This window comes from Pseudomonas sp. LS.1a (genome assembly GCF_022533585.1).
GTDB lineage: Bacteria > Pseudomonadota > Gammaproteobacteria > Pseudomonadales > Pseudomonadaceae > Aquipseudomonas.
The window spans coordinates 2650364-3111736 of record NZ_CP092827.1 but is presented as its reverse complement, the minus strand read 5'-3'; the positions used below and the strand labels follow the sequence as shown (position 1 = coordinate 3111736).

The window sequence follows — 461373 nt, the reverse complement described above, 5'->3', positions numbered from 1 at the left end:
ATCAGCAGCACGAAGCCGATCTCGAAGAACAGCGGGATGCCCACCAGGAAGGCGGCGAACATCATGGCCCAGTGCACGTTCTTCTTGCCGAAGGCGCGGATGAGGGTTTGCGCGATCTGGTCGGCGCCCCCGGAGTCGGCCATCAGCTTGCCGAGCATGGTACCCAGGGCGAGCACGATGCCGACGAAGCCCAGCACGCCGCCAAACCCATCCTGGAACGATTTCATGACCTTGGCCACCGGCATGCCGGAGGTCAGGCCAAGGAAGCCGGCCGCGATCGTGAGGGCGACGAAGGGGTGAACTTTGAAGTGGGTGATCAGCAGGATCAGCCCGACGATGGTAACCAGCGCGTCGAGCAGCAGGAAGGTATCAGTAGCCAGTCCGAACATGGTTTGAAGGCCTCGGTCTTATCGTTGTTTTGGCGTAGCTTTTTTGGAACTTTGCGCGCGTTTACGGGGCAGGGTAGCGCTGTCTTTAGTGAACCAGGAAAGTCGGCAAGGTCAGGCCGTTTGTGCCAGGCCCCGCTCACCGCGGCCCTTTAGCCAGCTGTCCACCGCTTCGGCAAGCGCTTCGATGGGCTGGGTGGCGTCAAGCGCCAGGGTCAGGGGTTCGCCGTGTGGCGGTTCCAGCGCAGCGAACTGGCTGTCGATGAGGCTCGCCGGCATGAAATGCCCGGGGCGGGCCAGCACGCGTTTTTCGGCCTCGGCGGGCGACAGTTCGAGGAACACGAACACCAGCCCCGGCATGGCATCGCGCAGGGTGTCGCGATAGCGGCGCTTGAGGGCTGAACAGGTCAGGATCGGACGCTCCCCAGCCTGGGTCGTGGCTTGTAGTTCCTGACCAAGACGCACCAGCCAGCCGGCACGGTCGCTGTCGTCCAGAGGGATGCCAGCGCTCATCTTGCGGATGTTTTCGGCAGGGTGGAAAGCGTCGCCTTCGATCAGGCGGCCGCCACTTCGGGCGGCAATGGCAGCGCCGATGCAGCTTTTGCCGCAACCGGCCACGCCCATCACCACGATGGCGGACAGGGGAGAATTCATCAGTACCTCCTGCGGGTGAGACAGCGCTGTCTCGTCGTCGACGAACAGCCACCTCCCCGGTGTTATTGATCTTGTCCTTACGCAGTATGGACGCTTGGCGGCGAGCGCGTGATGGCGGCTACCAAAGATTACATTGCCTGCGTCCTGAGACAGCGCTACCTTAGTGGCCGTTCCCTTTCCTTGCAAGTAGTAAAATTACAACACTCATGTCCCGCACCGGCTCCCGTACCACAGGTCGTCCCACCCTGGCAGAAGTTGCCAAGCTTTCCGGGGTTTCCCCGATTACCGCCTCGCGCGCCCTGCGTGGGGTCAGCACGGTCGCGCCGGAGCTGGTCGAAAAGGTCGTTGCGGCTGCAGCGAGCCTGGGTTATGTGGCCAATCCGGCGGCCCGGGCCCTGGCTTCGGCACGCAGCCAGTCGGTGGTGGTGTTGATTCCGTCGCTGTCCAACCAGCTGTTCATCGACACCCTGGAAGCCATTCATGAGGTCATGCGCCCGCGCGGGCTCGAGGTGCTGATCGGCAACTATCACTACGACCTTGCCGAGGAAGAGAACCTGATCCGCAATTACCTGGCCTACCAGCCTTGCGGCATGCTGCTGACCGGCTTCGAGCGCAGTGAGGGATCGCGGCAGATGCTGGCGGCCAGTGGCGTGCCCTGCGTGCACATGATGGAACTGAATGGCGAGGCCGGGGCCTTGTCGGTCGGCTTTTCGCAGCAGCAGGCCGGGCGCGCTGCGGCCCGCCACCTGATCGAGCGCGGGCGCAAGCGCCTGGCATTCATTGCCGCGCAACTCGACCCGCGGGTGATGCAGCGTGCCGAGGGGTTCCGCCAGGCGTTGGCCGAGGCCGGCTTGCAGGCGGCCGAGCTGGAGGTGCTGGCGCCGGAGCCTTCTTCCATCGCCTTGGGCGGCGCGCTGTTCAGCCATCTGCTGCAGCAGGCGCCGGATGTCGACGGTATCTTCTTCTGCAACGACGACCTGGCCCAGGGCGCGGTGCTGCAGGCATTGCGCCAGGGCGTGGAGGTACCGCGACAGGTGGCGATGGTCGGTTTCAACGACCTGCCGGCTTCGGCGCACATGGTGCCGCGGCTGACTTCGATTCGCACGCCTCGGGCCGCCGTGGGGCGCGGCGCGGCTCAGGCGCTGCTGGCGTTGCTCGATGGCAAGCGGGTAGCAAATGCGCAGCAGGACCTGGGCTTTGAGTTGATGGTGCGAGAGAGTTCCTGAGCTCGTCTTGAGGGGTGGGGTGGTTTCGAGACCGAGCGCCGCCCGCGCGGCGCATCGCGAGCGAAGCTCGCTCCTACATCTGTTTCGGGCCAATTATTCCTGAGGCAGAGGCGCGCGGCCCTTTGGCGTCCACCTCGATATCGTGTGAAACAAACAAGGCGGTCGCGCGCGCTGGTGCAGGCGTTACTGGCCCGAAACAAATGTAGGAGCGAGCTTCGCTCGCGATGCGCCGCGCGGGCGGCGCTCGATTTCACAGGCGCTACAAAAACCACGATTTACGCCAGGCGATCTATGCTCAGGACACCGCGCATACAGGAGCCCGGCGTCATGTTCGATTTCCACCGCAAGTCCGACCTGGTAGAGATCCAGCGCAGTCATCAGGCCTTGGCCAGCTTGCAGGCCAAACTGGCGGCGATCAGCCGTTCGATGGCGATGATCGAGTTCGCCCCCGACGGCACAATCCTCGATGCCAACGAGCGCTTCTGCCAGGCCATGGGCTACAGCGCCGATGAGTTGCGCGGCAAGCACCACCGGCTGTTCTGCGACCCCGACTACGCGAAAAGCGCCGAATACCAGCAACTGTGGCGTGAACTGGGGCAGGGCAAGGCTATCAGCGGTACCTTCGAGCGCATCGACAAGGCCGGCCGCGAAGTCTGGCTGGAAGCCAGTTACATGCCGGTACTGGATGAGCAGCGCCAGGTCAGCAGTGTGATCAAGGTGGCATCCGACATCAGTCAGCGGGTGGTGGAGGAGCACGAGAGCGAAAGCCTGCTAAAGGCCATCAGCCGCTCCATGGCGGTGATCGAATTCACGCCGCAGGGCCGGGTGATCAAGGCCAACCAGAACTTTCTCGACACCATGGGCTATCGCCTGGACGAGGTGGTCGGCCGCCATCACGGGCTGTTCTGCCTGGCGCATGAGCGCGAATCGGCCGAATACCGCGAGTTCTGGGCGTCGCTCAACCGAGGCGAATACCATTCGCACCGTTTCCAGCGCATCGACAAACATGGCCAGACGGTCTACCTGGAGGCGTCCTACAACCCGATCTTCGACAGCAAGGGCCGCTTGTACAAGGTGGTGAAGTTCGCCAGCGACATCACCCGCCAGGTCAGCACCCAGCAAAGTGCCGCCGATGCTGCCCATGCCAGTTCGGTGCAGACCGACGCCTGTGCGCGCAAGGGCACCGAGGTGGTACAGCAGGCGGTGCAGGTGATCGAGCAGATTTCCCATGAGCTCGACGACGCTGCACGCAGTATCGATGCGGTGAGCAAGCAGTCGGATGTGATCGGGCAGATCGTGTTGACCATCCGGGGCATTGCCGACCAGACCAACCTGCTGGCCTTGAACGCAGCCATCGAGGCGGCCCGCGCCGGCGAGCACGGCCGCGGTTTTGCCGTGGTGGCCGACGAGGTGCGCAACCTGGCGGCGCGAACCAGCAAGGCAACCCTGGAAATCGTCGATGTGGTGAGGCAGAACCACGACCTGTCACTGTTGGCTGTAGCCAGCATGCAGTCGAGCCTGAAGCGCACCGGTGATGGCGTGGCGCTGGCCAACGAGGCTGGCACGGTGATCATGGAAATCCAGCAGGGTTCACGGCACGTGGTGGATGCCATCAGCCAGATCAGTTCGACGCTTCAATTGAACTGAGCGCATCACCCAGCTCGTCCAGCAAGGCCTCCAGGCTGGCTTGTAATTGCAGGCGCAAGTCAGCCGTCGACAGGCCTTGGCCGTGGGCCTGTTCGATGGCTTCGCAATCCTTGACCAGCGTGCGCACCTTGAGCATCTTTGCCCCACCCTTGATCCGGTGAGCCAGTGCGCGCACCGCCTCGCCGGGGGCGTCTGCTGCCAGTGCACGCAAGCTGCCCAGGTCTTCGCTGATGCTTTGCGACAGCTGTTCCAGCAAATGCCGAATCAGTTGTTCGTCGTCCTGGGTCAGGTGGCGCAGTTCGCTCAGGTTGAAGCCGCTGCCGGGCCGCGCCGGCGGCTGTTGCCGGGCACGGGCCTGGGGCAGGTGGGTCTTGAGCGTGCGCAAGCCAATCGGTTTGAACAGGCATTCGTCCATGCCGCTGGCCAGGCAGCGGGCACGCTCTTCGGCCTGGGCGTTGGCGGTGACGCCGAGAATCCGGCATGCCGCCAGGCCGCGCTCGCCCTCGAGGTTGCGGATGCGGCGGGTCAGTTCATGGCCATCCATGACCGGCATGCTGCAATCGGTGATCACCAGGTCAAAGCGCGCTGCCTGCCAGCGCGCCAGAGCGATTTCGCCGTTTTCCGCCAACGTCACGCGGTGCCCCAAGGTCTGCAGTTGCCGCTCCAGCAGCAGCAGGTTGGCAGGGTAGTCGTCGACCACCAGTATGTTCAACGGGCCGCTGCTGCTTTCCAGCGCCGGGGCGTGCAGTTGCACCTGCTCCGGTGCTGCGCAGGCGGGCAGTTGCAGGTTGACCTGCACCTTGGTGCCAACGCCTTCGACGCTCTGCAAGCCCAGGTTGCCGCCCATCAGCTCGGCCAAGGTGCGGCTGATGACCAGCCCCAGGCCGGCGCCCTGGCGTGCCCGAGGGCCGTCGGCCTGGACGAAGGTATTGAACAGCCGGGCCTGGTCGGCCGGGCTGATGCCGATGCCGGTGTCTCGCACACTCAGTTCCACTGCCAGGTGGTCGTTGTCGGGGGGCGTGGGCAGCAGCAGGCTGGCGTGGACTTCGCCGCGATCGGTGAACTTGATGGCGTTGCTGATCAGGTTGGACAAAACCTGCTTGAGTCGTAGCGGATCAGCCAGCACCCAGACCGGCGCAGCCGGCAGTTCGCTGTGCAAATGCAGGCCTTTGGCCCTTGCATTGCCTTCGAACACCCGCACGGTGGCACGTACCAGTTCGACCAGGTTGGTGGGCACCGGCTGCAGGGTGATATGCCCGGATTCGATGCGGGAAATGTCGAGAATATCGCCAATCAGTTCAAGCAGGCCGATGGCCGAGTCATGGGCGGTCTGCAGGGTCTGGGTGTCGCAACGGCCGCCGCGGCTGTCTTCCAGGGCCAACTCCAGCAGGCCGATCACGGCATTCATCGGGGTACGGATTTCATGGCTCATGGTGGCCAGGAAGGTACTCTTGGTCTGGCTGGCCTGTTCGGCGTCGTCCTTGGCCTGGCGCAGTTGTTCGAGCAGGCCGCGGCTCAGCGCCAACTGGGCTTGCAGCGCGTGCTGGGCCTCGGTGCGCTGGTTGATCAGCTTGCGCAGGTAGCTGTTCCAGAACACCACCCCGGCCAGCAGCAAGGCCGACAGCACCAGCACCTGCAGGGCCAGGGTGCGGTAGTCACGCCAGGGGCTGTCACTGACCAGGGTACTGGTGCGCCAGCGGTTGACCAGCTGGTCCAGCTCTTCGGGTGGAATGCTCAGTAGTGCCTTGTCGAGGATTGCCTGCAGCTGGGGTTGGTCCGCGGCCACGGCGAAGGCGGCGACAGCCGGGTCGTCGTCGAGCACACTGGCGATGCGCAGGCGGTCCTTGAACACATGGCTGATGTAGTAGGCAGCATTGATATGGCTGCTCAGGGCGACGTCGGCGGCACCGTTGGCCACGGCTTCCATCAGGCCGAGCGGGTTGTCCACTTCGACCATCCTGGCCTGCGGGTAGCGTTGTTGCAGCAGGGCCCGTTGCGGCGAGCCGCGCACCAGGGCGATGCGCTGGCCATCCAGCGCCTTGGCCTGCGCCGGTGATGCGTTGTCGCCGCGGGTGACCAGCACCCGCGGGCTGACCAGGTAGGGGCGGGTATAGCGCAGTTGTTTCGAACGGTCCGTACCGTAGCCCAATGCGCCGATCATCTGCGCATCGCCGCGTGCCAGACGCTCGACCATTGCCTGTGCCGAAGTGCTTTCGACCGGCTTGAAATGCAGCCCCGTGCGCAGCGAGATCTGCTTGAGCAGGTCGAGGGTAATGCCACTGGGGTGGTGCTGGGCGTCGTTGAAAGTCAGCGGCGCCAGCGATGTGTTGACCAGTACGCTGATGCTGGGGTTGGCAGCGATCCAGGCTTCTTCTTCTGCGGTCAGGTCGGTGACGTGGCGCTGCAGCAGCAGGCTGGTGTTGCCGCTGCCCCAGCGGCGCAGGATGTTCAGGCGTTCGCTTTCGCTGATGCGCGCCAGCGCCTTGTCGACCAGTTGGCGCAGGCGCGGGTTGTCACTGGCCAGGGCAAAGGCAAACGCCCCAGGGGCGACCTGGCAGAAATGGTCGATCTTCAGCGTGCCCTGGTAACTCTTGCCAATCGCGAAGTCGGTACTGATGGCATCGCCCAGGTAAGCGTCGGCCTCGCCCAGTTCGACCGCGGCCAGCCCGGCCAGGGTCGAGCGATACAGGCTCAATTGCGCCTTGGGGTACAGGGTGCGGACGCTACTGGCTGGCAGGTAATGATCGACCATGGCCAGGCGCAGGCCGGCAAGGTCGGGCGTGTTTTTCAGGCTGTGCCCCTCGCGGGTGACGATGACCGGCAGGTCGTCGGCATAGGCCGCACTTAGGCTGAGCTGGGCATCCGCCGCCTCGAAGGCGTTGGAGCTGCCCAGCAGGTCGATTCGGCCCTCGCGTAGCGCAGCGATGGCTTCGTGGCGGCTGTCGTAGCGTCGCACTTCGATAGGGATGCCCAACTGTTCAGCAATGATGCCTGCGTAATCGGCGCTCAGGCCTTCGTAGTCGCGCTGGCTGATATTGATTTCGAGCGGTGGGTAGTCGGGCCGCGAACTGCCCAGCACCAGGTGCTGGCGTTGCTGTAGCCATTGCCGCTCGTCGTGGGACAGCGCGAGTGGGGCGGCGGCGCTGACCGAGCGGGCCAGCAACTGGCGAGGTTCGCTGTTGGCCAGCAGCGCGCCGGAACCGGCCAGGCCGATGGCCAGGAGGGCGCTTGCCAGCAGGCGCTTCATCGCCGTCAAGTGCTCAGCAGATGCCGTTGCGCTTGGCCAGGTCGACCATTTCAACCAGCGATTCGGTCTTGAGCTTTTCCATGATGCGGCCCCGGTAGGTGCTGATGGTCTTGGCACTGAGGTTCATGCAGGTGCCGATATACTTGTTGCTCTCGCCGCGCGCCAGGCGCCGCAGCACTTCCATTTCCCGGTTGGACAGGCTGGCCAGGCGCACCGGCTCGCTTTCCAGCGAGTTGCTGTTGACCGACATCTGCGGGAAGGTCGAGTAGCCCTTGACCAGGGCCTTGAGGGCGAACAGCAACGCCTCGTGGTCTTCTTCCTTGGTCACGAAAGCGCCGATACCGGCATCCAGACAGCGCCGTACATACAGGTCGGTGGCCTGGCCGGTCAGTACCATGATCTTGGGGACCGGCTCCAGGCATTGCAGGCGCTTGATCACTTCCATGCCGTCCAGGCCGGGCAGGCCGATGTCGAGAATGACCACGTCCGGGCGCAGTTCGCGGGCCACCTGCGCCACCTCGCTACCATTGCCGACCTCGCCGATGACATGGAAGCGCTCGCGTTCGAGCAACATGCGCAAGGACAGCCGGACGATGGGGTGGTCGTCGACGATCAGCACGGTAGTCATGAGGAAAACTCCTGTCGGGGTGTGGTCCGCTTCCTGGATCACTCAGGAATACGTCTGCAAGTGGGGTTATCGGAAGCGCTGCACGATACGACCATTCCCGAAATTTGGTAATGCCGAGTATAGAAGTGTTGAAAGTCCTCGCGCTTGTTGTTGAAAAGTCCTACAAAAAAGGGGAAAGACATCACCCTACCAAAGCGGCAATGTCTGTTTTTTGAGGTCGGTCAAGCGCAGGCGGAGTGCGATTTGCTCACGCGCTGGGTCGAGGCGGGGTTGTTGGCCAGCGCCTGGCCGACCCGTGTCGGCCGTGCCACCAACTGGCCAGTGCAGTTCGGGCAACGGCCCTGGAAACGGGTTTCGGCGCAGGTACGGCAGAAGGTGCATTCGAAGGAGCAGATCAGCGCGTCGGGGCTGTCACCCGGCAGGTCGGTATCGCAGCACTCGCAGTTGGGGCGTAGGTCGAGCATGGGCATGACTCCTGTTTGCAGGCGGGAACCTGGAGTCTGCTACGTCCGCGGCGAAGCTGGCAATGCCTGGTCGCCAGGGCGATACAGGTGGGCGTGCCCCGCGCGGTACAAGGCTGATTCGGCAAACGGTGTGTCGCCCAGTACGTGGCCCACCAGGATCAGCGCGGTGCGCCGGAAGTCTTTGGCCGCGACACGTTCGACGATATCGCCGAGGGTGCCGCGTGCCCAGTCCTGGTCCGGCCAGGTGGCGCGATGCACCACCGCCACCGGGCAGTGCGCGCCGTAGTGCGGCAACAGTTCATCGACGATACGCGACAGGTGCTTGACCCCCAGGTGAATCGCCAGGGTGCTGCCGTGGCGCGCCAGGTCGCCCAGTTGTTCGCCGGGCGGCATTGGCGAACTGTCGCCATAGCGGGTGAGGATAACGGTCTGCGCGACCTGCGGCAGGGTCAGTTCGCAGCCGAGCAGGGCGGCGCTGGCCGCCGTGGCGGTGACCCCGGGGATGATCTGGTAATCGATGCCCAGCGCCTGCAGGTGGCGGATCTGCTCACCGATGGCGCCGTACAGGCTGGGGTCGCCACTGTGTACCCGGGCTACATCCTGACCTTGCTCGTGCGCGCTGCGCATGGCGGCAATGATCTGTTCCAGGTGCAGTTCGGCACTGTTGATCACGGTCTCGGCCTGGTGGCCCTCGAGCACGGCGGCCGGCACCAGCGAACCGGCATAGATGATCACCGGGCACTGGCGGATCAGCCTTTGGCCCTTGACCGTGATCAGTTCCGGGTCGCCGGGGCCGGCGCCGATGAAGTAGACCGTCATGGAAAGTCCTTGCAAGAAAGAGGGGAGAACGTTCAACAGGCCAGGGCGAGGGTGGCCGGGCCCAGTACCTGGCGCGTCAGCAGCAAACTGGCCGTGCCAAGCCGCTGACTTGCCAGGGCCAGCGCCGCACTCTCGGCCACGCCCCAGCAGCTGCTGTGGGTATGGGCTGTGGCGGAACGGTGGCTGAGTTGGTGTTCGTAGGGTTGCAACTGCGCGGTATCGTACAACACCAAGGGCACGTCGAGGCGTTCGGCCAACTGCTGCAAGCCGGCTTCGTCGGCCTTCAGGCCGATGCTGGCGATGCCATGCAGGTCGGCCAACGCCAGGCCCTGGTTGTCCAGGGCCTGGCGTAGCAGGGTTTCCAGCGTATCCGCCGGGCAACCCCGGCGGCAGCCGATGCCGGCGTAAAAGGCTGGCATCAGGCCTTGCTGGAGCGTCGGAACAGCCAGGCGCTAAGCAGGCCCAGGGCCAGCCAGAAGGCAGCGTTGGTCAGCCAGGAGGCCACTTTGAACTGGGTTTCCAATGCGGCAGGGGCCAGGCTCTCGTGCACTTCGGGTTGCGGTGCACCGATTACATGGGGAATGACCAGCAGCACGGCACCCAGCGCCTTCAGCAACCAGTGGCGGGCGAACACCAGCAGGGCCAGGCCCAGCGCAGTGGCACTGGCGGTGCCGACCCACCAGGCCTGGCGTTGTCCCAGGTCGGCGGCTGCGGTACCTGGCAGTTCCGGCGGCAGGCCCAGGGTCGGGGCCAGGCAGAACACGGCAAAGCCGGCCAGGCCCCACAACGCACCGGTGGCGGCACGCTTTGGTTCGCGCAGGTTGTAAAGGGCGGTGAGGATCAGGGCGAAACCGACCGCGACCACCAGGTTGCCGCCGGTGGTGGACAGTACCCGCTGCCAGCCGTCTTCCGGCGACCAGGCTTCGGCGCTGTGTTCATGGGCGGCCACTTCGCCAGCATGTTCGTGCTGGGCGGCCGGGGCCGCGGACTCGTAGGTTTCTGCCTCGAGAATCAGCGGGGCGACCCAGAAGCTTTGCAGCAGGGTCAGCAGCAAGGCCGCCAGTAGCCCGCTGAAGCCCGCGGTACGGGCAATGCGTGTGATCATCGGGCGTACTCAGTGGCAGGGGAAGGCGGCGCTGTGGCGGGTGTCGTGGGCGGCGTTGTGCACGGCCTCGATGTGCGAGAAGCCGGCGAAGTACACCAGGCACAGGCCCAGCAGGCTGGCGCCCACGGCGATAACGACACGCTGGCTGAGGGTGACGGGGGTGGTGATGCTATGTTGCTTGGCGCTGGTGACGGGCATGACGCGTTCCTCTGCTTTTTGTGGGCAATGGGCAAGCGCGGCAGCCCCGAGCGTGGCGGCCCAGGGGAATGCAACAGCGCCCGCCCACCGCGGGGTGTTCATGAACGCCAGGCCGGTCTCCGGGCTTGCGAGGAGGAGCCAGGCTCCTGGAAGGCGTCACCTTCCCATGCCGGGTGACCGGGCACAGTGGCAAAGACGCTTCGCTCGCTTACCGTTGCGGGGGCAGCACCGGCCTTGTCCGGCCCTGCTGGAGGGCCTGCGACGCACCGGTTTCCCGTTTCACCCCCATGGGGGGCACCTGAACGCGAGGCATAAGGAGAGCATGGGGCGGGGCTGGCGTCAATTGCCAGAATTGAGTTTGCGGGGGCTCCGGGCATCCTGTGGGAGCGGCTTCAGCCGCGAAGAATCCAACGCGGTGCATGGCACCGGCTGCGCCGGTGTTCGCGGCTGAAGCCGCTCCCACAGTGCCCCTGCCGAGTGATGCGCAGTTCCAGGAGAGCGGGCTTGACCGGAAACCGGACGCAAGCGCCCCCGGTTATCCCCGGGCAAACGCCGCCAGCTTGTCCCCATCCAGCCGGTAGCGCACCCACTCATCCTGCGCCTCGGCCCCCAGCTTCTGGTAGAAGCCGATCGCCGGTTCGTTCCAGTCCAGCACGCTCCATTCCAGCCGCCCGCAATTATTCGCCACTGCCTCGCGGGCAATGTGTTGCAGCAACTGTCGCCCGGCGCCGTCGCCGCGTTGCTCAGGGGTGATGTACAGGTCTTCCAGGTAGATGCCGTTGCGACCTAGCCAGGTCGAGTAGCTATAGAAATACACAGCAAAGCCGATTGCCCGGCCATCGCGTTCGCAAATCAGGCTGTGCACGGTGCTGCCCTCGCCAAACAGGCTGTATTCGATATCGGCAACGCTCGCGATCACCTCGTGGCGGGCGCGTTCGTACTCGGCCAGCTCGGTAATGAAGGCCAGGATCTGCTCGGCATCGGCGCGTACGGCAGGGCGAATGGTGAGACTCATGGTGACGGCTTCCTTGGTCTGGTGGTAGCGGTACAGCGATGTGTATCTACACAATTTAGTAGAACTGTACCGGTCGCAGAGGAGGGCGACTCCATTAGTGTGACAGGACCCATAAAGAATGTGGAATGCCTGCCATGCTTGCCTCTGCCGACCTGCTGACCGCCTTCGTGCTGTTTGCCTTTGTATCTTCCATCACGCCTGGCCCCAACAACACCATGCTGCTGGCTTCGGGGGTGAACTTCGGCGTGCGCCGCTCGATCCCCCATGCCATGGGTATCAGCGTCGGGTTCATGGTGATGGTGCTGGCTGTTGGCCTGGGCCTGGGCGAGGTGTTCAAGGCCTGGCCGCCACTGTACACGGTACTGCGCTACACCGGCGCCACCTACCTGTTGTACCTGGCCTGGAAGATCGCCACCTCCGGGCCGGTCGGCACAGCCTCGTCCAGTGCCCGCAAACCGCTGGGCTTCTGGGGGGCGGCGGCATTCCAGTGGGTCAACCCCAAGGCCTGGGTGATGGCAGTGGGGGCAATCACCACCTACACGCCGGCGCAAGGCTATGTAACCAACGTTATTGTCATTGCCGCCTTGTTCGCCTTGGTCAACCTGCCCAGCGTGGGGGTGTGGGTGATGTTCGGCAGTGCCCTGCGCAACCTGTTGCAGAACCCGCGCTGGCTGATGCTGTTCAATGTCCTGATGGCCTTGTTGCTGGTGATTTCACTGTACCCGCTGCTGTTTGTAGAATCGGCGTTTTCCTGACCTGCGAGTACAGTAAGCCGATGCAGTTGATTCCCTGGTCCCACGAATGCGCCGAAGGCTTCACCCTGCGTGGTTGGCGAACCCCGGCCAGTGGCAGGCCGCTGCTGCACTTTCTGCACGGCAACGGCTTCTGCTGCCTGGCCTACCAACCGTTGCTGCTGCGCCTGGGCGAGCATTTCGACCTGTGGCTCAGCGATGTCCAGGGCCATGGTGACAGTGACCATGGCGGGGTGTTTCGTGGCTGGAACCGTACCGCTGCGTTGGCAGTGGACGCTTTCGAAGCCGGACGAGGCGAGTATGGCGACGTGCCGCGCTTTGCCGTGGGCCACAGCTTCGGTGGCGTACTGACCGGCCTGATCCTGGCCAGTGAACCGCAACTGTTCAGGCGTGCGGTGCTGCTTGACCCGGTACTGTTCAGCCGGCGCATGCTGGGTGTAATGGGGGTTGCAGCCCTGGTCGGCTTGCACCAGCGTCATGCCCTGGCGCGCAAGGCCGCCAGCCGTCGCAGCCACTGGCCTGACCGCGAGGCAGCCCTGGCTTCGCTGCAAGGGCGGGGGATCTTCAAGGGTTGGACCGATGCGGCGCTGCGGGCCTACATCGAGCATGCCATTGGCGACTGTGGCGAAGCGGTGGTGCTCAAGTGCCGGCCCAGCCGCGAAGTGGAAATCTTCAGTTCGTTCCCCAAGCGCATGTGGGCAAGCCTTACGGCGATCTGCACGCCCACGCGGGTGCTGTATGGCGAGCAAACCTACCCCTTCGTGCCCCATTCGGTGAACCGCCTGGCGGCGCTCAACCACAACGTGACCGCACAGCAGGTTGCCGGCGGGCACTGCTTCATGCAGGAAGACCCGGCCACGGCTGCCGAACAGGTGCTCGGTTTCTTGCAAGGCTAATTGTTCCATTGGTGGAACGATGAATGCCAAACCAGCCAGCTACCGCCTGATTGGCGTCATTGATAAGGTTGTCTCAACCAAGAGAGGAGCCTTCTCATGAAAACGATTCTGGGTGTTCACCGCAGTCCTCATGCCCACTGGGTAGGTGATGGCTTCCCGGTGCGCAGCCTGTTCACCTACGACAACCTGGCCAGCAAGATCAGTCCGTTCCTGCTGCTGGACTATGCCGGCCCTCATGACTTCACCCCCACCAGTGCGCGGCGCGGCGTTGGCCAGCATCCGCACCGCGGCTTCGAGACCGTGACCATCGTTTACCAGGGCGAGCTGGAGCACCGTGACTCCACCGGCGCCGGTGGCTTGATCGGCCCCGGTGACGTGCAGTGGATGACGGCTGCCAACGGCATCATCCATGAAGAGTTCCATTCCCCGGGTTTTGCCCGCAGTGGCGGTACGCTGGAGATGGTACAGCTATGGGTCAACCTGCCGGCGCGGGACAAGCGCGCAGCGGCTGGCTACCAGACGCTGCTGGCCGAGGACATCCCGGTGGTGGCGCTGGACGGCGAGGGCGGTAGCCTGCGGGTGATTGCAGGTGACTATCGTGGCCACTCTGGGCCGGCGCGGACCTTTACCGCCATGGATGTCTGGGACCTGCGCCTGAATGCCGGTGCAGCCTTGCAGTTGCCGGTGGCCGCCGGGCGCAATGCGGCGCTGGTGGTGTTGCGCGGCAATGTGCGGATCAACGGCGAGCGCGAAGCCGGCCCATCCAGCCTGGTGCTGCTTGACCGGAGCGGTGAGGACGTTGCCGTCGAAGCGCTGGAAGGTGCCAGCCTGCTGCTGCTCAGCGGTGAGCCGATCGACGAGCCGATCGTGGGTTATGGCCCGTTCGTGATGAACAGCCAGGCAGAGATTGCCGAGTCGTTCGACGACTTCCATGCCGGGCGGTTCGGGCAGATGCAGGATGCGCGGGACGGTGCGGCGCATTGACCCTGGTTGATTGAATGGCTTGTCCGGACCTGTCGCACAGATAACTGAATTTGCAAGCGATCCTCGTACCCTGTGCGAGCGGCTTCAGCCGCGAAGAATCCAACGCGGTGCATGGCACCGGCTGCGCCGGTGTTCGCGGCTAAAGCCGCTCCCACAGGGTCCCTGCCAATTCAATGAGTCATGTGCAGTTCCATGAGAGCTGGCTTGCCGGCGACAGGGCCGGTACAGGCATTAGATTTGCTGGCATGATGAAGCCATGCCCAAGCTAACTCCTTTGCACGCCGTGCGCCGATCATTGCCCACCCCCGGCCACCACACCCTGTGGCTGCGCTACCGTGCTCCTTACCACTGGCCCTCGACCCTGGCCTTCCTTGCTGCACGCTGCATCCCCGGCATCGAGACCTGCTTCGATGGCACCTACCGGCGTACCCTGGTGGTTGCCGGCCGCCACGCCGTGCTGCACGCGACACCTTCGGGCAGCCAGCACCTGCGGGTCCGCCTTGAAGGCGTCCCGGCGCTTGCGCTACCCGGCCTTGTCGCCAGACTGAGGCGGGTCTTCGACCTCGATGCCGACCCCGCTCGCATCAATGCCGAACTGTCCCGCGATCCACTGATGGCCTGCCTGATACAGCAGCGCCCAGGCCTGCGCGTGCCACAAGGCTGGGACGCCTGTGAGCAGGCCATGCGCACTGTGCTGGGCCAGCAGGTCAGTGTGGCCGGGGCAATGATCCTGGCCGGCCGCCTGGTGCAACGCCACGGCGTGGCCCTGCGCCGGTCCGCACCGGGCCTGAGCCATGTGTTCCCGGCGCTGCCGGTATTGGCAACTGCGCAGTTCGACGGCATGGGCATGCCGCGGGCGCGCGCTGCCACCCTGGGCACGCTGGCCAGTGCCTTGCTGGCCGAACCGGGGCTGCTACGCAGCGGGCAGGTGCTGGACGAATTGCTACGCAACCTGTGCCAACTCAAGGGTATCGGCCCCTGGAGCGCGCACTACCTGGCGCTGCGCCAGGCCGGCGCGGCCGATGCCTTGCCGCTGGGCGACGTGGCGCTGGTCAAGGCGTTGCGCTTGCTCGAAGGCGATGACGCCCAACTGGCGCAAAGAGCCCTGGCCTGGCGACCGTGGCGGGCCTATGCGGCCCAGCACCTGTGGGCATCGCTGGGGCCTGCCGGGACCGCTCGTCGTTAAGTCTGCCATTGCGTTCGAACCCTCCGCCTGCGCAAGCGATCTTCCACTAAGGTGCTAGAGGATTCCCCGCACGATCATTGCCCCGGCGCATGGACGCCTGCCCGGGCATGCGCAATATCAATTGGCGCCTCGCCTGACAAAGGCGTACTCACACAACAGGCCATCCCACAGAGAGGGTCGTACCATGTCGTTGATAGGAGTTTCGATGCTAGAAATGCGGCAGATGATCGAGCAGGCCTGCCTGCCCGACCGTTGTGAAGTCAGCTGCCCGGACGGCGCCAACCTGACCATCCGCCTGGGTCAGGGCCAGAGTCTCGATGAGGGCGTGACCCTGAGCGGGGTTCCGCTGCAAAGCCTCAACAGTTGCCGTGACCTGGTCAACCTGGTCGGGCAGCTGCACGCGCTGCGTGACAGCCACCCGGCGCCGCTCAAGGCGATTGCCTGAGCACGCCCACCGCGCCCTGCTCAGCCCACAGGCTGGCCGGGCGCATCTATCCGCCAGTTGTGCGGCACTGCCCATGCTCAGGCACACTCGCTGATCGCCTCACTGCAGCTCCAGCAGCAGGTTCAGGCCGCCATCACCGCATTTTCCCTGGTCGCGGACCACACCGTGGTAGCTGCGCCCGTCCCAGACAAAGGCCACGCTGTGGGCACGGTCAACCTTGTCAGGCAACGGCGGGCAGATGTGCAGGCGCAGCCCCGGCCGGCCTTGCAGGTTGAGGGCGGCGAGCTGGCATTGGCACACCACGCTCTGCGCCACCGGGCCGAACAGGGTGTCGCGTACGTAATCGAGTTGCAGCGAGGCATTGGGCGCGCGGCAGGGCATTTTCATAGGCGCGCGGCTCCGCTGTGTAGGGTCGGGGAACAGGGCTTGCAGGGCATGCTGGGCTCCAGGCTGAAGAGGGCGTGGCTTATCGTTTGAAGCTTGCCTGGCCAAGATGTTCAACGTGTTTCATGTGCGTTCATCCTGTTTGCGCCGGGTGACGGAGCGCGGGGCCGATTCAGCCACCGGCCTTGCGCAAGGTCAGGTTGATCCGCCGCTCGCCCAGGCGCGGATGCACGCCAGGCTTGATCGGCAGCACGCCGTGAAAGCGCAAGCGGTCTTCGCCACCCCAGACCAACACATCGCCATGGCTCAGCGGGATGCGCCGGGTCTTGTCGACGCGCTGCAGGCCACCGAACAGGAACACCGCCGGAAGCCCCAGCGACACGGACACGATCGGCTGGCCGAAGTCCTGCTCGTCGCGGTCCTGGTGCAGGCTCAGGCGGGTACCCGGCAGGTAATGGTTGACCAGGCAGGCGTCCGGCACGAAATCGTCGAACCCGGCCATGGCCGCGGCGCGGGCGGCCAGGTCGAGCAACACTGGGGGCAGGGCAGGCCACGGTTTGCCGCTGAGCGGGTCGCAGGGGCTGTAGCGGTAGCCGTGTTCATCACTGACCCAACCCAGGGTGCCGCAGTTGGTCAGGCCGACCGCCATGCGCAGGCCGCCCGGGGTGTGCATGTGCCGGAACGGCGCGGCACGCAGCACCGGACGCAGGGCGTCGAGCAGCGCCTCGATATCGGTCAGGGCGAAGCCGGGCAGCAGCACGGTGTGGCTGGCCAGGCGTTGCGGCTGGGGGCCGAACAGGTCGAGGTCGGACTGGATCATGGGCTTTGTATCGGGTTGGGTGGGGTCCATTGTAATGCCCTTGGCAGGCTTGGCCTAATTCGCGGGCACGCCCGCTCCCACCAGGTTTGCACAGGCTTTGACGGCAGTGGAGTACCTGTGGGAGCGGGCGTGCCCGCGAACAGGTCGGCAAGAAAAAGAAGTTCTGACGAGAATAAAAAGGAACCGCGGCACCAGGGAGAGGAGCACCGCGGTTCAAGGGGGGAGCGATCTACTGCTGGGTCACAGTGGCCAGGTTCGTGCTGCCCAGCTGGCTGATGGTTGCGGTCTGGTTGACACCGCTCTGGTCGACGTACGCTTTGTTGCCCTGGCCTCCCTGGGTCACATAGGCCATGTTGTAGCTGTCAGCCTGCTTGATGGTGGCTTCGTTGCCGCTACCGTACAGCTGGTTGGTGTAGCTCTGGTTGCTGTAGCCGGACTGGTCCAGGTTGATGACGTTGTCCTTGCCCTGGCTGTTGCCGTAGGCATAGTTGTCGGTGCCACGCTGGTCGGCGATCAGGAGGTTGTCAGTGCCGTTCTGCTCGAAGTACAGCTCGTTGTTCATCTCGGACTGTTTGGTCTCCATCTGGTTGCCGGTGCCTTTCTGGGTCAGCGTGGCCAGCTGGTTGTCACCGTTCTGGGTCAGGTTGACGCCGTTGCCATTGCCGTCCTGGTTGATGGTGGCGTTGTGGTTGGTACCGAACTGGCCGCCCATCTTGGCGCCTTTCCAGTTGCTGGCGGTGATGCTGTTGCCATTGCCCTTGGTGTTGATGGTCAAATTGAGGTTTTCACCGTTCTGGTAGGTGAAATGCAGGTTGTTGCTACCGGTCTGGGTGATGGTAGTGGTCGAGTTGTTAGTCTCGAACTGGTCCGACCAGCTGGCGTTGGCCGTGCCCTGTTGTGACAGGCTGACCTTGTTGTTCATGCCGAAGCTCTGGTCGATATAGCCTTCGTTCATCTGGCCGGACTGGGTCACGAATGCCTGGCTGCCGGTCTGGGTGTCCTGCCACACTTCCACCGAGTTGCCGCCACCGTACTGGCCAATGCCGATGGTGCCGCCGGTGCCGTCACGCTGGTCGCCATACGCCCAGTTGCCCTGGCCATCCTGGTAGATCTGGATATCGCCATCGACGTGGTTCAGGTGCTCTGCGGCGGCATAGTTGTCCTGGCCGGTCTGGTTGATGCTGCTGCGGTTGTTGCTGCCACCAAAGGTCTGCTCGATGAAGGCTTCGTTACGCTGGCCGGATTGCCAGGTGGTGGCCTTGCTGCCTTCCTGGCTGTCCTGCCACACGGTCGAGGTGTTCTCGGCGCCTTGCTGGGTTTGCAGCGATTCGTTGCCCAGGCCCAGCGACTGGCTGGCGAAGGCATCGTTGTAGCTGCCGCCGGCGTGCTGGGTGATATGGCTGCCGTTCTCGAACAGTTGCTCGGCGTAGCCGGCGTTGTACTGGCCGGTGGCGCTCTGCCGGATATCGCTGGTGCTTTCGGCCTGCACCGCCATGTGGTTGTGGCCCTTGCCGGTCTGGGTCTGGGTGGCCGAGGCGTAGGGTGCCAGGGTCTGGCTGACTTCGGCGATGTTTTCCTTGCCGTCCTGGGTCTGGGACGAGGTACTGTCAGCAGCCATGGCCTGACCTGCAAGGGCCAGGACGATAGCGGCACTTAACGGAGCGAGCTTGTACATGGTGGTGCCTCCAGGTCTATCGGTATTGGGTGATCTGAACATGCTGGCCACTGCCGGCCTGGGTCACGGAGCTGTTGAGGCCTGTGCCGGACTGCACGATGCTGGCGCTGTTGTCGTTGCCGATCTGCTCGATGGCTGCGCTGTTGCTGCTGCCGCTCTGGCGGATCGACGCGCTGTTGCCATTTCCCTGTTGGCTGATGATGGCCATCAGGTCACTGCCTTCCTGCAGGATGTACGCTTCCTGTGCACCACCGGCCTGGACGATGCGGCCCAGCAGGGCCTGGCCGTTCTGGTCGATGGCGGCGCGGTTGCCCGAGCCTTGCTGCCCGATCACCGCAGCCTGGCCGGCACCGGCCGGCAGCAGGCGGATGATCACCGGTTCGCCGAGGTCGTTGCCGGGTGCGAGGTCGGCATTGTCCATCAGGTCCTCGGCCCAACTGGCCTGGCCTGCCAAGGCCAGGCTGAGCAGCAGGGAGTACAGGCGTTTCATTGCAACCTCCGGCCTTCACTGCACCACAACGTTGACGGTGCGCGTGGTGCCTTGGCTGGTGGTGATCGTCGCCGTTGGTGCCGCGGTCGGGATGATCGTGGTGCTATTGCTGACTGCCAGGCGCCAGCGACCGGTCAGCGCTACCGTGGCGGTGCCAAGGGTCTGCACGCCGGTCGTGGTGGTCACCCGTACGGTCACGGTGTTGCCGGTGGTGACCGACGAGGTGCCGCTGATGTCCCAGTTGTAACGGTTGTTGGAGCGCGCCGTGACCGTGGCTGCCGTGACCGCGAAGGTTTCGGCCGCAGGCCGTGGCGACACGTTGACAGTAACGGTGCCGGGGTTGGACAGCGCCCCCAGCGAGTCACGTGCCTGGTAGGTGAAGGTGGTGGTGAAGGCCGTGGTTACCGTGGCCGGTGGGGTGTAGGTCACCGTGGTGCCGTTGGTGCTGACTGTGCCCCGGCCGGCAGCCGGCTGGGTGAGGGAGGCAGCGGGCACCGTCAGCGGCAGGTTGCCTTCCGGATCGGTGTCGTTGGCCAGCACATTGATGGTCAATGGCACGCCCAGGGTGGCGACGGTTTCCGGGTTGGCGGTCGGTGCCCGGTTGGGCGCGACGTTGATGGTGACCGTTGCCGGTTCCGACTTCAGCCCTTTGGCGTCCACCGCCCGATAGCTGAAGGTGGCCACCACCGGTTGTGTGGCTCCGGTTGGCGGGGTGTAGGTGACCGAGGTGGTGCCGTTCATCACCACGCCGCCAAGACCTGTACCGGGCTGGGTCAGGTCGCTGATGGTCAGCGGCACGTTGCCGTCCGGATCGCTGTCGTTCTGTAGCAGGTTGAGGGTGATCGGGATACCGACGCTGGTGCTGCCGGTATCGGCCTGGGCCAGCGGTGGCTGGTTGGCCGCCTCGACCGGAGCGTTGCCGACCACGACCACTGGTTCGACATCGCTGCCGCCACGCGCCGACTTGACCGTGATGGTGGCCGGTGGCTGCGGCACGTCGTTGACGGTCAGGCTTTGCAGCGTGCCTGCCTTGGACAGGCGACCGTAGCCCTGGGCGAGCAGGTCGGGGATTGCCACCTCGTCACTGGAACTGGCTTCGATCAGCAGGCGCTTGTTGGCCCAGTCATAGCGTGCGGTGCTGACCTTGACCACATCGGTGAGCTTGCTCGACAGCGCGGTCGGCTGGGTGCCGCCGGCGCTGTTGCTGGCGGTGACCACCACCAGCGCAGGCGGTGCGACCTGGCCGAACTGCTGGTGGAAGAACAGCCCGTTGTTGTCGGCGGTGAGGGTGTACTGGCACGGCGAAGGCGGGGTGCCGACCAGGGCGATGCCATTGCGCATGCACAGGCTGGCTGCACTGGGAGCCTTGGCGAATACTTCAGTACGGGTGCCGGTGGCGTTGCGCGAGTAGGTGGCGCGCTCCAGGGTGACCGGTGTTTGTGCGCGCGGGTCCAGCACCTTGCCCGAGACAGTGAAGGCGTTGGTCTGGATGGTGCCAGCGGGGCCTTGAATGCGCACGAAGTTGGTATTGAAGGGGCTGCCCGTCACCGCTTCGGTGATGTTGGGGTCGCCGATGTAGGTTTCGGTGGCGCCAGTGTCGGGATTGACCTCGGTGTAAGGCCCGCCAACCCCCTTCAGCCAAGGGCCGATCGCCCCCGCCAGTGCTCCGCGGAAGTTGCCCGGCGCGCCGATGCCGATGTCGCGGGTGATGTTGATTGCCCGTCGGCCTGGTGTGGTGACGTTGACCGTCTCTACGCCATAGGGGTGGGTGATGGTGTAGGTACCGGCAGTGGGCACCGACACGCGGATACGGATGCGGGCGAAGCTCTGTTGGTCTCCATCCACCGGGTTTTCGGCGGCAAAGGCTGCTTCCACGCCAGCGACGTAAACTTCCAGTTCATAGCCGCTGTTGCCCACGGCCGGGATGGAGGTCTCGGCCAGGAACCAGAACATTTCCGGTGGCCAGTTGTCCGGGAACACCAGCGGCAAGGTATCGTCGTAGATGCCGGGTTCGGGCAGCAGGGTGCACATGTAGGCCGGTGTACCCGGGGCGCCTGCGGCCCGCGAACTGACGGCACGTGACTGGCACAGCTCCAGGGACTGGTCGAGGCTGTCCTTGTACCACATCGGGAAGCCACCGGTGGCGAAGGTGTAGGGCCCCGGGTCGACATCAGACAGCGCGGCAAAGGCAGCGCTGGTAACGGTAAGGGAGAATCCGGCGGCCAACAGCGCACGGCGCGACCAAGTGTTCATGCTGCCTCCTTGAAGGCTGAGCCTTTGTCTGTTCATGGCACCAGCACCACGTCTTCGGTGTCGCTACCGCCATTGGCACTGGTGACCTGCACCTTGGCCGGCGGGATGGGTGACAGGCTGGTGCTCAATGTCTTCACGGCGCCGTTGCCGCTCAGGTTGCCGATCAGCGTGCCGTTGCCGGTGTGCGCGGTGAGTACCGGCGGCGTGGTTTCGTCGCTGGTGCTGGCCACCAGGGTCAGCTCGCCGGTGGACAGGCGGTACTGGGCCTGGGTAATGGTGACCAGGTCGGTCAGTGGCACGTTGGCGGTGGTCGGGCTGCTGGTGGGGATCGCCACGCTGTTGTTGGCGGTCAGCGTCAGGATCGTCCCGGCGGCCGGGTCGAGGACCGACTGGGCGTACCAGGTGCCAGTGCCGTTGGCCTCGGTGAGGTTCAGGTTGGGAGTCTGGCTGGTCAGGGCGACGCTGGCCGGTGGCGGCGGGGCCATGACGAAGATGTCCTGCTGGGCGCGCAGGTCGCCGTTCTCGGTATGCCGCGAGTAGGTACTGCGTTGCGGCATCAGCGGGGTTGGCAGGGCCACTTCGGAAAGCTTGCCCGAAATCGCGAACAGCTCGGTGCGCAGGTCGATGCCGCCGGGGCCTTCGATGCGTACATAGTTGGTGTTGAACGGGCTGCCGGTCACCCGTTCTTCCAGGTTCGGGTCGCCGATGAAGCGCTCGCTGCCCTCGGTGTAGGGGCCGTTGACACTGCGCAGGAATGGCCCGACATCGCCTTTGAGGGCGCCGGTGAAGTCGCCTGCGCCGCCAATGCCGATGTCGCGGGTCATGTTGATCGCCCGCCGCCCGCCGGCTGGCACGTCGAATACTTCGACGCCGTAGGGGTGGGTGATCACATAGGTGCCGGCGGTAGGGACATCGACCCGGATACGCACCCGGGCGAAGCTGACCTGGTCGCCATCGACAGGGTCTCCGGAGCTGAACGCAGCTTCTATCGCCGTGCCATAGCCCAGGTTGATGCCGCGCGCTGCGTCGACGATGGTGGCGTCGGCGGTGAACCAGAACGCCTCATCGGGGAAGTTGCCGGGGAAGGCGATGGGTTGGGTATCGTCGAACACGCCGGGTGTGGGCAGCAACGTGCACATGTACGACGGTGCGCCGGGCGCGCCGGCGACCCTGGAACTCACCGCCTTGGTCAGGCACAGGTCGAGGGTGCGACCGTGACTGTCCTGGTACCAGGCGGGGAATTTACCGTTGGCGGGTACATAGGCGCCTGGATCGACAGCATTCAAGGCAGCTTGCGCCGGGAGCTGGAGCATGCCGGCGATAATCGCCACTGCCAGCGGGTGGGGTATCGGTCGGTGCATGAGTCATTTCCTCCTGCAAACGGGCCCATGGACTTGGGGCGTCTGGCAGGAGATCGGCAATAGGCGTGCCAAACCCGGAAAAATGTGCTGTAGCCCTTGCAGGGCAAGGGATCCAATTCTCTTGCAAGGGGATTTGCAGGCGTTTGCCGGTGGGCACCGTGCCCCCAAGGTTGGGGGACTGGGGCAGGTCGTGTCGACCCAATCCTGACATTTGCGTGAACGCGGTCGCTGTAGCAGCGGGCGTGCCCGCGAAGCAGGCGACACGGTGCCTGGCACCGGCTGCGCCGGTGTTCGCGGCTAAAGCCGCTCCCACAGGTATTACGCGAAGTCCGGAGCCCGCGTACTACCTATCGCAGGGCTGTGCTCCGGTGCTTGCAAAGCGATGCGCCCATAGAAGAACAACGCAGTTATCCAGGTGGTAAACCAGACAAAAATACCGGCCCAGAACGTATGGGACATGTAGTGCCAGCCCTGCAACACCCGGGTAGTACCGTACACGAACCCGATCAGCAGAATCGCCACCAGGAGCTTGCGGGCATGCGCCCAGCGGTGACGCAACGCCACGAAATACAGCGCCAACAAGGTAAACCCGCTGGAGGCATGGCCACCCGGCCAGCAGCGGCCATCACCGGCCTTGCCCCACCAGGAGAAGTTCTCGAACCATTCGACCCGGGCGTGCGAGCCGCCATACAGCGTGGTTTCCACCGGGCAATACACACTGGTATGGCTTTTAAGGTAGTGAATCACCGTGGTGCTCAGGGCGAACGCCACCACCACGAACAGCAGGTCGCGGCGGTGGTTGGTGGTAAAGCGTAAGGCCGGTGCGATTCGGGCATTTTCCAGTAACCGTGTCAGGCCCGCTTGCGGGCGGTTGGCCAGGCGTGGCCAGATGAACGAAAGCACGCTGCCGATGACCGCCAGTTCACCGGTCCAGTCCGGCAGGACCCTTGGCCACTTGTGAGTGACTTTCTCGAACCACTGGTTGTGCAACAGCGGGAACTGGCCAGTGACCGGGTCGAGTAGCAGGTTGCTGATCCAGCGATCGAGCTCTGTGAGGTCGAATGCCATGAACACGGTAGCGGCCAGCAACAGAGGCAGCAGCAGGTTGTTGCGGTAGAAAGCGGCGCGCGGTGGCATGTTCAGAGCTCCTTGGCGTCGACGAGTTCGCGCCATTCACTGGCAGCCATCTGGCCCAGCAGCTTCTCTTTGCCATCGCTGCCCTGGCTGATGAACAGGGCGCTGGCATAGCCGTTCGAGCGCGCGCTGCCAGGCACGTCAAGCGTGCGCTCCAGTTGTTCCATACAGCCGCTGTGGCTGACCAGCACCAGGTTGTGGCCGATTCGCTTGTGGGCAAAGGCGGTCTCGGCAAACTGGCCATCACACTGCTTGAGCCAGCCCTGCGTGGCAATGGTTTTAGCGAACATGGCGTGTGCAGTCTGCTGGGTACGCACCTCCGGGCTGGCCCATACATCGGCTTTGCCCAGGCCAAGGCGTTGCAGGCCGTGACCTACATCGGCGGCCACCCGGCTGCCCGCGACCGTGATACCGGTTGGGTCACCCAGGCAGGCTCCGCGCGAGCGGTCGCAGCGTTCGGCATGGCGCAGGACCACAATCACCGAGCCGTTCGCCCAGGCGGCCTCGAGCCCACTGTGCTGCAGGTGATGGGGGTTGCCCAGGTCGGGGATGGCCATGCGGGTATGCGCCCAGGCTGCCGCTGCGCCAAGGATGAACAGCAGGCACAAGACTGCGAATAGCGCCGTGCCCCAAGGCAATCGGTATACCTGGGCAAGCCGTGAGGCGGGGAATTTGTCGATAACGCCTTGCAGCATGTTTGCCACTCCAGTCAGCTCGCTCCACACAAGAGCGTCGGCACTGTAGGTAGCGGGATGTCGGTAGAGAGTGAGGCAGATGTGAAAAAAGCCTTGGCCCGACAGCAGTGCGGAAGTGGCTTAGGCAGTGGGAAGTCAAGGATGAAACCGGTTTCAAAACATTTCTGAACGCGCTAGATTATCCGGCTGTTTTCTTGATGACCTATCAAGACCACCCCCCCACATTGAAAATCAGATGGCGCTTTTCAAGGCCGCACACAGCCGATGAGGACTCGCAATGCCTGAGCATGCCCCAGACAACCCGCGCAGGGATTTTCTGCGCAAGACCTTGACCTTGATCCCTGTGGTCACCGTGGCCAGCGCGGGGCTTGGCGTGGGCGCCGGTCAGCTGCTTGCGGCCCCGCAACACGAACCCAAAGTGCCTGCCACGCCGCCAGCGGGCAAGTACCAGCCGACTTTCTTCACTGCCGAGGAGTGGGCCTTCGTGCAGGCGGCCGTCTCGCGCATCATCCCGGCCGACGAGCTTGGCCCCGGCGCACTGGAAGCCGGCGCTGCCGAATTCATCGACCGGCAGATGAACACCCCCTATGCAACCGGCGCGCAGTGGTACATGCAGGGCCCGTTCAAGGCCGACGCCGCGCCTGAACTGGGTTACCAGCTGCAACTCAGCCCACAGCAGATCTACCGCCTGGGCATCGCCGCCGTGGACGGCTGGTGCAAGGCCAACTCCGGGCAAGTTTTTGCTGCGCAAGATAGCGCTACCCGAGACCATGTTCTGAGCAAGGTCGAAGCTGGAGAGCTGGTTTTCGACACCGTGCCGGCCAAGGTGTTTTTCAGCTTGCTGGTGCAGAACACCCGTGAAGGGTTCTTCTGCGACCCGATCCATGGTGGCAACAAAGGCATGGTTGGCTGGACCCAGATCGGCTTCCCCGGCGCTCGCGCCGATTTCATGGATTGGGTCGAGCGCAACGAGCCTTACCCGTTCCCGGCTGTTTCGATCCGTGGCGAGAGGGCCTGAGGCATGGCGACCGTGATGAAGAAAGTGGATGCGGTGATCGTCGGGTTCGGCTGGGCCGGCGCGATCATGGCCAAGGAACTGACCGAGGCCGGGCTGCAGGTGGTGGCCCTGGAGCGGGGGCCGATGCAGGACACCTACCCGGAAGGCAGCTACCCGCAGGTGATCGACGAGCTGACCTACAGCGTGCGCAAGAAGCTGTTTGTCGACGTGTCGAAGGAAACCGTCACCATCCGCCACGGCATGAATGACGTGGCACTGCCCAATCGCCAGCTCGGTGCCTTCCTGCCGGGTAAAGGTGTCGGTGGCGCAGGCCTGCACTGGTCGGGCGTGCATTTCCGGGTAGACCCGATGGAACTGCGCATGCGCAGCCACTACGAAGAACGCTACGGGCGCAAGTTCATCCCTGAAGACATGACTATCCAGGACTTCGGTGTTACCTACGAAGAACTGGAGCCGCACTTCGACTTCGCTGAAAAGGTTTTCGGTACTTCTGGCCAGGCCTGGACCGTCAACGGCCAGGTAGTGGGTGAAGGGAAGGGCGGCAACCCCTATGCGCCGGACCGTTCCAGCCCGTTCCCGCTGCCTTCGCAGAAAAACGTGGTGTCGGCCAGGCTGTTCGAAAAGGCGGCGGCCAGCCTGGGCTACAAGCCCTACAACCTGCCATCGGCCAACACTTCCGGGCCGTACACCAACCCGTACGGGGCGCAGATGGGGCCGTGCAACTTCTGCGGTTTCTGCAGCGGCTACGTGTGCTACATGTACTCCAAGGCCTCGCCCAACGTGAACATCCTGCCGGCGCTGCGCCAGGTGCCAAACTTCGAATTGCGGCCCAATGCCCATGTGTTGCGGGTGAACCTGGACGACAGCAAGCGCAAGGCCACCGGTGTGACCTACATCGACGCGCAGGGGCGGGAAGTGGAGCAGCCGGCGGACCTGGTGATCCTGGCGGCGTTCCAGTTCAACAACGTGCGCCTGATGCTGTTGTCCGGCATCGGCAAACCGTACGACCCCGTCAAGAATGAAGGCGTGGTCGGGCGTAACTTCGCCTACCAGAACATGGGTACGGTCAAGGCGTTCTTCGACAAGGACACCTACACCAACAACTTCATCGGCGCCGGTGGCAACGGCATTGCCATCGATGACTTCAATGCCGACAACTTCGACCATGGCCCGCACGGCTTCGTCGGCGGTTCACCGATGTGGGTGAACCAGGCCGGCACACGGCCGATTGCCGGTGGCGCAACTCCGCCTGGCACACCGGCCTGGGGTAGCGCCTGGAAGAAGGCCACCGCCGATTACTACACCCACCAGGTGTCGATGGACGCACACGGCGCCCACCAGTCCTACCGTGGCAACTACCTGGACCTTGACCCGACCTACCGGGATGCCTATGGCCAGCCGCTGCTGCGCATGACCTTCGACTGGCAGGAAAACGACATCAGGATGAACCAGTTCATGGTCGACAAACTCAGCCAGATCGCCCAGGCGATGAACCCAAAGACCATTGCCGTGCTGGGCAAGAAGGTCAAGGACCATTTCAACACCGCCAGCTACCAGACCACACACCTCAATGGTGGCGCGATCATGGGCACCGACCCGAAAACCAGTGCATTGAACCGCTACCTGCAGAGCTGGGATGTGCACAACGTGTTTGTCCCGGGGGCTTCGGCGTTTCCGCAAGGCCTGGGTTACAACCCGACCGGCCTGGTGGCTGCGCTGACCTACTGGTCGGCCCGCGCCATCCGCGAGCAGTACCTGAAAAACCCTGGCCCGCTGGTCCAGGCTTGAGGAGCGATGCACATGAAGACAATGTTGATCGCAACCCTGCTCGGTGCCAGCGTGGCTGCTCAGGCCGCGCCCAATGACGATGCGCAGGTGCGCCAGGGCGAGTACCTGGCCCGCGCAGGCGACTGCGTCGCCTGCCATACCGCCAAGGGCGGCAAGCCGTTCGCCGGTGGGCTGCCGATGGAAACGCCGATCGGTACGGTGTACTCCACCAATATCACCCCGGCGGCCAGCGGTATCGGCCAGTACAGCTTCGAAGACTTCGACCAGGCTGTGCGCAAGGGCATCGGCAAGGACGGCAGCACCCTGTATCCCGCCATGCCATACCCGTCCTATGCACGCGTCAGCGAACAGGACATGCAGGCGTTGTATGCCTACTTCATGAAGGGCGTGCAGCCGGTCGAGCAGCCGAACAAGGCCACCGACATTCCCTGGCCGTTGAGCATGCGCTGGCCACTGGCGATCTGGCGCGGGCTGTTCGCGCCTGAGGCCAGGCCCTGGCAGGCGTCGGCGGCGGCCGACCCGGTAGTCAACCGCGGTGCCTACCTGGTCGAGGGCCTGGGGCACTGCGGCGCGTGCCATACGCCGCGAGCGCTGACCATGCAGGAAAAGGCACTGAGCCCACAGGATGGCGAGCAGTTCCTGGCTGGCAGTGCACCGCTGGAAGGCTGGATTGCCAAGAACCTGCGTGGCGACCACAAGGACGGCCTGGGTAGCTGGAGCGAGGAGCAGCTGGTGCAGTTTCTCAAGACCGGCCGTAGTGACCGCAGCGCCGTGTTCGGTGGCATGAGCGACGTGGTCGAGCACAGCATGCAACACATGAGCGACGCCGACCTGACCGCTATCGCCCGCTACCTGAAGACGCTACCGCCGAGCAACCCTGACGACCAGCCGCACGTCTATGACAAACAGGTGGCGGATGCGCTGTGGAAGGGCGACGACAGCAAGCCCGGAGCGGCGGTGTACATCGACAACTGCGCGGCCTGCCACCGTACCGATGGCCAAGGCTATACCCGCGTGTTCCCGGCCCTGGCCGGCAACCCGGTGGTGCAGACGGCGGATGCCACATCGCTGATCCACGTGGTGCTGGCGGGGGGTACGGTGCCGGCGACGCACACGGCACCGTCCAACTTCACCATGCCGGCGTTCGGCTGGCGCCTGAGTGACCAGGAGGTTGCCGAGGTGGTGAATTTCATTCGTACCAGCTGGGGTAACCAAGGGGATGCCGTCACCGCCAGTGATGTGAAAGCCCTCCGTTAACTGCATCTCTTTGTCTGCACCCCCAATCCCCTGTGGGAGCGGGTTTACCCGCGAATGCGTCGGTAAATTCAACGACGCATTCGCGGGTGAACCCGCTCCCACAGGGTTTCGCATGTACATTCCTATATATATCAGTTAGTTAAAACGTATTCTTGTTGTATTTTCTACGCATCAATATCGCACTCCCGACCAACGGCAGGTTGACGAACGCGTGCGATTTTGCTGTATTGAAACCGGTTTCATCGCGATCACAACAATCATAAGGACAGCCCATGACCGACGCGCCTGCCCATGCCCGCGAACGGGTCACCATCAGCGAAGTAGCGCGTGTCGCTGGCGTTTCCAAGGCCACCGTTTCCCGTTACATCGGTGGCGACCGCCAGTTGCTCGCCGAAGCCACCGCCAAGCGCCTGGAAGAGGTCATCGAGCGCCTCGGTTACCGCCCCAATCAGATGGCCCGTGGCCTGAAGCGCGGCCAGACACGCCTGATCGGCATGCTGGTGGCCGATATCCTCAACCCCTATTCAGTGGCCGTGATGCATGGCGTGGAAACTGCCTGCCGCCAGCACGGCTACAGCCTGGTGGTGTGCAACACCAACCGCGACGACGAGCAGGAGCGTCACCACCTGGTGGCCCTGCAGTCCTACAACGTCGAAGGGCTGATCGTGAACACGCTTGGCCATCACCCCGGCGAATTGCTCAACCTGCAGCGCGACATCCCCATGGTGCTGGTCGACCGCCAGTTGCCCGAACTGAATGTCGACCTGGTGGGCCTGGACAATGCCGACGCGGTCGAGCAGGCCCTCGACCACCTGCAAGCGCAAGGCTACCGCGACATCCTGGCGGTAACCGAGCCCCTCGATGGCACCAGTTCGCGCCTGGAACGGGTGCAGGCGTTTGGCGCATCGGTCAGCCGTCGCCCCGGCATGCGCCAGCAGGTGCTGGAAACCGGCACCGGGCTGGATGGCCAACTGGCTTCGTTCCTCGCCGGCAGTGGCCATGGCCCGCAGGCCATCTTCACCTTCAACGGCGTCGCCACCCTGGCCGTGAGCCGGGCCCTGCACCAGGCAGGGCGCAATCTGTTCGCGGACGTCGGGCTGATCGCCCTCGACGACCTCGACTGGTACCCCTTGGTCGGCAGTGGCATCACTGCACTGGCCCAGCCCACCGAGCGAATCGGCGTGGCAGCATTCGAGAGCCTGCTTGGCCGCCTGCGCGGCGACAGCGGGGCAGCCCGGCGCATCGACTTCAAGGCCGAACTGATCATCCGAGGTTCAACCCAGCCACAGTAATCACAAGCAGGCACCTGCGTGCCTGCTGTCATCAAAAAATGAAACCGGTTTCATAAGGACAACAACAATGCACTCGAACCCCGTTTCCATCAGCCTTTCCAGCTACGGCGCCGACTGTGTCCGGCAACGTGGCCAGGAGCAGTTCCTTGACTTGCTGGCTGCCGCTGGCGTTACCCGCGTGGAACTGCGCGAAGAACTGTTCACGTGTGCGCCAGACACTGCAGCGCTGTCTTCAGCCATTGCCGCGCTGCGCCTGGAGTGCCTGTATTCCACGCCCCTGGAGCTGTGGACCGCACAAGGCGTGCCAGACCCGCAATTGGCGCAGAAGCTGGACACCGCCCGCGCCCTTGGCGCGGTCGCGCTCAAGGTTTCCCTGGGCCACTACCATGCGGGCTGTGACGTCGCGGCCCTGGCGACGCTGTTGCCGGCGCACGGGCCGTTGCTGCTGGTGGAAAACGACCAGACCGCGCAAGGTGGACGAATCGAACCGCTGCGGCAGTTTTTCCAGCGCGTCGACGAACTCGGGCTGGCCCTCGGCATGACCTTCGATATCGGTAACTGGCAGTGGCAGGGCGAGCCTGCCCGCCACGCCGCACGCCAACTTGGCCGCTGGGTGAGCTATGTGCATTGCAAGGCCGTGCGGCGCCGGTCCGATGGTCGCCTGGTAGCCGTCCCGCCAGAGACTGCGGACCTGCAGGAGTGGGCTGAGCTGATGGCCGAGTTCACCCCCGGCGTGGTGCGTGCTGTCGAGTACCCGCTGGTGAGCGACGATCTGCTGGCGCTGACCCGTGCCCAGGTGCGCGACCTCGCGGCGCTGGGGCAGGGCGTATCGAGTGAGGAGCTGAGCCATGCATGAGCATGACGTGCTGTGTTTCGGTGAGACCATGGCCATGTTCGTCGCCGAGCAGGCTGGCGACCTGGCCAGTGTCGGCCAGTTCGCCAAGCGCATCGCCGGTGCCGACAGCAACGTGGCCATCGGCCTGGCGCGGCTGGGCTTCAAGGTCCGCTGGCTGAGCCGGGTGGGCGACGATTCGCTGGGCCGGTTCGTGCTCGACAGCTTGCGCCGCGAAGGCCTGGACTGCTCCGGCGTCGAGGTGGATGCCAGCTACCCCACCGGCTTCCAGCTCAAGGCCCGCTGCGATGACGGCAGCGACCCGGCGGTGGAGTACTTCCGACGTGGTTCGGCGGCCAGCCGACTGTCGCCGGCGCTGCTGCGTCCGGGCTCACTGCAGGCCCGCCACTTGCACGCCACCGGCATTCCACCGGCGCTGTCGGAGGGCTGCCGGGTGCTGTCCCACGCGTTGATGGACGCCATGCGTGCCGCCGGGCGCAGCATTTCGTTCGACCCCAACCTGCGCCCCTCGCTGTGGCCTGACCAAAGCAGCATGGTGCGTGAAGTCAATGCCCTGGCGGCCAAGGCCGACTGGGTTCTGCCCGGCCTGGAAGAGGGCCGCCTGCTGACTGGCCAGCACACCCCGGCAGACATCGCCGCGTTCTACCTCGACCAAGGGGTGGAACTGGTGGTGATCAAGCTGGGCGACGCCGGTGCCTACTTCCGCAGCGCCAAGGGTGAAGGCCAGGTGGCGCCAGTGCCGGTCAGCCATGTGGTGGACACCGTCGGCGCCGGGGATGCCTTTGCCGTTGGCGTGCTCAGCGCGCTGCTGGAGGGCCGCCCGGTGGCCGAGGCAGTGGCGCGTGGCAACTGGTGCGGCAGCCGCGCCGTGCAGTCGCGTGGCGACATGGAAGGGTTGCCGCTGCGTCATGAACTGCAAGCCCACGACCTGCGCAGAAGCGCGTGAACACTTGACCCCGAAACACCTGTTGCAACAAAAACAACAAGCTCAGGAGAAACGAACCATGCAAAGCCAAAGCCTGGCACCTCGCCGCTGGTGGTACATCATCCCGATCGTGTTCTTCACCTATAGCCTGGCGTATCTGGACCGTGCCAACTACGGTTTCGCCGCCGCGTCCGGCATGGCTGAAGACCTGCATATCACCCCCGCATTGTCTTCGCTGCTGGGAGCACTGTTCTTCCTCGGTTACTTCTTCTTCCAGGTGCCTGGCGCCATCTACGCCGAAAAGCGCAGTGTGAAGAAGCTGATCTTTGTCTGCCTGATCCTCTGGGGGGGCCTTGCCACGCTTACCGGCGTGGTCAGCAACGTCTACATGCTGATCGGCATCCGCTTCCTGCTTGGGGTGGTGGAGGCGGCAGTGATGCCGGCGATGCTGGTGTACCTGTGCCACTGGTTCACCCGTGCCGAACGTTCGCGCGCCAATACCTTCCTGATCCTCGGCAACCCGGTGACCATCCTGTGGATGTCGGTGGTGTCGGGCTACCTCGTCAAGCATTACGACTGGCGCTGGATGTTCATCATCGAAGGCCTGCCAGCGGTGATCTGGGCGTTCTTCTGGTGGCGCCTTGTGGATGACCGCCCGGCCCAGGTGAACTGGCTGAGCGAGCAGGAGAAGGCCGACCTGGAGCAGGCGCTGGCCGCCGAGCAGCAAGGCATCAAGCCGGTGAAGAACTACCGTGAGGCGTTCCGCTCGCCGCAGGTGATCATCCTCGCGCTGCAGTACTTCTGCTGGAGCATCGGTGTGTATGGCTTCGTGCTGTGGTTGCCGTCGATCCTCAAGCAGGCGGCGAACCTCGATATCGTGCAGGCCGGCTGGCTGTCGTCGGTACCTTACCTGGTGGCGGTGCTGGCCATGGTCGGCGTGTCGTGGGCGTCCGACCGCCTGCAGAAGCGCAAGCGCTTCGTCTGGCCGCCACTGCTGATCGCCGCCGTGGCGTTCTATGGCTCGTACGCCCTGGGCAGCGAGCACTTCTGGCTGTCGTACGCGTTACTGGTGGTCGCCGGCGCCTGCATGTACGCACCCTATGGCCCGTTCTTCGCGATCGTGCCCGAGATCCTGCCGGCCAACGTCGCGGGCGGTGCCATGGCGCTGATCAACAGCATGGGCGCGCTGGGCTCGTTCGGCGGTTCGTGGCTGGTGGGCTACCTCAATGGCGCCACGGGTGGGCCCGGTGCCTCTTACCTGTTCATGTGCGGTGCGCTGCTGACTGCAGTGGTGCTTACCGCCGCACTCAATACTACCCAGACGCCTGGCCGGGCCAAGCGCGGCAGCTCGCGTCTGGCCATGAACCATTAGGAAATCTTTGCAATGAAGAAGCGAATCGTCCTGTACAAACGCCTGTCCGACGACTTGATGGCACGCCTGCAAGAGCACGTCGAGGTGACCTGGGTGGATACGACCCAGCCCGATGGCCTGGCGCGTCTGCGCGACGCCTTGCCGGGTGCACACGGGCTGCTGGGGGCTAGCCTGCGCCTGGACGCCAGCCTGCTCGACCTGGCGCCACAACTTGAAGTGGTGTCCAGCGTTTCGGTCGGCGTGGACAACTACGACATCGCCGAACTCAGCCGGCGCGGCGTGATGTTGACCAACACGCCCGACGTGCTGACCGAAACCACCGCCGACACGGGCTTTGCCTTGATCCTGGCCACTGCCCGGCGGGTGGTGGAACTGGCGAGCTGGGTGCGAGAAGGTCACTGGCAGGCCAACCTTGGTCCGGCGCATTTCGGCAGCGATGTGCACGGCAAGACACTGGGCATCGTCGGCATGGGCCGCATCGGCGAGGCCCTGGCCCGGCGCGCCGCGGCTGGCTTCGGCATGCGGGTGCTGTATCACAGTCAGCGTGCCAAGCCTGATGTGGAAGCGCGCTATGGCGCGCGTCAATGCAGCCTGGATGAACTGTTGCAGCAGGCGGATTTCGTTTGCCTGACCGTGCCGCTGAGTGCCAGCACCGAAGGCCTGATCGGCGCGCGGGAACTGGCGCTGATGAAGCCAGAGGCCATCCTGGTGAACATTTCCCGCGGGCGCGTGGTGGATGAGCCGGCACTGATCGAAGCGTTGCGTGCCCGGCGCATACGCGGCGCCGGCCTGGATGTGTTCGTGCAGGAACCGTTGCCGGCGCAGTCGCCGTTGTTGCAACTCGACAACGTGGTGGCGACCCCGCATATCGGCTCGGCGACCGAGGAAACCCGCCAGGCCATGGCGCGCTGCGCAGTGGACAACCTGCTCACTGCGTTGGCCGGCGAGCGCCCGGCGAACCTGGTGAATGGCTAGCGCCAGATCCAAAAGCCGGCGCGGCCCCTGTGGGAGCGGGCATGCCCGCGAAGCAGGCGACGCGGTGGATGGCACCGGCTACGCCGGTGTTCGCGGGCGCGCCCGCTCCCACAGGGTCCCTGCTAACTCATTGAGTCATGTGCAGTTCTGTGGGAGCGGCCTTGTGTCGCGAAAGGGCTGCAAGGCAGCCCCCGAAGTCAATGCGATTCTGAACGCTGCGCCTGCGCTGGCGCTGCGCTCTCCACCGGCTCCAGCGGCGGATGCTCCTGCGCCGCATGCATCAGGTCTTCGGTCACCCGCAGCTCGGCACCGGTCGGCGAGAAGGTGGTCGAAGCGGTGAACGGGGCCGGGTGCTCTGCCGCCGGGCGCTTGCCTCGGCGCCACATGAAGAAGCACACCATGGCCAGGTTGACCACGGCAAAGGCCCAGAACAACCCGGCCTCGCCAAACTCGGTCATCATCGGCGAAATCGCCACCGGCGCCATGGCCGAACCCAGCGAGTTGATCAGCAGCAGGCCCTGGATCATCGGCACCAGCGCATCGGACGGCGCCCGGTCGGCCGCATGGCTGACCGCCACCGGGTACAGGGTGAACACACCACCGCCGAGCAGGAACAGCATGGCCGGCAGCAGGATCGAGTCCGACGGCAGGAATACCGTGACCAGCGACAGCAGCACGCACAGCGCGGCCAGGGCGATCAGCACATCCTGGCGGTCCTTGCGGTCGGACCAGCGCCCGACCGGGTACTGCAGCAGCATGGCACCCAGAATGACCCAGGCCATCATGTTGCCGACTTCACCCACATCCAGGCCAATGCGCTGCAGGTACAGCGGCAGCAGGGCATAGATCCCGGCAATGGCCACACCCGAACCGAAGCAGCCGACCAGCCCCGACGGTGCCACGCCCAGCAATTGGCGCGGCTTGAGCGGTTCGACCTGGTCCAGCAGCGGTGACACCCGCGGCAGGATCACGATGGGCAGCACCGACAGGGCGGCGAGTACGCCGGCCAGCATGAACGGTGCGGTGTCACCCATGTGGGTGATTTCGCCAAGGCCGGCCTGGGCGATTACCCCGGCGCCGTAGAAGGCGATCATGTACAGCGCCAGCAGGCGGCCGCGGATCTTGGCGTCACCGGCCAGCAGCAGCCAGCTTTCGATCACCAGGAACACGCCCACCGCCGCCCAGCCGTTGATCAGGCGCAGCACAGACCACCAGGTGACGTCGTAGAACAGGCCTTGCAGCAGGATGGTCACGCCAATCAGCGAGGCGAAACTGGTGTAGGCGCGGATATGGCCGATGCGCAGGATAAGCCGGTCGTTGAAGATGGCACCCAGGGTCAGGCCAATGAAGTAGGTCGAGGAAACGACACCGATGGTAGTGGCTGACTCACCGGCAGCGCCCAGGCGCAAGGTGGTAAGGGAAGACATGAAGCCGTTGCCCAGGGCAATGATGAACAGCCCGAGCAGGGGCGCCAGCGCCATGGCCAGCAAACGCGGAGACATATGTACCTCTAGTTGGATGAGCGGAATGAGCGCCTTTTCGGACGCGCACACCGGCTCGACCCGAACGGGGCCGAGGGGCTGCACGGAGTGCCTGGGCTGGATGCGACTGTCATTGCTGCCGGTTGCCACCGTTCAAGGCGACAGGCGAAAAGGAAGCGCGATTCTACGGGCTTCAGCGGTTTTGCCCAAGAGCCCTGGGTGTGCGACGAGACGCCGCAGTCTGCGGCATAATGCTGGGCCCACCCCCAAGGAAGGCCCCTATGTTCGCGTCACTGTTCGCCGTCCTGGCCCCGGTTTTCATCGTCGCTGGCATCGGCTATGCCTGGGCCCGCAAGGGCCTGGAATACCCCACCGAATTCATCGCCCGGGTGGTGATGACCGTTGGCACCCCGTCGTTGGTGCTGTCCACGCTCAGCCGCACCGAACTGGACCCGAACGCCTTCACCAGCATGGCCATGGCCTGCCTGCTGTGCACCCTGGGCATGGCCCTGGCCGGCTTGCTGGTGTGTCGCGCTTCAGGCCGGCACTGGCGGGTGCTGTTGCCGGCGTTCATGTTCCCCAATACCGGCAACATGGGCCTGCCGATCAGCCTGTATGCCTTTGGAGAACACGGCCTGGCCCTGGCCGTGGCGTTCTTCCTGACCCTGTCGATCGTGCAGTTCACCCTCGGCATGGCCATCTCCGGTACTGCGGCTTCACTCAAGGCACTGTTGCGCAACCCCATCGTGATCAGCCTGGCCGGCGCCATGCCGATCATCTTTCTCGATTTCGAATTACCGCGCTGGCTGGCCAATACGGTAGGCCTGCTGGGCGGCATGACCATCCCGCTGATGTTGCTGACACTGGGCGTTTCGCTGGCCAGCATTCGCCTGCGCCATGTGGGCAGCGGCATGCTGCTGGGCGGTTTGCGCATTGGCCTGGGGGCTGCCGTGGGCTGGGCAGTCGGCGCCGCGTTGGGCATGGCCAGCCTGGAGCGCGCGGTGCTGGTGGTGCAGTCGGCGATGCCGGTGGCGGTGTTCAACTACCTGATGGCAGTGCGCGCCAACCGCGAACCGGAGCAGGTGGCGAACCTGGTGATGTGTTCCACGGTGCTGTCGTTTGCCTGGTTGCCGGTGGTGCTGGCCTGGTGGATGTAAGGCTGTACCGGCCCTTTCGCGGGTAAACCCGCTCCCACAGGTACAGCGCAGGTCTCAAGGCCAGTGGTGCACCTGTGGGAGCGGGCAAGCCCGCGAAAAGGCCGGTACAGCAAACGGCTATTTGTCGTGTAACCGCCAACCCTGGCTGGTCAGCACCATTTCCCGGGTGTCCTTGAGCGGCATTTCATTGCTGGCCACCGCCTTGCCCAGTTCTTCAACGCTGGCCTTCACTTCTTCATTGGCAGCCCAAGCCGGCAGCCCGGTGATCTTGTAGGCATAGGTCACACGCGACATCTTCTGCCCGGTCGCTTCGCTCGGCTCACTGAAATGCTCGATGGCCGTGACTTGTGCCTTGCCGAAGCACAGCCCGTTATCCGCCTTGTAATACTTGCGGCCTTCGTCGGTGAGGTCGTAGGCGTAGTAGATGTCCGTGCGTGCCGCTTGCCACAGGCGGGCGGGCACCTCGGTGCGCGAGATCTCCTTTTCGCTGACCACGCCTACCTGGGCCAGGGCATGCAACGCCTTGTTGGTGCCATGGAGGTCGAAGTCCTGGGTTTTGGTGGGGAATGAGCTGATGACGAAGCAGTGCGGGTATTGGGTATCGAGGTAGGCCTGGGCAGCCTTGTGGAAACTGGCCTCGCTGGTGTCCTCGCTGTTCGAGCAACCGGCCAGGGGGGCCAACAGCGCCAGCGGCAGGATCTTCCTGTACATGGTGACACTTCCTTGAGTGACAAAGGCAAACGGGTCGTGCGCGATTAGAACCTACGGACTAGAGCGGCGCAATCGTGGCAAGACGGCATCTCGGTATGTGCTGCGGTGGCCTCTTCGCGGGTAAACCCGCTCCCACAGGTTCACCACAGACCTTGCAAGCTGTGAGTACCCGCGAAGAGGACGGTGCAGGCGCTACAAGGCCTTGGTCAGAAACGCCGCAGTGCGGCTTTCAGCACATCCGGCCACCACTTGCGGCGTGCCGCTGACCACCACCTGCCCCCCGGCATCCCCGGCCCCCGGCCCGATGTCGATCACCCAGTCGCTCTGCGCCACCACCCGCATGTCATGCTCGACCACCACCACGCTGTGCCCGCCATCGACCAGGCGGTTGAGCTGCACCAGCAGCCGGTCGATGTCCTGCGGGTGCAAGCCGTTGGTAGGTTCGTCCAGTACATACAACGTCGCCCCACGGGCCATGCGTTGCAGCTCGGTGGCCAGCTTGATGCGCTGCGCCTCGCCGCCGGACAGTTCGGTGGCCGGCTGGCCCAGGCGCAGATAGCCCAGGCCGATGTCCTGCAACACTTGCAGGCAACGCCGCGCCGCTGGCTGTTCGGCGAACACCTGCAGGGCCTGGTCGACCGTAAGCTGCAGCACCTGCGCAATGTTCATGCCTTGCCAGCTCACCGCCAGGGTTTGCGGGTTGTAACGGGCGCCATGGCAGGTCGGGCAGGGCGCATAGACGCTGGGCATGAACAGCAACTCGACGCTGACGAAGCCTTCGCCTTCGCAGTTCTCACAGCGGCCCTTGGCAACGTTGAAGGAAAAACGCCCGGCATCGAAGCCTTGTGCCTTGGCCTGTTCGGTGGCGGCGAACAGCTTGCGCACGTGGTCGAACAGGCCGGTGTAGGTGGCCAGGTTGGAGCGGGGCGTGCGGCCGATCGGCTTCTGGTCGACCTGCACCAGGCGCCTGATGCTGCCAAGGCCCGCGCTTACATGCCCGCTGCTGGCCTGTTCGGGTTCATCTTCCAGGCTCTGCTCTTCGGGCTCGTTGCGCTCCTCGGCATGGCCCAGGTGCGCACCCACCAGCTCCAGCAGGGCCTGGCTGACCAGGCTCGACTTGCCCGAGCCGGAAACACCGGTCACGGCGGTGAAGCAGCCCAGCGGGAACTCGGCGCTGAGGTTGTCCAGGTTGTTGCGGCAGATGCCTTCGAGCTTCAGCCAGTCGTGGGCCTGGCGTGGCGTGCGTGTGGCCTGTGCCGCCGTATTGAACAGGTAGGCCCGGGTGCATGACTGCTCGACCTGGGCCAGGCCCTTAGGTGGCCCGCTGTAGAGGATGGTGCCGCCATGTTCGCCAGCAGCAGGCCCTACATCCACCAGCCAGTCGGCGCGCCGCATGGTGTCCAGGTCGTGTTCCACCACATACACCGAGTTGCCAGCCTGCTTCAGGCGCTGCAGCGCGTCGAACAGGGCTTCGCTGTCGGCCGGGTGCAAACCGGCAGACGGCTCGTCGAGCACGTAGATCACGCCGAACAGTTGCGAGTTCAGCTGAGTGGCCAGGCGCAGGCGCTGTAGTTCGCCAGAGGACAGGGTCGGGGTGCTGCGCTCCAGGGCCAGGTAGCCCAGGCCCAGGTCGAGCAGGGTGTCGATGCGTTCGAGCAGTTCGTTGGCGATGCGTTGCGCCGCCAGGCGCTTTTCCAGGGTCAGGTCGTCCTGCTGTTGTGCCAGGTAGTCTGCTGCCGCCACTTTGCGGAACACCTCGGCCAGCGCCTGCAGCGACAGGTGCGACAGCTCGGCGATATCCAGGCCGGCGAAGGTCACCCCCAGCGCTTCGCGCTTCAGGCGCTTGCCCTGGCACAGCGGGCAGGGGCTGGGGCGCATGAACCGGGCCACGCGCTTGCGCATCTGCGCGCTCTGCGAGTGCATGAAGGTGTGCAGGACGTAACGCCGGGCACCCATGAACGTGCCCTGGTAGCTGGGCTCCTGCTTGCGCTTGAGGGCGGCGCGGGTCTGCGCCGGGGTCAGCCCGGCATACACCGGTGCAGTGGGTGTTTCTTCGGTGAACAGGATCCAGTCGCGCTGCGCCTGTGGCAGGTCGCGCCAGGGGATATCGACGTCATAGCCTAGGGTCACCAGGATGTCGCGCAGGTTCTGCCCCTGCCAGGCCATGGGCCACGCGGCCACGGCGCGCTCGCGGATGGTCAGCGACGGGTCGGGGACCATGGTCGCTTCGCTCACTTCGTAGACCCGGCCCATGCCATGGCATTCCGGGCAGGCGCCCTGCGGCGTGTTGGGCGAGAAGTCCTCGGCATACAGCATCGCCTGGCCGGCCGGGTAGTGGCCGGCGCGGGAATAGAGCATGCGGATCGAACTGGACAGGGTGGTCACGCTGCCCACCGAGGAACGTGCACTCGGTGTGCCGCGTTGCTGCTGCAGGGCCACGGCCGGTGGCAGGCCTTCGATGGCGTCGACATCCGGCACGCCGACCTGGTCGATCAGGCGCCGGGCATAGGGCGCGACCGATTCGAAGTAACGGCGCTGGGCTTCGGCATACAGCGTCGAGAAGGCCAGCGAGGACTTGCCCGAGCCGGACACGCCGGTGAACACCACAAGTGCGTCACGGGGGATATCGACATCGATGTTCTTCAGGTTGTGCTCGCGGGCGCCACGGACGCGGATGAAGCCGGTGGGGGCGGGTGAACGTGGCGGCATCTGAGCGGTCCTTGGCGGTTGAGAGCACTCACGTTAGCAGTATTTGCGGTGGCTGTACTGGCCTCTTCGTGGGCATGCCTGCTCCCACAGGCATGCGCAGTGTCCAGGTTGTAGGCGGTCCCTGTGGGAGCGGGCGTGCCCGCGAAGAGGCCGGTGTGGCCGATACAGCATCAGGACCTTGGCTCGCGGGTACCCAGTACATCGCGAATGTTGTCCACCACGTTGCTGTCCTTGATCACATCGCTCAGCCAGCCTTCCAGCGGCATGTTGCCCCACTTGATGGCGCGTTCGATCAGGTAAGGCACCGGGCTTTGCGGTTCGCTCTGCTTGAAGAACTGGGCGATGCCCGCAAGCATGGTGAACGCCTCGTCGCGGGTCAGTGGGGTAGTGCGCATGGGCGCAGGCGCGGTGGCCTGGACGGGCGTGTTCATCGGTTCACCTGCTTCGCTGGCGGGGGCAACGGTGGCTTCGGGTTCTGCAACCGCCACGGCTGCAGGGTGCAGTTCGACGCCGCGGTCCTTGAGCAGCTTCTCCGCCAACTGGCTGGCGCGCGACAGAATGTCGGCGAGGCTGGCAAAGCTGGGCGCCTCATGGCCGAACAGGCGGTCGGCACTGGCTTGCAGGCGTTTGCAGGCCTGCAGGCTGGCACCGATCTGCAGGGCCTTGGCGCGCAGGTGTTCGGTGTCGCTAAGCGCCACCGAACGCTGGAAGATCTCGGCGTTGATCTTGCCTTCGTTCAGCGCGGCCTGCATCGCCTTGGGGTTCTGCAAGGCGAGGTTTTCTACGTGGCGTGATTCGTCATAGCGCAACACGCCAAAATTCTGCCCTTGGGTAATGGGCAAGCCACCGGCGATGTCGGTGAGCGTGGTCTTGAGCCAGGAAAGCCGGGCGGCGCGTTCGTCCAGGCCGTCTTCGAGCGTTGGATACAGGGTGTCCCAGAATGCTTCCAGGATCTGTTCGGTCAGCTGGAGGCCAAAGGTAATGCCTTCGAAATGTTCTCGCTGGGCCAGCCCTTCGCTGAGCCAGGCTACCAGCATCAAGTCTTTGCTTTGCTGCGCCAGCCCCTGGGCCGACAGGTCGATCACCTGCTCCCAGTCGGCGGTCTTCAAGTCGGTTTGCCAGTCGCCCTGGGTCAGGTAGTCAGGGTCCGCCCGGCGCGCCTCCTTGATCTGGTCGAACAAGGCAGAGAAGCTCAAGTCTTCGCCACTGCCACCCGCGATAGGTGCGGCCAGCATGGCCTGCGAGAGGTCATTGAGGATTTCAGGCATAAAACACTCTGGTCAGGCGGATGAACAGCGTGCCAGATCACCTGGCACGCTGTGGGATGTGGGCCGCCGTAGCGGCCCCCGGGCACACTGGTTATCAGGCAAACACTTTGTTCGCGGTGCGGTCCCAGCCACCGACGATGTTGCCGCCAGCCTGGCCGTCGGTGCGGTTCTGCTGGGTGTAGGTGGTCTTGATACGGGCGAAGTTGAAGCTGATTTCTTCGATCGGCAGGTCGCTCACAGCCTTGTCTTCACCACCCTGGTTGCCACCGGCGACGAAGCGCACCGAGGACACCACGACTTCTTCCATGTCGATGGTCAGGTAGGTGACCTTGTCACCACCGGCGCGGTTCACGTTCAGCTTCAGCTTGGCGATGTGCTTGCCGGTGCAGCAGTGTTCGAACAGCTTGGCCGAAGCCTTGTCGACCGCCTTGCGGATCTTGAAGTCGCTCAGGGCAACACGCTCGGACGACGCACCGCCCGAGGAGCTGGCGGTAGCCGAGGTGGCCTGGGTGGCGCCGTACTCGTAGCCCAGCACTTCGATCCAGTCCTTGTGCTTTGCATCCAGTACTTCGCCCGGGATGCCGTCGATTTGGATATACGCGTCAAATGCCATTGTGAAACTCTCCATTAACAACATTTAAAGGGTTGCTCATGCGCCCCTTGGTTTTGACCTCGCCGAATACCTCGGCAGAGGTAGCTTTCCGCCACCCGGGCCTCCTCCTGTGAGGCCTGGGTGGCCGGTTCTTGCAGCGGGCCTCAGTTGAGCCCGCGGACTTCGATTTCCACCCGGCGGTTGGGCTCCAGGCACTTGATCAGTTGCGCCCGTGGCTGCTGCAGGTCGCAGTTGACCAGCGGCTTGCGGCTGCCTTCGCCTTGGGCGACCACCAGTTCGGCGGGTACGCCCTTGCCGACCAGATAAGTGCGAATGGTCTGTGCCCGTTGTTTCGAAACTTGCAGGTTGCCTTGGCTGTCACCGAGCTGGTCGGCATGGCCGGAAATGATGATCTTGCCGATGTTGGGGGTGTTCAGCAGTTTGCTGGCGATCGCGCTCAGCTGGCTCTGGCCTTCGCTCTTCAGGCTTTGGAAGTCTGCACGGCCAAAGGCGAACAGGGTGTCGGACTCCAGCGTGATCGTCTCGATCGAACGCAGCGACTGGGCGCGCAGGCTGTCGATGTAATTGCGCGAACTGGACATCAGGAAGGCGTTGTCGAGAATACGTGGCACATCCGGTTCACGGATCTGGTCGCTATAGAAGGTGATCTGGCGGCTGGCGTACAGGTAGTCCTGGTTGCCGCCGGCCTCGCTGGCGGCTGCGGCCATGCTCTTGCCGGTGTGGCGGGCGATGGCCGGGTACCAGTAGTCCGGCAGGCGCGCCTTGAGCAACGCCGGGTCGGCGCTCTCGCGGCGGGCGGGCGAGAGCATCACGTAGGTGTCCAGGGCCGCCTTGCCGAAGTCGGCGATCGACTGCGCGCGGTTGTCATGTGGCAGTGCCTCGGCCTCGACGCTATCGACGCCGCTCACCGGTTGCAGCTCGCGGGTGTTGCGCTGGTAGACCTTGAGGGTGGTCAACAGGTACAGGGTGCGGGTCAGGTTGTCGGCCGTGGGCTTGAGCATCACGTTCTGCAGCGTGGCGAAGTAACGGCTGCGCAGCAGCGGCTCGACCTCATGGCCCTGGTACAGGCCCAGGCGCATGCCGAGCGGCACGCCTTGCTCGTGGTGTTGCTGATAGTAGTGCGCGGCCCAGAATCGCAACCGGTCAAGGCTGCGCCAGGCAGTGTACTGGCCGCTGGCAGCCTGGTCGTCGGCCTTGGCCTGGGCCAGTTCGCCGGCAATGCTGGCCAGGGTGGCGCGGTTGTTCAGGTACGACCAGCCCCACAGGCTGCACAGCACCAACCCTGCGAGGCCTGCAGCGCCAATCCAGCCAGCCTTGCGTCGGCGCTCCCGCTGGTTGCTGGTGTACAGCGCCACCAAGTGCTGGTCGGGGATGATCACCTTGCGGAACAGGCTGTTGATGAACAGCGGTGCCGGCTGGCTGCCGGCCGTGGCAGTTCCTTCGGCGTGCTCTAGGGCGAAGCGTTCGGCCACATGCTGGCCATGGCTGCCCCACTGGGCTTCGTCAGCCTGCAGCGCGGCGGTGAAATAGAACCCGCGCAGCATTTCGGCATTCTGGTAGGGGTTGGCACGCAACAGGCTGTCGACGAACTGTTGCAGGCGCGGCTTGAGCGCGGCCAGCTCCAGCGGGAAACGGTAGGCAGCATTGTTTTGTCGGGTGACCTGAATGTCCTGCTGCACCAGTTGCTGGCTCGCCACGTGCTGCCAGTAACCGGTCAGCTCGTCCATTGCCTTGCCGAAGCGCTGGCCCCAGTCGGCCTGCTCGTAACCCTTGTGCGAGAAGGTCTTGCCCAACACTTCACCACGCGCGGCGTCGTCCAGCTGGCGATAGAACGGGGTGAAACCGGGGATCAGGTCACACTTGGTGAACACCAGGTAGATCGGCAGACGCACTTCCAGCAGCGCGCAGCTTTCCTGGATGCGTTCGCGCAGGCGCTTGGCCACGCGCTCCTGGTCCTCGGCCGAACCATGCAGGATGTCGGCAATGCTGACGCTGACGATCAAGCCGTTGAGCGGGCGGCGTTGGCGATGCTGGCGAAGCAGTTGCAGGAAGCCGCGCCACTTGCCGGCTTCTTCGGGGCTGTTCATGTAGCGCCCGGCGGTGTCCAGCAGCACCGCTTCGGAGCTGAAGAACCAGTCGCAGTTGCGTGTGCCGCCAAGGCCCGCCACCCGTGCGCCTTCGCGCTCGGCATAGGGGAAGTTCAGGCCCGACTGCAGGATCATGGTGCTCTTGCCTGCAGCCGGCTGGCCGATCACCAGGTACCAGGGCAGGGCGTAAAGCGCATCCTTGGCCGAGGTGCCGCGTGGCTTGTTGCTGTGCAGGCGCTCGATGCTCTGCAGCAGGCGCTCGCGCAGCAGGCTGACTTCTTCACGGTCTGCCGGGGTGGCGTTGAGAACCGCCTGGTCGGCGTCGTCGCGCAGCAGGCCTTCGAGGTTGTGGTGCTGGCCGGCGCCGCGGTACAGCAGCAGTACATAGCCCGCCGACAGCAGCAAAAACACACCGATGCCGGCCAGCAGGCTATGCAGCGAGGCAAAGCCCAGGGCGCAACCGATGGCCCAGACCAGGAAGATCGCCAGGAAGAACGCCACTCCCAGCAGGTAGGGTTGGTAGCGCAGGCAGTAGTACTTGATCTTGTTCATACAGGCGTCGCATCCAGCGCATCGACGAACTGGTCGATGACGTGTTCAAGAGGGCGGTCGTAATCGTGCTGCCATGGCGCCACGGCCAGCGGGCTGAGCAACTCCAGGTGCTGGCGTGCGTCGGCGCAGCCACTGAGCAGGCGGTAGGCACAGTTGGCGTGGCGCGACGGGAAGCAGTACAGCCGGGGGAGCATGAAGTCGTCGGCCAGCAGGCTCACCGCCGGCACGCCGGGGTGTCGGCTCATGCGGGCCAGCCAGGTCAGCCAGAGGTCGGCCGTGGGGTTTTTCAGGCCGCGTTCGGCCGGCAACGGCAACTCGATACCACCCTCGAAGTCGCCGTGCAGCACGGCCCGGCTTGCCTGCAGCCCTGCCAGCGCAGTGGCACTGTCGAAGCCGGGCCAGGAACCGTGCAGGGCACGGGCGATATCGCTGAAGCTGAAGTCATGTAGGAACTTGGCATGTACCCTGCGGAACAGGTCCAGGTCCTGGGGCTGTAATGGGCGCAGCGCCTTGATCCGTTCGAACAGGTTGGCGCAGTCGGCCCCTTGCACAGCCTGGTGCAGCAACGGCTTGATCTGCGTGCTGAACAGCTCGGCGAGGGTGAACGGGTTCGCCAGCGCCGCACCTTCCTCGCCCTTGAGCAGCTGGAAGATGAAAAACGGGTAGCGCCGCTGGCTGGCATCGCGCGAGCTCAACAGGCCGCCCAGCAGCCAGTTGCCATTGCGTGCGCGGTAATTGAAGAAGCACATCGGCAGTGAGTCGAACAACGCCTGCCAGTCCTCGCGGTGGCGCATCGCCGCCAGCGCGGACTGCAGCCAGGCGTCGAACTCGCAAACTTCCTCCGCCGCGCCATGCAGGCTGACGAAGTCTGCGCTCGACGGCAGCTTGCCGAAGCAACCGATCATTGGGCGCCCCTGTCGTTGAGGGCACTCAGGGCCTTGACGTCACCCAGGTCGGTCAGTTTCACCCCACCGAAGTTGCGCACTACGAGGCTCACCCGGCCATTGGCGGTATTCCAGCTGAAGCGCTGCTGAATGCCGTCCAGGTCGTCGACGCGGGCACTTTCGTTCATGCGCAGCAGGCCCCAGCGCCCCGGGAAGTCGAACACCGTGACCCGCGCGCCACTCAGGGTGACCACGTCCAGGCGGGCGCCGGGGGCGTTGCTGGTGCCCGGCCAGGCGAAGCGGTTCCAGCTGCTGCGGCCGTTGCGGTAGTGCTGCTCCTGGCCATCGAGGGTGAACACGATGTCGGTGAAGTTGGCTGAAGGCTCCAGCATGATTTCGAAGCCGTTGTCACGGTCCGACAGGCTGGCGATCACCTGGCCCACGGAGCTGGCCTTGTCGATGCTGTTGAGCATGCCGGGGTTGACCAGCGCCGGCCCCTTGCCATCGCCCACACCCAGGCCTTCACCACCGGCCAGGTTGCCGATTTCGTTGCGCTTGAAGGCAGGGAGCAAGCCGCTGTCAGGGTCGACGAAGCGCTGCAGGTCTTTCACCGACGCCTCGTTGCGGCTGCTGCCGGCAATCGGGTAACGGTGTGCCATGACCTGTTCCCAAGGCTTGGCGATCTGCTGCGCCCAGGCCTTGGCTATCTGCTGGCCAGCCGGGTCGCGCAGGGTTGCCCAGGCATACTGGATAGGCAGGCTGAACAGCCCCTGCAACGCGCGCGACAGGCTGTCCTGGCTGGTGTCGACGCTGCTTTCCACGTAGTTGCGCACGGTGGTGACTTCGCTCGGCTGGCCTTCCAGGGTCTCGCTGATCAGCTGCTTGCTGCTCTTGCCCACATCCTGCGAACGCTGGATGTTGTTCATGCGCACCTTGAGCTTGCGCAAGGCGGCCAGGTAGCGGTCCATGATGGTGCTGTCGGCGCCTTCGGCGTTGTTTTCGGCAAATACCCGCGCCACCGGCTCGAAGCGCTTGGCCAGGCTGCCGTCGTCCACCGCCGGCAGGGCAGGTGCGACGTTGGCGGGCAGGGCGTCCTTGGTGTCGAGCAGGCCGCTGACCTTGCTCCAGAAGCCGTCATCGCGGGTGCTACCGGGGGCCGGGATGGCGTGCTTGACCGGCAGGTCCCACTGGGTGTTGTCATTGACTGCCGCCAGCAGGTTCTTCACCGGCGAATTCTGCACGTCGCTGAGCAGCCCCAGCTGCTGGGTGGCCGAGGCCAGGTCGGCGAAGTGGCGCACACCCACGCTGCTGACCATCTTGTACCAGGCCTGGGTGTAGTCGCGCTTGTAGCGGGTCATGAACTCGCGCACGAAGTTGGCCTTCTGCACGATGGCATCGCCGCCTTCGCCGTCCAGCACCCAGTCCGACTCGTTGCGCAGGTTGCCCGACACCAGCTTGATCAGTTCGGGTTTGACGAAGGTGTCCCAGCCCTGGCGGGTATAGATTGCCGGCACGCCGGCGGAGCTGTACAGCAGTGCGCGGCCAGGTAGTGGGACCAGGTCGTTGAGGCTCAGCGCCGGGAACTGGCGGCTCGATTCGAGTTGCAGGCGCAGGTACTCGCGATCGACCAGCGAGCTGGAGATCATGAACGACTTGAGGTTCTGCCGGGTTTCGTTGATCAGCTGTTCGTTGCGCGGCAACGACGGCGCCTGGCCCTGTTCCAGCAGCTGCACGTACAGCGGGGCATTTTCCGCGATCACGGCTGCGTCGGCCGGGGTGCCTTCGGCGGCGGCGCTGGCCCAGGCCTGGGGCAGGCTGGCAGCGACGAAGGCCGGGTCGGGATGGCCCTGGGGCTCGGTCAGCAACAGGTACAGCTTGAGGGTGTTGTAGGCATCGATGATCGAGGCCACCTGCTGCTCGTCGAGGCGCCCGAGCATTTCTTCGGACAGTGACAGGCCACCGGTGGTGGCGGACAGCTCGGCGGCATCACTGGCGGTGGCCAGGTTGACCTTGGCGGCATAGGCGCCGGCGCGGGTGTTGCCCAGCGCGGCTTGGGCCTTGGCCGCAACGGCCGGGGCCAATGGCTTGCCATTGCGTTTTTTCGGCAGCGGCGCTGGGGTGAATTCCAACTCCTGGTTGATACCGCTGGCGAAGGTGTTGAACGCCCGCATCTGCACCTGCAGGCTGCGGGCGATCGGTTCCAGCGCCTGGCTGCGCAGTTGCGCCAGATAGGCATTGCGAGTCACCTGGTGGATTGCCTCGCCATGGTACAGGCCGCCACCCAGTTGCAGTGGCACACCCTGCAGGCGATGGGCCTCGACGTTGGCCATCTGTTCACGCAGTACTTCCAGGCCCTTGCCTGCGGCCAGTTGCTGCTCGCGGTCTTCTGCCTGCTCGATTTGCGCCAACTGCCCGCGCAGGCTGTCCAGCCATTGGCGGTTATTGGCGAACGACAGCGCCTGCCAACCGATGAACAGCACCCCGGTGGCGGCAGCAAGGCCAAGCAGCAGCGGGCTGAAAGTGGCCTGGCGGCCCAGGCGCGACTGGTACAGGGTCAGGTCGCGGTCGGGGAAGATCACTTGGCGGAAGGTGTCGGTTATGAAGAAGCTGCGGTTGCCCACGGCCTTGCCGACGTTCTCGGCGTGCTCATCGTACGCGGCTTGCAGGGCGAATTCGTCGGCGATGACGTCCTCATAGACCTGCCCCAGCTGCTGTCCGGTCTGCAGCGCACTGGTGAAGTACAGGCCGCGCAGCAGCAGCGGGGCACCGCCGCGATGGCCGCGGGTGAAGTGTTCGAGGAACTGCTCGAGGACACCGCTGAGGGCGGCGAAGTACTGCGGGAAGTTCAGCAGGGTGCTGTCGGCTTCGGCACCGAGGGCGATCACCTGCGCGTCGACATGCTGGCGAATGTGGCTTTGCAGATTGCCCAGGCGGGTCTGGAGCACGGCGTGCAGGCCGTTGTTGCGGACTTCCGACAGACCGAAGGTCATGCCCAGCGGCTGCTGGCGCTCGTGCAGGTCGAGGCCGTCGAAGGCCTGGCTGAAGCCCGGCAACTGGTCGGTCTTGCTCAGCATCAGGTAGACCGGCGGGTTGGCATCGAGGCACTCGGCGTACTCTTCTACCCGCGCCACCAACTGGGCCGCTAGGGCATTGCGCTCATCGCCGTTGGCCGCCAATAGCTCGGGCAGGCTGACCACCATTACCAGGCCATTGATCGCCGCCTTGCCGCGCTGCTTGCGCAGCATGCGCAGGAAGGCCGAGAACTCACTGGCCGACTGGTCATCGCGCAGATAGCGGCCGGCGGTGTCGATCATCACCGCGTCGGGGCTGAAGTACCAGTCGCAGTGCTGGGTGCCGCTCTCGCTGTCGTTGGCCGTGGCAATGCTGGCCGACAGGCCGGAATGGGTCAGCAGCGAGGTCTTGCCGGCCGCCGACATGCCGACCACCAGGTACCAGGGCAGGTCGGACAGCGCCGCCTTGCCACCGCCACCGGCGGAGCGGTCGGTGCGCAGCATGGCGATGGCATGCTTGAGGCGCTCGCGCAGCACCTGCTGGTCACGGAACTCGCCGGTGGCATTCCACGACCGATCCACTTCGATCTGCAGCAGGTTTTCCAGGTTGTGCTCGGCGCGAATGCGCTGGTACTGGCGTAGCACGATCACCAGCAGGAAGCAGGCGCTTATGATCGCCAGCGCTTCGGGGACGTGCTGGTGCAGCCACGGCAGCAGCGGGGCGACCAACCAGCAGGTCAACAGGCTCGCCAGCCACAGCAGCAGCAGGAGAAACCAGAAGTTCTTCAAAAGGCGCAGTAATGTTTTCATGTCTTCCTGACTCGGCTACCTGAAGTGCACTCAGGCACTGAACAGCTGGCGGATTTGTTCGGAAAGGGCGGCAACGTCCTTGTCCAGCAACCAGTCCAGCGTCAGGTACACGGCGACGCAGACCAGCGCGATCAGCGCCAGGTACACCCACAGCGGCACCTCATGGCGCAGCATCTGCGACACCTGATCGGGCAGCGCCCAGTCCGGTGACAGTGCTTTGGGCGCCTTGCGGTAACGGGCAATATCCTGGCCCAGGGTATTGGCCAGGTAGCGCAGCTGGTCTTTCTGGCCGAGGCTGAACTTGCCCTCGAAACCCAGGGCCAGGCACAGGTGGTAGACCTCGAGCACATCGATGTTCTGCTTGACGTCGGCGCGCAGCGCATCGACCTTCTCGAAGAAGCCTTCACCAGCCAGGTGCACGCCGAAGTAGCGGAACTGCAGTGGCTGCAGTTCGAAGTGCTGGCGCAGTTGGTTGTCGCCAGCGCGCAGCACGCTCTCGTCGAGGAAGGCGCACAGCGCGTACTGGGTGTCCTTGACCTGTTCGACGCTGTAGTCGGCGGCGCGGGCTTCACGCTCCAGGTTGGCGAAGAAACGTTCCACGCTCCCTTCGAAGGCCTGCACCGAAGTGACCTGACGGCCACGACGCACGATCAGGGCCATGCTGATGAAGTCCTGGACCAGGTCCTTGAGCGTCGGTTTGTCGTTGGCGGCCGCGACGGCGCCCTGTTGCAATACGGCTTCGGTCATTTGAGCACCGCCATCAGTTCAAGCTTGAGGTTGGTAAAGGCGCTGGGCGCGTAGAAGCAGATGGTCTGGGCATTCATCATTCGCTCGTAGACATGGCCGTGCGGCTCGATGGCGAAATACTGGTTGTCCAGGCGCACCGGGATCGCATTGGGCAGCCGTGCGGCATGGTTGAGGGTGACGCCGGGCATGGCGCTGTTGACCACCACCTCGATGTCTTCCGGCGAGCCGACCTTGAACGCCCGCGGCACCAGTTCCAGCAGGCTGGCGCCGGGCATGTCGGCGTGTACCGAGATATAGAAGTCGGCCTCGGTCAGGCGCGGGTCGCGCAGCTGGCCCTGCCAGTACGACGGTTTGTTCTGGGTGAGGTTGATGACGATGCACTGGTTGGGCACGACGTTGTCGAGCATCACCCGGATCATCTCGTCGAGCTTGACCAGCGACGCGGCCGGGTCGTGGTGGTCGTACTCGGGGATGTTGCTGAGCTGGGTGTCCAGGGTGAAGGTCAACAGGCCACCAGCCAGGTCGGCAAGGAACAGGTACAGGCGTTCCGGGTGCAGGCGCGGGTGGGCCAGCAGATGGGCCAGTTGCGGGTGTGCGCGGTTGACGGTGTTCAGCAGCCAGAACAGGGTAACGTCGCTGGAGCCGAACTCGGCGATCTGGTCGGCACGCTCGCGGCGCCGGCCGGACAGGGCCTTGCTCTTGGCCTGCAGGGCGCCGAGCAGGCGCTTGCCGATGCCGGCCAGGGTCTCGTGGCTGCCCAGGTGCAGGGTCGGGTGGACGAAATGCGGGTCGAGATTGAAACCACCCATGCTGTTGCGGGTCAGCTTGGCCAGCGGGCAGTGGCTGTAGCCGTCCAGGCTGTCACCGTCCACCAGCAGCACCACGTTCAGACGCAGGCTGGTGATTTCGTTTTCCAGCTCGCCCTCGTTGAGGTCGGGCAGGGTATCGAACTGCTTGCGGAAACGCCGCGCGGCCTTGTGTTCCTGGCCGTCCTCGACGTAGTTCAGGCCAAACGGCTCGGGCAGCTTCAAGGCGGCATAGACCTTCAGGTCGTTGGCCTTGAGCAGGTCCTTGAGATCGCGGGCAGCCGGCAGCGGGTCGTGCTGCGGTGCGTCGTACAGGCTGCCATCGGGGAACACCAGCTTCAGGCGTTTGAGCTGCAGCGAACCACTGGCCAGGGCGTCCTCATCCACCTGCAGTGCCTGCACACCCCAATGGAACGGGGTAGTGCGCAGGGTCGCCTCGGCCAGCTGGTGCTGGTGGAACTCATCCTGGTACTGGAAGTGCTGGGGCAGCAGGAACATGCCTTCCGACCACATCACCCGGCTCTGCTTGCTCATTTGACGCTATCCACTAAAGAGTTGAAGGTTGAATCCATGGCGTTCTGCGCCGATTTGCCGGCGGCATCGCTGGCCTTGTCGAGCACGGCGTCCTGCACCTTGTCGGTGAGCGTCGGTGCGTTGTCCCCGGCCTTCTGCGCGGCTGCCAGCTGGTCGGCGGTCGGCGGTTTGTTCAGTACGTCCACGCCACGCATGGCGCTGATTTCGGTGTTGTCCACCAGCACCCGCAGGCCGTCGGAGGAGAACCAGATACCGTCCTTGCGCAGCGAGTTGGCGTCGAAGGCGACTTTCCAGCGCGCGTCCTGTTCGTCACGGAAGAACGCTGCCACGCCGACGTAGCGCGCGCTCTTGGCCAGCGGCCACTGGTCGATCTGGCCGATGCCCGGCAGCAGGGTGATTTCGCGGGCTTCCACCAGGGTGTTGCCCAAGGCCTTTTCCGGGGTGTCCCACAGGGTCTCGGCATCGGTCGCGGCGAAGCGTTCGAGGTCGGTCAGCTGGTACACGCGCATCACCACCGACAGCGGCTTGCCCTCGGCATCGGGGTTGAGCTGGTTGCCGCCGTCGGAGGTCAGGATGACCTTTTCGCTGTCGGCCAGCATGTCGGCCGCCCAGCTGTCTTCCATGCGCTTGCCGATACGGTCGGTGACCCCGCAGCCGGCCAGCGCCACTAGCAGGGCAGCTGCGGTCAGGCGTTTGAGGGTGGTGTGCTTGTGTTGCATGACGGCAAAACCTCCGGGTACTGGTCAGGCCAGGCGATAGGCGAAATCGCCATCGCTGCCCAGCTCGATCGCAAGGCGCTCGATCGGCGCGTCCTGGGCCATGCGCTCGAGCACGCGCTGGGCGAGTTCGGGCATCAGGGTCTGGGACAGGATGTTGTCGATGTTGCGCGCACCGCTGTCGACCTCGGTGCAGCGCGCGGCGATGGCCTTGACCAGCGCCTCGTCGTAGCTGAGCTCGGCCTGGTGGTTGCGGGCGAAGCGCTTGGCGATGCGTTGGAGCTTGAGGGCGACGATGCGCTCGAGGATCTGGTCCTGCACCGGGTAGAACGGCACGATGCTCAGGCGGCCGAGGAAGGCCGGCTTGAACACATGGTTGAGCTGGTCACGCAGGTCTTCGACGATCGCTTCGGGCGTCGGCAGCTCGGTGGCGTTCAGGCAGGTCTGCATGATGCGCTCGGTACCGGTATTGGAGGTGAGGATGATCACCGTGTTGCGGAAATTGATCTCGCGGCCTTCGCCATCGTCCAGCACGCCCTTGTCGAACACCTGGAAGAACAGTTCGAGCACGTCGGGGTGGGCTTTTTCCACCTCGTCGAGCAACACCACGCTGTATGGCTTGCGGCGCACCGCCTCGGTCAGCACGCCGCCTTCGCCATAGCCGACATAGCCGGGTGGCGAGCCCTTGAGGCTCGACACGGTGTGGGCTTCCTGGTACTCGGACATGTTGATGGTGATCAGGTTGCGTTCACCGCCGTACAGGGTATCGGCCAGGGCCAGGGCGGTTTCGGTCTTGCCGACGCCGCTGGGGCCAAGCAGCAGGAACACGCCGATCGGTTTGTTCGGGTCTTCCATGCGCGCCCGGGAAATCTTGATGCGCTTGCCGATTTCGTGCAGGGCGTGGTCCTGGCCCAGCACGCGTTCACCAAGCAGGGCCGGCAGGCGCTGCACGGTGTCGATCTCGTCCCGCAGCATCTTGCCCAGCGGGATGCCGGTCCAGCCGCTGATGACCTGGGCGATGGCGCCGCCGTCGACCAGGGCGTGGACCAGTGGCTGGTCGCCCTGCACGCGTGCCAGCTCGGCACGCAGCGCCTTGAGCTGGCCGGCATCGGCGTCGCTGGCGACGTCCAGCGCCTTGAGCTGTTCGACCAGTTCCAGTTCCCGCTGCCACTGCGTGTTCAGCTGCTGCTCCTGCTGCTGTTCGGCCTGCAGCGCGGCCTGCAGCTCACCCAGGCGGCGGGCGTGGTCGTGGCCCTTGCCGGCTTCGTGGCCGAGCACGGCGATTTCGGCATGCAGGTTGTCGATCTGGCGGCGGCAGTCTTCCAGGGCGCCAGGCTGCGACGATTGCGCCAGGGCAATGCGCGCGCAGGCGGTGTCGAGCACGCTGACCGCCTTGTCCGGCAGCTGGCGGCCGGTAATGTAGCGGTTGGACAGGCGCACGGCCTGCACCAGCGCTTCGTCCATCACCGCTACCTTGTGGTGCTCGCGCATCTTGCCGAGCAGGCCGCGCAGCATGTGGATGGCCTTGTCTTCGTCGGGTTCTTCCACCTTGACCACCTGGAAGCGGCGGGCGAGGGCGGCATCTTTCTCGAAGTACTTCTTGTATTCGGCCCAGGTAGTGGCGGCGATGGTGCGCAGCTCGCCACGGGCCAAGGCCGGCTTGAGCAGGTTGGCGGCATCGTTCTGCCCGGCCTGGCCACCGGAACCGATCAAGGTGTGGGCTTCGTCGATGAACAGGATGATCGGGTGCAGGCTGCGTTTGACCTCTTCGATCACTGCCTTGAGACGGTTCTCGAACTCGCCCTTGACCCCGGCACCGGCCTGCAGCAGGCCCAGGTCGAGGGTGTGCAGGGCTACATCCTTGAGCACCGCCGGTACGTCACCCTGGGCGATGCGCAGGGCCAGGCCTTCGACCACGGCGGTTTTGCCGACCCCGGCTTCGCCGGTAAGGATCGGGTTGTTCTGCCGGCGGCGGGTAAGGATATCGACCATCTGCCGTACTTCGAACTCGCGGCCCAGTACCGGGTCGATGCGGCCTTCGCGGGCGCTCTGGGTGAGGTTGACCGTGTACTGGTCCAGCGCCGGGGTCTTGCCGCCGGCCTTGCTCGTACTGTTCACTGGCGCTGCAGGGCTGGCCAGCGGGCTGGCCTGCCTGGACTCGGCGCTGCCTTCCACCAGCGCGGTAAGGTTCAGGCGCAGGTCATCGGCGTTGATTTTCTCCAGCTCCGGCGCCGAGGCGATCACCACGCGACGCAGTTCGGCATCATCGAGCAGGGCCTGCAGCAGGTGAGCGCTGCGCACCTGGCCGACGCCGTATTCGATCGATGCCAGCAACCAGGCTTGTTCGATCATGCGGGTGATGTGCGGCGACAGCGCCGGGGTGCGGGTATTACCTTTCTTGAAGGTGCCCAGGGCTGTGACCAGTTGCGCCTGCAGGCGTTCGGCGACTACCTCGTAGTGGCGCAGGATCGGCGCCAGGTCGCTGTCGCTGTTGTCGAGCAACTGCAGCAGCAGGTGCTCCACCTCCACGTCGTAATGGTGCTCCGACAGGCACAGGGCCGCCGCGCTTTCCGTGGCCGTGCGGCTGGTTTCGTTGAGCTTGGCGAACAGAGACTTCAGGTTCACAAGGCGACCCCATCGTAAGGAATGTGGAAGACGGCGCAACGCGAAGGCTCCGCGTCACGACCAGGGCGTTTGAGCCAGCCCAGCCAGCCCAGGGCGACATTGCCGCTGCGGCCCAGCTGGGCGCGTGGCACCGCCTCGCGCTTGAGGCGCGGGGCAATTTCGAAATCCAGTTCGGCGCCTATATAGAAGCGCACCAGTTCGACCAGCTTGCGGTAGCACGCGGTGCCCGGCTGGAAGCGCTGGTAATCGGCCAGGCCGAGCGGGCCCAGCTCGATGCGGATGCACGACTGGTAGTCCCACACCCGGTTGCCGGCTACGGCGCTGTGGCCGAGCTGGGCATTGCGGCGGCCGAGCTGGGTGCATTGTTCGGGCTGCAGGTGCAGCCAGCGCCCGGCGAACTGGCGGACCTTGATCGGCAGCGAGAAATAGAAGCCGAGCATGCGTTCGAGGTTCAGCGCATTGCGCGGCTTCTGGCTGAGCAGGCCGGCAAAATAGCTGAACAGCTCGCGGCGCAGCGCCATCGGTTGCTGCTCGAACTTGAGTTGCTGCGCGCGCGGGCCGAGGCCGACCAGGTTGAGCAGGTAGCCATCGAAGCCCGAAGTGCCATTGCGCTCGTGCTCGATATGGAATTTGTACTTCTGCCAGGCCTCGTAGAACAGCGTGGTCATGCGGTGCGAGAAGATGTCGAGAAACGCATGGGCGGCATCGTCGCGATACTGCACGTGGCGTTCCAGCAGCAGCTCTGTGTACGGGCGCGGCAGCACGCCCGACGGCCCGACCAGGCCCATGAAGGTGACCTGCACTTCCGACAGCGGCAGGCCGGCCGGCGACACCTTGCCTTCGCGCTCGAAGTGCAGGTCGCTGACCTCGCTGGCCGGGAACGCCAGCGACAGCTGGGTACGAAAACGCAGCGGGTCTTCGTGCGGCCGGGTTGCCAGGTCCATGCGCCCGGTGCGGCTGTAGTGCAGGCGGAGCAGGCGCACCAATTGAAAGAATTCGAATCGGTGCGGCTCGGCTCGGGCCTGATCGATCAGACCAGGGGCTGATCGCCGGTACGTGCTGGCCATTGGACGACTCTCTTTTCTCGTTGTTGGGTGCGCAGGGTCAGTTGGGTGAAGCTGTTCATCGAGCAGTACTGGCCGAAGAAGTGGTCCAGCACCATGCCGAACAGGAACACGCCGCTGCCGGTGAACTGGCTTTCGTCCAGGGTCAGGGTGATGCCGACGCCGCGCACGAAGTTCGGCCGTGGGTGGCCGATGAGTGCGACCACCGGCTCGCTGCTGATCGCCTTGATGCCGTTGATCTGTTTGCGAATGGCGGAAACATTGCGGTAGTTGTACAGCGACAACAGCTCCAGCAGTACTTCGCGGCCCTGGCTGACCAGCGACATATGGTTCAGCGACAGGTGGGCGATCAACCGCCAGATCAGGCCCTTGCCCAGGGGCACACGCACCGTGGCGGTGGGCTTGCGCAGGCAGCGGATATCCTTGATCACCGAGTTGGCGGGAATGTTGAAGTCACCACGTTCGCCGCCGAACGGCAGCATCAGCGGTACATCGCGGTTGCTGCAGGTAAGGCCGATGCTGAGGGTGTCGCTGCTGGCGTCGATCAGCTCCAGGTCGCGGTCGACCACGCGGATGCTCATGGCAGTGGCGTCACCCTGGTTGCGCCGGCGCGCCACCCAGAAGCTGCTGTGCGGGTCCTGCTCGCCACGGGGTTCGAAAAACGGGTGGCAGGTGGCGACCTGGTCGATGCCGCCGAGTTTGCGCACCCGCCGTACGCGGTCGATCGAGATCACTTCGGCAGCGTTGTGCAGCCGTGTATCGGGAGTGACCGGGTATTCGTGCTGGGTGTGGGTCAGCTTGATCGGCTCGGCTTGCTGGCGAAACAGGTTGATGATCGGTGTGCAGTTGAGCTTGAAGTTGTTGCGCCCGATGTTCTGGGTCAGCCGCGCCAGGCGCTCGCTGAGGTCGTAGTCGGAGAAATAGAAGTTGATCTCGACTTGCTCGATGGCCTTGCCCTGCAGGATGCGGGCAAAGCCGCTCAGGTCGAAGAACATGAACTTGTCGGGGAAGGTGAAGTACTCGTGCAGCAGGCGGTAGCCCAGGAACGAGCGCTCGGAGTAGTCCACCAGGCCTTCGTCACGGGCGTAGCCCACGGCTTTCAGGGCATCGGCCGGCAGGGCCACTTCGCGGCTGCGGCCCTGGTCGTGGAAGCTCAGGGTGGCTTTGGCCAGGTTGTTGAACAGCAGCTCGTACAGCTGCAGCATCAGGGTCGCTTCGCCGTCGAGGAAGAACCGCAGGCGGTCCAGTTCCATCTGCCCGAACAGGGCATCGCCGGTGGCTGTCAGGCGAATGCGCAGGCGTGCGACCAGGTCGGCGCTGTGGCCGTTGAATGCCGAGCGTTCCATTTCGGCGAACGAGGCTTGTTGCACTGCAATCGGCCACAGCTCTACCGGGTAGCAGGTGCGGAACTTGCACACCACGCCTTCCACGGCAGTGGCATGCATCTCGGTATGGCGCGCCACGTGGTAGGCTTCGGTGACTTTCTCGTGCTTGCCCAGGTTCAGCTCGGCAATCGACATCGACGGGGTAGGGCGCAGGTAGTGCGGGTACAGCACCCCGAGGAAGGATTCGACGATTTCCGGAAACTCGTCATCGAGCTTCTTGTGCACCCGCGCAGACAGGAACGAGAACGCCTCGATCAGGCGCTCGGTGTGCGGGTCTTCGCAGTTGTCGCCCTCGATCAGCAGCCGCGAAGCGATTTTCGGGTACTGCGCGGCAAACTCCTGGCCGAGGAAGCGCAGGTGCGACAGTTCCTTTTCGTAGTAGGGCAGCAGTTCGTCGAGCATCAGTTGAGGTTCTGCACTTTGTATTCCTGGGTGTTGACCTGCAGCACGGCGTCGAATGACACCTGGCGGCTGATGTCCTGCAGACGCAACACGGCGTCCACGCGGAAGGTCAACATGCGGTGGCCGTTCTGCTGGGCCAGCAGCTGTACGCGGACACGGCGAAAGCGCCGGTCCCCTGTGCTGATCGCCCGCTCCAGTTGCTGCTGGATGAGGCGGCGATCATGCGGGTCGAGCACGCTGCGGCTGATGAAGTCGGGCATGCCGTATTCGAGGATGGAGCCACCGAGCTGGCTGAAGCCCTCCAGCTCTTCGGCGACCAGGCACTGGCGGGTGTTCACCAGTACCTCGAGGTCACGGACGATGCTGGCCTTGTACTCGCTCAGCGAGCAGGTGCGTTGCGCGGCCGGCTCGGCCGACTGGTATGGACGGTCGTCCAGCAGTCGGTCGAGCAGCGAGGGCAGCAGGCGGGCCTGGTTACTCATGTGTCATCCCTGTACACACCGGCCTGTCAGCCGCGCGCGCCCTGTGGCAGCTCGGCAACCAGGCGCAGCGAAGCAGTCAGCTCATCCAGCTGGTAGTGCGGGCGCAGGTAGGTCACGGCCTTGTACACACCTGGTTTGCCTGGCACTTCGAACACCTCGGCGCGGGCTTCGCGCAGCGGGAACTTGGCCTTGGCCTCCTGGCTGGCGGTGTCGTCGAGCAGCACGTAGCTGGCCAGCCACTGGTTGAGGAAGCGCTCCACATCCATGCGCGAGGCGAAGCTGCCGATCTTGTCGCGCATGATCGCCTTCATGTAGTGGGCAATGCGCGAAGTGGCGAAGATGTACTGCAGCTGGGCCGACAGGCGCGCGTTGGCGTTGGCGATGTCGGTGTTGTACTGCTTCTGCTTCTGCGCCGACTGGGTGCCGAAGAACGCGGCATAGTCGGTGCCCTTGCAGTGCACCAGGGGGATGAAGCCCAGGTCCGACAGCTCTTTTTCGCGGCGGTCGGTGATGGCGATTTCGGTCGGGCACTTGAGGGCGATTTCGCCGTCGTCGGTCTTGAAGGTGTGGGTTGGCAGGCCTTCGACCAGGCCGCCACCTTCCACGCCGCGGATGGCCACGCACCAGCCGTAGCGGGCGAAGGCATCGGTAACGCGGGTGCCGAGGGCGTAGGCGGCGTTCATCCACAGGTACTTGTTGTGGTCACGGCCATCGACGCTTTCGACGAAGTTGAATTCTTCCACCGGGGTGGTGTCCGGGCCATACGGCAGGCGACCGAGCACGTGCGGCAGGGTAAGGCCGACGTAGCGCGAGTCTTCCGAGGCGCGGAACGACTTCCACTTGGCGTATTCCACGGTGTCGAAGATCTTTGCCAGGTCACGCGGGCCGGACATCTCGGTGAACGAGTCCCAGCCGAACAGCTCGGGGGAGGCGGCCGATATGAACGGGGCATGGGCTGCTGCGGCGACGTGCGAGATCTCCTCCAGCAGGTACATGTCTTCGGGGTTGCGGTTGAATTCGTAGTCACCGATCAGCATGCCGAAAGGCGCGCCACCGAAGGTGCCGTACTCTTCTTCGTAGACCTTCTTGAACAGCGCGCTCTGGTCGAATTCGCTGGCGGCCTTCAGGTCGCGTACCAGGTCTTTCTTCGAGGCATTGAGCAGGTGGATCTTCAGCGTAGTGCTGGTCTCGGTCTGGTCTACCTGGTACTTCAGGCCGCGCCAGGAAGCTTCCAGCTGCTGGAATTCGCTGGCGTGCATGATCTCGTTCATCTGCTCCGAGAGCATCGCGTCGATCTCGGCGATACGCGAATCGAGCACGGCGATCAGGTCCTTGCTCGGGGTCATCTCGCCCTCGAGTACCTGGTTCACCAGTTCGCCAATCAGGTCGCGGGTGCGGTTGCGCTCGGTGTCGGAGCGGGCCACGCGGCTTTGCGAAATGATGCTGTCGAGCAGCGAGGGCTGTGGCGCGAAGTTTTCCACTTCGACCAGGTCGCCGGCCTGTTGCGGTGCGGTTTGCTTGTCGGTCATGTTCGGGCTCCTGCTCAGGCGTGATCGCTGCTGGATGGGTCTTTCACTTCGGCTTCACGGCCGAATTCCTTGCCCAGGGTCTTGAGCTTCTCGGTGTTCTGCAGCACGTCCATCAGCAGCTCCTCGAGCTTGTCGTTGCCGCCCATCTTGTTGCGCAGGTCGGCCAGCTTGTTGCGTACCTCCAGCAGCTTGCGCAGCGGCTCGACCTGCTTGACCACGTTCTGTGGCTCGAAGTCTTCGAGGCTGTTGAAGTTCAGCTCCACGCCCAGCTGGGTGCCGTTCTTGGCCAGGGTGTTGTCGACACGGTAGGTCAGACGCGGCTTGATGCCCTTGAGCACGCCGTTGAAGTTGTCACGGTCGATGTAGACAAACTTGCGGTCCTTGAGCTTGGGCAGCGGCTCCAGCGGGTTGCCGGAAAAGTCGCCCAGTACGCCGACGACGAAGGGCAGCTCCTTTTTCTCGATGGCATCGCCGATGTCCACGTCGTAGGTGATATGGACCCGAGGCGCGCGAACGCGGTCGAGTTTGTGCTGAGTGCTTTCCTTCTTCGCCATCGTGTTCTCCAGTGCGAGCAATTCGCTGCGAATCATTGCGCGGCCCGTTGCCGGGCGCTGCGCGTTACAGTCCTTCGATCGTCAGCAGCAGGCGCTGACGGATTTCGTCGTTCATTTCCAGGATGTTGTCGCGGCCCACCAGCTCTTCGAAGCTGGTGTTGCCGGCAATCTGCGTGCTGCTGCGGATGACCGAGTCGTCAGGCAGTTCCGAGCGCACCGGCGAGCTGATGACGCAGAACGGCAGGTCGCCAAAGCCCTTGAGGCGCTCGAAGCTGAGGCTGTAGCGCAGGCCCTCGAACAGCCGGCCAAGGCCAGGCGACTTGCTCAGGCAGTAGAACAGCACCAGGTAGTGCACCACGAAGCGGTACAGCTCGGCGCTGCTGCGGTTGGGGTCTTTGATGACGTTGCGAAACCGCGCCAGGTCGAAGGCGTGGAAGCCCACCACCCAGCGGGTCGGGCTGGTGATGCGGATGACCTGGCCGCTGTGTTCCAGGGCCTTGTCGTATTCCAGCGGGAACAGTTCGGGGGTGGTGCTGATCAGGTTGAGCGGTACTTCCAGTTCGGTGACCAACTGGAACGGCGCAGCCGAGCCGATACGTTCGTAGAGTTCGACCAGGGCCTGGAAATGGCCCTGGGTTTCGCGCCCGCTGCTGCGCTGGGCGCCTTGCAGGTATTCGCCAAACAGGGTTTGCGGACGGATCAGCGGTGCCACGGTGGCGAGGTAATCCGCCGCCTGCGCCTTCAGCGCATCGGAGATCGCCCGCGTCTGGCTACGCAGCTTGATCAGTGCTTCGACATCGAATGTCTGTGTCATCGGTGCATCGTCCATGTGCCTGCTTGATCGTCCTGAAACGCCAATGGCGTGGACCTGAAATTGCGCCTCTCGACGGCGGCAAACTTGAGTGCTGGCACATGAATATCGTGTTGCCAGCAATGCCGAGTAGGGCACCTCGCTGCGGAAGAAGTTCCGGCGAGGAAGGCAATTTTTTCCCCGCTTTGTGATGTGACGCAATGATGGCGTCGTGATATTGACTGGGGTTTCGGGCGCGGGAAATGGGAGTTCAAGCCCTAAAATTTGGGTGTGCGAGGGGTATGAGCGTGAGAAAATTTCTTTGCAAAAGTTTTTTGCAAAAAGTGAATCCGGTCTCATTTTTTGCGCGGATCGTATTCTCCGGAGGTGTTGCCAAAGCACGTCTGGATGATGGCAGCGCGACGGAATGCGCCGCGCGCAAGGGTGTTATCAAGCGTGGTCCATCCGTTTGGATGGCCTATGCCGTACCTGCAGAGGCAACGGTCTGGTCAATAACCTTGAAAACGAGCATGATCACTATGGGTGCGGGCACGCCCGCGAAGCAGGCGACGCGGTGGATGGCCGCCTGCTCCGGTCGCGCAGGGGCAGGTCAGTGACATGGTCTGCGGTGGGCCTTTCCACCTCGCGCCAGGTGGATGAACTCGACGAGCTGGCTTGCGACAGCCATTGATGGCCACGCTACGTCGGCTAATGAAAAGTGACGGGTAGAGTCGAGTTCCATGATCACTACTGAACGTTTTTTTGGGGGCATTTGGGCGTTCTGGTTTTTGCTGCTGATGATTTCAGTGTTCATGCTGGGGGTGGCGCCAAAAATTGTCTTCGTGCCCATGGCAGTGGCGACAGTCATGACGTTCTGCTGGTGCGTGAAATGCGCTCATCGTTGACCCAGAACAATTGCCAGGCAGAGCCCGATATCACCAGCTTAGGGCAGGGCGAGTAGCCTCTGCCAAGCAGCGCAAGGGTCGTCAGAACCATAACGGCAGGGACGACGTAGAGCAGCGTCTTCAGCGAAAGCCCGAACATCAGCGCCTGGAAGCGGTGCAGTCGTGTGCCTGCGGGCGGGTCGAATTTTTTCCCGGTCCAGGCACATATCGCACAACCAACCAGCAGAATTGCCACCGCCGGCGGTGCCATGAGCAGGCCGAACGCGAGGTAAGGTGTTTCCACGACAGGCGCGCCACGCAGTAATCTGCCGTACAGCGGGAACAGGTAGTTGATGTAGGCGTAGACCGAGAAGGCCGCGACCAACAGCATGGCGATGATCATGCCGACAGCCAGCAGTCTGATATTAAGGGGCGATGATACAGATGAAGTTTATGAGTATCGAATTTTCATCTATAGAGCCCTGCTGTACTAGTGTTTCTCACTGCTGTGCATCAGCTTGCGTGCAAATAGCTCGATTGCCAACACGCTTGCAGGGTTGCTCGTCGCTGTTGTAAAAATCAGGTTTGAAGCAATATCGCACATCATTGACCCAGTACACCTTCCAGGCCGACCCTGAAATCAGGAGTTTCTGGCACGGGGTGTACCCCTTCGACCACAGGCCAAAAGTCACGAGTAATGCCAGCGCCGGCGCAATATAGATCATTGACCAAAGTGTCAATTTGTATGAGTTATGTTGAAAGCGGAACATCCGGGAATGGGGGGGCGGGTCGAATTTTTTCGCGCGCCAGCAGGCATGCAGTGATGTAACAACTATGATTGGGGTGACCGTACACATGGCGATGAGCATAAACACCAGATAGGGCGTCACCACGATTGGGGCATTCGTTAAGAGCCTTCCGAACAAGGAGAGTAGATTGCTCCCAAGCCAATAAGCTGACAGAATGCCCAATATCGAAGTTGCTAGGCCAGTCGCGAGGGCCATGAGACGAAACAGGTGGGGAGAGCGCTCGTGGAGCTCATGAGGTTGAATAGTCATGGTTAAAACTTTGGAAAGTTGAACGTCGGGAGTGAGGGCATAGAGGGAAGTTCAGGCACAGTAGGCCATCCAGGCAGATTGAGGTCTCCTGGCTGAAGTTTTTGCAGTGCCCAGCGCTTGGCCTCGTTATAGAGAGTGTCTGCCACCTCGCTAGCAATATTGGTGATTTGTTTCTCTGCGTATTTTTGCAAGTCCTTGGTACTAATCTGCATGGCCTGCTGGCCCAAATATTCAATTTGGTCCACGGCATACCGAAGGCCCGCTTTAACCGAGTTTTTTATTCCATAGCGGACATCAAGCTCGTTAAGCCCAACGCCAACTGCGAATACAACGGCAGCCCCCAGGATGACGGGTGCGGCGGCGAAAGTGGCCATTGAGCCAATGGCCAGCCCGAAAGCATACCCGATCGCCGAAGCTATACCGGCTTTGATCAGCTCAACGCCAATACCGCCAAACAGGTCGCTCATCACATGCTCGTCGGCAAATACCCATTCTGCGACTTCGATGGCTACCGCCACATAACACGAAAGCTTGAAGCCTTTGATCGACGAACCGCGCACACCGTATTTGCCGATGCCCATGCTGACCAGCTTGGCGTTCTGGATGCCATAACGGGGAGCATTTAGCGTCTTGCGCAGGCCTGGGTAGCCGGTGAGGATCACGTACTGCTTGCCGTTGCGTATGGTGTAGCGCACCTTTGTGCCCAGCCCGTTCATGTCGCGAATGAAACCGGCAGTATTTTTCATGTCCCATGCGGCCATGGCCGTGGGCACGCCCCAGGTCGTATTGACGAAGGTGTGGGGCAGGCCGTTGTAGGTGGATTTCACGCTCTGCCAGGTGCCGGTCAGCATGTCGCCCTGGGTGCGTGTGCACACTTGTGGAGCCTGCGTTGCACCGTGAGTTCTCTGGGCGAACTGGGCTTGTGCCTGAAAGTCCTCGATCGACATGATCACCATCTCCCGGTGATTCTGGTCCATCTCCCGGTCCAGTTGGCTGAGTTGGTTTTCACTCACGCTCATGGCGATTCTTCTCCCTGAAATTCGCAGTGTATTGCCTCTCGGCTGAGCGCAAGGAGCGTACACCCCCGATGACCGACTGATCAAACCGATGGACACAATACGATGCAATTAACCAAAAAACCGCCTGCTGCTCTACAGTCCGCGATACTGCTTCCCGTAGAAGCATTTTGACGTCAGCTTGATGGAATCTGGCGTATCGCCATCATTTGACAGCCTCTTTTAAGCGCGTTTTCATTGCAAGATTTCCAGCTTGATGCAGGATGCATTGACATGATTACGGACGCCCTCGAATCGATCCTCACGCAGCATCAACGTCTGTTTACCTTCGACTCGCCGCTGCCGCCCGAACAAGAACTGCAACTGCTGAGCTTCAGCGGCCGCGAGGGGATTTCGGAGCTGTTCAGTTTCGAGGTGCAGCTTATCTCCCAGGATGCGCGCATCGAGCTCAAGAAGCTCATCGGCAAGAAAGTGACGGTAGGGATCGCCCTGGCTGATGGCAGCACACGCTACATCAGCGCGCACGTGTCGGACTTCGTCCATGCTGGTGCCGACGGCGGCATTGCCAATTACACTGCCGAACTCGTGCCGTGGATATGGATCCTCAGCCGTCGCCGCGATTCGCGGATATTCCAGGACAAGACCACCGAGCAGATCGTCAAGGACGTCTTTGCGTACTACCTGACCCTGGCCGATTACGAGTTTCGTCTGAGCCAACCGCTCAAACCGATCAGCTACTGCACCCAGTACCAGGAGTCGGACCTGAACTTCGTGTTGCGCCTGCTCGAGCAAGAAGGGCTGTTTTTCACCTTCGAGCACTCCCAGGAAGGCCATCGCATGATCATCAGCGATGACAGCAGCATGCTTCCGCAGCTGGAGCGCCAACCGCTGATTCGTTACCACAGTGCTTCAGTCACCGAAACCGCAGACTCGATCACCAAATGGTCTTCGGCGCGGCGGATGCAACCAACGCGCCTGGCCTTGAAATCCTTCGACTACAAGCAACCGGGCAACCCACACCTGGTGCAGTTGAATTCCGTCAACCAGCAGGGCGAGGTCGGCCAGTATGAAGTCTTCGAATACGAAGGTCTCTACGGCTACGCCGATGCCGATGAAGGCGTGCGCAAGGCGCGGCGTCGGCTGGAGGCGATGGAAGTGGACGGCAAGACCTTCCATGGCGAGAGCAACTGTCGCGTCATGGAGCCTGGCTACTACTTTGAATTGAGTCAGCATTACGATCACGACAATGACGCCCCGGATGACCGACAGTTTCTGCTGCTTTCGGTTACCCACTGGGGGCAGAACAACTACACCAACGACGGTGAGGCGGGCTACCGCAACAGCTTCAGCTGCATTCGCCGGAAAATTCCGTTCCGCCCTGCATTGAACACGCCTAGGGCGGGCATCAGCGGGCCGCAGACTGCCATCATCGTCGGCCCCCCCGGCGAAGAGATCTACACCGATGAACTGGGCCGGGTGAAGTTACAGTTCCACTGGGACCGCAACGGCGAGTTCAACGACCAGAGCTCCTGCTGGGTACGCGTCGCCCAAGCTGGTGCCAGCGGTGGCTTCGGCAGCATCCAGATCCCACGCGTGGGCGACGAAGTGGTGGTGGTGTTCCTCGATGGCAACCCCGACCGCCCGCTGATCATGGGCAGCCTGTACAACAGCACCAACACCCCGCCATGGTCGCTGCCGGCGAACAAGACCCAGAGTGGTTTCCTGACCCGGTCGATGAAGGGCGACGGCGGTACCGCCAACTTCTTCCGCTTCGAGGACAAGGCTGGCGCCGAGCAGATCATCATGCATGCCGAGCGCAACATGGATACCGAGATCGAGTTGGATGAGACCCATGATGTGGGGAACAACCGCACGATTACGGTGGGCGGCACGCACACCGAAACGGTCAAGAAAGACACCATGGTGCAAGTGACCGAAGGTTCCTACACCCTGCAGGTCGACAACCAGTTCATACAGGTGGCTGCCAAGCAGCACATCATCCTGCAGGTGGGCGACAGCAGCATCACGCTGACCCCGGAAGGCATCGAGATCAAAGGCAAGGTCATCGTGACCACCAGCACCGACACCACCCAGATCACTGGCGCTGCAGTGCGGATCAACGACTGAGGCAAGGTTCATGTACAAGCCCTCGATCTACGACCGCATCTCTGCCAGGCGCGAAGCGCAAGAGGAGGCTGCGCGGCTGGCCAGGTTGGCGGAAGCCGCTCATGTGCCTGAGCCTGTGCCCGAGCCGGAACCGGTGCCAGCCGCGTTGCAGGATGTGGGCAGCGGTTTCACCTTCGCAGGTTTCACTCTGCAGTTTCCGATCGGCTTTCGCTTTCGCGACATCCAGACCACCATCGAGCATGAAGGCGAGCCGATCAGCCTCAGCATCCGCCGCCGTGATGTACGCGCCAGGCAGCCGCTGGAGCAATTGTTCGAGGGCGCGATCCAGGCCTTGCGCGAATTGAACCCGCAACTGCGCGTGATTCGTCAACGTGATTCCCACCTGGCTGGTAACCCGGCCAAGGTCCTGGATTTCCACTTCAATGCTGGCCACGAGCCCCGGCACGGTCGCCTGGTCGGCGCGCTGGTGCCCATCGCCGGCAGCGAGTCGCTGCAATGGCTGGATATTTCCAGCGTGATCGACCCGAGCAAGCCGGGCCTGAGCCAGTGGCTGGCCGAGTTCGACCGCATGCTCGATGGCTTCGCGCAGGGCTGAACCCCGATTTTTTCGCTATCAGGAATTTTCATCGCATGGATTACGAGTTGCAGGAAGGCGGCATCGCGCTGCCGGCAGGTTTCGAGGACCGCACGGTCAACATGTTCGTCTTGGGTGCCAGTGTTCCAGCACCGTTGAGCATCACCATCTCGCGTGACACCTTGCTGCCGGACGAAGCGCTGCAGGCCTATGTCGATCGCCAGGTGAAGATGCTCACCTCCAAGCTGCGTGGTTACACCCGCATGGGCAACAAGGCCGTCTCGCTCTCGGCTACCGCACCCATTGCCGGCATCCAGATCGACGCCTACTACATGAACCAGGGCCGCCCGCTGTATCAGCGCCAGGCCGCCTTCATCATCAGCCCCGGGCGTGCCCTGATCTTTTCCACCACCGCACAGGCCGATTTCAGTGCACAGCAGAACCAGGACTGGGCCAATCTGCTGGCCAGCTTCACCCCGCGTGCGCCGTCCGTAACCAGCGCCGAGCCTGGCGAACAGGAGTAACCCCTCATGTTCGAAGCGGCCAGGTTCGGCGACGAGATATCGCATACCAGCGCGCTGGGGGGCTTCCTGATCGGGGCCGCCCTGGGCATTGCGCTGGTGGCCACGGTGGCCATCGCCACCTTCACCTGCGGGTTCGGCGTGGCCTTGCTGGCCGGCCTCGCAGCCGGTATCGGGGGCAGCTTGCTGACCGCCGCCGGAGAGGCGATAGGCAGTATGTTCTCGTCCCCCTCAGGGACGATAACCACTGCCTCACCCAACGTGTTCATCAACAGCCGCAAGGCCGCTCGCGTCGAAAAAAGCATCGGTGCCTGCGACAAGCACCCGGGGCCGGTGCAGATTGCCGAAGGCTCGACCAACGTCTTCATCAACAGCGTCGCGGCTGCTCGCAAGGGCGACAAGCTGACCTGCGGCGCGACCATTTCCGGTGGCTCGGACAACGTCATCATCGGCGGTGGCACCTACCGTTACCTGCCCGTGGACGATGAAGTGCCAGAGTGGCTGCGCACCACCGTGGATGTGCTGATGGCTATCGCCGGTGCCGCGGGTGGTATCGCGCAGTTGATCAAGGCCGGTACGCAAGCCGGCATGAAAGCCATAATGCCTTGCGCCCTGAAGTTCACCGCCGGCTTCGTCGCCGGCGAGGTGGCCAGCCGCTACGTGGTCGAACCCGTCGCCCGCAGGGCCATCGGCGGCCTGGTCGGCAACCCGGTCGACCTCACCACCGGCCGCAAACTGATCCCCGACGAAATCGACTTCAGCCTGCCTGGCCTGATGCCGATCGAGTGGTCGCGCTTCTACGCCAGCGACCTGACTGTCGATAGCGTGCTCGGTCGCGGCTGGGTGCTGCCCTGGGAGCAGAGCCTGCGCCGCCAGGGCTCGTTCATCTACCTTACCGACAACCAGGGCCGCGAAGTGCCGTTCGTGACCCTGCAACCGGGCCAGCGCATCTACAACCCGCACGAGCAGGTGTACCTGGTGTGCACCGAGGGTGGCCACTACATCCTGCAAACCCTCGACAACCTGTTCTTCTACTTCGGCGAAGTGCCAGACACCAACAGCGAAGTGCCGCTGCAACGTATCGAAAACGCCCTCGGCCACTTCCTGCATTTCACCCGTACGCCAGACGGCACGCTGACCGACATCAGCGCCACCGGCGGAACCCGCGTGCACCTGCACTACGACAACCCGCTCGGTCGCCTGACCGACATCAAGCGCGTGGTGAACAACCAGGCGGTGGAAACGCTCACCCAGTACCGCTACGACGAACACGGCCAGCTGAGCGCGGTGATCAACCGCAACGGCGACACGGTGCGCAGCTTCAGCTACGCCGAAGGCCTGATGGTAACCCACAGCAACGCGCTGGGCCTGGGCTGCCACTACCGTTGGGAAACCCTCGGCGACAAGCCGCGCGTGGTCGAACACTGGACCAGCGATGGCGAACACTACCACTTCCGCTACGACCTAGACGCCCGCACCAGCTGGGCCACCGACGTGCTCGGCCGCGAGCTGGAAGTGCAGTACAACGCCGATCATCGCGTGCTCGCCAGCCGTGACTACGGTGGCGAACGCTACGCCATCGCGCTGGACGAGCAGGGCAACATGGTTGGCCTGGACTTGCCGGACGGCAACCGGCTCGCCTTCAAGTACGATGAATACGCCCGCCTGCTGGAAGAAACCGACCCGCTGGGCCGCAAGACCACCTACGAATATCACCACCTGACCACGCTGGTGACCCAGGTCAGCTATCCGGACGGCAGCACCTGGCGAGCGCGCTACGACGACAAGGGCAACCTGCTCGCCGAATTCGATGCACTGGGCCAGATGACCGAGTACCTGAACAGCGATGACGGCCTGCCGCATACCATCATCGATGCAACTTACAAGTCCAAGTACCTGTGGTGGAATACCCTGGCCCAGGTCGAGCGTTATCAGGACTGCTCGGGCAAGAGCACCTGGTACCGCTACGACGAGCGTCAGCACCTCGTCGCGGTGACCGATGCGCTGAACCAGACGACCACGCTGGAGCGCAAGCCGGACGGTGAAGTGCTGCGCATCAGCCACCCGGACGGTACTGCGGAAACCTTCACCTACAACGTCTACGGCCAGGTAATCAGCCACACCGACGGCAAGGGCCAGACCACCCGTTTGATGCGTACGGCCCGTGGCCTGCCGAGCAGCCGCCAGGATGCCAAGGGCCAGCGGGTACGCTACGAGTACGACAAGGCCATTCGCCTGACCGCGCTGGTCAACGAGAACAACGCCACGTACAGCTTTGCCTACGACGCTTCGGACCGGCTGACTGAAGAAGTGCGGGTGGATAACCTGACCCGGCGTTTCAGCTACAACGTCGGTGGCCATCTGACCCGACTGGATGAGATTGGCTACGGTGAAAACGCCGAACGCCCGGAACGTCATACGCTGTTCGAGCGCGATGCCATTGGCCGGCTGGTCGCCAAGATCAACCGCGATGCGAGCCAGACCTTCGCGTACGACGACGGCGACCGGCTGCTGAGCATTGAGCGGCAGCCGACCGGGATCGGCAAGCAGCTTGGGATCAGCGAAGAAAAGCTGGAGTACGCCTACGATCTGCTGGGCCGGCTGACCAAAGAAGTCACCCCTGACGGCACGCTCGGCTACGAGTACGACCCGCTCGGCAACCTGACCACCCTGACCCTGCCGGACGGTCGCAAGGTCAACCACCTGTACTATGGCAGTGGGCACCTGCACCAGTTGAACCTGGATGGCCAGGTTATCAGCGATATGGAGCGTGATGACCTGCACCGCGAGGTGTACCGGACCCAGGGCAAGCTCACCAGCTGCTTTGGCTATGACGCCATGGGGCGCAAGGCCTGGCAGTTTGCCTCGAACTTGCCGGCCGACAAGCTCTCGCAGGTGCACAACACCGGTATCAATACCTCGTTGCTGGTGGAGCATGCGTACAACCCGATCCACCGTCGCTATCAGTACGACCCGGCGGGTGAACTGGTGCGCACGCTGGACAAGCTGCGGGGCGAGATCAAGTACGAGTACGAAGCTAACGGCCAGTTGCGCAGCCGCGATACCGGCTCACTGGTGGGTAGCGAGGAATTCCGCTACGACGCGGCAGCCAACCGGCTGGACTTCAACGCGCGGCAGTTCGACAAGGTCAAGGACAACCGGATCAAACAGTGGCGGGATCAGGAGTACCGCTACGACCCGTGGGGCAACCTGATCGAGAAGCGCTCGGGGCACAGCAAGCTGCAGAGCTTTAGCTATGACTGCGAGAACCGGCTGGTGCGGGCGGAGACATTGGTCAATGGCAAGCTGGAGAGTACTGGGCACTACCGTTACGACAGCCTGGGGCGGCGAATAGCCAAGCAGGCGGAAATCAACGGCGAAGTCGAACAGAAGCGCTTCCTCTGGCAAGGCTTGCGGATGCTGCGGGAGGAGACGCCGGGGCAGAGCATCCTGTACCTGTATGAGCCGGGCAGCTATGCGCCGTTGGCGAGGGTTGATGAGGCAGAAGGGGAAGAGCAGCAGGTTTACTACTTCCATACTGACCAGATTGGCACGCCGCTGGAGCTGACGGACAGTGATGGCAAGATCGTTTGGCAGGCGACTTATCGTTCGTGGGGCGAGCTAGAAAAGCTTACGGTTAAAGAGATTGAGCAGGATCTTAGGTCTCAAGGGCAGTACTTTGATTCCGAAAGTTACTTGCATTACAATACTTTTCGTTACTACGATGCCCAAGTGGGAAGATTTACAACTCAAGATCCGATTGGTCTAAATGGTGGGCTTAATTTCTATGGTTTTGCCCCCAATCCCAATTCCTGGGTGGATCCGCTTGGTTGGGCCTGCTGGGCTCCCAAAAGTGTAGCGGGGCGGAAGGTCTATCAGCGTAACGATATATTTGATCCACACCGGGTGGATGACTTGGGGCGGACTAATATACAAAGGATGAAAACAGGTGATGCACCTATTGGTAAGGATGGAAAAGAGGTGAACCTTCACCATCTTACCCAGGACGAACCAGGACCTATGGCTGAAGTTCTAAGTAGTTTTCACTCGAAGCATGATAGAGTGCTGCACATGTATTCTAACCAGTGGGATAAAAGCTGGGTCGGTAACGATGGGGTGAGGCGCCTTTATAATAGTGCGCCGCCAAGTATGAATCGCGGTCCATTTAATACTTGGAAGAAAACCTACTGGAAGATCCGGGCTTTGGATTTTTGAGGGCTTAAAATGACTTATATAGATATTTTGGAATCTGAAATAAATGCGAGCGGTGAAAACCCTGCCTTCGCTGGAGGAGCTGCTGACAATGTAATAGGTGACTTTGAAAAAGATCTTGGTGTTGACTTCCCTCCGTCATATAAGCTGTTTTTAAAAAAATATGGCGCTCTATCATTTGCTGGCGACACTTACTATGGCATCACCAAGAGTGGCGTGGATGCGACATCGGTTCCTAGTGTGGCCTTTGCTACAAAAAGTGCCCGTGCCGATGGAGATGCTGACGATTCTATGATTGTGGTGAAAGCATCTGGCTATGGTCCAATCTACTCTATAGACACCTCGATTATCGGAGCCACTGGTGAGCCTGTTATTGTGGAGACCGAGCTTTCGTTTAAGCGAACCAAGGATAAAAATATAATTTACCAAAGCTTTGAAGAGTTCCTTGTTGATATGGTGCGGCAGGCCATTAGAGAGCTTTAATTTTTGTTAGGTTGCGGAGTTTAACTTTGCACAAGATTTTTTGCTCTTCGTGTGATTTTTTTGGGAGCAATTAGAACCTCTATTTTTTTATGTAGTTAAGAACGAGGTTGTGAGTCATGTAGGGACGGTATGACTATGACCCATCCAACCGCCTGAGCGAACAAGTGCGGGTCGACAACCTGACCCGGCGCTTTGGCTATGACGCTAGCGGCCATCTGGTGCGCATGGACGAGATTGGCTATGGCGAAAATGCCAAGTGGCCGGAGCGGTATACGCTGTTCGAGCGCGATGCCATTGGCCGGTTGGTCGCCAAGATCAACCGCGATGCGAGCCAGACCTTCGCGTACGACGACGGCGACCGGCTGCTGAGCATTGAGCGGCAGCCGACCGGGATCGGCAAGCAGCTTGGGATCAGCGAAGAAAAGCTGGAGTACGCCTACGATCTGCTGGGCCGGCTGACCAAAGAAGTCACCCCTGACGGCACGCTCGGCTACGAGTACGACCCGCTCGGCAACCTGACCACCCTGACCCTGCCGGACGGTCGCAAGGTCAACCACCTGTACTATGGCAGTGGGCACCTGCACCAGTTGAACCTGGATGGCCAGGTTATCAGCGATATGGAGCGTGATGACCTGCACCGCGAGGTGTACCGGACCCAGGGCAAGCTCACCAGCTGCTTTGGCTATGACGCCATGGGGCGCAAGGCCTGGCAGTTTGCCTCGAACTTGCCGGCCGACAAGCTCTCGCAGGTGCACAACACCGGTATCAATACCTCGTTGCTGGTGGAGCATGCGTACAACCCGATCCACCGTCGCTATCAGTACGACCCGGCGGGTGAACTGGTGCGCACGCTGGACAAGCTGCGGGGCGAGATCAAGTACGAGTACGAAGCTAACGGCCAGTTGCGCAGCCGCGATACCGGCTCACTGGTGGGTAGCGAGGAATTCCGCTACGACGCGGCAGCCAACCGGCTGGACTTCAACGCGCGGCAGTTCGACAAGGTCAAGGACAACCGGATCAAACAGTGGCGGGATCAGGAGTACCGCTACGATCCGTGGGGCAACCTGATCGAGAAGCGCTCGGGGCATAGCAAGCTGCAGAGCTTTGCCTATGACTGCGAGAACCGGCTGGTGCGGGCTGAAACGGTGGTCAATGGCAAGCTGGAGAGTACCGGGCAATACCGGTACGACAGTCTTGGACGGCGGGTGGCTAAACAGGCAGAGATCAACGGCCAGGTTGAACAGAAGCGCTTCCTGTGGCAAGGCTTGAGGATGCTGCGAGAAGAGACGCCTGGGCAGAGCATCTTGTATGTGTACGAGCCGGGTGGCTATGCGCCGTTAGCGAGGGTAGATCAGGCGGAAGGGGAAGGGCAGAAGCTTTATTACTTCCATACCGACCAAATTGGTACGCCGCTGGAATTGACCGATAGCGACGGGCAGATCGTTTGGCAAGCGACTTTTCGCTCATGGGGCGAGATAGAGCAGCTGACGGTCAACAAGGTCATGCAGAACATACGTTTCCAGGGGCAGTATCTAGATTGTGAAACGGAGCTGCATTACAACACCTTTAGGTATTTCGATCCGGAAGTTGGTAGGTTTATCACTCAGGATCCAATTGGTTTGTCTGGTGGGAGAAACTTATATAGCTACGCTCCGAATTCTATTGGCTGGATAGACCCCTTGGGCTGGTGCTCAAAAGCGCTGGGGAAAAATCTGGAAAGTAGCGGTGTGGCGCGACCTCAAAACACCGCGGCCCACCATATTGTCGGAGATAGCGCAAAACTCGCCGCCCCTGCTAGGGCAATTTTGAATAAGCATGGAATTGACGTTGACGGCGCGGCTAACGGGGTTTTCTTGCCAAATAGATTTAACACTGATATCAGTGTGCCAGGGATACTGCACAACGGGAAGCATCCTAATAGTTACTTTGAATCTGTCAATAAAATTATAGCAAATGCCGATGCCGCAGGTGGTAAGGATGCAGTGCTCAAAGCGATAGGAAATATCCGGCAAAAATTATTGAATGCTCCTAGAGAGTCCAGCTGGAAAGACATTTTTGGATGATTATGAAATATTATTATATAACTCAGAGCGATGAATTTAAAACACTTGTCGGTAAGGGAGACGAACTGGCCTTGTATGATGCCGCACAGCAGTATGCCTTTGGTAAAGATTCCAGTGCTGTGTTTTCCAGGCAGTATGAGTTAGAGTTTAACTCTGACGACAAGAGAAAAAAGGATGGCTCTGATGTGTTTACTTTCTTCAGTCCCGTGCTTGTTTTGACGTCCAAGGCTAAAAGCCTTCTTCAATCTATAGCTTCTGACTCTTTTGTGGATGTAGATGTTCTATCCCCAAACCCAGATCATTTAGGTGTAGTGGTTGATGCGAAAATTGATGGCGCACTTAATAAAGAACTGTCGGAATTTGATGAGTACCCTAACGGCCTGGTTGTTTACAAGCTAGTATTGAATCATCAGGCAGTACAGGGGTTCGACGTTTTTCGCGTAGCTGAAAACCCACTTTCTATTTATGTGTCTGATAGGTTTTTAGAGGCGGCAAAGCGGATAGGCTTGAAAGGTTTGGATTTCAAGGAAGTTGAAGCAGTTTGATTCACGCCGTGAAGGCGATTGTGTATCCAAATGCTCCTTAAAAACCCAGAGTGTCAAGGACTGAGGCGTAAACCTCAGTCCTATTGACGAAGTACAAGACATTAACGCTGAGATACCGCTGCACCGCGACGAGAATGCCCTTGGCCCGACCGACATCAAGCGCGTGGTAAGTACCGCTACGAAGAGCACGGCTAGCTGACGACGGTAATCAACCGCTACGGCACGCACCGTGCGCAACTTCAGCTACGCCGAAGGCCTGATGGTCACTCACAGCAAAGCCCTGGGCCTGGGCTGCCACTACCGCTGGGAAACCCAGGGTGGCAAACCACGGGTGGTCGAGCACTGGACTAGCGATGGCGAGCACTACCATTTCCGCTACGACCTCGACGCCCGCACCAGCTGGGCCACCGACGTGCTCGGCCGCGAGCTGGAAGTGCAGTACAACGCCGACCACCGCGTGCTCGCCAGCCGTGACTACGGTGGCGAACGCTACGCCATCGAGCTGGACGAGCAGGGCAACATGGTTGGCCTGGATTTGCCGGACGGCAACCGGCTCGCCTTCAAGTACGATGAATACGCCCGCCTGCTGGAAGAAACCGACCCGCTGGGCCGCAAGACCACCTACGAATATCACCACCTGACCACGCTGGTGACCCAGGTCAGCTATCCGGACGGCAGCACCTGGCGAGCGCGCTACGACGACAAGGGCAACCTGCTCGCCGAATTCGATGCACTGGGCCAGATGACCGAGTACCTGAACAGCGATGACGGCCTGCCGCATACCATCATCGATGCAACTTACAAGTCCAAGTACCTGTGGTGGAATACCCTGGCCCAGGTCGAGCGTTATCAGGACTGCTCGGGCAAGAGCACCTGGTACCGCTACGACGAGCGTCAGCACCTCGTCGCGGTGACCGATGCGCTGAACCAGACCACTGAATCGCCCCTAGCTTCCTAGACACTCTCCAAGCTCAGAAAATAGCGTTTCTCATACTCTACTGGAGACAGCTGCATTGCACTGCTGTGTCGACGTTTTGCGTTATAGAACATCTCGATGTAATCGAAAATATCACTTCGGGCTTCGTCACGCGTTGCGTAGATCTTTCGTCGGATTCGCTCCCGCTTCAAAAGCTGGAAAAAACTCTCGGCTACGGCATTGTCGTGGCAGTTTCCCCGTCGGCTCATGCTGCTGATCACATTGTTGGCCTTAAGGAAGCTTTGCCATTCTGAGCTACTGAACTGACTGCCTTGGTCTGAGTGAATCATCACTTGCTGCTGTGGCTTGCGTCGCCAAACGGCCATCAACATGGCGTCGATAGCAAGGTCGCTGCACATCCTTGGTTTCATTGACCAACCAATTACTTGGCGTGAGAAGAGATCCAGCACTACTGCCAGATAAAGCCATCCTTCATAGGTGCGGATGTAAGTGATATCTGTCACCCAGACCTTGTTCGGCTCGCTGACCTTGAACTGTCGGGCAAGGTGGTTGGGAGATGCCACTGTTGGCTTTCCGCCATAAAACCCAGGACGACGGCGATAGCCCGTTTGCGAACGCAACCCCTCTGCCTGCATCAAACGACCGACTCGATTTCGCCCGCATGTCTCTCCCAGCTCACGCAGGTCATCATGAATTTTGCGGTAGCCGTACACACCTCCGCTTTCGAGCCAAGCATGTTTGATCAAGCCAAGCAGACGATGATCTTCTTTTGCTCGGGCAGATTGAGGCTCGGCCAGCCAGGCGTAGTAGCCGCTGGGATGCACCTTGAGGGTTTGGCAAAGACGCCGCACTGGGTAATCGGTCGAGTGCTTTTTGATGAAGGCGTACTTCAGCCGCACTCCTTGGCAAAGTACGCGGCGGCCTTCTTTAAGATGTCTCGCTCTTCCGTCACGCGCTTGAGTTCAGCGCGCAGCTTGCGCAGTTCGGCTTGCTGGTCATCGTCTTGCTGACGCTGCTCTTGGGGTTTGCTGTAGAGCTTGATCCAGGCGTAGAGGCTGTGAACGGACATGCCCAAGCGCTGGGCAACGTCGGCGACAGGCTTGCCTTTCTCGGTCACTTGCTTGACCGCTTCGATCTTGAATTCTTCAGGGTAACGCTGACGACTCATGGCACCTCCTATTTGGGCCTCATTATGAGGCTTGGAGGTGTCTACGGAACCAGGGGCGATTCAAACTGATCTACGTTGAATTATTGATAATCTTATGCCATTGGCCGGCTGATGGCCAAGGTCAACCGCGATGCCCGACAGGATTTCGAATACGACGATGCCGATCGGCTGCTGTGCATTCAACGCCAGCCGAGCAGTGCGGGCGACATGGAGCGTGACGACCTACACCGTGAGGTGTACCGGACCCAGGGCAAGCTCACCAGCTGCTTTGGCTATGACGCGATGGGGCGCAAGGCCTGGCAGTTTGCCTCGAACTTGCCGGCCGACAAGCTCTCGCAGGTGCACAACACCGGTATCAATACCTCGTTGCTGGTGGAGCATGCGTATAACCCGATTCACCGCCGTTACCAGTACGACCCGGCAGGTGAACTGGTGCGCACGCTGGACAAGCTGCGGGGTGAGATCAAATACGAGTACGAAGCCAACGGGCAGTTGCGCAGCCGCGATACCGGCTCGCTGGTGGGCAGCGAGGAGTTCCGCTACGACGCGGCGGCCAACCGGCTGGACTTCAATGCGCGGCAGTTCGACAAGGTCAAGGACAACCGGATCAAATAGTGGCGGGATCAGGAGTACCGCTACGATCCGTGGGGCAACCTGATCGAGAAGCGCTCGGGGCACAGCAAGCTGCAGAGCTTTAGCTATGACTGCGAGAACCGGCTGGTGCGGGCGGAGACGCTGGTCAATGGCAAGCTGGAGAGTACCGGGCACTACCGTTACGACAGCCTGGGGCGACGGGTTGCCAAGCAGGCGGAAATCAACGGCGAAGTCGAGCAGAAGCGCTTCCTCTGGCAAGGCTTGCGGATGCTGCGGGAGGAGACGCCGGGGCAGAGCATCCTGTACCTGTATGAGCCGGGTAGCTATGCGCCGCTGGCGCGGGTTGATCAGGCGGAAGGGGAGGAGCAGAAGGTCTATTACTTCCATACTGACCAGATTGGTACGCCGCTTGAGTTGACGGACAGTGATGGCGAGATCGTTTGGCAGGCGACGTATTGTTCTTGGGGTGCAATAGATAGTCTGCCGGTCAAGGATGTCGAGCAAAACCTGCGGTTCCAAGGTCAGTATTTTGATTGCGAATCGAGCCTGAATTACAATACTTTTCGGTTCTACGATCCAGAAATTGGGCGATTTGTCACTCAGGATCCAATAGGTGTCAGAGGCGGTGCTAATTTATATGTTTATGTGCCGGCGCCGACTACTTGGGTTGACCCTTTGGGTTGGGTGCCTTGGGAGAAAAACGGGTTTGATAGCTGGTTTAATAGCGCCTCAGTTCAAGATATTGTTGATAATAAAAAAGCTGTAGAAGCCGCCCTTAGAAATCCGGGAGGTAAACATGAGATGTTCCCTGCCTCTATAGCGTCGAAGGCAAAAGAACTTGGCTTTACCGCTCAAGAGCTTAAAGAAATGACAGTGCCAACCAAAGATATTACTTTTGTGGGTGTGACAGACAAACATGGTAATCCTGTGCCGGACGGTCCGCACCATGGTAGTGGGGCTGGAAGGCTGTTCCATAATAATTTAATTAAAGACCTGAATGGCGCGCAAAGCAAAGCTCAAGCGCTTAGCGTGATCGATTCACATCACAGCAAACACATGAAGCTAGGAGCATGCTAGATGGACTCTTATGATATTGATCGGTATGAAAAAGTTCATGTTTGGGTAGGTACAAATTTCTCTTCGGAGGATGAGTATCTAAAGTATTTTGAATTAGACTATTCTGTGGATTTGGATGATCCAGCATATAAGGTTTGTGGGTTTTGCAAAGATATTGGTGTGAGATGGTATGACGAGGATTTCATAGGAATTATACCAAGAAAAGCGGAGGAGGTGAATTTAGAGGAGATCTTGCTTGAATCTGCGGTTGATTCCAGTTGCATTGAGGATCTAAAGGCGGAGTGTTTGAGACTTGGAATTACTAAGGCTAATGCAATTTTCTGGTACTCTGATGGTGGCACGGTAATTTCCAAGCCGCTAAAGTCGAATTATAATGGGTTGAAGTATGTTGGGTTATATGAGGGCGAATAAGCTCGACGAAGGTCCAGAGGAACCTGGAATTGGCGCTCTGCGTCAACATTTTTTAGTGTTTGGATCTGATTTTCGATGTGCGGTTATGTGTTGTTTTTAATTTAAAGTTTTTGTTGTGAGCATTGGGGCAATAAGGATTCGATCTTTAATAACGAATGGTTTGTTTGGCTCTGCCAAAGTATAGGTAGAGCCGATATTCTTTCACTGCATGTGCCGCCGGGCGCATCTACAACCCGCACGAGCAGGTGTACCTGGTGTGCACCGAGGGCGGCCACTACATCCTGCAAACCCTCGGCAACCTGTTCTTCTACTTCGGCGAAGTGCCGGACACCAACAGCGAAGTGCCGCTGCAACGCATCGAAAACGCCCTCGGCCACTTCCTGCATTTCACCCGCACGCCTGACGGTACGCTGACCGACATCAGCGCCACCGGCGGCACACGCGTGCACCTGCACTACGACAACCCGCTGGGTCGCCTGACCGACATCAAGCGCGTGGTGAACAACCAGGCGGTGGAAACGCTCACCCAGTACCGCTACGACGAACACGGCCAGCTGAGTGCGGTGATCAACCGCAACGGCGACACCGTGCGCAGCTTCAGCTACGCCGAAGGCCTGATGGTAACCCACAGCAACGCGCTGGGCCTGGGCTGCCACTACCGTTGGGAAACCCTCGGCGACAAGCCGCGCGTGGTCGAGCACTGGACCAGCGATGACGAGCACTACCACTTCCGCTATGACCTAGACGCCCGCACCAGCTGGGCCACCGACGTGCTCGGTCGCGAGCTGGAAGTGCAGTACAACGCGGACCACCGCGTGGTCGCCAGCCGTAACTACGGTGGCGAACGCTACGCCATCGAGCTGGACGAGCAGGGCAACATGGTTGGCCTGAGCTTGGCGGACGGCAACCGGCTCGCCTTCAAGTACGATGAATACGCCCGCCTGCTGGAAGAAACCGACCCGCTGGGGCGCAAGACCACCTACGAATATCACCACCTGACCACCTTGGTGACCAAGGTCGGCTACCCGGATGGCAGCACCTGGCAGGCCCGTGGCCTGCCGAGCAGCCGCCAGGATGCCAAGGGCCAGCGGGTACGCTACGAGTACGTCAAGGCCGTGCGCCTGACCGCACTGGTCAATGAGAACAACGCCACGTACAGCTTTGCCTACGACGCTTCGGACCGGCTGAGCGAAGAAGTTCGGGTGGATAACCTGACCCGGCTGGATGAGATTGGCTATGGCGAAAATGCCGAGTGGCCGGAGCGGCATACGCTGTTCGAGCGCGATGCCATTGGCCGGCTGGTCGCCAAGATCAACCATACGTGGATAATGTTTCCGCTCAGTAGGTCTGGGAGTTATTAACGCATGTTCATGCGTGTTAGTGTGGTTTGGCAAACACAACAACCAGAAACTTACAGTCATGAAAACTTCGACATTACTCGCAACTGATCCGCAATCATCAATTCATGCAGGTAATAATTTCCCAGTCCATCTATATACACCCTATGGCTATTGGTTAGTCCAAACCGGCCCTTTATTGGCCTTTATCGGAGAACCAGGAGCATCATTGCCGCGCTGTTACCTGTTGGGCAATGGTAAGCGTGCGTATGATACCGTGTTGATGCGCTTTCATCGCCCGGACATATTCAGCCCGTTTGGTCGGGGAGGGCTTAATGCCTATGCTTATTGCCAAGGAGACCCTGTCAACAATGTAGATCGCGACGGCCATTCGATAACGCGTGTAATCGGCCAGTTTCTCGGGGGTATAACCGGTACTGTGGGAATGTTCTCATCCTTGGTCAAGGCTGCTAAAAACATTGTTCGCCGGTCAAAGGCAAACATCAACAAACAGCCGGTACCCAAGGAGTTCGATTCGCGCAGCCGCAGAAATAACGCAATCGTCTTCAATGCTGGCTTGGTCAGCACAGCCTTGAAGGTACCAGGTGTTGCAACGGCATTTGGCTTTCCCGCTGCATCCCTGAGCGCTGAGGTGTTGACCTCCGCTGGTATCGTAACTGCAGGCGTCGGTGGCACGGCCAAGTTCGATCAGTTGATCTTTGACAGTACCAGAGCCATTAAAACCGCCAGGGAACTGAGGCTACCGCTGGGTACGTTGTTGAGAGCGTCGCTAATGGAGGCCAGTGGGTGGTATCTGCTCAGAGGCAAAGAGTCGCCGCTGATCGCACCCAGGGACCGGGTCGTGCAGGGGCGCGCGAGGTTCAGAGAAACCTCTGTGTGATCCGAAGCAGGCAGGCCAGGTAAGCCAAGGCCCCAATGCCTGTCAGATCGCGTTAACGCGGCTGCTACGCTGCCCATCGCAGGCAAGCCAGCTCTCATAGAACTGTACATAACTCATTGAATTGGCAGGGACTCTGTGGGAGCGGCTTTAAGCCGCGAACACCGGCGCAGCCGGTGCCATGCACTGCGTTGGATTCTTCGCGGCTAAAGCCGCTCCCACAAATTACGCGGATTGCTCGCAAATTCAGTTATCTACGCGACAGCGCATCCCAAAGGGCTGGGCAAGCTCCCACGGTGACCGCGTAACTGGCAGGCATTAGCCCAGGCCCTGCTTTTATGTTCCACAGCATGAAACCAGATTCGATTGTGCTTCATCGCTCCTCGCGCTTATCTGTCAGCCAAGCACGACCTGCCTCACCCGTCGTGACCTCTAGGCGAACAACAAGAACGGGAAACCACCCGCGCGAGGAGACTCTACATGTCCCGACATCAGCATATCCTGGCCTGGCTGAACGATGTGGCCAGCGACCTGCACGCAATCCGTCACGATATTCACGCTCACCCGGAGCTGGGTTTTGAAGAAAGCCGCACTTCAGCGCTGGTCGCCCGTCTGCTCGAAGAATGGGGCTACGAGGTACATGCCGGTATCGGCAAGACCGGCGTGGTCGGCGTACTGCGCAATGGCAGCAGCCCACGCCGCCTGGGCCTGCGCGCCGACATGGACGCGCTGCCCATCCACGAGGCTACCGGCGCCGCGTACAGCAGCCAGCACCAGGGCTGCATGCACGCCTGCGGCCATGACGGGCATACCACCATGCTGCTGGGCGCCGCACGCTACCTGGCAGCGACCCGGCAGTTCGACGGCACGCTGACGCTGATCTTCCAGCCGGCCGAGGAGGGCCAGGGTGGCGCCGAGGCGATGCTGGCCGACGGTCTGCTGGAACGCTTCCCTTGCGATGCACTGTTCGGCATGCACAACATGCCCGGGCTGCCGGCCGGGCACCTGGGCTTTCGCGAGGGGCCGATGATGGCCTCGCAAGACCTGCTCACGGTGACCCTCGACGGGGTTGGCGGCCATGGTTCGATGCCGCACCTGACCGTCGACCCGCTGGTGGCGGCGGCCAGTGTGGTGATGGCCCTGCAAACCGTGGTGGCGCGCAATATCGATGCGCAGGAGGCGGCCGTGGTTACCGTCGGCGCCTTGCAGGCCGGCGAAGCGGCCAACGTGATCCCGCAGCAGGCGCTGCTGCGCCTGAGCCTGCGCGCGCTGAACGCCGAGGTGAGGGCGCAGACCCTGGAGCGAGTGCGCGCCATTATCGTCAGCCAGGCCGAGAGCTTTGGCTGCCGCGCCACTATCGAACACCGCCCGGCCTACCCGGTGCTGGTCAACCACGCCGCGGAAAACGCCTTTGCCCGGCAGGTGGGAGTGGAGTTGCTGGGTACCGAGGCAGTGGATGGCAACACCCGCAAGCTGATGGGCAGCGAAGACTTCGCCTGGATGCTGCAACGCTGCCCGGGCGCCTACCTGTTCATCGGCAATGGCGTATCGCGGCCGATGGTGCACAACCCGGCCTACGACTTCAACGACGACATCCTGCTGACCGGCGCCGCCTACTGGGGCGCGCTGGCAGAGCGCTGGCTCGCGCCCGCCTGACCTTTCCTTTTGACGACTGCCGCTGGAACCCGGGCGCGACCGCGCCTGGGCGATCACCCAATCATTGTGTGGAGTGTTTCCTATGCAGACTTCGAGCACCGGCGTGTCGCGTACCCGGCAAGTGGTCGCCGCCGTCATCGGCAACGCCCTGGAGTGGTATGACTTCATCGTTTACGGCTTTCTGGCCAGCATCATCGCCCGGCAATTCTTCCCCTCCGACGACGAATATGCCTCGCTGCTGATGGCCCTGGCCACCTTTGGCGTCGGCTTTTTCATGCGCCCGGTGGGCGGCGTGCTGCTGGGCATGTATTCCGACCGCAAGGGCCGCAAGGCGGCGATGCAGATGATCATCCGGCTGATGACCGTGTCCATTGCCATGATCGCCTTTGCCCCCGACTACCTGGCCATCGGCATGGCCGCGCCGATGCTGATCGTGGTGGCGCGCATGCTGCAGGGTTTTGCCACCGGCGGCGAGTACGCCAGCGCCACGGCATTTCTGGTGGAGAGCGCGCCGGCCCACCGCAAGGGCCTGTATGGCTCGTGGCAACTGGTGGGGCAGTGCCTGGCGGTGTTCTCCGGGGCGGCGATGGTGGCGCTGGTCACCCACCTGTGCACGCCTGCGGCACTGGACAGCTGGGGCTGGCGTATCCCGTTCGTGCTCGGCCTGCTGATCGGCCCGGTGGGGCTGTGGATTCGCAAGCACATGGAAGAACCCGAGGAGTTCATCGAGGCGCGCCGCCAGGCCAAGGGCCAGTCGCCCAGCCTGTGGCAGGTGCTGCGTGAGCACCGGCGCAGCCTGATGGTATCGATGGGCCTGGCCTGTGGCGCGACGGTGTCGTTCTACGTGGTACTGGTGAACATGCCGACCTTCGCCCACAAGAACCTTGGCCTGCCGCTGGACCAGGTGCTGCTGGTGCAGATGCTGGCTGTGGGGCTGATGACCGTGGTGATCCCGCTGTCCGGGGCATTGTCTGACCGGCTGGGTCGGCGCCCGGTACTGATGGCCTTCACCCTGGCGTTCTTCGTCATGGTCTACCCGTTGTATGTGTGGGTGGCTGCCGCGCCGTCGCTGGAGCGCCTGCTGGTGATGCAACTGCTGCTGTGCACTGCCATTGGCGGCTTCTTCGGGCCGGCGCCCACGGCCTTGGCCGAGCAATTCCCGGTCGAGGTGCGTTCTACCGGTGTGTCGGTGGCCTATAACGTGGCGGTGATGGTGTTCGGCGGCTTCGCCCCGTTGATCGTCACCTGGCTGAGCAAGGTGCTCGGCACTCCGGTGGCGCCGTCGTTCTACGTGCTGTTCGCCTGCCTGCTGACACTGCTGGGCACCTATTGCCTGAAAGAAGCCCCACGCGCGGGCAAAACTGCCGCGTTCAACCTGGGAGTAGAACCGTGATGTCGCTAGCCATCGACCCCATCGTTGCCCTCGATGCCGAGGCATTGTCCCAGGCCATCCATGCCCGCCAGATATCGTGCCGTGAGGTGATGCAGGCCTATCTGGCGCATATCGAGCGTTTCAACCCGCAGGTCAATGCGCTGGTGTCGTTGCGCCCGGCCGAAGTGCTGCTGGCCGAGGCTGATGAGCGTGACCGCGAGCTGGCCCGTGGCCATTCGCGGGGCTGGATGCATGGCATGCCCCAGGCGATCAAGGACCTGGCCGCTACTGCCGGGCTGCGCACCACCCTGGGCTCGCCGCTGTTTGCCGAACAGGTGCCCGAGCAGGATGCGATCAGCGTGGCGCGGGTGCGGGCCAGTGGGGCGCTGATCGTGGGTAAGAGCAATGTGCCGGAATTCGGCCTTGGTTCGCAGACCTACAACACCCTGTTCGGTACCACCACCAATGCCTATGACCCGGACAAGGTGGCCGGGGGCAGCAGCGGTGGGGCGGCGGCGGCGCTGGCCATGCGCCTGCTGCCGGTCGCCGACGGCAGCGACATGATGGGTTCGCTGCGCAACCCGGCGGCGTTCAACAATGTGTATGGCCTGCGCCCGTCGCAGGGCCGGGTGCCCCATGGGCCGGCGCCGGAACTGTTCATGCAGCAGCTGGCCACCGAGGGGCCGATGGGGCGCAGCGTGGTGGATGTGGCGCGGCTGTTGTCGACCCAGGCGGGCTTCGATGCGCGGGCGCCGTTGTCGCTGGGGGAGGGCCGGCGCGATTTTGCCGCCGGGTTGCAGCGCGATTTCCGCGGCGTGCGGGTTGGCTGGCTGGGCGACTACGACGGCTACCTGGCGATGGATGACGGGGTGCTGAGCCTGTGCGAAGCGGCCCTGGCGGACTTCGCTGAGCTGGGCTGCCGGGTTGAGGCCTGCCAGCCGGCGTTCGACCTGGCGCGCTTGTGGCAATGCTGGCTGACCCATCGCCACTTCCTGGTGCACGGCAACCTCGGTGCGGCCTATGCCGACCCGCGCAAGCGCGCGCTGCTCAAGCCCGAGGCGCAGTGGGAGGTGGAGGGTGGCCTGCAACTGAGCGCGGCTGCGGTGTACCAGGCTTCAGTGGCCCGCAGCGACTGGTACCGTGCGCTGGGCAAGCTGTTCGAGCGTTACGATTTCCTGCTGTTGCCATCGGCCCAGGTGTTCCCTTTCGATGCACGGCAACCTTGGCCAACGGTGGTCGGGGGGCGGACGATGGACACCTATCACCGCTGGATGGAAGTGGTGACAGGACCGACCCTGGCCGGTTTGCCGAGCATCAGCGTACCGGTCGGTTTCAATGCTGCCGGGTTGCCCATGGGCCTGCAGATCATCGGCCCGGCCCAGGCCGACCATGCGGTATTGCAGCTGGCCCATGCCCATGAACAGCTCACCCGTTGGGTAGCGCGGCGCCCACCCCGGAGCCTGCAAGCGCCATGAAACCGCTGGGCAGGCGCGGATCTTGCTGGCTATCCTGACCATCCAGCTACAGGGAGGTCACACACATGGGCATCACGGCAGACAGTGGCGGCGTGCGCTCGGTAGAACGGGCGCTGGCCATCGTCGACCTGCTGGGCGAACACCAGGCGCTGGGCCTGGAAGAACTGCATTACCTGACGGCGCTGCCCAAGGCCACGGTGTCGCGCATGCTCGCCACCTTGCAGGAACAGGGCTGGGTCTACCGCGGCCTCAGCGACCGGCGCTACCGGCTGTGCGCGCAGCGCCTGTTCGGTGACCGCCAGTTGCGTTTCAAGCGGCGCCTGGTGGAAAGCGCCGCGCCCATGTTGCTGGAGTTGAGCGAGCGTACCGGGCTGGTGGCCGACCTGTCGTGTTTCGACGGCGAGCGGCTGGAGGTGATGGAAAGCGCCATCCCCCAGGTACTGCGCAAGCGCTACCCGCACACCTGCCAGATCGTCGGGCACCATGCCAGCCTGTTCCACTCGGCGATGGGGCGGGCATGCCTGGGAGAGTTGGCGGTCGATGAAGTGCAGCGCCTGGCGACCCATGAGCAGGTGGGCGACGAGGCAGTGCTGCGCGACATCGAGGAGGAAGCGAACAAGGGGTTCGGCCAGCGAACCGAAGGGCACTGGGAGTACCCGGTGCGCTTGCCGTTCCTGATCCGCGCGATTGCCCTGCCGGTGCATGCCGAAGGGCGCCTGGCCGGGAGCATTGCCTTGCACTGGCCGTTGGACCAGGCGCCGGTGGAGCGGGTGTTGAACCTGCACCTGAACAGCCTGGCTACAACGGTGGGCGAGGTGCAGCGGGCCTTGGTGGTTTGAGTCAGCCTGTACCGGCCTCTTCGCGGGTAAACCCGCTCCCACAGGGGAAGTGCATTGCCCGAGGCTCGCTCGGTATCTGTGGGAGCGGGTTTACCCGCGAAGAGGCCAGTCCAGCAAACAACAAAAAGAAGCTGTGTCCGAGGCCCCTCAGCGCTCCAGGCTATACATCCGGCACTCCGCCAGCAACGCCAGCAGGTTCGGCTCCCGCTCCCGCGCTTTCAGGAACACCACGCCGATATGCTGCTGCAAGCGATATTGCGGCTTCAGGGCGATCAACCGGACCCGGTTCTCGTACACCGCCGCGATACGCCCGGGCAGCAGGGCAAAGCCCACGCCCGAGCTGACCATGCTCAGCAGGGTGAAGATATCGTTCACCTGCATGGCTACCTTGGGTTCGAAGCCGGCCTGCTGGAACACCCGGGCGCCATCGCGGTGGGTGGCGAAGCCCTGGGTCAGGGTGATGAAGGTGGAGTCGGCCAGGTCGGCCAGGTCCACCTCGGCCTGCTCGGCGAAGGGCGAATCGATGGGCACGGCAAGGAAGATGTCATCGGAGAACAGCGGCAACTGCTCGCAGGCCGGGTCGCTGACACTTTCGTCGAGCGACACGAGGATGGCCTCCAGCTCGTGGTTCCTCAGGCGCTGCAGCAGGTCGACGTTGGAGCCCAGGGTCAGGTCGATGTTGAGTTCGCTGCGGCGCAGCTTGAGGCCCATGACCAGCTTGGGCACGGTTTTCACCGTCAGCGAATAGAGCGCGCCCAGGCGGAAGCGCTCGGCGTAGAAGCCGGCGGCTTCGCGGGTCTGGCGGACCATCTGCTCGGCGTCCTGGATCAGCTGGCGGGCTTTCTTTTCCAGCACGTAGGCGCTTTCCAGCGGGATCAGCTGACGACCTTCATGCTTGAACAGCGGGCAGCGCAGTGCGCTTTCCAGCGAGTGGATGGCGCGGTGCACGCTGACGGCGCTGGTGGCCAGCTCGGCGGCCGCGCGGCCGAGGTTGCCGGTGCGCATGAAGGCGAGGAAGGTTTCCAGCTTCTTGAGGGTCAGTTCTTCGTCGATCAGCATGGGTTGACCTGGGTGTGCACAATGGCAGGGGCGTGCATGTTGCCTGGAAATTCTGGGGCCGCTTCGCAGCCCATTGCCGGCAAGCCAGCTCCCACAGGGATGGCGCATGGCTTGAGGCCGATGCGGCCCCGCATGCTCATTGCATGGATCCGATCAAGGCCCACAACGCCGGGTCGTTGAAATCATCGATCACCAACCTGGCCCCCGCCGCCAGCAACCGCTCCGGTGTCTGCGTAGTGGCCACGCCCACGGTAAAGATCCCCGCGCCACTCGCTGCCGCCACCCCCGGCAGCGAATCCTCGAAGGCCAGTGCCTGCCCGGCCTCGGCACCCAGCCGTTGCAACCCGGTCAGGTAGGGCAACGGGTCCGGCTTGGCCCGTGCCAGTTCCTCGGCCACCAGCACATGCGCGAAGCGCTGGCCCAGGCCCATGGCGTTCAACATGTGCTCGGCGTTCAGCCGCGGCGCGTTGGTCACCACGCACATGCCGATGTCTCGAGCCTGGGCATGTTCCAGCAGGCGCACAAGGCCCGGCATCGGCTCCAGAGACGGTGACATGTCGCGGAACAGCGCTTCCTTGCGGTCAGCCAGCTCCCGGCACTGTTCGGCACTGGCACCGGCAAACAGCTCGGCGAACAGCTCGCCGTTGGCACGGCCGCTGACCTGGGCATCGAACTGCGCCTGGCTCAGCTCGCGGCCGTCATGTTCGCGCAGCAGTTGGCGGAAGGCCTGCAGGTGCAAGGTGTCAGTGTCGGTGAGGGTTCCGTCGAGGTCGAACAGCAGGGCAGTCAGCATTGGGTATTCAGGTCCAGAAATCGTGGGCGGGCCAGAAGGGAGATTCTTTGCCTTTGGCGTTACGTGAACTTCGCGAATTCCTGAGTGTACTGGAGTACGGCAGCCTTGGCAGAGCTGTGCTCGAACTCGAGGTTGGCGCCTGCGCATCGAGTCAGCAACTGCCAAAGCTGGAAAGCCAACCAAGTAACCGGCCGTTGGCACGCTCCGGCTTTCGACGTTTGGTCATCAGTTCTGGTTGGCGTAGGTGGCTGGGCGCAGGTAGCTGATCTTCTGCAGCTTGCCGTCGCTGTCACGGTAGGTGAGGGTGGCGGTGTCGGCGTGGCCGGTGGCCTGGCTCGAGCCCTCCACCGCGATCACTTGGGCGATGTCCAGGTCCATGCCGTACTGGTAAGGGGAGGCGGTCTGGGCGAAGGCGCCGACGCTGCTGCCAAAGGTCAGGGTGGCGATGGTGATTGCTTTGATGATGGTCATGATCATGCTCCGTTAGCTTGGGTAGTGGGATCAGCGACTGCTTGCTGCCTGGGGTTAATGCTGCGCGATAATATTTAGTGCGCAAAATATATTTCCACTATCTGGCCTATTGGCGCGCTACATATTGATCGCAGTCGCCAAGCCGACGACGAAGGGGGCTGTTCAGCGTGCTCCGAAAAGAGTACAAATGTGCTCCATGGACAATCTAACCCCAAAACGCCGCGCCATCTTCGAGTTCATCCGTGAGCGCATTGCCGATCACGGCCAGCCGCCGAGCCTGGCCGATATCGCCACGCGCTTCGGTTTTGCCTCGCGCAGTGTCGCGCGCAAGCACATCACCGCCCTGTGCCAGGCCGGCTACATCGACGTCACGCCGAACCAGGCGCGGGGCATACGCCTGGCCGAACGGCTGCGCCGCCCGGAAATCCTCGAAGTGCCGGTGCTCGGCCAGGTGGCGGCAGGCGCCCCCATCGGCCCGGACCTCGACATTCACGAGCAGTTGCTGCTCGACCCCAGCCTGTTCCGCCGTACCCCCGACTACCTGCTGAAGGTGCGTGGCGACTCGATGATCGACGACGGCATTTTCGACGGCGACCTGGTCGGCATCCTCCAGCAGGCCGACGCCCGCGATGGCCAGATCGTGGTCGCGCGCCTGGACGGCGAGGTGACCATCAAGCGCCTGCAACGCCAGGGCGGCAATTACCGGCTGTTGCCACGCAACCCGGCCTATGCGCCCATCGATGTGCGACCTGAACAGGAGTTCTTCATCGAAGGCGTGTTCTGCGGCTTGCTGAGGCGTGACTGATGGGCGCGGTGGTCGACCTCGACAGGCTGCTCGACCAGCGCCGGGTATGGCGCGGCCGGCAGGCCCAGGCGCGGCCACTCGGCCTGCAGCCCACGGGCCATGTTGCCCTTGACCAGTGCCTGCCGGAAGGCGGTTGGCCGGCGTCTGCGCTCAGCGAACTGTTGCTGGCCAGCCCCGGCTGTGGCGAATTGCAGCTGCTGTGGCCAACCCTGGCCCGTTTGAGTGCCGAGGCCAGCCGAATCGTACTGGTGGCACCGCCATTCATTCCTTACGCCCCGGCCTGGCAGGCCGCGGGGGTGGACCTGCGCTGGCTGGTACAGGTGGCCGCCGAACCTGCAGATGCCCTGTGGGCTGCCGAGCAGTGCCTGCGTTCCGGCAGTTGCGCAGCGGTGCTGTGCTGGCCGGAGCGTGCCGATGACCGCGCCCTGCGGCGCTTGCAGGTGGCTGCCGAAACCGGCCAGGCGCTGGCCTTCGCCTGCAGGCCGCAACAGGCGGCGCATAACCCTTCACCTGCAGCGCTGCGCATTGCCATCGACACCCGTCCGGCACAATGGCGCGTGCTGAAAAGCCGTGGCGGCATGCCACCGGCGCTGCCCATCGCCTGCCCGGGGCGGGGCTGATGCAGCATGCTCTGGGCCTGCATCCTGTTCCCTCAGCTGGCGCTGGACACGGTCCTGCGTGAGCGTGACGACCCCGATACACCTCTGGTGCTGCTTGGCGGGCCGGCCCAGCGACGCGTACTGCAGGCGGTCAACCCGGCGGCGGCCGCGCTGGGCCTGCGGGCCGGGCAAACCCTGACGGCGGCACGTGCACTGGCCGATGGCTTCAGCTGCGTCGAAGCCGACCCCAGGCGCATCGACCAGGTGCAGCAGTTGCTGGCAGCCTGGGCCTACCGCTTCAGCGCCCAGGTCAGCCTGCACTACCCACGGGCGCTGTTGCTGGAGGTGGGCTCCAGCCTGCAGCTGTTCGGCCCCTGGCCGCTGTTCGAGGCACGCCTGCGCCAGGAGCTGGCGGAACTGGGCTTGCGCCAACGCATCGTCCTGGCCAGCAACCCGGTGGCGGCGCGCATGCTCGCCAACGGCCACGATGGCCTGGCCGTGAGCGATGCCGACGCCACCCGCGCGGCGCTGCAGGGTATGCCCATCGAGCGTATCGGCTTGCCTGGGCAGGCTGCCGAAGCCTTTGCCCGCATGGGGCTGCGTCAGTTGAGCCAGGTGCTGGCCTTGCCCCGCGACAGCCTGGCCAGGCGCTTTCCGGCCCAGGTGCAATTGCACCTTGACCAACTGCTCGGCCTGCGCAACCTGGGGTTGGACTTCTACCAGCCTCCGGACCGTTTCGAGACCCGGCTGGAGCTGAACTTCGACGTCGAATCACACCAGGCCCTGCTGTTCCCGCTGCGGCGCATGCTCAACGACCTTGCCGCGTTCCTCGCCGGGCGTGACTGTGGCGTGCAGCGTTTCTGCCTGCACCTGGAGCACGCCGAAGGGCCGGATACCTTGCTGAAGGTGGGCCTGCTGGCCGCCGAACGCGATGCCGCGATGCTGTTCGAACTGGCGCGCGGGCGCCTGGAACCGCTGCGCATTCCCGCACCGGTGCGCAACCTGCGGCTGGTCGCCGAGGACCTGCCACCCTTTGTGCCGCAACACCAGGCATTGTTCGACCCGCGTGCGCAACAGGCGCAACCCTGGGAACAATTGCGCGAACGGCTACGTGCGCGCCTGGGCGATGAGGCGGTCAAGGGCCTGAGCGCGGCAGCCGATCATCGCCCCGAATGTGCCTGGCAAGCGGTAGAGCAGGGCGCCCAGGGCAACATGCCGGTGGCTCCTGGCAGCCGCCCTGGCTGGCTGCTGTCGGCCCCCGTGGCGCTGGACGAAGCCGGCTACCGCGTGCAAGGCCATGCCGAGCGTATCGAGTCGGGCTGGTGGGATGGCGGCGATGTGCGTCGCGACTATTACCGCATCGAAACCCGTGATGGCCTGCGCGGCTGGGCCTACCGTGACCTGGGCAAGGCCGGCCCGTTGTGGCTGCAGGGCTGGTTCGCATGAACACCCCGGGTTATGCCGAGCTGCATTGCCTGTCCAACTTCAGTTTCCAGCGCGGCGCGTCGAGCGCCGACGAGCTGTTCCGGCGCGCGCGTGAGCAGGGCTACCAGGCGCTGGCGATCACTGACGAATGCACCCTGGCCGGCATCGTCCGTGCCTGGCAGGCGGCGAAGGAACATCAGCTGCGGCTGATCGTGGGCAGTGAAGTGCAGTTGCAGGACGGCCCCAGGCTGGTGCTGCTGGTGCAGGACCTGGCCGGCTACCAGAACCTGTGCGCCCTGATCACCCGGGGCCGGCGACGGGCGCAGAAGGGCGAGTACCAACTGTTTCGCGATGACCTGCAGCAGCACCATCAGGGCCTGCTGGCATTGTGGGTGGCCGATGACAGCGGCGATGCCAGCCCCGGGCAGTGGCTGCACGGCGTGTTCGGTGAGCGCCTGTGGCTGGCCGTGCACCTGCACCGCGGCAGTGACGATACCTTGCGCCTTGAACGCTTGCGCGGCCTGGCGGCAAGGGTCGGCATCCGCGCCGTGGCCTGTGGCGACGTGCACATGCACGTGCGCGGTCGCCGCGCCTTGCAGGATTGCATGACCGCCATTCGCCAGCATTGCCTGGTGGCCGAGGCCGGGCGCTTCCTGTTTGCCAATGGCGAGCGGCACCTGCGCAGCCAGGCGCAACTGGGCGAACTCTATCCCGCCGACCTGCTGGCCGAGACCCTGGCCATCGCTGCGCGCTGCCAGTTCGAACTGAGCGAGTTGAAATACCAGTACCCACGCGAGCTGGTGCCTCAGGGGCATACCCCGGCGAGCTGGTTGCGTGAGTTATGCCAGCAGGGTTTGCCGTTGCGTTGGCCAGAAGGGCCGAGCAGCAAGGTGCGGGAGGTGCTGGCCAAGGAGCTGGCGCTGATCGAGGCGCTGGGCTACGAAAGCTACTTCCTGACGGTGCACGACATCGTCGCCTTCGCCCGCAGCCAGCGCATTCTGTGCCAGGGCCGGGGTTCGGCTGCCAACTCGGTGGTGTGCTTCGTGCTGGGCATCACCGAGCTCGACCCCATGAAACATCACCTGTTGTTCGAGCGCTTCCTGTCGCGCGAGCGCAACGAGCCGCCGGACATCGACGTGGACTTCGAGCACGACCGGCGCGAGGAGGTGATCCAGTATGTGTTCCGTCGCTATGGTCGGCACCGGGCGGCGCTCACTGCGGTGGTCAACACCTACCATGCCGCCGGTGCGGTGCGGGATGTGGCACGGGTGCTGGGGCTGCCCGCCGACCAGGTGGATGCCCTGGCCAAATGCTGTGGCCGCTGGAGCGATCGCATACCTGATGACCAGCGCCTGGCCGAGGCCGGTTTCGAGGCGGGCAGCCCTTCGCTGCGGCGGGTGCTGGTGCTGGCCGGCGAATTGATCGGCTTCCCCCGGCACCTGTCACAGCACCCGGGCGGCTTCGTTATCTCGCAGCAACCCCTGGACGAGCTGGTACCGGTGGAGAATGCCGCGATGCCGGAGCGCACGGTGATCCAGTGGGACAAGGACGACCTGGACATGGTCGGCCTGCTCAAGGTCGACGTGCTGGCGCTGGGTATGCTCAGTGCCCTGCGCCGTTGCTTCGACCTGCTGCAACACCACCGTGGCCGGCACCTGACCCTGGCGACCATTCCCGGCGAAGACCCGGCCACCTACGCCATGATCAGCCGTGCCGAGACCATGGGCGTGTTCCAGATCGAGTCACGCGCGCAAATGGCCATGCTGCCGCGGCTGCGGCCCGCAAAGTTCTACGACCTGGTCATCGAGGTAGCCATCGTCCGCCCCGGGCCGATCCAGGGCGACATGGTCCACCCTTACCTGCGTCGGCGCCTGAAGCAGGAGCCGGTGACGTATCCTTCACCGCAACTGAAGGCAGTGTTCGAGCGCACCCTGGGCGTGCCGCTGTTCCAGGAACAGGTGATGGAGCTGGCGATGGTCGCGGCCGACTACACCCCGGGCGAGGCCGACCAGTTACGCCGCAGCATGGCTGCCTGGAAGCGCCACGGTGGCCTGGAGCCGCACCGCGAGCGGCTGGTGCAGGGTATGTTGCGCAATGGTTACGAGTTGGCGTTTGCCGAGCGCATCTTCGAGCAGATCAAGGGCTTTGGCAGCTATGGTTTCCCGGAGTCGCACGCGGCCAGCTTTGCCTTGTTGTGCTATGCCAGCAGCTGGCTCAAGTGCCATGAACCGGCGATTTTCACCTGCGCGCTGGTCAACAGCTGGCCCATGGGCTTCTACAGCCCCGACCAGTTGTTGCAAGAGGCCCGGCGCCAGGGCATCGAGGTAAGGCCGGTGGATGTGTGCCACAGTGACTGGGACTGCACCCTGGAGCCTGAGCCTGGAGGGGCCCTGGCCATCCGCATGGGCTTGCGCCTGGTGCGCGGTCTTGCCGAGGCCGATGCCAGGCGCCTGGCGCAGGCCAGGGCGCAGCGGCCATGGCGCGATGTCGAAGACCTGTGCCTGCGTGCCGGGCTCGATTCGCGTACCCGCGCCCAGCTGGCCGATGCCGGCGCGCTGCGCGCCTTGGCCAGCGACCGGCACCAGGCGCGCTGGCAGGTGGCGGCGGTGCAGCCGCAACTGCCTTTGTTTGCCGACGTGGCAGCCTTGCCGGAAAGCACCGTTGAGCTGCCTGTCCCCAGCGTGGCGGAGGACCTGATGGCCGATTACCAGACCCTGGGTACCACGCTTGGGCCGCATCCCTTGACCTTGTTGCGCCCACGCCTGCGGGCACTGGGCTGTCGCAGTTCGCGCGAGCTGCAAGATGTCGGGCATGGTGACAACATTGCCGTGGCCGGGCTGGTGGTGGGCCGCCAGCGGCCACAGACCGCCAGCGGCGTGACCTTCGTCACCCTGGAGGACGAGCACGGGATGGTCAATGTGGTGGTGTGGCGGGATCTGGCCGAACGGCAGCGGCGGGCGCTGGTGGGGTCGCAGTTGCTCAAGGTCAGCGGGCGGCTGGAGCAGGAGAATGGCGTGCGCCACCTGATCGCGCGGCGGCTGGAGGATGTGAGCCCGCTGTTGCAAGGGCTGGATGTGCGCAGCCGGGATTTCCATTAATCCCCGGCACCCTGTGGGAGCGGCTTTAGCCGCGAACACCGGCGCAGCCGGTGCCATGCACCGCGTTGGATTCTTCGCGGCTAAAGCCGCTCCCACAGGGTGCCAGGATTGCTTGCGAGTTCAGTTCTGTTACACCATCGCCAACCGCTGCTTGCGTGTCGGTGCCGGGAACGCCCGGTCGATCGCCCGCAGGTCTTCGCTGGTCAGGGTCAACGTACCCGCAGCCGCATTCAGCCGCACATGCTCGGGCGCCACGGCCTTGGGGATGGCTATCACCCCGTCATCCCGGGTCACCCAGGCCAGGCTGACCTGGGCCGCTGTGGCCCCATGGCGCTCGGCGATTTCCGCCAGCACCGGGTGCTGCAACAGGCGCCCGGCCTGGGCCAGCGGGCAGTAGGCCATGATCGGCAGGGCGCGCTTTTCGCACCACGGCAACAGGTCGAACTCGATGCCACGCTGGGTCGGGTTGTACAGCACCTGGTTGGTGGCGCAATCGGGGTTGTGCAGCTCGCGCAGGTCGTCGACGTCGAAATTGGAAACACCCCAGCGCTTGATCTTGCCTTGCTCGCGCAAGCGCTCGAAGGCGTCGACGGTTTCCTCCAGCGGGTGCTGACCACGCCAGTGCAGCAGGTACAGGTCGATGCAGTCGGTGCCCAGGCGCGTCAGGCTGCGCTCGCAGGCGGCCGCCATGCCGCGCAGGCTGGCATTGTGCGGGTACACCTTGCTGACCAGGAACACCTGGTCGCGGCGCCCGGCAATGGCCTGGCCAACGACCTCTTCTGCGCCACCTTCGGCATACATCTCGGCGGTATCGATCAAGCTCAGGCCAAGTTCGATGCCCTGTTGCAGGGCCGCCACCTCGGCAGCCTTGCGGGCCGGGTCTTCACCCATGTACCAGGTGCCCTGGCCGATGGCCGGAACGCTCGAACCTGCCAGTTTCACGTAACGCATGTCACCTCCGGGATCCGGGTATTGGAAAGCAGTACCTCGAGCAGCGCTTGCGCCGCCGTGGAAAGCTTGTGTTCGCTGAGGGCAATCACGCCGATGCGGCGCTCGACCGTGGGCTCGACCAGGGTTACGCAGCGGGCACCAAGCTCCTGCATCTGGTTGATGCACAGCGCCGGTACGGCACTGACCCCCAGGCCACTGGCGACCATGCGGCCGATGGTCGACAGCTGGTGGCTCTCGAAAGCTACCGCCAGCTTGCCGTGGTGGGCGGCCACGTTCTGCTCCATCAGCAGGCGCACCGCCGAAGGGCGTTGCAGGGCCACGAAGTCTTCGGCCAGCAATTGTGCCCAACTGACCTGGGGCAGCTGCGCCAAGGGCGAGTCGGCGGGCACCACGGCGACAAACCGGTCCATGTACAACGGGTGGAAATCCAGGCCATCGATGTTGTCCGGTTCGAAGCCGATGCCCAGTTCGACGCGGCGATGGCGCACCAGTTCCAGCACCTGTTCGTTGATCACATCGTGCACGGTGACGTTGACCTTCGGGTAGCGCTGGCGAAATACCTTGAGCGAGTGGGGCAGCAGGTTGCCGGCAAAGGCCGGCATGGCCGCCACCGAAACCCGGCCCAGTTGCAGGGTGAAACGCTGGCGCAGCATCTCTTCGGTGTCGTCCCAGTCGGCCAGCAGGCGCCGCGCCAGCGGCAGCAGCACCTCGCCCTCGGCAGTCAGGCTGACGCTGCGCGTGGTGCGGCTGAGCAGGGCGCCGCCAAGGTTCTCTTCCAGGGCCTTGATGGTCAGGCTCAGGGCGGGTTGCGAAACATGCAGGTGTTCACCGGCCTGGGCAAAGCTCTGGTACTTGGCCACGGTGACAAAGGCGCGCAGTTGCTTGACGTTCATGACAGGCCTGTTGGTTGTTTTGCAAAGTTTATCAATCGATGATGAAAACAAAATTAACAAATCAGTCGCTTGCGGTGAAGATGTCCCCACACGCTCACCGACAGCCTCGTCGGTTCAACAACTACAAAAGGCGGATCAGCATGGCCGGACTGGACAAGCGCGTTGCAACCTATGAACAGGCCCTCGAAGGCCTGACCGACAACATGACGGTACTGGCTGGTGGTTTCGGCCTGTGCGGCATCCCGGAAAACCTTATCAGCGAAATCAGGCGCCGTGGCGTCAAGGGCCTGACCGTGGTCTCCAACAACTGCGGTGTCGACGGTTTTGGCCTGGGCGTGCTGCTGGAAGACCGGCAGATCCGCAAGATGGTCGCCTCCTACGTGGGTGAGAACGCCGAGTTCGAACGCCAGCTGCTGAGCGGTGAGCTGGAAGTGGAACTGACCCCGCAGGGCACCCTGGCCGAAAAAATGCGCGCTGGTGGCGCCGGTATCCCGGCCTTCTACACCGCCACCGGCTACGGCACCCCGGTTGCCGATGGCAAGGAAGTGCGCGAGTTCAACGGCCGCAAGTACATCCTCGAAGAATCCATCACCGGCGACTTCGCCATCGTCAAGGGCTGGAAGGCCGACCACTACGGCAACGTGGTGTACCGCAACACTGCGCAAAACTTCAACCCGCTGGCGGCCACCGCCGGCAAGATCACCGTGGTCGAAGTGGAAGAGATCGTCGAACCCGGCGTGCTGTTGCCCAGCGAGATCCACACCCCGGGCATCTACGTGGACCGCGTCATCGTCGGCACCTTCGAAAAGCGTATCGAAAAGCGCACCGTCAAGGCCTGAGCGCCATCCACCAGAACAACAAAGAGATCCTGACCATGGCACTGACCCGCGAACAGATGGCGCAACGCGTCGCCCGTGAACTGAAGGACGGCTACTACGTCAACCTGGGCATCGGCATTCCGACCCTGGTGGCCAACTACGTACCCGCCGACATGGATGTGATGCTGCAATCGGAAAACGGCCTGCTCGGCATGGGCGAATTCCCCACCGAAGGCACCATCGATGCCGACATGATCAACGCCGGCAAGCAGACCGTCACCGCCCGCCGCGGTGCCTCGATCTTCGATTCGGCACAGTCGTTCGCCATGATCCGTGGCGGCCACGTCGACCTGACCGTGCTCGGCGCTTTCGAAGTGGATGTGCAGGGCAACATCGCCTCGTGGATGATCCCGGGCAAGCTGGTGAAGGGGATGGGCGGCGCCATGGACCTGGTGGCCGGCGCCGAGAACATCATCGTCACCATGACCCATGCCTCCAAGGACGGCGAGTCCAAGCTGCTGCCGCAGTGCAGCCTGCCGCTGACCGGCGCCGGCTGCATCCGCAAGGTGCTGACCGACCTGGCCTACCTGGAAATCGAAGACGGCGCCTTCATCCTGCGCGAGACCGCGCCGGGGGTGAGCGTTGAAGAAATCATCGAGAAGACCGCCGGCAAGCTGATCGTGCCGGATGATGTGAAGGAAATGACCTTCTAACGCATCATGCGATCCTACCCTGTGGGCGCGGGCGTGCCCGCGAATGCTGCGGTGAATTTACCGACGTATGCGCGGGCACGCCCGCGCCCACAGGGTTTTTGCGTTGTCTGGCAGTACTGCTTCACCTCATAAAACCAATAAAAGGAATTGAACCGTGGCCGCTGAAATCCAAGACAGCCGCTCCGCCCGCTTTGCCTTGCGCTGCTCCAACTGGGCCGAACGCTGGTTCCCTGACTCCTGGGTATTCGCAGCCCTGGCGGTGATGCTGGTGGGCATCGGCGCCCTGGCCATGGGCGCCAAGCCGACCGACACCGCCAAGGCCTTTGGCGATGGCTTCTGGAGCCTGATCCCGTTCACCATGCAGATGGCCTTCGTAGTCATCGGCGGCTATGTGGTGGCCAGCTCGCCTCCCGCCGCGCGGCTGATCGACCGCCTGGCACGCATCCCTGGCAATGGCCGTTCGGCGGTGTGCTGGGTGGCGCTGATCTCGATGCTGGCGTCGCTGCTCAACTGGGGCCTGTCGCTGGTGTTCGGTGGCCTGCTGGTGCGCGCCCTGGCCCGGCGCACCGAACTGAAGATGGACTACCGCGCCGCCGGTGCCGCCGCCTATCTGGGCCTGGGCGCCGTGTGGGCACTGGGCCTGTCTTCGTCGGCGGCGCAACTGCAGGCCAACCCGGCCAGCCTGCCACCGTCGATCCTGTCGATTACCGGCGTGATCCCGTTCACCGAAACCATCTTCCTCTGGCAGTCCGGTGTGATGTTGGCGGCGTTGGTGGTGGTCTCGCTGGTCATCGCCTACGCCACGGCCCCGGGCCCGAACAGCGCGCGTAGCGCCCAGGACTGCGGGGTCGACCCCAGCTTCACCGCGCCACCGGCACCCCAGCGCACCCGCCCGGGCGAGTGGCTGGAACACAGCCCGATCCTGATCCTGATGCTGGTGGCCCTGGCCGCTGGCTGGCTGTACCAGGAGTTCGCCACCAAACCGGCGATTACCGCCATTTCCGGGCTGAACACCTACAACCTGTTGTTCATCATGCTCGGCGCCTTGCTGCACTGGCGCCCGCGCAGCTTCCTCGATGCGGTGGCGCGCGCGGTTCCGACTACCACGGGGGTGCTTATCCAGTTCCCGCTGTATGGTTCGATCGCTGCCATCCTCACCCAGGTGAAGGGCGTCGACGAGCAGACCCTGGCCCACCACATTTCGCTGTTCTTCACCCAGATCGCCACCCATGACACCTATGCCGTGCTGATGGGCGTGTATTCGGCGGTGCTGGGCTTCTTCATCCCTTCGGGTGGTGGCAAGTGGATCATCGAGGCGCCCTACGTGATGCTGGTGGCCAACGACCTGCAGTATCACCTGGGCTGGGCGGTGCAGATCTACAACGCCGCCGAAGCCTTGCCGAACCTGATCAACCCGTTCTACATGCTGCCGCTGCTGGGTGTACTGGGGCTCAAGGCTCGCGACCTGATCGGCTTCTCGTTCGTGCAGTTGCTGGTGCACGTGCCTCTGGTGCTGGTGTTGCTGTGGGCATTGGGTACGACGTTGCAGTACATCCCACCGGTGATGCCGTAAAGTCGGGGGCCGCTGCGCGGCCCATCGCCGGCAAGCCAGCATTTCCTTGGCAGTCCACGTATGATGGCCAGGCTGCTTAAGACTGGAACCCGCGTCGCATGTCTATCCGATTGAAACTGCTGCGAAAGAAACTGGGGATGACCCTGGAACTGCTGGCCGACAAGACCGGCATGACCAAAAGCTACCTGTCCAAGGTCGAACGCGGCCTGAACACCCCCTCGATCGCCACCGCGCTGAAGCTGGCGCGGGCACTGAATGTCAATGTCGAAGAGCTGTTCGCCGAAGAGCAGGCCGGCCAGAGCCGCTACAGCCTGGTGCGCCATGGCGAGCGCCAGGCCCTGGTGGGGGACGGAGCAGGGCCAGGGTACGCGGCCCTCACCAGCCAGGTCGGCCAGCGCAGCCTGCTGCCGTTCCTGATCCAGCCGCCGTCGGAGTTCAGCGACCCCACGTTCAAGGAACACCTGGGCGAAGAGTTCCTGTTCGTCCATGCCGGGCAGGTGGAAGTGGACTTCATGAACGAGCGGGTGCTGCTGGAGCAAGGCGATGCTCTGCATTTCAATGCCCAGATTCCACACCGGCTAAGATCGGTAGGACCGCTGCCGGCGCAGTTGTTGGTCGTGGTACACCACGCAGACGAGTAAATGATGGGGGCGCCCGTGTGCCCCCACGTTTTTCTCGCCGATGAAACGCTGGCGCCACTGTCGGCAGAGCTCCCATGCCAATCTGTCCGTCGTTATTTTGACGATATCGTCCATTGCTGATTGAATTTTATTATAGTGTCGAATCATTGACGCAATGTCATTGTGCCCATAAGCTCAATTCAACAGCGAAACAACTCCCGAACACCGCGCCAACAAATGGTTGATTTTCCTCTTTAAAGGAGGGGCGTATGCGCACGGCCCTGATTATCAAGTCGATGTCTTTGCTGGTGCTGTTAAGTGGTGCGGCGCGCGCGGCGGATGCGTATATCAATCAGAACAGTATCATTCCTGTTTCAACTGCAGGGTGGTTCTTTGCATTTGCTGTCGTTGGCTTCGTGGCAGTCGCCAACAGTGGAAGGATCTGAGTCCGCCAGCCTGAGTGTTACCCTGATGCAGCGGCCCGGGGCTTGGCTTGTCAATTTCCCAACCGTTGCTATATTGCCAGTAGCCCGTGTAGGTCCACGGTTGCAGGCAGCACAGCCAGGCTGCACAGCGTCAAGGTAAGGCCTCCAGGAAAATCGAGGCCATCGCGGCGGGCATATGCCGCGAAGCGGAGCGAGAGTTGGTGTGCTGTTCTCATTCAGTGCTCTTTGTCGGGCCTTTTGGCCGGAGGGACCCTCATGGTGCGTTCAATGTTTGCTGCATTCTGCATGCTGATGGTGTGGTCCGGTGCCGGTAACGCCGACCCGAACAGTACCGCCTACCTGCTCAGCCCCGGCGATGTGGTGATGGTTTCGGTGTGGCAGGAAGAGAGCCTGCGCCAGGAAGCCACCGTACTTCCCGACGGCAGTATCACTTTTCCCCTGGCCGGGCGCATCGATGTTGCCGGGCTGGATGTAACGGCAGTTGAAAAACAAGTGGCTGCCAAACTCGAAAAATACCTCCCCGACCCGAACGTCAGCGTTGTTGTCAAAAGCATCGCCGGCAACCTGGTCTATGTACAAGGCAAAGTGATCAAGCCCGGGGCGGTACAAATGGCGGGCCCTACCGCAGTGCTGCAGGCCCTGAGCATGTCGGGTGGCCTGGACAAGTTTGCCGATGAAAGCGAAATCAAAGTGGTCCGCGGTACCGGCGCTTCCCAAAAAATCCTGCCCGTGCGATACAGAGACCTGGTGTCTGGCCGGGATATGTCCACCAACATCCAACTTCAGGCTGGCGATACGCTGGTCGTTCCTTGATCTTGCCTTTAATAAGAACACTTAATGCCTCTTCTTAGAACAACTAGCATTACAGCGGCAATCTTGATGTTGCCGTTTACGGACACGGTCCTGGCAGCAAATTGGCAATCTACGGTGGTGGTACCGACATCCGTCGAATACGACAGCAACCCCTTGCTGCTGTCGTCGGGTGAAAAGGGCATAACGCGCACGATCATCGCGCCGGATTACACCCTGATCGGTACCTTCGACCGTGACGAATTGAGGTTGGGGCTGGGCATGCATGTATTGCGCTCGTCCGACACGGCGGTGGTCGACAATCGTGAGGACCCCGATGTAAGCCTGGGCTGGCAGCGTCAGACCGAGCGCGGGCGTTTTGGCCTGCTGGCGCGCTACAACGAAAGTTCGACGCTGTCGGGAACGGTGCTGGATACTGGCGTGGTCACCACCGATGGCACGCAAAAGCTGTATACGCTGACCGGCAACTGGAGCCAGGCGGTTACCGAACGCAGCACCTTGAGCAACGAAACCACGTACAACCGTGCCCGTTATGACATCAGTACGCTGACGGGTTACGACGAACTGGGCAACGTGTTCACCTGGACCTACGCCTGGAGCGAGCGGGCTGATGTGTATAGCCGCTTTGGCGCCCGGCGCTATGAGCCCGAGCAGGACCAGACGGCGACGGCCTCGAACAGCTACAGCCCGGCGATCGGGGTCAAGTATCAGTTCTCCGAACGCCTAAGCGCCGATGCGCATGTGGGCGTCACCGAGGTTTCCGGCGACGAGGGTGGACAACGCGGGGAGGGTGGGGTTGCGCTGCTGTACACCGGTGCGCGCGCCGACGCCAGCTTCACCGCCGAACGCAGCACGGTGGCCAGCGCCGAAGGCGGCTTCGCCGAACTGGACCAGGTGCGCGGTGTGTGGAGTTACGCCGTCAGCGAGCTGACCCGGGTGGGCGCGGACGCTGCCTGGCAGGACAGCAAAGGGCAGACCCCCAACACCCTGCAGACTTACAGCGTGTGGGCCAGCCGCCAGTTTTCGCCATATTGGGACCTGCGCCTGTCGTTGATGTACAAGGAGCGGCAGCAGGATCACGAAGCCGATGCGAACGCTACGATCGTGGGTTTGACGTTGACGTACAGGTACCCCGACATCTGAACTTCAGGCAGGTGGCCCCATGAAGTCTGACTACGAGCTCTCCCTCAGAGATTACATCGCCATAATCAAGGACCGAGGCCTGATATTGGGGGTGAGCATCGTAGTCATCCTGGCCGCGACCGTTGCTGTCGCAGTGATGGTGCCGCCGATCTACCAGTCGACCGGCACCATCCTGGTGGAGTCGCAGCAGATTTCGCCCGAGCTGGTGTCGACCAACAACACCAGCTTTGCCGATGAGCGTATCGAGGTCATTCGCCAGCGGGTGATGACCCGCGAGAACCTGCTGCGCATCATCGGCAAGTACAACCTGTTCCCCGACAAGCGCTTCAGCGAAAGCGACAAGATCGACCACATGCGCAGTGCCGTCGTGGTCGAGACCCTCACCACCTATGTGCGCGGGCGCGGTGAAGCGACCGTGGCGTTCAATGTGTCCTTCGAGCACAAGCAGCCGGAAGTGGCCAAGGAAGTCGCCGACGAACTGGTGACGCTGTTCCTCAACGAGAACCTCAAGCAGCGTACCGAGCGGGCCAATGAAACCACCGAGTTCCTCACCCAGGAGGCGAACAAGCTGGGGGCCGAGCTGGCCAGCCTGGAAAACCAGCTGGCGGATTTCAAGCAGGCGCACGCCAATGCCTTGCCCGAGCACCAGACCCTGCGCATGAACATGCTGTCGCGGTCGGAGCTGGAGTTCCGCGAGGTCGACCGTGATTACAAGGCCGCCCAGGAAGAACTGCGTTACCTGGAACTGGAACTGTCCGCGGCCAATGCCGGGCTGGCCACCAAGACCGGCGAAGGCCCCAGGGCGGCCAGTGCCGAACAGCCCCAGGACCTGCCCAGCCTGAAGGCCGAGTATGCCCAGTTGCTGAGCCGCTACAAGGAAGCCCACCCCGATGTGGTGGCGGTCAAGCGCAGGATCCAGGCGCTCGAAGCCAGTGGCAATCGCACGGCGGCGGCGTCCACGGTCGGCCTCGATGTCGCCCGCGTGCGTGCCAAGATGAGCGCGGCACAGGAACGCATTGCTTCACTGGCCGAGCAGAAGCGCGAGTTGACCCGCAAGATGGAAGGCTATGAGGCCGAGATCCTCGAGGCGCCGCAGGTCGAGCGTGGCCTGGTGACCTTGATGCGTGACCACGACAACGCGCGCAAGAAGTACGAGGAAATCCGCGCCAAGGAAATGGGCGCGAAGATTACCGAAAGCCTGGAGCAGGAGAACAAGGCCGAGCGCTTTGTACTGCTGGAACCACCGCTGATGCCCGAGAAACCGATCAAACCCAACCGCAAGAAAATCGCCGCGCTGGGTCTGGTGCTGGCACCGGCAGGTGGCGGTGCGCTGGTGATGTTGCTGGAAATGTTCAACCAGCGTATTCGCGGCGTCGGAGCCCTGGAAAACCTGCTGGGCAGGCGGGTGCTGGTGGCGCTGCCATACATCGATACCAAGGCCGATGTGGCCAGGCGCAGGCGTTGGCGCAACTGGCTGATCCTGGCAGCGCTGGCGCTGGCGGCTATCATGGTAGTGCTGGTGCACGTGTTCTACATGCCACTGGATGTGCTGTTGTTCAAAGTCATGTCTCGGTTTGCATAGGGAAGCAGTGATGGACAGGACCAAGCCGGCTGTTGGCAATAATCTTCACCCGGTTACTCCGGGTACCCCTCAGGCCTTGTCACCTGCCCCTGGTACGGCGCTGACGGAAGTGCCTGGCCAGTTCGATTATGTGAACACCAAGGTGGTGCCGCTGCGCGCGGAGCACCTGGAACGTCACCGCATCGTCGCCTACAACAAGAACTCGCACATGAACGGGCCGATCGACCTGCTGCGCACGCAAGTGCTCAGGACCATGGAGGAGAATGGCTGGCGAACTTTGGCCATCACCTCGCCAACCCCGGAAGCGGGCAAGACGGTGCTGGCGGTCAACCTGGCCATGAGCATCGCCCACCACACCACCAAGACCGCGTTGCTGGTGGACTTCGACCTGCGTCGGCCCAAGGTCGGCAGCACCCTGGGCCTGCCCATGGATCAGGCGCTGAACGAGTTCCTGACGGACAAGGCCGAGCTGCAGGACTGCCTGGTCAACCCGACCTTGCCTCGGTTTGTGGTGTTGCCGACGCGCGTACCGGTGCCGTTGTCTACCGAAATGCTGTCGTCGCCCAAAGTGAGCAACCTGATCAGCGAACTGCGCAACCGCTACGAGTCGCGCATCTGCATTTTCGATTTGCCGCCGCTGCTCAGCTCTGACGATGCGATCACCGTGATACCCAAGTTCGACTGTGTGCTGCTGGTGGTGGCCAACGGTATGAACAACAGGAAGGAAATCGAGGATTGCCTGCATCACCTGGCCAGGGTGAACCTGGTCGGGACGGTATTGAACAAGGCCGACGAGCAGCCACGGACCTATTACTGAAGCTTCAGATCCCGGGGCTGCTTTGCAGCCCTTTCGAGACACAAAGGTACAGCGCATTCCTTCAGCTGGCGGGGATCCTGTAGGAGCGGGCATGCCCGCGAAGCAGGCGACGCGGTGGATGGCACCGGCTGCGCCGGTGTTCGCGGGCGCGCCCGCTCCCACAGGTATGGCGCATTCCTTCAGCTGGCGGGGTCCCTGTGGGAGCGGGTTCACCCGCGAACACCGGCGAAGCCGGTGCCATGCACCGGCTGCGCCTGCTTCGCGGGTGAACCCGCTCCCACAGGTATGGCGCACTCCTTCGGCTGGCGGGGATCCTGTGGGAGCGGGCATGCCCGCGAAGCAGGCGACGCGGTGGATGGCACCGGCTGCGCCGGTGTTCGCGGGTGAACCCGCTCCCACAGGTATGGCGCATTGCTTCGGCTGGTGGGGATCCTGTGGGAGCGGGCATGCCCGCGAAGCAGGCGACGCGGTGGATGGCACCGGCTGCGCCGGTGTTCGCGGGCGCACTGAACTGGCCTAATGATCCCGGACACCTCTTAAGGGCGATATGATTCGCCCAATCAGGAGGTTCCATGCAAGAACGAAAGACCTACACCCGCGAGTTCAAGCAACGTGCTGCCAGCATGGTTCTTGATGACCACTGCTCGATTCCCGACGTCTGCGCATCAATGGACGTCGGCCCTACAGCCCTGCGCCGCTGGGTTGATCAGGTACGTAAAGAGCGACAGAAGGGCCAGCCAGTAGCCGGTACCAAACCGATCAGCGACGAACAGCGAGAGCTCCAGCAGCTGCGAGCCAAGATCAAGCGCCTGGAGACCGAGGCTGAAATCTTAAAAAAGGCTACGGCTCTCTTGATGTCGGATCCCGATCGTTTTTCCTGATTGAGGAACTGAGAGAGTCAGGCTCGTATCCGACCAGCCTCCTTTGCAGTGCGCTGAACGTATCCCGTAGCGCGTTTTATGACTGGCTTCGCCGTCGTTCAGCGCCGAATACCAAGCGTGACGAACTCAGAGAGAAAGTAGTTCAGCTGCACGTCGAAAGCAGGGGAAGCGCGGGCGCGAGAATGATCTCTGAGTACCTGAAGGCCCAGCAGCTCAAGGTGGGGCGGTATCTGGCCGGAAAACTCATGGAGGAGGCAAATCTGGAAAGCAAGCAACGCCGTCCGCATCGGAATCGCTCCAAAGGCGTTGAAGCGTTTGTGGCCAAGAACCTGCTCGAGCGTAACTTTGAGCCAACCGCAATTAACCAGGTCTGGTGCGGTGACGTGACCAGTTTGATGGTCGGGAAGCGCTGGTATCACCTGGCAGTAGTGATTGACTTGTTCGCGCGTCGGATCGTTGGGTGGGCATTTTCCCTGATCAACGACGCCAACTTGGTTAGCAAGGCGCTTAGGATGGCAGTAGGGGTTAGGGGCAAGCATGCAGGCTTGATGTTTCACTCGGATCAAGGCTGCCAATACACCAGCCAGCGCTTCCAATCCGAGCTGCTTGAGCATGGGATAACGCAAAGCATGAGTCGCAGGGGACAATGCTGGGACAACGCACCAACAGAGCGCTTCTTTGGGACGCTCAAGTCAGAATGGGTGCCGCCCAAGGGCTACAAGGAAATTGAAGAAGCCAAGCAGGACATGACCAGCTACTTCATGCGATACAACCGAATCAGGCTCCACAGCTACAACGACTACCTGTCACCAATAGCTATGGAGCAGCAGGCGGCTTGATCACCGTAACCGGTGTCCGGAAATACTTGACCAGAACACACCCGCTCCCACAGGTATGGCGCATTCCTTCGGCTGGTGGGATCCTGTGGGAGCGGGCATGCCCGCGAAGCAGGCGACGCGGTGGATGGCACCGGCTGCGCCGGTGTTCGCGGGCGCGCCCGCTCCCACAGGTATGGCGCACTCCTTCGGCTGGCGGGGATCCTGTGGGAGCGGGCATGCCCGCGAAGCAGGCGACGCGGTGGATGGCACCGGCTGCGCCGGTGTTCGCGGGTGAACCCGCTCCCACAGGTATGGCGCACTCCTTCGGCTGGCGGGGATCCTGTGGGAGCGGGCATGCCCGCGAAGCAGGCGACGCGGTGGATGGCACCGGCTGCGCCGGTGTTCGCGGGCGCGCCCGCTCCCACAGGTATGGCGCATTCCTTCGGCTGGTGGGATCCTGTGGGAGCGGGCATGCCCGCGAAGCAGGCGACGCAGTGGATGGCACCGGCTGCGCCGGTGTTCGCGGGTGAACCCGCTCCCACAGGTATGGCGCATTCCTTCAGCTGGTGGGGGCCCTGTGGGAGCGGGCATGCCCGCGAAGCAGGCGACGCGGTGGATGGCACCGGCTACGCCGGTGTTCGCGGGCGCGCCCGCTCCCACAGGTATGGCGCATTCCTTCGGCTGGCGGGGATCCTGTGGGAGCGGGTTCACCCGCAAAGCAGGCGACGCGGTGGATGGCACCGGCTGCGCCGGTGTTCGCGGGCGCGCCCGCTCCCACAGGTATGGCGCATTCCTTCGGCTGGCGGGGTCTCTGTGGGAGCGGGTTCACCCGCGAAGCAGGCGACGCGGTGGATGGTACCGGCTGCGCCGGTGTTCGCGGGCGCGCCCGCTCCCACAGGTATGGCGCATTCCTTCGGCTGGCGGGGATCCTGTGGGAGCGGGTTCACCCGCGAAGCAGGCGACGCGGTGGATGGCACCGGCTGCGCCGGTGTTCGCGGGCGCGCCCGCTCCCACAGGTATGGCGCACTCTTTCGGCTGGCGGGGATCCTGTGGGAGCGGGCATGCCCGCGAAGCAGGCGACGCGGTGGATGGCACCGGCTGCGCCGGTGTTCGCGGGTGAACCCGCTCCCACAGGTATGGCGCACTCCTTCGGCTGGCGGGGATCCTGTGGGAGCGGGCATGCCCGCGAAGCAGGCGACGCGGTGGATGGCACCGGCTGCGCCGGTGGTCGCGAGTGAACCCGCTCCCACAGGGAGGCGCAGCGCCTTCCGAACCTCAGGTCTGGCGCGCAGTCCAGGGATACTGCAACTCCCACTGCCACGCATGCCGCACAATTTGCTCCAGCGAGGCAAACTCCGGCCGCCAGCCCAGCACCTGCAGCGCCTTGCTCGCATCCGCCACCAGCCGTGGCGGGTCACCAGCTCGGCGTGGCGCGTCAAGGGCTTTGATCTGCCGACCGGTCACCGCCCGGGCCGTATCGATCACCTGCTGCACCGAAAAGCCCAGGCCATTGCCCAGGTTGAACGCAGTGCGCTCGCCACCCGCCAGTAGATATTCCACCGCCAACGCATGCGCCGTCGCCAGATCGGCCACATGCACGTAGTCACGGATACAGGTGCCATCCGGCGTATCGTAATCCCGACCAAAAACCGTCACCGCCTCACGCCGGCCCGAAGCAGCCTGCAGGATCAGCGGGATCAGGTGGGTTTCCGGGTCATGGCACTCGCCCAACTGGCCTTCCGGGTCAGCACCCGCGGCATTGAAGTAACGCAGGCATACCGACTTCAAGCCGTAGGCCCGGTCGAAGTCCTCGAGAATCTGTTCGACCATCCATTTGCTCAGCCCATACGGGTTGATCGGCCCCTTGGCATGCGCTTCGTCGATCGGCACATACTGCGGGTTGCCGTAAACCGCAGCACTGGAAGAAAACACCAGGTACCTGATACCGGCATTCACCATGGCCTGCAGGAGGGCAAGGGTGGCCGCGACATTGTTCTGGTAGTACTTGCCGGGCACGCTGACCGACTCGCCCACCTGGATGAACGAGGCAAAGTGGAACACGGCATCGAAACGGCAAACGCCAAACAGCACATCCAGGGCGGGTTCGTCGGCGATGTCCAGTTTCGCCCACTGGATGCCGGGGCCGGGCGAGACCAGGTCCGCCACCACTACCTCATGGCCTGCACCGAGCAGGTGCTTGACCATGTGCGAGCCAATGTAGCCTGCGCCACCGACAACCAGAAACTTCATCCATGCCTCCTGGACTCTGCTGTTGTACAGCCGCGCTTTTCAGCTACAGGTCTGTTGTGAGGGTAGATGGCCATATACCCTATTTCAAGAACAGCCAGTTGGACATGTACTTGCCGTCGAACGTGATGCTGTAGCGCCCATCCTGGTAAGCCATCGGCAACGGTTTCAACTGTGCCTGTGCATCCCGGGCGAACAGCTTCAGGCCAGCAGGCGCCTTGATGCTCAGGGTGCCGGCAAGCGGCTCGACGTTGAACGGTGTCTTGTCATCGGCCTTGGGCACGGCACGGGTGCCCAGCGACACCAGCAGCTCGCGCGACTGGCCCAGGGGGTTGCCGTCCAGGCTTTGCACGACGACGCTGGCGTACGGCGTTTGTGCTTGCACCTGAATGGCGCCGAGGCTGATCGAGCGACCTCCCAGCCAGCCGGTCGCGGCCTGGGTCAGCGGTGTGTCGATGGTGTAGATGCCCTGTTGCCAGTTGCGCTTGAGTTCACCCGTGTCACTGACTGCCTCCGTGGCGTCGGCTGGCAGCAGGGACTGCCCCGGGTCGTGCAGCACCTGCGCACCGGCGGGGATGGCGGCGGGTTTCAGCCAGGGCAACTCCGGCGTCTGTGGCAGGGCGATCTGCAGTTGGCCCTTTTCCATGGCCGTGCGCAGCAGCGGCGAGTTGCGTGGGGTGACCTCCTGGTTGTACAGGGTGGCGGGCGTCGGCGCGAACACGTAGCGGGTAGTGGCAGGCTTCACATCCGCACGGCGATAGAGCAGGGCGGCAGCGGGCAGGGTGGCGATCATCGCCGGGTCGTTGTACGCGTGCCAGTTATCCGCCGTACGCCAGCCTGGGTTGAAGGCCTGCTGGCTGTAGGCGTACTGCAGCATGGCGTCCCAACCCTGGTGAGCGGCGGTGCCGGCCACGTACAGCGGCAGCGAGTGGCGGTCGGGTAGCGGGAAGGGCTCGGCGTTCCACTCGGTGACAGTCAGCGGCTTGCCGACCACCTGGGCCGCGGCGATCCAGTCGATCATGCCGTCGCTGCTCAACGGGTTCTTCTCCAGTTGGCCATTGGCGCCGTAGCTATGGGCGTCGATGATATCGCCTGCGGTCAGTGCCGGCAGCGCGCTCAGGCCATTGCCGCCCCAGGTACTGGTGGTGGCGATCGGCACTTTCACACCGAGGCCGCGCAGGTGGGCGATCATGTCGGCGTTGAAGCGTTGTTCCAGGTCGTTGAGGAACAGCTTTGAAGGGCCATGCTCCCAGGCGCGCCAGGTGAGATCGGTGGGCAGGTCATAGCGTTTGGCGAAGGCTTTGGCCGCCTCCATGTAGCGCCCGCTGTGACGCGGTACGTCCTTGTTCGGCATCAGGGCGTTACCATAATGCTGGGTGAGGTCGTTCTCATTGGTGAGCAGCACGGCAGCGATGGCCGGGTCGTCCTTGTAAGCCAGGCCGGTGTATTCGTTCACATGGGTCAGGTACTGCTCGGCAAAGCGTTTCATCGCGTTCTGGATACTGTTGTTCACATAGGCGTAACCCTTCAGGTCAACGCGTTCCTCTCCCTTGGCCAGTTCCTTGAAGTCATCGATGTGGTCATTGGCGGTAAGCGCACGCTGCACATGCATGTCCAGCCAGATATAGACGCCTTCGTCCTTGAGTGCCTTGATCCACAGGTCGAGCTTGCGCAGCGATTCGGCACTGAGTTGCTGGGTATCGCGCACCAGCGAGCCGTCGCCAAACACGTTCGGGCTGACCCATGGCGAGTCGTGGTGGTGCAGGCGCACCAGGTTGAAACCCAGTGCCGACAGGCGCTTGGCCTGTTGGCGGATTTCTTCGTCGGGGCTCTTGAACAACGAATAGGCGGACAGGTTGGTGCCCCAGAAGCGCACCGGGGTGTTGTCCTCGAACATCAGCTGTTCGCCGACGGCCTTGACGAAGCCGCGCTTGCCGGCAGGCTTTTCCGCGGCATTGAGGAACGACAGGTCCACTGGCGAGGTGCGCCAGTCCAGTTGGTCGTCGGGCCAACCGACGGGGTCGACCAGGCCGAAGCGTTCGCTGGGCGTGGGCCCCAGGTCGATGTCGCCGGTGATGTTGAGCACCGCCTTGATCTGCTGCCGGCCAGCGCTGATCGGGTCGCTGTAGATGAACGCACGCAGTTCGGACGGGTTGCCGCGCTCGAAATACACCTTGGCCAGTGGCGGGTCGAAGCGCATTTCGATGCGCCGGCCCTGTTCAGCCTTGCCCCACGACCAGCCACGGTTGCCGGGCAGCAGCTGCGGGGCGCCCATGTCCCCGGCAATTTGCGCCGGGTCGAACTGGAACACCATGCCGCCCCCCATCACCCCGGCCTGGCGGCTATGGGCGTCGAGGTCGAAGGCCCAGCTCAGGGTTTGCGCCTGTGCCTTGCGGATATCCGCCGCCAGGTCGAAGTCCAGCTCTTTGTTCTTGCCTTGCAGCGTGTAGTGGTAGGGGCCATTGACCTTGAACGCGGTGGCGAAGCCCGTCCAGCTCCAGTTGGCCGCCCAGAAGTCGAACTTGGCTTTCATCACCGGCCCACCACCGTGGGTCACCATGGGCAGGCCATTCTGTTCGTCGACGCTGACTTGCCACGCCGATGCCCAGCTGGTGAGCGGCAGCAAGGCCAGGCCAGCAATGGCCGATACTCGCAGCAGGGTTGGAAAACCTGGGCAGCGCAGGGTGAGCACGTTCATGGGCATTACCTGGGTTGAAGGCCGGGGTCGGCCAGCGCGATGGCCTGGCTGTTCTGCAGTCTGCGGACCATCTGGACGTAGGCCACGCCCAGCCCGGCGACAGACCAGTACACCACCGGGATGAAGGTGATGCTGCTGACGGTGAAGATGATCACCAGGATGCCGATCAGTGTCGCCAGCAATACCCGGCCGAGCTGGCGTCGCTCGTCGTCCTTGTCGGGGAAACTGCGCATGGCCTTGCGGATGCCGTGCAGTACGGTGGCGAAGAACGCCACGAACAGGCCAAGCCCGACTAGCCCGATCCGCAGTGCCAGGTTGATATAGGTGTTGACGATGTCGATGATGCCTTCACCCTGGATCATCGATTGCATTTCCGGGGTGTTGCGGAAGTCGAACGAGCCGAACAGCGGGTTGCGCTGGATGACGATCCACGAGTTGTCCATCAGCCGTTCGCGGTAGGTGATGTTCTCCTTTTCGAGGCTGCCAATGAACGGCAACAGGTCCAGAACCTTGTCGCCACCGGGAACGATGGTCAGCAGGGGCAGGGCCAGCATGCCGGCCGCGGCCAGCAGCGCAAGGCGCCTGACCGCACCTTTGCCCAGGGCGATGAACACCACCACGATGACCACGGCGCCGATCCACGGGCCACGGGACAGTGGCGCGAACAACCCGGCGGCCAGCAGCAGGGCGCCCAGCACCCGCTGCAGGGTGCTGCGCACATAACCCTGGACGAACAGGAACAGGCCGATGGCGACGCTCATCACATAGCCCAGGGCAATCGCCTGCCCGGTGGTGACGCTGGCACGCAGCGAGCCGCCACGGCTGAGGTAGCCGGACATGCTCCACGGCACGCCCATGGCGTCGACCAGGGCACTGTACAGCAGCCAGTGGCGCACGTACTCGGCCACGCCGATCAGGGCCAGGACGAAGGAGGCAAGCACGAAGGCCAGCAGTGTGTCCTTGAAGTCGCTGATCTGGCGCAGGCCACGGCTGGCCACGTAATACGGCAGGAACACGTCGACATACAGGTACAGCGTCTGGCGCAGGGTGTCGGTCAGGGTGGTTTCGCGCAGGTACAGCACGCTCATCAGTAGCAGGCCGGCCGCCAGCAGTCTGTCGGGCCAGGTGCGGCCGAAACGCAGGGTGTCGCCTTGCCGGCGCAGAGCCAGTGCCGCCGGCAACAGCACGCACAGGGTCAGCAGGCGGATATGGTTGAGGTCGACCAGGTAATTGACCACGCCAAACCCGGGCACTTGCACCGAAGCTGGCGGGATCAGGAACAGCAGCATGTAGAACAGCGCCATGGGGTTGTGCTCGCGGCGCCCGGCGATAAACAGGATGACGGCGCCCGCACCCAGGTAAAGCCAGAAACTGTGCGAGACGAAGGCCAGCAAGGTCAGCAGGAACCACAGGTTGCGCCGGCGCTTGAAGTCGCTCAGCGGAATCAGGTCGGTGGCAGGCCGCCGCGCCAGCAGGAAGACCACGCTTGCCAGAAACAGGATGACGATCAACGCACGAAAATGTTCAGGCATTGGCTATGTACACCTTTGCGTCGGTGGGCAACGGCTAGCATCGTGGCTGATTGAAACTATAGTGACCTTTTAGCCAATCAGTCAGAGATTGACGTCATGCCGTCGATTGATGTGTCTGCCACCGCGAGCCTGCGCAAGCGGGCCCTCAGGGCCGGGTCGTGGAACCTGGTTGCACAGGTGGCGTCACAGGTGATGCGCCTTGGCGGCAACCTGGTCATGGCCCGCTTGCTGCTACCGGAAATGTTCGGGGTGATGGTCATCGCCACCACCGTTTCGGTACTCCTGCATTTGCTGTCCGATGTCGGCCTGCGCCAGAACATCATCCAGAGCCATCGCGGTGACGATCCGCATTTTCTCAATACCGCATGGACCGTGCAGATCATCCGCGGCTTCGTGCTGTTTGCCCTGACCTTGCTGCTAGCCCTGGGGGCCTGGCTTGCCCAGCTGGCCGAGCTGTGGCCGGCGGGCTCCACCTATGCCGAACCGGTGTTACCGATGGTACTGGCGGCGACCGGGCTGTCGGCGGTGATCTGGGGGTTCCAGTCCACCAAGATAGATGTGGCGGTACGAACTTTCCAACAGAAGCGTGTGGTGCTGGTCGACCTGGCCTCGCAGCTGGTCGGCCTGGTGGTGATGCTGGTGTTGGGCTACCTGACGCACTCGGTCTGGGCGCTGGTGATCGCCGGTCTGGTGTCGGCCCTGGCCTGGACCCTGCTGGGCCACACTGCCCTCAAGGGGCACAGCAACCGCCTGCAGTGGGACCGCAGCGCGCTGAACGAACTGATCGTGTTTGGCCGCTGGATTCTGCTGTCGTCGATGGTCGGCGTGCTGGCCATGTACGGTGACCGCATGTGGTTTGGCGCCAGCATGACGGCGGCACAACTGGGGGTGTATTCGATTGCCGTGCTGATCCTCGGTGCCGTGCAGACCGCGCTGATGAAAATTTTCGGGGCCGTGGCGCTACCCGCCTTCAGCGAAGCGGCCCGGGCCGACGACAAGGAACGCCTGAAGGCGCTGTATCACCGCTTCCGTCTGCTGGTCGACCTGCTGGTGCTGTTCATCTGTGGCGGCTTCCTGACCGCCAGCCCGCTGCTGATCAGCTGGATGTACGACGACCGCTACCGTGAAGCCGGCCCGATGCTGGCGATTCTTTCGCTGTCGTTCCTCACATTGCGCTATACCTTGGCTCATCAGGTGTGGATTGCCCTGGGCCTGACCAAGTACCAGGCCATGGACAACATCATCCGCCTGGTCTCGCTGTGGGGGCTGCTACCGCTGTTGCTGGCGATTGGCGGTGTGGACTGGGCGATCTGGGGGGTTGCCCTGCATGCCGTGCCAACTCTGGTGCTGATCGTGTATGTGAATTGCAAACTGGATATCTTCAGCCTCAAACGTGAGCTGGTGGTGCTGCCGATGCTACTGGTCGGGGCGCTTTGCGGGGCGCTGCTGACAGCCTTTTTCAACTGGCTGTAATGCGGCTTGCTGGGTGAAATTTTCAAAGATACAGGTAACAGGATCATGGGGAAGCTTACTTTTTGTACTGCGCAGTTGGGTCGTAGAGGCTTTCTCCAGAGTTGTGTCTTGCTGGGCGTTGGTGGTGCGGTGTTCGGCGCTAAGGCAGCCGTTGCCAGTCAACCTGCCGACAAGTCCGGGTTCGTAGTGATCAACGGCTGGGTATTGCCGTCCCGTTACTTCCGGAACGAACCCGCATGATCAAGGACTATCAGCAGCAGAAGGTACTGCGCGACAGCTACGATGTCTGCATCATTGGCGCCGGCCCGGCGGGTATCACCCTGGGCTTGCGCCTGGCCGCCGCCGGCTGGAGCGTACTGCTTGCCGAAGGCGGCGGGCGTGAGTACTCGGCGAACTCGCAAGCCTTGTACGCCTGTGCGTCCACCGGCCTGGAGCTGTATGCCAAGGAGGCTCGCCTACGTTACCTGGGCGGAACATCCAACCATTGGGCAGGCCGTTGCCGCCCGTTCAGCCCCTCGGACTTCTCCATACCCCCCCTTGGCGACTTGCCTGGCTGGCCCATCCCCTATTCGGAAATCGCGGGCTACCTGCCAGCAGCCATGGACATCGTCGACCTGCCGCCCGGGTCGGATTTTCAGGCGTTGAATACTGGCCTGGACGGCGGTGACTTCGAGCCAGACCGCTTTCTGCTCAGCCCGCCAACGCGCTTTGCGCAAAAATACGCCACGGCCCTTGAGCAGACCCAAGGCCTGGATGTATTCATCAACTGCAATTGCGTGAACCTGGAGTTTGACCAGGCCTCCGGCCACCTGGCTGCAGTCGTACTGTCCGATTACGAGTGCAATCGCCAGCGCCTGGTTGCGAGAAACTTCGTGCTGGCCACCGGTGCCATCGAGAATGCCCGGCAACTGCTCAACAGTGAGTCGTTGGTGGCGGCCGGGGTCGTGAGCAAGGATGGGCTGGTTGGCGGCTGCTTCATGGAGCATCTGAACATTGACCTTGGCACCTTCATCCTCAAGTCGGGGCTGGCCCCTGAGCCGCGCGAGTACTACACCACCGATGCCTTCGTTGACGAATACAAGGCAGGTAAAGGCAATGTCCGGGCCGCCTTGCTGGCCGATGTGCAAACCTATGGTCGTACTGCCGAGGTCAAGCATTTTCTGGAGAGCCTGGCCTGTGACATGGGGGTTGCCAGCAAGATCGCCTTCGTGGCCAGGTTCAGTTGCCCCGGTGACGGCGTGATCAGCACCATGATCGAGCAGTTCCCCAACCTGCACAGCCGCGTTTCGCTGCTGGATGAGAAGGACGCACTGGGCGTGGCCAAGGTCAATGTCAATTGGGCACTGACCGCAGATGACCGCCACACCATCAAGTGCATTGGCAGCGAACTGGCCAAGCAGTGGGCTGACATGAACCTGGGCTTCGTCAAGCTCAACGACTTCGTTTATGACACCTCGATACCGCTGAAGTTGTCGCCGCATGCCCACCACATGGGAACCACGCGCATGGCATCGTCGGCGCAATTCGGTGTTGTCGACAGCAACTGCAAGGTGTTCGGCACCGAGAACCTTTACGTCGCCGGCAGCAGCATCTTTGCCACGGGTGGCGCTTCCAACCCGACCATGCCGCTGCTGCAGTTTGCGGTACGCCTGGCCGACCACCTCGATGCCAGGATGAGTTCGGCCAGGGACGCCGTGGCGTGATGCAGGTTGTACATGGGTTGAGTGCGCTGCGGTCAGCACCCACAAGAACGAGACCGGATGCGCCTCAGGAACAGTCCAGATTGCTTTGATTGCGAGGCGGGCAGCATGAAAGGATGGATACGCAAGGCAGTGACGCACTATGTCCACGCAACGGGGCGAGGAAGCTCGTTTTACAGGAAGTTCTGCAAGCCTTCCGGGCTTGAGTGGGGGGCCTATCTGACGCGCTGGGGCAACTTTCACTCGGTAGGCAGCAACTTCTATGTCAATACAGGCTGCAAGTTCCTCGACCCCTCGCTGGTTCGCATCGGCAACAGTGTGGGCCTGTCCGACTGCACGCTGATCGGTCACGACGGGGTGGTATTGCTGATCGAGCATCGCTTCGGCAAGCACCTGGACTCGGTCGGTTTCATCGACATCAAGGACAATTGCTTCATCGGCCATGGTGCGATCGTCATGCCCCGCGTGACCATCGGCCCTGAGTCGATCGTGGCCGCCGGTTCCGTGGTGACCAAGGACGTGCCGCCGGGCACGGTGTTTGGTGGCAACCCGGCAGAGTTCATCTGCACCACCGAGGCGTTGATCAAACGGGTCGAGGCACGTTGTGAGGCCTACCCGTGGATCGACCTGATCAAGCAGCGCAATGGCGCCTATGACCCGCAGCTGGAGCCGCTGCTGATGGCGCAAAGGCGCCAGTACTTCTTCGGGGATGGCAACCATGGCTAGCAAACCTGTGGACGTCATGGTGGTCAACTTCAACACGGCCGGGCTGCTGCGGCCGATGTTCGACGCGCTGCGCCGGGCCGACAGCGAACGGCTGGCCAGCTACCTGGTGGTGGACAACGCCTCGGTCGATGACTCGCTGCAGCGCATGGCCGAGGTGTGCCCGCAAGCGCTGCTGCTGAGCAACAAGCAGAACGTGGGGTTCGGCCGGGCCAATAACCAGTTGCTGGCGCACCTGAAGGGCAAGTACGCCTTGCTGCTGAATACCGATGCCTTTGTCGCCCCAGACTCCCTGCAGAAAACCCTCGACTACATGGACACCCACCCTGAATGCGGGGTGCTGGGGGTGCGCCTGGAGGGCCGCGACGGCGACCTGCAGCCCAGCTGCCGCTACTTTCCCACACCGCTCAACGTGTTCGTCGGGCGTACCGGGCTGGGGCGCTTCTTCCCGGGCTTGAAGATGGTCGACGAAATGAACTGGGACCACGCCTCGGTCCGTGAATGCGACTGGCTGCCTGGCTGCTTCTACCTGGTGCGCCGCGAAGTGCTGGACCAGGTGGGCCTGTTCGACCCGCGCTACTTTCTTTATTACGAGGAAGTCGACCACTGCAAGCGGGTGAAGGCGGCGGGCTGGAAAGTGGTGTTCTACCCGCACACCACGGTGGTGCACATCGGTGGGGAAAGTTCCAGGTCGGTAGCCGAGCTGGAGGCGGCCAGCCGGCAGATCTCGTCATACCAGATCGAAAGCGAGCTGCTGTACTTCCGCAAGCATCACGGGCTGGCGGGGCTTGCCCTGCACATGCTGCTGGTCACCCTGGGCGACCTGGTGCTGGCACTCAAGGCGCTGTTGAAACGACGCGGGCGGGGCGCAATACAGGCCTGCTGGCGTCACTGTCGGGCGACCTGGTCACTGTTGTTCAAGACCCGGTACGCCAGCCAACCGACAAGGTAGGTGGAGCCATGTTCGAGAATGTACGTGCCGACCTGCGTGCCCATGGTGGCGACTGGGGCGCCCAGGGCTTCTGGGTGTTGTTGGTGTACCGTTTCGGCCGCTGGCGCTATGGCGTGCGCCCGGCACTGCTGCGCAAGCTGTTTTCGCTCATCTACAAGATCCTTTACAAGTTCGTGCAGATCATCACGGGTGTGGAGCTGCCGTGCGAAGCGGTGATCGGCCGCAACTTCGTCATCGACCATTTTGGCGGCATCGTCATCAGCGGCTATGCCCGGTTCGGCGATGACTGCCGCATCCGCAATGGCGTGGTGGTGGGCCTGAAGAACGTCAGCGAACCGGTTGCACCGGTGTTCGGCAACAACGTCGATATCGGCACCGGGGCCAAGGTGCTGGGTAGCATCCGCATCGGCAACAACGTGATCATCGGTGCCAATGCCGTGGTGCTGGTGGATGTGCCGGACAACTCGCTGGCGGTGGGGGTGCCGGCGATCATCAAGGCCAGGCAACCGGCCGCCACGGTGCCCGTCGAGTGAGGCCCATGGCGAGCGGGATCGGTGTGGTGGTGATTGGCCGTAATGAAGGCCAGCGCCTGGAGCGTTGCCTGCGTTCGCTGCTGCAGGGTGCGGAAAAGGTCCTGTATGTCGACTCGGGCTCAACCGATGGTTCACCGCACTTGGCCCGCAGCCTGGGGATGGAGGTACTGGCTCTGGACATGGGCACCCCGTTCACCGCCGCGCGCGCGCGCAACGAAGGCTTTGCCGCCTTGCAACGGCTGCTGCCGTCGATGCACCTGGTGCAGTTCGTCGATGGCGATTGTGAGGTGGATGCCGGCTGGCTGGCCACGGGGCAGGCATTTCTCCACCAGCATCCTGAGGTGGCAGTGGTGTGTGGCCGCCGACGCGAGCGCTTCCCCCAACGGTCGGTGTACAACCTGTTGTGCGACCTGGAGTGGGACACCCCCATCGGCGAGGCCAAGGCGTGTGGTGGCGATGCCCTGATGCGGGTAGATGCCTTCGCCGCCGTCGGCGGCTTCCGCCCCGAGCTGATCGCCGGAGAAGAGCCCGAATTGTGCGTGCGCCTGCGGGCGAAGGGCTGGAAGGTCTGGCGCCTGGATGCCGAGATGACCCTGCACGACGCTGCCATGACCCGTTTCAGCCAATGGTGGTGGCGTAGCCTGCGTGCTGGTCACGCCTATGCCGAAGGGGCCTACCTGCATGGTCACACGCCGGAGCGGCACTGGCTGCGCGAGTCGCGGCGGGCCTGGCTGTGGGGCCTGGGCATCCCCGTGGTGATCGTGCTGGCCTGCCTGCTGGTGGGCGGCTGGGGCCTGCTGCTGCTGCTGGTCTACCCGTTGCAGGCCGTACGCCTGGCCCGTCGTGGAGGCAAGTCGGTGCGGGAGAACTGGCTACAGGCGGTGTTTCTGGTATTGGGCAAGTTCCCGGAAATGCTCGGGCAACTGAAGTTCTTGCGCCACCGCATCGCGGCCGGCAAATCGGCGTTGATCGAGTACAAGTGAGAGATCATTCAGCCCTTTGCGGTGTGCTGTGGCGCAGAGAACCGAGGTCGCAAGCAGTCCGCGTACCCTGTGGGAGCGGCTTTAGCCGCGAAGAATCCAGCCTGGTGCATGGAACCGGCTGCACCGGTGTTCGCGGCTAAAGCTGCTCCCACAGGGCCTCTGCTAATTCAATAAGTTACGTGCAGCTCTATGAGAAAGAGGCCCAATGATGCTCGGCACGATCGTGAAAAGCGTGTTTACCTTGCAACCGGGCTACTCGTTGCGGGCGCTGAACAACAAGTACAAATTGACGCTGCAGATTGCCAGGCAATGGCCTGAGCTGAATGCGTTCCTGCAGCGCATGACCGCAGCCCTGGGCCAGCACGGTCTGCAGCGGCTGGGCGTGGATTGCATCGGTGTCGTGCAGTGGCCCTACCTCAGCAAATGCTGGGAAGCCCCGCAGCGCCTGGAGGTGGTGGCTTCGCACTTCGAAGTGCTGGCCGGGCAGTTCCCGGCGCTGTTGCTGCTGGGGCGGGACGAAAGCCTGACGCTGTGCGAACTGTCCAGCCATTCGCCGGGCTGTCGCCTGGTGCTGGACCGGCCGATCTGGTTCAAGCGCGAAGGCGAGCTGGTATTGAACCTGTTCCAGGGCGACCTGCGCGTGGCTTCCCTGGCGTTCAGCCTGTGCCGCAGCCAGGGCGAACTGTGCCTGTTCATCGGTGCCGTGCAGGGTATTCACAAGGGTGTCGACAGCGAAACCTCGCTGGCCATCTACCGCGACCTGACCAAGGACTTCGAAGGGTTACGCCCCCGCAGCCTGCTGCTCGAGGGGTTGAAGTGCCTGGCCAGGACCCTGGGCGTGGCGCACCTGTATGCCGTCAGTGATGCCTGCCGCCACCATCGGCACGCGTATTTTGGCAACGACAAAGGCCAGGACCTGGCAGCCGATTACGACGTGATCTGGCGTGAACACGGGGCTTCTGCGTCGAACCATGCAGACTTCTTCGCCCTCCCGCTGGCCGCGGTACAGCGGGCGCTAGAGGACACACCGGCGAAGAAACGGGCGATGTACCGCCGTCGCCAGGCGTTGCTCGACGATGTTTTCGCCCGCTTGCAGGCCGCGTTACCAGGCAGCGGTGACAACCTTGAGCTACAAGGAAAGCAGGGGAATGCACCTGACGAGGTGGCATCGGCGGGAGCCTGAAGTAACGGCTGACGCTGCCGCGACAGGGCTGAGGGTTCATTACGCGGGTCTTGATCTGGATTCCTATGCGCATTGCTTATTTCATCAACCAGTACCCGAAGGTCAGCCACAGTTTCATCCGCCGTGAGATCCTGGCGCTGGAGCGCCAGGGGGTAGAGGTGCAGCGTATCGCCCTGCGCGGCTGGGACGCCGAGCTGCAGGACGCCGAGGACACCAGCGAGCAGGACAGGACCCGTTATGTGCTGCGAAGTGGCATCAAGGGCTTGCTGCCACCGGCCTGGCAGGTATTGCGCACGCAGCCGCGGCGGTTCTTCCAGGCGCTGTGGCTGGCCATGCGCCTTGGCCTGCGGGCCGACCGCACCTGGCCCTACCACCTGGTCTACCTGGCCGAGGCCTGCCAGGTACTGCAGTGGTTGCAGGCAGGCGAGGCAAAACACGTGCACGCGCATTTCGGCACCAATTCCACCGAGGTGGTGATGCTGGCCAACGTGCTGGGTGGGCCAGCTTACAGCTTTACCGTGCACGGGCCGGAAGAGTTCGACAAGCCGCAGTTCCTGCACATGGGCGAGAAGGTGCGGCGTGCCGCTTTTGTCGCGGCGGTCAGCTCGTACGGGCGCAGCCAGTTGTTTCGCTGGGTGGCACACGACCAATGGGCCAAGGTGAAGGTGGTGCATTGCGGCCTTGAACGCAGCTTCCATGAAGTGGCGCCGGTCAGCGTGCCCACGGCGCCGCGCCTGGTGTGTGTTGGCCGCCTGTGCGAGCAGAAAGGGCAGCTGCTGTTGCTCGAAGCCATGCGGATACTTGCCGCCCGGTCGATCGATTGCGAGCTGGTGCTGGCCGGCGACGGTGAGATGCGTGGGCAGATCGAGGCGTTGATCGCCCGGCACGGCTTGCAGCAGCAGGTACGCATTACCGGCTGGATCAGCAGCGCGCAGGTGCGCGAGGAAATCCTTGCTGCGCGCGCGTTGGTGCTGCCGAGCTTTGCCGAGGGTTTGCCAGTGGTGATCATGGAGGCCATGGCTTTGCGCCGGCCAGTGCTGACCACCTATGTGGCAGGCATTCCCGAGCTGGTGCGGCCGGGCGAGAACGGCTGGTTGTTCCCCGCCGGTGCCGTGGACGAGCTGGCGGTGGCCATGGCCGAGTGCCTGGCGCAACCTGCCGAAGTGCTCCAGCGCATGGGCGAGGCGGCTCGCCAACGTGTGCTGCAACGGCATGACATCGATACCGAGGCGGCCAGGCTGGCCGGCTATTTCAAGGCATCCGCATGATGAGTGTACTGGCTTGGTTACTGGGCGTGCTGGCGGCCATCGTCCTGTTGCCGGTACTGCTGCTGCTGTTGCAGGTGCTGATGGCCTGCCTGCCGGCGCGCGCGCCACCGTCGGGCCACAACGCTCGTCCGCAGGTGGCAGTGCTGGTGCCTGCCCATGACGAGGCTTCGATCATTCGTGCCACGCTGGCGAGCATTGCCCCGCAGTTGCGGCCTGGCGACCGCTTGCTGGTGGTGGCGGACAACTGCACTGACGATACTGCGCAACTGGCGCGCGAGGCCGGTGCCGAAGTGGTGGAACGTCACGACCCGCAGTTGCGCGGCAAGGGCTACGCCCTGGACTTTGGTGTGCGCCACCTGGCCGAGCAGCCGCCCGAGGTGGTGATCGTGGTGGATGCCGATTGCCAGGTGGGCGAGGGGGCGATCGAGCGCCTGGCGCGGTGCTACCGCGAGGTCGCTCGCCCGGTGCAGGCGCTGTACCTGATGCGCGCACCGGCAGGGGCCGGGCTGAAAGTGCAGGTTGCCGAGTTCGCCTGGCGGGTCAAGAACCTGGTGCGCCCGCGTGGCTGGGCTCGGCTGGGCCTGCCTTGCCAGTTGATGGGGGCGGGCATGGCGTTCGGCTGGCGTGACCTGGCCTTGATCGACCTGGCCAATGGGCACCTGGTGGAGGATTTGAAGCTGGGCCTGGACCTGTGCCAGCAGGGCAAGCCGCCAGTGTTCTGCCCCGAGGCGGTGGTCAGCAGCCAGTTCCCTGCCAGCCAGCGAGGCCTGGGTAGCCAGCGCACACGCTGGGAGCATGGGCACCTGGGCATGATGCTGGCCGATGCGCCCAGGCGTGCGCTGGTCGCAATCACCCAGCGTAACAGCAGCTTGCTGGCCATGACCCTGGACCTGCTGGTGCCTCCCCTGGCATTGCTCGCACTGGCCCTGCTCGGGCTTAACCTTGTGGCCTGGCTGGCGTACCTGCTGTTCGGCCTGGCGGCACCTGCGTGGATCGCCCTTTGCGCGCTGGCGTTGCTGGGCCTTGCCATCGTGCTGGCCTGGGCGCGCTTCTGTCGCGAACTGATCCCGTTTTCCGTGCTGCTGTACGCGCCGTTCTACGCCGCAAGGAAGGTCCCCTTGTATCTGGGGTTCCTGATCAGGCGCCAGGTGGAATGGGTACGTTCGAAACGGGATGAAGACTGATGGCAGAGTGGCAGAAACGCTGGAACACCCTGGTCGGCAAGCTCGAAGTGGTGGCTGATGCCGCTGCTGCGCAGCGCCTGCTCGCCCAGCTGGCCGCCCCGCAGGCCGCGACCGTGCTGGGCTTCGTCAATGCCCATGCAATGAACCTGGTGGTGCGCGATGGTGCGTACCACCAGGCATTGTCGGCGGCCGACGTGCTGTTGCGCGACGGCTCCGGCATGGCGATTCTCTATCGCCGGCTGGGGCTTGAACCTGGGCTCAACATGAATGGTACCGACTTCATTCCTCGGCTCATGGCCGCCTACCGCGGGCGACGGGTCGCGTTCTGGGGCACCCGGCAACCTTACCTGGACCAGGCGGTGCAGCGCAGCGCAGCCCTGTTCGGGGTGGTGCCGGTGTCGGTTCACGATGGCTTTGCCGGCATCGATACCTACCTGCAACTGGCCAGGGAGCAGCAACCGGAGCTGATCGTGCTGGGCATGGGCATGCCCAGGCAGGAGGCGGTGGCGGCAAGGCTGGCGGCCACTGGCGAGCCGTGCCTGATCGTGTGCGGCGGCGCGATCCTGGACTTTCTTGGCGGCAAGGTCAGCCGGGCGCCTGAATGGCTGCGGCGGTTTGGCGGGGAGTGGCTGTACCGGCTGATGCGCGAGCCGAAGCGTTTGTTCATGCGCTATGTAGTGGGCAACCCGTTGTTCTTGCTGCGCACCTTGCTGTACCGCCGGGGCGGAGGGGGCGCCAGGCGCACCGTATGAGTCGGTCGGCATCCGCGCGGGCGGTGATTCCGGCACACTGATAGCGGTTGGCTGCTACAGTGAGATCAACGGCTGGGGGCTGCACGATTCTGTTTCACTGGCTTTGCATGAGCCGTTGTCAAGACTGCTGTTTGATGCAAGGCAGTTGCTACGCGCAAATCGATGAGGTCTGAAATGGTTTTCGAACCCAGAAGCAGTCGTTCCTTACTGCAAAGAAGAAGCAGCGTAAGTAACGCCATTCAGGCCGGCCTCGATGGAATTGCAGTCACCAGTATTGCCTGGTACCTGATCTACGACCAGTTTGGCTACATCACTTCCGATTACGTGATCATGCTGCTGTTGCTGGTTGGCGCACTGGCAGTCATCTACGATCACTATGCAATCTACCGTACCAACGTCGGGCTCTCCATCAAGGCTTTCCGGCTGTTCAAGGCCTGGTCGGCAACCTTTTGCCTGCTGGTGGTCATGGCCTTCCTGACCAAGCAGAGCGAAACCTATTCGCGGCTATTGGTCGTGCAGTTGTTCATCATTGGCTACATCGCCCAGTTGTTCCTGCATTTTGCCGTGCGAGAGTTGCAAAAGCGTTTTACCGCCCATGCACGCCTGGACAACGCCCTGATCATTGGCGCCGGTGATCTGGCCAATTTCCTGTATCAGAAAATCAGTAACAACCCTTGGTTCGGTGAGCGGGTGCTGGGTTGCGTGCTGATCGCGGCCGAGGAGCCGGGGCGCGAAAGCCCCGAAGGCAAGCAGCGCCTGCCGGTGCTCGGGCATATTGCCGAGCTCGACGATATCGTGGCCCGCTACGGCATTCGCACGGTCTACCTGGTGACCCCATTGGGTGGCTCCGAGGTGATCAACGATGTGTATTTGAGGCTGCTCGACAAGTGCATTGCGGTGAACTGGGTACCGGATATCTTCTCGTTGCGCCTGATCAACCATAGCGTGCGGGAAATTGCCGGCATTCCTGTACTGACCTTGTCGGAAACACCGCTGACGGGCATGAGCCTGTTCCTGAAGAACCTCGAAGACAGGGTATTGGCGGCGCTGATCCTGCTGTTTGCATCGCCGGTGTTGCTGGCCGTTGCCCTGGCCATCAAGCTCGATAGCCGCGGCCCGGTGTTCTTCCGTCAGGAACGCACCGGCTGGACCGGGGAAGCGTTCCGTATCTGGAAGTTCAGGAGCATGCATGTCCACCAGCCGGAAGAGGGCGTGGTCAAGCAGGCGCAGAAGAATGACCCGCGGCTGACCCGGGTCGGCGCCTTTATCCGCCGCACCAGCCTGGATGAACTGCCGCAGTTGTTCAATGTGCTCACTGGGGAGATGTCGCTGGTCGGGCCGCGGCCGCATGCATTGCAGCATGACACGTTGTATTCGCAGGACATCGTCGACTACTTTGCCCGCCACAATATCAAGCCTGGCATGACCGGCCTGGCGCAAGTGCGCGGGTTCAGGGGCGAGACCAAGGATATCGAGCAGATGATCCAGCGGGTGGACTCGGACATCGAGTACATCAACAACTGGTCGCTGTGGCTGGATTTCGTGATTCTGGTGCGCACACTCAGCGCCTTTACCGGCAAGCAGGCCTACTGACACAGCACTGTCGGTAAAGGAGCAAATTTCGTATGCGCCCTGCGCACCCTGTGGGAGCGGGTTTACCCGCGAAGAATCCAACACGGTGCATGGCACCGGCTGTGCCGGTGTTCGCGGCTAAAGCCGCTCCCACAGGGTCCCTGCCAATTCAATGAGTCACTCGTAATTCCATGAAAGTGTGCAAGCGCTTTTGGCTGGCCTAGTCCTTGTTCAGCGGGTGCAGCTCCCTGAACCCCCGCGCTTCCTCCACCAGCCAGTCATGCACCGCCCGGGCCCCCGGCTGGTTCAACCCGCCCGGTGGGTAATGCACCACATAGCGCTTGTGATTGGCGATCGGCACCCCGAACGGCACGATCAGCGCACCGCGCTCCAGTTCGTCGTTGAGCAGCGTGCGGCGGGCAATCGCCACGCCAATGCCGGCAATCGCCGCCTCGATGGTCAGGTGGTTGCGGTTGAAGGTGTGCCCGCGCCGTACATCCAGGCCGGCGGCGCCGATGCCCTCCAGGTAGAACTCCCATTCGGCATACTCCGAACTGCCGCGCCAGGCCGTGATGTCGTGCAGCAGCGGGTAGTGTGCCAGGTCCGCCGGCCCGTGCAGCGGTGGGCGCCCGCGCAGCAAGGTGGGGGAACACACGGGGAAGATCTGCTCGTCCAGCAGCGGCGTCGAGAGCATGCCGGGGTAGCTGCCGTCGTTCAGGTCGATGGCCAGGTCGAAATCGCCCGGAGTCAAGGCCTGGGCACTGTCTTCGGCCACCAGGCGCAGCTCGATGTCCGGGTAGCGTTGCTGAAAGCGCGGCAGGCGGGGCGTGAGCCATTTGGCCAGGAACGACGGGATCGAGCGCAGGCGCAAGGTGCCGCGGATTTCACCGGCGTCCAGGCGCAGCAGTTCGGCTTCGATGCTGCCGTAGGCTTCGGCCACCGTCTGCGCCAGGCGTTGCCCTTCGGCGCTCAGTTCCACGCCGCGCGCGCGGCGCAGGAACAGCCGGTAGCCCAGGCGTTCTTCCAGCTGGCGCATCTGTTGGCTGACTGCACCCGGGGTGATGTGCAGTTCTTCGGCACAGCGGGTGAAGGACAAGTGCCGGGCCGCACAGGCGAACACATGCAGCCAGACGAACATCTGGCCATTGAGTTGTCGTCGCATCGTTTAGTTCCACTAAAGCCTTGCTTAGGAAGTTTCGTTGGTCATCCGTGAGCCAGCTAGGCAGTATCGCGCAACTTCGCAATACCGCTCAATTTTTCCAGATAACCGTGCTGCGGCTTCATACCCGGGTACGGTCAGGCATTAGCATGGCTATCAGTGTTTTCGACCTTTTCAAAATCGGCATCGGGCCGTCCAGTTCCCACACCGTCGGCCCGATGCGGGCGGCGGCTACCTTTGCCCAAGTCCTGCGTGAGCAAGGGCTGTTGGCCAGGGTAAGCCGTGTCGAGGTGCGGCTTTACGGGTCGCTGTCAGCTACCGGGGTTGGCCACGCCACCGATCGTGCCTGCCTGCTCGGCCTGATGGGGCAGTGGCCGGACCGTATCGACCCGGCCACTATCGAGTCGCGCATTGGCCAGGTGATGCAGGAGCACTGCCTGATGCTCGATGGCAGCCACCCGCTGGCGTTCGAGTACAGCCGCGACATGCTGCTGCTCGACGAGAACCTGCCGTACCACCCCAATGCCATGAGCCTGGAAGCCATGGACGGGCAGGGCAGCCTGTTGCGCCAGACCTACTATTCGGTGGGCGGTGGCTTTATCGTCGAGCAAGCCGAGATCGATGCGCCATCAGGCGAAGCGGACACGGTGGCGCTGCCGTACGAGTTCGACAGTGCTGCGCAGTTGCTGGCCTTGTGCAAGGCCCATGGCTTGAGCGTGGCGCAACTGATGATGGCTAACGAATGTGCCTGGCGCCCAGAGGCTGAAGTACGTGAAGGCCTGCTGCGGATCTGGGCCGCCATGCGTGAGTGCGTCGACAACGGCTTGCGCAATGAAGGCATCCTGCCTGGCGGGTTGCACGTCAAGCGCCGCGCGGCGCGGCTGCATCGCAGCCTGCAGGAACTGGGCAAGCCCAACGTGATCGGGTCCACCCTCAGTGCCATGGAGTGGGTCAACCTGTTCGCCCTGGCGGTGAATGAAGAGAACGCCGCCGGCGGGCGCATGGTGACTGCGCCTACCAACGGTGCTGCCGGCATCATTCCGGCGGTGCTGCACTACTACATGAAGTTCAACCCGGGCGCGTGCGACGCGGATGTGGTGGACTTCCTGCTGGCGGCAGCGGCGGTAGGCATCCTGTGCAAGAAGAACGCGTCGATTTCCGGGGCCGAGGTTGGCTGCCAGGGCGAGGTGGGCTCGGCCTGTTCAATGGCCGCTGCCGGCCTGGCCCAGGTGCTGGGTGCTACACCGCCGCAACTGGAAAATGCCGCCGAGATTGCCCTGGAGCATAACCTTGGGCTGACCTGCGACCCGGTGGGTGGCCTGGTGCAGGTGCCGTGCATCGAGCGCAATGCGATTGCAGCAGTGAAGGCGATCAACGCCGTGCAAATGGCGTTGCGGGGGGACGGCGAGCACTTCATTTCGCTGGATCGGGTGATCCGCACCATGCGTGATACCGGGGCGGACATGCACGCCAACTACAAGGAGACCTCGCGCGGCGGCCTTGCTGTTGCGTTCGTGGAGTGTTGACGGGACTGTTAAAAATGCTAGTTGCCGACTGTTGCCGATATTTCCATGATGGCCTCAATCATCCTGGATATCACCGCTATGAATGGCTTTTTGCAAAAGTACACAGGTAATTTGCTGTTTTACTCTGGCCGGGAACTGGTGTGTCAAACTGGAAAAGAAATGGCGCGTCTTTTGTACGCGAGTAGTCAATTACTGGTACAGCAGTCTGAAGACCTTAAACTCTTGCAAACCGCAGGTAACAATACGGTAATCGCGTCATGGGGAAGAGGTGGGGGAGAGCGGGCTACTTACTCCCCTTATGGCTTTTCATTGCTGGAGCAGGCATTAGCACTGGCAGGTTTCAACGGTCAATGGCGTGACCCAGTCGGAGGCGGTTATCCACTTGGTCTAGGAAAACGGTTTTTTAGTGTAACGCTCACGAGATTCTGTTCCCCTGATACTGAAAGCCCATTTGGCCGGGGCGGTCTGGGCTCATACAACTATTGCTCCGGGGATCCGGTAAATTTCCATGACCCTTCTGGGTGTTTTCGCTGGCCATGGCAATCTATAAAAGGTGTCAAGAGTGCGATGGATCGGGCAGGCTTGAAAGCTCCGGAGCTAAAGCATTTGATTAAAGCCGCTATAAAAGAAGATCCTCAACTGGAAGGCGGGCTGTATTTTCAGGTCGAGAGACCATTCGGGGCTATGGAAGTTACGCTGCAGAAGGGTAAAGGGACTGCTGGAGCTGCAGTTATCAAATGGGGAGCAGGCAGGTATCACATGAAGACCGAATATGGAGATTTGCCCGATGCGGCGAATAACCCACGTTTGCACTCGACTGGGCAAGGGGTTTTTGCTTCGGATAATAAAGCCATTGTCACTTCCATTTACCGAAAGGCAGCGTTCATTCGTGGGCCTAGAGCTGACTATTAGAGTTCGTAGCCTAGAGTAATGTACAAAGACGGGGCTGCAAAGCAACCCCGTTTGTCCATGGCTGGGTGCAAGACTAACGGTTCTTCTGTTTCGCTGCCAGGAAGCTCGCGCGCATGTCCTTGGCCCAGCCATCCAGCACCGGCTTGACGTCATTCAAAGTCAGTTTCGTGGTCTTGTTCTCCAGTTCCTGCCCCGTGCCCTTGCGCACGACCTGGGCCAGCACCTTCTGGCTGGAACCATCGAGGAACGCAGCTTCCACACCGACATCCACCTCTTGGTCACGGCCGCCCATGGCAGTGTTCACACCGGCCGAAATCAAGGCGATCGGGATCACTTCATAGGGCTTGAGGCCCTCGTTGCTGGTCGACACTGCCGTGATTGCCGGGCGCACCACGATCACACCCGGGCCGGGGCCCTTGGCCAGCGGCACGACGCTGCCCATTTCACGGCGCAGCGCTTCATTGAAGTAACGGGTGATTTCCTGCAGCGTCTGCGTCGAGATGACCTCCGTCGGCTGCGGCTTGGGGTAGAACTGGCTGGGCTCGATGAATACCTGGCTGTACTGGTTGACGTTGACCTTGGGATCGATCCAGCGCATCACCGGGTCACCCGAAGGGCTCTTGGCTTCCTGCAGCCGGCTGTAATCCTTGAGGAAGCCGGAATAGTCCTTGGGGTCCACGCGATTGCTGGAGCAGGCGGCCATGGTAAGCAGTGCGGCGCACAACAGGGTAATGCGGGGCAATGATTTCATGATGAAGATGCATCCATGATAGGTCGGCCAGAACAACGCTAGCAGGTGCGTGACAGTTGGCCAGTGGGTAGGTTCCAATCCTTTGTGAAAAGGTAAAAAGTTGCGGCTGGAAGGGTTTGCCTGGAGGTTTTCTGCGGCTGTGAGACCGAGCGCCACCCGCGCGGCGCTCGGTCTCACAGCCGCAGAAAACCTCCAGGCGCACTCAACCCAGCACCTCACGCAATCGGTACCACAACATCCCCAGCGCCAGCAGCGGCGAGCGCAGTGCCTTGCCGCCGGGGAAGGTCAGATGTGGTACCGCGCTGAAGACGTCCAGCCCCTGGCTGTGGCCAAGCGCGATGCTTTCGGCCAGCAGCTTCGCTGTCCAGTGGGTGACGTTGAGCCCGTGCCCGGAATAGCCCTGGGCGTAATACACATTGGGGTGCTGGCTGAGGCGCCCGACCTGCGGGAAGCGGTTGGCGGTGATGCCGATCATTCCGCCCCACTGGTAGTCGATACGCACGTTGGCCAGTTGCGGGAACACCTTCAGCACCTTGGGCCGCATGTAGGCGGCGATGTCCTTGGGGTCGCGGCCAGAATAGTGGCAGGCGCCACCGAACAGCAGGCGCCGGTCTGCCGTGAGACGGTAGTAGTCCAGGCCGACCTTCTGGTCGCACAGCGCCATGTTCTGCGGGATCAGGCTGCTGGCCAGTGCTTCAGGCAATGGCTCGGTGGCCACCACGTAGCTGCCGGCCGGCAGCACCTTGCCGCTCAGGCGTGGCTCCAGTTCATCGAGGTGGGCGTTGCAGCCCAGCACCAGGCTGCTTGCCCGCACCTTGCCGCGGGCCGTGTGCAGGGTCACGCGGGGGCCGTGCTCGATGCGCAGCACCGGGCTCTGCTCGAAGATGCGTACGCCCAGGCCGTGGGCGGCGCGGGCTTCGCCCTGGACCAGGTCGAGCGGGTGCAGGTGGCCCGAGCCCATGTCCACCAGGCCGCCTGCGTACTGGTCGCTGGCGACGATTTCATGCAGCTGGTCGGCACTGACCAGGCGGGTTTGAGGGCGATAGCCGAGTGCAAGCAGGTCATCCTGTTCGTCCTTGAAGGCGGCGAACTGTGCAGGGGTGTTGGCCAGTTCGCAGAAGCCCCAGCGCAGGTCGCAGGCAATGCCGTACTGGGCGATGCGGCTGGCCACCAGCGCCACCGAGTCGATGCCGGCCTGCTTCAGGTAATGCACGCCGTCCTGGCCGACATGCCGGGCAAAGCTGCTGACGTCATGGCCGATGCCGCGAATCAGCTGGCCGCCGTTGCGGCCGCTGGCCCCCCAGCCGATGCGCCGGCCTTCCAGCAGCACCACCGAGAGCCCGCGCTCAGCCAGTTCCAGGGCGGTATTGACCCCGGTCAGCCCGCCGCCGACCACGCACACATCGGCGGTCAGTTCGCCCTCCAGGCTGGGGTAGGGCGCCGCATCGCGTGCCGTGGCGGCATAGTACGAAGCGGTGTGTTGGGTAGTGAAAGACATGAGCGTTCTCGACTCAGCGGTTGGACTTGATCTTGCTCCAGGAGCGGGTCATGACGCGCATGATCTTCGGGCTCGGCGTGCTGGAAATGTACAGCTTGTCCAGCACGTCCTGGGGTGGGTAGATCTCGGGGTTGTTGACCAGCGACGCGTCCATGTAGGCCTGGGCATCGGGGTTGGCGTTGGCATATCCGACCGTGGCGCTGACCTTGGCGATTACCTTGGGGTCGAGCAGGTAGTTGATGAACGCCAGGGCCTGTTCGGGGTTGTTGGCGTCTTTGGGGATGGCCAGCAGGTCGAACCACAGGTTGCTGCCTTCCCTGGGAATGCTGTAGGCGACTTTCACGCCGTTTTTCGCCTCCACGGCGCGGTTGGCGGCCTGGAACACGTCGCCGGAGTAGCCGAAGGCCACGCAGACATCGCCATTGGCCAGGTCGGAAACATACTTGGAGGAGTGAAAGTAGGTGATGTAGGGGCGCAGTTCGAGCAGGCGGGCTTCCGCCTTGGCATAGTCAGCCGGTTTTTCGCTGCGCGGGTCCATGCCCAGGTAGTTGAGCATGGCCGGGAACAGTTCGTCGGGCGAATCCATGAACGCCACGCCGCACTGCTTGAGCTTTTTCAGGTTCTCGGGCTCGAACAGCACTGCCCATGAATCGATATGGTCGATACCCAGGGCCGCCTTGACCTTGTCGACGTTGTAGCCGATGCCGTTGGTGCCCCACAGGTAGGGTACGGCGTACTGGTTGCCTGGGTCGTTCTGTTCAAGCTGCTTGAGCAGCTTGGGGTCCAGGTGCTGCCAGTTCGGCAGCTTGCTGCGGTCCAGCGGCAGGAAGGCGCCGGCCTGGGCCTGGCGTGCGAGGAAGTGGTTGGATGGCACCACCACGTCATAGCCGGTGCGCCCGGCCAACAGCTTGCCTTCCAGGGTTTCGTTGGAGTCGAACACGTCATAGACCACCTTGATCCCGCTGCTGGCCTGGAAGTCGGCCAGGGTGGTGTCACCGATGTAGTCGGTCCAGTTGTACACACTGACCGAGGGGGTGGCCTGGGTGGTGGTGGCGAACAGCAGGGTGAATGCGGCGGGGATCAGGGCTTGCAGATGACGCATGGGGACACCTCGTTGGTCTTGTTCTTCGAGTTCGGTGCAGGGGCTCGTGCCCTGTGGGAGCGGGTTTACCCGCGAATACGTCGTTGAATGCACCCCAGCATTCGCGGGTAAACCCGCTCCCACAGGTACCGCGAAAGGTCAGACGCTCAGCATCAGGAATTCACGCTCCCACGAGCTGATCACGCGCTTGTAGTTCTCATGCTCGGCACGCTTGACCGCCACATAACCCTGGACGAACTGCTTGCCCAGATACTGCTGCACGGTCTCGCAGTCTTCCATGTGCTGCAGGGCGTCCTCGATGGTGATCGGCAGGCGCAGGTTGCGCCGCTCGTAGGCACGGCCCTGCACCGGTGCGCTGGGTTCGATGCGCTCGACCATGCCCAGGTAGCCGCACAGCAGGCTGGCGGCGATGGCCAGGTACGGGTTGGCATCGGCGCCCGGCAGGCGGTTTTCCACGCGCATCGCCTCGGGGCTGGAGGTGGGCACGCGCAGGCCGGCGGTGCGGTTTTCTTCACCCCACTCGACGTTCACCGGTGCCGAGGTGTCCGGCAGGAAGCGGCGGAACGAGTTGACGTTGGGCGCGAACATCGGCAGCAACTTGGGGATGTACTTCTGCAAACCGCCGATGTGGTACAGGAACAGCTGGCTCATGCTGCCGTCTTCATTGGCGAAGATCGGCTTGCCGGTGGCGATGTCCACCACGCTCTGGTGCAGGTGCATGGCACTGCCCGGCTCGTCGGTGATCGGCTTGGCCATGAAGGTGGCGGCCACGTTGTGCTTGAGCGCCGCTTCACGCATGGTGCGCTTGAACACGGTGATCTGGTCGGCCAGGTCCAGGGCGTCGCCATGGCGGAAGTTGATCTCCATCTGCGCCGGGCCGTCTTCATGGATCAGCGTGTCCAGGTCCAGGCCCTGGATCTCGCACCAGTCGTAGACGTCTTCGAACAGCGGGTCGAATTCGTTGGCGGCATCGATCGAGAACGACTGGCGGCCGCTTTCGGCGCGGCCGGAGCGCCCCAGCGGCACTTGCAGCGGCAAGTCCGGGTCTTCGCAGCGCTGGGTCAGGTAGAACTCCATCTCTGGTGCCACGATCGGCTGCCAGCCCTTGTCGGCGTACAGCTTGAGCACCTTCTTCAGCACGTTGCGCGGCGACAATTCGATGGGGTTGCCTTGCTTGTCGAAGGTGTCGTGGATCACGATTGCGGTTGGCTCGATCGCCCACGGGATCTGGTACACCGCGGCCGGGTCGGGGCGGCAGACCATGTCGATGTCGGCGGCATCGAGCAGGTTGTAGTAGATGTCATCGTCAACGTAGTCGCCGGTGACCGTCTGCAGCAGCACGCTCTCGGGCAGGCGCATGCCGCGCTCGTGGAGAAACTTGGCGGTGGGCGCGATCTTGCCACGGGCGATGCCGGTCAGGTCGCTGATCACGCATTCGACTTCGGTGATCCGGTGTTCTTTCAGCCAGGTGGACAGCTGATCGAAGGGGGCGTTCATACAGACCTCTTGGTTGGGTTTTAGTGTGGGAGCGAGTGTGCCGGCGTAAACCGTTGTGTGGTTTCGAAGGCGTCCCGCTTCCCAGGTGACGCGCTGGAGACTATCTTGGTCGCAGCCAGCAAGGCTGATCTATCCACTTTCTCCGGCAATGAATGCACCAAAAGAGTGCGACTAGGACCGAGCGTGACAACCGCAAATGCCCTGCAAGTCCAGGCTTTCCACACCACCGACGTTACCGAACAAGTACGTGCCACCCCTGGCTGGCAGCAGCAGTACCGGCAAATGTCGCCCGGGCATTTCAGCGGTGAGCTGCGTTGCCTGGGGCTGGACGGGGTGGAGGTTTACGAAGAGCGGCTGAACACCCGGGTGGAGCAGTTTTTCCGCGCGCCGAGCGGTTCGCTGGCGTTCTGCTTCGACCGCAGCGAGAACAGCCTGTACCTGCTGAACGAACAGAGCCGCAACATCTGGATCACGCCGGAGAACTACCAGGAAGTGGCGGTGGTGTTCGATCAGGCCTTCCTGGCCCGCCATGGGCTTGACCCGCAGCGCCTGGAAGGGTTGTTCATGGTGCCGCTGGGCAGCGGGCAGAATGCGCTGTTCGGCAGTTGGCTGAGCGCGACGTTGACCCGCCTGGGCGAGGCCGATTGCCCGCTGCAGGGGCAGGCCCTGGCGGAGCAACTGCTGGAAGACTGCCTGTTCATCCTCGACAACGCCTGCCAGCGCCTGCAGGGCGTGGCGTTGGGCCGGCGTGACGAGGAACGGGCGATCATGCGCCGGGTGAGCGAGTGGGCGGCCGACTGCCCGGAGGAAACCCTGAACCTGGTGGAGCTGGCGGATGTTGCGGGGGTTTCCCTGCGCCAGTTGCAGCAGGCGTTCAAGGCGTTTACCGGTATGACGCCGGCGCACTGGCTGCGCCTGCGCCGGCTGAACGGTGCGCGGCGCGATCTGTTGCGTGGCGGTGGCGTGACCGTCGCCGAAGTGGCGATGCGTTGGTCGTTCTGGCATTTGGGAAGGTTTTCAGAGAGTTACCGGCAATTGTTCAAGGAGTTTCCCAGCGAGACCTTGAAGCGGGGCAGGGGCTGAATTTGATGGTGTAGCTACTGGCCTCTTCGCGGGTGAACCCGCTCCCACAGGATCACCTCGGGGCCAGGCATTGTGAGGTCCCTGTGGGAGCGGGTTCACCCGCGAAGAGGCAGGCCCAGACATACACAGCCCAGCATTCCACCGCGAAAATTGCTATCGTGCCGCCCTGATTCCACCCGAGGTGCCGATGTTCTACCTGCCTTTGCCCAGCGACCAGGCCGACCGCCTCGCCAGCGAGCCCACCACCGATTTCTTCACCACCGCCAGCGTCCTCGACGCCGCCGCAGTGCTGTTCGTGCAAAACCTGCCGCGCCAGCCCGCCATCGCCTCGGCGGATGCGCAGGAGCGCCGCTTTGCCGAAATCGTGCGTATTGCCAACGAAGTCGAAAGCGCCGCACCCGGCCGCTTCCAGGGCCAGGTGGCGCAGCACTTCGATCGCGAAGCCTTCGCCATGGGCCTGGGCATGCTGGGCGAAAACGGTATCGCACTGCTGTCGACCGAGGTGGAGTACCAGGCCGACGAGCTGCTGGACGCCGAGGGCCAGTGGAACTTCCAGTTCGCCGACAGCTACCGCCAGCGGGCAACCCCGCTGCACCCGGTGTACCTGCCGTCCCTGGCCAGCGACCTGATGCTCAGCGACCAGCAGAACCGCCTGTTGCGCGAATTCCTCAGTGGTATCGACGAGTCGGTGGCGGTACAGGGCTTTGCAGGCACCGGCAAGACCTTCCTGATTCACCAGTTCGCCCGCCTGCTCGAGCCGCAGCGTACGCTGTTGCTGGCCTTGACCGAAGGCCAGTTGCGCGCCCTGCAGGCACGGGTCAAGGACGCCGCCGCCTACACCGCGCTGACCTTTGGCCAACTGGCCGACGAGCTGCTCAACCGCGACCTCACCGGCAACGGCTGGCGCCTGCGCGACCCGTACCGTACCAAGCTGTCGTGGCGCCCGCAGGATGCGCAGGTGGTACGTTGGCTGGCCATCCCTGACATAGGCCCGCTCGCCGCACGCGATGTGGTTGCCTTGTGCATCCGCGCGGTGCGTACGTTCTGCCACAGCGCCGACACCCAGTTGCAGTTGCACCACCTGCCTTGGGCCGGGCCGGGGACCACGCCGCTGGACCAGGAAGTGTTGCTGGAAAAGGCACGGTTGTACTGGCAGGAGCTGATTCGCCCGTCGGCACGGGAAATCCAGTTGCCGGTGCGCGACTACCATCGGGTCAAACTGCTGTCGCTGACCGGTTATGTGATCGACAGCCGCTACACCCATGTCATCGTCGATGAGGCCCACGAGCTGTCGGCACCAATGCTTGCCGTGCTCGACCGCAGCCCGCAGTCGATCATTGCCCTGGGTGACGAGCTGCAGAACCTCAACGGTCTCAGCGCGCACCATGGCGGCTTTATCCGCCAGCGTTATATCGACCATTCACTGCGGGCCGGGCCGGCGATGGACAACGTGCTCAACCCGCTGATCCAGGCACACCCGGCGGCGATCCAGGCGGCCTTCAGTGGCAGCGCCGAGCATTACACCCGGGTCAGCTTCTTCGACACGGTGAGCGTGCCGGAACAGCCTACGGCGCTGATCGTCGACGATGAATGGGGCCTGTTTGGCTGGTTCCAGCGCCTGACCCACCAGGGCGTGCCGTTCGTGCTGCTGAAAAGCGCGCGCAAGGACTTCGAGTTGTTCGTCGAAGACTGCATCGAACTGTACCGCCATGGTACCCGGCCACGTCACCCGATGCTGTTCCGCTATGCCAGCTGGCAGGCGCTGGAGCAGGACAAGGGTGATGACAAGGCGTTCGTTGCCGTGGCCAACATGCTGCGCAAGGGCTACACGCCGGAGCACTTCGCCAGGGCCAAGAGCCGTTACCGCTGGGACAAGGCGCCCAAGCTGTTCCTGGGGCGGGTGCGGGATGTGAAGAACATGGAGTTCGCCCGGGTAATGGTGTCGCCGGAGCTGATGGTGGCGCCGCAAGTGGCGGGGAACCGCAATGAGCGGGCGCGGATGCTGGCGGGGTTGTATACCGCCTGTTCGCGGGCGCGGCATGAACTGATCGTGCCGGGGGGGATGCTGGACTGGGTCAAGGACCAGGTTCGCGATTGAGGCCCCTGGGGCTGCTTTTTCAGCCCTTCAAAATCCCTGTGGGAGCGGGTAAACCCGCTCCCACAGGGCCGCAATGCGGCCCCTAAGCATCGGATCAGTTACGGTCCAGCCACACCGTCTGGGCATTGGTGAACTCACGCACACCAAAGTGCGACAGCTCACGCCCGAAGCCGCTCTTCTTCACCCCACCAAACGCCACGCGGGGGTCGGAAGCGCAATAGCCGTTGATGAACACGCCGCCGGTATCCAGCGCCGCGGTCATGCGCTCGGCCAGCGCGTAGTCGGCGGTGTAGATGGTCGAAGCCAGGCCGAATTCGCTGTCGTTAGCCAGCTCCACCGCATGGTCTGCATCCCGTGCGCTGATGATCGCTGCCACCGGCCCGAACAGTTCCTGCTTGAATGCGGTCATGTCCGGGGTAACGTTGGCCAACACAGTCGGCGCGTAGAAGTTGGCCACGCCATCGACCTTGTGGCCACCCAGCAGCAGGGTGGCGCCTTCGGCGATGGTCGCCTGGACCTGGTCATCCAGTTCGTCGCGCAGGTCGTAACGGGCCATCGGGCCGATGTAGGTGCTGTCTTCCAGCGGGTTGCCGACCTTCAGCTCGCGGGTCGCTTCAACGAACTTGCGGGTGAATTCGTCAACGATGCTTTCCTCGACGATCAGGCGCTTGGCCGCAGCGCAGACCTGGCCGGTGTTCTGGTAGCGGCCGATCACCGCAGCCTTCACGGCAGCGTCCAGGTCAGCATCGGCCAGCACGATGAACGGGTCGGAACCGCCCAGCTCCAGCACGCACTTCTTCAACGCGGCGCCGGCTTGTGCACCAATCGCCATGCCGGCACGCACGCTGCCGGTCAGGGTCACCGCGGCGATGCGCGGGTCGTTGATGGCGCGGGTGACGCCGTCCGGGGTCACGTTCAGCACTTCGAACACGCCTTCCGGCAGGCCGGCATCCTTGAACAGCTCGCCCAGCAGGTAGGCGCTGCCCATCACGTTCGGCGCGTGCTTGAGCACGTAGGTGTTGCCGGCCAGGATCGCCGGCACGGCGCCGCGCAGTACCTGCCAGACCGGGAAGTTCCATGGCATCACGGCCAGGATCGGGCCCAGCGGGCGGTATTCGATGCGGGCTTTCTCGACCTGGGTCGGCTCGGGGGCGAGCATGGCCGGGCCGTGCTCGGCGTACCAGCGGCACAGGCCGACGCACTTGCTGACTTCACCGCGCGCCTGGGCGATCGGCTTGCCGATTTCGTGGCTGATCATTTGCGCGAAGGCTTCAGCCTTGGCTTCGAGGGTGCTGGCCAGGGCAAGCAGGTACTCGCTGCGCTGACCCAGCGACACCTGGCGCCACTGGCGGTAGCCAACCTTGGCGCGTTGCAGCGCCGCTTCCAGTGCGGCGTCGGTGTCGAACGGGTAGGCGCCGATCTGCTCGCCGCTGTACGGGTCGAGGGAGATGGCGTGGGTCAGGCTGCTGATCGCGCTCATGGCGGGACACTCTCGTTGTCGTTGATCCGAGACGCCAGACTAGTGGGCTAGGGCTTTATTGAAAACTGAATAATAATGAGCGAAACATTCACGTTTGGAGAAAGACTGTGGACCTGGTGCAACTGGAGATCTTCAAGGCCGTGGCAGAGCAGGGGAGTATCAGCGCCGCCGCGCAGCACATCCATCGGGTGCCGTCGAACCTGACCACGCGCATCAAGCAACTGGAAGAGGACCTGGGCGTGGAGCTGTTCATCCGTGAAAAGAGCCGCCTGCGCCTGTCCCCAGCAGGCTGGAACTTCCTTGAGTACACCCGGCGCATCCTCGACCTGGTGCACGAGGCGCGGCTGACCGTGGCCGGTGAAGACCCGCAAGGTACCTTCGCCCTGGGGTCGCTGGAAAGCACGGCGGCGGTGCGCATCCCGGCCTTGCTGGCGGCCTACAACCAGCGTTACCCCAAGGTCGACCTGGACCTGTCCACCGGGCCTTCCGGGACCATGCTCGAAGGCGTGCTGTCTGGCCGCCTGGTGGCGGCGTTCGTCGATGGGCCGGTGCTGCACCCGACGCTGGAGGGCATGCCGGTGTTCGAGGAAGAAATGATGGTCATCGCGCCGCTCAACCACGCCCCGGTAACCCGCGCCCAGGACGTCAATGGCGAAAGCATCTACGCCTTTCGCGCCAACTGTTCGTACCGCCACCACTTCGAGAACTGGTTCGTCCAGGACCAGGCCGTGCCGGGCAAGATCCACGAGATGGAGTCGTACCACGGCATGCTGGCCTGCGTTAGCGCCGGTGCCGGCCTGGCCATGATGCCGCGCAGCATGCTCGACAACATGCCCGGTTGCAGCACCGTCAGTGCCTGGCCGATGTCGGAGGATTTCCGCTACCTGAAAACCTGGCTGGTGTGGCGACGGGGTACGGTGTCGCGCAGTTTGAGCATGTTCGTGAAATTGCTCGAAGAAGGGCGCGCAAGCTGATGTTCTAACGCAAAACCTACGCCATTGATGCAAATTTCATCCCGACAACCATGCATCAGCACGAACGCCGTTACGCCCGAAGGATCAGATAATAGGTAAGCCATCCTCGAAAGGAGGGTCGTACCATGCGTAACCATCACTATGCCCTCGGCGCGGCGCTGCTGATCGCCCTGGCGCTGCCATGGACCCTGGCCGCCGCCGCCGACCTCAATGCCCCGATCAACATGCAGGCCGTGCAACTGCAACAGCAGGAGCAGAACGGCATCCGCTACCTGCAAGGTGGCATCGGCCAGGATGAAGCCAACGCCCTGCGCAAAACCCCGGGCTATGACCTGCACGTAGAGCTCTCCACCGGCCCGGAAGGTGAGTTCCAGAGCGGTGCCAACGTCGACATCCAGAATGCACAGGGCCAGTCCGTGCTCAGCGTTGTGGATGCCGGGCCGCTGCTGTACGTGCAGTTGCCTCCCGGCAAGTACAAAGTTACGGGCAACGCCCAGGGTGAGACGGTGCAACAGTTGGTGACCGTGAGTGGCAAGGCCCCCACGACCGTTAGCTTGAACTGGCGTTGATGGAAAAACGGGCAGGAGTACGGATGTGCTCCTGCCTGAAAGGAGCGCATCGCCATGAGCCTGGACCTTCAACTGGAGATGTTGGACGAGTGGGGCTATGTGTTGCTCCCCGGTGTGCTCGAACCCTTGCGTATCGCCTTGTTGCGCTGCGCCATCGATGACCTGCAGCCCATCCACTGGGATTACCAGGGGCTGTTGGAACACTACAAGTGCGTGTTCAACCGCAACCCGTTGTGGTTGCCATTTCTCGACCTGCCGCCGCTGATTGCCCTGGCCGAAGCGGCATTGGGCGCCGACTGCCATGTGATCGGGCAAACCGCCTGGCGCAGCCACCCGGGCTACCCCGGCGTGGCCCTGCACCTGGACCATCTGCCCATGCAGTTGCCCGATTGGCTCAGTGAGCGTGGCGACTTCACCCAGCCCGCGCAGATCCTGACTGCGCAGCTGTACCTCAGCGATATCGACCATCACATCGGGCCGACCTGGGTTGTACCGGGCAGCCACCGTGCGGCGCGGCCACCGCGGGCTGGCGAGCAACACTGGCAGGGCCATGAGGCCCAGCCGGTGCTGTGCAAGGCAGGGGACGCGCTGGTGTTTCGCAGCGATGTCTGGCACAGCGGCGGGGCCAACTGCACCCAGTCTCGCGAGCGCGACATGCTGCAAGTGCATTACGGCCGGCGCATGGTCGCGCAGAAGTTTTCGCCGTACCTGAACTGGCGTTTCAACCCTCAGGTGCTGGAGGAGGCCACACCCAGGCAAAGGCGTCTGCTGGGCGAACACGAAGAAGCGGAATACGACTGAGTCTTGCTGTTCGGCAGGCTAGAGGCTGGCAGACGGAATTAGCCAATAGTGGCAACTCGCTTTCAACTTTCTGGTTATCTGGTCGATAATCAGAAAAGTATTACTTCGCGTGACCGGTCCGGATGCAACCGGTCACCGCATAAGATCGAGGGGCCCAAGCCCCCACTTGCCGTGTAGACCATCAGGAGAAGTCATTGATGAAAACCCGACTAGCAGCTTCGCTGGCTGCTGCAGTGCTGGCCTTTGCCGGAGCGAATCTGGCCCAGGCAGCGCAGGTGACCGGCGCCGTTGGCGCCACTGGCCAAGGCGACATGACCTACCGTATTGGCCTGTCGTTCGACTGGGACAAGAAATGGCTGGAGAGCAGCACCGGTTATCTGACCGGATACTGGGATGCGGCCTACACCTATTGGGAGGGCGGTGAGGCCAGTGGCGCGCACTCGCTGTCGTTCAGCCCGGTGTTTACCTATGAATTCAGCGGTTTTACCTATACCCCGTACATCGAGGCCGGCATTGGCCTGGCGGCGTTTTCCAAGACCGACGTGGGCGACCAGCGCCTGGGCTCGGCGGTCAACTTCGAAGACCGCATCGGCTTTGGCCTGAAATTGCCGGGAGAGCAGAAGGTGGGGATCCGCGCGATGCATTACTCCAACGCGGGGCTCAAGCAGCCTAACGACGGCATCGAGTCGTACTCGCTGTTCTACAGCAAAGGGTTCTGAGACCGGGGGCTGCTTTGCAGCCCTTTCGCGACACAAGGCCGCTCCCACAGGTATGCGCCTGACTTCTGTGGGAGCGGCCTTGTGTCGCGAAAGGGCTGCGAAGCAGCCCCGGCAATTCAGAAGGTATACGAAACCCCAGCCTGCACCGTCCGCGGCGCTCCTGGGTAGGCGTAGAAGTTGAATGCTCCCTCGTCGTATTCCTTGTTGAACAGGTTCTTCAGGTCCAGGTTGAGGCGGATGTTGTCGTTGACCTTGTAAAAGGCCAGCAGGTCAACAACGGTGTACTGGTCCATGTTGTAAGTCACTGCCTCGGTCTGGCCATTGCGGTCATCGACGTACTTCACCCCAACCCCCAGCCCAAGGCCTTTGGCCAGTCCGTCCTGGAATTCGTAGGTGTTGAGCAGGCTGAAGCTGTTCCTAGGAATGTTCGCCAGCCGGGTGCCAGTGGGCAGGCGGTTGTCCTTGGTCACTTCCGCGTCGACGTAGGCGTAGCCACCGATCACCCGCCATTCTGGCGTGACATTGCCGGCGATGTTGATATCCAGACCACGGCTACGTACTTCGCCAGCGGCAAGGTTGTAGTTGGGGTCCGCCGGGTCGCGTGTCAGCACATTTTCCTTGACGATGTGATAGATCGCCGCGTCAACGCTCAGCTGACGGTCCGGCGCTTCCCATTTCATACCCAGTTCGTACGACTTGCCTTTCTCCGGGGCGAAGCCCGAACCTTGCAGGCTGGCGCCGCTATTGGGCTTGAACGAACGGGCGGTGTTGGCATAAACGGCGACAGAGTCGGTCAGGTCGTAGATCAGGCCAAAGCGCGGGGTGACGCCGTTCTCGCCTTTGCTGAAGTCGCGGTTCGCGGGCCGCTTGTCGTCGTAATCATGCTCGAAACGCTCGAAGCGTACACCTGCAAGTGCCTTCAAGCGCTCCGTCAGGGCCACCTGGTCCTGGATGAAATACGCCCAGGTCTCGAGCTTCTCGCTGTCCCAGGTAGTTGGTACCGCTGCCAGCTCCGGCCTCGGCTGGCCTAGTACCGGATTGTAAATATCGATCGTGTAGGGCGCGGTGGAACGGCGAATGATCGAATTGTAATGGTAGTTCTCGTACTCGACGCCGGTCAGCAGGGTATGGCTGAACGCACCTGTATCGAAATGCCCGGTGAGGTTCAACTGCCAGTCGCGGTCGGTCCACTCCAGCTTGCGGTAATTGAAGTTGCGCTGCAGGGTACGGCCATCTGCTGGGGCAATGGTGGCCTCTACAGCATTGCCTTTGAGCGAGCCATCGAGATACTGGAAGCCTCCACCCAGCGTCCAGTTATCGTTGAGCAGGTGTTCGAAGCGCACCTGAGCCATGTTGTTGTCATTGTGCAGCAGGTTGTCGCTGCCTTTCTCCCAGATGTAGGTATCGCGTGAAGCGCTGCCGGCCTGGGTCGGGTAGCGGGTCAAGCCACGGTCCAGCGGGTGGTTGTTGCGCATGAAATCGCCCTCGAAGACGATCTTCGTACTGTCGTTGACCTGCCAGCTGAGCACCGGCGCCACGTCATAGCGCTCGCTTTCAACGTTGTCGCGGAAGCTTTCGCCGCCTTCGCCCAGCAGGTTCAGGCGGTAGGCCAGCGAGCCGTCCTGGTTCAGCGGCCCGGTAGCGTCCAGGGTTGCGCGGTGCATGCCCTGGTCATCGAACTGGCTGCCCAGGGTGACCTTGGATTCCGGCAGCGGCTGCTTGCTGACCACGTTGAAGGTGCCGCCGGGGTCGCCACGGCCATACAGGCTGCTGGCCGGGCCACGGATCACCTCCAGGCGCTCGACCGTGTTGGCGTCCGGGGCGTTGGGGTAGCCGCGGTTGATGGGGAAGCCGTTGCGGTAAAACTCGCCGGTGGTGAAGCCGCGCACGGTGAAGGTGGTCAGGCCCTGGCCGCCGAAGTTGTTGGCGCGCCCGACACCGCCGGCGTAGTCCAGGCCGTCCTGCAGGCGGGTGGCGCCAGTGTCCTGCAGGACGTCCCTGGGCACCACGCTGACCGATTGCGGGGTCTCATGCAGCACGGTGTCGGTGCGGGTGGCGCTGGCCGAGCGGGTGGCCTTGTAGCCGTCGACCGGGCCATCGGCACGTTCGCTATCAGCACTGCTGGTAATGCTCAGGGCCTGGAGTTCGATCTGGGCGGGGGCGCCGAGCGGCTCGGGCTCGGCAAAGGCCAGCGGGGAGACAGCATGAAGCACACAAAGCGAAACGAACGTGCGACGCATCGACGGGACGATCCTGGAGTAAGGCGCTGAGGGGTAGGGTGGGCAAGCGCCAAGAAACTACTACGAATCATTATCAAATGCATTCTTTTTAAGTGGTACTGGTGTGCCAGGTACCAAAGGGTGAAATCCGAACCGCCGTCTTTGCGGGCAAACCCGCTCCCACAGGGGGGCCACTGGCCTGAGGGCAGTGAGGTACCTGTGGGAGCGGGTTTACCCGCGAAGAGGCCGGTCCAGGTTACCCAGCCTTCAGCGGACCGCCTTGATCGCCAGCACATTGCACAGCGGATGCTCCAGCACATGCGCCGTGGTCCCGCCGAGGAACGTCTGCATGGCGTCGTGCCGGTGGCTGCCCATCACGATCACATCCGCCCGGCTGTGCCCGACGAACTCGGCAATGGCCTTGATCGCTGCCCCCTCCAGGAAGTGCCTGCGCTCCAGCGGAATCTGGTGGTGGTCGCCCAACCGGTTGAACGCCGCCCGCTGCGCGGTCCGCACGCTGCCATCGAAGCCAGGCATGGTCACCGTACCGGCGCCGAAGTCGGCAATGTGGGTCTTGGCCGCGTCGCACACGTGCAGCAGATGCAACTCGGCATTGCACTGCAGGGCCAAGGCATGGGCGCAGTGGATCACCTGCTCATCCAGGTGCTCGCCAGCGCCATGGCTGTTCAGGTCCACCGCGGCGGCAATCTGCCGGGGCAGGGGCAGGCGGATATCGCTGACCAGGTGCACGGCCACCGGGCTGTCCTTGAGCAACTGCCAGTCCAGTGGCGTTACCAGCAGGCGCTTGAGTACCGGTTCATGCTGCACGTCCTTGATCAGCAGGTCGCAACCCAGCCGTTCTACCCGCTCCAGCACACTGCCCAGCGGGTCGCGGGTCAGCAGCAATTCGGTAGACACATCCAGGCCGGCGTTGGCCAGTTGTTCGGCTTCGTCCGCCAGCCATTGGCGGTTGTCGCTGAGCAGCCGCTCACGCTCACGGCTATCGCTCATCAAGCCAAAGGTGTCGACATCGTCGACGAACACATTGATATCCAGCAAAGCCCCGCTGGATTCCGCCAACGCCGCAGCGCGTTGCAGCGCCGGCGTGTGGCGCATCTGCGGGCCAAGCATGACGAACAGACGCTTGAACTGGCTCATCTCACACCTCCACGTGTGACAGCCCCCCGGTGATCTGGTCTTGTTCAGTCTAGACCGCGCAGGGCTGCATGAGCACCTGACGGAGGCTGGCGCGGCACGGCGTGTCGGGTATGATGCGGGCCCCATCATTTTCACGAGGCCCGCCCCATGTCCCTGAGTGCTGAACAGATCGGCGAATTCCGCGCCTTTGCCGAGCAGTTGGCCGATGCTGCCGCTGTGGCGATCAAGCCATACTTTCGCGCCAGCCTGGAGGTCGAGGACAAGGGCGGGCGCCTGTACGACCCGGTGACCGTGGCCGACAAGGCGGCCGAGGACGCCATGCGCGAGCTGATCCAGGCCCGTTACCCCGAGCATGGCATCCTCGGCGAAGAAGCCGGTGTGGCAGTCGGCAGCAGCCCGCTTACCTGGGTGCTGGACCCGATCGACGGCACCCGCGCTTTCATCACCGGCCTGCCGCTATGGGGCACGCTGATTGCCTTGAACGACGGCGTGCGCCCGGTGGTCGGGGTGATGAACCAGCCGTTTACCGGCGAGCGCTTTGTCGGCACCCCGGAAGGTGCCTGGCGCAGCGGTACGCCGTTGCAGACCCGCGCCTGTGCCGACCTGGCCTCGGCCACGCTGATGTGCACCACGCCGGACATGTTCGATACCACCGCGCGCAAGGCTGCGTTCGAGGCCGTTGCCGGCAAGGCGCGCCTGATGCGCTACGGTGGCGACTGCTATGCCTACTGCATGCTGGCTTCCGGTTTTGTCGACGTGATCGTCGAGGCGAGCCTGCAGCCGTATGACGTGCAGGCGCTGATGCCGATCATCGAAGGGGCGGGCGGGGTGATTACCGCATGGGATGGCAGCAGCGCGCAGAATGGCGGGTGTGTGGTGGCCTGTGGTGACCCGGCGCTGCATGCACAGGTGGTGGAGATGTTGCGTCACGCCATGTAAGTGTTGTGTCGCCTGTACTGGCCTCTTCGCGGGTAAACCCGCTCCCACAGGTACTGCACGGTTTTCAGGATTTGTGGTGATCCTGTGGGAGCGGGTTTACCCGCGAAGAGGCCGGTACAGGCTTACTATCTTCCCAATCACCGCACTTTTTCCAATTTCCGGGCTCTATGCTTGGCCAGGCCGCTCTGATCCCCGGTGCGGCCGCCGAATATCGACCCGGTGCCGATGGTTGCAAGCAATCCCAATGTCTTCTCCCGCCTGCTGCTGGCAGGCGCCCTCACATGCCTGTGCGCCTGCACCCAGCAGCAGGGTCGCGACATGGTCAACCAGCTCGGCAACGGCAAGCCCAGCGAACTGTTCCAGACCAGCGTCGACCGCCTGGCCACGCTGTCCATGCGCGACAACCTGCAGAGCTTGTACCTGCTGATGAACAAGCTGTACCTGCGCAACCCCAACCAGTGGAAAATGTCCGGTTATGTCGACGCCGCGACTGCCGAGCGGCAGATCCGCATCGCCATCGAACAACGCCAGCCGTTGGCGCAACTGGGCAACCGTCGCGATCTCGCAGCCTTGAGCTATGCCCTGAGCCCCGAGTTTCGCGGTGATCGGGTCGGTGCCTTCATCTACGCCATCGGCAGCATGCTGATCACGGCGCACGGTGGCCGTACCGAGTTCTACATGACCGATACCATCGACCCGCTGTTCGTCAACAACGCCGCGCGCAATATCGAGAAGGCCACCTGGATGTTGAGCCAGCGGCAGGATGCCAATGGCGTGCTGCTGTTGTTCTCCAACGAGATCTCGGAAGAGGGCAGCAACCTGAGTTTTGCGGTGGAGTTCGGCAAGATCGTGGCTCGGCTGGATTTGCTGGCGGAATTGCTGGATGAGCGGTATCGGCGGATTGGTTTGAATTACGCGCAAAGCCTCTTGCTGATGAACTTCCTGCCTGTACAGTGACGTGAGCGGTTCAGGAAAGACCGTTCGATAAACGAACACGGCCACTGTCCCGTCTGTCCGCTATCCGCCCATCCATTCCCAAGGTTGCATTGCCCAACCCCCGCCTTTTTGCTTAAGTGTGCCCATCCACCGGTTGTCGCCTGCCCCCGCGACCCGCAGCCGGCTCGATAGAATGACCGTGACGACCGCAACCACAGCCCACCGGGCCGTAGGACGCGGCGACCAGAACAATAACGATACCGAGTGCCTTGCCTATGGAAAGCCGCCTGCTGAGCGAGCGCAGTAGCGTGTTTCATCACGCCGACCCCTATGCTGTGTCCGATTATGTCAATCAGCATGTAGGCCAGCATTGCATCGGTCTGTCCCGCACCACCCATCCGCAAGCCAGCCTCAGCCACCGCAAGTTCGCCGAACTGGACCTGTGCCGCATCAGCTACGGCGGCAGCGTACGGGTTACTTCGCCGGCGCTGGAAACCATTTATCACCTGCAGGTGTTGCTCAACGGCAACTGCCTGTGGCGGGGGCACAAGCGTGAGCAACACCTGGTGCCGGGCGAGCTGTTGCTGATCAACCCCGACGACCCGGTTGACCTGACCTATTCGGAAGACTGCGAGAAATTCATCCTCAAGGTGCCGACCCGGTTGCTGGATTCGATCTGCGATGAACAGCGCTGGCACCGGCCGGATGGCGGGGTGCGGTTCTTGCGCAACCATTATCGGCTGGAGGAGCTGGACGGGTTCGTCAACCTGCTGGCGATGGTTTGCCACGAGGCCGAGGTAAGCGACTCACTGCCAAGGGTACAGGGCCATTACAGCCAGATCGTAGCCAGCAAGTTGCTGACCCTGATGAGCACCAATATCCGTCGCGAATGCCTGAGCGCCCCTCAAGTGGGCCTTGAGCGCATTCTCGATTACATCGAGCGCAACCTGAAGCTGGAGTTGTCGGCTGAGGTGCTGGCGGAGCAGGCCTGTATGAGCTTGCGCTCGTTGTATGGGTTGTTTGACCAGCATCTGGGCACCACGCCCAAGCATTACGTGCGCCAGCGCAAGCTGGAGCGGGTGCATGCATGCCTGAGCGACCCGACCTGTGGCGTGCGCAGTGTGACGGAGCTGGCCCTGGATTACGGTTTCCTTCATCTGGGGCGTTTTTCCGAGGTCTATCGGCAGCAGTTTGGTGAGCTGCCGTCGCAGACGTTCAAGCGGCGGGGATGACACCCGCCCGCTTGGCCACCTGATATTTCTGCCAGTTGTTTGCATTTCATGCACAACACACCATTTGCCTTATCTCAGGTAAAAGGTGGCAATCATGTCGACTTCATTGCAGTACACCGTTTATGGGCATGATGGATACAGTCAATACCCATCAGTGCTGCGTTTCAGCGGGCAGAGAAAAGAGTCTGCAACAGGCCACTACTTGCTGGGGAATGGATACCGTGCGTTCAATCCGGTTTTGATGCGGTTCCACAGCCCTGACAGCTTAAGCCCAATGGGTGCCGGAGGATTTAATTGTTACGCCTACTGTGCTGGGGATCCCGTTAACAATACGGACCCGAGCGGTCACTTCAAGCTTCCCCGAGTGCAGTTGCAGAGCGTTCGCTCTAAGGCAGGGTTTCACATGCGAAATCCAGAACTCAAAGGAAAAACAACGACCTCTCCAGTTGTAAGCGAACGTGTCGTGGGAACGGTTAATGAGCTGGGCCGTGGTTATGGGGATCAGTTGAGTCACATAATGACATCGGCGGAATGGACTGATCCTCAAATTCTACTGGTGGAAGGCACCACGCAGAAACTGATCAGCAATTATGGAGAAAACTTGAAACGGGAAGCGGGTTGGACAGTCAGCCAAGCTGCAGCACCTATCAGTTCGCAGAGTCGACTAAGCGAGGCAATCCGCGTGCTCGTTCCGCTCTACGAAAAGATGAAGCTCGCCAAAAATACTCCTAGTGCCATCAGCTGGCTACATGACCCCAAACGGGAAATTTCGAACGTACGAGACCCAGGCAAAGCTGGATAGCACTCTGCACAATCCGGATAGTCCCCCGCCAGCCGTCTCCCTAACCTGACCAGGTCTAAACAATAACAAGGGAGACCCTGGCCATGTCCCTGGGATTCGACTACCTCAATGCCTTGCTCGAGGACGACCGTGAAAAGGGCATCTACCGCTGCAAGCGCGAGATGTTCACCGACCCACGCCTGTTCGACCTGGAGATGAAACACATCTTCGAGGGCAACTGGATCTACCTGGCCCATGAAAGCCAGATCCCCGAGAAAAACGACTTCCTCACCCTGACCATGGGGCGCCAGCCGATCTTCATCGCGCGCAACAAGGACGGTGAGCTCAACGCCTTCCTCAACGCCTGCAGCCACCGCGGCGCCATGCTGTGCCGGCACAAGCGTGGCAACCGCTCCAGCTACACCTGCCCGTTCCACGGCTGGACCTTCAACAACAGCGGCAAGCTGCTCAAGGTCAAAGACCCCAGCAACGCCGGCTACCCCGACAGCTTCAACTGCGACGGCTCCCACGACCTGACCAAGGTGGCGCGCTTCGAGTCGTACCGTGGCTTCCTGTTCGGCAGCCTGAATGCCAACGTCAAGCCGCTGGTCGAGCACCTGGGCGAGTCGGCCAAGATCATCGACATGATCGTCGACCAGTCGCCGGAAGGCCTGGAAGTGCTGCGCGGTGCCAGTTCGTACATCTACGAAGGCAACTGGAAGCTCACCGCCGAGAATGGCGCCGACGGCTACCACGTCAGCTCGGTGCACTGGAACTACGCCGCCACCCAGAACCAGCGCAAGCAGCGTGAGGCGGGTGACGAGATCAAGACCATGAGCGCCGGCGCCTGGGCCAAGCAGGGCGGTGGCTTCTACTCCTTCGACCACGGTCACCTGCTGCTGTGGACCCGCTGGGCCAATCCCGAGGACCGCCCGGCCTACGAGCGCCGTGACCAGCTGGCAGCCGACTTCGGCCAGGCCCGTGCCGACTGGATGATCGAGAACTCGCGCAACCTGTGCCTGTACCCGAACGTGTACCTGATGGACCAGTTCAGCTCGCAGATCCGCATCGCCCGGCCGATTTCGGTGAACAAGACCGAAATCACCATCTATTGCATCGCGCCGAAAGGCGAGAGTGCCGATGCCCGCGCCAAGCGCATTCGCCAGTACGAAGACTTCTTCAACGTCAGCGGCATGGCCACCCCGGATGACCTGGAGGAGTTCCGCTCGTGTCAGACCGGCTACGGCGGCGGCACCGGCTGGAACGACATGTCCCGCGGCGCTGCGCACTGGGTGGAGGGTGCCGACGAGGCGGCCAGGGAAATCGAACTCAAGCCTTTGCTGTCCGGTGTACGCACCGAGGACGAAGGCCTGTTCGTGCTGCAGCACAAGTACTGGCAGGACACCATGATCCAGGCCCTGAAGGACGAACAGCAACTGATCCCCGTGGAGGCCGTGCAATGAGCCTGTATGAAACCGTGCGCGACTTCCTCTACCGTGAAGCACGTTACCTCGACGATGCCCAGTGGGATCAGTGGCTGGAACTGTACGCCAGCGACGCCAGCTTCTGGATGCCGAGCTGGGACGATGACGACACCCTTACCGAAGACCCACAAAGCGAAATCTCGCTGATCTGGTACGGCAACCGTGGCGGCCTGGAAGACCGCGTGTTCCGCATCAAGACCGAGCGCTCCAGTGCGACCGTGCCCGATACCCGCACCTCGCACAACATCAGCAACATCGAGATCGTCGAGCAGGGTGAAGGTGAGTGCCAGGTGCGCTTCAACTGGCACACCCTGAGCTTCCGCTACAAGACCACCGACAGTTACTTCGGCACCAGCTTCTACACCCTCGACCTGCGCGGTGAGCAGCCGCTGATCAAGGCCAAGAAGGTGGTGCTGAAGAACGACTACGTGCGCCAGGTCATCGACATCTATCACATCTGATCCAGGGTTTTTGCGAGCGCTGCCCGGTGCGTCCTGCGACGCGCCGTGGCCAGGCTCGCCCGCGAGGTGCAACATGAGCTACCAGATCGCACTGAATTTCGAAGACGGGGTTACCCGCTTCATCGAAGCCGCCGGCCATGAAACCGTGGCCGACGCCGCCTACCGCCAGGGCATCAACATCCCGCTGGACTGCCGCGACGGCGCCTGCGGTACCTGCAAGTGCAAGGCCGAGTCCGGCCGCTACGACCTGGGCGACAACTTCATCGAAGACGCCCTGAGCGAAGACGAAGTCGCCGAAGGCTTCGTCCTGACCTGCCAGATGCGCGCCGAGAGCGACTGCGTCATTCGCATCCCGGCCTCGTCGCAGCTGTGCAAGACCGAACAGGCCAGTTTCGTGGCCGCCATCAGCGATGTCCGCCAGCTGTCGGCCAGCACCATTGCCCTGTCGATCAAGGGCGAGGCCCTCAGCCGCCTGGCCTTCCTGCCAGGCCAGTATGTCAACCTCAAGGTGCCAGGCAGCGAGCAGAGCCGCGCCTATTCGTTCAGCTCGCTGCAGAAGGATGGCGAAGTCAGTTTCCTGATCCGCAACGTGCCGGGCGGGCTGATGAGCAGCTTCCTGACCAACCTGGCCAAGGCCGGCGACCGCATGACCCTGGCCGGGCCGCTGGGTAGCTTCTACCTGCGGCCGATCCAGCGCCCGCTGCTGCTGCTGGCCGGTGGCACCGGCCTGGCACCGTTCACGGCGATGCTGGAGAAGATCGCCGAGCAGGGCAGCGAGCACCCGCTGCACCTGATCTACGGCGTGACCAACGACTTCGACCTGGTCGAGCTCGACCGCCTGCAGGCGCTGGCGGCGCGCATCCCCAACTTCACCTTCAGCGCCTGCGTGGCCAACCCGGACAGCCAGTACCCGCAAAAGGGCTACGTGACCCAGCACATCGAGCCGCGCCACCTCAACGATGGCGATGTCGACGTGTACCTGTGCGGCCCGCCACCGATGGTCGAAGCGGTCAGCCAGTACGTGCGCGAGCAGGGCATTACCCCGGCGAACTTCTACTACGAGAAGTTCGCGGCGGCGGCTTGATTCCTTTCATCCGAACATGACACCGCTTCTGTGGGAGCGGGTTCACCCGCGAAGAGGCCAGCCGGTACAGCGGTTTTGTCTTGTCGGACGCATTCGCGGGTAAACCCGCTCCCACAGGGACAGCGGGCAAGTGGAGATTTGCATATGAACAACCGATTCCAAGGCAAGGTCGCCCTGGTCACCGGTGCCGCCCAGGGCATCGGCCGTGGCGTGTGCTGGCGGCTCAAGGCCGAAGGCGCGCAAGTGGTCGCGGTAGACCGCTCCGAACTGGTTCACGAACTGGCCGGCGAGGGCATGCTCACCCTCACCGCCGACCTTGAACAACATGGCGACTGCACCCGGGTCATGGCCAGCGCGGTTGAAGCATTCGGCCGCCTCGACATCCTGGTCAACAACGTTGGCGGCACTATCTGGGCCAAGCCCTTCGAACACTACGAAGTGGACCAGATCGAAGCCGAAGTGCGCCGCTCGTTGTTCCCCACCCTGTGGTGCTGCCATGCCGCACTGCCGTACATGCTCGAACGTGGCAGTGGCGCCATCGTCAACGTCTCGTCCATCGCCACCCGTGGCGTCAACCGCGTGCCCTACGGCGCGGCCAAGGGCGGCGTCAACGCGCTGACCGCGTGCCTGGCTTTCGAAACCGCCGGCCGTGGCATCCGTGTCAACGCCACCGCCCCCGGCGGCACCGAAGCGCCACCCCGGCGCGTGCCGCGCAACAGTGCCGAGCAGACCGAACAGGAAAAGCACTGGTACCAGCAGATCGTCGACCAGACCCTCGACAGCAGCCTGATGCACCGCTACGGCAGCATCGACGAGCAGGTGGGCGCGATTCTGTTCCTCGCCTCCGACGAAGCCTCGTACATCACCGGCGTGACCTTGCCGGTAGGGGGCGGTGACCTCGGCTGAGCGACACCCCAAAGGCAAGAGCTTTCTTTCACAACAAAAACAAGAGCGACAGATGCCATGCGAACCCTTGACGTACACCCGATCATCGATAACGCGCGCTTTACCCCGTTCCACTGGATGGTCATGGCCTGGTGCGGCCTGCTGCTGATCTTCGACGGCTATGACCTGTTCATCTACGGCGTGGTACTGCCGGTCATCATGAAAGAGTGGGGCCTGACCCCGCTGCAGGCCGGTGCGCTGGGCAGCTATGCGCTGTTCGGCATGATGTTCGGCGCCCTGGCATTCGGTAGCCTGGCCGACCGCATCGGGCGCAAGAAGGGCATCGCCATCTGTTTCGCCTTGTTCTCCGGGGCGACCATCCTCAACGGGTTTGCCAGCAGCCCGAGCGAGTTCGGCATCTACCGCTTCATCGCCGGCCTGGGCTGCGGCGGCCTGATGCCCAATGCCGTGGCACTGATGAACGAGTACGCGCCCAAGCGCCTGCGCAGCACGCTGGTAGCGATCATGTTCAGTGGCTACTCGCTCGGCGGCATGCTCTCGGCGGGCGTCGGCATCTTCATGCTGCCGCGTTTCGGCTGGGAATCGATGTTCTTCGCCGCAGCGGTACCACTGCTGCTGTTGCCGGTGATCCTCTACCACCTCCCGGAATCGATCGGTTTCCTGGTGCGCAAGGGCCGGACCGACGAGGCCCGCAAGCTGCTCAAGCGGCTGGACCCGGATTGCAACGTGCAGGCGGATGATGTGCTGCAGGCAGCCGACCGCAAAGGCAGCGGGGCGTCGGTGCTGGAACTGTTCCGCAACGGCCTGGCCATTCGTACCCTGGCGCTGTGGCTGGCGTTCTTCTGCTGCCTGCTGATGGTCTACGCGCTCAGCTCCTGGCTACCAAAGCTGATGGCCAACGCCGGCTACAGCCTGGGCTCGAGCCTGTCGTTCCTGCTGGCGCTGAACTTCGGTGGCATGGCTGGGGCGATCCTCGGCGGCTGGCTGGGCGACCGCTACAACCTGGTCAAGGTCAAGGTCGCGTTCTTCATGGCTGCCGCGCTGTCGATCAGCCTGCTGGGTGTCAATAGCCCGATGCCGGTGCTGTACCTGCTGATCTTCATTGCCGGCGCCACCACCATCGGCACCCAGATCCTGCTGTATGCCGGCGCTGCGCAAATGTACGGGTTGTCGGTGCGCTCCACCGGGCTGGGCTGGGCCTCGGGCATCGGCCGCAACGGTGCCATCGTCGGCCCGCTGCTGGGTGGTGCACTGATGGGCATCAACTTGCCCCTGCAACTCAATTTCATCGCCTTCGCCATACCTGGCGCGATCGCCGCGCTGGCCATGGCCGTGCACCTGGCCAGCGGCCGTCGGCATGCCCAGGCCATTGCAGCGCAGGCGTAATTCCAGAACAACAACATGAGGTGACCCACCATGACCGTGAAAATTTCCCACACTGCCGAGGTGCAGCAGTTCTTCGAAGAGGCCGCAGGCTTCGGCAACGATGCCGGCAGCCCACGCCTGAAGCGCATCGTGCAGCGCGTGCTGCAGGACACCGCGCGGCTGATCGAAGACCTGGAAATCAGCGAGGACGAGTTCTGGCATGCCGTCGACTACCTCAACCGCCTGGGCGGGCGCGGCGAGGCCGGGCTGCTGGTGGCAGGGCTGGGCATCGAGCACTTTCTCGACCTGCTGCAGGATGCCAAGGACGCCGAGGCTGGGCTGGGCGGCGGTACCCCGCGCACCATCGAAGGCCCGCTGTACGTGGCCGGTGCGCCCATCGCCGAAGGTGAAGTACGCATGGACGACGGCAGCGAGGAGGGCGTGGCCACGCTCATGTACCTGGAGGGCCAGGTGCTCGACCCGGAGGGCCGGCCGCTGCCAGGTGCCACGGTGGACCTGTGGCATGCCAATACCCGCGGCACCTATTCGTTCTTCGACCAGAGCCAGTCCGAGTACAACCTGCGCCGGCGCATCGTCACCGATGCCGAAGGGCGCTATCGCGCGCGCTCCATCGTGCCATCGGGCTATGGCTGCGACCCGCAGGGGCCGACCCAGGAGTGCCTGGACCTGCTGGGCCGCCATGGCCAGCGCCCGGCGCATGTGCACTTCTTCATCTCGGCGCCGGGGCACCGGCACCTGACCACGCAGATCAACCTGGCCGGGGACAAGTACCTGTGGGACGACTTTGCCTATGCCACGCGGGATGGGCTGGTGGGCGAGGTGGTGTTCGTCGAGGGTGAGGCGGGGCGGCATGCCGAGCTGAAGTTCGACTTCCAGTTGCAGCGGGCCCAGGGCAGCGCCGATGAGCAGCGCAGCAGCCGGCCACGGGCTTTGCAGGAGGCCTGATCCACCAGGTTGGTTTCTTCGCGGGCGCGCCCGCTCCCACAGGTACGGCGCAAATGCTGAAACCTGCGCAGTCCCTGTGGGAGCGGGTTCACCCGCGAAAAAGCCAACACCAGAACAAGAGCCAGCCACAAAGGCCGGCCGCTGCCTTGCGAGAAGCGTCATGAAAACCCTGATCAAGGACTGCTCCCTGTCGGCCATCGTCGCTGGCTGCATCGCCACGATGATCTCCTACGCCGGCCCACTGGTGATCATCTTTCACGCCGCCGAAGCCGCCGGCCTGTCTCATCGGCAACTGTCCTCCTGGGTCTGGGCAGTGTCCATGGGCAGCGCCGTGCTCGGCGCGCTGCTCAGCCTGCGCTACCGGGTGCCGGTGGTAATCGCCTGGTCGATCCCTGGCTCGGCGCTGCTGGTCACCGCCTTGCCGCTACTGGGCCTGGAGCAGGCCGTGGGTGCCTACCTGGTGGCCAACCTGGTCCTGTTGCTGATCGGCATCAGCGGGGCCTTCGACCGCATCATCGCGCGCCTGCCGGGCTCCATCGCCGCCGGCATGCAGGCCGGCATCCTGTTCAGCTTCGGCATCGAGGTGTTCCGCGCCTTGCCGGTGCAACCACTGCTGGTACTGGCAATGTTCGTCACCTACCTGCTGATGCGCCGGGTGCAGCCGCGCTACGCCGTGGCGGCGGTGCTGTGCGTGGGCACGGTGATGACCGTGGCCAGCGGGGCGTTTCGCAGCGAGGCGTTGGTGCTGGAGCTGGCGTCACCGCAGTGGGTCACCCCGCAGTTCAGCCTGGCAGCGGTATTCAGCCTGGCACTACCGCTGGTGCTGGTGGCCCTGACCGGGCAGTTCATGCCGGGCATGGCGGTACTGCGCAACGCCGGCTACCCCACGTCGGCCAGCCCGATCATCGGTGCCAGTGCCCTGGCCGGTGCCGCGCTGGCGCCGTTCGGTTGCCACGGGCTGAACCTGGCGGCAGTCACCGCCAGCCTGTGTACCGGCCATGAAGCCCATGAAAACCCACGGCGGCGCTATGTCGCGGCGGTGGCTGGCAGTGCGCTGTACCTGTTGCTGGGCGTCGCCGGAGCAACGCTGATGTCGCTGTTCGCGGCTTTTCCCGCCGCCCTGATCGCCGCCCTGGCCGGGCTGGCCCTGTATGGCGCCATCAGCGAGGCCCTGGCCCGCAGCCTGGCGGACCCGGCCGAGCGCGATGCCGGGTTGTTCACCTTCCTGGTCACCGCTTCGGGGGTGGCCTTCCTGGGCCTTTCGGCGGCGTTCTGGGGCTTGCTGTTCGGCCTGCTGGCCCATGCGCTGCTGAGGCTGGGCCAGCCACGTGCCCGGGAGGTGCTGCCCCGTACCCCATGAACCGCTGTGTTTCCAACGCTTAACCCATAAAAACAAGATCAAGAGAGCTTCGGAATGAACCACACCCCTTGCGTCGCCCTGGGTCTGACTTTGCTCAGCCAACCGTTGCTGGCCGCCGAAGGCGGCCTCTTCGAGGATTCGAAGGCTACCCTGAGTGCCCGTAACTACTACTTCAGCCGCGACTTCTCCGACATTGTCGGGGCCAACCGGCAATCCAGGGCCGAGGAGTGGGCCCAGGGTTTCATCCTCGACTTCAAGTCCGGCTACACCCCGGGCACGGTCGGCTTTGGCTTGGATGCGCTGGGCCTGCTGGGCATCAAGCTCGACAGCAGCCCCGACCGCACCAACACCGGGTTGCTGCCGGTGCACGGCGACGGCCGCGCCGCCGACGAATACAGCCGCCTGGCACCCACTTTCAAGGCCCGCTTGTCGAAGACCGAACTGCGCGTCGGCGAACTGCAACCCAACCTGCCGGTGCTGACTTTCAGCGACATCCGCCTGCTGCCACCGACCTATCAAGGCGTCAGCCTGAGCTCTGCGGAAATCGACGGCCTGACCGTGCAGACCGGGCACCTGAAGAGCACCCACCTGCGCAACGAAGGCGGCGACGGCAAGATGAACCCCATGCTCGGCCATGTGCCGATGCGCCAGGTAGAAAGCGATGCCTTCAACTACCTGGGCGGGGACTATGCATTCAATGCCAACCAGAGCAGTGTCAGCCTGTGGTACGGGCAGCTGGAGGACATCTACGAACAGGGCTTTGTCGGCCTCAAGCACAGCAAGCCCGTAGGCAACTGGGTGCTCAGCGCCAACCTGGGGTATTTCACCGCGCGTGAGGATGGCGATGCGTTGCTCGGCAACATCGACAACCAGGCGTTCTTCTCGATGTTTACCGCCCGGCATGGCGGGCACAGCTTGCACGCCGGCTACCAGGGCATTTATGGCGACAGCCCGTTCCCACGGGTGTTCGCCAACATTTCGCCGCTGGGTAACGAAGTGCCCACTTATGAGTTCGCCTATACCGACGAACGCTCATACCAGGTGCGCTACGACTACAACTTTGCGGCCATGGGCGTGCCGGGGCTGACCGCGACGGTGCGTTACATCACGGGTAACAATGTCGATACCGGGCTGGGTTATGAAGGGCGTGACCGCGAGCGTGACCTGGACATTGGTTACGCGGTGCAGAGCGGGGTGCTGAAGGGGCTGGGGATCCGGGTACGCAATGCCATGGCCCGGTCCAATTACCGCAGCGACATCGACGAGAACCGCTTGACGCTGGTGTACACCTGGCAGTTGTTCTGAGATGAGGGTAGTTTCCTGAAACCACCTTTTCAGGATCGCCACCCTTGGACTCCATCACCCAAGCCGTTCTCGGCGCTGCCCTTCAAGGCACCGTACTCGGCCGTATCCAGGGCCGCCGCTCGCTGCTGTATGGCGCGGCGCTGGGCACGCTGCCCGACCTTGACGTGATCATCCGCTACGCCGATCCGGTGTCGCAGATGACCTACCACCGCGGTTTTTCTCATTCCCTGTTCGTGCTCACCGGGCTGGCCTTGCTGCTGGCCTGGCTGGTCCACAAGTGCTGGCCAGGCAAAGGCTATACCTTGCCCAGGCTGTTCCTGGCGTTCTGGCTGGTGCTGGTCACCCACCCGTTGCTCGACGCCTTCACGGTCTACGGCACGCAGTTGTTCTGGCCCTTGCAGGCCACCCCGGAAAGCTGGGCAGCGGTGTTCATCATCGACCCGGTGTACACCGTGCCGCTGCTGGCGGCGGTGACCTACGCAATCATCAAAGGGCTGACGAGCCGGGCCACGCAGTTTCTGACCTTGGCCTTGGTGTTCAGCGCAGCCTACCTGGGTTTCGGCCTGGCCGGACGCATGGCGGCCGAGCAGCGTTTCCAGGCGGCCCTCGACCAGCAAGGTATTGCCGTCAGCCAGGTACGTGCCGTGCCGATCGCCTTCAACAGCCTGGTCTGGCGGGTGCTGGCCAAGACCCCGGACGGCGATTACTACGAAGGCATCAGCAGCGGGTTTGACCAGCAGGCGCCAGAAATGCAGCGTTTGCCGCGTAATCTGCAGCTGGCGCAAGCGCTGGCCGGGCACCCGTTGCACCAGCGCTTGCGCTGGTTTACCGATGACTGGCTGCGCTACGACCAGGTAGGTGATGCGCTGGTGGTCAGCGACCTGCGTATGGGCATACCGGGAAACTACACGTTCCGCTTCAGCATGGCCCACCGTGACAGCCAGGGGCACTGGATTGCCGATGTGCCATCAATGTGGAAGGGCGCCGGGCCAGGTTCGGCGTTCAATGGCGACGACCTGGTGCTGATCTGGCGACGGATCGTCGAGCAGCAGCCACCATTGCCACTGGCTGCCTGGACCGATCGCCACCTGGGGGCCGGCCCAGTCGAGCGCGGGCACTGAGGCATGCGCTCAGCCGGGCTGGACCTGGTCAAGTGGACGGCGATGCTGACCATGGTCGCCGACCACCTACGCTTCCTTTGGCCTGATGCCGATGGCCTGTTCGTACTTGGCCGGTTGGCATTTCCGCTGTTTTGCCTGGCGATTGCGGTGAATGTGGGGCGCGGCAGGGCAGAGGCGCTGTACACCCGTGGCAACCTGCGTTATGTGGTGCTGATGCTGGTGTTCGCGGGGCTGTCGGAGCCTGTGTATCGTTGGCTGGACAGTGGTTCGCCAACGTTCAGCGTGATGCCGACCCTGGTGTTGGGGTTGCTGGTCGCCTGGGGTGTGCATCACTCATTGAGATCGGCGCGAGTGATTGGCCTTGCCAGTCTGCTTGCGGGGTGGCTGTTCAGTGAACAGTTGATGTACGGGCTGGCGGGGGTGATGCTGCCGGGCGCCTGGTTGATGGCGCGCAGCAAGGGAGGGGCGGCCTGGTTGTTGCCTTGCCTGTTGGCCATGGGCGGGAATCTGACCAACAGCTGGTTAAGGGAGCATCTGCTGGCGCCAATTACCGTGCTGACGCTGATGGCCGCAGCCTCGGCGATTCCCCTCGGGTGGTCGCTGCTGCGCCATGAGGGTTGGCGGGTGCCTGCGGTGGGACGTTGGGGTTACCTGTTTTATCCGGTGCATCTGCTGGTCATCAAAGGATTATCCTGAACCAGTAATCGGGGCCGCGAAGGGCTGCAAAGCAGCCCCCGCTTGTATTTCACAGATTCATACCCATCTAGGCCGGCCGCACCGGACTCAGGAACCGCCCATGGAACCCAACCGCTTCGGCGACATCGCCGCCTTCGTCAGTGCGGTGAAGGCCGGCAGTTTTACCGCCGCCGCTGCCACCCTCGGCCTGACGCGCTCGGCGGTGGGCAAGAGCATCGCCCGTCTGGAAGCGCGCATGGCCGTACGCCTGCTCAATCGCACCACGCGCAAGCTGAGCCTGACCGACGAGGGCCTGGTGGCCTACGAGCGCTGGCGGCAGATTCTGGATGACCTGGACGAAGTGGAAAGCACCATGGCCCAGCGCCGTGGCAAGCCCACCGGCACCCTGCGCCTGACAGCCCCCCTGTCATTCGGCCAGCGCCATGTGTTGCCGATGCTTGACCGCTACCTGAAGCAGTGGCCCGAGCTGCGCGCCGACATCCGCTTCACCGACCGTTTCGTCGACCTGGTCGAGGAGGGTATCGACGTTGCGGTGCGTATCGGTGCACCGAAGGAAGACTCGCAACTGTTGACCCGCACGGTGGCCTGGCAGCAGTTTGTCACCTGCGCCTCGCCCGCTTACCTGGACGCGCGCGGCGTACCGCAGGTGCCCGGCGACCTCTATGGCCACGACAAGATCGCCTTCCTGGCCGGCGAAAAGACCATGCCGTGGCGCTTCCATACCGAAGCGGGGCTGCACCTGTGCGAAGACCCTGGGCGGCTGAACATCGACAGTTCCGAGGCGATGCTCGATGGCGCGCGGGCGGGTTTCGGGCTGATTCACCTGCCTACCTACATCACCGGCGACGACTTGCGCGCCGGCACCCTGGTGGAGGTGCTGCAAGCCTATCGGCCGCCAGCGGACCCGATTCGCATCGTCTATCCAAGCAAGCGCCATCTGTCGCCACGGGTACGCGGCTTCATCGACCTGCTGGTAGCCAGCTGGGAACCGGGCGTGCCCTGGGAATACTGATTGGGGACTGGCAGGCCCCTGTGCCGGGCCTGAAGCCGGGTTTATCACTGGCTGCGCAGCAGGGAAACTGGCAGTCACCGAGAATCCCCGTGGAGACCCCATGACTGCACTGTCCGTACTGGACCTGGTCATGATCGGCGAAGGCAAGACCTTCGCCGACGCGATCGAAGAGTCCCGCCAACTGGCGCGCCATGTCGAGCAACAGCAATACAGCCGCTACTGGATCGCCGAACACCACGACATGCCGGGCATCGGCTCGGCCGCCACGTCACTGGTCATCAACGAAATCGCAAACGCCACCCGGCATATCCGCGTCGGCGCCGGTGGCATCATGCTGCCCAACCATGCGCCACTGGTGGTGGCCGAGCAGTTCGGCACGCTAGACACCCTGCACCCAGGCCGTATCGACCTAGGGCTGGGCCGTGCGCCAGGCACCTCAGGGCCAACCGTGCGTGCCTTGCGTGGTGCCGCACCAGAGCGTGATTTCAGCCAGGACATCGCCGAGCTGCGCGATTATCTGGCCGACAACGGCAAGCGCCGGGTGCGTGGCGTACCTGGCAGCCACGATGTGCCGGTATGGATCCTCGGCTCCAGCCTGTTCGGCGCCGACCTGGCGGCGAAACTGGGCTTGCCCTATGCCTTTGCCTCGCACTTTGCCCCGCGCTACCTGCTGCAGGCCATCGCCCATTACCGGGCCAACTTCCAGCCTTCGGCACAACTGGCCAAGCCTTACGTGATGGTGGGCATGAACCTGTTCGCCGCCGACAGCGATGCCGAGGCGGACTACCTGGCCAGCTCCCATCGCAAGTGGATGCTGGACTTGCATGTGGGGCGCTTCGGCCTGTTGCCCAAGCCACAGGAAGGTTATGTCGAGAGCCTGCCGGACCATGAGCGCGCGGTACTTGAGCAAGTCATGGCCTGCACCGTGGCCGGTGGGCCGGAGCGGGTAAGGGAAGGGTTGCGCTCGCTGATCGAGCAGACCGCCGCAGATGAACTGATGATTGACTGCCGCATCCACGACCCGCTGTCGCGGCAGCGTTCGCATGCCTATGCCGCGCGAGCCTTGGCTGAACTGAGCTAAACCCTGCCAGCCTCTTCGCGGGTAAACCCGCTCCCACAGGGATTGCACAGGCCCTGAGGCATAGGTAATCCTGTGGAAGCGGGTTTACCCGCGAAGAGGCCGGAACAGGAGGGTGATCAGCTGCGGGCCAACCGCCCAGTCACATAATGAGCCACATCATTGAACCCCGGCGTCGACGCATGCCCCGGCGTCACCAATGAATCGATGAACGCCTCATCCTCTGCCGTGATCTTCACCGCCAGCGCACCGCCATAGGTATCCCACTGTTCTTCCGTACGCGGCCCGACAATCGCCGAACTGACCAGCTGGTTGTTCAGCACCCAGGCGATAGCGAACTCGACGATACCCACGCCCTTGGCTTCAGCATAGGCCTGGATCTGCCGGGCGGTGGCCAGCGACTCCTGGCGCCATTCCACCTCCATGATGCGTTTGTCCTGGCGCCCGGCACGGCTATCGGCATCTGGCACTGCACCTGGCGCATACTTGCCACTGAGCACGCCCCGCGCGAGCGGGCTGTATGGCACTACACCAAGGCCGTGGGCAGCCGCAGCGGTGAGCTGCTCCGGTTCGGCCTGGCGGTTGACGATGTTGTACAGCGGTTGGCTCACCACCGGCCTCGGCACGCCCAGCCGCTCGGCAATGTGGCAGGCCTCGGCGATGCGCCAGCCACGGAAGTTGGACAGGCCCCAGTAGCGGATCTTGCCCTGGCGCAGCAGGTCGCCGATGGCCTGCACGCTCTCTTCCAGCGGCACTTTGTGGTCTTCGCGGTGCAGGTAGTAGATGTCCAGGTAGTCCATGTCCATGCGCGTCAGCGTGGCATCGAGGGCATTCAAGATGTGTTTGCGCGACAGCCCGCTGCGGTTGGGCAGGCCATCGGCCGGGCCGAAGCCGACCTTGCTGGCCACGATCCAGTCCTGCCGATGGCGGGCCACCGCTTCGCCGACGATTTCCTCTGCGCGCCCGGCGTTGTACACGTCAGCAGTGTCGATGAAGTTGATGCCCTGGTCCCAGGCCTTGTCGATAATGCGCAGGGCGTCCTCGGTGCTGGTCTGCTCGCCGAACATCATGCTGCCCAGGGTAAGGGCGGAAACCTGCAGGCCACTGTGGCCGAGGGGGCGGTAGATCATGCGCGTGGGTCCTTTGACAGTTGGCTGATCTACCTGTTTTACACACAACCGGGGCGCAATGAAAGGCGGCCTCAACCGATCAGCGCCAAGGCCTCTTGCAGGCTCAACGGGCGCTTCAGGCGTTGTGACAGTGTCGCCATGGCATCGGAATAGCCCTTGGCGATGACCGCCTCGACCCGCTCATCCACGCATTGCAAAGCGATGAAGTCGCCTTTTTCCGGCTCGCCGACGAATTCGATACGGTTCCAGTCCCGCGCGTGACCCAGTACTTCGTAGGTGCGGCCGTGCTGGTAGGTCCAGAAGAACGGCACGTCGGCATAGCGGCGTTGCTCGCCGAGCATGTTGGCGGCGGCGATCACCCCGTGTTGCTGGGCCAGGCGCCAGTGTTCGATACGCACCGGGCGCCCGCTGAGCGGAAAGGTGGCGATATCCCCCGCAGCCCATAGGCCATCTGCCGCGCGCATTTCGGCATCGACTTGCACCGACTTGTCTTCGGTCAGCAGCACGCCCTGGATGAAAGTGGTCGCCGGTTCTACCCCGGTGCCCAACAGCACCAATGGTGTCTGTAGCCGCTCACCGTTGGCCAGCAGCACGGCTTCGATCTTGCCCTGGCCCTCGATCCGTTCGACCTCGGTGGGGCCGTGGAAGGTGACCCCCTTGCGTTCGTGCAGCTCGCGGATGCTACGGCCGATGCGCTCACCCAACTGCCGGGCCAGGGGGACTTCGTGGCGAGTGACCAGGTGCACCTGCAGGCCGTACTTGCGCAAGGCAGAGGCGGCTTCCAGGCCGATGAACCCGTCGCCGACGATCACGACCGGCTGGCCGGGCTCGGCAGCGTCCAGCAGGTGCGCGGCATCCTCCCGTGAACGCAGGGTAAATACCCCGGGCAGATCGACTCCCGGGATATCGGGCCGCAGTGCCTTGCCGCCGGTGGCCAGCAGGCAGGCGTCATAGTCGATCTGCTGGCCGTCGGCCAGGGTGACCTGGCGCTTCTGAGCGTTCAGGGTGCGCACCTTGCCATGCTTGCGCTGCAGTTGGCCCTTGCGCAGGGCGTCGGCGTCGAGCAGGGCTGGCACTTCATCGGGCGGCATCTGCCCGGCGATCACGAACTTGCTGAGGGAAGTACGATCGTAGGCCGGCTGACGCTCCTGATCGACCCAGACCAGGTGGCCGGCGAAGCCATGGTCCAGCAGGGTGGCGACTGCGGCACTGCCGGCGGCACCGGCGCCGACCACCACGAAACAGCGGGCATCGCTGTGGCGGGGCGGCTCGGTTCTGGGCAGGGGTTGGTCGTCGACCCAGACCTCGTCGCCTTTTACCCAGGTGCTGTAGCGGCGCAGGTCGGCCAGCGCCGGCGGCTCGCAGACCGCGCCCTCGTCCACGGCGAACGCGGCCTTGTGCCAGGGGCAGACCAGCAGACCGCCACAGACCACGCCCTCATTGAGTGGTGCGCCTTCGTGGGGGCAGTTGCCCTGGTAGGCGTGCACCTGGTCGCCCTGGCGGATGAGGATGATCTCCTCGCTGCCGGCCTGGACGCGCAGGGGGCGGTGTTCGTCGAGCTGGGCCAGGCGGGCCACGGCGTACTGGGTCATGGAGGTTCTCCAAAGGGGGCTTTGGAACCATTTGACGCCTGGGCTGGGGAGGGGATGCGTTGAGCTGACGACCGGTGGAGGGTGTGGATTGTGTGTGGCCTGGTCGGGCCTCTTCGCGGGTGAACCCGCTCCCACATGGATCCCACAATCTTCCAGTTGGTGGTGATCCTGTGGGAGCGGGTTTACCCGCGAATGCCTCAACTGGCCCGTGCAGTACTCAGCGCACCGGCCCGGGTTACCCGCAAGGCCACCAGGCTACCCAGCACGATCAACGCCGCCAGCGAATACAGCGCGGCATCGGTCGAGCCTGTCTGGTCCTTGATGAAGCCGACCAGATACGGGCTGAGGAAGCCGGCCATCTGGCCCACCGAGTTGATGATCGCAAGGCCGGCGACAGCTGCGCCGGCGCTGAGCAGCGCGGTGGGCATCGGCCAGAACATCGGCAGGCCGGTGAGGGCGCCCATGGTGGCAATCGACAGGCCGAGGATGGCGATGGCCGGGTTGCTGGCGAAATTCACCGCGATCAGCAGACCGATGGCGCCCATCAGCATCGGTACCACAAGGTGCCAGCGGCGCTCGTTGCGCAGGTCGGCCGAGCGCCCGCAGAGGATCATGAACACACCGGCCAGCAGGTACGGGATGGCGCTGAGCCAGCCGATCAGCAGCGGGTTGTCGAAGCCCATGTTCTTGATGATCGACGGCAGCCAGAAGTTGATTGCGTACACACCGCTCTGGATGCAGAAGTAGACAAAGCCGAAGGTCCAGATCAACGGGTTGGTCAACACGGCGAGCACGCTGTCGCCGGTGGTGCTCGGCTTGCTGGCGGCATCGGCGTCGAGGTCGGCGGCAATCAGCTGGCGTTCGGCCGGGCTTAGCCAGGCGGCTTTCTGGTAGCCGTCACTGAGCAGGAACACTGCCAGTACCCCCAAGGCAACGGTCGGCAGGCCCTGGATCAGGAACATCCATTGCCAGCCGGCCAGGCCGTGCTGGCCGGCGGCGAAGTGCTGCAGGATCCAGCCGGAGAACGGCCCGCCGAGCAGGCCCGACACCGGGATCGCCGACATGAACAGGGCCATGATGCGGCCGCGGCGGGCCGCCGGGAACCAGCGCGAAAGGTACAGCACCACGCCGGGGAAAAAGCCGGCTTCGGCGGCGCCGGTCAGCAGGCGCAGGGCGTAGAATTCGGTGGGTGTGGTGACGAACAGCAGACAGGTGGAGAGGCTGCCCCAGGCGATCATCATCAACGCGATCCAGCGCCGCGGGCCGAAGCGGTTGAGCGCCAGGTTGCTCGGCAGGCCGCAGAGCACGTAGCCGATGAAGAAGATGCCGGCGCCAAGGCCGTACACCGTTTCGCTGAACTTCAGGGCGTCGAGCATCTGCAGCTTGGCAAAGCCGACGTTGACGCGGTCCAGGTAGTTGAACAGGTAGCAGATGAAAATGAACGGAATCAGCCGCAAGGTAATGCGCCGGTACAGCGCGTTGCGGGTGGTATCCGTGCCTTGGTCAGGGGCGGGGCTGTATGCCATGATCGGGTTCTCTGTTGTTATGGTTGTCGCCGCGTCGCCTGTTCCGGCGCTCGCCCTGACGAGTCTCGGGGACTGCGGCGTGCCTGTCTTTGTGCTTTTGCACAGCACTTGCACCGGGCTGCTGTGCCCGAGCCCAAAACCTGACACCCAAAGGACCGTTCAATGTTCGAACTCGACCATGACCTGGCACAGGATATCGTGGACCGGGCGATGGCCATTCTGCCCTGCAACGTCAATGTCATGGACAGCCAAGGTTTGATCCTCGGCAGTGGCGAACCGGAGCGCATCAATACCCGTCACGAGGGCGCGCAGCTGGTACTGGCCAACGGCCGGATCGTCGAGCTGGACACCGACGCGGCCAAATGCCTGAAGGGCGTGCAACCCGGGGTGAACCTGCCGCTGATGCTCGATGGCCGATTGATGGGCGTACTTGGCCTGACCGGTGACCCGCAGCAAGTGCGCACCTATGGCGAGCTGGTGCGCATGACCGCCGAAATGCTGCTGGCCCAGCGCCATTTGCAGGCCGACCAGCAATGGCGACGGCAGCGCTGTGACGATTTGCTGGCCCTGCTGCTGGGCGGCAGCGGCGATTCTCCCCGGTTGCTCGACGAGGCTCGGCAACTGGGCCTGAAACCCCAGTTGCCACGGGTACCGTGCCTGTTCGAGCTGGCCTCGGGGCCACCCGCCGAAACGCTGTCGGCGTGGTTGATGAGCCGCTACCCGGACAGTTGGTGTGTCAGCCCGGCCCGCCAGTCGTTGTTGTGGTGTCGCCCGGCCAGCGTGGTGCTGGACGAACCGCGCCTGCTGGAACGCCTGCAACGCCATGGCTGGGAAGTGGAACGGCTGGCCCTGGGCGGTGCCGCGCAAAGCCTGGAACAACTGCGCCGGGGTTATCGCCGGGTGCGCGACCTGTTGGCCTATGGGCGCGAGGTACTGCCCGGCGAGCGCCTGCTCAGCTTGCAGCGCTACCGGTTGCCAGCCTTGCTGTGGCGGCATCGCAACGATGATGCGCTGGATGAATTGCTGGAGCCTTTGCAGCGAATTCGCAGCAAGGACAGCAGTGGGCAGTTGCTCACCACCCTGCGCGCCTGGTGTGCCCACGATGGCCAGAGCCAGGCCTGTGCCGATGCCCTGGGCATCCACCGCAACAGCCTGCGCTACCGCCTGGAACGGATTGCCGAACTGGGCGAGGTGGACCCGCTGCGCATGGAAGGCATGCTTAGCTTGTACCTGGGGTTGCAGCTGCTGCCTGCCGACTGAAGGGTTGCCTGCACCGGCGATAGGGCCAATACAGGCGAAAGGCATCTGCCCAAACAACCCGCCCGGCGTTTTGTGCATTTGACCGAGGCCACCTTGGCAGGCACCTGTCAGCATGCCGCTCATCTGGACAGGAGAAACCCCATGAAGATCGTCATTGCCCCCGACTCGTTCAAGGACAGCCTCGACGCTGCCGGTGTCGCCCGCGCCATTGCGACGGGCCTGGGCGAGGCCTGGCCGGAGGCCGAGCTGGTCGAGTGCCCGATGGCCGACGGTGGCGAAGGCACCATGGATGCGATTCTTGCCGCCAGCCACGGCGAACTGCGTCGTCAGACCGTGCGCGGGCCACTGGGGCAAAGCGTCGAGGCCGGTTGGGGCTGGCTACCGCAAAGCCGCACGGCAATCATCGAAATGGCCCAGGCCAGTGGCCTGCAGCTGGTGCCGACTGGCCTGCGCGATGCCTGTCGCAGCAGCACCTGGGGCACCGGCGAGCTGATCGCCGCCGCCCTGGCCGCCGGCGCGCAACGGGTAGTGCTGGCCATCGGCGGCAGTGCCACCAACGACGCGGGCAGCGGCATGTTGCGGGCGCTGGGCTTGCGCCTGCTGGACGCCGACGGGCAAGCACTGGAAGAGGGCGGCCTGGCCTTGGCCAAACTGGCCCGCATCGATGCCAGCGACCTCGACCCGCGCCTGGCCGAGGTGCAATTCGAAGTTGCGGCAGACGTCGACAACCCGCTGTGTGGCGCCAATGGCGCCTCGGCGATCTTCGGCCCGCAGAAGGGCGCCAACCCGCAGCAGGTGCAGGCGCTGGACCAGGCCCTGGGTCATTTTGCCGACCATTGTGCGCAGTTGCTGGGGGAGGATGTGCGCGACTACCCTGGCTGCGGCGCTGCCGGCGGCATGGGGTTCGCGGCCCGGGCATTCATGGGCGCGCAGTTCCGTCCCGGGGTGGAAGTGGTAGCCGAACTGGCCGGCCTGGATGCCTTGGTGCAAGGCGCGGACCTGGTGGTGACCGGCGAAGGGCGCTTCGACGCCCAGACCTTGCGTGGCAAGACGCCAATGGGTGTGGCCAGGGTTGCCAAGCGCCATGGGGTGCCGGTGGTGGTGCTGGCCGGGACCTTGGGTGAGGGCTACCAGCAGCTGTATGCCCATGGGGTCGATGCCGCCTTTGCCCTGGCCAGCGGGCCGATGAGCCTGGAGCAGGCATGTGCCAATGCCGCCGGGCTGCTGCGGGCGCGAGCTTGTGATATCGGGCGCATGTGGCGTTGCGCGAAGCAGATTTGAGCAGGTTGACCGGTGAGCGCTGTGGGAGCGGGTTCACCGCGAGCACCTGCGAAGCCGGTGCCATGCACCCATTGGATGCTGCACGGTGTAAATTCCCAAAGGGTATTGCCTGCTGGGGCGGTGTACCTAAGGAATAAGCTTTTGCGCCTGGCTGGCCGGTAGCACGGCCAGTTCGCCAAAGCGCTGCGCCGCGTCGATGTAACGTAACGCCGACTTGGCGTCTTTCCACCCCACGTAGCTCATCAGCGACTTCAACTCCCAGCCGTTGGCCGTGGCCCAGGTGGCAAAGCCACGGCGCAGCGAGTGGCCGGTATACAGCGCCGCTGGTACCCCGGCGCGTTCCAGCATGCGCCGCAACAGGCCGACCAGGCTGTTGCTGTTGAGCGCGGCGTCGCTGAGGTTGCCCCAGCGGTCGAGTTTGCGGAACACCGGCCCATGGGCGATGCCGGCGACTTCCAGCCATTGCAGGTAGGCCGTGACCGGGCACAAGGCCTTGAGGGCCGGGGTGCGGTGTTGTACGCCCAGGGCTTCGCGGTCGCCCTTGCTGCGCGGCAGGAACAGGGTAATGCCGACACCGGCCTCGGCCTGGATGTGCTCGACGCGCAGGCGTGCCAGTTCATCACCCCGAAAACCGCGCCAGAAGCCCAGCAACAACAGGGCAGCGTCGCGGCGCGCCCGGCGCAAGGCGGCCAGGTCATGGTGTTCCCGGGCCTGGCGGGCTTCTTCTTCAAAACATTCCACTGCGCTTTGCAGGTGCTGCAGCAACAGCGGCGCGGCTTGCCTGGGCGGTGCCGGGTGCAGGGTGCGGATGCCGCGTAGTACCTGGCGCACCAGCGGTGCCTTGGTCGGGTCGGGGAAACCTTGGGCCACGTGCCATTGGCTGAGCGCGGCCAGGCGCTGGCGCAGGGTGCTGACTGCATGCTGGTCTGCGTGATCGGCCAGGTAGCGGGCAATGCTCTCGGCCGTGGCAGGGAGAAAGCCGCCCCAGTGGGTTTCGAAATGCTCGATGGCGGCCTGGTAGCTGCGCCGGGTGTTGTCACGGGTGGCGGCGCGGAGGTAGCGCTCGATGTCGGTCATGGTGCGGGTGTCGGTGGGCGATGGGCACACGATAAACCGAAATGGGTTGCCTGTCCCGGCTGTGGTTTCAGCATGACTGATAGCGCGTTGCCTTTAAGGGTTTCCCTTTTCTGCCAGGGGCGTCTGCAGGCGCGCGGTTTCTTCCTCTATGTAGCTCATCAGCGCGCTGACTTCGGCATCGCCCAGGCGCATGTTGGGCATGGCCAGGCGGTTGTATTGTTCGTACAGAAGCATGGCCAGGGGGTCTTTTTGTGCCAGCATCTGGTCGGGTTCCTTAAGCCAGCGGGTCAGCCAGTTGGCGTCACGCTGGCGGGTAACGCCCAGCAGGTCAGGACCGATGCCGGGTTGCCCTGGCTCGGCGTTGCCAAGGGTGTGGCAGGACGAACAGCGGGTACGGAAAAGCTGCTCGCCGCTGCTGGGTGGGCGTACCTTGGGCGCCTGGGCGTAGTCATTGGCCATGGCACTGGCCTGTTTCCAGTTGTGCAGGCTGTTGCCCAGGCGGTCGGCGAGGATGTAAGGACTTTCGAAGGGCGAGGCCTTCATCCAGCGGCCGGTGGCCTGGTTGCCGATGATCAGGCTCAGGTTGTGGTCCTTGGAGCGGCCGTTTTCCAGGCCTTCGATGTACAGGCCGAGGCTGCGGCGCAATTGCTCGATATCGGCCGGCTCGCCGGTGAGCAGCGTCCAGCCAGGGCCGATGCCGAACTTTTCGGCGTAGCGCTTGAGGGTGGCGGGGGTGTCGTTGTAGGGGTCGATGCTGATGGAATAGAGGAAGATGTCCTTGCCGACCCGATCACCGAGGATTTTCTGCACCTGGCGCAGGCGGGCGGTTTCCACTGGGCAGGAGTCGGAGCAGCCGGTAAAGATGAAGTTGATGGCGACCACCTTGTCCTTGATCAGGTCGTCGAAAAAATGCACTTTTTCCCCGTCCTGGGTGAGCAGGGGGATGTTGGGAAAGTAGTCGGCGCCCCAAGGGGTTGCTGCTTCCTCGGCCACGGGTTGTTGCGGTTGCAGCGGCCAGAACGGGATGCTGGCGGCGAACAGCGAGAGCACCAGCAGGAAACGCCATGAGCCGGACATGATGCGGTCCTCGTAACGGTATTGAGGCTGCCACGCAGCCCATCACCGGCAAGCCAGCCCCCACAGAACTGCACATCACTCATTGAGTTGGCAGGGGCCCTGTGGGAGCGGCTTTAGCCGCGAACACCGGCGAAGCCGGTGCCATGCACCGCGTTGGATTCTTCGCGGCTAAAGCCGCTCCCACAGGGTATGCGGACTGCTTGCAAGTGCAGTTATCTACGCCCCAAAGGGCTGGGCCAGCTCCCACAGGTACTGCACAAGGCTCGGAGCCGATGCGGTCGAGGTGGGAGCAACTGGCTTGCCGGCGATGGGCCGCCAAGCGGCCCCCGCTTTACCCTCACTTGTATCTGACTGGCGCGGTCACGCTCTGCCCCAGCGCCGATTTCACGGTCACCGTCGCCGGCGTGGCCGGGCCATAGCCGCTGGTGGTTGCCACCAACCGCCAGCTGGCACCGCTGCCCGTGGCGGTCATTGTGGCGGTGCCCAGGTTCACCGGGCCGCCGGTGGTAGCCACGGTCACAGTGATGCTGTTGCCCGTGGCCACCGAGGTAGTGCCTGCGACCTCCCAGGTGAAACGGTTGCTGCTGAGCACCTGCACCGTGGCAGTGGTGACCTGGATCTGGTCGATCGCCGCTGCGCCTACCGCGATGCTGACCGTGGCCGGTGTTACCGATTCGGCGCCCTTGGCGTCACGCGCCGAGTAGTTGAAGCTGGCGGTGAACGGCGTGGCAACCGTGGCCGGCGGGGTGTAGGTCACCGTGGTGCCATCGGTGCTGGTGGTGCCCTGGCCGGAGTCCGGTTGGCTGAGACCGACGACCTTCAGCGGCAGGTTGCCTTCCGGGTCGGTGTCGTTGGCCAGTACATTCAGGGTGATCGGCTTGCCGGCCGTGGTTGCGGCGCTGTCGTTGGCCGCGACCGGCGGCTTGTTGACCGGGTCTTCGCCTTGGTCTTTGGTGCGGAACGTCGGCAGGCCAACCGAAGCCACGTACTCCACGCCATCCCAGCCCGGCAGCGGGGTCGGCATCACCTGGAACTGGCCCGGGTGTTCCAGGTCCCAGCGCAGCAGCATCGAGGTGTCCTCATGCTGGGTGTTGTGGCAGTGCTCCATGTAGGTGCCGGCAAATTCGCGGAAGCGGATGGCCATTTCCACTTCCTCCGACGAATCGACATCCGGCCCGATGCGGTACACGTCCTTGCGCGCCCACTTTTCCCATTCTGGCGGTGCCTTGCCGTCGCGGCTGAGGATCACACCTTCCTCGAAGTGCACATGCACCGGGTGGCTCCAGCCATTGCCGCCGTTGACGATTTTCCACACTTCCAGGGTGCCGTCGCCGCTGAAACCGCCGTCGGTGGACTGCTGGGCCAGCTGTGGCGCCGCACCGATACGCCGTGGGTCCATGCTGTAGCCAAAGCCGCCATCGGTCTTGATGGTCCAGGGCTGGGTGTCGGTACCGTCGGAGCGACCGAAGATGAACTCGCGGTGGCGAGCCGCCTTGAGCTTGGCCTGGTCGGTGGCAGAGTTGCGGTCAATCGGCAGTGGTAGCATCTTCAGGCCTTCGGCCTTGCCCGGTTTGGCCGGCTCATAGTCTGCGGGGTTCATGCTCAGGTCCTGGCCACTGTAGGGCTGTACCACAAGCTGCAGGAACTTGCCGATCCCTGGGTCGCCGTTTTCCCAGCGCGGGCCGCTGGTGGTCTGCTTGATCACTGGCTTGTACTTTTCCGAGAGCACGTCGGCCAGCGCGATGGCGCCTTCCGGCCCCTTGCCGCTCAGGTGCTCTTCCAGGTTGACGAAGTACAGCTTGTCGCCGACCTTGATGCCGTTCTTGGCGAAGTTGATGATGATGTCGTAACGCTCGGCGATACCTTGCAGTGGCAGGATGCCGTTGTTGTCCTGCAGGTTGCCGTCACCGTTGAGGTCCAGGGTGCCGTCGAACGGCACGGTGTGCTCCATGATGTTGCCGTCGTTGGCGATCATGTGGAACGGCACCCGCGCATACGATACGTTGGAGCCGGTCGGGCCTTTGAATTCGCCACTGGTGCCGGCAATTTCCCGCACCACGGCGAACTTGAAGTAGCGCGACACCGAGCCGTTGAGGATACGGAAGCGGTAGCTGCGTGCCCGTACCTTGAGCACGGGCCGGTACTGCCAGTTGACCAGGATCTGGTCGCCGAGGAAACCATCGGTGTTGAACGGGTTGAACCACAGCTGGCCGCTGGCATCCCAGGCCTTGTCGGCGATCACCAGGTTGACGTCATAGTCGCGGTTACCCCACGGCATGCCCGAACCACTGGGGAAGCGCAGGTTCACGCCATCCTGCAGCGCCTCGTTGCCACGGTCCAGGGCGCTGTAGTAGTTCATCATGGTGGCGTTGCCTTTGTAGACGTTCTGCGCCGTGAAATCCAGCATGTGGTCGTGGAACCAGTGGGTGCTCATGGTTTCGCGCCAGTCACCACGAATCTTGATGCTGCCGTTCTGGCAGGTTTTCAGGCCTGGCGAGGCGTCATTGACGAACAGGGTTTCACCCGGCGAGCAGGGGAACGCTGCACGCGGGTCCTGGGCCCGGGTGTTGATGGTGTCGTAACCGGCCAGTTGCAGCGGCCAGCGGTAGTCGTAGTACTGCCCTGGGAAGAAATAGGCGTTGGCAAAGCCGTCACTCTCGGCCGGTGAGTGGCCGTTGTGCTCGTGGGTCGAAAGGGTGTGCAGGCCAAAGCCGGCGTTGGCCGAAGGGTCGATCGGCAAGGCGTTGTAGTGGCGCATCAGGATCGGTTGGCCATAGCGCACCATCAGCAACTTGGGCGGGAAGGTGCCGTCGAAGGTCCATAGCGACTTGTGGTTTTGCAGTGGCATTTTCGGGTGGAAGCGGGTGTCGATACCCTTGGTGGTGCCCAGCGTGGTCGGGATGTCGGAGGTCTGGTAGTACAGGCCGCCCGGGGCGAACTCGCCAACCGCGTAGTTGTGCAGTTGCCTGCGGTCACGCAGGCCAAGGTTGATGCGCGCACCGGCCTGGGCGGTCTTGAACCCCGCCTGCGGGGTGAACTCGTTCCAGCGCTGGTGCGACCAGCCTTTTCCTGGTGGCCGGCCTTCCGCCGGCGAACCGACCGGCTGGCGGTTGAGGAACATCTCGATCTGCGCCTTCCACGGGTTGCGGTCGAGCACGTTGGAATACTGGGTCGGGAACGGGTACAGGCCCGGCTGTTTGAGGAAGGCTTCCAGGGCCGTGCCGCTGGGGCCGCTGCGAGCTACCACGTTAGGGTCCTGCGCCGGTGCTGCGCCCAAGGTGGGCACGGGGAAGGTCAGGGGGCGGCGGCAGCGTGGGGTCGAGCTTTTCCGTGCCGAATTCCTCGAACAGCAGCAACTGCTGGGTAAACGGCAGTGCCCCGAACAGCGGGCTGGGCTTGCCGTTGGTGGGGTATTTGTTACCGGTTTGCAGGGCCGGCGGCAGCACGTTGTTGGCGCGTACCGTGTCGCGGTCGCCGTACACGCCATTGGTCAGCTCCAGCGCACCTTGGTTGGTCGGCGGCATGTTGTAGAGGTCTAGCAAGGCCTGGGTCGGGTCGGCCGGCTGGTTGGTGTAGGCTGACGGGTCGGTCGGCGGTGGCATGCTGTTGTCGTCGAGGGGAGCAGCGGTAGCCGTGACCAGCCCGAGGCCGAGCATCAGCGTAATGACGGTGGACAGCTGGAATGCGTGCCTGGCTGGGTGGATCACGGCAGATGTTTTCATAGCCTTGTGCCTCGCTCGCGGCCTTATGGCTTTACGCTATCGATGGCGTTTTGCCCGTTTATGGGGCTAGAGCAACGGTTGTGCCAACCCAAATTGGGGGAATACCTTTCCAAACAAATCCTTGTAGTGCCTGATGTGCGTAAAATGCCGTAGCGTCAAAAATGGGTGAAGGTCCCCACTAGTGGGTCACCCATTGCCCACTGATTGGGTAGTGACAGCACCGGCGCCCTGGGGTATACCTGAGCGCCACCAAGGGGCGCCCGGCAATGGGCTGATGAACCGCTGGACGCTGCAGCGCGGTGCCCCCACGAACCTGATCCGGATCAGGCCGGCGAAGGGATGTGCCTTGTAACCTGTCTTTTGCCGGCCTTGCTGTGAGGCTCGTCCATGCCAAGGCAGTGAACCGGCCGACATACCAGGACTTCGTTGCCTTCCTGCAAGCCGAACTCGACCGCGTCGGCCCACAGGAAGCCGTGCTGGCCGGTGACTTCTGCCAGCGCACCGTGGCGCTGGAGCGGGCTTTCTTCAACGCCGTCTACCCGGAGGACAACTGGGCATGGATATCTTCGATCGCCTCAAGGCCGCTGCCACGCCGCAGTGGAACAGTTATGTCGACCACGACTTCGTGCGCCAGATGGGCGAGGGTACGCTGAGCGATGCCGCCTTCCGCACCTACCTGGTACAGGATTACCTGTTTCTCATCCAGTTCGCCCGCGCCTGGGCGCTGGCTGCCTACAAGAGCCGTCGCCCGGCCGACATCCGCGCTGCGCAGGCCGGGCTGGCGGCGATTCTGGACGAAACCGAGCTGCACTTGCGCCTATGTGCACGCTGGGGCCTGACCCAGGCCGATATCGAGGCGGCGCCAGAACACCAGGCCACGGTTGCCTATACCCGCTACGTGCTGGACTGCGGCGCTGCGGGTGACCTGCTGGAGCTGCATGTGGCGTTGGCACCCTGCGTGATCGGCTATGCCGAGATCGGCCGAACGCTGTCCGAGCGCATTGGCGATTTGAGCAGTCACCCGTACCGTGAATGGATCGCAGAGTATGCCGGCGAGGGCTACCAGGGTGTCGCCACCGCGGCGCGCAAGCATCTGGACGAGCTGGCAGCACGGAGCATGACCGAGCAACGGTTTGCCGAACTGGTGGGGATTTTCGGCCAGGCGTCCAGCCTGGAGGCGGACTTCTGGCAGATGGGCTTGGACGGAGCCTGATTTGCTGCCTGCACCGGCGATAGGGCCAGTAGCAAATACCACAGGGCTTGCGCCACTATGCTGGTAGGGCCATCAGCCAAGCCCAGGGAGAAGCCTCATGAACATCATCAACGCACGCCTGCGCGGCAAGCCTGGCCTGTTCCGCATCGAACTGAGCGACGAACGCATAGCCGCCATCAAGCCCCAGGCCGACGGGGTGGCGCCGCGCGCTGCCGATGACCTGGATGCCGGCCAGAACCTGGTGGTGGCACCCTTTATCGAACCGCACATTCATCTGGACGCCACGCTGACTGCTGGCGAGCCGCAGTGGAACATGAGCGGCACCCTGTTCGAAGGCATCGAGCGCTGGGCCGAGCGCAAGGCAATCACCACCCACGACGACATCAAGCGCCGCGCGAAAAAGACCATCGGCATGTTGGTGGACCATGGCATCCAGCATGTGCGCACCCATGTCGATGTCACCGACCCCACCCTGACCGCGCTCAAGGCCATGGTTGAAGTGCGTGACGAAGTGCGCGACCTGCTTGATCTGCAGATCGTCGCCTTCCCCCAGGAGGGTATCGAGTCGTACCCCAACGGCCGGGCGCTGATGAGCGAAGCGGTGGCCATTGGCGCCGATGTGGTCGGTGGTATCCCGCATTTCGAAAACACCCGCGACCAGGGCGTGTCGTCGGTGAAGTTCCTGATGGACCTGGCCGAGCGCACCGGCTGCCTGGTGGATGTGCATTGCGACGAGACCGACGACCCGCAGTCACGCTTCCTCGAAGTGCTGGCCGAAGAGGCCCGGGTGCGCGACATGGGGGCTCGGGTCACAGCCAGCCATACCGTGGCCATGGGCTCGTACGACAATGCCTACTGCTACAAGCTGTTTCGCTTGCTCAAGCAGTCGGGTATCAACTTCGTCTCCTGCCCGACCGAGAGCATTCACCTGCAAGGGCGTTTCGACAACTTTCCGAAACGCCGCGGTGTCACCCGCGTGGCCGAACTCGACCGCGCCGGGATGAACGTATGCTTTGGCCAGGATTCCATCGTCGACCCTTGGTACCCGCTGGGCAACGGCAACATCCTGCGTATTCTCGAGGCCGGCCTGCACATCTGCCATATGCTTGGTTACGAAGACCTGCAGCGCTGCCTGGACCTGATCACCGACAACAGCGCCCGCACCCTGAACCTGGGCGAGCGCTACGGCATCGAGGTGGGGCGGCCGGCGAACCTGTTGCTGCTGTCGGCGCCGGACGATTACGAGATGGTGCGCAGCCAGGGGCATGCGCTGGTGTCGGTACGCAACGGTAAGGTGCTGATGCAGCGGACGCCGGCGCAGGTCCAGCGCTTTGTCTGACGCCGGCGTGGTCTCAGGCGGCCATCGCAGCCAGGGCGCAGCTTGAGATCTGCGCATCCTGCACGGCTACACCGGTCAGGTCCGCCAGGGTGATCTGGCGATCATGCTCACGCCCTTTGGCGCGGCCAGCCAGCAGCGTACCCAGTTCGATCAACTGGCTGGCGTCGATCCGGCCGCTGTTCAAGGCGTGGGCAACCTCGCCGTACTGGCTGCACTGGGCCATCGAGTCGACGATGATGCGATCTGCCCTGGCCACCAGCGCCGGGTCCAGCTCCTGCTTGCCTGGCGCATCGGCCCCGACAGCGGTGATGTGCGTGCCGGGCCGGACCCACTCGCTGCGCAACAACGGCTGGCGGGACGGGGTCGTGCAGACGATCAGGTTTGCCGCCGCGGCGACCTCTGCAGGGTCACGCGTGGTCCGCACCTCGTAACCCAGCTCGCGGGCAAAAGCGCTATAGGCGACCAGCCCGCTGTCGTGGCGACCCCAGACAACGACCCGGCGGCAGTCGGTCACCGCACCCAGCTGCTCAAGCTGCATCCGCGCCTGCATGCCGGTACCCAGGATGCCAATGGCGGTGACCTGTGCCGGCGCCAGCAAGCGCGCAGCGATACGCCCGGCCAGGGCTGTGCGCATACCGGTCAGCCAGCCCTCGTCCTGCAGCAGGGCCAGCGGCTGCCCGGTGTGTGCAGACAGCACCAGCATCAAGCCATCATTGCTCGGCAAGCCCTTGGACGGGTTGTCATAGAAGCCGGTCGAGAGTTTGACCGTGAAGGTGGCGCTGCCCTCTATATAGGCCGATTTGACGCAGCAGTCACCGTTGGCCCCGGGGAAGGCAAAGCCCTGGACTGTCGGGACCTGCGCCTTGCCCTCGGAGTAGGCGATGAAACCTTGCTCCAGGCAGCGTACCGCAGCTTCCCGGTCCAGGCTGGCGATGATCTGCGCTTTGCTGAAGACCTTCATTGGACGGCCTCGAGGAACTTGTCCAGCAGGATGTTGCGGCCACACAGGATGACCGCGACGCGTTTGCCACGGTAGCGCTCGGCAAGCTTTTGCATGCCGGCGACAGCAACGCCGGCGGCACCTTCGATGATCCAGCGTTCACTGCTGGCGATATCGCGCATGGCCGCCCTGATCTCGGCCTCGCTGACCAGCACGGTATCGGTCAGCAGCGCCTGGCACAGCGGGAAGGTGATGCTACCGGGCTCGACACCGCCGGCCGTGCCATCGGACAGCGTGTCAGTAGCGTCCACGTCGATGATTTCGCCGGCCTTGAGCGACTGCTGCAGAGCCGGATCATTTTCTGGCCAGCAACCGATGATGTCGGTGCCAGGTTTGAGTACCCGCAGGGCGGCAGCGATGCCGGCAATCATTCCGCCACCGCCCACGGCAACGAACACGGCGTCAAGCTCTGGCGCCTGCTCGAACAGCTCGATGCCGATGGTGCCTTGGCCCGCGATGACTTGCGGGTCGTTGTAGGGCGACACGAACGGCTTGCCCTGGGCCTTGGCCTGCCTGGCCGCCTCCAGTTCCGTACTCAGCGGGTCGGTGGGCAGGCAGACCACTTCGGCGCCCAGTGCACGCATGGCTTCCACCTTGTACGCAGAGGCGGAAGTGGTGGTGTAAACGGTGACGGGTACGCCAGCCCGCTTACCCGCCAGCGCCAGCGCTTGCCCGTGGTTACCGGAAGAGGCGGCAATCACCCCCTGCTGGTGTTGATCGACCGGCAACAGACGGATCTTGTTGCTGGCCCCACGAAACTTGAACGAGCCGGTGTGCTGCAGGTGTTCACACTTGAGCAGCACGTTGCAGCCGCTGATTGCCGACAACCGGGCGCTGTAGGTCAACGGGGTGATGCTGACGGCCGGGCGCAGCGCCCCATGGGCTTCCTTGATCGCTTCGTATAGCGCATCGAGGTAATCGGCATCGACAACGGTGGGGGAACCTGTGGCGGCTGGCATGGCTGCACTCCTGTCTATTCATGGAATATATGTCCACCGTAGACTAATGGTCTATTCATGGCAATAGGGCGAGCGAAACCGTCGGCGCCCCCATCTGGTCGCCAGCGCTGTGAAGTAAAGGGGGCTTAGGCCCGGAACTCCTTCAGGTATTTGTACACCGTGGCCCGACCCATGTTGAGCACGCTGGCGATGTAGTCGGCGCCACTGCGCCCTTCGAACGCACCCTCGGCATGCAATGCCTGCACAAGGCTGCGCTTGTCTTTTATCTGCAGCGTTTGCAGTGACAGGTTGCGTTCCTGCAGCCAGGCATGCAGGAAGGTATTGATGCGTTCCTGCCAGTCATTGCGGAACAGTGAATCCGGCTGCGGCACCAGCCGGCTCATCTGGAAAAACGCATCCAGCGCCGCGCGGGCCTGCTCCAGTACCGACACATTCAGATTGATGCACAGCAGGTACTCGGCTTCACCGTCCTGGTTGCGCAGCACGGTGCTGATGGAGCGGATTTTCTGGCCATTCCAGTTGAGCTTCTCGTAGGGCCCCAGGTTGGCACCGTTGAGCAGGTTCCCCAGTTCGTGATCGATCGCCGAGTCATCGCCCAGTTTGCGCTGGGAGAAATTGTTGGCGATGTGCACGACGGTCTGGCTGCGCAGGTCATGAACGATGGCTTCTGCGTGCGGGTACAGCAGCAGTGCGATGCTGTCGGCGATTGCCTTGTAGTTTTCCAGGGTCATTTTCTGTCGGTGATCGGGTGCTGGACACCCATGGTGGCGGCAAAGCGCAACTGACACAAGGCAGCTACGGGCAGGGCCGGTACGGTTGCCCGGTTCGAAAACAGCCCGATTTTCCATCTCACATGCGATAAGCCGTGATTATTCCATCTTAGGAAATGTTTGCAGGGTTGGTTGCTTGTCTTCATAATTGGTATGTAATTACATGGTACATAATACGGTACAAAATCGTAGGAGCAAGCATGGCCCGGGGCGGTATAAACAAGGTTGTAGTGCAGCAGGCGCGTCAGGCGCTGATTGCCCGGGGCGAAAACCCCAGCATCGATGCCATACGTATCGAGCTGGGCAACACCGGCTCCAAGACCACCATTCACCGCTATCTGAAAGAGTTGACCGGCCAGCAGCCCGTGGCCGCCGAGGGCGGCATTGCGCTGAGCGACGTGCTGAGCCGAATGGTCGGGCAACTGGCAACCCAGTTGCAGGACGAGGCCGACCTGAAGATCGAGCAGGCCGAAAGCACCTTCACTCAACAGCGCGAGCAGCTGGAAGCGCAGCTGGCGATCGCCCAGCAGGCACTGGCTGCGGCGCATCAGCAGCATCAGATCGATGTGGCCGCACTGGCCGCCGAATCGGAAAAACTGCTTTCCACCCAAAGCACCCTGCAAGCCGAACAGTTGCGCAGTGCCAGCCTCAACCAGTCGCTGGGCGAGCTGCAGGTGCGCCTGGCCGACAAGGACGAGCAGGTAAAATCACTGGAAGACAAGCATCGCCATGCCCGCGATGCACTGGAGCACTACCGCAACGCCAGCCGCGAACAGCGTGAGCAGGAACAGCGCCGGCATGAAGCACAGTTGCAACAGTTGCAAGTGGAAGTACGCCAACTGCAGCAGGGCATGATCGTCAAGCAGGACGAGCTGACCCGCCTGCACCGCGACAACGAGCGTTTGCTGGGTGAGCATCGTCAGGCCGCCAGCGCCTGCAGGGCGCAGGATGAATTGCTGGAACAGCGTGATGCGCAGATCCAGGGCTTGCGCACGATCCTGGCCCAGGCGCAGGGTGCCAGCGAGGAAATGCGTCGGCAGCTGGATATGCAGGCACAGAGCCTGGAAGCGAGGCGCGACGTGTGCGCGGAACAGGCTCGCCAGTTACGGCAGCTTGAGGAGCAGCTCAAGGCACGAGACGAGGAGCTGCGTGAATGTCGGTCGCAGTTGTCTGCCGCTAACGCGGCGCAGTAAGTCACAGACCAGCGCTGCCTTTGCAGTGTCGCGATCGGGCCGCCGGGCAGCCCCGGCGGTTTTTTGCGTCAATGTCGACATCGTAGGGCTGTTCCACAGCCCGATCGCGATACAAGGCCGCTGTTACCGAGCGCGCTCAGTTTTCGGCTTGTCTGGCTGCCTCCACACCTGCCGCCGATAGCTTGATGGGGTAGTTCACGCTGATTTGGTGGTCGCTGCTTACCGCCACGCTGCCATCCTGGATCAAGCCGGCTTCCTGCAGTGTCTTGAGCATGCCGGCCACCGCCTTTTCCCCACGGTAGTTGTCCAGCACTTCCTTGCCCAGCCCCTGAGGGTGGGCGTGCAAGAGGCGAGTCAGCACTTCGGTTTTCAATGCATCGTTACTCATGGAGGGCCTCACTTGCCATGCTTGGCCTGAAGCGCCTTGGCATGCTCCAGATGCTGTTCGAGCTTGGGCAGGGTTTCGCTCGCAAAGGCCTTGAGCTCAGCCTTGTCTGACGAGGCCGCCTCCTTCTTGAACAGCTCCACCGCCTTTTCGTGCGCATCGACCTGGTTGTTGATGTAGGACTTGTCGAACGACTCTTCTCGCCATTCCAGGATCACTTTCTTGACCTTGTCGGTCATTGCCGCCTCGTCGGGCACGGAAATGTCCAGCTTGCGGGCGATGTCCCCCAGTTTCTGGTTGGCCTGGGTGTGGTCAGTGACCATTTGCTGGGCGAATGCCTTGATCGCTGTATTCTGGCTTTTTTCCAGGGCCAGGTTGCCAGTGACCACCTCGGCAATGCCGGCCTCGGTGGCCGCCTCAACGAAGTCATCGGAACTAGCCGCCAGTGCGTGTACCGATGCCAGGCCCAACACCATGGAAAAACCGACGCGCTTGATGAAGAGACTGCTCATGCTTCACTCCTTAAACCTTGACGCGACCTCAGTGTCGCGTACGGTTGAGGGGGCACGGGCGGCAAAGGTTTAATCTTTTTCCTGGGCGGCAGCGCCCAGGTGGCGCTCAACTATAGTGAAAGACGGCAAACGCGGTATACCTAGGGATTTCAATGTGTGCAGCCAGGAAGCAGGATGAAGACGGCCTCTTTGCGATAACCGGCGAGGGCCGTGCCGTGGCGCTGTTCCGCCTGGTACTGGCGTTCATGCTGGTGGTGATGCTGGCCTTTGTCCTGGTGGAAGGCTGGCGTATCTGGCGCGACTACCGGCACGCCTTCACCAATGCCGAAAACATGGTTACCAACCTGGCCCGAGCCACGGCGCAGCATGCCGAAGACGCCATCCGCCAGGTCGACGTCATCACCGCGGCGCTGGCCGAACGCCTGGAAGGCGACGGCTTCGAGCACATCGACCGGCCGCGCCTGCATACCTTGCTGGTCCAGCAGAAGCGCATCATGCCGCAGTTGCACGGACTGTTCGTGTATGGCCCCGATGGCAGCTGGATCGTTACCGACCAGGCGGTAGTCCCGCCCAATGCCAACAATGCCGACCGCGACTACTTCATTTACCACCGCGACCATCCCGACCGTGGAGTACACATCGGCTCCGTGGTGCGCAGCCGCTCGACTGGCGACCTGATCATCCCCATTTCACGGCGCCTGGAATATGCCGATGGCAGCTTCGCCGGGGTGTTGCTGGGCACCATCAAGGTGGAGTGGTTCGTGCGTTACTACGGCGACTTCAAGATCGACGAACGTGGCGCGCTGGTACTGGCCAAGCGCGACGGCACCATCCTGGTCAGGCGGCCGTTCGTCGAGCAGGTAGTGGGCCGTAGCCTGAGCAACAGCGAGATCTTCCGCAACCACTTGCCGTATGCAACGGAAGGGGTGGCCGAGGCGGTCGCCGTGGTCGACGGCACGCCAAGGCTGTATGGCTTTCGCGCGCTGTCCAGCTACCCGTTGGTGGTGGAGGCGGGCTTGTCGCGGGAGTCGATCGTCGCGCCCTGGCGGCAAGACGCAATCAAGTCGGTGTCGGTACTGCTGCTGTTACTGGTGGGGCTGGCGGCCTTTGGTGGTGTGGTGCTGCGCCAGTTGCGCGAGCGTATTGTCATCGAGCGGGCCCTGCACCAGGCACACCAGACCCTGAAGGCCCTGGCACTGACCGACAGCCTGACCGGGCTGGGTAACCGCCGGCGGCTGGATGCGGTGTTCGAGCCGGAGCTGCGCCGGGCAAGGCGCCAGGGCTATCCACTGGCGCTGGTGATGCTCGACCTGGATTACTTCAAGGCCTACAACGACCGTTACGGGCACCCAGCGGGCGACCAGTGCCTGCGGCGCTTTGCCGAGTTGCTGCAACAGGCGCTGAAGCGGCCGGCCGACCTGGCTGTGCGCTATGGGGGCGAGGAGTTCACACTGCTGCTGCCCGATACCGATGCACGCGGGGCGGAGCTGCTGGTGCAGGAAGTGCAACAGCTGTTGCGTCGGCATCTGCTGGAGCATGCAGGCAGCCCACTGGGACGGGTATCGTTCAGTGCGGGGATTGCCGTGGGTGACCTGGCACGGGAGGGGGTGACGCCCGAGAACCTGATGGTGGCGGCGGATGCGGCGCTGTACCAGGCCAAGCGCCAGGGGCGGGATGGGTATTGTGTGGCGGGGCGTGTGGTAGTGGGAGGGGAAGAATGATTCCTTCAATTGCCTGCACCGGCAAGCCGGCTCTCATGGAACTGCACATAACTCATTGAATTAGCAGGGGCCCTGTGGGAGCGGCTTTAGCCGCGAACACCGGCGCAGCCGGTGCCATGCACCGCGTTGGATTCTTCGCGGCTAAAGCCGCTCCCACAGGGTTTGCGCATGGCTTGAGCTCAACGCTATCGAGGTGGGCGCTGGCTTGCCGGCGCCCAAGCGCTCAAGGCCCTACATAAAGGCGCATTGCACAGCGCCCCGTGAGCCCATGGGCAAGCTCCTTGGCCAGAATGCCCCGCAGCCGCGCATCCAGCAGCCCCTCATCAACCACCTCGAACCCGAGCCGCGCATAGAACGGCGCATTCCACGGCACCTCGGCAAAGGTGGTCAAGGTCAGCTCCCGCCCCCCCATCTGTCGTGCCGTATCGACCACCTGCAGCAGCAGCCTGCGCCCGACACCTTGCCCCTGGGCCTCCCGGCGCACCGAAATTTCATGAAGATGCAGCGCGTGATCCTCAAGCCGGGCACAGGCAAACCCCAGAATGCGCCCCTCCAGATCCTCAGCCACCCAGCTACCGCCTGCGTCGACGAATGCCCGGTGTGTCTCACGGCTCATCACATCACCCTGCGCCAGCCATGCCAGCGCCGGCCAGGCGGCAAAGGCCTGGGCCGCCGAACGTTCGACGTCCGGGAGCCATTGAATGTCGCGCTCAAGGGTAGGGCGGATGCGCATGAGCCAGTCCTTTTCTAGTTGTCCATCCTAATCTGCCGCCAGCACTTGTGGCTGCAATTGCCAGCGCACCGAGCTTACACCTTTCTCCAGGCTGACCCGGCTGACCAACCGCTCCAGTTGCGCTGGTGCCTGCGCGGTGCCCAGCAGTTCGGCGCGCACTTCCAGGCGTGCAGGGTTGGCCAAATCTTCGCTGTGCAGTGATTGCAGGCGCAGTTGCGGGTCGCCCAGGCTGTGCAACATCAGGCTGCGAACCTGGATCTCGTCCTCGGCGCGGCAGACGATGCGCACTTCGAAGTGCTGCTCCGCCTCGCTGGCCGGCACCACTTCCTGGCGGTCCAGGCGCTGGGCAATGTCGCGCAGCAGGATATTGGCGCACAGCACCACCAGGCTACCCAGCGTCGCCTCCAGCAGCAGCCCGAGGCTGCACAGCACGCCCACCGCAGCCGTGCACCACAGCGTGGCGGCGGTGTTCAGGCCACGTACGTTGAACCCGTCGCGCATGATCACACCGCCACCAAGAAAGCCGATGCCCGACACCACATACGCGGCGATGCGCGACGCATCGGTGGGTGCCATGCCCGGCACTGCCTGGGTCATCAGCACGAACAGGCAGGCACCGGTGCTGACCAGTGCATTGGTGCGCAGCCCGGTCAGGCGCTGGCGCAGTTGACGTTCGGCGCCAATCAGCGCCCCCAGCAGCAGGGCGATGCTGACACGCAGCAGAAATACTTTCCAATCCATAGCAAACCTCTTCCACGGGCACACGCCCGCATGAACGCCATCAACTGGCGCGGTTGAAAAACCAGAAAATGCGCAGGACCACGAAGGGGAAGGAAGAAGAGGGGGTTACAAGAAACCACCGTCTTGCCAGGCCGGCCAGACAGTGCAGGACACTGCCGGACTAGCGCGCCAAGTGGGCCTGTCGCATGCGACTGGGGCTACTGTCCAATGCAGGTCTCCTGTTCAGGGATGCAAAATTGCGTCGCGGACCTTACGCCCCGTGGCAGGCCAGGTCAAGGGTGAAAACATGACAACGGGCTTCATCCGCACCGGACTTGCTACCGGTCACGCCTGCATGGAAAAAAACACGGGCAATCGGTACCCTTGCGCCTTCACTTGCCATCACCCGGACCCTTCCATGCTGTTCAATCTCGCCGTGCTGTTCGGCACCCTTGTGGCCATGGAGGGCGTTGGCACGCTGGCTCACAAGTACATCATGCATGGCTGGGGCTGGTGGCTGCACCGCTCGCACCATGAGCCGCAACTGGGCATGCTCGAAACCAATGACCTGTACCTGGTGGCCCTGGGGCTGATCGCCACGGTGCTGGTAGCCCTGGGCAAAGGTGGTCATGCGCCCTTGCAGTGGGTGGGCGGCGGGGTGGCGGGGTACGGCGTGCTGTATGTCGTGGCCCACGACGGGTTCTTTCACCGGCACTGGCCGCGCAAGCCACGGCCGGTCAACCGCTACCTCAAGCGTTTGCATCGCGCGCACCGGTTGCATCATGCGGTGAAGGGGCGCACGGGGAGTGTGTCGTTCGGGTTCTTCTATGCACCGCCGTTGAAGGTACTGAAGCAGCAGTTGCGGCGTAAGCGCAGCCAGTTGTGACAGGGGCTCCCACAGGGAACTCGCCTCAGTTCACTGTTTCACCCTTGGCTTGCACCGCCACATGCCCGCGGCTCACCCACCAGCCAAACCCCGCCGCCGTGAAGAACATGATCAGGCTGTACAGCGCCGCCGGCACCGCCATGGTGGCGTTGTTCAGCAGTGAAGGGCTCAACGCCAGGGCAATCGCCAAGGTCCCGTTGTGAATGCCGATCTCCATGCCGATGGCAATCGCCTGGCGCTTGGGGATGCTCAGCAGGCGCGGCACCCAGTAGCCCACGCCCAGGCTCAGCAGGTTGAACAGCAGCGCGGCCAGGCCCACCACCGGCGCGTACGCAACCACGGTCTGCCAGTCCTTGGCCAGGGCCAGGACGATGGTGAACGCCAGGAACAACGCGGCCACCAGCTTCATCGGCTTCTCCATGCGTGCGGCGAAAGCGGGGGCGAAGCGGCGAATCAGCATGCCCAGCGCCACCGGCAGCAGGACGATGGCGAACACCTGCATCACCTTGGCAAACTGCAGCGGGATGGCCTGGTCCGATGCCATGAACCAGCTCAGCGACAGGTTCACCAGCAGCGGCATGGTCAGGATCGCGATCAACGAGTTGACCGCCGTCAGGGTGATATTCAATGCCACATCGCCATGGGCCAGGTGGCTGAACAGGTTGGCCGTGGTGCCGCCAGGCGAGGCGGCCAGCAGCATCAGCCCCACCGCCAGGGCCGACTCCAGGCCAAACCCGTTGGCAATCAGGAAGCACACCAGCGGCAGTAGCAGGATCTGGCAAACCAGGCCTACCACTACCGGCTTGGGGTACTTCACCACGCGGGCGAAGTCGGCCAAGGTCAGCGATAACCCGAGGCCGAGCATGATGATACCCAGGGCCAGCGGCAGAAACGCGGTGAGCAAAGGTGAGGCAGTCATGGGCGGTCTCTCGGGCGAAGGATCCCGAAGAGTGTAGGCCGGCCCTGATTGATAGCTAATTGCAAAGCGCCAGCGCTTGGTAACCGGTTGTTACCAAGCGCTGCGGCCAGTGAGGCTGCATGCCGCGTTGCAGTAGGCTTGCGGGCGCAGTAGCATTCCTGTTTTAGCCGAGGATTAGCCTGTCATGCCTTTCCAGCAAGGTCTGCTTGCCACCCCGGTGCCGGCTCACGCCCGTCACCTGTTCTTCACCCTGCAGTCGCCCGAGGCCCTGCCTGCCGCCCTGGATGCCCTGCTGTCGCAGGTTGATGGCGAACAGCTGATCCTGGGTGTCGGCGCCCCGCTGGCCAGGGCCCTGGGCCGTGAAGTACCTGGCTTGCGCGCCTTCCCGCAGCTGGATGCCGCCGTGGAGAACCCCAGCACCCAACACGCCCTGTGGCTGTGGCTGCGCGGTAACGAGCGCGGCGACCTGCTGCTGCGTGCCCAGGCCCTGGAGCTGGCGTTGGCACCAGCCCTGCGCCTGGCCGACAGCGTCGACGGCTTCCTGCACCGTGGCGGCCATGACCTGACCGGTTATGAAGACGGCACCGAAAACCCGGTGGACGAAGAGGCCGTGCAGGCGGCCATTGCCGCCGACGGCTCCAGCTTTGCCGCGTTCCAGCTGTGGAAGCACGACCTGGAGTACTTCAAGTCGCTGCCCCAGGCCGACCAGGACAACATCATCGGCCGCCGCCTGAGCGACAACGAAGAGCTCGACGACGCCCCCGAGTCGGCCCATGTCAAGCGCACGGCCCAGGAAAGCTTCGAGCCAGAAGCGTTCATCGTCCGTCGTTCGGTGGCCTGGGCTGACCAACGTGGCGCTGGCCTGGCCTTCGTGGCCCTGGGCCACAGCTTCGAGGCATTCGAAGTGCAGCTGCGGCGCATGAGCGGCCTGGAGGACGGCATCATCGACGGCCTGTACCGCTTCAGCCGGCCACTGACCGGTGGTTACTACTGGTGCCCACCCATGAGCGAGGCGGGTGTCGACCTGAGCCTGCTGATGCAGGCCTGATCGCTACACATCCAGATACAGAAACACCGGCTGCAGCGGGGTACAGCGGCTAGCCTTGAAAGTTTCCGCGCCATGACGGAGCTTTCCATGTACGCACGTCGCGATGTCCTACGCGCGGGTGCAACCCTGGGCTTGCTGGCCGCCAGCCCGTGGTTGCACGCCGCCGCCCCGGCAGGTTTGCTGACCCGCAAGGTGCCGTCCACCGGTGAAGCGCTGCCGGTGATCGGTGCCGGTACCTCCGGCAGTTTCGAAGTGGAAGCCGGCTCGGCCCAGTACCAGCAGCTGAAAGTCGTACTGAAGGCGTTCTTCGAAGGCGGTGCCCGGGTCATCGACACCTCGCCCAACTACGGCGGCGCCGACAGCATTCTCGGCCAGCTACTGGAAGAGGGCGGTTGGCACCGGCAGTGCTTCATCGCCACCAAGATCGCCGCCGACAGCCGGGCAGACGCCGAAGCGCAATGGGCCGGTAGCCTCAAGAGCCTGCGCACCGACAAGGTCGACTTGCTGCAAATCCACAACCTGCGCGACTGGCAGACCCAGCTGCCCTATGCCCGCGAATTGAAGCAGCAGGGCAAAGTCCGCTATGTCGGCATCACCCATTACCTGAACAGTGGCCAGGACGAGGTCGCCCGCATCGTGCGCAGCGAACCGCTGGATTTCATCCAGATCAATTACTCGGTCAATGCCCCCGGCGCCGCCCGCGAACTGCTGCCCCTGTGCCAGGACAAGGGCGTTGGCGTGCTGATCAACCGGGCTTTCGACGACGGCCGCCTGTTTGCCCGGGTCAAGGACCAGGCCTTGCCCGGCTGGGCCGCAGAGGCGGGTATCGGCAGCTGGGCACAGTTGTTTCTCAAATTCGCCATCAGCCACCCGGCGGTGACCACGGTCATCCCTGCGACCAGCCGGCCCGAGCGCCAACTTGACCAGCTCAAGGCCGGACACGGGCCGTTGCTGACCCAGCCTCAGCAACAGGCGCTGATCGAGCTGTTTGCCTGACACCATGGCAGCCTGGCGGCGGCGCCTGGACCAGGGGCTGAACATCCAGCCCGGCGAGGGGCCGGCGGTGATCGCCGGTGTGCTGCTGTTCTACCAGTTGTTCACTGGCTATTTCATGCTGCGCCCGGTGCGTGAAACCATGGGCGTTGCCGGTGGCGTGGACAACCTGCAATGGCTGTTTACCGGCACCTTCATCGCCACCCTGGCGTGTCTGCCGTTGTTTGGCTGGCTGGCCTCCAAGGTGCAGCGCCGGCACATCCTGCCCTGGACCTACGGCTTCTTCGCCAGCAACCTGTTGCTTTTTGCCGTGCTGTTCGCCCGCGACCCGGAAGCGTCATGGACGGCCCGAGCCTTCTACATCTGGTTGTCGGTGTTCAATCTGCTGAGCATCTCGCTGGCCTGGAGCGTACTCGCCGACCTGTTTTCCACCGCCCAGGGCAAGCGCCTGTTCGGCCTGCTGGCGGCCGGGGCCAGCCTGGGCGGGCTCAGTGGTCCCATCCTGGGTACGCTGCTGGTGGTACCGCTGGGCCATGCCGGTTTGCTGGTGCTGGCCGGGGCGCTTCTGCTGGGCAGCATCGGCGCGACGTTGTTCCTGCAACGCTGGCGAACGCGCCATCCACTGCCGGTACAAGCCGAGCGGCCGGACTCCCGACCACTGGGCGGCAACCCGTTTGCCGGTGCCACTGCCGTACTGCGCTCGCCCTACCTGCTGGGCATTGCGCTGTTCGTGGTATTGCTCGCCAGTGTCAGCACCTTCCTGTATTTCGAACAGGCGCGCATCGTCAGCGAAACCTTCACCGAGCGTACCCGACAAACCCAGGTGTTCGGCCTGATCGACACGGTGGTTCAGGCCCTGGCGATCCTCACTCAAGTGTTCCTTACCGGTCGCCTGGCTCGCCGTATGGGGGTGGGCGTGCTGCTGGTGGCGGTGCCGCTGGTGATGGCAGCGGGCTTCCTGTGGCTGGCACTGGCCCCGGTGTTCGCCGTTTTCGCGGTGGTGATGGTGGTGCGCCGGGCCGGTGAGTACGCGTTGGTGCGGCCGGGGCGGGAGATGCTGTTCACCGTGCTGCCCGCCGAGGACAAGTACAAGGCCAAGAACTTCATCGACACCGTGGTCTATCGTGGCGGCGACGCCTTGAGTGGCTGGCTCAAACGGGCGCTGGACGTGATGGGTGAGCATCCGCAACTGGCGATGCTGATCGGTACGCTGCTTGCCTTGGGTTGGGCGACGACCGGAGGTTGGCTGGGACGGCGCCAGGCGCGCCTGGATAGCACGCCGCGCGACTGACAGGCGCGCCAAATATGCTGGTGCCGCTTATTTAATGCCGCTGGTCCGAACGCTTCGCATTAAACCGAATCCGCCGGAATGACCGAACTCCCAACAGGTGTACGGCAGGTAATGCCGTGCATTCCGAAGTCATACGAGGTTTAAGACCATGGCCAACAAAGAGAACAGCCGCACCGGCAACCAGCAGGGCAGCCAAGGTGGCAACAAGAACCCGGGCAACTTTGCCAATGACCGCGAAAAAGCCTCCGAAGCTGGGCGCAAGGGCGGCCAGCAATCCGGTGGCGACCGTACCAGCGAATCGGGCCGCAAGGGCGGTCGTTCGTAAATGAGGCTACGCAGTGCCCGGGCGACCGGGCGCTGCGATCTTGCACAGAAGGAGAACCCCATGCGATTGATCCCTCTGATAGCCCTGGTGGGCACCCTTGGCTTGCTGGCTGGCTGTTTCGACCGGGATAACGACCACCCGGCAAAGGATGCCGACCAAAGCAAACCCTCGCTGCAGATGCAGCAACCCGGCGACAAACCTGCTCCGCAACCTGCTCCAGACCCTGAACCGATGCCCGGTCAGAAACCCAGCCAATAAAACGTGGACAAGGACTACCGCATGACGGCAATGACCCGCAAGACCGACGCGGTGGTACCGGCTTCGGCAAATGGGCCAGGCCTGACCGAGCGTTACAAGACGTTGCTCGAAGGCCCCGACACCACGAGCGCCGCGTGGCTCAGCGAACAGTTGTCACGTGCGCAACATTTGCCGGATGACCTGCCTGCCGATCCTGCTCAACTGGACGCCTGGAGCGCTCGCCATGCCAGCTAGGTGGCTGAAGCCTATGCGTATTACCTTGAGCAACGCCGCCAAGGTGCACCAAGGCGCTATTTTGCCAACCGCGCCCAGGCGCTGTGGTTCCTGCAACAGGTGGCGCCCACCAAGGCAGTGGACGGGGCATGGCTGCACAGCACCTTGCGACATTGGGGCGATCCCCGCTATCACGGGCTTATCCGCACCTACATGGAAGAGCTGGGCGGCGGCGATCCGCGTTGCAACCACGTGCTGATCTACCAACGGCTGTTGAGCCGGCTGGGTTGCCTGGTGCTGCCTGAGCTGGACGACCAGCGTTACCTGCAAGGCGCCTTGCAGCTGGCACTGGGGCGCTACGGCGATGATTTTCTTGCCGAGGTGATCGGCTACAACCTGGGCTACGAACAACCGCCGCTGCATCTGTTGATCACCACCTACGAACTGGCGGAGCTGGGCATCGATGGTCATTACTTTCAGCTTCACGTGACCATCGACAACGCGGCCAGCGGGCATGCGCATCTGTCCATCCAGGCGCTACGCCAACTCTGCCCGGTCGACGACGCTGGCCAGTTCTACCAGCGGGTGCGCAGTGGGTACCGCTTGAATGGCCTGGGGCTTGATACACCCAGCCTGATCAGCAGCTTCGATCTTGAAACCGAACTGCTGTCGGCACTGGAGCACAAGCGCTCCTTTGGCCAATTCATGCACGCCGACCATTGCCGCGTGCAAAAGCGCACCGTCAACCAATGGCTGGCCGAGCCCGGTGCCATGCCCGCGTTTTTGCTGGCCCTGCAGGCGCAGGGCTGGATCCGCCGCGGTGAGGAGCCTGCCAACAGCCGCTGGTGGGCGCTCATCGACGGCCCCTCGGCACCGATGTATGGCGTGTTCACCGCCTATGAAAAACAACTGTGGCACGACTGGATCGCGGCAGGCTGGCAAGCCCGGGGTCGCCGCGTGCTGCCTGGCAGCTGGGAGGTGCATGTGCAATTGGATGATGCGCTTACGATTCCTGCCCCGGACGCCGATATCGAGACCTTGATCGACAGGCTGTCCGGTAACCGCCATGCGACACCGGAAGGACTGCTGGCCACCCGGCGCTACCTGCAGGCTACCGGCCTGATTCAGGAGGCAACCCGCTGATGCTGCTCGATCCACTACAGATCCAGGCTGACCAGGCCATGCTGCAATTGGGCAAGCGCCTGCGTGCCGACGGCTACCGCTTCACCAGTGTCACCCCGGCAACTCATGCTCGGGTGAATGCGCGCCCGGAAGCCGAGCAGGCCAGCACCGCACGCGATGTGTTCGGCTGGAACCGTCCGTTCCGTTCGTCATTGGTTTCTGCCGATGAGCTGGATCAGATGCGGCGTGCCCAGGTGCTGAAGGCGCACGGGGAGTTGCTGCTCAGCACCGTGCGCTGGTCCACAATCGACGACCTGCTGCTGGTGCACTCCGCGTACCCCACCCAGGAAGCCGACGCGGTATTTTTCGGCCCGGACAGTTACCGTTTCGCCCAGGTCATCCATGATCATCTGCAACGCACTCCGAAGCGCGTCGAGCATGCCGTGGATATTGGTTGCGGCACTGGTGTCGGCGCCTTGCTGATTGCCCGGGCGGCGCCCCATGCCCAAGTCAGCGCCGTGGACATCAACCCGCTCGCGCTGCGTTACACCGCGATCAACGCGGCACTGGCGGGCCTGAGCAATGTGTCCGTGGAACCGAGTGATATCCTCGACGGCATTACCGGGCTGTTCGACCTTATCGTTGCCAACCCGCCGTACATGCTGGATGCCAGCGAACGTACCTATCGGCATGGCGGTGGTTCGCTCGGCGCGCAGCTGTCGCTGCGGATCGTCGAACAGGCCTGCGAGCGGCTGGGTTCAGGCGGCTCGCTACTGTTGTATACCGGCGTGGCGATCATCGACGGCCGGGACGCCTTGCTCGACGCCGTCCGCCTGCGCCTGGCGGGCCCGGCGTGGTCCTGGGTGTATCGGGAAATCGACCCGGATGTGTTTGGCGAACAACTGAGCGAACCCGGTTACGAGCAGGTCGAACGCATCGCCGCCGTGGTGCTTACAGTCACCCGCAACAGCTGAGGCAGCATGGCACGACCCTGCACGTTCGGCATCGAGGAAGAATACCTGCTGGTGAACCTGGACTCGGGGCGGGTGCCAGCCACACCTTCGCCAGCCGTGATCGGGCGTTGTCGCGAGGCGCTGGGCCAGCATTTTGCCCAGGAAATGTTCCGCAGCCAGATCGAAGTGGCCTCGCCGGTGTTTGCCAACCTGTTCGAGGCACGCGAGTTCTTCCAGCACAGCCGCCAGCGGCTGGGCACCGCGCTGGCCGAAGAGGGCATGGGCCTGTACGGCGCGGCAAGCCACCCCAATGCCGCCTGGCTGCGGCAGCAACCAGCCACCCCGGCGCACTACCGGCAACTGTTCGCGGACTACCGGCATGTGGCGCGGCGCAGCCTGCTCAACGGCCTGCACGTACACGTGGGCGTTCCGCCAGGCTGCGACCGCATGCAACTGATCAACCGCGTACTGGGCTGGCTGCCCTTGTTGCTGGTACTGAGTACGTCATCCCCGCTGTGGGCAGGCCAGTGCACCGGCTACATGAGCTACCGGCGAGTGGTTTGCGGGGAGTGGCCACACATGGGGCTGCCCGAGCCTTTGCCGGACTGGGCCGCCTACGAGCGCTACCGTGCCTTGCTGCAGCGCACCGGTTCGCTGGCCGCGGACGGCGACTTCTGGTGGGCGATCCGGCCTTCGCGACGCTTCCCGACGGTCGAACTGCGCATCTGCGATGGCTGCCCGCGGCTGGAGGACGCGCTGTGCATCGCTGCACTGTTTCGCCACCTGATCGAGCACAGCATCGTGTACCGGCATGACCCCGCGGCCTGCAACCGCGAGCAGCGCTGGATCACCCAGGAAAACTACTGGCGTGCCATGCGCCATGGGCGCCACGGTGAGTTCATCGGCCTGCACGGGCAACAGCCGGTTACGGCCGAAGGCTGGCTGGCCCAGTTGCAGGAGCATTTGCCGGTCGACACCGCAGACGCCGAACGCGCCTTCCACCATGCACACCACCTGCTGCGCGACGGCACCCATGCCGACCAGCAACTGCAGTGCCTGGCCCAGGCCCGCGCTGCTGGCCTGGGCAGGGCGCAGGCGTTACGGGCCGTGGTGGCCGCCGGGGCTTGCAATTAGCCGGGGTTGGCCGAAAATGGCCGCGCCTTTCGCAGCCACTCGGAACCACCTGCGCCATGATGCTGATCAAGCAATTCCCCGACATTTCCCTGGATGACACGCTGTTTGTCTTCGCCCTCGAAGCCGAGGCCGGCGAGGTATTCGCTGACGTCAACACCGTGTTCACCGGCATCGGCAAGGTCAATGCCGCCATCGCGCTGACCAAGGCCATTGCCACGCGTCGGCCCAGGCTGATCGTCAACCTTGGCTCGGCCGGCAGCCAGCGCCATGGCAAGGGCGAGGTGGTGTGCTGCACCCGCTTCGTGCAGCGCGACATGGACGTGACCCCGCTGGGCTTCGACCGCTACCAGACGCCTTTGTCGGACATCCCGGTGGTGTTGGAGCATGGTGCGCAGATCCCCGGCCTGGCCCTGGAAACCTGCGGCAGTGGCGACAGCTTCGAGATCAACCATGGCAATGCACCTTATGACGTGGTCGACATGGAAGCCTACGTGCTGGCGCTGATCGCACGCGGCGAAGGTATCCCGTTCGTGTGCCTGAAGTACATTTCCGATGATGCCGGCAGTGACGCGGCGCAGGACTGGGCGGTGCAGGTGCACCTGGCGGCCGAGGCTTTCCGGCGGGTGCTGTTCAGCCAGTCGTGACTGCTGGCAAGTCTGAAACGTGCCTTGGCCTGACATTCGGTATCTGGAACTCAGGCATACAGTACTAGTCTTAATATGTGGGAATATTTCCCACGCAAAGAGGCTGACTGGCTCTCAGGGATCGTGCGAAAACCGCAGTTGCTCGCTGACACTGCAGATCTATGGCCGCGCCGGTTGGCTGGCCGCTCCATGGGCGGTTGCGAACTCATTGGTCATTGCGTTTGTTACGGAGATGACGACGCAACGCCAAGCGGAGGTGCATCATGTTGCTCAAGAAATGTTTGTTGGCATTGGCAATTGGTGGCGTCCTGTCGGCATCGACCGTTCTGGTGCCCGACTACATCGGTAGTTTCTCCAGCGTGTATGCCAAAGACGGTGGCAGCGGCGGCGGTGGTGGTCACGGCGGTGGCGGCGGTTCTGGAGGCGGTGGCGGCCACGGTAATGGCGGCGGTGGCTCTGGAGGCGGTGGCGGTCACGGTGGTGGCAGCGGTGGCTCTGGAGGCGGCGGTCACGGTGGTGGTAGCGGAGGCAGTGGTCACGGTGGTGATGGCGGTGGCGGTCATGGCGGTCATGGCGGCCCGGGGGCCGGCGATGGTGACCATGGTGGCATGGCCGGCAAAGGCCCAGGCGATGCGCATGACAACGACAACGATGCGGCGGATGCCGCCAGGGACGCCGCCCGAGACGATGCTGATGCGGCCAGAGACGCTGCAAGGGCTGAGGCCGATGCTGCCCGGGATGCGGCAAAAGCTACCGCAGATGCAGCCAGAGACGCTGCCAGAGCCGAGGCGGATGCCGCCCGCGACGCCGCAAAAGCTGCTGGCGTAGCCGGCGCAGATGACGCCAGAGAAGCTGCCAGGGACGCGGCAGATGCTGCCCGCGACGCAGCCAGAGACCAAGCTGATGCAGCCAGAGATGCTGCCAGGGCTACGGCAGATGCCGCCAGGGACGAAGCCAAAGTCGCTGCCAATGCAGCCAGAGACGCTGCAAGGGCTGATGTGGACGACGCGCCAGACGCGCCAGATGCACCGGATGTGGACGCAGTTGAGGTACGGAACTAGTCGCTTTGAGTGACGTATCGACCGCTGGTCGGTGTATGGGCCAGTTGGAAAAAACCATCCATGGCGGTTTACCTCGAAATCGGTAGAGCGGCCTTCGCGGGCTTGCCCGCTCCCACAGGACTACCACCAGCTTCAATACCTGTAGGAGCGGGCAAGCCCGCGATTGGGCCAATACCGGTTTCACCAGAGGAGTGGCCCCATGTCCAGCAAACCCCACGACCAGTTCAGCATGCAGAACCCGCTGACCCAGTACCCGCACCCGCCATTCCCTGCCCAAGGCCAGCCGGCACCGGGGCTGGACGCCAACATGCAGCCCGAGCCAGACCACGGCGAAACCACCTACAAGGGCTTTGGCCGCCTGGCAGGGCGCAAGGCGCTGATCACCGGTGCGGACTCGGGCATCGGCCGGGCCGTGGCCATCGCCTTCGCCCGCGAGGGTGCCGACATAGCCCTCAACTATCTGCCCATCGAACAACCTGACGCGCGCAAAGTCATCAAACTGATCGAAGCCGAAGGCCGCAAGGTGGTGGCCATTGCCGGTGACCTGAAGGATGAGCAGTTCTGCAAGGAACTGGTCGACCAGGCCCACGAGCAACTCGGCGGCCTGGACATCCTGGTCAACGTCGCCGGCAAGCAGGAAGCGCGCAAGGACATCAGCCAGATCAGTCACGAACAGTTCGACCACACTCTGAAGACCAATGTCTACGCGCTGTTCTGGTTGTGCCAGGCGGCCGTGCCGCTGATGCCGGCGGGGGCGACCATCATCAACACCGCTTCGATCCAGTCTTACCAGCCTTCAGCCACCTTGCTCGACTATGCCACCACCAAGGCGGCGATCGTCGCCTTCACCAAGGCCCTGGCCAAACAGGTGATCGAGCGCGGTATCCGGGTCAACGCCGTGGCCCCGGGGCCTATCTGGACAGTGCTGCAACCCAGTGGTGGCCAACCACCGGAGAAAATCCCCGACTTTGGTGCGCACACGCCCATGAAGCGCCCAGGGCAGCCCGCCGAATGTGCGCCGGTGTATGTGTTGCTGGCCAGCCAGGAGTCCAGCTATATCACCGGCGAGGTATTCGGTGTGACGGGTGGCAACCCGCTGCCATAGGGCAGGGCAGCTAAACCTTCGCCGCCCGGTGCAGTCGATTCAGGTATTGGCAGGCAACCTTGGGAGCACCGCTAATGGCTCGGGCAATCTGGAAAGGCGCCATCAGTTTCGGCCTCGTGCACATCCCCGTGGCCCTCAATACCGCAGTGCGCACCGAGCGGGTCGATTTCGACTGGCTCGACAAGCGCAGCATGGAACCGGTGGGCTACAAGCGGGTGAACAAGGTCACCGGCAAGGAGATCGACAAGGACAACATCGTCAAGGGCGTTGAGTTCGAGAAGGGCCGCTACGTGGTGATCAGCGAGGAGGAAATCCGCAAGGCCCGGCCCGAGGCGACCCAGACGATCGATATCTTTTCCTTCGTCGAGGCCGGCGAGATCCCGCTGCAGTACTTTGATACGCCGTACTACCTTACCCCGGACCGTCGTGGCGGCAAGGTGTATGCCTTGCTGCGCGAAACCCTGGCCAAGACCGGCAAGGTGGCGCTGGCCACGGTGGTGCTGCACACCCGCCAGCACCTGGCGCTGCTGCGACCGCTGGATGACGCACTGGTGATGATTACCCTGCGCTGGCCGGAGGAGGTGCGCGGGCTGGAAACGCTGGAGCTGGACAGCAGTGTGACCGAGGCCAAGGTGGACAAGCGCGAACTGGACATGGCCAAGCGACTGGTGGCAGACATGAGCGGGCCGTGGAAACCGGCGGATTACCAGGATGTGTTCCGCCAGACCATCCTGGACCTGGTGGAGGAGAAGGCCAGCAAGGGCAAGATCGAGACGGTGGAGAAGGGCGAGGCGACGGAAGCGGGCAAAGGTGCAGATATCCTCGACCTCACCGAACTGCTCAAGCGCAGCCTGGGTGGCAAAAAGCCGGCGAAGAAGACACGCAAAGCGTCGTGAACCCTGGCGCTTGACGCAAGCCAGCAACGCAGGGCGCTGCACAGGACTTGTTGCGCTGGCAGGGACCTTGTGGGAGCGGGTTTACCCGCGAACACCGGCGAAGCCGGTGCCATGCACCGCGCTGGATGTTTCGCGGGTGAACCCGCTCCCACAGGGTGCGCAGGCTCGCCAGATAATCGGCCAGGGCTTCGGCGGCGCCGTACCAGCAGGCCGCAATGCCAGCGCCGCCATGCCAGAACCATGGGCCTGGCTCCTTGTTCAGGCACTGCGGGCGCAGCGTTTCAGGCAAGCCCTCATCAGGCCAGCCCCAGCTGCTTGCGCATGCCCACGGTGATCGATTGCCTTGTCTTGCCATAATCGGCCCAGGGGTCGTCCACATCGTCCAGACGCTCAAGCACATTGTCGATGTTCCACTGGTTGGCGCCCTTGAGTTGCGGCAGTTCCTCGCGCCAGATCGGCACGGATACCGGCAGGCCTTCACGCGCGCGCAGGGTGTAGGCGCAGGCGGTGGTCGCGCCCTTGCCGTTGCGCAGGTAGTCGATGAAGATGCGCCCGACGCGGTTCTTGGGCCCGGAAACGGCACTCAGCCTGTCGGGGAAGAGCCTGGCCAGGTAATCGACGATGGCATGGCTGAACGCCTTGACTTCATCCCAGCTGGCCCGCCGGGTCAGGGGCACGACCAGGTGCATGCCTTTGCCGCCACTGGTCTTGAGGAACACCCTCAAGCCCAGTTCATCCAGCAACGTCAGGGCCAGTTGGGTGGCTTCGAGCATGGCCTTCCACGGCAGTGCCGGGTCCGGATCGAGGTCGAGGACGAAGCGGTCGGGCTTGTCGAAATCCTTGTCGGTGGCGTTCCAGGTGTGCAGCTCGAGCATGTTCATCTGCACCGCTCCCAGCAGGGTATCGGCGCGGTTGATGACCATCGCTGCCTGGCCGGCCTCGGCCTTGTCGTAGCTGAGCACGTGGGGTATATGCAGCTGGCCTGCGTTCTTCTGGAAGAACAGCTCGCCGGTCAGGCCGTCCGGCGCGCGCACCAGTGCCACCGGGCGATCCTTGAGCTGGGGCAGGATCCACTGGCTGACGGCGGCGTAGTACTCGGCGACCTCGCGCTTGGTCACGCCGCGGGTGGCGTCGATTATCCGCTCGGGGTGGGTCAGGCGCAGCTCGCCCAAGACCTCTGGGGCCTTGGCCTGCTTGCGCTTGGGCAGGGTCTTGGCGGGCATGCTGCGCTCCAGGTCGATGGCGGTAGCCGGTTTGTCATCACGCAGGCCGTGGAACACCGAATGGCGCACGATGCCGTCACGGGTCATCTGGGCATAGGCGACTTCGGCCAGCAGCTGCGGTTTCAGCCAGTGCACGCCGCGGGCTTCGGCTCCCGCGGGCGGCTTGGGCAGAGCCGGCGTGTCGATTTCCAACGGTTCCAGCCGGGCATGGATGCTTGCCAGGGTGGTGGCACTGAAGCCGGTACCGACCTTGCCGGCATAGCGCAACTCGCCGCTGTCGTTGTCGTGCAAGGCCAGCAGCAGTGCGCCGAAACCGCTGCGGCTGCCTTTCGGGTCGGTGTAGCCGACGATCACGAACTCCTGGCGCTGCTTGCACTTGAGCTTGATCCAGTCGGGGCTGCGACGGCCGCTGTAGGGGCTGTCGACGCGCTTGCCGATCAGGCCTTCGAGTTGCAGCTGGCAGGCGCTGTCGAGCAGGGATTCGACGGGCTGGTCAAAGTCGGCGGAGTACCGGAGTACGTCCGATTCATTGTGTTCCAGCAAGTGCTGCAAGGTGCGGCGCCGGTCCTGCAGCGGTAACTGGCGCAGGTCCTGGCCGCCGAGGAAGGGCAGGTCGAACAGGTAATAGGTGATGTGCTCGTCATGTTCGGTGTCGAAGGCGTTCTGCAGCGCCTGGAAGTCCGCCGCGCCGTTCTCGCCGGCCACCACCACCTCGCCATCGAGCCAGGCCGCGTCGATGCCCAGCGCACGCAAGGCGGCAACCTGCCTGGGCAGCTTGCTGCTCCAGTCGTGGCCATTGCGGGTGAACAGGCGGACGTCATCGCCGTCGATGCGGGCAAGGATGCGATAACCGTCGAACTTGACTTCGTAGCGCCAGTCGCCGCCGGGCGGGGAGTCGACCAAGGTCGCCAATTGTGGCTGCAGTTGCGTCGGCAACGGCACCTTCCGGCCTTTGCTGGCCGGTTTGCGACGTGGTGCAGCGGCTTTTTTTGCTGCTGGCTTGCGCGGCACCAGCGTGCGGTCGCTGAGGACGCTGTCGGGCTGGGCGTCGACGATGCTGTAGTCGGCTTCGCTACGCGCCTGGCTGTCTTGCGACTTGACCAGCATCCACTGTTCCTTCTTGCCGGCCAGGTGGGTGCGAAACAGATTCCACACGCCGCCAAGCTTTTCGCCTTGCAGGCGGAAGCGCAACTTGCCCTTGGCATAGGCTTCGTGCGCATCGCCTTCGGGCTCCCAGATGCCCCGGTCCCAGACGATCACGTCGCCCGCGCCGTAATGGCCTTCGGGGATATGGCCTTCGAAATCGGCGTAGTCCAGCGGGTGGTCCTCTACGTGCACGGCCAGGCGGCGCACCTTCGGGTCCAGCGAGGGCCCTTTGGGGATTGCCCAGCTTTTCAGCGTGCCATCGAGCTCCAGGCGGAAGTCGTAGTGCAGGTGACTGGCGTCATGCTTCTGGATGCAGAACTGCAGCGCATGGGCCCGCTTGCCATGGCTGCGCTTGCCGCTGGGCTCGGGCGTGGCGTTGAAGTCGCGCTTGCGCGCGTATTCCTCTAGGGGCTTGGCCATGACGGCTCCGGGCGGTTCTGAGTCTCTATGGTGGGAGCCAGCGGCCCGGGCGGTAGTTCAAAAAAACTCTGAATCTTCAACGATCAGGTGCAGTCGACCGAATGAAGCCACTTGACGGAGAACACACATGGCCCGAGCAGATGAACCGAAGCCGTATACCCCGAGCGAAATCGACGACACCGAAGACCGCATGGGCAGCGTACATGAACTGGACTTCGACGAGCGCCTGGATGAGCGCGAGGGGCGTGTGGGCGACGAGCGCCCGGCCGCGGACGTGGCCCGCGAGTTCCCGCCCCGGCGCGTGGCCGAAAGCGGCATGACCGGCGGCGAAGCGCTGAGCGACAGTTTGCACGAAGACAACGTTACCTACGACGACCTGAGCCCGGACACCCTGCTGGATGAGACCGGCGCCCGCGACCCGCATGAGCCTGGCAGCACCGGCGGACCGGCAGACAAGACCCTGCGCCGGGTGGAGGCCCATGAAATCGGCGGCGGCATAGGCCTGGACGAAGCCGAACTGGCCCGCTCCGCACCGCTGGATGGCGAACCGTGGACTGATGATGTAATCGATGACGAGGAGAGCAAGCCATGAACGAACTGCGTTGTGCCTGTGCGCATTGTTCCTGCACCGTGGATGCCAACGCCTTGCAGCTCGAAGGCAAGGTGTATTGCTGCGAGGCCTGTGCCAGCGGGCATCGCAATGGCGAGCCGTGCCGGATGCCGGATTGCCACTGTGGCGAAAAGACCGGGGAGAGCGCGGTGGACAATGCGCTGGACGAGACTTTCCCGGCGAGTGACCCGATTTCACCCTGAAACAACGCCGTCCCATAGCTTCTGCATAGGTTTATGGGGCGGTGATGGTCCTGTGGGAGCGGCCTTGCGTCGCGAAAGGCCCCTCCCACACAAAGCAGCGCGCAGGCCTGCAGAATCAGTGAGTCTGCCAGATGCCGTTGCTACGCTCGCAATCGGTGCGGGCCTGGCCGAGGCTTGGGGTGTCGTAGTACTAGGTGATTACCCGCGCATCCTTGGGCAACGCCGGCTTGTCACCGCCAGCTGCCTTGGGGTTGGCCAATGCCTCCCGGGTCAACGGTGCGATGCAACTGCCAACGCTGCCGTCCGCGCAACGGTGGACCTTGTGCTTTTCGCTGTTGAGCATGTCCTTGCTCTCGTTGCTGCACGACCAGTTGATCGCTTCGGCGGGCAGGTTGCTGTAGCTGTAACAGCTGTGTCGCTCCACCGGCTTGACCGCCTCGCTGGAGGACCGCGTCAGCACGTTGCAGGCTTCGGCCAGGGCCTGGCCACTGACCAGGCTGGCCCCCATCAATATCAGGACAGCGACACGCATTTGCCACCTCCGGGGCCACAGGCCCTTGTCAGGTTCAGGCGGGCTTGTCGCGCCGGCGCATGGCTTTGGCGCGTTTCTCCAGGACCAGGTAGACAAGCACCGCCAGCAACAGCGGCACCAGGTAGTACAGCGTACGGTAGCCCAGCAGGGCCGCCACCAGCGAACCCTGGGCCAGCTGCCCGTGCAGCAGGGCCAGGAATACCGTTTCCAGCACACCCAGCCCGGCCGGGATATGCGCGACCACACCTGCCACACAGCTGATCAGCAGGATGCCAAGTATCGACGGGTAGAAGGCTTCGCCAGGCAGCAGCCAGAAGATCAGCAGTGCCATCAGCGCCCAGTTGCTGGCACCCAGCACGACCTGGCACAGCGCCAGGCGCAGCGACGGCAGCGTTACCTCATGGTCGCGCCAGCGCCAGGTGCGCTTTTTGGCGAAACCACAGGCCAGCAGGTAGCCTGCAGAAATCGCCAGCAATACCAGGCCGATCAGTTGCAGGCCGGTGGCGCCCACCGCCCAGTTGGCGGGTAGCTCGACCAGGCGCAAGGCGAACACCGTGCCAGCCAGCAGCATGTAGCCCATCCAGTTGGTCAGCAGGCCCAGGGTGAGGATGCGGGTGATGGTCGGTGTGTCCAGGCCCAGGCGGCTGTATAGCCGGTAGCGCAAGGCAACGCCACCCACCCAGGTGGTGAAATTGAGGTTGAAGGCGTAGCACACGAAGGCCACCGGCAAAACCTGGCGAGCCGGCAGGTGGTGGCCGGTGTAGGCCCGCGCCAGCAGATCGTAACTCGCGAACGTCAGGTAGCTGCACCCGGCCAGCGCCAGGCCGATGGCCAGGTTGCCAGGCTTGTAGGCCAGCAATGACTGGCGCACCTCGTTCCAGTCCAGGTTGCGCGCCAGCAGGTACAGCAGCGCAGGGATCAGGATCAGGAATGCCAGGGTGAACAGCCGTTTGCCCCAGGTTTGCCAGTGTTTTCGCGCCATCAGGTCTTGCCCTCGTGATAGTCACCCTGTACCTCGGCCTCCGGCTGCACCGAGCGCAAGCGCTGGCGGTGCGCCGGGAACCAGCCGGCAATCCGCGGGAAATGGCGGATCACGTGGAAACACACGAAGATCAGCGGCGCCCGCCACCAGTAGCCACGGACCATGCGCTCCAGGGTGACCGGCTTGCATTGATCGCGGGCCAGCGCCTGCAGGTGCTGGTTGAGTTGATGGTTGAAGGCACGATCACGGATGAACAGGTTGGCTTCCAGGTTGAACGACAGGCTCAACGGGTCCAGGTTGCTGGAGCCGACGGTGGCCCACTGGTCGTCCACCAGCGCCACCTTGCCGTGCAAGGGCCGCTGGCAGTACTCGTGAATGGCCACACCGTCGCGCAGCAGGTAGTTGTACAGCAGCCGCGACAGCGCCCGTACCCAGCGCATGTCCGGCTGACCCTGCAGGATCAGCTGCACCTCCACGCCACGCCGGGACGCATTGCGCAGTTCGCGCATCAGCCGGTAGCCCGGGAAGAAATAGGCGTTGGCCACCACGATGCGCTGCCGGGCACTGCGGAACGCCTGCAGGTAGTGGGCTTCGATATCGGTACTGCGCAGCCCGTTGTCGCGCTCGATCAGCACCGCGCTGCTGGCACCGGCAGGCTCGGTCAGCGGCCGCACCGCGCTGGGTGGCTGCAGCACCGGCGACATCAGGCGCTTGCTGGCGGCATGCACTTGCGCCACCACCGGGCCGGTGACTTCGACGGCATAGTCCTGCTTGGCCATGGCACCAAAGTCGCCCAGGTGGTCGGCGCTGTAGTTGATGCCGCCGATGAATGCCCGCTCACCGTCGACCACCACGATCTTGCGGTGCAGGCGCCGGAACAGGTTGGTGCGCATGCCCACCAGCCGCGGCTGCGGGTCGAAGGCGTGGAAACTGACCCCGGCATCGGTCATGGCGGCAATGAACGGCGCAGGCAGGTCGGCCGTACCGTAGCCATCCACGGCCACTTCGACACGCACGCCGCGCCGGGCGGCATCGATCAGTACCTGCTGCAACTGCTGGCCGACCTTGTCATCGAAGATGATGAAGGTCTCCAGCAGGATTTCCTCCCGAGCGTGGGCCATGGCCTCGAACACACGGGGGTAGTATTGCTCGCCATTGATCAGCAACTGCACGCTGTTGCCGTCTACCCAGGGTCGGTTCACAGGTTGATCTCCGCAGCCAAAGGGGCGTGGTCGGAGAGGTGCGACCACGGGTACTTCGACAGCACCCGGGCAGTGCCGGGCATGGCGTTGCGCAGGTAGATGCGGTCCAGGCGCAGCAGTGGCAGACGCGCCGGAAAGCTGCGAGCCGGGGTGCCGAAATGCTCGCCGAAGGCTTCTACCAGGTGTTCGCTCAGCACCGTATCGGCCTTCAGCCGCCAATCATTGAAATCGCCGGCAACGATCACCGGCGCCTTGGGCGGCAGGCTGTCGAGCAGGTCCAGCAGCAGCCTCACCTGGCGTTGCCGGTGCGCCTCGCGCAGGCCCAGGTGCACGCACACCGCATGCACCTGGTCATGGCCTGGCACCTCCAGTTGGCAATGCAGCAGGCCGCGCTGCTCGTTGCCCTGTACCGAAACGTCCAGGTTGTCGAAGCATCTGATGGGGAATTTCGACAGCAGGGCATTGCCGTGGTCCCCGTGGGGGTACACGGCATTGCGGCCGTAAGCGTACTGTGGCCACATGCTGTCGGCCAGGAACTCGTACTGGGGCGTATCCGGCCAGGCCGGGTGGCGCAAGGCGTGTTGCTGGTGGCTACCGTGCACCTCCTGCAGGAACACCAGGTCGGCGCCGGTGGCGCGCACGGCTTCGCGCAACTCGGGCAGGATGAAGCGCCGATTGAAGAAGGTGAAGCCCTTGTGCACGTTCAGCGTCAGTACATTCAGCCGATGCACGGCGGTAACCTTGTCGAAGATGCAGTGCGGGGCAGGCAGGGTCCTGTTCACAGCGCCACCTCCGGCACCACGCCAGGCTCGGTCATCAGCTCATGGTCCAGCGACAGCTTCTGCAGCAGGCGCCGGGCGTCATAGGGTGCATGGACTTTCTGGTCGTTGTCGAAATAGCAGTAGACGTCACGGGTCGCGCGCCGTGGTGGCGGCCCCGGCACGACCAGCTGGGCATCGTCGGCCTGCCGCCCCTGGCTCCAGTGCTGGATGCGCTGCTTCCAGCGCCGCAGCGCCTGGGCGGTATAGCCACTGCTGTACAGCTCGACATCGCCATGCAGGCGCATGTACACGAAGTCGGCGGTGACATCTTCGACGTAAGGCCATTTCCCGGCGCTGTCGGCCACCACCAGCGCCACCCGGTGTTTGCGCAGCAGCTTGATGAAGGCTTCGCACAAAAAACTCTCATTACGAATTTCCACGGCGTGGCGTAGCCGTGCGTTGCCCTTGATATCGGTACTGCCGTTGTCCCTCAGGCGTTGCGCACACCCCAGCGCGCAGTCGCGGGCGGCCTTGCGGCTGTGTGGCAGCAGCTCGAGAAAACGGCTGAAGCGGGCCTCGTCGAACTTCATGTTCGGTGGAAACTGCCAGAGGAATGGCCCTAGCTTCTTGCCGAGCAGCAGCGGCCCGGAAGCGAAGAAATTGGCCATGGGTTCTTCGATATCCCTTAGCCGACGCACATGGGTGATGTAACGCGGGGCCTTGACCGCGAACACGAAGCCGGGCGGGGTGTCGTCACGCCAGCCCTGGTAGCGTTCGGGCGTTTGCAGGCTGTAGAACGAGCCGTTGATCTCGATGCTGTTGACCGCCCGCGAAGCGAACGCCAGTTCGTCGTCCTGGGGCAGGCCCTTCGGGTAGAAATCCTTGCGCCACGGACCGTAGCGCCAACCGGAGATGCCGATGCGGATATCGCTCACGCTGCCTTCCTCATTACCGGGTCCTTGTTCGGTCACTCTGAAGGTGCGACTGGTGAACAGCGGCCAGGGTTCAGCACGGTTGACCAACGGAAAAGGCCATACCGCGTTGAACTTTGCAGCGCGCGACGTTTCCACCGCATATCTGCTGCGGAGGAAGGGCGCCAGGATGAAATTCGACCGTTTTGCCCAGTGGCTGGCCAATTGGTCCGGCCGCCCGCTGACCTTCGGCATCGCCTGCCTGCTGATCCTGAGCTGGGCATTGACCGGGCCGTTGTTCGGCTTCAACGACACCTGGCAACTGGTGATCAACACCTCGACCACCATCATCACCTTCCTCATGGTGTTCCTCATCCAGAACACCCAGAACCGCGACAACGACGAACTGCACATCAAGATCGACGAACTGCTGCGCACCACGCAACGGGCGCACAAAGCGCTGCTGGACCTTGAAGACATGGACCCGGCCGAGTTGCATGCCTTGCGCAAGCAGTACCGGCAGATGGCCGGGCAGGGTGACGATGCGCAGAAGACCAAGGAATGACCTGCCACCCTGGAGGCAAGCATGGCCAGACATATCGTCCACTTCACCGGGCCGATCAATTCGTCCACCTGTGGCAACCTGATCAACACCTGTTCGCGGGCGTTGCAGCAGGGCGCCGAGGTCCTGCAGCTGAACATCGCCACCATGGGCGGCGAGTGCAGTTACGGGTTTACCTTGTACAACTTTCTGCGGGCATTACCGGTCGAGGTGCATACCCACAACCTGGGCACGGTGGAATCCATGGGCAACATCCTGTTCCTGGCCGGGGACCGGCGCACGGCGTGCAGTTGCAGCAAGTTCCTGTTCCATCCTTTCCACTGGACCTTGCACGGCTCGGTGGACCATTCACGCATGGCCGAATATGCGATGAGCCTGGACTATGACCTGCGGCTGTATGCACAGATCGTCGCCGAGCGGACCGAGGGCGCGGCCGAGGTACTGGATGTGCCGCGCTACCTGATGGCCTACCCGCGCATACTCGGGCCACGGGAAGCCCTGGAGAGCGGCATGATCCAGGCCATTGACGAGATGCCGATCGAGCTGGAGGCGTGTCATTGGAGTGTGCATGCCTAGCGGTTGCCTGTGCTGGCCTCTACGCGCGCAAGCCCGCGAACGGTCGCCGTGGCACCAATATTGTGCCCGCATGTGTTTCGCGCCACACGTCGGCTGAGGGCAAAACCATTGAGCAGAGCCAGCGTTCGAGTGTTCGGAACCAAGGTAAGGCGCAGATCCATGCATCCCGCCAAACCATCGCAAGGAGAAACGACATGGCGCAGGACCAAGACCGCACCAGCCACCGTGGCGGCAACAAGGAAACCAACCCAGGCAACTTCGCCAACGACCGGGAACGGGCTTCCCGCGCCGGGCACAAGGGTGGTCAGGTTTCTGGCGGCAATTTTGCCAATGACCGCCAGCGGGCTTCGGACGCCGGCCGCAAGGGTGGGCAAAACAGCCACGGCAAAGGTCGCCATCAGTGATTTTTTGAATTTTCGGCGCATACCCCGATCAATCAGGGTGTCATCCATGGAGAAGAGGAGGCCCCTGCGATGCCTAGCCCACAGCTCTACATCATCGATTACCAGCTGCATGGCCAGCCGCGCAGTTTCATCATCCGCCTGGAGCAGCTGGACAATGTCGAGGCCTGGCATTGGGCAAGTTGCGATGCGGGCATCGGCATCATTCCCAGGTTCGGCCGGGAGAAGATAAGGAAAGTCAGCAGGCCAATGGCAGAGCGCTACGGGATTACCGCAGTGAGCTGGCGGGTGTCGGGGAGCAAGCCGAACCCGTCGGCGGGGGGGCCGGCGGCGACAATGTGATTCCCCGAGCTGCACGACCTTGCGCGGCCCCTGTTGGAGCGGCTTTAGCCGCGAACACCGGCGTAGCCGGTGCCATGCACCGCGTTGGATTCTTCGCGGCTAAAGCCGCTCCCACAGGAATGCTTGGTGCTCATTGAATGAGAGTGGCAACGGCCAGGTGAGGTCGGTTGAATGCCGACCGCCCCTGACCAACGGCCGCGTCAGGGCTTTTTCAGCACCAGGGTGAGGATGTCGTAGCTGGCGACCAGTTCACCCAACTGGTTGGTCACCTCCACATCCCACGCCACCACGCCCTGGGGCTGGCCCAGCGGGCTGGTCTTGCCCTGGTCGATCTTGCGCTTGCAGGTCAGGCGTGCCTGGATGGTGTCGCCGATGCCCACCGGGTTGATGAAGCGCAGGGTATCCAGGCCGTAGTTGGCCAGTACCGGGCCTTCACCTGGCGAGACGAACAGCCCGGCCGCTGCCGACAACACGAAGTAGCCGTGGGCGATGCGCTTGCCGAACTGCGATTGCTTGGCGGCGATCTCGTCGAAGTGCATGTAGAAATGGTCGCCCGACAGGCAGCCGAAGTTGACCAGGTCGGCTTCGGTCACGGTACGGCGGTGGGTGAGCAGCGACTCGCCGATGCGCAGTTGCTCGAAATAGCGGCGGAACGGGTGTACTTCGGTTTCGATCACTTCGCCACCGCGCACGTATTCGCCGGTTACCGCCGTGAGCATGCTCGGCGAACCCTGTACTGCAGCGCGTTGCAGGTAATGCTTGACCGCACGCAGGCCACCCAACTCTTCACCACCACCAGCGCGGCCCGGGCCGCCGTGCTTGAGTTGTGGCAATGGCGAGCCATGCCCCGTGGATTCCTTGGCCGCCTCGCTGTCGAGTACCAGCAGCCGGCCATGCCAGGCAGCGGCCACCGGGATGGCCTTGGCCGCTACGCTACGGTCGGCGGTGACCAGGGTCGCCACCAGGCTGCCTTTGCCACGCGCGGCCAGCGCCAGGGCTTCATCGAGGTCGTCATAGGCCATCAGCGTGCTGACCGGGCCGAACGCTTCGATATCATGGGCACCGCCTTCGGCATGCGGGTCACGGGCCTGCAGCAGGGTCGGGGCGAAGAACGCGCCCTCGGCCACACCCTCGCCACGCGGTGCGAAACCGTCGCTGGCGCCGAACAGTTGGTCGCAGCTCTGCAGCAGGCTGCGCACCCGCTCGGCCACATCGTGTTGCTGGTCGTGGGATGCCAGGGCGCCCATGCGCACACCCTCCAGCGACGGGTCACCGACCACCACCTTGCTCAGCCGCTCGCGCAGGCGTGTGGCAACGGCGTCGATGTGCCTGGCCGGTACGATGGCGCGGCGGATGGCGGTGCATTTCTGCCCGGCCTTGGTGGTCATTTCGCGGACCACCTCCTTGATGTACAGGTCGAACTCTTCGCTGTCGGGGGTCACGTCCGGGCCGAGGATGGCGCAGTTCAGCGAATCGGCTTCGGCGGTGAACGGCACCGAGTTGCGGACCAGGTTCGGTGTGACGCGCAACCTGGCGGCGGTGTCGGCTGAACCGGTGAAGGTCACCACGTCCTGGCCTTGCAGGCGGTCGAGCAGGTCGCCGGTGCTGCCGATCACCAGTTGCAGGCTGCCTTCGGGCAACAGGCCGGATGCGTTCATCAGCCGCACCACGGCCTCGGTCAGGTAGCTGGTCGAGGTCGCAGGCTTGACGATGCACGGCATGCCCGCCAGGAAGGTCGGGGCGAACTTCTCCAGCATGCCCCAGATGGGGAAGTTGAAGGCGTTGATGTGCACCGCCACGCCGGCGCGCGGCACCAGGATGTGGCTGCCGGCAAAATGGCCTTGCTTGCCCAGCGGGATCGCCGGGCCTTCGTGCACCAGGTTGCCCGACGGCAACTCACGGCTGCCAATACCTGCATAGGAGAACAGCGTGGCGTTGCCGCCTTCGATGTCGATCCAGCTGTCGGCACGGGTGGCGCCGCTGTGGTGGGACAGGGCGTAGAGCTGTTCCTTGCGCTCGGCCAGGTACAGGGCCAGCGCCTTCAGGCGGGCAGCGCGTTGCTGGAAGTCCATGGCCATCAGCGCGGCCAGGCCACGGCCGCGGGCAAAGTCCACGGCCTCGGCGAAATCCGGACGTTCTTCGTGGCTGTAGGCCAGGACGTGGCCGTCCAGGGCGCTGCGCAGGGCCTGGGCGCCTTGCTGGCCAAGCCAGCGGCCAGCGATGAAGCTTTGCAGGGTAGGGGCGGCAGACATGCTGTTCTCCAATGTAGAGGGGCGCTGTTACCACAGCGCCACGGTATAGCCGATGATCAGGCGGTTTTCGTCCACGGCGTTGGTCAGGCCATTGCCGGAACGGAAGGTGACGTTGCGCCAGCGCAGGCTGACGTCCTTGAACGGGCCGCTCTGGATGACATAGGTGATGTCGGTGTCGCGCTCGCGCTCACGGCCATTGCTGACGGTGGCGGTTTCGGCGTGGCGGCCATCGGTGTAGCGGGTCATGAAGCTCAGGCCAGGGATGCCCATGGCGACGAAGTCGTAGTCGTAGCGCACCTGCCAGGAGTCCAGCCCGGCGCGGGTAAAGGTGTTGTAGGTCACCAGGTTGACGGTGAACGGGTCGCCGCCGTTCACGAACGGGAAGGCACTGTCGCCGGACATCTGCTGCCAGGTGGCGGTGAACTTGTGGGCCCGTACGCCGAGGGTGAACATGGCGTTGAAGTTGCGGTTGTCGATGTTGCCAGCGCGTTCGGCACCGTCGTTGCGGCTGTCGAAGTAGCGCAGGTCGGTGCGCAGGCTCAGGCCTTCACCCAGCGGGCGGGTATCGATCAGGCCGACGAACTGCTGGCGGTAGATGTCCTCGAGCTTGGCGTAGTAGTAGCTGACGCTGGTTTGCGGGGTGAGGGCGTAGCTGCCGCCGCCGAAGTCCAGGTGGTCGCTGCTGGCGGCGCCATAGCCGATGTCGTCGCGGCCCGAGGAATCACGCAGGTTGGCCTTGGTCAGGCGGCCGGCGTTGAAGGTCAGGCCGGCCAGGTCCTGGCTGGTGAGCAGGCCGCCCTGGAAGGTGGAGGCGAGCAGGCGGGTGTCGTTGTACACCACCACCGGCAGGATCGGTTGCAAGGTGCCCAGGCGCAGGGTGCTCTTGGACACCCGCACCTTGCCGGTCAGGCCCAGTTCGCTGTAGTCATCGACCGGTTCATGGCTGTTCGGGCCGAAGGGCAGCAGGCCGGTATTGCGGCGGTCGCGGCTGGAGTCGAGCTTGATGCCCAGTTGGCCCATGGCGTCGACACCAAAACCGACCGGGCCTTCGGTGAAGCCCGACTCCAGCTTGGCGGTAAAGCCCTGGCCCCATTCCTCGGCCTTGGCCTGCGGTGCATTGCTCTGACGGAAGTCGCGATTGAGGTAGTGGTTGCGCAGCTCCAGCCGGGCGTGGCTGTCGCCGATGAAATCCGCCATGGCCGGCATCGGCAGGGCGAGGGTGGCCAGCCAGGCGGCCGAAATGAAGTGCGTGCGGTTCATTGTTGTTGTTTTACCCGACATGGTTGTTCTTCCCTGGTAGTCAGTGCTTGCTGGCGCCGGCAGCGCCGATTCCGGTCATGGAGCGGATGAACTGGGCCAGGTAGCGGCCACGTTCCTGATTGGCGCGTTCGGAACTGTCGGTGACGGAGAACACCCAGGCGCCGAGGAAGGCCAGGCTCATGGAGAACAGCGCCGGGTTGCTGTAGGGGAACAGCGCCTTTTCGTTATGCAGCACGTTGACCCACACCGCCGGGCCCAGTACCACCAGCAGCACCGCCGAGACCAGGCCAGCCATGCTGCCGCACACCGCGCCGCGGGTGGTCAGGCCTTTCCAGAACATCGAGAGCAGCAGCACCGGGAAGTTGACCGAGGCGGCCACAGCCAGCACCAGGCCGGAGAGGAAGGCGATGTTCTGCGATTCGAACATCAGGCCGAGGATGACCGCCAGCAGGCCGATCAGCAGGGTGGCGATACGCGACACGCGCATTTCTTCCTGTTCGCTGGCCTTGCCCTGGCGCACCACGCAGGCATACAGGTCGTGGGAAACCGCCGAAGCGCCGGACAGCGCCAGGCCGGCGACCACCGCCAGGATGGTGGCGAAGGCCACGGCGGAGATGAAGCCGAGGAACAGATTGCCACCTACCGCCTGGGCCAGGTGCACGGCGACCATGTTGCCGCCGCCGATGATCGCGCCGGTGGCGTCACGGTAGGACGGTTCGGTACCGACCATGACGATGGCACCAAAGCCGATGACGATCAGCAGCAGGTAGAAGTAGCCGATGAACCCGGTGGCATAGAACACGCTCTTGCGCGCTTCCTTGGCATCGCTGACTGTGAAGAAGCGCATCAGGATATGCGGCAGGCCGGCGGTACCGAACATCATGCCCAGGCCCAGGGAAATAGCGTCCACCGGGTTGGACAGCAGGCCGCCGGGGGCCATGATCGCCTGGCCCTTGGCATGTACGGCCACGGCGCTGGCGAACATCGCCTCAGTGCTGAAGCCGAAATGCTTGAGCACCATGAAGGCCATGAAGCTGGTACCCGACAGCAGCATCACCGCCTTGATGATCTGCACCCAGGTGGTGGCAAGCATGCCGCCGAAGGTGACGTAGGCGACCATCAGCACGCCCACCAGCATCACCGCGTACAGGTAGCTGATGCCGAACAGCAGTTCGATCAGCTTGCCGGCACCGACCATCTGCGCCACCAGGTACATCAGCGCCACCACCAGGGTGCCGAAGGCCGAGGTCAGGCGCACCGGGGTCTGCGCCAGGCGGTAGCTGACCACGTCGGCAAAGGTGTACTTGCCCAGGTTGCGCAGGCGTTCGGCGATCAGGAACAGGATGATCGGCCAGCCGGCCAGTACGCCAAGTGCATACAGCAGGCCGTCGTAACCGTTCATGAACATCATTGCCGAAATGCCCAGGAACGAGGCGGCGCTGATCATGTCGCCGGCGATCGCCAGGCCGTTCTGCATGCCGGTCAGGCCCCCGCCGGCGGTGTAGAAGTCGCTGGCCGAGCGGGTGCGCATGGCAGCCCAGCGGGTGACCAGCAGGGTGAAGCAGACGAACACCATGAACATCGAGATGGCGGTCCAGTTCATTGTGCGCACTCCTGCTTGACCTTGTCGTTGAGCGGGTCGAGCACGTTGTTGGCGCGGTGCACATAGATGCCGGTCAGGGCGAAGGACAGCAGTACCATCAGCACGCCCACCAGCATGCCGACGGTGGTGACGCCACCGCTGAGGGACTGGCCGAGGGTGCTGGGGGAAAACGCCACCAGCAGGACGAAGCCGTAGTAGATCACCAGCATGGCCAGGGTCAGGCTGCCGTTGAGGCGGCGTTTGCGCTGTACCAGGTGCTGGAAGTCGGGGTGGTTGACGATGCTTTCGATGCGTTCGGGTGTCATGGGTTGCGATCTCTGGGTGTTGTAATTGTTTTGTTGAGGTCACGCGGGTGTTGCGGTGTTGCTGATGGCCTCTTCGCGGGTGAACCCGCTCCCACAGGTAGGGCGCTGCTCTCAGGTCTTGTGTAGTCCCTGTGGGAGCGGGCGCGCCCGCGAAGCAGGCGACTCGGTCTCAGAGCTGGTCGAAATCGAGCACTACCTTGTCGCTCACCGGGTAGGTCTGGCACGACAGCACATACCCGGCCGCCACTTCGTAGTCCTCCAGGGCATGGTTGCTGTCCATTTCCACTTCGCCCTCGATTACCCGGCACTTGCAGGTCGAGCACACGCCGGCCTTGCACGAATAAGGCAGCTCGGCGCCGATGGCATTGCCGGCGTCCAGCACGTTCCGGGTGTTGCGTGGCAGGTCGAAGGTGAGGGCGCGGCCGTCGCTGATCACGGTGATGTGGCTGAGCGCCGAGTCCACCTGGCGCGCCGCCTCGCGGGCTTCACGACGGGTTTCGCTGCCAGCGGCGGCAAACAACTCGAAATGGATGCGTTCCTTGGCCATACCATTGGCCCGCAGGCTGTCGCGCACCGTCTCGGTCATCGCCTGCGGGCCGCAGATGAACGCAGCATCCAGGCTGGCAACGTCCATCCAGCGGGAGAACAACTGGCCGCACTTGTCGGCGTCGATGCGGCCGTTGTACAGGTCGACATCCTGCTGCTCGCGGCTGAACACGAAAATCAGGTTCAGGCGGTCGAGGTAACGGTTCTTCAGGTCTTCCAGCTTGTCGCGGAACAGTGCGCCGGAGCTTGAGCGGTTGCCATACAGCAGGGTGAAGCGGCTGTGTGGCTCGCTGGCCAGGGTAGTGGCGATGATCGACAGGATCGGGGTAATGCCGCTGCCGGCAGCCACGCCCAGATAGTTGCCCTGGCGGGCCGGGTCCAACGGCACGAAGAAGCTGCCCGATGGCGGCATCACTTCCAGCTGCTGGCCGGCCTTGAGCATGTCATTGGCAAATGCCGAGAAGCGCCCGCCAGGCACCCGCTTTACCGCCACACGCAGCTCGCCGTCCTGCACGGCGCTGCAGATGGAGTAGGAACGGCGGACTTCTTCGTTGTCCAGCCGGGTACGCATGACCAGGTACTGGCCCTGGGTGAAACGGAACTGCGCCTGCAGGTGCTCGGGCACGTCGAAGGCAATCGACACCGCATCGCGGGTCTCGTTGCGCACTTGCTTGATGGTCAGGCTGTGAAACTGGCTCATGGCGTTCTCCACGGCTCAAATGCATTTGAAATAGTCGAACGGCTCCAGGCACTCGCGGCAGCGGTACAGCGCCTTGCAGGCGGTGGAGCCGAACTGGCTGAGCAATTCGGTATGGGCGCTGCCGCACTGCGGGCAGCACACCTGGGGCGCCTCGCCGAGCAGGCTGCGCTTGCTGGTGCTGCCCTGTGGCGGGGCGATGCCATAGGCGCGCAGTCGCTCGCGGCCCAGTTCGCTGATCCAGTCAGTGCTCCAGGCCGGGGTCAGCCGGCGCTCCAGGGCTGGCGCGGGAAAACCGGCCTGTTCCAGCGCCTGGCGGATATCACCCTCGATCACCTCGGTGGCCGGGCAGCCGGAGTAGGTCGGCGTGACCACCAGGTGCAGGTGGCCGGCGTGCCAGTCGAGGTCACGCACGATTCCCAGGTCGACCACGCTGACCACGGGCACTTCCGGGTCCATGACCTGGGCCAGTACCGCCCAGGCCCGGGCCAGGTCGTCGCTTTGCTGTGCGCGGGCGCCACGGTCGCCGGCAATCAGCTCACCAGGTTGCATCGGGGTACGCCCTTGGCAGGAACTGCATTTCGGCCAGCAGCAGGCCGAGGTGCTCGGTGTGCAGGCCTTTGCGACCGTCCAGGTAAAAGTGGCTGGCGGCCTTGGGCAGCGGCAGCTCGACCGAAGAGAACGTCTCGCCAACCTGCTTGAGCCAGGCAGCGCCGACGGCAGCCGGGTCGGCGGCGACACCCGCTTGCGCCAGGTGCACTTCATTGTCGCTGCCGGCGGCCAACTCGACGGTGAAGCGCCACAGTGCAGGGATGGCCGCGAGCATGCGTTGGCGGCTTTCTTCGGTGCCACCGCCCAGGCGTTGCACCCACTCGCTGGAGCGGCGCAGGTGGTAGGTGACCTCCTTCAGGGCCTTGGCGGCGATACCGGCGATACGTTCGTCGTTCGAGCTGACCAGGCCCTGAAGCACGGCGAAATGCCAGGCGTCATAGAAAAACTGCTTGGTCATGGTCACGGCGAAATCGCCGTTGGGCTGCTCGACCAGCAGCAGGTTGCGATAGGCCCGCTCGTCACGGCGGAAGGCCAGGGCGTCGGCGTCACGGCCGTCATCGAGCAGCTCGGCGGCGTACTCCAGCCAGTTGCGCGCCTGGCCGACCAGGTCGAGGCCGACGTTCATCAGGGCCAGCTCTTCTTCGATGGCCGGTGCGCGGCCACACCATTCGCAAAGGCGCTGGCCCTGCACCAGGGCACTGTCGCCGAGCAGCAGCAGGTAGGGGATAAGGGTTTCGTTGTGCATGGCCAACCTCACATGTGTCCGACTTCGTCGGGCAGCTCGTAGAAGCTGGCATGGCGGTAGACCTTGTCGTCCGCCGGGGCGAACAGCGGGTCTTTCTCGTCGGGGGAAGAGGCGGTGATCAGTGCCGAGGGCACCACCCACAGGCTGACGCCTTCGCTGCGGCGGGTGTACAGCTCACGGGCGTTTTCGATGGCCATGGCGGCATCGGCGGCGTGCACGCTGCCGACATGCTTGTGGTTAAGGCCGTGCTTGCTGCGCACGAACACTTCGTAGAGGGTCCAGACAGACATTTTCGATCTCCGCATCATTCGCCGCTCAGGCGGCGTTCTTGTTCTGTTGCTTGCGCGCGTAGGCCACGGCGGCCTCGCGTACCCAGGCGCCGTCCTCGATGGCCTTGCGCCGGGTGGCGACACGTTCCTGGTTGCACGGGCCATTGCCCTTGATCACTTCGTAGAACTCGTCCCACTGGATTTCGCCGAAGTCGTAGTGGCCGCGCTCGGCGTTCCACTTCAGTTCGGGGTCGGGGGCGGTGCAGCCGAGCAGTTCGAGCTGCGGCACGGTCTGGTCGATGAAGCGCTGGCGCAGTTCATCGTTGGTCTGGCGCTTGATCTTCCAGGCCATGGACTGGGCGCTGTTCGGGGAATGCTCGTCGCTGGGGCCGAACATCATCAGCGCCGGCCACCACAGGCGGTTGATCGCGTCCTGGACCATGTCCCGCTGGGCCTGGGTGCCGTGGCGCATCATGGTCAGGAGGATTTCGTAGCCCTGGCGCTGGTGGAAGCTCTCTTCCTTGCAGATGCGGATCATCGCGCGTGAGTAGGGGCCGTAGGAGGTGCGCTGCAGCACCACCTGGTTGACGATGGCAGCGCCATCCACCAGCCAGCCTACTGCGCCCATGTCGGCCCAGCTGAGGGTGGGGTAGTTGAAGATGCTCGAATACTTGGCCTTGCCGCTGTGCAGCTTGGCAATTTCTTCGTCACGGTCGGCGCCCAGGGTTTCCATGGCGCTGTACAGGTACAGGCCGTGGCCGGCTTCGTCCTGGATCTTGGCCATCAGCTGCAGTTTGCGCTTGAGGCTTGGGGCGCGGGTGACCCAGTTGCCTTCGGGCAGCATGCCGACGATTTCCGAGTGGGCGTGCTGGGAGATCTGCCGGATCAGGGTCTGGCGATAGGCCTCGGGCATCCAGTTCTTGGCTTCGATCTTGATTTCGGCGTCGATCTTTTCCTGGAAGTTGCGCTCCTCGGGCGACATCTCTTCCAGCGACTTGACGCGCTTTACTCCGGTTTCCACTAGCTGTGCGTACATGTGTTCCGACTCCTGCTAAGGCATGAGTCATTTGTAAGCGATACAAAACATAACGTCAAACACATTTGTGTGTATCAAATAAGATTTGCGTATCACATTGGTGGCCCTTTCGCGGGTAAACCCGCTCCCACAGGTCATGTGCAGCCCCAGGCATGATGCGATTCCTGTGGGAGCGGGTTTACCGGCGAAGAGGCGAGCCGAAAAAACGCAAAAAAAAGCCCCGGACGATGCCGGGGCCGAAAAGGCAGCCGAATGAATCAGCTGGCCAACCGTTTGTCGAACACGTGGCAAGCCTTGCCCTCGGAACGCTTGAGCGTGCCGCAGGGCTGCAGGCGCACCTGGGTGCTGATGCCGATATAGGTCTTGATCTGCCTGGTCAGTTCCGCGGTCAACAGCTTGCGCTGGCCTTCATCGAGGTGCTGGCACTCTGCGCGCAATTCCACATGCACCTCGACGCTGTCCAGGTTTCCATTGCGATACAGATGAATCTCATACATTTCTGAAAGCTGTTTTATTTTTAGCACCTGCTCCTCGATCTGGGTCGGGAACACGTTGACCCCGCGAATGATCAGCATGTCATCGCTGCGGCCAGTGATCTTGCCGATCCGGCGCATCGGCCGTGCGGTACCGGGTAGCAGACGAGTGAGGTCGCGGGTGCGGTAGCGCACCATTGGCAGCGCTTCCTTGCTCAGCGAGGTGAACACCAGTTCGCCCAGCTGGCCGTCCGGCAGCACCTCGCCGGTGACCGGGTCGATGATCTCGGGGTAGAAATGATCCTCCCAGATGGTCGGGCCATCCTTGGTTTCGATGCACTCCATCGCCACCCCAGGCCCCATGATTTCCGACAGGCCATAAATGTCGAGGGCATCGATACCCAGCCGTTGCTCGATCGAGCGGCGCAACTCGTCGGTCCATGGCTCGGCGCCGAATATGCCCAGGCGCAGCTTGAGGTCGTGCGGGTCGATGCCCTGGCGCTCGATCTCGTCGGCCAGGTTGAGCATGTAGGAGGGGGTGACCATGATGATGTCGGGCTGGAAGTCGCGAATCAGCTGCACCTGCTTCTCGGTCTGGCCACCGGACATGGGGATCACCGTGCAGCCCAGGCGTTCGGCACCGTAATGCGCGCCAAGCCCGCCGGTGAACAGGCCGTAGCCGTAGGAAACATGCACCTTGTCACCCTTGCGCCCACCCGCGGCGCGGATCGAGCGGGCGACCACATTGGCCCAGGTGTCGATGTCGTTCTGGGTGTAGCCGACCACCGTCGGCTTGCCGGTGGTGCCGCTGGAGGCGTGCAGGCGCACCACCTCCTGCTGGGGCACGGCGAACATGCCGTAGGGGTAGTTGTCGCGCAGGTCGTTCTTGCCGGTGAAAGGGAACTTCGCCAGGTCTTCGAGGCACTTGAGGTCGTCGGGGTGGGCGCCACACTCGGCAAAGCGCTGGCGATACAGCGGCACGTTGTCATAGGCGTGCTTCAGGCTCCAGCGCAGGCGCTCCAGCTGGTGCTGGCGCAGGGCGTCGACACTGGCGGTTTCCATCGGGTCCAACAGGGCACGATCGGCATCATGGTACATGTTCATGGCTTCACTCGAATTGTTCTTGTACGCCGCGCAGTCCCGGTTGCAGGCCGCGTGGTGAGTGTCATGAGCGCAGCATATACGGCTGCGTTCGGTTCGGTAACAAGCCGATGGTCTGAACCGCTCAGAGGCGTTCGATGACCATCGCGATGCCCTGGCCAACGCCGATGCACATGGTGCACAGGGCGTAGCGTCCGGCAGTTTCTTCCAGCTCGTGCAACGCGGTGGTTACCAGGCGTGCACCGCTCATGCCCAGCGGGTGGCCGAGGGCGATGGCACCGCCGTTGCGGTTGACCCGCTCGTCGTCGTCGGCCAGGCCTAACTCGCGCAGTACCGCGAGGCCCTGGGCGGCAAAGGCCTCGTTGAGCTCGATGACGTCCATGTCGGCCAGCGACAGCCCGGTAAGCGCCAGCACCTTGCGGGTAGCCGGCACCGGGCCGATGCCCATCAGCCGTGGTTCGACCCCGGCCACCGCCATGCCGACGATGCGGCCGCGGGCCTTCAGGCCATGGCGGTCGGCGGCGGCGCTGCTGGCCAGCAGCAGGGCACAGGCACCGTCGTTGACCCCGGAAGCATTGCCGGCGGTGACGCTGCCGCCCTCGCGGAACGGGGTGCCGAGCCTGGCCAGTTGCTCCAGGGTGGTGTCGCCGCGGGGATGTTCGTCGTGCTCGACCACTTTGGCCGGGCCTTTGCGCTGCGGGATCTCGACCGGCACGATTTCCCGTGCCAGGCGCCCGCGGGCCTGGGCGGCAGCGGCCTTGTGCTGGCTGCGCAGGGCGAAGGCGTCCTGGTCGGCGCGGGAAATACCGAACTGTTCGGCAACGTTCTCGGCCGTTTCCGGCATCGAATCGGTACCGAAGGCCGCCTTCATCAGCGGGTTGACGAAACGCCAGCCGATGGTGGTGTCGAACAGCTCGGCTGCGCGGCCGAATGCCTGCTCCGACTTGCCCATGACGAACGGCGCGCGTGACATCGACTCCACGCCACCGGCCAGCATCAGCCCGGCCTCGCCGCAGCGCAGGGCGCGGGCCGCATTGCCGATGGCATCCAGGCCGGAGCCGCACAGGCGGTTGATGGTGGTGCCCGGCACTTCGATCGGCAGCCCGGCCAGCAAGCTGGCCATGTGCGCCACGTTGCGGTTGTCCTCGCCAGCCTGGTTGGCACAGCCGAGGATGACGTCGTCGATGGCTTTCCAGTCCAGTTCGGGGTGGCGCTGGATCAGGGCCTTGAGCGGGATGGCGGCCAGGTCATCGGCGCGCACGCCGCTCAAGGCCCCGGCATAACGGCCAATGGGTGTGCGCACGGCGTCGATGATCAACGCATCGGCCAGGGTGTGTTCAGTCATCTTGCGTCTCCTGCGCCAGCACAGTGCCGCGCACTTTGTAGGATTTGCCATGGAACATCGCCACCAGTTCACCGCGCTGGTTCTCGATGCGGACCTCGTACAGGCCGGTGCGGCCCTTGCGGCTGACCTCGCTGGCGCGGGCGGTAAGCACGTCATCGCGCAGCGCCGGGGCCAGGTAGTCGATGCTGCAGCCCAGGGCGACGGTGGCCTGGTCGTAACTGTTGCAGGCAAAGGCAAACGCCGAGTCGGCCAGGGCGAACAGGAAGCCGCCATGGCAGGTGCCATGGCCCTGGATCATGTCGGCGCGTACCGGCATGCGCAGGCATGCCTGGCCCGGGCCGGCTTCCAGCAGGCGGATGCCCAGGCCCTGGGTGGCCTGGTCGCGGGCGTACATGGCCTCGGCACAGGCTTGTGCCAGTTCGACTTCAGTCATGCAGGGTGCCTCCTTTGGCTTCGCAGCGGCGTAACAGCAGGGAAGGGCGGTAGCGGCTCTCGCCGTAGCTGCGCTGCAGGTTGTCGAGCACGCGCAGGGTGTGGGGGATACCGATGTTCGCGGCCCAGGCCAGCGGGCCGCGGGGGTAATTGACGCCGGCGCGCATGGCCAGGTCGATGTCGTCGGCGCTGGCGACGCCGTGCAGCACCGCATCGGCGGCCTCGTTGGCGAGCATCGCCACGGTACGCAGCACCACCAGGCCGGGCAGGTCGGCGACTGCGGTTACCTTCAGGCCGGCACGCCGCAGCAAGGCCACCGCCTGGTCGCGGGCATTGTCGCTGGTGTCGGCCGACCAGCTGATGGCGAGGCGGGTGGCGGTGCCGTAGTCCAGGGCCAGGTCGAGCAGCACCAGGTTGCGCAGGCCATCTTCCCGGGCGCGCTGGCTGGCCAGGCGGCCATCGGACAGTGCCAGGGTGGCATCGCCCACCTGGATCAGGCCGCTGCCGGCGCGCTGAGTGACGGCGACGCCGCTTTGGCGCAGGCGCTGGACCAGCGGCTGCATCACCCCCAGGTCGCCTTCGACGACGCAGGCATCCACGATGGCGGCGCCATGCAGTTCGGCTGGTTGCGGGCGTTCGGCGCCTTCGGCATAGCTATAGAAACCTTGGCCGGTCTTGCGCCCGAGACGGCCCGCGTCCACCAGCTCTTTTTGCACCAGCGAAGGCTGGAAGCGGAAGTCACCATAGAAAGCATCGAAGACCGAGCAGGTGACGGCGTAATTGACGTCGTGGCCGATCAGGTCGGTGAGCTCGAACGCGCCCATGCGGAAACCACCGGCATCACGCAGCAGCGCATCGAGGCTGGCGCAATCGGCTGCGCCTTCCTGCAGCAGGCGCAGGCTTTCAGCATAGAATGGCCGGGCCACGCGGTTGACGATGAAGCCCGGCGTGGAGCGCGCGTGCACCGGCTGCTTGCCCCAGGCCTGGGCGGTGGCGTGAATGCACGCGGCAACGGCCGGGGCGGTGGCCAGGCCTGAGACCACTTCGACCAGGGCCATCAGCGGTGCCGGGTTGAAGAAGTGCATGCCGACCACCTGCTGCGGGCGTTGCAGCCCGGCAGCCAGGCTGGTGATGGACAACGACGAGGTGTTGCTGGCGAGGATGCAGTCAGCGCAGCACAAGGCTTCCAGCTGGCTGAACAGCGCCTGCTTGACCTGCAGGTTCTCGACGATGGCCTCGATCACCAGGCGGGCATCGGCCAAGGCATCCAGGGCGTCCACCGGGCACAGCCGGGCGCTGATTGCGTCCCGTTCGGTGGCCTGCAACTTGCCTTTTTCCACCAGGCGAGCAAGTTGCCGGTCAATACCGGCCACCGCCTGGGCTGCAGCGCCCGGGCGGTTGTCGTAGAGCTTTACCGGGTGGCCAGCCTGGGCCGCGACCTGGGCGATGCCTGCGCCCATGGCGCCCGCACCGATCACCGCCACCTGCGCATTGCTTGCGAGTGCGCTCATGATCAACGCCCCTTGAATGCCGGTGTGCGCTTGTTCATGAAGGCACTCACGCCTTCGCGGTAGTCCTCGCTGCGCCCGGCCAGGCGCTGCAGGTCGCGCTCCAGCTCCAGTTGCTCATCGAAACCGTTGTCGAAACTGGCGTTGAGGCTGCGCTTGATCAGGGCCAGGCCGTAAGTGGGCTGGGTGGCGAGCTGGCGGGCGAGGGTGAGGGCCTCGTCGCGCAGTGCGGCATCGTCCACCACGCGGTGGATCAGCCCCCATTGCTGGGCCTGTTCGGCGCCCAGGCGCTCGCCCAGCATGGCCAAGGCCTTGGCCCGCGCCATGCCGACCAGGCGCGGCAGCAGCCAGGTACCGCCGGAGTCGGGCACCAGGCCGATCTTGCAGAAGGCCTGGATGAAGCTGGCCGAGCGGGCGGCCAGCACCAGGTCGCAGGCCAGCGGGATGTTGGCACCGGCGCCGGCAGCCACGCCGTTGACCGCGCAGATCACCGGCAGCGGCAGGTCGCGCAGGGTGCGCACCAGCGGGTTGTAGAACGTGTCGATCGATTCGCCCAGGTCCGGCATCTCGGCGCCTGGCGCGACGTTGCGATCGGACAGGTCCTGGCCGGCGCAGAAACCACGGCCTTCGGCAGTCAGCAACAACACCCGCGCTTCGCTGCTCTGGCGCACTTGTTTGAGCGCTTCGCGCACTTCCAGGTGCATGGCGGTATTGAAGCTGTTCAGCTGTTCGGGGCGATTCAACGAAAGGAGGGCGACGCCGTCCTCGATGGAAAACAGGATGTGCTGGAAAGTCATGACAGACTCGCTCCGTCAGTCGAGGGAAAGATGATCAGCGGCCTTGGAAGCGGGCCTGGCGTTTTTCCTGGAAGGCACGAATGCCCTCGTCGCGGTCGGCAGTGCCGGCCAGCAAGGTGAAGGCATGGCGTTCGAAGCGCAGCCCGCTGGCCAGGTCGGTATCGCCGGCCTTGAGCAGCGCTTCCTTGGCCAGGCGCACCGCCAGCGGGGCCTTGGCGGCAATGCTGCGGGCGACGTGCAGGGCGCGCTCTACGGTGAGTTCCGGCTGGGTGATTTCGCTGACCAGGCCGGCCTGCAAGGCATGCCGGGCGCTGATGGCCTCGCCGGTCAGCACCATTTGCATGGCCAGCGGCTTGCCTACGGCCCGCAGCAGGCGCTGGGTGCCACCGGCGCCGGGGATGATCCCGAGGTTGATTTCCGGCTGGCCGAAACGGGCGTCGCTGCCGGCGATGACGATGTCGGCGCACATCACCAGTTCGCAGCCGCCACCCAGGGCGTAGCCATTGACGGCGGCGATCAGCGGCTTGGCGAAAGCGGCGATGCTTTGCCAGTGGGCCACACGGGGGTCGTTGAGGATGCCGACCAGGTCGCGCTCGGCCATCTCGCGGATATCGGCGCCTGCGGCGAATGCCTTGCGGCTGCCGGTGATGACCACCGCGCGGGTCTGCTTGTCTTGCCCGGCCGCTTCCAGTGCAGCGGCCAGCTCTGCCAGTAACTCGGTGCACAGGGCGTTGAGTGCCTCGGGCCGTTGCAGGGTAATGAGCTGGACGCCGTGTTCAGGCGCCTGCACATCGAGATATCGCGGCATGTCGGGTTCCTCTTGCTGCACGCACGGCACATCGTGGGGCCGGCATTTCTTGGAATTGTTTGCAGGGGCGTGATGCGGGATCACGTCCAGGTGGAACCAGTATATGCATTACGCGATACATCAATGCAACATTGAAAATTGTTTCATGTATCCCTTTTTGTGTTGATTGCGGTTTAGGCAGATTGGCTTTTAATTCAGGTGAATCGCTTATTCATCTACTTTTCAGCGAATTTAGGTGAGTTTATGCGAGTTCAATCACGCCAGCAAAAGCGATACACAAGCCTTGCAATTGACGCTCAATTACTTTGTGATACAAGATCGATGTGCATCTCAAATCATTTCAGGAGCTTTGCCATGCCTTGCTATCGACTGGACGGCCTGACGCCGGTGGTTCACCCGACAGCCTACGTGCACCCCAGTGCCGTACTGATCGGTGATGTCATCGTCGGCCCTCGTTGCTACGTCGGCCCACTGGCATCGCTGCGGGGGGATTTCGGCCGTATCGTGCTGGAGGAGGGCGCCAACCTGCAGGACACCTGCGTGATGCATGGCTTCCCGGGTGGCGACACGGTGGTCGAACGCAACGGGCATGTCGGGCATGGTGCCGTGCTGCACGGCTGCCGGGTGGGCGAAGACGCCTTGATCGGCATGAACGCGGTGGTGATGGATGGCGCCCATGTGGCACCACGCTGCATCGTCGCAGCCACGGCATTCGTCAAGGCGGGCTTCGAATGTGCAGCGCAAAGCCTGGTGATGGGTTCGCCAGCCCAGGTCAAGCGCCCGCTGACCGAACAGGAACTGGCCTGGAAGCAGCGCGGCACGGCGGAGTACCAGCACCTGGCGCAACGCTGCATGAACAGCATGGTCGAATGCCCGCCATTGGCCGAGGTCGAGCCCGAGCGCCCACGCATGGTAGACACTGGCGTCAGGCCCAAAGGCCAGGCATCGGCATGAGCCTGGCTACCTCACGCAATGGCCAGGCGGCCCGCCGCGCAGGTATAGTCGGTGCTTTATCCGCGCACAGTTCGCCCATGAGCAATCTCGCCCCACTGAATCACCTGATCACCCGCTTCCAGGAACAGACGCCGATCCGCGCCAGTTCGCTGATCATCACCTTGTACGGCGATGCCATCGAGCCCCACGGCGGAACCGTCTGGCTGGGTAGCCTGATCAACCTGCTGGAGCCGATCGGCATCAACGAGCGCCTGATTCGCACGTCGATCTTCCGCCTTACCAAGGAAGGCTGGCTCACCGCCGAAAAGGTTGGCCGGCGCAGCTACTACAGCCTGACCGGTACGGGCCGCCGGCGGTTCGAGAAAGCCTTCAAACGGGTCTACAGCCCCAGCCAGCCTGCCTGGGACGGTGCCTGGACGCTGGTGTTGCTCTCGCAACTGGAGGCCGGCAAGCGCAAGGCTTTGCGTGAGGAGCTGGAGTGGCAGGGGTTTGGGGCCATGGCGCCGAACCTGCTGGGCTGCCCACGGGCAGACCGCGCCGACCTGGCCGCCACCTTGCGTGACCTGGAGGCCAGCGACGACAGCATCGTCTTTGAAACCCACACCCAGGAGGTGCTCGCCTCCAAGGCCATGCGCGCCCAGGTGCGGGAAAGCTGGCGTATCGACGAACTGGGGCAGCAGTACAGCGAGTTCATCCAGCTGTTCAGGCCGCTATGGCAAGGCTTGAAAGAGCAGCAACAGCTCGATGCCCAGGATTGCTTCCTGGCACGCACGCTGCTGATTCACGAATACCGCCGGCTGCTGCTGCGCGATCCGCAGCTGCCAGACGAGCTGCTGCCAGGGGATTGGGAGGGAAGGGCTGCGCGACAGTTGTGCCGTAACCTCTATCGCCTGGTGTTTGCCAAGGCAGAAGAATGGCTGAATACCGCGCTGGAGACGGCTGATGGGCCTTTACCTTATGTGAATGAAGGCTTCTACAAGCGTTTTGGCGGCCTTGTTTGAGGATTGGGTTCAGAGGCGGGCATTCATATGGCAGCCATAAAAGCATGAAAGCTCGCCAACAGGTCTAGACCAGTAGCACGCAGGTGTTCAAGCAAGCCCAGTTGATTATGCGGATCCAGGCGCAAGGGATCCGCAGGCAGGCTGCTGTCCAAAGACCGACCATGCCTACCCGTCGCAGGTATTCTGGCGTTCTTTGCAGTCGCGTGGCTGATTGTTACGCGATGTTACCCATTACCCCAGTTCCGTTGCCGCAGCTCTGGCTGCAAAGTGCCTTTTTTGAGGGGTGAAGGCAGGGCATGGTGTTTGCATTACTCAGGCACCGAACCTCAACTGGACTAGACCATGCATTCTCCACTGCTCTGCTGCACCGTCCCGCCAGTTGCGGGCAACCTCGGCGTCCTGTCGGCTGCTGCCAGTGGGCTGGAGGGGTTCGTCACTGGCGTCGGAGGCGATATTGACCTGATACTGGGACGGGCCGGGGTCAATCCCGAAAGCTTGCGCCAACCCACGCTGAGCCTGCCGCTCACCAATTACTGCCAGGTGCTGGAAGAGGCGGCCCGCCAGTCGCACTGCGATAACTTCGGTTTGCACTACGGTCTGCAGTTTCAGCCCCAAGCCCTAGGGCTGCTGGGCTATGTCGGGTTGTTGTCCAATGTGCTGGAGGACGCCCTGCGCAATTTCGCGGCGGCGTTTCCTTACCACCAGCACGATACCTTGGTACGGCTGGTCGACTGCGGCGAGTGTTATCGCTTCGATTACCAGGTGCGGCACAGCGCCATTCTGGTGCGTCGACAGGATGCCGAACTGACCATGGGCATGGCGCTTAACCTGATACGCCACGTGCTGGGCAAGGACTGGGCGCCGTTCGCGGTCAGCTTCGAGCACGCTCGCCCACAGGACTGGCAAGTGCATCAGCAGGCGTTCGGCGCGCCTGTCTATTTTGGTCGCGGTTGCAACTCGATGCTCGTCCCCAAGGCTGACCTGAAAGATCAGCTGATGCCAGAGCGCGATGCCAATTTGCTGTTTCTGGTACAGGACGTGCTCCAGCGCCTGGGCGCGCACGATCAGCGGCGCAACCTGCTGGATGAGGCGGACACTCAGGTGCGCCTTGCCCTGAGCTGTGGAGAGCCTTGCCTGGAGAGGATCGCGCAGGCACTGGAGCTCAGTCCGGCCGGGCTGCAGCGCCACCTGCGCGAGGCAGGCTTGAGCTTCAGCCAGTTGGTCGAAAGGGTCCGCCGGGATCTGGCGGTGCACTACCTGCGACAGCCCAAACGGCCGGTGTCTGACCTGGCGGGTTTGCTCGGATACTCCGAGACCAGTGCGTTCTCCCGGGCTTTTCGCCGCTGGTTTGGCGTAAGCCCGCGGCAGTGGCGTAGCGAAGACTGCTGAACTGAAAATTGACTTTGCACGTTGAACACGCCCGTGCAGGGTCAAGTCTTGGTCTAGACCAGGCTATAAGATCAGGTTCGCAAGTTCCGGATACCTACCGGCAGGCGCCTTGATCGAGCAGAGCAGGGGTGCCAGGCCTACGTCGCGGTAATCAACAGAGGACAACAACATGTACAAGAGTCCTGAGAACGCCCGCCATGACTGGAAATCCCTTCGACACTGGCGCGTTCAGATATTCATCATCACGTGGCTGGCCTATGCCGCGTTCTATTTCACCCGCAAGGCCTTTTCGGTTGCCAAGCTGGGCATCGCCGAAGACCCCAGCTTTATGCTCGACAAAGCGGCCATGGCCAACCTCGACGCGCTGTATCTGGCCGCCTATGCCGTAGGCCAGTTCGCATGGGGTGTCTTCGCTGACCGTTACGGTACCCGCGTCGTCGTGCTTGGCGGGCTGGTGGTATCGGCCCTGGCCGCGCTGGCCATGGGCACCTTCGCGACTTTACCGATCTTCGCCAGCTGCATGGTGATTCAGGGGTTGGCGCAATCCACGGGCTGGTCCGGGCTGTGCAAGAACATCGGATGCTTCTTCGCTACCCGTGAACGCGGCCGCGTGCTGGGCTACTGGAGCACCTGCTACGCGTTCGGCGGCCTGGTCGCAACGCCGTTCGCCGGGTGGTGGGCGTACCAGATCTCCCATGATTGGCGCATGGCGTTCATCTCCTCGGCGGGCGTCGTGCTCGTGGTTGCCGTGCTGTTCTTCCTGCTGCAACGCAACCGCCCGCAGGATGTAGGGTTGCCCGCCGTCGAAGACGAGGCGCAGTCGGCCGGGCGCACCGACGTTCCACGGGAGAACTACTGGGCGGCGCTGCGCAAGGTGCTCGCCAATCGTACGGTCCTGGTGCTGGGAATAGCGTATTTCCTGCTCAAGCCTGCTCGCTATGCAATCCTGATGTGGGGGCCGGTGATCGTCTACGAGCGCATGCCGAGTATCGGCAAAGTGGCTTCGGCCATTGTGCCGTCCGCGTTCGAAGTCGCGGGCCTGGTCGGCCCGATTCTGATCGGCATCGTCTCCGACAGACTGTTTGGCGCTCGGCGCATGCCGGCCTGCGTGATCAGCCTGCTGGCGCTGACCCTGTGGCTGATACTGTTCGTGCCGACAATGCAAAGCGGCAACATCTACCTGGTGGTCGGCTTGCTGTTCATGATGGGTGTCACGCTGTATGGCCCAGACTCGATGATCAGCGGCGCCGCCGCCATTGATTTCGGCACCAGCGAGTCCGCGGGCACCGCCACAGGCTTCGTCAACGGGTGCGGCTCGGTGGGTGCGATCCTCGGTGGGCTGCTGCCTGGCTACTTCGACACCCTCACTGTGTGCTTCGTCTTCACCGGCGCTGCGTTGCTCGCCAGTTTGCTGCTGGTGCCGTTCTGGAACAGCCGCCCAGCAAGTCAGGCGACTGTCAGTGAATTCAAGACGACGTCTGGCAGTGTCGCGACATCCGCGCAAACCACTCGCTGATCCCATTGTCATTTCACCCGGCGATGGCTGAAAAGGCCGTCGCCCCTTGATTCCGTACCTTGGAGGTGGCCAATGGCCCTCGCACTGTTTGATCTGGACGACACCCTTATCGATGGCGACTGTGCCAGCCTGTGGAGCAGCCATATGGCCGCGCTCGGTTGGGTCGATGGGCCGAGCTTCATCGAGCGCGACCGCGAACTCATGGCGCTCTATGCGCAAGGCAAGTTGGCCATGGAGGCGTACATGACCTTCAGCCTCTCACCCCTGGTGGGCCGCACGATAGAGGAGGTGGCCGAGGCGGTGGCTCCCTTCGTGGAAGATGTCATCACCCCGCGCATCCATAAAGACGCTGTTGCCTGCCTGGCGCGACATCGCGAAGAGGGGGACCGCCTGCTGATCATTTCAGCGTCTGCGCACTTCCTGGTGAGCCGTATCGCCAAACAACTTGGCGTAGAAGAAGTGCTGGCGATTGACCTTGAACACCAGCAGGGCGCCTATACCGGCAATACCAGCGGGATATTGACCTACCGGGACGGCAAGGTGACGCGGCTTCACAGCTGGCTGCAAGAGCAGGGCGAGGGGTTGGACGGTGCCTACTTCTACTCGGATTCGCGCAATGACCTGCCGTTGCTTTCGCTGGTCGCCAAGCCGCATACAGTCAATCCTGATCCCGTGTTGCGGGCGCATGCTGACGCGACGGGGTGGCCCATTCTGCAATGGCATTGAGAGTGTCAGGAGGGTAGATAGGACAAGCAATTTATATAACTAAACAAAATGAATATTTAGTGTAGTTATTCATTGGAGTCATATTATAAGGGCAGGGTAGCTCATCTGTTGAACCAGGGGTAGCTCATGCGTGATCGCTAACACCCACGTTTGCACGCTAGCGTTCAAGAATGAGCTACCTTCGGCCGCAGTCACCATCAAGGAGTACCATTCAATGACTCACTGTCCAGGCTGGATGCTTGAAAGCGCCCATAGCTAACTCAAGGCTGCTGAGCTTCTAGACGCCCAAAACCTCCCACATGTTGCCATGGCCAATGCAGCGATCGGTATGGAAATCCTGCTGAAATGCTTTATTTCGGTGCCAGATCAGCACCAAGGGACGTCCAGCGAAACCTACAAGCTCGACGTCGAAGCGCTCAAAGCGGCTCATCAGCACCAGCAGTCAATCGGTAAGATTCCACCAAAACAAAAGCATGACGCTCACGACTTGTTGACGTTGTTTCATGCCATGCCCGCAACCATTCGCCAAACCCTGGCCCTGGACAGCCAGGAAGGTTTAGTCGAACGGTATCGGGAGGTGTTCATCAATAGCCGGTATCAGTACGAGCCGAGCAGCTGGAAATTTTCCGATCCAGTGCTGATGAGATTGTTGCGGTGGGCGTTGACCAGTGTGGTTGGCTGCTACAGGGAGCGAGGCTCGCAAGACCCGTTTGTGCTGCGTTACATCGCAGAGGTCCAAGCAAGAGCTGTAGCACAGTGATCGAGGCCAGGGACCTGGCTTCAAATCTGCCCACTCTCGGCCCCGGTAGCTTCATACGAAGATGCGCATAATGAGTATTATGTTAAATTAAGCATTTGTTTCGACACCCGCCACTGTTCATTTTCACGATCCTGTGAGCTTTCTTCCAAAAACCTGTGTTCCCTTCAGATTCATAGGCCTGCGGTGCACCTCTCTCGTCTAGTCTAGATCCACAGTGCGCAAACCTGTGTGGGCTAAGGAGACGCTGAATCGCCCCTAGCTTCCTAGACACTCTCCAAGCTCAGAAAATAGCGTTTCTCATACTCTACTGGAGACAGCTGCATTGCACTGCTGTGTCGACGTTTTGCGTTATAGAACATCTCGATGTAATCGAAAATATCACTTCGGGCTTCGTCACGCGTTGCGTAGATCTTTCGTCGGATTCGCTCCCGCTTCAAAAGCTGGAAAAAACTCTCGGCTACGGCATTGTCGTGGCAGTTTCCCCGTCGGCTCATGCTGCTGATCACATTGTTGGCCTTAAGGAAGCTTTGCCATTCTGAGCTACTGAACTGACTGCCTTGGTCTGAGTGAATCATCACTTGCTGCTGTGGCTTGCGTCGCCAAACGGCCATCAACATGGCGTCGATAGCAAGGTCGCTGCACATCCTTGGTTTCATTGACCAACCAATTACTTGGCGTGAGAAGAGATCCAGCACTACTGCCAGATAAAGCCATCCTTCATAGGTGCGGATGTAAGTGATATCTGTCACCCAGACCTTGTTCGGCTCGCTGACCTTGAACTGTCGGGCAAGGTGGTTGGGAGATGCCACTGTTGGCTTTCCGCCATAAAACCCAGGACGACGGCGATAGCCCGTTTGCGAACGCAACCCCTCTGCCTGCATCAAACGACCGACTCGATTTCGCCCGCATGTCTCTCCCAGCTCACGCAGGTCATCATGAATTTTGCGGTAGCCGTACACACCTCCGCTTTCGAGCCAAGCATGTTTGATCAAGCCAAGCAGACGATGATCTTCTTTTGCTCGGGCAGATTGAGGCTCGGCCAGCCAGGCGTAGTAGCCGCTGGGATGCACCTTGAGGGTTTGGCAAAGACGCCGCACTGGGTAATCGGTCGAGTGCTTTTTGATGAAGGCGTACTTCAGCCGCACTCCTTGGCAAAGTACGCGGCGGCCTTCTTTAAGATGTCTCGCTCTTCCGTCACGCGCTTGAGTTCAGCGCGCAGCTTGCGCAGTTCGGCTTGCTGGTCATCGTCTTGCTGACGCTGCTCTTGGGGTTTGCTGTAGAGCTTGATCCAGGCGTAGAGGCTGTGAACGGACATGCCCAAGCGCTGGGCAACGTCGGCGACAGGCTTGCCTTTCTCGGTCACTTGCTTGACCGCTTCGATCTTGAATTCTTCAGGGTAACGCTGACGACTCATGGCACCTCCTATTTGGGCCTCATTATGAGGCTTGGAGGTGTCTACGGAACCAGGGGCGATTCATCCCTACGCCGATTGCCATCCCGTATTCCAGCGAGCACTGGAGTTCTTATGGCGTAGACTCAAGGAATCTGAGTCGTTGGAATAGCGAGGGGAAATCAGATGGCAGTCGAAGGGCAACTTCACACCTTGAGGAAGTCAGTCATCCACGACCCGTGGCTTTCGACCCAAAGCGGCCCTTGGTGGAGGACAGCATACGACCAGAAGCGCACGCTGGACAGGATACCTACCCGACCTCGACACGGTCCTGATTCGATCTGCTGAATAGCCGTACTGCCGAGGTTTTCGTAAGCAGTCCCTGGAGAATGCACATTTTTTGAGGGAACATTTAGGGCTTAGATACTAGCCGCCAAGGAATGGAAATGGCACTGACCAGCAAGATCACTCCCTACAACCCCTTGTGGCCCGCTCGCTTTCTGGCAGACAAGCCAATCATCGCTTCGGCCTTTGGCGATGAACTGATTGCCATACACCATGTTGGTAGTACCTCTGTTCAGGGGCTCGCGGCGAAGCCCGAGATCGATGTGCTCATCGAAGTTCGCGATCATAGCAATGCCTCGGAGCGGGACGAGATTTTGATGGGTTTGGGATATGTACGAGGAAGTGATCTATCGGAGGGGCATCATTTCTACCGGCGCAATGTGGATGGAATTCGCACGCACAAGCTCCACGCTTGTACCCGTGGCCACCTTACGATCACCCAGATGCTGGGGTTCAGAGATTTGCTTAGGCGTGATGCCTCGATCCGCCAGCAGTATGAAGCGCTGAAGCTACAATTGGAGGCGAGCAATACGGGGGGGATGGCTGAATACCTGGAGAAAAAGTCTCCGTTTATTATTGCGGCACTATTTCATGCCGGTATATCAATTCCTGAATGACCGATGGGTCGCGAAGCGGCCTTGGCATCAGGTGCCTGCTTTGGGTCGGAAGCAGCCGCTCACCAGAGGCCGGTTTCGACCCAAAGCTACCCTTCACTCCTGACAGCTAACGGCCAAAAGCGGACAGTGATAAAGCGCTAACGGTGACTTGCCCGGACGCTTATGCTCCGCCGGAGGCGGCGCTCATCCGCTACAGGAGATAGGCGCCAGCATGTTTTTGTATCCCGATGACGCCTGTCATACAGGGAACCGGAAAGAAGCTCCGTATGCAGTCGCTGGCAAGCGGCTGGATCCGTCAGTTCTCAATCTGGATCGCAAGCTCCCGCTCTGAGAGCTGGTTCGGTAGAGCCCTCTTTTTTGCAGCGCTGGCACCACCCATTCTACGAAGTCCTCCAGGGTTCCAGGGCTCGTCAAGGGGTTGAGCATGTAGCCGCTCGTACCTGAGATCCGTGCATGCTCTTCGATTCGGTCTGCGACCTGCTCCGGAGTGCCCACCAGGATGAGATCGGTACCCCGTGTGACATTGGCGAAGCGCTTCCTGACGTCCTCGGCGGTTAAAGGCTTACCGCTTCCGTCGGGTCGCATCATGTAGGAAGTAAGACCCTCGGTATGTGTCGACAACGCATCGCTATCCGCGTAGCGGCTTAGGTCGATGCCTGTGTCGCCGGCATAGCTGACGAGTTGTGCTTCCAAGTGATAGTTGCTCTGGAGCTCGTCGTACTTGCGCTGGGCTTCTATTTCAGTTTTCGCCGTCACGATGCGCAGCACTGTCAGCGACTGTACGTCATCCCGAACACGACCACGCGCCTCAGCCATCGTCCAGATTTCTTCCAACCCTTGACGGATTTCATGTGGATTCGACTTGGCTATGAAGATCAGTTCGGCATGTTTGGCTGCGAACTCGCGGCCTCTTCCAGACCAACCCGCCTGAATCAGGAGTGGCGTTCGCTGTGGCGACGGAGCGGACAGATGAGGCCCTGCCACTCGATAGCGTTCTCCTACATGGTCGATCGACTTGACCCGGTCGCCTTGGGCGTACACTTGGCGGGCTTTGTCGGCCACTACTGCGTCGTCTGCCCAACTGCCCTCCCAAAGTTTGTAGACCACATCCATGAACTCCTCGGCGCGCTCGTATCGATCCCCATGCTTGAGCATTTCCTCCAGGCCGAAGTTGCGCGCAGCACTGGAAAGATAGGAGGTGACGATATTCCAACCGATCCGGCCGTTGGTCATGTGATCGAGCGTGCTGAAGCGACGGGCATGGGCAAAAGGATGCTCGTAGGTCGTGGACACGGTAGCGCCGAACGCCAGATTCTTCGTAATCGCAGCCAATCCCGGGATGATCATCAGCGGGTCATTTGCAGGGGCCTCGACAGCCCACTTCACGGCGGCCTGCGCATGACCGCCGAATACATCATAGAAGCCCAACACATCTGCGAAGAACAGCATGTCGAGGTTGGCCTGGTCAGCGATGCGCGCCTGGTTGGCCCAGAATTCGAAGGTGTTGGCGGCCAGACGTTCATCAGCCGGATGTGTCCACAAGCTCGGCGCGCCACCGCAACCGACGCTGGCTTGTTCGTAGAGGGCAAACAATAGGGGTTTAGGGTCGGACATCACTGTTCCTGTAATCATTGATATCAGCGCTCAACTTATCGCTGATCCTGAAAGCCTTTGCCGTAATAGCGCTCGAGGCGGTGATGGATAAGCTCCAGCCCAATGGACAGAAGCCAATAGATGAGTGCGGCGGTGGCCAGCATCTCGATGTAGCGGTAAGAAGAGCGGCCGTAGGACTGCGCCAGGAACATCACTTCCCATACCCCCATCACCGAAATCAACGATGAGTCTTTGAGCATGGAGATGAACTGGCTGGTTATCGGAGGGATGATCGTCCGCATCGCCTGGGGCAGGATGATGTGAAAGAACGTCGCGGGCGGACAGGTCTTTACCGGAGCTGATGCCACTGTCTCTAGCATTGACCACGATCACCGCAGGGGATTGGTAATACTCGACAGGGAAATCAAATACCTCTGCCCGCGCCTTGCTTGGCGTCATGGAGCAAACACAAATGTCGTAGCGCCCACTCCAGCGCCCAGCGGCGATGACATCCCACGAAGGTGTTTCGAGCTTGAGCTTGACCCCCAGCCGTTTAGCCACTGCTTTGGCGACGTCCACGTCGAACCCGTCGAGCTGGTTCTGTTCATTCAGGAACGAGAACGGCGGGTAGTTTTCCATCAGTACGCCGGTGAGCTCGCCTTTGTTTTCTACGCGTTCAAGGGTCGAGCCAGCGAAGGCAGAGGAACAGGCAACAAGGAGCGCCAGGCCAGTAGGGAGGAGAGATATGGCTGTCAACGACAGATACTCAGTAAGCAAAGGATTTAAATATTAAAACGCAATATAAAATACTTTCGTACTAACATTATGGAATATCAATGGATTGCCCAGCTATATCCCTGCTGTTCCAGGAATGCAGCGAATGGGTTCGCGGTTGAATAGCTTCGGAGTATCTAAATCAATCGAACGGGTGCTTTTGGCCGTGCCGACGAGATCTACGACTTCATCCAGCGTGAGGGTAAAAGCTTCAACAACCTCAAGGCCTCGATCGGCTGGTCGGAGTCGACACTGAACAAGGGCGTGCTGGCGACCCGCGGCCACGCGCAAAGCCTGACCTTGATGGCCACAACCCCGGGCAGCGATCTGTCGTTCTACAAGCTCGACTACAACGGCCAGACTTTCCTCCCGGTAAGTAACACCACTACCTTGCGGCTGCACGCGAACCTCGGATACGGCGACGGTTACGGCTCAACCGACAGTCTGCCCTTCTATGAAAGCTACACCGCAGGGGGACAAGGGTCGGTGCGCGGCTTCAAGGACGGCACCCTTGGCCCACGCAGCACGCCGGCCACCGGCACGTATGCCAGCGCCGGGCAAGCCTACTATTCCGACCGCGATACCGACGTGCTGGGCGGCAACCTCCTGCTAACCGGTGGCGCCGAGTACATTTTTCCGCTGCCCTTCATCAAGAACCAGAGCCAGCTGCGCAGTTCGGTATTCCTGGATGCGGGCAACGTCTATGCCGACACCTGCTACCTGTCGACTACCCAAGGCTGCGGCAGCGTAGACCTCACGCAGATGGCCGTCTCTCTTGGGATTGGTGTTACCTGGTACAGCCCGATCGGAACACTGAGTTTCAGCCTGGCGGCGCCCCTGAAGAAGCCGGATAACGCTGAGACTCAAATTTTCCAGTTCTCGTTGGGGCAAACGTTCTGATCGCGGATCAATGCACCTGACAACCGCGCCAGATGGAAACTCGTAGCCAGGTATTACCCGCTTTTACCCTCGCTTAACCCAAGTTGACAGTCGCCTTGCCTAAGCTGGCCGGCACTCAAACCCGACCTGCAGGACACGCCAATGCCTCCGTTTGCACCATGCTTTCCCACCACGCTGCGCCATGATGAAGTTCCGGTTGCGCTGCTTGACCTCGTTCAGCAACGCCTGGCCAGCCTGCTAGGCCCACGCTTTACCGTGATACTGGGCGGCAGCGGCAAAGGTGAAGGGATCAGCCATTACCATCTGGCCATCCAGCACAACCAGAGTGGAGTTTGCCTGGAGGACACCGGCGACGTCAGCGACGGCTTTACCGAACACCTGTTACGCTTGGGCGCGCAGACGAAAAACATGCTTGAATCTGTCACTTTCGGCCGAATGGGCAGCAGCGACCCGGACAGACCACTAGTATGGATAAGCGAGTTGGAGCTGCCAATTGAACCCCACCGCGCAGATCAAGCACGGGATGTTTGATGCCCGGGCCTGGTTGAGCAGCTCGACATCGGCCACAAACCGCCGACTGTTTGAGCGCGAACAGATCCTCCGAAACATCCCCTGGTTTCCGTAGGTCCATCAGCAGCACTTCTGCCTTGTTGTATCGGAAGCCAGGTTGGAGTATCCAGCCACTGAACGTCGCTGGACAACAAACGCCGAACGGATGACTTATCGAGTATCGCTCGCTACCCTGACCTCCCCTTCGCCTGACGGTTTCCAGGTCAAATCCCATTCCCCCAGACGAGCATGTCATGAAATCCCCCACAGGTTTGCTGCTGTCGGCTATCGAACTGGACCGTGCCAGTGCCATACCCCTGTACCGCCAGCTGTATCTGCAGATTCGCAAACAGATACTCAACGGCAGAATTCAGGGGGGCGTGCGCCTGCCGTCGACCCGGACCTTGAGCATTGAGTTGGGGCTGTCGCGGATCACCATTCTCAACGCTTTCGATCAGTTGATTGCCGAAGGTTTCCTGGCCTCGCGCACGGGTGCAGGTACGTATGTCGGTACTGAGTGGGAAAGCCGGAGCATCGAGGACGAGCAACCGCGCCAGCCTCCTCGCCTGTCCGAACTGAGCCAGTCGATGCTGTCGCTGCGCAGCGATCACTTTCGCGGGGTGTCGTATGCCGACTGGGATCCGGCGACGCCAACCTCCTTCCTGCCTAGTCAAAGCACCTATGAAGAATTTCCGCAGGCCATCTGGCGGCGCCTGATGAACCGCCATTTGCTCAAGCCAACCAAGGCGATTCTGGGTTATGGCGAGCTACAAGGCTTGCAGGCGTTTCGCACCGCGATTGCCGAATACGTCTTCGATGCGCGAGGTATCGACTGCGATGCCGGGCAAGTGGTGATCGTTTCCGGCGCGCAGCAAGCGTTCAACCTGCTGGCCATGCTGCTGCTCAATCCGCAGGACAGTGCCTGGATGGAAGACCCGGGGCACATCGCCGCGCGGATTGCGTTGCAAGCCCAGGGGGCTCGGATAGTTCCGTTGCGGGTTGATGAACAGGGGATCGATGTGCAGCAAGGCCTTGCCGAGTGCCCTGATGCGCGCCTGGTATTTTGTACACCTTCGCGTCAGCATCCTTTGGGTGTCACCCTGAGTTATGAGCGGCGCCAGGCACTCATCGCCTGGGCTACGCAGCATCAGAGCTGGATCATCGAGGACGATTGCGACAGCGAGTTCCGCTACAGTGGTCGACTGCTCCCGGCACTGTATGCCTTGGACCAGATGGCCCGGGTGATCTACGTCGGCACGTTCAGCAAAGTGCTCTTTCCGTCACTGCGGCTGGGTTACGTGATCCTGCCGCAGGCTCTGGTCGAGCCCTTTTGCACCCTGCGTGCGGTCATGGACCGCAGCCCGCCCACACTGCTTCAGGCCACAACGGCGGACTTCATGCGCGAAGGCCACTTCCTGGGGCACATCCGCCGCATGCGTGCACTGTACAAGGCGCGCCAGCAGGCATTGATCGAACAACTTGAAGAGCAGATCGGCAGCTTTTTCAGGATCACTCCGACCGATGCTGGCATGCACCTGATCGCCTGGCTGCCCCCCGAACTCAGTGACACGGACGTCGCCCGGCAACTGGCCCAACACAACATTCATACCTATGCCTTGAGCGACTACCGCATCAAGCACGACCTGCCGCCTGCCCTGTTGATCGGCTTTGCCGGCACGCCAGAAAAGCAGGCCCGGCAGCGTGTCGAGGAGCTGGCCCAAGCCTTGCGCACGCTGGGTTACCTCCCGCCGACCACTTGATGCGAGGCAAGTGGCCTTATCAATTAATTGATAATGGATCTATCGAGCGTTCCTGACTGGCGCGATAAAGGCTGCGCCGGTAGACCCGGTGTCTGAACCAGGAACGACGCTAATGAACAATAAGATCCAGGAACGATTCAACGCCTTGCTCAGCCATAAGGTGGTCGAACACAAGGCGGCTCCAGTGCTGACCGAGGCACTGGCCCAGCGGTTGCTTGAGCGTCTCGGGCAATTGCGCCTGTTTGCCCACGCCTACCCGCTACTGACCAACCTCACCCACGGTCGTGTCACCCCCGCCGACCTGCTGGACTTCGCCTATCGCCACGAGCTGCAAGGTCTGAGCCTGCACTTGCTCGACGGCGAGGAAAACAGCCTGAGCCAGATGTCGCCAGAGCAGCTCCAGGCGTTTGCCAGCAAGGCCAAGGCGCTGGGGCTGGATGTGCACCTGGAAATCAGCAGCACGCTGAAAAAGGATGTCGACCAAGTGATCGCCATCGCCAAGGCCCTGGGGGTACGCAACATCCGTGTCTACTCACGTTACGAGGGCACGCTGTCGCGGGTCATGGACGTGATCGAGACCGACCTGCACTACCTCGCACAACAGGCCGACGCCAACGATCTGTACTTTGACTTCGAGCAGCATGAAGAACTCAAGAGCAGCGAAATCGCGCAACTGCTCAACCGCCTCAACCACCCTCGCCTGCATGCCCTGTTCGACTTCGGCAACATGATCAATGCCTGCGAACAGCCCCTGCAGGCCCTGCACAACCTGGCGCCGCACATCCGCCAGGTTCACCTCAAGGGCGTGCGCATCGTCCCCGAACAAAACGGCTTCGGCCATTACGGCGTATTGCAAGGCAGCGACGAAGACGATCTGCCCAGCGCCCGCATGCTGTTCGAACTGTTGATGCTGGGCGAAGCAACCCCACAGGTGATCGCGTTCATTCTTGAGCAGGAAAACCACTACGTGGCCCCGGCCTTCCGTCAGCGTCTTGAAGCAGCCGATCCATTCATTGCTTACCGGGAGATGAGCGAAACGCCGCTCCCGAAAGGCTACTCGCTCGAGCGCATGCTGGCCGACGAACACCGCTGGGCAAACAATCAGGTGGCCTATGTCCGACGCGTGCTGGGCGAACTGCGCACCTTGGCTGAACTGACCCTGGCCACCCCTTCCAACGCCTGAACCTGACGACCTGATTACGCCCGGAGAACAATAATGACAACTCAAAACAAGGCCAAATGGCTCAGATTCCTGATCCTCATCCTCGGTGGCGGCACCATTTACAAGTTGGCGAACCTCAAGGACGCCTTCTATGTCCCCATGCAGGAATTCATGGGCCTTAACCACACTGAAATCGGCATGCTGTTGAGTGCCAACGCGATCATCGCGACTGCACTGTTTGTGGTCGGCGGCCTGCTCGCCGATCGCTACGACACGCGCAAACTGATCCCCCTCGGCCTGATCGGGACCGGAAGCCTTGGGTTGTACCTGGCAACCTTTCCGCCCTTCAGCAGCCTGCTGATCGTGTTCAGTCTGCTGGCCGTCTGTGCCGACTGCCTGTTCTGGCCATCGCTGCTCAAAGCCATCCGTAATCTGGGTGACGATCAGGAGCAAGGCCGGTTGTTCGGCCTACTGGAAGGCGGGCGTGGCGTGGTTGATACGCTGGTGGCCTTTTCCGCACTGGGCGTGTTCGTCGCCATGGGCTCAGGGGAAACCGGCCTGAAGTCGGCGATCCTGTTCTACTCGGTCATCGACATTCTGGCGGGCACCCTGACCTGGCTCCTGCTCAAGGGGGGTAACGCGCAATCGGCCGCCAGGCCGAAAAACGGTCTGGCAAACCTGATGGAAGCGATCAAGGTACCCGGCATCTGGTTGGTCAGTCTCAACGTGTTCATGGTCTACATCGTCTACTGCGGCCTGACCTATTTCATTCCCTACCTCAAGGAAATGTACGGGTTGCCCGTGGCGTTGGTAGGCGCCTACGGCATCATCAACCAATACTTCCTGAAAATCCTCGGCGGGCCTGCCGGCGGTTTCATTGCCGACAAGCAGTTCAAGAGCACCAGCCGTTACCTGAAGTGGGCATTTCTGGCGCTATTGCCGCTGATGGCCGTGATCATGCTGATTCCTAAAAGCCCGGGCTTCATCTATGCGGGGATGGCGGCCACCCTCTCCTTCGCCCTGATTGTGTTCTCGATGCGCGGCGTGTTCTGGGCGCCCATGGGCGAAGTCGGCATTCCCCAGCACATCACCGGCTCGGCCTTCGGCATCGGTTGCCTGATCGGCTATGCACCCGGCATGTTTGCCTACGTCATCTATGGCGCGATCCTCGACCACTTCCCTGGTCAACAGGGCTACAACTATGTGTTCATCCTGATGAGCGTACTGGCCATTGCGGGCTTCATGGTGTCCAGCCTTCTCTATCAAGCGGTGCGCAAAAAATCCATGCCCACTGCTGGGGGCCGCGCGGTACAAGCCTGATCAATGAACCGGAGCGCCTAGAACTCCACCTTGCCCCGCCCCGCCTTGACGGTGCTGCGCCTGGCTTTGCCTTCAAGGCGGCGGGTCTTCGAGCCGAGGGTCGGCTTGGTGGGGCGGCGTTTCTTCTCGGTCTTGCCGGCGGCGATGATCAACTCGGCAAGACGCGCCAGTGCGTCAGCGCGGTTCTGCTCCTGTGTGCGGTATTGTTGTGCCTTGATGATCAACACGCCGTCGCCGGTGATGCGACTGTCACGCAGCGCCAACAGCCGCTCCTTGTAAAACTCGGGCAGCGACGAGGCGGGAATGTCGAAGCGCAGGTGCACGGCGCTGGACACCTTGTTGACATTCTGCCCACCTGCGCCTTGCGCGCGGATGTATGTCAGTTCGATGTCGGCATCTGGCAGGTGCACGTTATTAGAGATGGTCAGCATGGCATGGCCCTTGTGATTCCCCTCCATTATCACAGCCTTCGCTGCTCGCCCACAGAACAAAATACGGTTGACCTCAACCACACTGATCGAGGCACCCCACTCCGCCATTGCCGGTAGCCTCGATATCTGCCGCCTTCCTCAAGCCTTTTGCATAAATGCAACTATGCTAGGTCTGCTACCCGAACGGACCGAGCAGATCGAGCCTTCCGTCCATACGTCATGGCAAAACAATGGTAATGGGATTGATCCGCTTGTGTTGAATTGGCCATTGCAGCATCTCAAGGCAGGTCTGCCGGAGGTCTAAAGTTGCGAATCGCTTTTCTGGTGAACCGGGACGTTGAGAGCAATCTCACTCTCAATTACCTGTTACCCGAGATTCACGAGAGCACGGTGGGAATATTCCTCTCGGAGAGAGTGGGATCGGGCAAGAAGGTGCCACGCATGCTCGGACAACTGGCATTGATCGAGCAGGACTTCTTCAATGCCTTGCCCCCTGGGTTAATCAGATCGAGCGACCAGGTCAGCAGCGGGCTTCGATTCGGTTTTGCAGACCTGCAGCAACGCTTTGGGGTTCCTGTACAGGTATTGCCCAGCTTGAGGGATCCTGCGGGCCTGCAAATGCTGCAGGATGCGGGAGCGGATCTGTTCATCTCAATCCGCTTTGGTCAAATCCTGAAGAATGAAGCGTTGGCAATTCCGTCACGCGGCGTCCTCAATCTTCACTCTGGCCTCTTGCCTCAGTATCGAGGTGTTCTCGCGACCTTCCGGGCGCTGCTGAACGGCGCCTCGGAGATCGGCTGTACCCTCCACTGGATTGACAGTCCCGGCATCGATGTTGGTCGCATCATCGAGACTGCCCGGGTGGCAGTCGACAAGGAGCACTCCTTGCTGTGGCACATCCTTTCACTGTATCAACCAGGCGCGCGTCTCATCATGAACGCAATCAGGCGCCTGGAGCGCAACGAGCCTATGCCGGGGACCTTTCAAGATCCATCTGCCGGGGCCTACTACTCTTTTCCCAGCGAGGATGACCTGATGCAGTTCACGACACTGGGGTGGCGGCTCTTCGATCGCGAGGACGTTTGGGAGCTTTTCGAATCGTACGGATTTCCGTTGCGGATAAATACTCTTTAAGAGCTGAACGGCGGCTGGAATTGCGCCTTTCGGTAGCGTCAGCTACCGCTGCTTTTAGACTTTGACTTCAAATAACTACGTAGGCTGCCCTTCTCGCTTGGCCAATGCTGGGAGCAAAACAAGGAGCTATTGACCGAAGCCGTTTTGAAGAGCGATCACCCTGCCCTTCAATTCGAGCCTGGTCAGGTCTTCGACATCCTGCTCTTCATGCCGCGGGTGGAATAAACTCTGCGCATCATACCCAGTTCGGCATAGCTGTTGCTCATTCTTTTGACATCTATCAGAAAGAAAGCGGAAATCAACAAGGTCAGTGCAAACATCTCTAGACTCGTAGAGATGCTATATTTCTTGTGCTTAGTTATTCTCTCCTTTGTCATCTCGCCGGAGATAATTGTACTCCCGCCAACATAAAGCTCAACCAATTTGTTATTTTCCATGAACGGCAAGATCTTCTGCTTGTACCAGAACGCCGTTGCTTTTTTGTTTGTAAGCTCAGAGCTAGCTTCATCGGGCAGGCATTTGGTGTAACCTTTGAAGCTAGATGCGCAAGTAAGCATTAGTTTGCCCTGTTCGCTGGAGATGACTGTATAAGTATTTTTGCCGATTATTTTAGTAGAGAAAGTGCCTTTTGACCTGGTAAGGTTGTCAGGGATCTGATTAAGCATTCCATAGGTGAATGGCAAGAATGATAGGCAGACAAACAAAATCGGGACCTGCAGCGCAAGGGACTTAAACTCTTCCTTGCTTGAGCCTTTTTTTGATGCGCCGTTAATCATTGGCTATCTCTCTCTAAGGCTTTGTTCAATGTATTCTTTGAGTGGACTGGTAAAGTTCTCGATAATTTTTCTTGTGTGTGCGTACCTCTATGCGCACTGCTACCCTAGTTTTGATCTCGACTTCCTGCCCTAGGCGCACAAATCCGATACTCTTGCTCTCCAGCGTGGCCGCGTGCTGTCAACCTGCGCCACCAACAGTTCGCTGGTTAGTCGCTTGACATCCGCAGCAGTGATCTGTGAATCCAGTTTTAGTCCTTGCCCTATCACGACATCTCATCTGTGAAGCGACGCTTTCAGTTAAGGTGTGGGATATTTAGATGTCAAGGTGATATTACCGGGTGGCGGGAAATTGGGATTGTTTTATCGTCTCTAATGTACCGCTCATCCCCTTCGGCGTTCTGCGCGGAAATCTCCACAACCGCGCAGAAGCGTTAGTGGGAAGGAAAATCGTATGTCCTATCAACTGTGGTCAGTTCGGAAACCATTCGTTGGTCAGCATGACTGCAATCGATTCATGCTTAAGACAACTCTTTATTCCTTCATGCCAGTCGCTGATGTATGCAGCGCCATCACATCAGGCAATAGAGTTCCGTGACCTGCGCCACAATCTCTCCCTTCGCATCATAGAGCCTCGCCTCTGGCGTCATGGCCATGGAGCGGGCCTCGAGTACATAGCGCTGCCCTGCCTTGAAATGTGCGTAGTCGATGGTCAGGTAGCATTGCCTTACCGTGCTGCCCCCCATCAGACTGATGCCACCACCACCATTGACTTCGTAGTCGAACCTGACGACCAATTCATGGCTGCCGGGGCTGACCTCGAAGAAGCGACCGTCGCGCAGGCGTTGTTTATCCAGGCGTTCGGCCAACAGCACACGGTCATTCGGGAATGGCATCGAGAGATCGACCCAGGCCATCTGTGGGTTGGCAGTGGGCATCGGCGCCTGGCAACCCGCAAATGCAGCGATCGCGAACAACAGTGTCAGCTTGCGCATGGTAGTTCCCCAAAGGCTCCCGGGCTCACTATTCAGGATAACGCCGACAAGTGCTGATGTGTGCATGAAGGGACGACCGAAGCCCCTCATTCCGCCTCATGCTCATGCTTGGTTCACGCAGCCCCTTCTCGTATGATCGTTGCAATCTGATTTGGAACGGATTTCGTGAAGTCGTTACCTGGAAATGTCCCAACTGCCCCCGCTGCCCCCAAGGACGTGAAATGGAACGCGAGTGAGGCTGCCAACCAGCTCTCATGGGACGACCTGCGGATCATCAAAACGCTCAGTGAGTGTGGCAATCGCGCTGCCACGGCCAAGAAGCTCGGCATCAACGTGTCCACCGTTTCCCGCAGGGTCTCCCAGGTTGAAAAGACACTTGGCGTAGCCTTGTTCGATCACCGCAAATCAGGCTACCTGCTCACCATCGAGGGCGCGGAATTACGTGCACTCGCCGAGCGCGTGGAGCTGGACATCGTCAGCGTGACACGGCGTGTCTCGCGTGCCGGCCAGGGGCCACTCGGCAAGCTTCGTATCACCACCAGCGACTCACTGCTTCTTTACTTCCTCACCCCCATCATCGCGGACTTCAAGGCCCTCAATGAAGGCATCACGATTGAGGTGCTGGTGGGCAACGAATCACTGAGCCTTGCACGAGACGAATCGGATATTGCGGTTCGAGCGACCAGGAAACCCGCCGAAAGCCTGGTAGGTCGCAAACTGGCCACAATCGCCTGGGCTCCTTACGGTAGTAGCCACCATTTAACGCCTGCTCCTCTGTTCACTGAAGGCCAGGCCTGGGTTTCCTATTCCGCAGCGCTACGCGGGCTCAAGGCAACCAGCTATGTCGAAAACAGGGTCGCTGCCGAGTGCATCTCGTACCGTACCGACTCGGTTGCGGCGGCGAGTGCTGCAATCGCGGCAGGCCTGGGGGTGGGTTTTTTACCCTGCATGTTGGGTGATATCACGCCTGGGCTTGAACGGGTCGGCCCGGTGGTACCGGAGCTGCAGGATGAGCTGTGGCTGCTGACGCACCAGGACATCCGCAAATCGTGGCGGGTCAAGGCATTCATGACGTTCTGTGCAGCGGCCGTTGCCAACCAGAAGCCGTTGATCGAGGGCCAATTGGTACTCCCGGTCACGTAGCGCGAAACCGGGAGTGCAGGTCACTCAGCGCGCGAGCCAAGTACCGCTTTGCAGGTGATTTCGATCAGCTGTGGGCGCTGGGCAAGCCTCGAGACGCCGATGATGTTACTGGCGCATTGAGGCCGTTCTGTACCGTAAGCGGCCTTGCGCACCGTGCCGACCACGGCAAAGGCCGCGTCCATGTCCAGTACGTAGAGCGTCTCTTCGACAACATCTTCAAGTGTCGCTCCGTACAGCGCGAGCAGCTTGGCGATATTGTCGTAGCAGGCGCGCATCTGGTCCCCCATCGAAGAGAAATCACAGGGCCTGCCGTCACGATCCAAGGGGGCCGGCGCGACCAGGTTCCCTTCTTCGTCATGATTGAACTGGCCCGATACGTAGATCTCGTTCCCTACCCGCCGTGCCTGCGTATACCCGTAAGCCTTCTCCCACGGAACGCCCCAATAGGCGGTTTGTTTGTTGAGTGGTTGTGAAGCTGCCATCGCTTTCTCCTGGCGCAAACCGGATCAGGTAGATCCGCGTTTGCGTGCGAATCCTAGCAGCAGGATGAACGAGCGCATGGCGCATTAATGCGCTTCTGAGAGCGCAGAAGTGCGCCACCGCTTCGCACTGCGATTCGCTAATCTTTGCTCGGACTCAAGCAACGGGCATCACTGAGGACGTCATCCAGTGCCTCAGCACAGTCTGCAGAAGGCAGGCGCCGTGACTTGTGCGATGACCATCATCCAGCTGACAGGGAACCAAAATGAACAATCCAAAAACTGAAGTCCTGACCCCGTTCAACAGCCAACTGATCTTCATCGATCAGCAGCCACAGATGGCCTTCGGCGTTCAGAGCATTGATCGCCAGACGCTGAAAAACAACACCGTAGGCCTGGCCAAGGCGGCCAGGATCTTCAATGTGCCCACCATCATCACGACGGTCGAGACTGAAAGCTTCTCTGGGCACACCTACCCCGAGCTGCTCGCCGTCTTCCCCGACGCTCCGCTGCTGGAGCGAACCTCCATGAACTCCTGGGATGACCAGAAGGTGCGAGACGCGCTGAAGAAAAACGGTCGCAACAAGGTCATCGTATCCGGCCTTTGGACGGAGGTGTGCAACACCACCTTCGCGCTGTCGGCGATGAACGATGCCGGCTATGAAATCTACATGGTTGCTGACGCCTCCGGTGGCACCACCAAGGAAGCCCACGACTACGCCATGCAGCGCATGATCCAGGCAGGCGTAATTCCGGTGACCTGGCAGCAAGTGCTGCTGGAGTGGCAGCGCGACTGGAAAAACCGCGATACCTACGATGCCGTCATGGAGCTGGTGAAAGAACACTCCGGCGCCTACGGCATGGGTGTCGACTATGCCTACACCATGGTGCACAAAGCACCCGAGCGCGTTCAGCACGGCCCAACCCTGGCCCCGGTTGCTGCAACTGTCTGACCATTGCCAGCCCCTGCCTCCAGGGGCTGTTCATTGACCCGCTGATGGGTACGCCGGCTGGCTGAGCCAGGCCATCGAATCGAGTGTTTATCGTCTGTAGCCCGCGCCGAGGCTGCAGTGGCCTGCTCTGCCTACTCGAAACGTGCGTGCCCACTTCATTGATGAATGGATTTGTATGAACAGTGATCACTGCACTGTGCTGGCGACTGTCGCACTGAAAACAACCGGGCTCCTCAAGCCCTGGCAGGTCACGACTGCCAAGCGGTTGATGCTGGAGAACCTGGACACCGGCATAACGGTTACGGAACTCGCCCAAGCCTGCTCGCTGTCGCGTAGCCATTTCACACGAATGTTCAGGGATACCCTGCAGGTGCCCCCGCAACAGTGGATGCGTGAACAACGGTTGCGCAAAAGCAAGGAACTACTGGGGAGCTCGGGAATGATGCTCGCCGAAATCGCACTGGAGTGCGGCTTCTGCGATCAGTCCCACTTTTGTCGCACATTCGTGAAGGCCGAGGGGATGTCGCCGCAGGCCTGGCAGCGACAAGCGTCCATTCAAACTGAGCCTTTGCTCATTTAGGGAGCACATTTGTACTCTATCGATGCCGCCCTACCCTCATGGTCAAGGCAGTCGCTACCAAGAGCATCATTCCACTGGCGATGAAGGTCGCCTGGTACCCAACACCGTCATAAAGCACCCCACCCGAAGTCGCACCTACCGTTATCGCCAGCTGTATCACCGCGACCATCAGGCCTCCGCCGGCCTCGGCGTCCTCGGGCAGCATCCTGGCTAGCCAGGTGAACCAACCCACTGGCGCACAAGTGGCAATCAAGCCCCAGCCACCAAGCAGCACCGCCGTCGGGACAATCCATGAACCAGTCGAAATCACAGCGAATGCGACGACGGCCATCAGCAGGGGAATACCTGGCAGCACTCTGAACAGATGCCGGCTTACGAGCGAACCAACCATCATCGTTCCCACCAGTCCCGCCACACCAATGATCAGCAGCAGCAGCGACAGCGTGGGCACGTCCACGTGTGTCACGGTTTCCAGGAACGGGCGAAGGTAGGTAAACAGCGTGAACTGCCCCATGAAGAGGAATGCGACTGCAGCCATGCCAAGCGCAACCTTGCTGTCTCCCAGCAAACGTAGGGGGCCGGTCACCGAAACCGTACCGCGCTCGCCAGGCATTGCCGGCAGCGTGAAGGCTTGCCAGATCAACGCAATTGCAGCCAAAGGTACGACACAGAGGAATGCCCCTCTCCAGCCGATCAGGCCGCCCAGGTAACTGCCGACCGGGGCCGCGATTGCCGTGGCCAGCGCAGTACCGCCCTGCATCACGGCAATGGCTTTGGGAACGAGGGCTTCAGGCGCGATACGCATCATCACTGCGGTGGACATCGACCAATAGCCACCAATGGCGATCCCAAGCACGGCCCGCCCCATCATCAAGGTCATGTAATTCGGGGCAAACGCCACCATTGCGCCGGAAACCAGCATTAACGCCGTGGTGCCCAACAGGACGGGCTTTCGATCAGTCCCCTGCGTCAGGGTGGACAGCAACAAACTGGTGACTACGGCGAAGAAGCCCGAGATCGAAATGGCTTGACCGGCCTCGCCTTCAGTAAGCGACGAATCAGTGGCAAGTGGCGTAAGCAAGCTCACCGGCAGAAATTCGGACGCCACCAGGGCAAAGGCACAGAGTGACATCGCCAGGACGGCGCCCCAGACCTGTCTGCTTGAATGTTGAAGAGGTATCGCTGAGCTGGTCATGGTGGTTCTCGTGGCGCAAGTTACAGAAAAGCAGATGCCCAAGCCGAGCCTGCCGGGCTGAAAGCAGGGGTTACTTGAGGTTTTCGCGGAAGAAAGCGGTCAGCTTGCCAAAGGGAATCAATTCGACGCGATCATAGAGGTCGACATGACCGGCGCCAGGCACGATCACCAGCGCCTTGGGTTCGCCGGCAAGGCGATACGCCTCTTCGCTGAACTCACGCGAGTGCGCGTTCTCTCCTGCGATGAACAGCATCGGGCGTGGCGAAATCGTCTCGATATCATTGAACGGGTAGAAGTTCATGAACCTGACGTTGCTGGTCAGGGTTGGGTGCGTTGTCAGCAGTGGCGGCAGGCCCTTGGGAGTGAACTCACCCCGAGGTGTACGGTAAAAATCGTAGAACTCCCGCTCGATGGCGTTGGAATGCTCGGTCAGCCGATCAACCGTGCCGCTGGTGTACCTGGTATCCCCGCCGGCAAACTCCACATCCCGCTGTGCAGCCGCTTCGGCTATAGCCTGTTTGCGCTGCTCCAGCGTTACACCATGCTTGAGTCCATTGCGATTGGCGGCGCCCATGTCATACATGCTGACCGTGGCAATGGCTTTCATTCGAGGGTCGATCTTGGCTGCGCTGATAGCGAAACTGCCGCTGCCGCAAATGCCCAGCACACCGATACGGTTGCGATCGACGAAGGCTTGGGCACCGAGATAGTCGACCGCCGCACTGAAGTCTTCCGCGTAGATGTCCGGCGATACCAGGTTGCGCGGACGCCCCTCGCTTTCGCCCCAGAACGACAAGTCGATAGCCAGGGTGACGAACCCCTGCTCTGCCAGTTTCTGGGCGTAGAGATTCGAGCTTTGTTCCTTCACCGCCCCCATCGGGTGGCCGACGATAATGGCGGGATAACGGGTATTGCGGTTCAGGTTCTTGGGAACGAACAGGTTTCCGACCGTGTTCAACTGAAACTGGTTCTTGAAGGAAACGCGTTCGAGTGATACCTGCTCACTCTTGTAGAAATTGTTGGCCCCATGGGACATATCGGCGGCTCCCGCAGTGAATGAACTGGCCATCAGGGCAAACGCAACGAACAAAGACTTCATGCACATTTTCCTGTCTGCTCGAAATGGAAGTGGTGCGAGGGGCAGTCGCTGCAAAGCACTCTGGCCACCTCGCCTGCCGCCCATCTTCCGCGGTTAAAACGGCGTATCAGTAGATCAAACGAGTGGTTTTCTTGCCTGAATCTCCAGACCATGCCGCCCGGGCATGGACACCTGAACGGACGCGCGAGTAGTGTTTTCCACAAGATGATCGGAGGCTTCCTATGTCCGCCACCACACAACCGCCCTTGCTCACGCACCCGATGGCCACGCTATGCAAGGTCATCGGCGCCCACGCGCCAACGGCTGGCGATTTCGCGACACGCATCGCAGACCTCAGCGTCTACCGGCGTAACACACCAGCCCCACCGATCACCTGCATCGTCGAGCCGAGCATCGTGCTGGTCGTGCAGGGTGCCAAGGAAATGGTCATCGGCAGCGACGTGTTCCCCTATGACACGACCCGCTTCCTGGTCACCTCGCTGAACATCCCTGCCCATTCGGCAGTGACGATGGCCAGCGAAGGTGCACCGTGCCTGGGCCTGGTGTTCAAGCTCGACCTGCGCACACTGGCAGAGTTGATCGCGCAAGATGGCCGTCTTACGGTGAGCGGTGAGTCTGTGCACACAAGCGCCGGCGTCGGTGTGCTGGGCCCGAAGCTGCTGGAGAGCTTCAGCCGACTGATCGAGCTTTTGGAGGAACCTGATGCGATACCCGTGCTCTGGCCCCTGATTCAGCGAGAAATCCACTATCGGTTGCTGCTGAGCGACCAGGCCCCCCTGCTCCGGTCCATCGCCTCCATCGGTAGCAAGGGGCATCGAATCGCCAAGGCCATCGACTGGCTGAAGCTGAACTACGCCGCGCCGCTGCGGGTAGATGAGTTGGCCTCTCGGGTGCAGATGGGGCTCTCGACCTTCCATCAGCACTTCCGCCAGCTCACCGCGATGAGCCCGCTGCAGTATCAGAAATGGTTGAGGTTGAACGAGGCAAAACGGCTGATGCTCAATGAACACCTGGACGCCGCCACTGCAGCCTTCAAGGTTGGCTATGAAAGCCCCTCGCAGTTCAGTCGCGAATATGGGCGACAATTCGGCACGCCGCCAAAGCGCGATATCTCGGAATTACGCCAGGGCGCAGAAAGAATCGAACAGGACGCCCGCCTTCCCATTGCAAAGAGCGGCACGCTTCGTGTGCCCCCATCAATAACGTGAAATCAGCTGATCATGCCCAGCTCGGCATCATCCATCAGCACCATGTCTTCGAGGGACTGGATTTGGGGAGGATCGGGGATTCATCTTACGCTTACGTATTGACGACCAGGAAAAACCTATAGCAATATGCCACGAGTGAAGTAAGATCAGTTTGCGTTTTCCAGTAAGAATTTTGACCTTAGGGATGAGGGCTTTTCTGATGGATGCTGCTGCTTCGTGCTCGAAAATCGTCGACAACGGTATCGACGGAAAACGCTTTCTCATCGCCATCACCGGCGACGGCTTCACCTCCAGCCAACTCGAGGCCTTCCACCAGGCCGTCACCACGCTGATCAGCGGCCTCAACGGCATCGTGCCGATTTCCTGGCGCCTGCAGGACGCTATCAACGTCTACCAGCTCGACACCGTTTCCAGCCAGTCCGGTCTGTCGCCGAACAGCGCCTTGGGCACTGCCAGCTGCGGCGCCTCGGCCAGCAACCTGAGCGCCGACCCGACGAAAGTCAGCGCTGCCCTGAGCGCCGCCGGCCTTACCTGGCACCTGGCCGTGGTCATCGCCAACACCAGCAGCGCCGGCGGCAGCTTCGGCGGCAGCCTGTGCACCCTGACCCTGGACAGCGGCAACGTTGCCCTGCTGGCCCGGGCCATCGCCCAACTGGTGGCCGGACTCGGCGTCGAGTACTCCACCCAGTCCGGCAGCTACCCGGACATCGAGCCCAGCAGCCCCAACCTCACCACCAACCTCAACGCCGCCTCGCTGAAGTGGAAGCAGTATCTGACGCCCGGCTTCAGTGCCCTGCCCTCCGATGTGTCGGCCAGCGGCTGGCAACCTTGGATGATCGGCGCCTTCGAAGGCGGCGGCAATTACCTCAAGGGCATCTACCGGCCCAGCCAGAACTGCCTGATGCGCGATCCCGCCGCCGGCTTCTGCCTGGTCTGCTACCACGAGTTGCTGAAGGCTTTCGCGCCCTACCACCAAACCACCGGACTGTCCTGGCTGGCCAGCCAGAACGGCGTCGGCACCTGGTCGGCCGTGAAGGCCGTATCACCGCCGGTGCAGCCTTCGCCGATCCAGGCGCTGGCCACCACCAGCCTGGCCAGCCGGCTCTTCGTCTTCACCTTGGCCAACGGAGTCATCGGGCACAACTCGGCCACCGTGGTCGGCAACTGGGAAAGCCAGCAACCAATGCCCCTGAGCACCGCCAACGTCGGCCAGGTCGGCGACATCGCCGCCACCCTGGCCGGCAGCGTGGTAGTGGTCGCGGCCCTGTCCGGCAACCAGGTATGGCTGGCCAGCCAGGCGGCCGGTGCGGCGTGGAGCGGCTTCAGCGCGATTCCCTCAAGCGGCCTGCCGGCCGGCTGCACTCGGGTGGCCTGCGCGGTCATCAACGGCCAGCTATTCGTCTTTGCCTCCGGCAGCAAAGGCATCTGGCTCAGCGTACGCAATGGCGCCCAGGTCTGGGACAGCGGTTGGAGCGAGGTCAGCACGCGCCTAGGCCTTGACGCCGGCTCGACGATCGACTGCATCAGCGCCGGCGCCGCAGTGCAGGGCCAGTTCGTTCACCTCTTCGCCGCCCAGGGCAGCACTCTCAGGCATGCCAAGGTCAACGCCGCCCGCGCCTGGCAAGGGGTGGAGAACGTCGCCAGCAGCGGCCTGACCCCAGCCCTCGATCTCAACTGCGCGGTCCGCGACGAGGCCTATGTGTTCCTCGCTGCCGCCACGGCCAAGGGGCCGATGGGCGCGACGCGCAATGCCGTGAACTGGCCCAGCGCCGCCACCACTCTTTCCGCCCTGCCGAACACGGTCAGCCGTGTTTCTGCGGGCTTCCTGTCCGGCACGCTTCTGGCCGCGGCATCCTGACCCACCCACACAGCAAAGCCATCATGGAGAACGCTTATGAGTAGTGGCGGCGGCAGCAGTCCAACCCCCAACCGTACCTGCACCGGTACCCTCACCACCTCGCAACGGCTGGTGCTGGTCAGCACCCAGTACAGCCTCAACGGCGCCAACTGGACGACCACCCCGCCGACCTCGGTGGCGGCCGGCAGCAATGCGACCACCGTGTTTGTCGCCAACGGCCAGACGCCGGACGGCAAGGTCACCTACCAGGCCGACGACGGCACCCAGTTCATCCTGCAGTTCAACATGAACGGTACCAACTCCGCGAACATCCTCGGCGTCGGTGGCACAGCTTCGTCATACAACTACAACAAGACCTTCCCCACAGCCGGCGACACCATCACCGTCGCCTACACCCTGTCCAACACCTGAGAGGAAGCCCGTCATGAGCTACACAATGTCCGTGGACCGGGTGATCCAGCTTGCCCGTTGCGACGATTTCCCCGAGGCGAAGATCCGCGAGATGTTCGCCCAGTACAGTGCCACCGAACTGCCCCTGGAGATCCTGGCGACTCTGCCGATCCCGCTGCCGGTGAAGGTCTATCTCGCCCTGCAGGACGAGTTCTTCAGCGAAACGGAATTCCGCGAACTGTCGCTGGCTTTCGCCAAACACGCAGCCAGCAGCGATCCGGTAGTAGGAAGCAACCACTTCGTAAGCAGCACTATCAACGCCTATGAACAAGCCTTGGTGGAGACCCGCAGTCTGCCACGTGGCGTTGCCCTCAACGCCAATATCCGGCAACAGGTCGAGGGCTATCGCGGTGCGGTCAAGGCGTTGATGGAGCCCCTTAGCCAGGGGTTGCGCAGTGGCAGTAGCGGTACGCCGCTACACACCGTCGCCGCCTATGAAGCTGTGTGGTTCGCCGGCTACGAGCACTACGGCATTGCCTGCCGCAACGCAGCCTCCTGCGCGGTGGCTGCGGTGCCCAAGGTGGAAGCCGACGCCGCCCTGCAATGGGTGCTGGACAACGCCGTGGCCGTGACTAAGGCCCGGGCGGCCTGACATGGCCAGCACCAGCGCCGCCCTGGACGTCGCAGCCGCACTCGCTCGGCTGCGTCGTGGTCCACTGCTGCAAGCCACGGCGGGATCCTCCGCCGCGGTTGCCTTTCCGCCCCTGGAACAGATGCTGCCACACCGGTCGCCGTTCCTGCTGATAGACCGCGTCCTGGCCTGGGACCCGGACAACCATGTGCTGCACGCACAACGCCGCGTCGATCCCGAGGATCCGGTGCTCGGCGGGCATTTTCCCGGCAACCCGATCTACCCCGGTGCGCTCCAGGGAGAAGCCATCGCCCAGGCCGGCCAGTGCCTGCTGCACATGGCCCGGGGCTGCCCGGCGCAACCGCTGGAGATCCTCGCTACGCGGGTGTTCGGCGCCCAGTTTCTTGGCCAGGTACGCCCTGGCGACATCATGGACATCGAGGTAGGAATGCTCGACGACAACGGCATGCTGGCGATCTTCGGCGGGCGTATCAGCGTCGCCGGCGCTGTGCGCAGCGTGGTAGTGATGGAGGGATGTCATGTCTGAAACGCCCCATGTGGTAGTGACAGGGATGTCGGTACTTACAGCCCTCGGCGAGGACCCCGGTAGCCTGCTCGACAACCTGTTGGCCGGGCGCTCTGGCATTCGTCGCTGGAGCAGCTTCGACCGCCAGATCGCGACCAAGGTTGGTGGTAGCCTGGAAGGCTTCGATCCGCGCCCGCGCCTCTGCGCCCTGGCCGACAGCCTCACGGATGCACCGCGCCTGCGCCTGCGCCGGGCGAGCAACCGCCTGCCCTGGTCCACCGCGCTGTCGGTGCTGATGGCCGGGCGCGCCTGGCAGGACGCCGGGCTGTTCGACCTGCCTGCGGGTGATGACGGCGAAACCGCGATCATCGTCGGCGGCCACAACATCGGCCAGAACTATTACTACAACAATTTCCGCCAGTTCGAGCAGGACCCCGACCATATCGACGTTCAGTTCGGCCTCGCCGGGCTGGACACCGACCATGCCGCGGTGGCTTCGGAAGTCCTCGGCATCCGCGGCCCCGGCTACAGCGTCGGCGGGGCTTGCGCCAGCGGCGCCCTGGCGCTGCGCGCGGCGTTCAATGAGATCCGTTTCGGCGATGCCCAACGGGTCGTGGTGCTGGCTCCGGTGCTCGATTACTCGCCGCTGGAGCTGCACGCCCTGGCCCTGATGCAGGCGGTCAGCCAGCGCTCCTTCAACGATCACCCGGAACAGGCAAGCCGGCCTTTCGACCGCCGCCGCGAAGGCTTCGTCCCGGCCCACGGCGGCGCTTGCCTGGTACTCGAACGTGCCGACCTCGCCCAGGCCCGCGGCGCCGAGCCGCTGTGCGAAGTCCTCGCCGTGGCCGCCCGCTCCGATGCCAGTCGCCAGCCAAGCCCGCAGGAAGATGGCCAGACCCGCACCATCCAGGCTGCCCTGCGCGAAGCCCGCCTGCAGCCCGGCGATATCGATTTCATCTGTGCCCACGCTACCTCGACGCCGCTGGGCGACCTTACCGAAGCCCGCTCGATCCGCCGGGTGTTCGGCGCGCACCTGGACCGGCTCAAGGTCAATGCACCGAAATCCATGCTCGGCCATACCTGCTGGTCGGCACCGCTGGTGGAGCTGGTAGCGGCCATCGCGCAGATGCGCGCCGGTCAGCTGCACCCGACCATCAACCTCGACGACCCCGACCCGGAACTCGACTTCGATGTCTGCGCCGCCGGCGCGGTGGCGCATCCCGTGCGCTACCTGCTGAAGAACGCGTTCGGCTTCGGCGGCAACAACTGTGTGGCGATCCTGGGTCGCTGGGAGCCCCGTCCATGAATTTCCTTGTCACCGGCGGCAGCCGCGGCATCGGCCGACGCATCGTCGAACAGGCGCTGCTGGCCGGCCATGATGTCGCCTTCACCTGGAACCAGGACGCCGCTGCCGCCACCGCGCTGCAGCGCCACGCGAAGGAAATAGCCCCGCAGCGGCGTTGCCTGGCCCTGCGTCTGGACATGGCCGATGGAGCAGCCATCGATGCCGTCTGCGAAGAGGCCGACCAATTGCTGGACGGCATCGACGTGCTCGTGGGCAATGCCGCGATCAACCGCCCAAGCCTTGCCGTGTCACTGCCTGACGCCGACTGGCGGGCGGTGATGGAAGTCAACCTGGACGGCAACTTCCGCCTGTGCCGAACCCTGCTGCCGGGCTTTATCGCCCGCCGCCGCGGGCGCATCGTGCTGCTCTCCTCGGTGGCCGCGTACGGCATGAGCGGGCAGATCGCCTACAACGTGTCCAAGGCCGGGCTGATCGCCATGGCAGCTACCCTGGCGCGCGAATACGGGCGCCGCGGCATCACCGCCAACGCCTTGGTGCTGGGCCTGGTGGACACCGACATGAGCCGCGAGACAGCGGCGCCCAAAACCTTCGAACACTGGCTCGGGCAGTGCCCGAGCGGCCGCCTCGGCACGCCAGACGACGTGGCCCAGGCCGTCCTGTACCTGGCCTGCGACGGGGCCGCTTTCATCAACGGCCAGGCCATCCACCTCACCGGTGGGCTGAACTGGGTGCCATGACAAGGAGCGACGCTATGCACGATATCCACGAGATGGTTCGCGAAGTGGTCCTGCGCCATACCGAGGCCGCCCTGGCCTTCCTCGACCTCGGCCCGATCGATACCCAGCTGCGCTTCGACCACCTCGGTGCCAGCAGCCTGGACATCATCACCATCGTCTCCGATGCCATGCGCGAACTGCGTATCAAGGTGCCGGTAGAACAGCTCAATTCGCTGTCTAGCATCGATGCGCTGATCGACACCCTGAGCGGCGCCGTGGCCGCACGCGCGAGCGCCTGAGCCATGGCCTGGTCGCTGGAGATTCACCACATCGATGTGAAGAAGGCCGGCGACGCGACTCTGATCGTCGCGAAAAACCCGGAAAATGCCGAGGGCCAGCGGGTCCGTGCGGTGCTGATCGACGGCGGGCGCAAGGACGCCGAGCCCCACGTATACAGCTACATCACCGAGAAGGCCGGGCTGGCCAAGGTCGATGCCGTGGTCGTCACCCACTACGACGGCGACCACCTGGGCGGGGTGGCAGCATTGCTCGCGAAGGCGGTGACCACCTTTGACACGGCGCGTGTCTACGACCGTGGCTGGCCGGCCCAGGGGCCCAGCGACCTGTACTTGCGCTACCTCACCGCGATCAACTGCAAGCCCGAACGCAACCGCGTGACCCGCGCTGTGCAGGCCGCAGACCTGAAGCCCTGCATTACCTCCAGCATGGTGTCCAAAACCGGCAGCCCGGCGGTTCCCGCCGGTGCCACGGCCTTCCAGGTCTGCCAGGCGATCAACCAGGCTCCGCAATGGCTGCTCAGCGGCCCTCAGGCAGAACTCCTCCAGCTCAGCGGCGACCGCGCACCGACCCTGACCTGCATCGCCTGCAACCAGTGGGTGCAGCGCCCCAACGGCACCCCCGTCAAGGCCGCACAGGGGGTCAGCGAAGCGGAGAACGCCTGCAGCCTGGCCTTCCTGCTACGCTTCGGCGAGTTCAGCTACTACATCGGTGGCGATATAGAAGATCCCCAGGAAGCCCTGATCGCCCAACTGGCCAACCCCAACGACGATGCCGCAGGCCGTGTCCTGGTAGTCAAGGCCAGCCACCATGGCGCCGACACCGCCACCTCGGCACAATTCCTCCAGCGCATGCGTCCGCTGGCGGTGATGGTTTCCAATAGCACGGGCAACCAGCACGGCCACCCGGCTGCGGCCACGGTCGACGTGCTCAACGGCTATCCCCGCGGCAACGGCGTCACCCCGCCCCCGCCGCCGGCCTCGCCCGGACGGCCACGGCGCACCTATTTCACCGGCTTCGACAGCGCCGAGAACATGAGCAATGCCTTCGTCACCCTGGGCATCGTTGCCGGTGATCCGAATGCCAGCAACCGGCCCGGCAACCTGCTGGTGAAGGTCAGCGAGGCCCAGGCCTTTGCCAACCGCAACTTCCCGGCCAGCACCTGGCGCGCAGTGCTCGCGGTTGCCGATATCGCCGCCAAGGCCGTGGGCCTGGCGCCCAACCCGGTGGCCGCCAAGGCCGCTGCCGAAGCGGCGGTCAAAGGCACGCTGGTGGATGTGGTCATGGCGCTGGCCAACACCACCGAGGCGCGCGATGCGGCGACCGCCTTGTGGATACTGCGCAGCAAGACCAGCGGCGGAATCAATAGCGAGTACCTCGCCCGGCTGAGCGTGCAACCCCTCGACCAGGAAGACTGGCTGGACGCGATCGACGCGCAGCGCAGTGCCCTCCAGCGCGCCGCCACCATGGACGACGTCTACCGTTGCGTAGACAGCGCCGCGCAAACCGCCGCCACCGCCAGTGCGGCGGTGCCCGGTCCGCTGGCCGGCTTCGCTGCGCTGGCGGACTGTATCGACGGATTGGGCACGGCCTACCAGTTGGTCAACCGCTACGTGCCCCTGTCCGAATACACCGTCGCCGCGCAAACCGCGAACGACCAGGCCACCCGGGCACGGGACATCCTCAGCAACGGCGCCGGACGTGTAGCGGCCCTGGCCACCCAGGCCGCGAACGCCGCGCAACGGGTGCGCGGCGCCGGTAACCAGGCCCAGGCCATGCAATTGGCAGGCGCCGCCCTCGACGCAGCCGAAAAAGCCTGCGAAGCCGCTGGCGAAACCTTCTATGACCTGGGCAACTGCTACAAGCTGGCCGCCCGCGCCGCTGCGAACCCGAGCCCGGCCATGGTGGGGCTGACCATCACCCGCGCCTGCGGCAGTACCCAGGCTGGCGTGGTTACCGGCGCCATTGCCGGGGCAATCTGCGGCAATGGCCGGCTCGACCCGGCCAGGCAGGCGCTGCATTACGCCCTCGACACGGTCAAGGTCAACTCGTCGACGGCACTGGCCGCCCTGGGTGAAGCCCTCACCGGGGGCGAACCGTTGTTCACCGTCAGCTACTACAAGGCATCAGCCAACAAGGACGTACAGGACTCCCTTTCCTGAGGCGGACCGATCTTTCCTGGAGGCACCACCCTATGACCGCCATGAATGCCGTTACGCAGGACCTGAGCCAGTTGCAGGCCCAGCTCAAGCAGAAGATCGACACCGCCGGCAACCTTGCCCTGGGCGCTGGAACCACGGGTATCAGCGCCCTGGACAGTCTGTTCGGTGCCTGCAACGTGACCCTGGCCAGCGCCAGCATCAGCGACCCCGGCAGCGCCTGGCCGGCCAGTTTCAGCGTCAGCGGCACGCCCAGCGGCGAGTGGACGCTCAACGGCCTCGGCGCCAACCCCAGCCTCTGCCAGCTGACCCTGACCTTCACCCAGAGCGCCCAGGGCCAGGCCATCAGCGCCAGCCTGAGCAGCGTCGCCAGCGCGACCCTCGGCCAGAGCAGCCTGACCTTCAGCGGCAGCCTCGACGACAACAACGCCCTGGTCCTCGACCTGACCCCGCCGGACAGCCGCCTGCCGCTGCTGGCGGTAGGCAACTTTGCCTTCGCCAACCGCTTCGGCGGCTGGCTGCCGGTGGACCTGCCGCTGTTCGCCGACATGCCGTTCAAGCAGATCGAGGTGGTCGCCAGTTATGGCGGCAATGACGACACACGCTGCGCAATCACCACCGGGGTCAGCGGCGACTGGTCGCTGGTCCAGGGCGGCCCCAGCCTTACCGGCGCCTGGGTGACCCTGAACAGCGCCAGCCAGACCGAAATGGACCAGAGCGTCACCCGCCTCAGCGGCACGGTAGGCGGCAGCCTGCAGATCGGCGGCCAGCCATGGACAGTGACCGTCAGTCTCAATGGCAGCAGCCAGGTGACCATCCTGGTCAGCGCCGACGGTAACCGCCAGCCGGCCCTGGCCGCCCTTGCCGGGCTGATCGCAGGCGATGCCGCAGCCACCGCGGTGAGCGACGCGGTGGCCAAACTACCGCTGGCCAATCTGGTGCTGGACAGCGTCGAGATCGCTTTTGACTGGCAGCAGCGCCAGTTGCTCAATGCCAGCGTCAGCGCCACCCTGCCCTTCACCTTCAACCAGGCCCCGGCCGACCTGCTGCTGTCCATCGGCCTGCCACCACTGCAACTCGGCGGCAATCTGTCGCCAATGACCCCGGTGAAGATCCGCAACGTGCTGATTCAGTACCTCGGTGATGCCGGCGGCTTCCCCGATACCACGGTGACCAAGCTGGCCTTCGACACCGTGCCGGCGGAAGGCAGCTACAGCTTCGCCCTGGGCATGACCGAGGTGTTCAGCGCCGGCCCGCTGGCACTGAACAACGTCGATGTGAACATTGTCAAAACCAGTGACGCCACCACTGGCTCGATGAACGCCAACCTGACCCTGGCCGGCGTCGATATTGCCGTCGCAGCGGCCTACGACAAGGGCTGGAAGATCTCCGGCAGCACCGCGTACGGCCAGCCCCTAGCCATCGGCAAGCTGATCAACGACCTTGCCCGGCAATTCAACGTGACCTGCCCCGCCGCCATCAGCGAGCTGGAGCTGCAGAACCTGGCGGTCAGCCTCGACACCGGCACCTCGAAATTCACTTTCGCCTGCGAGGGCAGCTTCCCCATCGCCGGCACACAGCTGGATTTCAGCGTCGACCTCGAATTGTCGAAACCCAATACCGCCTGGGAAGGTCACTTCAACGGCAAGGTGGTGATCGGTGCAGCCACCTTCGCCGTAACCTTCACCCAGGACAGCAAGGTCAAGATGCTGCGCGCCGAGCTGGTGCCCACCGCCGGCAAGACCCTGGCCCTGGTCGACCTGGCCCAGACCTTCGCCATCGACCTCTCCGGGGTGCCGGCAGAACTGCTGCCCGTGCTCAATCAGGCCTCGTTCACCTACGACTTCAACAAGTCGCAGTTGGTGCTTACCGCCAGCACCGAGAAGGTCGCGGTGAGCCTGGTCTGCGTGCCCAGCGAACAGGGGCGGATCTACGCGGCAGTGGTGGACATCGCCGTGGAAGCAGATATCTCGCAGTTGCCGGTGGTCGGCAACGAGCTGGCGTCGATCCAGCAGGTCGGCCTGGACGGCATGGGGCTGGTGATCTCCTCTGCAGTATTCGACAAGGACCAGGTCGACGCAGTCAATGCGGTGATTCCCAAGGGCCAGCCGCAGGTCCCGGCGCTCAGCGTCGAGGGCCGGGTGGTGTTGTCGGCCAACCTGATGCTCGGCGACCAGCCGGCCAAGCCGCTGCAACTGGTCTTCGCCAAGCCATCGAAGCCGAAGCAGGCGCGGCTTGTGGCGGCCAACGAAAACACCGCGCCGGTACCTGCCGGTACCGCCAAGGCTCAGGGCAAGTGGGTCAATGTGCAGAAGAGCTTCGGCCCGATCAGCCTCAGCCGGGTCGGCGTGGCCTACCGCGAGCAGCGCGTGTGGTTGATGCTCGACGGCGGTTTCGCCATGGGCGGCATCGAGATCGACCTGATCGGCGCGGCCATCGCCTTCCGCCCGGTGCTGCCGCCGATTCCCGACGGTGCCTCTCTCGACGGCCTGTTCATCGGCTACGACAACGGCTCGGTAACCATCAACGGCGGCCTGCTCAAGGTGGTCACCGAGGATGCCAAGGGCAACGAAATCACCGAATACGACGGCCAGCTGATGCTCAAGGTGCCGAGTTTCCAGCTCTCGGCCATGGCCTCCTACGCCTCCCTCGATGGCTCGCCGTCATTGTTCGCCTACGCCGTGCTTGCCGCCCCCATCGGCGGCCCGCCCTTCCTCCAGGTGGATGCACTGGCGGCAGGCTTCGGCTTCAACCGCGACCTGATCATCCCTGGCCTCGACAAGCTCGAACAGATGCCGCTGATCGCCGCGGTCAACGGCGGTTCGCCGTTCGCCGGCAAGGACGCCTCGCAGGCGCTGAAGGTGATGCACGAGTACGTGCCGCCTTCCTATGGCGACTATTTCCTTGCCCTTGGCGTGCGGGTTGCTTCGTTCCAGATGATCAAGGGCTTCATCCTTGCCGCCGGCAAGCTGGGCAACGAGTTCGAGATCGCCTTGCTCGGCCTGGCCTCGGTGTCGGTGCCGCCGCAGACCTCGTCGCCGATCGGCTATGCCGAGCTGGTGCTCAAGGCATCCTACAACTTCAACCGTGGCACTCTGTTCCTCGGTGCGCAGCTGACCGCCAACTCCTTCATCCTTTCCCGCGACTGCCACCTCACTGGTGGTTTCGCCGTGGCCGCCTGGACCAAGGACAACCCGGATAACCCTTACGGCTACAAGGCCGGCGACTTCGTCGTCTCCCTCGGCGGCTACCACCCGGCGTTCAGCAAGCCGGACTGGTACCCGGACGTACCGCGGCTGGGCTTCAACTGGAGCATCACCCGTGAGCTGACGGTCAAGGGCGGCCTCTACTTCGCCTTGGTGCCGTCGGCGGTGATGGCCGGCGGCAGCCTGGAGGCGGTGTGGCAGAGCGGCGATCTGCGCGCCTGGTTCAAAGCCTGGGTGGACTTCCTGCTGGGCTGGAAGCCGTTCCACTACGCCGCCGACATCGGCGTCAGCCTCGGCGCCTCGTACAAGGTCGACATCGGCATCACCTCGTTCACCGTCAGCGTCCATGTCGGCGTGCAGATCCAGCTGTGGGGCCCGGAATTCGCCGGCACCGCCACCGCCGACCTGTACGTGATCAGCATCACCATCAACTTCGGCGACAGTAACAGGAACGAGGTCAAGCCGATCCAGTGGAGCGACTTCAAGAGCTCGTTCCTGCCCGGTGGCGGCAGCGCGCCAAAGCCCGCACCGCGGGCCCTGCTGCTCGCCGCCCTGCCGGCCAGCCTCAGCGCCGCCACACCGGTGCAGCAGACCGACTCGGTGTGCCTGGTGCGGGTCGCCAACGGCCTGCTCAAGGATCTCGCCGGCGTCAACGACATGGACTGGGTACTCGACCCGGAACGCTTCGAGCTGACCACCTGGTGCGCCCTGCCGAGCAAGCAGGCCAGCTACACCGGGTCCGGCGCCGCGCAGAACATCACGGCCAGCAACACGGCGTTCGGTGTCGGCCCGGTGGGAGTCAACAACGACTACTTCGAGTCCAGCCATAGCGTGGTGATCAGCAAGCTCGACGGCGAGATGAGCGCCGAGGACATCCGCGTCGACGTCAGCGCCGTGGTGGAAAACCTGCCGGCAGCGACCTGGTCCATCAACGCCGCCCTCGACCCAAGCCTGAGCAACCTGAACGACACGACCCAGCGGGCCATTCCCAACGCAATGACCGGCCTGCGCATCAAGGCCAAGGCCGACAACCCCGACGTCACCCCGCTGCCAATCCAGCTGAGCGTGCTGCGCGAGGAAATCGAGGCCAGCCGCGTGGTGACCTGGATCGCCCCCACCGTGCCCGCCGCCACCGGCTATGACCAGGCCAACGCCATGGGCCAGTTCACCAGCGCCCTGACCAATACCACCGTGGCCAGCGCCCGCAGCGCGATCCTGGCCCAGCTGGCCGCAGCCGGGGTCACGGTGAGCACCCAGGTCAATGTCGACCTGCTGGCACAGAACGCCGCCAACACCCTGCTCAGCGCGCCCCAGCTCTCGGTGCTTGGCGCCCAACCCACCACCTCTTCCGGAGCCGTCCGTTCATGATCAAGGCCTCTTCCACGCCGTTGAGCGACGGCAGCGTACAGTTCGTTGCCCACTGGCTGCCGCCGCTGACCGCCGGCAGCTACAGCATCACCGTTACCCAGCACCTGCAGAACAGCGACCCGAACGCCACCGCCGATGCCGCCTTCGACGAAGCCTTCGTCAACACCCGGCATTTCGCCGTGCGTGGCGAGCGCTTCAGCCTCGACGACAGCGAGCTGGTGTCGCGCTTCCCGCCGCCGGACAACCAGGGCGAATACCAGAACGTGCTGCCCCACGTGATCTTCAAGCGTCGCACCCTGCCCTGGGAGCGCTCGCCTGAGCTGGAGGCGGACAACGCCGCGTGGCTGGCTCTGCTGTTGTTCGAACTGGACGAAGCGCCGCCACTGCAATCGGTGCTGGCCGGCGACCTGCAGCGCCAGGCGTTCCCGCACAGCGCCGAGGCGGCCAAGGCTGGCAAGGCGACGCCCAGCAGCCTGCCGGCCAGCACCGCCAGCTACCCGGACGGCTATGCCCTGCTCGGCACCGCCGGCAATGCCCCCACCTTCACCCTGGCCACCGGCGAGCAGTGGTATGACCCCTGCCAAGTGATCGACGTGCCGGCCGAGCTGTTCGCCGCCATCGCCCCGACCCTCGACGAACTGGACTGGCTGGCCCACGCTCGCAGCGTGGTGCTGACCCAGAAGCAGGCGCAGGACGACGACGAGCAGGAAGGCAACTTCTCGGTGGTGGTGGGCAACCGCCTGCCGGCACCGAACCAGAAATGTGTGGTGCACCTGGTCTCCCTGGAAGGCCTGGCCCGCTACCTGCCCACCGGCAACGGCGAAACCGCCGCGGCGCTGACCCTGGCCGCCGGCGGCACGGCGGACAAACTTCGCCTGGTGTCACTGGCAAGCTGGTCGTTTACCTCCCTCGACCCACAGGAAACCTTCAGCGGCTACCTCGAAGGCGTTGATTGCGCACCGCTGCGGCTGCCCGCCCCGGCGAACGCCAGCGGCAGCGCCGGGCAGGCCGTTGGCAACGCCTTCGCCATGGGCTACACGGCGATGAACCACCAGACCCGCCTTGGCGACACCACGGTGTCGTGGTATCGCGGCCCGTTGCTGCCATTCTCCTCGTCGCCAGTCATCGTCCCGCCACCGGGTGCCGCGCCACTGGTGGTGGCCGACCAGGCGGTGCGCTTCGACCCGGCCAGCGGCTTGATGGACGTCACTTACGCCGCTGCCTGGCAGATCGGCCGTGGCCTGGCCCTGCAGAACGCCCTGTTCGCCAGCACTCTCTATGCGTGGAAACGCAGCGAAGCGCGCAAGGTAGCGCAAAACAGCGAAACCCAGGTCCTCAACCTGCGCCTGCGAGCCTCGGTGACGCCGAACTCGGCGTTGCGCGCACTGAGTGCCGCACCTACCAGCCAGCCCGGCCTGCGCGGCCTGGCCATCGGCCTGATCGCAGAATCCCTGGCCGCCCAGTGCGCCCGCTCTTCCAGCTCGTCGGAGACCGCAGAATGACCCGGCTCGCCCAGCGCAACAGTCAGTTCCTCAACCTGCAGGCCATGGTCGCCGAGCCACAGGCTGGCCTCCTGCGCGCCAACAGCAGCGACCCGGTACCCGGCGAGCTCACCCAGTGGCTGGGCAGCCTCGCTGCTCTCAAGGGCCTGCCCTTCGGCTACCTGGTGCCGGACGAGGCCATGCTGCCGGCGGAGTCGATCCGCTTCTTCGTCCTCGACCCGAACTGGATCAATGCCCTGCTCGAAGGCGCCACCAGCATCGGCCGCTCCTGCACCTTCGACGCCGCCATCGACGCCGAGCTGGTGGCGCGCCTGTACGCGGCGGTTTCGCCGGCGACCACGGTCAGCGGCTTCGTCCTGCGCTCCAACGTGGTCAGCGGCTGGCCGGGCATCGAGGTGCGCGCCTACGACGCCAACGGCACGCTGCTCGACGGCGTGCTGCGCCAGCAGGTGCTGGCGCCCACCGTGCTGCTGTTCATGACCACCGGGCAGATCAGCCATGTCGATATCGGCGAGCCGTCCGAGGCCATGCACTTCGGCGTCGATATCGGCCAGGCGAGCAAGTCGCTGCGCTATGTCACCGTGCCCAAGACTGCACCGGCCAACACCCGTCCCGGCGACCAGATCGATGGCGCCAGCGTCGCCGTCGGCTATCGCGCCGCCGGTGGTGGCAAGCGCGTGCTGAAGATCGCCGACCTGGCGAAGAGCCTGCAGGCGCAGCTGGTGACCAGCAACGCCAACCTCGCCCCGGACGGTACCCAGCGTCCGTTCACCCCGGCGGAGTTCGCCCTGGAGCTGGTGGAGGGCGTGCAGACCGTGCGCTTCAGCAATCAAGACAAGGAGGTTTCGGCATGAGCGACAGCGGTCTGATCGTCCCCATCGATGTCACCGCCCTGGTCATCGGCAAACCAGACGCCAGCGCGGTCAATGGTTTCGCCGCGGTGGCCAGCAACTTCGCCCTGATGCCGACGACCCAGGCGGTGGGCCCCTACCTGGCGCAGAACCTGTTGCCCAAGCCATTCGACGCGGTCGACAGCCAGGACGCCATGCAGCCCGGTATCCACCTGCACTGGGCGCTGCCCGACAGCCTCGCTCGTGGCCGTACCGACGGTGGCAAGGTGGCCTTCCTGCAGGCACCGAACCTGTGGCTGGTGACCCGTTTCGCCGGCGGCAACGCCGACGGCAGCACGGTGCAGACCGCCTGGGTGATCGAGAGCGACCAGTTGCAGCAGGTGCAGGACCAGACCCTGCCGCAGAATATCTATTCGCGGGCAGTGCCGGTGACCCCGGACCTGACCGGGGCCAGCCAGCCGTTCCTGTTCCAGGGGCGGGTCTACCGCCAGGCCGACTGGGCCGGGCGCAACGGCGGCACCTATGCCAGCAGTAACACCACCGTGGGCTACGGCACCCCGGCCTATGCCGCGGCGTATCCGAACTGCCCCAACGTGTTCTCGTTCTGGGACCCGCTGGACGATGACGACGCCAAGGCCTTCACCGCCGAGACGCTGCTGTCCTACTCGGTGGTGGGCTGGTACGCCAACAGCGCCAGCGACCCGCTGGCGGCCCTGGTCTATCCGGCCAGCGCCACCACCGTGGAGGCGCGCCAGGCCTATATCGCCCAGACCCTGGAATGGGCGCTCAGCGGTAGCCCCGACGTACCCAACCGCACCGTGTGCAACGGCCTGCTCAGTGGCCTGACCTGGGATCCGCAACGAGCCTGGCTGACCCCGCCGAGCGCCGACGGCATCGACGTGGTCATCGCCGACAACACCGCCGAGGCGGTGGCGGCGCTGATCCAGGCGCGCAACCCCGAGGTGGCCGACCTGGAAACCCTGCTCAACGTTTTCCAGCAGGGGCTACTCCACGAGCTGGGCAAGGTCGGTGGCGCCGCTGCGGCCGACGAGGCGGTGCACCAGGCCGGCTTCGCCGCCTACCCCGGCGGCACCGTGTGGCTGGCACGCCAGGTCACCGCGCCTGGCGCCGATCCGTCCGCGGCCAACGGTCAGTTGCCGGATGATGCCGTGGAGCAGTTGGAGCAGGTCAACCGCCTGCAGCGCAGCCTCGACGGCCAGAGCGCCGACCTTGATGCCCTGCGCCAGCAGCTGTTCGTCGACTGGGCCAAGTTCATGCTCCTGCAGTTCAACAAGGCAAACCCGACTGCGCTCACCGCCGACCAGGCCCGCGCCTTCATCAAGAACTACGACCTGTCGGCGGTGACCGCGCTGGCGGGCAGCAAGACCAGCAGCGGCAGCATCGCTACCCTGCAAACCCGGATCGACAGCGCCCTGGCTGCCCTGCAGAAGACCCTCGGCACCGGCTGGGAAATCAAACCGTCCTCGGCGGCGCGCTTCTGGCAGCCGGCCGACCCGGTGATCCTGCTGGCCGGACGACCCACCACCCAGGCCTCGGCACGGCATGGCGGCGATGGTCGCTTCCATGCCCAGGGCCTGCTCGGTTGCCGGAGCGGCAACCAGTTGGTCAGCGGGCTGCGGGTGCATGGCGCTCTGTTCACCCCGGATGTGACGCTGGCCAGCGCACCGGCGGGCGCCAGTTATCCGCCGGAACTCGGCGCGCTACTGGCCGAATCACTGACCCTCGACCCGCTACGCGCCCCGGACCTGGCCCGGCAGTTCACCCAAGGCAACGGCGCGCAGCGCCTGGCCGCGATCAACAGCGACACCCTCGCAGAACAGATCGCCAGCGCCCAGCGCGCCGCCCGGGACCAGCACCTGCTGGCGGCCGACGCCCGCAGCGGTGCCGCCAATGCGGCGGTGGCCCTGGTCGGCAACGCACCGTCACCGGTGGGCCTGAGCAGCTGGTCGCAACCCTGGCTGCCGACCTTCCTCAACTGGGAAGTGCTGTTCTACCCCTACCACCGCGTCGGCCTGGCCGGTAGCGGGGTCGACTATGCCGCCGACGCGGTGACCGGCTCCTTCACCCTTGATCCGGACGGCCTGGACTTCGACGCCGTCGCCGGGCTGACACCCGATCCTGCCTTCCAGACCTATTCCGGCACCCTGACCCTGGCCGGTCGCACCGAACTCAACCTGCAATCGCAGATCGAGGTCTACCTCAAGAACTACCCGGACGACCCCAATGCCAAGGTCCTGCAAGGCATCCTCGGCCAGCTCGACCTGCAGGCCATGGCGCAGAGCCTGACCGGCTTCAACCAGGGCCTGCTGATGCGTAGCCAGACCCTGCAACTGCCGGTGGTGGACGCGCTGAGCCCGTCGCTGATCGTGCGCAACTTCACCAACACCCAGGTGGCCCCGGCGATCGACGGCTTCAACGTCGCCTCACCGGCGCCGAACAACGGTTTCAACCCGCTGCGCTGCGGCGAACTGCGAATCAACCGCCTGCGCCTGGTGGACGCTTACGGCCAGGCGGTGGATTTGCCGAAGCCGACGCCGATCATCGCCCAGCGCCTCAAGCAGCGCCTGGCCGGTGGCGAGGTGGTCGACAACGGCAAGATTGTCCTGCCGCCGCGCCTGACCCAGCCGGCGCGCCTGCAATTCCGCTGGCTCAGCGCCGAGGATGGCCAGGCCGAGTGTTCCGACCAGGGGCCGGCGCCGATCTGCGGCTGGGTGCTTTTCAACCACCTTGACGACAACCTCAGTGTGTACGACGCCGACGGCTTGCCGATCGGCTCGCTGAATACCCTCGGCCCGCGCTGGCAGGGTGCGCCAGGTAGCGCCAACTGGTCCCGGCCGTTCGACCAGGTAATGGCCTCGATCAACCCGTACCTGGCCAACTTCATCCGTGCCCTCCACAACCAACCGCAGGGCCTGGGCTTCCTCCAGGCCCTGCTCGCCACCCTCGACCAGGCCAGCGGAGCCAGCGGCCCGGCCGCGCCGACTGCCGACCCGAGCCTGAGCGTGCTGATCGGCCGGCCATTGGCGGTGGTCCGTGCTGCCCTGCGCCTGGAACTGCAAGGCCAGCCCGCCGCCGACAACAGCTGGCCGGCCTTTGCCGCCAGCGTCGGCCTGAGCCCCGGCCAGCCGCGGCCCAGCGCCGGCATCGGCAACGTGAAATTCCCGGTGCGCCTGGGCGACCTCGGGGTGTATGACGATGGCTTGGTGGGCTACTTCGTAGAGGACGGCAGCGCCGACCAATGGACCACCTTCTACTCGCCAGCGGCCAGCGGAGGTAATGGCGTGGTGCCAGTAGATGTGAACAAGACCTCACTGAGCCCCGTACCCGCCTCCGACAGCGGCGACGGCCTGGCCCTGACCCTGCTCATCGACCCTCACGGCTCGGTGAACGCCACCGCCGGCATCGTCCCGGTGAAGACCATCTGCATCCCCCGCGCCCAGTGGCAGCCCGCACTGGACGCGATCGCGGTGACCTTCCTGACCACGCCGATGGTCGGCGCCGGCACGGTGATGCCGGTACCGGTGCCGCAGGAAAACGGGTTCATCTGGGAATGGGTGACGCGTAACCCGGGCGCCACCGGCTGGAGCAACCTCGCGCCCGGCTCGGCGGTGCCCACCGCGACCCTGGCGTCCCCGCAACGCATCGAAGAAGGCTGGCTGCGGCTGGTCCGCGACAACGGTAGGGAGTGACCCGGATGAGTGCCATCGAGTACAGCATCGCCAACAAGGACGGCAAGCCCGTGGCTTACCTGAACCAGGCGCAGACCCTGACTTTGACCCTGACCAACGCTAGCGGCGCCGACCTGGAGCTGGTCGGCAGCCCACCGGTGCTGGAGACCGAGGCTGACAGCAACACCAGCCTGCTGTACCTGTTCCTCGGCAGCCTGGTCAGCGACCCGGCCACGGTGCAGATCAGTTGCCCAGGCTGGACCCCGCAGTTCCAGAACACCCCGCAGGGGCCGGTGTGGTGCCTGGCCCAGGCAGAGAACAGTACCTTCAAGGACAAGGCGAAACTGACCGTGACCCTGGACGGGGTCAACATCAACGGCCAGCCCGGCCCGCGCCAGGTGACCGTCGATTGCTGGTTCGGCGACGGCGACTCGGTGCAATTGCCGGTGATGGCGCAGAACGATCCGGGCAAGCTGCTGCCGCTGAACCTGGTTTTCGCCCTGAATGGCGGCAACGTCATCTACATCACCGAGAAGGCCGATTCGCCAATGACCTGCTCGCTGGTGTTCCGCCTGAGCAACCCGTCGCCGGACACGCCCATCGTGCCGGAGGACGTGCCCTGGGGCCCCCAGGCGCCGAGCTTCACCCTGTCCTTCGTCTATGCCGACAAAGGCGACGGTTTCGGCGCCCTCACCTCGGCGGAGCGGGCCGCCAGCTTCACCCGCCAGACCGTGCAGGACTACGGCAACCGCTGGTCCATCGCGCCCAGTACCCAGGGCTCACCGAGCTGGACCCTGACCCCGGACCAGCTGACCAACAAGCAGATCCTCGGCACCGGCGAGCAGGCCAGCTTCGAATTCATGCTGGGCAACATCGTCACCCAGCTCAAGGCCGGCACCACCCTGGCCTACCTGCAATGGAGCAACATTCCCGGCTACCAGGACGGCTACCAGACCGTGGCGCTGGTCAAGCAGGCGCCGACCCCGGGCATCCTGCGCTTCATGACCCTCAACGCTAGCGTGATCAGGCAGGGCACGCCGGTGCAGCTGAACTGGCAAACCTTCGCCCTGTCCAAGCGCACCATCAGCTGGAGCCAGGACAACACGCCCTACCAGGTCGTGGTGCCGGCCAACGCCAGCGCCTGGGAGCCGGACCCGCAGCCGGACGACACCGTGACTTACACCCTCGACGGCTACGACTTCAACGGCAACAAGGTGCCCAATGCCCAGCAGACTGTCAGCGTCATCGCCAATGCACCGGTGATCAATAGCTTCTCGGTGAGCCCGCGGGTTGCTGCATTCGAAGGCGCCAACCCCAACGTACAGGTCACCGGCAAATGGCAGGCGAGCAACGTCAAGACCCAGCAGCTCAATGGCACGCCGGGCCAGTCGCCACAGACCATCGGTTTGAACAGTGCGGGCGACGTGATATTGCTGATCACCGGGTTCCAGGACCAGATGACCTCGCAGTCACAGACCGTGTACAGCACTCCCGGGTACATACAGACCTTCGTCTCCACCAGCCAGGTCAGTGGCGGCACGAACGGGCCGCTGATCAGGAACGTGCTCGCGTTCGACCGTGGAGCCTCCACCGGCACCTGGACCCTGATCCGCAGCGACGACCTGGCGACCCTGACCCTGGCCAGGCAGGGCTTCACCTGGAGCACCAGCGAGCTGAACATCAAACTGGTCTTCAACGACGGTAGCAGCACCGCTACCCTGAGCTGTGCCTTCGGCAACCTGACCCTGACCGCGCGCAGTGGCAGCGCTGACGCCAATGGCCTGCAGCCACTGGCGATGCTGGTGCAGAACGCCGCAGGGCAGAATGTACCGGTGTTCAGTGCGGTGACGACGAAGTGATCTGCCACCATGGTCGACCAACTCGGTCAATACGCTAGTGGGCATCCAACAAGTAGATAACCCACCAAGGCAAAGGGCATCATCGATGCGGCCGAGCTGGAACCTGCAATGCAGCCGCACCACGATAGGGTACGGCGGCACCTCAGGGCTCTGGGTGCGGCGTCCAGCACCATTGGGCAAGCTGGTTCCGGCCTGCGCGGGTGCTTGGGGTACCATGCACCGCACTGGCTTCCTTGGTCAGGCATCGACAGCCCGGTGCAGCCCCCCTTCCAGCGGCAACTCATAGGACTTCTTAACCGTACGCACCACCAGTGTGGAAGAGTACGTGCGAATCGGAATATCCCGGTAGGTGTCGAGAAACCGGTAGATATAGTCGGTGTACTCGGTGGCATCGCGAAACTTGGCAACCATCACGAAATCGAACTCGCCCGTCATCAGGTAGCAGTCCTGAATCTCCGGGTGGCTGGCCAGGATGTGCTGCATCTTGCGGTCGATGTCGTTGCTGTCGCGGTCCAGCTTGACCAGGAAGAAGGCGGTCACCTGAATGCCCAGCTTGCGCTCGTCCAGTATCGCGACCTTGGCCTTGATGATACCTGCGCTCTCCAGGCGCCTGATGCGCCGGTAGCAACTGGTGGAAGACAGCCCGACGCTGTCGCTCAGCAACTCCAGATTCTGGCTGCAATCCTTTTGCAGCTTTCCCAGAATTTTCAGATCCATGGCGTCTGTCATTTTTCACGTGTCTTCCTTGAAAAACTGCAATGAATCCGCCGCAAGGACGGGCCAATTTGCACGATTCCCTGCGTGCCATCCCTTTACCATCAACTGAGCTTAGCAGCCCGGCCAGATATGGCCTGCGGGGCGCATGAGAGGGACCTTATGATCATCGCGAAACCGACATGGACCGCGGACATCCACGGCCTTTTTACCGCGCCTTACTGGATTCCCGCCGCGCAGCGTGCGGCCGTGGCGGCCTCCTGGACCGGGTGCATGAACGCCTATTTCGTCTACCTGGACGACCCCGACTCGGTCAAAGCCTGGTCAGAAACCATCTACCAGCACCTGGCCTCGCGCAACATGCCGCTGACCCTCGACCAGCAGCAGTTCTGGCCGATCGACGCGCTGGAAACATTCAGGTTGTGGGTCAACCAGGGCTGGCGCCTGGACGCCAGCTCTCCCTTCGATCTGGCCGAACGCATTCCGCCACCGGACCTGCCACAACCGGTCAAGCGGGTGAGAAAGGACATCCGTGCCCTCAGCCTTGAGGAGCTGAACCTGTACCGCGCCCGCCTGGACGACGTGATGCAGGTGGGCGACCCCGACAGCGGTTCACCCTGGCAACGTTACGCCTATATCCACACCAACTGGTGCCTGCATTATCAGGAGGCGTTTGCCCTGTGGCACCGGGCATACCTGTTGTACCTGGAACAACTGATCGACTGTGCCATCCCCTACTGGGACTGGATGGCCGAAGATGCCAGTGTCGACGGCAGCCCGCAGGCCGGCCTGCCCCAGGCGTTCCTCGATGAAACCTATGTGCACCCGCACACTGGCGAAACCCGGCCCAATCCCCTGCGCTACGCGGCCGCCAAGGATGGTTGTTCCAAAGTGTGCGCCGGCGGCGCGGTCAACGGGGTGGACTGCCGCTATGTACAGCGCGACCGGTTGTTCTACACCCATGGTGACGACTCGCGCTCGGAGCGCACCCGCTTGTACGGCATGAGCCGGATTTTCCAGCAACAGGTGGTGGATGCCCTGAAGTTCACCACCTTCAGCCAACCACAGGGTGTGCCCGGTTACCCGTGGGCCAACATTCCGGTGTTCGACCCACCTCAGCAAGACAGCCTGTACCCCAATCGTGCGCTTAACTTCGACGGACTGTACGAGCAACCTCACGACAACTATCACGGCTGGATCGGTGGCGACATGGCCGACAACGCCTACACCGCCTTCGACCCGGTCTTCTGCTCCTATCACGCCAACATCGACCGCATGCTCGAGGTCTGGATCAGGGCCAACCCCGGGGCGCAATTCACCACACAGTGCTTGCTCCAGCCCTTCTCCGGCCGCGACGCCGCGCAGGTCACCTTCACCAGCGCCGACGCCTGGCGCTACACCACCCTCGGCGACATGGCCCAGGACAGCCGGCACATCGGCTACGACTATGGTGCGCCGGTGGCCCCACAATTTGGCGCGCCCAAGGCGGCTACCAACCGTTGCTGCAAGCACAGCGCAATGGCCGCCAGCGCCGCGGAAAATGCCGCAGGGCCCGGGCCGTGGGTGGTGTTCGATCACGTACGTTGCACCCACGACACCTATCTGATCGACGTCTTTCTCGACCAGCCCGACGCCACCGCACAGCACGTCAGCGCCGACAACCCGCATTACGTGGGGCGCTTCAGCCGTATCGGCATGGGGCTGGTGGACGACAAGGGCCGATGCATCACCCATGGCGTGTCGCGCGCACTGAATGCAGCCCGCAACGCTGCTGCGTTGGGCCTTGGCCGCGGCGATGCGGTGCAGTTGTCGCTGGTGGTGACCCACCTCGACAGTGGCCGCGTGCTGACGCCTGACGAATACACGACCCTGCCCGGTTTCATCGCCCAACTGGTGTGGGACGACCCGCGCCAGACCCTCGCCGGCCCGCCCCCGGTCGCCGGCTGCTGCTCTGCTTCCACCTCACGCACACCAGGAGAACCGACATGAGCACGCCCTTCAAGCAGTTCACCTCTCCCGCCGGACAAGCCCCCAAGGACTACAACAAGCTGGGCCTGGAAGACCAGTTGCCGCAGTTTGAAACCGACTGGAACAACAACCTCACCGGCTGGACCCAATCGTCCATCATCGGCAACCCTTGGTCGGGCCTGAACGACGCTCCCCGCTCGGGCTACTACAACCCGCTCGTAGAGGGCTTCGGCGACGTGACCCCGCCCGCGATCACCTGGGCGCCCTTCCCCAACCGCCTGTGGACGTTCTTCTACAACAACGGTGCGGCGGTCATTCCCCAGTTGGGCGGCAAGGCCATGACCCTGGACCAGGTGATGGAATTGGCCGACCACGGCCAGATCACCCTCGACAACACCCTCTACACGCTTTACGACCCGAACAAAAAGGGCACTGTGCTGCAACTGCCGGTCAAGCGCTGCCCCAGCATCGCCTGGAATGGCACGTACAAGGATTTCACGCCTTCCGGCCCACGGGGCTGGCTCGACGAGTACTGCGAGTGGTCGATCGTGCGCGATGCCAACGGCAACATGCGCAAGATCACCTTCACCTGTGAAAACCCCGCGTACTTCCTGGCCATGTGGCGCATCGACCCGAACGCGGTCCTGGGCCTGTACCGCGAATACATCGACCCGAGCGTGCAGCTCGAAGACCTGTACCTGCGCTATGCCGAAGACTGCCCGACCGGCAAGGCTGGCGATCCGGTCATGGACCCCACCACCGGCAAGCCGGCCTATGACACCGTCAACAAATGGAACGCCGGAACCGCCTGTGTACCCGGCCAGTACGGCGGAGCGATGCACCTGACCTCCGGCCCCAATACCCTCAGTGCCGAGGTGTACCTGGCCGCCGCCGCCACCATCCTGCGCCCGGTGAGCAGCAGCCAGAATGCCCAGTCGCTGATCTGCTGCGCGCAGTACGGGCAGAACTATCGCAACTCCGACCCGCACATCGGCTTCATGGCCAATACCACGGCGGTCAACAACCGACTGTCGCTGACCAACCCCATTGGCCTGTACTTGCAACAACCCACCGACTTCAGCGCCTGGAAGGGCCCGCAAGGCCAGGACGTGAGCCAGTACTGGCGCATCACCCGCGGTACGGCCAAGTCGGCCGCCAACGGCTCCGACCAGATCCTGCAGGCGGTGTTCGAGGTGCCGGAAAGCGCCGGCTTCTCGATCAATGACATCACCATCAACAACCAGAAGGTCAACTATGTGTGGGTCATCGCCCAACAACTGTTGGTGGGCCTGAGCGTCACCGTCAAACCGCTCAGCGTCACACCTCAATCCTTCCCATGCGTGCAGGACCGGGTGGCCGGCCTGCAACCCTGGCCGGTGCAACTGCTGCCGCTGGACCTGTTCTACGGGAACTCCCCCACCGACCTGCCCGCCTGGCTTGCACCGGGCAGCAGCAATCAGTTCGTGCTGGTGGTGCAAGGCGCCGACAAGACCACCACGGCGCAGAATGCCAGGGTGCAATTCTCCAACCCCGGGGTTACCGCGCAGGTCACCCAGTACCTGCCCGACGCGTCGGCCATTCCCGGCCAGACCAACGCCGGCGGCACACAGGCCTACATCCTGACCATCACGGTCAGCCCCACCGCAGCCCCCGGCCTGGTGACGGTGCGTGCGCTCAATCCGGATGAAGACGTGAACGTGAGCGCGGCAGACCACCCTTGGGAATCCGGCCTGGCGCTGGTGCCTGGCGCCTGAACCACGCCAGTCTCGCCTCTCTACCGCCGCACCTTCGGGTGCGGCTTCACAGCTTGCAAGGAGCGCAATGATGTCCAGGTCACGCTTGAGTCTTCTGTCGCTGCTGTGCGGCATTTTACTGTGCCTGTCGACCCCGCAACCCGCCACGGCAGCCACGCTGTCGGATGCCGACGCCTGTGTGCAGCAGCAGTTGGTGTTCAACCCGGCCAGCGGGGGATTCCTGCCGGTCAACAACTTCAATGCCACCAGCCAGGCGTTCATGAACTGCTTTGGCTGGCAGCTGTTCATTGCCTTGAACTGGCCGGTGAACCCCGGCTGGCCGGCCACCGCCAGCCTGGCGGGCGAACCCGACATGAACAGCACGCTGGCGCAGTTCGGTGTCCCCTCCGCACCGGGCCAACCCATGAGCGTGGCCCCGGTATGGGCCAGCTACAAGGACGCCAATGACATCTTCCTGCCCGGCGCGCCCACGCCCACTGGCTGGGGCGTACAAACCCTGGTGCCGTCCGGTTGCAGCACTCAGGGTAGCCTCAAGTCACTCAAGGTAGGCGCACGCAAGTTCATGAACGCCACCTCCGAAGGCGCGATCAATGCCTTGCACCGATTCCACCTGTCTACCGGAACACTCGCGTCCATTCCCGACCCAGTCATGGAAGCGTCCGGCGGCTGGTTGACGGACCAGTCTGGCAACCTGGTGTTTTTTGAGCGCAAGGTAGGCAAGGCCGAGTTCGACTACATCGTCGACAAGGGGCTCTACGACGCCGCCAACCAGTTGAAGGTGGCGCAAAACCAGGACGGCAAGACACCGGAGGGGCTGTCGCTGCCAATCGGCGAACCGATGCGCTCGCTGCCTCCGTCCCCTGTCCCGCAGGAGCAGCTGGGCGCGATCGAGCTCAAGGCCGCCTGGCGGGTGCTGACCGGCAAACCCGAACTGTTCGGGCGCTACCTGACCACCGTCGCCTGGCTCAAACGCCCCGATACCCTGAACTGCACCCAGGAAGTGGTGGGGCTGGTGGGCCTGCATATCATCAACAAGACCCAGGCTTCGCCCAACTTCATCTGGACCACTTTCGAGCAGGTCGACAACGTGCCCGAACCGGCCCAGGCCCCGCCGCAACAAACCCCACCGAACGGTTTTGCCTTCAACAACCCTGACTGTGGCAGTGGCCCCGAGTGCACACCGAACCAAGCCCGTATCCAGTGCAAGCAACACCATCCCGATAAGCAATGCACCGATCTCTTCCCACGCGACCAGCCGGTACAGACCACCCGCGAACACCCCATACCCAGCGACCTGCAGGCCCTCAACAGCGCGGTGCAAGCCAACTTCGCGCAGCACAGCCAAGGCCAGTCGGTGTTCCAGTACTACAAGCTGATCAACGTACTCTGGACCCTCGCCCCCAATCCGCCCAGCCCGGAACCGGGCGCCAACGCGCAAGTGCCGCTGTCGTACGGGCCATTCATCAGCCAGGGCAACGTGCCGGTGGCCAACACCACCATGGAGACTTACGTACAGGGTGATGACTGCAACCAGTGCCATCAGTACGCGACGATTGCCGGCAGCCCTTCGTTGGCCTCGGACTTCTCTTTCCTGTTCAACAGTGCCGGTTCTGCCAGCACCAAAAGCCTGATCAAAAGCGTCAAAGCCTTCGAAACCCTCAAGGACCGCCCCTGAACCGCAAAAGGGGCGATCACCGATCGCCCCGAACAGGGCCTTGTCAGCCCTATCCGGCCGATACCACCCGCCGGGCATCTCTTCGTACGGCTTGAGGCGGGACACCAAAGCCACGAATGAACACCTCACGCATATGCCGGCGGTCCCTGAAGCCGGTTTCCTTCGCTACCACATCCAGGCTGTGACGGCTCTGCTCGATCATCAAACGGGCAGCCTCAAGACGCAGGCTCTCCACAGCCTTGGCGGGCGACTGACCTGTCTCGGCAGTGAATACACGGGTAAATTGCCGGGGGCTCAGATGCACGGACTCTGCGAGCTCCTCGACACTCAATGGGCGATTCAAATGCTTGCGGGCGTAATCCAAGGCGTTCTGAATCCGATCAGACTTCGGCGCAAGCGTCAGCAGCTCGGAATGCTGCGATTGCCCACCGGAGCGGCGCTGATGCATCACCAGCTTTCGTGCCACTGACCTGGCCAACTCGGTTCCCAGATCTTTCTCCACCATACCCAGCGCCATGTCCAGGGCGGCGGTCATTCCGGCGGACGTCCAGATCTGGCCATCCACAATGAAGATTCGGTCTTCTTCCACCTCAATCTTCGGGTGCAGTTCACGCAGCTTTTTCGCATAAGCCCAGTGTGTCGTGGCCCGCCGGTTATCCAGCACGCCGGCCTGGGCCAGCACGAAACAGCCGGTACACAGGCCTGCGATGCGGCGGGCGCCGTCGACAAAGCCTCGAACGCTGGCCAGCACTTCATCGCCTGGCGGAGTCAGCGGGGTCAGAGTACCCGTGATCATCCAGGTATCCGCCAAACCAGGCGCCCCCAACGGCAGCGTGTCCATGTACATGCCCAGGGAAGAACGCACCGTGCCGCCCCCGACGGAAAAATTCTGGATCCTGTAAACCGTTTCGCCCGCGGCAATGTTCGCGAACTCGAACACAGCCTGCGTTGCCAGCGACATGATCTGGAAACCTTCGGTTATGAGATAGCCGACCCGGTGCATGGTTGCAGCTCCATGATTCGATGTCCTGAAAACGTACCATATGTGTCGTTTAAGACAAGTAAGAACCTCTGCATCATGGGCTCCACATCCACACAACGGAGCATGATCATGAAGCAGCAATTCAAAGGCACTGCACTCATTACTGGCGCCTCCACCGGCATCGGTTCGATCTACGCAGAACGGTTGGCACGCCGGGGTTACGACCTGGTGCTGGTCGCCCGCAACCGGGAGCGCCTCAACACCCTGGCCAGCCGGCTGACTACCGAAACCCGGCAGAACGTAGAGGTATTTCCGGCAGACCTGGCAAACACGGATGATCTGGCCAAGGTAGAGCGCAAATTGCGCGAGGACGCCAGCATCAGCCTGCTGGTGAACAACGCGGGCATAGGCACTCACACCAGCCTGCTGGAAAGTGATGTCGAGCGCATGGCTGAAATGATCACCCTCAACGTCACCGCCCTCACCCGCCTTACCTACGCGGCCATCCCAGGATTTGTCGCGCGCAAGCAAGGTGCCCTGATCAACATCTCGTCCGTTGTCAGCCTGGCGCCGGAGTTGCTCAACGGTGTGTACGGTGGCAGCAAGGCCTACGTCACTGCCTTTACCCAGTCACTGCACAAGGAACTTGCGGAAAAAGGCATCAGGATCCAGGCGGTACTGCCAGGGGCCACCGCCACCGACTTCTGGCAGATCGGCGGCTTGCCGGTCGAAAACCTGGATCCAGGCATCGTGATGTCGGCCCAGGACCTGGTGGACGGTGCCCTGCAGGACTTTGACGACGAGGTACTGATCTCCATCCCTTCGATGCATGACCTGCAGTCATTCGAGCGCTACGAGGCAAGCCGGCAAGCCCTGTTCGGCCAACTGTCCAGCAATCGGCTTGCCCCACGTTACAACGCCGATTGATCAGGATTGCTGACACCAGCACGGGTGAAGCTGTCGGCCGTTCAACCAGGGCGACAGCTACCCGATTATCAGCAACGGTGCCAGCAGCCTCAAACGCGTCCCCCCGCCCGCCCCGATTCGCGGCACGCGCTGTCTCCTGAAAGCGAGGATGATCGTGTCTCGAAACCTGAGAAGCGAACCCATGAACGAAAGCCTGCTCGAAACTGCAGACAGGCCTACTGCGCAACCGGCTTCAGGTATTGCCCGTACCGCTATTCGAGAATTTCTTTACATCAATGGGGGGAGCGACGAACTCGGGCCCTTCTCCTGACGCCCGCCAACGCACATTGTTGATGCCATAGCGCTCAGCCATCGGCCGGCTCACCTTCTTTATCTTGTGCTGGCCGAACCGCGGAATGATGCCGACCCCCGCATCGCAACTTGCCCAGTGCCATGCCTCAGCGTTGTCCATACGCTCCAGCCGGATGATGAAGGTGCGAAATTCCCCATGAAGCTCATACTCGATCACATACAACTGCTGTCCTGCCATTGGACTCTCCTTGGTCGATTCAGACTAATGGAGCGAGCCGTGCGTAAAAAGATTCATTAATTTTGACCGACTGGTCATCGTCCTTATTCATCGCCTTGTTTCCACGACCTTTCAATGCACACGCTGCTCCGGAGCCAACGCATTTACCGTCGCGGCGCGGAGGCGGTGTTGACGAATGAACAACTGGGTCGCACCGGTGCGTGACAAGCGCCCACCTCGATCTTTACGACGCCGTCGTGCTGCCTGGTGGCGTACGCCTGACACCCGGCGCGCAAAAACTGGTGAAAAGCCACAACGATGAAGAAGTGGTGATCAGTTCCAGAGTCACCCGGCCAACTATGCTCAGTCGACAGCAGAGGCCTGCTCAAGCGTTGCCGCGATAAAGCTGTCTTTCAGCACCTCCAGCAGGAAGTCCGCATTGGCCCGGCTGAAGATCATTGACGGCCGCATTTTCAACACGTTGTCATGCGGGCCTTCGGTGCCGATCAACACGCCACGCGCCCTGGCACCGTCTGCCACCCTCCTGGCCAGCGCCGTAGCCGGCGCCTTAGACTGCCGGTCAGTGACCAGCACGATGCCAAGGAACAGGCCCAGCCCGCGCACATCACCAATCACATCGAACTGCTGCTGAAGCTTGCGAAAACCGTCGAGCAGGTAGTTGCCAACGTTCAGGGCATTCTCTTTCAACTGGTCACGTTCGATTGCGTCGAGCACAGCCAGCCCCACCGCGCACGACACCGGGTTGCCGCCGAAGGTATTGAAATATTCCATGCCGTTGTTGAAGGCATCGGCAACCTCGCGCGTGGTCACTACCGCCGACATCGGGTGGCCATTGCCAATCGGCTTGCCCATGGACACGGCATCCGGCACCACGCCCTGGGTCTCGAACGCCCACCAATGGCTACCCACGCGGCCAAACCCGACCTGAACCTCATCGGCCAGGCACAACCCACCTTCGGCGCGCACCATGGCGTATACCTGCTTGAGGTAGTGCTCGGGAAGGAACACCTGCCCCGCCACGCTCGGGATGGACTCCGCCAGGAAGAACCCAGGCGCCTTGCCGGCTTTGCGCATGGCCTGCAGTTGCTCGGCCACGGACTCGGCAAAGCGCTTGCCATGCTCTGCCGCTGGCCAGTCTTCAGGGGCGTAGTAGCTGTCCGGGACCATTGCCTCATAAACATGCGCCGCCCTGCCCTTGCCTGCCTTGCGCTTGTACTTGTACGGGCTCAGGTCGATCAGCTCCTGGGTGGTGCCGTGGTAAGCCCAGTCCAGTACGATCGCCTCGTCACGGCCTGTGTAGTTACGTGCCATGCGCAGCATCAGGCTGTTGGCTTCACTGCCCGAACAGGCAAAGGACGCAACGCACAGGCCCTCAGGGAGGGTTCCCGTCAGGCGCTCGGCGTACTCGACGATGTTGTCGTGCAGGTAACGGGTGTTGGTGTTGAGCCGCGCAGCCTGGCGCGCCAGGGCTTCTACCACGTCGGGATGGCTATGGCCCAGGTGGCAGACGTTGTTGAAGCAGTCCAGGTAGGCCCGGCCGAAGTTGTCGATCAGCCACACGCCATCGCCACGCACGAACTTGATCGGGTCGGTGTACGAAATCGACAGGTTAGGCAGCAGCAGCTCTTTACGCCTGGAGATGAGCTGTGCCTTCGTCATTCCTTCCTGGTGGTAGGTTTCGGGCGGGATACCGGCCAGCATCGATGCGTCAGGGAACAAATCGGCCCAGACTTCGCGGTATTCTGGCTCACCCACCCCGATGACTTCGCCCGCCGTCAGCTGAGTGTCGGTCACTATTTGCAGATGCAGGTGCGGAATCCATCCGCCGTTTTCATGATCCGTGCCCATGTAGCCAACCAGCTCGCCGGCTTCGATCCTGTCGCCGACGCTCAAGCGCTTGAGCACCTCATGGGCCATGTGCCCCCATAGAGTCACGAATGCCGGGCAACCCGGTGGCGCGTGCTCGATCATCACCAACCCGCCATAGCCCAGCGGGTCGCGCTCGACTTCAACGCTTTTGACGGTGCCGGCGACGGGGGCGTACAACGGCGTACCTGCGGCCATCACCAGGTCGACACCGACATGCAGTGTACGGCGCTGGCCCTTGATGAAGCGTGACTCGAAGGCGCTACCGGTATAAATGCTACGCAGCTCGCCCCACGGCCCGATCGCCAGCGGCACCTGGTGCGCGGCGGAGAACTCATCCCACCAGCAGGCCGCATCTGCAGGGCGTTGTTCGGCTGAAGCAAGGGTCATTTCATGGTTAGCGTCGCCAAATGGGGCAATCACCTTGCCAAGGATTGCAGCTGACGGTCGCACCAGGTCGGCAAAGGACTTGTGGTTATCCGCAAGCCAGCGGCGAACAGCGCCCGCGCCCTCGACGGCATCGAAACCACAGGCCTTGCGCAGAATGCCGGTGGCCAGCCTTGGATTGATCGAATCCAGCTGTTCGAGCAGGCGCCAGGCGGGTGCCTCACTGATCGCCAGGTAGGGGTTGTCTGCTGTCTGATCATGCCGGGAAGCAGAGAACGTGACGCTGATGACCAGGCGCATGGCGATCAGGTTGAACAGCACATCGATTTCTTCTGGCTGCAGGGGGTACGTCTCATGGAAGCCGGCCACCAACGCAGCCGCAGCACCGACAGGATCGTCCATGTCCAGAATGGCGTAGGCGCTGGCAATCGCCACTTCGGCAATCAGCACGGTATGCACTGCATCGCCGAAGTCGATGAAGCCGGTCACCTGACGGTTGGTTTCGGCGTCGACCAGTATGTTCCAGTCGTTGGCGTCGTTGTGGATCACCTGGGCGCGCAGCGATGCCAGCCTGGGTTGTACGCTTTGTTCGAACCGGGTGATGAACCGTTCGACAATCGCCCGACGCTCCGCACCGGGGATGAAATGCAGGCGTGAACGGGCTCCTGCGGCATGGCGCAAATCCCAGTCCAGCTGCCGAACTGCACCCGGATGCATGAAGCCCTGCAGGGCGCGGTCGAGTTCACCCAGTGCCCGGCCAAAGTTCCTCATCAGCTCGAAGGACCGCTTGGCCTCTGCCAGTGGCGTCCCGGGTAACCAGCTGACCAGGCGCACAGCGTGCGTTTCACCAGTGGCACTGGCCACGGTTGGCAGAAAGTCGCCGGCAACACTTGCCTTCAGGTGAGGCACCCCCAGGTGAGCGCCCTGAACCGCCAGGTGGTCGAGCAGCGCGGTTTGAAACTCGCTTTCAACCCTGGGCTCGCTGGCATTGACGATCTTGAGAATCCAGCCTGCATCAACGCCGGTGCGCAGGCGGTAGTTGCAATCACGCTCCCCGTCCAGAGGTGTTGCGATGCCGGTGACGTTGAAGAGTTCCTGGGCAAGGCCCTCTGCATCGCCTGCCGAAAACCGAGGTGCCGGGTGGGATAGGTCTGTCATGTCATCACGTTCCGTGCGAGCAAATAGTTTTTTCAATAGCTTGTCACGCACGGCCGAAACGGACACCCTGCATACCGTCGTGATCGACAAGCATAATGCCGGTTCTCGCCGGCATAAAAACGGTGTGCTGATTAGGTGTTGCAATGCGCGACCTGGACGCAAAAGATCGTGAGATTCTGGAAATACTTTCAAAGGACGCTCGCATTGCCATGAAGGCCTTGGCTGGCCGGATCGGCCTTTCCAGAAGTGCCACTACCGAGCGGGTATCCAACCTGGAGCGCAATGGGATCATTCGTGGTTATCGCGCGGACATCGGCGAAATCGATGCGAACGTGATCCGCGCGATCCTGCTGGTAACGCTGCATCGCACCCCGGCCATGGGGCTGCTCGACCAGTTGGCAACCGACGCACGTGTGCGCCGCGTGTCCTCGGTGAGCGGCCAGCTCGACCTGGTGGTCGAAGTCGAGACCCGAACCATCGATGACCTCAACCAGGTACGGGACAATGTGGCACGCCACGAATCAGTGGATGACATTACCACTTCGGTCGTACTGCGCCGCGATATCGACCGCCAAGGTGCATGACGGCCTGTCGCACGCCCGGGCGACCAGCCAGACGTCCGGCTAGTGCTGCTCCCGTACGAACTCGATAAAGGCCTTCAACGCCGCGGGCACCTGGCGGCGGCTCGGGTAGTACAGATACAGCCCCGGGTAGTAGTGACACCAGTCCCCCAGCACCTGCTGCAAATGGCCACGCTCCAGGTGTTCCTTGACCATGTCTTCGAACACATAAGCCAGGCCGACCCCTTGCAAGGCAGGCGTCAGCATCAGGCTGACATCACTCAATACCAAGGGCCCCTGGACATCGACCTCCAGCTGCACGCCCCCGCGCTCGAACTCCCATCGATAAAGTGCGCCACCAGGAAAGCGGTGCCCGATACAAGGCAGTTGCTTCAAGTCTTGCGGGTGCTGTGGAACAGGATGCCGATCGAAGAACGCAGGCGCCGCTACCACGACCGAACGAAGGTTAGGGCCGATGGGTAGCGAAACCATATCCGCCTGGAGCCGCTCCCCCAGGCGCACGCCGGCATCAAAGCCGGTGCCCACCATGTCCACCAACGCATCGTCACTGACGATTTCCAGGCGTATATCCGGATACGCCGCCAGAAAACGATTGGCCAGGGGCAGCAGCGCGAGTTCCACTGCGGCGCGCCCGGCGGTAATGCGCAGGTTGCCCGACGGTTTGTCGCGGAAGTTGTTGAGGTCCTCCAGCGCGTCGGCGATGTCACGAAAGGCCGGTTGCAGCCTCTGATAAAGACGCTCCCCTGCCTCGGTAAGCGCCACACTACGCGTGGTGCGGTTGAACAGGCGAACATCCAGGCGGGTTTCCAGGGCCCGCAGCGCATGGCTCAAGGCCGAAGGCGTAAGGCCCAGCTCGACCGCCGCGCGGCTGAAATTCAGGTGGCGGGCAATGCACAGGAACAGAGACAGGTCTGCGGTGCTGGTTGGTTTCATTGCTGAAATTCACTCAAAGGACCATGTGATATTCATGGGATTATCACAGCAATCCACAGATTTTAAAGTTCGTTCAACTCATCAAGAAGGCCCGCATGGTGCAGGGTCGGATACAGGAGGAGTTGACATGCGTACCTGGCTCATTACTGGCGCTTCCCGCGGTTTCGGCACCCTGATCACCCAACAGGCCCTGGCAGCGGGTGACGCCGTCATTGCAACGGCGCGTAACCCGGAGGACATCCAGGCTCGTCTTGGCCAGCACCCGAACCTGCTGGCCGTGCGCCTGGATGTGACCCGCGAAGAGGACGCCCATGCAGCGGTCGCAGCTGGCATCAGGCATTTCGGGCAAATCGACGTGCTGGTCAACAATGCCGGGTATGGCGTGCTCGGTGCGGTAGAAGAAACCAGCGCCAGCGAAACCGAACGGTTGTTCGCCACCAACGTTTTCGGGCTGCTCAATGTAACCCGTGCGGTATTGCCTCACATGCGTCGCCAACGCAGTGGCCACGTGATCAACATCTCGTCGCTCGGCGGCTACCAGGCCTACATGGGCTGGGGCGTGTATGGTTCGACCAAGTTCGCTGTCGAAGGCATCAGCGAAGCGCTGCACCAGGAACTGGCTCCCTTGGGGATCAAGGTGACCGTGGTCGAGCCGGGCTTCTTCCGTACCGACTTCCTGGATGACCAGTCGTTGGTGAAGACGACCCTTGAGCTGCCTGACTACGCGGCCACCGTCGGTGTCATGCGCCACTACGCCGAGGCGGCCAACCATGCCCAGCCGGGCAACCCTGCAAAGCTGGCTGAAGCCCTGCTGGCCGTGGCCAATGCAGCGAACCCGCCACTGCGCCTGGCGCTGGGCAGCGATGCCGTCGCGCGCATCGAGGCCAAGAACAGCGCAGTGGAGCAAGAGCTGGCCCAGTGGCGGGACCTGTCCCTCTCTACCGACTTTGCTGCGTAGCCGTTACCCCGCGCGTTCCTTGTGGGAGTGGGCGTGCCCGCGAACACCGGCGCAGCCGGTGCCATGCACCGCGTTGGAGTCTTCGCGGCTAAAGCCGCTCCCACAGGGTACGAGGATCGCTTGCGCAATCTCCCACCGGAACCGCGCATGCCTTCAGGGCTCAGGAACTAACGCAGCAATGCCAACATGCTTGCGGCATCGCTGCACTCGAACTTGCCGGGTGCTTCGACCGCAATGTGCTTGACCACCAGATCGTCGACCAACATGGCATAGCGTTGCGAACGTCGGCCCATGCCGCGCGCAGAGAGGTCCTGCAACAGACCCAGCGCCTCGCTGAATTCACCGTTGCCATCGGCAATCATCCTGACCTCCTCGCCCACCTGCAGGCTCACGCCCCAGGCATTCATGACGAATGCATCATTGACTGAAACACAGAGAATTTCGGCAACCCCGGCAGCGAACAGGTCCTGTGCCGCAGCCACGTAACCTGGTACATGCCGCTCCGAACAGGTAGGCGTGAAGGCACCTGGCAAGCCGAAAATCACTACCTTTTTCTGTTTGCAGCGTTCGTGCAGGGAAAACGCGTTCGGGCCGATCGCGCAGGCGCCCTCTCCGTTGCTGTACTCGTAAAGCGTTACGTCGGGCAGTGTATCGCCGGGCTTGATCATCGCTGTTTCCTTGAGCGGTAAATGGCCAGGCATGATGCAGCAACCCACCAGGGTACGTACATACAGCGGTTTATTCAGACAATCCCGGAGTCAGGTGTCACGGCGTGTCTGAATCCACTGGAACAATGTCATGCCTACCAGCATCGCAGCGACGAACAGCCAGGCCTGCCAGTAACCGGCAGGCAGCAGAACCAGTGCCGGCCCCGGGCAGATACCCGCAAGCCCCCAGCCAACGCCGAATACCAGGCTGCCACCAATAAGACGGCGATCCACATCGCGTCGCTCGGGCAACTGCATCACCCCACCCAGCAATGCCGTTGAATGTCGGCGCGCCCAGCGCATCGGCAACCAAACCGTAGCAATGGCCCCGATCATCACCAGCCCCAGCGAAGGGTCCCACTCTCCGGCAATGTCGAGGAAACCGAGCACCTTGGAAGGGTCGGCCATCCCCGCCAGCAATAACCCAACGCCGAACAGCACCCCGGCGATAAACCCACTGATGACAGGCATGTCAGCCCCCTTGTACAAGGTGTCGGACGACATACACCGTGGCAAAACCGGTTGCCATGAAGCACAGCGTTGCCACGGCCGAACGTGGTGACAGGCGAGAAAGGCCGCAAACGCCGTGGCCGCTGGTGCAACCGCTGCCGTAGCGCGTGCCGAGGCCTACCAACAGCCCTGCCATGATGAGGGTCCCAGATGCCGTGGTGAAGCGGGGGGACGGCAGCGTGGCAAATATCCCCCACAACAGCGGTGCTGCCAGCAATCCCAAGAGAAAGGCCAGCTTTTCTCTGCGCCCTTCCCCGCCTCGCTGCAACATCGAACCAAGCAATCCACTGATTCCCGCAATACGGCCGTTCATCACCGCGAACAAACCAGCCCCCAGCCCGATCAACGCACCACCGGCCAGAGCGGACCATGGCGTGAAGGCCAGCAAATCAATTGCCATCGTGTTTCTCCCTGCAACAGGAATAGAGAACGATGAAGTTTCAACACAAACAGAATAAATTCAAGATTATCCCGGGGGATGCCGTGGGCATCGGCCAGCTCATCGAACGGCAACTGCAGCGAATCGCGCACTTCGTCAGCCCAGGGCCCTACACGGCCAGAATATTGCAGGATAGCTGGTACAAAACGTGCTCGGTGGTGCTGCCAAACAGCCGGTCCAGCCCCTTTGCAAAAGGCCTGCCCATGACAATGACGTCCACAGGGTGAGTCTCCACGTACTCGCTGAGCACGGTGACCGGGCGGCCCAGGACGAAGTGGCGGCGTTCGGCCGGGGCACCATAACGGTCGGCCAGCGCCGTGAAGTCAGCCTCGAGGGTCTGCCGCAACTGTTCGCCAACATCGCCGACTGCCCACATGGAGTAGCCCATATCGCCCATGTAGGCCATCGTCAGGTCACAGGCATGCAGCAGATCCAGTTGCGCTCCAGTCTGCACGGCCAAGGCGTTGGCCTGCTGGACAATGCTGTCATTGCGCGCCTCGCCCTCAGGTGACGAATCCGCTACGTCCACTGCCGCCACTATCTGCCGTGGCATAGCGGGCCTGGCAGCCCCCAATAGATAGACCGGGATCGGGCAATGGCGCAGCAGCTTCCAGTCCAATGGGGTAAAGAAAGCTCGCTTGAGTACCGGCTCGTGATCGACCTGCTTGAGTAACAGATCCGGTTGCATTTCCAGCGCATGCTCCAGAATATCTGCCTGCAGATCGCTACTCCAGGCAACTTCGCTCGTTACTTGCATGCCCGAAGCGCGTAGCGCTTGCGCCTGGCTTTCAAGCTGTTGCTGCTGGGATTGCAGGTAGGCCTGCCGCTCCGCTAGACGATCACCTGTCTCCAGGAACCTGAGTTTATCCAGCGACTCCAGCAGGCCGACGATATGCAGGCTGGCCGAACTTGACCTGGCCAGGGCGGCAGCTTGCTCCAAAGCACTGGACTGACGCAATGCCGGATGCAGGATCAGCAGCAGGCGTTGATAGTGGCTCATGGTTGCCTCCAACGGTCGGTTCGCCTGATCACTCAGGCGAGGGGGGTTGCATCAAAGGCGGTGTCTTTTCGGGGATGTCGGTCATGGTTGCCTCGGTCAGCAGCAGGATACTGGCGACCGACACGGCGTTCTCGAGTGCGATGCGCACCACTTTGGTGGGGTCGATAATCCCGGCTTCATACAGGTCCACGTAGGCGTTGGCCGCGGCATCGAAACCGATACTGCCCGATTCGGCGAGCATGCGTGCCACCACCACGCCCGCGTCGACTGCGGAATTTTCGGCGATCATTCGCGCTGGAGCCTCCAGCGCCCGCCGCAGTATTTGCAGGCCAGTGCGCGTATCGCCTTCACTACCTGCCTCTTCGGCGAGCAGCGCAGGCACGGCCTTGAGCAAGGCCAGACCACCGCCTGGCACTATGCCTTCGGCAATAGCCGCACGGGTGGCGGCCAAGGCGTCATCCAACGCATCCTTGCGCGCCTTCATCTCCGTTTCGCTGGGTGCGCCCACACGTATCACTGCCACGCCGCCAGCAAGCCTTGCCAGGCGCTCATGAAGTTTTTCCCGGTCATAATCGCTGGTGCAGGCCTCGATCTGAACCCGGATTTGCGCGATCCGTGCCGCCACGGCTTGCTGGGTTCCCTTGCCCCCGATCAGCGCCGTGCTGTCTTTCAACACCACCGCACGGTGCACCTGGCCCAGCTGGGACAACTGCAGCGTATCGAGATTGACGCCAAGCTCCGCTGAAACCAGGGTCGCCCCCGTGAGCACGGCGATGTCCTGCAGCATTTCCTTGCGCCGATCGCCATAGCCGGGAGCCTTCACCGCCACTGCTCGCAGAACCCCGCGAATCTGGTTGACCACCAACGTGGTCAGCGCCTCGCCGTCAATGTCCTCGGCGATCACCACCAGCGGCTGGCCGCTTTTCGCCACTTGCTCCAGCAAGGGCAGCAAGTCATTGAGTGCGCCTATCTTGTGGTCGCAAAGCAAGACACAAGCATCGGTCAGTTCTACCTGCATCTTTTCGGTATCAGTCACAAAGTAAGGAGACACATAACCTCGGTCAAAGCGCATGCCATCCATGATGTCGACCACGGTCTCGGTGGTTTTGGATTCCTCCACGCTGACCACGCCCTCGACCCCGACCTTCTCCAGGGCATCAGCGACCAACTGACCGATCAACGGGTCGTTATGCGCCGACAAGGTCGCCACCTGGGCCTTTTCCTTGAGCGTGCTGACCTGGCGTGATTGCGCCAGCAGCGATTTCATGACCAATGCCAGCCCCTTGTCCAGGCCACGTTTCAGGTCAATGGCACTGGCCCCTGCCACCACATTACGTACACCATCGGCCAGGATCGCGTGGGCCAGGATAGTCGCGGTGCTGGTGCCATCGCCCACCGCCTCCCCGGTACGCTCGGCCGCCTGGCGCAACATCTGGGCGCCGAGGTTTTCCTCCGGGTCCTGCAGATCGACCCGCTTGGCGATGGTCACCCCATCGTTGCAGACGGTCGGCCTCCCCCAACTACTCTGCATCAGCACCGATTTGGATTTTGGCCCCAAGGTGACGCGTACGGCATCGGCAAGCTGAGTGGCACCACTTAGAATGTTTTCCCGCGCGGCGGAACGGAACAGGATTTTGCTGTGGGGCATGACGTCGCCTCCCATGCAGGTCAGGACTGATCGCGGATGCTGCCAGCATCTCGCTTCCACCCCCCTGATGCTTGATTTTTGTCAACCCATCAGGGCAGCTGAAGCGCTGCTCAGCGGCGATCCAGATATCGATACAAGGCTTCTTCCTGGTCAAAGTGCAGCTTGGCCAGAGTATCCAGACGGATGAGTTGGTGCTGGATATCGTCGGCGCTCGGGCTGTCGGCCGCCCGGCTGAAATCCCGGCTCATGCACGACAGCAGATGGATGAGCCGAAAGATTTCCCGATGGGTATGGCTCATTGCAGACAGTGGATCTTCGCCGGGAATGAAACGGCTCAACGCCGGATACAAGCGGCGTTCGTCGTCGCGCTCGTGCCGCTCCAGTAGGTCGTGCAGCGCACCGACCAGCTCGCGCAGGTCGGCCCGAGCCTGCACGACAGGGCGCCTGGCGAAGTCGCAAGCCATCTGGCTAAGCTGCGTCAGCAGCCCGTCGAGTTCCCGATGCTCATCCTGCATCCGGTTCAGGTCTTCCACGGAGAGCACGTTGTGCCGTCGGTTCGCCAAGGGACCAAGCGCGCGCAAGGCGTTGATGATGATCAACAGGTCGATACCTTCCTGCAGCACCGCCCCCATCAATGCTGGCAGGTAACCGGCTGCGGCGACCAGCATAGCCAGCAATGACAGGCTCATGCCCACCCATACCCCCTGCCGGGCGATATGCACGGCATGCCGGGCGATATCCAGTACCTCGACCAACCGATCGAGCCTGTCGACCAGCAAGACCACACCGGCGGCCTGCGCCGAGGCAGTCACACCAGTGGCACCCATGGCAACGCCAACATCGGCTGCAGCCAACGCCGGCGCATCGTTGATGCCATCACCGACCATCAGCGTCGGTGCACTGCGGCAGCCTTGCTGGACCAGGCGAACTTTGTCCTGCGCAGAAAGCCCTGAACGAAGTTCGTCGATGCCCGCTGTCAGAGCAATCATCTCGGCCGTTTCCGGGCGATCTCCGGTCAGCATGACAATCTTGTCGATGCCGCGGGCACGTAGCAGACGCAAGGTCTGGGGTGTTTCCCGACGCAGGTCGTCGGCAAGCCGCAGCACAGCTTTCAACGCACCGTCGACCGCCACGAAACTGCCACTGTTGGCCAGGTAGTCCAGTTGCTGTAAACGCGCCTGAGCCCAGCTGCCATCGTCTGTGCCATTGCGCACATAAGCCAGGGCCCCCAAGCGGACGGCCTTGCCCTGCACATTGCCGGCAAGCCCCAGGCCAGGGCTTTCCTGTACCTGTTGTGCTGGTGTCAGCGCCAGATTGCGCAGGCGTGCAGCGTGAACAATGGCCTGGGCAATCGGATGGGTGGATGCCTGGGCCAACGACGCGGCCAGTTGCAAGATCTGCAAAGGCGTCCCCTCTCCTTTGACCTCGATCGATTGCAACTGGGCATGGCCGCTGGTCAGGGTGCCGGTCTTGTCGAGGAACACATGACGGATCCCGGCCAGCGCTTCCAGCACCTCGCCATCGCGCACCAGGATGTTGCGCCGCGCGGCTCTGGAAATACCTGACAGAATGGCTATCGGTACTGCCAGTATCAGTGGGCAAGGCGTGGCAACCACCAGCACAGCCAGCACCCGTTGCACATCGCCACTGGCCCACCAAGCCAGCGCGGCGATGAACAACGTCAGCGGAATGAGCGCCAGCGCGTAACGGTCGGCCAAGCGCACGAAGGGTGCTCGTGACTGGCGTGCTGTTTCGGCCAGACGCACGATGCCGGCGTAGGTGCTCTGCGCGGCGGTGTGCGTGGCCAGCAACAGCAACGGCGCGCCCGCGTTGATCACACCGCTGGGCACGGACTCGCCAGCATGGCGGGTGACGGGTAACGATTCGCCAGTCAACGCGGCCTCGTCGAGGGTCGCCTGTTCCGTCTGCAGGCGTCCGTCCACCGGTACCACTTCACCAAGTCGCACCAGCACGACCTGGCCAGGCCGGACTTCGCTCACGGGCACCTCTCGCAGCCTGTCGTGCTCCTGAACCCAGGCCCGTTGGGGAGCCCTGTCGATCAGTGCGCGCAACTCGCGCTCGGCATGACGCAAACTGAGCGCCTCCAACGCACGGCCGGTGGCAAGCATGAGTGCGACCACCGCCCCCACCAGCATCTGCTCCAGAGCCAAGGCTGCGCCGATAGACATCAGCGCGATCAGATCGATGCCCGCCTCGCGTCTGGCCAGGCGCTGAGTCATCTCCACCGCCAGCACCACTGCCATGATCGCGCTGCCACCGGCCCAGATCACAGAGGCCCAGGCGGGCTGTTGCGCCGCATAGGCCAGCCCACCGGCCAGCAAGGCCAGAACGCACACCAGCAACAGGACCGGGTCTAGCCATCGACGTGACATGGCGGCTACTTGTGCTTGGCCTGGCGGAGCAACTGCTGGATCTGGTCCTCGGCCTGGGTAGCCCTGCGCAGCGCCTCGTTGGCGGTCTGCTCGACCAGATCGATCCGGTAGCAGACCTGGTCGGCTCGCAGCCTGGCGGTCGCCGCGTTGTTTTCAGCCGACTCCAGACGTGCATCGTATTCCTCGGCAGGCCAACGCGTACATCCCAGGGTGGATGCCAGCAGCAGGCTCGTCAATCCGACAAGCAGATAGCGTTGCATGTAGATGCCCTTTCGCGTGCCCAAGACATCCTGAGTATCGACAGCACCGCCCGCGGCAGCCTGACATTTATCAATCTCATGAGGTATCTGTCAGCGCGTCACCTTGACCTTTGTCAATCGCCCAACAACGCTGGAGCGTAGAAAAAGGGCTCAAGGCATTCCAACCCACTACTGGATCTGATGCTGGAGCTCATCATGAGCGACCTGGAACTGCGCAACCTGGTACTCAGCCCAGAGGAGGGATGACCATGAACAAGGGTCAGCCATGGAAATTCTATTTCCTGGCCATCGGGCTGTCGGTGCTGGCCGCAGTTCAACTCGGCCTGTTCAACCGGCCGGCGGTGCAGGCCATTCCTTACAGTCAGTTTTTACAGCTGCTGGAACAGCAGAAAGTCAACGACCTGCGCATCGAGCACGACCGCATCCTGGGCAGGCTGCAGGAACCCATCGATGGACATTCGCTGTTTTCCACGGTGCGTATCGACCCGGTGCTCAGCGAGCAGCTGGGGCGATCGGGGGCGGTGTTTACCGGCGTCGCCGAGGACAGCGCGCTGGCCACCACGGTGGGCTGGTTCATGCCACTGCTGATGATGCTGGTTTTGTGGTACTTCCTGTTCCATGGGCTTGGTGAAAAACAGGGCCTGGGCGGGCTGATGGGTGTAGGCAAGTCACGCGCCCGCGTCTATGTCGAGCGCGATATCAAGGTGACCTTTGCCGATGTTGCCGGTATAGACGACGTCAAGGATGAGCTGACCGAGATCGTCGCCTTCCTGAAGAACAAGGCGTGGTATGCCCGCCTTGGCGCTCACGTGCCCAAGGGTACGTTGCTGGTCGGTCCTCCCGGTACCGGAAAGACCTTGGTCGCCAAGGCCATTGCTGGCGAAGCGGCGGTCCCGTTCTTTTCCATTTCCGGGTCGGAGTTCGTCGAGATGTTCGTGGGCGTGGGCGCTGCGCGGGTTCGCGATCTTTTCGACCAGGCACGCCAGGCGGCGCCTTGCATCATCTTCATCGATGAGCTGGACGCCTTGGGCAAGATGCGTGGGCTTGGCAGCCTTGGCGGCAATGATGAGAAGGAGCAAACGCTCAATCAACTGCTGGCCGAACTGGATGGCTTTGACGCGCGCGAAGGCGTCGTGCTGCTGGCGGCAACCAACCGCCCCGAAGTGTTGGACCCGGCGCTGCTGCGCGCAGGACGGTTCGATCGGCAGATTCTCATCGACAGGCCCGACCGCAAAGGTCGCCTGGCGATTCTCAAGGTGCACTTGCACAAGATCGTCTACAAGAACGACCTGGACTGCGAGCGCATTGCCGAAATCACGCCAGGCCTGACCGGTGCAGACCTGGCTAACCTGGTGAACGAAGCGGCCATCATCGCCACGCGGCGTGCCAGCCAGTGGGTCGAACTGCAGGACTTCACTGCTGCCGTCGAGCGCCTGGTCGCGGGTGTGGAACGCAAGGGCAACGTGCTGCGCGACGATGAACGTCAAGTGGTCGCGTACCATGAAATGGGCCACGCCTTGGCGGCGAGCAGCCTGCCAGCGATGGACCCGGTGCACAAAGTCTCGATCATCCCCCGCGCCGCTGGCTCGCTGGGTTATACCCTGCAACGGCCCACCGATGACCGTTTCCTGATCAGCGCACAGATGCTCCGTGACCGTATCGTCGTGATGATGGCCGGGCGCGCTGCCGAAAACCTGGCATTCGGCCAGGTCTCGACCGGTGCCGCCGACGACCTGGGGCGCGCCACTGACATAGCCCGGCAGCTGATCACGCGCTTCGGCATGAGCGCGGAGCTGGGCCAGGCGGTGCTGGAGCGGCAGCAGGCCGGTTATCTGGGCGAGTCGGTGTTGCGCCAGGAGCGCAAGGACTATTCTGAACAGACCGCACGGGAGATCGACCTGGGCATTCGTGGCTTGCTGGAAGAGGCCTACAGCCGTGCCCGGGTGTTGCTCGAACAGCGCCGGGCAGATCTCGACGCCGGAGCACGCCTGTTACTGGCCAAGGAGACCATCACCCCCGAAGAATTCCCGGCGCTGCTGCCGCTGGTCAAGGAACCTGTCACCTACCCGCTACTCGACACAGCCAAATGACGCTCCGCTCCTGATCAGGATAGCGACCATGCTCATCGTCACATTGATCAACATGCTGGTGGTCATACTGGTGGTAATCATTCACTACGAATGCTTGCTGCGTCTGAATGACTGGCTACCGCAGCTGAAATTGTGGAGCCGATTCCGAATAGTCGCGGGTGTGTTCGGCGCGCTGCTGGCCCATGCCCTGGAGGTCTGGTGTTTTGCCTTGGCCTATTACCTGATGGCTCACGCTGATGGCTGGGGCACGCTCAGTGGCAATTTCGATGGCAGCTTCCTGGATTGCGTGTACTTTTCCTTCACCACCTACACCACCATCGGCTTCGGCGACATCGCCCCTACCGGGCACCTCAAATACCTCACTGGCCTGCAGGCATTGACCGGCCTGGTGCTGATCACCTGGACAGCTTCGTTCCTGTTCCTGGAAATGCAGAAGTACTGGAAAGCCAAATAGCGGTGGTTCAATCGTTTGGCGGACACGTGAAGTGCCATCGCAGCCACAGCGCATCCGGCTGCGAACAGACCATGTGCCCTACCCTGCCTGGAGTACCCAGTCGCCATTGGGTGGGCTTGTGCAACGCGCTATGACAGGGTGCTCGTGGCGCTTAAATGGGTTCCTCCAGCCGGCTGAGGTTGAGCAGCCCTTGTTGGTCGACAATTCGTACCTCGCGCCCTGCGCATTGCATGAACCCTGCCTCGATGAACCGGGTGAACAACCGGCTGACGGTTTCCTGAGTGAGGTCCAGGTAGTTTGCGATATCGCTACGGGACATGGGTAGATTGAAAACATCAGCCCTCAATCCGCGGTCATGGTAGCGCGCCGACATGCCCAACAGGAATATCGACAACCGTTGATCGGCCCGCCCATGGCAGCACCGCAGGTGTTCATCCTTGCCCTGGATGCCCAGGCTCAGCATATGCAGTAGCTGGTAGCGTAAGCCAGGGATCTGCCCTGACAGATCAACCAGCTGATCCAGCCGGATGGAGCAGACCAGAGAAACTTCAAGCGCCAGCGCGTAGCTTCGATAATGACTCGCACCGATAGCGTCCAGCCCCAGCATCTCACCCGGCAGGACGAAGCCAGTGACCCGCTCGTTGCCCTCGGCATCAAGCAGGAAGTTCTTGATGGCCCCCGAGCGCAGGGCAAATACATGCTCCATGGGCTCGTCGGCCTTGAACAGATAGGCGCCCTTCTTCAACGGACGGTTACGGCGCACGATACGTTCCAGCTGGTCCACTTCGTCAGCACTGAGGCTAGCGGGCAAGCAAAGGCGGCTCAACGAACACGCAAGGCACTTCACATGGGGCCTTGCCCCCATATCTACAGGGCCTGACATGGTGACGCCTCAGGTTTTTTTCATGCGACCATTAATTCAAAATTAGCCGCTACGCTCAGTGTTTTCCGGGCTACCGACGAAGGGTAATGTCACCTGCTCAGCGCTTATGCCAATCGCTGTGAATACGACCTGATGGTCAATGGCTGCCCGCATAATCCGTGGCAGCGCGAGACCCTGCAGTACCTTCTGAGCCATCTCAAATGCTGCCTGATTGTGGTCAATACCGCAGGCACGCCAATACAACAAGCGGCCAGGGCCTGTACGGACCGTTCTTTTCCTCAGTTTGACAGCGAAAAGCAGCTGCCAGCCGAGCAATTGACAACTGTCAAGTCAGTGCAAGGTCATGGAACGAAACTGTATTTCCGCTCCGGTACCAGCGGGCACACCAGTTCATCCACTTCGCGGTGCATCACGTCCAGGGTTTCCGGTGGCGCAACCGGGATCACGACCACGATCCATGCAGGTGACCGAGCAGGTACAGCCAGATCAGCCTTGGGAATGCTCCGGTGAAATAACCAGTACGCTGCTGGACAGACGATGCATCACCCGTTCCGCCGTGCTGCCGATAAACCAGCCGATGCCATGGTGGTGATAACTGCCCATGACCAGCACATCGATATCATTGTTATCCATGAACACCGCCAGGGTCTTGGCTGGATCGCCTATTCGCATGTGGCGGTGTTCGGCGGCGATGCCATTGCGCTCGGCAAGCGACTGGAAAGCTTCGCTCTGGGCCTCATGAAGGGTTCGGGCGGAATTCGAGTCGAACAGGAACGAGTGTTCCCGGCTGCCGCCAGCGTCCAGATACATCGACCCCAGGTCATAGGCATATAGCAATTCGATCTGGGCATTGCATTGCAATGCCAACTTCAGCGCTTCACTGATGATCTGGTCGTTGAAGCCCTCATACTGATCTTCAGGCCTGGACAGGTCCACGGCTGCAAGGATCTTTCGCGGCAGCGCATGGCTGGCGTTGTGTACCAGGTGCAACGGGATGCGTGTATCGCGCAGTAGCTGAACATCCAGTGACGTGAACATGGCGCGCATCCACCAGGGCTCATGCTCGAGCTCCTTGATCAGCATTGCGAAAGGCTGCTCGCGCAAGTGCGCGAGGATCTCGTCCAGTGGATGCTGCACCCACACCACTTCCGTGGTGACCGTGACACCATTGCGCCGCATCGACAGCGCCTGGGACTCCAGCCAGTCACGGTGCTGCTGTACATAGCCTTCGCGCATGACAGCCAGCGCCTGGTCATTGACCAGACCCGCCGTGGCAAGCCCTTCCAGATAATCGAACGCCACAATGTGCAGCGCCATGCCCTTGGCCTTGGCCAGCGCTGCTGCGCGATCATAGACCGGAGTCCGGCGCATCAGGGCTGACGCTAACAGCAGCAGTCTTTGTGGATTTTCCATGGCACACCTCTGCGGTTGCGGTACGTACCTGGAGCATCTGCCACTCACCTTTTGCAAATTTGATGTTTGTCAACTGCCCGCTTCCGCGCAGATAAACGGCATTCTGGATGGCGCGGGAATTTGATGCGGATCAAGGCTTCTAGCCGCTAACGGAGCACGCTACTGGCATATCGACAATGATTTCTTGCTTCGCAGGCGCGCCATGGCGACAAAGAGCGCATGCGCCGGCTATCTGCGCGATGGTGTCATGAAGATTCGCTGTTTGCGCTTTGCCAATCTCCGATGCCCGGAGGAGGCCTGAAAATGCCCGATCAACTGCAAGTCGCGCTTCTTGGTCTGTCTGTTTCATCGTGCGTGGCAAATCCGATTTACCTGAAACCGCTGGTGACCTTGTGCAGGGAATGCCGGGGCAGCGGCCTGAAGGCACCATGCTCGACACCCTGAATGTCGGACACGGCGCCGTGGCGCTGGGCATCGGCATGCTGGTAGGGCTTGAGCGCGAACGCAAGAAAGGCCGCAACGAAGACCATGCCGCAGCCGGACTCAGGACCTTCGCCATCACCGCCCTGCTGGGTTACGTCAGCATGTTGCTGGCAGGGCCGATGCTGGTCGGGGTCGCCAGTCTGGGCCTGGTACTGATGCTCTGCATGCACTACCGCAAGCATGCCGACAAAGATCCTGAGGTCACCAGCGAAATCGCTCTGCTGCTGGTGCTGACTCTGGGCGCGCTGAGCCTGAACGAGCCCGAGCTTGCTACAGCGGTAGGCGTGGTACTGACGGTGCTGTTGGCCATGCAGCGTGAGCTTCATCACTTCGTACTGCAGCAGCTTAGTGAAGAAGAACTGCGCGATGGCTTGATGTTGCTGACGGTTGCACTCGTGGTACTGCCGTTGACGCCGGACCGGTTCCTGGGCCCCTACAGCGTGCTCAACCCGCGCACGATCTGCACGTTGGTCGTCCTGCTGATGGCTGTCGGTGCAGTGGGCCATATCGCCATGCGCCTGATGGGCCCTCGATATGGCTTGCCTTTGAGCGCAATAGCGTCAGGCTTTGCCTCAGGCACGGCCACCATTGCGCTGCTGGCCCGTGAAGCGCGGCAACAAAAACTTGCAGTCAGATCCTTCGCGGCCGCGGCGGTGCTGTCCAACCTTGCCAGCATTACGCAATTCGCTTTGGTGCTGACTATCATCGACCGGCACCTGCTGAGCCCTTTCGTGATATCGATCGGGCTTGGCGCATTGGTCACGGTGGTTTACGGAATATTACTGCTGGCACCTTGGCGTGCCGCTTCTGGCGGTTCCGCGGCACATCAGGGTAACGGTGCCTTCAGTCTCTGGACCGCACTGATCATCACGCTTGCCCTGACCGGCGTCGCCCTGTTCTCAGCGTTTCTTCTTCAGCACCTAGGCCACAACGGCGTCAGCATTGCGGCATTCGTCAGCGGGCTGGGTGATGCCCACGCAGCAACTGCGTCGGTGGCCTCGCTAGTGAAGGCCGGACGGCTGGAGGTAGCCGATGTTGTGGTTCCAGGCATGATGGCCGTGACCGGGAACACGCTGACCAAATGTGTGCTGGCGCTCAGCAATGGCGGTTTCCGGTTTGCGCGTTATCTCGTTCCAGCACAGATCATCATCCTCGGGACAATGTGGCTTGGGCTGACTATCTACTGACGAGGCACAGAATATGTGAGAACCGGATGGACCACTTGCCTGATTCAAGTCAAACCAGCGACCAACTGGCTGCTTACACTTAAAACGTCCAGGCATACCAAAGCCTTTGCGGCACGCCATCTATATCCGGATACGTGGAGTTCACCATGCAATCGCAATTGAAATTGATGCTTGCTGTTGTTCTGGCCGGTAGTGCACTCATGGCGCATGCCGATGAAAAGCAAAACGCTGGCGATGCCACTACCAGCGCGCCAGCCGCCAGTACACCCTCCGAGTCGGCCATGAACAAGGCGATGAGCGAACAGATGCACAAGATGCAGGTTGCTCATGACAAAGCCGCCGCAGCGAAGACCCCCGCCGAGCGGCAAGCCGCCATGCACGAGGGTATGCAGACAATGAAGGAAAGCATGGCCATGATGAGCAAGCACCATGCCGCTGGCTGCATGGGCTCGGGCATGGGAATGTCAGGAGCCAAGGGTGGCATGGGTATGGATCACGGAATGATGGACATGATGATGAAGATGATGGATCAGCAATCGTCAATGATGGATATGCCCATGACGCAGTAACCGGCCCTGCTCCACTGTGCCATCGGAGATAGCATCACGGTCGATGACGTGGTCGAAGCACGCTATCGATTTCGTCCACGACCTGCCTTGTTGCATCCTCGATGGCCCCTTCATTACGGCATAGAACCCAGCCGTAATCCGCAATCGCACGCTCGAACGCCTCGGTACAGGCAACCTGCTCGTCCAGGCTATGGATTACCGTACTGCCCAACCCACGCGTTCGTGCCGCGGCCCTTGCCCACGAGGTGTCGGGGGCCGTGACAACGCCTACGTGCAAATCGGGCACTTGCACATATCGCTCGATGTTCAGGCGCAGGATCTCGTCGAACGGCACGGTACGGCGAAATGCGGCATCAGACGGGTACCAGCGATCGATCAGGATGATACTGCCCGCTGGCTGCCTGGGGAGCACGTGCCGGGAAATCCAGGCACGGCTTTCGGCAAAGCGCTCGCATACCCTCAGCTCCAGGTCCCGGGAGGGGTTTCTGGCCAGTTGGTTGACGAGGGCCATGGTTTCCCCCCGGTAGGGGTCGCTTTTTTTCTCGCAAAGCCGGATCACTTTCTTGTGGTCAGCCCTAAGCGCCTTGGTAACGGCTTCCAGAAGTGTGGTTTTGCCGGTGCCCTTGGGCCCATCGATGGAAACAAACAGCGGGCGGGTCATTCTTGATTACCGGTGGGGCCAGGTGCGGGATAAGACCTTAGCGTCATTGGGGCCGCTTTGCGGCCCATCGCGACACAAGGCCGCACCTGAAAGGGATCGGCGCCAGCCTTGAGGTGGCGCCGTACCTGTCAGGCCTTACACCGCCAGCGCGCGCTCACGCAGCTCGCTGTTGAGGATGCGGTCGTTCTCGCTGTAATCGACCGGGCAGTCGATCACGTGCACGCCCGGGGTCTTGATGCAGTGCTCGAGCAGCGGCAGCAGGCCTTCGGCGCTTTCCACGCGGTGGCCGTTGGCACCGTAGGCTTCGGCGTACTTGACGAAGTCCGGGTTGCCGTAGTCCAGGCCGAAATCGGTGAAGCCCATGTTCGCCTGCTTCCAGCGGATCATGCCGTAGCCGTCGTCACGCAGGATCACCACGGTGATGTGCATCCCCAAGCGTACCGCAGTCTCCAGCTCCTGGCTGTTCATCATGAAGCCGCCGTCACCGCAAACCGAGATCACCGGGCGGTCCGGGTGCACCAGGTGCGCAGCCATGGCCGATGGCAGGCCGGCGCCCATGGTCGCCAGGGCGTTGTCCAGCAGTACGGTGTTCGGCTTGTGCGCCTTGTAGTTACGGGCGAACCAGATCTTGTAGATGCCGTTGTCCAGGGCAACGATGCCTTCGGACGGCAGCACGCGACGGATGTCGGCGACCATGCGCTGCGGGTAGACCGGGAAGCGGTTGTCGTCGGCCCCTTCGGCGATCTGTGCTTCGTTGGCTTCACGGATGGCCATCAGGCGAGTGAAGTCCCAGTGTGTGGTGTCACTCAGCGCTTCGCTGATCTGCCACACGGCGTTGGCGATGTCGCCAATCACTTCCACCTGCGGGAAGTACACGGCATCGACTTCGGCAGAGCGGAAGTTGATGTGGATGACCTCGGTGCCGCCACGGACCATGAAGAACGGTGGCTTCTCGATCACGTCGTGACCGATGTTGACGATCAGGTCGGCAGCTTCGACGGCGCGGTGCACGAAGTCACCCGACGACAGCGCGGCGTTGCCCAGGAAGCGTGGGTGACGCTCGTCGACCACACCTTTACCCATCTGGGTGGTGATGAACGGGATGCCGGTCTTGTCGATCAGTTGCTTGAGGACCTTGGCGGTCATCTTGCGGTTGGCGCCGGCGCCGATCACCAGGATCGGGTTACGGGCGTTCTGCAGTTTCTCCACGGCAGCTTCGATGGCCTTGTGCTCGGCCAGCGGGCGACGGCTCAGGCTAGGCGGGATCGGCAGGCTGTCGGTCTGCTCGGCGGCGATGTCTTCCGGTAGCTCCAGGTGCACGGCACCCGGCTTTTCTTCCTCAGCCAGGCGGAAGGCTTCGCGCATACGGGCCGGGATGTTGTCGGCCGAGGCGAATTGGTGGGTGTACTTGGTGATGGGGTCCATCATGCCGCACACGTCGATGATCTGGAAGCGGCCCTGCTTGGACTTCTTGATCGGCTTCTGGCCGGTGATCATCATCATCGGCATGCCGCCCAGGTAGGCGTAGGCGCTGGCGGTGACCAGGTTGGTGGCGCCAGGGCCGAGGGTAGACAGGCTGACGCCGGTCTTGCCGGTCAGGCGACCATAGGTAGCAGCCATGAAACCTGCGGACTGCTCGTGACGGGTAAGTACCAGCTTGATCTTCGACTTGCGCAGGGATTCGAGCAGGTCGAGGTTTTCCTCACCAGGAATGCCGAACACATACTCGACACCTTCGTTTTCCAGGCATTGCACAACGACATCGGCGGCCTTGGCCATTTGGGGTACTACCTCAAAATCTTTGTGGGATTGCAGATTTATTAAGCTGCGTGACTGAGATGTTGCAGGATGTCTCAGTGGCGCGCATCGTAGGCCCTCTGGTTAATAATAATAAATATATTGTTATGATGCGTGGCATCACAGTTTGTTATGAACGGTAACCCCCCTCAATGAACCTCAAGGCATTGCGCTGCTGCGTCGAGATCGTACGCCAAGGCAGCTTCACCAAAGCCGCGCAGCACCTGCATATCGCCCAGCCGGCACTGAGCATGGCCGTTACCCGCCTTGAAGAAGAACTGGGCGTGACCCTGTTCAACCGCACCACGCGCAAAGTCATCCTGACGGCCGAGGGCGAACGGTTCCTGCCACGTATCGAATCGGCCCTGCGCGAAATGGATGTGGCCCGGCAGGAACTGCGCGACATGGCTGACCTGAAACGCGGCGAAGTACGCCTGGGTATCCCGCCGATGTTCGGCCTGCACTATGTGCCCGGGTTGATGAACGCCTTCCGCAAGCTGTACCCGGGCATAGCCATGACCGTGTTCGAAGGCAGCGCCGAGGACATTGGCCATCGCCTGGAACAACGGGAAATCGACCTGGCACTGCTAGAGTCCAGGCGCGTGCCGCCCGACAAGGAATCGATCCTGCTGGGCAGCGACGAGATGCTGGCGTGCATGCACCCTGACCATCCCTATGCCGGCAAGGCCTTCCTTACAGCCGAAGACCTGCGCAATACCGACATGGTGGTGTTCGACCGCACCTTCGTGCAACGCCACCTGCTGGACGCGTTCTTCGCCGAACATGGCATCACTTACCAGGTGGCGCTGCAAAGCAACTTCGTATCGCTGGTGGTGCAGGCCGCGCTGGACAACATGGGCGTGGCGACCCTGCTGCGCTCGGTGCAACAGCGCACGCCGGGCATCGTCGGCGTACCGTTCCGCCCGGCGCAGCTGATGAGCTTCAGGTTGTGCTGGCGCTCGGGGGAATACCTGTCGCTGGCCAGCAAGCGCTTCATCGACTTTGCCGCGCAGACCCATTACCTGGAGCGTTGAAGCCAGCCCGTTGCGGCCTTTTCGCCGGCATGCCCGCTCCCAAAGGAAATCTGCCCGCTCCCACATGTGCTCCCGACAGACGTACGAGGAAGCCAGCCACCTTCCTCGACGTCGCCGTCACGGATTGACTATGATCCCGCCTTGAACGTTTCAGCATGTTTCAACAAGGATCCAGATGTCAGTTCAGGAATTACCCCCCCTCCCTAGCAAAAGCACCGTCGCAAAGATGGAAGCCGCCATGGCGCTGGGCAGCTTTGCGATCGGCACTGGCGAGTTCGCCATCATGGGCCTGATGCCCGACATCGCCAGTAACCTGCAATTGAGCGAGCCCCAGGTGGGCCATGCCATCAGCGCCTATGCGCTGGGGGTGATGGTCGGCGCCCCGACTCTGGCGATCATCGGTGCCAAGCTGTTGCGCAAGCACATGCTGCTGTTGCTGATGGCGCTGTATGCCCTTGGCAACCTGGCTACCGCCTTCGCCCCCTCGTTCGGTGGCCTGGTCGCCTTCCGCTTCATCAGCGGCCTGCCCCATGGCGCCTACTTCGGCATTGCGGCGGTGGTGGCGTCGAGCATGGTGGCCAAAGACCAGCGGGCGGGGGCCGTGGCCCGGGTGATGATGGGCCTGACCTTGGCCATGTTGCTCGGCAACCCGGTCGCCACCTTGCTGGGCCAGTATTCCGGCTGGCGCTCGGCGTTCGTATTGGTCGGCGCGATAGCCCTGTGCACCATAGCCCTGGTCTGGCGCTTCGTGCCCCAGCGCCACGATGAAACGCGCAGCAACCCGCGCAAGGAACTGCAAGCCTTCACCCTGCCGCAAGTGTGGATGGCGCTGGGCATCGCCTCGATCGGCTTTGCCGGCATGTTCTGTGTGTTCAGCTACCTGGCGCCGACGATGTTGCAGGTAACCCAGGTGTCGCCGCAGTGGATTCCGTTCGGCCTGGCAGCGTTCGGCGTGGGCGGCATCGTCGGCAACATCGCCGGCGGCAAACTGTTCGACCGCCTGCAGTTCCGCGCCGTGGGGCTGGTGCTGGTGTGGTCGATTGCCGTGCTGCTGTTCTTCAGCTTTGCCGCGCAGGCGCTGTGGAGCCTGCTGCTGGGCATTGGCCTGGTGGGGACCATGATTGCCCTGGCGGCACCGTTGCAGATCCGCCTGATGGACATTGCCCATGAAGCGCCAAGCCTGGCAGCGGCGTCGAACCATGCGGCATTCAACCTGGCCAATGCGCTGGGGCCGTGGCTGGGTGGCATGGCGATTACCGCGGGCATGGGCTGGACCAGCACCGGCTACATCGGCGCAGCGACGGCGCTGGTCGGGCTGGGGATCTACCTGGTGGCACGGCGGATGAAGGGCGGGCACTGAAACGGGGCTGCCATGCAGCCCATAAGTCATTGAATTAGCCGCTCCCACAGGGTACGAGTATCGCTTGCGAATTCAGTTATCTGTGCGACAGCGCGGCCCAAAGGGCTGGGCAATCTCCCACAGAGACCGCACAATGCTTTAAATTTGTGCGGTCCCTGTGCGGCCCCTGATTCAACGATCAACGCGGCAGGCTGACCCTTGCCACCTCGGCAAAATAGCGGGCCCCGGTCGCCAGGATCGCATCGTTGAAATCATACGAAGCGTTATGCAACGGCGTAGCCCCCGCCTCGCCCTCGGTACCATTGCCGATGAACACGAAGTTGCCCGGCACCTGCTGCAGGAACGCACCGAAGTCCTCGGAAATCATCATCGGCATCACTTCGGCATTCACCGCCTGCGCCCCCACCACATTGCGCGCCGCCGTCACGGCAATTTCCGTGTTAGCCGCCCAGTTCACCGTCGGCGCAAACTCGTGGCTGTACTCGAACCGGCAGGTTGCACCGTGCAAGTGGCAGATACCCTCGCTGATCTCGCGCATGCGCTTCTCCAGCAAGCGTTGTACCTCGGGGCTGTAACTGCGGGTGTCGCCCTTGATCGTGACATGGGTAGGTATCGCATTGCGGATGCCATCAGTAATGAACTCGGTGCAGGAAACCACTGCTGAAAGGCTCGGGTCGACATTGCGCGCGACAATGGTCTGCAAGGCCAGCACGATCTCGGCACCGATCACCATCGGGTCGATGCCCATGTGCGGCCGTGCGGCATGGGTACCCTTGCCCTGGATGTGGATGACGAAGTTGTCCTCGCTGGCCATGATCCCGCCAGCCCGCGTGGCAATATGGCCAGCCGGCATGCCCGGCATGTTGTGCGCGCCATACAGGGCATCGACCGGGAAGCGCTCGAACAAGCCATCGGCCATCATCGCCTTGGCCCCGCGTCCATGCTCCTCGGCCGGCTGGAACAGGAAACGCACGGTACCGTTGAAGTTTCGCTCGCGGCACAGCAGGTCTGCGGCCCCCAGTACCATCGCCATGTGCCCGTCATGGCCGCAGGCGTGCATCTTGCCGTGGTTGCAGGACGCATGGGGCCGTTCATGCGCCTGTTCGGTGATGTTCAGGGCATCCATGTCGGCACGCAGGCCGATCACGCCCGGGCCGTCACCGACAGTGAGGCTGGCAACCAGGCCAGTGCCACCGATGCCTCGGTGCACCTCCAGGCCAAAGCTGGCCAGGATGCTGGCGACCTGTTCGGCAGTGTCGAACTCTTCGAAGCCGGTTTCCGGGTGGCGGTGAAACGCGTGCCGCCAGTGCTTGAGGCGCTGTTCGAATGCAGGGTCATTGCTCATGCTTGAAGTTCCTGTTGCTGGGCCAACGTCGGGCGTTGACCGGAAGGGCCGGTATAACCTGGCCCTCAAGGGGTGGATCAGGTGCGTACCCAGGTTTGCTGGCGTGCCAGTACCGAGCTGGCCGACTCGCCCAGCAGATCGGCGTAGACGCCAGGGGCGGTGGCGCCTTCGGTACTGATGAAGAGGATGCGGGCGTTGCCGTCGAGACCCAGGTCGGCAGCTGCGCCAGCATCCGTTACCAGGTGGGCAAGCCCGGCCAGGCCGGCGACGCTGGACTCACCCGCCACCAGTGGAATGTCGCGAGCGCTGCCAGCCGCCAGGCGGCGCATGGCGGCAACAGCCTGGTCATCGGTGATGGTCATGAAGTAATCGACGCTCGGCTCAAGGAATCGCCAGGCCAATGGCGATGTCTCGCCGCACGCCAGGCCCGCCATTACCGAGTCCACCGAACCGGTCGCCCTGGCCGGTTTGCCGAGCAAGGCACTCTGGTACAGGCAGTCCGCCTGCTCCGGCTCGACCATGACCATCAATGGGCGTTGTGCGCCGTAGTGCTCCCACAGGTAGCTGACGATGCCAGCCGCCAGGCCACCCACCCCGCCCTGCAGGAACACGTGGGTGAAAGGCGGCTGGCCGGCAGTGGCTTCGATGATTTCTGCGGCGATGGTGCCGTAGCCCTGCATCACATCACGCGGGATCACTTCGTAGCCCTCATAAGAGGTATCGGAAACCACGGTCCAGCCGTTGCTGGCCGCCAGCTCCGCAGCGTGCTGGACCGACTCGTCGTAATTGCCGGCAATGCGCACGATCCGCGCGCCGTAGGCGGCAATCGCCTGCTCGCGCTCTATGCTGACGTTGGCATGCAGCACGATCACGCAGTGGCAGCCGATGCTTTGCGCGGCAGCCGCCAGGCCCTTGCCATGGTTGCCATCGGTGGCGCTGACCACGGTGAAGGGGGCCAGCAGGTTCGCGTACTGGCCTGCCAGCAAGCCGCGCGGGTCGAACTGCTGCGCGGGGAAGGTACGCAGGATCAGCCGGACCAGGGCAATCGGCGCGCCCAGCGCCTTGAAACTGCCCAGTTCCGAACGCACCGATTCGTCCTTCACCGTCAGCTGGGCAACGCCCAGCTCCGCGGCCAGGTCAGGCAGGCTGTACAGCGGCGTAGCACCTGCGTTCAAGCGCGCCCAGCCGGCCAGCCACTGGCGGCTTTCTTCAGCCTTGGCGATGCTCATCACCTCCTGCAACGCTTGCGGGTAAGGCTGGCGGCCAGCCTTGGGGTTGGAAACAAACATGCGGCACTCCTTTCTACAGGCAACATGAAGCCCATGCCGCTGAAACCAGGCTTCAGCGGGCGGGGCATTACAGTGGGGATCAGGCGTGGGTCAGGCGACGGCTGACGACATCCAGCAGCACCTGGGCGCCCTGAATCAGTTGTTCGTCATCGGTATGCTCGCGCGGGTTGTGGCTGATGCCGCCCTGGCTGGGCACGAAGATCATCGCGGCGGGGGCAATGCGGGCGATCATTTGCGCGTCGTGGCCGGCGCCAGAGGTCATGCGCCGATGGCTGAAACCGAAACGCCGGGCCGAGGCTTCGATGGCATCGGCCAGCCCTGCGTCGAAGATCACCGGCTCGAAACGCACCAGGCGCTCGGTGGTAATGGTGACCCCTTCACGCTCGGCGAGCGCCTCCAGGTATTGGCTCAGGCGGTTTTCGGCGTAAGCCAGGCAGGTTTCGTCGGGGTCGCGCAGGTCAACGGTGAAGGTGGCCTTGCGCGGGATGACATTGATCACGTTCGGCTCGAACTGCATGCAGCCGACCGTGGCCAAGGTCGTGCCGGAATCCACGGCCATGGCGCGCAACTCGGCGACGATGGCACTGGCGACGAAGCCTGCATCATGGCGCAAGTGGGTCGGCGTGGTGCCGGCATGGTTGGCGTGTCCCTTCACCTCTACTTGCTGCCAGGAAATGCCCTGCAGGTTCTCGACCACGCCGATCAGGGTGTTTTCGGCTTCGAGGACCGGCCCCTGCTCGATATGCAGTTCGAGGTATTCGTGCGGCACGATAGCGCCAGGCTCCAGCGTGCCGGCATAGCCGATGCGCGCCAGTTCATCGCCAAGGCGCGTACCGTCGGTGCCAAGGGTATCCAGTGCCTGTTGCAAAGGCAGGCCGCCGGCGTAAACCAGTGAGCCCATCATGTCGGGCTGGTAGCGCACACCCTCTTCATTGGTGAACGCGCCGACGGTGATCGAACGCTCAGGCAAGCGCCCGGCCTCACGGTACGCCCGAACCACCGCCAATCCGGCCAGCACGCCATAGCAGCCATCCAGGGCTCCGGCGTTGGTGACAGTGTCGATGTGCGAACCCATCATCAGCGGGCTTTGCTCGCCGCGGTCAGCGGCTGCGCGTAACGTACCGAAAATGTTGCCGATGCGGTCGACCTGCACGTCGAGGTCAAGCTCGCGCATCCAGCCGACCAGCAGGTCGCGCCCGGCCTTGTCGGCATCGCTCAGGGCGATCCGGGTGCGCCCGCCATGCGTGGCGTCAACACCTACCTGGCCGAGTGCACGGATCTGCTGCAGCAGCAAAGCGCCGTTCAGTTGCAGTGGGGTACTCGCATTCATCAACCGTTTCTCCATGGGTGAAAAGCCTTGGCTCTACACCGCCGTTCTTGTTCACGGGAAATTCTATTCGCTCGCCGCGTATGAAAATCTTGATTTTTGGCCAATTCATGCACTTTTATTACGCACTTTCGGCATTTACCGCTGTTCGCCTACGGAGCCCCTCCCATGCCCCTCGATCACTTCGACCTGGCCCTGCTCGATGCCGTGCAGCGCGACGCCGGCACTTCACAGCTGGACCTCGGTGCGCAGGTCAACCTGTCCTCGGCGGCGGTCAACCGGCGCCTGAAGAAGCTGACGGCCGACGGCGTGATCCGCGGCACGGTGGCACAGGTGAACCCGGAGCAGCTGGGGTACACGCTGACCGTGATCACCGAGGTTGAAGTGGAGAACGAGCGCCTGGACCTGCTGGACGAGATGAAACGCGCCTTCCTCGCCTGCCCGCAGGTGCAACAGTGCTACTACGTGGCCGGGGAATGCGATTTCGTGCTGATCATGCTGGTGCGGCACATGGAGCAGTACACCCAGCTGACCCGTGAGCTGTTCTTCGAGAACAACAACGTCAAGCGCTTCAAGACACTGGTGTCGATGAGCAATGTGAAGACTGGCCTTTTCGTGCCGACCCTCACGGATTGAAGCCTTTATTGCGAGCCGCTGTAAAAGCGCGCAAGTTGACAGTCAACTTGTCCAGGCTGGCCAGCCCCGAGGAAATGATTACAATGCGCGCCCCGACCTGAAATATGTTTTTCTCATGAAATCACTGCTTTACGCCGTATCCTTACTATTTTCCTTCACCCTCCCCGCCCTGGCCAACCCGCCGGCGACCTTCACCGAGGCCAAGGTAGTGGCCAAGCAGAAGGTGTACATGGACCAGGCCAGTAGTGCCATGGGCGACCTGTACTGCGGCTGCAAATGGACCTGGGTGGGCAAGTCCGGCGGGCGTATCGATGCCGCCTCGTGTGGCTACCAGACCCGCAAGCAGCAGAACCGAGCAGAGCGCACCGAATGGGAGCACATCGTGCCGGCCTATACCTTTGGCAACCAGCGCCAGTGCTGGAAGAACGGTGGCCGCGAGCATTGCGTGGATGACGACCCGGTGTTCCGCGCCATGGAGGCCGACCTGTTCAACCTGTACCCGGCAGTAGGCGAGGTCAACGGCGACCGCAGCAATTTCAACTACGGCATGGTTGCTGGCAATGCAGGGCAATACGGGCAGTGCAGCACCAAGGTCGACTTCGTGCAGCGTGCTGCCGAACCCCGTGACGAAGTGAAAGGCCTGGTCGCCCGCACCACCTTCTATATGTACGACCGCTACAAGCTGAGCATGTCGCGCCAACAGCAACAGTTGCTGATGGCCTGGGACAAACAGCACCCGGTGTCGGCCTGGGAAAAAGAGCGTGACCGGCGCATTGCCGCGATCATGGGGCATGCCAACCCCTTCGTGACCGGGGAACGCAAATGGACCGCCAACTACAAGCCGGTCGGCAGTGGCGTGGTGCAAGCGGTGCCGGCGAAGGCTGCCAAGCCAGAGGCCAAGCCGAGCCTGGCCAGTGCCGAGCCGGTAGGAGCGGTGCTTGGCAACCGCAACAGCCACGTCTATCACCTCTCCGTCGGCTGCCCGGGCTATACCCAGGTTACCGCGAAGAACCAGGTCACCTTCGCCACCGAGGGTGAGGCGCAGGCAGCGGGGTATCGCAAGGCGGGCAACTGCCGCTGATCGGCCCCCTTGCAATCGATCGGGCTGCACAGCAGCCTGATCGAATGACCATCCGTCGCCCAGACGGCACCCCACTCCCCGCCCCCAGCCCAACGAATGACAGATCATCCGCAAAGGAGACGTTCCATGATCCGCATTCGCCCACTCTCGCTGTGCCTTGCCCTTGCCCTGGCCGCCGCCACTGGCACCAGCCTGGCCGCCACCGACATCCATACCGACAGCCACCCGCAAACCGACCAGTCCGGTGGCAAGACTGCCGGTGAAGGTAGCAGCGTCAACAGCCCTGGCAGCAGCAAAGGCAACGACAGCAGCGATACCGGCAGCAACAGCGATGCCGCCGACGGCGCCGCTGGCGGCTCCAACAGCACCGGCGAAGCCACCGGTTCCGGCGCCGGGCGCACCGGCGGCACCGCCGAGGACCAGGACAGCCATTGAGCCCAGCCTGGGCTACACTGCGCCCGAACGCCCTGCCGAGGATTCACCATGAACCTCAAACCCTGGCTGCTTGCCGCCCTGCTGCCGTGCAGCACCCTGGCCGTCGCTGGCGGCCAGGGTGCGCTGTCGATCAGTTCGTCGTCGTTCACCGATGGTGGCGTGATCGCCCTGCAGCAGGTTGGCCCGGACCCGGCCTGCGGCGCTGGCGAAGAGCGCACCCCGCAACTGAGCTGGGACAACCTCCCCGCAGGCACCCGGTCGCTGGCCCTGATCATGTTCGACCCGGACGGCGGCAAGGGTATTGGCGTGGTCCACTGGATCGCCTACAACATTGACCCGGCCCAGGATGGGCTGAAGGAAGGCATCGCCGGGCTGACCGGGCCAGGCGTGACCGTGGGTCGCAACTCGCGGGGCACGCTCAGCTACCGAGGCCCCTGCCCACCCGCCGGCGACAACCCGCACCACTACGCACTGACGCTGATCGCCACCGACCTGCCATTGGGCACCCTGCCCGAGGGCCTGGACCGCAGTGGCCTGCTGCAACTGCTGCAAGGCCACGCGCTAGGGGCGCAGAGCCTGGTCGGGCGCTATGGCCATTGAACCATCCAGTACAAAAACAAATGATCGCCCCCATAGCATTTATCCATTGAATGGCCCGACCGAACTGAAGTAAGCTCGGGCTCATTCACTGGAGAGCAACATGCCAAAACACACCTGCAACCACGCCAACCACACCGGTCGCACCCTGCGTCCTGTGCTGGCCGTTGCCGGCTGCGTGGCACCTGCCAGCTATTACTTCGGGTATTGGTTTAGCCACTAGGCGCCGATACCCACACGGCGCCCACCTTCGAGGGGCCGCCGAACATGAGAATACTCAAACCCCCGGTCGGCTTCCCGACCGGGGGTTTTGCTTTTCAGGCCTTTGAACAACACCGATTCACATTGAGGACAGATTCATGAACTACGCCACCTATTACTACGCAAACACCTACGCCTGGCGATTTAGCCAATCCCGTTCGGGCCAGCCTGCCGCCTCCGTTCGGTCTTCCACAGGTGGCAATGCAGCAGCCAATACGAATTCAACGATCTGTCGAACACCTCGATAGGGCCGACCACGCGGGCCAGAACCCGCCGTCCGCCCAGGGAAAAAACGCCATGCAAGCTTCCAGCCTCGCCCTGACCCAGCCGCAAGCCGCCAACACCACCGTCACCCAGCGCCTGCCCAGCCCGCACCTGCTCAAGCAGCAAATGCCGCTGTCCAGCGAACTTACCCAGCAAGTCCATGCCCACCGCCAGGCCATCCGCGACATCCTCGAAGGCCGCGACCAGCGCCTGCTGGTGATCGTTGGCCCGTGCTCGATCCACGACCCGCGCTCGGCCCTGGAATACGCCGACCGCCTGGCCGCCCTCAGCCGCGAAGTCGACGACAAGCTGCTGCTGGTGATGCGCGCCTACGTCGAAAAGCCCCGCACCACGGTCGGCTGGAAAGGCCTGGCCTACGACCCGCACCTCGATGGCAGCGACGACATGCACGCCGGCATCGCCCTGTCCCGCGGGCTGATGCTGAACATGATCGAGCGCGGCCTGCCGGTCGCCACCGAACTGCTGCAGCCCATGGCCGCCGGCTACTTCGATGACCTGCTGGCCTGGGCCGCGATTGGCGCACGCACCACCGAATCGCAGATCCACCGCGAAATGGTCAGTGGCCTGGAGCTGCCGGTCGGTTTCAAGAACGGCACCGACGGCGGCATCGCCATCGCCAGCGACGCCATGCGCAGCGCCGCCCACCCGCACCGCCACTTCGGCATGGATGCGCAGGGTTACCCGGCCATCATCGAAACCCTGGGCAACCCGGACACCCACCTGGTGCTGCGCGGCGGCCACAAAGGCCCGAACTTTGACGCCAACAGCATCGCCATGGCCCGCCAGGCACTGGCCAAGGCCGGGCTGCAGGGGCGGATCATGGTCGATTGCAGCCACGCCAACAGCGGCAAGGACCCGGCGCGTCAGCCGGCGGTATTCAACGATGTGCTGGAGCAGCGCATGGCCGGTGACCGCTCGATCGTTGGCGTGATGATCGAAGGGCACCTGTTCGACGGCTGCCAGGCGCTGGGCAAGGGCGCGCTGAAATACGGCGTGTCGATCACCGATGGTTGCCTGGGCTGGGCCTCGACCGAAACCCTGTTGCGTGAGGCGGCACAAAAACTGTAGGCAGCGGGTTGCAAGCCTGGCGAGACATACCCCGGACAAGTGCGCTAGGCTTGCCTTTTTACCCCAAGGAGCAGTACCCATGGCCCGTGCAACCGCCCGCCACATCCTGGTCAGCAGCGAAGACAAATGCAAAGAACTGAAAGCCCAGATCGAAGCAGGCGCCGACTTCGCTGAAATTGCCAAAGCCAACTCCACCTGCCCGTCCAGCCGCCAGGGCGGTGACCTGGGCTCGTTCGGCCCGGGCCAGATGGTCAAGGAGTTCGACACCGTGGTGTTCAGCGCCCCGATCAACACCGTGCAAGGCCCGGTGAAGACCCAGTTCGGCTACCACTTGCTGGAAGTGACCAGCCGCCAGGACTGATTCACCTGTTCAGGTGATGAGATCCCCTGTGGGAGCGGGTTTACCCGCGAATGCGTCAGCCCAGACGACGAGGCTGCATGCTCGGACGCATTCGCGGGCACGTCGCAGCGGCGCACCGCCGCTCCCACAGAGATTGTGGTGCCTGTTCCTGCTTTGCTTGGCTGTCAACGCCCACGCCGCCCCCACCCACGCCCTCACCGTCTACGGCGAAGCACCCCGCTACCACGCCGGCTTCCAGCATTTCGACTACGTCAACCCAAACGCCCCCAAAGGTGGCATCCTGCGCCGTTCGGCCATCGAGATCGGCCAGTTCGACCATATCCTGCCGTACATCGACAAAGGCATCGGCGTCAGCGAGGTCGATAGCCTGCTGTATGCGCCACTGGCCGTGCGCTCGTTCGATGAGCCCTACACCGTCTACGGCCTGATCGCCCGGCGCATGGAGCGCGGCCCGGACGATGCCTGGCTGCGTTTCGAGATCGACCCGCGCGCCACCTTCGCCGATGGCAAGCCGGTGCGCGCCGAGGACGTACGCTTTACCTTCGAGCTGCTGATGAGCAAGGGCAGCCTCAAGTACCGCACCCAGTTCGCCGATGTTGCCGCCGTCATCGTGGAAAGCCCGCACAGCGTGCGCTTCGACTTCAAGCCCGACCACGGCCGCACCCTGCCACTGGACCTCGCCGGCCTGCCGGTACTGCCCGAACACGACTGGCAGCAGCGCGATTTCGCCAACGGTGCCGGCTTCGACAAGCCGGTCGGCAGCGGGCCGTACCGTATCGGGCACATCGACAATGGCCGCAGCATCACCTTCGAGCGCGACCCCGGCTGGTGGGCGCGCGACCTTCCGGTCAGCCGTGGGCGCTACAATTTCGCCAAACTGCGCATCGAGTACTTCGGCGATACCGAAGTGGCGCGGCAAGTGCTCAAGGGCGGTGGCTACGACTACAACCGCGAATTCTCTGCCACCGCCTACACCCTGGGCTACAACGGCGCGCAACTGGACGACGGCCGCCTGCAGCGCGCCCACCTGGGCCCGGCCAAGCCGCAGGTGGCCCAGGGCTTTGTGTTCAACCTCGACCAGCCGCAGTTCAAGGACCGTCGCGTGCGCCAGGCGCTGGGCATGCTGTGGGACTACGAGTGGAGCAACCGGCAGATGATGCGCAACATGTACATCCGCCAGCAGAGCGTGTTCTCCAATACCCCACTGGCCGCCCGCAAACTGCCGGATGCAGGCGAGTTGAAACTGCTCGAACCGTTGCGCGGCAAGGTACCGGACGAAGTCTTCAGCACCGTGTTCACCGCCCCGGTCACCGATGGATCAGGGATCATCCGCAAGCAGCAGCTGCAGGCACTGGCGCTGCTCGAGCAAGCCGGCTGGCGCCCCGAAGGCGACCGCTTGGTGAACAGCCAGGGCACGCCGCTGGCGTTCACCTTCCTCAATGGCCAGGCAGGCATGGAACGCCTGCTGCTACCGTGGAAGCGCAACCTGGCCCAGATTGGTGTGACCCTGGACATCCGCAACGTCGACTCCGCCCAGTACGTCAACCGCCTGATGGCGCGTGACTACGACATGATCGTCACCGGTTACCCGGTCACCCTGTCGCCCGGTGCCGAGTTGTACAACTACTTTGGCTCGGCAGCGGCCCACGACCCCGGGTCGAATAACCTGATGGTGCTGCAGGACCCCGCCGTGGACCGCCTGATCGACGGCCTGGTGCGCGCCGACACCCAGGCCGACATGCTGCACCACGCCCATGCCCTGGACCGGGTGCTGCAATGGAACTATTACTGGATCCCCAACTACTACCCGCCTGGCAGTTCCACCGTCTGGTGGAACCGCTTCGGCGTGCCCAAAGTCCAGGCTGCCTATGACGAAGGCCTGGACACCTGGTGGGAAGTCAGCCCCACCGCGCTGACCAACGCGCAAATGGCCGAACGCCGGAAATCCTCGCCATGACCGCCTACATCCTGCGCCGCCTGCTGCTGATCATCCCGACCTTGCTGGCGATCCTGCTGGTCAACTTCGCCATCGTCCAGGCCGCACCGGGTGGCCCGGTGGAACAGGCGGTGGCACGCTTGCAAGGGATTGGCGGCGGCGCTCCCGGCGCCCGGGCCGAGGTGGTGCACGGCGAGTCGCGGGCCACCCGTGGCCTGGACCCGAAACTGATCGAGGAGATCAAGCGCCAGTACGGCTTCGACAAATCCGCCCCCGAGCGCCTGTGGTTGATGCTGGGCCAGTATGCCCGGCTGGACTTCGGCAACAGTTTCTTCCGCGGCGCCAAGGTTACCGACCTGATCCTCGACAAGTTGCCGGTCACCCTGTCGCTGGGCTTCTGGGCCACGCTGATCACCTACCTGGTGTCGATCCCGCTGGGCATCCGCAAGGCGGTTCGCCATGGCAGCCGCTTCGATGCCTGGAGCAGCGCGCTGATCGTGGTTGGCTATGCCCTGCCCTCGTTCCTGTTCGCCCTGTTGCTGATCGTGCTGTTCGCCGGCGGTACCTCGCTCGACTGGTTCCCGGTGCGCGGCCTGGTCTCGGACAACTTCGACGAGCTCAGCCTGCTGGGCAAGGTCGCCGACTACTTCTGGCATCTGGTGCTACCAGTCGGCGCCCTGGTGATCGGCGGTTTCGCCACCCTGACACTGCTGACCAGGAACGCCTTCCTCGACGAGATTTCCCGGCAATACGTGGTTACCGCCCGCGCCAAGGGCCTGAGCGAGCGTCGGGTGCTGTATGGCCACGTGCTGCGCAATGCCATGCTGCTGGTGGTGGCCGGATTGCCGCAGGCGTTGATCACGGTGTTCTTTGCCGGCTCGTTGCTGATCGAGGTGATCTTCTCGCTCGATGGCCTGGGCCGCATGAGTTACGAAGCGGCTGTGTCGCGGGACTACCCGGTGGTGTTTGGCACGCTGTTCATCTTCACCCTGGCGGGCCTGCTGATCCGCCTGATCGGCGATCTGTCGTACACGCTGCTCGACCCGCGTATCGACTTCGACACGAGGGCGCACTGATGCTTTCACCGATTTCGCGTCGTCGCCTGAAACGCTTTCGCCGCAACCGCCTCGGCTGGGTCTCGCTGTGGCTGTTCGCCGGCCTGCTGCTGCTGAGCCTGTGTGCCGAGCTGGTGGCCAACGACAAACCGCTGCTGCTGGGCTACAAGGGCGAGCTGTATGTGCCGGCGCTCAAGCGCTACAGCGAGCAGCAGTTCGGCGGCCAGCTGCCGTTCCAGCCGGACTACCGCAGCGCCTATGTACGCCAACTGATCGAACAGCAAGGCGGCTGGATGCTGTTCGCACCGATCCCGTTCAGCGCCGACACCCCCAACTACGACCTGCAAGTGCCCACCCCCAGCCCGCCAAGCGCGAGCAACTGGCTGGGGACCGACGACCAGGGCCGCGACGTGCTGGCCCGGGTGCTGTATGGCACACGGGTGTCCTTGCTGTTCGCCTTCGCCCTGACCCTGGTCAGCGTGCTGATCGGGGTGACGGCCGGGGCCTTGCAGGGCTACCACGGCGGCTGGGTCGACCTGTTCGGCCAGCGTTTGCTGGAGGTGTGGTCGGGGTTGCCGGTGCTGTACCTGCTGATCATCCTCAGCGGGTTCGTCGAGCCGGACTTCTGGTGGCTGCTGGGGATCATGGCGTTGTTCTCCTGGCTGACCCTGGTCGATGTGGTGCGCGCCGAGTTCCTGCGCGGTCGCAACCTGGAGTACGTGAAGGCCGCCCGGGCGTTGGGGCTGTCAGACAGCCAGGTGATGCTGCGGCACATCCTGCCCAACGCCATGAACGCGACGCTGACCTATGTGCCGTTCATGCTGACCGGGGCGATCACCACCCTGACTGCACTGGATTTTCTCGGTTTCGGCATGCCGGCCGGGAGTGCTTCGCTGGGGGAACTGGTGACCCAGGGCAAACAGCACCTGGAGGCGCCGTGGCTGGGCTTTACCGCGTTCTTTGCACTGGCGGTGATCCTGTCGCTGCTGGTGTTTATCGGGGATGCCTTGCGTGAGGCGTTCGACCCAAGGGGATAGTTTTTCAGGTCTGGCCTCTTCGCGGGTAAACCCGCTCCCACAGGTACCCCACAGTCTTCAGGATTTGTAGTGAACTTGTGGGAGCGGGTTTACCCGCGAAGTGGTCGGCCCCGCTTATACAGATTTCAGGATTTTTACCCATGCACGACAGCGACAGCCTCAAGGACTACCCCCAGGTACGGCAACTGGCGATCCGCTCGCTGTTCGAAATCATCGAACAGTCCAGCGAAGGCACGGTAATCGTCGACCGCCAGGCGCGCATCGTCTGGATGAACGAACGGTATGCCCGGCGCTTTGGCCTGGCCGACGCGGCCAGCGCCATTGGCCAACCCTGCGAAGCGGTGATCCCGGGCAGCCTGATGCGCGAGGTGGTGAGCAATGGCCGGCCGATACTGCTGGACATGCTCGACACCCCGAACGAGCCGCTGGTGGTGATGCGCCTGCCCATCCACGACGACCAGGGCGCGCTGATCGGCGCCATCGGCTTTGCCCTGTTCGATGAGTTGCGCAGCCTGTCGCCGCTGCTCAAACGCTACTCCAGCATGCAGCAGGAGCTGGCCTCGACCCGCTCGCAGTTGCGCGCACGCCAGGCCAAGTACAGCTTCGCCCAGTTCGTCGGCAGCAGCGCCGCCAGCCTGGAGGCCAAGCGCCGCGCACGGCGCGGTGCGAGCAGTGACTCGCCAGTGTTGCTGCTGGGCGAAACCGGCACCGGCAAGGAGCTGTTGGCCCATGCCATCCACGCGGCGTCGGCGCGGGCGCACAAGGCGTTCGTCAGCATCAACAGTGCGGCGATCCCCGAGACACTGCTGGAAGCCGAGTTCTTCGGCACCGCCCCCGGTGCCTTTACCGGGGCTGATCGCAAGGGCCGCAGCGGCAAGCTGCAACTGGCCGAAGGCGGCACGCTGTTCCTCGACGAGATCGGCGACATGCCGCTGGCCCTGCAGAGCAAGCTACTACGGGTTTTGCAAGAAAAGGAGTATGAGCCGGTCGGCTCGAACCAGATGCTGCGTAGCGATGTGCGCATCATTGCCGCCACCTCCATCGACCTGCAGGCCGCCATCGCCCGCGGGGCATTCCGCGCCGACCTGTATTACCGGCTGAATGTGCTGCCGATCGAGGTGCCGCCACTGCGGCAACGGCTGGAGGACCTGCCGGCGCTGTGCGAAGCCATATTGGGTGAGCTGGGCAGCCAGTATGAGTTGGAGGCCGAAGCGCAGCAGCTATTGGCGCGGCATGCATGGCCGGGGAACATTCGCGAGCTGCGCAATGTGCTGGAGCGGGCCACGCTGCTGGCGGACCAGCCGCGGCTGGGGGTAGCGGATCTACGGGCGGCATTGGGGCCGTTGAGCCCGGTGGCGACTACGCCTGTGCGGCAGACTTACCGCGAGGCCTGTGAGGCGTTTGAGCGGGAGCTGATTGCCGGGGCACTGGCCGAGCATGCGGGAAATGTACCGGAAGCTGCGTCGGCGTTGGGACTGGGGCGGTCGACGCTGTACAAGAAGATGGTAGTACTTGGTCTCTGATTGGAGACTTTTGTTTCCATTTCAAGATTGCCGCGAGGGCTTTGCCCTCGATCGCGACACAAGGCGGCTCCTGCAGGAGATCGCGGTTCACTTGTAGCAGCGGCCTTGTGTCGCAATGGGCCGCAAAGCGGCCCCAACGTCTCAAGACAGAGACAAAAAATCACAAGAAAACAAAATACTCATATAAATCAATGAGTTAAAAACTGGCACGATTCCCGCTATCTCCTGCTCACCGATAAAAACAAGACTCACCCAGGAGACTCACCCGATGACCGTGCTCATCGCCCTTGCCGCGCTGGCCCTGCTGATGCTGGCTGCCTACCGTGGCTACAGCGTAATCCTCTTTGCCCCCATCGCCGCCCTCGGCGCGGTACTGCTCACCGACCCGTCCGCCGTGGCCCCCGCATTCACCGGGGTGTTCATGGAGAAAATGGTCGGCTTCATCAAGCTCTACTTCCCGGTGTTCCTGCTGGGCGCCGTGTTCGGCAAGCTGATCGAGCTGTCCGGCTTTTCCCGCTCGATCGTTGCCGCCGCCATCCGCGTGCTCGGCACCCGCCAGGCAATGCTGGTGATCGTGCTGGTCTGCGCCCTGCTCACCTACGGCGGTGTCTCGCTGTTCGTGGTGGTGTTCGCGGTGTACCCGTTCGCTGCCGAGATGTTCCGCCAGAGCAATATCCCCAAGCGCCTGATCCCGGCAACCATTGCCCTGGGCGCGTTCTCGTTCACCATGGACGCCCTGCCCGGTACCCCGCAGATCCAGAACATCATCCCCAGCACCTTCTTCAACACCACCGCCTGGGCCGCGCCCTGGCTGGGCCTGATCGGCACGCTGTTCGTGTTCTGCGTCGGCATGGCCTACCTGCAACGCCAGCGCAACAAGGCCCTGCGCGCCGGTGAAGGCTATGGCAGCGACTTGCGCAACGAGCCGGAAACCGCTGCCGACCTGGCCCTGCCCAACCCCTGGCTGGCCCTGTCGCCGCTGCTGCTGGTTGGGGTGATGAACCTGCTGTTCACCCACTGGATCCCGCAGTGGTACGGCCCCAGCCACAGCCTGCAATTGCCCGGCATGAGCGCGCCGGTGCAAAGCGATGTGGCCAAGCTCACCGCCATCTGGGCAGTGCAGGCGGCGTTGCTGGTAGGCATCCTGATGGTGCTGGTGTGTGCCTTCGGTGCCATCCGCTCCCGCCTGGCCGAAGGCAGCAAAAGCGCCGTGGGCGGTGCCTTGCTGGCGGCCATGAATACCGCCTCGGAATACGGTTTTGGCGCGGTAATCGCCTCGCTGCCGGGCTTCCTGGTATTGGCCGATGCCCTGCGCGGCATCCCCAACCCGCTGGTCAACGAAGCCATCACCGTGACCTTGCTGGCCGGTATCACCGGCTCTGCCTCGGGCGGCATGAGCATCGCCCTGGCGGCCATGGGCGACAGCTTCATCGCCGCCGCCAATGCCGCCAACATCCCGCTCGAAGTGCTGCACCGGGTGGCTGCCATGGCCAGCGGCGGCATGGACACCCTGCCGCACAATGGCGCGGTCATCACCTTGCTGGCCGTAACCGGGCTGACCCATCGCGAGGCCTACAAGGACATTTTCGGTATTACCCTGATCAAGACCCTGGCGGTGTTCGTGGTCATCGCCACGTTCTACGCCACCGGCATCGTCTAAGGAGCTTTGCATGACCCTCAAAGGCAAGACTGCACTCGTCACCGGATCCACCAGCGGCATCGGCCTGGGCATTGCCCAGGTGCTGGCCCGCGCAGGCGCCAACATCATGCTCAACGGCTTCGGCGACCCGGCACCGGCGCTGGCCGAGATCGCCCGGCACGGGGTGAAGGTAGCCCATCACCCGGCCGACCTGTCGGACGTGGCCCAGATCGAAGCGCTGTTCACCCTGGCCGAGCGCGAGTTCGGCGGCGTCGACATTCTGGTCAACAACGCCGGTATCCAGCATGTGGCGCCGGTGGAGCAATTCCCGCTGGAAAGCTGGGACAAGATCATCGCCCTCAACCTGTCGGCCGTGTTCCACGGTACGCGCCTGGCCCTGCCCGGCATGCGCATGCGCAACTGGGGGCGCATCATCAACATCGCCTCGGTGCATGGCCTGGTCGGCTCGACCGGCAAGGCGGCCTATGTGGCGGCCAAGCACGGCGTGGTCGGCCTGACCAAGGTGGTAGGCCTGGAAACCGCCACCAGCAACGTCACCTGCAATGCCATCTGCCCTGGCTGGGTGCTGACCCCGCTGGTACAGAAGCAGATCGACGATCGTGCTGCCAACGGTGGCGATCCGCTGCAAGCGCAGCACGATCTGCTGGCAGAAAAACAGCCATCACTGGCCTTCGTCACCCCCGAACACCTGGGTGAGCTGGTACTATTCCTGTGCAGCGAGGCCGGTAGCCAGGTTCGCGGTGCCGCCTGGAACGTCGATGGTGGCTGGTTGGCCCAGTGACGGGCGGCCTGGGCCTGGCGGCGGTCTTGCATTCGTTTATCTGCAAGGAGGCCCTATGCGCCCAACCCCGATGACCGCGATCCTGGCCCTGACCCTGGCTGCCGCCGCACCCGCGATGGCAGCCAGCCTGAAGGACGTCGCGCCCTACCCCGAGGCGGAAAAAGGCTTCACCCGGCAGGTCATCCACCTGCCGGCCCAGGCTGATGAATCGGCCTATCAGCTGGAAATCCTCGCCGGCAAGACCCTGAAGGTGGACTGCAATCGCCAGCGCCTGGGCGGCAGCCTGGAGGAACGAACCCTGGAAGGCTGGGGCTACAGCTACTACCACCTGGACAAGGTCAGCGGCCCGGTCAGCACATTGATGGCCTGCCCCGATGGCAAGAAGACCGAGGCCTTCGTGCCGGTGGTCGGTGAAGGCTTCATGCTGCGCTACAACAGCAAGCTACCGGTGGTGGTGTATGTGCCCAAGGATGTCGAAGTGCGCTACCGCGTCTGGAGCGCGTCGCAGGACGTGCAAAAGGCTAAAGTAGAGTAACGCGCAAGCCCCTGCTGCCAGGGGGCTTCTTCGCGGGCACGCCCGCTCCCACAGGATAGCACTGACCTTGAAGTCTGAGCTGTACCTGTGGGAGCGGGCGTGCCCGCGAATAGGCCGTCGAATCCAAATGATCACCTGGAGGTTCGGCATGAACGAAGTGCTCTGGCGCCCCTCCACGGCGCAGATCGAGGCCAGCCGGATGGATGCCTTCCGCCGCCGGGTCAACCTGCGCTACAACCTGCAACTCGACGACTACCAGGCGCTGCACCGCTGGAGCATCGAGCAGCGCCCTGCCTTCTGGCAAACCCTTGCCGACTATTTCCACGTTCACTGGCATACCCCGCCGAGCCAGGTGCTCAGCGAAGGGCCGCAGATGCCCGAAGCCCAGTGGTTCGCCAACGCCACCCTCAACTTCGCCGAACACCTGCTGCGCCGCCGCGACGACCGCCCGGCCCTGGTCGCCGTGCGCGAAGACGGCCAACGCCAGCAGTTCACCCATGCCCAGCTGGCCGCCCAGGTGGCCGGCCTGCAAAAAGCCTTCAAGGCCGCCGGCATCGTCCCCGGCGACCGGGTAGCCGCCGTCATGCCCAATACCTGGCAGACACTGGTTGCCATGCTTGCCTGCACCAGCCTCGGTGCGGTCTGGTCCAGTTCCTCGCCCGAGTTCGGCGTACATGGCATCATCGACCGCTTCGGCCAGATCGAGCCCAAGCTGCTGATCGCCTGCGCCGGCTACCAGTACGCCGGCAAAGCCATCGACCAGGTGGACAAGGTGAACCAGGTGTGCGCGCAGTTGCCCGGTCTGGAACGGCTGATCGTGGTGCCCCATACCCGCAATGGTACGCGCGCCGACGAGTTCCTGGCCGCCAACGTCAGCCTATGGGATGAGTTCTTTCAGCCTGGCGGCGCCCCCAGCTTCACCCCGCTGCCCTTCGACCACCCGCTGTACATCCTGTACTCCAGCGGCACCACCGGCGTGCCCAAGTGCATCGTCCACCGCGCCGGCGGCGTGTTGTTGCAGCACCTGAAGGAACATGGCCTGCACAACGACCTGAAGGCCGATGACGTGCTGTTCTACTACACCACCTGCGGCTGGATGATGTGGAACTGGCTGGCCAGCGGCCTGGCGGTGGGCGCCACGCTGGTGCTGTACGACGGCTCGCCCTTCCACCCCGGCCCCGAGCGGCTGCTGGACCTGATCGACGCCGAGGGCATCCAGGCCTTCGGTACCAGCGCCAAGTACCTGGCGGCGCTGGAGCAGGCGGGCCTGGAGCCTGCGGCAAGCCATCAACTGGGGCGCTTGCGCCTGCTGTTGTCCACCGGCTCGCCACTGTCGCCACACAGCTACGACTACGTGTACCGCAAGATCAAGGCCGACCTGTGCCTGGCGTCGATGTCCGGCGGCACCGATATCGTCTCCTGTTTCGTGCTGGGCAACCCGACCCTGCCGGTGCGCCGTGGCGAAATCCAGTGCAAGGGCCTGGGCATGGCGGTGGAGGTGTGGAACGAGCACGGCCAGCCGGTGCAGGGCGAAAAAGGCGAGTTGGTATGCACGCGCAACTTCCCGTCCATGCCACTGGGGTTCTGGAAGGATACGGACGGCAGCCGTTACCACGATGCCTACTTCAGCCAGTTCCCGGGGGTGTGGGCCCAAGGCGACTATGCCGAACAGCGTGCCGATGGCGGGCTGGTGATTCATGGCCGCTCCGATGCGGTTCTCAACCCCGGTGGCGTGCGCATTGGCACGGCAGAGATCTACCGTCAGGTGGAAAAGGTCGAGCAGGTGCTGGAAAGCGTGGCCATCGGCCAGGACTGGCAAGGCGATGTGCGGGTGGTGCTGTTCGTTCGCCTGCGTGACGGCCTGAAACTGGATGAGCCCCTGCGCCAGCACATCCGCCAGGTGATCCGCCAGTACACCACGCCCCGCCATGTCCCGGCGGTGATCGCCCAGGTCGATGACATCCCGCGAACCATCAGCGGCAAGCTGGTGGAATTGGCGATTCGCAATGTGGTGCATGGCCTGCCGGTGAAGAACACCGATGCCCTGGCCAACCCCGAGGCGCTGGAGCAGTTTCGGGATCGTGAGGAGTTGCGTACCCCATAATGAAGGTATTCACCGTCATCGTGGGAGCGGCCTTGTGTCGCGATAGGGCCGCAAAGCGGCCCCGGCAATTCATGCATCGCTGCTGAAATCCTGGGGCTGCTGCGCAGCCCTTTCGCGACGCAAGGCCGCTCCCACAACGGCCTCAACCCGGCTCGCTCAGGCATAATGCGCGCCTTTTTCGCCCCCGAAGCACAGGTACCCCATGAAAGCCCAAGCCCGCCACATCCTGGTCAAGACCGCTGACGAAGCCGAAAAGCTCAAGCAGCGCATCGCCAATGGCGAGGCTTTCGACGTGCTCGCGAAAAAATTCTCCATCTGCCCTTCGGGCAAGCGGGGCGGCGACCTGGGTGAAATCCGCCCCGGGCAGATGGTTGGCGCCATTGACCAGGTGATCTTCAAGAAGCCCCTGCGCGTGGTACATGGGCCGATCAAGAGCAAGTTCGGCTACCACCTGGTGCAGACCTTCTACCGCGATTAAGTGCGACGCGCAGCCAGCAGACCCAGGCCGGCGCAACCCAGCAAGGAGGCGCTGACCCGGTTGAACAACCGGCGCGGGCCGGGCTGGCTGAACCAGCGCTGCAGGTACGCCCCCAGGCCGGCGTAGATGGCGATGGCGGCCCATTCCAGCAACAGGAACAACGCACCCAGCCAGAGGAACTGCTCGCTTACCGGAGTGGTACTGCCGACCGAAACGAACTGCGGCAGGAACGCGGTGAAGATCAGGATAGCCTTCGGATTACCAGCAGCCATCCAGAACTCCTGGCGTACCAGGCGCCAGGTGCCGCGCGGCTGATCACCTGCCACCGCCGCCTCGCCCACCGGTGCCCGCCACAGTTGCCAGGCGATATAGAACAGTTAGGCAGCCCCCGCCAACTTGATGGCCAGGAACAGGTATTCGCTGGTGTGCAGCACCACGGCCAGCCCCATGGCCGCCAGGGCGATCATGCCGCTGAAGGCGACGATGCGTCCGCCACCGGCCACGCAGGCCGTGCGCAGGCCGTAGCGGCTGGCATTGTGCAGCGACAGCAGGTTGTTCGGCCCCGGCGCCATGTTCAGGGCGAAACAGGCGGGAATGAAAAGCAGCAGGCTTGAAAGGTCCATAATTGTTTTCCTTTGGCAACAGCCGCCTATTTCGGCGGGTACCGGGCCGTGCGGTCAAGTTACAGCCAGCGGAAAAAACTGTATGGGTGCGCAGCGCCTGATAAGCTGCCGGGCATACCGAGGACCCTGTGATGCCCCGTTCCCATGCCGCGCTGTGGCGCGACCCGGCCCTGCCGCATGTCGAAAGCCGCCGCGCCTGCCATAGCCGCGCCTGCTACAAGGCCCACAGCCACCCGACGTTTTCCATCGGTGTGGTGGATGCCGGCCACAGTCATTTCACCGGTGCCGGCAACGGCCAGCAACGCCTGACGCCCGGCACGCTGGTGCTGGTCCCGGCCCACCGGGTACATGCCTGCAACCCCGAGCCCGGGCAAGCGTGGAGCTACCAGATGCTGCATGTGGATGCCGACTGGCTGGCGCAGCTGCGCCTGGAGTCCGGGCTGGAGGCTACCGGGCCCGGCGAGCCGGCACGTATCTGCCAGGTGCCGGAGGTGTATCGGCAGTTCTGCGAACTGAACAGTCTGCTGTTCTCCAACGCCAGCAATGGTGAGAAGGATGCGGCGCTGATTGCCTTTCTGGGCGACCTGGACTTTGCCAGGCACGCGCCGCTGGCGCCGGCACCTGCCCTGGGGGCGAGCGAGCTGAGTGGGCTGATCGCGCATATCGAAGGCCAGGACCCGGCGCAGTTGAGCCTGGCAGTACTGGCACGGCACGCCGGGCTTGGGCGCTATCAGTTGATTCGCGCATTTCGCGCGGCTACCGGGTTTACGCCGCATGCCTACCTGCTCAATGCCAGGGTCAACCGTGGGCGCCAGCTGCTGAGCGAGGGGCAGGCCCTGGCTGAGGTGGCCTATCGGCTCGGGTTTGCCGACCAGAGTCATTTCCAGCGGGTGTTCAAGGCCCATGTGGGGGTGACGCCAGGGCAGTATCGGGATTTGCACGGATTCTGAGAACCTGGGGCGCTTTGCGCCCCTTTCGCGACCGCAGGTGCTGCGTACGCCGTTCAATGTGGGAGCGGCCTTGTGTCGCGAAAGGGCTGCGCAGCAGCCCCGGCAATGAGCCTGCAATATTGTTCAATACGGTTTGTGCGCCGAAGGGCAGAGTTCGGCTTTTCCGCCAGAGCCGCCCACCCCAATGGAACAATTCCTGATCATCGCCCTCGCCCACTTCCTCGCCCTGCTCTCTCCCGGCCCGGACTTCTTCCTGGTCGCACGTACCTCGGTCAGCAGTGGCTGGCGGGTTGCCAGCGGCGCCTGCCTGGGTATCGCCCTGGCCAATGGCGTGTTCATCGTCATGGCTTTCACCGGTCTGTCAGCGCTGCAGGAAGGCAGCCTGCTGTTCACCATCCTGCAACTGGCCGGTGCCGGCTACCTGCTGTACATCGGCACCCTGTTCCTGCGCCACGCCGGGCACACCAGCCTGGGCTCAGTCACCGGCAAGCAAACAGTCCAGGGGTGGTGGCGGGGATTGGGCATGGGGTTCCTGTCCGGCATCCTCAACCCCAAGAATGCGCTGTTCTATGCCAGCCTGGTCAGCATGGTCGCCAACGCCAGCATTGCCTGGAAAGCAACCTACGCCATGTGGATGTTCAGCATCGTACTGCTCTGGGACCTGTTGGTTGCCGTGGCCATCGGCAACCCGCTGGTGCTACGGCGCTTCGCCCGCAGCCTGCCGTGGCTGGAGCGGGCCTCCGGCGTCATGTTGGTGCTTTTGGCTGCGGCATTGCTGTTTCACCTGGCCTGGGGCTGAGCAGTTGCAGGGTCCGCATGTCCATCAAGGTGAAATGGCCACTGGCCCAGCCCCCGGTATCCAGGTGCCAGACGTTGCCCAGCAGTTTGGCCTCCAGCACCGGCGTGTGCCCCACCAACAAGGCACGCAGGCCCTGTACGGGCTGGGTATCGCCTACCTTCAGCCGCCGCCGCGACCATTGGCACACTTCCCTTACTTCAGGGTCGTCATCCAGTTCCAGCCAGGTCCTTAATACTGCCCAATCGGAATACGGGCTGTCGGCATGCAGCAGGCCTACCAGACCCGCCGCACTTTCAACCTCTATCGCAATCGGCAGCTTCTCGAAGCGCTCCACGAAACGCAACTGCTCGCTCCGTGGAAGGTCAAGAAACCAGCTCCCCCCGGCGGCGCGATACATGTCCAGATCGAGCCGCCCGCCGCGTACGCGGGTAATTGCCAGGGCCTCATGATTACCTTGCACGGCATGGAACCAGGGCTGCGCCAGCCATTCCAGCGCCGCTTCGCTTTCCGGGCCACGGTCGACCAGGTCACCCACGCTGAACAGGCGGTCCACGGCCGGATCGAACCCCACCGCATCCAGGCATTGCTGCAGGCGCTGGAAGTGACCATGGATATCGCCCACCGCCAGGTCACGTCCCCGCAGGTTGGCCATCAGACGCCGAAACCGTCCCATTACAATCTTCCTCTGCTGGTGCCGCCATGCCAGGGGTAAAATGGAGGCACAGCCAACCCACTCCGGAGGTGCATCATGCGTACCGCCCTCGTGTGTGCCGTGCTCATGGCGCTGTCACTGGACAGCATGGCACAAGGTGCTCCGGCCGCGCAGGTCGAGGTGCGTTTCGACCACCCGGAAAAATTCCGCGATGCCAGCCTCGACAGCCACGGGTACGAGCGTGGCGCCGACGCCTATGTGATGAACACCCTGACCCAGTACCTGCAGAAGCTTGGCCAACGCTACCTGCAACCCGGCCAGCAACTGGTCATCAACATCCGCGACATCGACCTGGCCGGGCGCTTCGAGCCCTGGCACAGCCAGGCCTACGATGTACGCTTCATGCGCGAAATCACCTGGCCAACCATCGACCTCAGCTACACCCTCAGCCAACCGGGCAAACCCGACCAGCAGGCGCAGGAGCGGGTCAGCGACAAGATGTACCTCAGCCGCCCGGGCCGGGTCGCCAGCAGCAGCGACCGCCTGTATGCCGAGAAGGCCATGCTCAACGACTGGTTCCGCCAGCGCTTCGCCCTCCACCCGGCATCCTGAAAAACCCTTCACTGGAACAGGCCTCGGTGCCGGTAGTATGCTCAGCCCTTCAACCTGTACCAGGGAAGGTTTTTTCATGAAGTTGTGCGCCGTGCAACTGGCGTCGCTCAAGGGCGATGTGCAAGCCAACCTCGAACGCCACCTGGCCTGCGTCGAGCAGGCTGCGGCCCTTGGCGCCGAACTGGTGGTGTTCCCCGAACTGTCGCTGACCGGCTATGAGCCAAGCCTCGCACGCCAGGCCGCCCTGCCCGTCAGCTCGGCACGGCTGGACCCGCTGCAGGCAGCCTGCGACCGGCTGGGTATCACCGTCGCCGTGGGCCTGCCACTACCGGCACCCGACGGCATCCGCATCGGCATGCCAATCCTCAGCCCCGGGGCACCGCGCCAGGCCTATGCCAAGCGGCGCCTGCATGATGATGAACTGCCCTGGTTCACCCCTGGCGATCAAGCCTTGCTGCTGCAGGTGGGCGCGCATCGGGTAGCGCCTGCTATCTGCTACGAATCGATGTTCATGGCGCATGCGGCCGCCGCGCGGGCACACGGCGCCGACCTGTACCTGGTCAGCGTGGCGAAAACTGCCAAGGGCATCCGCGAGGGTTACCTGCACTACCCAGAGGTGGCTCGCGAGCTGGGCATGCCGGTGTTGCTGGCCAACTGCGTGGGGCCGGCCGACACCTTCATCGGCGCCGGTGGCTCGGCGGCGTGGGACAGCCAGGGGCGCTTGCTGGCCAGCCTGGACGATCACAGCGAAGGGCTGATCGTACTGGACACCGCCAACGCCAGTGCCATGGCGGTCCCCCTGGACCCGCACCCGGCATGATCTACCTGTTTCTGGCGTTGCTGAGCTATGCCTGTACTTACTACCTGACTGGTTTGCTCATCCAGGGCCAACTAGCCGATGTGGCCGAGGGTTTGCGTCACCGCCCCGATGCGCCGACACCCGGCGAGTACCTGCGCGCCGTCAAGCCCCATGCACGCCGTGCCCATCGGCAGTACACCCTGATGGCCGGCACGGCGCTGGCCGTGCTGGCCTGCCTGGTCGCCAGCTGGTTCTGACACCTTACAGGTCCAGCGCCAGGCTTTGCCGGCCCTCCAGCGCCAGCAGGTACTGCTTGGCGGCCAGGCCGCCGGCAAAGCCGGTGAGGCTGCCCGAAGCACCGATTACCCGATGGCACGGGGCGATGATAGAGATCGGGTTGCGACCATTGGCGGCGCCGACTGCACGCACCGCGCTGGGGTTGCCGATCTGCCGGGCGATGTCGCTGTAGCTGCGGGTCTCTCCGAACGGTATCGCCAGCAGCGCGGCCCACACCTGGCGCTGAAATTCGGTGCCGGCAAAATCCAGCGCCAGTTCGAAACGCTGACGTTTGCCGGCAAAGTACTCGCCGAGCTGGCGGGCGGTTTCCAGCAGTACCGGGCATTGGTCGTCACGGTGCAGGGCGCCAAGGCGCACACGGTTTTCCCGCTCCTCCTCCCAGAGTACGGCTGCCAGGCACTCGCCACGTGCTACCAGGGTCAAGGTGCCGACGGGCGACTGCATGAAGGTGAATGCGCTGGACATAAGCGGGCTCCTGCCAGGTTGCGATCAACCTACTGTACGCATCCACAGCCCCGCCTGCATCCGCTTTCTTGCTCAAGCAATGTGGGAGCCGGCGCGCCCGCGAACACCGGCGCAGCCGGTGCCATCCACCGCGTCGCCTGCTTCGCGGGCATGCCCGCTCCCACAGGGCCCCCACCAGCTGAAGGAGTGTGTTGTACCTGTGGGAGCGGGTTTACCCGCGAACACCGGCGTAGCCGGTGCCATCCACTGCGTCGCCTGCTTCGCGGGTGAACCCGCTCCCACAGGGCCCCCACCAGCTGAAGGAATGCGCCATACCTGTGGGAGCGGGTTTACCCGCGAACACCGGCGTAGCCGGTGCCATCCACTGCGTCGCCTGCTTCGCGGGTGAACCCGCTCCCACAGGGCCCCCACCAGCTGAAGGAATGCGCCATACCTGTGGGAGCGGGCGTGCCCGCGAACACCGGCGTAGCCGGTGCCATCCACCGCGTCGCCTGCTTCGCGGGCATGCCCGCTCCCACAGGGCCCCCACCAGCTGAAGGAGTGTGTTGTACCTGTGGGAGCGGGTTTACCCGCGAACACCGGCGTAGCCGGTGCCATCCACTGCGTCGCCTGCTTCGCGAGCATGCCGGCTCCCACAGGTGCCCATCAGCCAGTCCTGTCAGCGTTCAGAGAAATGCCTGCCGGATCCGCTTCTTGTCGATCTTGCCAACGCTGGTCTTGGGGATCTCGTCCACGCAACGCAGCTGCCGCGGTATCGCCCATTTGTTCAGGTGCCCGCTGTCGACAAACGGCTGCAGGTGCCCGGCCAATGCCGCCTGATCGAACTGCATGCCGTCACAACGGACCACCAAGGCCAACGGTTGTTCACCCCACTGCGGGTCCGGAATGCCGATCACCGCCACCGACGCGACAGCCGGGTGCTGGCTGATCAGGTTTTCCAGCGCCACCGAGCTGACCCACTCGCCACCGGTCTTGATCACATCCTTGATCCGGTCACGAATACGCACCACACCCGCCGGGTCAATGCAGGCCAGGTCGCCGGTGTGCATCCACCCCCCCAGCCACAACGCGGCGCCCTGCTCCGGTTCGTGCAGGTAGCCCTGGGTCAACCATGGCGCACGCACCACGATTTCACCCAGGCTTTCACCATCGCGGGGCACATCATTGCCTTCAGCGTCGACGATGCGCAGGTCCACCAGGGCAATCGGCACACCGGCATCGATCCGCAGCGGCAACTGTTGCGCCATGGGCAGTGCCAGCAGGTCGGCGCTCAGGTGGGTGATGCTGAGCAGCGGGCAGCTTTCCGACATGCCATAGCCACAATGCACACTGATGCCGCGCTCGCTGGCGCGTTGCGCCAGGCCCAGGGTCAGGGCACTGCCGCCCAGCAGCATTTTCCAGCCGGTCAGGTCGGCGCAGCGCCCTTCCTCGCTGTCCAGCATCATCTGCAGCACCGTGGGCACACAATGGGAGAACGTCACGCCCTCGTCGCGGTACAGACGCACCAGGCGATTGGGCTCGTAACGCCCGGGATAGACCTGCTTGATGCCCAACGCCGTAGCCACATAGGGCACGCCCCAGGCATGCACGTGGAACATCGGCGTGATGGGCATGTAGACGTCGCCGCTGCGCAGCAGCGGCACCTCCCCACAGGCAGCCAGGGTGCCCTGCTCGACCAGGGTATGCAGCACCAGTTGCCGGTGGCTGAAGTACACGCCCTTGGGGTTGCCGGTGGTACCGCTGGTGTAGAACAGCGTGGCCAGAGAGTGCTCGTCGAAATCGGCGAAGTCGAACTGCGGCTCGGCAGCCGCCAGCAGCGCTTCGTACTCGCCCAGCAACGGCACGCCCTGCATCACGGGGCCGCCGTCACCAAGGCGGATGAAGCCCTCGACCGTCGGCAAGTCCTCGCGTAACTGCGCCATCAATGGCAGGAAGTCGTCATGCACCAGCACCAGGCGATCCTCGGCATGGTTCATGGTGTAGCGCACCTGCTCGGTGGACAGCCGTACGTTCACCGTGTGCAGCACCGCACCCAGCATCGGCACGGCAAAGAAGCACTCCAGCGCCCGGTGGCTGTCCCAGTCGAGCAAGGCCACGGTGTCGCCAGGCTTGACCCCGGCGGCGGTCAGCACATTGGCCAGCCGCTGGATGCGTTCGAGCAGCGTGGTGTAGGTGTAGCGCAGTTTGTCGGCGTAGACGATTTCCTGATTGGGCTGGTAGCGCACGCCCGACAGCAGCAGGCGCTTGATCAGCAGCGGATAGGCGTAGGCCTGCTCGGCCGCGGGCATGACGCGAGTGGTGATCATGTCGGCGGCCTTCACAGTTGCCCGGCCTCGAGCAGGTACAGGCTGTCACTACCGGCCCTGGCGCTGGCGCTCAGCGAGTGAATACGTGGCAGCAGGCGGGCAAAGTAGAACCGCGCGGTACCCAGCTTGCTCAGGTGGAACGGCTCGGGGGCCGCATGGTGTTGGCATGCCACGGCCATGCGTGCCCACAGGTAGGCGTAGAAGGTGTAACCAAACACCTGCAGGTACTCCACCGCCGCCGCGCCAAGCTCGCGCGGGTTGCCCTGGGCCCGGTCGAGCAACCAGTCAGTCAGCTCGTCGAGGTTGCGCACGGCGGCCAGCAATGGCGCGCCGAACTCTGCACATGCCGTGGGCAATGCCTCGGCAAAGGTGGTGATTTCGTCGGACACACTGCGATAGGCCTGGCCGCCATCGCCAAACAGCTTGCGCGCCACCAGGTCTAGCGCCTGGATACCATTGGTGCCTTCGTAGATCTGGGTGATGCGGCAGTCGCGGATCAGCTGCTCCTGGCCCCACTCACGGATATAGCCATGACCGCCCAGCACCTGCTGGCCGTGCACGGTGGTCTCCAGCCCCATGTCGGTGAGGAAGGCCTTGGCCACCGGTGTGAGCAGCGCCACCCTGGCTTCGGCCTGGGCGCGCACGACCGGGGCTTCACTGTATCTGGCCAGGTCCAGCTGCAGCGCCACATAGGTGGAAAAGGCCCGCCCGCCTTCGTTCAGCGCTTTCATGGTCAGCAGCATGCGCCGCACGTCCGGGTGGACGATGATCGGGTCAGCGCTTTGCTGCGGTGCTTCGGCGCCGTTCGGTGCACGGCCCTGCTGGCGGTCACGGGCATAGGCGATGGCACCCTGATAGGAGCGTTCGCCCAGGGCCAGGCCCTGGATACCTACGCCCAGGCGCTCGTAGTTCATCATGGTGAACATCGCGTTGAGGCCTTTGTTCGGCTCGCCCACCAGGTAGCCGATTGCACCGTCGAAGTTCATCACGCAGGTGGCCGAGGCCTTGATGCCCATCTTGTGCTCGATCGAACCGCAACTCACCGCATTGGCCTCACCCAGCGCGCCGTCGGCGTCAACCAGCACCTTGGGCACCAGGAACAGCGAGATGCCCTTGGGCCCGGCGGGCGCATCCGGCAGCCGCGCCAGTACCAGGTGGATGATGTTCTCGGTCAGGTCCTGCTCACCGCCAGTGATGAAGATCTTGGTACCGCTGATGCGATAACGGCCATCGGCAACCGGCTCGGCGCGGGTGCGAATCAGGCCCAGGTCGGTGCCAGCATGCGGCTCGGTCAGGCACATCGAACCGGTCCAGCGCCCTTGGTACATGGGCGGCAGGTACAGCGCCTTCAACGGCTCGCTGGCATGGTTGAGCAGCGCCAGGCAAGCCCCGGCGGTCAGCATCGGGTACAGGCCGAACGACAGATTGGCGGCATTGAGCATTTCTTCAAGCTGGGCGCCGATCACTTTCGGCATGCCCATGCCCCCGTACTCAGGGGCGCCGGCCACGCCCACCCAGCCATCCGCGGCGAATGCCCGGTAGGCGTCAGCGAAGCCGTCGGGGGTACGCACCTGGCCGGCCTCCCAGCGGCAGCCCTGCTCGTCGCCACTGCGGTTGAGCGGCGCCACCACCTCGGCAATCAGCCTGCCGGCCTGTTCCAGCACGGCCCGGGCAGTGTCGCCATCGACCTGCTCGGCCAGGGCGGGCGTTTGTGCCCACCAGGCCGGGATGTCGAACACTTCGTTGAACAGAAAATCCATGTCGCGCAGTGGTGCAAGGTAATCAGACATGAGGCGAGCACTCGGTTTCTTGGGTTTGCGGAAGCGGCGTGGCCTGGGCCTCGGCAGGCGCCGGGGCGGCCTGGCCACGCAGGAGGAAATGCGACAATGCAGGGATCAGCACCAGCGCGCCGAGCATGTTCCACAGGAACATGAAGGTCAGCAGCAGGCCCATGTCGGCCTGGAACTTGATCGGCGACCAGGCCCAGCCGACCACGCCGGCCGCCAGGGTAATGCCGACCAGCCCCACCACCCGGCCGGTGAAGGCCACGGCTTTCCGGTAGGCCTGGGCCAGGCTCAGCCCGGCGCGCTGGTAGTGCAGCTGCACGCTGAGCAGGTACAGCGCGTAGTCCACGCCTATGCCCACGCCCAGGGCGATCACCGGCAAGGTGGCGACCTTGACGCCAATGCCCATGGCCACCATCAGCGCCTCGCACAGCACCGAGGTGAGCATCAGCGGCAGGATCGCCACCAGCGTGGCGCGCCAGCTGCGGAAGGTGAACAGGCAGAACAGCGTGACCGCCAGGTACACCAGCAACAGCATGCGGTGGTTGGCCTCGCGGACCACCACGTTGGTGGCGGCCTCGATACCGGCACTGCCGGCGGCCAGCAGGAACTGCTGTTCGGCGCTGCTGTTGGCCTGGGCAAAGCGCTCGGCCACGGCAGCCACCTGGGCCAGGGTGTCAGCGCGATGGTCCTTGAGGTAGGCGATTACCGGCATCAGCGAGCAGTCGTTGTTGAACAGCTCCGGGGCGTTGACCGAGGCCTGCTGGGCGGCGTAGTTGAGCACATCCTGGTTGCGCTGCAGGCTGTTCAGGCGCGGGTTGCCTTCGTAGGTGCCAGCGGTGATCTGGCGCACTGCGTTGGCCAGCGACACGGTGGTCTGCACACCCGGCAATTGCTGCAGCTGCCAGGCCAGGCGGTCGGCAAGGACCAGCGTCTGGTATTGCAGGCAGCCTTCCGGAGCGGTCTTGACCATGACCGCGAAGGTATCGCTGGACAGCGCGTAGTGCTGGGTGATGTAGGCGTTGTCGAGGTTGTAGCGGGAGTCGGCACGCAGCTCGGGGGCACCGCTGTCGAGGTCGCCGATTTTCAATTGCAGGCTGCCCCAGATGCCGATGGCGCCCAAGGCCAGGGCCACCAGCAGTGCGGCGCTGGCCCATTTGCGTTCGGTGAAGCGGTCGAGCAGGCCCCATGGATTGATTGGGGCTGCGTTGCAGCCCCAACGAGCATCAATTTCCAGGGCCCGCTCGGCAGCCTTGCGGCCAACACCTACATAAGACAGCGCCACCGGCATCAGCAGCAGCGAGGTGAAGATCAGTACCGCCACGCCGATGCTGGCGGTGATCGCCAGGTCCTGGATCACCGGGATGTCGATCAGCATCAACACGGCAAAACCCACCGCATCGGCCAGCAACGCGGTCACCCCGGCCACGAACAGGCGGCGGAAGGTATAGCGCGCCGCCACCTGGCGGTGGGTGCCACGGCCGATGTCCTGGAGGATGCCGTTCATCTTCTGCGCCGCGTGGGATACGCCAATGGCGAAGATCAGGAACGGCACCAGGATCGAATACGGGTCGATGGCGTAGCCCAGCCAGGCGACGATGCCCAGTTGCCACACCACCGCAGTCAGCGAACACAGCACCACCAGCAAGGTGCTGCGCACACAACGGGTATAGCAGTAGATGATCAGCAGGCTGGTCAGCACCGCCAGGGCGAAGAACGCCATCACCTGGATCAGCCCGTCGATCAGGTCACCCATCAGCTTGGCAAAGCCGATGACATGGATGCGGTACTGGCCGCTGGCCTGGTATTGGCTGCGCAGTTGTTCGAGCTTTTGCGAGAAGGCATGGTAGTCGAGGCCTTTGCCAGTGGCCGAGTCCTGGTCGAGCAGCGGCACGATCAGCATGCTCGACTTGAAGTCGCGCGCCACCAGGCTGCCGACGATGTTGGCGCGCTCGATGTTCTGCCGTAATTGTTCGATGTCACCCGCCACGCCCTGGTAACCGTCGGGCATCACCGGGCCGCCCTGGAAGCCCTCCTCGGTCACCTCGGTCCAGCGCACCGCCGGGCTCCACAGCGACTTCACCCAGGCCCGGTCCACGCCCTGGCTGAGGAACAGTTCGTCGTTGATGTGACGCAGGGTCTGCAGGTAGTCCGGGTCGAAGATGTCGCCCTGGGTGTTCTCCACCACCACCCGCACTGCGTTGCCCAGGCCACGCAGCGATGGGCGGTTTTCCAGGTAGTTCTGGATGTAGGGATGGCTCTGCGGCAGCATCTTGTCGAAACTGGGGCGCAGCTCCAGGCGGGTCAGCGCCATGTAGCCCAGCACCAAGGTCGCCAGCAGCATGCACAGCAGGAACGGCAGGCGATGGTTGAACACCAGGCGCTCCAGGCCGTTGCCCGAGCGTGGGTCGAAATCGTCGAGATTACGGATTACCGGAAGGGTGTCTTGGCGGGTAGCGGCCATCAGGGTCTTCTCTTGTTATGGGTGCAGCGTGGGGTTACCGGCCTGGTTGCGCACGCCCCGCTCGCCGACCAGTACCAGGCCGTTGCCGGTATCGGTGGCGAGCGCGGTCACCGGGCCACGGGCGCTTTGCGGCACCGGGCGGAAGCTGGCGCCATCGTCCCGGCTGAGCAGCAGGTCGCCGGCCTGGCTGGCCAGCCACAGCTGGCCGTCACGGTCGACACCAGCGGCGGTGAGGCTGGTGTTCACACTGCTGCTGACTGCTTGCCATTGCTGGCCGCCGTCGGTGCTGCGGTAGGCATGCCCACGCAGGCCATAGACCAGCAGTACGCCGGGCTTGCCGACAGCCCCGAACAGCGTGCCGGCGTAGGGTGTTTCGACACGGCTGAAGCGCTCGCCGTCCTGCTTCAGCAGCAGGCCTTGCTCGCCGGTGATGTACAGCTCGTCCCCCACCGCGGCCAGGCTGGTCAGGTGCAGGCCTTGCGGGTTATCGCTGTGGTCGAGCCAGGGCTGCCAGTGCTCGCCGCCGTCAACGGTACGCAACAGCAGGTTGAACACTCCGACCGCATAGCCATTGCGGGCATCGCTGAACCACACGTCGAGCAAGGCATTGTCGCTACCCGTGCCCGGCAGTTGTTCGGCCAGCGCCCGGCCATCCAGCTGCTTCTGCCAGTGCACGCCGCCATCGCGGCTGTGCAGCACCACGCCATCGTGGCCCACTGCCCAGCCCAGTTCGGGCGTGGCGAAGCTCACGGCATTGAGGTCGGCGCTGACCGGCACCTGGGCTTGCTGCCAGTGCGCGCCGTGGTCATCGGAATACACAATGTGCCCACGCGGGCCCACCGCAACCAGGCGCTGCCCGGCTTGGGTTACATCGCGCAAGGCGCTGCTGGCGACCAGGGCGCTGGGCATCGCGGGCAGGTCCAGCACATCGGTGAAGGGCGCCGCCTGGGCCGCGCCCTGCAGCGCGGCCAAGGTCAGAACGACCACGCTGCATCGTTTGAAGACAGACATTGCCATCTATGCTCCGTGCGTTCAGCGGATGCCATTGCCGGCCAGCGACTCGGGCGACCACTGGGTTTTCGACAGCGGGTCGATGTAGCGGATGCCGCCGTAGGCTCCGACTACACCATTGAGGTTGTAGGTGCCGCCGATCAGGTCGTAGATCATGAACGGCGTGGCGTCCGGGGTCTGTTTGTCGTAGCTCTGGGTGAGGAAGGCGAACGAGCCGCGGTACAGCTGGCCACGGGCGTCGTACTGGTCCGAGGCCAGGGCGATCCAGCTGTCTTCGTCGAGGTAGAAGCGGCGCTTGTGGTAGATATGCCGTGCACCGTCCTTGAGCTTGCCTTCCACCACCCACACCCGGTGTTTCTCCCAGCGCACGAACTGTGGCGCCAGGTGGTTGGGGGTGATCACCTGCTTGACGTCGGTGTTGTAGGTCAGCTGATAGGTGTTGTACGGCACGTACATTTCCTGCTTGCCGACCAGGGTCCAGTCGTAGCGGTCCAGCGCACCGTTGAAGACGAACACGTCATCGTAGGTACCCGAACCCGAGGTACCCGGGTTGGGCGTGTCGTATGCCAGGTTCGGTGCCAGCTTGACCCGGCGCTGGCCCGGCAGGTACTGCCAGGCGCTGCGTGGCTGCACCAGCGGGTTGGCGGCATCGCGCAGCATCATCGCTTCGCCGGCACGGCGTGCGGGCCCGGTGTACACCAGCTTCATCTGGTAGTAGGTGTCCTTGGCACCGATCGGCTTGGCCATGTCCTCGTAGATCGGGTAGCTGATATTGGCCTGGCCGGTGGTCGAGAGTGATGGCTTGCCGGCGGCGTCGACGTTCCACGAGTCGTACTTGGCAGTCATGCTCACGCCCTGGTAGCGCAGCAGGAAGTTCCACATGGCCTCGGCGCCGTTCTGCGGGATCGGGAACGGTATGCCGGGCAGCACATTGTCTACCGCAGTGCCACCCTCCTTGCTGTTGGCGCCAGTGGCGTTCTTGCGGGTGTTGTCGAGTACCGCTTGCGGCAGCGCCACGCTACGGTGGGTCGGGTACACATCGACGCGGTAGCTGGGGTAGCGCTTGAGCAGTTCCAGGGTGGTGGCGGTCAGCTGGCCCTTGTACTGCTCGGCGTTCTTGCCATCGATGACCAGCAGCGGCTTGTCGCTGGCGAACGGGTCGGGGCGCATGCTGGCGCCGCTCTGGTAGCTGGCCGGCGGCGTCAGCAGGCCGCCCTGGTAGGCCGGGATCGAGCCATCGGCGTTGCCGGCCTTTTCCGCGCCAATGACGGTCAGGCTGGTGCCCAGGCGCGCGGCCTGGTCAGTGGAAACGGCGGCCTGGGCAGCACTCAGGGCGGCCAGTGACAGGCACGAGGCCAGCAGGGTACGTACGAAATTCATGATGGTTGTCTTCCTGTGTAGGCTGTAGGAAACATGACTCAGAAGGTCGTCTTGACGGTCAGGTACAGGGCGCCACGGTCCTCGGTGGTGGCACCACCGCCGGAGAAGGAGGCGTAGCCGCCGCCGTAGCAGGTGTAATCCTGTTCGCCGTCCAGGGCGTTGGGGGTGCTGCCGTCGGTCTGGCCGTCCTTGCAGGCCTTGGTCTCACCGAAACTGTCGACGTACTTGAGGTCGACGAAGTACTGGTTGTAGATCGCGGCGCTCACGCCTACCGCATAGTTGCCGGTGTTCTCGGCGCCACCGCCCTGCACCGGCGACACGCCGTCCAGACCAACGTTGACCGACAGCGGCATGCTCAGGTCCATGCCCGGCAGCACCTGGTACCAGGTAGGGGTAAAATTGACGGCGATGCCCCAGTTGTCGCGGGTGGCCTTGTCGATGCCGCGGTAGCTGCTCTTGCCCTTGTACAAGGCCTCGTTGTGGCTATCGAGCTTGAGCAGGTTGCTGTAGAACAGTTCGCCAAGCAGGGTTGCCGAATCGAACAGCGGCGTGTCACCAATGGTCATCAGGCCGTTCAAGGTCCAGTGCAGGGTGTCACCGGTGGCGCTCAGGCTGTCGCCATCCTTGGGCACGTCGTAGACCACCCCGCTGCCAGGCAGGCGTGCCGGCAGCAGGCCGAAGCCGCCGCCCAGGCCACCCTGGCCGGGGGCGCTGACGATTGCCGGGATGCTCGCCAGCGGCATGTTGTGGCGGATGTTCAGGTCGCTGCCGACACTGATGCCGCCCACATCCCTGGACAGGCTCAGGCCGTAGATGTCGATGTCGTCGGCGTAGGCGAACTGGTAGGTAGTGCTTTGCAGCGAGTTGTACAGGTTGCCGACAGCGCCCTGACGACTGCCCGGTGGGTTGCCGAACGGGCCGTTGGCGACGGTCATGCCACGTGCGTCGAGCCAGGCCTGCGGGAGAATTTCGGAGGTCTTGCGGTAGTAGAAGCCGAGGGTGCCGCCCAGCCACTCGGGCGACCACTTGGCCATGATGCCCCAGTCGCCGCTCTTGCCCGGTTTCAGGTCATGGCCACGGCGGATGGTGGTCAGCGCGCCGCGCACCGGGATCAGCCCCGGGGTGCCGGTGTGGCCGAGCAGGAAGCTTTGGGCGCCCTCGCCTACCACGTCCGAGCCGCCATAGTAGGTACCGGCTTCGGGCAGGCGGGCTGCGTCCCAGTCGAAGAAGTACTGGGCGCCCAGGGTCAGTTCGGAGTTGACCAGGAACGAGGTCGACAGCTGGTTGCGCGGTACGAACAGCTCCTTGGCCTCGGTGCCCGGCGAGGCGGCCAGCTTGGCCAGATCGAGGCCGGACTGGCCGTAGCTCAGCGAATGCACCGGGTTGAGCAGGGTTTCACCCCAGAACAGGTTGTGCTGGCCCAGCTTGGCGCTGACCTGCGAGGCCTCGCCGACTTCACGGCTGAAGAACACGAAGGCGTCCAGCACTTCACCGGACGGGCCGCTGTAGTAACGCTGGGCGTAGTTGCTCAGGTGCGGGCTGCCCAGCGGCACACCGGTGCCGGGCAAGCCATTGAGGCTGGGGTTGATGCCGGACTGGCCGCCGTTGCCGTTGACGAACGGGTTGCTATTGGAACCGGTGTTGTCATAGGCCTTGTCGTACCAGCTGGCGGTGCTGACGCGGAACCCGGTGTTGCCCTGGTAGACCACGTCCAGTTCGGTCAGCAGGTCGACCCGGTTGGTGATGTTGGTGCCGGCCTTGCGGAAGTTGTAGTCACCGTCGTTGCTGTTCGGCGTGCCCAGCATGCGCTTGTCGGCGCTTTCGGTGCGCACGCCATAGTTGTACTTGACGGTGTTGTCGAAGCGCACGGCCCAGTTTTCATTGCCGGTATCGACTTCGAACGCCTGGGCAGCGGGCAGCGTGAGCAGGCCGATGGCGCAGGCGAGCAGGCAGCGCTGTGGTTTCACAGCACGGTGAATGCGGTGTTCTGGCATTACGATGGCTCCACGTATTGTTATTGTTTTTTGCGCCGCCCGTCTTTTGCGAGCGTGGCTGGGGCGTCCATGCGCTATAGCAGGTTGGGCTGGTCCAGTCGCTGGATGAAGGCCTCGGCCTGCGGCCAGGGGCCGAAGCCGGAGGCCGGATTGAGGTGGCCGACAGCCCCCAGTGCGACCAGTTCGCTACCCCAGCCTTGGGCCAGGGTGCTGGCCGCGCTAAGGCTGGCCAGGTGATCATTGCTGCTGGCCGCGACAATGCTGGGGAATGGCAGCGGCTCAAGGGGTAATGGCGACCAGCCGCGCTCGGCCAGGCTGGTCGGGCTTGGGTAGTGGGCCGGCCATTGCGCGCTCAGGTCAGGTGGCGCCGCCAGCAATGCACCCTTGATCGGCCGCCGGTAGCGCGCCGCCCAGTGGGCGACCATCAGCACGCCAGCACTGTGGGCTACCAGAATCACTTCACCTTCGATCTGGTCCAGCTCGCGCTGGATCGCCTCGACCCGGGCCGTGCAGCACAGGCCATCGACCCGCAGTGGCGGTACGCTGCGCACCTTGGCCAGGCGGCCTGCGAGCAGGGTCTGCCAGTGCTCGGCGACATGGTCGCGCAGGCCGGGGACGATCAGCACGGTGGCAGTGGTTTGCAGTTTTTCCACGGTGAACCTCGTGTGCGGTGTAGCTCTTGAGGTTCACAGTAAACAGCCCACCCACTGGGTGCTTCACATTGGGCGTCAGGGGCTTTTCATTTGATGACAATGGCCCATACAAGGCTTTGCTTTTCAATTCATGACACGCAGTCTATAAGACACAAAACGCATGTCGGCATACCCAACAACAAGAAACCGCATGGAAAACAACAAAAGATGCCTGCCCTAGTCCGTGCCGCCAGTTTGACCAATTACCTTGAGGTGTCCCGCCACCTGGGCCTCAATCCCCATGCACTGTTGGCACAGGTTGGCCTCAGCGCCGCGTTGCTCGATGACCCCAACCGGCGGATCCCGGTTGCCAGCGTCATCACCTTGCTGGAGGCCTCCGCCAGCGCCACCCGCTGCGAAAGCTTCGGCCTGCGCATGGCCGAGTTGCGGCAACTGTCGGACTTCGGCGAAATCAGCCTGCTGCTCAGCCACCAACGCACCCTGCGTGATGCGCTGCAGGTGATCGTGCAGTACCGCCACCTGCTCAACGACGCCCTGGCCATCCATATCGAAGAAGCCGGCAAGACCGTGGTCATTCGCGAGGAGGTAGTCAACGAACGCGCGCCCTGCAGTCGCCAGGCCACCGAGCTTGCCATTGGCGTGATGATGCGCCTGTGCGCGGCACTGCTAGGTGCCCACTGGCACCCGGTCAGTGCCAACTTCACCCACGCGGCGCCTGCCGATCTGGCCACTCACCGGCGCATTTTCGGCTGCACGCTGGTGTTCGGCAGCGAGTTCAACGGCATCGTCTGCCCGGCCGCCGACCTCGACAGCGCCAGCCCGCAGGCCAACGATGCCATGGCGCGCCTGGCGCAACGCTATCTGGACAGCCTGCCGGCGGGCGGCACGCCGTCGCTGGAGCTGGAGCTACGCAAGACCATCTACCTGCTGCTGCCCATGGGCCGCGCCACCATCGAGCAGGTGGCACAGACCCAGGGCATGAACGTGCGCACCCTGCAGCGGCGCCTGGAAGAAAGCGGGTTGACCTTCAAGGACCTGATCAACAGCGTGCGCCGTGACCTGGTGATGCGCTACCTGGAAAACCCCGGCTATTCGCTGGGGCGTATCGCCGACATGCTGGGTTATTCGATGCCCAGCTCGTTCACCCGCTGGTTCATCGCCCAGTTCGGCATGCCGCCGGCCAGTTGGCGGGCACAGCGGGATGGACAGATTGTGTCAGGGCCACCAGCCGCCTGAGCTGAGATTTTTGGTGATTTTGAGATCGAGCGCCGCGCGGGCGGCGCTCGATCTCACAGGCGCCACAAATCTCAAGCCGTACCCACCCAACGCATCAACGCCAGCACCAAAAGCACCAGAAACACGCTCTCCCCCACCATCAGCGCAATGGGTTTTACCCCGACCGAAGCCAGCGCCTTGAGTTGGGTTTTCATGCCCAGGGCACTGATCGCCACCACCAGGCAGCCACGCGACAGGTCGTTGATACCGCCCTGCACCGCGGCGGGCACCCAGCCTGTGCTGTTGACGCAGGCCAGCAGCAGGAAGCCGACGGCGAACCATGGCAGCAAGGGCGGCCGCTGGCCACCGGCCTCCAGGCCCTGGCGCCGGGTGATCATGGCCGCGCAGACAATGACCGGCAACAGCATGGCCACCCGCATCAGCTTGACCACTGTGGCGATGTCACCGGTCTCGGTGGACATGCTGTAGCCGGCCCCCACCACCTGCGCCACGTCGTGGATGGTCGCACCGAGGAAGACCCCGGCCTGCGCGGGTGACAGGTGCAACCACTGGGCGATCATCGGGTAGAGGATCATCGCCAGGGTCGACAGCGCCGACACGCCGATCACGGTGAACAGCGTTGCATGCTCTTTGCGCGGGTGCTGGGGCAAGGCCGCTGCCAGTGCCAGCGCCGCCGAGGCACCGCAAATGGCCGTGGCACCGCCGGTGAGCATGCCGAACAGCCGTGAAAAACCCAGCACCTTGGCCACCACCACCGAGGCCAGGATCGTCACTACCACCAGGGTGATGACCAGGACCACGGGTTTCCAGCCCAGGCTGGCGATCTGGTCCAGGGTGATGCGCATGCCAAGCAGCGCCACACCCAGGCGCAGTACCGTGCGGGCGGTAAATTCGATACCGGCCTTGCAGGGGCCGTCGACCGCGAGAAAGTTCAGTGCCATCCCCAGCAGCAGGGCAAACAGCATGACCGGCGCCGCGTAATGCTCGCTGAGGAAACTGGCGGCCGCGCCGACGATAAGGCTGACCACCACTCCCGGGGCGAGGGTGCGGATACGCTGATGGGTAGCGCTCAGTGCCAGTGTATTCATTGCCCCGCTTCCTCACTGTCAAACACGATGTAGACCTGCCCGCCCTGCTGCTCGACCGGGTAGCTGGCAACCTTCAAAGCCCTGGAATTGACCAGGTAGCCGCTGGCCAGGTCAAAGCGCAGGCCATGCGCGCAGCACTGGATGACACGGCCCTCCAGCCGCCCGCCGCACAACGATGCGCCCTGGTGCGGGCAGCTGTCTTCGATGGCATAGAGCGAGTCGGCCACGTTGAACAGCGCCACGCTGCGCCCTTCGCAGGCCAGCAGCACGCGGCCGTTACGTTCCGGCACCTGATGGGGGGCCAGTGCAATACGCCGGGTCATACCCGTTCAACCTCTTGCAGCGCTTCGGTCATGGCCGCAAACAGCACCTCGGCAGGCTGCGCGCCAGCGATGAGCGGCCCCTGATTGAAGCGGAAACGCGGCACGGCACTGCCTGCGCGCCCTGCCCCATCGAGGAACGGGCTGCCGTCGTCACGCAGGCAGTCGGCAACCTGTACGGCCTCCAGCCCACAACACTGGGCGATGTCGAGCAATGTGCGGCTATCCCCCAGGTCGCGGCCCTGGTGGAAATAGGCGATGAACAGCTGTGCCAGCAGGTTTTCCAGTTGCGATGCATCGAGCAGCCGGGTGGCCCGTTGCAGCAGCCGATGGGCATTGGCGGTGTTGGGCATGCGGCGAATACGCGTGAAGTCGATGTCCTCACCGACCACGCGAGCAGCGGCGCGCACCTGGGCCTGCCGCTCGCGCACCGCCTCCTCGCTGCCCAGGCGCTGCAGATAGAAGGCATGGAACGGCACGCCACCAGTTGGCAAGCCAGGCAACAACTGCACACCTCGCCATTGCAGTTGTACTTGCACTTGCGGCTGTTCGCGCTGCAACAGCAACAGGGCGGCCTGCAGGTGCCGCTGGCCAATCAGGCACCACGGGCAGACGAAATCGAAGAACACTTCGACGGACAACAGCTGTTTCACGGTTTCAACTCCCGGGGTACGCCAGCAGCGTTCTGTGCCGGTGCATGCAGACGCTCCATGTCGCGGTGGTAATGACGTTTGGCAAGGAAAAACACGGCCGCCGCGCCGATGCTCATCAGCGGCACCAGCTGGAAGGCGGCATGCAGGCCGATCAGGTCGGAAACGCGCCCAGTGATCAGCGGCCCGGTTGCCAGGCCCAACAGGTTGTTGGCCAGGGTCAGGGTTGCGAACGCGGTGCCGTGCACCGAGGCGTGGGTGAGGTTGGCGACCATGGCACTGGACGGGCCGTTGGTGCCGGCGGCAATCATCATGCCCAGGCAGATAAGCACCAGTTGCGCGGTGCCGGCTGGCAGTGCGAAAGCGATGGACAGCAGCGCACAACTGCCCAGGCAGTAGGCAATTGCCAGGCTGATCTTGCGGTCCGGGCGCTGCCGCCCGAGGCGGTCGCAGAGCATGGCACAGAGGATCATGCCGATGCCGCTGCACAGCACGATGACCGCGGCAATCGCCCCGGCGCGGTCGGTGCCCATGGCGTAATAGCGGTTCAGGTAACTGGGCATCCACACGATCACGGTGCCGCCGACGAACAGCTGCAGCCCACTGCCGACGTAGGCCGCGATGACCGAACGGCTGCTGTACAGGGTGCGCAGCGGGCGACTGGCCTTGCCCTGCAAATGCTGCGCGCACCGAGGCACAATACGCGCCTCCTTGACGATCAGTGGGTACAGCATCGCCAGCACCAGGCCGAACAGCGCCATGCCGGCGAATGCCCAGCGCCAGCCCAGGTGCTGGGCCAGCACACCGCCCAGGGCCATGCCCAGCACCGAGCCGAACATGCCACCGGCCATGAACGCCCCGGCCAGGGTCGAGCGCATGTCGCGAGGGAACACGGCGACCACCACTGCAATGCCGACACTGCCGTAGGCCGCCTCGCCCACCCCGACCAGAAACCGTGCGATGAACATCTGCGAGTAGTTTTCCGCCAGGGCGCAGCCGAGGGTGGCCAGGCTCCACAGTACCGCCATCAGCACCAGGCTGCGTACCCGGCCGAAGCGGTCGGCCAACAGCGACAGCGGAAATGTCAGCAGGCCGACCATCAGCGCGACGATGCCGCTGAGCAAGCCGAGCTGGCTGTCGCTCAATGCCCATTCGCCCTTGAGCAGCGGGAACACCGCGTTGAGCACCTGGCGCGACATGTAGTCGGAGATCAACAGGCCAAAGGTCAGGGCGAAGACCACCCAGGCATAGCGCCGGGGGACGCTGTGGGCGGTGTCGGTGCCGGAATCTTCGGCACTGGCGAGATAGGTGGCCATGTTGCCTCCTTGGGTGTGGGGCGTGAGGTTGTTCTTGTTGTTATGGGTTACAGCCAACATTCATGTTGCTTTTGCGGCCCTCTTCGCGGGCTCGCCCGCTCCCACAGGTACCGCGTCAACCGTTGGGCCAACACCGCACCTGTGGGAGCGGGCATGCCCGCGAAGAGGACGTGCCTGCCGTGTCAGGTACGCTGCGGCACACCCTTCACACCCGGCTGGCGATTCGGCGCCATGCCGTTGGCCTTCAAGGTCTGCTCGATACTGTCGTACTGCTGCCCGATGCGGTAAATGGCGCGTGCTTCCTTGCCGCTGGCTATCTCGCGGCCCAGCTCGTGGGCCACGCGCACGGTCTGCTGGATCTGCTGCACCGAGGTGAAGCGCTTGCCATGCTGGTCGATGATGGTGTCTTCGTTGCCACAGCGCGGGTGCAGGCCCATCGCCAGGGCCATGGTGTTGAACGGCAGCACGTTCTTCAGCAACGATTCCGCGGTCAGGGTGCAACCGTCCGGCGCGCGGTGGATGAAGTTGAAGAAGTTGAACGGGTTGGGGCCGTCGAAGCCGCCGCCGATGCCGATCCAGGTCAGGTTCAGCGGCCCCATGTAGTCACCGCGGCGGACGATGCGCTCGAGCGTCTCCAGGGCATGCATGCCGGTCAGCTGGAAATGCGGCTGGATGTTGCTGGCCTGCAGGCGACGCAGGTGCTCGCGGACCCAGGCCGGGCCGGCCGGCACGGTCATCTCGCTGTAGGCGGCATGAATCGCCGGGCTGGCCAGCGAGGTGCCTTCCAGGTACTCGGGGTACAGCAACTCCATGATGTTCATCTGCGTGGTGTTGATGGCCACGGTCACCTGGTCGGGGCGCGGCGTCAGCTCGGCGAGCATGTGCCGGGTGTCGTCCGACAGCCACTTGGCCGCCTCGCCTTCGCTTTCCGGGGCGAAGGAAATCGACCCGCCAACCTGGATGATCATGTCCGGCACCGCCTCACGCACCCCGGCGATCAGCTCGTTGAACTTGGACAGGCGCTTGGAGCCTTTGCCGTCCAGTTCACGCACATGCAGGTGCAACACGGTGGCGCCTGCCTCGTAGCAGTCGACGGCCTTCTGCACCTGCTCGTCCATGGTCAGGGGAATGTCTTCCGGGAAGTCTTCGGGCATCCACTCCGGGCCATAGGGGGCCACGGTGATCACCACCTTTTCCATGTTTTCCGGGTGCAACGAATCGTCGAAGAATTGCATGCTGTAGTCCTCGCTATTGTTATTGTGCGGTTGCCGCCAGCGACGGCGACGAACTCAGAACGTGGGGCTGCCCTTGATCCCGGCGCGCTCCATCTTGCGGTGGCACGGCGGGTAGTCCATGACGGCGTAGTGCTGGGTGCTGCGGTTGTCCCAGATCGCCACGCTGTTGGGCTGCCAGCGCCAGCGCACCTGGTACTCCGGCAGGTAGGCCTGGCTGATCAGGTAGCGCAGCAGGTCGCTGGCACCGGGGTTGGCGTCCTGGCCGAAGCGCACCCGCTGCGGGGTGTGGTAGTTGCTGAAATGGGTGGTGAAGGCGTTGACGAACAGCACCTGCTCGCCGGTTTCCGGGTGCGTGCGCACCACCGGGTGCTCGGCATCGGGGAACTGCGCCTTCAACGCCAGGCGCTTTTCCAGCGGCATGGCAGCGCCAAAGCTGGCCTCGATGCTGTGGCGGGCGCGCAGGCCTTCGATCTTGGCCTTCACATCGCCTGGCAGGTTTTCATAGGCCAGCACCATGTTCGCCCACATCGTGTCGCCGCCCACTGGCGGGCATTCGATGCAGCGCAGCACACAGCCCATCGGCGGGGCCTCGCGCCAGGTGGCGTCGGTGTGCCAGGCATTTTCATAGCGGTCGTTGGGCTGGTCCGGGCGCTTGTAGATCTGCACCAGGCCCGGGTGTTCCGGGTCGCTGCCGGCCACCGGGTGGTCCTCCAGGTCGCCGAAGCGGCGCGCAAAGGCCACGTGTTCGGCGCGGCTGAAGTGCTGGTCGCGCAGGAACAGCACACGGTGCCGGAGCAACTGCGCGCGCAGCTGGGCGAACAGGTCGTCGTCGTGGATCGCGTCGGCCAGGTTGACCCCACTTACCTCGGCCCCGATCGCGCAGGTCAGTTGTTCGATGTGCATGCTGTTGCCCTCTTCAGATGACGAAGATCGACGAGCCGGTGGTCTTGCGCGCTTCCAGGTCGCGGTGGGCCTGGACGGCATCCTGCAGTGCGTAGTGCTGGTTGATCTCGATACGGATGCGCCCGCTGCCGACGTGGTCGAACAGCTCGCCGGCCAGGTCGGCCTTTTCCGCCGGGTCGGCGATGAAGTCGGCCAGTGCCGGGCGGGTGAGCTGCAGCGAGCCCTTGATCGCCAGCAACTGCGGGTCGAACGGCGGGATGGTGCCCGACGCCGTGCCGACGCATACCATCAGGCCGCGGCGCTTGAGCGAATCGAGCGAGCCCATGAAGGTGTTCTTGCCAACGCTGTCGAACACCACATTCACCCCCACCCCATCGGTCAACTCACGCACGCGCGTGGCCACGTCCTCGACGCTGTAGTTGATGACGTGGTTGCAGCCATGGGCACGCGCCACTTCGGCCTTGGCCTCGGTGGACACCGTGCCGATCACGTTCAGCCCCAGCAGCCGCGCCCACTGCGCGACGATCAGGCCGACCCCGCCAGCAGCGGCATGCAGCAGCACGCTGTCGCCGGGTTTGAAATCATGGAGCCGACGCAGCAGGTAGGCGGAGGTCAGGCCGCGCATGGTCATGGCGGCGGCGGTTTCGAAGGCGATGGTATCTGGCAGCTTGATCAGCGCGGCAGCAGGGATCAGGCGCTCGGTGCAATAAGCGCCCAGGGTGTTGAGGAAACCGGTGTAGGTGACCCGGTCACCGACCGCCACCTGGGTCACGCCCTCGCCCACCGCCTCGACCACGCCGGCCGCTTCCACGCCAATGCCGTTGGGCAGCGGGATCGGGTAGGTGCCGTTGCGGAAATAGGTATCGGCGTAGTTCAGGCCCACCGCCACCTGGCGCAAGCGCACCTGCCCCGGGCCGGGCTCGCCGACCTCGGCGTCCTCGTAGCGCAGCACCTCGGGGCCACCGGTCTGATGGAAACGTACGACTTTGGACATGCTTGTCTCTCCAATCATCGATCTGGACGCATGGCGTCAGTTCTGGGTGATTGGACTGTATGCCCTTGGTGTGCGGGGTGCTTCGCATCGGACGACAGCGGGTTTTCATTTGATGACAGTACGGGCGTCGACCTGTCGTTCACGAAAACCGCGTTTTATTCATGAGCCTCCTTGATGCTTATCCATGGTCAGACTAATACTTAAGTCTCTGCCTGGGGAGGCACGAAAAATGCAACCAAGATTCGTTATCGTTCCCGCTGTACCGATCGAAAAGGAGTCGTTCCGCGTGGGTAGCCGCTATTACGCCGCTACCGTTTGTGGGGGGTTCGACATTTACGACAACCAAGCGAAGGAGCGGCTCAAGCCCAGCTATCCAAGCAGGACGGATGCGCAGGTGCAGTGCGAGCAGCTGAACAAGCGCGGTGATGTAGGCTGATAGAGCAAGCAATTGCCTTGCTCGAACCCTGTGGGAGATCGCCCAGCCTTTCGGGTTGCGCTGTCATGTAGAGAACGGAGTTCGCAAGCGGTCCGCGTACCCTGTGGGAGCGGCTTTAGCCGCGAAGAATCCAACGCGCTGCATGGCACCGGTTGCGCCGGTGTTCGCGGCTAAAGCCGCTCCCACAGGGGGTCAAGTGTTCGTGATCTCGCCCTGCTGCCAACCGGCAATCAGGCGATTGGCATCCTCTACCGGAGCACTGCCATGAACAAACCCTTTCATGCGCTGATCTTTGCACTGACAGCGCTTTCTGCCTGCTCGTCCAACTCCGCGCTGTACCACGACCAGCCGCTGGTTGCGAAAGTCGACAACGGCATGAGCAAAGACCAGGTCATGCAGATCGGCGGCAAACCCTCTGCCGAGACTGAGCGCACCGTGGTACCCGGCACCTGCTTCGACTACATGCTGACCAAGGCCGACAACCGGCAACCTTACAGCGTCAGCTTCGACGGCACCGGCAAAGTGGACAATACCGCTTTCATGACCTGCGCCGAATGGAGCAATGCCCAGCGCAGGGCCCGCCTGCCCAGCATGGGCGGCTCAAGCGGCTCGGGCTACTGATTCAGTCCAGGCATTCCTTGGCAGCCTGGCGCAATTTGTCACCAGACAGAAAGCTGCCTTTGTAGAACGTCGCGCGGCTACCCTCGCGGGAATCGACTACGTCCAACACGTCATCGGATGCCACAGCGCTGGGGGCCGTCAGCCGGTAGCCGTGGGCGATCGACTTCTGCGTGGCCTGTGGCGCCAGCGCTTGCCACTTGGGCAGTACGCAGGCGGCGTATTGCTGGGGTGATTTGTGGGTCAGTTTGCTGGCAGTGGGTTTGCCAGGGGTTGCGCAGCCGGCAAGGCCGGTGACCAGTACAGCGGCGAGAAAGATACGAAATGTAGACATTTGCATTTGGCCATCAAGAATACGCTGCATTCTAACGAGCGTTGCACTGACTGACTAATCAACCAAGGTCTTGCTACCCAGGCTGCACCTGATATTTCTACCAGTGGCATGGGCGGGTGGACACTGACAAAGTGCAGCTACCAACAGACACGGGAGCACACGTCATGCCACAGAACACCGTCCGCACGCGCTACTTCTATCAGGATGGAAAACTCGTAACCCTGGAGGCAGGGGAACAAGGCGTCAGTATCTTTCGTACCGCAGATATGCCGATCGCCGAACAACCAATGAAAGGCTCGCAGCCCAGCGGATTGCTGGTGACGGACGACAAGGGGTCAGTGCTGCAAGTGCAGGAAACACCTGATAAAACCTGAGTCTGGCTCTATTAGCCAGCCTGCACCGACAGGCTGAACGGCGCTCCTGACGTTGAACCCAGGTCCAGCTTCAGGAACGCTTCACAGCATCAATCCAGCGCGCCGTTCAATACCTCGTAGATGATCCCCGTAGCGACTGCCACCAGGATCAGGTCCACACCCGCCTGCATCCATTCATAGCCATCATAATGAGGGAGCTGCCCCAGCAGCCTGCCATCCAGCTTCTTGGCGATACCCGGTGGCAGTGGCTTGCCACGGGCCAGGTTCTTCTGGATGCCGGGGGGCAGCGGCGCGCCTGCGCTCCAATAGTTGCGGTGCCCGTCGAGAATGCCAAGCACATCGCCACGGTTTATCGACGGGCCACCATACGCGGCACCGTGACCTTTACTGTGCTGGCCCTTGTCCTTGCCATGGCCCTGCCCTTTACCGTTACCCGGGTCGGCATAAGTGAGCGCAGGTGCCACTGCCAACACGATTGAAGTAGCCACGACTGCCCATCGATGCATTGCCATGCTGTTTCCTTACACAAGGGGACGTCCCCGCACTTTAGACCAAAACCCGGTTCAGGGTGAAAGTCCCCAGACGCGGGGTCAGGGCTTGGCCCCCCGATAGAGCACGATGGCTGCCACATCGAGGGCCAGCACGACAACGGCGAAGAGGAACATGACATACAGATCTTCTGGAAACATTGCCGTATCCCCAAATGCACAGGTTTACAGGGGTACAGCAATTCCCGTTCCAACGCCTCGCTGCACACTGCCGCTCAATAGAGACGGGCCTTGATCAGCGGGCGCAGCAAGTAATTGAGGACGCTGCGCTTGCCACTGAGGATATCCACTTCGGCCACCATGCCGGGGATGATCGGCAGCACCTCCTCGCCGCGCTTGAGCTGGCTGCCGTCAGTGCGGATCAGCACCTGGTAGTACGACTCCTTGCCGTGGGGCGTGTCCTCTTCGATGGTGTCGGCGCTGATTTGCTCCAGGGTGCCCTTGAGGTCGCCATAAATGCTGAAGTCGTAGGCGGTGATCTTCACCTTGGCCGGCATGCCCGGCACCAGGAAGGCCACGTCACGCGGCTTGATCCTGGCCTCTACCAGCAGGCGGTCCTCCACCGGAATCACTTCCATGATCGCCTCGCCGGGCTGGATCACCCCGCCACGGGTATTGATCAGCACGGTGTTGACCCGCCCCCGCACCGGCGAAACGATCCCGGTACGGCGCAACTGGTCCTGGCGCTGCTGTACGATCGGCTCCAGCGCACTGAGGTCGGCCTTGCGCTGTGAGCGCTCGGTGTAGGCATCCTGGAAGTAGCTGCTCTTCAGCTCGGTCAGCTTGCCGTTGAGGGTAGCTATGTCCTGGCTCAGCCGCAGAGCCTCCATCTGGCTCACCGCACGCTTGGCCACCAGCGGGCGGACCAGGTCGAGCTGGCTCTGGGCCAGGCTGATCTGCCTCTGGATCGCCTGGCTACCTTCGAGCAGCTTGTCCCGCCGCGACTTGAACAGCTCGCGTTCGGAACGCGCCAGCGGCCCCTGCGGGTCGATATCCGGGGGAAATTCGATGGCCGCCTTGCCCAGCACCTCGGCGTCCAGCCGGGCGATGGCCGCCCGCAGCACGCCAGCCTGGTTGGCCGACTCCTGGAAATTGGTGAGAAAGCGCGTCTCGTCGAGGCGCAACAGCGGCTGGCCGACCTCTACCAGGTCGCCCTCCTGCACCAGCAGACGGTCGAGAATGCCCCCTTCCAGGCTCTGGATCTTCTGGATGCGACTGAACGGCACCACGCGCCCGTCACCGCGCGTCACCTCATCGAGCTCTGCCCAGGCGGCCCAGGCGACGAACAGCACGACGCTGCCGAGCAGGGTCCAGAGCAGCGGGCGATAGACCGGGTGAGTGGTCGCCAGCAAGGGGTCGGCCAGTTGCCGGCGCAACACTACTGAATTTTTTTCAGTTGCCATGGCCAGCTCCTTCGGCGACCTGCGGCGCCTGCACCTGGTTGCCCAGCACCACCTGGTTCAGCGGGCCGTCCATGATCACCTGGCCGTTGCGCAGCACCACCGCACGGTCCACCAGCGCCAGCACGCTTTTCTTGTGGGTGGTGATGATCAAGGTGCGCCGGCCAAGCCACTTCTGCAGGTAGTCGATAACCTGTTTCTCGCTGTTTTGGTCGAAGGCCGCGGTCGGCTCGTCGAGCAACAGGATCGGCGGGTCCTGTAGCAGTACCCGGGCCAGCCCGACCGCCTGACGCTGGCCGCCGGAGAGGCTGGCGTTGCCCTGGATCGGCATGTCCAGGCCCAGCGGGTGGGCGCGTACGAAAGTGCCCAGCCCCACGCCATCGAGGGCGTCCAGCAATTCCTCGTCGCCCAACGCAGCGTTCGCCAGGTTGAGGTTTTCGCGCAGGCTGCCGTGGAACAGCGCCACGTCCTGTGGCAAGTAGCCGATGCCGCGCTGGCGGTCGGCCGGGTCGATCTGGCTCAGGGCGATGTCGTCCAGCAACAGCCGGCCGGATTGCGCGTCGAGCAGGCCACTGAGCAGCCGCAACAGGGTCGACTTGCCGGCACCGTTGCCGCCGAGCAGCGCCACCCGCTCGCCGGCCTGGATGCTCAGCGCCTGTACGTCGACCACCGGCGGGCTGTCGCCGTGGGCCAGGCGCAGCGCCTCGAGGCGGTAATGCCCGTGGAGCCGCTCGCGGTGCACGAAGCGCTTGCCGACGGGACGCTCCTGCTCGGCCGACATCAACTGGTCGAGGCCCTCCAGGGCCACCTTGGTGTGCTGCCAGCGGCCGAGGATGGCGGCAGCCTGGGACAAGGGTGCGATGGCCCGCGAGGCAAGGATCGAACAAGCCACCAGGGCACCGACGGTCATCGCCCCGTCGCTTATCCGGTAGACGCCGAACACCACCACCCCGACATAGCACAGCTGCTGGACGATACTGGCCGAGTAGCTGAGGGTCGAGGCCAGGGCATGGGTCTTCATCGCAGTACCGGCCAGTTCCCCGGTGAGCGTCTCCCACTGCTGGCGGCAGCGGCCTTCGGCACGCGCGGCCTTGACCGTCTCCAGGTGTTCGAAGGCTTCCAGCAGCACGCTGTTCTTCATCGCCCCCTCGCGCAGGTTCTGCCGCGACAGGTGCCCCAGCAGGCGCTGGGTCAGCAACCCCGGCAGCAGCATCAACACGCAGGCCACCAGCGGAACCCAGACCACATGGCCACCGATCACGGCGATGATCAACAGGAAGATCACCACGAACGGCAGGTCGCTTATCAGCGCGGCACTGGACGAGGTGAAGAACTCGCGGACCGACTCGAACTCACGCACCTGGGTGCTGAACGCCCCCATCGACGCCGGTTTGGCGGCGATCCGGGTGCTCAGCACACGTGAGAACAGCAGGCTCGACAATTGCAGGTCCAGGCGCTTGCCAAGTACGTTCAGCAGGTGCCCGCGAAGGATCCGCAATACCCCGTCGACGATGATTGCCAGGGCCACGCCGCTGGCGAGTATCCACAGGGTATCGAAGGCCGCGTTGGGCACCACGCGGTCGTACACCTGCATGGCGAACAGCGCCGAGGCGACGGCCAGGACGTTGGCCACCAGGGCCGCCGCCGTGACTTCCGCGTAGGAGCGCCAGAGCCGCTTGAGCGGCCCGAAGAACCAGTGTTCCGGCAGGCCGCTGGCGTAGTCGCCAACCCGCCCGTCGGGGCGGTAGCGGCACTTGGCAAACACCGCCGTGCCGCTGTAAAGCGCCTCCAGCGCGGGCAGCGCCATGCACTCACGGCCGCCGTCGCTCTGCGGCACCAGCACCTCGTACTGCTCACCCTCGATGCCAACCAGCAGCAGGCTGCGGCCATCGTCGAGCAACAGCAGGGCCGGCAGCAGGTAGGCGTCCATCTGCCGCAACGGCAGCTCCGCGACCCTGGCAGTGATGTCGGCGCGACGCAGGGCGCGGGCGACCAGGCGCAACGGCAGGCGTCCATGCTCCAGCGCCAGGCCGTCGACCAGCTCGGCGTCGCCCAGCGGCCGGCCCAGTTGCCGGCACAGCAGCAGCAGGCCCTGGCGCAGCGGGTCGTCGTGGTTCAGGGTCACGACATTATCCGGGGATTGTTCAACTTCCATGATTCAACCGATTCTCCAGTAATGCCCCCAACAGCCCGACTTGCGCGGCCGCCCGGTACTCGATGCGCTTGCGCTCGATGTGCAGATTGATCAATTGTCGCTCGGCCTCGAAGCGTTCGCGCTGCACGTTGAGCAAGTCGATCACGTCGCGCCGGCCGACCTCGAACTGCTCGCGGTACAGCTCGCCGACCTGTTCCGACTCCGTCACCTGCTGGCTCAGCGACTGTTCCCGCCAGCGCAGCGTGTCACCGTTGTCGAACAGCGTCTGCAGTTGCCGGCGGATGTCACGCTGCATCGCATCGGCCGTCCATTGCGCCGACTCCAGGCGCTGTTGCGCAGCCGTCGGCCGGCGGAAGTTGGAAAGCCCCTGGAAGGTGTCCATGCGAAAGCGCAGCGACATCACCGAGTCGCTTTCCGGGCGACCACCGATCTCCCGGCGCAGCGCGGAGGCCTCCAGGTTCAATTGCGGCAGCAGCGAAGCCTTGGCCTCGCGGACTTGCGCCTCGGCGACATTGGCGTCCTCCAACGCCTTGCGCTGCAACGGCGACTCGCGGATCACCCGCGCCACGTCGCTGGCAGCCAGGTAGCGCTGCAGCGACATCGGCTCGGGCTCGACCAGTTCGGAGGGGTCCTGGCCAACCAGGATCGCGTACTGGTTGCGCGCGTCCTGCAGGTTGCCCTTCTCCAGCGACAACTGTTCCTGGGCACGCGCCAGTTCGAGGTTGGCGCGGTCCAGTTCGCTGCGGTCGGCGTAACCGTCGCTGCCGCGCGCCTGGGTCATCTCGCGGATGCCGTCGAGGCGCTGGATGTGCTGGCGCACCGTCTCCACCCGGCGCTCCGAGGCAAGCACGTCGAGATAGGTCTCTACGATATCCAGCGCCGCATCGTCGCGCGCCACCAGCACCGCCTCGGACAGCTTGCGCCGGGTTGCGCTGGCGCTGTCGACCTTGCTCGTCACCCGTCCCCAGTCATACAGCATCTGCGATACGGTGACGTCGTAGACAACCTCGCCAACGTCGAACTCCTGCGGCCCCCCGGACATAGTGACGGAGGGATAATAGCCACCCTTGGCGATCTCCACCTCGGTGCCCGCACGATCCGCCTCAGCCATCGCCGAACGCACCTGGGGGTGAATCGCCAACCCCGCCCGCACCGCCTGGTCGAGAGGGATGGCCGGGGCGGACAACGGCAGCCCGAGGCACAGGAGCCACAGGGCTCCCGCGCCGCGGCGCCTTCCCTTGAGCACGGACAGGCCGCGCATCAGACCACGACCTGTACCGTGTTGTCCTCGATCAGCAGGGTACTGCTGCCAAAGTTGTAGACATCGTAAGTAATGCCGTTGACCTGCTGGGTGGTCCCGGTGTTCACGGCACCCACCACGTTGAGGGTGTCGTTGTTCTCGCCGGTGATCTGCAGGATGTTGTTGCCATCGGTGATGGCGTCCACCTCTGCCGCAGTCAGGGTCAGCACGCTCCCCGAGTCGCCCTTGCCGAGGTCGATACGCTCGATGTTGGAGAGCGTGCCAACGCCGACGGCGTTGTAGTCGAGGTCGATGCCGTCGGCCAGGATCAGGGTGTCGAAGCCCCCGCCGCCGTCGATGCTGATGAAGTCGGTCGCAGTGATCTGGATGGCATCGTTGCCGTTGCCGGCCACTACGTGATCGCCGGTCCCCACGTTGAAGATCAGGTCGTTGCCATCACCTCCGTTGATGTGCTCCGAACTGCCGCTCGCCCCGGACATGACATCGTCCCCGGCAGTACCGTTGACATCGATCTGGCCGATATTCAGCGACAGCCCGTTAGGGGTCAGGGTGATGCCGTATGCCGAGCTGTCGTTGCCGTTGGTGTCGGTGGCGACGATGTTGAACGAGATCTGCGAACCGAGGTTGAGGATATCGGTGATGTTCAGCCCCAGCTGGGTGAGGACGGTCGGGCTCAGCAGGTTAAGCGAGAAGTTACCGGCGCTGTCTGCCTGGATCGGCAGTAACTCAACGTTCAGCGCCGGGGTGATGACACGGATCACCACGCTGGAGTCCGGTTCGGTGGTGCCGCTGAAACCGAACCTCGGGTTCAGCGGGTTGAGGCTGACATCGACGCCGAAGTTGCCGATGGTCACTGGCTGCTCGATGCTGCTGCCGACGCCGATGGTCGCCACATTGCTCGGGTTGCCGGCCGGGTCCTCACCGATCACGGAGACTTGGGCATTGAGCAGTTGGTCCAGGGTAAGGTCGATGTCCAGGTCGGTGAGCAGGTTCAGCGAAGCCAGCCCGCTGTTGTCGGCAGTTACCGTGGCGGTGGCAGTGACCCCGCCGACGTCCACGGTGACCGTCAGCTCGGTGCCCGGATCGGTGGAGATGGTCAGGATGCTGCCCACTAGCGACAGCACCGGTGTTGCAGGCGGAATGGTGTCGACGGTGAACGGCACCGGGTTCGACGCGGTACCGCCATTGATATCGGCGGTGACGGTCGAGGCGCCCTCCGGGAACGGCCCCATGCCATCGCCAGGGGGTATGGTCACGGTGACGCTGCCGGCCAGGATGTCGCCGGCAGTGATGGTGTGCGTTACCTGCGTCTCATAACCATTCTGCCCGGCGAACGCGACGGTGATCACCTGGCCGACCTGCAGGGTCGGACGGATCGCCACATCGACCTGAATGCCGTCGCTGATCTCGGCAGCGTTGATCCAGGTATCAGCGGCCTCCGGTACGCTGATGGTCGGCGGCGCCAGGTCTGGCGCGTTGATCGTCGCCGGGCCGCTGAGGTTGCCGGCAGCGTCCACCGCGACCCCGGCGATCAGCTCGCCGGTGATCAGGGGTGGCGCGAACGGCAGGCTGAAGCTGCCGCTGCCGTCGACATTCACCGTGATCGGGTTGGCGGTATCGCCGTCGACCACGATGCGCACCTGGCTGTTCGGCTCGGCGGTACCGGTGAGCAGCGCACCGTCAGCACTGATGCTCAGCAGCGGCGCCGATGGTGCCACCGAGTCGACCGTGGTACTCGCCGGGCCACTGGTATTGCCGGCGGCGTCCTCGGCCACGGCGTTGACCACCGTGCCGTTGGCCAGCGGAGTAACCGGGGTGAAGCTCCAGTCGCCACTGCCGTCGGCGGTCGTCTGGCCGATCGGGTTGCCGCCACCGTCAGTGAGGATGACGGTGGCGCCAGGCTCAGCGGTACCCGTGAGGACTGCACCATTGCTCGGCTCGATAGTCGGCGCGGCCGGGGCGACGGCGTCAACGGTGGCGCTGGTCGGCCCGCTGGTATTGCCGGCCGCGTCCTGGGCCACGGCATTGATCACCGTGCCATTGGCCAGCGGGGTCGCAGGCGTGAAGGCCCAGTTGCCGCTGCCGTCGGCGATGGTCTGGCCGATCGGGTTGCCGCTGCCGTCGGTGAGAATCACCCTGACGCCGGCTTCAGCGGTACCGCTGATCTCGGTGCCGTTGCTCGGGTCGACCACCGGCGCGGCCGGGGCCACCGAGTCCACCGTGGTGCTGGTCGGCCCGCTGGTATTGCCGGCCGCGTCCTGGGCCACGGCGTTGATCACCGTGCCGTTGGCCAGCGGCGTGCCGGGGGTGAAACTCCAGTTGCCGCTGCCATCGGCGGTGATCTGGCCGATCGGGTTGCCGCTGCCATCGGTCAGGGTCACGGTGGCGCCCGCTTCAGCCGTACCACTGATCACCAACCCGTTGCTCGGGTCGATGATGGGGGCGGCCGGGGCGATGGCGTCAACGGTGACGCTGGTCGGCCCGCTGGTATTGCTGGCCGCGTCCTGGGCCACGGCGTTGATCACCGTGCCGTTAGCCAGCGGGGTCGCAGGCGTGAAGGCCCAGTTGCCGCTGCCGTCGGCGGTCGTCTCGCCGATCGGATTACCGCTGCCGTCGGTAAGGATCACCTTGGCCCCCGCTTCAGCGGTACCACTGATTACCACCCCGTTGCTCGGGTTGATGATGGGTGCGGGCGGCGCGACGGCGTCAACGGTGACACTGGTCGGCCCGCTGGTATTGCCGGCCGGGTCCTGGGCCACGGCATTGATCACCGTGCCATTGGCCAGCGGGGTCGAAGGCGTGAAGGTCCAGTTGCCGCTGCCGTCGGCGATGGTCTGGCCGATCGGGTTGCCGCTGCCGTCGGTGAGAATCACCCTGACGCCGGCTTCAGCGGTACCGCTAATCTCGGTGCCGTTGCTCGGGTCGACCACCGGCGCGGCCGGGGCCACCGAGTCCACCGTGGTGCTGGTCGGCCCGCTGGTATTGCCGGCCGCGTCCTGGGCCACGGCGTTGATCACCGTACCGTTGGCCAGCGGCGTGCCGGGGGTGAAACTCCAGTTGCCGCTGCCATCGGCGGTGATCTGGCCGATCGGGTTGCCGCTGCCATCGGTCAGGGTCACGGTGGCGCCCGCTTCAGCCGTACCACTGATCACCACCCCGTTGCTCGGGTCGATGATGGGTGCGGCCGGGGCGATGGCGTCAACGGTGACGCTGGTCGGCCCGCTGGTATTGCTGGCCGCGTCCTGGGCCACGGCGTTGATCACTGTGCCGTTGGCCAGCGGGGTCGCAGGCGTGAAGGCCCAGTTGCCACTGCCGTCGGCGGTCGTCTCGCCGATCAGATTACCGCTGCCGTCGGTAAGGATCACCTTGGCCCCCGCTTCAGCGGTACCACTGATCACCACCCCGTTGCTCGGGTTGATAATTGGCGCAAGCGGCGCGACGGCGTCAACAGTGACACTGGTCGGGCCGCTGGTATTGCCGGCCGGGTCCTGGGCCACGGCATTGATCACCGTGCCATTGGCCAGCGGGGTCGAAGGCGTGAAGGTCCAGTTGCCGCTGCCATCGGCGGTGGTCTGGCCGATCGGGTTGCCGCTGCCGTCGGTGAGGATCACCCTGGCGCCGACTTCAGCGGTACCGCTGATTTCGCTGCCGTTGCTCGGCTCGACCACCGGCGCAGCCGGAGCCACCGAGTCCACCGTGGTGCTCGACGGCGCGCTGGTGTTGCCGGTCGGGTCGGTTGCCGTGGCGTTGATCACCGTACCGTTGGCCAGCGGCGTGCCGGGGATGAAACTCCAGTTGCCGCTGCCATCGGCGGTGATCTGGCCGATCGGGTTGCCGCTGCCATCGGTCAGGGTCACGGTGGCGCCCGCTTCAGCGGTACCACTGATCACCACCCCGTTGCTCGGGTCGATGATGGGTGCGGCCGGGGCGATGGCGTCAACGGTGACGCTGGTCGGCCCGCTGGTATTGCTGGCCGCGTCCTGGGCCACGGCGTTGATCACCGTGCCATTGGCCAGCGGCGTCGCTGGAGTGAAGCTCCAGTTGCCGCTGCCGTCGGCGGTCGTCTCGCCGATCGGATTACCGCTGCCGTCGGTAAGGATCACCTTGGCCCCGGCTTCAGCGGTACCACTGATCACCACCCCGTTGCTCGGGTTGATGATTGGCGCAGGCGGCGCGACGGCGTCAACGGTGACGCTGGTCGGCCCGCTGGTATTGCCGGCCGGGTCCTGGGCCACGGCATTGATCACCGTGCCATTGGCCAGCGGGGTCGCAGGCGTGAAGGTCCAGTTGCCGCTGCCATCGGCGGTGGTCTGGCCGATCGGGTTGCCGCTGCCGTCGGTGAGAATGACCGTCGCGCCGGCTTCGGCGGTACCGCTGATTTCCGTGCCATTGCTCGGCTCGACCACTGGCGCCGCCGGCGCCACGCCGTCCACGGTAATGACCGCCGGTGCACTTTCGGTCCCACCGGGGTTGCGCGCCACCGCGTTGACCACGGTGCCATCCGGCAGCGGTACGCCGGGGGTAAAGCTCCAGTTGCCGCTGCCATCGGCGGTGACCTGGCCGATCGGGTTGCCGTTGCCATCGGTGAGGATAATGGTGTTGCCCGCATCGGCGTTGCCGCTGATCACCGAGCCGTTGCTCGGCTCGACCTGCGGAATCGACGGCAGCGACGAGTCCACGGTAGTGCTACCGGGGTTGCCGGTATTGCCGGCGGCATCGGTCGCCGTGGCGTTGACCACGGTGCCATTGGGCAGCGGCGTGCCCGGGGTGAACGTCCAGTTGCCACTGCCATCGGCCGTCACCTGGCCAATCGGATTACCACTGCCGTCGGTGAGCGTCACCGTGCTGTTTGGCTCGGCGGTACCGTTGAGTACGGCGCCATTGCTCGGGTTGACCACCGGCGCAGCGGGTGCGAGCGCATCCACCGTGGTGCTGCCCTGCGGGCCGGTATTGCCGGCCGGGTCCTGGGCCACGGCGTTGACCACCGTGCCGTTGGCCAGCGGCGTACCGGGCGTGAAGGTCCAGTTGCCGCTGCCGTCGGCGGTGGTCTGACCGATCGGGTTGCCGCTGCCATCGGTCAGGATGACAGTGCTGCCTGGCTCGGCGGTGCCGCTGATTTCGCTGCCGTTGCTCGGCTCGACCACCGGCGCAGCCGGGGCCACCGAGTCCACCGTGGTGCTCGACGGCGCGCTGGTGTTGCCGGTCGGGTCGGTTGCCGTGGCGTTGATCACGGTACCGTTGGCCAGCGGCGTGCCGGGGTGAAACTCCAGATGCCGCTGCCGTCGGCGGTGATCTGGCCGATCGGGTTGCCGCTGCCATCGGTCAGGGTCACGGTAGCGCCCGCTTCAGCCGTACCGCTGATGGTTACGCCGTTGCTCGGATTGATAATCGGCGCAGCCGGCGCGCTGGAGTCGACGGTGACCGTCGCTGCCGGGCCGGTATTGCCCGCCGGGTCGCTCGCCGTGGCATTGACCACGGTGCCATTGGCCAGCGGCGTCGCTGGAGTGAAGCTCCAGTTGCCACTGCCATCGGCCGTCACCTGGCCAATCGGATTACCGCTGCCATCGGTGAGCGTCACCGTGCTGTTTGGCTCGGCGGTGCCGTTGATCACAGCGCCATTGCTCGGGTTGACCACCGGCGCAGCGGGTGCGAGCGCATCCACCGTGGTGCTGCCCTGCGGGCCGGTATTGCCGGCCGGGTCCTGGGCCACGGCGTTGACCACCGTGCCGTTGGCCAGCGGCGTACCGGGCGTGAAGGTCCAGTTGCCGCTGCCGTCGGCGGTGGTCTGACCGATCGGGTTGCCGCTGCCATCGGTCAGGATGACGGTGCTGCCTGGCTCGGCGGTGCCGCTGATTTCCGTGCCGTTGCTCGGCTCGACCACTGGAGCAGCCGGAGCCACCGAGTCCACCGTGGTGCTCGACGGCGCGCTGGTGTTGCCGGTCGGGTCGGTTGCCGTGGCGTTGACCACGGTACCGTTGGCCAGCGGCGTGCCGGGGGTGAAACTCCAGTTGCCGCTGCCGTCGACGGTGATCTGGCCGATCGGGTTGCCGCTGCCATCGGTCAGGGTCACGGTGGCGCCCGCTTCAGCTGTACCACTGATCACCACCCCGTTACTTGGATTGATGACCGGCGCAGCCGGCGCGCTGGAATCGACGGTAACCGTCGCTGCCGGGCCGATGTTACCCGCCGGGTCGCTCGCCGTGGCATTGACTACCGTGCCATTGGCCAGCGGCGTCGCTGGAGTGAAGCTCCAGTTGCCACTGCCATCGGCCGTCACCTGGCCAATCGGATTACCGCTGCCATCGGTGAGCGTCACCGTGCTGTTTGGCTCGGCGGTGCCGTTGATCACAACGCCATTGCTCGGGTTGACTACCGGCGCAGCGGGTGCGAGCGCATCCACCGTGGTGCTGCCCTGCCCGCTGGTATTGCCGGCCGGGTCCTGAGCCACGGCGTTGACCACCGTGCCGTTGGCCAGCGGTGTGGCCGGGGTAAAGCTCCAGTCACCGTTGTTGTCGGCGGTCGTCTGGCCGATGGGGTTGCCGCTGCCATCGGTCAGGATGACAGTGCTGCCTGGCTCGGCGGTGCCGCTGATTTCGCTGCCGTTGCTCGGCTCGACCACCGGCGCAGCCGGGGCCACCGAGTCCACCGTGGTGCTCGACGGCGCGCTGGTGTTGCCGGTCGGGTCGGTTGCCGTGGCGTTCAGCACGGTACCGTTGGCCAGCGGCGTGCCGGGGGTGAAACTCCAGTTGCCGCTGCCGTCGGCGGTGGTCTGGCCGATCGGGTTGCCGCTGCCATCGGTCAGGGTCACGGTGGCGCCCGCTTCAGCGGTACCACTGATCACCACCCCGTTGCTCGGGTCGATGATGGGTGCGGCCGGAGCGATGGCGTCAACGGTGACGCTGGTCGGCCCGCTGGTATTGCTGGCCGCGTCCTGGGCCACGGCATTGATCACCGTGCCGTTGGCCAGCGGAGTCGCAGGCGTGAAGGCCCAGTTGCCGCTGCCGTCGGCGGTCGTCTCGCCGATCGGGTTGCCGCCACCGTCAGTGAGGATGACGGTAGCGCCGGGCTCAGCGGTGCCCGTGAGGACTGCACCATTGCTCGGCTCGATAGTCGGCGCGGCCGGGGCGACGGCGTCAACGGTGACACTGGTCGGCCCGCTGGTATTGCCGGCCGGGTCCTGGGCCACGGCATTGATCACCGTGCCATTGGCCAGCGGGGTCGCAGGCGTGAAGGTCCAGTTGCCGCTGCCATCGGCGGTGGTCTGGCCGATCGGGTTGCCGCCGCCGTCGGTGAGAATGACCGTCGCGCCGGCTTCGGCGGTACCGCTGATTTCCGTGCCATTGCTCGGCTCGACCACTGGCGCCGCCGGCGCCACGCCGTCCACGGTAATGACCGCCGGTGCACTTTCGGTCCCACCGGGGTTGCGCGCCACCGCGTTGACCACGGTGCCATCCGGTAGCGGTACGCCGGGGGTAAAGCTCCAGTTGCCGCTGCCATCGGCGGTGACCTGGCCGATCGGGTTGCCGTTGCCATCGGTGAGGATAATGGTGTTGCCCGCATCGGCGGTGCCGCTGATCACCGAGCCGTTGCTCGGCTCGACCTGCGGAATCGACGGCAGCGACGAGTCCACGGTAGTGCTACCGGGGTTGCCGGTATTGCCGGCGGCATCGGTCGCCGTGGCGTTGACCACGGTGCCATTGGGCAGCGGCGTGCCCGGGGTGAACGTCCAGTTGCCACTGCCATCGGCCGTCACCTGGCCAATCGGATTACCACTGCCGTCGGTGAGCGTCACCGTGCTGTTTGGCTCGGCGGTGCCGTTGATCACGGCGCCATTGCTCGGGTTGACCACCGGCGCAGCGGGTGCGAGCGCATCCACCGTGGTGCTGCCCTGCGGGCCGGTATTGCCGGCCGGGTCCTGGGCCACGGCGTTGACTACCGTGCCGTTGGCCAGCGGCGTACCGGGCGTGAAGGTCCAGTTGCCGCTGCCGTCGGCGGTGGTCTGACCGATCGGGTTGCCGCTGCCATCGGTCAGGATGACGGTGCTGCCTGGCTCGGCGGTGCCGCTGATTTCCGTGCCGTTGCTCGGCTCGACCACTGGAGCAGCCGGAGCCACCGAGTCCACCGTGGTGCTCGACGGCGCGCTGGTGTTGCCGGTCGGGTCGGTTGCCGTGGCGTTGACCACTGTACCGTTGGCCAGCGGCGTGCCGGGGGTGAAGCTCCAGTTGCCGCTGCCGTCGGCGGTGATCTGGCCGATCGGGTTGCCGCTGCCATCGGTCAGGGTCACGGTGGCGCCCGGTTCTGCGATGCCACTGATCGTGGTGCCATTGCTGGCGTTGACCACTGGTGCGGCCGGGGCCTGCGAATCCACTGTGGTGCTCGACGGAATACTGCTGTTGCCGGCTGCGTCCTGGGCCACCACATTGATTACTGTGCCATCAGCAATCGGCGTGGCCGGGGTGTAGGTCCAGTTGCCACTGCCATCGGCCGTCACCTGACCGATCGGATTACCGCTGCCATCGGTGAGGGTCACCGTGCTGTTTGGCTCAGCGGTACCGCTGAGGCTGCTGCCGTCACTCAGGTTGACGGTGGGCGCGCCTGGCGTCACAGCGTCCACCGTGGTGCTGCCCTGCCCGCTAGTGTTGCCAGCTGAGTCGGTCGCCGTGGCATTGACCACCGTGCCATTGGCCAGCGGCGTACCAGGAGTGAAGCTCCAGTCGCCGTTGCCGTCGGCAGTAGTCTGGCCAATCGGGTTGCCGCTGCCATCGGTCAGGGTCACGGTGCTCCCTGGCTCGGCGGTGCCGCTAATCATGCTGCCGTTGCTCGGCTCGACCACCGGCGCAGCTGGAGCCACCGAGTCCACCGTGGTGTTCGACGGCGCGCTGGTGTTGCCGGTCGGGTCGGTTGCCGTGGCGTTGACCACTGTACCGTTGGCCAGCGGCGTGCCGGGGTGAAACTCCAGTTGCCGCTGCCGTCGGCGGTGGTCTGGCCGATCGGGTTGCCGCTGCCATCGGTCAGGGTCACGGTGGCGCCCGCTTCAGCCGTACCGCTGATGGTCACACCGTTACTTGGATTGATGACCGGCGCAGCCGGCGCGCTGGAATCGACGGTAACCGTCGCTGCCGGGCCGGTATTGCCCGCCGGGTCGCTCGCCGTGGCATTGACCACCGTGCCATTGGCCAGCGGCGTCGCTGGAGTGAAGCTCCAGTTGCCGCTGCCGTCGGCGGTCGTCTCGCCGATCGGATTACCGCTGCCGTCGGTAAGGATCACCTTGGCCCCGGCTTCAGCGGTACCACTGATCACCACCCCGTTGCTCGGGTTGATGATGGGTGCGGGCGGCGCGACGGCGTCAACAGTGACACTGGTCGGGCCGCTGGTATTGCCGGCCGGGTCCTGGGCCACGGCATTGATCACCGTGCCATTGGCCAGCGGGGTCGCAGGCGTGAAGGTCCAGTTGCCGCTGCCATCGGCGGTGGTCTGGCCGATCGGGTTGCCGCCGCCGTCGGTGAGAATGACCGTCGCGCCGGCTTCGGCGGTACCGCTGATTTCCGTGCCATTGCTCGGCTCGACCACTGGCGCCGCCGGCGCCACGCCGTCCACGGTAATGACCGCCGGTGCACTTTCGGTCCCACCGGGGTTGCGCGCCACCGCGTTGACCACGGTGCCATCCGGCAGCGGTACGCCGGGGTAAAGCTCCAGTTGCCGCTGCCATCGGCGGTGACCTGGCCGATCGGGTTGCCGTTGCCATCGGTGAGGATAATGGTGTTGCCCGCATCGGCGGTGCCGCTGATCACCGAGCCGTTGCTCGGCTCGACCTGCGGAATCGACGGCAGCGACGAGTCCACGGTAGTGCTACCGGGGTTGCCGGTATTGCCGGCGGCATCGGTCGCCGTGGCGTTGACCACGGTGCCATTGGGCAGCGGCGTGCCCGGGGTGAACGTCCAGTTGCCACTGCCATCGGCCGTCACCTGGCCGATCGGATTACCACTGCCGTCGGTGAGCGTCACCGTGCTGTTTGGCTCGGCGGTGCCGTTGATCACGGCGCCATTGCTCGGGTTGACCACCGGCGCAGCGGGTGCGAGCGCATCCACCGTGGTGCTGCCCTGCGGGCCGGTATTGCCGGCCGGGTCCTGGGCCACGGCGTTGACCACCGTGCCGTTGGCCAGCGGTGTGGCCGGGGTAAAGGTCCAGTCACCGTTACCGTCGGCGGTGGTCTGGCCAATCGGATTGCCACTGCCATCGGTCAGGATGACGGTGCTGCCTGGCTCGGCGGTACCGCTGATTTCCGTGCCATTGCTCGGCTCGACCACCGGCGCCGCCGGAGCCACCGAGTCCACCGTGGTGCTCGACGGCGCGCTGGTGTTGCCGGTCGGGTCGGTTGCCGTGGCGTTGATGACGGTACCGTTGGCCAGCGGCGTGCCGGGGGTAAAGCTCCAGTTGCCGCTGCCGTCGGCGGCGGTCTGGCCGATCAGGTTGCCGCTGCCATCGGTCAGGGTGACGGTGCTACCCGGTTCTGCGGTACCACTGATCGTGGTGCCATTGCTGGCGTTGACCACTGGTGCGGCCGGGGCCTGCGAATCCACTGTGGTGCTCGACGGAATACTGCTGTTGCCGGCTGCGTCCTGGGCCACCACATTGATTACTGTGCCATCAGCAATCGGCGTGGCCGGGGTGTAGGTCCAGTTGCCACTGCCATCGGCCGTCACCTGGCCGATCGGATTACCGCTGCCATCGGTGAGGGTCACCGTGCTGTTTGGCTCGGCGGTACCGCTGAGGCTGCTGCCGTCACTCAGGTTGACGGTGGGCGCGCCTGGCGCCACAGCGTCCACCGTGGTGCTGCCCTGCCCGCTGGTGTTGCCAGCTGAGTCGGTCGCCGTGGCATTGACCACCGTGCCATTGGCCAGCGGCGTACCAGGAGTGAAGCTCCAGTCACCGTTGCCGTCGGCAGTAGTCTGGCCAATCGGGTTGCCGCTGCCATCGGTCAGGGTCACGGTGCTCCCTGGCTCGGCGGTGCCGCTAATCATGCTGCCGTTGCTCGGCTCGACCACCGGCGCAGCCGGGGCCACCGAGTCCACCGTGGTACTCGACGGCGCGCTGGTGTTGCCGGTCGGGTCGGTTGCGGTGGCGTTGACCACGGTACCGTTGGCCAGCGGCGTGCCGGGGGTGAAGCTCCAGTTGCCGCTGCCGTCGGCGGTGATTTGGCCGATCGGGTTGCCGCTGCCATCGGTCAGGGTCACAGTGGCGCCCGCTTCAGCCGTACCGCTGATGGTTACACCGTTGCTCGGATTGATAATCGGCGCAGCCGGCGCGCTGGAGTCGACGGTGACCGTCGCTGCCGGGCCGGTATTGCCCGCCGGGTCGCTCGCGGTGGCATTGACCACGGTGCCATTGGCCAGCGGCGTCGCTGGAGTGAAGCTCCAGTTGCCACTGCCATCGGCCGTCACCTGGCCGATCGGATTACCGCTGCCATCGGTGAGGGTCACCGTGCTGTTTGGCTCGGCGGTGCCGTTGAGTACGGCGCCATTGCTCGGGTTGACCACCGGCGCAGCGGGTGCGAGCGCATCCACCGTGGTACTGCCCTGCGGGCCGGTATTGCCGGCCGGGTCCTGGGCCACGGCGTTGACCACCGTGCCATTGGCCAGCGGCGTACCAGGAGTGAAGCTCCAGTCGCCGTTGCCGTCAGCGGTCGTCTGGCCGATCGGGTTGCCACTGCCATCGGTCAGGATGACGGTGCTGCCTGGCTCGGCGGTGCCGCTGATTTCGCTGCCGTTGCTCGGCTCGACCACCGGCGCAGCCGGAGCCACCGAGTCCACCGTGGTACTCGACGGCGCGCTGGTGTTGCCGGTCGGGTCGGTTGCGGTGGCGTTGACCACGGTACCGTTGGCCAGCGGCGTCGCTGGAGTGAAGCTCCAGTTGCCACTGCCATCGGCCGTCACCTGGCCAATCGGATTACCGCTGCCATCGGTGAGGGTCACCGTGCTGTTTGGCTCGGCGGTACCGCTGAGGCTGCTGCCATCACTCAGGTTGACGGTGGGCGCGCCTGGCGCCACACCGTCCACCGTAATGCTGCCCTGCCCGCTGGTATTGCCAGCTGGGTCGGTCGCCGTGGCGTTGACCACCGTGCCATTGGCCAGCGGCGTACCAGGTGTGAAGCTCCAGTCGCCGTTGCCGTCAGCGGTGGTCTGGCCGATCGGATTGCCACTGCCATCGGTCAGGATGACGGTGCTGCCCGGCTCGGCGGTACCGCTGATTTCCGTGCCATTGCTCGGCTCGACCACCGGCGCAGCCGGGGCCACCGAGTCCACCGTGGTGCTCGACGGCGCGCTGGTGTTGCCAGTCGGGTCGGTTGCCGTGGCGTTGACCACTGTACCGTTGGCCAGCGGCGTGCCGGGGGTAAAGCTCCAGTTGCCGCTGCCGTCGGCGGCGGTCTGGCCGATCAGGTTGCCGTTGCCATCGGTCAGGGTGACGGTGCTACCCGGTTCTGCGGTACCACTGATCGTGGTGCCATTGCTGGCGTTGACCACTGGTGCGGCCGGGGCCTGTGAATCTACTGTGGTGCTCGACGGAATACTGCTGTTGCCGGCTGCGTCCTGGGCCACCACATTGATTACTGTGCCATCAGCAATCGGCGTGACCGGGGTGTAGGTCCAGTTGCCACTGCCATCGGCCGTCACCTGGCCGATCGGATTACCGCTGCCATCGGTGAGGGTCACCGTGCTGTTTGGCTCAGCGGTACCGCTGAGGCTGCTGCCGTCACTCAGGTTGACGGTGGGCGCGCCTGGCGCCACACCGTCCACCGTAATGCTGCCCTGCCCGCTGGTATTGCCAGCTGGGTCGGTCGCCGTGGCGTTGACCACCGTGCCATTGGCCAGCGGCGTACCAGGTGTGAAGCTCCAGTCGCCGTTGCCGTCAGCGGTGGTCTGGCCGATCGGATTGCCACTGCCATCGGTCAGGATGACGGTGCTGCCCGGCTCGGCGGTACCGCTGATTTCCGTGCCATTGCTCGGCTCGACCACCGGCGCAGCCGGGGCCACCGAGTCCACCGTGGTGCTCGACGGCGCGCTGGTGTTGCCGGTCGGGTCGGTTGCCGTGGCGTTGACCACGGTACCGTTGGCCAGCGGCGTGCCGGGGGTGAAGCTCCAGTTGCCGCTGCCGTCAACGGTAGTCTGGCCGATCGGGTTGCCGCTGCCATCGGTCAGGGTGACCGTGCTACCCGGTTCTGCGGTGCCGCTGATTTCGCTGCCATTGCTGGGGTTGACTGCCGGTGCCGCCGGGGCCTGCGAATCCACTGTGGTGCTCGAGGGCATGCTGGTGTTGCCGGCTGCGTCCCGAGCCACCACGTTGACCACTGTGCCATCAGCAATCGGCGTGGTCGGGGTGTAGGTCCAGTTGCCACTGCCATCGGCCATCACCTGGCCGATCGGATTGCCGCTGCCATCGGTGAGGGTCACGGTGCTGTTCGGCTCGGCGGTGCCGCTGATCACGGTGCCGTTGCTCGGATTGACCGAGGGGGCCGACGGCGCCACGCCATCGATAATGGTGCTGGCGGGCGGGCTGCTGTTGCCGGCGGCATCCTCGACCACCGCGTTGACCACCGTGCCATCAGGCAGTTGGCTATCCGTGGGATACGACCAGTTGCCATTGCTGTCGGCTGTAGTGTGGCCGATGGGATTGCCGTTGCCATCGGTGAGGACCACAGTGCTGCCTGGCTCGGCGGTGCCGCTGAGGCTGCTGCCATCGCTCAGGTTGATGGTGGGCGCGCCCGGGGCCACGCCGTCCACGGTGGTGCTGCCCTGTCCGCTGGTATTGCCGGCCAGGTCGGTCGCAGTGGCGTTGACCACGGTACCGTCAGGCAGCGGTGTCGCGGGGGTGAAACTCCAGTTGCCGTTGCCATCGGCGGTCGTCTGGCCGATCGGATTGCCGCTGCCATCGGTGAGGGTAACGCTGCTGCCCGGCTCGGCGGTACCGCTGAGTTCGGTACCGTTACTCGGGTTGATCACCGGTGCCGACGGCGCCACGCCATCGATGATGGTACTGGCGGGCGGGCTGCTGTTACCGGCGGCATCCTCGACCACCGCCTTGACCACCGTGCCATCTGGAAGCCGGGTGTCCGGGGTGTATGACCAGTTACCGTTGCCGTCGGCGGTAGTCTGGCCGATAGGGTTACCGTTGCCGTCGGTGAGCACCACGGTGCTGCCCGGCTCGGCGGTACCGCTTAGGCTGGAACCATTGCTCGGGTTGATCTGCGGCGCATCAGGAAAGTCAGGGGCCTGCACGGTCACGGGCGGGCTGCTGTTGCCGGCCGGATCGGTCACCACTACAGAAACCGTTTCGCCGTTGGTCAGTGGCGGGTTCAGCGGAATCTGGAAGTTGCCATCAGGGCCGACCACCACGCTTACATCCGTTTGCCCGTCGCCGTTGCTGTCGACGCCCACGGTGGCGCCCGGCTCGGCCTTGCCGCTGATGCTGCTGCCATCCGTGGCAATCTGCAGGCCGCTAGCCGGGGCCGGGGCCGTGGTGTCAGGCGGCACGCTGCCTTCACCACTGCCACCGCCACCACCACCATCGTTGCTATTGGCGATCGCAACGCCGCCACCGATGATCGCTGCGCCGGCCAGCAGTGCACCGCCAGGGCTCAGCCCGGCAACGGTGCTGTCGGCAGCAGTGAGCGAGTCGAACCCGGCAAGGCTTTCCTGGGGCACATAACCCGCCACCAGCGGCCCATCGGCAGCAACCGGCGGCAAGTCGACGGCCAGTAGTTTGTCCCGGTCAACCAGGTACAACTGGCTTGCAGGCTGCCCCTCGACATAGAAGTTGGCAATGCGCAGGCTTTCGCCGGACTTCAGTTGTACGATCAGATCGGGACCGCTTTTTGTGTAGCCCGTCACGCTTTCAGGAGCAATATCCAGAACAACGTTACTGCTCTGGGTGAGTGTCAGTATTCCGTTGTTGGGGATTGCGATGGGGGCGGCAGAAGAAACACTTTGAGCGAGGGGAGATACCTTGGCCTGAATCGACATACCTGACAGTCCCTTTGTCAACAGCACGACCGAGCAGTCGCACTCGTATATCCAGAAATAGCATGCCCTCCCTAAAACGCCAGTCGGTTTTCTATAAATAACTCGGAAAGACTTACAACGCTGACGACTACACCAACACGGCGACCCGAGTGTCCTGCTATTCCGAATTAAATAGTCACAAATAGTTTCTTGATCAATAAAATAAAGTTGACCTTATTTGGGAAAGCGTACGTAAAAGTACCTTCGGCCATGTTGATGGATGCAAACGGATGGCACTTCCCGGTCAGACCCACTCAAGTGGACGCAGGCAAAAAATTGGCAGTCTCCTGGCCAAACTTGAGTTTGGCTACTTTGCTCAGAGACCAGCCACTGGTTTTGAACACATCAGCGCGGCGTCCAGCAGCCTGCCGTGGTCGTACCAGGCATCGCGTTGATAAGCCCTGAACTGTTGCCGGGCTCCCGTGCCCCGCACCTCGACCAAGCCACCCGCCTTGTTGGGGTCGGTGCTATCGACGAACAGTTTGACCGAGTTGTCACCATCGACCTGGTAGGTTTTCACACGCCCTGGAAGTTCGCTTTTGACGCACCCCAGGTACGCCGGCGTACTTCTTTCCGTGGCTCCGGACGCATACCCATGGCCCTCACGCACATCGGGGTCATGTGCGCAGCCTGCCATGAACAGTGTGGCGAAAGTAGACATCAGTATTGCGCCTGCTACCGACCTTGAGCTCTTCACGCGACACACTCCTGCTACCCCATCGAGTAACCTGGTAAAGTGTTGCCAAGCCGCATGCCCTTTTTTTGTTTTGGTTTGCCCATGTTACTGCTCAATGTCACCCGGGCATTAGGCTTGTTTGCTATATCGGTTCAAGGGGCGGGCTCTCCCCGCGAAGATAACCTGGTTCGTGGGTTACTCGGCATGTTCCAGATCGGCCAGCCTGGGCGAGCTTCCCTTGTTTTCCAGTGGGCTCGCACAGGCATGGCCGCAAGCGCATGGTCTTCTTGCGCGAGATTTCAGCTGGCGCTCGACTCGGGGCCTGCAGTGCCGTGTGGCCATGAACCCGACAGAGAGCGGGCAAGGCTTGCCCGAGCCGGGTTGTCACCCTGCCGAAGCCCCCGATTTCGGGTGCAACTGGGCCCACAAACGGGGATCAGGCGATGGCCTTCAGAAACACAAACGTCGCTGCCAGATCCAGGACCAGCACAGCAACCACAACGAAGATCATGTAGTAGCGGTCATTCTGAGTCATTTCTGCGTACCCCGCATGATCGATGCCTCAGGGTCGCAGCAATTCCCGTTCCAACATCCTGACACTGGACTGTCCCGCAAAGCTCTACATACAAGCTAAGCTCCACGTTCGGGCGCTTTTTCGATGGCCTCAGTACCCTGCATCTGCATCGTCGCTCTAGCGATCCATACCATCTGGCCAGAACCGGCCTTGAAGAGGATGCACCCATGGCGACAATCGAGACTCAAGCCCTAGCACAAGGGCTCTCGCAAGTAGAAAACAGCTGGCAAAAATATGTAGTTTCCCAAAAAAAAGCTGAAGGCCTGAACGGAGACGAGCTGAAGGCAGCCCTGAAAGCAAGTGCGCAGAACTATAAAAGATTCCAGAATCACAGCCAGCAATTTTATGCCGAGGTTCGCAAACGGGTGACGGATGCCGAAAAGCTGGAACACGACATGAAGCTTTATCCTCACCACTACACTTAAAGGGTTTGTTTGCGCTTATGTCCCAGGGGGCACAGCATTTTGCATTCCCTCCCTGGTGCCCTCGGGGGCGGGTTCAGGCCGACCTGGCCTGACGGATGGGCAGTTCGACCCTGAATGTCGTACCGACACCCACCTCGCTGTCTACGCGGATCTCGCCACCATGACGCTTGATGATTCCGTACGAAAGTGACAATCCCAGCCCGGTGCCCTGGCCGATGGGCTTCGTCGTGTAGAACGGATCGAAGATCTTTTGCAGGCTTTCGGCAGGAATGCCACACCCATTGTCTGCAACTTCGATCCACACCCAATTGTCACTGGCGCCGGTTCGCAGGGTAATTCTGCCACGCTCGGCGCCCATCGCCTGGGTGGCATTGACCAGCAGATTCATGATTACCTGATTGATCTGCGAAGGCAGGCACTCGACCTTCGGCAATGCGCCGTAATTCTTGACAAGGTCTGCCTTGTGCCTGAGTTCGCTGGCAACAATGTTCAATGTTGACTCTATGCCTTGATGCAGGTCTGCCAGTTGCCAGTCATGGCTGCTGTCTACTCGTGAAAAGTCCTTGAGGTCCTTGACGATCCGCGCAACGCGGCTGATACCGTCCTTGGATTCGCGGATCAGCGCCGGAATGTCCTCCAGCAAGTAGTCCAGCTCGATTTCCGTGCGCAATTTCGCCAGCTCCGCGCTGAGCCCGTTCGGAATCAGGGTATTTTCCGCGTCAGCATATGCCTTGAGCATGTCCTGCAAACGGTTGAAATAATCATCCAGTGCGCCGAGGTTGGACGAGACAAAACCAATCGGGTTATTGACCTCATGGGCGACGCCGGCTGCCAGCTGACCGAGCGAGGCGAGCTTTTCCGACTGGACCAACTGGTTTTCGAGTTGCCGGCGTTCATCCACCTCGCGCTGCAGTGCAGCGCTGGCTTGGGTGAGTGCCTGGGTGCGCCGTTCAACCCGCTGTTCCAATTCGTCGTTGGCGCTCACCAGCGCTCGGTTTACACGGTTAATTTCGGCATAGCTGCGCATTAGCCATATCCCCATGTACAGCAACAGCAACACCAGCAGGGTGGAAAACACCAGCAGGTAGAAATGGTATCGCTGAGCCGTTAGCGCTGCTGCTTGCTCGTCGCGGTCCAGCATCAGGGCAATGGCGTCCAGGCGCTCGGCGATCGGAACCGCCTCGATCGCTTCAAGCAGCTGATCGACCTTGGGTTGCTCACGAAGAATCAACTCTATGTGTTTGCTGATGGTATCGATAGGCACCTGAAAGTCGACAGGCAAGCGCTCCTTGTTGACCGAAAGATTGTTGAGTCCAACCAGGATGTCGGCAGCTTTTTCATCGGTTGTGGTCTGGGCAAACTCAAGGCTGCTTAGCATCAAGTCATAGGTATCGCTGGTGATTCTGCGCAGGCGCAGTGTATCGGCATCGACCAATTGACGAAGGTGCACCTGTATTACATCCGCTGCAGCCGGGAGAAAAGCCAGGGAGTTTCGCAGGATCGCATTGTGCGACTTGAAGCGCGAGACCAGCAGCACCTTGTCGTCGAAGGCTTGTTGGTAATCGCGAAAGGCCGTTTGCCAGGCAAGCATATCTGTTTGCGGGTGACGCCCCTCCAGCGTGCCGAATTCCCGCCAAAGACGTTTCATTTCCAGCAGCGGCAGCACCAGCGGGTCATAGTTGTAATTGGTAGTGGTGCGCGACTTGAGCACTGCGCCTTCCCACTGGGCATCGTACTGCTTGATCTGGCGAATCAGATCACGCGCCTGGGCGTAGGTACCATTCTCATCGGATTTGGACATCCAGTACAAATAGACCAGCACCGACGCCAGCGACATGGCACATATAGCCAACAGCAGAAGACTGCGCCGCGCGTTCAATCTCATAGCGGCTTACCCTCCCACTGGCCAGTGAGCGTCCGCAGAAACTTGATGATCAGCGCTTTATCATCGTCGCTCGGATTACGTCCCAACTGATAATGAAACATGGCATCGACAGCGGCTTCCAGGGTAGGCGCCGAACCGTCATGAAAGTAAGGGGCAGTGACCGCTACGTTTCGCAGGCTGGGAACTTTGAACAGATAGAGGTCATCCGGATCACCGGTCACGTTGTAGTGCCCCCGATCCGCCTCGGCAACATTGCCACGGTTGGCGAAGTAGTCATCGAAAACACCGAACTTCTGCAGCATATTGCCGCCGATGTTCACGCCCTGATGGCAGGCTATGCAACCGTATTCCTGGAAGCGCTGATAGCCATGCTTCTCTTCCAGGCTGAGGCTGCTGGTATCTCCCTTCAGATAGCGATCGAAGCGTGAATCGGGTGTCAGCAAGGTACGCTGGTACGTGACGAGGGCATCCCTGGCATCGAGGGTAGTCACTGGCTTGCCATAGGCTTGGGCAAAACCAGCCTGGTAGGCCGGATCGCCAGCAATTCGTTGAACCACGGCAGACCAGCCATCTCCTTTGTCGTCCGCACTACCGGTTGCCAGGTGCACCAGGCCGTCAAACGATTGCGCACGCCCATCCCAGAACTGCAGGAAGTTCAGGCTGGCGTTGAAAACGCTGGGGGTGTGAACTGCCAAGGGCTTGCCATCTGCACCAGGCGAGCGCACCTGCCCGTCCGCGCCACCACGGTCCAGGCGATGGCAATCAGCACAGGACTGGCTGTTATCGGGGGACAAACGCGGGTCATTGAACAGTTTGCGTCCCAGCTCCACCCGGGCAGGGTCAAGCTCAGGCACCGCCGGCAATGGCGTCAACGGCCCACCGATGCTCTGGGCAAACGCCAATGCTGGCAAAACCACAAGCATCGCGGAAACGATGCGAACCTGCAGACAGATCGGCACAGCGCAACCCTCCCTGGCGAGAAGCACCTGTCTCCGAGCATAGTGAGGCCAACCGACAAAAGCTAACAGCCGGGGCAAATATCATCTAGGCTGTGGCCAGGGACTAGTCTGGCTGAGACCGGCAAGGAGGGACCCATGGAGCTACCCGTTACCGATGGCACAGCAGACAAAGCCGTGATACTTCTGGTTGACGACGAACCCTCGATTCTCAACAGCCTTCGTCGTCTGCTACGCAACCAACCCTACGAACTCCTCCTCGCTGAAAACGGCGCCGATGCCTTGCAGTTACTCCAGCAGCGCCCGATCAACCTGGTGATGAGTGATGCACGCATGCCAAACATGGACGGGGCCACGCTATTGGCGCACGTACATGAGCGTTTTCCCGACACGTTGCGCATTCTGCTTACGGGTTACGCTGACACGGACACCATCGCAAAAGCCATCAATGATGGGCATATCTATCGTTACATCAGCAAACCCTGGAATGATGAAGAGCTGGTGGTCACCTTGCGCCAGGCGTTGGCCCACCAACATTCGGAAAGCGAACGAAAGCGCCTGGAACAGCTCACTCAGGTTCAGATCAAGCAGCTCAAGGCGCTTAACGAAAGCCTTGAACAGCGTGTAGCGGCGCGCACCGCCGAGCTGCAACAAACTGCCGACATGCTTGACCTTGCCTATGAAGAACTCAAGCGCAGTTACGTGACCAGCACCGAGTTCTTTTCGCAGTTAGGCAACATGCGCCTGCCCAAGGTCAAGCAGACCAACCGGCAGGTCATAGAATTGATACGGGTGTATTGCGCCAGCCATGGGCTGGACGAAGGTACCTGTCGCAACCTGACCATGGCTGCAGCCCTCTACAACATCGGCAAGATGAGCTGGACCGACAGCATGCTCACCTGCCCTGCCGATCTCATACCTCCACAAGAGCGCGAACTATACCGGTCATACCCGAAACAGAGCGAAGCGCTGGTCATGACCCTGGAGCCAATGAAGGAGGCCGCACAACTCATACTTCACCACCAGGAACGCTGGGACGGCAGCGGTTTTCCGGGCCACCTGAAAGGCGCGGCAATTCCACTGGGCGCCCGCTGGCTGAAAATGGCCGTGGATTTCATCGAATTGCAGCGCGGACTGGTCCTGGATCGCCAGCTCAACAGCGATGAGGCACTGCTCTACATACGCAAATATTCTGGAAAGCTGTATGACCCAGACCTGGTGGAAGACTTCGTCAACGTCTGTGCCGAATACATGCGTGACATTACCTTGACCGACCCGGCGATCAAGGTATTGAGCACCCACGAGCTGGCAGAGGGCATGATACTGGCGCGCAACCTCAATGCCGACAACGGCATGCTGTTATTGAATGCCGGCAAGGTACTGAGCGGTCTGCTGGTAAAAAAACTGATTGCCTTCGAAGAAATGGAAGGTGGCAAATACAGCGTGTTCGTCAGGATTCCCGAGCAGTCAGCCTGCCTGCAGCCGGCGCCCGCAGCGGCGGGCTGACCCGGTTGCGGGCAGGCGCTGAATCCGTTTGACCAGCATCGTGGCAAGCGCGGTGCCTGGCCGCCCCCGTATGACTGCCGTCTCACATATGCGACAATAGGTTCAATGTCTGGTCTCAACCCCCGCATTTATCGCCCAACAGCTCGGGCATGGCGTGCAGATGCTCTATCGACTTATGCGCGCTGGATTAACTCGTCCAACGACTGGCAGGAGCCGGAAAAGCTCCAGATTGGTCCGAAATTGGTCCGCAGCTGCGAAGAAGCCACGTAAGTTATTGATAGGTAAGCTCCTTGATCTCCACCGCCAACATCACCATGCAGTATTTAGTGGGTGTTAGGCGGTGCTTATCGGTTGATTTTGCTGGGCCAAATACCCCTTCCGCCCCCCGCAAAACTCAGTGATTGGTATCAAAATTGGTATCGCTCACCCTCCTCCGGCGTTCTGCCGAACTAATTCAACCCCATTCAATTTCAGACTCATCAAGCGCCCACAGCCTGGCCGACTCGACGATCTCCAGCATGTCGACCAGGTCGCCGTCATCAACCTCTCGCCGCCGGCGCGCGGCATAGGCCATCTCATCGAGCACTGCTGCTCGCCCATCAGGATCAGCTACCAGGGCAACCTGGTCGTTCAGCTCGGCCAACCAGGCCTGCGGAAGCTCAGTTGCCATAAGCACCCACCGCCCGGCACCACCACGACTGGGCATAAAGCACGCCGTCAATTTCCTCAACCCCGTTGATGTTAAGGCCGAGCTGGGCCATGCCATTGAGCTTGGCGTCGTGCAGCCGGGGGATGATGTCGGGTCCAGGTGACGGGTTGAATACCCAGGCCTGGGTCGAAACCCTGCCCAGCGGCTCACTGTAGTGGTCACTGATGTGGATGTCGGCCCGAAGGGGCTGGATTTTCCTGAGCTGATCAGAAGGAATAGCCACGCCATTCACGCGGCGGCGAACGAGGAGGAAGTACATGCTGCACCAAATACTGTATATAGATACAGCATTTCAGCATCAGCCAAAGCAACCGCGCCAGTACCGCTCGGCGGACTATGCCCAATTAGTGAACCGGGCCAGCGGGACCGCCTAACGCTTTGAGCTGGTAGTCGGTGACCGCCTGGAACTGCGACTCGGCAATTAACCGCAAGCGCTCAACCTTTTCGGCAGATTCGCCTGCCGCCTGAGCTTCGTGGTACCGCTTCATCGCAGCCACAGCATCGCCATACATGGGATGATCGGGTAACAGGGGTGGCGGTTTGTCGCTCATTTGCATCCCCCTGGCGGGTGTCATTGGATAGTGGATGGTGGCTGACCAGCTGCGACCAGCTGGTAGTCAATGGCCGCGTTGTAAAGCGAATCGGCGAGCAGACGTAGACGCTCAACTTCTTCAATGGGCGAACCATTCTCCTCGGCTGCTCGATGTGCACGTATGGCCTCCAAGGCTTGACGAAGCAGTGGTTCGCCGGCGAGAGCTATGCCTGCCAACGTTCTTTTCATTGTCTAATCCTGCTATGGAACCAGTGCATTATAGGACGATTCACAAAGCTGCCCCGCTATTCGGGCTCGGTCATAAGCTTTTGCCAGCTCTCCCGCTCGTGCATCAGCCCGGTCGCGCAGTTCGGAGAGCACCATGGCGGCGCGGGTGGCTGCTTGGCCTCGGGCGATAGCGGCGGTATCCGTGCCGGAGCAACTGACGGCGGCGGCAAGCTTGGCACCTTGGTCGCGCAGCCGCTGGCCAGCAGCATCGGCGCCAGCATTGCCAGCGTCAGCAGTCGTTCTTTCTTCTTGGGCATGGGCTCTTGCCTCCTCCTGCGCCTGGGCGCGTCGCTGTTCTTCCTTTCGGGCGCCCTGTTCGCCGATCACCTCGGCCAGACGGTCGCTGCTGTCACGTTCTGCTGATGCACGGGCGGCTTCGGCGCGTTCCACCGCCCTGCCATGCAGGTAGACACCCCAGTGGGACGCTACGCCCAGCACCAGTATCAGCAGTGCCAAGCGCGGTTTAGGGCCGGTCATACACCCAGCACCTTGCGAGCCTTCTCCCACAGCACCATGCGGTCGGAGATGCCGTTGACGCCGCCATTGATCTTGCGGGTGATGCCGACGAAGTCGCCGCGATCCGCCAGCGTGTTCAGGCCACGCGACTGCCAGAACCAGGCCGCCGACGCGGCCGCATGCTCCGGCAGCTCCAGCAGCTCAGGCTGATTGACCAGGTCGAGACCCAGCGCCTCGCCACAGGCTTGGTAATTGGCCAGGCCGGTAATCTGGATCAGGCCCCGGCCGCGATACTTCTGGCCGTCGCCATCGGCCGCCGGCGTGTTGCCCAGCCGGGCCGCCAACGACCCGGTGTCGTACTTGGCCAGGTACTTGTCATTGCCCAGCTCGCGCACATAGCGGAACTGGCCGGATTCATGACCGATCTGTGCGATAAACGCGGCCTGCCGCGCCGGCGTGACGATGCCGCGCGCGCCCATGGCGGCGTTGAGGACGGGTGCAAAAACGCCGGCTTTCGGGCCGGCGTTCGGGAGAATCTGCTGCAGCTGTTGGGGGGTTACGCTCATGCTTACTTACTCCTGTAGTTATCGCTCAGGCCGGCCCTACATCTACGGTCTTGAGCGGCTTTTCGGTTTTCGTCTTGGTGCCCTTGGCCTTGGCTTTACCCTTCTTGCCGCCGTTGCATTCGACGGTCGTGGTCCAGCCCGAGGCGGTAAATACCTGCTCGACACTGTCCACCAGGTACTCACCGTCCAAGCCGACCTTGAAGCCCTGGGCGTTGATCGTGCATTCGGCAAACAGGTCAGTACGCCCGGCCATTTCTAGGCGCACGCCGGCGGTACTGCGGTTGAACGCGGCCAGGCGCGCCTTGGCGGCCTGCTCTGCGGCAGTCTTGTCGGGGTAGATATGACGGTCGGTATGCACCGGGGGCAGGCCGGCGGGGGCCTCGTCGTTGTCCAGCTGGACCACCTGCAGGGCGCCGGTTTTCTTGTCCTGGTGCTGGGTCCGCACAGCCTTTTGCGCGCCTCGATCCCCGAGGCGGAATTGATACCGCTCGACCTCGGTTTTGCTGATGGTTATGACCAGCAAGGCCTTGCCGCTGATGCTGCTCCCGCCCTGCCGAGGCATGACCAGCAGCTTGCCCTCGGCCACCTTAGCGGTACTGTCGTACTGCTTGGCCAGGCGCGTGACAAAGTTAAAGTCCGACTCGTTGCGCTGGTCGACGCGCTCGATCTTGGTGGCCACCGGGCACACCGGCTCCCAGCCGTTGCGCTTGGCCACCTCATTGACGATCTGCGACAGCGGCACGTTTTCCCAGCTGCCACTACGCACGGTCTTGCCGCTGCCGCGCATGTCGCTGGCCTTTCCGCGAATGGTCATGGTGTCCGGCGGGCCGGACAGCTGCACCTCGTCGACGGTAAAGGCCCCCATGCGCTTGAGGGGCTGGCCCTCATAGCCCAGCAGCACCTCCACCCGGCCGCCGCGCCCAGGGAGCGCAACAGCCTGGTCGCGGTCGTCAATGCGCAGCTCGAAATCGTCCGACTCCATCCCGGGCTTGTCCGATATCCGCAGCAGCAACAGGCGGTCATTGATCAGCGCGGTAATGTCCTTGCCATCCGCGACTATGCGATACGTCGGTTTCATGCTTGCTCCAGAAATGAAAAACCCCGCACAGGGCGGGGCTCGTTACGCGTAACGCGGGGTTATCGGTCGAACAGCTGCAGCAGCTCGACCGCTGGCGCCGACAGGTCGGGCAACTGGATCAGCAGGCCGGCGCGGTACGGCTGCGCCTCCCTGGCCAGATCAGGATTAGCCTCCAGCACCGCCTCGACGGTGCCGTTAAGGTTGCCGTAGTGGTGCTGGCAGATCACATCCAGCAAATCCCCGTCAGACGTTCTGCAGGTCGTTGCCATAGCTCACAAACTCCAGGGTGAAGCCTTGTTTTCGTGGAATGCCGCCGGCCAGCAGGTGGCTTTGTTCTTCGTCCACGCTCACCAGGCACCAGTCGCCCAGCACCTCGCCATAGCCCGTGACCAGCTTCAACGCCTGCAGGTTTCGGCCAATACTGCGCAGCACGCTCAGTTGCTTAATACCGCCCTTGTGGTGCGGGTAAATCGAGCCCTTGAGCGTGATCTTTTCCTCACCCAGGCCAACCGCCTGCTGCGCCACACTGCGGCGCAGGCGCTCCTGGCCAGCCCAGCGAAACGACGCCTGCCGGCGCAGTTCGTCAAAGGCCGCGGTGTCCAGGTTGAAGTAATACGGCTGCTTTTTCGGGTCATGCGGCTGGATGATGAGCAGGTGGGGGAACGGCGCGACCGCCTCGGGCAGCGGCGTGGACGAACCCAGCAGCCCGCCCGTGGGCAGGATGTTGGCCAGTGACGGGCTCACCAGCCCCGCCACCCGCCCGGCCTCGGCCGTGACCTTGGCCGCCATCGTCTTGAACGTGCCGAGGCGTTCCTGCACCTGGGCGGCGCCGGTGACGGCTCGGCTATACATCGACGCCACTTGCCCCACCTGGGACTGTGCCACGTTGATACTGCGCACGATCCGGCCCAGCTTGGCCCCGGCCTCACCGCCCACGAACGGAATGTTTTCCAGCTCCGACGCGGCACCGGTGATGCTGCCAATGGCGCCATTGAGCGGGGAAAGCATGCCGTCCACGCCCTTGCGCCCCGCCTCCCCAGCTGCAACCAGCCCCGACAGGGACGATTCCAGCTGCTCCATGTAGGGCATAACCCCTCCTTAAACGTGTGGTTGGTCGTACAGCTGCACCGATGCCATGCGGGCCTGCACTTCACGCGCCCATTCATCGAACTTACGACGCAATGGCGCTTCAATCTCGCGCACCACCTGATCGGGTTCCTTGACTTCACCATGCACCGTGATGGGCATATGCGGCGCGAAGGTAAACGTCATATCCACCTTCGGCGGCGGCGGCTTGACCGTGACCGCCTTGGCTGGCTTTTCCGGCTCGGGCAGTCGGGGTGCCGGCGTTTTCGCCTTGGCCACCATGTCGCGCACCACATCGCCCAGCCCGTCCGGCCAGGGTGCCGGCTGGGGGGCTGCTTGAGCGGGTACGCCCTGGGCGACCTTGGGTGCCGGTACGACCAGCACCAGGGGCATCACCGGCGCCGCCTGGGCCATCGGCGCACGCGGCGCCGGCATGACCACTGGCTTGACCAGCAGCGGCGCAGGGGCCGGCATGCTGGGCTTGGGCTGGTTGCGCACGGTATCACCCAGGGCAGGCGCCGCCGGTGCCGGCAGTGGCGCGGCGACCGGCTCTCGACGGTCGATCACCACAGGCGCGGTCGGCGCTGCCTTGGGCGCGGTAACCCGTACTGCAGGCGCTGCTGCAGGTGGTACCACCACCGGCGCGGCCGCCGGCGGAACAGGCTTGGACTGGGCACGCACGGCATCGCCCAGGGCGGGCGCCGCCGGTGCCGGCAGTGGCGCGGCGACCGGCTCTCGGCGGTCGACCACCACAGGTGCGGTCGGCGTTGCCTCGGGCGCGGTAACCCGTACTGCAGGCGCTGCTGCAGGTGGTACCACCACCGGCGCGGCCGCCGGCGGAACAGGCTTGGGCTGGGCACGCACGGCATCGCCCAGGGCGGGCGCCGCCGGTGCCGGCAGTGGCGCGGCGACCGGCTCTCGGCGGTCGACCACCACAGGTGCGGTCGGCGTTGCCTCGGGCGCGGTAACCCGTACTGCAGGCGCTGCTGCAGGTGGTACCACCACCGGCGCGGCCGCCGGCGGAACAGGCTTGGGCTGGGCACGCACGGCATCGCCCAGGGCGGGCGCCGCCGGTGCCGGCAGTGGCGCGGCGACCGGCTCTCGGCGGTCGACCACCACAGGTGCGGTCGGCGTTGCCTTGGGCGCGGTAACCCGTACTGCAGGCGCTGCTGCAGGTGGTACCACCACCGGCGCGGCCGCCGGCGGAACAGGCTTGGGCTGGGCACGCACGGCATCGCCAAGGGCGGGCGCCGTCGGCGCCGGCAATGGCGCGGCAACCGGCTCCCGGTTGTCGACCACCACAGGCGCAGGTTTGCCGGCATCGAGCACGCCCGGGGTGGCCCCCTGCGGCTCCAGCGTTACGCGTAACGCTTCACCCGGCGCCGCCGGCGTTTCTGGCTTGTCCTCACCCTCGGCCGCTTCCTCACCAAACCAACGCTTGCCCAGCCAGGCGCCAACCGACTCGCCGCCCATGCCGCCCAACACGGCACCGACAGCACCGCCCACGGCCGTGCCGATGACCGGCACCACCGAACCAATGGCAGCACCTGCAGCAGCGCCCGCGAGCGTGCCCGCGAGACTGCCGCCGGCGGCGCCGTAACCCTCGGCTTTTTCGTCCTGGGTCTTGGCGTTCAGGGCAACATCGAGCGCGGCCGTGCCGGCATCCATGAAATTGCCACCCGGCAAGCGTCTGGCCAGGCGCGTCACGCCACGCATCGAGCGGGCGACCTTGCCCAGCTCGCCGGCGTCGTTCAGCGCCGTGACTGCTGCAGGCAGCGCCCGAGGCTTGGGCGTCGGCGCCTGGGGCGCTTCGACCGCCACCACCGGACGCGTTGCAGCACCTTGCTTGGCCGCGCGCCGGCGTTCCCGGCGGCGACTTCTGCGACTCCCCCTAGCAGGCCCTGCAGGGCCACTATTAGCGACGGTGCTGCCGATCTTGCCGAAGGCATCGGCATTGACCACAAACACGCGCTGCGGGTCTTTGATGCCCCCGAGCGGATCATTGGCCGGCTCGGCATCGGTCGAGCGCGGCGACAGCACCTTGTCCAGCACGCCCAGGCCGGCGTCGACCACCTTACTGCCGGTCCTGAGCCGGCGTGCCGGCGTCTCGACTTCCTTGCCGCCACGCCCCATCACAGCACCGCGCGCGAAGTTGAACGCGCCCTTGCCGATCCGGTACGCGCTGGCAGCAGTACCTAACGCCAGAAGGGCCGCCACGGTGCCGGCAATGCCCGTCACGACCGCCGGGAACTTGTCCGACAGCGTGGTGATGCCCTGGGCAACAGCGGTCAGCCCCTTGGCCGCCATGTCGGTGGCCGGGCGGATGGCATCGCCAATGCTGCGCATGGCGTCGTCAGCTGCCTGGACCGTCTCCGCCCACTGCTGGGCCGAGGTTTCGCGGCGCTCGGCCAGGTTCTTGTCGAGGATGCCCGAGGCCTTCTTGGAATCGGCTTTCAGCTCCTCATACAGCCCCCGGTTTTGCCCGTAGGCGGTCAGCGCCGCCTTGACCTGCATGTCAGCGAAGATATCGCCGGTGCGCAGGGTTTTCTCCAGGGCCTCCAGCGCCGCCCTAGCCTTCTCCGGGTCAACCTCTTTATCGATCTTGGCCTGGGCGTCCTTGATCTTTTTGGCTTGGGCCGGGTCGGTCGTCTCGACGTACTTCATGGCCAGGGCCATGGACGCCTCAATGACGTTCATGCCCTTCTGCAAGCCGGTGTTCAGCGAAGCCTGGTAATCAATGCCGGCGTCTTTGTAGGCCTTGACCACATCGCCGGCGCCGATTTTCTCAATCCAGTTCTTGAGGTTGTTAGCGGCCTCGTCCGAACTGCCGGCGGTCTTCATCTGCACCTGCAGCATGGAACCCAGCGAAGTCACCGCGTCTATCCCGGTGATACCACTTTTTTCCATGTTGGCCAGCAGTTGCGGGAACCACCGGGCCATGTCGCTAGCCTCGAAACTACCCGCCTGGCCCTGGTAGGCGATAGCCTCCAGCGCCTGCTGCATGACCTTCGGGTCGCTGATCTTGGCGTTCTGCTCCAGCGCCTGAATCATCGACGCGGTGTCTACACCCGAGGCGCCTTGGCCAATGGCGAACTTGGCCGCCACCGGCGCATAGGCCAGCGCCTTGTCCAGCTCCATGCCGGCGCCGACCAGCTGGTTGACCAGGTCGGCCACATCGTTACGGGCCATGCCGGTATCGGCCGCCGTATCGATCACCGTCCGGGTTAGCTGCTGCTCCTGGGGCTTGTTGGCAATGTCAGCCTTGATCGCAATGTCACGGATGATCGCCTGGTAATTCGCGCTGATCGTCGTCGGCACGGCAATAGCGGCCGTGGCCGCCACCGTCTTGCCCACGTTCGACTTGAGCGATTCCTTGCCCGCTTGAACCTGCTGGTGGCCTTTGATCTGCAGATCGGCGGCGCGCGCCTCGCGGCCCAGCCGCTGATATTCGCGGCCCAGCCGGCCGACCTCGATACCCTGCTTGCGCAAGGCGTCGAGATTGTCGTTCAACTTGCGCTGCAGCTTATCGGCGCCGGCGGCGCCACTGTCGTGCGCGCGCTTCCATTCCTCGCGCAACTTGATGGTTTCGCCAATGGTGCTTCTCAGCACCTTGGCCTTGTTGCCCTTGGCCTCCAGTTTCTGGATGCCGCTTTCGACCGTCTTAAAGGCGGTGCCGACCGTTGAAGCGACGGCACCCCCGATGACCAGGATCAAAGGCTTTAACGCCATTGCCTACCCCCTCGCCGGCTTAGTCCGAGAGCCACCACACCACATCCGAATAGGGCATGGTCATGATTTCCTCGGCCGAGAAATTCAGCTCGGCCGCCAGTCGCTTGGCGGCCGTCTTCATGCTCTCGGGATTACAGTTCGTCCTCTCGCACCAGAAAGCTGTAACCCGCCGCTACGCGGTTGTAATCCTTGTAAGTCAGGCCCTCCAGGTCCTTTGCGCTGACTTCGGCCAGGGAGGCGAACAGGTTCAGCTCGCGCTGTTCGTCGTCATCGCCGCCGGTCTGGGTGGAGACACGGATATCACGCACCGTCGGCGCGCGCAGGGTGATGGTGTCCAGCTTGATGCCATTCATCTCGGTTGGCTTGGTCAGGGTGATGGTGACGTTTTCAGCGGTCAGCTTGAGGTACTTCGGTACTGGCTTGCTCATGACGCGGTGTCCTTGAATCAGAAAGGGAGACGGAAAGGTTGCAGGGGTTACAGGCCGAGGTCGCGGCGCTGGCTGGCCAGCTGGTCGACGCCGTTGATGACGCGCTTCATGGCCATCGGTTCGATCTCGTAGATGACCTCGCCGCCGACTTCCAGCTTGTAATAGGTCAGGGCCACGGCGTGCTTGTGTTCGGCCTTGTCGCCCGGCTTCCAGTCGCCCATGTCCAACTCTTTCAGGGTGCCGCGCTGGGTGACGATGACCGCTTTGGTTTCACCCTTATGACCCTTGAACGAACCCCGGAACGTCCCGTTGAAGGCGTTACCGTCAGCCAGGCCAAAGAACTTCAACGACTCTTTGCGCACGCCGGTGGTGGTGAAGCTGGATTCCAGCTTTTCCATGCCCAGGTCCATCTCAATCGGCATATCCATGCCGCCTGGGCGGTACTCTTCCATTTTGAGTGCCAGTTTCGGCAGGGTCAGGGAAGGGACATCGCCCTGGAAGCTGACGCCGTCCACAAACAGGTTCATGTTGGCCAGAATTTCGGGAATCATTGCCATGGAATGCGCTCCTTACGCGACTTGGTCGAGGACTTCGGTCAGCCATTGATTGGTGACTTCGATACGGAAATTCGGGTTTTCGGCCGGCGGAACGTCGGTGAAGCGGATGTTCCAATACACCTTGCCCTGCTCCAGCTGGCTGGCCGTGTTGAGCACCGGGTCGGCGTAGACCTCGAAGTTGATGATTGCGCCCTGGGCTTTCAGGTCGCGCATGAAGGCCTGCAGACCTTCGGTTACGTCGCGGATATAGGTCGAGGTAATACCCCGGTCCACCGCCCACTTGTGGCCGTACAGGATCGCGTCCATAACCATGTCCATGGTCCGCACGCGGGTGACGAATGCCCATTTCGGATCGCTCGACAGCGTGCGGTTACCCCACAGGCGGAATCCGTCGTCACGAATGATGGTCGCGATATTGGCGTTGTTGAGCAGGTTGGCCCGGCACGTCTCGTCGCCATCCAGGTACTCAATGGCGCGGGTGGTGCCGGTGATACCGACGAACTCTTTGTTCGATGGCGAGGCCCAGAAACCGTATTCGCTGTCGGTGTAGGCAAACACACCTGCAGCCCAGGCCGAGGCCGGCGCGTCGATGGTCGCATTGGTAGCGGTGTCCCACACCTGCACGCCCGGGTCGACCATATAAATGCGCTTGGAGCCGAACGACTTGGCGTAGGCAGTGGCTGCCTCGTCAGTGGTGTTGGGGCCGTCGATGATTGCCACGGCGCGCAGCTTTTCCGCAATCGACTGCATCGCGGTACCGACCGCCAGGGTCGCGCTGTGCTTGGGCGCGACGATCAGGCGCGGTTGGGCGTTGAACCGGCTCTTGCCGTCCAGCAGCGCCTGCAGGCCGGTACGCTTGCCGTTGGCCTGCACCCCGCCAATGATCGCGGAAGTCTGCGCGGCCGCGTCGGCCACCTTGGCCACACCCGAAGCGACGATGACTGCCTTGGAACGCGCATAGATCGCCCGGCAGGCTTTGGTGATGGCCGCATCGGCACCGAACGCGGCAACGGCCTCGCGCTCGTTGGTAATCAGCAACAGGTCACCGACCTTGGCCGAGACGTTCGCGCCCTCGGTGAAGGTGTCGACCAGGCCAATGATCGAGGAAGACGGCAGCGCAACGTTGCGCGCGCCGGTGTCGACGTTCGTTACGGTAACGCCGTGAAAGAATCCAGCCATGGGATAGCTCCAAAAGAAAGGGCCGCACGCGGCGGCCCTGCAGAAATAAAAACGCCCCGAAAACGGGGCGCTCAAGGGAATGCGGCGAGGGGTCAGACGGCGCCCGGCACACTCGCGCGGATGGCGTTGATTGCCTCGTCGGCGTAGGTTTCAGCCTGCGCATGGATAGTCGCCTTGAGCACCTCGACCTTGCCTTTGAGGCGGGCCGCACGGATCGAACAGACCGCCGCGTGCCAGACCTGCGCCTCCTGCAGGATCGACTCGGCCGCCTCCGTGGGCTCGACGCCCTGAGCATCGACCACAGCCTGTACAGTCAGCGGCACCTCACCGGCGTAACCCGCCAGCTTGAAGGCCGTCGCCTCGGCCTCGGCCAACTGGTTCTCGATGGCGCGCAGCGGATCACCCAGCACCGCCGCCAGCGCTTGGTCGGCCGCCTGGTCGATTTGCTGCTGAGCCACCAGCAGCGCCGCACCGATGGGCAATGCCTCAAACTCGAAGCCGTTGTAATTGATGTCGCCATAGACGACGTTCAGAAAGGTTTTTTGCATAATCGCCTCACAGGCTCGACAGGTTGGTGATGACGTGGCCCAAATCTTTGGACAGGGTGCCCGCAGCGATACCCACAACCAGCGAGCCATTGAGTGCCGAAGGCACCGCCGTGCCGGTCATGGACAGCGCAAAAATTGCCGAGCCTGGACCGATCAGCCTGCCCCGGAAGGTGCCGCGCAGCTCGAACGCGCAGTTGTACATGCGGACCTGCATGATGATCGGGGCCGACGACCCACTGGCAAAAGCGAGCGCATAGTAGGCGCTCAGATCGCCAGCGCTCGACGCCGGCAGGCTGAGCGTCACGTTAAGCAGCTGGAGGGTAGAGCCGCTCGACATCCAGAACGACCCCATACGTGGCAGAGTGTCACCTTCCGGGATGAACTCATTGAGAATCAGTCGACGACCAGAGCCAGGCAACGCACCAATGACCAGCTGACGCCCGTTCGTGTTGATGCTCTTATCCAACACATAGTCCTTGGCCAGCCATACGGTAACCCGACCACAGTCCGGGGTAGCGTCGACGGCCCGTTGCATGGTCTTGAAGGGGCTGGCCTCGGTCCCCAGGCCGTTAGCATCGTCGCCCAGTTGCGGGTCCACCCAGTAGCCGCGGACCAACAACGGCGCCGCAGCGATTGCTGCGGACACGGCAGCGTCAATCGCGGTCTTTTTGCCGCTGAAATAGTCGATCAGCTTATTGTTTGCCGCGACCAGCGCGGCGATTTCAGTTTCAAGGCTCATGGTTATGATCCGTACAAGTGTTGAACAACGGTGTATTGAAGGGCCATCAGGCCGGTGGCATTGGCAACCGTCGCGCTCAGCAGGCTGTCGCGCGTTTCGGTGGCGGTTTTCTCGGCAGCAGACATACGTTCCAGCAGACCGCTGATTTGCTCTTCAGAAATCGCCTGCAGGCGCTCCTGGGCAACCAGGCGGTCGTTCTGCTGCAGGGTGCGCAGCTGCTCGGCAATGAGCGCCGTGGCCTGCACGGCCAAGGGTTCGGCCAGCGTCAGGTTGAGGCCGGCGGCCGTGCTGGTGATGGTCACGCTATCCGCTGGCAGCGCCGCCAGTGACAGGTCGTAAGCCAGCAGCAGGTCGATGTTGGGGGCCTTGTAGGCCAGCGCCTCGGTCAGGTGCGACCAGACCGCCAACAGCGTGCCGTCCGTGAGGAAAATGCCAATCTCGCGCACCCAGTAACCGGTCGCGCCATCCGCGACAGCGGTCAGGTGCAACAGGGTGCTGCTCAGTTTCTCGCCGCCGGAGATCGGAAACCGCGCAATCTCGTTGCGCAGGGTCTTTTGATCGGCGGTCGGGGTGTAGGCCACGCTGCCCAGGGCGATATAGCCAATCTCGGCCGCTAGGCCGGTTTTCGTTGCCGTCAGGATCGCCGCCAGGCCGGCCTTGGTGATGACAGGTTGCAAGCCTGTACTCATAGAACAGCCTCCATGTAGCCCCGCACGACCGTGCGCACCTGCGCCGCGTTGGCCACCAGCGGGGCACCTTCTGCTTGAATAGGAACGCCCTGCGCCTCGGCAAAGCGCCGGGATACGCTGGACGCGTTGAGGGCATTGGCAAACAGCACCGTCTCCGCCATGGGGTCGAACGGAACCGCCTGGGCATCCATGGAGCGGTGCTGCACGGCCCGCGCCTGAAAGGCGTTGCCTAGCACCAGGCCGCCGTCGAAGCGGGCACCCAGCCGAAACTCGTAATGGCTGCGCTCGTTCTTCGCCGCGTCGACCAGGGCGCGCAAGCGCGCGCCCAGCTCGGGCGAAATAATCGACCCCTCACCCGCCCGGTTTTCGTTGGCCCAGGCCGTGACCTGGAATGTGTACGGCGCGGCGTTCGGTATCTGGTGCCACTCCTTGAACTCCGCGTTGACCCGCACCGCCTTGAGCACCCGCCGGATTGCGCCGACGGTGCCCTTGGTCTTGTGAACCGGGATCGCCTCACGGCTCAGCGCGCGGCGCTGCTCGTCGGTGTAGGCGGCTTCCCAGCCTTCAACCTTGAGCGCCCAGCCCAACCAGGGCAGGAAGTTAGGCGGGCAGCGTGCCGAGTCGGCCACGCCCCGGATAATGTCCGGGTCAACGCCGAACTCGCCGGCGCGCTCCAGCGAGCGCTCCAGCAGCGTGGCGTTGTGCGGTAACAGGCTCATGTGACCACCTTGGTGGTTAGGGTGATGGAAGTGGCGCGCGGGTAATGCCGCTTGTCACACACCACCCCTTCCACTGGCTTGACCAGGTCGACACGGCTGATTCCCGTTACGTGTAACGCCGCGTAGGCAGCCGACACGGGCAGCTGCCCCTCCAGCCGACGCGCGGCGGCAATGGCCTTGTCCAGGCTGGCCCGGGCCGCCGCAAGGACAACGTCAGGGTCTGGCCCGTCCTCCACCCACAGCACCGCCTCCACCTGGAAGTCGCTAGGGATGCCGCCCTGCACGCGCGGCCGATCCGTCACCGGGCGCACATCCTCGGCAGACAGCGCTTTGAGGACGGTGGCCACCAGCTGCGCCTCGGGCACGGCGCTAGCAGGCCGGGCCAGTACTGCCAGCGACACATCGCCAGGCAGCGGGTTAGCCAGGCCGGCGTCGTAGTCACAGACCACGACAATGGCCCCGGCCGGCAGCTGCGCCTTAACCGCGGCTGGCACCGCCACCCCGGAAAACCGGGGCGAATCGACCGAAACGTGCACCAGCTCGGCCGACGAACTCAGCGCGTGATACTCGTATGCGCCGCTACTGCCGGCGACAGACAGCGCCTCCAGTGACAGGCGCGTGCGGTAGCGCAGCGCCTCATCGTCTTCCATCACTGCCTCCACCGGCGGCACCGCGTCGGGGTCAGCCGCTCGAATGGTCAAGCGTTGCACACCGTAGTCGGCCGCGCGGTTGTCCAGGTCGGCGCCCTTGGCATAAGCCAGCAAGCTGGCCTTGGCCGCCGCGTTGATACGGGCGCGCACCATAAGCTCACGGTAGGCCATGACCTCCATCAGCTTGACCACCGGGTCGGACTCCAACAGCGCGGTCCACTGGTCGCCCATATGAGCACGGAAGATGCCTAACACCTCCTGATACAGCGTCTCGAACTCCAGGGTTTCCACCACATCGGGCGGGGGCAGCAAAGACAGGTCAATCATGCGCTCACCTCCACGACGGCCGAGTTGCCCAGGTACTGGCCCGTCAGCACCAGACCAATCTGACCATCGAGCACGGAAACGACCTTGACCCGTTCCAGCTGCAGACGCGGTTCCCAGCGACCCAGGGCGCGGGCCACCTCGGCCTGTACGGCGCTTTTCCAGCCCTCGTTAACCGGCAGGTCGACAAAGCGGCGCAGGTTGCAGCCGTATTCAGGCCGCATGCGGCGACTACCCAAGGGCGTGGTCAGGATGTCCTCAATCGACTGTTTGAGATGATCGAGGCCGGTGGATTTCTGGCCGGTCCTGCGGTCCAGGCCAATCATGCTTAGCCGTCCAGCTGCTGCAGATCGGCATGGCCACGCAGGAACGCCAGCGCCTCGGCGTCGTCGGCCTGGACGGTCACGCGGCCGGCCTGCACCTTGAACTCGCGCAGGTCGTCACCGGCCTGCAGGAACAGCGAGCGCGAGGTGAAAACGCGGTCGGTGAAGGTCACGCCGGCCGGCTCAGCGGCTGCAACGACGGTGTCGGTGCCGTCGGCACCAGGTACAACTGCGGATTCGGCCGCATCCGCTGCCGCGTCAGTCTCGGCGGTTTTCTTGACTGCCATATGTGATGCTCCAGAAAAGACAAAGCCCGCGAATGCGGGCTGTCAGTGTTTGTGATTCGCCGTGTTGCCGGCGGTGTCGATGATTTTGCCGAGGCCGAAGATGTCGCCCGTTACGCGTAACGGCCCGACAATCTCGACGCTGCCCTCCAGGGTGATGGCCGGCGCCTTGGCCTTGATCGCGGCCGACTCGGCGTTGATCGCGGCGCCGGTGATAACCGCCTTGCTGCTGCCGACCTCGATGTTGACCGTGCCGCTGGGCAGCTTGATGGTGTAGCTGTTGGCCGCCCAGTCGTAGACGAGGGAGCCGCCATCGTCGAACCGCCACACCTCGACATGATCACGATTATCCGGCGGCGGGCCGGCGTTGCCGTAGAGCCCAGGAACGAACGTCCCTTGTGCGGGCTCGCCGCTCGGGCTCACCAGCACGCCCTGCTCGCCCAGGCTCGGCGCACGCCAGTGGCGGGCCTTGCCGGCGGCGATGGCATGCCAGCGCACCCAGGCGCTCGTCCAGTCTCCGCCGTCAGTGACCCGTACCCTGGCGGCGACCAGGTCGACCGCCACGACGTAACAGGGGATCACCAAGCCAGCCAGCATGCGGTCCATCTGCGCGGCCGCGTAACTCATCCCAGCGCCTCCGGCTCTCGATACTGGTCCTCGTTGCCGGGGCCAGTGTCGGGGTCAAAGGAGAACACCAGCGAGCCAGGCGGCTCGTTCTCCCAGGGCCATTCGGTATCCCCCAGGTAAACGTCCTGCTGCCACTGCACCGCCCAACCGACGCAGCGGGCCAGCTCGGGCACGAACTCTGCCGGCATGGCCTGCGCGTTTTCGGTTGGCCCGACAAAGTCGAGTTTCCAATACTGCTGCTGCAGGACCTTCATCAACTTGCTGGCCAGAATGGCCGCCTGCAGAGGCGCCAAGGCGCGGCTGGACTCCAGCAGCACCAACGCCTCAAACGTCACCTTGAGGCACAGGCGGCCGTCGCCGGGGTCATCGCCGGGGGCAAAATTGGTCGCCGCGTACAGCAGCGCCGGCAGTGCCATGCCCTCTTTGATGAGCTTGGGGTAGGCCTCGATCAGCTGGAACTGCGGCAGCTCGGCCTGCAGGGTCGCGGTCATTGCGTCATGCAGCTGTTTCAGCTCGCTGGGGATCACCGGCGGCTCGTCAGAAGATATCGGCGGTTCTTGCATGCTCCACCTCCAGCACCAGGGCAACCATGCCGTCGCCGGTAGCTTCTGGCCGTACCACGGTGTAAGGGCCACCGCCCTCATGGGGCGGCAGTTCGATGGTCAGGGCGGCGCCCCTGGGCAGGCGTGCGGCGTCGGCCGACAGCACCGTAAACCGTGGCTCGTCCAGCTCGGCCGCGTCGATGCCCTTGGCCGCACGCTTGCTGCCCAACTGGGGATCGAGGGCCGGGTTATCGAAAAGGCCCAGCACCTCGGTGCCGTCCTCCAGCTTTGCGCGGTCACCCACACGGACAAGAGCCCGGCCGGTGCGCGCTGCCATCCGCTCGCGCATGCTCGGGCGGTCCATTACTGCACAATCAGCACAGAGGCGAAGCCGTTGGCCACATTGCTGGTCAGCTTGCCGAACGGCTTGGATTCTGCGGTTTCCGGTGGCACCAGCTGGCCATCCAGCACGCTCACCTTGCTGCCAACCAGCATGCCGGCGGCGGCCGGCACATCCCATTCGCCGCTGGTGTGGTAGGTGATGGCTGCGCCCTTGGAGCCGCTTTGCAGCGGAATCACCGCCAGATCGCCAATCACCTGCGGGATACCAGCGACAGACCCGCCAGTCGGTGCCGGCAGGGTCACGGTCTTGCCGTTGCTCACATAGTTGGTACTCATGATTTCTCTGCTCCAGAAACAACAAACCCCGCAAGCGCGGGGTGTTATGGGTAACGCCGGCCGGTCAGTTCGCGCCGGTCGACTTGTTCAGGCCACGGGCATCGAGCGCCGAAACGCCGGCGTCGATTCGCACCTTGGTGGCCATGCCATCGCTGGTGAAGCCTTCGTGCGTCTCGAAATACGGCTGCTCGATGCCGTCCAGGTAGGCCACTTCGATGGTGTCCGAACCTTGCTTGGCCGCCATGTAGTAGGCGCTGGCGGATGCCGCGTCCAGGCGCGGCTCACCGATCACCTTGGCGAAACCGCGAATCGGGTTATCAATCCCGGCGTTGCTGTCAGTACCCGGTGCCGATGCCGAGTTGATGATTTGCTTGGCCTTGTCCTCCAGCGCCACCGGGGTAATCACATACGCCGGCTGGATGTTCAGTGGGCGAGCCTTGGCGCCCTTGGCCACGACGGCCTGCTGCAGGCGCATGGCGGTCTTGGCTGCGCTCAGGGCCTCCAGCGACAGCTTGGAACCAGCGCCGAACAGGTTGTTACGGGACGCGTCGAACAGCGGTTTTCCGTCGCTCATCTTCGGGCTGTCGATCAGAAGGGCATACACCAAGTCACCGATGGTGGCCCGCGCCGCCTGCCCCATCAGGGCAGGAATGCGCGTCAGCGCGTCGAGGTCGTCGTTGATGATGGCCTGGCGGTTGATGCTGAAAATCTCGCCGTAGGTGGCCAGCTGGATGGTCTCCCCGGTATCGCCCAGGGTGATGTGCTTGTACTCCGCCCCCGGCTTCACCTCACGCAGCGACGAGAACTGACCCAGGCCTACACGGTTGGAAACCTTGAAGTCACCGAGACGGCCTTTCTTGGTCCACAGGTGGTAGGTTTCTTCCGCTTCCTCCCAACCTGTCAGCAGCGACTTGTAAGCGGCATCCATCAGGATGCGGCCAAAGTCGCTGGAGCTGTGGGTGAAGGCCATGCCGACCATGTTGACGATGTTCTGGCTCGACACGTTGATGCCGCGACCATCCAGCGAAGCACGGGCCAGCTCACGCAGGTTCATGTGGTTGTAGCGGTTGTCCGGTTGCAGCTCACCGAGGCCGATCCGGGCGTACAGCGAAGCGCGCACCGAGTCGCCCACCAGGTTGCCGTTGGAGACATGACCAGGGTGGCCGAGCGAGCCGGTGGGGGTGGTCGCCTGGCCGATGGCGGCCAGCAGCTTGGCGTTGGCCTGCTCGACGGTGCAGTTGGTGTCGTTCAGGCAGGTATCGCGCAGCGCAGCATGCGCAGCGAACGGGGCGAACGCGGCGGTGATACTGGTACGGCGCGTGGCGTCGGCGGCCAGCACCCGCGCCTGGATTTGCTCGACGGTTTCGACAGGGGTTTGTGGCGGGGTGGCCGGGGGAGTCGCGGGAGGAACGACGGTGGTCGAACCCTGGGGAGCGAAGAACTGTTGGGCTGCTGGTGGCATGTTGATGAAATCCTTGTAACGGTTGGAAGTGATTTTGCCGAACGCCTCGACCGGCTCTAGCAGGACATCGGCAAAACCCAGGGCAACTGCTTGGGTGCCGGTCATCCAGGTCTCAGCGCTCAGCAGCCCGTCGATTTCCTCGGCGGTCTTGCCGGTCTTTTCGGTGTAGGCGGCTGTCATGCTGGCCCCGAACATATCCAGCTGGTCTGCATAGCTGCGCATGGCCTCGGCGTTGCCACCCTGGATGCCCCAGGGCTTGTGAATCATGATCATGGCGTTGGCCGGAATGCGGACCTCGTCGCACGCCATCAGCACCACGCTACCCATGCTCGCCGCCAGCGCCACGACGGTGCCGACCTTGCGGGCCTTGTGGTGCTTGAGCAGGTTGTAGATGGCCATGCCCTCGAACACCGCGCCGCCAGGGCAATTGATGCGCAGATTGATCTGTGACACGTCACCGAGCGCGCGCAGATCGTTGGCGAACTGCTGCGCGGTAATCCCCTCGGCGCCGATCTCGCCGAACAGGTCCAGATCAACGCTGCCGACCTGAACGCCGGCACGCATGCTGTACCAGCTACTCGCCGGATTGGTTGCCGGCCCCGTCGACCCTTGTGGAGCCATCCACATCGGCGGGCTCGTTGTTGCCATCGGTTGGCTCATTTCCTTGCTTTACCCCGTAGGTCTGGTGGTAGTAATCCGAGCTGAAAACCAGCCCGGCCTCCCGGTTCTGCTGGATTTCCGCCGTGCGGGATGCCTTGAGTTCCGAGGGGTTGCGTTGACGCGAGCGCGCCACCTCGGCCTCGTCGGCAAAGCCGGCTTTGACCAGAAGTTCCCACGCGGTCGCCTCATGCACTGGGTTGATCCAGGGCATAACAGGCCCCTGATAAAACGCGCCGTAGAGCGTCAGGGGGTTAACGTCTGGTGGCAGCTTGAGGTGACCACTCATGACCGCCATACGCAGCCAGGCGCGGTACACCGGCCGGCACCAGTAGTCGATGAATTCGTGCTGCAGCAGGTCGTAGCCCAGCTGGCCCTCGACCAGCTCCTGGCGTTGCGCCGAATAGGTGCCGTCGTAGCTGCGGGCCACGCTCGAATAGGTGCTGCGCGCACCGGCGGCAATGGCTTTAAGCTGACCGTTGCGGAAGCCCTCAAGGAACGGGTTCGGTCGGTTGCTCTCGACCGTGCCCACTTCCTCGCCTGGCAGCAGGTTGTCAAACACCATACCGGGCGCGAAGTTGAACGACCGTTGCGCCTGCTGCTGGCCAACGCCGGGCAGCACGAAATCGTCTGGCGTGCCTTTCTTGATGTACATCACCAAGGCCGCACTGATCCGCGCGGCCACGCGCTCGCTTTCCTCGTAATCCTTGATATCCGCCAAGCGAATCAAGACCGAATGCAGCAGCGGCACGCCCCGGTTTTGTCCAATGCGCTTGCGGTGGGCAATGTGAATCATCTGCTCGGCCGGCACGCGCTTGGTGCTTTGTGCAAAGTTCAGCGCCCCCAGACTGCCGGGGTGCTGCTTGAGCAGGTGATAGGCCTTCACCCGGCGCCACGCGTTGCGCTCGACGCCCTGGACAATGCCATTGCCGAAATCGTTGTAGCCGATTGGCAGGTAATCCGGCTCCAGCAACTCCAGGGCAAACGGTACGCTTGTCAGATGCTCATAGCCGGGCACGCTGCCCTGCAGCATCTGCGCCAGAGCCTCGCCGTCACGCAACCAGGTGCGGCACACCAGGCGCTCGACCTGCGGCCGGGTCAGTTCGCCGGACGCCTCGGGCTTGAGCGACCATTCCGCCCAGGCCGCTTTGATCGCCGCCGCAAACGCGGTATGCACCGTGCCGTCATAACGCAATGGGATAGGTTCAACAGCAATGCCTGGGCCGCCCACAACGCGCTCGTCCATCCGATCAAAAAGACCCGTGACAAGGTCGTGGTTCTCTTCCAAGGCGCGGATTTGCTCGCGGATGGATTGCAGCGCCGGCTGCAGAGCCGCGTCAGCGCTGCGGGTCTCGCGTATCGCCTTATGGGTCCGTGAGGGCTTGGCGGCATCGTAGGCCATGATCACGCTACGGGCGTGCATGCGCTCCAAGGCCTTCTTGGGCGCCCAGGGCGCAATGGCCCGGTCCAGCAGCTCCCCGATCATCCGAACACCGCCAGGGAATGCCCCGAACGGCCCCTGCGGGCCTCGGCCGATACCCGGCGCTCCCACTCCAGTCGGCCTGCGCGAATCTGCGGAAGCTCCGCCATCGTCATGCGTCGGCCGTTGATCTGTACGTCTTTACCACCCTCCAGCAGGTCGAGCTCGGCCTGCAGGTAGATATCAACCATGTCCTGCGCAGTTGTTACAGCCATCCGCTGCCTCCTGTATTGATCCAATCGCCGCCGGCGGGTTGGGGTTCCGGCTCAGACGCAGGCGCCGGTGCCGGCAACTCAGCCGGTGACGGCGGCGCCTCCGGCTGGGGCGCGTCGTCTTCGTCGTCTTCCACTTCCCATACCCCGGTGTCGGGGTTCTGGCTGGCCAACAGATCGAGGTCCAGGCCGAACCGCTGCTGACTGATACGCAGCGCGGCCAGGGCATACACGGCGCAATCGAGCGCTTCGTTACGGCGGCCGCCGGCATCCCAGCGCATGACGCGCCGGCCCTTGATCACCGCCCATTTCTTGCGCTCGCTGGTCAGCTGTTGCAGCTCGTTTTCGTCACAGATCAGCTCGTCGGCTGGGAGGTGGATGCAACCAGGCACCGGGCGCGGCCCGTCCGGCTGCAGCTTCAAGCGGCTGTAAATCAGCTCCTTGGCGTTGTCGGTGCCGACCTCGGTCAGGTAGACCTTGCTGCGCTTGTCTTTCTTGCGCGGGAAGTTGGCAATGGGCTTGCCGTAGGTGCTGGCTCCGAAAATCGGGATCACCCACTGCACGCCATGTTTGCGGCTCTCAGCGCGCACCTCATCGGAGTAGTGGCCGCCCGAGTCCCAGCACCAGCGCTCCACGCGCATGACAGTGCTGTCGGCGCGCTTGAAGTGACGGTGAAGCTCACGGCCGACCTTGCGGCGCAGCTCGATACTGGCCGGGTCACCGGTGAGAATGAAACGGTGCACCAACCACGCTTCCTCGCCGGGGCCGTAAGCCCAAACTCGGCCCTCGTAGCGGTCGTCTTGGGTGTCGATCCCACCGAACAAGGCCACCGCCCTGGCGGGCACTTCGCCAAACACCTCGCGGCGGTCGCGCAGCTGCTCCCAGTCGAGTTTTTCGCCCTGGTCTTCCTCCCACACTTCCCCGAGGGTGGTGTTAACGAAGGTTTTCAGCTTGCCCCGGTCCTTGCCGACCTTCACAAAGTCGGTGGCGATATCCACCCAGGTAGTGAAGGTTGAATAGCCCGTCCACACGCTGAACGTCACCGAGCGCGGCGTTACGGTCGGCTCCCCCGAGGCGTCAAACCACTCCATGCTGTCGCGGGTCCAGATTCCCGAACGCTCGCACACCCAGCGGCCCGTCTCAGCGGCCGCCGTAACCATTTCGTGATACTCGAACGTGCCACCCTGACAGTGGGGGCACAGATACCATGCGGCCTCGACTTCGTGGCGGTCGTTGAGCCGCCACTTGATGCCCGATGGTTCATCCTTGCCACCCCACTGCAGTACCAGCTCGGTGCCGCAGCAAGGCGCCTTGATGTTGAACCGCAGGTCGTGGGGCGACTCGATGGCGGCGCGGGTAATCTGGCATTTCTCCGCCTCGGTCGGCGTCGAACCGCGTATCGACTTCTTGAATGTCGCCCCTTCCAGGCGCTTGTCCCCCAGGAACGTCGGGGCGCCCTCGCCTTCGATATCCTCGTCAAATTTCGACAGCTCGTCGTAAATGACGGTGTCCGGGCTCTTTTCCCGATAGTTGCGCGCCGCCTTGCCGCCCAGGCACCACAGCATCTTGCGGTTGGCAAAACACTTGGCCTCCAGGGTGTTGTCGCGGTGCTTCATGCCGTACCAAGGCGCCAGTTCGAGGACCACCGGCACATCACGAATCATGCCCTCAATGTGCCGCTTCATGACGCCCTCGGCGTCACCCTCGGTCGGGCAGTACATCAGCACATTGCGTTTCTTGTGCTGGATCAGGTAGCCGATGAACGCCATCAGCATCTTGGTGTAGCCAAGGCGCGCCGACTTCACGAAGTTGACTTCACGGATCAGGTCATTGCCCATCGCGTTGAGGATGGCCACCTGAACCGGCGCGGTTGTCCATCGGCCTTCCTGGTAGGAAGATTCCGACGACAGATAAAAATGTTTGTCCGCCCATTCGACAACGGTCATCGGCGGCTCTTTGAACAACGCCGACAGGCCTACGCGAACCGCGTTAGCCAGATTCGTCATCCATGGCTGAAAGGAACTCATCAAGAATCTCCGGTAATCGCTGATCGAGGCTTGCCGCTTCGTTACGCGTAACGGCCACCTCGCGCTGTACCGCTTCCAGATGGCGCGGCTCGATGTCGGGGTGCTTGCGCTTGACCTTGGTATGCACGGTGTCGAGGGTCGAGCCGATCAAGTTGACCAGGCGGCTGATGGCAAACGTCATGAATTCGGCCGGCACCAGGTTGCGGCGCTTGACCTCGTTTCGCATCGCCTGGGCGTCGGCCTGCTCCTTGGTCAGGCGCAAACGCTCCTGCAGCAGCTTCGCCTCGGCCAGGGGGTCGATATCGTCGCCGCCGAGTTGTTGTTTCCCGCTTTGGTGCTGCAGGCGGTTATCCACCACCGAACGAACGTCGTAGAACGACTCTCGGCCGATCTTCTGGACCGGCTCGACGCCCCATTTGTCAAAGGCTTGAACCGAAATCCCGAGGCTTTCGGCCATGCGTTTTTTGTTCAGCCAATACGGCTGTCGGGTAATCGTTGGATTTGTCATGGACTAAACAACAACCAACCTCCGAATTTGGGTCATACATAGCGAAAAGGCGGGGCCCGAATTACCCCCTAACCCCAGTGGGTCCGGGAGGACCCGTTGAGGGGGCGGGGGTAGCGGAAGCAGACTCATTCGCCGGTCATGGCCGAGCGGTGGCTACGGCCTGCCCCATGGCTGCCGTGAGTTCGGCCTGCGCATGCGCCTTGACGATGTTCTCGGCGATCTTGAAGAACGGGAAGATGACGCGATAACCCGGTGCACCGTTGGAGTACAGGAACACCGGACGCACCGCAGCACCGAACACCGAGTCTTTGCGCTCCCACACACCTTGCAGCCCGTCGACAGAGCCTGCGAAATAGCGCCTTGCGTTACCTTTACGTTGACTGCGCTTGCTGCCCGTGGCGTTGGCCTGATGCCCGCGCCCCGATTCGGCAGCTCCGAGCCCCGAAAGGATGCGGGTCATCGTGCCGCGTGAGACATTGCCGTACTGGTTTAGCAAATCCTTGGCCGGTAGCGCGAACTGCCCCGACTGCATCAGTCCTTGGGCAATCAGCGACTTCTCGAAACGCTTATGCGGCCGCTGACCACCCTGCACTGTCTGTTGCAAGTAGGCATCAGCAGGAATGCCAGCGGTCCAAGAATCCTTAAAGAACACTTTGGCCGGACGGGCCTTGGTGGCCGCCTGCACAAACAGGCTTTTCATCGTGGTCGGGGTTGGTCGATCCAGGCGCTGCTGCATGACCTTGAGCATGCCCGGCTTTACTCGCTGGGCCAGCTTAGTTTGTGCCAGGACCACGGCGAAAGGGATCTGCTTACGTTGAATGTCCGTTATTGAGCGGAACAGCAAGGCACTATCGACATCGATATCGAGATTGATCACCGCCCCACCTCATCATTAATTGCGGGAATTGATTCCGGCTTTCTTGGCCAAGAACTGGGTGTACAAGCCACCGGCGACATCTGCTCCGATCACGGCGATGACGATGCCCAAGCCAGCAGCAAGGTAGAGATTGCTCCACAGAGCCATCGCGAGCAGCAGCGTTGCCATGCCCAGCAAGCCAGACGCGAGAAAACGCAAAGCTACACGCTGAAGGATCTGCCGAAGACCAAGGTCGGTACCCGATGCCCTCAGCATCTCGCCAGACATGCCGGCCATGCTCAACAGCACCAACAGCCAGAGGGGCACATCGGCTAGCGCCTGATGCTCAGTGTTCATCTGTAGTCCTCAAAAAGGTCCGGCCTCCATGTCTCTGTCATCCGCTTGGAGCAAAGAGCCAGGCATGGGGCCGGAAACGAAAAAGCCCCGCACGATGGCAGGGCTTGTAAATGGGCACAAAAAACCCGGCTCATGGCCGGGTTGTGAAGGCGTCGCGCTGCGTTCACAGCAACACACGCTGCTATAAAAACAGACTTATTCCGTGCGGAAAAGCTTTTTTTGATCTCGACCATGAATCAATCAGAATGACAAATATTTAGACTGCCAGAGCACGCTCGGAGTCGACCAAAATCTTCAGCTCCTCTAAACCTTCAAGAAGACGACTGTGGTTGTCCTCGCTGTTATATTCAAGAATTTTTATATTATACGCCGACTCCATAGCCGACTTCAAAGCGGCATGCCCACCCTCAGGCATTACTGCATAGTGAGTATGTGCGGAAGGCGCGGATATATTTGTGTTTTCAAGGACAAGCTGAATATCAGGATCTGACATACTGCAGCCTAGAAACAACACAGTACTCACCGTCAATAATCCATCCAAAACACTATAGAATCCAGCATTTTGCTTTTTAAGCGAATAATAGTCTGAGCGATTCAGAATAAGGTTGCCGGGACTGGAAATGCAGCCGTGAGCCTTTATTATTAAGTTATCACTTGACCTTACGCAATCTAGCAAGTCTGCATCATTAAACTTCTTTACCGAATATCCACGCCCCGCAAGCAACGCATCACATTGCTTTTCATATATTTGATCGTAATTAGTAGTTATTACGATTTTCGGGTTGATACCCTGAATTGCCGCATGACATTTAGATGACAAGAAATCCGGCGTAGCAAACTGGCCAACGAAAAAGTTCCGTTTGTCTGCGGGAGGGACACCATGAAAAATGACCTCAGCAGCATCCAAAAGCTTATCCGAGTCCAGCAACTTTTTTATAAACTCGCCGTCTGCCCGCTTAAATCTCTCCCCAGCAGACTCCAAAAGCTTATTCCAAGTTGGCGGCCTAACCTCTGGATTGTTGCGGGAAACCGAACCTGACGAAATTCCCGCACCAATAAATATGATTGCGCGCTTTGCAGCCAACTCTTGAACCAATGATTCTGGCCAATCAATCATTTTTTGGCCCCATATTATTGACAATTTGGGACGCTATTGAGTCAAAAATACTAGAGTATGTTTTTGCTTGAGAATAGTGAGCACCAAATATCCCATCATTGGCTCTAAGATCCCGAATAGGTGATGAGCTTTGCTGGGCCAAAGCAGCCAAACTAAACATGTTTGGAATAACGCCTAGCATCAAATCACGCGCCACAAGCCCAGTGACACTGAAAGCACCGAGGTACTGAATGAAGTTCTGCTCAAACAAATTAAGTATCGACTCAAATGCTTTAGTCGGCCGACGATCGCCGTCCTTATTACGCCTTGAATGGTAAGCCTGGCTTGTATACCCCAGGCAGCCATTTAGAATATCAACCTTCTTTTTCACAGGGTAACGGTCAAAATATTCCGGATTTGTAGCATCAAGGTTGGCGATACCTCGATCATATTTTCGGATCCAGTCATTTAACCAACGAGAGATGTTACGAAGACCAACTATACTGAAAATATCGATCGACATCGGCGTCACAAAATAGTCCGACGCCAATAGTGCGGACCTATTCAGCGAACCTAAGCTTGGCCCTAGGTCAAGAATTATGTAGTCATAGTCTTGCGATAGGTTTTGGACTAGATCGCTACACCAGTTTGTTTTCCGTAGAGCACCAATGTCACCACCTGGGACTTTCACCCACGCCTCGCCAAGTCTGTCCTCGATTTCCGATAAGTTTGGGTGCCCCATAATCAAGTCGACACCAAACCTATTTCCATCCTTAATAACAGCTTCCGGATCAAACTTTATACCCGGCTCATCAACCAAAAGCGGATTGATAATATTAATAATTGATTTATGGTCGTCTGGATGACTCCAGTAGCACTCAGTAACTTGATCCTCACCCAGAATCAATAACGTTGCATTACATTGTGGATCCAAGTCCACATACAGAACTTTCTTTCCCAAATATTGCGACAGCCCTGCAGCAACGTTACAAGAAGTTGTCGTTTTACCAACCCCTCCCTTGTTATTAAAGAATGCTACCACCTTGGCCATAAAAAAGTTCCTATTGGAATCTGGATACCATTTAATACCGGACAAGATATCAAAACGCCACCGCGAGATCCAGAGGTCGTTTCTGGATCCCGGGCAGCTATCAAAAAATTTGTGGGCTGAAGCGTTTCTCTAGAGTTTCATGCAGCGTTTCGCTGCTCAGCTACCGCGCAATCAATCCATGCAATGCCGGCTCTAGTTAACTCGCGAGCCTTGCCTTCACTCATGCCGTAGTGCTTACCAACCCTAACCATCGGCCATTTGGCTCCGTAGTACAGCCAGATGATGTCCCCCATCTGCTGGTCCCGAGCCGAAAGCCGGGCTACTGCACTGTCGATGGCAAGTGCCCAGTCGTCGGTAATGCAATAGTTCTTGCTCGCCGACGGCTGCGGCACTGCCTGCCTTATCAGCGCGAAGGTTGGCGAGGTGTGGATAGGCATGCCAGCCCCATCCATCCGCCACCACCCCCATTGCTCCAGCAGATACTCGGTGTCACCCAATGGGCGGCCGGCTGGCTTGCGAATCATCATGATCAATCCCCTGTGTAATTTGTGCCGCCCGCTCCCACGCGGTTCGGTTCTTGGTACTGCTGCTGCGGGCCGACTACTTTCGCCGGCCTTTTCAAAGCCTCGATTTGTCTCTGAGACTGCTCCAATTTGAAACTCAACTGCGTGACCAGCTCCTCAAGCGAAAGCACCAACCTGGACCCTTCAACAACCCAACCTGAGCCATTGCAGTCCATGCACGCCAACTCATAGAACACCCCCTTCACGACCGCCCTGCCCCTGCATACCGGGCATTGAACGAGGTCAAGGCGCGGTCGTTTAAAGCCATCCTGAAGATGAAATTTCACGTTCTGCATTCTCCCCTGTAACTAATTCGTGGATTGGGCTGCGCGCCTTGCGTGGCTTGGGCTGCGGCCCGTTGTGAGAAATTGCGGATTGCACGCCCGTCAACCCGTGAATGGCGGCAAAGCCGATGCCGTCTAACCAGGCGTGCCACTGCTCGAGCGCTTCGCGACGAAGACCGTTGCCCTTCGATTTGATGTAGGTATCCGCAACCTTGCCCAGCGAGTGGTTGAGCAGCATTTCACCGATAAACCCATCCACCCCCATGTCCAGCCAGGCGGTACGGGCCACCTTGCGCAGGTCATGGCTGGACCATTCACTTGAAGCCAGTCGACGGAATACCGCCGAGGCCTGACTGGGGCTCAACGGCTGCCCCTTCCGGCCTGGGAACAGGTATTTGCCGCTGTAGCCGTTTTCTACTTGGACGGCGCGGTACCTTTGCAACAAAGCGCACACCTGCGGCGTCAGCGGGAGCCGGTGCTCGGTGCGGGTCTTGGTGTGCTTGGCAGGAATGAACCACTCTGCATGACCCAGTGCGAAATCAGCCCATTCGGCCCGCCGCGTTTCGCCCAAGCGGGTGCCGTGGCAAATCATGAGCAATGGCAGCATCGCTTCTGCAGGTGACCGCCCGAACAGCCCACCGAGGACGGGAATCACCTCCTCCAGGTGGTCAGCTCGCAGCCTGCCATCCTTCGGCACAATCTTGGTCTTGATGAACTGGTTGAACTTCATTTCGGCCATGGGGTTGCTTCCGATCAGGCCGAGCTCACGCGCTTTGCCTACGGCCAGGCTCAACACGCGGTAGATCTGCCGCACATAGGAGGTCGAGCATTCGGCCTGGGCAGGCCACATCAAGCGCTTATCCAGCGTTGCGGCTGTCAGCGTAGCAATCGGCAACTCGCCAATGCGCGGTTGCAGGTGTCGCTCGATGACTGTCCTCACGGTACGCTTCCATGAATCCGACACGCTGGCATCACCGCTCACCCGCTCTTTGAACCAGCCCAACAAATCGTTGAAGGTCACCAGTCCAGCCAACGCGATCACGTCATCCGGCTGGGTGAGTAGGCGCTGCCGCAGAGTGGGCAGCTCAGCCAGAATCGCGGCCGAGCTGTACTCCGGAAAGCGAGCGAGTCGATTCCACTTCCGGCGCGCCACCAGGAACCAGGTGCCACCCTGGCGGCTCTGGTCGAAGCGAAACCGAAGCCCCGGGTGCCTTGGGTCGCGCAGATCACGCACCCCGGCCTGGGCAGCCTGTCGACGAATTTCGGCATCCGATAATTTCACTGCGGCGGTCGCGCTCATACCGACCCCAGCCCCATTTTTAGCCATTGCCGCACAGTCAAAATTCCTCCTTGCCGCGGTGCGACTCCCACTCGAACGGCACCACCACCCCGCCGCCCTCGCGCAGGCGGTCATAGCACCGCTCGCCCATGGCGTGGCGCAGCTGGCTGGCCTCCAGGTTGGAAATCACCACTGTGGGGCGCATCTGCTCGTAGCGCCCGTTGATGATCGAGAACAGGGTGGTCAGCTCGAACTCGCTCGGCTGCTCCTTGCTCACCCCGACCTCGTCCAGTACCAGGAGCGAAGGTTCGATCAGGCTGGACAGGATGGCGGCTTCGGACTGTTCGCTGTGGCGGTCGTACGTGGCTCGGATGGATTGCAGGACGGCGCCCACCGTGCGGTACACGGCCGTTGCCGAGGTGTTGCGCATCAGCTCGTTGGCCATCCCGGCACCCAAGTGCGTTTTGCCGGTACCGACCTTGCCCAGCAGCATCAGGCACCGCCCAGTGCGCTCAATTTCCGAGAAAGCCGCCACGTAGCGAGTGCAGTAGGCCAGCGCCTTGCGTTGCCCTTCGTGCTCAACGCGGTAATTAGCAAAGGTGCGGTCGGCGAAGCGCTTGGGGATCAGCGCCGCACCCAGCTTGCGGGTCATCGCCTCACGCTTCAGCCGGGTGTCCTCCGCCAGATGCTTGGCTTCGCGCTCGGCAACGGCCGCTTTCTCGCACACAGGGCAGCGCCCGAGGATTTCGCGGCCCATCAGCATGGTTACACGCTGCTCGAAGTCGCCGTGATGTTCACATTGCGCGGGCTGGACACGGAAGCCCGCGGCGTTTCTCACCTCGGACATGGTGATCACCGATTCAGATCGCATAGGTGCCGTCCTCTCGCTCGGCCAGGCCGGCGGTGTAATCGCGGTCGTCGAAGCCATGGTGACGGCTATGGGGTTTGGCCTGGGCAGGCAACTGCGCACCGATGCGCTTGGTGACCCATTCCACCTCGAAGCCGCGCCATCCGTTCTCGACAGCGACCTCCAGGGCTTGGGCGGGCTGGATGCCGAACGCCTTGCACTGCTCCAGCTTGAGGTTGAGGCCTGCCCAAATGCGGGCCGTCACTGGGGCCTTGGCGGCCTTGCGAACAGTCAGGTAGTCAGCGATCAGCGACTCATCCAGGCCGTGTGGATTGTCAGCCAACATGGCGACCTTCCCGAACGATGCTTTGCGGTCAGCTTTGGCCGGAACCGGCTGCTCATCTCTGGGGGGGCATGTATTTTCTTCCGAAGGAAGAAATACATAGGGGGTTAGATTCTTAGAATAAAGAAGGGAGTCGGCGGTTTTGGTCTGTTTCGACTCTTCGCCGATTCGGACCACTTCAGCCGAGTCGGATGTTTTGGTCTGTTTCGGCTCAATGACGTAGATCCAGTCTTTCGGGTCATTCACGCCGATGTCACCCCGTGCACCGCCTTCGCGGAACAGAACCCGACGACGCAACAGGCTCGACACCGCCTTGGATACGGTGTCGGGGTGGGCGTGGATGGCTTTCGCAATGTCGGAAGCCGGGATGCGCTGAGAGCCCGCCCCGAAGTTGATGGTGGCCTTGGCCACGTACAGCACAATCTTCATCTCCCGGGCCGGGAGGTCGATAGCCAGCAGGCCATCCATGAGCTGGTTGTCCATCCGGGTGAACCCCCTGGACTTGTCAAGTGGGACGATGTTTGTCATGCTTTGAACTCATTTGAAGCTGTAGAGAAAGCCGCCCTGCCAGGCGGTTTTTTTTCGTCTGCGATTCGACTACTGGATGGATTTGCAGGTGTTTCGGTCATCTACTGGCGCAAGGTCAGGCAGATGACAATGTGCTCACGGTCACGCTGCTGCGTCTGCCTTCCCGGCCTTTAGCGCACCCTTCGTGATCCGCTCAATCTGGTACTGGCGCAGCTCAGGGACATCTGCCCACTGGCGGACTGCCTCGTAGGTCACGCCAAGCGCCTTTGCGAGCGCCGTTATTGACCCGAAATGTTTGATTGCCTGGCTTTTGGTCATGGCGACCTCCTTTACTCGTCTCTACATTCAAGCATGCTTGTATATTCAAAACAAGCATGCTTGACAAGCAACCTTGTAGATTGCGCACATGAAGACCACAGACCGAATCACTAAGCTCGTGCTGGCTCGGCGCCCTGAATTGGGCGTGCGCAACGTCAAGCGAGATATCGCCAACACCTGCGGAATCAGCTACGAGGCTGTACGCCAGTGGTTTGCTGGTGACACTGAAAACATCAAAAACGAAAACCTTGTGGCTCTCGCTGAGGGCTACGACACGTCTGTCGATTGGCTTCTGTCAGGAAAAGGCGAGCCTCCTCGCAAAGGTGAAGCCAAGACAGTTGCGGCAAAGGACTCTGGGAGCAGCAGTTCAGCAGCGGATGCCGTTAGAAAGATGCTTGAGAAGCACGGCAAGGGGCTGAGCGCTGAGGCGCGGCAAAGCATCGTTCGCGCGGTCGAAGAAGACCCTGCTGGAGACAAAGGCAGTGGTTTCGTCATTGCTACAGCCCAGCCGGCCGATGGCGACATCTCAATTCCCCAGTACGACATCCGGGCAGCCATGGGCCACGGCCAAGTGCCTGCCGAGTACAGCGAAGTCATCCGGAATGTGGTGATACGCGAGGAGGTCTTGCGGGAGAAAGGTGTGACCTACTCCGCTGCCCAGGCCCTAGCAATGATCACCGGGTGGGGCCAGAGCATGGAAGGCACCATCAACGATAAAGATCCCGTGATCGTCGACCGCGGAGTGAACGACTACCAAGGTGAAGGCGTGTATGTGCTGACCTGGCATGGAGATCTGTTGATCAAGCGCCTGCAGCGGAAGGATGAGGATCATGTCTGGCTCATTTCTGACAACCGTAACTATGAAAAGCAGTCTGCTCGGGTCGACGATGTAACAATTCACGCCAAGGTCTTGCTCGTCTGGAATGCTCGAAAAGTCTAAAAGTATAAAATGCCAACCATCTAATCAGACATAGGAAGTCAGAATGAACCTTCTGTACACCCCATTCACTAATATCAACTTCCAAGACGAATTTTTTGACTCCCTGAAAGCAGATTACAAGGAGATTGGTGAGTGGTTCTCGCGAAAGGCTACAGAAGGTTCAAGCGCCTATGTCTTTACGGGGGATGAGGGTACTGAAATTGCTGGATTTCTGTATCTAAAAATTGAGGATGGCGCAGTCACTGATGTTTCGCCCCCCCTCCCACCGGGTCGCCACCTAAAAATCGGCACCATGAAAATCAACGCACACGGAACTAAGTTAGGTGAGCGATTTGTTAAGAAAATACTCGACCACATGGTGCTTCATAACCTAGATGATGCATACGTTACCGTTTTTGAAAAACACAGCGGATTGATCAACCTTTTTAAAAGGCATGGTTTCTCACTGCATGGGGTCAAGCATACCGCAAACGGCACTGAGCAAGTTCTAGTAAAGTATCTTCGCGCTACTTCAGGCATACCTTCGCAAGATTTTCCCTGCATCAAGCCCGCCGGGCATAAAAAGTGGCTACTAGCAATATACCCGCAATACCACTCTCTAATGTTCCCTGACTCAATTTTGTCTAACGAGGATCCCCGGCTGATCGTTCGGGATGTATCATATACCAATAGCATTCACAAAGTTTACCTATGCAACATGCCGCCTATAGCAGCAATGAAACAAGGTGACATCCTTGTTATGTATAGAACGGGAGATGGTCAAGGAGCCGCCCGATTCAGGGCCGTAGCGACCTCCATATGCGTTGTTGAAGAAACGGCAAATATGAACCAATTTACAAACGTCGACGACTTCTTGAATTATTGCCGACCTCACAGTGTTTTCCCTGAAAGCCAGCTGATTGAATTTTACACCAAGCGACAGAACCCATTCATACTGAAATTTACTTATAATATCGCATTGAACAAACGCCCTAATCGAGGTAAACTGATCGACACAGCTGGCATCAATGAAAACATTCGCTGGAGTTGCATTGAGCTAAGCGACCAAGAATTTAATTCCATTATCACCATGGGCGAAATCAATGAACGTCTTATTATCCATCAAGCCTGAATTCGCCGACAAGATTTTTAATGGGCAAAAGAAATTTGAATTTCGTAAGAATATTTTCAAAAAAGAAGGCGTAACCAAAGTAATTGTTTATGCAACCTTACCTGTTGGAAAGGTAATCGGTGAGTTCTCGATCGATTCTATCATTGAAGGACGGCCAGATTCGGTGTGGAGAAGAACCTCTGCACACGCAGGCATAACCAAAAGATTCTTCAGCGAATACTTTGATGGACGAGAAAAAGCTTTTGCTATCAAAGTTGGAGAGGCCAACTTATATGAGCAGCCTTTAAGCCTAGCTGACCTAGGGTCCGGAATATCAGCGCCACAATCCTACCGTTACTTGTGATAAAGAGCCCGCCTAAGCGGGCTTTTTCTTGCCCGTCAAAACGGCGCTTCTTCCGCCTCTACCCGAGAAACATCCTCTCCTCTATCAATCACCCGATCGTCATCCGTCGGCGCATCCCATTGCAGGATCACCGATCCGTCATCACAGAACGTCATATCCAGGCCGTCAGTGTCTGAGAGCAGTTGAATGATCGCCCCCCAATCCTGATCGCTGTCCGTGCCCAGTTGATGGATCAAAACCTTCCTGCCGAACTGCGCCAGCGGTGAGTTGATCATCGCTGAAACCCTCAGCCCTAAGCGCTCCAGTCCGGTTAGCTCGTCCCTGGGTGCGAAATTTTCCTGCGCTGACATCAGAAGCCTCCCACTTGCTGTATGCATATACAGTATTTCAAAAACACCCAAGCGTGCTTGCATTCAAGACGCAAGCATGCTTTCATTAATGCAAGTTCGCTTGCATTTGCATTGAGCCAGGCAGCTTCGGCCGCCGCCGCTCTTTACACAACTCGACACCCGTCACCCTCAGCGGCACATGAGGGCAGCAGCTGCCTCATGCAGTGAGCTGGGTTCAGGTAACCAAGTGGCGCGCATGCCAATGCGGGGAAGCGCGTAGCCCAGAGAGCGATGGGCGCCTGGATCACTTCGATTTCACTGGCTGGCCTTGGCGACAGGGCCAGACGGGAAATCAACCCGAGGACATCAACGTGAACAAAGAAGAAATCTACGACGAGCAAATCAGCCCGCTGATGCAGAACCTCATCGGCGTTTGCCGTAAGCACGGCATTGCAATGATCGCCAGCTTCAATATCGCCCACGATGGTGAAGGCCCGAACGGCGAAGACTGTTCCCGCCTGACCTGCACCTCTCATCTGCCTGATGGTGAGGGCGCTTTCGATGAGCGCTTCAGCAAGGCCGCCGTGGCGATTCAACGAAGCGCGCCACATCACATCGGCATGAACATCACCACACAGCACGCCGATGGCACCCGCTCGCTTACCGCAGTTATTTGATTCCCTGACAGCCGGAAAGAAGGCCCGATCACCTGGTTCCCCATCACTAGGCTGCATCGGTCGTGGCGTTCGCCCTCCCCTGGCCCAGAAGGTAGCGGCAGCGAGCGTCACGACCAATGCAGCCGACCGAGGACTCTTCATGGAAACGATCACTTGCGGCTCATGGATTGGCCAGCTTGGCAAGGCGCTGGCTCCCCGTGAGCTCGAAGCACTGCTGTGGGTCGCCCAAGGCCTCACCACCAAAGAAATCGCCCGCGAGATGGCGGTAAGCCCCGGCACCGTGGCCAATCGCATCGAGGCCGCGCTATTCAAGCTGGAGGCTGGACGCCGCATCGAGGCGGTTACCAAGGCCATGCGTCAACAGATCATCAGCCCACTCTGCATCGCCCTGGCCGCGCTCATCAGCATGCACGCGGTGATCGACGACAACGACCCAATGCGCCGCGACCGCCGCGTGCCGGAGCGCCGCACCGCCCAAGTTCGAATAGTTCGCAAGGCCGAGGCCTTCGAATATTACGCCTGACCCACCAAGGATTACCGCATGCAGACAGCAATGCACCCTGCTTTCAAGCAGAAGCTTGCCGTGCTCGCGGCACTGCTCGAGCGCAGCAAATCAGTGAGGACCGAGGCTCACGTCAAGGTTGGCCAGCCAGCTCCCCGCTATCAGGCTTTAGGCAAGGCTGGCACGTGGGATGTGGTCGAGATCACCACTGGCGCCGTCCAGGGCTTCACTTTCAGCTACCGTGCCGCGATGCGCTTCGTCGACGCCTGCGAGGCCGGGGCGGCGAGCAAGGCAGGCCCTCGGCAATGAGCAAGTGCAAACCGCACAACATGGCGGCCGAGCTTGAGCGCACATGCAGGCCCCAGTGGTGAACATCGACCCCAGCGGCCAAAAGGTGCTGGTCAACTGGAGGAACCTCAAGCAGGTATGCGTGCCACGTCGTCGACGCGATGAGCGACATCCAGCACGGGCGGACGATCTGACCCGTCCTATGCGGCTAGTCTGTCGCCCCCAACTTTCTAGTTATACATGACGCCATTTCATGGAAATATTTAGGGTTTAATTTTCTCCAAGAGCTTTACAACTTGATCAAGCCCATCGAATGTCGACGGTATATCGCTTTCACCACTAACAATGCCACTAAAAATAACTTGTTCGAATCTCACTAAAGTTTCAACAGACCCACTCTGCGACCGCAGCTTATGCGAGAGATCTGAGTATTTGAGTATGAACTGGCAAAGAGCAATCCTAAGATCCAACTGAAGCAACTGCGACTTTACTGATCTATAGCTTTGCAAACACACCTTAAAAAAATACAACAGCAAGAGCTCCAGACCAACCATCACAAGAACATTCATCACTTCCTTGAAGTACTGTACTGATCTTTCTTCGAGAATTTGCTTTTTACTCGAGACTTCCGCCTCTTGATTACTTCCCTGTTTATTAGTAGTGACCGACGATATCTCGCCAGTGGATTGGGCTGGCGCTACAGGAACAGGAGCAAGTATGGCACTTTCAGTGAGCGGCTGATCGACTTGCCCCACTGCGAAAGCGATTGCAAAAACCTTAATAGTCAATGGGAGAATCATCAACACCGCGATAAGGCATAGAAGACGAAATGTCTTCGTAGACTCTGCAATTTTCAGTTTTCGCATACTACGAAAGGCGCGATTCAAGCCAACAAAATTGAACGCCTGCTCGTACTCAAGTAAATTATCCCGGAGCCCCTCAACTTCGCCTCTCTTCTTGTCAATATCCGACTTAAGTTGACTTGTGAATTCCTCACCTCGTTTCAGCAAGGTAGGCAAATCTACTACGGCCTTCATCTCTGGCTTGTGAATATAACCCCTTAAAATTTTCACAACCATTTCATTTCGTGCAAAACGCACAAGAATCGTATTTTTCGGTATTGAGAACTGATAAAGCTCGACCTCTCCCATGAAAGCCATAACATCATCTGGTATTCCGTTCAGCAGCACTAACTGAGCTTCACAGACAAACAGATAACAAAGCGCCGCCAAGGTCTCAATATCGCGCTCTACCTCAACATCCGAAGCATCCAACGCCACATCAAGATTCGTACCATACGTCGCAATTGCGTAACTGCAACTACTATCAATCTGAACACAATACGTATCAAAGAAGCCCAAGCTACGCCATACAAAATTCTGCAATGGTGTCAAAGGCTCAAGACCCTCACTAACTGTACGCCCCCTGAAATGATTCAGTATTTTTTGGATTACGCTCCTCCTATCTGGATCAGTAAAATAAACTTGGGACTTGTTCCCATTGACCGCACCCATCAGATAATTCCTTTTCCCAATTGAATGTCCCGCAGCATGGGCCCCCCAGAATAATACCGGCCAGGAGCCACTATGCCCATCACTTACGGAAGCGTCTGCAGCGGCATTGAAGCTGCGACCGTAGCCTGGCACCCGCTGGGCTGGCGTGCCGACTGGTACGCGGAGATCGAGCCATTCCCATGTGCCGTGCTGGCCTACCACTACCCCGAGACACCGAACCACGGCGATATGACCCGCCTGGCAGCCATGGTGCTGTCCGGGAAGATCTCGGCGCCCGATGTTCTCGTCGGCGGAACCCCTTGCCAGGCCTTCAGCGTTGCAGGCATGCGCGAAGGTCTGGCCGATCCCCGCGGCGCCCTCACCATAAAATACGTGGAGCTGTTCGATGCAATTGACCATGTTCGAGCCATGCGAGGCGAGCCCGAGGCCGTCTGCCTGTGGGAAAACGTCCCCGGCGTCCTCTCCGACAAAGGCAACGCGTTTGGCTGCTTCCTCGGCGCCCTGGTGGGCGAATCCGAAGAACTCCAACCGCCAGGGGGCAAATGGAAGGACGCTGGTTGTGTGTATGGACCCACGCGAACAGTCGCATGGCGGGTTCTGGATGCCCAATATTTCGGCCTGGCCCAACGACGCCGCCGTGTGTTCGTTGTCGCAAGTGCTCGAACAGGGTTCGATCCCCTCGAAGTACTTTTTGAGCGTGAAGGCCCTCGCCGGGATAGCCCGCCGGGACGGCCGGAGAAGTTCGCACTTCATCCTACTCTCACGGCTCAAGGGGGAGGCGCTCTCGATGACCGAGAGGCATATGTACTGGAGTCCGGAGGCGTGCGCAGAACCACACCAGTCGAATGGGAGCGATGCCAAGGATTTCCGGACAATTACACCGCAATACCTTGGAACGGCCATAGCGCGCTAGACTGCCCAGCCGCCCACAGATACAAAGCTTTGGGCAACAGTAAACCAGTTGCAATTGTGCGATGGATAGGCGATAGACTGATCAAGTCTTTGACGTCAGTATCCCCATGATTACAGCCTTTATCTCATCATAATTTTGCAGACCTTCGCGCATATAGGAATGCACTGCTGAATGGCAATTCGAACATAACAGGGCAAGGTCTTCCAGCGTCACTGCTACTTCTGACGCTAGATTTGATACTGGAATCTTATGGTGAGCCTCGATGTACGGGATGCCGTATTTTTCCTGAAAATCTTCCTGGCATATTTCGCACAAGCACGAGCCATTTGCCTTCAGCAGTTTCACCACTTGAGCATTGCGTTCAGACACCAAGTGGTTAACAAATTTTTTGCCACCCTCCAAAAAGCTTTGGGTAGGTTTATCGATAAAATCTGACGCAGGGGCGCGACGTCCAAGCACCACATACTCGTCCGCACATTCATTTACTCCGAAAACTCCTTCAAATATCCAATTAGTTCTCTGCTCACTATACAAAAGTACCGGATAGCCAAAATCTGGCTGATTGAGCAAAGCACGATTGGCTTTTTCTGCTAGAGATATAACACCCTTGCGCGCTTTCAACGAGTAGCGATATAGCTCCCTTCCTGCACCGATCCATCCGTCATGCTTATAACTACCAGAACGAACCTTGACCAACACGCCACTAAGCGCAGGAATCTCACCTACCCAATTAATACCTTGCTGAGGGGTATTATTAATTATCGAAGACTCTCCGGACCAGTGGGCGGATCCGGGCACTTTGGAGAGCTGAATCAAATCAAAGAGCGACCTTTTCGAGATCTCAGTTCCATCTGGCATATTTAACAAATCGGTAAAATTCACTTTGCTATTGCCCTCCTATGGCGATATTGCTTAGCCGAAAAATTAGTCTTTAAAAATGCGCAAGGTCACCCTGCGCTTGTCCCACAACGCTACCTAAAATCATGGCCCAAAGCCAGCACTCACAGGTCTCCCCTGCCCGCAGAAAAGCGATTCAGCAACACCGACCCACGCGATGTGTTCATCAGGCTCAAGCCGCTCGGCCTGGGCGAGGCGGAGCTGCGCAAGGAAAGCACTGGCTTCGAAGACCCGCGCACCCACAGCGACTACCTGCTGTTCCTGGCTGGCTACCGCGAAACGCATCCAGAACCGCAGCCCCACCCCGAGCCTATAGCCTGGATGGTTGGTACTGCCTTCTGGTGGACCAAAGAAGAGGCAGAGAGGGATGCGGCAGAGATGAACCTGCCGGTGATTGGCTTGGGCCCAATGACCGATACCGGCGAGGTTCAGCGGCTACGAGAAGCGCTGAAGTTCTACGCCGACCGGGACCATTTCGCACAGGACATTGGCAGCGACTGGGACAACGCAAGCGGCGAGCCAGCGAATGTGCTGTGGCATGACTCCGAGGCTTGGTTCGTTGAAGACGGCTCCATTGCCCGCGCAGCCTTGAGGGCAACACCCGACAGCCTTCAGCTGGCCTGAACAGGCTCCGGATCCACCAGAAACAACGCGCCCTCGATCTCAGCGATTGCGCCAGGTACATGCTCGGGGGCAACCCAGCGCCACGACGCATTGCCTATAAGGCCACCTATGGCCTGACGGCGAAGCTGAATTGGATCAAGCCCCTGTTGCTCTGCCGCAGCAAACACGGCCGCCAGCGCTTGCTCCAAATGCATAACCCGTTCTGTGGTCATGGCTGCTCTCCGGTTGGGACGCTAAGTCTAGTCCCTGCCTGAGCAGTCGGAAACGCAAAACACGAAAGAGCACATTTGTACTCCATCCCGCTGGAACCCCTCTCCCCTCTATTCACTGCCGCGATATCGCGGCGAGGAGAAGTGTCGATAGCCATCGGCCAGTCAGTCGTCGTTAAGGCTTTCTGAAGCTGAATCTTTTCCTTCAGCGGCCCGTATATCGGCGAATTTGATCCACTCATCGAATGCGATTCGGTGGGCTTTGCAGGTCTTTTCCCATTCGATCCCATTCATTCGCCCATAGGCGATCTGGTTCATCGTGGCAGCAATTTGAGCATCGAGCTCTCTGAGAAGCAGATAAGCCTGGTAACGGCTTTCCTTTGCGCTGGGCATTTAGCTCACCTCTCTGGTGGATAGCTGAGCTATCAGCGTCGACGGCTCTCCCGGTTGACCTCACCGCCTCCAAGAAATCCCATTTTTCTACCCCAGCGCCGAGAAGTCGGCAGGACAACTTCATGCCTGAAGAAATCAAGCCTCGCCTCGCCCTCTGCCTCCTGCTGCTGGCCACCGGCGCCAGCGCAGCACCACAGCCCCAAGAGAACGTCATCGACGTACAGCACGACAGCCAGCGCGGCGTCACCTGCTACCTGCTGAATGGGGTAGGCATCAGCTGCATCCCCGACAGCCAGCTGCAGGCCGGCAACGAGCGCCAGCTCTCCCCGCACGAAACCCAACCCGAACCTACACCCGCTCTGGCGCCTGGGCGCTGGATTGATGAGAGGTATCAGCTGTGAGCAAGTATCGTAAAGGTCAGCTTTACACCCGCCGCATGCGCCCGTCTGACGACAGTGACAGTTGGCGCATGGCAATGCGCCTGGCGTTCTACACAACCATGCTGCGAAGCGGCGAATACAAGAGTGCCTATGTGCTCTGCCGCCACGGTGTGAAAGGGATAATGGAAGTTGGCAGGAGCCGTAAAGACCTGACTTCCACCCTGTTCATGTCCGGTTGCCGCAACTTCAAGGATATCCAGCGCAAGAGCAAGTTCGGCAACATCGAGCGCGCCAGAGCGGCCAAGACCAAGCAGGTAGCGCCATGACCGACCTGATCGAAGTGAGGGTATCCAACCTGGTCGGCGCGCCGCTGGACTGGGCTGTGGCCATGGCCGAAGGATTTGAGTCAGATCCCGAGCGTCTGACAAATGTTTGGCTCAACGAAGAAGACCCTACCAGCATCAGCATCCGCGGCGTCGAGATGGGCTACGGATTCAGGCCCTCATCAAACTGGGAGCACGGCGGCCAACTGATCGACAAGCACAGCGGCACCGCTCAGCACATTCCCGGGCTGCCTGCCCATCTGGGTTACGCCGGTGGCCCGGCCGGAGCCGGGGTCTGGTGCTACGGCCCCACAGCCCTGGTCGCATTCTGCCGGGGTCTCGTCAACCACAAGCTCGGCGATTCCATACAAGTGCCGAAGGAGCTGATGCCATGATTCCGGAACGGAGGCGTGGAGACCATCCCATGGAAACCGAAAGCACCGGTGATATCGACAAGGTCACCGAACAACGCATGGCCGACCTACTCGGCTGCACCAAACGCTCTCTTGAGCACCGCCGCCTGCGAGGCATCATTCCTGAAGGCGTCTGGATGAAGCATGGCGGCCGCATCATTTACAGCAAAAGGAGATACGACGAATGGCTGGAAAGCCAATGGATCTACCCAGAGGGGTCGAAATCTTCCGCAACTCCCTCCGCATTCGCTTCACATGGGACGGTGTACGTCGATGCGAAACGCTCCCCTATCCCCCGACACAGAAAGGCATCAAAGCTGCATCCAGCCTTCGCGATCAGGTAACTAGCCTTAACAAACTCGGACTCCTTGACCAGGACAAGTATGCCGAAATGTTCCCCAGCTCACAGGCCGCCGTCGGCGGTAAGCCGACGTTCGGGGAGTACGCCCAACTCTGGTTGGACAGCCGCGAAATTACTCAGGGAACGCACAACAACTACAAAAGCGCCCTGAACCTGTATTGGGTACCCCGCCTGGCCATGGTCCGTATTGACCTTATCACTACCACCCTACTCCGCCGCGTCATCACAGAAACAGAATGGACTTCAGCGAACGTGAAGCGCAACGCGATTACGAGGCTGTCGACGATCCTGGCTGCGGCAACCCGGGAAGGTCTGCTGACCAAGAACCCCGCCGAGGTGATTGAGTTGCCGAAGCGGTCGCGTAAGGAGATCGACCCGTTCACCTTGGCTGAAGCCAACACCATCATCGACAAGCTCTACGAACACAAGCATTGGCCGAGCCTCATCTATGCCGCGCTGTTCGAGTTCATGTTCTTCACCGGCCTCCGCTTGTCGGAGGCCTTGGCAGTGCGCTGGGATGTGATCGATATGGAAAAGAGGACTGTGCACGTAAAGAGGACCGTCGCCTTGGGCGAGGTGGAGGAAAGGACGAAAACAGGCAGGGATCGCTTCGTGCTGCTGAATGACCGGGCCTTGCGCGCGATCCAGTTCGCCAGAGAATACGCGGACCGCCGCCGGCATGGGAAGGGAGCGGTGACCGAAACACCATTCTTGTTCCCTCCGTCGAAGAACGCCGAGCACGTGAAACAGACCTCCGATCTGCACAAACAGTGGGTACCGGTGCTGAATGAGCTGGGCATTCGGCGTCGTCCCCCATATAACTGCCGGCACACCTATGCGACAATATGCTTAATGTCCGGCCTCAACCCCGCATTTATCGCCCAACAGCTGGGTCACAGCGTCCAAATGCTGCTGTCGACGTATGCCCGTTGGCTCAACTCAAGCTCCGACTGGAGCGAGCTGGAAAAACTCAAAATTGGTATCAAATCGGTATCAGCTTGAAAGCCAGCTCTGTAAGTGACTGATAGGTAAGCCCTTTGATCTCCACCGCCAACATCACCATGCAGTTCGGCTCCAAGCCTCTGTTCGAAAACGTTTCCGTCAAATTCAACAACGGCAACCGCTACGGCCTTATCGGCGCCAACGGTTGCGGCAAGTCGACCTTCATGAAGATCCTCGGCGGTGACCTGGAGCCGTCCGGTGGCCAGGTCATGCTCGAGCCAAACACTCGCCTGGGCAAACTGCGCCAGGACCAGTTCGCCTACGAGGAATTCACCGTGATCGACACGGTGATCATGGGCCACGGCCAGCTGTGGAAGGTCAAGGCCGAGCGTGACCGCATCTACTCGCTGCCGGAAATGACCGAGGAAGACGGCATGGCCGTCGCCGAGCTGGAAACCGAATTCGCCGAGATGGACGGCTACACCGCCGAATCCCGCGCCGGTGAACTGCTGCTGGGCCTGGGTATTCCGCTGGAACAGCACTTCGGCCCGATGAGCGAAGTGGCACCGGGCTGGAAGCTGCGCGTGCTGCTGGCCCAGGCGCTGTTCTCGGACCCGGACGTGCTGCTGCTCGACGAGCCGACCAACCACCTGGACATCAACACCATCCGCTGGCTGGAAACCATCCTCACCGCGCGTAACAGCACCATGGTGATCATTTCCCACGACCGGCACTTCCTCAACAGTGTCTGCACCCACATGGCCGACCTGGACTACGGCGAGCTGCGCGTGTTCCCGGGCAACTACGACGAGTACATGACCGCTGCCACCCAGGCCCGCGAGCAACTGCTGTCGGACAACGCCAAGAAGAAAGCCCAGATCGCTGAACTGCAGACCTTCGTCAGCCGCTTCTCGGCCAACGCCTCCAAGGCCAAGCAGGCCACCTCGCGGGCCAAGCAGATCGACAAGATCCAGTTGGCCGAGGTCAAGCCGTCGAGCCGGGTGAGCCCGTTCATCCGCTTTGAACAGACCAAGAAGCTGCACCGCCAGGCCGTTACCGTCGAGAAAATGGCCAAGGCCTTCGACGACAAGGTGCTGTTCAAGGACCTGGGCTTCACCATCGAAGCTGGCGAGCGCGTGGCGATCATCGGCCCCAACGGTATCGGCAAGACCACCCTGCTGCGCACCCTGGTCGGTGAAATGACCCCGGACAAGGGTGAAGTGAAGTGGACCGACAGCGCCGAAGTGGGCTACTACGCCCAGGACCACGCCCACGACTTCGAAGACGACATGACCTTGTTCGACTGGATGGGCCAGTGGACCTCCGGCGAACAGGTGATCCGCGGCACCCTCGGGCGCATGCTGTTCTCCAACGACGAGATCCTCAAGTCGGTGAAGGTGATTTCCGGTGGTGAGCAAGGCCGCATGCTGTTCGGCAAGCTGATCCTGCAGAAGCCGAACGTACTGGTGATGGACGAGCCGACCAACCACCTGGACATGGAATCGATCGAGGCGCTGAACCTGGCGCTGGAAAACTACCCGGGCACCCTGCTGTTCGTCAGCCACGACCGTGAGTTCGTGTCGTCGCTGGCCACGCGCATCATCGAGCTGTCGGCTGATGGCGTGGTGGACTTCAGCGGTACCTACGACGATTACCTGCGTAGCCAGGGCGTACTGGTCTGATTGACAGGGCGGCCTGGCCATGTTGTATGGCAGGGCCGACCTCTTCGCGGGTAAACCCGCTCCCACAGGGACTGCGTAGCATTTGAGGCCTATGCAAATCCTGTGGGAGCGGGTTCACCCGCGAACAATCCACCGTCAATCCCACAGTCTGGCACTGCCCGACGAATAATTCGTTAGCCTGCTTTCATTTCCTTCACGCAACGGCCATGATGGGACCACGCCCAACCGCCCGCCCGCGAACGAGCCCATGACCGCGCAACAGCCCGTCCCCGCCAGCAACACGCTGCAAATCACCCTGCAGATCCTGTCGATCGTTTTCTACACCTTCATTGCCTTCCTCTGCATCGGCCTGCCCATCGCCGTGCTGCCCAGCCATGTGCACGACCAGTTGGGCTATGGCGCGGTGGTCGCCGGGCTGACCATTGGCCTGCAATACCTGGCCACCCTGCTCAGCCGCCCGTTTGCCGGGCGCGTGGCGGATACCTTGGGGGGCAAGCGGGCCATTCGCTTCGGCTTGCTGGGGATTGCCGGCTGCGGGGCGTTGACCCTGCTATCGGCCTGGACCCTGACGCTACCGCTGCTGAGCCTGGCGCTGTTGCTCGGCGGGCGCTTGCTGCTGGGCATCGCCCAAGGGCTGATCGGCGTGGCCACGCTGAGCTGGGGTATCAGCCAGGTCGGGCCCGAGCACACCGCCAGAGTGATTTCCTGGAACGGTATCGCCTCCTATGGCGCCATCGCCATCGGCGCACCGTTGGGCGTACTGGCCGTGGACGGGCTGGGCTTCAGCGTGCTGGGGCCGGCATTGCTGGTGCTGGCGGTATCGGCCCTGCTGGTGCTGCGCAGGCGGCCAGACGCGGTGGTGGTGCGCGGCGAGCGCCTGCCCTTCTGGTCGGCCTTCGGCCGCGTCGCACCGTGCGGCCTGGGCCTGACCCTGGCTTCTATCGGCTACGGCACCCTGACCACCTTCGTCACCCTGTATTACCTGGAGCGCGGCTGGGTGGGCGCGGCCTGGTGCCTGAGTGCCTTTGGCGTGTGCTTCATCATTTCGCGGCTGCTGTTCGTCAACGCAGTCAACCGTTTTGGCGGCTACAACGTCGCAGTCACGTGCATGGCCACTGAAGTGCTCGGCCTGAGCCTGCTGTGGCTGGCACCGTCGCCATCGTGGGCGCTGATCGGTGCCGGGCTTACTGGGTTCGGGCTGTCGCTGGTATACCCGGCGCTGGGGGTGGAGGCGATCAAGCAGGTGCCTAGCAGCAGTCGTGGCGCAGGGCTGGGCGCCTACGCGGTGTTCTTCGACATCGCCCTGGCCATCGCCGGGCCGGTGATGGGCGCGGTGGCCGTGCACCTGGGCTATGCCTCGATCTTCTGTGTGGCGGCCCTGCTCGCCCTGGCCGGTGTCGGCCTAACGCTGTTGCTGGCGCGGCGCGCTGGTCGCGGCTGAACGCTCGGCCGGCTGCGGCGCGCCCAGCGCCTGGCTGAAGAACGCCGCGGTTTCACGCTGCAGTGAATGATGGATATGACGGCGGTCCACGCCTTCGGCGTCCTTGCACAGCGCCGGCATCCGCACGTATTGCTCGGCATCGCAATGGGCCATGAACACGAAGTGCCCGGCGCCGGCCAACAGGCGGTAGTCCGGTGTAACCGGCAGCTTGCGGGCCAGGGCTTCGGCGTTACGGTCCACAGCCACCAACTGGTCGCTGTCGCCACTGTAGATCAGTGCCGGCACCTGCACCCCGGCCAGGGCATGGCGCCCGAACAGCAGGCTCAACGGTGCCATCAGCATCACCGCCCCCACCCGCTGGTCGGCCTCGGGCGCCAGCTCGCTGCGATCAGCAATCAGTACGCCGTGGGTCTTGCAGGCGTCGCCGTCATTCGGGCGCTCCAGGCAATACTGGCGCAGGCGGTCCAGGTCAGGGCGCGCGCCGGAGAGAATCAAAGCGGTTTCGCCACCGGCCGAGTAGCCGATCACCCCCACCTTGCCGTCGTTCAGGTAGGGCCCCAGCAAGGCATCAGCGCGAGCGGCCGTGATGGCGGCACTGACTTGCAGCGGCCGGCCATACAGGTTGCTCAGGGTGCCCAGGCGACTGTGGTCGCGGGCGTTGTCCCCGGGGTGTACCACCGCCACCACGATAAAGCCCTGGCGCGCCAGCGACGTCGCCAGGTAGTGCAAGGCCAGCGGGCTGCCAGTGTTGCCGTGGGACAGCACCAGCAACGGGAACTGGCCCAACGCTACCGGCGCCTCTTCAGTCACGTTGACCGGGTAGCCATCGATGCGGCTGGTGCGGGTTTTGCCAATGGCCGGGTAGAACGCCAGCGCCTGCATGGGCCGGGCGTCGACCGGGTCGGCCAGGGTCATGTAGTGCAGGCCGGCAACCCAGGGCGCGGCCTCGGCGTGGGCCAGCAGGCCGCCGAGCAAGGCCAGCGCCAACACGCAGCGTGCAAGAGTCATCGGCCGGCGGTTCCTTGCAGGGCGAAGAGATAGCCCAGCATAGAACCGGCCTGGCCTGCGCCGGATGAAACCTGGATGAAACCGAAGTCATGCACTTCACGCTCGCACCCTATGCATTTGCGCTATTCGTCGAACCCGTGGCATAGATGCAGACCCACGTTCTTACGTGACCGTTTCGCGCCATTGAAGGAGATTCATGCATGAGCAAGCCCGCCTACGTACCACCCAAGGTCTGGCGCAACGACGCAGCGTCCGGCGGCCAGTTCGCCAGCATCAACCGCCCGGTTGCCGGCCCGACCCACGACAAGGACCTGCCGCTGGGCAAGCACCCGCTGCAGCTGTACTCCCTGGCCACGCCCAATGGCGTCAAGGTCACCATCGCCCTCGAAGAGCTGCTCGCGCTGGGCCACCAGGGTGCCGAATATGATGCCTGGCTGATCCGCATTGGCGAGGGCGAGCAGTTCTCCAGCGGCTTCGTCCAGGTCAACCCCAACTCGAAAATCCCCGCCCTGCTCGACCGCAGCGTCGAGCCGCCGGTGCGGGTGTTCGAGTCGGGTTCGATCCTGCTGTACCTGGCAGAAAAATTCGGCGCCTTGCTGCCGAAAGCGCCAGCTGCACGCACCGAGAGCCTGAACTGGCTGTTCTGGCAGATGGGGGCGGCGCCTTACCTGGGCGGTGGCTTTGGCCACTTCTATGTGTATGCGCCGGAAAAGTTCGAGTACGCCATCAACCGTTTCACCATGGAAGCCAAGCGCCAGCTGGATGTGCTCGACCGGCGCCTGGCCGAAAGCCGCTACCTGGGCGGCGAGGAATACAGCATCGCCGACATCGCCGTGTGGCCGTGGTATGGCCAGCTGGTGCGCGGCAACCTGTATGGCGCGGCGGAGTTCCTGGCGGTGGACGAGTACCGACATGTGCAGCGCTGGGCCGAGGAGATTGCCTTGCGCCCGGCGGTACAGCGCGGCACCCGGGTGAACCGGACCTGGGGGGATGAAGCCAGCCAGGTGCCGGAGCGGCATGCGGCAGCAGACCTGGACGGTTGACGCGCCCCCTTGTGGGAGCGGCCTTGCGTCGCGAAAGGGGCGCAAAGCGCCCCCAGGGTCTTCGTATCACTGTGAAATCGCCGGGGCCGCTCTGCGGCCCTTTCGCGACGCAAGGCCGCTCCCACAAGGTCCGTGCAGTGCTTGGGAAGGCCCCGACAATGCCCGCCTGCAAAAAACCATTTGCCCCCGCGCAAACCTGCGCCCGGCAAGCCCTTCTTGTACACTCCTCGCATTAGCCCCCACCTGCACATTTTTTTGGTGAACGCATGATCGAGGTAACCGAGGTTTCCATTGCCGAGCTGCGCGACGCGCTCGAATCGGGTCGCACGACGGCGGTCGAGCTGGTCCAGGCCTACCTGGCACGCATCGACGCCTACGATGGCGCCGACACCGCCACTGCCCTGAACGCCGTAGTGGTACGCAACCCCGAGGCACTGAAAGAAGCAGAGGCCTCCGACGCCCGTCGTGCCAAAGGCCAGGTCCTGAGCCCATTGGACGGCATCCCTTACACCGCCAAGGACAGCTATCTGGTCAAAGGCCTGACCGCTGCATCGGGCAGCCCGGCCTTCAAGGACCTGGTGGCCCAGCGCGACGCCTTCACCATCGAACGCCTGCGCGCCGCCGGCGCCGTGTGCCTGGGCAAGACCAACATGCCGCCCATGGCCAACGGCGGCATGCAGCGCGGCGTATATGGCCGCGCCGAAAGTCCGTACAACGCCAACTACCTGACCGCACCGTTCGCCTCGGGCTCGTCCAACGGTGCCGGCACCGCCACCGCCGCCAGCTTCAGTGCCTTCGGCCTGGCCGAAGAAACCTGGTCCAGCGGCCGCGGCCCGGCGTCCAACAACGGCCTGTGCGCCTATACCCCGTCGCGCGGGGTGATTTCGGTGCGTGGCAACTGGCCGCTCACACCGACCATGGACGTGGTGGTGCCCTATGCCCGCACCATGGCCGACCTGCTGGAAATTCTCGATGTAGTCGTAGCTGACGACGCCGACAAGCGTGGCGACCTGTGGCGCCTGCAACCCTGGGTGCCCATCCCGGCGGCTTCGACGGTGCGCCCGGCTTCGTACCTGGACCTGGCCGTTGATGCCAGCGCGCTCAAGGGCAAGCGCTTTGGCGTGCCGCGCATGTACATCAATGCCGATGCCGAAGCCGGTACTTCCGAAAAGCCTGGCATTGGCGGCCCGACCGGCCAGCGCATCAACACCCGCGCCACGGTGATCGACCTGTGGCAGCAGGCCCGGCAGGCACTGGAAGCGGCCGGTGCCGAAGTGCTGGAAGTGGACTTCCCGCTGGTGTCGAACTGCGAAGGTGATCGCCCGGGCGCGCCGACGGTGTACAACCGCGGCATCGTCAGCAAGGAGTTCCTGCATGACGAACTGTGGGAGCTGTCGGGTTGGGCCTTTGACGACTTCCTGCGCGCCAATGGTGACCCCAGGCTCAACCGCCTGGCCGACGTCGACGGGCCGCAGATTTTCCCCCACGACCCGGGCACCCTGCCCAACCGTGAGGACGACCTGGCTGCCGGCATGGACGAATACGTCAACATGGCCAAGCGTGGCCTGAAGACCTGGGACCAGATCGAGACCCTGCCCGACGGCCTGCGCGGTCTGGAGCAGACCCGCAAGATGGACCTGGAAGACTGGATGGACAAGCTGGGCCTGGATGCGGTGCTGTTCCCCACCGTGGCCGATGTGGCCCCGGCTGACTCCGACGTCAACCCGGTATCGGCCGACATCGCCTGGAGCAACGGAATCTGGGTGGCCAACGGCAACCTGGCGATCCGTCACCTGGGGGTGCCGACCGTGACTGTGCCGATGGGCGTGATGGCCGATATCGGCATGCCAGTGGGGTTGACCTTTGCGGGCCGGGCTTACAGCGACAATGCGCTGCTTAGCTTCGGTGCAGCCTTTGAGGCAACCGGGTCGCGGCGGATGATCCCGCCGCGTACCCCGGCCCTGAGCTGAGGCCTGAAGGGGCTGCTTTGCGGCCCATTCGCGGGTAAACCCGCTCCCACAGGGACACCACAGGCCTGCAGACCTGTGGTGAACCTGTGGGAGCGGGTTTACCCGCGAATGGACCTGAAAAAGCAAATCGCAAAATTCAACTTCATGTGTAAAAATACACAAAACGTTGATTTTGCGATCTGCCATGCCTATCACCCCCAGCGAAGAACGCCAGCTCACCCTCACCGTCCTCAAGGCCGCCATCCAGGCCCTGGGCAGCGTTGCCGCGCGCAACATGGAAATCCTTTTGCACGACCTCGACCACCCGGAACACTCCGTGGTGGCGATCGTCAACGGCCACCTTTCCGGCCGCAGCGTCGGTAGCCCGATCCTCGCCGCCCCGGAACAGGACCAAGGTTTCAAGGCACTGATGCAGGCGTCGGCCGACCAGCACGGCTGCACGCCGGTAGTGCTGCCCGACTACCCTACCACCCTCAAGGGCCGCACCCTGCGCAGCGCCACGGCGATCTTCCGCGACCGCAGCGGGCACCCCTTCGCCAGCCTCTGTGTCAACACCGACGTCACCGGCCTCGACGCCGCCATGAGTTTTCTCCAGCAGTTCCAGCCGCTGGGGGCGGCGCCTGCCGTCAGTGAACCCGCCGACATGGAACTGCTGATGAGCGAGATAATCCAGGCATCCCTGCAGCGCAGCGGCCAAGGGCGGATGAACAAGCAGGCCAAGGTCGAGGCCGTACGAGTGATGCAGGAGCGTGGCCTGTTCATCGTCAAGGGCGGCGTGGAAAAGGCCGCCAGCGCCCTTGGCGTGACCCGCTACACCGTTTACAACTACCTTGAGCAACTGCGCGGAGCCAGCCAATGACCTTGCATATTCATACCCCCCTGATCGAATCCCGGCCGCTTTCGCTGGCCGCTGGCCGCAACGTCTGGCTCAAGCTCGAGGCCCTGCAGCCCTGCGGCTCGTTCAAGTTGCGCGGCGTAGGCCACGCCTGCGAGGTGCACCATGCCCGTGGCGCGCGGCATTTCGTGTCTTCCTCGGGCGGCAACGCGGGCCTGGCAGTGGCCTATGCCGGGCGCAAGCTGGGCGTACCAGTGACCGTGGTGGTGCCCGAGACCACCACTGAGCGGGCCAAGGAACTGCTGCGCCTGGAGGACGCACAGGTAGTGGTGCATGGCAGCTCCTGGCAAGAAGCCAACGCCCTGGCGCAGACCCTGGTCGGCCCGGATGACGCCTTCATCCACCCATTCGACGATCCGCTGCTGTGGGCCGGGCATGCCAGCCTGGTGGATGAAGTCGCCGAGGCCGGCGTGAAGCCGGATGCCGTTGTGTTGTCGGTCGGCGGTGGCGGTTTGCTCAGTGGCGTGGTCGAGGGGCTGCAGCGCAACGGCTGGGGCGATGTGCCGGTGCTGGCAGTGGAAACCGAAGGCGCGGCATCGCTGCATGCGGCCATCCAGGCGGGGCATTCGGTGGAGCTGGAACGTATTGCCTCGGTGGCGACGTCGCTGGGGGCCAAGCGTGTGGCTGACCAGGCGCTGGTGTGCGTGCAGCAGCATCCGGTGCACAGCCATCTGGTCAGTGACCGCGCTGCCCTGGAAGCCTGCGAGCGGTTCCTGCGAGACCATCGCGTGCTGGTGGAACCTGCCTGTGGGGCGGCGTTGGCACTGGCCTATGCACCAGGCGCCCTGGCGCAGTACCAGAATGTGCTGGTGGTGGTTTGTGGCGGGGCTACCGCCACGCTGGAGCAGATCCAGGCGTGGTTGAAGCAGGTTGATTGAGGTTACCTGTACCGGCCTCCTCGCGGGTAAACCCGCTCCCACAAGTACTGTATTGGCATCAAGGGTTGTGTAAGCTGACGCGGTTCCTGTGGGAGCGGGCAAGCCCGCGAACACCGGCGAAGCCGGTGCCATCCAATCCAACGCTCATCGGATTCTCCTTGAGACACACGGTTGCTGATTACGATAGTCACATGCCGCTGTTCTACTAAGCCCGCCGCAACCGGAAAAATCCCCTCGCAACGGCGTCAACCACGACGAAATGCGTAACCCACCCTTTCGGTCTGCGGCAAGTGAAGGCACAATGCGTGTCCTTTTTTTGGCCGGCCTGGCCGGGGGCCTTTAAATGATCAAGACGCCGTACTACCTCATCGATAAAACCAAGCTGCTGGGCAACATGGAGAAGATCGCCTACGTGCGCGAACACTCCGGTGCCAAGGCGCTGCTCGCCCTCAAGTGCTTTGCCACCTGGTCGGTCTTCGACCTGATGCAACAATACATGGACGGCACCACCTCTTCGTCGCTGTACGAGCTCAAGCTCGGCCGCCAGAAATTCGCCGGCGAAACCCACGCCTACAGCGTGGCCTGGGCCGACGACGAGGTCGAGGAAATGCTCGAGAACTGCGACAAGATCATCTTCAACTCGATCGGCCAACTGCAACGCTTTGCCGCTCAGTCCGAAGGCAAGGTCCGCGGCCTGCGCGTCAACCCGCAGGTCAGCAGCTCCGACTACCTGCTGGCCGACCCGGCCCGCCCGTTCAGCCGCCTGGGCGAATGGGACCCGGCCAAGGTCGAACAGGTGATCGAGCAGATCTCCGGCTTCATGTTCCACAACAACTGTGAGAACGGCGACTTCGGCCTGTTCGACAAGATGCTCACGCACATCGAAGAACGCTTCGGGCACCTGCTGCACAAGGTCGAGTGGGTCAGCCTCGGTGGCGGCATCCACTTCACCGGTGAGGACTACGCGCTGGACGCCTTCTGTGCGCGCCTGAAAGCCTTCTCGGAAAAGTACGGCGTGCAGGTGTACCTGGAGCCGGGCGAAGCGGCCATCACCAACAGCGCTTCGCTGGAAGTGACCGTGCTCGATACCCTGTACAACGGCAAGCACCTGGCCGTGGTCGACAGCTCGATCGAAGCACACATGCTCGACCTGCTGATCTACCGCCTCAACGCCAAGATGGCCCCCAACGACGGCGCGCATACCTACATGGTCTGCGGCAAGTCGTGCCTGGCCGGTGACATCTTCGGCGAGTACCAATTCGATCGTCCGCTGGCCATCGGTGATCGCCTGTCGTTCGTCGACGCGGCGGGTTACACCATGGTCAAGAAAAACTGGTTCAACGGTCTGAAAATGCCATCCATCGTGGTCAAGCAACTCGACGGCAGCGTCGAAGTGGTGCGCGAGTTCGGTTTCGAAGACTACGTTTCCAGCCTGTCGTAAGACCGGCTTTCAGTAAGGAGCAAGTGACAAATTGAAGAAGAACGTTCTTATCATTGGTGCAGGAGGTGTCGCCAAGGTGGTGGCCCACAAGTGCGCGCAGCATAACGACGAACTGGGTCGTATCGCTATTGCGTCACGGAACATCTCCAAATGCCAGGCCATCATCGACAGCGTCAAGGCCAAGGGTAGCCTCAAGGTACCCGCAGACATCCAGGCCTTCTCGCTCAATGCCCTGGATGTCGAGGCAACCAAGGCGCTGATCCGCGAGACCGAATCGCAGATCGTGATCAACGTTGGTTCCGCCTTCCTCAACATGTCGGTGCTGCGTGCCTGCATCGATACCGGTGCCGCCTATCTGGACACCGCCATCCACGAAGAGCCGGGCAAGATCTGCGAGACCCCGCCGTGGTACGGCAACTACGAGTGGAAACACCTCGAAGAGTGCCAGGCAAAGAACATTACCGCCATTCTCGGCGTCGGTTTCGACCCGGGTGTGGTGAACAGCTACGCCAAGCTGGCGCAGCAACAGTATTTCGACAGCATTGACTCGATCGACATCCTCGACGTCAATGCCGGTTCGCATGGCAAGTACTTCGCCACCAACTTCGACCCGGAAATCAACTTCCGCGAGTTCACCGGGCAAGTGTGGAGCTGGCAGAACAGCCAGTGGACCAGCAACACCATGTTCGAGGTCAAGCGTACCGACGACCTGCCGGTGGTAGGTTCGCAGAACCTGTACCTGACCGGCCACGACGAAGTTCACTCGATTTCGAAGAACCTCAACGTACCGAACGTGCGTTTCTGGATGAGCTTCGGCGAGCACTACATCAATGTGTTCACCGTGCTGAAGAACCTGGGCCTGCTCTCCGAGCAACCGGTGAAAACCGCCGAAGGCCTGGAAGTGGTACCGCTGAAAGTGGTCAAGGCCGTGCTGCCGGACCCAGCCTCGCTGGCCCCGGGCTACACCGGCAAGACCTGCATCGGTGACCTGGTCAAGGGCACCAAGGATGGCCAGCCGCGCGAAGTGTTCATCTACAACGTGGCCGACCACGAAGAAGCCTACGCCGAGACCGACAGCCAGGGCATTTCCTACACCGCCGGGGTACCGCCAGTGGCTGCCGCCCTGCTGGTTGCCCGTGGCGAGTGGGATGCCAAGCGCATGGTCAACGTCGAGGAGCTGCCAGCCGAGCCGTTCCTCAAGGCGCTGGACGTAATGGGCCTGCCGACCCGCGTCAAGGATGAAAAAGGTGATCGTCCCTGGGACGCTGAAGCCTAAGCAGCAAGACAGAGGGGCGCCATCAAGGCGCCCCTTCTGTTTTTGCAGGCCCGGCCTCTTCGCGGGTAAACCCGCTCCTACAGACCTGTGAAATGCCTGTGGGAGCGGGTTTACCCGCGAAAGGGCCGGCACAGGCTTACCTCTATTTCCGAGCCTCCAGGATCAGGTTGAACGACGTCTGCGTCGCCCGCCGGAACCGGCTGAACCCCGCCTCCTCGAACACCGCCCGCAACCGTGCTTCCCCGGCCTGCGCGCCCAGCCCCAGCCCCACCTCCTGCGACAACGAATTCGGCGTGCAGATAAACGTCGATGCCGCATAGAACAAGCGCCCAACCGGTGTCAGGTTGCCCTCCAGCGAATCCTCGGCGTAAGGCTCCACCAGCATCACCGTGCCGTCGGCCTTCAACGCGCGGTAAGCATGCTTCGCAGCCCCCACCGGGTCGCCCATGTCGTGCAGGCAATCGAAGAAGCACACCAGGTCATGGTCATGCCCCGGGTAGTCCTTGGCGCTGGCCTGCTGGAAGCTCACCCGTCCCGCCGACCCCGCCTCGCGCGCACGCTCGTTGGCGGTGGCGATGGAAGGCCCGTGGTAGTCGTAGCCAACGAAGGTGGATGCCGGAAACGCCTGGGCCATGACCAGCGTGGAAGCACCATGCCCACAGCCCACATCCGCCACCTTGGCGCCCGCCTGCAACTTGGCCACCACGCCCTCCAGTGCCGGCAACCATTCGGCCACCAGGAAGGTGCGGTAGCCCGGCCGGAAGAACCGTTCGGTGCCGCTGAACATGCAGGGGTGGTGGTCGCCCCAGGCCAGCCCGCCGTCGCCGCGCATGGCCGCGACCAACTTGTCCTTGTCATGGAACAGCGCTGCCACCACCGCCGCACCACCGGCCATGTAGGCCGGGGAATCCTCCAGCGCCAGGGCCATGGCCTGCTCTTCGGGCAACACGAAACGGCCCTTGTCATGCACCATGTAACCCGAGGCGGCCTGGGCGCTGAGCCATTCGCGCACCAGCCGCGGGTGGCAGCCGGTCTTTTCCGCCAGCGCCTCGGGGGTGGTCGGCTGGCTGTCGGCCATGGCCCGATACAACCCCAGCTCATCGCCAAGAATCACGTTGGCCAAGGTCGCCGCAGCGCCCATGTCGCCCACCAGCTTGCCCATGAAGTCGTGAAGCCTTGCCTCGTCCATGACCTGCCCTCCTCTGCAAGAAGGCCATCGCCAGCGAGGGACATTCGCTCCGGGGAGGCGGTGGTCGATTGAATGGTGTGGGCCTGCCGAGCGTTGCCCAACGCAGGCCACTTGTAAGTCTAGATGCCCTGATCAGAAGGCTTTGCCTGCCCAGCCAACTTTTCCAGTAGCACCTTGGCCAGCGCCTTGTCCGAGAACGGGTTCTGCCCGGTGATCAGTTCGCGGTCTACCACCACATTGGGTTGCCAGGCCTTGGCGTAGCCCATGTCGCCCCCTGCCATTGCCATGGCATTGGCCGGGTAGAACAACAGCCGCTGGTCCTTGAGCGATCCCTCGAACACCTGCTCCTCCGGGTCGGAGAAAATGGTCATCTTGTAGCCCTTGTACAACCAGTCTTTGGCTGCCGGCTTTTCACCACGTGCCAGCGCCGACTGGTAGCTTGCCGGATCCTGCTGGGCCGAGAGCAAGGCGATGGGGCCGTGGCAGATGGCGGCTGTGGGCTTGCCAGCCTGGTGGAAATGCCGCAGCAAGGCGCCCACGTCCGGGTTGTTGGCCAGGTCGATCAACGGCGCATGGCCGCCGGGGATGAACAGCCCGGCATAGCGCCCCAGGTCACCTGCCAGGACTTCTTTCACCGACAGGGTATCGTCAATGCCCGGCAGGCCTTGCACGACCTTCTCGATCCGGCGCATCTCCGCTGCATCACCGGCAAAGTAGCTTGGGTCGATCGAACGCTGGTCCACGCGCGGGGCATTACCCTTGGGGGTAACCAGCACCAGCTTGTAACCAGCCTTGAGCAACTGGTCGGCAGGCACGCCGAATTCGTTGAGGTAGTAGCCGGTGGCGTAGCGCTTGCCGTCCTGCAGTGGCAGCTGGTGCTCGCTGGACAACAGCACCAGCACTTCACCCTTGGGTGCGGCAAGGGCACCGGCGGCAAGCAGGGTGCCGGCAACAGCCAAGGCAAGCCGGGACATCTTGGTCATGCAACAATCTCCTGATCTGGCAAATAGGGCCTTCCGCTCACGTTGGCGGGATGCATTCATGCTAATGGCAAGGCTATGATTCGATAATTCGAAAGCTCGCATGCCTGTGATCCAGAAAATGAATATCACCAGCAAGGACCTCAACCTGCTGTACCTGTTCCATGTGCTGTATCAGGAACGCAACGCCACCCTTGCCGCCCAGCGCATGGCGCTGAGCCAGCCCGCGCTCAGCCACAAGCTCAACAAGCTGCGTCATCAGTTTGGTGACCCCCTGTTCGTCCGCGCACCCAGGGGCCTGACCCCGACTCCGCGCGCCCACGAACTGGCGCCCGAGGTAGAACGCCTGGTGGTGGGTCTGGAGGGATTCTATGAGCGCTGCGAAGGGCAGGATTTCCTCGCCCGCCCTGCCCACCTGCACCTGTACAGCACCGACTATGTAGAACAGACGCTGTTGCCCAGGCTGCTGCCGATCCTGCGCAGCCAGGCACCGAACCTGACCCTGGTCACCCACAACACCCGTGGCCAGCTACCTCGCGAAGAACTGGAGAAAGGCACCTGTGACCTGGCCGTTGCCGGGTTCTACACCGACCTGCCAGAAACCTTCCACCAACAGCGCCTGCTCACCGAACACTTCGTGGTGCTGGCCTCGCGCAGCCATCCAGGCCTGGACAAAGGCCTGGACCTCGATACCTTCCTCGCCAGCGACCACCTGCTCACTACCCTCACCGGCGACCTCGATGGCCTGGTCGACCGCGCCTTGCGCGGCCAAGGAATGCAACGCCGGGTCGTGGCAGGCCTGTCGAGCTTCGTAGCACCCACGCGCCTGCTGCGCGGTACCAACCTGCTGCTCACCTGCCTTCGCTCGCTGGCCATCGAAGCCACCGAGCGTGATGACGACCTGCTCATGTACCCGCTGCCGCTGACACTGCCAGCAGTCGAGGTGATGCAGATCTGGCACGAACGCACCCATGCCGATCCTTTGCGGCGCTGGTTCCGCCAACAGCTTTGGCGCGTAGCCCAGGAGGCAGCGGCCGGCGCAAGTAACAATTTCTAAACAACAATGTGACATTTTTTTTCAGCTTTCTCGCCAAGGAGCTGTCAAATGAAGGTCACGGTTTTCGGTACCGGTTATGTCGGCCTCACCCAGGCAGTGTGCCTGGCACAGGTGGGACACTCGGTGTTGTGCATGGATGTCGACGCCGAGCGGGTCGCCAGCCTCAATGAAGGCCATTGCCCGATCTTCGAGCCCGGCCTTGCGCCGATGCTGGAGAAGAACCTGGCCTGCGGTCGCCTGCGCTTCACCACCGACGCCAGCGCAGCGGCCAACTACGCCAGGTTGCAGTTCATCGCCGTCGGCACCCCGCCACAGGCCGATGGCAGTGCCGACCTGAAGCACGTATTCGCCGTGGTCGACAGCATCCTCGAACATGCCGACGGCCCCAAGGTGATCGTCAACAAATCCACCGCACCGGTCGGCACGGTGCAGCGCATCAAGGCACGCATCGCCCAAGCCGTGGCCGATACCAGCCGCTTCCACGTCATCAGCAACCCCGAGTTCCTCAAGGAAGGCTCGGCAGTCGATGACTGCATGCGCCCGGAGCGCATCATCATTGGGGGCGCGGAACCCGCCGAGGTAGAGCTGCTGCGCGAGCTGTACCTGCCGTTCAGCCGCAACCGCGAAAAGCTCATGGTCATGGATGCGCGCAGCGCCGAGCTGACCAAGTACGCGGCCAACTGCATGCTGGCGACCAAGATCTCTTTCATCAACGAAATCGCCAACCTGGCCGAGCACCTGGGCGCCGACATCGAAATGGTGCGCCGCGGCATCGGCTCGGACCCGCGCATCGGCTACGACTTCATCTACGCCGGCTGCGGCTTTGGCGGCTCGTGCTTCCCCAAGGACCTGCAAGCCCTGCGCCGCAGCGCCGAGGCCGAAGGCTTCGAGCCGCAGTTGCTGCGTGCGGTGGAGTCGGTCAACGAGCAGCAAAAGGGCCGGCTGTTCAGCAAGATCCAGCGCCACTACCCACGTGGCCTGCGGGGCAAGGTCTTCGCCTTGTGGGGGTTGTCGTTCAAGCCCAATACCAACGACATCCGCGAGGCCTCCAGCCGGGTCCTGCTGGAAGCGCTGTGGGCCGCCGGTGCGCGGGTGCAGGCCCACGACCCGCAGGCCATGGAAGAGATCCAGCGCCACTATGGCCCGCGCGCCGACCTGCAACTGGTGCCGTGCAAGGAGGATGCGCTGCGCGGCGCCGATGCCCTGGTGATCGTCACCGAATGGCAGGACTACCGTGTGCTCAACCTGGACAAGGTGCCGCAACAACTGGCCGACCGGGTGGTGTTCGACGGGCGCAACCTGTTCGAACCCGAGCACATGGCCGCCGCCGGCCTGACCTACTACGGCATCGGCCGTGGCCAGGTACAGCCAGCATGCCCGTACTGATTACCGGCGTGGCCGGCTTCATTGGCTACCACGTTGCACGGCGCCTGTGCGAGGCAGGCATCGAAGTGGTCGGCATCGACAACCTCAACGCCTACTACAGCGTCCAGCTGAAACTGGCGCGCCTGCAGCAACTGTTCGGCTTTGCCAATTTCCGCTTCCACACCCTCGACATTGCCCACCCGAGCGAACTGCAACAGCTGTTCGCCGGGCAGGCGTTCAGTGAAGTTATCCACCTGGCGGCGCAGGCCGGGGTGCGCTATTCGCTGGACAACCCTGGTGCCTATGGCCAGGCCAACCTGGTCGGTTTTCTCAACATCCTCGAAGCCTGCCGCCAGCAGCCCCCCCGCCACCTGATCTACGCCTCCAGCAGTTCGGTGTACGGCGCCAACGCCAAGCTGCCGTTCAGCGTCGACGACCCGGTCGAGCAACCGGTGTCGTTGTATGCCGCCAGCAAGCGGGCCAATGAACTGATGGCGCACAGCTACGCACACCTGTACCGGCTGCCAACCACCGGCCTGCGCTTCTTTACCGTCTACGGTCCCTGGGGCCGCCCGGACATGGCGTTGTTCAAGTTCACCCGCGCCATGCTCGAGGGCCGACCGATCGAGGTCTACAACCACGGCCTGATGGGGCGCGACTTCACCTACATCGACGACATCGTCGAGAGCATCGTGCGCTTGCGCCTGAAGCCGCCACTGCCGGCTGAGGGGCAACCGCCCTGCCAGCTGTTCAACATCGGCCGAGGCCAGCCGGTACGGCTGCTGGACTTCGTCGAAAGCCTGGAGCGTGCACTGGGCATCAAGGCCCGGCGCGACTACCTGCCGCTGCAAGCGGGTGACGTGCTGGAAACCTGGGCCGACGTCGGCTCGCTGGCGCGCTGGATCGACTACACCCCGGACACATCGCTGGAACACGGCGTCGACGCCTTCGTTGGCTGGTACCGGGATTTCTACCGGGTTTGAGCCGTGCAATCACCACAAGATCACAGGTAGCCTCATGACAGATCCACTTGACCTCTCGGTACTCATCCCCGCCAAGAACGAGGTCGACAACCTGCCATCACTGCTGATGGAAATACGCACCGCGCTGGCGGCTGAAGACTATGAAGTGCTGGTGGTCGATGACGGCAGCAGCGACCGCACCCTGAGCGTACTGCAGCAACTGAAAAGCCAGGGTTACCCGCAACTGCGCATCCTCCGCCACAAGCGCTCGCTGGGCCAGAGCACCTCACTGTGGCATGCCGCCCAGGCAGCACGCGGACGCTGGCTGGCGACCCTGGACGGCGACGGTCAGAACGACCCGGCAGACATCCCCGGCATGCTGGCCCTGGTGCGCGCCAACCAGGACCTGGCCGGTGGCGTCAAGCTGGTGGCCGGGCACCGGGTCAACCGCCGCGACAGCGCCAGCAAGCGCTGGGCCTCGCGCCTTGCCAACGGCCTGCGCAGCCGCCTGCTCAAGGACGCCACACCAGACACCGGCTGCGGGTTGAAACTGATCGAGCGCGCGGCCTTCCTGCGCCTGCCCTATTTCGACCACATGCACCGCTTCATCCCGGCACTGATCCTGCGCCACAACGGGCGTATGCTGGTGCACCCGGTCAACCACCGGCCACGTCACGCCGGGGTGTCCAAGTACGGCAATCTGGACCGCGCCCTGGTCGGTATCCTCGACCTGTTCGGGGTCTGGTGGCTGATCCGTCGCACCCGCCTGGACACGCATCCCCAGGAGCTCGAAGGATGACCCGAGAAACCCTGTGGTTGATCATCGGCTTCGCCGGCCAGGCCGTGTTCACCGGGCGCTTCGTGTTGCAGTGGCTGTACAGCGAGTTGAAGCGACGCAGCGTGATCCCGGTGGGTTTCTGGTACCTGAGCATGCTCGGCAGCGCACTGCTGCTGACTTACGCCATCTATCGCCAGGACCCGGTGTTCATCATCGGCCAGAGCTTCGGCTTCCTGGTCTATCTGCGCAACCTGCAACTGATCGCCCGCCACCAGGAACAGAAGGAATAGCCCTTGCCAAGGTTCAAGACGCTCAGGGCCGAACGCCTGGCCCTGATTGCCCTCGCGGTGTTGCTGGTAGGCGCGGGCATCGGCTGGCGCCAGCCGATGAATGTGGATGAGGAACGCTTTCTCGGCGTCGCCCTGGAAATGCTGCAGAGCGGCAACTGGTTCATTCCGCACCGGGCGGCGGAAATCTACGGCGACAAGCCGCCGCTGTTCATGTGGACCGTGGCCCTGTTCAGCCACCTGACCGGCTCGCCCAAGGTTGCCCTGTACCTGCCGGGGCTGCTGTCGGCGGCGACCATCACCTGGGTGCTGCATGACCTGGGGCAACGCCTGTGGCACCGGCGCATCGGCGTGATTGCCGCCTTGCTGTTCCTGGCCACCTACCAGAGCTACAGCATCCTGCGCACCGGGCAGATCGACAGCTTTCTGTGCCTGTGGGTGGCGCTGGGTTTCTACGGCATGGTTCGCCATCTGCTGCTGGGGGCGGCCTGGGGCTGGTTCTACCTGGCCTGCGCGGCCATGGGCCTGGGCATGATCAGCAAGGGCGTGGGCTTTGTGCCGGCGCTGATGCTGCTGCCCTATGCCTGGGCGGTGCGCCAGCGCTGGCACGGGGTGGTGGCCATGCCCGGCCAGGGTTGGCGCTGGAGCCTGGGGCTGCTGTGGTTGCTGGCCGGTTGCGCGGTGTGGCTGCTGCCACTGCTGATATCGATCGCCCATGGCGGTGGCGCGGCGGAGCTGGCCTACCTGAAGGAAATCCTGCTGCGCCAGACCGCCAGCCGTTATGCCAATGCCTGGGACCATCGCGAACCGTTCTGGTACTTCTTCGTCATGGTCATCCCCAAATACTGGCTGCCACTGGTGCTGGCCCTGCCCTGGCTGGTGCCGGCCTGGCGCCGGCAGCTGCAAAAACGCGACGGGCGCTTCCTGTTGCTGCTTGGCTGGGTGGCGCTGGTGCTGTTGTTTTTCAGCCTCAGCAGCGGCAAGCGCAAGCTGTACATCTTCCCGGCGCTGCCGGGCCTGGTGCTGGCCATCGCGCCACTGCTGCCGTGGCTGCTCAAGCGCTGGCTGCAGCGCCGACCGGCTTGGCGCAGGGCGTTCACTGCCGTGGCCCTGGCATGGTTCGCGCTGTGGTTCGCGCGCGGCTTCGTCGAGCCGCTGAAGGAAGGCCGCAACCCGCATGAGACCTTGATGAGTGAAGCCGCACGGGCCACCGGCGGCGCCGACTTGGTGCTGGTCGACTGGCGCGAGGGGCATTGGCTGTTTGCCCGGCAACCCATCGTGCACTTCGGCTTCACCGGCCAGTCCAAGGCAGATGCGGCCGCCTACTGGCTGCGCCACAATCCCACGGCCTTTGCCCTGATCCCGGCTTCGGAACTGGGCCGCTGCTTCGCTGCCGACAAGGCACGCAGGCTGGGCGAGACCTCGCGCGCCGAGTGGTATGTGGTCGGCGCCGATGCCGATAATGGCCAGTGCCAGGCCACAGCCCCAAGTCACGTCTACCACTTCGCCTGGGCGCACACGCCCGGCAACCTGCAAACCGCCGCGGAGCACCCCGGGAAATGACCAGCCAGACCCTGCCGGCCCAGCGCCGGCGTTGGTGGCAGCGGGTAAACCGCTGGCGCCAGGTAGCCGCCGTGACGCTGCTGGCCATGGGTGTGCTCGGTATCGAGGCCGCCCGCTCGTTCTGGCCCCAGCAGCTCTACGCCCACCTGAGCAACCGCTGGAGCGGCGACACCGCACCCGGCCAGAACATCTGGCTACCGGCCTACCAGCTGGCGATCGACGCCAAGGTGGTGGAACAAGGCCTGGGCAACCTGTCCGGGATCACCTACGACGATGACCACGACCGCTTGCTGGCCATCACCAATAGCTACCCCATGGAGCTGCTGGAGCTGAGCAAGAGCGGCGACATCCAGGCCCGCTACCCGCTGGTGGGCTTCGAGGACGCCGAGGGGCTCGCCTACCTAGGCAAGGGTCGCCTGGCCATCAGTGACGAGCAGCTGCAACGGCTAAGCGTGATACCCCTGCCCGACCACCCGCAGCCAATCGACGCCAGCCAGGCCCAGTGGATCACCCTCGGCATCAACCCGACCCACAGCAACAAGGGCTTCGAGGGCGTGACCTACGACCGCCAGCACGACCGTCTGTACGCCATCAAGGAACGTGCCCCACGGCAGCTGTTCGAGGTAACCGGCCTGGTCGATGCCTTGAATGGCGGGCCCTTGCACCTCACCGTCAATGACCGGCGTCACTGGGTCAAGCGCAGTGTTTTCGCCACCGACCTGTCTGACGGCTACTACGACGCGCGCACGGGCCACCTGCTGCTGCTCAGCGACCAGGCGAAGAACATCAGCGAACTCGACAGCGATGGCCGCTTCGTCAGCATTCGCTCGCTGCGCGCCGCTATCGGTGGACTGGGCCGCGATGCACCGCAGCCCGAGGGCATCACCATGGACAATGCCGGCAACCTGTACGTGGTCAGCGAGCCGAATTTGTTCTACCGGTTCAGCAAGCCTTGAGCTTGATGCCTGTCAGTCAAGCGAACTGGGGCCGCCTTGCGGCCCATTGTCGACAAGCCACCCACCTTGTGGGAGCGGGTTCACCCGCGAGGAATTCCACGCGGTGCATGGCACCGGCTACGCCGGTGTTCGCGGCCGATCCCACAGGGATCTGGGCAAGCTGCCAGATTTTGCACAAGATACAGAGCCTGCGCTGTTTTCATCAATCCAACATCCACCCGGCATCGCCCTCCTCCAGCACACCACCGTGATCCGTCCGGTCACCTTTACGCGCCACAGCCGCGCCTTCGATCAGGAAATGCTCCGCTCCACTCTCGATCACGGCGCCGCACGTGGTCCGATCACCCACCCTGGCAACCGCCCTGCCATTGAAGGTGTACGTGGCACTGCCACTTTCTACCTGGTTGATGCCATGTAACGGGCAGACATGGCGATGGCCTACAAGTACGACAGGGTTCATTGGGCTTCTCCTTTTGATGGCCCGGTACGAGATTCACGGTCTATCTCCTCTGGCCAATGAACCTTCGGTGCCAGGCAGTGCATGTGGCTCAGGCCATCGTCATCGTTCCAGTCACGGGGTGGGTGGGCGAACTTCGGCAGGGCTTCGGGGCCTTGCTGCATGAATAGCCGGGCGATGGCCCAGTAGGCCTCGCCTTTGTAGAGGTCATAGGTGAAGAACACGCGGTCGATGACTTCGTTGGTTTCCGGGTTGCGGATCGACAGCATGACGTTCTCGATCAGGCCACCGTGGCCGGGGGCGTAGACTCGGTAGACTTCGGCGGTTACGTCGTCCCAGTTGTAGGCGACCGGTTTGACGCCCCAGCGTTTGCGGCTGAAGATGAATATGCGGTCATATCGAAACTCGTAAATATATATCTTTTGGCGAAGCCGATTGAAGCGAATTGGTTCATCTCTAGGGGCAACGAGATCAAGCTTGATGTCAGGAATCAAAACCCATAGTAGTGCTGGGCCGATAATTACCAATGATAGGCTCAACAACCAGTCGTACCGCCAATCGTCATATAACAAATCCCAGTACAAGTAAAGCGTCATTCCAAAAAGAAAAAGCAGACCCGGAACACCGATTAGGAATATAACGCCTCGAAGGATGGTGCTGCTCCGCGGCAACTCGAGATAAACATCATCGAAATAGTTGGGTGACGGCTTGACACTCGCCCACACTTCCCGCCACTTTGGCACTTCATGCACCTTGGGAAGGTCATGGCTCCAGCCCAAAGCACGCTCCCACAAAACTTTACCATCACGCTTCACTCGTTAATCTCCCTGACACAAACCTCAACGTAGCCACTTGGTAGGCTCCTATCCGGCCAGTACATTACCAACAGCGTAGCCGCCAAGATTGTGTGTTTCCCTGTAGTCGCCATGAGCGATATCGAGCCAGAAATCTGTAGCTGACAGAGTCCAGTAGAATAAGGTTTTCGCTTCTCGTTAATAGAATATTTGCGGTCGTGGTCGGGGATTCGTGGTGATGTAAAGCTCGAAAATGAAGAGAGCGGCGATAGAGGCTCTTCAGAGTTCGCAAAAAAATTGCCCGAAGCAATAGTTTCCCCACCAACGTAATCAGGGTGATTGCCGTCACCGTAACGATGCACTATCAATTTCCAACGATATCCCGAGGACCGCTCATCGTACATAGGCAAAGCGATTAATAACTTTAGCTTCCTAATTGTTTCGACACTAATCAAGCCACCGATTTTCGGAAGTCCTGGATCAGTTGCCAAGCGCGACTCAAAACTTAACTTCGCCTGAACGCCTAGCGTGGCAGCATTGAGTTCGGCAAAAGCGATATCCGCATGTTCTGGAGCATTCCAATGAATGCTCGGCTTTTCGTCTGCTTTTCCAAAGCAGCACCGCCTTACCCACCGCTCCAGATCAGTTGATTCATTTTCCTGAGCCCGTTTGCTTAGTTGATAAGCAGCAAGCGTGAGGGCTATCGCCAGTCCCAGCGGGCCGAAAAACAAGGGCTTGAGTACTGCAACACTAAACACCATAGTGCCCGAGCCATATAAGAGGAATGAAAAGAAGTGTTGGTTCCTCGCTGCATCATCACCCGCAGCGGCGGTGCGCCTCATGGCATTGATTGCTTGAGCCGTATCAAAGCCCCCTGCAACCGAACTCACCAAAGCACCAAGCCTTATCAAGGCTCCCCCAGTGACTGCGACACCCTTTGCCGACGCCAAATTCAGTGGACCAGCGCTTGATCTCAAAATGAGCCCAACCAACTCGACTTGCCCTCCCAGCACGCCCAACTGAGATCCTTGCAACGCCAACTTGGCCTCATACGCCTTCGGCCCAATCTCCGTTTCCGCCTTTTCCTGATTCCTGCCCAGGCTATCCTGCTGCAAATACAACCCGCCTATCGCCAGCAGGACCTCCCAGCTGCCAGCAATCCCGCGCAACCCGGAAAAACCGGTTTTTACCAATCGGGCCGCCTGCTGCGTCGTGATCTTCATCCCGTGCAATAACCTGCGCGCATCGGTTTCCAACGTCCCCGCTGCCACCGAGATATCCAGCAGGGCAAGCTGCGCCGCGCTGCTCGCCTGGGTCACCCCCATGTTGGCTTCCTTGAACAACCGGCCGTGCACCTCCTCGGCCTTGCCTTCGACCCACACCGTCACGCTGATCATCGTATTGGTGAACCGCGGGTCGAGCACTGCCAGGCTCATCAGCCCGTGCTGGATAATCGGCTGTACTTTGCGCATCGACTTCATCGAGCCAAACTCGAAGTCATCGATGTTGCGATGCATCCGGTCTCGTGCCTCGCTGATCGACGCGTTGGCCTTGTGCTGCAACTCCCGGAGGTGGGCACTCTGCAAGGCGTAGTACTCGCCCAGCTTCATCTTCACTTCCAGCTCGATCAGGTGCACGCCGTTGTAGAGAAACTGCGTGGCGCTGTTCAGGTGCCGCACGGCCTTCTGAATGCCAGGCGACAGACATGGCGCCAGCCGCTGACTGGCCGCATTGAGCGCACCCTGCGTTTCAGCAATGGCCTGCTTTAGGGTGTTGCGCATGCGCAGGCCGGCGTCATCGCTGGCGATGATCTTGCTCAGCATGCCGTAGAGCTTGTCGCTGTCGTTCCAGTTGATCGCTTCTGTGGCGGAGAAACTGGGCAGCAGCCCGGCCAGCAATGACTGGTCGCGCATCAGCAAGGCGCGGTAGGGCGGGCTGTCCGGATCCTGCAGCCATTTCAACCAGAGCAGTTCGCTGGTGCCGGATGCGGGAACATGCGGTTCAAGGCGGAGGACGACAGCTTCCGTAACGCCGCCACCCAGGCACAGGGCCATGGTCTTGGCATAGGCCACCCCGGACTCACGATCGTTACCGTCGTAGTCGTACGCCTCGGCCACCTTGAACATGGGCGTATCGAACAAGGCAGCGTACGCCTTTGCATCCTTGTCGATGTAACGCTGAAACTCGCGCTCCTGCTGCTCATATTCAGCCTGGAACGCGGCCCGCTGCGGTTCGTGGTAGCGCTCTTCAAGCCGCTCGTCACTCTCCTGCTGCGCACGCTCGACCAATAGCTGCCGCTCGACTGCCGAGTCGGTGAACACCGGCGGCCCATCGCCCGTCATCGGTTCCAGCGACGGCACCTTCTGCGCCGCCCATTCCCTGTGCGTGGCACGAATGATCTGCAGGATCTGCGAGGTCTGCAGTTGATAGGCCCGCATCGGTTCTTCACGCCAGGCCTGACGCTTCAGTACCCAGTTCAGGCGCTGATGGTTGTACTCCTGAATCAGCCCGACGGTGTCGTCGAGCACCACCGCCAGCACGCCGTTTTCCAGCTTGTGCCGGTTGATCGCATTGACCAGATACCCACGCAGGGCGAACCGGCGCAACCAGCGGCTGTGGAAGCCATGCGCACTGTCGAAGGGGGCACAGCCATGCTGGGCATACTCGAACACCTGCTGGTCGACCCCAAGCTTATCGGGCGTCATGGCGATGCCTAGGAGTTCGGGATTGCTGCGTGCCTGAATCAGGTCCAGGCCCTCGAAGCGATGCGCAGGCGACGCGCCGCTCTTGTAGGCGTTCAGCACGCTCACCGGCCAAGGATCGCTGGAGAAGGCCAGCCAGGCGCTGGCGTACCTGCTGGTATCGATGTTGAGAAAGGCCGAAGGAATGTCGTGATCTGCGTTCACGCATTTTTCGGGCAGCGGCGAAGGCGGGCCGTCTGGCGGCTCATAAGGATTAAAGCGGCGCAGATGACCTTGCTCGCTGACGGCATAGGCGTGCCAGACCTGCTGGTCGAGCAGGACATACAGGTAGCCCCTGCGCAAAGTGCGCAAGCCGATCTTTGTCGAGATATGCCGGTTATCCGCCACGGTGGAGACACACCCGGGGCGGGTATCCGGCACCAGGGCGCGACGCAGCGGCAAGATCGGCAGGCCCTGCCGCTCGCAGGACATGCACTGGTCGTGTGGCAGCCCGGCTTCGGCGATCGCGAGGGCAATACGTTGGCTGATGGTCATAAACGACTCTCGGATTTCGGCAGGCATTCGATCAGTTGGCGCCATTGCCCCTCGGAGTAGCGGGCGAGCAATGCGGCAAGAGGCGCCTGACCTCTGGCAGCTGCGTCGATCATTTCGCCCACCACAGGTACGGTATGCAGCCTAGGGTGAATGCACAGGTGATGGAGAGCGAAGGCCACGATGTCCTCCATCTCGCTCAGGCCCAACCTGCGTGCATCATCGACATGGTTCGAAGCACGCACCGCAGCAAACGGTGGAATCTGACACTGATTGATATGCTGCGAACCCGCCCGCAACACTCTCCAGGTAGCCAGCACACGTTCGATCAGCCCCACGTCATCCTGAATTCGCCGCGCAGGGGGCGGCAAAGGGTGTCGCTGCCCGCTCTGCCCTTTCAGGCTTGCCAACCTCCCACCGCTACTCAGGAACAACCAATCACTGATCGGCCACCATGGGCCTTGTTCAAGCCGCTCGAACGTCGCCGCCAGCAACTCCAGACGGACGGGTTCGTAGACCGGGTAGCAGCCAAATTCCCGATTGGAATCGGGCAGCCGACACAAGGCCGTGAGATGGGACGCGACAGCGGCCGAAGGTGCCTCACTGAACAGCCAGCCACACAGGTAACGCCGTTGCTGAAACAACGCCCTCTGCGCTGCCCGGGCGGTCAGTTCCAGCAAACGGCGACTGGGGACAGTGCCGGGCGAAGCCAGGCAGACCAGTACGGGATGCAGTTGGGGGGCATGGGCCAGGTCGGCCCGGTACACACGGGCCAATGCCTGCTCACCCAGGGCATTGCGCAGCGGGGCAAGCAAGGCGTGGTCGCCATCGTGAGCAGTCGCAAGCGGGTCTATCAGCACATGGCAGTACAAGTGCGCCCGATGGTGGCTTTCGATGAGCCTGACCAAGTCATCAGTGTCCATCAGACCTTGGCCTCGCACTTGTTGCTGGCGTCAGGGGTAAGCATGAGTGACTGGCTATTTCCAGCCCCTGACGTAGCCGCGCTGGTTGGCCCCAGCAGGTCGAGTTTCAGCCCATTGATGGTGATGCCCTGCTCATCCAGTACAATGCTACCGCCCACGGTTCTGAACTCGATGCGCTCACTGGCGCGCACCTGATAGGTCGTCGTACGTTGCTCCATGCCCTGCCCGACGGTGACCTTTTGCACACCTTTGACGACAAGCTCGGCGTCCTTTCCGACAAAGACCTGGTGATTGGCCCCCGTTGATTCGCTACGGTCGTTGCCTACCTTCTCGATCAGGTCATGCTTGATGTCTACGCTGCAGGTTTGCCCGATGAGCTGGGTATGGTCACGCCCGGTTTCCTGGCGGAAGTCATTGCCGATATTCAAGTGCTCATCATTGCCGACCTGCTCGACACGATTACGCCCGACACGCGTGGTCTCATCATTACCGACTACATTGTTCTGGTCCCGCTGGGCATGGATGAACACTTCTTCCTTGCCCAGTTCGTCCTCGAAGCGCAGCTCGTTGAAGCCATCGCCCTTGTGGGTCTGGCTCTTGATGGTCATGCGAGTCTTGTGTTCGGGCAGGTCGTACGGCGGCAACTGGTTGCCGCAGTAGGTACGCCCGGTGATCATCGGCTGGTCGGGGTCGGCGTTGACGTACTGGATGATCACGTCCTGGCCGATGCGCGGAATGGCCATCGAGCCCCAGCTGCCGCCGGCCCAGCCTTGCGACACGCGCACCCAGCAGGAGCTGAATTCGTTGTTCTCGCTCTCCCGATCCCAGGGGAAGCTGACCTTGACCCGGCCCCACTCGTCGCAGTAGATCTCTTCCCCGGGCGGCCCGACGACGGTGGCCATGTGTGGGCCGTCGATGCGTGGCTTGGGCAACGGCGCCGGACGCCATTCGATCCGGCCGGGTACCAGCACGGCTTCCTGCGAGTAGCGCGTTCCTTGTTCGGCTCCGGCAGCTTCTTCTTGCAAGCTGGTGAATTGGCTGCCCTCGTGATGTATACGCATCACACGCCAATGTGCGTTGAGGTCTTTGCGCGGATGTTCGATGAGGGTGAAGCTCAGCCCCGGTTGCAGGCGGACATCGTCACCCTCGACTTCGGCAATATGGGCGTCATGGCGCAGGGCCGTTAGACGGGTGGCGGTGAAGGGTACACCGACCGCATCGCGCTTGTAGCGGCCGGGGTAATCGAAGCGCTCATAGTCCCGGGACTGATGGGTGATGCCACTGTCACCTGCGCGGTGTTCCTGCCGGTACTGCGGATTGGTGAAGGTGTAGTCCCGCTGCACCTGGCGTGCGGTGCGCACCTGTTCGCTGTAACGCAGGCGGCGCAGGCAAGGCCTGGCCTGGTCACCACCGCTGTTGGCGCGGTACAGCACCTGGTCGGGGCCGATGTCGCCTTCATCGAAGAAGACATCATCCTCGTCGTCGGCCTTGATCGCGCTCCGGCTGATCTGCCCCAGCGCCAACAGTCGGTCAGTGATGACCAGTTGGTGGTGTTTCGGCGTGTGCTCGAAGCGATAGACGAAACCCTCTTCACCAGCCAAGCGGGCGATGAAGTCGAGGTCCGTTTCACCGGCCTGTACGCAGAACTCGCGCACCTGATGCTCGCCCATACTCTTGATTTCGAAACGGGCAATGCCCTGGCGCTTGAGCATCAATTCGAGAATCTGCGGCACGGTTTTCTGCTGGAAGATGCGCCAGTTCGAACGCAAGCCGGCACGGGCCAGCACGGGCTCGACCAAGGCGCGGTAACGGGTGCGATAGAACCCCGTCTCACCCTGGCTGAAGCTGCTGACCAGGCCGTGCACATAGCGCAGGGGGCGCTCACCGCGCCAGATCGTGAACAGCACCGGCTTGTCGAGCAACTGGCCGAAGTCGACATCGTCTTCGAAACTGATCAACTCCAGCTTCAACTGGAACGGTGTGCTGATGGCTTCGTCGAATTCGAACGAAACCACTTCGAACTCATGCTGGCCAGCCAGCGGCTGGAAGGTAAAACGCAAAGCGGATTGGCTAGGCATGTGGATTCCCCCTGCTACTGCTGCAAAATGCCGTTGAGCGATTCCAGAACCTCGGCGGTGATCAAGCTCAGGCGGTAGCTGTAGTAGCAGTAGGCGCAGACCATGGCGATAGCAGAGATCACCAACGGGCTCCACCAGGGCCATTCCCAGCGCCGCATGCGGTGTGGGCGATGGACGACGTTGGTATAGGGATCGCCCGGGAATTCCGGCGCGGGGCCGCGCAGTTCACGAATGACCCTGTGCATCCGCGAAATCAGGGCGTTGATGATTTCATCGCACTTTGGGTCTAGGGCGTACTTGCCCTTCAGGCCCAGGCAAAAGCAGAAGTACAGGAACTCCAGCACATCCTGGAATTCCTCGGGCGACTGCATCATCCGCTCCAGCAACACGAAGATCTTCTCGCCACCGTGAGTTTCGTCATGGAAGATGCTGAGCAGTGGTTCTTGGCTCCAGCACGAATTGTTGCCCCAGGGTCGGCTCATCACGGCCTCGTCCAGATACAGGCACAAGGCATAGGAATAGACTTCGAGATGCGCAGTGGAATAACCGTGCTGCTGTATTTCCTCGCGGATGGCGCTGACCTGGGTCTGCAGGGTCTTGTGCACGTATTCGATGTTGGGCAAGTCATCCAGCGTGCGCAGGCGCATGACCAGGCCGAACAGCGGGTTTGCCGCGTCAAGCATCAGGTTGGCGAAGCCGCCGCGTAGCTGGAAGTCCGGGTCGGCCGGATAACCCTCATGACCTGCGCGCCTGCCCTGACCGGGCGGATAGGGTGAATCGGTGCCCTCCGGGACATCGAGCATGGCATGCAGGCTGTTTTCAGTTACGTCATGGGCAGTGTTGGCTGACTGGAATTTTCCAGGAGGAACAGCAGATGGGCCGGGCATGAAGAGGTCCTTGTCTTCCAGTAGACTGAAGACATGAACACTATCGGGGAATCAATTCTTCGAGGAGCTTGGGGCGTCCCAAAACGTTGTAGGAATTTTCTCCTTTTCTCCTTTTCTGGACGCCTCAGCAGTTGATCGGTTACCCCGAGTCCCAGCTATTGTCGCCGTGATGCCGGAATTCTGGGGCCGCTTTGCGGCCCTTTCGCGACGCAAGGCCGCTCCTGCAACGACTGCGCCAGCCCTCGTGTGGGCGGTGCAGCGCCGCAACCGTTCAATCAGCCAAACAACCTGGCCAGAAAACCCAGCTTCTTCTTGTACGAGCGCCGTGCTTCCAGCGCATCCTCCAGGCTCACCGCCAGGAACCGCGCCTGCTGGTTGGGCTGCATCTGCCCGATCAGGTCCAGGTCGGCGCTGATCACCGTGCCGATCATGGCGTAGCCGCCACCCGACACCGCATCACGGTGCAGGATGATCGGCTCCAGCCCCGCCGGTACCTGGATCGAACCGATCGGGTAGCAGCTGTCGACGATGTTCGAGGGGTCCGAGCCGGCCCCGAACGGCTGCTCCCGCGGCTGAAAGCTCAAGGCACTGCCGCCCTTGTAGCGATAGCCAATACGGTCTGCCTCGGAACCGACCGTCCAGGCCTCGGTGAAAAAGCTCTGCGCCGCAGCCTTGGTCAGGCGGTGAAAATACAGCCCCGGCACCACCCGCAGCACCACCTCGCCACCCAGGGCCTGGCGCAAGGCCATCGGCAGGCTTGCACCGGCGCGGGTCTTGCCGCTGGCTACGCCGACCGGCAACAGGTCGCCCGCCATCAGCTTGCGCCCATGGAAGCCACCCAATGCACCCAGCGCATAGGTTGAGCGGCTGCCGAGCACCTCGGGTACATCGATACCACCGGCCACCGCCAGATACGCCCGGGCGCCTGCGGTAGGGAAGCCGAAACGCAACACCTGCCCGGCACGCACGGCAAATGCGGTGTCCGGGCGTTGCTCGCGGCCATCGAGCAAGGCTGGCATCTGCGCACCACACACCGCCACCAGTGCATCCTGCTGAAACTCCAGCTCCGGCCCCACCAGCGCGCACTCCAGGCCCGCGGCGCCGGCCGGGTTGCCCACCAGGTGGTTGGCCGCCCTCAGGGCGTACTGATCGAGCGCGCCGGACGGCGGGATGCCCAGGTGGTAGTAGCCTTCGCGGCCCAGGTCCTGCACCGAGGTAGCCAGGCCGGGTTTGAGTACCTTGATCATGCCAGCACCTCTTGCAGGGTCCGTGGATAGCCGACCGGGTCGGCGAGGAACGCGTCCAGGGAGAATTCCACCGGGCGAATGCGCAGGTCGAAACGGCCTTCTTCTACATCCGCCACCGCCTGGTCGTAGGTACGGCGATCGATGGGCTTGAACTGCACGATGTCTCCCGGGCGGAAGAACACCATATGCTCCTTCAGGTAGTTCAGTGTCTGCTGCGGGTCGTAGATCGGCGCCGGGGTCACGCCGAACATCTGGTAGCCGCCGGCCCCGCGCACGGAATAGATGCACCCGAAGCAGCCGCCATGGCCGAGGGTGAGTTTGGGAGTGTCCGTACGCGGGCGCAGGTACTTGGGCACCTGCAGTTGCCGCTCGCGCTCGACCATCTGGAACATGAACGGCAGGCCAGCGACGAAGCCCACCATCGACACGAACCACGGTGCGCCGCTGTGTGCGGCAATGAATGCCTCGACATCGGCCAGGCCGTTGACCCGCGCGGCGTACTCCAGGTCGGTGCTGCCCGGGTCCTGGTGGCGGTCACGAAAACGCATCAGCGTTTCATGGGTCCAGGGGTCGTTGTACAGCACCGGAATCTCGATGATCCGCGTCTGCAACGAGCGCTCGGCCACCGCCTGCGCTTCAGCACCGCGCACCGCTGCCAGCAGCGCCTGCGGGGCGATACGGTCCGGGTCGAAGCGGATCTGGAACGAGGCGTTGGCCAGGCACACATCCAGCACGCCATCCAGGGCCAGCCGTTCCACCGCACGGGTGACGGCCATACCCTTGAAAAAAGCCTCCAGCGACATGCTCTCGCTGACTTCGGCAAACAGGTGCTCGTCGGCGCCAAAGCTGTAGCGGATCGGGGTTGTAGCAAGCGGTTCGGCCATGACTGTTCCTTTTCTTGGAGTCTTTATAGAAAGGCAGGCGAAAGCAAACTGCACAGGCTCAGCGTGGCGCGCGTACCACGATACCGGCAGCGTCCAGCGCCTTGCGCGTGGCCTCCACCAGGTCGAGCGCACCTGGGGTATCACTGTGCAGGCAGATGGAATCGAACGCGATGGCCAGGTCCCGCCCCTCGACCGTGCGCACCACGCCTTGCTGGCAAGCCCGCAACACCCGCTCAGCAACGGCCCTGGGCTCGTAGCCCCGCACATTGCGGGTAAACACGATCGACCCGCTCAGGTCGTACTCGCGGTCGGCGTAGAACTCGCGAATCACCGGCTGGCCCAGTGCCTGGGCAATGCGGCAGATCACCGAACCCGGCATGCAGTACAGCAGCAGCTCCGGCTCGATCACCCGCAGGTTTTCCACCAGCAGCCGCGCGGCTTCTTCGTCACGTGCCAGATGCATGTACAGCGCACCGTGCGGTTTGATGTGCTGCAGGCGCACGCCTTGGGCGCGGGCAATTTCACGCAGTGCGCCGAGCTGGTAGAGCATGTCGTCGACCAGTTCCTGGGCCGGGGCATTGATGTGCCGGCGGCCGAAGCCGACCAGGTCGCGGAACCCAGGGTGCGCCCCCACAGCAACGCCTAGGGCCTTGGCCCGCTGGACGGTGCGGCGCATGGTGCCGGGGTCACCGGCATGGAAGCCGGTGGCGATGTTGGCCGAGCTGATGTAGCCCATCAGCTCGTTGTCGACGCCGTCGCCAATGGCCCACGGGCCAAAGCCCTCCCCCATGTCCGAGTTGAAATCCACCACCTGCATGACTGTCTCTCCTGGCGCTTGTGACTGCATGCAAGCCACGTTAGATTCTCCGCACCCCCTTGGGAAGATTTATAAACAGATAGGGTGTCTTCGGAAAATCAGATACCCAGGGAGCCTACCGTGTCACTGACCCTGCGCCAGGTCCGCTACTTCGTCGCCACCGCCGAGATCGGCCAGATTTCCCAGGCGGCGATCCACCTGAACATTTCCCAGTCTGCCGTGACCACGGCGATCAAGGAGCTGGAGGCGATGCTCGGCGTGATGCTGTTCCAGCGCTCGGCCCAGGGCATGAGCCTGACCGAGGCCGGTCGGCACTTCCTGAACCGCGCCTACGTGATCCTGCGCAGCGTGGACGATGCGCTTAACAGCCCGCTGCCGGATGTGCGCGCCAGCGGCCTGCTGCGCCTGGCAGCAAGCTATACGGTGATCGGCTACTTCCTGCCGCATCACCTGCAACGCCTGGAACACTGGCACCCGGACGTGACCCTGGAACTTTACGAACAAGAGCGCAGCGCCATCGAGCAAGGCCTGCTGGAGGGGCGTTTCGACATGGCGGTGGTGCTCACCGCCAACCTCACCCACCCGGACATCGTCTCGGAAACCCTGTTCAACTCCGAACGCCGCCTGTGGCTGCCCGGCCACCATCCGCTGTGCGAGCGCTCGGCGGTAAGCCTGGCCGATGTGGCTTGCGAGCCGTTCATCCTGCTGACCGTGGATGAAGCCGAGCAAAGCGCCATGCGCTATTGGGAACAGGCCGGGCAGCGGCCGAAAGTGCGGGTGCGGACCAGTTCGGTGGAAGCCGTGCGCAGTATGGTCGCCAATGGCAGCGGTGTGGCGATCCTGTCGGACCTGGTGCACCGCCCGTGGTCGCTGGAGGGCAAGCGTATCGAGACGGTGACCATCAGCGACCCGGTGACGCCGATGAGCGTGGGGTTGGCCTGGCACCGGGAACGGGCGTTCAGCCCGGCGATGCAGGCCGTGCGCAATTACTTCCATGATGCATTTCTGGCGCCGCAGCAGTTGTCGGCACGGCGCTGACCAGTTTTTTGCCGGCCCGGCCTCTTCGCGGGCATGCCCGCTCCCACAGGGGCCGCGTGGCTTTCAAGTATCCAAACCAAGGCCGGCTTGCTTTTACCGCTCCACGGGCATAGCGTTCGGGAGTTTTCTTTACTGTGCCCAGGAGCAACTCCATGTACACCGGCATCGTCCAGGCCGTCCGCCCTCTGCTTGATGTGACCACCTACCCGGGCCACAACCAGTTCACCATCGACCTCACCCCGGAACTGCTCGACGAGCTGAAGATCGGCGCCAGCGTCAGTGTCGAGGGCACCTGCCTGTCGGTCACCGAAATCGACGGCACCCAGGTCAGGTTCGACGCCATGACCGCCACCCTCGAGCGCACCAACCTGCGCAACTTCAAGGCCGGCCAGGGCGTCAACATTGAACGCTCGGCGAAGATGAACGCCGAAGTCGGTGGCCACCTGATGGCCGGCCACATCGCCACCACCGCCGAAATCGTCGAGCTGTCGATCAAGGAAACCGGTGCCTTCATCAAGTTCCGCATGCCACCGCAATGGGGCAAGTACGTGTTCCCGCGCGGTTTCATCGGGGTAAACGGCTGCAGCCTGACCGTCGCCGATGTCGAGGACAACGTGATCACCATCAACCTGATCCCGGAAACCCTGCGCCAGACTACCTTCGCCAGCTACAAGGCCGGCGAGCTGCTCAATATCGAAGTGGACCACCAGACCATGGTCCTGGTCGATGTGGTGGAGCGCACCATCAAAGGCACCCTGGCCCGCGAAAAACTGCTGCCCTGAGACCCGCCCATGCTGCCTACCGCCCTCCCCGCACGCACAGCCAAACGGCTGCGCCTGCAAATTCTGCGTGGTCGTGTCGGCCTTGGCCTGGTCGCCGGCCTGTCGGTGCTGGCCGGCATGACCGATGCCATTGGCCTGCTGGCCCTGGGCGACTTCGTATCGTTCATGAGTGGCAATACCACCCGCCTGGCCGTCGCCATCAGCGAGGCGGACCTGGCCCTGGTGCTGCGCCTGAGTGCTGCGGTGCTGGGCTTCGTCGCTGGCAACGCCCTGGGCGTGCTGCTGGCGCGCGGCTTCCGCCGTCGGGCCTGGCCGGTGCTGCTGGTGGTCGCCGTCCTGCTGGCCTTCGCGGCGGCATGGCCCTTGGCGGTCACTTTTCCGGCGTTGCTCGCGGCCACACTGGCCATGGGCATGATCAATGCCGTGGTCGAACAGGTGAATGGCCTGCCTATCGGCCTGACCTACGTCACCGGTGCCCTGTCGCGCTTCGGTCGTGGCCTGGGGCGCTGGCTGCTGGGCGAGCGGCGCAATGGCTGGCGGGTGCAACTGGTGCCTTGGGCCGGCATGCTGCTGGGTGCCGCGCTGGGTGCCTGGCTGCAACAACACCTGGGCCTGCTGGCACTGACCGGCAGCTGCGCACTGGCCTGCGTACTGGCCATGGTGTCGCGGTTCATCCCGGGCGCCTGGCAGCGCGGTTACATGCCGCGCTGATCACCTGTGGAAGCTGGTTGGCGATGCGCCGCGAAAGCGGCGCGCACTGAAATCAGATGCCTTCGCGGGCCAGGTCCATGGCGAAGTAGGTGAGGATCAGGTCGGCACCGGCACGCTTGATCGCGCCAATGCTTTCACGCACCACCCGGCCTTCATCGATGGCGCCAGCCAGGCCGCCGAACTTGATCATCGCGTACTCGCCGCTCACCTGATAGGCCGCCAGCGGCAGGCGCGATGCTGCGCGGATATCGGCGATCACGTCGAGGTAGGCACCGGCCGGCTTGACCATCAGCACATCCGCCCCTTCCTGCTCGTCGAGCAACGACTCACGCACGGCTTCGCGGCGGTTCATCGGGTTCATCTGGTAGCTCTTGCGGTCGCCCTTCAGCGCGGTACCACCGGCTTCACGGAACGGGCCATACAGCGACGAGGCAAACTTGGTGGAATAGGCCATGATCGCGGTATCGTGGAAACCGGCACCATCCAGCGCGCTGCGAATGGCCTGGACCTGGCCGTCCATCGCCGCCGACGGGGCAATGAAGTCGGCACCGGCAGCGGCGGCGATGACTGCCTGCTTGCCCAGGTTGGCCAGGGTGGCGTCATTGTCCACGCCATGGTCGTGCAACACACCGCAGTGGCCGTGGCTGGTGTATTCGCAGAAGCAGGTGTCGGACATCACCACCATTTCCGGCACGGTGTCCTTGCAGATGCGCGACATGCGCGCGACCAGGCCGTTTTCGTTCCAGGTGTCGCTGCCAACGGCGTCCAGGTTGTGCGAAACGCCAAAGGTCATTACCGACTTGATACCGGCGCGGGCATAGCGCTCGATTTCCTGGGCCAGCAGCTTCTCGGGGATGCGGTTGACGCCCGGCATGCTGGTGATCGGCACGAAGTCATCGATGCCCTCTTCGACGAAGATCGGCAGGATCAGGTCTTCAAGGCGGAACTCGGTTTCCTGGAAGATCGTGCGCAGGGACTCGTTCTGGCGCAGGCGGCGTGGACGAACGGACGGGAATTGGTTGGACATGACAGCTCCAGGGAATTTGAACGGCGTATACCTTATGCCTGTCTCGCGCCAGTGAAAAGGCCAGATGACGAGATATTGTCTTGCGTCAAAGGCAATGGCTGCATTTTTCCTGGGCCGGCCTCTTCGCGGGTAAACCCGCTCCCACAGAATTCGCGCTGCACTTGCAGGAGCGGGTTTACCCGCGAAGAGGCCACTGCAAGCAACCTGTTACTGCAGCCAGGGCGGCGCAGGCTCCTCTGCCCTGGCCACCCCATGCTCGGCCTCGACCCGCGCGGCACGCCGGCGCGCATCATCCAGCCGCGCCGCATCGATCTCGCGCATCACCCCGGCCACGTCAGCCGCCTGCTCGTCATCCTCGAACAGCCCCGTCAGCGGGCTGTCCGGGCGCAGTTCGCCCGCCTCGTACAAGGCCCACATTTCCTGCGCATACCGGGTACTTTTCAGCTCCGGCGCAAAGCGCCCGAAATAGTGGGCCATGTTGGCCACATCGCGCTGCAGCATGCTGAAGGCATGGTTGTTGGCCGCTGCGTCCACAGCCTGCGGCAAGTCGATGATCACCGGCCCGTCCGGGCCAAGCAGCACGTTGAACTCCGACAGGTCGCCATGCACCAGTCCGGCACACAGCATCAGTACGATCTGGCGAATCACGAAAGCATGGAACGCCCGGGCATCCTCGGCGTCGAGGTGCACGTCGTTCAGGCGAGGGGCCGCGTCACCGTCGGCATCGGTCACCAACTCCATCAACAGCACGCCGTCCTGGAAGTCATAGGGCTTGGGCACCCTCACGCCGGCACCGGCCAGGCGGAACAGCGCCGCCACTTCGGCATTCTGCCAGGCGTCTTCGGCTTCCTTGCGGCCGTATTTGCTGCCCTTGGCCATGGCCCGGGCCTGGCGGCTGTTGCGCACCTTGCGGCCCTCCTGGTACTCGGCGGCCTGGCGGAAACTGCGCTTGTTGGCTTCTTTATAGACCTTGGCGCAGCGTACCTGGCTGCCGCAGCGCACCACATACACGGCGGCTTCCTTGCCACTCATCAATGGCCGCAGTACTTCATCGACCAGGCCGTCTTCGATCAGGGGTTCGATTCTTTTCGGTGTCTTCATCAGGCTGCGTTCGGGGTCCTGGCTGCGTTGGCGGACATCCTCTCACAGCCTGATGCGACTTGCTCGTCTGTCTTCAGGGCGAACGACTCAGGCGCCCTGCCCTACACTGCCAACCGCCACACCGCGCGCCCGACGCCGTGTCACCAGCAGCCCGGAACACACCACCAGCACCGCCAGCACCATGGTCGATACCACTTCCAGGCGGTGGTCCGGACGGAACAGCATCAGCACCAGCACACCGCTGATGAACAGGATCACGCCCCAGGTCAGCCACGGGAACAGCCACATGCGGTAGCCCAACGTCTTGCCCTGTGCGGTCAGGCGCTGGCGCAGGCGCAGCTGGGAAACGGCGATCACCAGGTACACCAGCAAGGCAATGGCGCCGGAGCTTGCCATGAGGAAGCCGAACACCTTGGCCGGCACCAGGTAATTGGCGATCACCGCCAGGAACGCCGCACCGGTAGACAGCAGCACCGCCACCACCGGCGTGCCACTGCGGCTCGTCACCTGGGCGCAGGCAGGGGCGTCACCGCGGCGGCTCAGCGAATAGACCATGCGCGAGGCGGTGTACAGCGAGGAGTTGAGGCAGCTGGTCACCGAGGTCAGCACCACGAAGTCGATGATGGCCTTGGCATTCGGTACCCCGAGGGTGTCCAGCACCGTGACATACGAGCCTTCGGTGGCCAGGCGCGGGTCGGTCCACGGTACCAGCGCGATGACAATGAAGATCGACAGGATGTAGAACAGGGTGATCCGCCAGATCACCGAGTTGGTGGCCTTGGAAATATGCTTGCCTGCTTCGTCGGATTCGGCCGCGGCGATGGTCACCACCTCGGCCCCGAGGAACGAGAACATGGTAATCAGCATGGCGCTCAGCACGGCACCAAAACCATTGGGCATGAAACCGCCGCTATCCCACAGGCGCGACACACCGCTGACACCGGAGCCTGGCAGCAGGCCAAAGATGGCGCACACTCCCAGCGCGATGAAACCGACGATGGCCACCACCTTCACCAACGCCAGCCAGAACTCGAACTCACCATAGTTCTTCACGCTGAACAGGTTGGTGGCGGTCAGCAACAGGGTAATCACCAGCGACAATACCCAGATCTCCATCTGCGGGACCCAGGAATTGATGATGGTGGCGGCGATATTGGCCTCGATGGGGATGATCAGTACCCAGAACCACCAGTACAGCCAGCCGATGGTGTAGCCGGCCCACTTGCCAATGGCGAGGTCGGCATAGGTAGAGAACGAACCGGTGTCCGGCGAGGCAACGGCCATTTCGGCCAGCATGCGCATCACCAGCACCACCAGTGCGCCGGCCAGGATATAGGCCAGGATGGTGGCGGGCCCTGCTTCGGCAATCGCACGGCCGGAGCCGACGAACAGGCCGGCACCGATCACGCCGGCAATGGACAGCATGGTGACATGCCGTGATTTCAATCCATGACTCAAATTGTTCTTGTGGGTTTGCATGGCGCTACCTTGTTGTTTTTGTCATGCCCACGCGGGGGCCGCCGGCTTGCACGTCACCGACGCAGGCGCGAAAAAGCCCGCCCTGCCCTAGATGGTGAGTAGGGCAGTACGGGTTGAGTAAAACGAAACCGCAGAACGTATTACCGCTATGTCAGCCGGCAGCCCGCTGCCGGGGCGCCAGGTCGGCCTTGGGGAACCCGCTGCCCTGGCGGGCAACCTGCTCACAGACCTTGTCGACGATGTAGGCACCGATCGGGATGGCGGAGGTGGCGGCCGGCGACGGCGCGTTGCACACATTGACGCTGCGCGCAGTGTTGACGAACAGGAAGTCGTCGATCAGCTTGCCGTCACGCGATACGGCCTGGGCACGCACGCCGGCCGGGTAAGGCGTGAGATCGGCCTTGGTGATGCTCGGGCAGTACTTCTGTACCTGCTTGAGGTAGCCGCCCTTGAACAGCGAGTTCTTCATCTCGATCAGGCCCGGGCGGAAGTTCTTCGCCAGCACCTTGAGAATGCCGGGGGTGGTCAGGGTCTGGAACAGGTCGCTGGGGCTGATGTCGCTCTTGCGATAACCCTCACGCTTCATCGCCAGCACGGCGTTGGGGCCAACGGTGACGGTGCCGTCGATCATGCGCGTCAGGTGCACGCCCAGGAACGGCATGGACGGGTCGGGAATCGGGTAGATCAGGTGGTTGACGATCTGGTTGTGCTGTTTGGGCAGCAGGTAGTACTCGCCGCGGAACGGGCAGATGACGAACTCGGTACGCAAGCCCAGCATGCTCACCACCCGGTCGGCCATCAGGCCCGAGCAGGTCACCAGGAAACGGCTGCGCAATTCGTCACCCTGCGTGCGCACGATCACTTCGCTGGCCAGTTCCTGCAGGCCGACCACCTCGGCGCCGTAACGGATTTCGCCGCCGGCGCGCTGGAACTCGGCGCCCATGGCCGCAGTCACTTCGGCGTAATTGACGATGCCGCTGGAGGGCACGAATATGCCGCCCATGCCGACGATATTGGGCTCGCGCTCGCGCAGTTCGGCCGCCGACAGCCAGTAGCGCTCCAGGCCATTGGCCGCGGTGCGCTCCCACAGCGCTTTCATGCGCTGCATTTCCAGGTCGTTGGTGGCCACCAGCAGCTTGCCGCACTCATCGAAGCGGATGCCGTGCCGGGTGCAGAAGGCCTTGGTGGCCTTGTTGCCTTCCAGGCAGAAGCGCGCCTTGAGGCTGCCGGGGGTGTAATACACGCCGGCGTGGATCACGCCGCTGTTGTGGCCGGTCTGGTGGCGGGCCGGGCCGGACTCTTTCTCCAGCAGGAGAATCTTCGCGTCCGGGTAGACCTTGATCAGGTGCATGGCCGTGGACATGCCCACAATGCCACCGCCAATGATGATGAAATCGTACACAGCCTTACCTCACACGCAGGCATTGCCTGACTGGCTCACCATGGCCCGCACGGGTCATGGTGGCATCGTTTTGTGCAAAGGCGCGTGGGCGGGCGCCCGCCCCGCGCCCTGTCATTATTGCCCGCGCTGGTACAGCGGTTTGGGGAAGGCGACGTAGCCGCGCTGGCGCATCAGCTCGCGGCGCAGGCCTTCGTGCGGCGTAAAGCGGTCGCGGCCATGCAGCCAGAACAGATTGTTGATCAGCAGGAAGCTTCCCACGCCCACCGGTACCGACAGCTTCTTCTCGCTGCCTTCGAGCGATTCGGACAAGGCGTTCAGCCAGATGCCCTCCTCGTAGTTCTCCGGCTGCACGAACTGGTCGATGTAGCGCATGGTCGGACGGCCTTCGGCATCGGTGTCGAACACCGAGTGGAACACATCCTCGGACACCTTCTTGCTCGGTGGTGCGGTCCAGCGCATTTCCCGACGGGCCAGCGGGTGGCGGAAGAATTCGTCGCACTGCTCCCAGTCGTCCAGGTGCAGCAGCAGCGAGTTGCCGCCTTCCATGTTCTTTTCGTCGATCTTCAGCATCAGCACGTAGTCGGTGATCTGGTTGACGAAGGTGCCATCGTTGTGCAACTCCATGACCCGGTGCGGCTGACGCAGGTAGCTGTCGGAGTTGTCGGTGTTGACCACCACGAAGCGGGCATAGAACTGGCCGCTCATGGCGTCGTAGTTGGAGCGGCCGATCAGGTGTGCGCAGGCGGTGGTGAACTTGACCATGTCCTCGGCCTGGCTCACGTCATCCAGGCCGACCGGGGTGATCAGCATGCCGCCGCTGGCGCGATTGAGGATGGTATTGAGCAGCACCGGCCGCAGGGTGCCCTGGCACAGCTCGTCGAGGATCTCGCCAACCCGGAAGCGCAGGAACGACTTGTACTCCAACGCCTGCACCGGCCACTGGGCAACGGCCTGGACGAACGCTTCGACCGTTTCGCGGGCAAAGGTGAGTTCAAGCAGGCGCGGCGACTGTTTCGAGGGGGCGATGGTGTAACCACGCGGTTCGAGCGGCAGTGGCATCACAAGTTCGTCGATCTGCGTAAAAGCGTTCATGGCAGTGTCCTGGCAGAAAAAAGTGGGGTGGCGCCGTCCGGGCATGAGCTGGATCAGTGCGGGCGAGGTAAAAATATCGCCACAAACCAAAAATGTCTACATTTTTATTGTTCGACGACAAAACGCTTGTTTGTCCATTGTTTTTCGCCAGCGAACGCTTTCGGTATGATCGACAAAACCGTTTGAGGAACAGGATCTTGGAAGCGCTCGCCCCCCGACAAAACTCAGCATTCAGCGGGTATGAGAGGCTCAAGAAGGACATCATCCGCGGCGTGTTCAAGCCCGGAGAAAAGCTGTTGATGAGCACCCTGAAGGACCGCTACGACCTGGGCGTGGGCCCGCTGCGCGAAGCGCTGTCGCAGCTGGTGGCCGAGCACCTGGTCAACGCGATCAGCCAGAAGGGCTACCGCGTGGCGCCCATGTCGCTGGACGAGATGAACGACATCTACGATGCCCGCGCCAACCTGGAGGCGATGATCATCACCCTGGCCATCGAGCGTGGCGACGACGCCTGGGAGGCGTCGGTACTGGCCCACTCGCATACCCTGGCCAAGGTGGTGGAAGTGAAGACCCGCGAGCAGCGCCTGGATGTGTGGGACGAACGGCACAAGGCGTTTCACACTGCCATTGCCTCGGGCTGCGGCTCCAAGCACCTGCTGCAGGCGCGCACCTACCTGTTCGACCAGGCCGAGCGCTACCGGCACCTGTGGCTGACCCAGACGGTGTTTTCCGAACAGGCGCTGGAGCTCAAGCGCCAGGAGCATGCAGCACTGGTCGAAGTGATTCTGGCCCGGGACGCCAAGCGCGCCAGTGCCATGATGCGTTCGCACCTGATGACCCCGGTGCCGATCATTGCGCAGATCATGCATGCCGAAGGGATTGGCGCACGCTGAAACACCACGGCGCCTGCTTCGCGGGTAAACCCGCTCCCACAGGGATGTCACCGCTCTTGGGGGCGACGCTGCACCTGTGGGAGCGGGTTTACCGGCCAAGAGGCCAGTGCAGGCCAAAGACGCTAGATGAATTTTTCTTAAATCGCCGTTTGGCTATTCTTTGGCACAATCAAGTCTCCATTAGATGCCCGGAAACCAGCATGCCTCGCGTACTGACCATCGAAGACGACGCCGTCACCGGCCAGGAAATCGTCGCCGAACTTACCAGCCACGGCCTGGAGGTGGATTGGGCCGACAATGGCCGTGAAGGCCTGGCCAAGGCCATTGCCGGCGGCTACGACCTGATCACCCTCGACCGCATGCTGCCCGAGGTCGATGGGCTGACCATCGTTACCACCCTGCGCAGCCTCAAGATCGCCACACCGATCCTTATGATCAGCGCCCTCTCCGATGTCGACGAGCGGGTACGCGGCCTGCGTGCCGGGGGTGACGACTACCTGACCAAGCCGTTCGCCTCCGACGAGATGGCCGCACGAGTCGAAGTACTGCTGCGCCGCAACAGCGTGCCCATGACCCAGACCCGCCTGCAGGTCGCCGACCTGCAACTGGACCTGATCAGCCACGAAGCCCGCCGCGGCGAACAAACCCTCAACCTGCTGCCCACCGAGTACAAGCTGCTGGAGTACCTGATGCGCCATAGCGGCCAGGTGATCACGCGGATGATGATTTTCGAGGAAGTCTGGGGCTACCACTTCGACCCGGGCACCAACCTGATCGACGTGCACATCGGCCGTCTGCGCAAGAAAATCGACTCACCCGGCCAGTCGCCGCTGATCCGTACGGTACGGGGCTCCGGCTATGCCATTGCTGAACCCGTCTAAGGGCTGGAGCTCCTCGACCAGCCGCCTGCTGGCGCTGTACAGCTTTCTGTTCGTGGCCTGGAGCAGCATCCTCATGGGGGTGCTGTACTTCGAGGTGTCCAGCTACCTGAACAAACTCACTCGCCATTCCATGCTGCAGCGCCAGCACCTGTTCGCACACATGAGCGGCAAGCAGCTGGATGACGCCCTGGTTGCCAGCCAGGCCTTCGAAGAACGCAGCTTCGACGCCTATGGCCTGTTCGACAACCAGCTCAACCCGATCGGCGGGCGCATTCGTGCTGTCCCGCCAGAGCTGGGGCTGGACGGCAAGGTTCACGAACTCAAGCGCTGCCTGGACGCCGACGACCCGCACATGCCGCGTGACAGCTGCGACGCGGTGGCGATCAAGGTGCAGGATGGCCGCTGGCTGGTGCTGGTGCGCGACAACGGCTCGCTGTTCGTGGTCACCCGGATCATCCTGCATGCCCTGCTCTGGGGGATCTCGCTGACCCTGATCCCGGGGTTTGCCGGCTGGTACCTGCTAAGGCGCCGGCCGCTCAAGCGCATCCGCGCGATCCAGGCCCAGGCCGAACTGATCGTCGCCGGTGACCTTACCCACCGCCTGCCGCTGTCGGCCCGGCGCGACGAGCTGGACATGCTGGCGGCCATCGTCAACGCCATGCTCGACCGCATCGAGCGGCTGATGCATGAGGTCAAGGGCGTGTGCGACAACATCGCCCACGACCTGCGCACCCCGCTCACGCGCCTGCGCGCCCAGCTGTACCGCATTCGCCAGCAAAGTGACGTCGACTCCACCCAGGCAGAGGCGCTGGACCAGGCCATCGGCGAAACCGACACCCTGATGGCGCGTTTTCGCGGGTTGTTGCGCATCAGTGAACTGGAAGATCGCCAGCGTCGGGCCGGTTTCGTCCAGCTTGACCCGCACGAACTGTTGGTGGAGTTGCACGACTTTTACCTGCCGTTGGCCGAAGATGGCGGCATTCGCCTGGAACTGCAGCAGCCAGCTGAACTG

403 protein-coding genes, 20 pseudogenes and 1 riboswitch (2 of these 424 only partly in view) are annotated in these 461373 nt (G+C 63.0%); of the genes and pseudogenes, 214 read left to right on the top strand and 209 right to left on the bottom strand.

Annotation, left to right across the window (positions count from 1 at the left end):
• Positions 1-389: the beginning of a GntP family permease gene (locus tag MKK04_RS14370; protein WP_063914215.1), read on the bottom strand. It extends 964 nt beyond the left edge of the window; the window shows 389 of its 1353 coding nt (coding positions 1-389); it begins with the start codon at positions 387-389; its stop codon lies beyond the left edge, outside the window.
• A gap of 111 nt (positions 390-500) precedes the next feature.
• The gene (locus MKK04_RS14365) at positions 501-1040 is read right to left on the bottom strand and encodes a gluconokinase (RefSeq protein WP_207832586.1); all 540 of its coding nucleotides are present in this window, start codon (positions 1038-1040) and stop codon (positions 501-503) included.
• Between the two features lie 206 nt (positions 1041-1246).
• On the opposite strand from MKK04_RS14365, the gene MKK04_RS14360 reads away from it, so the two are divergent.
• The 3 genes and pseudogenes from MKK04_RS14360 (at position 1247) to MKK04_RS26685 (ending at position 3913) form a co-directional block, all read left to right on the top strand.
• A complete protein-coding gene (locus tag MKK04_RS14360) occupies positions 1247-2266 on the top strand; it encodes a LacI family DNA-binding transcriptional regulator (protein WP_241105595.1) in 1020 nt (339 codons plus the stop codon).
• A gap of 291 nt (positions 2267-2557) precedes the next feature.
• Positions 2558-3376: pseudogene (locus MKK04_RS26690) on the top strand (PAS domain-containing protein); the annotation flags it as partial.
• Between the two features lie 42 nt (positions 3377-3418).
• Positions 3419-3913 carry a methyl-accepting chemotaxis protein gene (locus MKK04_RS26685; protein ID WP_402800378.1) on the top strand — a complete coding sequence of 165 codons (495 nt, stop codon included), beginning with the start codon at positions 3419-3421 and terminating at the stop codon, positions 3911-3913.
• Here MKK04_RS26685 and MKK04_RS14350 read toward each other — a convergent pair.
• The 8 genes from MKK04_RS14350 to MKK04_RS14315 all read right to left on the bottom strand — a co-directional run bounded on the left by MKK04_RS14350 (position 3888) and on the right by MKK04_RS14315 (position 11389).
• Positions 3888-7160 (bottom strand): transporter substrate-binding domain-containing protein, encoded by a 3273-nt coding sequence (locus tag MKK04_RS14350; RefSeq protein ID WP_241105594.1) that lies wholly within the window; start codon positions 7158-7160, stop codon positions 3888-3890. The genes MKK04_RS26685 and MKK04_RS14350 overlap by 26 nt on opposite strands.
• A gap of 13 nt (positions 7161-7173) precedes the next feature.
• Positions 7174-7788 carry a response regulator transcription factor gene (locus MKK04_RS14345; RefSeq protein ID WP_233687673.1) on the bottom strand — a complete coding sequence of 205 codons (615 nt, stop codon included), beginning with the start codon at positions 7786-7788 and terminating at the stop codon, positions 7174-7176.
• A 221-nt stretch (positions 7789-8009) separates the two neighbouring features.
• Entirely contained in the window at positions 8010-8252 is a 243-nt protein-coding gene (locus tag MKK04_RS14340) for a DUF1272 domain-containing protein (RefSeq protein WP_013972792.1), read from the bottom strand.
• Positions 8253-8291: 39 nt separating this feature from the next.
• Complete coding sequence (cobM, locus tag MKK04_RS14335) at positions 8292-9071, bottom strand: precorrin-4 C(11)-methyltransferase (protein WP_207832595.1); 780 nt, start codon at positions 9069-9071, stop codon at positions 8292-8294.
• A gap of 32 nt (positions 9072-9103) precedes the next feature.
• The gene (locus MKK04_RS14330) at positions 9104-9490 is read right to left on the bottom strand and encodes a cobalamin biosynthesis protein (protein WP_241105593.1); all 387 of its coding nucleotides are present in this window, start codon (positions 9488-9490) and stop codon (positions 9104-9106) included.
• Positions 9490-10176 (bottom strand): CbtA family protein, encoded by a 687-nt coding sequence (locus tag MKK04_RS14325; protein WP_233687675.1) that lies wholly within the window; start codon positions 10174-10176, stop codon positions 9490-9492. The genes MKK04_RS14330 and MKK04_RS14325 overlap by 1 nt, the downstream gene beginning before the upstream one ends.
• Before the next feature lie 9 nt (positions 10177-10185).
• The gene (locus MKK04_RS14320; protein ID WP_025339304.1) at positions 10186-10374 is read right to left on the bottom strand and encodes a CbtB domain-containing protein; all 189 of its coding nucleotides are present in this window, start codon (positions 10372-10374) and stop codon (positions 10186-10188) included.
• Between the two features lie 93 nt (positions 10375-10467).
• A riboswitch (cobalamin riboswitch) is annotated at positions 10468-10691 on the bottom strand.
• 218 nt (positions 10692-10909) lie between these two features.
• Positions 10910-11389: a GNAT family N-acetyltransferase gene (locus tag MKK04_RS14315; protein WP_207832601.1), complete on the bottom strand. Its 480-nt coding sequence runs from the start codon at positions 11387-11389 to the stop codon at positions 10910-10912.
• A gap of 125 nt (positions 11390-11514) precedes the next feature.
• On the opposite strand from MKK04_RS14315, the gene MKK04_RS14310 reads away from it, so the two are divergent.
• The 5 genes from MKK04_RS14310 to MKK04_RS14290 all read left to right on the top strand — a co-directional run bounded on the left by MKK04_RS14310 (position 11515) and on the right by MKK04_RS14290 (position 15652).
• Positions 11515-12144 (top strand): LysE family translocator, encoded by a 630-nt coding sequence (locus tag MKK04_RS14310; protein ID WP_207832603.1) that lies wholly within the window; start codon positions 11515-11517, stop codon positions 12142-12144.
• 20 nt (positions 12145-12164) lie between these two features.
• A complete protein-coding gene (locus MKK04_RS14305; protein ID WP_241105592.1) occupies positions 12165-13037 on the top strand; it encodes an alpha/beta fold hydrolase in 873 nt (290 codons plus the stop codon).
• Positions 13038-13133: 96 nt separating this feature from the next.
• Positions 13134-14021 carry a pirin family protein gene (locus tag MKK04_RS14300; protein WP_207832607.1) on the top strand — a complete coding sequence of 296 codons (888 nt, stop codon included), beginning with the start codon at positions 13134-13136 and terminating at the stop codon, positions 14019-14021.
• A 256-nt stretch (positions 14022-14277) separates the two neighbouring features.
• Positions 14278-15207 (top strand): DNA-3-methyladenine glycosylase family protein, encoded by a 930-nt coding sequence (locus MKK04_RS14295; protein WP_241105591.1) that lies wholly within the window; start codon positions 14278-14280, stop codon positions 15205-15207.
• 184 nt (positions 15208-15391) lie between these two features.
• Positions 15392-15652 carry a DUF1652 domain-containing protein gene (locus MKK04_RS14290; RefSeq protein ID WP_063914185.1) on the top strand — a complete coding sequence of 87 codons (261 nt, stop codon included), beginning with the start codon at positions 15392-15394 and terminating at the stop codon, positions 15650-15652.
• 99 nt (positions 15653-15751) lie between these two features.
• On the opposite strand, the gene MKK04_RS14285 is transcribed toward MKK04_RS14290, so the two are convergent.
• The 8 genes from MKK04_RS14285 to MKK04_RS14250 all read right to left on the bottom strand — a co-directional run bounded on the left by MKK04_RS14285 (position 15752) and on the right by MKK04_RS14250 (position 24464).
• Complete coding sequence (locus MKK04_RS14285) at positions 15752-16039, bottom strand: hypothetical protein (protein WP_207832611.1); 288 nt, start codon at positions 16037-16039, stop codon at positions 15752-15754.
• Between the two features lie 169 nt (positions 16040-16208).
• Positions 16209-16856, bottom strand: a complete 648-nt coding sequence (gene alkB / locus MKK04_RS14280; RefSeq protein ID WP_207832612.1) for a DNA oxidative demethylase AlkB — start codon at positions 16854-16856, stop codon at positions 16209-16211.
• A gap of 229 nt (positions 16857-17085) precedes the next feature.
• On the bottom strand, positions 17086-18531 hold the full coding sequence (locus MKK04_RS14275; RefSeq protein WP_207832615.1) for a curlin: 1446 nt from the start codon (positions 18529-18531) through the stop codon (positions 17086-17088).
• A 16-nt stretch (positions 18532-18547) separates the two neighbouring features.
• Positions 18548-19021, bottom strand: coding sequence for a curlin (locus tag MKK04_RS14270; protein ID WP_207832617.1), 474 nt, complete (start codon positions 19019-19021; stop codon positions 18548-18550).
• 15 nt (positions 19022-19036) lie between these two features.
• Positions 19037-21274, bottom strand: coding sequence for an Ig-like domain-containing protein (locus MKK04_RS14265; RefSeq protein WP_233687678.1), 2238 nt, complete (start codon positions 21272-21274; stop codon positions 19037-19039).
• A gap of 32 nt (positions 21275-21306) precedes the next feature.
• Complete coding sequence (locus tag MKK04_RS14260) at positions 21307-22635, bottom strand: hypothetical protein (RefSeq protein WP_207832621.1); 1329 nt, start codon at positions 22633-22635, stop codon at positions 21307-21309.
• Between the two features lie 318 nt (positions 22636-22953).
• Entirely contained in the window at positions 22954-23772 is an 819-nt protein-coding gene (locus MKK04_RS14255; RefSeq protein WP_207832623.1) for a phosphatase PAP2 family protein, read from the bottom strand.
• A gap of 2 nt (positions 23773-23774) precedes the next feature.
• Positions 23775-24464, bottom strand: a complete 690-nt coding sequence (locus MKK04_RS14250; RefSeq protein ID WP_207832625.1) for a histidine phosphatase family protein — start codon at positions 24462-24464, stop codon at positions 23775-23777.
• Positions 24465-24741: 277 nt separating this feature from the next.
• On the opposite strand from MKK04_RS14250, the gene MKK04_RS14245 reads away from it, so the two are divergent.
• The 8 genes from MKK04_RS14245 (at position 24742) to MKK04_RS14210 (ending at position 33944) form a co-directional block, all read left to right on the top strand.
• Positions 24742-25482 (top strand): gluconate 2-dehydrogenase subunit 3 family protein, encoded by a 741-nt coding sequence (locus tag MKK04_RS14245; RefSeq protein ID WP_063914176.1) that lies wholly within the window; start codon positions 24742-24744, stop codon positions 25480-25482.
• Positions 25483-25485: 3 nt separating this feature from the next.
• On the top strand, positions 25486-27270 hold the full coding sequence (locus MKK04_RS14240) for a GMC family oxidoreductase (protein ID WP_207832627.1): 1785 nt from the start codon (positions 25486-25488) through the stop codon (positions 27268-27270).
• 12 nt (positions 27271-27282) lie between these two features.
• A complete protein-coding gene (locus MKK04_RS14235; RefSeq protein WP_063914174.1) occupies positions 27283-28527 on the top strand; it encodes a cytochrome c in 1245 nt (414 codons plus the stop codon).
• Positions 28528-28799: 272 nt separating this feature from the next.
• Entirely contained in the window at positions 28800-29819 is a 1020-nt protein-coding gene (ptxS, locus tag MKK04_RS14230) for a transcriptional regulator PtxS (protein ID WP_241105590.1), read from the top strand.
• 67 nt (positions 29820-29886) lie between these two features.
• Positions 29887-30675, top strand: coding sequence for a TIM barrel protein (locus MKK04_RS14225; protein ID WP_207832631.1), 789 nt, complete (start codon positions 29887-29889; stop codon positions 30673-30675).
• On the top strand, positions 30668-31618 hold the full coding sequence (locus MKK04_RS14220) for a sugar kinase (RefSeq protein WP_241105589.1): 951 nt from the start codon (positions 30668-30670) through the stop codon (positions 31616-31618). Before MKK04_RS14225 ends, MKK04_RS14220 begins: the two co-directional genes overlap by 8 nt.
• Before the next feature lie 58 nt (positions 31619-31676).
• Positions 31677-32969, top strand: coding sequence for an MFS transporter (locus tag MKK04_RS14215; protein WP_207832635.1), 1293 nt, complete (start codon positions 31677-31679; stop codon positions 32967-32969).
• Between the two features lie 12 nt (positions 32970-32981).
• Positions 32982-33944: a 2-hydroxyacid dehydrogenase gene (locus tag MKK04_RS14210; protein ID WP_207832637.1), complete on the top strand. Its 963-nt coding sequence runs from the start codon at positions 32982-32984 to the stop codon at positions 33942-33944.
• 197 nt (positions 33945-34141) lie between these two features.
• Here MKK04_RS14210 and MKK04_RS14205 read toward each other — a convergent pair whose 3' ends face one another.
• Positions 34142-35446, bottom strand: coding sequence for an MFS transporter (locus MKK04_RS14205; RefSeq protein ID WP_233687683.1), 1305 nt, complete (start codon positions 35444-35446; stop codon positions 34142-34144).
• 260 nt (positions 35447-35706) lie between these two features.
• On the opposite strand from MKK04_RS14205, the gene MKK04_RS14200 reads away from it, so the two are divergent.
• Positions 35707-36582, top strand: coding sequence for an AEC family transporter (locus tag MKK04_RS14200; RefSeq protein ID WP_233687684.1), 876 nt, complete (start codon positions 35707-35709; stop codon positions 36580-36582).
• Positions 36583-36699: 117 nt separating this feature from the next.
• Here the strand turns inward: MKK04_RS14200 and MKK04_RS14195 are convergent, their stop codons facing one another.
• The 17 genes from MKK04_RS14195 to MKK04_RS14115 form a co-directional block, all read right to left on the bottom strand.
• Positions 36700-37293 (bottom strand): hypothetical protein, encoded by a 594-nt coding sequence (locus MKK04_RS14195; protein WP_063914166.1) that lies wholly within the window; start codon positions 37291-37293, stop codon positions 36700-36702.
• Between the two features lie 192 nt (positions 37294-37485).
• Positions 37486-40002 (bottom strand): excinuclease ABC subunit UvrA, encoded by a 2517-nt coding sequence (gene uvrA, locus MKK04_RS14190; protein WP_233687685.1) that lies wholly within the window; start codon positions 40000-40002, stop codon positions 37486-37488.
• Between the two features lie 170 nt (positions 40003-40172).
• On the bottom strand, positions 40173-41270 hold the full coding sequence (gene tssA / locus MKK04_RS14185; protein WP_207832645.1) for a type VI secretion system protein TssA: 1098 nt from the start codon (positions 41268-41270) through the stop codon (positions 40173-40175).
• Positions 41271-41364: 94 nt separating this feature from the next.
• A complete protein-coding gene (locus MKK04_RS14180) occupies positions 41365-41883 on the bottom strand; it encodes an Hcp family type VI secretion system effector (RefSeq protein WP_070091480.1) in 519 nt (172 codons plus the stop codon).
• Between the two features lie 143 nt (positions 41884-42026).
• On the bottom strand, positions 42027-44522 hold the full coding sequence (gene tssM, locus MKK04_RS14175; RefSeq protein WP_207832647.1) for a type VI secretion system membrane subunit TssM: 2496 nt from the start codon (positions 44520-44522) through the stop codon (positions 42027-42029).
• Positions 44519-45427: a type VI secretion system-associated protein TagF gene (tagF, locus tag MKK04_RS14170; RefSeq protein WP_207832648.1), complete on the bottom strand. Its 909-nt coding sequence runs from the start codon at positions 45425-45427 to the stop codon at positions 44519-44521. The genes tssM and tagF overlap by 4 nt, the downstream gene beginning before the upstream one ends.
• The gene (locus tag MKK04_RS14165) at positions 45424-49227 is read right to left on the bottom strand and encodes a type VI secretion protein IcmF/TssM N-terminal domain-containing protein (RefSeq protein ID WP_241105588.1); all 3804 of its coding nucleotides are present in this window, start codon (positions 49225-49227) and stop codon (positions 45424-45426) included. The genes tagF and MKK04_RS14165 overlap by 4 nt, the downstream gene beginning before the upstream one ends.
• Positions 49228-49257: 30 nt before the next feature.
• Positions 49258-49974 (bottom strand): type IVB secretion system protein IcmH/DotU, encoded by a 717-nt coding sequence (gene icmH, locus MKK04_RS14160; protein ID WP_207832653.1) that lies wholly within the window; start codon positions 49972-49974, stop codon positions 49258-49260.
• Positions 49971-51314, bottom strand: a complete 1344-nt coding sequence (gene tssK, locus MKK04_RS14155) for a type VI secretion system baseplate subunit TssK (RefSeq protein ID WP_207832654.1) — start codon at positions 51312-51314, stop codon at positions 49971-49973. Before tssK ends, icmH (MKK04_RS14160) begins: the two co-directional genes overlap by 4 nt.
• A complete protein-coding gene (tssJ, locus tag MKK04_RS14150) occupies positions 51311-52033 on the bottom strand; it encodes a type VI secretion system lipoprotein TssJ (RefSeq protein ID WP_207832656.1) in 723 nt (240 codons plus the stop codon). Before tssJ ends, tssK begins: the two co-directional genes overlap by 4 nt.
• Positions 52034-52057: 24 nt before the next feature.
• Positions 52058-54655, bottom strand: a complete 2598-nt coding sequence (tssH, locus tag MKK04_RS14145) for a type VI secretion system ATPase TssH (protein ID WP_233694835.1) — start codon at positions 54653-54655, stop codon at positions 52058-52060.
• Entirely contained in the window at positions 54652-55722 is a 1071-nt protein-coding gene (gene tssG, locus MKK04_RS14140; RefSeq protein WP_207832661.1) for a type VI secretion system baseplate subunit TssG, read from the bottom strand. The genes tssH and tssG overlap by 4 nt, the downstream gene beginning before the upstream one ends.
• Positions 55686-57506 carry a type VI secretion system baseplate subunit TssF gene (gene tssF / locus MKK04_RS14135; protein WP_241105587.1) on the bottom strand — a complete coding sequence of 607 codons (1821 nt, stop codon included), beginning with the start codon at positions 57504-57506 and terminating at the stop codon, positions 55686-55688. The genes tssG and tssF overlap by 37 nt, the downstream gene beginning before the upstream one ends.
• Positions 57506-57988, bottom strand: coding sequence for a type VI secretion system baseplate subunit TssE (tssE, locus tag MKK04_RS14130; protein ID WP_233694837.1), 483 nt, complete (start codon positions 57986-57988; stop codon positions 57506-57508). Before tssE ends, tssF begins: the two co-directional genes overlap by 1 nt.
• Before the next feature lie 26 nt (positions 57989-58014).
• Positions 58015-59517 carry a type VI secretion system contractile sheath large subunit gene (tssC, locus tag MKK04_RS14125; protein WP_207832665.1) on the bottom strand — a complete coding sequence of 501 codons (1503 nt, stop codon included), beginning with the start codon at positions 59515-59517 and terminating at the stop codon, positions 58015-58017.
• Positions 59518-59531: 14 nt separating this feature from the next.
• A complete protein-coding gene (tssB, locus tag MKK04_RS14120; protein ID WP_233694838.1) occupies positions 59532-60071 on the bottom strand; it encodes a type VI secretion system contractile sheath small subunit in 540 nt (179 codons plus the stop codon).
• Positions 60072-60135: 64 nt separating this feature from the next.
• Positions 60136-60885, bottom strand: coding sequence for a hypothetical protein (locus MKK04_RS14115; protein WP_024087178.1), 750 nt, complete (start codon positions 60883-60885; stop codon positions 60136-60138).
• Positions 60886-61169: 284 nt separating this feature from the next.
• Here MKK04_RS14115 and MKK04_RS14110 point away from each other — a divergent pair, with 284 nt between their 5' ends.
• The gene (locus tag MKK04_RS14110; RefSeq protein ID WP_177342437.1) at positions 61170-61478 is read left to right on the top strand and encodes a hypothetical protein; all 309 of its coding nucleotides are present in this window, start codon (positions 61170-61172) and stop codon (positions 61476-61478) included.
• Here MKK04_RS14110 and MKK04_RS14105 read toward each other — a convergent pair.
• The 4 genes from MKK04_RS14105 to MKK04_RS14090 form a co-directional block, all read right to left on the bottom strand.
• A complete protein-coding gene (locus MKK04_RS14105) occupies positions 61472-61729 on the bottom strand; it encodes a hypothetical protein (RefSeq protein ID WP_061552521.1) in 258 nt (85 codons plus the stop codon). The genes MKK04_RS14110 and MKK04_RS14105 overlap by 7 nt on opposite strands.
• On the bottom strand, positions 61726-62148 hold the full coding sequence (locus MKK04_RS14100) for a hypothetical protein (protein ID WP_233694840.1): 423 nt from the start codon (positions 62146-62148) through the stop codon (positions 61726-61728). The genes MKK04_RS14105 and MKK04_RS14100 overlap by 4 nt, the downstream gene beginning before the upstream one ends.
• 97 nt (positions 62149-62245) lie before the next feature.
• A complete protein-coding gene (locus MKK04_RS14095; RefSeq protein ID WP_241105586.1) occupies positions 62246-62803 on the bottom strand; it encodes a hypothetical protein in 558 nt (185 codons plus the stop codon).
• A gap of 2 nt (positions 62804-62805) precedes the next feature.
• Positions 62806-63822 carry a hypothetical protein gene (locus MKK04_RS14090; RefSeq protein WP_087501629.1) on the bottom strand — a complete coding sequence of 339 codons (1017 nt, stop codon included), beginning with the start codon at positions 63820-63822 and terminating at the stop codon, positions 62806-62808.
• Between the two features lie 270 nt (positions 63823-64092).
• Between MKK04_RS14090 and tssI the strand changes: the two genes are divergently transcribed.
• The 8 genes and pseudogenes from tssI to MKK04_RS14050 all read left to right on the top strand — a co-directional run.
• On the top strand, positions 64093-65946 hold the full coding sequence (tssI, locus tag MKK04_RS14085) for a type VI secretion system Vgr family protein (protein WP_233694841.1): 1854 nt from the start codon (positions 64093-64095) through the stop codon (positions 65944-65946).
• A gap of 10 nt (positions 65947-65956) precedes the next feature.
• Complete coding sequence (locus tag MKK04_RS14080) at positions 65957-66541, top strand: hypothetical protein (RefSeq protein WP_207832673.1); 585 nt, start codon at positions 65957-65959, stop codon at positions 66539-66541.
• A gap of 35 nt (positions 66542-66576) precedes the next feature.
• The gene (locus tag MKK04_RS14075; RefSeq protein ID WP_241105585.1) at positions 66577-67044 is read left to right on the top strand and encodes a DcrB-related protein; all 468 of its coding nucleotides are present in this window, start codon (positions 66577-66579) and stop codon (positions 67042-67044) included.
• Between the two features lie 6 nt (positions 67045-67050).
• Entirely contained in the window at positions 67051-71256 is a 4206-nt protein-coding gene (locus MKK04_RS14070) for an HNH/ENDO VII family nuclease (protein ID WP_241105584.1), read from the top strand.
• Between the two features lie 9 nt (positions 71257-71265).
• Positions 71266-71736, top strand: coding sequence for an SMI1/KNR4 family protein (locus MKK04_RS14065; RefSeq protein ID WP_233694967.1), 471 nt, complete (start codon positions 71266-71268; stop codon positions 71734-71736).
• A 128-nt stretch (positions 71737-71864) separates the two neighbouring features.
• A pseudogene (locus MKK04_RS14060) lies at positions 71865-73799 on the top strand (RHS repeat-associated core domain-containing protein); the annotation flags it as partial.
• On the top strand, positions 73796-74344 hold the full coding sequence (locus MKK04_RS14055; protein ID WP_087503438.1) for an imm11 family protein: 549 nt from the start codon (positions 73796-73798) through the stop codon (positions 74342-74344). The pseudogene MKK04_RS14060 and the gene MKK04_RS14055, both read left to right, overlap by 4 nt.
• A 139-nt stretch (positions 74345-74483) precedes the next feature.
• Positions 74484-75281: pseudogene (locus MKK04_RS14050) on the top strand (type IV secretion protein Rhs); the annotation flags it as partial.
• Positions 75282-75298: 17 nt separating this feature from the next.
• On the opposite strand, the gene MKK04_RS14045 reads toward MKK04_RS14050, so the two are convergent.
• Positions 75299-76449 (bottom strand): IS3 family transposase gene (locus MKK04_RS14045; RefSeq protein ID WP_241105549.1). Its coding sequence is split into 2 segments (ribosomal slippage): positions 75299-76206 and positions 76206-76449, totalling 1152 coding nucleotides; the frame shifts between segments, so codons are not numbered across the junction.
• A 96-nt stretch (positions 76450-76545) separates the two neighbouring features.
• On the opposite strand from MKK04_RS14045, the pseudogene MKK04_RS14040 reads away from it, so the two are divergent.
• The 8 genes and pseudogenes from MKK04_RS14040 to MKK04_RS14005 form a co-directional block, all read left to right on the top strand.
• Positions 76546-78120: pseudogene (locus MKK04_RS14040) on the top strand (RHS repeat domain-containing protein); the annotation flags it as partial.
• On the top strand, positions 78121-78531 hold the full coding sequence (locus MKK04_RS14035) for an immunity 22 family protein (protein WP_182330193.1): 411 nt from the start codon (positions 78121-78123) through the stop codon (positions 78529-78531).
• Positions 78532-78851: 320 nt separating this feature from the next.
• Positions 78852-79847 (top strand): annotated as a pseudogene (locus tag MKK04_RS14030) (hypothetical protein); the annotation flags it as partial.
• A 103-nt stretch (positions 79848-79950) separates the two neighbouring features.
• Positions 79951-80769 (top strand): RHS repeat-associated core domain-containing protein, encoded by an 819-nt coding sequence (locus MKK04_RS14025; protein WP_207832677.1) that lies wholly within the window; start codon positions 79951-79953, stop codon positions 80767-80769.
• Between the two features lie 477 nt (positions 80770-81246).
• Entirely contained in the window at positions 81247-82422 is a 1176-nt protein-coding gene (locus MKK04_RS14020; RefSeq protein ID WP_207832679.1) for a M20 aminoacylase family protein, read from the top strand.
• Positions 82423-82504: 82 nt separating this feature from the next.
• Positions 82505-83815: a citrate-proton symporter gene (locus MKK04_RS14015; RefSeq protein ID WP_241105582.1), complete on the top strand. Its 1311-nt coding sequence runs from the start codon at positions 82505-82507 to the stop codon at positions 83813-83815.
• Positions 83815-85269, top strand: a complete 1455-nt coding sequence (locus tag MKK04_RS14010) for an amidase (RefSeq protein WP_241105581.1) — start codon at positions 83815-83817, stop codon at positions 85267-85269. The genes MKK04_RS14015 and MKK04_RS14010 overlap by 1 nt, the downstream gene beginning before the upstream one ends.
• 65 nt (positions 85270-85334) lie before the next feature.
• Complete coding sequence (locus MKK04_RS14005) at positions 85335-86108, top strand: IclR family transcriptional regulator (RefSeq protein ID WP_207832685.1); 774 nt, start codon at positions 85335-85337, stop codon at positions 86106-86108.
• Between the two features lie 147 nt (positions 86109-86255).
• On the opposite strand, the gene MKK04_RS14000 is transcribed toward MKK04_RS14005, so the two are convergent.
• From MKK04_RS14000 to MKK04_RS13985, 3 genes are all read right to left on the bottom strand, one after another.
• Positions 86256-87167 (bottom strand): LysR family transcriptional regulator, encoded by a 912-nt coding sequence (locus MKK04_RS14000; RefSeq protein WP_207832687.1) that lies wholly within the window; start codon positions 87165-87167, stop codon positions 86256-86258.
• A gap of 136 nt (positions 87168-87303) precedes the next feature.
• Positions 87304-87960: an HAD family hydrolase gene (locus MKK04_RS13995; RefSeq protein WP_233688372.1), complete on the bottom strand. Its 657-nt coding sequence runs from the start codon at positions 87958-87960 to the stop codon at positions 87304-87306.
• A gap of 225 nt (positions 87961-88185) precedes the next feature.
• Positions 88186-88431, bottom strand: a complete 246-nt coding sequence (locus tag MKK04_RS13985; RefSeq protein ID WP_207832691.1) for a DUF2790 domain-containing protein — start codon at positions 88429-88431, stop codon at positions 88186-88188.
• A 187-nt stretch (positions 88432-88618) separates the two neighbouring features.
• Here MKK04_RS13985 and lexA point away from each other — a divergent pair, with 187 nt between their 5' ends.
• From lexA to MKK04_RS13965, 4 genes are read left to right on the top strand one after another with little or no spacing between them, the layout of a single operon-like run.
• Positions 88619-89236, top strand: coding sequence for a transcriptional repressor LexA (gene lexA, locus MKK04_RS13980; protein WP_025339260.1), 618 nt, complete (start codon positions 88619-88621; stop codon positions 89234-89236).
• The gene (gene imuA, locus MKK04_RS13975; protein ID WP_063914158.1) at positions 89236-89856 is read left to right on the top strand and encodes a translesion DNA synthesis-associated protein ImuA; all 621 of its coding nucleotides are present in this window, start codon (positions 89236-89238) and stop codon (positions 89854-89856) included. Before lexA ends, imuA begins: the two co-directional genes overlap by 1 nt.
• Before the next feature lie 6 nt (positions 89857-89862).
• A complete protein-coding gene (locus MKK04_RS13970) occupies positions 89863-91281 on the top strand; it encodes a Y-family DNA polymerase (protein ID WP_207832693.1) in 1419 nt (472 codons plus the stop codon).
• Positions 91278-94358, top strand: a complete 3081-nt coding sequence (locus MKK04_RS13965) for an error-prone DNA polymerase (RefSeq protein WP_241105580.1) — start codon at positions 91278-91280, stop codon at positions 94356-94358. The genes MKK04_RS13970 and MKK04_RS13965 overlap by 4 nt, the downstream gene beginning before the upstream one ends.
• A 129-nt stretch (positions 94359-94487) precedes the next feature.
• Here MKK04_RS13965 and MKK04_RS13960 read toward each other — a convergent pair whose 3' ends face one another.
• Together MKK04_RS13960 and MKK04_RS13955 are read right to left on the bottom strand one after the other, a co-directional pair.
• Positions 94488-95309, bottom strand: a complete 822-nt coding sequence (locus MKK04_RS13960) for an aldo/keto reductase (protein WP_207832699.1) — start codon at positions 95307-95309, stop codon at positions 94488-94490.
• Positions 95297-96202: a LysR family transcriptional regulator gene (locus tag MKK04_RS13955; RefSeq protein ID WP_063914154.1), complete on the bottom strand. Its 906-nt coding sequence runs from the start codon at positions 96200-96202 to the stop codon at positions 95297-95299. The genes MKK04_RS13960 and MKK04_RS13955 overlap by 13 nt, the downstream gene beginning before the upstream one ends.
• Before the next feature lie 140 nt (positions 96203-96342).
• On the opposite strand from MKK04_RS13955, the gene MKK04_RS13950 reads away from it, so the two are divergent.
• The 11 genes from MKK04_RS13950 to MKK04_RS13900 all read left to right on the top strand — a co-directional run bounded on the left by MKK04_RS13950 (position 96343) and on the right by MKK04_RS13900 (position 106444).
• The gene (locus MKK04_RS13950; protein ID WP_085624876.1) at positions 96343-97041 is read left to right on the top strand and encodes a CoA transferase subunit A; all 699 of its coding nucleotides are present in this window, start codon (positions 96343-96345) and stop codon (positions 97039-97041) included.
• A gap of 35 nt (positions 97042-97076) precedes the next feature.
• A complete protein-coding gene (locus tag MKK04_RS13945; RefSeq protein WP_025339254.1) occupies positions 97077-97733 on the top strand; it encodes a CoA transferase subunit B in 657 nt (218 codons plus the stop codon).
• A 154-nt stretch (positions 97734-97887) separates the two neighbouring features.
• Entirely contained in the window at positions 97888-99306 is a 1419-nt protein-coding gene (locus MKK04_RS13940) for a short-chain fatty acid transporter (RefSeq protein ID WP_207832701.1), read from the top strand.
• Positions 99307-99404: 98 nt separating this feature from the next.
• Positions 99405-99947, top strand: a complete 543-nt coding sequence (locus MKK04_RS13935; RefSeq protein WP_207832703.1) for a helix-turn-helix domain-containing protein — start codon at positions 99405-99407, stop codon at positions 99945-99947.
• A gap of 248 nt (positions 99948-100195) precedes the next feature.
• Positions 100196-100372 carry an EPS-associated small membrane protein EppA gene (eppA, locus tag MKK04_RS13930; RefSeq protein ID WP_170931089.1) on the top strand — a complete coding sequence of 59 codons (177 nt, stop codon included), beginning with the start codon at positions 100196-100198 and terminating at the stop codon, positions 100370-100372.
• Positions 100373-100627: 255 nt separating this feature from the next.
• Positions 100628-101185, top strand: coding sequence for a polysaccharide biosynthesis/export family protein (locus MKK04_RS13925; RefSeq protein WP_233694958.1), 558 nt, complete (start codon positions 100628-100630; stop codon positions 101183-101185).
• A gap of 24 nt (positions 101186-101209) precedes the next feature.
• The gene (locus MKK04_RS13920; protein WP_207832706.1) at positions 101210-102325 is read left to right on the top strand and encodes a hypothetical protein; all 1116 of its coding nucleotides are present in this window, start codon (positions 101210-101212) and stop codon (positions 102323-102325) included.
• Positions 102326-102344: 19 nt separating this feature from the next.
• Positions 102345-103907 carry a GumC family protein gene (locus tag MKK04_RS13915; protein ID WP_207832708.1) on the top strand — a complete coding sequence of 521 codons (1563 nt, stop codon included), beginning with the start codon at positions 102345-102347 and terminating at the stop codon, positions 103905-103907.
• Between the two features lie 10 nt (positions 103908-103917).
• Positions 103918-104724, top strand: coding sequence for a CpsD/CapB family tyrosine-protein kinase (locus MKK04_RS13910; RefSeq protein ID WP_207832710.1), 807 nt, complete (start codon positions 103918-103920; stop codon positions 104722-104724).
• Positions 104725-105296: 572 nt separating this feature from the next.
• Positions 105297-105605 (top strand): transposase, encoded by a 309-nt coding sequence (locus tag MKK04_RS13905; protein WP_241105579.1) that lies wholly within the window; start codon positions 105297-105299, stop codon positions 105603-105605.
• Positions 105602-106444, top strand: a complete 843-nt coding sequence (locus tag MKK04_RS13900; RefSeq protein ID WP_336247164.1) for an IS3 family transposase — start codon at positions 105602-105604, stop codon at positions 106442-106444. The genes MKK04_RS13905 and MKK04_RS13900 overlap by 4 nt, the downstream gene beginning before the upstream one ends.
• Positions 106445-107698: 1254 nt before the next feature.
• Here the strand turns inward: MKK04_RS13900 and galE are convergent.
• The 3 genes from galE to MKK04_RS13885 form a co-directional block, all read right to left on the bottom strand.
• Positions 107699-108673 carry a UDP-glucose 4-epimerase GalE gene (galE, locus tag MKK04_RS13895; RefSeq protein ID WP_233694943.1) on the bottom strand — a complete coding sequence of 325 codons (975 nt, stop codon included), beginning with the start codon at positions 108671-108673 and terminating at the stop codon, positions 107699-107701.
• A 79-nt stretch (positions 108674-108752) separates the two neighbouring features.
• On the bottom strand, positions 108753-111368 hold the full coding sequence (locus MKK04_RS13890; RefSeq protein WP_241105578.1) for a cellulase family glycosylhydrolase: 2616 nt from the start codon (positions 111366-111368) through the stop codon (positions 108753-108755).
• Positions 111369-111373: 5 nt separating this feature from the next.
• A complete protein-coding gene (locus tag MKK04_RS13885; RefSeq protein WP_207831830.1) occupies positions 111374-112900 on the bottom strand; it encodes an O-antigen ligase family protein in 1527 nt (508 codons plus the stop codon).
• 96 nt (positions 112901-112996) lie between these two features.
• Between MKK04_RS13885 and MKK04_RS13880 the strand changes: the two genes are divergently transcribed.
• From MKK04_RS13880 to MKK04_RS13830, 11 genes are all read left to right on the top strand, one after another.
• Positions 112997-114373 (top strand): oligosaccharide flippase family protein, encoded by a 1377-nt coding sequence (locus MKK04_RS13880; protein ID WP_207831832.1) that lies wholly within the window; start codon positions 112997-112999, stop codon positions 114371-114373.
• 236 nt (positions 114374-114609) lie between these two features.
• Positions 114610-116076, top strand: coding sequence for an FAD-dependent oxidoreductase (locus MKK04_RS13875; RefSeq protein WP_207831834.1), 1467 nt, complete (start codon positions 114610-114612; stop codon positions 116074-116076).
• Between the two features lie 105 nt (positions 116077-116181).
• Positions 116182-116799, top strand: a complete 618-nt coding sequence (locus MKK04_RS13870; RefSeq protein ID WP_207831836.1) for an acyltransferase — start codon at positions 116182-116184, stop codon at positions 116797-116799.
• On the top strand, positions 116792-117748 hold the full coding sequence (locus MKK04_RS13865; protein ID WP_207831838.1) for a glycosyltransferase family 2 protein: 957 nt from the start codon (positions 116792-116794) through the stop codon (positions 117746-117748). The genes MKK04_RS13870 and MKK04_RS13865 overlap by 8 nt, the downstream gene beginning before the upstream one ends.
• An 8-nt stretch (positions 117749-117756) precedes the next feature.
• Positions 117757-118281 (top strand): serine O-acetyltransferase, encoded by a 525-nt coding sequence (locus tag MKK04_RS13860; protein ID WP_207831840.1) that lies wholly within the window; start codon positions 117757-117759, stop codon positions 118279-118281.
• A gap of 5 nt (positions 118282-118286) precedes the next feature.
• A complete protein-coding gene (locus MKK04_RS13855; protein ID WP_207831842.1) occupies positions 118287-119264 on the top strand; it encodes a glycosyltransferase family 2 protein in 978 nt (325 codons plus the stop codon).
• A 205-nt stretch (positions 119265-119469) separates the two neighbouring features.
• Entirely contained in the window at positions 119470-120447 is a 978-nt protein-coding gene (locus MKK04_RS13850; protein WP_241105577.1) for a VirK/YbjX family protein, read from the top strand.
• A gap of 65 nt (positions 120448-120512) precedes the next feature.
• Complete coding sequence (locus MKK04_RS13845) at positions 120513-121715, top strand: glycosyltransferase (RefSeq protein WP_233694945.1); 1203 nt, start codon at positions 120513-120515, stop codon at positions 121713-121715.
• The gene (locus MKK04_RS13840; RefSeq protein WP_241105576.1) at positions 121712-122899 is read left to right on the top strand and encodes a glycosyltransferase family 2 protein; all 1188 of its coding nucleotides are present in this window, start codon (positions 121712-121714) and stop codon (positions 122897-122899) included. Before MKK04_RS13845 ends, MKK04_RS13840 begins: the two co-directional genes overlap by 4 nt.
• Positions 122899-123651: a WecB/TagA/CpsF family glycosyltransferase gene (locus MKK04_RS13835; protein WP_207831850.1), complete on the top strand. Its 753-nt coding sequence runs from the start codon at positions 122899-122901 to the stop codon at positions 123649-123651. The genes MKK04_RS13840 and MKK04_RS13835 overlap by 1 nt, the downstream gene beginning before the upstream one ends.
• Before the next feature lie 174 nt (positions 123652-123825).
• Positions 123826-125244 carry an undecaprenyl-phosphate glucose phosphotransferase gene (locus MKK04_RS13830; RefSeq protein ID WP_207831852.1) on the top strand — a complete coding sequence of 473 codons (1419 nt, stop codon included), beginning with the start codon at positions 123826-123828 and terminating at the stop codon, positions 125242-125244.
• A 199-nt stretch (positions 125245-125443) separates the two neighbouring features.
• On the opposite strand, the gene MKK04_RS13825 is transcribed toward MKK04_RS13830, so the two are convergent.
• Positions 125444-126385 carry a LysR substrate-binding domain-containing protein gene (locus MKK04_RS13825; protein ID WP_207831854.1) on the bottom strand — a complete coding sequence of 314 codons (942 nt, stop codon included), beginning with the start codon at positions 126383-126385 and terminating at the stop codon, positions 125444-125446.
• 146 nt (positions 126386-126531) lie between these two features.
• Here MKK04_RS13825 and MKK04_RS13820 point away from each other — a divergent pair, with 146 nt between their 5' ends.
• Together MKK04_RS13820 and MKK04_RS13815 are read left to right on the top strand one after the other, a co-directional pair.
• A complete protein-coding gene (locus tag MKK04_RS13820) occupies positions 126532-127908 on the top strand; it encodes an L-serine ammonia-lyase (RefSeq protein WP_207831856.1) in 1377 nt (458 codons plus the stop codon).
• 45 nt (positions 127909-127953) lie between these two features.
• Positions 127954-128820 carry an RHS repeat-associated core domain-containing protein gene (locus tag MKK04_RS13815; protein ID WP_233694948.1) on the top strand — a complete coding sequence of 289 codons (867 nt, stop codon included), beginning with the start codon at positions 127954-127956 and terminating at the stop codon, positions 128818-128820.
• Between the two features lie 73 nt (positions 128821-128893).
• Here MKK04_RS13815 and MKK04_RS13810 read toward each other — a convergent pair whose 3' ends face one another.
• From MKK04_RS13810 to MKK04_RS13795, 4 genes are all read right to left on the bottom strand, one after another.
• Complete coding sequence (locus tag MKK04_RS13810) at positions 128894-129571, bottom strand: DUF3313 domain-containing protein (protein WP_207831860.1); 678 nt, start codon at positions 129569-129571, stop codon at positions 128894-128896.
• 202 nt (positions 129572-129773) lie between these two features.
• The gene (locus MKK04_RS13805) at positions 129774-131069 is read right to left on the bottom strand and encodes an NAD(P)/FAD-dependent oxidoreductase (RefSeq protein WP_233694600.1); all 1296 of its coding nucleotides are present in this window, start codon (positions 131067-131069) and stop codon (positions 129774-129776) included.
• 13 nt (positions 131070-131082) lie between these two features.
• The gene (locus MKK04_RS13800; protein ID WP_207831864.1) at positions 131083-132171 is read right to left on the bottom strand and encodes a polyamine ABC transporter substrate-binding protein; all 1089 of its coding nucleotides are present in this window, start codon (positions 132169-132171) and stop codon (positions 131083-131085) included.
• Positions 132172-132309: 138 nt separating this feature from the next.
• On the bottom strand, positions 132310-133668 hold the full coding sequence (locus MKK04_RS13795; RefSeq protein WP_063914126.1) for a glutamine synthetase family protein: 1359 nt from the start codon (positions 133666-133668) through the stop codon (positions 132310-132312).
• Between the two features lie 183 nt (positions 133669-133851).
• Between MKK04_RS13795 and MKK04_RS13790 the strand changes: the two genes are divergently transcribed.
• Together MKK04_RS13790 and MKK04_RS13785 are read left to right on the top strand one after the other, a co-directional pair.
• Positions 133852-134751, top strand: coding sequence for a helix-turn-helix domain-containing protein (locus MKK04_RS13790; RefSeq protein WP_233687784.1), 900 nt, complete (start codon positions 133852-133854; stop codon positions 134749-134751).
• 187 nt (positions 134752-134938) lie between these two features.
• Positions 134939-136849 (top strand): AAA family ATPase, encoded by a 1911-nt coding sequence (locus MKK04_RS13785; protein WP_207831868.1) that lies wholly within the window; start codon positions 134939-134941, stop codon positions 136847-136849.
• Between the two features lie 94 nt (positions 136850-136943).
• Here MKK04_RS13785 and MKK04_RS13780 read toward each other — a convergent pair whose 3' ends face one another.
• Entirely contained in the window at positions 136944-138329 is a 1386-nt protein-coding gene (locus tag MKK04_RS13780) for an aldehyde dehydrogenase family protein (protein WP_241105575.1), read from the bottom strand.
• A gap of 107 nt (positions 138330-138436) precedes the next feature.
• Between MKK04_RS13780 and ptrR the strand changes: the two genes are divergently transcribed.
• The 4 genes from ptrR to MKK04_RS13760 all read left to right on the top strand — a co-directional run bounded on the left by ptrR (position 138437) and on the right by MKK04_RS13760 (position 141392).
• Positions 138437-139303 (top strand): putrescine utilization regulator PtrR, encoded by an 867-nt coding sequence (ptrR, locus tag MKK04_RS13775; protein WP_063914122.1) that lies wholly within the window; start codon positions 138437-138439, stop codon positions 139301-139303.
• 125 nt (positions 139304-139428) lie between these two features.
• A complete protein-coding gene (locus MKK04_RS13770) occupies positions 139429-139872 on the top strand; it encodes a carboxypeptidase regulatory-like domain-containing protein (protein WP_207831872.1) in 444 nt (147 codons plus the stop codon).
• Between the two features lie 54 nt (positions 139873-139926).
• Positions 139927-140673: a phytanoyl-CoA dioxygenase family protein gene (locus MKK04_RS13765; RefSeq protein ID WP_233687785.1), complete on the top strand. Its 747-nt coding sequence runs from the start codon at positions 139927-139929 to the stop codon at positions 140671-140673.
• 197 nt (positions 140674-140870) lie between these two features.
• The gene (locus MKK04_RS13760; protein WP_207831876.1) at positions 140871-141392 is read left to right on the top strand and encodes an acyloxyacyl hydrolase; all 522 of its coding nucleotides are present in this window, start codon (positions 140871-140873) and stop codon (positions 141390-141392) included.
• 116 nt (positions 141393-141508) lie between these two features.
• On the opposite strand, the gene MKK04_RS13755 is transcribed toward MKK04_RS13760, so the two are convergent.
• Both MKK04_RS13755 and MKK04_RS13750 read right to left on the bottom strand, forming a co-directional pair.
• Positions 141509-143632 carry a TonB-dependent siderophore receptor gene (locus MKK04_RS13755; RefSeq protein ID WP_241105574.1) on the bottom strand — a complete coding sequence of 708 codons (2124 nt, stop codon included), beginning with the start codon at positions 143630-143632 and terminating at the stop codon, positions 141509-141511.
• A 246-nt stretch (positions 143633-143878) separates the two neighbouring features.
• The gene (locus tag MKK04_RS13750; RefSeq protein WP_207831880.1) at positions 143879-144769 is read right to left on the bottom strand and encodes a universal stress protein; all 891 of its coding nucleotides are present in this window, start codon (positions 144767-144769) and stop codon (positions 143879-143881) included.
• Positions 144770-144916: 147 nt separating this feature from the next.
• Between MKK04_RS13750 and hisN the strand changes: the two genes are divergently transcribed.
• From hisN to MKK04_RS13670, 16 genes and pseudogenes are all read left to right on the top strand, one after another.
• Positions 144917-145708, top strand: coding sequence for a histidinol-phosphatase (gene hisN / locus MKK04_RS13745; protein ID WP_207831882.1), 792 nt, complete (start codon positions 144917-144919; stop codon positions 145706-145708).
• 225 nt (positions 145709-145933) lie between these two features.
• Entirely contained in the window at positions 145934-146665 is a 732-nt protein-coding gene (locus tag MKK04_RS13740; RefSeq protein ID WP_207831884.1) for a hypothetical protein, read from the top strand.
• A gap of 254 nt (positions 146666-146919) precedes the next feature.
• The gene (benR, locus tag MKK04_RS13735) at positions 146920-147876 is read left to right on the top strand and encodes a benABC operon transcriptional activator BenR (RefSeq protein WP_207831886.1); all 957 of its coding nucleotides are present in this window, start codon (positions 146920-146922) and stop codon (positions 147874-147876) included.
• A gap of 103 nt (positions 147877-147979) precedes the next feature.
• A pseudogene (locus MKK04_RS13730) lies at positions 147980-148258 on the top strand (RHS repeat-associated core domain-containing protein); the annotation flags it as partial.
• 503 nt (positions 148259-148761) lie between these two features.
• Positions 148762-150120, top strand: coding sequence for a benzoate 1,2-dioxygenase large subunit (gene benA, locus MKK04_RS13725; RefSeq protein ID WP_207831890.1), 1359 nt, complete (start codon positions 148762-148764; stop codon positions 150118-150120).
• Positions 150117-150602 carry a benzoate 1,2-dioxygenase small subunit gene (gene benB / locus MKK04_RS13720; RefSeq protein WP_025339039.1) on the top strand — a complete coding sequence of 162 codons (486 nt, stop codon included), beginning with the start codon at positions 150117-150119 and terminating at the stop codon, positions 150600-150602. The genes benA and benB overlap by 4 nt, the downstream gene beginning before the upstream one ends.
• 73 nt (positions 150603-150675) lie before the next feature.
• Positions 150676-151686: a benzoate 1,2-dioxygenase electron transfer component BenC gene (benC, locus tag MKK04_RS13715; protein ID WP_241105573.1), complete on the top strand. Its 1011-nt coding sequence runs from the start codon at positions 150676-150678 to the stop codon at positions 151684-151686.
• Positions 151687-151830: 144 nt separating this feature from the next.
• Positions 151831-152592: a 1,6-dihydroxycyclohexa-2,4-diene-1-carboxylate dehydrogenase gene (locus tag MKK04_RS13710; protein WP_207831894.1), complete on the top strand. Its 762-nt coding sequence runs from the start codon at positions 151831-151833 to the stop codon at positions 152590-152592.
• A 57-nt stretch (positions 152593-152649) separates the two neighbouring features.
• Positions 152650-153978 (top strand): MFS transporter, encoded by a 1329-nt coding sequence (locus MKK04_RS13705; RefSeq protein ID WP_241105572.1) that lies wholly within the window; start codon positions 152650-152652, stop codon positions 153976-153978.
• A gap of 30 nt (positions 153979-154008) precedes the next feature.
• Positions 154009-154923: a catechol 1,2-dioxygenase gene (gene catA / locus MKK04_RS13700; RefSeq protein WP_233694592.1), complete on the top strand. Its 915-nt coding sequence runs from the start codon at positions 154009-154011 to the stop codon at positions 154921-154923.
• Positions 154924-155083: 160 nt separating this feature from the next.
• A complete protein-coding gene (locus MKK04_RS13695; protein ID WP_207831902.1) occupies positions 155084-156283 on the top strand; it encodes a benzoate/H(+) symporter BenE family transporter in 1200 nt (399 codons plus the stop codon).
• A gap of 54 nt (positions 156284-156337) precedes the next feature.
• A complete protein-coding gene (locus MKK04_RS13690) occupies positions 156338-157588 on the top strand; it encodes an OprD family porin (RefSeq protein WP_233694591.1) in 1251 nt (416 codons plus the stop codon).
• A gap of 44 nt (positions 157589-157632) precedes the next feature.
• Positions 157633-158709 (top strand): metal-dependent hydrolase, encoded by a 1077-nt coding sequence (locus MKK04_RS13685; protein ID WP_207831906.1) that lies wholly within the window; start codon positions 157633-157635, stop codon positions 158707-158709.
• Between the two features lie 3 nt (positions 158710-158712).
• Entirely contained in the window at positions 158713-159405 is a 693-nt protein-coding gene (locus MKK04_RS13680; protein ID WP_233687789.1) for a TraX family protein, read from the top strand.
• Positions 159406-159505: 100 nt separating this feature from the next.
• On the top strand, positions 159506-160417 hold the full coding sequence (locus tag MKK04_RS13675) for a LysR family transcriptional regulator (RefSeq protein ID WP_063914102.1): 912 nt from the start codon (positions 159506-159508) through the stop codon (positions 160415-160417).
• 100 nt (positions 160418-160517) lie between these two features.
• Entirely contained in the window at positions 160518-161498 is a 981-nt protein-coding gene (locus MKK04_RS13670) for an LLM class flavin-dependent oxidoreductase (RefSeq protein WP_207831910.1), read from the top strand.
• A gap of 116 nt (positions 161499-161614) precedes the next feature.
• Here MKK04_RS13670 and MKK04_RS13665 read toward each other — a convergent pair whose 3' ends face one another.
• The 3 genes from MKK04_RS13665 to MKK04_RS13655 form a co-directional block, all read right to left on the bottom strand.
• Positions 161615-162625 (bottom strand): aldo/keto reductase, encoded by a 1011-nt coding sequence (locus MKK04_RS13665; RefSeq protein WP_241105571.1) that lies wholly within the window; start codon positions 162623-162625, stop codon positions 161615-161617.
• A gap of 71 nt (positions 162626-162696) precedes the next feature.
• Positions 162697-164217 (bottom strand): FAD-dependent oxidoreductase, encoded by a 1521-nt coding sequence (locus MKK04_RS13660; RefSeq protein WP_241105570.1) that lies wholly within the window; start codon positions 164215-164217, stop codon positions 162697-162699.
• 197 nt (positions 164218-164414) lie between these two features.
• Positions 164415-165743, bottom strand: coding sequence for an MFS transporter (locus MKK04_RS13655; RefSeq protein ID WP_207831915.1), 1329 nt, complete (start codon positions 165741-165743; stop codon positions 164415-164417).
• 162 nt (positions 165744-165905) lie between these two features.
• Here MKK04_RS13655 and MKK04_RS13650 point away from each other — a divergent pair, with 162 nt between their 5' ends.
• Positions 165906-167003: a sugar diacid recognition domain-containing protein gene (locus MKK04_RS13650; RefSeq protein WP_207831917.1), complete on the top strand. Its 1098-nt coding sequence runs from the start codon at positions 165906-165908 to the stop codon at positions 167001-167003.
• A gap of 141 nt (positions 167004-167144) precedes the next feature.
• The gene (locus MKK04_RS13645; RefSeq protein WP_241105569.1) at positions 167145-168284 is read left to right on the top strand and encodes a glycerate kinase; all 1140 of its coding nucleotides are present in this window, start codon (positions 167145-167147) and stop codon (positions 168282-168284) included.
• A 126-nt stretch (positions 168285-168410) separates the two neighbouring features.
• Here MKK04_RS13645 and MKK04_RS13640 read toward each other — a convergent pair whose 3' ends face one another.
• The 3 genes and pseudogenes from MKK04_RS13640 to MKK04_RS13630 form a co-directional block, all read right to left on the bottom strand.
• Complete coding sequence (locus MKK04_RS13640; RefSeq protein WP_207831922.1) at positions 168411-169361, bottom strand: site-specific integrase; 951 nt, start codon at positions 169359-169361, stop codon at positions 168411-168413.
• 93 nt (positions 169362-169454) lie between these two features.
• Positions 169455-170438 carry an SCO family protein gene (locus MKK04_RS13635; RefSeq protein ID WP_207831924.1) on the bottom strand — a complete coding sequence of 328 codons (984 nt, stop codon included), beginning with the start codon at positions 170436-170438 and terminating at the stop codon, positions 169455-169457.
• A gap of 337 nt (positions 170439-170775) precedes the next feature.
• A pseudogene (locus MKK04_RS13630) lies at positions 170776-174160 on the bottom strand (Ig-like domain-containing protein).
• 413 nt (positions 174161-174573) lie between these two features.
• Between MKK04_RS13630 and MKK04_RS13625 the strand changes: the two are divergent.
• From MKK04_RS13625 to codA, 3 genes and pseudogenes are all read left to right on the top strand, one after another.
• Positions 174574-174705, top strand: a pseudogene (locus MKK04_RS13625) (TenA family protein); the annotation flags it as partial.
• A gap of 5 nt (positions 174706-174710) precedes the next feature.
• Positions 174711-175373, top strand: coding sequence for a thiaminase II (gene tenA, locus MKK04_RS13620; protein WP_241106808.1), 663 nt, complete (start codon positions 174711-174713; stop codon positions 175371-175373).
• A 97-nt stretch (positions 175374-175470) separates the two neighbouring features.
• Positions 175471-176712 (top strand): cytosine deaminase, encoded by a 1242-nt coding sequence (gene codA / locus MKK04_RS13615; protein WP_241105568.1) that lies wholly within the window; start codon positions 175471-175473, stop codon positions 176710-176712.
• 13 nt (positions 176713-176725) lie between these two features.
• Here the strand turns inward: codA and MKK04_RS13610 are convergent, their stop codons facing one another.
• The 3 genes from MKK04_RS13610 to MKK04_RS13600 form a co-directional block, all read right to left on the bottom strand.
• Positions 176726-177673: an ornithine cyclodeaminase family protein gene (locus tag MKK04_RS13610; RefSeq protein ID WP_241105567.1), complete on the bottom strand. Its 948-nt coding sequence runs from the start codon at positions 177671-177673 to the stop codon at positions 176726-176728.
• Positions 177670-178671 (bottom strand): threonine/serine dehydratase, encoded by a 1002-nt coding sequence (locus tag MKK04_RS13605; RefSeq protein ID WP_233694584.1) that lies wholly within the window; start codon positions 178669-178671, stop codon positions 177670-177672. The genes MKK04_RS13610 and MKK04_RS13605 overlap by 4 nt, the downstream gene beginning before the upstream one ends.
• A gap of 125 nt (positions 178672-178796) precedes the next feature.
• Positions 178797-179402, bottom strand: coding sequence for a helix-turn-helix transcriptional regulator (locus MKK04_RS13600; protein ID WP_233694583.1), 606 nt, complete (start codon positions 179400-179402; stop codon positions 178797-178799).
• A 239-nt stretch (positions 179403-179641) separates the two neighbouring features.
• On the opposite strand from MKK04_RS13600, the gene MKK04_RS13595 reads away from it, so the two are divergent.
• Complete coding sequence (locus MKK04_RS13595; protein WP_233687796.1) at positions 179642-180634, top strand: DNA-binding protein; 993 nt, start codon at positions 179642-179644, stop codon at positions 180632-180634.
• 136 nt (positions 180635-180770) lie between these two features.
• Here MKK04_RS13595 and MKK04_RS13590 read toward each other — a convergent pair whose 3' ends face one another.
• Positions 180771-181022, bottom strand: coding sequence for a hypothetical protein (locus MKK04_RS13590; RefSeq protein WP_233694581.1), 252 nt, complete (start codon positions 181020-181022; stop codon positions 180771-180773).
• A gap of 8 nt (positions 181023-181030) precedes the next feature.
• A complete protein-coding gene (locus MKK04_RS13585) occupies positions 181031-181531 on the bottom strand; it encodes a DUF4142 domain-containing protein (protein WP_241105566.1) in 501 nt (166 codons plus the stop codon).
• Between the two features lie 152 nt (positions 181532-181683).
• Here MKK04_RS13585 and MKK04_RS13580 point away from each other — a divergent pair, with 152 nt between their 5' ends.
• Positions 181684-183252, top strand: coding sequence for a sensor domain-containing diguanylate cyclase (locus tag MKK04_RS13580; RefSeq protein ID WP_241105565.1), 1569 nt, complete (start codon positions 181684-181686; stop codon positions 183250-183252).
• Between the two features lie 223 nt (positions 183253-183475).
• On the opposite strand, the gene MKK04_RS13575 is transcribed toward MKK04_RS13580, so the two are convergent.
• The gene (locus MKK04_RS13575; protein ID WP_241105564.1) at positions 183476-183985 is read right to left on the bottom strand and encodes a GNAT family N-acetyltransferase; all 510 of its coding nucleotides are present in this window, start codon (positions 183983-183985) and stop codon (positions 183476-183478) included.
• Positions 183986-184012: 27 nt separating this feature from the next.
• A complete protein-coding gene (locus tag MKK04_RS13570) occupies positions 184013-184726 on the bottom strand; it encodes an MgtC/SapB family protein (RefSeq protein ID WP_207831947.1) in 714 nt (237 codons plus the stop codon).
• Between the two features lie 397 nt (positions 184727-185123).
• Between MKK04_RS13570 and MKK04_RS13565 the strand changes: the two genes are divergently transcribed.
• Positions 185124-185591: a sterol desaturase family protein gene (locus MKK04_RS13565; protein ID WP_063914617.1), complete on the top strand. Its 468-nt coding sequence runs from the start codon at positions 185124-185126 to the stop codon at positions 185589-185591.
• A gap of 25 nt (positions 185592-185616) precedes the next feature.
• Here MKK04_RS13565 and MKK04_RS13560 read toward each other — a convergent pair whose 3' ends face one another.
• Positions 185617-186510: a bile acid:sodium symporter family protein gene (locus MKK04_RS13560; RefSeq protein ID WP_233687799.1), complete on the bottom strand. Its 894-nt coding sequence runs from the start codon at positions 186508-186510 to the stop codon at positions 185617-185619.
• 184 nt (positions 186511-186694) lie between these two features.
• On the opposite strand from MKK04_RS13560, the gene MKK04_RS13555 reads away from it, so the two are divergent.
• The 12 genes and pseudogenes from MKK04_RS13555 to ku all read left to right on the top strand — a co-directional run bounded on the left by MKK04_RS13555 (position 186695) and on the right by ku (position 197553).
• Positions 186695-187558: a Dyp-type peroxidase gene (locus MKK04_RS13555; RefSeq protein WP_207831953.1), complete on the top strand. Its 864-nt coding sequence runs from the start codon at positions 186695-186697 to the stop codon at positions 187556-187558.
• An 87-nt stretch (positions 187559-187645) separates the two neighbouring features.
• Positions 187646-188554, top strand: a complete 909-nt coding sequence (locus MKK04_RS13550; protein WP_207831955.1) for an aldo/keto reductase — start codon at positions 187646-187648, stop codon at positions 188552-188554.
• A gap of 4 nt (positions 188555-188558) precedes the next feature.
• A complete protein-coding gene (locus MKK04_RS13545) occupies positions 188559-189842 on the top strand; it encodes an NTP/NDP exchange transporter (protein ID WP_241106807.1) in 1284 nt (427 codons plus the stop codon).
• A gap of 148 nt (positions 189843-189990) precedes the next feature.
• On the top strand, positions 189991-190167 hold the full coding sequence (locus tag MKK04_RS13540) for a general stress protein (RefSeq protein ID WP_063914622.1): 177 nt from the start codon (positions 189991-189993) through the stop codon (positions 190165-190167).
• Between the two features lie 60 nt (positions 190168-190227).
• A complete protein-coding gene (locus MKK04_RS13535; protein WP_063914623.1) occupies positions 190228-190425 on the top strand; it encodes a hypothetical protein in 198 nt (65 codons plus the stop codon).
• 21 nt (positions 190426-190446) lie between these two features.
• Positions 190447-191781: pseudogene (locus tag MKK04_RS13530) on the top strand (iron-containing redox enzyme family protein).
• The gene (locus MKK04_RS13525) at positions 191781-192734 is read left to right on the top strand and encodes a methyltransferase (RefSeq protein ID WP_241105563.1); all 954 of its coding nucleotides are present in this window, start codon (positions 191781-191783) and stop codon (positions 192732-192734) included. Before MKK04_RS13530 ends, MKK04_RS13525 begins: the two are co-directional and overlap by 1 nt.
• 6 nt (positions 192735-192740) lie before the next feature.
• Complete coding sequence (locus MKK04_RS13520; protein ID WP_241105562.1) at positions 192741-193847, top strand: carboxylate-amine ligase; 1107 nt, start codon at positions 192741-192743, stop codon at positions 193845-193847.
• Between the two features lie 56 nt (positions 193848-193903).
• Positions 193904-194491, top strand: a complete 588-nt coding sequence (locus MKK04_RS13515; protein WP_207831963.1) for a phosphorylase family protein — start codon at positions 193904-193906, stop codon at positions 194489-194491.
• A 363-nt stretch (positions 194492-194854) separates the two neighbouring features.
• Positions 194855-195319: a hypothetical protein gene (locus MKK04_RS13510; protein WP_241106823.1), complete on the top strand. Its 465-nt coding sequence runs from the start codon at positions 194855-194857 to the stop codon at positions 195317-195319.
• 432 nt (positions 195320-195751) lie between these two features.
• Positions 195752-196657, top strand: a complete 906-nt coding sequence (locus MKK04_RS13505) for an SDR family oxidoreductase (RefSeq protein WP_207831964.1) — start codon at positions 195752-195754, stop codon at positions 196655-196657.
• Between the two features lie 74 nt (positions 196658-196731).
• A complete protein-coding gene (gene ku / locus MKK04_RS13500; protein WP_241105561.1) occupies positions 196732-197553 on the top strand; it encodes a non-homologous end joining protein Ku in 822 nt (273 codons plus the stop codon).
• Positions 197554-197849: 296 nt separating this feature from the next.
• Here ku and ligD read toward each other — a convergent pair whose 3' ends face one another.
• Entirely contained in the window at positions 197850-200342 is a 2493-nt protein-coding gene (gene ligD / locus MKK04_RS13495) for a DNA ligase D (protein WP_241105560.1), read from the bottom strand.
• A 127-nt stretch (positions 200343-200469) separates the two neighbouring features.
• On the opposite strand from ligD, the gene MKK04_RS13490 reads away from it, so the two are divergent.
• Together MKK04_RS13490 and MKK04_RS13485 are read left to right on the top strand one after the other, a co-directional pair.
• Entirely contained in the window at positions 200470-200934 is a 465-nt protein-coding gene (locus MKK04_RS13490) for a phosphotransferase system, HPr-related protein (RefSeq protein ID WP_233687803.1), read from the top strand.
• Positions 200931-201155: a metallothionein gene (locus MKK04_RS13485; RefSeq protein ID WP_207831973.1), complete on the top strand. Its 225-nt coding sequence runs from the start codon at positions 200931-200933 to the stop codon at positions 201153-201155. The genes MKK04_RS13490 and MKK04_RS13485 overlap by 4 nt, the downstream gene beginning before the upstream one ends.
• Positions 201156-201270: 115 nt before the next feature.
• Here MKK04_RS13485 and MKK04_RS13480 read toward each other — a convergent pair.
• From MKK04_RS13480 to MKK04_RS13460, 5 genes and pseudogenes are all read right to left on the bottom strand, one after another.
• Positions 201271-201687: pseudogene (locus tag MKK04_RS13480) on the bottom strand (hypothetical protein).
• Between the two features lie 34 nt (positions 201688-201721).
• Entirely contained in the window at positions 201722-202669 is a 948-nt protein-coding gene (locus MKK04_RS13475; protein WP_207831975.1) for a lysylphosphatidylglycerol synthase domain-containing protein, read from the bottom strand.
• Positions 202669-203871 carry a cardiolipin synthase ClsB gene (gene clsB / locus MKK04_RS13470; RefSeq protein ID WP_207831977.1) on the bottom strand — a complete coding sequence of 401 codons (1203 nt, stop codon included), beginning with the start codon at positions 203869-203871 and terminating at the stop codon, positions 202669-202671. Before clsB ends, MKK04_RS13475 begins: the two co-directional genes overlap by 1 nt.
• On the bottom strand, positions 203868-204653 hold the full coding sequence (locus tag MKK04_RS13465) for an endonuclease/exonuclease/phosphatase family protein (RefSeq protein WP_207831979.1): 786 nt from the start codon (positions 204651-204653) through the stop codon (positions 203868-203870). Before MKK04_RS13465 ends, clsB begins: the two co-directional genes overlap by 4 nt.
• Positions 204650-205702 (bottom strand): DUF72 domain-containing protein, encoded by a 1053-nt coding sequence (locus MKK04_RS13460; protein ID WP_207831981.1) that lies wholly within the window; start codon positions 205700-205702, stop codon positions 204650-204652. Before MKK04_RS13460 ends, MKK04_RS13465 begins: the two co-directional genes overlap by 4 nt.
• A gap of 31 nt (positions 205703-205733) precedes the next feature.
• On the opposite strand from MKK04_RS13460, the gene MKK04_RS13455 reads away from it, so the two are divergent.
• From MKK04_RS13455 to MKK04_RS13440, 4 genes and pseudogenes are all read left to right on the top strand, one after another.
• A complete protein-coding gene (locus MKK04_RS13455) occupies positions 205734-206108 on the top strand; it encodes a low affinity iron permease family protein (protein WP_207831983.1) in 375 nt (124 codons plus the stop codon).
• Between the two features lie 21 nt (positions 206109-206129).
• Positions 206130-206681 (top strand): ATP-dependent Clp protease proteolytic subunit, encoded by a 552-nt coding sequence (locus tag MKK04_RS13450; RefSeq protein ID WP_207831984.1) that lies wholly within the window; start codon positions 206130-206132, stop codon positions 206679-206681.
• Positions 206682-206932: 251 nt separating this feature from the next.
• Positions 206933-207085 (top strand): annotated as a pseudogene (locus MKK04_RS13445) (general stress protein); the annotation flags it as partial.
• A 69-nt stretch (positions 207086-207154) separates the two neighbouring features.
• A complete protein-coding gene (locus MKK04_RS13440) occupies positions 207155-207424 on the top strand; it encodes a DUF6555 family protein (protein ID WP_207831988.1) in 270 nt (89 codons plus the stop codon).
• 200 nt (positions 207425-207624) lie between these two features.
• Here MKK04_RS13440 and paaZ read toward each other — a convergent pair whose 3' ends face one another.
• From paaZ to paaF, 15 genes and pseudogenes are all read right to left on the bottom strand, one after another.
• On the bottom strand, positions 207625-209676 hold the full coding sequence (gene paaZ / locus MKK04_RS13435) for a phenylacetic acid degradation bifunctional protein PaaZ (RefSeq protein ID WP_207831990.1): 2052 nt from the start codon (positions 209674-209676) through the stop codon (positions 207625-207627).
• 27 nt (positions 209677-209703) lie between these two features.
• The gene (locus MKK04_RS13430) at positions 209704-210936 is read right to left on the bottom strand and encodes an OprD family porin (RefSeq protein WP_087502177.1); all 1233 of its coding nucleotides are present in this window, start codon (positions 210934-210936) and stop codon (positions 209704-209706) included.
• A gap of 40 nt (positions 210937-210976) precedes the next feature.
• Positions 210977-212545: pseudogene (locus MKK04_RS13425) on the bottom strand (cation acetate symporter); the annotation flags it as partial.
• Entirely contained in the window at positions 212536-212844 is a 309-nt protein-coding gene (locus MKK04_RS13420; protein ID WP_046614155.1) for a DUF485 domain-containing protein, read from the bottom strand. The gene MKK04_RS13420 and the pseudogene MKK04_RS13425, both read right to left, overlap by 10 nt.
• Before the next feature lie 169 nt (positions 212845-213013).
• Positions 213014-214090, bottom strand: coding sequence for a 1,2-phenylacetyl-CoA epoxidase subunit PaaE (gene paaE, locus MKK04_RS13415; protein ID WP_207831994.1), 1077 nt, complete (start codon positions 214088-214090; stop codon positions 213014-213016).
• A gap of 15 nt (positions 214091-214105) precedes the next feature.
• A complete protein-coding gene (gene paaD, locus MKK04_RS13410) occupies positions 214106-214639 on the bottom strand; it encodes a 1,2-phenylacetyl-CoA epoxidase subunit PaaD (protein ID WP_207831996.1) in 534 nt (177 codons plus the stop codon).
• On the bottom strand, positions 214626-215384 hold the full coding sequence (gene paaC / locus MKK04_RS13405) for a 1,2-phenylacetyl-CoA epoxidase subunit PaaC (RefSeq protein ID WP_241105559.1): 759 nt from the start codon (positions 215382-215384) through the stop codon (positions 214626-214628). The genes paaD and paaC overlap by 14 nt, the downstream gene beginning before the upstream one ends.
• Before the next feature lie 8 nt (positions 215385-215392).
• Entirely contained in the window at positions 215393-215674 is a 282-nt protein-coding gene (paaB, locus tag MKK04_RS13400) for a 1,2-phenylacetyl-CoA epoxidase subunit PaaB (RefSeq protein WP_013972614.1), read from the bottom strand.
• Between the two features lie 25 nt (positions 215675-215699).
• A complete protein-coding gene (gene paaA / locus MKK04_RS13395) occupies positions 215700-216689 on the bottom strand; it encodes a 1,2-phenylacetyl-CoA epoxidase subunit PaaA (protein ID WP_015270325.1) in 990 nt (329 codons plus the stop codon).
• Between the two features lie 257 nt (positions 216690-216946).
• Complete coding sequence (gene paaK / locus MKK04_RS13390) at positions 216947-218266, bottom strand: phenylacetate--CoA ligase PaaK (RefSeq protein WP_241105558.1); 1320 nt, start codon at positions 218264-218266, stop codon at positions 216947-216949.
• A gap of 121 nt (positions 218267-218387) precedes the next feature.
• On the bottom strand, positions 218388-219608 hold the full coding sequence (pcaF, locus tag MKK04_RS13385) for a 3-oxoadipyl-CoA thiolase (RefSeq protein ID WP_241105557.1): 1221 nt from the start codon (positions 219606-219608) through the stop codon (positions 218388-218390).
• A complete protein-coding gene (gene paaI / locus MKK04_RS13380; protein WP_207832005.1) occupies positions 219601-220041 on the bottom strand; it encodes a hydroxyphenylacetyl-CoA thioesterase PaaI in 441 nt (146 codons plus the stop codon). Before paaI ends, pcaF begins: the two co-directional genes overlap by 8 nt.
• Positions 220034-221551, bottom strand: coding sequence for a 3-hydroxyacyl-CoA dehydrogenase PaaH (gene paaH, locus MKK04_RS13375; RefSeq protein WP_241105556.1), 1518 nt, complete (start codon positions 221549-221551; stop codon positions 220034-220036). The genes paaI and paaH overlap by 8 nt, the downstream gene beginning before the upstream one ends.
• Before the next feature lie 2 nt (positions 221552-221553).
• Positions 221554-222345 carry a 2-(1,2-epoxy-1,2-dihydrophenyl)acetyl-CoA isomerase PaaG gene (gene paaG, locus MKK04_RS13370; RefSeq protein WP_233687810.1) on the bottom strand — a complete coding sequence of 264 codons (792 nt, stop codon included), beginning with the start codon at positions 222343-222345 and terminating at the stop codon, positions 221554-221556.
• Between the two features lie 34 nt (positions 222346-222379).
• Positions 222380-223153, bottom strand: coding sequence for a 2,3-dehydroadipyl-CoA hydratase PaaF (gene paaF, locus MKK04_RS13365; protein ID WP_241105555.1), 774 nt, complete (start codon positions 223151-223153; stop codon positions 222380-222382).
• Between the two features lie 354 nt (positions 223154-223507).
• Between paaF and paaY the strand changes: the two genes are divergently transcribed.
• The 6 genes from paaY to MKK04_RS13335 all read left to right on the top strand — a co-directional run bounded on the left by paaY (position 223508) and on the right by MKK04_RS13335 (position 229499).
• Positions 223508-224107, top strand: a complete 600-nt coding sequence (gene paaY / locus MKK04_RS13360) for a phenylacetic acid degradation protein PaaY (protein ID WP_063914653.1) — start codon at positions 223508-223510, stop codon at positions 224105-224107.
• Between the two features lie 77 nt (positions 224108-224184).
• Positions 224185-225108: a phenylacetic acid degradation operon negative regulatory protein PaaX gene (gene paaX, locus MKK04_RS13355; RefSeq protein ID WP_241105554.1), complete on the top strand. Its 924-nt coding sequence runs from the start codon at positions 224185-224187 to the stop codon at positions 225106-225108.
• A 342-nt stretch (positions 225109-225450) separates the two neighbouring features.
• Entirely contained in the window at positions 225451-226497 is a 1047-nt protein-coding gene (gene qhpR / locus MKK04_RS13350) for an AraC-like transcriptional regulator QhpR (protein ID WP_241105553.1), read from the top strand.
• 169 nt (positions 226498-226666) lie between these two features.
• Complete coding sequence (locus MKK04_RS13345) at positions 226667-228013, top strand: MFS transporter (RefSeq protein WP_241105552.1); 1347 nt, start codon at positions 226667-226669, stop codon at positions 228011-228013.
• A gap of 72 nt (positions 228014-228085) precedes the next feature.
• Entirely contained in the window at positions 228086-228739 is a 654-nt protein-coding gene (locus MKK04_RS13340) for an HAD family hydrolase (protein WP_241105551.1), read from the top strand.
• Between the two features lie 328 nt (positions 228740-229067).
• Positions 229068-229499, top strand: coding sequence for a hypothetical protein (locus MKK04_RS13335; RefSeq protein WP_241105550.1), 432 nt, complete (start codon positions 229068-229070; stop codon positions 229497-229499).
• Positions 229500-229762: 263 nt separating this feature from the next.
• Here MKK04_RS13335 and MKK04_RS13330 read toward each other — a convergent pair.
• A protein-coding gene (locus MKK04_RS13330) for an IS3 family transposase (protein WP_241105549.1) occupies positions 229763-230913 on the bottom strand; the annotation gives its coding sequence in 2 pieces (ribosomal slippage) (positions 229763-230670 and positions 230670-230913; 1152 coding nt in all).
• 422 nt (positions 230914-231335) lie between these two features.
• On the opposite strand from MKK04_RS13330, the gene MKK04_RS13325 reads away from it, so the two are divergent.
• Entirely contained in the window at positions 231336-231851 is a 516-nt protein-coding gene (locus tag MKK04_RS13325) for a GrpB family protein (protein WP_241105548.1), read from the top strand.
• 237 nt (positions 231852-232088) lie between these two features.
• On the opposite strand, the gene MKK04_RS13320 is transcribed toward MKK04_RS13325, so the two are convergent.
• From MKK04_RS13320 to MKK04_RS13310, 3 genes and pseudogenes are all read right to left on the bottom strand, one after another.
• On the bottom strand, positions 232089-233465 hold the full coding sequence (locus MKK04_RS13320; RefSeq protein ID WP_241105547.1) for an LLM class flavin-dependent oxidoreductase: 1377 nt from the start codon (positions 233463-233465) through the stop codon (positions 232089-232091).
• A 35-nt stretch (positions 233466-233500) separates the two neighbouring features.
• Positions 233501-233785: pseudogene (locus tag MKK04_RS13315) on the bottom strand (ABC transporter permease subunit); the annotation flags it as partial.
• Positions 233772-234200: pseudogene (locus MKK04_RS13310) on the bottom strand (transporter substrate-binding domain-containing protein); the annotation flags it as partial. The pseudogenes MKK04_RS13310 and MKK04_RS13315, both read right to left, overlap by 14 nt.
• Before the next feature lie 186 nt (positions 234201-234386).
• Between MKK04_RS13310 and MKK04_RS13305 the strand changes: the two are divergent.
• From MKK04_RS13305 to MKK04_RS13285, 5 genes and pseudogenes are all read left to right on the top strand, one after another.
• A pseudogene (locus MKK04_RS13305) lies at positions 234387-235118 on the top strand (BamA/TamA family outer membrane protein); the annotation flags it as partial.
• A gap of 141 nt (positions 235119-235259) precedes the next feature.
• Entirely contained in the window at positions 235260-235649 is a 390-nt protein-coding gene (locus MKK04_RS13300; protein WP_241105546.1) for a hypothetical protein, read from the top strand.
• A 272-nt stretch (positions 235650-235921) separates the two neighbouring features.
• A complete protein-coding gene (pdxR, locus tag MKK04_RS13295; protein WP_207832026.1) occupies positions 235922-237427 on the top strand; it encodes a MocR-like pyridoxine biosynthesis transcription factor PdxR in 1506 nt (501 codons plus the stop codon).
• 112 nt (positions 237428-237539) lie between these two features.
• On the top strand, positions 237540-238610 hold the full coding sequence (locus tag MKK04_RS13290; RefSeq protein WP_233687826.1) for a sugar phosphate isomerase/epimerase family protein: 1071 nt from the start codon (positions 237540-237542) through the stop codon (positions 238608-238610).
• Positions 238611-238643: 33 nt separating this feature from the next.
• Positions 238644-239909, top strand: coding sequence for an MFS transporter (locus MKK04_RS13285; RefSeq protein WP_241106777.1), 1266 nt, complete (start codon positions 238644-238646; stop codon positions 239907-239909).
• A 17-nt stretch (positions 239910-239926) separates the two neighbouring features.
• Here the strand turns inward: MKK04_RS13285 and arfB are convergent, their stop codons facing one another.
• Positions 239927-240340, bottom strand: coding sequence for an alternative ribosome rescue aminoacyl-tRNA hydrolase ArfB (gene arfB / locus MKK04_RS13280; protein ID WP_063914882.1), 414 nt, complete (start codon positions 240338-240340; stop codon positions 239927-239929).
• 441 nt (positions 240341-240781) lie between these two features.
• Between arfB and MKK04_RS13275 the strand changes: the two genes are divergently transcribed.
• On the top strand, positions 240782-241474 hold the full coding sequence (locus tag MKK04_RS13275) for a formyl transferase (RefSeq protein ID WP_233687828.1): 693 nt from the start codon (positions 240782-240784) through the stop codon (positions 241472-241474).
• A gap of 182 nt (positions 241475-241656) precedes the next feature.
• Here the strand turns inward: MKK04_RS13275 and MKK04_RS13270 are convergent, their stop codons facing one another.
• Complete coding sequence (locus MKK04_RS13270; protein WP_241106776.1) at positions 241657-242250, bottom strand: hypothetical protein; 594 nt, start codon at positions 242248-242250, stop codon at positions 241657-241659.
• A 569-nt stretch (positions 242251-242819) separates the two neighbouring features.
• Positions 242820-243242: a PA0061/PA0062 family lipoprotein gene (locus MKK04_RS13265; RefSeq protein ID WP_063914698.1), complete on the bottom strand. Its 423-nt coding sequence runs from the start codon at positions 243240-243242 to the stop codon at positions 242820-242822.
• A 165-nt stretch (positions 243243-243407) separates the two neighbouring features.
• On the opposite strand from MKK04_RS13265, the gene MKK04_RS13260 reads away from it, so the two are divergent.
• Positions 243408-244385, top strand: a complete 978-nt coding sequence (locus tag MKK04_RS13260) for a LysR family transcriptional regulator (protein ID WP_402799640.1) — start codon at positions 243408-243410, stop codon at positions 244383-244385.
• A gap of 20 nt (positions 244386-244405) precedes the next feature.
• Here MKK04_RS13260 and MKK04_RS13255 read toward each other — a convergent pair whose 3' ends face one another.
• Entirely contained in the window at positions 244406-244867 is a 462-nt protein-coding gene (locus tag MKK04_RS13255; protein WP_233694530.1) for a RidA family protein, read from the bottom strand.
• Positions 244868-245130: 263 nt separating this feature from the next.
• Here MKK04_RS13255 and MKK04_RS13250 point away from each other — a divergent pair, with 263 nt between their 5' ends.
• Both MKK04_RS13250 and MKK04_RS13245 read left to right on the top strand, forming a co-directional pair.
• Positions 245131-245817 carry a hydrolase gene (locus tag MKK04_RS13250; RefSeq protein WP_063914701.1) on the top strand — a complete coding sequence of 229 codons (687 nt, stop codon included), beginning with the start codon at positions 245131-245133 and terminating at the stop codon, positions 245815-245817.
• Between the two features lie 175 nt (positions 245818-245992).
• Positions 245993-246397 carry a helix-turn-helix domain-containing protein gene (locus MKK04_RS13245; RefSeq protein ID WP_233687830.1) on the top strand — a complete coding sequence of 135 codons (405 nt, stop codon included), beginning with the start codon at positions 245993-245995 and terminating at the stop codon, positions 246395-246397.
• A gap of 16 nt (positions 246398-246413) precedes the next feature.
• Here MKK04_RS13245 and MKK04_RS13240 read toward each other — a convergent pair whose 3' ends face one another.
• Both MKK04_RS13240 and MKK04_RS13235 read right to left on the bottom strand, forming a co-directional pair.
• Positions 246414-247592, bottom strand: coding sequence for an MFS transporter (locus tag MKK04_RS13240; RefSeq protein WP_241106775.1), 1179 nt, complete (start codon positions 247590-247592; stop codon positions 246414-246416).
• A 70-nt stretch (positions 247593-247662) separates the two neighbouring features.
• The gene (locus tag MKK04_RS13235) at positions 247663-248691 is read right to left on the bottom strand and encodes an alpha/beta hydrolase (RefSeq protein ID WP_207832124.1); all 1029 of its coding nucleotides are present in this window, start codon (positions 248689-248691) and stop codon (positions 247663-247665) included.
• 221 nt (positions 248692-248912) lie between these two features.
• Between MKK04_RS13235 and MKK04_RS13230 the strand changes: the two genes are divergently transcribed.
• The 14 genes from MKK04_RS13230 (at position 248913) to MKK04_RS13165 (ending at position 270257) form a co-directional block, all read left to right on the top strand.
• Positions 248913-249899 carry an AraC family transcriptional regulator gene (locus MKK04_RS13230; RefSeq protein WP_233687832.1) on the top strand — a complete coding sequence of 329 codons (987 nt, stop codon included), beginning with the start codon at positions 248913-248915 and terminating at the stop codon, positions 249897-249899.
• A 199-nt stretch (positions 249900-250098) separates the two neighbouring features.
• Complete coding sequence (locus MKK04_RS13225; RefSeq protein WP_241106774.1) at positions 250099-251757, top strand: M64 family metallopeptidase; 1659 nt, start codon at positions 250099-250101, stop codon at positions 251755-251757.
• Positions 251758-251793: 36 nt separating this feature from the next.
• Positions 251794-252168 carry a hypothetical protein gene (locus MKK04_RS13220; RefSeq protein ID WP_207832046.1) on the top strand — a complete coding sequence of 125 codons (375 nt, stop codon included), beginning with the start codon at positions 251794-251796 and terminating at the stop codon, positions 252166-252168.
• Positions 252169-252181: 13 nt separating this feature from the next.
• Positions 252182-252799, top strand: coding sequence for a hypothetical protein (locus MKK04_RS13215; protein WP_207832048.1), 618 nt, complete (start codon positions 252182-252184; stop codon positions 252797-252799).
• A gap of 1 nt (position 252800) precedes the next feature.
• On the top strand, positions 252801-253325 hold the full coding sequence (locus MKK04_RS13210; RefSeq protein WP_207832050.1) for a 3-hydroxyacyl-ACP dehydratase FabZ family protein: 525 nt from the start codon (positions 252801-252803) through the stop codon (positions 253323-253325).
• Complete coding sequence (locus MKK04_RS13205; protein WP_207832052.1) at positions 253318-254610, top strand: beta-ketoacyl-[acyl-carrier-protein] synthase family protein; 1293 nt, start codon at positions 253318-253320, stop codon at positions 254608-254610. The genes MKK04_RS13210 and MKK04_RS13205 overlap by 8 nt, the downstream gene beginning before the upstream one ends.
• On the top strand, positions 254607-255347 hold the full coding sequence (locus MKK04_RS13200) for an SDR family NAD(P)-dependent oxidoreductase (RefSeq protein WP_063914709.1): 741 nt from the start codon (positions 254607-254609) through the stop codon (positions 255345-255347). Before MKK04_RS13205 ends, MKK04_RS13200 begins: the two co-directional genes overlap by 4 nt.
• Before the next feature lie 14 nt (positions 255348-255361).
• Positions 255362-255625, top strand: coding sequence for an acyl carrier protein (locus MKK04_RS13195; protein WP_172827549.1), 264 nt, complete (start codon positions 255362-255364; stop codon positions 255623-255625).
• A gap of 3 nt (positions 255626-255628) precedes the next feature.
• Positions 255629-257785, top strand: coding sequence for a ComEC/Rec2 family competence protein (locus tag MKK04_RS13190; RefSeq protein WP_241106773.1), 2157 nt, complete (start codon positions 255629-255631; stop codon positions 257783-257785).
• 32 nt (positions 257786-257817) lie between these two features.
• A complete protein-coding gene (locus tag MKK04_RS13185) occupies positions 257818-262356 on the top strand; it encodes a DUF6603 domain-containing protein (protein WP_241106772.1) in 4539 nt (1512 codons plus the stop codon).
• The gene (locus MKK04_RS13180) at positions 262353-263858 is read left to right on the top strand and encodes a hypothetical protein (RefSeq protein WP_241106771.1); all 1506 of its coding nucleotides are present in this window, start codon (positions 262353-262355) and stop codon (positions 263856-263858) included. Before MKK04_RS13185 ends, MKK04_RS13180 begins: the two co-directional genes overlap by 4 nt.
• Entirely contained in the window at positions 263855-264712 is an 858-nt protein-coding gene (locus MKK04_RS13175) for a hypothetical protein (RefSeq protein WP_241106770.1), read from the top strand. The genes MKK04_RS13180 and MKK04_RS13175 overlap by 4 nt, the downstream gene beginning before the upstream one ends.
• Positions 264709-268419, top strand: coding sequence for a hypothetical protein (locus tag MKK04_RS13170; RefSeq protein ID WP_241106769.1), 3711 nt, complete (start codon positions 264709-264711; stop codon positions 268417-268419). Before MKK04_RS13175 ends, MKK04_RS13170 begins: the two co-directional genes overlap by 4 nt.
• 5 nt (positions 268420-268424) lie before the next feature.
• On the top strand, positions 268425-270257 hold the full coding sequence (locus MKK04_RS13165) for a hypothetical protein (protein WP_241106768.1): 1833 nt from the start codon (positions 268425-268427) through the stop codon (positions 270255-270257).
• A 237-nt stretch (positions 270258-270494) separates the two neighbouring features.
• Here MKK04_RS13165 and MKK04_RS13160 read toward each other — a convergent pair whose 3' ends face one another.
• Complete coding sequence (locus MKK04_RS13160) at positions 270495-270974, bottom strand: Lrp/AsnC family transcriptional regulator (protein WP_207832066.1); 480 nt, start codon at positions 270972-270974, stop codon at positions 270495-270497.
• 159 nt (positions 270975-271133) lie between these two features.
• On the opposite strand from MKK04_RS13160, the gene MKK04_RS13155 reads away from it, so the two are divergent.
• From MKK04_RS13155 to MKK04_RS13145, 3 genes are all read left to right on the top strand, one after another.
• Entirely contained in the window at positions 271134-272960 is a 1827-nt protein-coding gene (locus MKK04_RS13155) for a tyrosinase family protein (RefSeq protein ID WP_241106767.1), read from the top strand.
• A complete protein-coding gene (locus MKK04_RS13150) occupies positions 272957-274693 on the top strand; it encodes a hypothetical protein (RefSeq protein ID WP_207832073.1) in 1737 nt (578 codons plus the stop codon). The genes MKK04_RS13155 and MKK04_RS13150 overlap by 4 nt, the downstream gene beginning before the upstream one ends.
• A 70-nt stretch (positions 274694-274763) precedes the next feature.
• Complete coding sequence (locus MKK04_RS13145; protein WP_241106766.1) at positions 274764-276368, top strand: hypothetical protein; 1605 nt, start codon at positions 274764-274766, stop codon at positions 276366-276368.
• Between the two features lie 49 nt (positions 276369-276417).
• On the opposite strand, the gene MKK04_RS13140 is transcribed toward MKK04_RS13145, so the two are convergent.
• A complete protein-coding gene (locus MKK04_RS13140; protein WP_241106765.1) occupies positions 276418-277371 on the bottom strand; it encodes a GlxA family transcriptional regulator in 954 nt (317 codons plus the stop codon).
• A 108-nt stretch (positions 277372-277479) separates the two neighbouring features.
• Here MKK04_RS13140 and MKK04_RS13135 point away from each other — a divergent pair, with 108 nt between their 5' ends.
• Positions 277480-278277 carry an SDR family NAD(P)-dependent oxidoreductase gene (locus tag MKK04_RS13135; protein ID WP_207832079.1) on the top strand — a complete coding sequence of 266 codons (798 nt, stop codon included), beginning with the start codon at positions 277480-277482 and terminating at the stop codon, positions 278275-278277.
• Positions 278278-278509: 232 nt separating this feature from the next.
• Here MKK04_RS13135 and MKK04_RS13130 read toward each other — a convergent pair whose 3' ends face one another.
• Positions 278510-278806: a DUF6555 family protein gene (locus MKK04_RS13130; RefSeq protein ID WP_112251630.1), complete on the bottom strand. Its 297-nt coding sequence runs from the start codon at positions 278804-278806 to the stop codon at positions 278510-278512.
• Between the two features lie 206 nt (positions 278807-279012).
• Between MKK04_RS13130 and MKK04_RS13125 the strand changes: the two are divergent.
• Positions 279013-279102, top strand: a pseudogene (locus MKK04_RS13125) (protease); the annotation flags it as partial.
• A gap of 46 nt (positions 279103-279148) precedes the next feature.
• On the opposite strand, the gene MKK04_RS13120 reads toward MKK04_RS13125, so the two are convergent.
• Entirely contained in the window at positions 279149-282217 is a 3069-nt protein-coding gene (locus tag MKK04_RS13120; RefSeq protein WP_207832083.1) for an aminotransferase class III-fold pyridoxal phosphate-dependent enzyme, read from the bottom strand.
• A 143-nt stretch (positions 282218-282360) separates the two neighbouring features.
• On the opposite strand from MKK04_RS13120, the gene MKK04_RS13115 reads away from it, so the two are divergent.
• Positions 282361-282801, top strand: coding sequence for an Lrp/AsnC family transcriptional regulator (locus tag MKK04_RS13115; RefSeq protein WP_207832085.1), 441 nt, complete (start codon positions 282361-282363; stop codon positions 282799-282801).
• A 39-nt stretch (positions 282802-282840) separates the two neighbouring features.
• On the opposite strand, the gene MKK04_RS13110 is transcribed toward MKK04_RS13115, so the two are convergent.
• Entirely contained in the window at positions 282841-283731 is an 891-nt protein-coding gene (locus MKK04_RS13110) for a LysR family transcriptional regulator (protein WP_207832087.1), read from the bottom strand.
• A 127-nt stretch (positions 283732-283858) separates the two neighbouring features.
• On the opposite strand from MKK04_RS13110, the gene MKK04_RS13105 reads away from it, so the two are divergent.
• The gene (locus tag MKK04_RS13105; protein ID WP_241106764.1) at positions 283859-284689 is read left to right on the top strand and encodes an oxidoreductase; all 831 of its coding nucleotides are present in this window, start codon (positions 283859-283861) and stop codon (positions 284687-284689) included.
• A 167-nt stretch (positions 284690-284856) separates the two neighbouring features.
• Here the strand turns inward: MKK04_RS13105 and MKK04_RS13100 are convergent, their stop codons facing one another.
• The 7 genes from MKK04_RS13100 to MKK04_RS13070 form a co-directional block, all read right to left on the bottom strand.
• Positions 284857-285357, bottom strand: coding sequence for a peroxiredoxin (locus tag MKK04_RS13100; RefSeq protein WP_207832092.1), 501 nt, complete (start codon positions 285355-285357; stop codon positions 284857-284859).
• A 90-nt stretch (positions 285358-285447) separates the two neighbouring features.
• Positions 285448-285867, bottom strand: coding sequence for a DUF6691 family protein (locus MKK04_RS13095; protein ID WP_207832094.1), 420 nt, complete (start codon positions 285865-285867; stop codon positions 285448-285450).
• Between the two features lies 1 nt (position 285868).
• Complete coding sequence (locus MKK04_RS13090; protein ID WP_207832096.1) at positions 285869-286306, bottom strand: YeeE/YedE family protein; 438 nt, start codon at positions 286304-286306, stop codon at positions 285869-285871.
• Between the two features lie 148 nt (positions 286307-286454).
• On the bottom strand, positions 286455-287345 hold the full coding sequence (locus MKK04_RS13085; protein WP_207832098.1) for a universal stress protein: 891 nt from the start codon (positions 287343-287345) through the stop codon (positions 286455-286457).
• Between the two features lie 28 nt (positions 287346-287373).
• The gene (groL, locus tag MKK04_RS13080; protein WP_241106806.1) at positions 287374-288993 is read right to left on the bottom strand and encodes a chaperonin GroEL; all 1620 of its coding nucleotides are present in this window, start codon (positions 288991-288993) and stop codon (positions 287374-287376) included.
• 110 nt (positions 288994-289103) lie between these two features.
• On the bottom strand, positions 289104-291386 hold the full coding sequence (locus MKK04_RS13075; RefSeq protein WP_241106763.1) for a heavy metal translocating P-type ATPase: 2283 nt from the start codon (positions 291384-291386) through the stop codon (positions 289104-289106).
• A gap of 5 nt (positions 291387-291391) precedes the next feature.
• The gene (locus tag MKK04_RS13070; RefSeq protein WP_233687849.1) at positions 291392-291646 is read right to left on the bottom strand and encodes an Lpp/OprI family alanine-zipper lipoprotein; all 255 of its coding nucleotides are present in this window, start codon (positions 291644-291646) and stop codon (positions 291392-291394) included.
• A 248-nt stretch (positions 291647-291894) separates the two neighbouring features.
• Between MKK04_RS13070 and ftsH the strand changes: the two genes are divergently transcribed.
• Together ftsH and MKK04_RS13060 are read left to right on the top strand one after the other, a co-directional pair.
• Positions 291895-293736 (top strand): ATP-dependent zinc metalloprotease FtsH, encoded by a 1842-nt coding sequence (ftsH, locus tag MKK04_RS13065; RefSeq protein WP_207832105.1) that lies wholly within the window; start codon positions 291895-291897, stop codon positions 293734-293736.
• A 28-nt stretch (positions 293737-293764) separates the two neighbouring features.
• Positions 293765-294190 (top strand): potassium channel family protein, encoded by a 426-nt coding sequence (locus MKK04_RS13060; RefSeq protein ID WP_207832107.1) that lies wholly within the window; start codon positions 293765-293767, stop codon positions 294188-294190.
• A gap of 151 nt (positions 294191-294341) precedes the next feature.
• Here MKK04_RS13060 and MKK04_RS13055 read toward each other — a convergent pair whose 3' ends face one another.
• From MKK04_RS13055 to MKK04_RS13045, 3 genes and pseudogenes are all read right to left on the bottom strand, one after another.
• Positions 294342-295073, bottom strand: a complete 732-nt coding sequence (locus MKK04_RS13055; protein WP_207832109.1) for a helix-turn-helix domain-containing protein — start codon at positions 295071-295073, stop codon at positions 294342-294344.
• A gap of 353 nt (positions 295074-295426) precedes the next feature.
• Positions 295427-295555 (bottom strand): annotated as a pseudogene (locus MKK04_RS13050) (phosphoribosyltransferase); the annotation flags it as partial.
• 4 nt (positions 295556-295559) lie between these two features.
• Positions 295560-296486, bottom strand: a complete 927-nt coding sequence (locus tag MKK04_RS13045; RefSeq protein WP_207832111.1) for a universal stress protein — start codon at positions 296484-296486, stop codon at positions 295560-295562.
• Positions 296487-296914: 428 nt separating this feature from the next.
• Here MKK04_RS13045 and MKK04_RS13040 point away from each other — a divergent pair, with 428 nt between their 5' ends.
• Together MKK04_RS13040 and MKK04_RS13035 are read left to right on the top strand one after the other, a co-directional pair.
• Positions 296915-298156, top strand: coding sequence for an MgtC/SapB family protein (locus MKK04_RS13040; protein WP_233694512.1), 1242 nt, complete (start codon positions 296915-296917; stop codon positions 298154-298156).
• Between the two features lie 146 nt (positions 298157-298302).
• Positions 298303-298725, top strand: coding sequence for a hypothetical protein (locus MKK04_RS13035; protein ID WP_207832115.1), 423 nt, complete (start codon positions 298303-298305; stop codon positions 298723-298725).
• 34 nt (positions 298726-298759) lie between these two features.
• On the opposite strand, the gene MKK04_RS13030 is transcribed toward MKK04_RS13035, so the two are convergent.
• Entirely contained in the window at positions 298760-299386 is a 627-nt protein-coding gene (locus tag MKK04_RS13030; RefSeq protein WP_233687852.1) for a dTMP kinase, read from the bottom strand.
• Positions 299387-299521: 135 nt separating this feature from the next.
• Positions 299522-301165 carry an acetolactate synthase large subunit gene (locus tag MKK04_RS13025; protein ID WP_241105936.1) on the bottom strand — a complete coding sequence of 548 codons (1644 nt, stop codon included), beginning with the start codon at positions 301163-301165 and terminating at the stop codon, positions 299522-299524.
• A gap of 170 nt (positions 301166-301335) precedes the next feature.
• Between MKK04_RS13025 and MKK04_RS13020 the strand changes: the two genes are divergently transcribed.
• Together MKK04_RS13020 and MKK04_RS13015 are read left to right on the top strand one after the other, a co-directional pair.
• On the top strand, positions 301336-302217 hold the full coding sequence (locus MKK04_RS13020; protein WP_207837349.1) for a LysR family transcriptional regulator: 882 nt from the start codon (positions 301336-301338) through the stop codon (positions 302215-302217).
• Positions 302218-302392: 175 nt separating this feature from the next.
• The gene (locus MKK04_RS13015) at positions 302393-303577 is read left to right on the top strand and encodes an MFS transporter (RefSeq protein WP_241106762.1); all 1185 of its coding nucleotides are present in this window, start codon (positions 302393-302395) and stop codon (positions 303575-303577) included.
• Between the two features lie 178 nt (positions 303578-303755).
• Here MKK04_RS13015 and MKK04_RS13010 read toward each other — a convergent pair whose 3' ends face one another.
• The 3 genes from MKK04_RS13010 to MKK04_RS13000 all read right to left on the bottom strand — a co-directional run bounded on the left by MKK04_RS13010 (position 303756) and on the right by MKK04_RS13000 (position 307541).
• On the bottom strand, positions 303756-304922 hold the full coding sequence (locus MKK04_RS13010) for a M20 aminoacylase family protein (protein WP_233688307.1): 1167 nt from the start codon (positions 304920-304922) through the stop codon (positions 303756-303758).
• Between the two features lie 77 nt (positions 304923-304999).
• Positions 305000-306211 carry a diaminopropionate ammonia-lyase gene (locus MKK04_RS13005; RefSeq protein WP_241106761.1) on the bottom strand — a complete coding sequence of 404 codons (1212 nt, stop codon included), beginning with the start codon at positions 306209-306211 and terminating at the stop codon, positions 305000-305002.
• Positions 306212-306290: 79 nt separating this feature from the next.
• Complete coding sequence (locus tag MKK04_RS13000) at positions 306291-307541, bottom strand: Zn-dependent hydrolase (protein ID WP_241106760.1); 1251 nt, start codon at positions 307539-307541, stop codon at positions 306291-306293.
• A 165-nt stretch (positions 307542-307706) separates the two neighbouring features.
• Here MKK04_RS13000 and MKK04_RS12995 point away from each other — a divergent pair, with 165 nt between their 5' ends.
• The 15 genes from MKK04_RS12995 (at position 307707) to MKK04_RS12925 (ending at position 323371) form a co-directional block, all read left to right on the top strand.
• Positions 307707-308174, top strand: a complete 468-nt coding sequence (locus tag MKK04_RS12995) for an Lrp/AsnC family transcriptional regulator (protein ID WP_233694820.1) — start codon at positions 307707-307709, stop codon at positions 308172-308174.
• A gap of 115 nt (positions 308175-308289) precedes the next feature.
• A complete protein-coding gene (locus tag MKK04_RS12990; protein ID WP_233694819.1) occupies positions 308290-309255 on the top strand; it encodes an endonuclease in 966 nt (321 codons plus the stop codon).
• A gap of 126 nt (positions 309256-309381) precedes the next feature.
• The gene (locus tag MKK04_RS12985; RefSeq protein WP_241106759.1) at positions 309382-309690 is read left to right on the top strand and encodes a hypothetical protein; all 309 of its coding nucleotides are present in this window, start codon (positions 309382-309384) and stop codon (positions 309688-309690) included.
• Positions 309691-309738: 48 nt separating this feature from the next.
• Positions 309739-310290, top strand: a complete 552-nt coding sequence (locus MKK04_RS12980) for a YbhB/YbcL family Raf kinase inhibitor-like protein (protein ID WP_063914763.1) — start codon at positions 309739-309741, stop codon at positions 310288-310290.
• 555 nt (positions 310291-310845) lie between these two features.
• The gene (locus MKK04_RS12975) at positions 310846-311901 is read left to right on the top strand and encodes a 3-deoxy-7-phosphoheptulonate synthase (protein WP_233688310.1); all 1056 of its coding nucleotides are present in this window, start codon (positions 310846-310848) and stop codon (positions 311899-311901) included.
• Positions 311902-311980: 79 nt separating this feature from the next.
• Positions 311981-312262 (top strand): peptidylprolyl isomerase, encoded by a 282-nt coding sequence (locus tag MKK04_RS12970; RefSeq protein WP_233688311.1) that lies wholly within the window; start codon positions 311981-311983, stop codon positions 312260-312262.
• Positions 312263-312275: 13 nt separating this feature from the next.
• On the top strand, positions 312276-314219 hold the full coding sequence (locus tag MKK04_RS12965) for an extracellular solute-binding protein (RefSeq protein ID WP_241106758.1): 1944 nt from the start codon (positions 312276-312278) through the stop codon (positions 314217-314219).
• Positions 314216-315274, top strand: coding sequence for a microcin C ABC transporter permease YejB (locus tag MKK04_RS12960; RefSeq protein ID WP_207837321.1), 1059 nt, complete (start codon positions 314216-314218; stop codon positions 315272-315274). Before MKK04_RS12965 ends, MKK04_RS12960 begins: the two co-directional genes overlap by 4 nt.
• Positions 315274-316290, top strand: coding sequence for an ABC transporter permease (locus MKK04_RS12955; RefSeq protein ID WP_207837318.1), 1017 nt, complete (start codon positions 315274-315276; stop codon positions 316288-316290). The genes MKK04_RS12960 and MKK04_RS12955 overlap by 1 nt, the downstream gene beginning before the upstream one ends.
• A gap of 140 nt (positions 316291-316430) precedes the next feature.
• A complete protein-coding gene (locus MKK04_RS12950; protein WP_233694815.1) occupies positions 316431-317813 on the top strand; it encodes a sigma-54 interaction domain-containing protein in 1383 nt (460 codons plus the stop codon).
• Positions 317814-318081: 268 nt separating this feature from the next.
• Entirely contained in the window at positions 318082-319473 is a 1392-nt protein-coding gene (locus tag MKK04_RS12945; protein ID WP_063914769.1) for a GntP family permease, read from the top strand.
• Between the two features lie 10 nt (positions 319474-319483).
• Entirely contained in the window at positions 319484-320254 is a 771-nt protein-coding gene (hbdH, locus tag MKK04_RS12940) for a 3-hydroxybutyrate dehydrogenase (protein ID WP_207837313.1), read from the top strand.
• A 55-nt stretch (positions 320255-320309) separates the two neighbouring features.
• Positions 320310-320789 carry a serine protease inhibitor ecotin gene (eco, locus tag MKK04_RS12935; RefSeq protein ID WP_207837310.1) on the top strand — a complete coding sequence of 160 codons (480 nt, stop codon included), beginning with the start codon at positions 320310-320312 and terminating at the stop codon, positions 320787-320789.
• Between the two features lie 148 nt (positions 320790-320937).
• Entirely contained in the window at positions 320938-322893 is a 1956-nt protein-coding gene (locus MKK04_RS12930; protein ID WP_233694814.1) for an acetoacetate--CoA ligase, read from the top strand.
• Between the two features lie 202 nt (positions 322894-323095).
• Complete coding sequence (locus tag MKK04_RS12925; RefSeq protein WP_016715601.1) at positions 323096-323371, top strand: peptidylprolyl isomerase; 276 nt, start codon at positions 323096-323098, stop codon at positions 323369-323371.
• Here MKK04_RS12925 and MKK04_RS12920 read toward each other — a convergent pair.
• Positions 323368-323994, bottom strand: a pseudogene (locus MKK04_RS12920) (LysE family translocator). The gene MKK04_RS12925 and the pseudogene MKK04_RS12920 sit on opposite strands and share 4 nt — an antisense overlap.
• A 131-nt stretch (positions 323995-324125) precedes the next feature.
• Here MKK04_RS12920 and MKK04_RS12915 point away from each other — a divergent pair.
• Positions 324126-324944 (top strand): helix-turn-helix transcriptional regulator, encoded by an 819-nt coding sequence (locus tag MKK04_RS12915; protein ID WP_241106757.1) that lies wholly within the window; start codon positions 324126-324128, stop codon positions 324942-324944.
• A gap of 184 nt (positions 324945-325128) precedes the next feature.
• The gene (locus MKK04_RS12910) at positions 325129-325743 is read left to right on the top strand and encodes a LysE family translocator (RefSeq protein ID WP_207837300.1); all 615 of its coding nucleotides are present in this window, start codon (positions 325129-325131) and stop codon (positions 325741-325743) included.
• On the opposite strand, the gene MKK04_RS12905 is transcribed toward MKK04_RS12910, so the two are convergent.
• On the bottom strand, positions 325691-326416 hold the full coding sequence (locus MKK04_RS12905) for a metallophosphoesterase (protein ID WP_233688319.1): 726 nt from the start codon (positions 326414-326416) through the stop codon (positions 325691-325693). The two genes, MKK04_RS12910 and MKK04_RS12905, sit on opposite strands and share 53 nt — an antisense overlap.
• Positions 326417-326491: 75 nt before the next feature.
• On the opposite strand from MKK04_RS12905, the gene MKK04_RS12900 reads away from it, so the two are divergent.
• The 3 genes from MKK04_RS12900 (at position 326492) to MKK04_RS12890 (ending at position 328063) form a co-directional block, all read left to right on the top strand.
• Positions 326492-327007, top strand: a complete 516-nt coding sequence (locus MKK04_RS12900) for a DUF3016 domain-containing protein (protein WP_241106756.1) — start codon at positions 326492-326494, stop codon at positions 327005-327007.
• Positions 327008-327083: 76 nt separating this feature from the next.
• Positions 327084-327827, top strand: a complete 744-nt coding sequence (locus MKK04_RS12895; RefSeq protein WP_207837296.1) for a carbon-nitrogen hydrolase family protein — start codon at positions 327084-327086, stop codon at positions 327825-327827.
• The gene (locus MKK04_RS12890; RefSeq protein WP_063914779.1) at positions 327824-328063 is read left to right on the top strand and encodes a hypothetical protein; all 240 of its coding nucleotides are present in this window, start codon (positions 327824-327826) and stop codon (positions 328061-328063) included. The genes MKK04_RS12895 and MKK04_RS12890 overlap by 4 nt, the downstream gene beginning before the upstream one ends.
• A 4-nt stretch (positions 328064-328067) precedes the next feature.
• Here the strand turns inward: MKK04_RS12890 and MKK04_RS12885 are convergent, their stop codons facing one another.
• From MKK04_RS12885 to MKK04_RS12850, 8 genes are all read right to left on the bottom strand, one after another.
• The gene (locus MKK04_RS12885; RefSeq protein ID WP_025339247.1) at positions 328068-328568 is read right to left on the bottom strand and encodes a methylated-DNA--[protein]-cysteine S-methyltransferase; all 501 of its coding nucleotides are present in this window, start codon (positions 328566-328568) and stop codon (positions 328068-328070) included.
• A 665-nt stretch (positions 328569-329233) separates the two neighbouring features.
• Entirely contained in the window at positions 329234-330874 is a 1641-nt protein-coding gene (locus tag MKK04_RS12880; protein WP_207837294.1) for a fatty acid--CoA ligase, read from the bottom strand.
• Between the two features lie 11 nt (positions 330875-330885).
• Positions 330886-332664, bottom strand: coding sequence for an acyl-CoA dehydrogenase C-terminal domain-containing protein (locus MKK04_RS12875; RefSeq protein ID WP_241106755.1), 1779 nt, complete (start codon positions 332662-332664; stop codon positions 330886-330888).
• On the bottom strand, positions 332657-335122 hold the full coding sequence (locus tag MKK04_RS12870; protein ID WP_241106754.1) for an efflux RND transporter permease subunit: 2466 nt from the start codon (positions 335120-335122) through the stop codon (positions 332657-332659). The genes MKK04_RS12875 and MKK04_RS12870 overlap by 8 nt, the downstream gene beginning before the upstream one ends.
• Before the next feature lie 15 nt (positions 335123-335137).
• A complete protein-coding gene (locus MKK04_RS12865; protein WP_233688325.1) occupies positions 335138-336133 on the bottom strand; it encodes a WD40/YVTN/BNR-like repeat-containing protein in 996 nt (331 codons plus the stop codon).
• Between the two features lie 21 nt (positions 336134-336154).
• A complete protein-coding gene (locus MKK04_RS12860; RefSeq protein WP_207837261.1) occupies positions 336155-337513 on the bottom strand; it encodes a DUF1329 domain-containing protein in 1359 nt (452 codons plus the stop codon).
• Between the two features lie 38 nt (positions 337514-337551).
• Entirely contained in the window at positions 337552-339507 is a 1956-nt protein-coding gene (locus MKK04_RS12855; RefSeq protein WP_207837258.1) for a DUF1302 domain-containing protein, read from the bottom strand.
• A 74-nt stretch (positions 339508-339581) separates the two neighbouring features.
• A complete protein-coding gene (locus MKK04_RS12850; protein ID WP_207837255.1) occupies positions 339582-340160 on the bottom strand; it encodes an RBBP9/YdeN family alpha/beta hydrolase in 579 nt (192 codons plus the stop codon).
• A gap of 207 nt (positions 340161-340367) precedes the next feature.
• On the opposite strand from MKK04_RS12850, the gene MKK04_RS12845 reads away from it, so the two are divergent.
• Positions 340368-341396: an AraC family transcriptional regulator gene (locus MKK04_RS12845; protein ID WP_063914785.1), complete on the top strand. Its 1029-nt coding sequence runs from the start codon at positions 340368-340370 to the stop codon at positions 341394-341396.
• A gap of 71 nt (positions 341397-341467) precedes the next feature.
• Here MKK04_RS12845 and MKK04_RS12840 read toward each other — a convergent pair whose 3' ends face one another.
• The 7 genes from MKK04_RS12840 to MKK04_RS12810 form a co-directional block, all read right to left on the bottom strand.
• Complete coding sequence (locus tag MKK04_RS12840; RefSeq protein ID WP_207837252.1) at positions 341468-342484, bottom strand: YeiH family protein; 1017 nt, start codon at positions 342482-342484, stop codon at positions 341468-341470.
• The gene (locus MKK04_RS12835) at positions 342481-342807 is read right to left on the bottom strand and encodes a Rieske (2Fe-2S) protein (protein ID WP_063914787.1); all 327 of its coding nucleotides are present in this window, start codon (positions 342805-342807) and stop codon (positions 342481-342483) included. Before MKK04_RS12835 ends, MKK04_RS12840 begins: the two co-directional genes overlap by 4 nt.
• Positions 342804-343457: a DsbA family protein gene (locus tag MKK04_RS12830; RefSeq protein WP_241106753.1), complete on the bottom strand. Its 654-nt coding sequence runs from the start codon at positions 343455-343457 to the stop codon at positions 342804-342806. Before MKK04_RS12830 ends, MKK04_RS12835 begins: the two co-directional genes overlap by 4 nt.
• On the bottom strand, positions 343454-344770 hold the full coding sequence (locus MKK04_RS12825; RefSeq protein ID WP_241106752.1) for an MFS transporter: 1317 nt from the start codon (positions 344768-344770) through the stop codon (positions 343454-343456). Before MKK04_RS12825 ends, MKK04_RS12830 begins: the two co-directional genes overlap by 4 nt.
• A 182-nt stretch (positions 344771-344952) precedes the next feature.
• Positions 344953-346005: a 3-keto-5-aminohexanoate cleavage protein gene (locus MKK04_RS12820; RefSeq protein ID WP_063914790.1), complete on the bottom strand. Its 1053-nt coding sequence runs from the start codon at positions 346003-346005 to the stop codon at positions 344953-344955.
• Between the two features lie 54 nt (positions 346006-346059).
• Positions 346060-346908 (bottom strand): TauD/TfdA dioxygenase family protein, encoded by an 849-nt coding sequence (locus MKK04_RS12815; RefSeq protein WP_233694792.1) that lies wholly within the window; start codon positions 346906-346908, stop codon positions 346060-346062.
• A gap of 13 nt (positions 346909-346921) precedes the next feature.
• Positions 346922-347902: a quinone oxidoreductase family protein gene (locus tag MKK04_RS12810; protein WP_207837244.1), complete on the bottom strand. Its 981-nt coding sequence runs from the start codon at positions 347900-347902 to the stop codon at positions 346922-346924.
• A 229-nt stretch (positions 347903-348131) separates the two neighbouring features.
• Here MKK04_RS12810 and MKK04_RS12805 point away from each other — a divergent pair, with 229 nt between their 5' ends.
• A complete protein-coding gene (locus MKK04_RS12805; RefSeq protein ID WP_063914793.1) occupies positions 348132-348338 on the top strand; it encodes a hypothetical protein in 207 nt (68 codons plus the stop codon).
• Positions 348339-348602: 264 nt separating this feature from the next.
• On the top strand, positions 348603-348959 hold the full coding sequence (gene osmE / locus MKK04_RS12800) for an osmotically-inducible lipoprotein OsmE (RefSeq protein WP_207837241.1): 357 nt from the start codon (positions 348603-348605) through the stop codon (positions 348957-348959).
• Between the two features lies 1 nt (position 348960).
• On the opposite strand, the gene MKK04_RS12795 is transcribed toward osmE, so the two are convergent.
• A complete protein-coding gene (locus MKK04_RS12795; protein WP_207837238.1) occupies positions 348961-349320 on the bottom strand; it encodes a hypothetical protein in 360 nt (119 codons plus the stop codon).
• A 134-nt stretch (positions 349321-349454) separates the two neighbouring features.
• Here MKK04_RS12795 and MKK04_RS12790 point away from each other — a divergent pair, with 134 nt between their 5' ends.
• Complete coding sequence (locus MKK04_RS12790) at positions 349455-349664, top strand: hypothetical protein (RefSeq protein ID WP_207837235.1); 210 nt, start codon at positions 349455-349457, stop codon at positions 349662-349664.
• An 89-nt stretch (positions 349665-349753) separates the two neighbouring features.
• Here MKK04_RS12790 and MKK04_RS12785 read toward each other — a convergent pair whose 3' ends face one another.
• The 6 genes and pseudogenes from MKK04_RS12785 to MKK04_RS12750 all read right to left on the bottom strand — a co-directional run bounded on the left by MKK04_RS12785 (position 349754) and on the right by MKK04_RS12750 (position 370745).
• The gene (locus MKK04_RS12785) at positions 349754-350176 is read right to left on the bottom strand and encodes an anti-virulence regulator CigR family protein (RefSeq protein WP_207837232.1); all 423 of its coding nucleotides are present in this window, start codon (positions 350174-350176) and stop codon (positions 349754-349756) included.
• 251 nt (positions 350177-350427) lie between these two features.
• Positions 350428-351615, bottom strand: coding sequence for an HlyD family efflux transporter periplasmic adaptor subunit (locus tag MKK04_RS12780; protein WP_207837229.1), 1188 nt, complete (start codon positions 351613-351615; stop codon positions 350428-350430).
• Entirely contained in the window at positions 351605-353767 is a 2163-nt protein-coding gene (locus tag MKK04_RS12775) for a type I secretion system permease/ATPase (RefSeq protein ID WP_207837228.1), read from the bottom strand. The genes MKK04_RS12780 and MKK04_RS12775 overlap by 11 nt, the downstream gene beginning before the upstream one ends.
• Positions 353757-355028 carry a TolC family protein gene (locus MKK04_RS12770; protein ID WP_075045129.1) on the bottom strand — a complete coding sequence of 424 codons (1272 nt, stop codon included), beginning with the start codon at positions 355026-355028 and terminating at the stop codon, positions 353757-353759. Before MKK04_RS12770 ends, MKK04_RS12775 begins: the two co-directional genes overlap by 11 nt.
• Positions 355028-370045 (bottom strand): annotated as a pseudogene (locus tag MKK04_RS26680) (Ig-like domain-containing protein). Before MKK04_RS26680 ends, MKK04_RS12770 begins: the two are co-directional and overlap by 1 nt.
• Before the next feature lie 355 nt (positions 370046-370400).
• Complete coding sequence (locus tag MKK04_RS12750; protein WP_207834881.1) at positions 370401-370745, bottom strand: hypothetical protein; 345 nt, start codon at positions 370743-370745, stop codon at positions 370401-370403.
• Positions 370746-371501: 756 nt separating this feature from the next.
• On the opposite strand from MKK04_RS12750, the gene MKK04_RS12745 reads away from it, so the two are divergent.
• Positions 371502-371759, top strand: a complete 258-nt coding sequence (locus MKK04_RS12745; protein ID WP_207834883.1) for a hypothetical protein — start codon at positions 371502-371504, stop codon at positions 371757-371759.
• A gap of 73 nt (positions 371760-371832) precedes the next feature.
• Here MKK04_RS12745 and MKK04_RS12740 read toward each other — a convergent pair whose 3' ends face one another.
• Both MKK04_RS12740 and MKK04_RS12735 read right to left on the bottom strand, forming a co-directional pair.
• Positions 371833-373644, bottom strand: coding sequence for a DAHL domain-containing protein (locus MKK04_RS12740; RefSeq protein ID WP_241106751.1), 1812 nt, complete (start codon positions 373642-373644; stop codon positions 371833-371835).
• Positions 373641-374567 carry a cytochrome-c peroxidase gene (locus tag MKK04_RS12735; RefSeq protein WP_233687511.1) on the bottom strand — a complete coding sequence of 309 codons (927 nt, stop codon included), beginning with the start codon at positions 374565-374567 and terminating at the stop codon, positions 373641-373643. The genes MKK04_RS12740 and MKK04_RS12735 overlap by 4 nt, the downstream gene beginning before the upstream one ends.
• 171 nt (positions 374568-374738) lie before the next feature.
• Here MKK04_RS12735 and MKK04_RS12730 point away from each other — a divergent pair, with 171 nt between their 5' ends.
• Both MKK04_RS12730 and MKK04_RS12725 read left to right on the top strand, forming a co-directional pair.
• Complete coding sequence (locus tag MKK04_RS12730) at positions 374739-376106, top strand: HD domain-containing phosphohydrolase (protein WP_241106750.1); 1368 nt, start codon at positions 374739-374741, stop codon at positions 376104-376106.
• Between the two features lie 63 nt (positions 376107-376169).
• Positions 376170-376376 (top strand): annotated as a pseudogene (locus MKK04_RS12725) (site-specific integrase); the annotation flags it as partial.
• A gap of 184 nt (positions 376377-376560) precedes the next feature.
• Here the strand turns inward: MKK04_RS12725 and MKK04_RS12720 are convergent.
• The 39 genes from MKK04_RS12720 to MKK04_RS12530 all read right to left on the bottom strand — a co-directional run bounded on the left by MKK04_RS12720 (position 376561) and on the right by MKK04_RS12530 (position 406705).
• The gene (locus MKK04_RS12720; RefSeq protein ID WP_241106749.1) at positions 376561-376776 is read right to left on the bottom strand and encodes a hypothetical protein; all 216 of its coding nucleotides are present in this window, start codon (positions 376774-376776) and stop codon (positions 376561-376563) included.
• Positions 376766-377074: a hypothetical protein gene (locus tag MKK04_RS12715; RefSeq protein WP_241106748.1), complete on the bottom strand. Its 309-nt coding sequence runs from the start codon at positions 377072-377074 to the stop codon at positions 376766-376768. Before MKK04_RS12715 ends, MKK04_RS12720 begins: the two co-directional genes overlap by 11 nt.
• A gap of 85 nt (positions 377075-377159) precedes the next feature.
• The gene (locus MKK04_RS12710; RefSeq protein WP_241106747.1) at positions 377160-377366 is read right to left on the bottom strand and encodes a hypothetical protein; all 207 of its coding nucleotides are present in this window, start codon (positions 377364-377366) and stop codon (positions 377160-377162) included.
• A 20-nt stretch (positions 377367-377386) separates the two neighbouring features.
• A complete protein-coding gene (locus MKK04_RS12705; RefSeq protein ID WP_241106746.1) occupies positions 377387-377596 on the bottom strand; it encodes a hypothetical protein in 210 nt (69 codons plus the stop codon).
• 12 nt (positions 377597-377608) lie between these two features.
• A complete protein-coding gene (locus MKK04_RS12700; protein ID WP_241106745.1) occupies positions 377609-378112 on the bottom strand; it encodes a DUF2514 domain-containing protein in 504 nt (167 codons plus the stop codon).
• Positions 378109-378657, bottom strand: coding sequence for a glycoside hydrolase family 19 protein (locus tag MKK04_RS12695; protein ID WP_241106744.1), 549 nt, complete (start codon positions 378655-378657; stop codon positions 378109-378111). The genes MKK04_RS12700 and MKK04_RS12695 overlap by 4 nt, the downstream gene beginning before the upstream one ends.
• A gap of 25 nt (positions 378658-378682) precedes the next feature.
• Positions 378683-379735: a phage late control D family protein gene (locus tag MKK04_RS12690; RefSeq protein WP_241106743.1), complete on the bottom strand. Its 1053-nt coding sequence runs from the start codon at positions 379733-379735 to the stop codon at positions 378683-378685.
• A 59-nt stretch (positions 379736-379794) separates the two neighbouring features.
• Complete coding sequence (locus tag MKK04_RS12685) at positions 379795-380004, bottom strand: tail protein X (protein ID WP_241106742.1); 210 nt, start codon at positions 380002-380004, stop codon at positions 379795-379797.
• Complete coding sequence (locus MKK04_RS12680; RefSeq protein ID WP_241106741.1) at positions 379979-380824, bottom strand: phage tail protein; 846 nt, start codon at positions 380822-380824, stop codon at positions 379979-379981. Before MKK04_RS12680 ends, MKK04_RS12685 begins: the two co-directional genes overlap by 26 nt.
• Before the next feature lie 9 nt (positions 380825-380833).
• Positions 380834-384550: a phage tail tape measure protein gene (locus MKK04_RS12675; protein ID WP_241106740.1), complete on the bottom strand. Its 3717-nt coding sequence runs from the start codon at positions 384548-384550 to the stop codon at positions 380834-380836.
• Between the two features lie 131 nt (positions 384551-384681).
• Positions 384682-384978, bottom strand: a complete 297-nt coding sequence (locus tag MKK04_RS12670; RefSeq protein WP_241106739.1) for a phage tail assembly protein — start codon at positions 384976-384978, stop codon at positions 384682-384684.
• A gap of 47 nt (positions 384979-385025) precedes the next feature.
• Positions 385026-385535, bottom strand: coding sequence for a phage major tail tube protein (locus MKK04_RS12665; RefSeq protein ID WP_241106738.1), 510 nt, complete (start codon positions 385533-385535; stop codon positions 385026-385028).
• A gap of 12 nt (positions 385536-385547) precedes the next feature.
• Positions 385548-386714, bottom strand: a complete 1167-nt coding sequence (locus tag MKK04_RS12660; protein WP_241106737.1) for a phage tail sheath subtilisin-like domain-containing protein — start codon at positions 386712-386714, stop codon at positions 385548-385550.
• 92 nt (positions 386715-386806) lie between these two features.
• Positions 386807-387262 (bottom strand): hypothetical protein, encoded by a 456-nt coding sequence (locus MKK04_RS12655; protein WP_241106736.1) that lies wholly within the window; start codon positions 387260-387262, stop codon positions 386807-386809.
• A gap of 7 nt (positions 387263-387269) precedes the next feature.
• Positions 387270-388001, bottom strand: a complete 732-nt coding sequence (locus tag MKK04_RS12650) for a hypothetical protein (protein WP_241106735.1) — start codon at positions 387999-388001, stop codon at positions 387270-387272.
• A 2-nt stretch (positions 388002-388003) separates the two neighbouring features.
• Positions 388004-388690 carry a phage tail-collar fiber domain-containing protein gene (locus tag MKK04_RS12645; protein WP_241106734.1) on the bottom strand — a complete coding sequence of 229 codons (687 nt, stop codon included), beginning with the start codon at positions 388688-388690 and terminating at the stop codon, positions 388004-388006.
• Entirely contained in the window at positions 388687-389409 is a 723-nt protein-coding gene (locus MKK04_RS12640) for a phage tail protein I (RefSeq protein WP_241106733.1), read from the bottom strand. Before MKK04_RS12640 ends, MKK04_RS12645 begins: the two co-directional genes overlap by 4 nt.
• Positions 389406-390386 (bottom strand): baseplate assembly protein, encoded by a 981-nt coding sequence (locus MKK04_RS12635; protein WP_241106732.1) that lies wholly within the window; start codon positions 390384-390386, stop codon positions 389406-389408. The genes MKK04_RS12640 and MKK04_RS12635 overlap by 4 nt, the downstream gene beginning before the upstream one ends.
• Positions 390383-390709, bottom strand: a complete 327-nt coding sequence (locus tag MKK04_RS12630) for a GPW/gp25 family protein (protein WP_241106731.1) — start codon at positions 390707-390709, stop codon at positions 390383-390385. The genes MKK04_RS12635 and MKK04_RS12630 overlap by 4 nt, the downstream gene beginning before the upstream one ends.
• 2 nt (positions 390710-390711) lie before the next feature.
• Positions 390712-390993, bottom strand: coding sequence for a hypothetical protein (locus MKK04_RS12625; protein WP_241106730.1), 282 nt, complete (start codon positions 390991-390993; stop codon positions 390712-390714).
• 42 nt (positions 390994-391035) lie between these two features.
• A complete protein-coding gene (locus tag MKK04_RS12620; RefSeq protein WP_241106729.1) occupies positions 391036-391617 on the bottom strand; it encodes a phage baseplate assembly protein V in 582 nt (193 codons plus the stop codon).
• Positions 391614-392180 carry a hypothetical protein gene (locus tag MKK04_RS12615; RefSeq protein WP_241106728.1) on the bottom strand — a complete coding sequence of 189 codons (567 nt, stop codon included), beginning with the start codon at positions 392178-392180 and terminating at the stop codon, positions 391614-391616. The genes MKK04_RS12620 and MKK04_RS12615 overlap by 4 nt, the downstream gene beginning before the upstream one ends.
• Entirely contained in the window at positions 392155-392523 is a 369-nt protein-coding gene (locus MKK04_RS12610) for a head-tail joining protein (RefSeq protein ID WP_241106727.1), read from the bottom strand. The genes MKK04_RS12615 and MKK04_RS12610 overlap by 26 nt, the downstream gene beginning before the upstream one ends.
• Entirely contained in the window at positions 392523-392837 is a 315-nt protein-coding gene (locus tag MKK04_RS12605) for a capsid cement protein (RefSeq protein ID WP_241106726.1), read from the bottom strand. The genes MKK04_RS12610 and MKK04_RS12605 overlap by 1 nt, the downstream gene beginning before the upstream one ends.
• Before the next feature lie 64 nt (positions 392838-392901).
• Complete coding sequence (locus MKK04_RS12600) at positions 392902-394947, bottom strand: ClpP-like prohead protease/major capsid protein fusion protein (protein ID WP_442964565.1); 2046 nt, start codon at positions 394945-394947, stop codon at positions 392902-392904.
• Entirely contained in the window at positions 394874-396442 is a 1569-nt protein-coding gene (locus MKK04_RS12595) for a phage portal protein (protein WP_241106725.1), read from the bottom strand. Before MKK04_RS12595 ends, MKK04_RS12600 begins: the two co-directional genes overlap by 74 nt.
• Positions 396439-396651 carry a primosomal replication protein PriB/PriC domain protein gene (locus tag MKK04_RS12590; RefSeq protein WP_241106724.1) on the bottom strand — a complete coding sequence of 71 codons (213 nt, stop codon included), beginning with the start codon at positions 396649-396651 and terminating at the stop codon, positions 396439-396441. The genes MKK04_RS12595 and MKK04_RS12590 overlap by 4 nt, the downstream gene beginning before the upstream one ends.
• A complete protein-coding gene (locus MKK04_RS12585) occupies positions 396642-398675 on the bottom strand; it encodes a phage terminase large subunit family protein (RefSeq protein ID WP_241106723.1) in 2034 nt (677 codons plus the stop codon). The genes MKK04_RS12590 and MKK04_RS12585 overlap by 10 nt, the downstream gene beginning before the upstream one ends.
• Positions 398638-399132 (bottom strand): terminase small subunit, encoded by a 495-nt coding sequence (locus tag MKK04_RS12580; RefSeq protein WP_114170900.1) that lies wholly within the window; start codon positions 399130-399132, stop codon positions 398638-398640. Before MKK04_RS12580 ends, MKK04_RS12585 begins: the two co-directional genes overlap by 38 nt.
• 187 nt (positions 399133-399319) lie before the next feature.
• Positions 399320-400060, bottom strand: a complete 741-nt coding sequence (locus tag MKK04_RS12575; protein ID WP_241106722.1) for a hypothetical protein — start codon at positions 400058-400060, stop codon at positions 399320-399322.
• Positions 400061-400075: 15 nt separating this feature from the next.
• A complete protein-coding gene (locus MKK04_RS12570) occupies positions 400076-400396 on the bottom strand; it encodes a phage holin family protein (RefSeq protein WP_241106721.1) in 321 nt (106 codons plus the stop codon).
• 256 nt (positions 400397-400652) lie between these two features.
• Complete coding sequence (locus MKK04_RS12565; RefSeq protein WP_241106720.1) at positions 400653-401513, bottom strand: SIR2 family NAD-dependent protein deacylase; 861 nt, start codon at positions 401511-401513, stop codon at positions 400653-400655.
• Positions 401506-402543, bottom strand: coding sequence for a ParA family protein (locus MKK04_RS12560; RefSeq protein ID WP_241106719.1), 1038 nt, complete (start codon positions 402541-402543; stop codon positions 401506-401508). The genes MKK04_RS12565 and MKK04_RS12560 overlap by 8 nt, the downstream gene beginning before the upstream one ends.
• Before the next feature lie 137 nt (positions 402544-402680).
• The gene (locus MKK04_RS12555; protein ID WP_241106718.1) at positions 402681-403070 is read right to left on the bottom strand and encodes an antiterminator Q family protein; all 390 of its coding nucleotides are present in this window, start codon (positions 403068-403070) and stop codon (positions 402681-402683) included.
• Between the two features lie 2 nt (positions 403071-403072).
• Positions 403073-403402 (bottom strand): Lar family restriction alleviation protein, encoded by a 330-nt coding sequence (locus tag MKK04_RS12550; RefSeq protein WP_241106717.1) that lies wholly within the window; start codon positions 403400-403402, stop codon positions 403073-403075.
• Positions 403365-404690 (bottom strand): tyrosine-type recombinase/integrase, encoded by a 1326-nt coding sequence (locus MKK04_RS12545; protein WP_241106716.1) that lies wholly within the window; start codon positions 404688-404690, stop codon positions 403365-403367. Before MKK04_RS12545 ends, MKK04_RS12550 begins: the two co-directional genes overlap by 38 nt.
• A 37-nt stretch (positions 404691-404727) precedes the next feature.
• Positions 404728-405540, bottom strand: a complete 813-nt coding sequence (locus MKK04_RS12540; RefSeq protein ID WP_241106715.1) for an ATP-binding protein — start codon at positions 405538-405540, stop codon at positions 404728-404730.
• Positions 405530-406387, bottom strand: coding sequence for a replication protein (locus MKK04_RS12535; RefSeq protein WP_241106714.1), 858 nt, complete (start codon positions 406385-406387; stop codon positions 405530-405532). Before MKK04_RS12535 ends, MKK04_RS12540 begins: the two co-directional genes overlap by 11 nt.
• A 141-nt stretch (positions 406388-406528) precedes the next feature.
• Entirely contained in the window at positions 406529-406705 is a 177-nt protein-coding gene (locus MKK04_RS12530) for a Cro/CI family transcriptional regulator (RefSeq protein ID WP_125464606.1), read from the bottom strand.
• 88 nt (positions 406706-406793) lie between these two features.
• On the opposite strand from MKK04_RS12530, the gene MKK04_RS12525 reads away from it, so the two are divergent.
• From MKK04_RS12525 to MKK04_RS12515, 3 genes are read left to right on the top strand one after another with little or no spacing between them, the layout of a single operon-like run.
• Entirely contained in the window at positions 406794-407645 is an 852-nt protein-coding gene (locus tag MKK04_RS12525; RefSeq protein ID WP_241106713.1) for a S24 family peptidase, read from the top strand.
• Between the two features lie 43 nt (positions 407646-407688).
• Positions 407689-408756 carry an N-acetyltransferase gene (locus MKK04_RS12520; protein WP_241106712.1) on the top strand — a complete coding sequence of 356 codons (1068 nt, stop codon included), beginning with the start codon at positions 407689-407691 and terminating at the stop codon, positions 408754-408756.
• Entirely contained in the window at positions 408728-409099 is a 372-nt protein-coding gene (locus MKK04_RS12515) for an ASCH domain-containing protein (protein ID WP_241106711.1), read from the top strand. The genes MKK04_RS12520 and MKK04_RS12515 overlap by 29 nt, the downstream gene beginning before the upstream one ends.
• Before the next feature lie 35 nt (positions 409100-409134).
• On the opposite strand, the gene MKK04_RS12510 is transcribed toward MKK04_RS12515, so the two are convergent.
• Positions 409135-409449, bottom strand: a complete 315-nt coding sequence (locus tag MKK04_RS12510; RefSeq protein ID WP_241106710.1) for a DUF1654 domain-containing protein — start codon at positions 409447-409449, stop codon at positions 409135-409137.
• A gap of 350 nt (positions 409450-409799) precedes the next feature.
• Between MKK04_RS12510 and MKK04_RS12505 the strand changes: the two genes are divergently transcribed.
• From MKK04_RS12505 to MKK04_RS12495, 3 genes are all read left to right on the top strand, one after another.
• Positions 409800-410105: a hypothetical protein gene (locus MKK04_RS12505; protein WP_241106709.1), complete on the top strand. Its 306-nt coding sequence runs from the start codon at positions 409800-409802 to the stop codon at positions 410103-410105.
• A 139-nt stretch (positions 410106-410244) separates the two neighbouring features.
• Positions 410245-410628, top strand: a complete 384-nt coding sequence (locus MKK04_RS12500) for a response regulator transcription factor (RefSeq protein WP_241106708.1) — start codon at positions 410245-410247, stop codon at positions 410626-410628.
• Positions 410629-410646: 18 nt separating this feature from the next.
• Complete coding sequence (locus tag MKK04_RS12495; protein WP_241106707.1) at positions 410647-410916, top strand: hypothetical protein; 270 nt, start codon at positions 410647-410649, stop codon at positions 410914-410916.
• A 242-nt stretch (positions 410917-411158) separates the two neighbouring features.
• On the opposite strand, the gene MKK04_RS12490 is transcribed toward MKK04_RS12495, so the two are convergent.
• On the bottom strand, positions 411159-412409 hold the full coding sequence (locus MKK04_RS12490; protein ID WP_241106706.1) for a hypothetical protein: 1251 nt from the start codon (positions 412407-412409) through the stop codon (positions 411159-411161).
• A gap of 72 nt (positions 412410-412481) precedes the next feature.
• On the opposite strand from MKK04_RS12490, the gene MKK04_RS12485 reads away from it, so the two are divergent.
• On the top strand, positions 412482-413432 hold the full coding sequence (locus MKK04_RS12485) for a DNA cytosine methyltransferase (protein WP_241106705.1): 951 nt from the start codon (positions 412482-412484) through the stop codon (positions 413430-413432).
• Here the strand turns inward: MKK04_RS12485 and MKK04_RS12480 are convergent.
• Positions 413404-414204 carry an HNH endonuclease gene (locus tag MKK04_RS12480; RefSeq protein ID WP_241106704.1) on the bottom strand — a complete coding sequence of 267 codons (801 nt, stop codon included), beginning with the start codon at positions 414202-414204 and terminating at the stop codon, positions 413404-413406. The two genes, MKK04_RS12485 and MKK04_RS12480, sit on opposite strands and share 29 nt — an antisense overlap.
• A 174-nt stretch (positions 414205-414378) precedes the next feature.
• On the opposite strand from MKK04_RS12480, the gene MKK04_RS12475 reads away from it, so the two are divergent.
• Positions 414379-414843 carry a hypothetical protein gene (locus MKK04_RS12475; RefSeq protein WP_241106703.1) on the top strand — a complete coding sequence of 155 codons (465 nt, stop codon included), beginning with the start codon at positions 414379-414381 and terminating at the stop codon, positions 414841-414843.
• Here MKK04_RS12475 and MKK04_RS12470 read toward each other — a convergent pair.
• Together MKK04_RS12470 and MKK04_RS12465 are read right to left on the bottom strand one after the other, a co-directional pair.
• Entirely contained in the window at positions 414831-415055 is a 225-nt protein-coding gene (locus MKK04_RS12470) for a hypothetical protein (RefSeq protein WP_207833689.1), read from the bottom strand. The two genes, MKK04_RS12475 and MKK04_RS12470, sit on opposite strands and share 13 nt — an antisense overlap.
• A 162-nt stretch (positions 415056-415217) precedes the next feature.
• Positions 415218-415445 (bottom strand): hypothetical protein, encoded by a 228-nt coding sequence (locus MKK04_RS12465; RefSeq protein WP_241106702.1) that lies wholly within the window; start codon positions 415443-415445, stop codon positions 415218-415220.
• A 122-nt stretch (positions 415446-415567) separates the two neighbouring features.
• Here MKK04_RS12465 and MKK04_RS12460 point away from each other — a divergent pair, with 122 nt between their 5' ends.
• From MKK04_RS12460 to MKK04_RS12430, 7 genes are all read left to right on the top strand, one after another.
• On the top strand, positions 415568-415846 hold the full coding sequence (locus MKK04_RS12460) for a hypothetical protein (RefSeq protein WP_241106701.1): 279 nt from the start codon (positions 415568-415570) through the stop codon (positions 415844-415846).
• The gene (locus tag MKK04_RS12455; protein ID WP_108479838.1) at positions 415843-416151 is read left to right on the top strand and encodes a hypothetical protein; all 309 of its coding nucleotides are present in this window, start codon (positions 415843-415845) and stop codon (positions 416149-416151) included. The genes MKK04_RS12460 and MKK04_RS12455 overlap by 4 nt, the downstream gene beginning before the upstream one ends.
• Positions 416148-416543, top strand: coding sequence for a phage protein NinX family protein (locus MKK04_RS12450; RefSeq protein WP_241106700.1), 396 nt, complete (start codon positions 416148-416150; stop codon positions 416541-416543). Before MKK04_RS12455 ends, MKK04_RS12450 begins: the two co-directional genes overlap by 4 nt.
• Positions 416544-416572: 29 nt before the next feature.
• The gene (locus MKK04_RS12445) at positions 416573-416905 is read left to right on the top strand and encodes a hypothetical protein (protein ID WP_241106699.1); all 333 of its coding nucleotides are present in this window, start codon (positions 416573-416575) and stop codon (positions 416903-416905) included.
• Positions 416806-417924 carry a tyrosine-type recombinase/integrase gene (locus MKK04_RS12440; RefSeq protein ID WP_241106804.1) on the top strand — a complete coding sequence of 373 codons (1119 nt, stop codon included), beginning with the start codon at positions 416806-416808 and terminating at the stop codon, positions 417922-417924. Before MKK04_RS12445 ends, MKK04_RS12440 begins: the two co-directional genes overlap by 100 nt.
• Before the next feature lie 35 nt (positions 417925-417959).
• On the top strand, positions 417960-419546 hold the full coding sequence (locus MKK04_RS12435) for an ABC-F family ATPase (RefSeq protein WP_075045122.1): 1587 nt from the start codon (positions 417960-417962) through the stop codon (positions 419544-419546).
• A gap of 247 nt (positions 419547-419793) precedes the next feature.
• Positions 419794-420987, top strand: coding sequence for an MFS transporter (locus tag MKK04_RS12430; protein ID WP_207834913.1), 1194 nt, complete (start codon positions 419794-419796; stop codon positions 420985-420987).
• Here the strand turns inward: MKK04_RS12430 and MKK04_RS12425 are convergent.
• Positions 420949-421995, bottom strand: coding sequence for an alpha/beta hydrolase family protein (locus MKK04_RS12425; protein WP_241106698.1), 1047 nt, complete (start codon positions 421993-421995; stop codon positions 420949-420951). The genes MKK04_RS12430 and MKK04_RS12425 overlap by 39 nt on opposite strands.
• Positions 421996-422195: 200 nt before the next feature.
• Between MKK04_RS12425 and yghU the strand changes: the two genes are divergently transcribed.
• From yghU to MKK04_RS12395, 6 genes are all read left to right on the top strand, one after another.
• Complete coding sequence (yghU, locus tag MKK04_RS12420) at positions 422196-423038, top strand: glutathione-dependent disulfide-bond oxidoreductase (RefSeq protein ID WP_233687403.1); 843 nt, start codon at positions 422196-422198, stop codon at positions 423036-423038.
• A 266-nt stretch (positions 423039-423304) separates the two neighbouring features.
• Positions 423305-425008: an amidase gene (locus tag MKK04_RS12415; RefSeq protein WP_063914811.1), complete on the top strand. Its 1704-nt coding sequence runs from the start codon at positions 423305-423307 to the stop codon at positions 425006-425008.
• A gap of 184 nt (positions 425009-425192) precedes the next feature.
• Positions 425193-425867 carry a helix-turn-helix transcriptional regulator gene (locus MKK04_RS12410; RefSeq protein ID WP_063914812.1) on the top strand — a complete coding sequence of 225 codons (675 nt, stop codon included), beginning with the start codon at positions 425193-425195 and terminating at the stop codon, positions 425865-425867.
• Entirely contained in the window at positions 425864-426781 is a 918-nt protein-coding gene (locus tag MKK04_RS12405) for a pyridoxal-phosphate dependent enzyme (RefSeq protein WP_207834935.1), read from the top strand. Before MKK04_RS12410 ends, MKK04_RS12405 begins: the two co-directional genes overlap by 4 nt.
• 343 nt (positions 426782-427124) lie before the next feature.
• Positions 427125-428222: a carboxynorspermidine decarboxylase gene (locus MKK04_RS12400; protein ID WP_063914814.1), complete on the top strand. Its 1098-nt coding sequence runs from the start codon at positions 427125-427127 to the stop codon at positions 428220-428222.
• A gap of 31 nt (positions 428223-428253) precedes the next feature.
• The gene (locus MKK04_RS12395; RefSeq protein WP_021782415.1) at positions 428254-429498 is read left to right on the top strand and encodes a saccharopine dehydrogenase family protein; all 1245 of its coding nucleotides are present in this window, start codon (positions 428254-428256) and stop codon (positions 429496-429498) included.
• A gap of 142 nt (positions 429499-429640) precedes the next feature.
• Here the strand turns inward: MKK04_RS12395 and MKK04_RS12390 are convergent, their stop codons facing one another.
• Together MKK04_RS12390 and MKK04_RS12385 are read right to left on the bottom strand one after the other, a co-directional pair.
• Complete coding sequence (locus MKK04_RS12390; protein ID WP_241106697.1) at positions 429641-430687, bottom strand: class I SAM-dependent methyltransferase; 1047 nt, start codon at positions 430685-430687, stop codon at positions 429641-429643.
• 119 nt (positions 430688-430806) lie between these two features.
• Positions 430807-431670, bottom strand: a complete 864-nt coding sequence (locus MKK04_RS12385; protein ID WP_241106696.1) for a type 1 glutamine amidotransferase domain-containing protein — start codon at positions 431668-431670, stop codon at positions 430807-430809.
• A gap of 118 nt (positions 431671-431788) precedes the next feature.
• Here MKK04_RS12385 and MKK04_RS12380 point away from each other — a divergent pair, with 118 nt between their 5' ends.
• From MKK04_RS12380 to MKK04_RS12350, 7 genes are read left to right on the top strand one after another with little or no spacing between them, the layout of a single operon-like run.
• Complete coding sequence (locus MKK04_RS12380) at positions 431789-432724, top strand: LysR family transcriptional regulator (protein ID WP_233694174.1); 936 nt, start codon at positions 431789-431791, stop codon at positions 432722-432724.
• Between the two features lie 48 nt (positions 432725-432772).
• On the top strand, positions 432773-434110 hold the full coding sequence (locus tag MKK04_RS12375) for a UDP-glucose dehydrogenase family protein (protein ID WP_063914818.1): 1338 nt from the start codon (positions 432773-432775) through the stop codon (positions 434108-434110).
• Entirely contained in the window at positions 434098-435072 is a 975-nt protein-coding gene (locus MKK04_RS12370; protein WP_207834951.1) for an NAD-dependent epimerase/dehydratase family protein, read from the top strand. The genes MKK04_RS12375 and MKK04_RS12370 overlap by 13 nt, the downstream gene beginning before the upstream one ends.
• A 34-nt stretch (positions 435073-435106) precedes the next feature.
• Positions 435107-435850: a glycosyltransferase family 2 protein gene (locus MKK04_RS12365; RefSeq protein WP_241106695.1), complete on the top strand. Its 744-nt coding sequence runs from the start codon at positions 435107-435109 to the stop codon at positions 435848-435850.
• Positions 435847-436119: a lipid-A-disaccharide synthase N-terminal domain-containing protein gene (locus MKK04_RS12360; RefSeq protein ID WP_201201464.1), complete on the top strand. Its 273-nt coding sequence runs from the start codon at positions 435847-435849 to the stop codon at positions 436117-436119. Before MKK04_RS12365 ends, MKK04_RS12360 begins: the two co-directional genes overlap by 4 nt.
• 3 nt (positions 436120-436122) lie before the next feature.
• Positions 436123-437679, top strand: coding sequence for an ArnT family glycosyltransferase (locus tag MKK04_RS12355; RefSeq protein ID WP_233687405.1), 1557 nt, complete (start codon positions 436123-436125; stop codon positions 437677-437679).
• The gene (locus MKK04_RS12350) at positions 437676-438635 is read left to right on the top strand and encodes an SdiA-regulated domain-containing protein (protein ID WP_233694177.1); all 960 of its coding nucleotides are present in this window, start codon (positions 437676-437678) and stop codon (positions 438633-438635) included. The genes MKK04_RS12355 and MKK04_RS12350 overlap by 4 nt, the downstream gene beginning before the upstream one ends.
• A gap of 202 nt (positions 438636-438837) precedes the next feature.
• Here MKK04_RS12350 and MKK04_RS12345 read toward each other — a convergent pair whose 3' ends face one another.
• From MKK04_RS12345 to MKK04_RS12305, 9 genes are all read right to left on the bottom strand, one after another.
• Positions 438838-439095, bottom strand: coding sequence for a PAAR domain-containing protein (locus MKK04_RS12345; RefSeq protein WP_207834959.1), 258 nt, complete (start codon positions 439093-439095; stop codon positions 438838-438840).
• Complete coding sequence (locus MKK04_RS26545; protein ID WP_325176032.1) at positions 439092-439907, bottom strand: DUF6708 domain-containing protein; 816 nt, start codon at positions 439905-439907, stop codon at positions 439092-439094. The genes MKK04_RS12345 and MKK04_RS26545 overlap by 4 nt, the downstream gene beginning before the upstream one ends.
• Complete coding sequence (locus MKK04_RS12335; RefSeq protein ID WP_241106694.1) at positions 439904-443122, bottom strand: T6SS effector BTH_I2691 family protein; 3219 nt, start codon at positions 443120-443122, stop codon at positions 439904-439906. The genes MKK04_RS26545 and MKK04_RS12335 overlap by 4 nt, the downstream gene beginning before the upstream one ends.
• Positions 443119-444042, bottom strand: a complete 924-nt coding sequence (locus MKK04_RS12330) for a hypothetical protein (protein ID WP_241106693.1) — start codon at positions 444040-444042, stop codon at positions 443119-443121. The genes MKK04_RS12335 and MKK04_RS12330 overlap by 4 nt, the downstream gene beginning before the upstream one ends.
• On the bottom strand, positions 444042-446120 hold the full coding sequence (locus MKK04_RS12325; protein ID WP_207834971.1) for a type VI secretion system Vgr family protein: 2079 nt from the start codon (positions 446118-446120) through the stop codon (positions 444042-444044). Before MKK04_RS12325 ends, MKK04_RS12330 begins: the two co-directional genes overlap by 1 nt.
• Before the next feature lie 14 nt (positions 446121-446134).
• A complete protein-coding gene (gene icmH / locus MKK04_RS12320) occupies positions 446135-447007 on the bottom strand; it encodes a type IVB secretion system protein IcmH/DotU (protein WP_241106692.1) in 873 nt (290 codons plus the stop codon).
• 275 nt (positions 447008-447282) lie between these two features.
• Positions 447283-448254: a biotin-dependent carboxyltransferase family protein gene (locus MKK04_RS12315; RefSeq protein ID WP_207834976.1), complete on the bottom strand. Its 972-nt coding sequence runs from the start codon at positions 448252-448254 to the stop codon at positions 447283-447285.
• The gene (locus MKK04_RS12310) at positions 448251-449138 is read right to left on the bottom strand and encodes a 5-oxoprolinase subunit B family protein (protein WP_241106691.1); all 888 of its coding nucleotides are present in this window, start codon (positions 449136-449138) and stop codon (positions 448251-448253) included. Before MKK04_RS12310 ends, MKK04_RS12315 begins: the two co-directional genes overlap by 4 nt.
• A gap of 58 nt (positions 449139-449196) precedes the next feature.
• Entirely contained in the window at positions 449197-449955 is a 759-nt protein-coding gene (locus tag MKK04_RS12305) for a 5-oxoprolinase subunit PxpA (RefSeq protein ID WP_241106690.1), read from the bottom strand.
• 120 nt (positions 449956-450075) lie between these two features.
• Here MKK04_RS12305 and MKK04_RS12300 point away from each other — a divergent pair, with 120 nt between their 5' ends.
• The 3 genes from MKK04_RS12300 to MKK04_RS12290 all read left to right on the top strand — a co-directional run bounded on the left by MKK04_RS12300 (position 450076) and on the right by MKK04_RS12290 (position 452486).
• A complete protein-coding gene (locus MKK04_RS12300) occupies positions 450076-450993 on the top strand; it encodes a LysR family transcriptional regulator (RefSeq protein WP_063914826.1) in 918 nt (305 codons plus the stop codon).
• A 152-nt stretch (positions 450994-451145) separates the two neighbouring features.
• A complete protein-coding gene (locus MKK04_RS12295) occupies positions 451146-451775 on the top strand; it encodes a riboflavin synthase subunit alpha (protein WP_207834989.1) in 630 nt (209 codons plus the stop codon).
• Between the two features lie 9 nt (positions 451776-451784).
• Positions 451785-452486 carry a YoaK family protein gene (locus MKK04_RS12290; protein ID WP_241106689.1) on the top strand — a complete coding sequence of 234 codons (702 nt, stop codon included), beginning with the start codon at positions 451785-451787 and terminating at the stop codon, positions 452484-452486.
• A 52-nt stretch (positions 452487-452538) separates the two neighbouring features.
• Here MKK04_RS12290 and hemB read toward each other — a convergent pair whose 3' ends face one another.
• The 5 genes from hemB to glaH form a co-directional block, all read right to left on the bottom strand.
• On the bottom strand, positions 452539-453513 hold the full coding sequence (gene hemB, locus MKK04_RS12285) for a porphobilinogen synthase (protein ID WP_013972900.1): 975 nt from the start codon (positions 453511-453513) through the stop codon (positions 452539-452541).
• Between the two features lie 207 nt (positions 453514-453720).
• A complete protein-coding gene (locus MKK04_RS12280; protein ID WP_063914830.1) occupies positions 453721-454614 on the bottom strand; it encodes a PA4780 family RIO1-like protein kinase in 894 nt (297 codons plus the stop codon).
• Between the two features lie 87 nt (positions 454615-454701).
• Positions 454702-456093, bottom strand: a complete 1392-nt coding sequence (gene gabP, locus MKK04_RS12275; RefSeq protein WP_063914831.1) for a GABA permease — start codon at positions 456091-456093, stop codon at positions 454702-454704.
• Between the two features lie 151 nt (positions 456094-456244).
• Positions 456245-457495, bottom strand: coding sequence for an L-2-hydroxyglutarate oxidase (gene lhgO / locus MKK04_RS12270; RefSeq protein WP_207834993.1), 1251 nt, complete (start codon positions 457493-457495; stop codon positions 456245-456247).
• Positions 457496-457609: 114 nt separating this feature from the next.
• Complete coding sequence (gene glaH, locus MKK04_RS12265; protein ID WP_013972903.1) at positions 457610-458587, bottom strand: glutarate dioxygenase GlaH; 978 nt, start codon at positions 458585-458587, stop codon at positions 457610-457612.
• A 197-nt stretch (positions 458588-458784) separates the two neighbouring features.
• Here glaH and csiR point away from each other — a divergent pair, with 197 nt between their 5' ends.
• The 3 genes from csiR to MKK04_RS12250 all read left to right on the top strand — a co-directional run.
• Complete coding sequence (csiR, locus tag MKK04_RS12260) at positions 458785-459480, top strand: DNA-binding transcriptional regulator CsiR (protein ID WP_063914834.1); 696 nt, start codon at positions 458785-458787, stop codon at positions 459478-459480.
• Positions 459481-459680: 200 nt separating this feature from the next.
• Positions 459681-460361, top strand: coding sequence for a response regulator transcription factor (locus MKK04_RS12255; protein WP_025338946.1), 681 nt, complete (start codon positions 459681-459683; stop codon positions 460359-460361).
• A protein-coding gene (locus tag MKK04_RS12250; RefSeq protein ID WP_207835002.1) for a sensor histidine kinase crosses the window boundary here: on the top strand, positions 460339-461373 show its 5' portion. 357 nt of this gene lie beyond the right edge of the window; the window shows 1035 of its 1392 coding nt (coding positions 1-1035); its start codon is at positions 460339-460341; its stop codon lies beyond the right edge, outside the window. The genes MKK04_RS12255 and MKK04_RS12250 overlap by 23 nt, the downstream gene beginning before the upstream one ends.

What these genes read in the sequence shown, in the direction of transcription:
- MKK04_RS12410 (WP_063914812.1), top strand. Translation starts at nt 425,193, where the DNA reads ATGCCTATCACCCCCAGCGAAGAACGCCAGCTCACCCTCACCGTCCTC.
- paaB (WP_013972614.1), bottom strand. Translation starts at nt 215,674, where the DNA reads ATGTCTGTCTGGACCCTCTACGAAGTGTTCGTGCGCAGCAAGCACGGC.
- MKK04_RS12705 (WP_241106746.1), bottom strand. Translation starts at nt 377,596, where the DNA reads ATGAAAAGAACGTTGGCAGGCATAGCTCTCGCCGGCGAACCACTGCTT.
- MKK04_RS13085 (WP_207832098.1), bottom strand. Translation starts at nt 287,345, where the DNA reads ATGAGCCACTATCAACGCCTGCTGCTGATCCTGCATCCGGCATTGCGT.
- MKK04_RS13320 (WP_241105547.1), bottom strand. Translation starts at nt 233,465, where the DNA reads ATGTCCGACCCTAAACCCCTATTGTTTGCCCTCTACGAACAAGCCAGC.
- MKK04_RS13645 (WP_241105569.1), top strand. Translation starts at nt 167,145, where the DNA reads ATGAAGATCGTCATTGCCCCCGACTCGTTCAAGGACAGCCTCGACGCT.
- paaZ (WP_207831990.1), bottom strand. Translation starts at nt 209,676, where the DNA reads ATGTCTGCCGCCCCTACCCTGCAAAGCTTCATCGCTGGCCGCTGGCTT.
- eco (WP_207837310.1), top strand. Translation starts at nt 320,310, where the DNA reads ATGCGCCCAACCCCGATGACCGCGATCCTGGCCCTGACCCTGGCTGCC.
- MKK04_RS12665 (WP_241106738.1), bottom strand. Translation starts at nt 385,535, where the DNA reads ATGGCAATGATTCCCGAAATTCTGGCCAACATGAACCTGTTTGTGGAC.
- MKK04_RS13780 (WP_241105575.1), bottom strand. Translation starts at nt 138,329, where the DNA reads ATGAGCGCGATCAGCAGCCTGACCCACGCCATCTCCCTCGACCCGTAC.
- tssC (WP_207832665.1), bottom strand. Translation starts at nt 59,517, where the DNA reads ATGACCGACAAGCAAACCGCACCGCAACAGGCCGGCGACCTGGTCGAA.
- MKK04_RS12855 (WP_207837258.1), bottom strand. Translation starts at nt 339,507, where the DNA reads ATGCCAGAACACCGCATTCACCGTGCTGTGAAACCACAGCGCTGCCTG.
- MKK04_RS12390 (WP_241106697.1), bottom strand. Translation starts at nt 430,687, where the DNA reads ATGGACGAGGCAAGGCTTCACGACTTCATGGGCAAGCTGGTGGGCGAC.
- MKK04_RS12900 (WP_241106756.1), top strand. Translation starts at nt 326,492, where the DNA reads ATGCGTACCGCCCTCGTGTGTGCCGTGCTCATGGCGCTGTCACTGGAC.
- MKK04_RS13040 (WP_233694512.1), top strand. Translation starts at nt 296,915, where the DNA reads ATGCTCGACACCCTGAATGTCGGACACGGCGCCGTGGCGCTGGGCATC.
- MKK04_RS12350 (WP_233694177.1), top strand. Translation starts at nt 437,676, where the DNA reads ATGACCAGCCAGACCCTGCCGGCCCAGCGCCGGCGTTGGTGGCAGCGG.
- MKK04_RS13255 (WP_233694530.1), bottom strand. Translation starts at nt 244,867, where the DNA reads ATGGCAGCTTCACAACCACTCAACAAACAAACCGCCTATTGGGGCGTT.
- MKK04_RS13300 (WP_241105546.1), top strand. Translation starts at nt 235,260, where the DNA reads ATGCCTCCGTTTGCACCATGCTTTCCCACCACGCTGCGCCATGATGAA.
- MKK04_RS13970 (WP_207832693.1), top strand. Translation starts at nt 89,863, where the DNA reads ATGCTCTGGGCCTGCATCCTGTTCCCTCAGCTGGCGCTGGACACGGTC.
- paaK (WP_241105558.1), bottom strand. Translation starts at nt 218,266, where the DNA reads ATGAACATGTACCATGATGCCGATCGTGCCCTGTTGGACCCGATGGAA.
- MKK04_RS13825 (WP_207831854.1), bottom strand. Translation starts at nt 126,385, where the DNA reads ATGCGACGACAACTCAATGGCCAGATGTTCGTCTGGCTGCATGTGTTC.
- MKK04_RS14255 (WP_207832623.1), bottom strand. Translation starts at nt 23,772, where the DNA reads ATGCCACCGCGCGCCGCTTTCTACCGCAACAACCTGCTGCTGCCTCTG.
- MKK04_RS13835 (WP_207831850.1), top strand. Translation starts at nt 122,899, where the DNA reads ATGGCAGAGTGGCAGAAACGCTGGAACACCCTGGTCGGCAAGCTCGAA.
- MKK04_RS12500 (WP_241106708.1), top strand. Translation starts at nt 410,245, where the DNA reads ATGGAAACGATCACTTGCGGCTCATGGATTGGCCAGCTTGGCAAGGCG.
- ftsH (WP_207832105.1), top strand. Translation starts at nt 291,895, where the DNA reads ATGAACAAGGGTCAGCCATGGAAATTCTATTTCCTGGCCATCGGGCTG.
- MKK04_RS14025 (WP_207832677.1), top strand. Translation starts at nt 79,951, where the DNA reads ATGAAAACTTCGACATTACTCGCAACTGATCCGCAATCATCAATTCAT.
- MKK04_RS12770 (WP_075045129.1), bottom strand. Translation starts at nt 355,028, where the DNA reads ATGCGCGGCCTGTCCGTGCTCAAGGGAAGGCGCCGCGGCGCGGGAGCC.
- MKK04_RS13345 (WP_241105552.1), top strand. Translation starts at nt 226,667, where the DNA reads ATGTACAAGAGTCCTGAGAACGCCCGCCATGACTGGAAATCCCTTCGA.
- MKK04_RS12405 (WP_207834935.1), top strand. Translation starts at nt 425,864, where the DNA reads ATGACCTTGCATATTCATACCCCCCTGATCGAATCCCGGCCGCTTTCG.
- MKK04_RS14065 (WP_233694967.1), top strand. Translation starts at nt 71,266, where the DNA reads ATGACTTATATAGATATTTTGGAATCTGAAATAAATGCGAGCGGTGAA.
- MKK04_RS13140 (WP_241106765.1), bottom strand. Translation starts at nt 277,371, where the DNA reads ATGCACCGGGTCGGCTATCTCATAACCGAAGGTTTCCAGATCATGTCG.
- MKK04_RS13750 (WP_207831880.1), bottom strand. Translation starts at nt 144,769, where the DNA reads ATGAGCCAGTTCAAGCGTCTGTTCGTCATGCTTGGCCCGCAGATGCGC.
- MKK04_RS12835 (WP_063914787.1), bottom strand. Translation starts at nt 342,807, where the DNA reads ATGACCCGGCGTATTGCACTGGCCCCCCATCAGGTGCCGGAACGTAAC.
- MKK04_RS13070 (WP_233687849.1), bottom strand. Translation starts at nt 291,646, where the DNA reads ATGCAACGCTATCTGCTTGTCGGATTGACGAGCCTGCTGCTGGCATCC.
- MKK04_RS13710 (WP_207831894.1), top strand. Translation starts at nt 151,831, where the DNA reads ATGAACAACCGATTCCAAGGCAAGGTCGCCCTGGTCACCGGTGCCGCC.
- MKK04_RS12930 (WP_233694814.1), top strand. Translation starts at nt 320,938, where the DNA reads ATGAACGAAGTGCTCTGGCGCCCCTCCACGGCGCAGATCGAGGCCAGC.
- MKK04_RS13520 (WP_241105562.1), top strand. Translation starts at nt 192,741, where the DNA reads ATGGCACGACCCTGCACGTTCGGCATCGAGGAAGAATACCTGCTGGTG.
- MKK04_RS13860 (WP_207831840.1), top strand. Translation starts at nt 117,757, where the DNA reads ATGTTCGAGAATGTACGTGCCGACCTGCGTGCCCATGGTGGCGACTGG.
- MKK04_RS13150 (WP_207832073.1), top strand. Translation starts at nt 272,957, where the DNA reads ATGAGCACGCCCTTCAAGCAGTTCACCTCTCCCGCCGGACAAGCCCCC.
- MKK04_RS14020 (WP_207832679.1), top strand. Translation starts at nt 81,247, where the DNA reads ATGTCCCGACATCAGCATATCCTGGCCTGGCTGAACGATGTGGCCAGC.
- MKK04_RS12360 (WP_201201464.1), top strand. Translation starts at nt 435,847, where the DNA reads ATGACCCGAGAAACCCTGTGGTTGATCATCGGCTTCGCCGGCCAGGCC.
- MKK04_RS13270 (WP_241106776.1), bottom strand. Translation starts at nt 242,250, where the DNA reads ATGATTAACGGCGCATCAAAAAAAGGCTCAAGCAAGGAAGAGTTTAAG.
- MKK04_RS13560 (WP_233687799.1), bottom strand. Translation starts at nt 186,510, where the DNA reads ATGACTGCCTCACCTTTGCTCACCGCGTTTCTGCCGCTGGCCCTGGGT.
- MKK04_RS13820 (WP_207831856.1), top strand. Translation starts at nt 126,532, where the DNA reads ATGGCTATCAGTGTTTTCGACCTTTTCAAAATCGGCATCGGGCCGTCC.
- MKK04_RS13240 (WP_241106775.1), bottom strand. Translation starts at nt 247,592, where the DNA reads ATGACCAGCTCAGCGATACCTCTTCAACATTCAAGCAGACAGGTCTGG.
- MKK04_RS13235 (WP_207832124.1), bottom strand. Translation starts at nt 248,691, where the DNA reads ATGAAGTCTTTGTTCGTTGCGTTTGCCCTGATGGCCAGTTCATTCACT.
- MKK04_RS13760 (WP_207831876.1), top strand. Translation starts at nt 140,871, where the DNA reads ATGAAAACCCGACTAGCAGCTTCGCTGGCTGCTGCAGTGCTGGCCTTT.
- MKK04_RS12315 (WP_207834976.1), bottom strand. Translation starts at nt 448,254, where the DNA reads ATGATCAAGGTACTCAAACCCGGCCTGGCTACCTCGGTGCAGGACCTG.
- MKK04_RS12740 (WP_241106751.1), bottom strand. Translation starts at nt 373,644, where the DNA reads ATGAGATTGAACGCGCGGCGCAGTCTTCTGCTGTTGGCTATATGTGCC.
- MKK04_RS13180 (WP_241106771.1), top strand. Translation starts at nt 262,353, where the DNA reads ATGATCAAGGCCTCTTCCACGCCGTTGAGCGACGGCAGCGTACAGTTC.
- MKK04_RS12670 (WP_241106739.1), bottom strand. Translation starts at nt 384,978, where the DNA reads ATGAGCAAGCCAGTACCGAAGTACCTCAAGCTGACCGCTGAAAACGTC.
- MKK04_RS12810 (WP_207837244.1), bottom strand. Translation starts at nt 347,902, where the DNA reads ATGTCCAAAGTCGTACGTTTCCATCAGACCGGTGGCCCCGAGGTGCTG.
- MKK04_RS12645 (WP_241106734.1), bottom strand. Translation starts at nt 388,690, where the DNA reads ATGAGTACAGGCTTGCAACCTGTCATCACCAAGGCCGGCCTGGCGGCG.
- MKK04_RS12580 (WP_114170900.1), bottom strand. Translation starts at nt 399,132, where the DNA reads ATGGCCGAAAGCCTCGGGATTTCGGTTCAAGCCTTTGACAAATGGGGC.
- MKK04_RS12375 (WP_063914818.1), top strand. Translation starts at nt 432,773, where the DNA reads ATGAAGGTCACGGTTTTCGGTACCGGTTATGTCGGCCTCACCCAGGCA.
- MKK04_RS13335 (WP_241105550.1), top strand. Translation starts at nt 229,068, where the DNA reads ATGGAAATCCTGCTGAAATGCTTTATTTCGGTGCCAGATCAGCACCAA.
- MKK04_RS13475 (WP_207831975.1), bottom strand. Translation starts at nt 202,669, where the DNA reads ATGGCGCGAAAACACTGGCAAACCTGGGGCAAACGGCTGTTCACCCTG.
- MKK04_RS12955 (WP_207837318.1), top strand. Translation starts at nt 315,274, where the DNA reads ATGCTTTCACCGATTTCGCGTCGTCGCCTGAAACGCTTTCGCCGCAAC.
- MKK04_RS12330 (WP_241106693.1), bottom strand. Translation starts at nt 444,042, where the DNA reads ATGGACACTGATGACTTGGTCAGGCTCATCGAAAGCCACCATCGGGCG.
- MKK04_RS13785 (WP_207831868.1), top strand. Translation starts at nt 134,939, where the DNA reads ATGTTCTACCTGCCTTTGCCCAGCGACCAGGCCGACCGCCTCGCCAGC.
- MKK04_RS12380 (WP_233694174.1), top strand. Translation starts at nt 431,789, where the DNA reads ATGAATATCACCAGCAAGGACCTCAACCTGCTGTACCTGTTCCATGTG.
- MKK04_RS12615 (WP_241106728.1), bottom strand. Translation starts at nt 392,180, where the DNA reads ATGCAAGAACCGCCGATATCTTCTGACGAGCCGCCGGTGATCCCCAGC.
- MKK04_RS13120 (WP_207832083.1), bottom strand. Translation starts at nt 282,217, where the DNA reads ATGACAGACCTATCCCACCCGGCACCTCGGTTTTCGGCAGGCGATGCA.
- MKK04_RS13165 (WP_241106768.1), top strand. Translation starts at nt 268,425, where the DNA reads ATGAGTGCCATCGAGTACAGCATCGCCAACAAGGACGGCAAGCCCGTG.
- MKK04_RS14095 (WP_241105586.1), bottom strand. Translation starts at nt 62,803, where the DNA reads ATGACTATTCAACCTCATGAGCTCCACGAGCGCTCTCCCCACCTGTTT.
- paaC (WP_241105559.1), bottom strand. Translation starts at nt 215,384, where the DNA reads ATGCACAACGAAACCCTTATCCCCTACCTGCTGCTGCTCGGCGACAGT.
- MKK04_RS13675 (WP_063914102.1), top strand. Translation starts at nt 159,506, where the DNA reads ATGGAACCCAACCGCTTCGGCGACATCGCCGCCTTCGTCAGTGCGGTG.
- MKK04_RS12795 (WP_207837238.1), bottom strand. Translation starts at nt 349,320, where the DNA reads ATGCAGCGTATTCTTGATGGCCAAATGCAAATGTCTACATTTCGTATC.
- MKK04_RS12485 (WP_241106705.1), top strand. Translation starts at nt 412,482, where the DNA reads ATGCCCATCACTTACGGAAGCGTCTGCAGCGGCATTGAAGCTGCGACC.
- MKK04_RS12750 (WP_207834881.1), bottom strand. Translation starts at nt 370,745, where the DNA reads ATGTCTACTTTCGCCACACTGTTCATGGCAGGCTGCGCACATGACCCC.
- MKK04_RS14365 (WP_207832586.1), bottom strand. Translation starts at nt 1,040, where the DNA reads ATGAATTCTCCCCTGTCCGCCATCGTGGTGATGGGCGTGGCCGGTTGC.
- MKK04_RS12820 (WP_063914790.1), bottom strand. Translation starts at nt 346,005, where the DNA reads ATGCAATTCTTCGACGATTCGTTGCACCCGGAAAACATGGAAAAGGTG.
- MKK04_RS14205 (WP_233687683.1), bottom strand. Translation starts at nt 35,446, where the DNA reads ATGTCTCCGCGTTTGCTGGCCATGGCGCTGGCGCCCCTGCTCGGGCTG.
- MKK04_RS12690 (WP_241106743.1), bottom strand. Translation starts at nt 379,735, where the DNA reads ATGAAACCGACGTATCGCATAGTCGCGGATGGCAAGGACATTACCGCG.
- MKK04_RS13455 (WP_207831983.1), top strand. Translation starts at nt 205,734, where the DNA reads ATGAAATTCGACCGTTTTGCCCAGTGGCTGGCCAATTGGTCCGGCCGC.
- MKK04_RS13600 (WP_233694583.1), bottom strand. Translation starts at nt 179,402, where the DNA reads ATGACCCTGGAAAACTACAAGGCAATCGCCGACAGCATCGCACTGCTG.
- MKK04_RS12445 (WP_241106699.1), top strand. Translation starts at nt 416,573, where the DNA reads ATGGAAACCGAAAGCACCGGTGATATCGACAAGGTCACCGAACAACGC.
- MKK04_RS14340 (WP_013972792.1), bottom strand. Translation starts at nt 8,252, where the DNA reads ATGCTCGACCTACGCCCCAACTGCGAGTGCTGCGATACCGACCTGCCG.
- ligD (WP_241105560.1), bottom strand. Translation starts at nt 200,342, where the DNA reads ATGGCCAAGCCCCTAGAGGAATACGCGCGCAAGCGCGACTTCAACGCC.
- MKK04_RS13195 (WP_172827549.1), top strand. Translation starts at nt 255,362, where the DNA reads ATGCACGATATCCACGAGATGGTTCGCGAAGTGGTCCTGCGCCATACC.
- MKK04_RS12470 (WP_207833689.1), bottom strand. Translation starts at nt 415,055, where the DNA reads ATGACCACAGAACGGGTTATGCATTTGGAGCAAGCGCTGGCGGCCGTG.
- MKK04_RS12825 (WP_241106752.1), bottom strand. Translation starts at nt 344,770, where the DNA reads ATGGCCACCTATCTCGCCAGTGCCGAAGATTCCGGCACCGACACCGCC.
- MKK04_RS12745 (WP_207834883.1), top strand. Translation starts at nt 371,502, where the DNA reads ATGGCGACAATCGAGACTCAAGCCCTAGCACAAGGGCTCTCGCAAGTA.
- MKK04_RS14305 (WP_241105592.1), top strand. Translation starts at nt 12,165, where the DNA reads ATGCAGTTGATTCCCTGGTCCCACGAATGCGCCGAAGGCTTCACCCTG.
- MKK04_RS12880 (WP_207837294.1), bottom strand. Translation starts at nt 330,874, where the DNA reads ATGATCACCACTCGCGTCATGCCCGCGGCCGAGCAGGCCTACGCCTAT.
- paaH (WP_241105556.1), bottom strand. Translation starts at nt 221,551, where the DNA reads ATGAGCGCACTCGCAAGCAATGCGCAGGTGGCGGTGATCGGTGCGGGC.
- MKK04_RS12950 (WP_233694815.1), top strand. Translation starts at nt 316,431, where the DNA reads ATGCACGACAGCGACAGCCTCAAGGACTACCCCCAGGTACGGCAACTG.
- uvrA (WP_233687685.1), bottom strand. Translation starts at nt 40,002, where the DNA reads ATGCCGCCACGTTCACCCGCCCCCACCGGCTTCATCCGCGTCCGTGGC.
- MKK04_RS13075 (WP_241106763.1), bottom strand. Translation starts at nt 291,386, where the DNA reads ATGTCACGTCGATGGCTAGACCCGGTCCTGTTGCTGGTGTGCGTTCTG.
- MKK04_RS13110 (WP_207832087.1), bottom strand. Translation starts at nt 283,731, where the DNA reads ATGAAACCAACCAGCACCGCAGACCTGTCTCTGTTCCTGTGCATTGCC.
- MKK04_RS13855 (WP_207831842.1), top strand. Translation starts at nt 118,287, where the DNA reads ATGGCGAGCGGGATCGGTGTGGTGGTGATTGGCCGTAATGAAGGCCAG.
- MKK04_RS12890 (WP_063914779.1), top strand. Translation starts at nt 327,824, where the DNA reads ATGATCTACCTGTTTCTGGCGTTGCTGAGCTATGCCTGTACTTACTAC.
- hbdH (WP_207837313.1), top strand. Translation starts at nt 319,484, where the DNA reads ATGACCCTCAAAGGCAAGACTGCACTCGTCACCGGATCCACCAGCGGC.
- MKK04_RS14195 (WP_063914166.1), bottom strand. Translation starts at nt 37,293, where the DNA reads ATGTACAGGAAGATCCTGCCGCTGGCGCTGTTGGCCCCCCTGGCCGGT.
- MKK04_RS12515 (WP_241106711.1), top strand. Translation starts at nt 408,728, where the DNA reads ATGAACGTCTTATTATCCATCAAGCCTGAATTCGCCGACAAGATTTTT.
- paaG (WP_233687810.1), bottom strand. Translation starts at nt 222,345, where the DNA reads ATGACTTTCCAGCACATCCTGTTTTCCATCGAGGACGGCGTCGCCCTC.
- MKK04_RS12620 (WP_241106729.1), bottom strand. Translation starts at nt 391,617, where the DNA reads ATGAGTTACGCGGCCGCGCAGATGGACCGCATGCTGGCTGGCTTGGTG.
- MKK04_RS12305 (WP_241106690.1), bottom strand. Translation starts at nt 449,955, where the DNA reads ATGCAGGTGGTGGATTTCAACTCGGACATGGGGGAGGGCTTTGGCCCG.
- MKK04_RS14115 (WP_024087178.1), bottom strand. Translation starts at nt 60,885, where the DNA reads ATGACACAGACATTCGATGTCGAAGCACTGATCAAGCTGCGTAGCCAG.
- MKK04_RS12495 (WP_241106707.1), top strand. Translation starts at nt 410,647, where the DNA reads ATGCAGACAGCAATGCACCCTGCTTTCAAGCAGAAGCTTGCCGTGCTC.
- MKK04_RS13610 (WP_241105567.1), bottom strand. Translation starts at nt 177,673, where the DNA reads ATGAAGGTCTTCAGCAAAGCGCAGATCATCGCCAGCCTGGACCGGGAA.
- MKK04_RS12280 (WP_063914830.1), bottom strand. Translation starts at nt 454,614, where the DNA reads ATGAAGACACCGAAAAGAATCGAACCCCTGATCGAAGACGGCCTGGTC.
- MKK04_RS12915 (WP_241106757.1), top strand. Translation starts at nt 324,126, where the DNA reads ATGCCCCGTTCCCATGCCGCGCTGTGGCGCGACCCGGCCCTGCCGCAT.
- MKK04_RS13960 (WP_207832699.1), bottom strand. Translation starts at nt 95,309, where the DNA reads ATGCGTTACGTGAAACTGGCAGGTTCGAGCGTTCCGGCCATCGGCCAG.
- ptxS (WP_241105590.1), top strand. Translation starts at nt 28,800, where the DNA reads ATGACCGACGCGCCTGCCCATGCCCGCGAACGGGTCACCATCAGCGAA.
- MKK04_RS13035 (WP_207832115.1), top strand. Translation starts at nt 298,303, where the DNA reads ATGCAATCGCAATTGAAATTGATGCTTGCTGTTGTTCTGGCCGGTAGT.
- MKK04_RS12525 (WP_241106713.1), top strand. Translation starts at nt 406,794, where the DNA reads ATGAAGACCACAGACCGAATCACTAAGCTCGTGCTGGCTCGGCGCCCT.
- MKK04_RS14180 (WP_070091480.1), bottom strand. Translation starts at nt 41,883, where the DNA reads ATGGCATTTGACGCGTATATCCAAATCGACGGCATCCCGGGCGAAGTA.
- MKK04_RS14285 (WP_207832611.1), bottom strand. Translation starts at nt 16,039, where the DNA reads ATGAAAATGCCCTGCCGCGCGCCCAATGCCTCGCTGCAACTCGATTAC.
- tssM (WP_207832647.1), bottom strand. Translation starts at nt 44,522, where the DNA reads ATGAACAAGATCAAGTACTACTGCCTGCGCTACCAACCCTACCTGCTG.
- qhpR (WP_241105553.1), top strand. Translation starts at nt 225,451, where the DNA reads ATGCATTCTCCACTGCTCTGCTGCACCGTCCCGCCAGTTGCGGGCAAC.
- MKK04_RS14300 (WP_207832607.1), top strand. Translation starts at nt 13,134, where the DNA reads ATGAAAACGATTCTGGGTGTTCACCGCAGTCCTCATGCCCACTGGGTA.
- MKK04_RS14295 (WP_241105591.1), top strand. Translation starts at nt 14,278, where the DNA reads ATGCCCAAGCTAACTCCTTTGCACGCCGTGCGCCGATCATTGCCCACC.
- MKK04_RS13160 (WP_207832066.1), bottom strand. Translation starts at nt 270,974, where the DNA reads ATGGATCTGAAAATTCTGGGAAAGCTGCAAAAGGATTGCAGCCAGAAT.
- MKK04_RS12450 (WP_241106700.1), top strand. Translation starts at nt 416,148, where the DNA reads ATGACCGACCTGATCGAAGTGAGGGTATCCAACCTGGTCGGCGCGCCG.
- MKK04_RS13665 (WP_241105571.1), bottom strand. Translation starts at nt 162,625, where the DNA reads ATGATCTACCGCCCCCTCGGCCACAGTGGCCTGCAGGTTTCCGCCCTT.
- MKK04_RS13170 (WP_241106769.1), top strand. Translation starts at nt 264,709, where the DNA reads ATGAGCGACAGCGGTCTGATCGTCCCCATCGATGTCACCGCCCTGGTC.
- MKK04_RS13605 (WP_233694584.1), bottom strand. Translation starts at nt 178,671, where the DNA reads ATGCCAGCCGCCACAGGTTCCCCCACCGTTGTCGATGCCGATTACCTC.
- MKK04_RS14350 (WP_241105594.1), bottom strand. Translation starts at nt 7,160, where the DNA reads ATGAAGCGCCTGCTGGCAAGCGCCCTCCTGGCCATCGGCCTGGCCGGT.
- MKK04_RS14320 (WP_025339304.1), bottom strand. Translation starts at nt 10,374, where the DNA reads ATGCCCGTCACCAGCGCCAAGCAACATAGCATCACCACCCCCGTCACC.
- MKK04_RS13580 (WP_241105565.1), top strand. Translation starts at nt 181,684, where the DNA reads ATGTGTGCAGCCAGGAAGCAGGATGAAGACGGCCTCTTTGCGATAACC.
- galE (WP_233694943.1), bottom strand. Translation starts at nt 108,673, where the DNA reads ATGAAGTTTCTGGTTGTCGGTGGCGCAGGCTACATTGGCTCGCACATG.
- MKK04_RS12510 (WP_241106710.1), bottom strand. Translation starts at nt 409,449, where the DNA reads ATGTCAGCGCAGGAAAATTTCGCACCCAGGGACGAGCTAACCGGACTG.
- MKK04_RS13545 (WP_241106807.1), top strand. Translation starts at nt 188,559, where the DNA reads ATGGCAGCCTGGCGGCGGCGCCTGGACCAGGGGCTGAACATCCAGCCC.
- MKK04_RS12945 (WP_063914769.1), top strand. Translation starts at nt 318,082, where the DNA reads ATGACCGTGCTCATCGCCCTTGCCGCGCTGGCCCTGCTGATGCTGGCT.
- MKK04_RS13275 (WP_233687828.1), top strand. Translation starts at nt 240,782, where the DNA reads ATGCTCGGACAACTGGCATTGATCGAGCAGGACTTCTTCAATGCCTTG.
- MKK04_RS14275 (WP_207832615.1), bottom strand. Translation starts at nt 18,531, where the DNA reads ATGTACAAGCTCGCTCCGTTAAGTGCCGCTATCGTCCTGGCCCTTGCA.
- pcaF (WP_241105557.1), bottom strand. Translation starts at nt 219,608, where the DNA reads ATGACTGAACACACCCTGGCCGATGCGTTGATCATCGACGCCGTGCGC.
- MKK04_RS14080 (WP_207832673.1), top strand. Translation starts at nt 65,957, where the DNA reads ATGTACAAGCCCTCGATCTACGACCGCATCTCTGCCAGGCGCGAAGCG.
- MKK04_RS12625 (WP_241106730.1), bottom strand. Translation starts at nt 390,993, where the DNA reads ATGGCAGTCAAGAAAACCGCCGAGACTGACGCGGCAGCGGATGCGGCC.
- MKK04_RS12865 (WP_233688325.1), bottom strand. Translation starts at nt 336,133, where the DNA reads ATGTCTGTCTTCAAACGATGCAGCGTGGTCGTTCTGACCTTGGCCGCG.
- MKK04_RS12840 (WP_207837252.1), bottom strand. Translation starts at nt 342,484, where the DNA reads ATGAATACACTGGCACTGAGCGCTACCCATCAGCGTATCCGCACCCTC.
- MKK04_RS13185 (WP_241106772.1), top strand. Translation starts at nt 257,818, where the DNA reads ATGACCGCCATGAATGCCGTTACGCAGGACCTGAGCCAGTTGCAGGCC.
- MKK04_RS12710 (WP_241106747.1), bottom strand. Translation starts at nt 377,366, where the DNA reads ATGAGCGACAAACCGCCACCCCTGTTACCCGATCATCCCATGTATGGC.
- tssG (WP_207832661.1), bottom strand. Translation starts at nt 55,722, where the DNA reads ATGGCCAGCACGTACCGGCGATCAGCCCCTGGTCTGATCGATCAGGCC.
- MKK04_RS13265 (WP_063914698.1), bottom strand. Translation starts at nt 243,242, where the DNA reads ATGCGCAAGCTGACACTGTTGTTCGCGATCGCTGCATTTGCGGGTTGC.
- MKK04_RS13875 (WP_207831834.1), top strand. Translation starts at nt 114,610, where the DNA reads ATGATCAAGGACTATCAGCAGCAGAAGGTACTGCGCGACAGCTACGAT.
- MKK04_RS12885 (WP_025339247.1), bottom strand. Translation starts at nt 328,568, where the DNA reads ATGTCCAGCGCATTCACCTTCATGCAGTCGCCCGTCGGCACCTTGACC.
- MKK04_RS13870 (WP_207831836.1), top strand. Translation starts at nt 116,182, where the DNA reads ATGAAAGGATGGATACGCAAGGCAGTGACGCACTATGTCCACGCAACG.
- benC (WP_241105573.1), top strand. Translation starts at nt 150,676, where the DNA reads ATGAGCTACCAGATCGCACTGAATTTCGAAGACGGGGTTACCCGCTTC.
- MKK04_RS13555 (WP_207831953.1), top strand. Translation starts at nt 186,695, where the DNA reads ATGCCTTTCCAGCAAGGTCTGCTTGCCACCCCGGTGCCGGCTCACGCC.
- paaX (WP_241105554.1), top strand. Translation starts at nt 224,185, where the DNA reads ATGAGCAATCTCGCCCCACTGAATCACCTGATCACCCGCTTCCAGGAA.
- MKK04_RS14250 (WP_207832625.1), bottom strand. Translation starts at nt 24,464, where the DNA reads ATGCTGCAAGGCGTTATCGACAAATTCCCCGCCTCACGGCTTGCCCAG.
- MKK04_RS13325 (WP_241105548.1), top strand. Translation starts at nt 231,336, where the DNA reads ATGGCACTGACCAGCAAGATCACTCCCTACAACCCCTTGTGGCCCGCT.
- MKK04_RS12630 (WP_241106731.1), bottom strand. Translation starts at nt 390,709, where the DNA reads ATGATTGGCCTGGACCGCAGGACCGGCCAGAAATCCACCGGCCTCGAT.
- MKK04_RS13575 (WP_241105564.1), bottom strand. Translation starts at nt 183,985, where the DNA reads ATGCGCATCCGCCCTACCCTTGAGCGCGACATTCAATGGCTCCCGGAC.
- MKK04_RS14270 (WP_207832617.1), bottom strand. Translation starts at nt 19,021, where the DNA reads ATGAAACGCCTGTACTCCCTGCTGCTCAGCCTGGCCTTGGCAGGCCAG.
- MKK04_RS14310 (WP_207832603.1), top strand. Translation starts at nt 11,515, where the DNA reads ATGCCTGCCATGCTTGCCTCTGCCGACCTGCTGACCGCCTTCGTGCTG.
- MKK04_RS13655 (WP_207831915.1), bottom strand. Translation starts at nt 165,743, where the DNA reads ATGGCATACAGCCCCGCCCCTGACCAAGGCACGGATACCACCCGCAAC.
- MKK04_RS12365 (WP_241106695.1), top strand. Translation starts at nt 435,107, where the DNA reads ATGACAGATCCACTTGACCTCTCGGTACTCATCCCCGCCAAGAACGAG.
- MKK04_RS12595 (WP_241106725.1), bottom strand. Translation starts at nt 396,442, where the DNA reads ATGATCGGGGAGCTGCTGGACCGGGCCATTGCGCCCTGGGCGCCCAAG.
- eppA (WP_170931089.1), top strand. Translation starts at nt 100,196, where the DNA reads ATGCGCACGGCCCTGATTATCAAGTCGATGTCTTTGCTGGTGCTGTTA.
- MKK04_RS12700 (WP_241106745.1), bottom strand. Translation starts at nt 378,112, where the DNA reads ATGACCGGCCCTAAACCGCGCTTGGCACTGCTGATACTGGTGCTGGGC.
- paaY (WP_063914653.1), top strand. Translation starts at nt 223,508, where the DNA reads ATGCCTTGCTATCGACTGGACGGCCTGACGCCGGTGGTTCACCCGACA.
- alkB (WP_207832612.1), bottom strand. Translation starts at nt 16,856, where the DNA reads ATGATCCAGTCCGACCTCGACCTGTTCGGCCCCCAGCCGCAACGCCTG.
- tagF (WP_207832648.1), bottom strand. Translation starts at nt 45,427, where the DNA reads ATGATCGGTTGCTTCGGCAAGCTGCCGTCGAGCGCAGACTTCGTCAGC.
- MKK04_RS13925 (WP_233694958.1), top strand. Translation starts at nt 100,628, where the DNA reads ATGGTGCGTTCAATGTTTGCTGCATTCTGCATGCTGATGGTGTGGTCC.
- MKK04_RS12925 (WP_016715601.1), top strand. Translation starts at nt 323,096, where the DNA reads ATGAAAGCCCAAGCCCGCCACATCCTGGTCAAGACCGCTGACGAAGCC.
- tssK (WP_207832654.1), bottom strand. Translation starts at nt 51,314, where the DNA reads ATGAGCAAGCAGAGCCGGGTGATGTGGTCGGAAGGCATGTTCCTGCTG.
- tssI (WP_233694841.1), top strand. Translation starts at nt 64,093, where the DNA reads ATGATTACGGACGCCCTCGAATCGATCCTCACGCAGCATCAACGTCTG.
- MKK04_RS14220 (WP_241105589.1), top strand. Translation starts at nt 30,668, where the DNA reads ATGCATGAGCATGACGTGCTGTGTTTCGGTGAGACCATGGCCATGTTC.
- MKK04_RS13010 (WP_233688307.1), bottom strand. Translation starts at nt 304,922, where the DNA reads ATGAGCAATGACCCTGCATTCGAACAGCGCCTCAAGCACTGGCGGCAC.
- MKK04_RS12970 (WP_233688311.1), top strand. Translation starts at nt 311,981, where the DNA reads ATGGCCCGTGCAACCGCCCGCCACATCCTGGTCAGCAGCGAAGACAAA.
- MKK04_RS13995 (WP_233688372.1), bottom strand. Translation starts at nt 87,960, where the DNA reads ATGCTGACTGCCCTGCTGTTCGACCTCGACGGAACCCTCACCGACACT.
- MKK04_RS12895 (WP_207837296.1), top strand. Translation starts at nt 327,084, where the DNA reads ATGAAGTTGTGCGCCGTGCAACTGGCGTCGCTCAAGGGCGATGTGCAA.
- pdxR (WP_207832026.1), top strand. Translation starts at nt 235,922, where the DNA reads ATGAAATCCCCCACAGGTTTGCTGCTGTCGGCTATCGAACTGGACCGT.
- MKK04_RS13000 (WP_241106760.1), bottom strand. Translation starts at nt 307,541, where the DNA reads ATGAATGCGAGTACCCCACTGCAACTGAACGGCGCTTTGCTGCTGCAG.
- MKK04_RS13190 (WP_241106773.1), top strand. Translation starts at nt 255,629, where the DNA reads ATGGCCTGGTCGCTGGAGATTCACCACATCGATGTGAAGAAGGCCGGC.
- tssA (WP_207832645.1), bottom strand. Translation starts at nt 41,270, where the DNA reads ATGCCTGAAATCCTCAATGACCTCTCGCAGGCCATGCTGGCCGCACCT.
- MKK04_RS13450 (WP_207831984.1), top strand. Translation starts at nt 206,130, where the DNA reads ATGGCCAGACATATCGTCCACTTCACCGGGCCGATCAATTCGTCCACC.
- MKK04_RS13135 (WP_207832079.1), top strand. Translation starts at nt 277,480, where the DNA reads ATGAAGCAGCAATTCAAAGGCACTGCACTCATTACTGGCGCCTCCACC.
- MKK04_RS13905 (WP_241105579.1), top strand. Translation starts at nt 105,297, where the DNA reads ATGCAAGAACGAAAGACCTACACCCGCGAGTTCAAGCAACGTGCTGCC.
- MKK04_RS13955 (WP_063914154.1), bottom strand. Translation starts at nt 96,202, where the DNA reads ATGAACGTCAAGCAACTGCGCGCCTTTGTCACCGTGGCCAAGTACCAG.
- MKK04_RS13115 (WP_207832085.1), top strand. Translation starts at nt 282,361, where the DNA reads ATGCGCGACCTGGACGCAAAAGATCGTGAGATTCTGGAAATACTTTCA.
- paaA (WP_015270325.1), bottom strand. Translation starts at nt 216,689, where the DNA reads ATGTACGCACAGCTAGTGGAAACCGGAGTAAAGCGCGTCAAGTCGCTG.
- paaE (WP_207831994.1), bottom strand. Translation starts at nt 214,090, where the DNA reads ATGAGCCAGTTTCACAGCCTGACCATCAAGCAAGTGCGCAACGAGACC.
- osmE (WP_207837241.1), top strand. Translation starts at nt 348,603, where the DNA reads ATGAACAAACCCTTTCATGCGCTGATCTTTGCACTGACAGCGCTTTCT.
- MKK04_RS12990 (WP_233694819.1), top strand. Translation starts at nt 308,290, where the DNA reads ATGAAATCACTGCTTTACGCCGTATCCTTACTATTTTCCTTCACCCTC.
- MKK04_RS12905 (WP_233688319.1), bottom strand. Translation starts at nt 326,416, where the DNA reads ATGGGACGGTTTCGGCGTCTGATGGCCAACCTGCGGGGACGTGACCTG.
- MKK04_RS14315 (WP_207832601.1), bottom strand. Translation starts at nt 11,389, where the DNA reads ATGAGTCTCACCATTCGCCCTGCCGTACGCGCCGATGCCGAGCAGATC.
- MKK04_RS13340 (WP_241105551.1), top strand. Translation starts at nt 228,086, where the DNA reads ATGGCCCTCGCACTGTTTGATCTGGACGACACCCTTATCGATGGCGAC.
- MKK04_RS12540 (WP_241106715.1), bottom strand. Translation starts at nt 405,540, where the DNA reads ATGCGATCTGAATCGGTGATCACCATGTCCGAGGTGAGAAACGCCGCG.
- MKK04_RS12565 (WP_241106720.1), bottom strand. Translation starts at nt 401,513, where the DNA reads ATGATTGATTGGCCAGAATCATTGGTTCAAGAGTTGGCTGCAAAGCGC.
- benB (WP_025339039.1), top strand. Translation starts at nt 150,117, where the DNA reads ATGAGCCTGTATGAAACCGTGCGCGACTTCCTCTACCGTGAAGCACGT.
- MKK04_RS12640 (WP_241106733.1), bottom strand. Translation starts at nt 389,409, where the DNA reads ATGAGCCTGTTACCGCACAACGCCACGCTGCTGGAGCGCTCGCTGGAG.
- MKK04_RS12805 (WP_063914793.1), top strand. Translation starts at nt 348,132, where the DNA reads ATGCAACCAAGATTCGTTATCGTTCCCGCTGTACCGATCGAAAAGGAG.
- MKK04_RS12430 (WP_207834913.1), top strand. Translation starts at nt 419,794, where the DNA reads ATGACCGCGCAACAGCCCGTCCCCGCCAGCAACACGCTGCAAATCACC.
- MKK04_RS13045 (WP_207832111.1), bottom strand. Translation starts at nt 296,486, where the DNA reads ATGGAAAATCCACAAAGACTGCTGCTGTTAGCGTCAGCCCTGATGCGC.
- MKK04_RS12985 (WP_241106759.1), top strand. Translation starts at nt 309,382, where the DNA reads ATGATCCGCATTCGCCCACTCTCGCTGTGCCTTGCCCTTGCCCTGGCC.
- MKK04_RS13950 (WP_085624876.1), top strand. Translation starts at nt 96,343, where the DNA reads ATGGCCGGACTGGACAAGCGCGTTGCAACCTATGAACAGGCCCTCGAA.
- MKK04_RS13535 (WP_063914623.1), top strand. Translation starts at nt 190,228, where the DNA reads ATGCGATTGATCCCTCTGATAGCCCTGGTGGGCACCCTTGGCTTGCTG.
- MKK04_RS13640 (WP_207831922.1), bottom strand. Translation starts at nt 169,361, where the DNA reads ATGACCGACATCGAGCGCTACCTCCGCGCCGCCACCCGTGACAACACC.
- lexA (WP_025339260.1), top strand. Translation starts at nt 88,619, where the DNA reads ATGTGCTCCATGGACAATCTAACCCCAAAACGCCGCGCCATCTTCGAG.
- MKK04_RS12815 (WP_233694792.1), bottom strand. Translation starts at nt 346,908, where the DNA reads ATGCACATCGAACAACTGACCTGCGCGATCGGGGCCGAGGTAAGTGGG.
- hisN (WP_207831882.1), top strand. Translation starts at nt 144,917, where the DNA reads ATGTCCCTGAGTGCTGAACAGATCGGCGAATTCCGCGCCTTTGCCGAG.
- MKK04_RS14330 (WP_241105593.1), bottom strand. Translation starts at nt 9,490, where the DNA reads ATGCCAGCCTTTTACGCCGGCATCGGCTGCCGCCGGGGTTGCCCGGCG.
- MKK04_RS14075 (WP_241105585.1), top strand. Translation starts at nt 66,577, where the DNA reads ATGGATTACGAGTTGCAGGAAGGCGGCATCGCGCTGCCGGCAGGTTTC.
- MKK04_RS12680 (WP_241106741.1), bottom strand. Translation starts at nt 380,824, where the DNA reads ATGCCCTACATGGAGCAGCTGGAATCGTCCCTGTCGGGGCTGGTTGCA.
- MKK04_RS13505 (WP_207831964.1), top strand. Translation starts at nt 195,752, where the DNA reads ATGTCCAGCAAACCCCACGACCAGTTCAGCATGCAGAACCCGCTGACC.
- MKK04_RS12995 (WP_233694820.1), top strand. Translation starts at nt 307,707, where the DNA reads ATGCCCCTCGATCACTTCGACCTGGCCCTGCTCGATGCCGTGCAGCGC.
- MKK04_RS13540 (WP_063914622.1), top strand. Translation starts at nt 189,991, where the DNA reads ATGGCCAACAAAGAGAACAGCCGCACCGGCAACCAGCAGGGCAGCCAA.
- MKK04_RS12465 (WP_241106702.1), bottom strand. Translation starts at nt 415,445, where the DNA reads ATGCCCAGCGCAAAGGAAAGCCGTTACCAGGCTTATCTGCTTCTCAGA.
- MKK04_RS13565 (WP_063914617.1), top strand. Translation starts at nt 185,124, where the DNA reads ATGCTGTTCAATCTCGCCGTGCTGTTCGGCACCCTTGTGGCCATGGAG.
- tssE (WP_233694837.1), bottom strand. Translation starts at nt 57,988, where the DNA reads ATGAGTAACCAGGCCCGCCTGCTGCCCTCGCTGCTCGACCGACTGCTG.
- MKK04_RS13680 (WP_233687789.1), top strand. Translation starts at nt 158,713, where the DNA reads ATGCGCTCAGCCGGGCTGGACCTGGTCAAGTGGACGGCGATGCTGACC.
- MKK04_RS12590 (WP_241106724.1), bottom strand. Translation starts at nt 396,651, where the DNA reads ATGGCTGTAACAACTGCGCAGGACATGGTTGATATCTACCTGCAGGCC.
- MKK04_RS13020 (WP_207837349.1), top strand. Translation starts at nt 301,336, where the DNA reads ATGAACCTCAAGGCATTGCGCTGCTGCGTCGAGATCGTACGCCAAGGC.
- MKK04_RS13205 (WP_207832052.1), top strand. Translation starts at nt 253,318, where the DNA reads ATGTCTGAAACGCCCCATGTGGTAGTGACAGGGATGTCGGTACTTACA.
- MKK04_RS12685 (WP_241106742.1), bottom strand. Translation starts at nt 380,004, where the DNA reads ATGGCAACGACCTGCAGAACGTCTGACGGGGATTTGCTGGATGTGATC.
- MKK04_RS12555 (WP_241106718.1), bottom strand. Translation starts at nt 403,070, where the DNA reads ATGATGATTCGCAAGCCAGCCGGCCGCCCATTGGGTGACACCGAGTAT.
- MKK04_RS13490 (WP_233687803.1), top strand. Translation starts at nt 200,470, where the DNA reads ATGGCCCGAGCAGATGAACCGAAGCCGTATACCCCGAGCGAAATCGAC.
- MKK04_RS13965 (WP_241105580.1), top strand. Translation starts at nt 91,278, where the DNA reads ATGAACACCCCGGGTTATGCCGAGCTGCATTGCCTGTCCAACTTCAGT.
- MKK04_RS13200 (WP_063914709.1), top strand. Translation starts at nt 254,607, where the DNA reads ATGAATTTCCTTGTCACCGGCGGCAGCCGCGGCATCGGCCGACGCATC.
- MKK04_RS12780 (WP_207837229.1), bottom strand. Translation starts at nt 351,615, where the DNA reads ATGGCAACTGAAAAAAATTCAGTAGTGTTGCGCCGGCAACTGGCCGAC.
- MKK04_RS13025 (WP_241105936.1), bottom strand. Translation starts at nt 301,165, where the DNA reads ATGGCCAAGGCCGCCGATGTCGTTGTGCAATGCCTGGAAAACGAAGGT.
- MKK04_RS14360 (WP_241105595.1), top strand. Translation starts at nt 1,247, where the DNA reads ATGTCCCGCACCGGCTCCCGTACCACAGGTCGTCCCACCCTGGCAGAA.
- MKK04_RS13485 (WP_207831973.1), top strand. Translation starts at nt 200,931, where the DNA reads ATGAACGAACTGCGTTGTGCCTGTGCGCATTGTTCCTGCACCGTGGAT.
- yghU (WP_233687403.1), top strand. Translation starts at nt 422,196, where the DNA reads ATGAGCAAGCCCGCCTACGTACCACCCAAGGTCTGGCGCAACGACGCA.
- MKK04_RS13055 (WP_207832109.1), bottom strand. Translation starts at nt 295,073, where the DNA reads ATGTCAGGCCCTGTAGATATGGGGGCAAGGCCCCATGTGAAGTGCCTT.
- benR (WP_207831886.1), top strand. Translation starts at nt 146,920, where the DNA reads ATGGAAAGCCGCCTGCTGAGCGAGCGCAGTAGCGTGTTTCATCACGCC.
- MKK04_RS14010 (WP_241105581.1), top strand. Translation starts at nt 83,815, where the DNA reads ATGTCGCTAGCCATCGACCCCATCGTTGCCCTCGATGCCGAGGCATTG.
- MKK04_RS13175 (WP_241106770.1), top strand. Translation starts at nt 263,855, where the DNA reads ATGACCCGGCTCGCCCAGCGCAACAGTCAGTTCCTCAACCTGCAGGCC.
- MKK04_RS13245 (WP_233687830.1), top strand. Translation starts at nt 245,993, where the DNA reads ATGAACAGTGATCACTGCACTGTGCTGGCGACTGTCGCACTGAAAACA.
- MKK04_RS12790 (WP_207837235.1), top strand. Translation starts at nt 349,455, where the DNA reads ATGCCACAGAACACCGTCCGCACGCGCTACTTCTATCAGGATGGAAAA.
- MKK04_RS12730 (WP_241106750.1), top strand. Translation starts at nt 374,739, where the DNA reads ATGGAGCTACCCGTTACCGATGGCACAGCAGACAAAGCCGTGATACTT.
- MKK04_RS14345 (WP_233687673.1), bottom strand. Translation starts at nt 7,788, where the DNA reads ATGACTACCGTGCTGATCGTCGACGACCACCCCATCGTCCGGCTGTCC.
- MKK04_RS13770 (WP_207831872.1), top strand. Translation starts at nt 139,429, where the DNA reads ATGCGTAACCATCACTATGCCCTCGGCGCGGCGCTGCTGATCGCCCTG.
- MKK04_RS12775 (WP_207837228.1), bottom strand. Translation starts at nt 353,767, where the DNA reads ATGGAAGTTGAACAATCCCCGGATAATGTCGTGACCCTGAACCACGAC.
- MKK04_RS13890 (WP_241105578.1), bottom strand. Translation starts at nt 111,368, where the DNA reads ATGAACGTGCTCACCCTGCGCTGCCCAGGTTTTCCAACCCTGCTGCGA.
- MKK04_RS13230 (WP_233687832.1), top strand. Translation starts at nt 248,913, where the DNA reads ATGTCCGCCACCACACAACCGCCCTTGCTCACGCACCCGATGGCCACG.
- MKK04_RS13030 (WP_233687852.1), bottom strand. Translation starts at nt 299,386, where the DNA reads ATGACCCGCCCGCTGTTTGTTTCCATCGATGGGCCCAAGGGCACCGGC.
- MKK04_RS13585 (WP_241105566.1), bottom strand. Translation starts at nt 181,531, where the DNA reads ATGAGCAGTCTCTTCATCAAGCGCGTCGGTTTTTCCATGGTGTTGGGC.
- MKK04_RS12875 (WP_241106755.1), bottom strand. Translation starts at nt 332,664, where the DNA reads ATGTCTGATTACCTTGCACCACTGCGCGACATGGATTTTCTGTTCAAC.
- MKK04_RS13880 (WP_207831832.1), top strand. Translation starts at nt 112,997, where the DNA reads ATGCCGTCGATTGATGTGTCTGCCACCGCGAGCCTGCGCAAGCGGGCC.
- MKK04_RS13660 (WP_241105570.1), bottom strand. Translation starts at nt 164,217, where the DNA reads ATGACCCAGTACGCCGTGGCCCGCCTGGCCCAGCTCGACGAACACCGC.
- MKK04_RS12530 (WP_125464606.1), bottom strand. Translation starts at nt 406,705, where the DNA reads ATGACCAAAAGCCAGGCAATCAAACATTTCGGGTCAATAACGGCGCTC.
- MKK04_RS12975 (WP_233688310.1), top strand. Translation starts at nt 310,846, where the DNA reads ATGCAAGCTTCCAGCCTCGCCCTGACCCAGCCGCAAGCCGCCAACACC.
- MKK04_RS13015 (WP_241106762.1), top strand. Translation starts at nt 302,393, where the DNA reads ATGTCAGTTCAGGAATTACCCCCCCTCCCTAGCAAAAGCACCGTCGCA.
- MKK04_RS13935 (WP_207832703.1), top strand. Translation starts at nt 99,405, where the DNA reads ATGTCTATCCGATTGAAACTGCTGCGAAAGAAACTGGGGATGACCCTG.
- MKK04_RS13220 (WP_207832046.1), top strand. Translation starts at nt 251,794, where the DNA reads ATGAGTAGTGGCGGCGGCAGCAGTCCAACCCCCAACCGTACCTGCACC.
- MKK04_RS13765 (WP_233687785.1), top strand. Translation starts at nt 139,927, where the DNA reads ATGAGCCTGGACCTTCAACTGGAGATGTTGGACGAGTGGGGCTATGTG.
- MKK04_RS12785 (WP_207837232.1), bottom strand. Translation starts at nt 350,176, where the DNA reads ATGGCAATGCATCGATGGGCAGTCGTGGCTACTTCAATCGTGTTGGCA.
- MKK04_RS12255 (WP_025338946.1), top strand. Translation starts at nt 459,681, where the DNA reads ATGCCTCGCGTACTGACCATCGAAGACGACGCCGTCACCGGCCAGGAA.
- MKK04_RS12310 (WP_241106691.1), bottom strand. Translation starts at nt 449,138, where the DNA reads ATGGCCGAACCGCTTGCTACAACCCCGATCCGCTACAGCTTTGGCGCC.
- MKK04_RS13105 (WP_241106764.1), top strand. Translation starts at nt 283,859, where the DNA reads ATGCGTACCTGGCTCATTACTGGCGCTTCCCGCGGTTTCGGCACCCTG.
- MKK04_RS12910 (WP_207837300.1), top strand. Translation starts at nt 325,129, where the DNA reads ATGGAACAATTCCTGATCATCGCCCTCGCCCACTTCCTCGCCCTGCTC.
- MKK04_RS12325 (WP_207834971.1), bottom strand. Translation starts at nt 446,120, where the DNA reads ATGCCTAGCCAATCCGCTTTGCGTTTTACCTTCCAGCCGCTGGCTGGC.
- MKK04_RS12695 (WP_241106744.1), bottom strand. Translation starts at nt 378,657, where the DNA reads ATGAGCGTAACCCCCCAACAGCTGCAGCAGATTCTCCCGAACGCCGGC.
- MKK04_RS14165 (WP_241105588.1), bottom strand. Translation starts at nt 49,227, where the DNA reads ATGAAAACATTACTGCGCCTTTTGAAGAACTTCTGGTTTCTCCTGCTG.
- MKK04_RS14210 (WP_207832637.1), top strand. Translation starts at nt 32,982, where the DNA reads ATGAAGAAGCGAATCGTCCTGTACAAACGCCTGTCCGACGACTTGATG.
- MKK04_RS12460 (WP_241106701.1), top strand. Translation starts at nt 415,568, where the DNA reads ATGCCTGAAGAAATCAAGCCTCGCCTCGCCCTCTGCCTCCTGCTGCTG.
- groL (WP_241106806.1), bottom strand. Translation starts at nt 288,993, where the DNA reads ATGCCCCACAGCAAAATCCTGTTCCGTTCCGCCGCGCGGGAAAACATT.
- MKK04_RS12295 (WP_207834989.1), top strand. Translation starts at nt 451,146, where the DNA reads ATGTACACCGGCATCGTCCAGGCCGTCCGCCCTCTGCTTGATGTGACC.
- glaH (WP_013972903.1), bottom strand. Translation starts at nt 458,587, where the DNA reads ATGAACGCTTTTACGCAGATCGACGAACTTGTGATGCCACTGCCGCTC.
- MKK04_RS12655 (WP_241106736.1), bottom strand. Translation starts at nt 387,262, where the DNA reads ATGCAAAAAACCTTTCTGAACGTCGTCTATGGCGACATCAATTACAAC.
- MKK04_RS12370 (WP_207834951.1), top strand. Translation starts at nt 434,098, where the DNA reads ATGCCCGTACTGATTACCGGCGTGGCCGGCTTCATTGGCTACCACGTT.
- MKK04_RS13985 (WP_207832691.1), bottom strand. Translation starts at nt 88,431, where the DNA reads ATGACCATCATCAAAGCAATCACCATCGCCACCCTGACCTTTGGCAGC.
- MKK04_RS12545 (WP_241106716.1), bottom strand. Translation starts at nt 404,690, where the DNA reads ATGAGCGCGACCGCCGCAGTGAAATTATCGGATGCCGAAATTCGTCGA.
- MKK04_RS12585 (WP_241106723.1), bottom strand. Translation starts at nt 398,675, where the DNA reads ATGAGTTCCTTTCAGCCATGGATGACGAATCTGGCTAACGCGGTTCGC.
- MKK04_RS13850 (WP_241105577.1), top strand. Translation starts at nt 119,470, where the DNA reads ATGATGCTCGGCACGATCGTGAAAAGCGTGTTTACCTTGCAACCGGGC.
- MKK04_RS14260 (WP_207832621.1), bottom strand. Translation starts at nt 22,635, where the DNA reads ATGCACCGACCGATACCCCACCCGCTGGCAGTGGCGATTATCGCCGGC.
- MKK04_RS13695 (WP_207831902.1), top strand. Translation starts at nt 155,084, where the DNA reads ATGAAAACCCTGATCAAGGACTGCTCCCTGTCGGCCATCGTCGCTGGC.
- MKK04_RS13285 (WP_241106777.1), top strand. Translation starts at nt 238,644, where the DNA reads ATGACAACTCAAAACAAGGCCAAATGGCTCAGATTCCTGATCCTCATC.
- icmH (WP_207832653.1), bottom strand. Translation starts at nt 49,974, where the DNA reads ATGACCGAAGCCGTATTGCAACAGGGCGCCGTCGCGGCCGCCAACGAC.
- gabP (WP_063914831.1), bottom strand. Translation starts at nt 456,093, where the DNA reads ATGCAAACCCACAAGAACAATTTGAGTCATGGATTGAAATCACGGCAT.
- MKK04_RS12870 (WP_241106754.1), bottom strand. Translation starts at nt 335,122, where the DNA reads ATGGCCGCTACCCGCCAAGACACCCTTCCGGTAATCCGTAATCTCGAC.
- MKK04_RS12400 (WP_063914814.1), top strand. Translation starts at nt 427,125, where the DNA reads ATGATCAAGACGCCGTACTACCTCATCGATAAAACCAAGCTGCTGGGC.
- MKK04_RS13090 (WP_207832096.1), bottom strand. Translation starts at nt 286,306, where the DNA reads ATGGCAATTGATTTGCTGGCCTTCACGCCATGGTCCGCTCTGGCCGGT.
- MKK04_RS14215 (WP_207832635.1), top strand. Translation starts at nt 31,677, where the DNA reads ATGCAAAGCCAAAGCCTGGCACCTCGCCGCTGGTGGTACATCATCCCG.
- MKK04_RS13810 (WP_207831860.1), bottom strand. Translation starts at nt 129,571, where the DNA reads ATGAAATCATTGCCCCGCATTACCCTGTTGTGCGCCGCACTGCTTACC.
- MKK04_RS13570 (WP_207831947.1), bottom strand. Translation starts at nt 184,726, where the DNA reads ATGGATTGGAAAGTATTTCTGCTGCGTGTCAGCATCGCCCTGCTGCTG.
- MKK04_RS13865 (WP_207831838.1), top strand. Translation starts at nt 116,792, where the DNA reads ATGGCTAGCAAACCTGTGGACGTCATGGTGGTCAACTTCAACACGGCC.
- MKK04_RS12535 (WP_241106714.1), bottom strand. Translation starts at nt 406,387, where the DNA reads ATGACAAACATCGTCCCACTTGACAAGTCCAGGGGGTTCACCCGGATG.
- paaD (WP_207831996.1), bottom strand. Translation starts at nt 214,639, where the DNA reads ATGCAACCTGGTGAGCTGATTGCCGGCGACCGTGGCGCCCGCGCACAG.
- MKK04_RS12635 (WP_241106732.1), bottom strand. Translation starts at nt 390,386, where the DNA reads ATGATTGACCTGTCTTTGCTGCCCCCGCCCGATGTGGTGGAAACCCTG.
- MKK04_RS13060 (WP_207832107.1), top strand. Translation starts at nt 293,765, where the DNA reads ATGCTCATCGTCACATTGATCAACATGCTGGTGGTCATACTGGTGGTA.
- MKK04_RS12425 (WP_241106698.1), bottom strand. Translation starts at nt 421,995, where the DNA reads ATGACTCTTGCACGCTGCGTGTTGGCGCTGGCCTTGCTCGGCGGCCTG.
- MKK04_RS14005 (WP_207832685.1), top strand. Translation starts at nt 85,335, where the DNA reads ATGGGCATCACGGCAGACAGTGGCGGCGTGCGCTCGGTAGAACGGGCG.
- MKK04_RS13910 (WP_207832710.1), top strand. Translation starts at nt 103,918, where the DNA reads ATGGACAGGACCAAGCCGGCTGTTGGCAATAATCTTCACCCGGTTACT.
- MKK04_RS12980 (WP_063914763.1), top strand. Translation starts at nt 309,739, where the DNA reads ATGAACCTCAAACCCTGGCTGCTTGCCGCCCTGCTGCCGTGCAGCACC.
- MKK04_RS12385 (WP_241106696.1), bottom strand. Translation starts at nt 431,670, where the DNA reads ATGACCAAGATGTCCCGGCTTGCCTTGGCTGTTGCCGGCACCCTGCTT.
- MKK04_RS12720 (WP_241106749.1), bottom strand. Translation starts at nt 376,776, where the DNA reads ATGGCAACTGAGCTTCCGCAGGCCTGGTTGGCCGAGCTGAACGACCAG.
- MKK04_RS12550 (WP_241106717.1), bottom strand. Translation starts at nt 403,402, where the DNA reads ATGCAGAACGTGAAATTTCATCTTCAGGATGGCTTTAAACGACCGCGC.
- MKK04_RS12860 (WP_207837261.1), bottom strand. Translation starts at nt 337,513, where the DNA reads ATGAATTTCGTACGTACCCTGCTGGCCTCGTGCCTGTCACTGGCCGCC.
- MKK04_RS14225 (WP_207832631.1), top strand. Translation starts at nt 29,887, where the DNA reads ATGCACTCGAACCCCGTTTCCATCAGCCTTTCCAGCTACGGCGCCGAC.
- MKK04_RS12845 (WP_063914785.1), top strand. Translation starts at nt 340,368, where the DNA reads ATGCCTGCCCTAGTCCGTGCCGCCAGTTTGACCAATTACCTTGAGGTG.
- MKK04_RS13690 (WP_233694591.1), top strand. Translation starts at nt 156,338, where the DNA reads ATGAACCACACCCCTTGCGTCGCCCTGGGTCTGACTTTGCTCAGCCAA.
- MKK04_RS12335 (WP_241106694.1), bottom strand. Translation starts at nt 443,122, where the DNA reads ATGACCATCAGCCAACGTATTGCCCTCGCGATCGCCGAAGCCGGGCTG.
- MKK04_RS12290 (WP_241106689.1), top strand. Translation starts at nt 451,785, where the DNA reads ATGCTGCCTACCGCCCTCCCCGCACGCACAGCCAAACGGCTGCGCCTG.
- MKK04_RS13225 (WP_241106774.1), top strand. Translation starts at nt 250,099, where the DNA reads ATGGATGCTGCTGCTTCGTGCTCGAAAATCGTCGACAACGGTATCGAC.
- MKK04_RS12735 (WP_233687511.1), bottom strand. Translation starts at nt 374,567, where the DNA reads ATGCTTGTGGTTTTGCCAGCATTGGCGTTTGCCCAGAGCATCGGTGGG.
- MKK04_RS14200 (WP_233687684.1), top strand. Translation starts at nt 35,707, where the DNA reads ATGTTCGCGTCACTGTTCGCCGTCCTGGCCCCGGTTTTCATCGTCGCT.
- MKK04_RS13215 (WP_207832048.1), top strand. Translation starts at nt 252,182, where the DNA reads ATGAGCTACACAATGTCCGTGGACCGGGTGATCCAGCTTGCCCGTTGC.
- MKK04_RS13420 (WP_046614155.1), bottom strand. Translation starts at nt 212,844, where the DNA reads ATGACACCCGAACGCATCGAAAGCATCGTCAACCACCCCGACTTCCAG.
- MKK04_RS13590 (WP_233694581.1), bottom strand. Translation starts at nt 181,022, where the DNA reads ATGAGTAACGATGCATTGAAAACCGAAGTGCTGACTCGCCTCTTGCAC.
- tssF (WP_241105587.1), bottom strand. Translation starts at nt 57,506, where the DNA reads ATGCTCGACGAACTGCTGCCCTACTACGAAAAGGAACTGTCGCACCTG.
- MKK04_RS13840 (WP_241105576.1), top strand. Translation starts at nt 121,712, where the DNA reads ATGATGAGTGTACTGGCTTGGTTACTGGGCGTGCTGGCGGCCATCGTC.
- MKK04_RS13440 (WP_207831988.1), top strand. Translation starts at nt 207,155, where the DNA reads ATGCCTAGCCCACAGCTCTACATCATCGATTACCAGCTGCATGGCCAG.
- MKK04_RS13845 (WP_233694945.1), top strand. Translation starts at nt 120,513, where the DNA reads ATGCGCATTGCTTATTTCATCAACCAGTACCCGAAGGTCAGCCACAGT.
- MKK04_RS13155 (WP_241106767.1), top strand. Translation starts at nt 271,134, where the DNA reads ATGATCATCGCGAAACCGACATGGACCGCGGACATCCACGGCCTTTTT.
- MKK04_RS13800 (WP_207831864.1), bottom strand. Translation starts at nt 132,171, where the DNA reads ATGCGTCATCTGCAAGCCCTGATCCCCGCCGCATTCACCCTGCTGTTC.
- MKK04_RS12490 (WP_241106706.1), bottom strand. Translation starts at nt 412,409, where the DNA reads ATGGGTGCGGTCAATGGGAACAAGTCCCAAGTTTATTTTACTGATCCA.
- MKK04_RS12610 (WP_241106727.1), bottom strand. Translation starts at nt 392,523, where the DNA reads ATGGACCGCCCGAGCATGCGCGAGCGGATGGCAGCGCGCACCGGCCGG.
- MKK04_RS13430 (WP_087502177.1), bottom strand. Translation starts at nt 210,936, where the DNA reads ATGAACCGCACGCACTTCATTTCGGCCGCCTGGCTGGCCACCCTCGCC.
- MKK04_RS13650 (WP_207831917.1), top strand. Translation starts at nt 165,906, where the DNA reads ATGTTCGAACTCGACCATGACCTGGCACAGGATATCGTGGACCGGGCG.
- MKK04_RS12675 (WP_241106740.1), bottom strand. Translation starts at nt 384,550, where the DNA reads ATGGCGTTAAAGCCTTTGATCCTGGTCATCGGGGGTGCCGTCGCTTCA.
- MKK04_RS12520 (WP_241106712.1), top strand. Translation starts at nt 407,689, where the DNA reads ATGAACCTTCTGTACACCCCATTCACTAATATCAACTTCCAAGACGAA.
- hemB (WP_013972900.1), bottom strand. Translation starts at nt 453,513, where the DNA reads ATGTCCAACCAATTCCCGTCCGTTCGTCCACGCCGCCTGCGCCAGAAC.
- MKK04_RS13920 (WP_207832706.1), top strand. Translation starts at nt 101,210, where the DNA reads ATGCCTCTTCTTAGAACAACTAGCATTACAGCGGCAATCTTGATGTTG.
- tssB (WP_233694838.1), bottom strand. Translation starts at nt 60,071, where the DNA reads ATGGCGAAGAAGGAAAGCACTCAGCACAAACTCGACCGCGTTCGCGCG.
- MKK04_RS14265 (WP_233687678.1), bottom strand. Translation starts at nt 21,274, where the DNA reads ATGAACACTTGGTCGCGCCGTGCGCTGTTGGCCGCCGGATTCTCCCTT.
- MKK04_RS13705 (WP_241105572.1), top strand. Translation starts at nt 152,650, where the DNA reads ATGCGAACCCTTGACGTACACCCGATCATCGATAACGCGCGCTTTACC.
- icmH (WP_241106692.1), bottom strand. Translation starts at nt 447,007, where the DNA reads ATGCCCGGCCCATCTGCTGTTCCTCCTGGAAAATTCCAGTCAGCCAAC.
- MKK04_RS12560 (WP_241106719.1), bottom strand. Translation starts at nt 402,543, where the DNA reads ATGGCCAAGGTGGTAGCATTCTTTAATAACAAGGGAGGGGTTGGTAAA.
- MKK04_RS13525 (WP_241105563.1), top strand. Translation starts at nt 191,781, where the DNA reads ATGCTGCTCGATCCACTACAGATCCAGGCTGACCAGGCCATGCTGCAA.
- MKK04_RS14070 (WP_241105584.1), top strand. Translation starts at nt 67,051, where the DNA reads ATGTTCGAAGCGGCCAGGTTCGGCGACGAGATATCGCATACCAGCGCG.
- MKK04_RS14290 (WP_063914185.1), top strand. Translation starts at nt 15,392, where the DNA reads ATGTCGTTGATAGGAGTTTCGATGCTAGAAATGCGGCAGATGATCGAG.
- MKK04_RS13130 (WP_112251630.1), bottom strand. Translation starts at nt 278,806, where the DNA reads ATGGCAGGACAGCAGTTGTATGTGATCGAGTATGAGCTTCATGGGGAA.
- arfB (WP_063914882.1), bottom strand. Translation starts at nt 240,340, where the DNA reads ATGCTGACCATCTCTAATAACGTGCACCTGCCAGATGCCGACATCGAA.
- cobM (WP_207832595.1), bottom strand. Translation starts at nt 9,071, where the DNA reads ATGACGGTCTACTTCATCGGCGCCGGCCCCGGCGACCCGGAACTGATC.
- MKK04_RS12660 (WP_241106737.1), bottom strand. Translation starts at nt 386,714, where the DNA reads ATGGCTGGATTCTTTCACGGCGTTACCGTAACGAACGTCGACACCGGC.
- MKK04_RS13945 (WP_025339254.1), top strand. Translation starts at nt 97,077, where the DNA reads ATGGCACTGACCCGCGAACAGATGGCGCAACGCGTCGCCCGTGAACTG.
- catA (WP_233694592.1), top strand. Translation starts at nt 154,009, where the DNA reads ATGACCGTGAAAATTTCCCACACTGCCGAGGTGCAGCAGTTCTTCGAA.
- MKK04_RS14240 (WP_207832627.1), top strand. Translation starts at nt 25,486, where the DNA reads ATGGCGACCGTGATGAAGAAAGTGGATGCGGTGATCGTCGGGTTCGGC.
- MKK04_RS13515 (WP_207831963.1), top strand. Translation starts at nt 193,904, where the DNA reads ATGATGCTGATCAAGCAATTCCCCGACATTTCCCTGGATGACACGCTG.
- MKK04_RS14235 (WP_063914174.1), top strand. Translation starts at nt 27,283, where the DNA reads ATGAAGACAATGTTGATCGCAACCCTGCTCGGTGCCAGCGTGGCTGCT.
- MKK04_RS14325 (WP_233687675.1), bottom strand. Translation starts at nt 10,176, where the DNA reads ATGATCACACGCATTGCCCGTACCGCGGGCTTCAGCGGGCTACTGGCG.
- MKK04_RS14015 (WP_241105582.1), top strand. Translation starts at nt 82,505, where the DNA reads ATGCAGACTTCGAGCACCGGCGTGTCGCGTACCCGGCAAGTGGTCGCC.
- MKK04_RS14245 (WP_063914176.1), top strand. Translation starts at nt 24,742, where the DNA reads ATGCCTGAGCATGCCCCAGACAACCCGCGCAGGGATTTTCTGCGCAAG.
- MKK04_RS13795 (WP_063914126.1), bottom strand. Translation starts at nt 133,668, where the DNA reads ATGAACGCCCCCTTCGATCAGCTGTCCACCTGGCTGAAAGAACACCGG.
- MKK04_RS13095 (WP_207832094.1), bottom strand. Translation starts at nt 285,867, where the DNA reads ATGCCTGTCATCAGTGGGTTTATCGCCGGGGTGCTGTTCGGCGTTGGG.
- MKK04_RS13290 (WP_233687826.1), top strand. Translation starts at nt 237,540, where the DNA reads ATGAACAATAAGATCCAGGAACGATTCAACGCCTTGCTCAGCCATAAG.
- MKK04_RS13740 (WP_207831884.1), top strand. Translation starts at nt 145,934, where the DNA reads ATGGTTGCAAGCAATCCCAATGTCTTCTCCCGCCTGCTGCTGGCAGGC.
- tssJ (WP_207832656.1), bottom strand. Translation starts at nt 52,033, where the DNA reads ATGCAACACAAGCACACCACCCTCAAACGCCTGACCGCAGCTGCCCTG.
- MKK04_RS13510 (WP_241106823.1), top strand. Translation starts at nt 194,855, where the DNA reads ATGCCAAAGACGGTGGCAGCGGCGGCGGTGGTGGTCACGGCGGTGGCG.
- paaF (WP_241105555.1), bottom strand. Translation starts at nt 223,153, where the DNA reads ATGCCGCGATATCTCGATGTGCAGGCGCCTGAACACGGCGTCCAGCTC.
- paaI (WP_207832005.1), bottom strand. Translation starts at nt 220,041, where the DNA reads ATGACTGAAGTCGAACTGGCACAAGCCTGTGCCGAGGCCATGTACGCC.
- MKK04_RS12570 (WP_241106721.1), bottom strand. Translation starts at nt 400,396, where the DNA reads ATGAACACTGAGCATCAGGCGCTAGCCGATGTGCCCCTCTGGCTGTTG.
- MKK04_RS14105 (WP_061552521.1), bottom strand. Translation starts at nt 61,729, where the DNA reads ATGACTGTCGCCACTGCCATGGGCACGAAGACAATTTTTGGCGCCACC.
- MKK04_RS13670 (WP_207831910.1), top strand. Translation starts at nt 160,518, where the DNA reads ATGACTGCACTGTCCGTACTGGACCTGGTCATGATCGGCGAAGGCAAG.
- MKK04_RS13815 (WP_233694948.1), top strand. Translation starts at nt 127,954, where the DNA reads ATGATGGCCTCAATCATCCTGGATATCACCGCTATGAATGGCTTTTTG.
- MKK04_RS13250 (WP_063914701.1), top strand. Translation starts at nt 245,131, where the DNA reads ATGAACAATCCAAAAACTGAAGTCCTGACCCCGTTCAACAGCCAACTG.
- codA (WP_241105568.1), top strand. Translation starts at nt 175,471, where the DNA reads ATGAACATCATCAACGCACGCCTGCGCGGCAAGCCTGGCCTGTTCCGC.
- benA (WP_207831890.1), top strand. Translation starts at nt 148,762, where the DNA reads ATGTCCCTGGGATTCGACTACCTCAATGCCTTGCTCGAGGACGACCGT.
- MKK04_RS13830 (WP_207831852.1), top strand. Translation starts at nt 123,826, where the DNA reads ATGGTTTTCGAACCCAGAAGCAGTCGTTCCTTACTGCAAAGAAGAAGC.
- MKK04_RS13100 (WP_207832092.1), bottom strand. Translation starts at nt 285,357, where the DNA reads ATGATCAAGCCCGGCGATACACTGCCCGACGTAACGCTTTACGAGTAC.
- MKK04_RS14100 (WP_233694840.1), bottom strand. Translation starts at nt 62,148, where the DNA reads ATGATCATCGCCATGCTGTTGGTCGCGGCCTTCTCGGTCTACGCCTAC.
- imuA (WP_063914158.1), top strand. Translation starts at nt 89,236, where the DNA reads ATGGGCGCGGTGGTCGACCTCGACAGGCTGCTCGACCAGCGCCGGGTA.
- MKK04_RS14055 (WP_087503438.1), top strand. Translation starts at nt 73,796, where the DNA reads ATGATTATGAAATATTATTATATAACTCAGAGCGATGAATTTAAAACA.
- MKK04_RS13550 (WP_207831955.1), top strand. Translation starts at nt 187,646, where the DNA reads ATGTACGCACGTCGCGATGTCCTACGCGCGGGTGCAACCCTGGGCTTG.
- MKK04_RS12345 (WP_207834959.1), bottom strand. Translation starts at nt 439,095, where the DNA reads ATGAACCCTGTCGTACTTGTAGGCCATCGCCATGTCTGCCCGTTACAT.
- MKK04_RS13595 (WP_233687796.1), top strand. Translation starts at nt 179,642, where the DNA reads ATGGCCCGGGGCGGTATAAACAAGGTTGTAGTGCAGCAGGCGCGTCAG.
- MKK04_RS12715 (WP_241106748.1), bottom strand. Translation starts at nt 377,074, where the DNA reads ATGTACTTCCTCCTCGTTCGCCGCCGCGTGAATGGCGTGGCTATTCCT.
- ku (WP_241105561.1), top strand. Translation starts at nt 196,732, where the DNA reads ATGGCTCGGGCAATCTGGAAAGGCGCCATCAGTTTCGGCCTCGTGCAC.
- MKK04_RS13885 (WP_207831830.1), bottom strand. Translation starts at nt 112,900, where the DNA reads ATGCCTGAACATTTTCGTGCGTTGATCGTCATCCTGTTTCTGGCAAGC.
- MKK04_RS14035 (WP_182330193.1), top strand. Translation starts at nt 78,121, where the DNA reads ATGGACTCTTATGATATTGATCGGTATGAAAAAGTTCATGTTTGGGTA.
- MKK04_RS12960 (WP_207837321.1), top strand. Translation starts at nt 314,216, where the DNA reads ATGACCGCCTACATCCTGCGCCGCCTGCTGCTGATCATCCCGACCTTG.
- MKK04_RS12415 (WP_063914811.1), top strand. Translation starts at nt 423,305, where the DNA reads ATGATCGAGGTAACCGAGGTTTCCATTGCCGAGCTGCGCGACGCGCTC.
- MKK04_RS13210 (WP_207832050.1), top strand. Translation starts at nt 252,801, where the DNA reads ATGGCCAGCACCAGCGCCGCCCTGGACGTCGCAGCCGCACTCGCTCGG.
- MKK04_RS13145 (WP_241106766.1), top strand. Translation starts at nt 274,764, where the DNA reads ATGTCCAGGTCACGCTTGAGTCTTCTGTCGCTGCTGTGCGGCATTTTA.
- MKK04_RS14090 (WP_087501629.1), bottom strand. Translation starts at nt 63,822, where the DNA reads ATGAGCGTGAGTGAAAACCAACTCAGCCAACTGGACCGGGAGATGGAC.
- MKK04_RS14000 (WP_207832687.1), bottom strand. Translation starts at nt 87,167, where the DNA reads ATGCTGATCGACGAAGAACTGACCCTCAAGAAGCTGGAAACCTTCCTC.
- MKK04_RS12600 (WP_442964565.1), bottom strand. Translation starts at nt 394,947, where the DNA reads ATGGCAACAACGAGCCCGCCGATGTGGATGGCTCCACAAGGGTCGACG.
- MKK04_RS13635 (WP_207831924.1), bottom strand. Translation starts at nt 170,438, where the DNA reads ATGTCCGGCTCATGGCGTTTCCTGCTGGTGCTCTCGCTGTTCGCCGCC.
- MKK04_RS13755 (WP_241105574.1), bottom strand. Translation starts at nt 143,632, where the DNA reads ATGCGTCGCACGTTCGTTTCGCTTTGTGTGCTTCATGCTGTCTCCCCG.
- MKK04_RS12650 (WP_241106735.1), bottom strand. Translation starts at nt 388,001, where the DNA reads ATGAGCCTTGAAACTGAAATCGCCGCGCTGGTCGCGGCAAACAATAAG.
- MKK04_RS13005 (WP_241106761.1), bottom strand. Translation starts at nt 306,211, where the DNA reads ATGTTTGTTTCCAACCCCAAGGCTGGCCGCCAGCCTTACCCGCAAGCG.
- MKK04_RS13805 (WP_233694600.1), bottom strand. Translation starts at nt 131,069, where the DNA reads ATGTCTTTCACTACCCAACACACCGCTTCGTACTATGCCGCCACGGCA.
- MKK04_RS12605 (WP_241106726.1), bottom strand. Translation starts at nt 392,837, where the DNA reads ATGAGTACCAACTATGTGAGCAACGGCAAGACCGTGACCCTGCCGGCA.
- MKK04_RS13915 (WP_207832708.1), top strand. Translation starts at nt 102,345, where the DNA reads ATGAAGTCTGACTACGAGCTCTCCCTCAGAGATTACATCGCCATAATC.